Annotated in this window: 403 protein-coding genes, 36 tRNA genes, 6 rRNA genes, 10 pseudogenes, 8 riboswitches and 1 other annotated feature (2 of these 464 only partly in view); of the genes and pseudogenes, 129 read left to right on the forward strand and 326 right to left on the reverse strand. The window is 35.7% G+C overall.

Annotated elements, in window-relative coordinates; genetic code table 11:
- From MHH71_RS11845 to brnQ2, 3 genes are all read left to right on the forward strand, one after another.
- Positions 1-224: the 3' portion of a spore coat protein CotJB gene (locus tag MHH71_RS11845; protein ID WP_006093632.1), read on the forward strand. Its footprint begins 40 nt before the window's first position; 224 of the gene's 264 nt are visible here — the last part of the coding sequence; the start codon falls outside the window, past its left edge; the stop codon is at positions 222-224.
- A 12-nt stretch (positions 225-236) separates the two neighbouring features.
- Entirely contained in the window at positions 237-806 is a 570-nt protein-coding gene (gene cotJC, locus MHH71_RS11850; RefSeq protein ID WP_003195416.1) for a spore coat protein CotJC, read from the forward strand.
- A 238-nt stretch (positions 807-1,044) separates the two neighbouring features.
- Positions 1,045-2,364, forward strand: a complete 1,320-nt coding sequence (brnQ2, locus tag MHH71_RS11855; protein WP_006093631.1) for a branched-chain amino acid transport system II carrier protein BrnQ2 — start codon at positions 1,045-1,047, stop codon at positions 2,362-2,364.
- Positions 2,365-2,475: 111 nt separating this feature from the next.
- Here brnQ2 and MHH71_RS11860 read toward each other — a convergent pair whose 3' ends face one another.
- The 3 genes from MHH71_RS11860 to MHH71_RS11870 all read right to left on the reverse strand — a co-directional run bounded on the left by MHH71_RS11860 (position 2,476) and on the right by MHH71_RS11870 (position 5,184).
- On the reverse strand, positions 2,476-3,480 hold the full coding sequence (locus MHH71_RS11860) for an ABC transporter permease (protein WP_006093630.1): 1,005 nt from the start codon (positions 3,478-3,480) through the stop codon (positions 2,476-2,478).
- A gap of 3 nt (positions 3,481-3,483) precedes the next feature.
- Positions 3,484-4,344 carry an ABC transporter permease subunit gene (locus MHH71_RS11865; protein WP_018782348.1) on the reverse strand — a complete coding sequence of 287 codons (861 nt, stop codon included), beginning with the start codon at positions 4,342-4,344 and terminating at the stop codon, positions 3,484-3,486.
- A 105-nt stretch (positions 4,345-4,449) separates the two neighbouring features.
- Positions 4,450-5,184 (reverse strand): YwaF family protein, encoded by a 735-nt coding sequence (locus tag MHH71_RS11870; protein ID WP_006093628.1) that lies wholly within the window; start codon positions 5,182-5,184, stop codon positions 4,450-4,452.
- A 224-nt stretch (positions 5,185-5,408) separates the two neighbouring features.
- Here MHH71_RS11870 and MHH71_RS11875 point away from each other — a divergent pair, with 224 nt between their 5' ends.
- From MHH71_RS11875 to MHH71_RS11885, 3 genes are read left to right on the forward strand one after another with little or no spacing between them, the layout of a single operon-like run.
- A complete protein-coding gene (locus tag MHH71_RS11875) occupies positions 5,409-6,509 on the forward strand; it encodes an efflux RND transporter periplasmic adaptor subunit (RefSeq protein WP_006093627.1) in 1,101 nt (366 codons plus the stop codon).
- Entirely contained in the window at positions 6,506-7,180 is a 675-nt protein-coding gene (locus MHH71_RS11880; protein ID WP_018766880.1) for an ABC transporter ATP-binding protein, read from the forward strand. Before MHH71_RS11875 ends, MHH71_RS11880 begins: the two co-directional genes overlap by 4 nt.
- 26 nt (positions 7,181-7,206) lie before the next feature.
- Positions 7,207-8,364 (forward strand): ABC transporter permease, encoded by a 1,158-nt coding sequence (locus tag MHH71_RS11885; protein WP_006093626.1) that lies wholly within the window; start codon positions 7,207-7,209, stop codon positions 8,362-8,364.
- A 34-nt stretch (positions 8,365-8,398) separates the two neighbouring features.
- Here MHH71_RS11885 and MHH71_RS11890 read toward each other — a convergent pair whose 3' ends face one another.
- Positions 8,399-8,935, reverse strand: coding sequence for a YcxB family protein (locus MHH71_RS11890; RefSeq protein ID WP_006093625.1), 537 nt, complete (start codon positions 8,933-8,935; stop codon positions 8,399-8,401).
- 121 nt (positions 8,936-9,056) lie between these two features.
- Positions 9,057-10,145 (reverse strand): DUF871 domain-containing protein, encoded by a 1,089-nt coding sequence (locus tag MHH71_RS11895; RefSeq protein WP_006093624.1) that lies wholly within the window; start codon positions 10,143-10,145, stop codon positions 9,057-9,059.
- 320 nt (positions 10,146-10,465) lie between these two features.
- Between MHH71_RS11895 and MHH71_RS11900 the strand changes: the two genes are divergently transcribed.
- On the forward strand, positions 10,466-11,668 hold the full coding sequence (locus MHH71_RS11900) for an MFS transporter (protein ID WP_006093623.1): 1,203 nt from the start codon (positions 10,466-10,468) through the stop codon (positions 11,666-11,668).
- A gap of 22 nt (positions 11,669-11,690) precedes the next feature.
- Here MHH71_RS11900 and MHH71_RS11905 read toward each other — a convergent pair whose 3' ends face one another.
- The gene (locus MHH71_RS11905) at positions 11,691-11,942 is read right to left on the reverse strand and encodes a hypothetical protein (RefSeq protein WP_033798648.1); all 252 of its coding nucleotides are present in this window, start codon (positions 11,940-11,942) and stop codon (positions 11,691-11,693) included.
- Positions 11,943-12,285: 343 nt separating this feature from the next.
- Here MHH71_RS11905 and MHH71_RS11910 point away from each other — a divergent pair, with 343 nt between their 5' ends.
- The 3 genes from MHH71_RS11910 (at position 12,286) to MHH71_RS11920 (ending at position 16,583) form a co-directional block, all read left to right on the forward strand.
- On the forward strand, positions 12,286-13,941 hold the full coding sequence (locus MHH71_RS11910; protein ID WP_033798647.1) for a Na/Pi cotransporter family protein: 1,656 nt from the start codon (positions 12,286-12,288) through the stop codon (positions 13,939-13,941).
- A 629-nt stretch (positions 13,942-14,570) separates the two neighbouring features.
- The gene (locus tag MHH71_RS11915; protein ID WP_003195393.1) at positions 14,571-15,983 is read left to right on the forward strand and encodes an LCP family protein; all 1,413 of its coding nucleotides are present in this window, start codon (positions 14,571-14,573) and stop codon (positions 15,981-15,983) included.
- Between the two features lie 159 nt (positions 15,984-16,142).
- The gene (locus tag MHH71_RS11920) at positions 16,143-16,583 is read left to right on the forward strand and encodes a hypothetical protein (protein ID WP_033798646.1); all 441 of its coding nucleotides are present in this window, start codon (positions 16,143-16,145) and stop codon (positions 16,581-16,583) included.
- Between the two features lie 112 nt (positions 16,584-16,695).
- On the opposite strand, the gene MHH71_RS11925 is transcribed toward MHH71_RS11920, so the two are convergent.
- The 10 genes and pseudogenes from MHH71_RS11925 to spoVR form a co-directional block, all read right to left on the reverse strand.
- Positions 16,696-17,475, reverse strand: a complete 780-nt coding sequence (locus MHH71_RS11925) for a sulfite exporter TauE/SafE family protein (protein ID WP_033798645.1) — start codon at positions 17,473-17,475, stop codon at positions 16,696-16,698.
- Between the two features lie 45 nt (positions 17,476-17,520).
- On the reverse strand, positions 17,521-18,000 hold the full coding sequence (locus MHH71_RS11930; protein WP_006093618.1) for a DsrE/DsrF/DrsH-like family protein: 480 nt from the start codon (positions 17,998-18,000) through the stop codon (positions 17,521-17,523).
- Between the two features lie 90 nt (positions 18,001-18,090).
- Positions 18,091-18,387: a rhodanese-like domain-containing protein gene (locus MHH71_RS11935; RefSeq protein ID WP_006093617.1), complete on the reverse strand. Its 297-nt coding sequence runs from the start codon at positions 18,385-18,387 to the stop codon at positions 18,091-18,093.
- A gap of 14 nt (positions 18,388-18,401) precedes the next feature.
- Positions 18,402-18,769 (reverse strand): annotated as a pseudogene (locus MHH71_RS11940) (rhodanese-like domain-containing protein).
- A gap of 60 nt (positions 18,770-18,829) precedes the next feature.
- Positions 18,830-19,057 carry a sulfurtransferase TusA family protein gene (locus MHH71_RS11945; RefSeq protein WP_003195379.1) on the reverse strand — a complete coding sequence of 76 codons (228 nt, stop codon included), beginning with the start codon at positions 19,055-19,057 and terminating at the stop codon, positions 18,830-18,832.
- Positions 19,058-19,087: 30 nt separating this feature from the next.
- Entirely contained in the window at positions 19,088-20,218 is a 1,131-nt protein-coding gene (locus MHH71_RS11950; protein ID WP_006093616.1) for an MBL fold metallo-hydrolase, read from the reverse strand.
- A 176-nt stretch (positions 20,219-20,394) separates the two neighbouring features.
- Complete coding sequence (locus MHH71_RS11955; protein ID WP_003195373.1) at positions 20,395-20,658, reverse strand: metal-sensitive transcriptional regulator; 264 nt, start codon at positions 20,656-20,658, stop codon at positions 20,395-20,397.
- A 197-nt stretch (positions 20,659-20,855) separates the two neighbouring features.
- Positions 20,856-22,520, reverse strand: a complete 1,665-nt coding sequence (gene cdr / locus MHH71_RS11960) for a CoA-disulfide reductase (protein WP_006093615.1) — start codon at positions 22,518-22,520, stop codon at positions 20,856-20,858.
- A gap of 382 nt (positions 22,521-22,902) precedes the next feature.
- Positions 22,903-24,165, reverse strand: a complete 1,263-nt coding sequence (locus tag MHH71_RS11965; protein WP_018782364.1) for a neutral/alkaline non-lysosomal ceramidase N-terminal domain-containing protein — start codon at positions 24,163-24,165, stop codon at positions 22,903-22,905.
- 160 nt (positions 24,166-24,325) lie between these two features.
- Complete coding sequence (spoVR, locus tag MHH71_RS11970; protein WP_006093613.1) at positions 24,326-25,744, reverse strand: stage V sporulation protein SpoVR; 1,419 nt, start codon at positions 25,742-25,744, stop codon at positions 24,326-24,328.
- A gap of 200 nt (positions 25,745-25,944) precedes the next feature.
- Here spoVR and MHH71_RS11975 point away from each other — a divergent pair, with 200 nt between their 5' ends.
- Positions 25,945-26,403 (forward strand): PH domain-containing protein, encoded by a 459-nt coding sequence (locus MHH71_RS11975; protein WP_006093612.1) that lies wholly within the window; start codon positions 25,945-25,947, stop codon positions 26,401-26,403.
- Positions 26,404-26,445: 42 nt separating this feature from the next.
- Here MHH71_RS11975 and MHH71_RS11980 read toward each other — a convergent pair whose 3' ends face one another.
- Positions 26,446-27,006, reverse strand: a complete 561-nt coding sequence (locus tag MHH71_RS11980) for a nitroreductase family protein (RefSeq protein ID WP_033798644.1) — start codon at positions 27,004-27,006, stop codon at positions 26,446-26,448.
- A 229-nt stretch (positions 27,007-27,235) separates the two neighbouring features.
- Here MHH71_RS11980 and MHH71_RS11985 point away from each other — a divergent pair, with 229 nt between their 5' ends.
- From MHH71_RS11985 to MHH71_RS12035, 11 genes and pseudogenes are all read left to right on the forward strand, one after another.
- The gene (locus MHH71_RS11985; protein ID WP_033798643.1) at positions 27,236-27,832 is read left to right on the forward strand and encodes a hypothetical protein; all 597 of its coding nucleotides are present in this window, start codon (positions 27,236-27,238) and stop codon (positions 27,830-27,832) included.
- Between the two features lie 115 nt (positions 27,833-27,947).
- Entirely contained in the window at positions 27,948-29,465 is a 1,518-nt protein-coding gene (locus tag MHH71_RS11990) for a spore germination protein (protein WP_033798642.1), read from the forward strand.
- Complete coding sequence (locus MHH71_RS11995; RefSeq protein WP_033798641.1) at positions 29,462-30,544, forward strand: Ger(x)C family spore germination protein; 1,083 nt, start codon at positions 29,462-29,464, stop codon at positions 30,542-30,544. The genes MHH71_RS11990 and MHH71_RS11995 overlap by 4 nt, the downstream gene beginning before the upstream one ends.
- A gap of 12 nt (positions 30,545-30,556) precedes the next feature.
- Positions 30,557-31,657: a GerAB/ArcD/ProY family transporter gene (locus MHH71_RS12000; protein ID WP_006093607.1), complete on the forward strand. Its 1,101-nt coding sequence runs from the start codon at positions 30,557-30,559 to the stop codon at positions 31,655-31,657.
- Between the two features lie 58 nt (positions 31,658-31,715).
- Complete coding sequence (locus tag MHH71_RS12005) at positions 31,716-32,213, forward strand: PCYCGC motif-containing (lipo)protein (protein ID WP_033798640.1); 498 nt, start codon at positions 31,716-31,718, stop codon at positions 32,211-32,213.
- Between the two features lie 121 nt (positions 32,214-32,334).
- The gene (locus MHH71_RS12010; RefSeq protein WP_018766899.1) at positions 32,335-32,583 is read left to right on the forward strand and encodes a YhdB family protein; all 249 of its coding nucleotides are present in this window, start codon (positions 32,335-32,337) and stop codon (positions 32,581-32,583) included.
- 97 nt (positions 32,584-32,680) lie between these two features.
- Positions 32,681-33,562 (forward strand): LCP family protein, encoded by an 882-nt coding sequence (locus MHH71_RS12015; RefSeq protein WP_026008665.1) that lies wholly within the window; start codon positions 32,681-32,683, stop codon positions 33,560-33,562.
- A 142-nt stretch (positions 33,563-33,704) separates the two neighbouring features.
- Positions 33,705-34,124: a disulfide formation protein C gene (locus MHH71_RS12020; protein ID WP_003195354.1), complete on the forward strand. Its 420-nt coding sequence runs from the start codon at positions 33,705-33,707 to the stop codon at positions 34,122-34,124.
- Between the two features lie 12 nt (positions 34,125-34,136).
- A complete protein-coding gene (locus MHH71_RS12025) occupies positions 34,137-34,556 on the forward strand; it encodes a thioredoxin family protein (protein ID WP_006093605.1) in 420 nt (139 codons plus the stop codon).
- Between the two features lie 72 nt (positions 34,557-34,628).
- On the forward strand, positions 34,629-34,841 hold the full coding sequence (locus MHH71_RS12030; protein ID WP_033795903.1) for a DUF1540 domain-containing protein: 213 nt from the start codon (positions 34,629-34,631) through the stop codon (positions 34,839-34,841).
- Positions 34,842-34,944: 103 nt separating this feature from the next.
- Positions 34,945-35,040, forward strand: a pseudogene (locus MHH71_RS12035) (carbohydrate kinase); the annotation flags it as partial.
- 87 nt (positions 35,041-35,127) lie between these two features.
- Here MHH71_RS12035 and MHH71_RS12040 read toward each other — a convergent pair.
- From MHH71_RS12040 to MHH71_RS12050, 3 genes are all read right to left on the reverse strand, one after another.
- The gene (locus MHH71_RS12040; protein ID WP_003195348.1) at positions 35,128-35,400 is read right to left on the reverse strand and encodes a hypothetical protein; all 273 of its coding nucleotides are present in this window, start codon (positions 35,398-35,400) and stop codon (positions 35,128-35,130) included.
- Between the two features lie 271 nt (positions 35,401-35,671).
- Entirely contained in the window at positions 35,672-36,433 is a 762-nt protein-coding gene (locus MHH71_RS12045; RefSeq protein WP_006093604.1) for a L,D-transpeptidase, read from the reverse strand.
- Positions 36,434-36,549: 116 nt separating this feature from the next.
- Positions 36,550-37,416, reverse strand: coding sequence for an SDR family oxidoreductase (locus MHH71_RS12050; protein ID WP_006093603.1), 867 nt, complete (start codon positions 37,414-37,416; stop codon positions 36,550-36,552).
- A gap of 232 nt (positions 37,417-37,648) precedes the next feature.
- Between MHH71_RS12050 and MHH71_RS12055 the strand changes: the two genes are divergently transcribed.
- Positions 37,649-38,950, forward strand: a complete 1,302-nt coding sequence (locus MHH71_RS12055) for an NCS2 family permease (RefSeq protein WP_006093602.1) — start codon at positions 37,649-37,651, stop codon at positions 38,948-38,950.
- 268 nt (positions 38,951-39,218) lie between these two features.
- Here MHH71_RS12055 and MHH71_RS12060 read toward each other — a convergent pair whose 3' ends face one another.
- Together MHH71_RS12060 and MHH71_RS12065 are read right to left on the reverse strand one after the other, a co-directional pair.
- Entirely contained in the window at positions 39,219-40,073 is an 855-nt protein-coding gene (locus MHH71_RS12060) for a patatin-like phospholipase family protein (RefSeq protein WP_006093601.1), read from the reverse strand.
- 128 nt (positions 40,074-40,201) lie between these two features.
- Entirely contained in the window at positions 40,202-40,663 is a 462-nt protein-coding gene (locus MHH71_RS12065; RefSeq protein WP_018782374.1) for a MarR family transcriptional regulator, read from the reverse strand.
- 159 nt (positions 40,664-40,822) lie between these two features.
- On the opposite strand from MHH71_RS12065, the gene MHH71_RS12070 reads away from it, so the two are divergent.
- Positions 40,823-42,031: an MFS transporter gene (locus MHH71_RS12070; RefSeq protein WP_033798638.1), complete on the forward strand. Its 1,209-nt coding sequence runs from the start codon at positions 40,823-40,825 to the stop codon at positions 42,029-42,031.
- A gap of 75 nt (positions 42,032-42,106) precedes the next feature.
- Here MHH71_RS12070 and kdpDN read toward each other — a convergent pair whose 3' ends face one another.
- The 18 genes from kdpDN to tenA form a co-directional block, all read right to left on the reverse strand.
- Complete coding sequence (kdpDN, locus tag MHH71_RS12075) at positions 42,107-43,252, reverse strand: KdpD-like non-kinase potassium sensor (RefSeq protein ID WP_006093598.1); 1,146 nt, start codon at positions 43,250-43,252, stop codon at positions 42,107-42,109.
- A 63-nt stretch (positions 43,253-43,315) separates the two neighbouring features.
- Positions 43,316-43,897: a K(+)-transporting ATPase subunit C gene (gene kdpC / locus MHH71_RS12080; protein ID WP_003195330.1), complete on the reverse strand. Its 582-nt coding sequence runs from the start codon at positions 43,895-43,897 to the stop codon at positions 43,316-43,318.
- Between the two features lie 18 nt (positions 43,898-43,915).
- Complete coding sequence (gene kdpB, locus MHH71_RS12085; RefSeq protein ID WP_033798637.1) at positions 43,916-46,015, reverse strand: potassium-transporting ATPase subunit KdpB; 2,100 nt, start codon at positions 46,013-46,015, stop codon at positions 43,916-43,918.
- A gap of 13 nt (positions 46,016-46,028) precedes the next feature.
- A complete protein-coding gene (kdpA, locus tag MHH71_RS12090; RefSeq protein ID WP_006093595.1) occupies positions 46,029-47,696 on the reverse strand; it encodes a potassium-transporting ATPase subunit KdpA in 1,668 nt (555 codons plus the stop codon).
- A 19-nt stretch (positions 47,697-47,715) separates the two neighbouring features.
- Complete coding sequence (gene kdpF / locus MHH71_RS12095) at positions 47,716-47,796, reverse strand: K(+)-transporting ATPase subunit F (protein ID WP_000972378.1); 81 nt, start codon at positions 47,794-47,796, stop codon at positions 47,716-47,718.
- Positions 47,793-47,897: a hypothetical protein gene (locus tag MHH71_RS12100; protein ID WP_016113183.1), complete on the reverse strand. Its 105-nt coding sequence runs from the start codon at positions 47,895-47,897 to the stop codon at positions 47,793-47,795. Before MHH71_RS12100 ends, kdpF begins: the two co-directional genes overlap by 4 nt.
- A gap of 101 nt (positions 47,898-47,998) precedes the next feature.
- Positions 47,999-48,142, reverse strand: a riboswitch (cyclic di-AMP (ydaO/yuaA leader).
- 256 nt (positions 48,143-48,398) lie between these two features.
- Entirely contained in the window at positions 48,399-48,620 is a 222-nt protein-coding gene (locus MHH71_RS12105) for a hypothetical protein (protein ID WP_006093593.1), read from the reverse strand.
- A gap of 13 nt (positions 48,621-48,633) precedes the next feature.
- Complete coding sequence (locus tag MHH71_RS12110) at positions 48,634-49,032, reverse strand: hypothetical protein (protein ID WP_003195320.1); 399 nt, start codon at positions 49,030-49,032, stop codon at positions 48,634-48,636.
- 93 nt (positions 49,033-49,125) lie between these two features.
- A riboswitch (cyclic di-AMP (ydaO/yuaA leader) is annotated at positions 49,126-49,273 on the reverse strand.
- A gap of 251 nt (positions 49,274-49,524) precedes the next feature.
- Positions 49,525-50,337 (reverse strand): bifunctional hydroxymethylpyrimidine kinase/phosphomethylpyrimidine kinase, encoded by an 813-nt coding sequence (thiD, locus tag MHH71_RS12115; protein ID WP_006093592.1) that lies wholly within the window; start codon positions 50,335-50,337, stop codon positions 49,525-49,527.
- A gap of 6 nt (positions 50,338-50,343) precedes the next feature.
- Positions 50,344-51,363: a thiazole biosynthesis adenylyltransferase ThiF gene (locus MHH71_RS12120; RefSeq protein ID WP_018782379.1), complete on the reverse strand. Its 1,020-nt coding sequence runs from the start codon at positions 51,361-51,363 to the stop codon at positions 50,344-50,346.
- Entirely contained in the window at positions 51,356-52,126 is a 771-nt protein-coding gene (thiG, locus tag MHH71_RS12125) for a thiazole synthase (protein WP_003195314.1), read from the reverse strand. The genes MHH71_RS12120 and thiG overlap by 8 nt, the downstream gene beginning before the upstream one ends.
- A gap of 2 nt (positions 52,127-52,128) precedes the next feature.
- Positions 52,129-52,332, reverse strand: coding sequence for a sulfur carrier protein ThiS (gene thiS / locus MHH71_RS12130; RefSeq protein WP_006093590.1), 204 nt, complete (start codon positions 52,330-52,332; stop codon positions 52,129-52,131).
- A 251-nt stretch (positions 52,333-52,583) separates the two neighbouring features.
- Complete coding sequence (gene thiO / locus MHH71_RS12135; RefSeq protein WP_018782380.1) at positions 52,584-53,702, reverse strand: glycine oxidase ThiO; 1,119 nt, start codon at positions 53,700-53,702, stop codon at positions 52,584-52,586.
- Complete coding sequence (gene tenI, locus MHH71_RS12140) at positions 53,695-54,315, reverse strand: thiazole tautomerase TenI (RefSeq protein ID WP_018782381.1); 621 nt, start codon at positions 54,313-54,315, stop codon at positions 53,695-53,697. Before tenI ends, thiO begins: the two co-directional genes overlap by 8 nt.
- A 10-nt stretch (positions 54,316-54,325) precedes the next feature.
- On the reverse strand, positions 54,326-55,327 hold the full coding sequence (locus tag MHH71_RS12145) for an ABC transporter substrate-binding protein (RefSeq protein ID WP_033795897.1): 1,002 nt from the start codon (positions 55,325-55,327) through the stop codon (positions 54,326-54,328).
- Positions 55,324-56,076, reverse strand: a complete 753-nt coding sequence (locus MHH71_RS12150) for an ABC transporter permease (protein WP_033798633.1) — start codon at positions 56,074-56,076, stop codon at positions 55,324-55,326. Before MHH71_RS12150 ends, MHH71_RS12145 begins: the two co-directional genes overlap by 4 nt.
- Positions 56,073-56,822, reverse strand: coding sequence for an ABC transporter ATP-binding protein (locus tag MHH71_RS12155; RefSeq protein ID WP_018782384.1), 750 nt, complete (start codon positions 56,820-56,822; stop codon positions 56,073-56,075). Before MHH71_RS12155 ends, MHH71_RS12150 begins: the two co-directional genes overlap by 4 nt.
- A complete protein-coding gene (gene tenA / locus MHH71_RS12160; protein WP_006093584.1) occupies positions 56,791-57,486 on the reverse strand; it encodes a thiaminase II in 696 nt (231 codons plus the stop codon). Before tenA ends, MHH71_RS12155 begins: the two co-directional genes overlap by 32 nt.
- A gap of 85 nt (positions 57,487-57,571) precedes the next feature.
- Positions 57,572-57,674: riboswitch (TPP riboswitch) on the reverse strand.
- A gap of 61 nt (positions 57,675-57,735) precedes the next feature.
- Positions 57,736-57,846, reverse strand: a riboswitch (TPP riboswitch).
- Between the two features lie 541 nt (positions 57,847-58,387).
- Here tenA and MHH71_RS12165 point away from each other — a divergent pair.
- On the forward strand, positions 58,388-58,789 hold the full coding sequence (locus MHH71_RS12165; RefSeq protein ID WP_006093583.1) for a M23 family metallopeptidase: 402 nt from the start codon (positions 58,388-58,390) through the stop codon (positions 58,787-58,789).
- 6 nt (positions 58,790-58,795) lie between these two features.
- Positions 58,796-59,128: a hypothetical protein gene (locus tag MHH71_RS12170; protein WP_018766918.1), complete on the forward strand. Its 333-nt coding sequence runs from the start codon at positions 58,796-58,798 to the stop codon at positions 59,126-59,128.
- Between the two features lie 120 nt (positions 59,129-59,248).
- Here MHH71_RS12170 and MHH71_RS12175 read toward each other — a convergent pair whose 3' ends face one another.
- The 25 genes from MHH71_RS12175 to MHH71_RS12295 form a co-directional block, all read right to left on the reverse strand.
- Positions 59,249-60,400, reverse strand: coding sequence for a DUF3965 domain-containing protein (locus tag MHH71_RS12175; RefSeq protein WP_006093582.1), 1,152 nt, complete (start codon positions 60,398-60,400; stop codon positions 59,249-59,251).
- Positions 60,401-60,927: 527 nt separating this feature from the next.
- Positions 60,928-61,347: a CBS domain-containing protein gene (locus MHH71_RS12180; protein WP_006093581.1), complete on the reverse strand. Its 420-nt coding sequence runs from the start codon at positions 61,345-61,347 to the stop codon at positions 60,928-60,930.
- A 175-nt stretch (positions 61,348-61,522) separates the two neighbouring features.
- Positions 61,523-61,594 (reverse strand) — tRNA-Glu (locus MHH71_RS12185).
- 1 nt (position 61,595) lies between these two features.
- Positions 61,596-61,670, reverse strand: a tRNA-Asn gene (locus tag MHH71_RS12190).
- 3 nt (positions 61,671-61,673) lie between these two features.
- Positions 61,674-61,750 (reverse strand) — tRNA-Ile (locus MHH71_RS12195).
- 10 nt (positions 61,751-61,760) lie between these two features.
- Positions 61,761-61,831, reverse strand: a tRNA-Trp gene (locus MHH71_RS12200).
- A 3-nt stretch (positions 61,832-61,834) separates the two neighbouring features.
- Positions 61,835-61,910 (reverse strand) — tRNA-Thr (locus MHH71_RS12205).
- Positions 61,911-61,926: 16 nt separating this feature from the next.
- Positions 61,927-61,999, reverse strand: a tRNA-Phe gene (locus tag MHH71_RS12210).
- A 10-nt stretch (positions 62,000-62,009) separates the two neighbouring features.
- Positions 62,010-62,085, reverse strand: a tRNA-Asp gene (locus tag MHH71_RS12215).
- Positions 62,086-62,088: 3 nt separating this feature from the next.
- A tRNA-Met gene (locus MHH71_RS12220) sits at positions 62,089-62,165 on the reverse strand.
- A gap of 24 nt (positions 62,166-62,189) precedes the next feature.
- A tRNA-Ser gene (locus MHH71_RS12225) sits at positions 62,190-62,282 on the reverse strand.
- A 93-nt stretch (positions 62,283-62,375) separates the two neighbouring features.
- Positions 62,376-62,468: transfer RNA gene (locus MHH71_RS12230), tRNA-Ser, on the reverse strand.
- Positions 62,469-62,483: 15 nt separating this feature from the next.
- A tRNA-Ala gene (locus MHH71_RS12235) sits at positions 62,484-62,556 on the reverse strand.
- Positions 62,557-62,570: 14 nt separating this feature from the next.
- Positions 62,571-62,644, reverse strand: a tRNA-Pro gene (locus MHH71_RS12240).
- A 10-nt stretch (positions 62,645-62,654) separates the two neighbouring features.
- Positions 62,655-62,728 (reverse strand) — tRNA-Arg (locus MHH71_RS12245).
- Positions 62,729-62,731: 3 nt separating this feature from the next.
- Positions 62,732-62,820 (reverse strand) — tRNA-Leu (locus tag MHH71_RS12250).
- Between the two features lie 16 nt (positions 62,821-62,836).
- A tRNA-Gly gene (locus MHH71_RS12255) sits at positions 62,837-62,911 on the reverse strand.
- A 29-nt stretch (positions 62,912-62,940) separates the two neighbouring features.
- Positions 62,941-63,021: transfer RNA gene (locus MHH71_RS12260), tRNA-Leu, on the reverse strand.
- Between the two features lie 16 nt (positions 63,022-63,037).
- A tRNA-Lys gene (locus MHH71_RS12265) sits at positions 63,038-63,113 on the reverse strand.
- A gap of 4 nt (positions 63,114-63,117) precedes the next feature.
- Positions 63,118-63,192 (reverse strand) — tRNA-Gln (locus MHH71_RS12270).
- A gap of 11 nt (positions 63,193-63,203) precedes the next feature.
- Positions 63,204-63,287 (reverse strand) — tRNA-Tyr (locus MHH71_RS12275).
- 9 nt (positions 63,288-63,296) lie between these two features.
- A tRNA-Val gene (locus MHH71_RS12280) sits at positions 63,297-63,372 on the reverse strand.
- 4 nt (positions 63,373-63,376) lie between these two features.
- Positions 63,377-63,492 (reverse strand): 5S ribosomal RNA (gene rrf, locus MHH71_RS12285).
- A 102-nt stretch (positions 63,493-63,594) separates the two neighbouring features.
- Positions 63,595-66,516: ribosomal RNA gene (locus MHH71_RS12290) — 23S ribosomal RNA — on the reverse strand.
- Between the two features lie 145 nt (positions 66,517-66,661).
- Positions 66,662-68,213: ribosomal RNA gene (locus MHH71_RS12295) — 16S ribosomal RNA — on the reverse strand.
- Together the 16S, 23S and 5S rRNA genes with 20 tRNA genes alongside form the textbook arrangement of a ribosomal RNA operon.
- A gap of 491 nt (positions 68,214-68,704) precedes the next feature.
- Between MHH71_RS12295 and MHH71_RS12300 the strand changes: the two genes are divergently transcribed.
- Entirely contained in the window at positions 68,705-71,749 is a 3,045-nt protein-coding gene (locus tag MHH71_RS12300) for an efflux RND transporter permease subunit (RefSeq protein WP_033798632.1), read from the forward strand.
- Between the two features lie 72 nt (positions 71,750-71,821).
- Here MHH71_RS12300 and MHH71_RS12305 read toward each other — a convergent pair whose 3' ends face one another.
- The 4 genes from MHH71_RS12305 to MHH71_RS12320 form a co-directional block, all read right to left on the reverse strand.
- Positions 71,822-72,346, reverse strand: coding sequence for an AAA family ATPase (locus MHH71_RS12305; RefSeq protein ID WP_018781982.1), 525 nt, complete (start codon positions 72,344-72,346; stop codon positions 71,822-71,824).
- A 169-nt stretch (positions 72,347-72,515) separates the two neighbouring features.
- Entirely contained in the window at positions 72,516-73,433 is a 918-nt protein-coding gene (pstA, locus tag MHH71_RS12310) for a phosphate ABC transporter permease PstA (protein ID WP_006093578.1), read from the reverse strand.
- 2 nt (positions 73,434-73,435) lie between these two features.
- Complete coding sequence (pstC, locus tag MHH71_RS12315; RefSeq protein WP_026008547.1) at positions 73,436-74,326, reverse strand: phosphate ABC transporter permease subunit PstC; 891 nt, start codon at positions 74,324-74,326, stop codon at positions 73,436-73,438.
- A gap of 69 nt (positions 74,327-74,395) precedes the next feature.
- Positions 74,396-75,298 (reverse strand): phosphate ABC transporter substrate-binding protein PstS family protein, encoded by a 903-nt coding sequence (locus tag MHH71_RS12320; protein WP_018765526.1) that lies wholly within the window; start codon positions 75,296-75,298, stop codon positions 74,396-74,398.
- 513 nt (positions 75,299-75,811) lie between these two features.
- On the opposite strand from MHH71_RS12320, the gene MHH71_RS12325 reads away from it, so the two are divergent.
- From MHH71_RS12325 to MHH71_RS12335, 3 genes are read left to right on the forward strand one after another with little or no spacing between them, the layout of a single operon-like run.
- Complete coding sequence (locus MHH71_RS12325; protein ID WP_006093576.1) at positions 75,812-76,069, forward strand: FeoA family protein; 258 nt, start codon at positions 75,812-75,814, stop codon at positions 76,067-76,069.
- Positions 76,066-76,788 (forward strand): FeoB small GTPase domain-containing protein, encoded by a 723-nt coding sequence (locus MHH71_RS12330; RefSeq protein WP_033798631.1) that lies wholly within the window; start codon positions 76,066-76,068, stop codon positions 76,786-76,788. The genes MHH71_RS12325 and MHH71_RS12330 overlap by 4 nt, the downstream gene beginning before the upstream one ends.
- Entirely contained in the window at positions 76,766-78,166 is a 1,401-nt protein-coding gene (locus tag MHH71_RS12335; protein ID WP_033798630.1) for a nucleoside recognition domain-containing protein, read from the forward strand. Before MHH71_RS12330 ends, MHH71_RS12335 begins: the two co-directional genes overlap by 23 nt.
- 223 nt (positions 78,167-78,389) lie before the next feature.
- Here MHH71_RS12335 and MHH71_RS12340 read toward each other — a convergent pair whose 3' ends face one another.
- The 6 genes from MHH71_RS12340 to MHH71_RS12365 form a co-directional block, all read right to left on the reverse strand.
- The gene (locus tag MHH71_RS12340; protein ID WP_018781979.1) at positions 78,390-78,527 is read right to left on the reverse strand and encodes a hypothetical protein; all 138 of its coding nucleotides are present in this window, start codon (positions 78,525-78,527) and stop codon (positions 78,390-78,392) included.
- Between the two features lie 11 nt (positions 78,528-78,538).
- Complete coding sequence (locus tag MHH71_RS12345) at positions 78,539-79,705, reverse strand: Ger(x)C family spore germination protein (protein ID WP_033798629.1); 1,167 nt, start codon at positions 79,703-79,705, stop codon at positions 78,539-78,541.
- Positions 79,689-80,810 (reverse strand): endospore germination permease, encoded by a 1,122-nt coding sequence (locus tag MHH71_RS12350; RefSeq protein ID WP_006093572.1) that lies wholly within the window; start codon positions 80,808-80,810, stop codon positions 79,689-79,691. Before MHH71_RS12350 ends, MHH71_RS12345 begins: the two co-directional genes overlap by 17 nt.
- 1 nt (position 80,811) lies before the next feature.
- Positions 80,812-82,290, reverse strand: coding sequence for a spore germination protein (locus MHH71_RS12355; protein ID WP_006093571.1), 1,479 nt, complete (start codon positions 82,288-82,290; stop codon positions 80,812-80,814).
- 196 nt (positions 82,291-82,486) lie between these two features.
- Positions 82,487-83,668 carry a M20 family metallopeptidase gene (locus tag MHH71_RS12360; protein ID WP_006093570.1) on the reverse strand — a complete coding sequence of 394 codons (1,182 nt, stop codon included), beginning with the start codon at positions 83,666-83,668 and terminating at the stop codon, positions 82,487-82,489.
- A 122-nt stretch (positions 83,669-83,790) separates the two neighbouring features.
- Positions 83,791-84,504, reverse strand: coding sequence for a C39 family peptidase (locus tag MHH71_RS12365; RefSeq protein ID WP_006093569.1), 714 nt, complete (start codon positions 84,502-84,504; stop codon positions 83,791-83,793).
- Between the two features lie 436 nt (positions 84,505-84,940).
- On the opposite strand from MHH71_RS12365, the gene MHH71_RS12370 reads away from it, so the two are divergent.
- The 8 genes from MHH71_RS12370 to MHH71_RS12405 all read left to right on the forward strand — a co-directional run bounded on the left by MHH71_RS12370 (position 84,941) and on the right by MHH71_RS12405 (position 93,330).
- The gene (locus tag MHH71_RS12370; protein WP_033798627.1) at positions 84,941-86,359 is read left to right on the forward strand and encodes an amino acid permease; all 1,419 of its coding nucleotides are present in this window, start codon (positions 84,941-84,943) and stop codon (positions 86,357-86,359) included.
- 283 nt (positions 86,360-86,642) lie between these two features.
- Positions 86,643-87,518, forward strand: coding sequence for a cytochrome aa3 quinol oxidase subunit II (qoxA, locus tag MHH71_RS12375; RefSeq protein ID WP_003205897.1), 876 nt, complete (start codon positions 86,643-86,645; stop codon positions 87,516-87,518).
- Between the two features lie 33 nt (positions 87,519-87,551).
- On the forward strand, positions 87,552-89,486 hold the full coding sequence (qoxB, locus tag MHH71_RS12380; RefSeq protein ID WP_006093567.1) for a cytochrome aa3 quinol oxidase subunit I: 1,935 nt from the start codon (positions 87,552-87,554) through the stop codon (positions 89,484-89,486).
- Between the two features lie 13 nt (positions 89,487-89,499).
- Entirely contained in the window at positions 89,500-90,102 is a 603-nt protein-coding gene (gene qoxC / locus MHH71_RS12385) for a cytochrome aa3 quinol oxidase subunit III (RefSeq protein WP_003195274.1), read from the forward strand.
- Between the two features lie 2 nt (positions 90,103-90,104).
- On the forward strand, positions 90,105-90,410 hold the full coding sequence (gene qoxD / locus MHH71_RS12390) for a cytochrome aa3 quinol oxidase subunit IV (RefSeq protein ID WP_003195276.1): 306 nt from the start codon (positions 90,105-90,107) through the stop codon (positions 90,408-90,410).
- 239 nt (positions 90,411-90,649) lie between these two features.
- The gene (locus MHH71_RS12395) at positions 90,650-92,479 is read left to right on the forward strand and encodes a monovalent cation:proton antiporter family protein (RefSeq protein ID WP_018781974.1); all 1,830 of its coding nucleotides are present in this window, start codon (positions 90,650-90,652) and stop codon (positions 92,477-92,479) included.
- Positions 92,480-92,642: 163 nt separating this feature from the next.
- Positions 92,643-92,876: a DUF4022 family protein gene (locus MHH71_RS12400; RefSeq protein WP_080740155.1), complete on the forward strand. Its 234-nt coding sequence runs from the start codon at positions 92,643-92,645 to the stop codon at positions 92,874-92,876.
- 16 nt (positions 92,877-92,892) lie between these two features.
- The gene (locus tag MHH71_RS12405) at positions 92,893-93,330 is read left to right on the forward strand and encodes a GNAT family N-acetyltransferase (RefSeq protein ID WP_006093564.1); all 438 of its coding nucleotides are present in this window, start codon (positions 92,893-92,895) and stop codon (positions 93,328-93,330) included.
- 69 nt (positions 93,331-93,399) lie between these two features.
- On the opposite strand, the gene MHH71_RS12410 is transcribed toward MHH71_RS12405, so the two are convergent.
- The 3 genes from MHH71_RS12410 to MHH71_RS12420 form a co-directional block, all read right to left on the reverse strand.
- Positions 93,400-93,747 carry a hypothetical protein gene (locus tag MHH71_RS12410; protein WP_033795886.1) on the reverse strand — a complete coding sequence of 116 codons (348 nt, stop codon included), beginning with the start codon at positions 93,745-93,747 and terminating at the stop codon, positions 93,400-93,402.
- Between the two features lie 9 nt (positions 93,748-93,756).
- Positions 93,757-93,957 carry a helix-turn-helix transcriptional regulator gene (locus MHH71_RS12415; protein WP_016113146.1) on the reverse strand — a complete coding sequence of 67 codons (201 nt, stop codon included), beginning with the start codon at positions 93,955-93,957 and terminating at the stop codon, positions 93,757-93,759.
- Positions 93,958-94,132: 175 nt separating this feature from the next.
- Entirely contained in the window at positions 94,133-95,425 is a 1,293-nt protein-coding gene (locus tag MHH71_RS12420) for an NCS2 family permease (protein WP_006093562.1), read from the reverse strand.
- A 277-nt stretch (positions 95,426-95,702) separates the two neighbouring features.
- Between MHH71_RS12420 and MHH71_RS12425 the strand changes: the two genes are divergently transcribed.
- Together MHH71_RS12425 and MHH71_RS12430 are read left to right on the forward strand one after the other, a co-directional pair.
- The gene (locus MHH71_RS12425) at positions 95,703-97,094 is read left to right on the forward strand and encodes an amino acid permease (protein ID WP_033795885.1); all 1,392 of its coding nucleotides are present in this window, start codon (positions 95,703-95,705) and stop codon (positions 97,092-97,094) included.
- Between the two features lie 182 nt (positions 97,095-97,276).
- Positions 97,277-98,830 (forward strand): hypothetical protein, encoded by a 1,554-nt coding sequence (locus tag MHH71_RS12430; protein WP_006093561.1) that lies wholly within the window; start codon positions 97,277-97,279, stop codon positions 98,828-98,830.
- A 34-nt stretch (positions 98,831-98,864) separates the two neighbouring features.
- On the opposite strand, the gene MHH71_RS12435 is transcribed toward MHH71_RS12430, so the two are convergent.
- Entirely contained in the window at positions 98,865-100,586 is a 1,722-nt protein-coding gene (locus tag MHH71_RS12435) for a DUF2339 domain-containing protein (protein WP_006093560.1), read from the reverse strand.
- Positions 100,587-100,800: 214 nt separating this feature from the next.
- On the opposite strand from MHH71_RS12435, the gene MHH71_RS12440 reads away from it, so the two are divergent.
- A complete protein-coding gene (locus tag MHH71_RS12440; RefSeq protein WP_033798626.1) occupies positions 100,801-101,349 on the forward strand; it encodes a DUF3916 domain-containing protein in 549 nt (182 codons plus the stop codon).
- Positions 101,350-101,390: 41 nt separating this feature from the next.
- On the opposite strand, the gene brnQ1 is transcribed toward MHH71_RS12440, so the two are convergent.
- Complete coding sequence (brnQ1, locus tag MHH71_RS12445; protein ID WP_078211678.1) at positions 101,391-102,692, reverse strand: branched-chain amino acid transport system II carrier protein BrnQ1; 1,302 nt, start codon at positions 102,690-102,692, stop codon at positions 101,391-101,393.
- A gap of 577 nt (positions 102,693-103,269) precedes the next feature.
- Here brnQ1 and MHH71_RS12450 point away from each other — a divergent pair.
- Positions 103,270-104,655: a peptide MFS transporter gene (locus MHH71_RS12450; RefSeq protein WP_006093557.1), complete on the forward strand. Its 1,386-nt coding sequence runs from the start codon at positions 103,270-103,272 to the stop codon at positions 104,653-104,655.
- Positions 104,656-104,676: 21 nt separating this feature from the next.
- On the opposite strand, the gene MHH71_RS12455 is transcribed toward MHH71_RS12450, so the two are convergent.
- The 5 genes from MHH71_RS12455 to MHH71_RS12475 all read right to left on the reverse strand — a co-directional run bounded on the left by MHH71_RS12455 (position 104,677) and on the right by MHH71_RS12475 (position 109,017).
- Positions 104,677-105,309 (reverse strand): class A sortase, encoded by a 633-nt coding sequence (locus MHH71_RS12455; RefSeq protein WP_006093556.1) that lies wholly within the window; start codon positions 105,307-105,309, stop codon positions 104,677-104,679.
- Between the two features lie 95 nt (positions 105,310-105,404).
- Entirely contained in the window at positions 105,405-106,841 is a 1,437-nt protein-coding gene (locus MHH71_RS12460) for a choice-of-anchor I domain-containing protein (RefSeq protein ID WP_033798624.1), read from the reverse strand.
- Between the two features lie 134 nt (positions 106,842-106,975).
- Positions 106,976-107,449, reverse strand: a complete 474-nt coding sequence (locus MHH71_RS12465) for a hypothetical protein (protein WP_018765544.1) — start codon at positions 107,447-107,449, stop codon at positions 106,976-106,978.
- Positions 107,442-107,669, reverse strand: coding sequence for a helix-turn-helix transcriptional regulator (locus tag MHH71_RS12470; protein ID WP_078211672.1), 228 nt, complete (start codon positions 107,667-107,669; stop codon positions 107,442-107,444). Before MHH71_RS12470 ends, MHH71_RS12465 begins: the two co-directional genes overlap by 8 nt.
- A 103-nt stretch (positions 107,670-107,772) precedes the next feature.
- Positions 107,773-109,017 (reverse strand): 3D domain-containing protein, encoded by a 1,245-nt coding sequence (locus MHH71_RS12475; RefSeq protein WP_006093553.1) that lies wholly within the window; start codon positions 109,015-109,017, stop codon positions 107,773-107,775.
- Between the two features lie 842 nt (positions 109,018-109,859).
- Between MHH71_RS12475 and MHH71_RS12485 the strand changes: the two genes are divergently transcribed.
- Both MHH71_RS12485 and MHH71_RS12490 read left to right on the forward strand, forming a co-directional pair.
- Complete coding sequence (locus MHH71_RS12485; protein ID WP_006093552.1) at positions 109,860-110,162, forward strand: hypothetical protein; 303 nt, start codon at positions 109,860-109,862, stop codon at positions 110,160-110,162.
- A gap of 143 nt (positions 110,163-110,305) precedes the next feature.
- Entirely contained in the window at positions 110,306-111,457 is a 1,152-nt protein-coding gene (locus MHH71_RS12490) for a VanZ family protein (protein ID WP_006093551.1), read from the forward strand.
- 4 nt (positions 111,458-111,461) lie between these two features.
- Here MHH71_RS12490 and MHH71_RS12495 read toward each other — a convergent pair whose 3' ends face one another.
- The 5 genes from MHH71_RS12495 to bdhA all read right to left on the reverse strand — a co-directional run bounded on the left by MHH71_RS12495 (position 111,462) and on the right by bdhA (position 116,746).
- A complete protein-coding gene (locus tag MHH71_RS12495; RefSeq protein ID WP_033798623.1) occupies positions 111,462-112,775 on the reverse strand; it encodes a D-arabinono-1,4-lactone oxidase in 1,314 nt (437 codons plus the stop codon).
- The gene (locus MHH71_RS12500; RefSeq protein ID WP_003195167.1) at positions 112,763-113,935 is read right to left on the reverse strand and encodes an amino acid deaminase/aldolase; all 1,173 of its coding nucleotides are present in this window, start codon (positions 113,933-113,935) and stop codon (positions 112,763-112,765) included. Before MHH71_RS12500 ends, MHH71_RS12495 begins: the two co-directional genes overlap by 13 nt.
- 190 nt (positions 113,936-114,125) lie before the next feature.
- Positions 114,126-114,977, reverse strand: a complete 852-nt coding sequence (gene cerA / locus MHH71_RS12505; protein ID WP_006093549.1) for a phospholipase CerA — start codon at positions 114,975-114,977, stop codon at positions 114,126-114,128.
- A gap of 252 nt (positions 114,978-115,229) precedes the next feature.
- On the reverse strand, positions 115,230-115,574 hold the full coding sequence (locus MHH71_RS12510; protein ID WP_003195171.1) for a potassium channel family protein: 345 nt from the start codon (positions 115,572-115,574) through the stop codon (positions 115,230-115,232).
- A gap of 119 nt (positions 115,575-115,693) precedes the next feature.
- Positions 115,694-116,746 carry a (R,R)-butanediol dehydrogenase gene (bdhA, locus tag MHH71_RS12515; RefSeq protein ID WP_033798622.1) on the reverse strand — a complete coding sequence of 351 codons (1,053 nt, stop codon included), beginning with the start codon at positions 116,744-116,746 and terminating at the stop codon, positions 115,694-115,696.
- Between the two features lie 227 nt (positions 116,747-116,973).
- Between bdhA and MHH71_RS12520 the strand changes: the two genes are divergently transcribed.
- Positions 116,974-118,128 (forward strand): MFS transporter, encoded by a 1,155-nt coding sequence (locus MHH71_RS12520; RefSeq protein ID WP_006093547.1) that lies wholly within the window; start codon positions 116,974-116,976, stop codon positions 118,126-118,128.
- A gap of 29 nt (positions 118,129-118,157) precedes the next feature.
- On the opposite strand, the gene MHH71_RS12525 is transcribed toward MHH71_RS12520, so the two are convergent.
- The 11 genes from MHH71_RS12525 to MHH71_RS12575 form a co-directional block, all read right to left on the reverse strand.
- Positions 118,158-119,000, reverse strand: a complete 843-nt coding sequence (locus tag MHH71_RS12525) for an N-acetylmuramoyl-L-alanine amidase family protein (protein ID WP_006093546.1) — start codon at positions 118,998-119,000, stop codon at positions 118,158-118,160.
- Positions 119,001-119,585: 585 nt separating this feature from the next.
- Positions 119,586-121,985, reverse strand: a complete 2,400-nt coding sequence (locus MHH71_RS12530) for an immune inhibitor A (protein WP_006093545.1) — start codon at positions 121,983-121,985, stop codon at positions 119,586-119,588.
- Positions 121,986-122,414: 429 nt separating this feature from the next.
- The gene (gene fsa / locus MHH71_RS12535; protein ID WP_003195186.1) at positions 122,415-123,062 is read right to left on the reverse strand and encodes a fructose-6-phosphate aldolase; all 648 of its coding nucleotides are present in this window, start codon (positions 123,060-123,062) and stop codon (positions 122,415-122,417) included.
- A gap of 35 nt (positions 123,063-123,097) precedes the next feature.
- Positions 123,098-124,021 carry a ribose ABC transporter substrate-binding protein RbsB gene (gene rbsB / locus MHH71_RS12540; RefSeq protein ID WP_033798621.1) on the reverse strand — a complete coding sequence of 308 codons (924 nt, stop codon included), beginning with the start codon at positions 124,019-124,021 and terminating at the stop codon, positions 123,098-123,100.
- A gap of 14 nt (positions 124,022-124,035) precedes the next feature.
- On the reverse strand, positions 124,036-124,971 hold the full coding sequence (locus MHH71_RS12545) for an ABC transporter permease subunit (RefSeq protein WP_003195190.1): 936 nt from the start codon (positions 124,969-124,971) through the stop codon (positions 124,036-124,038).
- A 3-nt stretch (positions 124,972-124,974) separates the two neighbouring features.
- A complete protein-coding gene (locus tag MHH71_RS12550) occupies positions 124,975-126,459 on the reverse strand; it encodes a sugar ABC transporter ATP-binding protein (protein WP_006093543.1) in 1,485 nt (494 codons plus the stop codon).
- Positions 126,460-126,477: 18 nt separating this feature from the next.
- Entirely contained in the window at positions 126,478-126,873 is a 396-nt protein-coding gene (gene rbsD / locus MHH71_RS12555; protein WP_033798620.1) for a D-ribose pyranase, read from the reverse strand.
- Positions 126,870-127,766: a ribokinase gene (rbsK, locus tag MHH71_RS12560; protein WP_006093541.1), complete on the reverse strand. Its 897-nt coding sequence runs from the start codon at positions 127,764-127,766 to the stop codon at positions 126,870-126,872. The genes rbsD and rbsK overlap by 4 nt, the downstream gene beginning before the upstream one ends.
- A 13-nt stretch (positions 127,767-127,779) precedes the next feature.
- Positions 127,780-128,751 (reverse strand): LacI family DNA-binding transcriptional regulator, encoded by a 972-nt coding sequence (locus MHH71_RS12565; RefSeq protein ID WP_033798619.1) that lies wholly within the window; start codon positions 128,749-128,751, stop codon positions 127,780-127,782.
- A 117-nt stretch (positions 128,752-128,868) separates the two neighbouring features.
- Positions 128,869-130,488, reverse strand: coding sequence for an MDR family MFS transporter (locus MHH71_RS12570; protein ID WP_006093539.1), 1,620 nt, complete (start codon positions 130,486-130,488; stop codon positions 128,869-128,871).
- A 19-nt stretch (positions 130,489-130,507) separates the two neighbouring features.
- Positions 130,508-130,966, reverse strand: a complete 459-nt coding sequence (locus MHH71_RS12575) for a MarR family winged helix-turn-helix transcriptional regulator (RefSeq protein WP_006093538.1) — start codon at positions 130,964-130,966, stop codon at positions 130,508-130,510.
- A 217-nt stretch (positions 130,967-131,183) separates the two neighbouring features.
- Here MHH71_RS12575 and glpT point away from each other — a divergent pair, with 217 nt between their 5' ends.
- Positions 131,184-132,533 (forward strand): glycerol-3-phosphate transporter, encoded by a 1,350-nt coding sequence (gene glpT, locus MHH71_RS12580; RefSeq protein ID WP_006093537.1) that lies wholly within the window; start codon positions 131,184-131,186, stop codon positions 132,531-132,533.
- A 192-nt stretch (positions 132,534-132,725) separates the two neighbouring features.
- Here the strand turns inward: glpT and MHH71_RS12585 are convergent, their stop codons facing one another.
- The 4 genes and pseudogenes from MHH71_RS12585 to MHH71_RS12600 all read right to left on the reverse strand — a co-directional run bounded on the left by MHH71_RS12585 (position 132,726) and on the right by MHH71_RS12600 (position 135,259).
- On the reverse strand, positions 132,726-132,845 hold the full coding sequence (locus MHH71_RS12585) for a DUF4027 family protein (protein WP_003195205.1): 120 nt from the start codon (positions 132,843-132,845) through the stop codon (positions 132,726-132,728).
- 139 nt (positions 132,846-132,984) lie between these two features.
- Entirely contained in the window at positions 132,985-133,407 is a 423-nt protein-coding gene (locus tag MHH71_RS12590; protein WP_006093536.1) for a universal stress protein, read from the reverse strand.
- An 81-nt stretch (positions 133,408-133,488) separates the two neighbouring features.
- A pseudogene (locus tag MHH71_RS12595) lies at positions 133,489-133,857 on the reverse strand (STAS domain-containing protein); the annotation flags it as partial.
- Between the two features lie 151 nt (positions 133,858-134,008).
- On the reverse strand, positions 134,009-135,259 hold the full coding sequence (locus MHH71_RS12600; protein WP_033798618.1) for an ArsR family transcriptional regulator: 1,251 nt from the start codon (positions 135,257-135,259) through the stop codon (positions 134,009-134,011).
- 177 nt (positions 135,260-135,436) lie between these two features.
- On the opposite strand from MHH71_RS12600, the gene MHH71_RS12605 reads away from it, so the two are divergent.
- Positions 135,437-136,129, forward strand: a complete 693-nt coding sequence (locus MHH71_RS12605) for a response regulator transcription factor (RefSeq protein ID WP_006093532.1) — start codon at positions 135,437-135,439, stop codon at positions 136,127-136,129.
- The gene (locus MHH71_RS12610; protein ID WP_018781946.1) at positions 136,126-137,499 is read left to right on the forward strand and encodes a sensor histidine kinase; all 1,374 of its coding nucleotides are present in this window, start codon (positions 136,126-136,128) and stop codon (positions 137,497-137,499) included. Before MHH71_RS12605 ends, MHH71_RS12610 begins: the two co-directional genes overlap by 4 nt.
- 57 nt (positions 137,500-137,556) lie before the next feature.
- Here MHH71_RS12610 and MHH71_RS12615 read toward each other — a convergent pair whose 3' ends face one another.
- From MHH71_RS12615 to treR, 11 genes are all read right to left on the reverse strand, one after another.
- Positions 137,557-137,937: an OsmC family protein gene (locus MHH71_RS12615; protein WP_018781945.1), complete on the reverse strand. Its 381-nt coding sequence runs from the start codon at positions 137,935-137,937 to the stop codon at positions 137,557-137,559.
- Positions 137,915-139,339, reverse strand: coding sequence for an amino acid permease (locus tag MHH71_RS12620; protein ID WP_003195221.1), 1,425 nt, complete (start codon positions 139,337-139,339; stop codon positions 137,915-137,917). Before MHH71_RS12620 ends, MHH71_RS12615 begins: the two co-directional genes overlap by 23 nt.
- A 233-nt stretch (positions 139,340-139,572) precedes the next feature.
- Positions 139,573-140,217: an amino acid ABC transporter permease gene (locus MHH71_RS12625; protein WP_006093530.1), complete on the reverse strand. Its 645-nt coding sequence runs from the start codon at positions 140,215-140,217 to the stop codon at positions 139,573-139,575.
- Positions 140,218-140,874, reverse strand: coding sequence for an amino acid ABC transporter permease (locus MHH71_RS12630; protein ID WP_033799605.1), 657 nt, complete (start codon positions 140,872-140,874; stop codon positions 140,218-140,220).
- A gap of 65 nt (positions 140,875-140,939) precedes the next feature.
- Entirely contained in the window at positions 140,940-141,770 is an 831-nt protein-coding gene (locus tag MHH71_RS12635; protein ID WP_006093528.1) for a glutamate ABC transporter substrate-binding protein, read from the reverse strand.
- Positions 141,771-141,782: 12 nt separating this feature from the next.
- Positions 141,783-142,511, reverse strand: a complete 729-nt coding sequence (locus tag MHH71_RS12640) for an amino acid ABC transporter ATP-binding protein (protein WP_003195229.1) — start codon at positions 142,509-142,511, stop codon at positions 141,783-141,785.
- Positions 142,512-142,680: 169 nt separating this feature from the next.
- Positions 142,681-144,141 carry an alanine/glycine:cation symporter family protein gene (locus MHH71_RS12645; RefSeq protein WP_018765564.1) on the reverse strand — a complete coding sequence of 487 codons (1,461 nt, stop codon included), beginning with the start codon at positions 144,139-144,141 and terminating at the stop codon, positions 142,681-142,683.
- Positions 144,142-144,305: 164 nt separating this feature from the next.
- On the reverse strand, positions 144,306-145,277 hold the full coding sequence (locus MHH71_RS12650; protein ID WP_006093526.1) for a phosphotransferase enzyme family protein: 972 nt from the start codon (positions 145,275-145,277) through the stop codon (positions 144,306-144,308).
- A gap of 401 nt (positions 145,278-145,678) precedes the next feature.
- On the reverse strand, positions 145,679-147,340 hold the full coding sequence (gene treC / locus MHH71_RS12655) for an alpha,alpha-phosphotrehalase (protein WP_006093525.1): 1,662 nt from the start codon (positions 147,338-147,340) through the stop codon (positions 145,679-145,681).
- Between the two features lie 13 nt (positions 147,341-147,353).
- Positions 147,354-148,781 (reverse strand): PTS system trehalose-specific EIIBC component, encoded by a 1,428-nt coding sequence (treP, locus tag MHH71_RS12660; protein ID WP_006093524.1) that lies wholly within the window; start codon positions 148,779-148,781, stop codon positions 147,354-147,356.
- A 160-nt stretch (positions 148,782-148,941) separates the two neighbouring features.
- Positions 148,942-149,652: a trehalose operon repressor gene (gene treR, locus MHH71_RS12665; protein WP_006093523.1), complete on the reverse strand. Its 711-nt coding sequence runs from the start codon at positions 149,650-149,652 to the stop codon at positions 148,942-148,944.
- Between the two features lie 454 nt (positions 149,653-150,106).
- On the opposite strand from treR, the gene MHH71_RS12670 reads away from it, so the two are divergent.
- Positions 150,107-151,531, forward strand: coding sequence for an amino acid permease (locus tag MHH71_RS12670; RefSeq protein WP_006093522.1), 1,425 nt, complete (start codon positions 150,107-150,109; stop codon positions 151,529-151,531).
- Between the two features lie 82 nt (positions 151,532-151,613).
- Here MHH71_RS12670 and MHH71_RS12675 read toward each other — a convergent pair whose 3' ends face one another.
- The 3 genes and pseudogenes from MHH71_RS12675 to MHH71_RS12685 form a co-directional block, all read right to left on the reverse strand.
- A complete protein-coding gene (locus MHH71_RS12675) occupies positions 151,614-151,889 on the reverse strand; it encodes a hypothetical protein (protein WP_018781937.1) in 276 nt (91 codons plus the stop codon).
- 171 nt (positions 151,890-152,060) lie between these two features.
- Positions 152,061-152,312: a hypothetical protein gene (locus MHH71_RS12680; protein WP_006093520.1), complete on the reverse strand. Its 252-nt coding sequence runs from the start codon at positions 152,310-152,312 to the stop codon at positions 152,061-152,063.
- Between the two features lie 87 nt (positions 152,313-152,399).
- Positions 152,400-152,623: pseudogene (locus MHH71_RS12685) on the reverse strand (hypothetical protein).
- A gap of 184 nt (positions 152,624-152,807) precedes the next feature.
- Between MHH71_RS12685 and MHH71_RS12690 the strand changes: the two are divergent.
- The 4 genes from MHH71_RS12690 (at position 152,808) to MHH71_RS12705 (ending at position 157,702) form a co-directional block, all read left to right on the forward strand.
- Entirely contained in the window at positions 152,808-154,337 is a 1,530-nt protein-coding gene (locus MHH71_RS12690; RefSeq protein ID WP_003195082.1) for a cardiolipin synthase, read from the forward strand.
- 151 nt (positions 154,338-154,488) lie between these two features.
- Entirely contained in the window at positions 154,489-155,382 is an 894-nt protein-coding gene (locus MHH71_RS12695; RefSeq protein ID WP_018765567.1) for an ATP-binding protein, read from the forward strand.
- Between the two features lie 3 nt (positions 155,383-155,385).
- The gene (locus tag MHH71_RS12700) at positions 155,386-157,269 is read left to right on the forward strand and encodes a vWA domain-containing protein (RefSeq protein ID WP_006093517.1); all 1,884 of its coding nucleotides are present in this window, start codon (positions 155,386-155,388) and stop codon (positions 157,267-157,269) included.
- A gap of 154 nt (positions 157,270-157,423) precedes the next feature.
- Positions 157,424-157,702 (forward strand): hypothetical protein, encoded by a 279-nt coding sequence (locus tag MHH71_RS12705; RefSeq protein ID WP_003195088.1) that lies wholly within the window; start codon positions 157,424-157,426, stop codon positions 157,700-157,702.
- A gap of 86 nt (positions 157,703-157,788) precedes the next feature.
- On the opposite strand, the gene MHH71_RS12710 is transcribed toward MHH71_RS12705, so the two are convergent.
- The gene (locus tag MHH71_RS12710) at positions 157,789-158,763 is read right to left on the reverse strand and encodes an L-threonine 3-dehydrogenase (protein WP_006093516.1); all 975 of its coding nucleotides are present in this window, start codon (positions 158,761-158,763) and stop codon (positions 157,789-157,791) included.
- Between the two features lie 35 nt (positions 158,764-158,798).
- Positions 158,799-159,989 (reverse strand): glycine C-acetyltransferase, encoded by a 1,191-nt coding sequence (locus tag MHH71_RS12715; protein WP_006093515.1) that lies wholly within the window; start codon positions 159,987-159,989, stop codon positions 158,799-158,801.
- Between the two features lie 214 nt (positions 159,990-160,203).
- Here MHH71_RS12715 and MHH71_RS12720 point away from each other — a divergent pair, with 214 nt between their 5' ends.
- Positions 160,204-160,935: a class I SAM-dependent DNA methyltransferase gene (locus tag MHH71_RS12720; RefSeq protein WP_033795873.1), complete on the forward strand. Its 732-nt coding sequence runs from the start codon at positions 160,204-160,206 to the stop codon at positions 160,933-160,935.
- A 27-nt stretch (positions 160,936-160,962) separates the two neighbouring features.
- Here MHH71_RS12720 and MHH71_RS12725 read toward each other — a convergent pair whose 3' ends face one another.
- The 3 genes from MHH71_RS12725 to MHH71_RS12735 are packed head-to-tail and all read right to left on the reverse strand — an operon-like array spanning position 160,963 to position 163,903.
- Positions 160,963-161,790: an ABC transporter ATP-binding protein gene (locus MHH71_RS12725; RefSeq protein WP_006093513.1), complete on the reverse strand. Its 828-nt coding sequence runs from the start codon at positions 161,788-161,790 to the stop codon at positions 160,963-160,965.
- Positions 161,791-161,843: 53 nt separating this feature from the next.
- On the reverse strand, positions 161,844-162,902 hold the full coding sequence (locus MHH71_RS12730; protein WP_018781929.1) for a FecCD family ABC transporter permease: 1,059 nt from the start codon (positions 162,900-162,902) through the stop codon (positions 161,844-161,846).
- Positions 162,899-163,903 carry a FecCD family ABC transporter permease gene (locus MHH71_RS12735; RefSeq protein WP_006093511.1) on the reverse strand — a complete coding sequence of 335 codons (1,005 nt, stop codon included), beginning with the start codon at positions 163,901-163,903 and terminating at the stop codon, positions 162,899-162,901. Before MHH71_RS12735 ends, MHH71_RS12730 begins: the two co-directional genes overlap by 4 nt.
- Positions 163,904-164,098: 195 nt before the next feature.
- Here MHH71_RS12735 and MHH71_RS12740 point away from each other — a divergent pair, with 195 nt between their 5' ends.
- Positions 164,099-165,064: an ABC transporter substrate-binding protein gene (locus MHH71_RS12740; protein WP_006093510.1), complete on the forward strand. Its 966-nt coding sequence runs from the start codon at positions 164,099-164,101 to the stop codon at positions 165,062-165,064.
- 380 nt (positions 165,065-165,444) lie between these two features.
- Complete coding sequence (locus tag MHH71_RS12745; protein ID WP_006093509.1) at positions 165,445-166,836, forward strand: peptide MFS transporter; 1,392 nt, start codon at positions 165,445-165,447, stop codon at positions 166,834-166,836.
- Positions 166,837-166,866: 30 nt separating this feature from the next.
- On the opposite strand, the gene MHH71_RS12750 is transcribed toward MHH71_RS12745, so the two are convergent.
- Both MHH71_RS12750 and MHH71_RS12755 read right to left on the reverse strand, forming a co-directional pair.
- Complete coding sequence (locus MHH71_RS12750) at positions 166,867-167,046, reverse strand: acid-soluble spore protein H (protein WP_006093508.1); 180 nt, start codon at positions 167,044-167,046, stop codon at positions 166,867-166,869.
- A gap of 178 nt (positions 167,047-167,224) precedes the next feature.
- Positions 167,225-167,512: an ArsR/SmtB family transcription factor gene (locus MHH71_RS12755; RefSeq protein ID WP_003195107.1), complete on the reverse strand. Its 288-nt coding sequence runs from the start codon at positions 167,510-167,512 to the stop codon at positions 167,225-167,227.
- 869 nt (positions 167,513-168,381) lie between these two features.
- On the opposite strand from MHH71_RS12755, the gene MHH71_RS12760 reads away from it, so the two are divergent.
- Positions 168,382-170,001: a lactate permease LctP family transporter gene (locus MHH71_RS12760; protein WP_003205851.1), complete on the forward strand. Its 1,620-nt coding sequence runs from the start codon at positions 168,382-168,384 to the stop codon at positions 169,999-170,001.
- A 106-nt stretch (positions 170,002-170,107) separates the two neighbouring features.
- On the opposite strand, the gene aspA is transcribed toward MHH71_RS12760, so the two are convergent.
- The 3 genes from aspA to gloA2 form a co-directional block, all read right to left on the reverse strand.
- On the reverse strand, positions 170,108-171,541 hold the full coding sequence (aspA, locus tag MHH71_RS12765) for an aspartate ammonia-lyase (protein ID WP_006093507.1): 1,434 nt from the start codon (positions 171,539-171,541) through the stop codon (positions 170,108-170,110).
- A gap of 183 nt (positions 171,542-171,724) precedes the next feature.
- On the reverse strand, positions 171,725-173,041 hold the full coding sequence (locus tag MHH71_RS12770) for a hemolysin family protein (protein WP_006093506.1): 1,317 nt from the start codon (positions 173,039-173,041) through the stop codon (positions 171,725-171,727).
- A gap of 160 nt (positions 173,042-173,201) precedes the next feature.
- Complete coding sequence (gloA2, locus tag MHH71_RS12775) at positions 173,202-173,588, reverse strand: SMU1112c/YaeR family gloxylase I-like metalloprotein (RefSeq protein ID WP_018765578.1); 387 nt, start codon at positions 173,586-173,588, stop codon at positions 173,202-173,204.
- A 91-nt stretch (positions 173,589-173,679) separates the two neighbouring features.
- On the opposite strand from gloA2, the gene MHH71_RS12780 reads away from it, so the two are divergent.
- From MHH71_RS12780 to MHH71_RS12790, 3 genes are all read left to right on the forward strand, one after another.
- A complete protein-coding gene (locus MHH71_RS12780) occupies positions 173,680-174,858 on the forward strand; it encodes a NupC/NupG family nucleoside CNT transporter (protein WP_006093505.1) in 1,179 nt (392 codons plus the stop codon).
- Positions 174,859-175,049: 191 nt separating this feature from the next.
- Positions 175,050-176,066, forward strand: a complete 1,017-nt coding sequence (locus tag MHH71_RS12785) for an LCP family glycopolymer transferase (protein ID WP_033798616.1) — start codon at positions 175,050-175,052, stop codon at positions 176,064-176,066.
- Positions 176,067-176,312: 246 nt separating this feature from the next.
- Positions 176,313-177,566: a VanW family protein gene (locus tag MHH71_RS12790; protein ID WP_006093503.1), complete on the forward strand. Its 1,254-nt coding sequence runs from the start codon at positions 176,313-176,315 to the stop codon at positions 177,564-177,566.
- 4 nt (positions 177,567-177,570) lie between these two features.
- Here the strand turns inward: MHH71_RS12790 and MHH71_RS12795 are convergent, their stop codons facing one another.
- From MHH71_RS12795 to MHH71_RS12815, 5 genes are all read right to left on the reverse strand, one after another.
- On the reverse strand, positions 177,571-177,843 hold the full coding sequence (locus MHH71_RS12795; protein WP_018765579.1) for a hypothetical protein: 273 nt from the start codon (positions 177,841-177,843) through the stop codon (positions 177,571-177,573).
- A 15-nt stretch (positions 177,844-177,858) separates the two neighbouring features.
- A complete protein-coding gene (locus MHH71_RS12800; protein ID WP_033798615.1) occupies positions 177,859-178,377 on the reverse strand; it encodes an RNase A-like domain-containing lipoprotein in 519 nt (172 codons plus the stop codon).
- 144 nt (positions 178,378-178,521) lie between these two features.
- A complete protein-coding gene (gene copZ, locus MHH71_RS12805; protein WP_003195128.1) occupies positions 178,522-178,725 on the reverse strand; it encodes a copper chaperone CopZ in 204 nt (67 codons plus the stop codon).
- A 96-nt stretch (positions 178,726-178,821) separates the two neighbouring features.
- A complete protein-coding gene (locus MHH71_RS12810) occupies positions 178,822-181,212 on the reverse strand; it encodes a heavy metal translocating P-type ATPase (RefSeq protein WP_006093501.1) in 2,391 nt (796 codons plus the stop codon).
- Positions 181,213-181,228: 16 nt separating this feature from the next.
- The gene (locus tag MHH71_RS12815; RefSeq protein WP_006093500.1) at positions 181,229-181,531 is read right to left on the reverse strand and encodes a metal-sensing transcriptional repressor; all 303 of its coding nucleotides are present in this window, start codon (positions 181,529-181,531) and stop codon (positions 181,229-181,231) included.
- A 155-nt stretch (positions 181,532-181,686) separates the two neighbouring features.
- On the opposite strand from MHH71_RS12815, the gene MHH71_RS12820 reads away from it, so the two are divergent.
- On the forward strand, positions 181,687-182,235 hold the full coding sequence (locus MHH71_RS12820) for a TVP38/TMEM64 family protein (RefSeq protein ID WP_006093499.1): 549 nt from the start codon (positions 181,687-181,689) through the stop codon (positions 182,233-182,235).
- A 46-nt stretch (positions 182,236-182,281) separates the two neighbouring features.
- Here the strand turns inward: MHH71_RS12820 and MHH71_RS12825 are convergent, their stop codons facing one another.
- The 3 genes from MHH71_RS12825 to MHH71_RS12835 form a co-directional block, all read right to left on the reverse strand.
- On the reverse strand, positions 182,282-183,982 hold the full coding sequence (locus MHH71_RS12825) for a M4 family metallopeptidase (protein WP_006093498.1): 1,701 nt from the start codon (positions 183,980-183,982) through the stop codon (positions 182,282-182,284).
- A gap of 178 nt (positions 183,983-184,160) precedes the next feature.
- Positions 184,161-184,289, reverse strand: coding sequence for an NprX family peptide pheromone (locus tag MHH71_RS12830; RefSeq protein WP_018765584.1), 129 nt, complete (start codon positions 184,287-184,289; stop codon positions 184,161-184,163).
- Positions 184,286-185,563, reverse strand: a complete 1,278-nt coding sequence (locus tag MHH71_RS12835) for a helix-turn-helix domain-containing protein (RefSeq protein ID WP_006093497.1) — start codon at positions 185,561-185,563, stop codon at positions 184,286-184,288. Before MHH71_RS12835 ends, MHH71_RS12830 begins: the two co-directional genes overlap by 4 nt.
- Before the next feature lie 264 nt (positions 185,564-185,827).
- Between MHH71_RS12835 and MHH71_RS12840 the strand changes: the two genes are divergently transcribed.
- Positions 185,828-187,291, forward strand: a complete 1,464-nt coding sequence (locus MHH71_RS12840; RefSeq protein WP_006093496.1) for a nicotinate phosphoribosyltransferase — start codon at positions 185,828-185,830, stop codon at positions 187,289-187,291.
- Between the two features lie 171 nt (positions 187,292-187,462).
- On the opposite strand, the gene MHH71_RS12845 is transcribed toward MHH71_RS12840, so the two are convergent.
- The 15 genes from MHH71_RS12845 to fdhF form a co-directional block, all read right to left on the reverse strand.
- The gene (locus MHH71_RS12845; protein ID WP_006093495.1) at positions 187,463-189,829 is read right to left on the reverse strand and encodes a heavy metal translocating P-type ATPase; all 2,367 of its coding nucleotides are present in this window, start codon (positions 189,827-189,829) and stop codon (positions 187,463-187,465) included.
- A 27-nt stretch (positions 189,830-189,856) separates the two neighbouring features.
- Entirely contained in the window at positions 189,857-190,234 is a 378-nt protein-coding gene (locus MHH71_RS12850; RefSeq protein ID WP_003195140.1) for an ArsR/SmtB family transcription factor, read from the reverse strand.
- A gap of 223 nt (positions 190,235-190,457) precedes the next feature.
- The gene (locus tag MHH71_RS12855) at positions 190,458-191,021 is read right to left on the reverse strand and encodes a class I SAM-dependent methyltransferase (protein WP_003205860.1); all 564 of its coding nucleotides are present in this window, start codon (positions 191,019-191,021) and stop codon (positions 190,458-190,460) included.
- A gap of 122 nt (positions 191,022-191,143) precedes the next feature.
- Positions 191,144-192,559 carry an amino acid permease gene (locus MHH71_RS12860; protein WP_018765586.1) on the reverse strand — a complete coding sequence of 472 codons (1,416 nt, stop codon included), beginning with the start codon at positions 192,557-192,559 and terminating at the stop codon, positions 191,144-191,146.
- Positions 192,560-192,663: 104 nt separating this feature from the next.
- Complete coding sequence (gene ald / locus MHH71_RS12865; RefSeq protein ID WP_003194943.1) at positions 192,664-193,797, reverse strand: alanine dehydrogenase; 1,134 nt, start codon at positions 193,795-193,797, stop codon at positions 192,664-192,666.
- Between the two features lie 649 nt (positions 193,798-194,446).
- Entirely contained in the window at positions 194,447-195,547 is a 1,101-nt protein-coding gene (locus tag MHH71_RS12870; protein WP_006093491.1) for an ABC transporter ATP-binding protein, read from the reverse strand.
- A 67-nt stretch (positions 195,548-195,614) separates the two neighbouring features.
- On the reverse strand, positions 195,615-196,322 hold the full coding sequence (locus MHH71_RS12875; protein ID WP_033798613.1) for an HAD family hydrolase: 708 nt from the start codon (positions 196,320-196,322) through the stop codon (positions 195,615-195,617).
- Complete coding sequence (locus tag MHH71_RS12880) at positions 196,315-197,742, reverse strand: CehA/McbA family metallohydrolase (protein ID WP_033798612.1); 1,428 nt, start codon at positions 197,740-197,742, stop codon at positions 196,315-196,317. The genes MHH71_RS12875 and MHH71_RS12880 overlap by 8 nt, the downstream gene beginning before the upstream one ends.
- 90 nt (positions 197,743-197,832) lie before the next feature.
- Positions 197,833-199,194, reverse strand: a complete 1,362-nt coding sequence (locus MHH71_RS12885; protein ID WP_033798611.1) for an extracellular solute-binding protein — start codon at positions 199,192-199,194, stop codon at positions 197,833-197,835.
- A gap of 24 nt (positions 199,195-199,218) precedes the next feature.
- Complete coding sequence (locus MHH71_RS12890; RefSeq protein WP_033799604.1) at positions 199,219-200,037, reverse strand: carbohydrate ABC transporter permease; 819 nt, start codon at positions 200,035-200,037, stop codon at positions 199,219-199,221.
- A gap of 10 nt (positions 200,038-200,047) precedes the next feature.
- Positions 200,048-200,914, reverse strand: a complete 867-nt coding sequence (locus MHH71_RS12895; protein WP_006093486.1) for a carbohydrate ABC transporter permease — start codon at positions 200,912-200,914, stop codon at positions 200,048-200,050.
- 164 nt (positions 200,915-201,078) lie between these two features.
- Positions 201,079-201,867: a DeoR/GlpR family DNA-binding transcription regulator gene (locus MHH71_RS12900; RefSeq protein ID WP_033798610.1), complete on the reverse strand. Its 789-nt coding sequence runs from the start codon at positions 201,865-201,867 to the stop codon at positions 201,079-201,081.
- Positions 201,868-202,620: 753 nt separating this feature from the next.
- Positions 202,621-204,492: a glycerophosphoryl diester phosphodiesterase membrane domain-containing protein gene (locus tag MHH71_RS12905; protein WP_033798609.1), complete on the reverse strand. Its 1,872-nt coding sequence runs from the start codon at positions 204,490-204,492 to the stop codon at positions 202,621-202,623.
- A gap of 203 nt (positions 204,493-204,695) precedes the next feature.
- On the reverse strand, positions 204,696-205,178 hold the full coding sequence (locus MHH71_RS12910; RefSeq protein WP_003194949.1) for a DUF1641 domain-containing protein: 483 nt from the start codon (positions 205,176-205,178) through the stop codon (positions 204,696-204,698).
- A 12-nt stretch (positions 205,179-205,190) separates the two neighbouring features.
- Positions 205,191-208,133 carry a formate dehydrogenase subunit alpha gene (gene fdhF, locus MHH71_RS12915; protein WP_003194950.1) on the reverse strand — a complete coding sequence of 981 codons (2,943 nt, stop codon included), beginning with the start codon at positions 208,131-208,133 and terminating at the stop codon, positions 205,191-205,193.
- Positions 208,134-208,592: 459 nt separating this feature from the next.
- On the opposite strand from fdhF, the gene fdhD reads away from it, so the two are divergent.
- Entirely contained in the window at positions 208,593-209,402 is an 810-nt protein-coding gene (gene fdhD, locus MHH71_RS12920) for a formate dehydrogenase accessory sulfurtransferase FdhD (protein ID WP_033798608.1), read from the forward strand.
- Positions 209,403-209,721: 319 nt separating this feature from the next.
- Positions 209,722-210,228, forward strand: coding sequence for a GNAT family N-acetyltransferase (locus MHH71_RS12925; protein ID WP_006093482.1), 507 nt, complete (start codon positions 209,722-209,724; stop codon positions 210,226-210,228).
- Positions 210,229-210,648: 420 nt separating this feature from the next.
- On the opposite strand, the gene MHH71_RS12930 is transcribed toward MHH71_RS12925, so the two are convergent.
- On the reverse strand, positions 210,649-210,771 hold the full coding sequence (locus MHH71_RS12930) for a hypothetical protein (RefSeq protein WP_003194959.1): 123 nt from the start codon (positions 210,769-210,771) through the stop codon (positions 210,649-210,651).
- 337 nt (positions 210,772-211,108) lie between these two features.
- Here MHH71_RS12930 and MHH71_RS12935 point away from each other — a divergent pair, with 337 nt between their 5' ends.
- The 3 genes from MHH71_RS12935 to MHH71_RS12945 all read left to right on the forward strand — a co-directional run bounded on the left by MHH71_RS12935 (position 211,109) and on the right by MHH71_RS12945 (position 214,002).
- On the forward strand, positions 211,109-211,780 hold the full coding sequence (locus MHH71_RS12935; protein WP_003194961.1) for a response regulator transcription factor: 672 nt from the start codon (positions 211,109-211,111) through the stop codon (positions 211,778-211,780).
- A 141-nt stretch (positions 211,781-211,921) separates the two neighbouring features.
- The gene (locus MHH71_RS12940; protein ID WP_006093481.1) at positions 211,922-213,298 is read left to right on the forward strand and encodes a HAMP domain-containing sensor histidine kinase; all 1,377 of its coding nucleotides are present in this window, start codon (positions 211,922-211,924) and stop codon (positions 213,296-213,298) included.
- A 191-nt stretch (positions 213,299-213,489) separates the two neighbouring features.
- Complete coding sequence (locus MHH71_RS12945) at positions 213,490-214,002, forward strand: GNAT family N-acetyltransferase (protein ID WP_006093480.1); 513 nt, start codon at positions 213,490-213,492, stop codon at positions 214,000-214,002.
- Positions 214,003-214,042: 40 nt separating this feature from the next.
- On the opposite strand, the gene pdxR is transcribed toward MHH71_RS12945, so the two are convergent.
- On the reverse strand, positions 214,043-215,443 hold the full coding sequence (gene pdxR / locus MHH71_RS12950; RefSeq protein WP_006093479.1) for a MocR-like pyridoxine biosynthesis transcription factor PdxR: 1,401 nt from the start codon (positions 215,441-215,443) through the stop codon (positions 214,043-214,045).
- 119 nt (positions 215,444-215,562) lie between these two features.
- Here pdxR and MHH71_RS12955 point away from each other — a divergent pair, with 119 nt between their 5' ends.
- Together MHH71_RS12955 and MHH71_RS12960 are read left to right on the forward strand one after the other, a co-directional pair.
- Positions 215,563-216,489 carry a DMT family transporter gene (locus tag MHH71_RS12955; protein ID WP_033799603.1) on the forward strand — a complete coding sequence of 309 codons (927 nt, stop codon included), beginning with the start codon at positions 215,563-215,565 and terminating at the stop codon, positions 216,487-216,489.
- 119 nt (positions 216,490-216,608) lie between these two features.
- Complete coding sequence (locus tag MHH71_RS12960; protein WP_033798607.1) at positions 216,609-217,148, forward strand: DUF4871 domain-containing protein; 540 nt, start codon at positions 216,609-216,611, stop codon at positions 217,146-217,148.
- 324 nt (positions 217,149-217,472) lie between these two features.
- On the opposite strand, the gene MHH71_RS12965 is transcribed toward MHH71_RS12960, so the two are convergent.
- From MHH71_RS12965 to MHH71_RS13020, 12 genes are all read right to left on the reverse strand, one after another.
- Entirely contained in the window at positions 217,473-218,678 is a 1,206-nt protein-coding gene (locus MHH71_RS12965) for an NAD(P)-dependent malic enzyme (RefSeq protein WP_003194973.1), read from the reverse strand.
- A 68-nt stretch (positions 218,679-218,746) separates the two neighbouring features.
- On the reverse strand, positions 218,747-220,093 hold the full coding sequence (locus MHH71_RS12970; protein ID WP_003194975.1) for a 2-hydroxycarboxylate transporter family protein: 1,347 nt from the start codon (positions 220,091-220,093) through the stop codon (positions 218,747-218,749).
- A 122-nt stretch (positions 220,094-220,215) separates the two neighbouring features.
- Positions 220,216-220,923, reverse strand: a complete 708-nt coding sequence (locus tag MHH71_RS12975; RefSeq protein ID WP_018765595.1) for a response regulator — start codon at positions 220,921-220,923, stop codon at positions 220,216-220,218.
- Positions 220,920-222,527 carry a sensor histidine kinase gene (locus MHH71_RS12980; RefSeq protein ID WP_003194978.1) on the reverse strand — a complete coding sequence of 536 codons (1,608 nt, stop codon included), beginning with the start codon at positions 222,525-222,527 and terminating at the stop codon, positions 220,920-220,922. The genes MHH71_RS12975 and MHH71_RS12980 overlap by 4 nt, the downstream gene beginning before the upstream one ends.
- 384 nt (positions 222,528-222,911) lie before the next feature.
- Positions 222,912-223,733, reverse strand: a complete 822-nt coding sequence (locus MHH71_RS12985) for a C39 family peptidase (protein ID WP_139358571.1) — start codon at positions 223,731-223,733, stop codon at positions 222,912-222,914.
- A gap of 21 nt (positions 223,734-223,754) precedes the next feature.
- Complete coding sequence (locus MHH71_RS12990) at positions 223,755-224,540, reverse strand: hypothetical protein (RefSeq protein ID WP_050774429.1); 786 nt, start codon at positions 224,538-224,540, stop codon at positions 223,755-223,757.
- A gap of 315 nt (positions 224,541-224,855) precedes the next feature.
- Entirely contained in the window at positions 224,856-226,118 is a 1,263-nt protein-coding gene (locus tag MHH71_RS12995; protein WP_078211675.1) for a sensor histidine kinase, read from the reverse strand.
- Positions 226,115-226,786: a response regulator transcription factor gene (locus tag MHH71_RS13000; RefSeq protein WP_006093472.1), complete on the reverse strand. Its 672-nt coding sequence runs from the start codon at positions 226,784-226,786 to the stop codon at positions 226,115-226,117. The genes MHH71_RS12995 and MHH71_RS13000 overlap by 4 nt, the downstream gene beginning before the upstream one ends.
- 608 nt (positions 226,787-227,394) lie before the next feature.
- A complete protein-coding gene (locus tag MHH71_RS13005; protein ID WP_006093471.1) occupies positions 227,395-228,771 on the reverse strand; it encodes an ABC transporter substrate-binding protein in 1,377 nt (458 codons plus the stop codon).
- Positions 228,772-228,798: 27 nt separating this feature from the next.
- Positions 228,799-229,620: a carbohydrate ABC transporter permease gene (locus MHH71_RS13010; RefSeq protein WP_018781900.1), complete on the reverse strand. Its 822-nt coding sequence runs from the start codon at positions 229,618-229,620 to the stop codon at positions 228,799-228,801.
- Positions 229,617-230,549, reverse strand: a complete 933-nt coding sequence (locus MHH71_RS13015) for a carbohydrate ABC transporter permease (protein WP_006093469.1) — start codon at positions 230,547-230,549, stop codon at positions 229,617-229,619. Before MHH71_RS13015 ends, MHH71_RS13010 begins: the two co-directional genes overlap by 4 nt.
- Positions 230,549-231,646: an ABC transporter ATP-binding protein gene (locus MHH71_RS13020; RefSeq protein ID WP_006093468.1), complete on the reverse strand. Its 1,098-nt coding sequence runs from the start codon at positions 231,644-231,646 to the stop codon at positions 230,549-230,551. Before MHH71_RS13020 ends, MHH71_RS13015 begins: the two co-directional genes overlap by 1 nt.
- A gap of 639 nt (positions 231,647-232,285) precedes the next feature.
- Here MHH71_RS13020 and MHH71_RS13025 point away from each other — a divergent pair.
- The 6 genes from MHH71_RS13025 to MHH71_RS13050 are packed head-to-tail and all read left to right on the forward strand — an operon-like array spanning position 232,286 to position 238,731.
- On the forward strand, positions 232,286-233,275 hold the full coding sequence (locus MHH71_RS13025; RefSeq protein ID WP_006093467.1) for a beta-ketoacyl-ACP synthase III: 990 nt from the start codon (positions 232,286-232,288) through the stop codon (positions 233,273-233,275).
- Positions 233,265-234,428 carry an ATP-grasp domain-containing protein gene (locus MHH71_RS13030; protein WP_018781898.1) on the forward strand — a complete coding sequence of 388 codons (1,164 nt, stop codon included), beginning with the start codon at positions 233,265-233,267 and terminating at the stop codon, positions 234,426-234,428. The genes MHH71_RS13025 and MHH71_RS13030 overlap by 11 nt, the downstream gene beginning before the upstream one ends.
- Positions 234,425-235,411, forward strand: a complete 987-nt coding sequence (locus MHH71_RS13035; RefSeq protein ID WP_018765606.1) for an NAD-dependent epimerase/dehydratase family protein — start codon at positions 234,425-234,427, stop codon at positions 235,409-235,411. Before MHH71_RS13030 ends, MHH71_RS13035 begins: the two co-directional genes overlap by 4 nt.
- Entirely contained in the window at positions 235,408-236,259 is an 852-nt protein-coding gene (locus MHH71_RS13040; RefSeq protein ID WP_018781896.1) for an MBL fold metallo-hydrolase, read from the forward strand. Before MHH71_RS13035 ends, MHH71_RS13040 begins: the two co-directional genes overlap by 4 nt.
- Positions 236,252-237,589, forward strand: a complete 1,338-nt coding sequence (locus tag MHH71_RS13045) for a F390 synthetase-related protein (protein WP_033798606.1) — start codon at positions 236,252-236,254, stop codon at positions 237,587-237,589. The genes MHH71_RS13040 and MHH71_RS13045 overlap by 8 nt, the downstream gene beginning before the upstream one ends.
- Entirely contained in the window at positions 237,586-238,731 is a 1,146-nt protein-coding gene (locus MHH71_RS13050) for a hypothetical protein (protein WP_033798605.1), read from the forward strand. The genes MHH71_RS13045 and MHH71_RS13050 overlap by 4 nt, the downstream gene beginning before the upstream one ends.
- Before the next feature lie 48 nt (positions 238,732-238,779).
- Here the strand turns inward: MHH71_RS13050 and MHH71_RS13055 are convergent, their stop codons facing one another.
- The 7 genes from MHH71_RS13055 to MHH71_RS13085 all read right to left on the reverse strand — a co-directional run bounded on the left by MHH71_RS13055 (position 238,780) and on the right by MHH71_RS13085 (position 244,509).
- Positions 238,780-239,610: an ankyrin repeat domain-containing protein gene (locus MHH71_RS13055; protein ID WP_018781893.1), complete on the reverse strand. Its 831-nt coding sequence runs from the start codon at positions 239,608-239,610 to the stop codon at positions 238,780-238,782.
- Entirely contained in the window at positions 239,583-240,527 is a 945-nt protein-coding gene (locus tag MHH71_RS13060) for an alpha/beta hydrolase family protein (RefSeq protein ID WP_006093461.1), read from the reverse strand. The genes MHH71_RS13055 and MHH71_RS13060 overlap by 28 nt, the downstream gene beginning before the upstream one ends.
- A gap of 167 nt (positions 240,528-240,694) precedes the next feature.
- Positions 240,695-241,390 (reverse strand): ABC transporter ATP-binding protein, encoded by a 696-nt coding sequence (locus MHH71_RS13065; RefSeq protein ID WP_018781892.1) that lies wholly within the window; start codon positions 241,388-241,390, stop codon positions 240,695-240,697.
- On the reverse strand, positions 241,387-242,199 hold the full coding sequence (locus MHH71_RS13070; RefSeq protein WP_006093459.1) for an ABC transporter permease: 813 nt from the start codon (positions 242,197-242,199) through the stop codon (positions 241,387-241,389). The genes MHH71_RS13065 and MHH71_RS13070 overlap by 4 nt, the downstream gene beginning before the upstream one ends.
- Before the next feature lie 95 nt (positions 242,200-242,294).
- Positions 242,295-242,813: a nitrous oxide reductase accessory protein NosL gene (locus MHH71_RS13075; RefSeq protein ID WP_006093458.1), complete on the reverse strand. Its 519-nt coding sequence runs from the start codon at positions 242,811-242,813 to the stop codon at positions 242,295-242,297.
- Positions 242,813-244,087, reverse strand: a complete 1,275-nt coding sequence (locus MHH71_RS13080) for a right-handed parallel beta-helix repeat-containing protein (protein WP_006093457.1) — start codon at positions 244,085-244,087, stop codon at positions 242,813-242,815. The genes MHH71_RS13075 and MHH71_RS13080 overlap by 1 nt, the downstream gene beginning before the upstream one ends.
- Positions 244,088-244,254: 167 nt before the next feature.
- Entirely contained in the window at positions 244,255-244,509 is a 255-nt protein-coding gene (locus tag MHH71_RS13085) for a hypothetical protein (protein WP_006093456.1), read from the reverse strand.
- 254 nt (positions 244,510-244,763) lie between these two features.
- On the opposite strand from MHH71_RS13085, the gene MHH71_RS13090 reads away from it, so the two are divergent.
- Positions 244,764-246,071: a CitMHS family transporter gene (locus MHH71_RS13090; RefSeq protein ID WP_006093455.1), complete on the forward strand. Its 1,308-nt coding sequence runs from the start codon at positions 244,764-244,766 to the stop codon at positions 246,069-246,071.
- A gap of 126 nt (positions 246,072-246,197) precedes the next feature.
- Here MHH71_RS13090 and MHH71_RS13095 read toward each other — a convergent pair whose 3' ends face one another.
- The 3 genes from MHH71_RS13095 to MHH71_RS13105 form a co-directional block, all read right to left on the reverse strand.
- Positions 246,198-246,890 (reverse strand): response regulator, encoded by a 693-nt coding sequence (locus MHH71_RS13095; RefSeq protein ID WP_006093454.1) that lies wholly within the window; start codon positions 246,888-246,890, stop codon positions 246,198-246,200.
- A complete protein-coding gene (locus MHH71_RS13100; protein ID WP_078211680.1) occupies positions 246,890-248,500 on the reverse strand; it encodes an ATP-binding protein in 1,611 nt (536 codons plus the stop codon). The genes MHH71_RS13095 and MHH71_RS13100 overlap by 1 nt, the downstream gene beginning before the upstream one ends.
- A 71-nt stretch (positions 248,501-248,571) precedes the next feature.
- Positions 248,572-249,261, reverse strand: a complete 690-nt coding sequence (locus MHH71_RS13105) for a DUF4274 domain-containing protein (protein ID WP_033798603.1) — start codon at positions 249,259-249,261, stop codon at positions 248,572-248,574.
- A 361-nt stretch (positions 249,262-249,622) separates the two neighbouring features.
- Here MHH71_RS13105 and MHH71_RS13110 point away from each other — a divergent pair, with 361 nt between their 5' ends.
- Complete coding sequence (locus tag MHH71_RS13110) at positions 249,623-250,417, forward strand: EcsC family protein (RefSeq protein ID WP_006093451.1); 795 nt, start codon at positions 249,623-249,625, stop codon at positions 250,415-250,417.
- Between the two features lie 153 nt (positions 250,418-250,570).
- Here MHH71_RS13110 and MHH71_RS13115 read toward each other — a convergent pair whose 3' ends face one another.
- The 35 genes from MHH71_RS13115 to MHH71_RS13290 all read right to left on the reverse strand — a co-directional run bounded on the left by MHH71_RS13115 (position 250,571) and on the right by MHH71_RS13290 (position 278,817).
- A complete protein-coding gene (locus MHH71_RS13115) occupies positions 250,571-250,840 on the reverse strand; it encodes a hypothetical protein (protein WP_018781888.1) in 270 nt (89 codons plus the stop codon).
- Positions 250,841-251,062: 222 nt separating this feature from the next.
- A complete protein-coding gene (locus tag MHH71_RS13125) occupies positions 251,063-251,374 on the reverse strand; it encodes a heavy metal-binding domain-containing protein (RefSeq protein ID WP_000587631.1) in 312 nt (103 codons plus the stop codon).
- Between the two features lie 356 nt (positions 251,375-251,730).
- Positions 251,731-254,034: a binary toxin-like calcium binding domain-containing protein gene (locus tag MHH71_RS13130; protein WP_033798602.1), complete on the reverse strand. Its 2,304-nt coding sequence runs from the start codon at positions 254,032-254,034 to the stop codon at positions 251,731-251,733.
- A gap of 120 nt (positions 254,035-254,154) precedes the next feature.
- A complete protein-coding gene (locus MHH71_RS13135) occupies positions 254,155-255,213 on the reverse strand; it encodes a sensor histidine kinase (protein ID WP_018765619.1) in 1,059 nt (352 codons plus the stop codon).
- Positions 255,210-255,923, reverse strand: coding sequence for a response regulator transcription factor (locus MHH71_RS13140; protein ID WP_006093449.1), 714 nt, complete (start codon positions 255,921-255,923; stop codon positions 255,210-255,212). Before MHH71_RS13140 ends, MHH71_RS13135 begins: the two co-directional genes overlap by 4 nt.
- Positions 255,924-257,368: 1,445 nt before the next feature.
- The gene (locus tag MHH71_RS13145) at positions 257,369-258,928 is read right to left on the reverse strand and encodes a flotillin family protein (protein WP_006093447.1); all 1,560 of its coding nucleotides are present in this window, start codon (positions 258,926-258,928) and stop codon (positions 257,369-257,371) included.
- 12 nt (positions 258,929-258,940) lie between these two features.
- Positions 258,941-259,489 carry a hypothetical protein gene (locus tag MHH71_RS13150; RefSeq protein ID WP_006093446.1) on the reverse strand — a complete coding sequence of 183 codons (549 nt, stop codon included), beginning with the start codon at positions 259,487-259,489 and terminating at the stop codon, positions 258,941-258,943.
- Positions 259,490-259,800: 311 nt separating this feature from the next.
- A complete protein-coding gene (gene yhbH / locus MHH71_RS13155) occupies positions 259,801-260,976 on the reverse strand; it encodes a sporulation protein YhbH (RefSeq protein WP_006093445.1) in 1,176 nt (391 codons plus the stop codon).
- 679 nt (positions 260,977-261,655) lie between these two features.
- The gene (locus MHH71_RS13160; RefSeq protein WP_006093443.1) at positions 261,656-263,551 is read right to left on the reverse strand and encodes a PrkA family serine protein kinase; all 1,896 of its coding nucleotides are present in this window, start codon (positions 263,549-263,551) and stop codon (positions 261,656-261,658) included.
- A gap of 403 nt (positions 263,552-263,954) precedes the next feature.
- The gene (gene trmL / locus MHH71_RS13165) at positions 263,955-264,443 is read right to left on the reverse strand and encodes a tRNA (uridine(34)/cytosine(34)/5-carboxymethylaminomethyluridine(34)-2'-O)-methyltransferase TrmL (RefSeq protein WP_003195070.1); all 489 of its coding nucleotides are present in this window, start codon (positions 264,441-264,443) and stop codon (positions 263,955-263,957) included.
- 58 nt (positions 264,444-264,501) lie between these two features.
- Positions 264,502-265,389: an amidase domain-containing protein gene (locus MHH71_RS13170; RefSeq protein ID WP_006093442.1), complete on the reverse strand. Its 888-nt coding sequence runs from the start codon at positions 265,387-265,389 to the stop codon at positions 264,502-264,504.
- Positions 265,390-265,435: 46 nt separating this feature from the next.
- Positions 265,436-266,578 carry a tRNA epoxyqueuosine(34) reductase QueG gene (gene queG, locus MHH71_RS13175; RefSeq protein ID WP_006093441.1) on the reverse strand — a complete coding sequence of 381 codons (1,143 nt, stop codon included), beginning with the start codon at positions 266,576-266,578 and terminating at the stop codon, positions 265,436-265,438.
- Positions 266,579-266,787: 209 nt separating this feature from the next.
- Positions 266,788-266,861, reverse strand: a tRNA-Gly gene (locus MHH71_RS13180).
- Positions 266,862-266,972: 111 nt separating this feature from the next.
- Positions 266,973-267,626 (reverse strand): DsbA family protein, encoded by a 654-nt coding sequence (locus tag MHH71_RS13185; protein WP_033798601.1) that lies wholly within the window; start codon positions 267,624-267,626, stop codon positions 266,973-266,975.
- A 191-nt stretch (positions 267,627-267,817) separates the two neighbouring features.
- Positions 267,818-268,594, reverse strand: a complete 777-nt coding sequence (locus tag MHH71_RS13190; RefSeq protein ID WP_006093439.1) for a transglycosylase domain-containing protein — start codon at positions 268,592-268,594, stop codon at positions 267,818-267,820.
- Positions 268,595-269,594: 1,000 nt separating this feature from the next.
- Positions 269,595-270,314, reverse strand: a complete 720-nt coding sequence (locus MHH71_RS13195) for a YebC/PmpR family DNA-binding transcriptional regulator (RefSeq protein WP_003205196.1) — start codon at positions 270,312-270,314, stop codon at positions 269,595-269,597.
- 838 nt (positions 270,315-271,152) lie between these two features.
- Positions 271,153-271,959 (reverse strand): C1 family peptidase, encoded by an 807-nt coding sequence (locus MHH71_RS13200; protein WP_033798599.1) that lies wholly within the window; start codon positions 271,957-271,959, stop codon positions 271,153-271,155.
- Positions 271,960-272,611: 652 nt separating this feature from the next.
- Positions 272,612-272,693 (reverse strand) — tRNA-Leu (locus MHH71_RS13205).
- A gap of 10 nt (positions 272,694-272,703) precedes the next feature.
- A tRNA-Cys gene (locus MHH71_RS13210) sits at positions 272,704-272,774 on the reverse strand.
- 14 nt (positions 272,775-272,788) lie between these two features.
- Positions 272,789-272,863: transfer RNA gene (locus tag MHH71_RS13215), tRNA-Gly, on the reverse strand.
- 5 nt (positions 272,864-272,868) lie between these two features.
- Positions 272,869-272,943: transfer RNA gene (locus MHH71_RS13220), tRNA-Gln, on the reverse strand.
- 65 nt (positions 272,944-273,008) lie between these two features.
- Positions 273,009-273,084, reverse strand: a tRNA-His gene (locus tag MHH71_RS13225).
- Between the two features lie 12 nt (positions 273,085-273,096).
- A tRNA-Trp gene (locus MHH71_RS13230) sits at positions 273,097-273,170 on the reverse strand.
- 14 nt (positions 273,171-273,184) lie between these two features.
- Positions 273,185-273,268, reverse strand: a tRNA-Tyr gene (locus MHH71_RS13235).
- 10 nt (positions 273,269-273,278) lie between these two features.
- Positions 273,279-273,354: transfer RNA gene (locus MHH71_RS13240), tRNA-Thr, on the reverse strand.
- Between the two features lie 14 nt (positions 273,355-273,368).
- A tRNA-Phe gene (locus MHH71_RS13245) sits at positions 273,369-273,444 on the reverse strand.
- 9 nt (positions 273,445-273,453) lie between these two features.
- A tRNA-Asp gene (locus tag MHH71_RS13250) sits at positions 273,454-273,529 on the reverse strand.
- 3 nt (positions 273,530-273,532) lie between these two features.
- A tRNA-Met gene (locus MHH71_RS13255) sits at positions 273,533-273,609 on the reverse strand.
- A 24-nt stretch (positions 273,610-273,633) separates the two neighbouring features.
- Positions 273,634-273,709, reverse strand: a tRNA-Val gene (locus MHH71_RS13260).
- Positions 273,710-273,714: 5 nt separating this feature from the next.
- A tRNA-Glu gene (locus tag MHH71_RS13265) sits at positions 273,715-273,789 on the reverse strand.
- Between the two features lie 10 nt (positions 273,790-273,799).
- Positions 273,800-273,891: transfer RNA gene (locus MHH71_RS13270), tRNA-Ser, on the reverse strand.
- A 5-nt stretch (positions 273,892-273,896) separates the two neighbouring features.
- Positions 273,897-273,971: transfer RNA gene (locus MHH71_RS13275), tRNA-Asn, on the reverse strand.
- Between the two features lie 9 nt (positions 273,972-273,980).
- A 5S ribosomal RNA gene (gene rrf / locus MHH71_RS13280) occupies positions 273,981-274,096 on the reverse strand.
- A gap of 102 nt (positions 274,097-274,198) precedes the next feature.
- Positions 274,199-277,120 (reverse strand): 23S ribosomal RNA (locus MHH71_RS13285).
- A gap of 145 nt (positions 277,121-277,265) precedes the next feature.
- A 16S ribosomal RNA gene (locus MHH71_RS13290) occupies positions 277,266-278,817 on the reverse strand.
- 342 nt (positions 278,818-279,159) lie between these two features.
- On the opposite strand from MHH71_RS13290, the gene MHH71_RS13295 reads away from it, so the two are divergent.
- Positions 279,160-279,516, forward strand: a complete 357-nt coding sequence (locus MHH71_RS13295) for a YgzB family protein (protein ID WP_016113001.1) — start codon at positions 279,160-279,162, stop codon at positions 279,514-279,516.
- A gap of 63 nt (positions 279,517-279,579) precedes the next feature.
- Here MHH71_RS13295 and perR read toward each other — a convergent pair whose 3' ends face one another.
- From perR to MHH71_RS13325, 6 genes are all read right to left on the reverse strand, one after another.
- Complete coding sequence (gene perR / locus MHH71_RS13300; RefSeq protein ID WP_018768004.1) at positions 279,580-280,008, reverse strand: peroxide-responsive transcriptional repressor PerR; 429 nt, start codon at positions 280,006-280,008, stop codon at positions 279,580-279,582.
- A 318-nt stretch (positions 280,009-280,326) separates the two neighbouring features.
- Positions 280,327-280,782, reverse strand: a complete 456-nt coding sequence (gene bcp, locus MHH71_RS13305) for a thioredoxin-dependent thiol peroxidase (protein ID WP_003194937.1) — start codon at positions 280,780-280,782, stop codon at positions 280,327-280,329.
- 45 nt (positions 280,783-280,827) lie between these two features.
- Positions 280,828-281,232, reverse strand: coding sequence for a potassium channel family protein (locus tag MHH71_RS13310; protein ID WP_016112998.1), 405 nt, complete (start codon positions 281,230-281,232; stop codon positions 280,828-280,830).
- 76 nt (positions 281,233-281,308) lie between these two features.
- Positions 281,309-282,094, reverse strand: coding sequence for an ABC transporter permease (locus tag MHH71_RS13315; RefSeq protein WP_018782728.1), 786 nt, complete (start codon positions 282,092-282,094; stop codon positions 281,309-281,311).
- A gap of 4 nt (positions 282,095-282,098) precedes the next feature.
- The gene (locus MHH71_RS13320; RefSeq protein WP_018768003.1) at positions 282,099-282,890 is read right to left on the reverse strand and encodes an ABC transporter permease; all 792 of its coding nucleotides are present in this window, start codon (positions 282,888-282,890) and stop codon (positions 282,099-282,101) included.
- Positions 282,883-283,896: an ABC transporter ATP-binding protein gene (locus MHH71_RS13325; protein WP_003194928.1), complete on the reverse strand. Its 1,014-nt coding sequence runs from the start codon at positions 283,894-283,896 to the stop codon at positions 282,883-282,885. The genes MHH71_RS13320 and MHH71_RS13325 overlap by 8 nt, the downstream gene beginning before the upstream one ends.
- Before the next feature lie 127 nt (positions 283,897-284,023).
- Here MHH71_RS13325 and hemL point away from each other — a divergent pair, with 127 nt between their 5' ends.
- The 3 genes from hemL (at position 284,024) to MHH71_RS13340 (ending at position 291,379) form a co-directional block, all read left to right on the forward strand.
- Complete coding sequence (gene hemL / locus MHH71_RS13330) at positions 284,024-285,319, forward strand: glutamate-1-semialdehyde-2,1-aminomutase (RefSeq protein ID WP_006093437.1); 1,296 nt, start codon at positions 284,024-284,026, stop codon at positions 285,317-285,319.
- A gap of 207 nt (positions 285,320-285,526) precedes the next feature.
- Positions 285,527-289,963, forward strand: a complete 4,437-nt coding sequence (locus MHH71_RS13335) for a glutamate synthase-related protein (RefSeq protein WP_006093305.1) — start codon at positions 285,527-285,529, stop codon at positions 289,961-289,963.
- Between the two features lie 327 nt (positions 289,964-290,290).
- Entirely contained in the window at positions 290,291-291,379 is a 1,089-nt protein-coding gene (locus MHH71_RS13340) for an FUSC family protein (RefSeq protein ID WP_003194921.1), read from the forward strand.
- 13 nt (positions 291,380-291,392) lie between these two features.
- Here the strand turns inward: MHH71_RS13340 and MHH71_RS13345 are convergent, their stop codons facing one another.
- The 4 genes from MHH71_RS13345 to MHH71_RS13360 form a co-directional block, all read right to left on the reverse strand.
- Positions 291,393-293,153 carry an ABC transporter ATP-binding protein gene (locus MHH71_RS13345; protein WP_006093309.1) on the reverse strand — a complete coding sequence of 587 codons (1,761 nt, stop codon included), beginning with the start codon at positions 293,151-293,153 and terminating at the stop codon, positions 291,393-291,395.
- Positions 293,154-293,206: 53 nt separating this feature from the next.
- Positions 293,207-293,737, reverse strand: coding sequence for a nucleoside tri-diphosphate phosphatase (gene ntdP / locus MHH71_RS13350; protein WP_003194916.1), 531 nt, complete (start codon positions 293,735-293,737; stop codon positions 293,207-293,209).
- 257 nt (positions 293,738-293,994) lie between these two features.
- Complete coding sequence (locus MHH71_RS13355) at positions 293,995-294,249, reverse strand: YgaB family protein (protein ID WP_003194914.1); 255 nt, start codon at positions 294,247-294,249, stop codon at positions 293,995-293,997.
- 250 nt (positions 294,250-294,499) lie between these two features.
- Positions 294,500-294,787, reverse strand: coding sequence for a gamma-type small acid-soluble spore protein (locus tag MHH71_RS13360; protein ID WP_033798583.1), 288 nt, complete (start codon positions 294,785-294,787; stop codon positions 294,500-294,502).
- A 123-nt stretch (positions 294,788-294,910) separates the two neighbouring features.
- On the opposite strand from MHH71_RS13360, the gene MHH71_RS13365 reads away from it, so the two are divergent.
- Entirely contained in the window at positions 294,911-295,135 is a 225-nt protein-coding gene (locus tag MHH71_RS13365) for a hypothetical protein (RefSeq protein ID WP_018767252.1), read from the forward strand.
- A gap of 11 nt (positions 295,136-295,146) precedes the next feature.
- Here MHH71_RS13365 and MHH71_RS13370 read toward each other — a convergent pair whose 3' ends face one another.
- Positions 295,147-300,447 carry a lamin tail domain-containing protein gene (locus MHH71_RS13370; protein ID WP_006093313.1) on the reverse strand — a complete coding sequence of 1,767 codons (5,301 nt, stop codon included), beginning with the start codon at positions 300,445-300,447 and terminating at the stop codon, positions 295,147-295,149.
- 114 nt (positions 300,448-300,561) lie between these two features.
- Positions 300,562-301,656: an A/G-specific adenine glycosylase gene (gene mutY, locus MHH71_RS13375; RefSeq protein WP_006093315.1), complete on the reverse strand. Its 1,095-nt coding sequence runs from the start codon at positions 301,654-301,656 to the stop codon at positions 300,562-300,564.
- 148 nt (positions 301,657-301,804) lie between these two features.
- Here mutY and MHH71_RS13380 point away from each other — a divergent pair, with 148 nt between their 5' ends.
- Complete coding sequence (locus MHH71_RS13380; protein ID WP_033798584.1) at positions 301,805-302,785, forward strand: metal-dependent hydrolase; 981 nt, start codon at positions 301,805-301,807, stop codon at positions 302,783-302,785.
- A 28-nt stretch (positions 302,786-302,813) separates the two neighbouring features.
- Here the strand turns inward: MHH71_RS13380 and MHH71_RS13385 are convergent, their stop codons facing one another.
- Entirely contained in the window at positions 302,814-303,080 is a 267-nt protein-coding gene (locus tag MHH71_RS13385) for a YfhJ family protein (RefSeq protein WP_003194903.1), read from the reverse strand.
- Positions 303,081-303,294: 214 nt separating this feature from the next.
- On the opposite strand from MHH71_RS13385, the gene MHH71_RS13390 reads away from it, so the two are divergent.
- Both MHH71_RS13390 and MHH71_RS13395 read left to right on the forward strand, forming a co-directional pair.
- Complete coding sequence (locus MHH71_RS13390) at positions 303,295-303,453, forward strand: small, acid-soluble spore protein K (RefSeq protein WP_018767248.1); 159 nt, start codon at positions 303,295-303,297, stop codon at positions 303,451-303,453.
- 58 nt (positions 303,454-303,511) lie between these two features.
- Entirely contained in the window at positions 303,512-303,664 is a 153-nt protein-coding gene (locus tag MHH71_RS13395; RefSeq protein ID WP_003194901.1) for a YpzG family protein, read from the forward strand.
- Positions 303,665-303,727: 63 nt separating this feature from the next.
- Here MHH71_RS13395 and MHH71_RS13400 read toward each other — a convergent pair whose 3' ends face one another.
- Both MHH71_RS13400 and recX read right to left on the reverse strand, forming a co-directional pair.
- The gene (locus MHH71_RS13400) at positions 303,728-304,045 is read right to left on the reverse strand and encodes a YfhH family protein (protein WP_033796965.1); all 318 of its coding nucleotides are present in this window, start codon (positions 304,043-304,045) and stop codon (positions 303,728-303,730) included.
- A gap of 9 nt (positions 304,046-304,054) precedes the next feature.
- Positions 304,055-304,867, reverse strand: coding sequence for a recombination regulator RecX (gene recX / locus MHH71_RS13405; RefSeq protein ID WP_006093319.1), 813 nt, complete (start codon positions 304,865-304,867; stop codon positions 304,055-304,057).
- Positions 304,868-304,919: 52 nt separating this feature from the next.
- Between recX and MHH71_RS13410 the strand changes: the two genes are divergently transcribed.
- The 4 genes from MHH71_RS13410 (at position 304,920) to MHH71_RS13425 (ending at position 308,162) form a co-directional block, all read left to right on the forward strand.
- Positions 304,920-305,858 carry a TIGR01777 family oxidoreductase gene (locus MHH71_RS13410; RefSeq protein ID WP_006093321.1) on the forward strand — a complete coding sequence of 313 codons (939 nt, stop codon included), beginning with the start codon at positions 304,920-304,922 and terminating at the stop codon, positions 305,856-305,858.
- Between the two features lie 76 nt (positions 305,859-305,934).
- Positions 305,935-307,065, forward strand: coding sequence for an amidohydrolase (locus MHH71_RS13415; protein ID WP_003194894.1), 1,131 nt, complete (start codon positions 305,935-305,937; stop codon positions 307,063-307,065).
- A gap of 241 nt (positions 307,066-307,306) precedes the next feature.
- Positions 307,307-307,864, forward strand: a complete 558-nt coding sequence (locus MHH71_RS13420; protein ID WP_006093322.1) for a GNAT family N-acetyltransferase — start codon at positions 307,307-307,309, stop codon at positions 307,862-307,864.
- A gap of 178 nt (positions 307,865-308,042) precedes the next feature.
- Complete coding sequence (locus MHH71_RS13425; RefSeq protein ID WP_003194890.1) at positions 308,043-308,162, forward strand: YfhE family protein; 120 nt, start codon at positions 308,043-308,045, stop codon at positions 308,160-308,162.
- Positions 308,163-308,750: 588 nt separating this feature from the next.
- Here the strand turns inward: MHH71_RS13425 and MHH71_RS13430 are convergent.
- The 7 genes and pseudogenes from MHH71_RS13430 to nagE form a co-directional block, all read right to left on the reverse strand.
- Positions 308,751-309,917: a diglucosyl diacylglycerol synthase gene (locus tag MHH71_RS13430; RefSeq protein WP_018767243.1), complete on the reverse strand. Its 1,167-nt coding sequence runs from the start codon at positions 309,915-309,917 to the stop codon at positions 308,751-308,753.
- Between the two features lie 411 nt (positions 309,918-310,328).
- Positions 310,329-311,060, reverse strand: coding sequence for a pyruvate formate-lyase-activating protein (gene pflA, locus MHH71_RS13435; RefSeq protein ID WP_003194887.1), 732 nt, complete (start codon positions 311,058-311,060; stop codon positions 310,329-310,331).
- A gap of 66 nt (positions 311,061-311,126) precedes the next feature.
- A complete protein-coding gene (gene pflB, locus MHH71_RS13440; RefSeq protein ID WP_018782719.1) occupies positions 311,127-313,376 on the reverse strand; it encodes a formate C-acetyltransferase in 2,250 nt (749 codons plus the stop codon).
- 828 nt (positions 313,377-314,204) lie between these two features.
- Positions 314,205-314,855: a DsbA family oxidoreductase gene (locus MHH71_RS13445; protein ID WP_006093329.1), complete on the reverse strand. Its 651-nt coding sequence runs from the start codon at positions 314,853-314,855 to the stop codon at positions 314,205-314,207.
- A gap of 108 nt (positions 314,856-314,963) precedes the next feature.
- A pseudogene (locus MHH71_RS13450) lies at positions 314,964-315,116 on the reverse strand (sugar ABC transporter ATP-binding protein); the annotation flags it as partial.
- 43 nt (positions 315,117-315,159) lie between these two features.
- Positions 315,160-316,371: a serine hydrolase domain-containing protein gene (locus MHH71_RS13455; RefSeq protein ID WP_006093330.1), complete on the reverse strand. Its 1,212-nt coding sequence runs from the start codon at positions 316,369-316,371 to the stop codon at positions 315,160-315,162.
- Between the two features lie 262 nt (positions 316,372-316,633).
- Positions 316,634-318,133 carry an N-acetylglucosamine-specific PTS transporter subunit IIBC gene (gene nagE / locus MHH71_RS13460; RefSeq protein WP_006093332.1) on the reverse strand — a complete coding sequence of 500 codons (1,500 nt, stop codon included), beginning with the start codon at positions 318,131-318,133 and terminating at the stop codon, positions 316,634-316,636.
- 499 nt (positions 318,134-318,632) lie between these two features.
- On the opposite strand from nagE, the gene glsA reads away from it, so the two are divergent.
- The gene (gene glsA, locus MHH71_RS13465; RefSeq protein ID WP_006093333.1) at positions 318,633-319,562 is read left to right on the forward strand and encodes a glutaminase A; all 930 of its coding nucleotides are present in this window, start codon (positions 318,633-318,635) and stop codon (positions 319,560-319,562) included.
- Between the two features lie 177 nt (positions 319,563-319,739).
- Positions 319,740-320,081 carry a DUF3969 family protein gene (locus tag MHH71_RS13470; RefSeq protein WP_003194872.1) on the forward strand — a complete coding sequence of 114 codons (342 nt, stop codon included), beginning with the start codon at positions 319,740-319,742 and terminating at the stop codon, positions 320,079-320,081.
- Positions 320,082-320,102: 21 nt separating this feature from the next.
- On the opposite strand, the gene MHH71_RS13475 is transcribed toward MHH71_RS13470, so the two are convergent.
- Together MHH71_RS13475 and ytaF are read right to left on the reverse strand one after the other, a co-directional pair.
- Positions 320,103-320,261: a hypothetical protein gene (locus tag MHH71_RS13475; protein WP_000532411.1), complete on the reverse strand. Its 159-nt coding sequence runs from the start codon at positions 320,259-320,261 to the stop codon at positions 320,103-320,105.
- Between the two features lie 117 nt (positions 320,262-320,378).
- On the reverse strand, positions 320,379-320,987 hold the full coding sequence (ytaF, locus tag MHH71_RS13480; RefSeq protein ID WP_033798586.1) for a sporulation membrane protein YtaF: 609 nt from the start codon (positions 320,985-320,987) through the stop codon (positions 320,379-320,381).
- Positions 320,988-321,124: 137 nt separating this feature from the next.
- Here ytaF and MHH71_RS13485 point away from each other — a divergent pair, with 137 nt between their 5' ends.
- Positions 321,125-321,778 carry a DUF1232 domain-containing protein gene (locus tag MHH71_RS13485; RefSeq protein ID WP_003194865.1) on the forward strand — a complete coding sequence of 218 codons (654 nt, stop codon included), beginning with the start codon at positions 321,125-321,127 and terminating at the stop codon, positions 321,776-321,778.
- A 376-nt stretch (positions 321,779-322,154) separates the two neighbouring features.
- Entirely contained in the window at positions 322,155-322,358 is a 204-nt protein-coding gene (locus MHH71_RS13490) for a hypothetical protein (protein WP_018767239.1), read from the forward strand.
- A gap of 183 nt (positions 322,359-322,541) precedes the next feature.
- Here the strand turns inward: MHH71_RS13490 and MHH71_RS13495 are convergent, their stop codons facing one another.
- Positions 322,542-323,963, reverse strand: coding sequence for an amino acid permease (locus MHH71_RS13495; RefSeq protein WP_006093337.1), 1,422 nt, complete (start codon positions 323,961-323,963; stop codon positions 322,542-322,544).
- Positions 323,964-324,194: 231 nt separating this feature from the next.
- Positions 324,195-324,449, reverse strand: a complete 255-nt coding sequence (locus MHH71_RS13500; RefSeq protein ID WP_006093339.1) for a hypothetical protein — start codon at positions 324,447-324,449, stop codon at positions 324,195-324,197.
- A 281-nt stretch (positions 324,450-324,730) separates the two neighbouring features.
- Here MHH71_RS13500 and MHH71_RS13505 point away from each other — a divergent pair, with 281 nt between their 5' ends.
- Positions 324,731-326,146, forward strand: a complete 1,416-nt coding sequence (locus tag MHH71_RS13505) for a sigma-54 interaction domain-containing protein (protein WP_006093340.1) — start codon at positions 324,731-324,733, stop codon at positions 326,144-326,146.
- A 64-nt stretch (positions 326,147-326,210) separates the two neighbouring features.
- Here MHH71_RS13505 and truA read toward each other — a convergent pair whose 3' ends face one another.
- Both truA and MHH71_RS13515 read right to left on the reverse strand, forming a co-directional pair.
- Entirely contained in the window at positions 326,211-326,948 is a 738-nt protein-coding gene (truA, locus tag MHH71_RS13510) for a tRNA pseudouridine(38-40) synthase TruA (RefSeq protein ID WP_006093342.1), read from the reverse strand.
- Positions 326,949-327,181: 233 nt separating this feature from the next.
- The gene (locus tag MHH71_RS13515) at positions 327,182-328,033 is read right to left on the reverse strand and encodes a DnaD domain-containing protein (protein ID WP_033798587.1); all 852 of its coding nucleotides are present in this window, start codon (positions 328,031-328,033) and stop codon (positions 327,182-327,184) included.
- A 408-nt stretch (positions 328,034-328,441) separates the two neighbouring features.
- On the opposite strand from MHH71_RS13515, the gene MHH71_RS13520 reads away from it, so the two are divergent.
- On the forward strand, positions 328,442-329,890 hold the full coding sequence (locus MHH71_RS13520) for a L,D-transpeptidase family protein (protein ID WP_006093344.1): 1,449 nt from the start codon (positions 328,442-328,444) through the stop codon (positions 329,888-329,890).
- Between the two features lie 234 nt (positions 329,891-330,124).
- On the opposite strand, the gene MHH71_RS13525 is transcribed toward MHH71_RS13520, so the two are convergent.
- The 6 genes from MHH71_RS13525 to MHH71_RS13550 form a co-directional block, all read right to left on the reverse strand.
- Positions 330,125-331,603, reverse strand: a complete 1,479-nt coding sequence (locus MHH71_RS13525; protein ID WP_033794569.1) for a WD40/YVTN/BNR-like repeat-containing protein — start codon at positions 331,601-331,603, stop codon at positions 330,125-330,127.
- Between the two features lie 442 nt (positions 331,604-332,045).
- Entirely contained in the window at positions 332,046-333,431 is a 1,386-nt protein-coding gene (rlmD, locus tag MHH71_RS13530) for a 23S rRNA (uracil(1939)-C(5))-methyltransferase RlmD (protein ID WP_006093348.1), read from the reverse strand.
- Positions 333,432-333,441: 10 nt separating this feature from the next.
- Positions 333,442-334,305, reverse strand: coding sequence for a DNA-3-methyladenine glycosylase family protein (locus MHH71_RS13535; protein WP_033798588.1), 864 nt, complete (start codon positions 334,303-334,305; stop codon positions 333,442-333,444).
- A 59-nt stretch (positions 334,306-334,364) separates the two neighbouring features.
- On the reverse strand, positions 334,365-335,147 hold the full coding sequence (pdaA, locus tag MHH71_RS13540; RefSeq protein ID WP_018782711.1) for a delta-lactam-biosynthetic de-N-acetylase: 783 nt from the start codon (positions 335,145-335,147) through the stop codon (positions 334,365-334,367).
- 127 nt (positions 335,148-335,274) lie between these two features.
- A complete protein-coding gene (gene fumA, locus MHH71_RS13545) occupies positions 335,275-336,798 on the reverse strand; it encodes a class I fumarate hydratase (RefSeq protein WP_018767229.1) in 1,524 nt (507 codons plus the stop codon).
- 245 nt (positions 336,799-337,043) lie between these two features.
- Positions 337,044-337,226, reverse strand: a complete 183-nt coding sequence (locus tag MHH71_RS13550; protein WP_002174720.1) for an SE1561 family protein — start codon at positions 337,224-337,226, stop codon at positions 337,044-337,046.
- Between the two features lie 257 nt (positions 337,227-337,483).
- Between MHH71_RS13550 and yfkAB the strand changes: the two genes are divergently transcribed.
- Positions 337,484-338,611 (forward strand): radical SAM/CxCxxxxC motif protein YfkAB, encoded by a 1,128-nt coding sequence (gene yfkAB, locus MHH71_RS13555; RefSeq protein WP_016112955.1) that lies wholly within the window; start codon positions 337,484-337,486, stop codon positions 338,609-338,611.
- 38 nt (positions 338,612-338,649) lie between these two features.
- Here the strand turns inward: yfkAB and MHH71_RS13560 are convergent, their stop codons facing one another.
- Together MHH71_RS13560 and cax are read right to left on the reverse strand one after the other, a co-directional pair.
- Complete coding sequence (locus MHH71_RS13560; RefSeq protein ID WP_026008703.1) at positions 338,650-339,447, reverse strand: YfkD famly protein; 798 nt, start codon at positions 339,445-339,447, stop codon at positions 338,650-338,652.
- 293 nt (positions 339,448-339,740) lie between these two features.
- Positions 339,741-340,796 carry a calcium/proton exchanger gene (cax, locus tag MHH71_RS13565; protein ID WP_029427592.1) on the reverse strand — a complete coding sequence of 352 codons (1,056 nt, stop codon included), beginning with the start codon at positions 340,794-340,796 and terminating at the stop codon, positions 339,741-339,743.
- Between the two features lie 187 nt (positions 340,797-340,983).
- Between cax and MHH71_RS13570 the strand changes: the two genes are divergently transcribed.
- The 3 genes from MHH71_RS13570 (at position 340,984) to MHH71_RS13580 (ending at position 342,269) form a co-directional block, all read left to right on the forward strand.
- On the forward strand, positions 340,984-341,400 hold the full coding sequence (locus MHH71_RS13570; protein WP_003194829.1) for a pyridoxamine 5'-phosphate oxidase family protein: 417 nt from the start codon (positions 340,984-340,986) through the stop codon (positions 341,398-341,400).
- Between the two features lie 152 nt (positions 341,401-341,552).
- Positions 341,553-341,699 carry a BH0509 family protein gene (locus tag MHH71_RS13575; RefSeq protein ID WP_026008701.1) on the forward strand — a complete coding sequence of 49 codons (147 nt, stop codon included), beginning with the start codon at positions 341,553-341,555 and terminating at the stop codon, positions 341,697-341,699.
- A gap of 141 nt (positions 341,700-341,840) precedes the next feature.
- Positions 341,841-342,269: an EamA family transporter gene (locus MHH71_RS13580; RefSeq protein ID WP_003194827.1), complete on the forward strand. Its 429-nt coding sequence runs from the start codon at positions 341,841-341,843 to the stop codon at positions 342,267-342,269.
- A gap of 7 nt (positions 342,270-342,276) precedes the next feature.
- Here MHH71_RS13580 and MHH71_RS13585 read toward each other — a convergent pair whose 3' ends face one another.
- Positions 342,277-342,873, reverse strand: coding sequence for a DedA family protein (locus MHH71_RS13585; RefSeq protein WP_003194825.1), 597 nt, complete (start codon positions 342,871-342,873; stop codon positions 342,277-342,279).
- Between the two features lie 433 nt (positions 342,874-343,306).
- On the opposite strand from MHH71_RS13585, the gene MHH71_RS13590 reads away from it, so the two are divergent.
- Positions 343,307-346,099, forward strand: a complete 2,793-nt coding sequence (locus MHH71_RS13590; protein WP_006093359.1) for a dynamin family protein — start codon at positions 343,307-343,309, stop codon at positions 346,097-346,099.
- Between the two features lie 60 nt (positions 346,100-346,159).
- Here MHH71_RS13590 and MHH71_RS13595 read toward each other — a convergent pair whose 3' ends face one another.
- Together MHH71_RS13595 and lepB are read right to left on the reverse strand one after the other, a co-directional pair.
- Positions 346,160-346,582, reverse strand: coding sequence for a hypothetical protein (locus tag MHH71_RS13595; RefSeq protein WP_006093361.1), 423 nt, complete (start codon positions 346,580-346,582; stop codon positions 346,160-346,162).
- Between the two features lie 14 nt (positions 346,583-346,596).
- Positions 346,597-347,130, reverse strand: a complete 534-nt coding sequence (lepB, locus tag MHH71_RS13600) for a signal peptidase I (RefSeq protein ID WP_003194819.1) — start codon at positions 347,128-347,130, stop codon at positions 346,597-346,599.
- A 183-nt stretch (positions 347,131-347,313) separates the two neighbouring features.
- Between lepB and MHH71_RS13605 the strand changes: the two genes are divergently transcribed.
- Complete coding sequence (locus MHH71_RS13605) at positions 347,314-347,595, forward strand: hypothetical protein (RefSeq protein WP_033799599.1); 282 nt, start codon at positions 347,314-347,316, stop codon at positions 347,593-347,595.
- Positions 347,596-347,659: 64 nt separating this feature from the next.
- On the opposite strand, the gene MHH71_RS13610 is transcribed toward MHH71_RS13605, so the two are convergent.
- Together MHH71_RS13610 and MHH71_RS13615 are read right to left on the reverse strand one after the other, a co-directional pair.
- Complete coding sequence (locus MHH71_RS13610) at positions 347,660-348,340, reverse strand: lysoplasmalogenase (protein ID WP_006093363.1); 681 nt, start codon at positions 348,338-348,340, stop codon at positions 347,660-347,662.
- A gap of 143 nt (positions 348,341-348,483) precedes the next feature.
- Positions 348,484-349,434 carry a DMT family transporter gene (locus MHH71_RS13615; RefSeq protein ID WP_003194814.1) on the reverse strand — a complete coding sequence of 317 codons (951 nt, stop codon included), beginning with the start codon at positions 349,432-349,434 and terminating at the stop codon, positions 348,484-348,486.
- A gap of 533 nt (positions 349,435-349,967) precedes the next feature.
- Between MHH71_RS13615 and MHH71_RS13620 the strand changes: the two genes are divergently transcribed.
- Complete coding sequence (locus tag MHH71_RS13620) at positions 349,968-351,629, forward strand: heavy metal translocating P-type ATPase (RefSeq protein ID WP_371400304.1); 1,662 nt, start codon at positions 349,968-349,970, stop codon at positions 351,627-351,629.
- A 181-nt stretch (positions 351,630-351,810) separates the two neighbouring features.
- Here MHH71_RS13620 and MHH71_RS13625 read toward each other — a convergent pair whose 3' ends face one another.
- From MHH71_RS13625 to MHH71_RS13635, 3 genes are read right to left on the reverse strand one after another with little or no spacing between them, the layout of a single operon-like run.
- The gene (locus MHH71_RS13625; RefSeq protein WP_006093367.1) at positions 351,811-352,680 is read right to left on the reverse strand and encodes a YihY/virulence factor BrkB family protein; all 870 of its coding nucleotides are present in this window, start codon (positions 352,678-352,680) and stop codon (positions 351,811-351,813) included.
- Positions 352,681-352,686: 6 nt separating this feature from the next.
- Entirely contained in the window at positions 352,687-353,202 is a 516-nt protein-coding gene (locus MHH71_RS13630; RefSeq protein ID WP_006093368.1) for a DUF4075 domain-containing protein, read from the reverse strand.
- A gap of 53 nt (positions 353,203-353,255) precedes the next feature.
- Entirely contained in the window at positions 353,256-353,720 is a 465-nt protein-coding gene (locus tag MHH71_RS13635; protein WP_033798589.1) for a low molecular weight protein-tyrosine-phosphatase, read from the reverse strand.
- Positions 353,721-353,891: 171 nt separating this feature from the next.
- Between MHH71_RS13635 and MHH71_RS13640 the strand changes: the two genes are divergently transcribed.
- Both MHH71_RS13640 and MHH71_RS13645 read left to right on the forward strand, forming a co-directional pair.
- Entirely contained in the window at positions 353,892-354,116 is a 225-nt protein-coding gene (locus MHH71_RS13640; protein WP_003194805.1) for a DUF1128 domain-containing protein, read from the forward strand.
- Between the two features lie 194 nt (positions 354,117-354,310).
- Positions 354,311-356,977: a cation-translocating P-type ATPase gene (locus MHH71_RS13645; RefSeq protein ID WP_006093371.1), complete on the forward strand. Its 2,667-nt coding sequence runs from the start codon at positions 354,311-354,313 to the stop codon at positions 356,975-356,977.
- A 35-nt stretch (positions 356,978-357,012) separates the two neighbouring features.
- Here the strand turns inward: MHH71_RS13645 and MHH71_RS13650 are convergent, their stop codons facing one another.
- From MHH71_RS13650 to MHH71_RS13680, 7 genes and pseudogenes are all read right to left on the reverse strand, one after another.
- On the reverse strand, positions 357,013-358,095 hold the full coding sequence (locus MHH71_RS13650; protein ID WP_003194801.1) for a toxic anion resistance protein: 1,083 nt from the start codon (positions 358,093-358,095) through the stop codon (positions 357,013-357,015).
- 18 nt (positions 358,096-358,113) lie between these two features.
- The gene (locus tag MHH71_RS13655; protein ID WP_006093373.1) at positions 358,114-359,745 is read right to left on the reverse strand and encodes a YceG family protein; all 1,632 of its coding nucleotides are present in this window, start codon (positions 359,743-359,745) and stop codon (positions 358,114-358,116) included.
- Between the two features lie 117 nt (positions 359,746-359,862).
- The gene (locus MHH71_RS13660) at positions 359,863-360,651 is read right to left on the reverse strand and encodes a TerC family protein (RefSeq protein WP_006093374.1); all 789 of its coding nucleotides are present in this window, start codon (positions 360,649-360,651) and stop codon (positions 359,863-359,865) included.
- Positions 360,652-360,723: 72 nt separating this feature from the next.
- Positions 360,724-361,302 carry a TerD family protein gene (locus tag MHH71_RS13665; RefSeq protein ID WP_006093376.1) on the reverse strand — a complete coding sequence of 193 codons (579 nt, stop codon included), beginning with the start codon at positions 361,300-361,302 and terminating at the stop codon, positions 360,724-360,726.
- A 257-nt stretch (positions 361,303-361,559) separates the two neighbouring features.
- Positions 361,560-362,144, reverse strand: coding sequence for a TerD family protein (locus tag MHH71_RS13670; RefSeq protein ID WP_003194793.1), 585 nt, complete (start codon positions 362,142-362,144; stop codon positions 361,560-361,562).
- A 23-nt stretch (positions 362,145-362,167) separates the two neighbouring features.
- Positions 362,168-362,764: a TerD family protein gene (locus MHH71_RS13675; RefSeq protein ID WP_006093378.1), complete on the reverse strand. Its 597-nt coding sequence runs from the start codon at positions 362,762-362,764 to the stop codon at positions 362,168-362,170.
- Positions 362,765-362,892: 128 nt separating this feature from the next.
- Positions 362,893-363,084 (reverse strand): annotated as a pseudogene (locus tag MHH71_RS13680) (ROK family protein); the annotation flags it as partial.
- Between the two features lie 76 nt (positions 363,085-363,160).
- Here MHH71_RS13680 and MHH71_RS13685 point away from each other — a divergent pair.
- Positions 363,161-364,012: pseudogene (locus tag MHH71_RS13685) on the forward strand (beta-channel forming cytolysin).
- 1,390 nt (positions 364,013-365,402) lie between these two features.
- On the opposite strand, the gene MHH71_RS13690 reads toward MHH71_RS13685, so the two are convergent.
- From MHH71_RS13690 to MHH71_RS13705, 4 genes are all read right to left on the reverse strand, one after another.
- Complete coding sequence (locus MHH71_RS13690) at positions 365,403-365,699, reverse strand: WXG100 family type VII secretion target (RefSeq protein ID WP_003204763.1); 297 nt, start codon at positions 365,697-365,699, stop codon at positions 365,403-365,405.
- 134 nt (positions 365,700-365,833) lie between these two features.
- Positions 365,834-366,232: a DUF1433 domain-containing protein gene (locus MHH71_RS13695; protein WP_006093387.1), complete on the reverse strand. Its 399-nt coding sequence runs from the start codon at positions 366,230-366,232 to the stop codon at positions 365,834-365,836.
- 77 nt (positions 366,233-366,309) lie between these two features.
- On the reverse strand, positions 366,310-366,693 hold the full coding sequence (locus MHH71_RS13700) for a DUF1433 domain-containing protein (protein WP_006093389.1): 384 nt from the start codon (positions 366,691-366,693) through the stop codon (positions 366,310-366,312).
- 76 nt (positions 366,694-366,769) lie between these two features.
- A complete protein-coding gene (locus MHH71_RS13705; protein ID WP_006093391.1) occupies positions 366,770-367,153 on the reverse strand; it encodes a DUF1433 domain-containing protein in 384 nt (127 codons plus the stop codon).
- Between the two features lie 58 nt (positions 367,154-367,211).
- On the opposite strand from MHH71_RS13705, the gene MHH71_RS13710 reads away from it, so the two are divergent.
- The 3 genes from MHH71_RS13710 (at position 367,212) to MHH71_RS13720 (ending at position 369,904) form a co-directional block, all read left to right on the forward strand.
- Positions 367,212-368,393, forward strand: a complete 1,182-nt coding sequence (locus tag MHH71_RS13710) for a lipase family protein (RefSeq protein WP_033798590.1) — start codon at positions 367,212-367,214, stop codon at positions 368,391-368,393.
- A gap of 12 nt (positions 368,394-368,405) precedes the next feature.
- Positions 368,406-368,798: a hypothetical protein gene (locus MHH71_RS13715; protein ID WP_006093394.1), complete on the forward strand. Its 393-nt coding sequence runs from the start codon at positions 368,406-368,408 to the stop codon at positions 368,796-368,798.
- A gap of 407 nt (positions 368,799-369,205) precedes the next feature.
- Entirely contained in the window at positions 369,206-369,904 is a 699-nt protein-coding gene (locus MHH71_RS13720; RefSeq protein WP_018782576.1) for a CPBP family intramembrane glutamic endopeptidase, read from the forward strand.
- 292 nt (positions 369,905-370,196) lie between these two features.
- Here the strand turns inward: MHH71_RS13720 and proS are convergent, their stop codons facing one another.
- The 3 genes from proS to MHH71_RS13735 all read right to left on the reverse strand — a co-directional run bounded on the left by proS (position 370,197) and on the right by MHH71_RS13735 (position 372,714).
- A complete protein-coding gene (proS, locus tag MHH71_RS13725) occupies positions 370,197-371,627 on the reverse strand; it encodes a proline--tRNA ligase (RefSeq protein ID WP_006093398.1) in 1,431 nt (476 codons plus the stop codon).
- Between the two features lie 44 nt (positions 371,628-371,671).
- Positions 371,672-371,881 (reverse strand) — a binding site (T-box leader).
- A gap of 104 nt (positions 371,882-371,985) precedes the next feature.
- The gene (locus tag MHH71_RS13730; RefSeq protein ID WP_018766549.1) at positions 371,986-372,270 is read right to left on the reverse strand and encodes a YesK-like family protein; all 285 of its coding nucleotides are present in this window, start codon (positions 372,268-372,270) and stop codon (positions 371,986-371,988) included.
- A gap of 165 nt (positions 372,271-372,435) precedes the next feature.
- On the reverse strand, positions 372,436-372,714 hold the full coding sequence (locus MHH71_RS13735; RefSeq protein WP_018782577.1) for a YesK-like family protein: 279 nt from the start codon (positions 372,712-372,714) through the stop codon (positions 372,436-372,438).
- 148 nt (positions 372,715-372,862) lie between these two features.
- On the opposite strand from MHH71_RS13735, the gene MHH71_RS13740 reads away from it, so the two are divergent.
- A complete protein-coding gene (locus MHH71_RS13740; RefSeq protein WP_006093402.1) occupies positions 372,863-374,176 on the forward strand; it encodes an alkaline phosphatase family protein in 1,314 nt (437 codons plus the stop codon).
- Positions 374,177-374,284: 108 nt separating this feature from the next.
- A complete protein-coding gene (locus MHH71_RS13745) occupies positions 374,285-375,568 on the forward strand; it encodes an MFS transporter (protein WP_006093404.1) in 1,284 nt (427 codons plus the stop codon).
- Positions 375,569-375,836: 268 nt separating this feature from the next.
- Here MHH71_RS13745 and MHH71_RS13750 read toward each other — a convergent pair whose 3' ends face one another.
- The 9 genes and pseudogenes from MHH71_RS13750 to MHH71_RS13790 form a co-directional block, all read right to left on the reverse strand.
- The gene (locus MHH71_RS13750; protein ID WP_006093406.1) at positions 375,837-376,088 is read right to left on the reverse strand and encodes a helix-turn-helix transcriptional regulator; all 252 of its coding nucleotides are present in this window, start codon (positions 376,086-376,088) and stop codon (positions 375,837-375,839) included.
- Positions 376,089-376,200: 112 nt separating this feature from the next.
- Complete coding sequence (locus tag MHH71_RS13755; RefSeq protein WP_006093408.1) at positions 376,201-377,442, reverse strand: MFS transporter; 1,242 nt, start codon at positions 377,440-377,442, stop codon at positions 376,201-376,203.
- A 62-nt stretch (positions 377,443-377,504) separates the two neighbouring features.
- Positions 377,505-378,089, reverse strand: coding sequence for a TetR/AcrR family transcriptional regulator (locus tag MHH71_RS13760; protein WP_003194773.1), 585 nt, complete (start codon positions 378,087-378,089; stop codon positions 377,505-377,507).
- Between the two features lie 80 nt (positions 378,090-378,169).
- On the reverse strand, positions 378,170-378,313 hold the full coding sequence (locus tag MHH71_RS13765) for a hypothetical protein (protein WP_003194771.1): 144 nt from the start codon (positions 378,311-378,313) through the stop codon (positions 378,170-378,172).
- Between the two features lie 147 nt (positions 378,314-378,460).
- Positions 378,461-378,715 carry a hypothetical protein gene (locus MHH71_RS13770; RefSeq protein ID WP_033799600.1) on the reverse strand — a complete coding sequence of 85 codons (255 nt, stop codon included), beginning with the start codon at positions 378,713-378,715 and terminating at the stop codon, positions 378,461-378,463.
- Positions 378,716-378,753: 38 nt separating this feature from the next.
- Positions 378,754-379,022, reverse strand: a pseudogene (locus MHH71_RS13775) (thioredoxin family protein).
- Between the two features lie 147 nt (positions 379,023-379,169).
- The gene (locus MHH71_RS13780) at positions 379,170-379,838 is read right to left on the reverse strand and encodes a methionine ABC transporter permease (protein WP_018782580.1); all 669 of its coding nucleotides are present in this window, start codon (positions 379,836-379,838) and stop codon (positions 379,170-379,172) included.
- Positions 379,813-380,853, reverse strand: coding sequence for a methionine ABC transporter ATP-binding protein (locus MHH71_RS13785; protein ID WP_006093415.1), 1,041 nt, complete (start codon positions 380,851-380,853; stop codon positions 379,813-379,815). The genes MHH71_RS13780 and MHH71_RS13785 overlap by 26 nt, the downstream gene beginning before the upstream one ends.
- A gap of 12 nt (positions 380,854-380,865) precedes the next feature.
- Entirely contained in the window at positions 380,866-381,678 is an 813-nt protein-coding gene (locus MHH71_RS13790) for a MetQ/NlpA family ABC transporter substrate-binding protein (protein ID WP_033798591.1), read from the reverse strand.
- Positions 381,679-381,764: 86 nt separating this feature from the next.
- Positions 381,765-381,878, reverse strand: a riboswitch (SAM riboswitch).
- 235 nt (positions 381,879-382,113) lie between these two features.
- Between MHH71_RS13790 and MHH71_RS13795 the strand changes: the two genes are divergently transcribed.
- Positions 382,114-382,431 (forward strand): hypothetical protein, encoded by a 318-nt coding sequence (locus MHH71_RS13795; RefSeq protein WP_018782583.1) that lies wholly within the window; start codon positions 382,114-382,116, stop codon positions 382,429-382,431.
- Between the two features lie 99 nt (positions 382,432-382,530).
- Here the strand turns inward: MHH71_RS13795 and MHH71_RS13800 are convergent, their stop codons facing one another.
- The 5 genes from MHH71_RS13800 to MHH71_RS13820 form a co-directional block, all read right to left on the reverse strand.
- Entirely contained in the window at positions 382,531-384,072 is a 1,542-nt protein-coding gene (locus MHH71_RS13800) for an ABC-F family ATP-binding cassette domain-containing protein (RefSeq protein ID WP_006093421.1), read from the reverse strand.
- Positions 384,073-384,570: 498 nt separating this feature from the next.
- Complete coding sequence (locus tag MHH71_RS13805; protein WP_033798592.1) at positions 384,571-385,320, reverse strand: ABC transporter ATP-binding protein; 750 nt, start codon at positions 385,318-385,320, stop codon at positions 384,571-384,573.
- On the reverse strand, positions 385,317-386,315 hold the full coding sequence (locus MHH71_RS13810) for an ABC transporter substrate-binding protein (RefSeq protein WP_033798593.1): 999 nt from the start codon (positions 386,313-386,315) through the stop codon (positions 385,317-385,319). The genes MHH71_RS13805 and MHH71_RS13810 overlap by 4 nt, the downstream gene beginning before the upstream one ends.
- Positions 386,312-387,088, reverse strand: coding sequence for an ABC transporter permease (locus MHH71_RS13815; protein ID WP_033798594.1), 777 nt, complete (start codon positions 387,086-387,088; stop codon positions 386,312-386,314). The genes MHH71_RS13810 and MHH71_RS13815 overlap by 4 nt, the downstream gene beginning before the upstream one ends.
- The gene (locus MHH71_RS13820; RefSeq protein WP_006093425.1) at positions 387,060-387,380 is read right to left on the reverse strand and encodes an MTH1187 family thiamine-binding protein; all 321 of its coding nucleotides are present in this window, start codon (positions 387,378-387,380) and stop codon (positions 387,060-387,062) included. Before MHH71_RS13820 ends, MHH71_RS13815 begins: the two co-directional genes overlap by 29 nt.
- Positions 387,381-387,484: 104 nt before the next feature.
- Positions 387,485-387,586, reverse strand: a riboswitch (TPP riboswitch).
- A 175-nt stretch (positions 387,587-387,761) separates the two neighbouring features.
- On the opposite strand from MHH71_RS13820, the gene MHH71_RS13825 reads away from it, so the two are divergent.
- Together MHH71_RS13825 and MHH71_RS13830 are read left to right on the forward strand one after the other, a co-directional pair.
- Positions 387,762-387,899 carry a hypothetical protein gene (locus tag MHH71_RS13825; RefSeq protein ID WP_006093426.1) on the forward strand — a complete coding sequence of 46 codons (138 nt, stop codon included), beginning with the start codon at positions 387,762-387,764 and terminating at the stop codon, positions 387,897-387,899.
- 277 nt (positions 387,900-388,176) lie between these two features.
- Positions 388,177-389,490 (forward strand): anaerobic C4-dicarboxylate transporter family protein, encoded by a 1,314-nt coding sequence (locus MHH71_RS13830; protein ID WP_006093427.1) that lies wholly within the window; start codon positions 388,177-388,179, stop codon positions 389,488-389,490.
- A 74-nt stretch (positions 389,491-389,564) separates the two neighbouring features.
- Here the strand turns inward: MHH71_RS13830 and ilvA are convergent, their stop codons facing one another.
- From ilvA to MHH71_RS13865, 7 genes are all read right to left on the reverse strand, one after another.
- Positions 389,565-390,773 carry a threonine ammonia-lyase gene (gene ilvA / locus MHH71_RS13835; RefSeq protein WP_033798595.1) on the reverse strand — a complete coding sequence of 403 codons (1,209 nt, stop codon included), beginning with the start codon at positions 390,771-390,773 and terminating at the stop codon, positions 389,565-389,567.
- Between the two features lie 268 nt (positions 390,774-391,041).
- Positions 391,042-391,716, reverse strand: a complete 675-nt coding sequence (gene thiE, locus MHH71_RS13840; protein WP_006093429.1) for a thiamine phosphate synthase — start codon at positions 391,714-391,716, stop codon at positions 391,042-391,044.
- 6 nt (positions 391,717-391,722) lie between these two features.
- Positions 391,723-392,541 (reverse strand): hydroxyethylthiazole kinase, encoded by an 819-nt coding sequence (gene thiM / locus MHH71_RS13845; protein WP_006093430.1) that lies wholly within the window; start codon positions 392,539-392,541, stop codon positions 391,723-391,725.
- Positions 392,542-392,601: 60 nt separating this feature from the next.
- A riboswitch (TPP riboswitch) is annotated at positions 392,602-392,711 on the reverse strand.
- A 301-nt stretch (positions 392,712-393,012) separates the two neighbouring features.
- Positions 393,013-393,960, reverse strand: a complete 948-nt coding sequence (locus MHH71_RS13850) for a siderophore ABC transporter substrate-binding protein (protein ID WP_033798597.1) — start codon at positions 393,958-393,960, stop codon at positions 393,013-393,015.
- 73 nt (positions 393,961-394,033) lie between these two features.
- Positions 394,034-394,792 carry an iron ABC transporter ATP-binding protein gene (locus MHH71_RS13855; RefSeq protein WP_033798598.1) on the reverse strand — a complete coding sequence of 253 codons (759 nt, stop codon included), beginning with the start codon at positions 394,790-394,792 and terminating at the stop codon, positions 394,034-394,036.
- The gene (locus MHH71_RS13860) at positions 394,786-395,688 is read right to left on the reverse strand and encodes an iron chelate uptake ABC transporter family permease subunit (RefSeq protein WP_371393780.1); all 903 of its coding nucleotides are present in this window, start codon (positions 395,686-395,688) and stop codon (positions 394,786-394,788) included. Before MHH71_RS13860 ends, MHH71_RS13855 begins: the two co-directional genes overlap by 7 nt.
- Positions 395,689-395,746: 58 nt before the next feature.
- Positions 395,747-396,700 carry an ABC transporter permease gene (locus MHH71_RS13865; RefSeq protein ID WP_033799601.1) on the reverse strand — a complete coding sequence of 318 codons (954 nt, stop codon included), beginning with the start codon at positions 396,698-396,700 and terminating at the stop codon, positions 395,747-395,749.
- A gap of 662 nt (positions 396,701-397,362) precedes the next feature.
- On the opposite strand from MHH71_RS13865, the gene MHH71_RS13870 reads away from it, so the two are divergent.
- A complete protein-coding gene (locus tag MHH71_RS13870) occupies positions 397,363-399,555 on the forward strand; it encodes a DNA topoisomerase III (RefSeq protein WP_003205730.1) in 2,193 nt (730 codons plus the stop codon).
- Between the two features lie 34 nt (positions 399,556-399,589).
- Here the strand turns inward: MHH71_RS13870 and MHH71_RS13875 are convergent, their stop codons facing one another.
- From MHH71_RS13875 to argR, 11 genes are all read right to left on the reverse strand, one after another.
- Positions 399,590-402,451: a YhgE/Pip domain-containing protein gene (locus tag MHH71_RS13875; protein WP_033798582.1), complete on the reverse strand. Its 2,862-nt coding sequence runs from the start codon at positions 402,449-402,451 to the stop codon at positions 399,590-399,592.
- 311 nt (positions 402,452-402,762) lie between these two features.
- Positions 402,763-403,554 (reverse strand): endonuclease/exonuclease/phosphatase family protein, encoded by a 792-nt coding sequence (locus MHH71_RS13880; RefSeq protein ID WP_003194752.1) that lies wholly within the window; start codon positions 403,552-403,554, stop codon positions 402,763-402,765.
- A 3-nt stretch (positions 403,555-403,557) separates the two neighbouring features.
- Entirely contained in the window at positions 403,558-405,195 is a 1,638-nt protein-coding gene (locus MHH71_RS13885; RefSeq protein WP_006093301.1) for a PTS transporter subunit IIBC, read from the reverse strand.
- Positions 405,196-405,384: 189 nt separating this feature from the next.
- Positions 405,385-407,049 (reverse strand): glycoside hydrolase family 13 protein, encoded by a 1,665-nt coding sequence (locus MHH71_RS13890; RefSeq protein ID WP_033798581.1) that lies wholly within the window; start codon positions 407,047-407,049, stop codon positions 405,385-405,387.
- 445 nt (positions 407,050-407,494) lie between these two features.
- A complete protein-coding gene (locus MHH71_RS13895; RefSeq protein WP_003194745.1) occupies positions 407,495-408,178 on the reverse strand; it encodes a hypothetical protein in 684 nt (227 codons plus the stop codon).
- A gap of 138 nt (positions 408,179-408,316) precedes the next feature.
- The gene (locus MHH71_RS13900) at positions 408,317-409,006 is read right to left on the reverse strand and encodes a Crp/Fnr family transcriptional regulator (protein WP_018766527.1); all 690 of its coding nucleotides are present in this window, start codon (positions 409,004-409,006) and stop codon (positions 408,317-408,319) included.
- A 198-nt stretch (positions 409,007-409,204) separates the two neighbouring features.
- Entirely contained in the window at positions 409,205-410,167 is a 963-nt protein-coding gene (gene arcC / locus MHH71_RS13905; protein WP_006093298.1) for a carbamate kinase, read from the reverse strand.
- Positions 410,168-410,204: 37 nt separating this feature from the next.
- The gene (arcD, locus tag MHH71_RS13910) at positions 410,205-411,620 is read right to left on the reverse strand and encodes an arginine-ornithine antiporter (protein ID WP_006093297.1); all 1,416 of its coding nucleotides are present in this window, start codon (positions 411,618-411,620) and stop codon (positions 410,205-410,207) included.
- 95 nt (positions 411,621-411,715) lie between these two features.
- The gene (gene argF / locus MHH71_RS13915; RefSeq protein WP_029427564.1) at positions 411,716-412,714 is read right to left on the reverse strand and encodes an ornithine carbamoyltransferase; all 999 of its coding nucleotides are present in this window, start codon (positions 412,712-412,714) and stop codon (positions 411,716-411,718) included.
- 30 nt (positions 412,715-412,744) lie between these two features.
- The gene (gene arcA / locus MHH71_RS13920; protein WP_003194737.1) at positions 412,745-413,977 is read right to left on the reverse strand and encodes an arginine deiminase; all 1,233 of its coding nucleotides are present in this window, start codon (positions 413,975-413,977) and stop codon (positions 412,745-412,747) included.
- A 276-nt stretch (positions 413,978-414,253) separates the two neighbouring features.
- Positions 414,254-414,703 carry an arginine repressor gene (gene argR, locus MHH71_RS13925; protein ID WP_018766526.1) on the reverse strand — a complete coding sequence of 150 codons (450 nt, stop codon included), beginning with the start codon at positions 414,701-414,703 and terminating at the stop codon, positions 414,254-414,256.
- A 397-nt stretch (positions 414,704-415,100) separates the two neighbouring features.
- On the opposite strand from argR, the gene MHH71_RS13930 reads away from it, so the two are divergent.
- The 4 genes from MHH71_RS13930 to MHH71_RS13945 all read left to right on the forward strand — a co-directional run bounded on the left by MHH71_RS13930 (position 415,101) and on the right by MHH71_RS13945 (position 419,089).
- Complete coding sequence (locus MHH71_RS13930) at positions 415,101-416,435, forward strand: FAD-binding oxidoreductase (protein WP_006093292.1); 1,335 nt, start codon at positions 415,101-415,103, stop codon at positions 416,433-416,435.
- A 192-nt stretch (positions 416,436-416,627) separates the two neighbouring features.
- Entirely contained in the window at positions 416,628-417,350 is a 723-nt protein-coding gene (locus MHH71_RS13935; RefSeq protein WP_003194731.1) for an amino acid ABC transporter ATP-binding protein, read from the forward strand.
- Between the two features lie 145 nt (positions 417,351-417,495).
- Entirely contained in the window at positions 417,496-418,281 is a 786-nt protein-coding gene (locus tag MHH71_RS13940) for an ABC transporter substrate-binding protein (RefSeq protein ID WP_033798580.1), read from the forward strand.
- Positions 418,282-418,396: 115 nt separating this feature from the next.
- Positions 418,397-419,089, forward strand: a complete 693-nt coding sequence (locus MHH71_RS13945) for an amino acid ABC transporter permease (protein WP_003194725.1) — start codon at positions 418,397-418,399, stop codon at positions 419,087-419,089.
- Between the two features lie 163 nt (positions 419,090-419,252).
- On the opposite strand, the gene MHH71_RS13950 is transcribed toward MHH71_RS13945, so the two are convergent.
- Positions 419,253-420,338: a fatty acid desaturase family protein gene (locus tag MHH71_RS13950; protein WP_003194723.1), complete on the reverse strand. Its 1,086-nt coding sequence runs from the start codon at positions 420,336-420,338 to the stop codon at positions 419,253-419,255.
- Between the two features lie 621 nt (positions 420,339-420,959).
- Between MHH71_RS13950 and MHH71_RS13955 the strand changes: the two genes are divergently transcribed.
- Positions 420,960-422,486: an FAD-dependent oxidoreductase gene (locus MHH71_RS13955; protein ID WP_006093289.1), complete on the forward strand. Its 1,527-nt coding sequence runs from the start codon at positions 420,960-420,962 to the stop codon at positions 422,484-422,486.
- Positions 422,487-422,514: 28 nt separating this feature from the next.
- On the opposite strand, the gene MHH71_RS13960 is transcribed toward MHH71_RS13955, so the two are convergent.
- The 9 genes and pseudogenes from MHH71_RS13960 to MHH71_RS14000 all read right to left on the reverse strand — a co-directional run bounded on the left by MHH71_RS13960 (position 422,515) and on the right by MHH71_RS14000 (position 430,391).
- The gene (locus MHH71_RS13960; RefSeq protein ID WP_006093288.1) at positions 422,515-423,288 is read right to left on the reverse strand and encodes a nucleotidyltransferase domain-containing protein; all 774 of its coding nucleotides are present in this window, start codon (positions 423,286-423,288) and stop codon (positions 422,515-422,517) included.
- A 173-nt stretch (positions 423,289-423,461) separates the two neighbouring features.
- The gene (locus MHH71_RS13965) at positions 423,462-424,571 is read right to left on the reverse strand and encodes a PRK06851 family protein (RefSeq protein ID WP_006093286.1); all 1,110 of its coding nucleotides are present in this window, start codon (positions 424,569-424,571) and stop codon (positions 423,462-423,464) included.
- Positions 424,572-424,678: 107 nt separating this feature from the next.
- Positions 424,679-425,059, reverse strand: a complete 381-nt coding sequence (locus MHH71_RS13970) for a hypothetical protein (RefSeq protein ID WP_003194716.1) — start codon at positions 425,057-425,059, stop codon at positions 424,679-424,681.
- A gap of 266 nt (positions 425,060-425,325) precedes the next feature.
- A pseudogene (locus MHH71_RS13975) lies at positions 425,326-425,906 on the reverse strand (ATP-binding protein); the annotation flags it as partial.
- Positions 425,907-426,206: 300 nt separating this feature from the next.
- A pseudogene (locus tag MHH71_RS13980) lies at positions 426,207-427,472 on the reverse strand (S-adenosylmethionine decarboxylase related protein).
- 283 nt (positions 427,473-427,755) lie between these two features.
- The gene (locus MHH71_RS13985; RefSeq protein WP_003194710.1) at positions 427,756-428,424 is read right to left on the reverse strand and encodes a hypothetical protein; all 669 of its coding nucleotides are present in this window, start codon (positions 428,422-428,424) and stop codon (positions 427,756-427,758) included.
- Between the two features lie 227 nt (positions 428,425-428,651).
- On the reverse strand, positions 428,652-429,107 hold the full coding sequence (locus tag MHH71_RS13990; RefSeq protein ID WP_003194709.1) for a hypothetical protein: 456 nt from the start codon (positions 429,105-429,107) through the stop codon (positions 428,652-428,654).
- 22 nt (positions 429,108-429,129) lie between these two features.
- Positions 429,130-429,666: a hypothetical protein gene (locus tag MHH71_RS13995; RefSeq protein ID WP_003194708.1), complete on the reverse strand. Its 537-nt coding sequence runs from the start codon at positions 429,664-429,666 to the stop codon at positions 429,130-429,132.
- A gap of 485 nt (positions 429,667-430,151) precedes the next feature.
- Positions 430,152-430,391, reverse strand: coding sequence for a helix-turn-helix domain-containing protein (locus tag MHH71_RS14000; protein ID WP_006093276.1), 240 nt, complete (start codon positions 430,389-430,391; stop codon positions 430,152-430,154).
- A 180-nt stretch (positions 430,392-430,571) separates the two neighbouring features.
- On the opposite strand from MHH71_RS14000, the gene MHH71_RS14005 reads away from it, so the two are divergent.
- Positions 430,572-430,940 (forward strand): hypothetical protein, encoded by a 369-nt coding sequence (locus MHH71_RS14005; RefSeq protein ID WP_033798579.1) that lies wholly within the window; start codon positions 430,572-430,574, stop codon positions 430,938-430,940.
- 309 nt (positions 430,941-431,249) lie between these two features.
- On the opposite strand, the gene MHH71_RS14010 is transcribed toward MHH71_RS14005, so the two are convergent.
- Positions 431,250-432,299 carry an NAD(P)/FAD-dependent oxidoreductase gene (locus MHH71_RS14010; RefSeq protein ID WP_006093273.1) on the reverse strand — a complete coding sequence of 350 codons (1,050 nt, stop codon included), beginning with the start codon at positions 432,297-432,299 and terminating at the stop codon, positions 431,250-431,252.
- 337 nt (positions 432,300-432,636) lie between these two features.
- Here MHH71_RS14010 and MHH71_RS14015 point away from each other — a divergent pair, with 337 nt between their 5' ends.
- The 3 genes from MHH71_RS14015 to MHH71_RS14025 are packed head-to-tail and all read left to right on the forward strand — an operon-like array spanning position 432,637 to position 435,641.
- On the forward strand, positions 432,637-433,560 hold the full coding sequence (locus tag MHH71_RS14015) for an iron-hydroxamate ABC transporter substrate-binding protein (protein WP_006093271.1): 924 nt from the start codon (positions 432,637-432,639) through the stop codon (positions 433,558-433,560).
- A gap of 48 nt (positions 433,561-433,608) precedes the next feature.
- The gene (locus MHH71_RS14020) at positions 433,609-434,643 is read left to right on the forward strand and encodes a FecCD family ABC transporter permease (RefSeq protein ID WP_006093269.1); all 1,035 of its coding nucleotides are present in this window, start codon (positions 433,609-433,611) and stop codon (positions 434,641-434,643) included.
- Positions 434,640-435,641 carry a FecCD family ABC transporter permease gene (locus MHH71_RS14025; protein ID WP_033798578.1) on the forward strand — a complete coding sequence of 334 codons (1,002 nt, stop codon included), beginning with the start codon at positions 434,640-434,642 and terminating at the stop codon, positions 435,639-435,641. Before MHH71_RS14020 ends, MHH71_RS14025 begins: the two co-directional genes overlap by 4 nt.
- A 57-nt stretch (positions 435,642-435,698) precedes the next feature.
- Here the strand turns inward: MHH71_RS14025 and MHH71_RS14030 are convergent, their stop codons facing one another.
- The 6 genes from MHH71_RS14030 to MHH71_RS14055 all read right to left on the reverse strand — a co-directional run bounded on the left by MHH71_RS14030 (position 435,699) and on the right by MHH71_RS14055 (position 441,879).
- Complete coding sequence (locus MHH71_RS14030) at positions 435,699-436,340, reverse strand: L-fuculose-phosphate aldolase (protein ID WP_006093266.1); 642 nt, start codon at positions 436,338-436,340, stop codon at positions 435,699-435,701.
- A 36-nt stretch (positions 436,341-436,376) separates the two neighbouring features.
- Positions 436,377-437,162 carry a DeoR/GlpR family DNA-binding transcription regulator gene (locus MHH71_RS14035; protein WP_006093265.1) on the reverse strand — a complete coding sequence of 262 codons (786 nt, stop codon included), beginning with the start codon at positions 437,160-437,162 and terminating at the stop codon, positions 436,377-436,379.
- Between the two features lie 264 nt (positions 437,163-437,426).
- On the reverse strand, positions 437,427-438,467 hold the full coding sequence (mtnA, locus tag MHH71_RS14040) for an S-methyl-5-thioribose-1-phosphate isomerase (protein WP_033798576.1): 1,041 nt from the start codon (positions 438,465-438,467) through the stop codon (positions 437,427-437,429).
- 12 nt (positions 438,468-438,479) lie between these two features.
- Positions 438,480-439,709, reverse strand: coding sequence for an S-methyl-5-thioribose kinase (mtnK, locus tag MHH71_RS14045; protein WP_033798575.1), 1,230 nt, complete (start codon positions 439,707-439,709; stop codon positions 438,480-438,482).
- Positions 439,710-440,075: 366 nt separating this feature from the next.
- Positions 440,076-440,684 (reverse strand): class I SAM-dependent methyltransferase, encoded by a 609-nt coding sequence (locus MHH71_RS14050; protein WP_006093259.1) that lies wholly within the window; start codon positions 440,682-440,684, stop codon positions 440,076-440,078.
- A gap of 88 nt (positions 440,685-440,772) precedes the next feature.
- Positions 440,773-441,879, reverse strand: a complete 1,107-nt coding sequence (locus MHH71_RS14055) for a M20 peptidase aminoacylase family protein (protein ID WP_006093257.1) — start codon at positions 441,877-441,879, stop codon at positions 440,773-440,775.
- Positions 441,880-442,115: 236 nt separating this feature from the next.
- On the opposite strand from MHH71_RS14055, the gene MHH71_RS14060 reads away from it, so the two are divergent.
- Positions 442,116-443,225 carry a mandelate racemase/muconate lactonizing enzyme family protein gene (locus MHH71_RS14060; protein ID WP_006093256.1) on the forward strand — a complete coding sequence of 370 codons (1,110 nt, stop codon included), beginning with the start codon at positions 442,116-442,118 and terminating at the stop codon, positions 443,223-443,225.
- A gap of 14 nt (positions 443,226-443,239) precedes the next feature.
- Complete coding sequence (locus MHH71_RS14065) at positions 443,240-443,935, forward strand: hypothetical protein (RefSeq protein ID WP_006093255.1); 696 nt, start codon at positions 443,240-443,242, stop codon at positions 443,933-443,935.
- Positions 443,936-444,005: 70 nt separating this feature from the next.
- On the opposite strand, the gene MHH71_RS14070 is transcribed toward MHH71_RS14065, so the two are convergent.
- From MHH71_RS14070 to rlmD (MHH71_RS14085), 4 genes are all read right to left on the reverse strand, one after another.
- On the reverse strand, positions 444,006-444,713 hold the full coding sequence (locus MHH71_RS14070; protein ID WP_006093254.1) for a M48 family metallopeptidase: 708 nt from the start codon (positions 444,711-444,713) through the stop codon (positions 444,006-444,008).
- 121 nt (positions 444,714-444,834) lie between these two features.
- Complete coding sequence (locus MHH71_RS14075) at positions 444,835-445,368, reverse strand: YehS family protein (protein ID WP_003205667.1); 534 nt, start codon at positions 445,366-445,368, stop codon at positions 444,835-444,837.
- Positions 445,369-445,964: 596 nt separating this feature from the next.
- The gene (locus MHH71_RS14080; protein WP_033798574.1) at positions 445,965-446,954 is read right to left on the reverse strand and encodes a tRNA dihydrouridine synthase; all 990 of its coding nucleotides are present in this window, start codon (positions 446,952-446,954) and stop codon (positions 445,965-445,967) included.
- Between the two features lie 261 nt (positions 446,955-447,215).
- Positions 447,216-448,592, reverse strand: a complete 1,377-nt coding sequence (gene rlmD, locus MHH71_RS14085) for a 23S rRNA (uracil(1939)-C(5))-methyltransferase RlmD (protein ID WP_033798573.1) — start codon at positions 448,590-448,592, stop codon at positions 447,216-447,218.
- A gap of 121 nt (positions 448,593-448,713) precedes the next feature.
- Positions 448,714-448,815: riboswitch (purine riboswitch) on the forward strand.
- Positions 448,816-449,214: 399 nt separating this feature from the next.
- On the opposite strand from rlmD (MHH71_RS14085), the gene MHH71_RS14090 reads away from it, so the two are divergent.
- The 3 genes from MHH71_RS14090 (at position 449,215) to MHH71_RS14105 (ending at position 453,638) form a co-directional block, all read left to right on the forward strand.
- Positions 449,215-450,411: a NupC/NupG family nucleoside CNT transporter gene (locus MHH71_RS14090; RefSeq protein ID WP_006093247.1), complete on the forward strand. Its 1,197-nt coding sequence runs from the start codon at positions 449,215-449,217 to the stop codon at positions 450,409-450,411.
- A gap of 538 nt (positions 450,412-450,949) precedes the next feature.
- Positions 450,950-452,068 carry a polysaccharide deacetylase family protein gene (locus tag MHH71_RS14095; protein ID WP_006093245.1) on the forward strand — a complete coding sequence of 373 codons (1,119 nt, stop codon included), beginning with the start codon at positions 450,950-450,952 and terminating at the stop codon, positions 452,066-452,068.
- Between the two features lie 484 nt (positions 452,069-452,552).
- Entirely contained in the window at positions 452,553-453,638 is a 1,086-nt protein-coding gene (locus tag MHH71_RS14105; protein WP_033798571.1) for a polysaccharide deacetylase family protein, read from the forward strand.
- Between the two features lie 148 nt (positions 453,639-453,786).
- On the opposite strand, the gene MHH71_RS14110 is transcribed toward MHH71_RS14105, so the two are convergent.
- Entirely contained in the window at positions 453,787-455,358 is a 1,572-nt protein-coding gene (locus MHH71_RS14110) for a vanadium-dependent haloperoxidase (RefSeq protein WP_006093242.1), read from the reverse strand.
- Between the two features lie 229 nt (positions 455,359-455,587).
- On the opposite strand from MHH71_RS14110, the gene MHH71_RS14115 reads away from it, so the two are divergent.
- The gene (locus MHH71_RS14115; protein ID WP_006093240.1) at positions 455,588-456,817 is read left to right on the forward strand and encodes an aminopeptidase; all 1,230 of its coding nucleotides are present in this window, start codon (positions 455,588-455,590) and stop codon (positions 456,815-456,817) included.
- Positions 456,818-457,110: 293 nt separating this feature from the next.
- On the opposite strand, the gene MHH71_RS14120 is transcribed toward MHH71_RS14115, so the two are convergent.
- The 3 genes from MHH71_RS14120 to gabT all read right to left on the reverse strand — a co-directional run.
- A complete protein-coding gene (locus MHH71_RS14120) occupies positions 457,111-458,562 on the reverse strand; it encodes an NAD-dependent succinate-semialdehyde dehydrogenase (RefSeq protein ID WP_006093239.1) in 1,452 nt (483 codons plus the stop codon).
- A gap of 197 nt (positions 458,563-458,759) precedes the next feature.
- Positions 458,760-460,121 carry a sigma-54 interaction domain-containing protein gene (locus MHH71_RS14125; RefSeq protein WP_033798570.1) on the reverse strand — a complete coding sequence of 454 codons (1,362 nt, stop codon included), beginning with the start codon at positions 460,119-460,121 and terminating at the stop codon, positions 458,760-458,762.
- Between the two features lie 333 nt (positions 460,122-460,454).
- On the reverse strand, positions 460,455-461,373 hold the 3' portion of the coding sequence (gene gabT / locus MHH71_RS14130; protein WP_033798568.1) for a 4-aminobutyrate--2-oxoglutarate transaminase. 443 nt of this gene lie beyond the right edge of the window; 919 of the gene's 1,362 nt are visible here — the last part of the coding sequence; the start codon falls outside the window, past its right edge; the stop codon is at positions 460,455-460,457.

Below are 461,373 nucleotides of genomic sequence, written 5' to 3' on the forward strand. Positions count from 1 at the left end.
AAGAGTTGCAAGAACTCGATTTTGTATTAGTTGAACTTACGCTTTATCTAGATACTCATCCAGATGATGTTACAGCGATAAATCAATTTAATGATTTTTCCTATAAAAGAAGATTGCAAAAGCAAAAAATTGAAGAAAAGTATGGCCCACTCCAACAGTTTGGTAATAGCTACTCTAATGCTCCGTGGGAATGGAGTAAAGGTCCTTGGCCATGGCAAATATAAAGGAGAGAAAATATGTGGATATATGAAAAAAAATTGCAATACCCTGTAAAAGTAAGTACTTGTAATCCAGCACTTGCAAAATTATTAGTTGAGCAGTACGGTGGTGCAGATGGAGAATTGGCAGCTGCTCTCCGTTATTTAAACCAGCGCTACACGATTCCTGATCAAGTAATAGGTTTATTAACAGATATCGGTACGGAAGAATTTGCTCATCTTGAAATGATTGCAACAATGATTTATAAATTAACAAAAGACGCGACCCCTGAGCAGATGAAAGCAGCTGGACTAGATGCTCAGTACGCTAATCATGATAGTGCACTATTTTATCACAATGCAGGCGGCGTTCCGTTTACAGCCACATACATACAAGCAAAAGGTGATCCAATTGCAGACTTATATGAAGACATTGCTGCAGAAGAAAAAGCAAGAGCAACTTATCAGTGGCTCATTGATTTATCAGATGATCCTGATATAAATGATAGCCTCCGCTTTTTACGTGAGCGCGAAATCGTTCATTCCCAGCGTTTCCGCGAAGCTGTTGAAATTTTAAAAGAAGAACGCGATCGAAAAATTTATTTTTAATTTTTCCAGCTACACATATCCTATTGATATGTGTATTTTTTATTGTCCATCTATCTTTCCCTAACTTCCATACCAATGTTTTTCCAAAAAGGCATAATTATTCAACTTAACGCATTATTTTTAAAATTTTTTAAAGTTTCCTGTTGCTTTCTAGTCATCAGACGATTAAAATTATAACAGTTACTCGACAAATTATTTGAATTTTCGACAAAAAGATATTTAGGAGGATTTTCTATACATGCGTACAACTTTAAAGCCATCGCAAATTCTCTCCATTAGCTTATTGCTATTTGCAGTTTTTTTCGGCGCTGGTAATATGATTTTCCCACCACTTCTTGGGCTTTCTTCAGGAGAAAACATGTGGGTTTCTATTTCAGGATTTATTATTACAGATGTAGGTTTATCATTATTAGCAATCGTCGCCGTTGCTCTTGCAGGTGGTAGTTTTAAAAGTTTAGCGAGCCGTGTTCATCCAAAGTTTGCAGCAGTACTAGCTATCATTATCTATCTTTCCATCGGCCCACTATTTGTTATTCCACGAACTGGATCTGTTTCTTATGAAATTGGAATCGCACCACTTTTTAATGATCAATGGTACTCCATGTTACTATTTAGCTTTATTTTCTTTACGGTTGTTTACTTCTTATCATTAAACCCATCTAAATTAGTTGATCATATTGGAAAAATATTAACACCAATTTTACTTGGAGTTATTGCAGTTATGGCAACGAAGGCAATCTTTTCACCAACAGGTTCATTTGAAAATCCTGTCGGCGATTATAAAGAGATTCCATTTTTCAAAGGTTTTTTAGAAGGATTTTTAACATTAGATGCGATTGGCGCTCTCGTTTTGTCAACAATTGTCGTAAATGCGATTCGTCAAAACGGTGTAACGGAAAAAGCTTCTATCGCAAAATACACAATTATTTGCGGAAGTATCGCTGCTTTCTTTTTAACGATTGTTTATTTCTTGCTTGGCTATATCGGAGCATCGAACGGAAACCTTGGTCAATTTGAAAACGGCGGTCAGCTATTAGCAACTGTTATGTACCAATTATTTGGGACAAGCGGTAATGTTTTGCTAAGCATCGCAATTATATTTGCTTGCTTAACGACAGCTATTGGTGTAGTTAGTGCATTTGCCAACTATTTTACAAATATATTAACTAATGTCTCGTATAAAAAACTTGTATTATATGTTTGTATTTTCAGCTTTATCATTTCAAATCTAGGACTAAGCTTATTAATCAAAATTACATTACCTGTGTTAATTATTCTTTATCCAATTACAATTATTTTAATTTTTGTATCATTTATTGATAAATATACGAAGCGTAAACCATCTGTATACATCGGTGCAATGATCGCTGCATTCATCATTAGCTGCATTCACGCGCTTGATAATGTGGGAATGATGCCAGCTGCTATTACATCTATTGTAAGCACAATTCCTTTTTACAAATTAGGAATTGGTTGGATTGTCCCAGCAATTATTGGAGGTATTGTCGGATACTTTATCCCGCAGACACAAACTGAAGGTGAAGTTTCTACTAAATAAAGAAAGAAGCAAGCATTCATCAATGCTTGCTTCTTTTTCATTTTCTATCACTTAATACAGTATTTGTACAAGAACGAACGGTTAATATGTAATAACAGTTTCCTAGGCTCTTTACATCGTATGTTTAAATGTAAATAACTCTTCTTTAGGAAGTGAAATAGACTTTACTTCTTCTACTTCCTCGTCTTTGTTCATTTCTCCTAACCTTACTTTTGCTATCGCATCCTCTATACTTCGTGCAATCATATTCCCTGAAAAAATAGTAAGCCCAAAGAAAGTAATTGGTACGAGCGGGATCCATGGATGCACTGATAGAGAGCGAAAGTATACACCTATTAAACCAGACCATTCATGTGTGTAAGAATCTAACTCTTTGACCATTCCTCCAAACTGGACCGTCCCTCCAAAAAACACTTCAAGTAATCCTAAATGAAGAAAAAGAATCAACGTTTGAATAAACTGCTGCATCAATACAAGTACAAACGTCATATATAAGTGCGGAAACACATGTTTCACAACAATATGCCGCTTACTTCCTCCTAGTATACGAGCAGCGTCTATAAACTCTTCCTTTTGTAATTTCCGCACTTCATTCGCAATATAGAGAGAAATTGTAGGAAGTGCAAGCACAATAAACAATATGACTTGAAATGATGCCCTCTCAAAGAAACTAGTCGTCTCTGCTCCATTCACAAAACTAGTTGCAAACTGAAGAAAGAAATATGCAATCATAACAGTTGGAATAACTGTAAAGCTATCAAAAAACGCTTCAATTTTTGAAAACCCTCTTTTTACATAGGTTCCTAATATAACACCAAAAAAGATACCTAAAACCACCCGCATCATCGCAATAAAAGCGGATATACCAATAGTCCACTTCGCCCCTTCAATGACTAAATGTAAAAGATCATAACCTTTTCGATCTGTTCCTAATAAAAATTTTGATGAAGGCGAAAATGGTGGAGCTTCTACATTTCCTTGCGCGTCATATTGCAGCGAAACTTGGCGAATATGCCCTCCATTCCACAATGTATTCCCAATGCTAAGTCCAACTAACACGACAAGAAATAAAATACTAAACCAAAACTTTTTATCGCGCTTTATATATTTCCACATCTCTTACGCCCTCTCTTTCATCGCATCTGGAACGAAATAATGAAATGACTTAAATAGAACAAAGATCGGGATATAAATAAGTAAGATGCTCATTGTAAAAACTTCAATCGGTTGATAATTTTTAATGAATACAAAAATACCATGTGTGTTAAAAAGCCATTCTATAATATACAAATTTGATAACATAAACCAAATATTTGTTTTCGCAAAAAACAATGTACTAAGCAACACATTCCGCAATACATGACGATTTAAAATATAGAAACGATCAAATCCTTTCGCCCGTGCAAATAATACATAATCTTTTTCTAATTCTGTTTCAAAGCGAAGTAGTAACAACTTCACAAACATAATTGTAGTAGGAACACTCAAGCAAATAATTGGTAACCCCCGAATTGATTCTCCACTTAACGCAGCAATTTTGACAGGTAAAAACCCTGTCTTTTGAAAAAACCATACGACAAGAATTTGCGATCCGATAATAAGAAGAATGTCTGGGATGGACTCAAGAAAAAGCAGAAATGTTTTAATGCGCCGCTGTATATGCGAACGACTTCTCATCATCATATACACAATGCAGAAAGCTATACATAATGAAATAAAAAATGAAGCTAAAAAAAGAATCATCGTTTCTTTATAATGAATAAATAGTTGTGGAAATAACGGTCGATTCATCCCATACGTTAAGTTTGGAACATCTATCAGTTTCATAACTGACATCTTTAAAGCCTGTACATACTGTGAAAAATTAATATGTAAGCCTTCGAATAGTTTTGGAAGAGCACCTAAACAAATAATACCAATAACAGAAAGAATAAATTGCACTGTAATCTCTATTCCATTTGAAATCATCTTTCTTGTCATTTTCCCCCTTCTCTCTATACAAATTTCCATTCTATTGATACTCTGCTTTATTTTATAAATAATTTTCAGAATTGTAAATATTTTCTACAAAAAAGAATCACTAGATTATGATCCTAGTGATTCTTTTTGCACGCGTTTTTCATTTCTAACAAATGGAATATACAATAATAAGCACCCTATAAACGCAGCGATTTCTAATGAAATAATATAGTATGGATGCGGACCTAACATATCAAGTAATGAAGCTGTTTCTGGTTTATACGCCAAAAACATATAATTACCACCGGTTTTATAATTCACAAACGAAACAATTGGAATCAATATGTTTAAAAAAATCATCGTACGCTTGATTGATTGAAAAGTCGGCCTATACCCTTCTACCCATGTCATAAAGAGCGGTGCCAAAATGAGTAATACATGTGCGATGAAATATTCTATGAAGCGAAAATGCGGAAAAGCATATTGTAAGTTTGGAGTTAAAATGGCTTGTGATGCCCCAATAATCCCTGTAAAAAAGACAACTTCATATACTTTATAACTTTTTGTAATAACCATTATTGTTGCTAATACTAAACTAATGGTACATAACTCAAATGGTAATGATGTACTCAACTGAAAAATTCCAGCCTTCACTTGCCACACATCAAGTCCGATTTCACTTCCAATAAATAAAAAAGCAATTGTATATCGAACTCTTACGTTCCATTGTTGCTCACGAAGTATGTCTTGATAATGATAAAGAAAATAAACTCCTACACCGATAAGAAAAAGTATAATAACATGTTGTTTTGAATACGGAACAAATGACTCTGACGGAAATGCTCCAAAATACGCCTCCATATTCCTCACTCCTTTCCTTCATACAATATTATTGTAAGAAAGAAAAGACGCGTCAAACAATCTGCTTTTCCCCTAAACAAAAGCGCCACTCTTGTACAAATCCCCTCTCAATATATCAACCTTACAAAACTGTAATGTTATTGTAAGCTAAAACGATTTGTCATATTTTCTCTCTCTTCTATACTGAAAACAGATACAAAAACGAGCGAAAAGGTGATAAATAAATGAAAAAGAAAAATAAAGTAATCATTACTGGTTTAGTAACAATTGGAATTGCAGCAGGTTCATATTTTGCTCTTGCTGGCGGTGGCGATGTAGCGAAAGCTTACAGCAGCTATAAAGTATCAGAAAAGCAAATTGAAAATGCACAAAAATTTGGTGGCGAAGTCATTCCAAATGGTATTGAAACAATCGCATTTGATCCATCAAAAGGGACATATGAGCTAGCTGTTAAAAAAGGCGATGAAGTAAAAAAAGGACAGCTACTTTTTAAATATAATGATCCTTCCATGAAGTTAGGTGTAACAGAAGCCGAAATGCAAAAAAAACTTGCTAATAAAGAAGTAGAATTATTAAACAAACAACTAAATGCAGCAAAACAAAAATTACAAAAAGATAAAAATGCCGGTTCACCTGGGGAGATGCTAAAAGCAACAGAAACTGAAATCACACAACTTGAATCACAACTTGAAATGAAAAAATTTGAAGTTGAAAAAGCTGATCAAATGATTCAAACAAACAAAGAAAAACTCACTACACTTTCTGTAACAAGCCCAGCTGATGGCGTAATTGAAGAAATTGCAAAAAATGCGAATGAAAAAACAGGTATGAGCGGTATTACCCTTCGCACTGCCGGTCCTCTCAAAGTAAAAAGTCAGCTATCAGAATATGAATTAGCCCAAGTAAAAGTTGGGCAAGAAGTAACTGTTACATCCAAAACGGTACCAGGAAAAAAATGGACTGGTAAAGTCACAGAAATCGGTACAACACCAGTAAAGAGCATGGATGAAAACAAGACAGTATCTAACTATCAATTTATTGTTACATTAGATAATAATGAAGAATTACAAACGGGCTTCCACGTATACGTAACAAGCAAGTCTGGTGAAGCAACTGGTACAGTTGTTCCAAAAAGCAGCATTGTGAAAAAAGGCGATAAAAATGTTGTATTTATCGTGAAAGATGGTAAGGCAAAGGAACAAGCTGTTACTGTTGAATTTGAAACAGATAGCGAAGCAAAAGTGTCTGGCGTAAAAAAAGGTGACCAAATCATCTCTAAACCAGAAAAAGACTTAAAAGATGGTATGGAGGTTAACGCCCAATGATTGACTTAAGAGGCATCACGAAAGCCTTTCAAAACGGTGAAGAAACAGTTCAAATCTTACATGGTATTGATGTAACACTTAATCAAGGCGAATTCACTTCTATCATGGGGCCGTCTGGTTCTGGTAAATCAACATTAATGAATATTATCGGCTGCTTAGATAAGCCGACAAGTGGAACTTATTCGTTAGCTGGACAGAACATTTCAAACATGTCTGAAACGGAGTTAGCTCATATTCGTAATAAAGAAATCGGATTTGTATTCCAAAACTTCATGCTTCTCCCACGTCTCAATGCACTACAAAACGTAGAATTACCTCTTATCTACGCTGGAGTAGATAAAAAAGAACGACGTGAACGTGCATTAGCTGCACTAACAAAAGTAGGTCTAGCAGATCGTGCCACGCATTTGCCAAATGAATTATCTGGTGGACAAAAACAGCGTGTTGCCGTTGCTCGTGCAATTGTAAATAATCCAAAGTTCATTTTAGCTGATGAACCAACTGGTGCGCTTGATACAAAGACAAGTAAACAAATTATGGACCTCTTTTACGAATTAAACAAACAAGGCTCAACAATCATTATGATTACCCATGATCGTGAAATTGGGGAAGCGGCAGCACGCCAAATTGTAATTCGTGACGGAAATATCGTCCAAGATTGGAGAGGTTAATTTTGAACACAAACGAAAATATACGCATGGCCCTTTCCTCTATCTTCGCTCATAAAATGCGTTCTATTTTAACGATGTTGGGGATTATTATTGGGGTTAGCGCCATTATTACAATCATCTCTATTGGGGATGGAACAAATGCCAAGTTCCGTGAACAAATTGGTAAAGAAAAGAAAGATCAATTTTCAGTAAACTATACAACAGAAGATTATTCTGATATGGATGGAAAAATATCTGCAAGCATGTATGACAATGTCTCAAAAATTTCTGGTGTTCAAGATATATATCCTGATGTTAGAGGAAAAGAGAAAGTATATGCCGGAAAAAAAGAATTAGATATTGATATAACTGGTGTAAAAGGCGATTACTTTGAAGATACATCTCGCTTCAAACTTGAGCACGGCAGGTTGTTCACTGCCACTGATTTAGATAAACCTGAACATACAATCGTATTACACAAAGATGCATTTGATAAATTGTTCCCTTCTTGGGAGGAAGGTTTATATGTTGATATAAAAGGTACTCCTTATAAAGTAGTGGGTGTATATTCTATCAAAGCAATGATGGGTGGCATGGAGTTTAAAGAAGGTGCTATCTCTGCTGAAAACTGGCCTGTTCTATTTGGGAAAAATAATTATGACGGCTTAACAGTAAAAATTGCTCCAGGTCAAGATAAGCAAGCTGTGCAAGATGCAGTTGTAAAATCATTAAATGATGCGAAAAAACCAGAGCATACTGGGAAATTCAAAGTACCAAATCCACAAGACGCTTTAAAAGAGATTGATAGCTTCACAGGCATATTAAAAAGTGTATTCGGTGGTATTGCAGCAATTTCACTTTTAGTTGGTGGTATTGGTGTTATGAATATCATGCTTGTATCAGTAACAGAACGTACGCGTGAAATTGGTATCCGTAAAGCACTTGGTGCAACGCGCGGGAAAGTATTGATGCAGTTTCTCATTGAATCTTGTATCTTAACAGCATTGGGCGGATTCATTGGATTTGTGCTCGGTATTTTCTTCGCTTGGATCGTTGCAATATTCGCTGGATGGCCACTTGTTGTTTCCGTAAAATTAGGTTTAATTTCAGTAGCATTATCTATGTTAATCGGTATTCTATTCGGGTTACTGCCAGCTAATAAAGCTGCGAAACTTGATCCGATTGAATGTTTACGATATGAATAATAGAAAAAGGTTGCCCATCATAAGGCAACCTTTTTTATATTATTGAAGATTCCATACCAGCTCTCAATCTTCTCATAAACTTACTCTTACTATTCTCGTGAGCAAAGGCATGTTTAGGAACAATATTTGCACTCATCGAGCTAACATAAATAAAAATGTATGCCTCATTTTCTTCTACCTTCTCGATTCCTTTCCAATTTAGCTTTGTCTCTCCACCATTATTTGTTTCAATAATCCCCTCATCCGTTATTTGTACATTGTGCTTACCTATTAAATTGTCATAGCTTCCTTCCCGAAGCATTTTCTTAATATTTCTCTCAATAAGTTTATAGAAACACTTAGGATAAAACACGATCCATATAACCCCTGCTAGTAAAAAAATAAAAGGTAAATCCATCGATTTATAATCTGGTGGTCCAAATAAAAAAACACTAAGTGGAACAGCAAACAGAATAATAGCTACAATATAATGCTGAAGAACTAAAGAGCGCTTTACCATTTTAGAATGCCTTGCATAATGTAGATTAAATGCAATAAAATCTTGTTCTGTTAACGTATATTCTACCTGCATTTTTCGCCCTCCATCTCTAACTAAAACTCCCCTATATTGTATCATTTATCCATTTTAATTCCTCTATTTTTTTCACATCAAAGAAGCCACCATATTCATGATGGATTCTTACATAAACATATTATTTTGTTAACACAAATCTAAACTTATCCCAAGCTTGTAAATAATCTAATAAGAAGATTTCTTTGTCCACAACACGGCCAACTACGTTTGTTTTTCCTGTGTTCACCATATCTTTTAAGGCAATCTGCAATTCTCCTTTATATTGACCATATTGTTCGTTATCAATAAGAAGGTCTCCGCGTCTAATTGGTCTTGTATTATGAGGTTTAAACTCTTCTTTTTTATATTTCACACGGCTTTGTGTTGAACGAATCATATATTCAGATACATCCCCGCGGTAGAAATGTGGTTCTTCTAATACAATTTTTCTTTCTAAATCAGTTGTTGTTTCATAAATTTCTACATCAAACGTTTGCTTTTCTTTATTTACTTCTCCGAGCGCCTTTAATTCTTCTTCTGATGCATATGCATTCGCAATGATTACATCATCAATCAATTCTGTTGCAAATAAATGTTTCGCCTGCGTTGTCATTGGCAATTCACGATGTTGTTCGATTGTACATAATCCTTCAGTTACCGGCCATGGACCATATGTCGCATCAAATGATGTAATAAAGGCAGCAGTTCTCATGCCGTAATCTTTAAATTGTTTTGAGCATTTCATAAAATGATCATAAGAAATACCAGAATAACGATGTGGGTAAAAATTATGACAACCAATTAAATTTTCACAGTTCGGGCGATGACTCATAATATTATCAACATATTTCGTACCGTTACTCATATTAATCTCAATTTTTAATCCATATGGGTTATATGTCATAATGGATTCTTCTAATCCTGAAAAACCAACATCTAGACGAATACCATATGCACCTAATTCATGGAAGAATGAAAGGTCGTTATAAGAAATACCAAGTTGTTCAAAAACAGCTGGACTAATATCAACGAGTACTTGGAAACCTAATTCATTCGCATGCGAAATCGTTTCCTTAAATTCTTTAACAATGTTCTCTTTTTCTCCATCCACTGATAATAAACATGTGAATACACGTGTAAAACCATATTGATGTGCTAATGTTAAATATTCCTTATCTTTCTCTACTGTAGAATGTTCTGGATAAATAGAAATACCTAGTCGTCTCATGCATATACGCCTCTTTCTTCATCATCATTTTGTAAACCCTTTCAAACATATATAATAAAGTAGTAGAAATCCCCTTCTACTTTACTATCCGTTTGAATCTGCTTTCTTTTCAGAAAAAACATCTCTATCAATCTTAACAACTAGCAGACTATACATCTATACTTTACCTTTTTTAAGAGCATTTGTGTATCATTTACACGAATTTGTAAATTTTTTCTCCCAAAAAATTGTTACATCATTTTAGTTCACCTTTCTTGACTGTTACATTGACCTCTACATATACTCGAAAGAACAGAGAAAAATATTTAGGGGATGAATATATGGGAGAAGCAGCACTCGTAAAACGAGAACCATTATGGACAAAAGAATTTATTGCGCTCATTTTAGCAAACTTATGTATGTTTTTAGGCTTTCAAATGTTAATTCCAACATTACCTGTTTACGTGAAAGAAATTGGTGGCACGAGTTCAAACATCGGATTTGTTGTTGGAATGTTTACTGTGGCAGCTTTAATTATTCGGCCGCTCACTGGAAATGCACTACAAAAATTTAGTAAAAAGCTAATTTTAATGACTGGTACTGCAATTTGCCTACTAGCGATGGGCAGCTACCTATTTGCCTCTACTATCTTCCTCCTTCTTGCTGTTCGCATTTTACACGGAGCTGGTTTTGGTATTACAACCACAACATATGGAACTGTAGTCTCCTATTTAATTCCTGCAGCCCGCCGTGGTGAAGGTATGGGATATTTCGGTCTCTCTGGAACGATCGCTATGGCACTTGGTCCTCTTATCGGACTCTGGCTTATGCAAACTTATAACTTTACGATTCTTTTTTTATGTGCACTATCTTGCACAGTCGTTTCATTAATATTAACAAAGCTACTCAAAATTCAAACTACTGAGAAACCAATTCAACAAACACACGAAACGTTTTTAGATGGATTTATCGAAAGAAAAGCTTTACTTCCTTCATTATTAATATTGTGTATTACATTAATGTACGGAGGAATTGGAAGCTTTATCACGTTATTTGCTACGCAAGTCGGTATCGCTGATATTAGCCTTTTCTTCTTATTTAACGCCCTTGCCATCGCTGTAACACGTCCCTTCTCAGGAAGACTATACGATGTAAAAGGCCATGCATTTGTTATTATTCCCGGTGTTATCTTAACATTTACAGGAATTATTCTGTTATCGTATACAACAACAATACCAAGTTTAATCATTGCAGCAAGCTGTTACGGAAGTGGATTCGGCGCTATTCAGCCGGCCTTACAAGCATGGATGATTGACCGTGTAGCTCCGCATCGCCGCGGCGTTGCTACCGCAACATTCTTCTCGGCATTTGACCTCGGCATTGGGGCAGGAGCCATTATTTTCGGATTCATCGCACACTTTACAGACTATGCAACTGTATATCGTTATTCTTCTGTATTACTTATCGCGTTTCTCTTTATTTACATTACAAATGTACGAAAACAAAAACAGATGGATAAAAAGAATGAAAAAGCTGCTGGATAACCCAGCAGCTTTTTTCTAACCCTTATCTATCTCGATGATACTTTAAATTTGTTGTTACATTGTCTCCAAAATAAGTCTCAGATTCATACTCTCCAGAAGCAACTATTTTAGTTGTTAACAACACTTTATTTCCAGCTAATTGAATGTTTGCCTTTTGCAATACATTACTTCTTATATTTGTAAATGTAAAAGTCCCAACACCATTATTATCAAACGTAACAATAGCTCCGCATAAAATGAATATTATTATTAACACAGTAGATGCATATTTCATTATTTTCTCCACGCCTATACTTAATTCTGAATTTGATTATATCCTCTTTATTTGGATATATATTATCCTCTCATATTATATAGTTCTAAGACACTATTTACTTCGCATATTTTTTTACGTTAAACAAAAAGTATACAAAGGACTTCCAAATCAAATGTTATTTCTTTACAATACAACCCTATATAACGCATTAAAACCAATTAAATCCAGGGGTTTCTTTAAATAAATGTAAACTTTTTATCCCTTTGTAAATTTAATGTAAAGTTTACATTGATATCATTTACACCACCTCAAATTTTAGTTAATAATTACACCGTACATGAAATTTTAAGGAGTGAAATGCGTGGAATTTAATGTTCAAGACATGATCTTCCAGTTTATTGGTGGATTAGGTATTTTCTTATTTGGGATTAAGTACATGGGGGACGGTCTGCAACAAGCAGCTGGTGATCGCCTACGTGACATTCTCGATCGTTTTACAACTAACCCACTTATGGGCGTACTAGCAGGTATGTTAGTTACCGTACTGATTCAATCTAGCTCAGGAACAACCGCTTTAACAGTTGGACTTGTAAGTGCTGGATTTATGACACTAAGACAAGCAATTGGTGTTATTATGGGTGCTAACATTGGTACGACCGTTACAGCATTTATTATCGGAATTAAAATCGGAGAATATGCTCTTCCAATTATGGCAGTTGGAGCAATCTTACTATTCTTCTTTAAAAATAAAAAAGTACAATCTCTTGGACAAGTCGTATTCGGATTTGGTATGTTATTCTTCGGTTTAGAATTAATGAGCACAGGTATGAAGCCACTACGCTCTTTAGAATCATTCCAAGAATTAACTGTTAGTATGAGTAACAGCCCAGTCCTAGGAGTTATCGTAGGTACAATTTTTACATTAATTGTACAAAGCTCAAGTGCAACAATTGGAATCTTACAAGAATTATTCGGCCAAGGTGCAATCGATTTAAAAGCTGCTCTACCTGTACTGTTTGGTGATAATATCGGAACAACAATTACCGCTGTATTAGCAGCGATTGGTACTTCTATTGCAGCAAGGCGCGCAGCATTAGTACACGTTATCTTTAACATAGTTGGTACCATCATCTTTACAATTTTATTAGTACCATTTACAAACTTAATTCAATATTTCCAAACATCGTTACACTTAAATCCAGAAATGACAATTGCTGTTGCGCATGGAACATTCAACGTAACGAATGCGATTATTCAGTTTCCATTCATTGCAGTGTTAGCGTGGATTGTAACAAAAATTATTCGCGGAGAAGATGCCGCTATTGACTTTAAACCGCAGCATTTAAATCCAATCTTTATTGAACAATCTCCTGCTATCGCCTTAACAGAGGCACAAAAAGAGATTATTCGTATGGCAGAGTTCTCATTACATGGCCTAAAAGAAGCAACTCAATTTTTAAATACAAAAGAAAAGAAACATGCTGATATGGCAACTCAACTAGAGGGTGCTATTAACAACTTAGATAGAAAAATTACGGAGTATTTAGTGCTACTTTCTGAAAAACCACTTTCACCAATGGATTCCGAAAAACATTCTGTCTTAGCGTCTGTTGTCGGAGATATTGAACGCGTTGGCGACCATGTAGAAAACGTTGTAGAACTTGTGGACTCCCAAATTTCTAACCGTGTCACACTATCAGATGAAGCAATGGCGGAACTAAATGAAATGCTTGAACTAACAATTTCAACATTACAAGATGCAATTGGAGCTTTAACAAACTTCGACACTGAACTTGCACAAACGGTCATTACGAAAGAACGTAAAATTGACCAAATGGAACGTGTATTACGTAAGCGCCACGTGCTACGCCTGAATGAACGTAGTTGCTCAGGTGATGCAAGCATCATCTTTATTGATATGGTAAGTAATTTAGAGCGTATCGGTGATCACGCTGTAAATATTGCAGATGGAGTTTTAGGGGAACAAGGAAAAGTTGCATTAAAACAAACACTATAATACAAATTGAAAAAACTGATATAAAATCTTTCTTTTTTGGTGAGAAAGAGCGTCCGTCCTTGCATAGAAGCGGTCAGGGTCTTTTTTAGCCCCATGACGAGTGAAAACAAAGAGAGAAAACGAGTACAGGTCTCCTTTTGTTTTCATAGCAGCGACTTATATGCCAACAAATCAAAATGGATTTAATCGAGTAGAAGACATGGCAATCCCATGTCTTCTATCACTTTATAATTGATTTTTTTCCTTTTCATTTATAAGAATTGCTCGAAATGATGTATGATTTATTATGTCTATCTCCTTTACTCCTAACAAACAGTTTTTTCACTTCATTATATAAGGCCTATAGAAGAATGTAATATAATCTTCCTCTTGAACATATTTCAACAAATCTTACTTCTTTATTATTTTTTCATAATATGTATTTCTATTTCTAATACGACAAATTATAATTGTTCTATTGCTTATTCTCCTAAAATTCACTTTACGAAAGGCGGAAAAATCTGACTTTTCGTGAAATAAATCGGATTTTAGCGAAATGTAAATGATTTGTAATGTTCTTTTTCGCTAACATTCATTATAATTAGGTGATATGAGTATCGTATTTCAATCCAAATGAAGGAGTATATGAAATGGATCAAAACCCATCTTTGCAAGAAAATACACGAAATAATAAGAAAAAAGGAAAGAAAAAAACAAAAATCATTCTAAGTGCTCTCTTATTATTTTTAATAGTAGGAGGCGGTTATACTTGGTTTTTAGTAAATAAAGCATCCTCTGCTGTTTTTAATGCCGCCCACGATTTAGCACGCGGTGATAAATCAGATTTACGTGATAAAGCAGTTAAACCTATTTCTAACAATGTATCTGTATTAATCATGGGCGTTGATGAAAGCGATGTCCGTGGCAAAGAATACGGTGCTGCTATAAGAACAGATGCAATGTTACTTGCAACTTTTAATAAAGATAGTAAAACTGTAAAACTTTTAAGTATTCCACGAGACACATATACTTATATCCCAATAGAAAAGAAAATGGATAAAATTACGCATGCACATGCATTTGGTTCGGCTAAAAATGGAAAAGCTGGTGGCCCGCAAGCTAGTATTGATGCGGTAGAAGATTTACTCCACGTTCCTGTTGATTACTTTGTAAAATTCAACTTTAAATCATTTATAAAAATTGTGGATGATTTAGGTGGTATTGAAGTAGACGTTCCTGTTGAATTTACTGAACAAGATAGTAACGATAATGCAGGTGCAATCCACTTGAAAAAAGGCGTTCAAAAATTAAACGGTGAAGAAGCTCTTGCTCTTGCTAGAACACGCCATATTGATAGTGATGCAATGCGTGGTCAACGTCAACAACTTGTTATCGAAGCCATTCTGAAAAAACTAACAAACATTGATTCTGTAACAAAAGTTGGAAATATTATTGATCACATTAATGGACAATTCGTTACAAACTTAACATTCGATGATATGTTATCATTCTATAAATACGGTTCAGATTCTTCACTTGAAAAATTACAAATTAATGGTAAAGATTGTTATATGTCAGCTGGTGATAAAGAATGCGGTCGTGCAAGTGATGGTGGTACGTATTATTATGTACCAGTAGAAAAAGATTTAGACGATTTAACAAAACAACTTCGTACTCATCTTGGACTATCTGAGTATAAGAAAGTTGATTCTGATGATAAAGAGAACAAGAAAAAAACAAGCTCTGAGAAAACAAAAGATACGAAACAAGATAACGATAATCGTCAAAATTCTACTAACCAAAAAAGTAACAATGACGATGAAAACGTAAAGACCAAAACATCATCGAATGAGAAAACAAAAGATACAAATCACGATAGCGATAATCGTCAAAATTCTACTAACCAAAAAAGTAACAATAACGATGAAAACGTAGAGACCAAAACATCATCGAATGAGAAAACAAAAGATACAAATCACGATAACGATAATCGTCAAAATTCTACTAACCAAAAAAATAACAATAACGATGAAGACACAGAGACAACATCGAATAAAAATTAATAAAAAACCCAGCTCTATAGAGATAGAGCTGGGTTTTTATACACCCTAATATAATTTTGAAAACAACAAAAATTCTAATTTTTTTAACTATCAATTTCAATATCTTTAAATTATAATAAAAGGTAGAGTTATATTCTAATTAACAGGAGGCACAAACATATGAAAGCCGCAGTAAAGCATAACGTTTCAGACTTTAAAGATTATCTACAATCCAATGAAATACATATGGAAGAAAACATAGATGAGAATGATGGCTCTGTATTTTTTTCAGTAAACTTAGAAACAGAGAGTGGTGCAAAAGTTCGTCTTATCGCTGCCTTTCATAACGAACATCCTACTGTCGATATATATTGCTTCAATCTCGCTCAAGTTCCTGATTCAGCTAAGAAAAGCGAAATATTGCATTTAATCAACGAACTAAATACAGCATATAGATTCGCAAAATTCACAATTAGTAACAGCGACTCCATTGATATTTCAACTTCCCTTGTATTTACAGAACCATACTTTAACCCTGCCCTTGTATTTGAGCATACTAGACTATTATATAAAGCTGCAAATGATGAATATGAAAGATTAATGAAACTTATTTGGGCTTAATAACTTGAACGCCACTGGTTCTCCAGTGGCGTTCTTACATTCTTTCTATACTAGCCTTCTTCTTAAAATATCTATCCAGTAATATCTGGTAATACACTTCCCAAAAATCATATTACAATGCGATATCCATCCAAATTTTAATAGATGTTGAAACAATCAATATCGCTAATATCCACTGCAATATTTTTTGATTTAACCTCTTCCCTACACTTGCTCCAAGCGGTGAAGCAATTAAACTTGCAATCGCGATCATTATAGACGGCAGTACTACCACTTGTCCTGTAGTTACTTTTCCAATTGTAATCCCGATAGATGAAATAAAAGTAATTGCTAATGAAGTTGCAATTGTCATATGTGTAGGGATTTTAAGAATGACAAGCATAATTGGCACAAGTAGAAATGCACCACCTGCTCCAACAATACCAGAAGAAGTACCTACGATAAATGCTAAAACACTAGCTAATCCTTTATTATACGTCAATGCTTCTAAAGGAAGCTCGCTGCGATTTTTTTTCGGAATAAACATCATAATAGCTGCTATCGTAGCTAAAATAGCATATACAATATTAACTTGCCCTGCATCTAATACTCTTGAACCTAGACTCCCGACAAAACTTCCCACTAAAATACTCGTTCCCATATATAATACCAATGTTTTATTTATATAACCGCTTTTCCGATAAACCCATACACCTGCAAATGCTGCGAAAAACACTTGAATAGCTGTAATACCACTTACTTCATGTACCGTATAACCAGTAAACCCTAATAGCACAGGAATATATAAAATCATCGGATAATTAATAATAGCACCGCCAATACCAACCATTCCTGATATAAATGAACCAGCAAAACCAATAAGAAAGATTACAATCATAAAACTGAAGCTCATCTTTATTTTTCCCCCTTCTAAAAAGAAGGCATTCTTTAATTACCTTTAAATAAATAGATTCACATTCCCATCAGAAGCATCTGCTAGATAAGCTGCCACACCAGCGAATTCAACATCTTCCATAATCTCTTCTTCTTTTAGTCCTAATAAATCAACTGTCATTTGACAAGCTACAAGCTTAACACCTTGCTCTTTTGCCATACCAATTAAATCTGGAAGCGGCATAGCATTGTGCTTTTTCATAACATGCTTAATCATTTGAGGGCCCATACCGGCAAAATTCATTTTAGATAATCCCATCTTATTTGCACCGCGAGGCATCATCTTTCCAAACATTTTCTCTAAGAAGTTTTTCTTTACTTTTACATATTCATCTTTTCGAAGTGCATTTAACCCCCAAAACGTATGGAAAATAGTCACCTCTTGCTCATACGCCGCTGCACCATTGGCAATAATATAAGCTGCCATCACCTTATCGTAATCTCCACTAAACAAAACAATCGTTGTTTTTTTCTTTTTCTCCATGTTAACTCCCCACCTCAATATACCTATGCGGGTATTTTGTGAAATATACAAAAGCCTTTATTTATAAAAGAACCCTGCGTGTACTCCGTATTATTCTATTTTACCTTCCCAATCTAACATACCACCAGTCATATTTATAACTCCAAAACCATAGCTTTCTAAAAACTGAACAGCTCGTGAACTTCTCCCACCAGAGCGACACACCATAATATACTCTTTGTTTTTATCTAATTCATGCATGCGAAATTCCAACAGGCCAAGTGGAATATGAATAGCTCCCGGAATTTTCCCTTCCATCACCTCTTCCACTTCACGAACATCAATAACGTGTAATACTTCATGATTCATCAATTTATTTTCTAATTCTTTTGCTGTCATTTCTTTCATTTTTCATTTCCTCCTTAATTCCAAGCATTCATACCACCTGAGACATTCGTAATATGTTGAAAGCCTAATTTTTTTAACATTTTTGTTGCTTGTTTACTTCTCATTCCACTTTGACAAATTACAATTACTTCTTTGTTTTTATCTAAATGACTCGCTTTTTGTGCTAACTCATTTAATGGGATATTCTGAAACCCTTGAATATGATTCCCTCTAAATTCACCAAGTGTACGAACATCAATAAATTGTTTATTTTTTTATTCATCTCCGTCTTTAGTTCTTTCCCGTTTATATTTTTAACTCCTTTAACCGGTAAAAAGCGAGAAATGATAAACCAAGCAACAAGTATAGTTAAAACAATATTGAATACTACATTTGCACTCATACACCATCTCCTCCAATCTTTCTCTATACAATTCGTATCCGTAGAGCAGGTCTTTTTGTTTTACGCCTTTTTAATCCAGAACTTCAGTACACCATTTTCTTCCGTATGCTGTAGTACTTCGTGTCCACCTGTTTTTGACCAAGCTGGAATATCCTTTATTGCACCTTTATCTGTTAAATGAACCTCTAGCACTTCTCCAGATTGTAAAGCTTCCATAGCTTTTTTTGTTCTTACGATTGGCATTGGGCATGCTAAGCCTTTCACATCTAATACTTGTTTTGCATTCATATTCTATACCTCCAACATATTTTTTTATTATTAATCGTGCACCGCACAGCGGTTTGGACCAATTTCCATTTCACGCTCTTCTTCTACACTTGGATTGATTTTCCCCATATTCGTCTGACGAATATCTTGATATGCATTCGGCTGTGGCGGTAAATTTTCTGTAACTGTTTTTCGAAACTCCAACTCATCTTCAATATTTAATCCTGCATTTCGTTTAAATAGATCTTTCAATTTTGCACGAACCCGCCCTTGCTCATCCAATTCGCTTACTTTCGAATAATGCGCTGGTAAAACAATCAAATCTTGAGATAATGTTTTATAACGTTTATATAAAGTGTTACGCAAATCACTTACCCAGTCTTCCGCTTTGCCCGCAAGATCCGGACGACCAATAGAATCTACAAATAAAATGTCACCTGATAGAAGATAAACATCATCTACAATGAATGATGTACTTCCAATTGTATGACCTGGTGAATAGATCGTCTCAATAGCAATTTTTGTTTCTCCCACCTGAATGACAATCCCTTCAACAAGTGGCTCATAAGAAAAAACAACTTCTTCAGCATCTTTTGGCGGTAACCAATACGTACCTTTCACCTTCTGTGCTAACTTACGACCACCAGAAATATGATCGGCATGTAAATGTGTATCCATAACGTTTGTAATCATAGCACCTTGTTCTTTTGCAAACTCCTCATATGCTTCAATTGTTCGTATAGAATCAATGACTACAGCTTCCCCATTTGAAATAACCATATAGGACAAACATCCTTTTCCAAGACGGTTAAATTGATACACGCTGCCACCATCTTTTAAATCCCCTACTTTAATCGGCTTCACATATTCACTCCAAGCTTTCATACCACCAGCTAAATAATAAACATTTTTCAAACCAGCCTCTATAAGTTGCTCAGCAACAAACTTGGAAGAGCCTTCTTTCGCACATACAACAAGAATATCTTTTTCCTTTGGCAACTCTTCCAAGATGCTTTCTACGCCTTCTAACAAATCAAAGTATGGTTTATTAATAGAAGAAACTTGTTTCCCTTCAATTTTCCAATCCATATAATCCACTTCATTACGAACATCTAAAATAAATAATTCTCCAAATAAAACTTTCTCAGCAATATCTTTCGCTTGTAATCCTATAGCACCCACTACCTTACCCCCTATGGTATAAATTTTGTTAAAAAAATTAAAAGTTAACTGCCCTACTCAAATTTTTTCTTATTCTTTTTCTGTAGTAGCTTACCACTACATCACTCAATATACATATACCTGTACGGGTATGTTGAAATGCTTTTTAAAATCTGTCAACACATTCGTTTGACAGATTATCTGCTTTTCACAAGCAGTTGTACAGCCTCTTTAATTAAATCTTCATTTGATGTATCGCCTTTTTCAAATTGTTCTCGCAAACAGTTTTCCAAGTTCGTTCCTACAATTAATCCAATTGTGCGATCCATAGCAGAGCGAGATGCTGTTAATTGTGTAATAACCTCTTTACAATCTTTTTCTTCTTCAATCATTCGAAGTACACCGCGAATTTGTCCTTCAATTCGCTTCAACCTATTTTTAATATCTTGATTATATTCCAACGTGCTATCACCTCAATACTTTAATAGACATGCTTTATCTAAAAAAAATGTCTACTGCACCAGATTGTAGTAAAATTCTTACTTGAATTTACAACCTCATCATATACCCTTCAGGGTATTTTGTAAAGCCATATTTTTATATTTAAAATTAATTCCTACTATATTACCTTATATTATTAGCCACAGCCCCTAATATATTAATATACAATGCAGTTTGGTAAAGCAGTTGCATACAATTTAAAACCACCATCTACATTCTTCACCTTATATCCTTTTTCCATTAACATACGTGCAGCAACATAGCCTCTCATACCTAGCTGGCATGTAATATATATTTCTTCATTTACTGGAATTTCATCCAATCTTTCACGTAATTCATCTAATGGAATATTAACTGATCCCTTAATCATCCCTTGTTTCAATTCATTTGGTTCACGAACATCAATTAAATATCCACCTTTTTGGGCAATATGATTAATTTCATGCCACTGCACTGTATCTACAAGCCCTTCAATCATATTACTTGCAACATACCCCACCATGTTTACTGGGTCTTTTGCAGAAGAATACGGCGGTGCGTATGCTAATTCTAAATCTGGTAAATCCATTACCTTTAGCTTAGCTTTCATTGCCGTCGCAATTACATCAATTCGTTTATCTACACCGTCACGCCCAACAGCTTGTGCACCATAGATTTCTCCTGATTCTTTATTAAAAAGCAATTTTAATAAAATTGGATATGCATTTGGATAATAACCCGCATGAGAATTCGCCTGTACATGCACTACCTCATAGGGTATATTTAAACGCTGCAATACCTTTTCATTTACTCCTGTTGAAGCAACCGTTAATTCAAATACTTTTGCAATTGATGTTCCCATCGTCCCTTTGTATACAGACTCTGTATGCCCATGAATGATATCCGCTAATAGACGACCTTGCCGATTTGCTGGCCATGCTAATGGAATCATTGTCTCTGTTTCTGTTACAAAATCTTTTACTTCAATCGCATCACCAATGGCATAAATAGATGAATCAGACGTTTGTAGTTTTTCATTTACTTTAATTGTCCCGCGTACTCCAAGTTCTAGTCCTGCTTCTTTTGCCAAGCTACTCTCTGGCTGGACACCGATAGACAGAATTACCATATCAGTATTGATTTTCGAACCACTTTTTAAGCGTACGACTGCTCCGCCTTCTTCAAAAGTATCTACTCCATCTTCTAAAATGAGCTGAACACCATGCTTTTTCATATGTTCGTGTACATATGCTGCCATTTCATAATCAATTGGCGGCATTACTTGATTTGCCATCTCAACAAGCGTCACATCAATTCCTTTTTCTCTCAAGTTTTCTGCCATTTCAACACCAATAAATCCTCCCCCAATAACAGTAGCATGACGTGGTTTCTTCTCATCAATATACCCTTTAATGCGATCTGTATCTGGTACATTTCGTAATGTAAACAACGTTTTTGCTGTTTCAATTCCTGGAATAGGCGGTACAATTGGTTTAGATCCTGGTGAAAGAATTAAAATATCATAAGACTCTTCGTATGTTTCATTTGTCATTACATTTTTCACAACAATTGTTTTTTCTTCCTTATTAATTTTTATCACTTCACTTAAAACACGAATATCTAAATGAAATCGCTTTGACATCTTTTCAACAGTTTGCACTAACAACCTCTGTCTCTCTTGAATCACACCACCAATGTAATATGGTAACCCACAGTTTGCAAACGAAATATATTCGCCTCGCTCGAACATAATAATTTCATCCTCTTCACTTAAACGACGAAGACGTGCTGCTACTGATGCTCCTCCTGCAACTCCACCGACTACAACAATTTTTTTGCTCATCTTTTCATAACCTCCACGATTATTTTCATTTAACTTTTCTTCTTTTTACTTACTACATATAAATATACAGGACATTAAATTACATATACCCGTATAGGTATATAATAAACACAAAAAAATATAATGACAATATATAAAGCTCAAACTTTATACTTGTTCGCAAAATTGAAACAAGCTTGGTATGAAAAAAGCCACTGGTTTCCCAGCGACTTCACACATATTTCTATCATAAAATCATACTACGCTTGCTTTTAGCTTCGCAAATTCGTTTGAAATAACATCATTTATTTTAAGTAAAATATAGAACAAGAGCTCAGATTATTTCTAAGCTCCTACTATTGCTACTAGACTCTTTTTTATTCCACTACAGCCCCAAGTTATTTTATTTATTGTATAGCTCCATAATTCTGTTCACAATCAACTCAGCAGTATTTTCTTCTGGTGGCATTAATAAGTTTGTAGTTGGTCCATACACTACAGGATTCAATTCCACTTCATATCCTCCATATGTATATTCCTCTTTTGTTGGTAAATAACCAAGATAGCCATTCGTATATCCACCAAAAAAAGCTAGTTCATTGTTTAGATTTTCTTTAATAGCTAGAGCTGTTTCTGAGAAAGGTTCCATCGGTATTCCAGAAAATGATCCATCATTGATCCGAAACAATTGAATTTCCAAATCAATTGTTAACTGTTTAATATTTTCTTTATGCTTAGCTACAACGACTTTAAGCCAGTCATCAGTATTAACCCCCCACTGCTTTTCAGCTAGTAGTGCCATTCTTTTTATCTCTTCAGGTTCAGGAATTTCCTTTAATTTCATTTGTAGTGTAGTTGAAATAATTTTCAACTTCGAAATGGGGTTATAAGTAATTGTTGGCAACATGGTTAGGACGTTTCCACTCAATATGTAAGCCATTTGCTTTAATGCATCCTCTGAACCACGATATTTTGCATTAATGTTTCCAGCTGCCCCTTGGACAATTGCTACAGGGCAGTTAAGCGTCCGTTCAAGAATCTCCCTTGTCACGCCTGGGTAATCTGCTGATAACCTATCACTATCTGACTTTAATACGTTAGGATGTGCAGTGCAAAAGACAATGATTCCCGTTAAGTTCTTTGTTTTATCGTTTCTAATTGCTAAAACGCCAATTCGTTTATCTACAACACCATTTATGTTTATACCCATCTTTACTTTTCCGTCAGATGTTCTTTCTCTTCGATTTACTCCTATTTCACCCGTAGTTACATTCCACCCCACCTCTGATAATTGCATATTATCATTCGCAATAACGGATCCTTTAATTACATTAGTGATTAAAATCGTTTTATAAGACTTTACTAAACTATCATTGCCGACTGTTTCGGGACCAGAATGGGTATGAGTATAAACAACCGTTATGTTTTCAAATGAAACATTCAGCTCATTTGCTACTTGTTCTCGAATGATTATTGTATCTTCTATTAGCATTCCTATATTATCAATGCTAATAAATACCGCCTTTGTTTGATTATTTTCAAACACATATATTGTTGCATAAATGCGTTCTTCAATATTACTAATTCCCGTTTCCCTATGATATCCAATAAAATCAATACCTAAAGGAGGTGTAATATCCACCTTACATACCCCTACTTTACTCATTTGAACCTCTCCAGTCATCTATGTAATTTTTATATCTCACTCCGCTAAACTCCCCTTTAAATAAAAAAGCCCCATCTAAACAGACAACAATATTATTACATATAAATTTGATTTTTTCATTAAATTACCAATTCAAAAAAAGCCGCTGATCCCAGCGGCTTTACACGTATTTCCGATGCACCATCTTCCCATCATATGAGAAGACAACACCTTTATTCTCAACATTAGATTCCATATGCACCGTTCTTCCCCATAACTGATGAATGTACGGCAGTACTTTCTCTAAGTATTTTAAATCAAGCTCAATTCCTTCATAACAATGCTTAATATATAATTCCCCATTTTTCAAATAATCCCCATCTTCCACCACTAAATATGGAAATCCGCCATTTGTTCTCATATTAACAAGCTGATCACGAACATGTTCCCACTCTTTATCAATTACCTTATACTCTTTTCCTTGGCGCTGGAATAAGTACATATCTTCTCTCATAACCAATTCTTTATTTAAGTAATTCCTTAAGAAGGATACATCCCATTCAATTTCTCGCACTTCAAAGATTTTTTCACGGCCTGATCCAGGTTTTACACCACGACGTTTCATTTCTTCAGTTGGATTATTATAACGTTCTTCAATATCTTCGAACATTTTAATGCCAAGGTAGTATGGGTTAATGCTTGTTTTTGATGGTTGAACTACCCCAGCGTTAAGCTTCGCAAATTCAATTGCCTCATCAGATGTTAAGTCCATTTCGCGAAGGATACGTTGATGCCAGTACGAAGCCCAGCCTTCGTTCATGATTTTCGTTTCTAGTTGCGGCCAGAAATACAACATTTCTTCTCGCATCATTGTTAAGATATCGCGTTGCCACTCATCTAGCTCCCTACTATATTCTTCAATAAAGAGCAGCAAATCTTTCTCTGGCTGCGGCGGGATTTTCTTTTTCTTCCGCATATTTGGTCGTTCTCGTTTTTTATTTCTATCATCTAAATTCCACAAATCATCATACTGTGAAACTCGTTTCTTTTCTACTTCTTCCTCTTCTAAGTCATCTATGCTCCAAGCTAGCTTCGGCCGCATAAGCGATGGATCAATATGTTCTTGAATGGCCAAAACAGCATCTAAAAACGTTTCTACCTCTTCTTTTCCATATTTATGTTCATATGCTTTAATTCGTTCTGCTGTCGCTGCCATACTTTCAACCATATCGCGCTTTGTATTTGAGAAGCGGATATTATTTTTAAAGAAATCGCAGTGTGCTAATACGTGTGCTACAATCAATTTATTTTGAATCAATGCATTTGTATCGAGTAAAAATGCATAACATGGGTCAGAGTTGATGACAAGCTCATATATTTTACTAAGTCCCAAATCGTAATGTAGCTTCATTTTGAAGAATTGTTTCCCAAAACTCCAATGTGAAAACCGCGTCGGCATGCCATAAGCACCAAATGTATAAATAATTTCCGCTGGGCATACTTCATAGCGCATCGGATAAAAATCCAGCCCAAATCCAGTTGCAATTTCAGTAATTTCAGCGATTGCATATTGTAGTGCTTTATCATCACTAGTTCTCATTATTTTCCCTCCTTACACTTTCCCTTAAGAAAGTGTATGAAGGAAAACAAGCTTTCATGAAGACTAAACACATCAAAACAAAAATACTATACAAATAAGAAGAACCTTTCTTCTCTACATTTTATGCAGGATTTTATATTTGCAGAAAGAATAATTGAGATATATGGAATTTTAGCATTACGCTCTAAGGAGTCGATTATATGAAGTGGACTGTTCACCGTGATCGAGGATTTCTATACATAGTTTTTGGCTTAGGCCTATTACCAAATCTACTTTTAGCACTCCCACTATGGCTAGATCCTACGTTAACTTCCGTTGATTTTATTATTTTTCTTTCCTTTATTGCAGTTTTTAATGTCTTTTGGTTTTGGATCATGTTTGATATTCGATATGAAATTAGAGAGAAGACCCTCTATGCACGTTGCGGTCCTTTTCGATGTAATATTCCTTACGAAGATATTATAAGAGTCAATAAGACGAATGATATGCTTATGGGATTTCGCCTATCCGCATCTCTAGAAGGTATCGAAATTCACTATCCTAAAAAGAAGTTTTTTAGCAGTGTAAAACTTTCACCTCAAAATGAAGATGCATTTATAGCACTATTACAAGAAAAATGTCCTCAGTTACAAAACAATTCAATTACAAAAGAGAACTAAAATAAAAAGGCATTCTTGTACCAAACAAGAATGCCTTTCCTATTAACCCTCAATAACTTCAAGCTTCTCCATAATCGGCGTGCGCTCTTTTCCTTCTGGCTTCTTATCGAAATAACCAATATGAAGGATTCCAACAATGCGTTGTCCTTTTGTTAATCCAATTCCTTCTATAAATAAAGGATTATAATTCAATCCGCCTGATTTCCAAACACAGCCTAGTCCACGTTCCCAAGCGAGTAACTGAAAGTTTTGCATAAATGCACATACTGCTGCGTAGTCTTCATCTCGCTGGATTTGACGTGGATCTTCATCCATATACACAATGATTTGAGCTGGTGTACTTAGAAAACGATCGGATAAAATTTTACCTCGTTTTGTTCTTTCTTCTTCTGTAAAAGAATTTAATACAGCATCTACTAATGTTTTACGTCCTTCACCAATATATAATTTACATTTCCATGGCTCACGATGCTGATGGTTTGGTGCCCACGTTGCATCCTTTAATAATTCAATTAATAATTCTTTTTCTACTTCTCTATCTGTAAATGTACGAATCGAACGTCTTTCTTTAATGATATTTGCAATGGAAGTATATGTAGTCATATGTTTCTCTCCCTTATTCTCATCTATATGTATAAGTTTGTTATTGATATTGATTTTCAATTTCGATTATAACGCAGTTTTCTACCATTAATCAATGTTTTATGTTGTGAAACTAATAAATTTTTTTTGTTACATTGCGAAAAAAACTTGAAATGTTCACAAGTTTTTCACAACTTACGGACATGCTATGTGTAAAGTTTTCCATTTCATTCAATTAGGAGGAATTGGTATGTACAAAAAAATTGTATTAAGTATGACTATGGTAGCACTGCTATGTGGAGTATCTGTCTTCCCAGCTGCAGCTGCCTCGCAAAAAGAAGTTGCGGTGCATCATCATAAGTTAATCTCAGAAGAACAAATCCAGTCGTTAGAAAAACAAGGATACAACAAGCATGAAATTTTGAAAGCAGCACACATTGCAAAGATTAGCAAAAAAGATATTAAAGATGTTTTATCGTACTATAAACAAAATAAATCTTGGAAAGAAACAGCAAAGCATTTTGGCGTGGATCCAAAGAAACTGCATAAACATCATATGAGTAAAGAAATGAAGCAAGCACTACTGCAAAAAGTAGCCGAAATGCAAAACTCCACACCAGAACAAATGCAGAAAATAATGAAAGATAATAATATTCGTTTGCATCACCTTACAGTTTTAACCATCATTGCACAAAAAAGCAATACACCATTCAATGACGTATTAAAAATGAAAAAAGATGGCATGCATATTAAACAAATCGCAGAAAAATTAAACGTGAAGAAAGAAGATATAAGAGCTGAAATGATGAAATTAATACAGTCTGTGAAAGAAAAAAAGACAAATTAAACATAAAAAGGAAGAAGCATTTGTTGCCCTTCCTTTTTTATGTTTCCTGTATAAAATTTGTTCTTCCAAAAAAAACTAACGAGAGCATTCCATATAAGGGAAGGAGTGAAAATTATTGTTTAGCTTACCACGAAAAAATTCTAAAGCAAAAAACAAAAAAATGAGCTGTACCATTCCAGAATTTATTCATACGATGAAAGAATCTACGGATTTTGTATCCTACAACATAACAGAAGATGGAAAACTCTGTCTTTTTTATTATAAATCTGTCGTGGAAGAGCTCATAATTAAACGATTTATTTTGACACCTATTAAAAAGCAATTAGAACAAATCCAAAACATTGCAGACTTGACAAACATCGTCTTTATTGAAGACATTATTATCTCTCCTTCCATTGATGATATTCGTGAAAAGTTATTGGGTGGATATGTACTCATAGAGTTACAAAATACATCACATGCTGCACAGTATGCTTTAATTCAAGCAGAAAGTACCGTTCTTGGTAAGCGTTTATATAATGATACTGAAAATGAATATAGTGTAATTGGACCGAAAGTTGGTTTTGTGGAGAGCATTGATATAAATATTCACTTATTACGTCGCGGCATCATAACAGAGCAACTCATTTTTAAAGAGATTATTGTCGGTTCTATGTCCAAGACACATGTTACCATTGCCTATATAAAAGGACTAACAAATGAACAACACATTAATACAGCGACGCAGCGTCTTCAAGATATTGATTTTGATGTTCCTTTTGATGCGACAATGATTGAACAATTTTTGAGTGATAATAGTAACTCACCCTTTCCCGTTTTACTGCCAACTGAGCGAGTTGATCGGGCTGTATTCGCTCTTATCACTGGTCAAGTATTAATTTTAACAGACGGATCACCGTATGCATTAGCCGGACCAACAACATTATTAGATTTTTTTGTTTCTCCAGAAGATTATTATTTACCATGGATCATCGGCTCCTTCTTCCGGATTATTCGCTTTTTTGGTGCTTTATTTTCTCTATTTTCTTCTGCCATTTATACAGCTGTCTTAACATTTCATTATCAAATGATTCCATCAGATTTGTTAGGACCTATTATTTTTTCTAGAGCCAATGTACCTTTTCCCCCAGTTTTAGAAGCACTCTTTTTAGAAATTACAATTGAATTACTTCGTGAAGCTGGAGCACGCTTACCTACAAAGGTCGGTCAAACCATTGGTATTGTCGGTGGAATTGTTATTGGACAAGCTTCTGTTCAAGCTGCTTTAACGAGTACAATTTTATTAATTGCAGTCGCATTATCTGCATTAGCTTCTTTCACCACACCGACAGTGAAGATGTCTTCGACAATTCGTTTGCTCCGGTTTCCACTCATTGTTTTAGCCGGTGCCTTTGGCGGACTTGGTCTTATTGTTGGATTTGTGATGATACTTACGCACTTAATTCAGTTAAAATCACTTGGATCACCTTACTTAGTACCTTTATATCCATTTCGTGGTTTAGCTGCATCTGAAGGTTTTATTCGCTTCCCATTTAGCCACACAGCGCAGCGTCCTTCTTTTCTACGCCCAAAATCGAATTGGCGCTATAACCCGAGTAAAGCAAAGACAAAACGTGATGGTGAAAAGACATGAAAAAATTTTTAACTGTATGGATCATTGGGGGATTATTTTTCCAATCTGCTTGCACTCAAACTCAAATTATTGATACACAAAGAATTATTCATGTTGCGGGATTCGATATAAACAAAAATAAAGAAGTTCAAGGAACGATTTTGTATCCCGACTATACCCGTGGTGTACAGACGAAACCAAAAATTCAGTCAACATCGGCAAATTCGATTGAAACAATCGCATCTCGTATGAATGGAAAGTCCCCTCACAATGTTGTTGTAGGACAAATGCGTACTGTGTTATTTGGGAAGTCTTTTGGTACATATGGGATTGGTGATATTGTGAGTAATTTACAAAGAGATCCCAACATTGGAAGAGATGTACAATTTGCATTTGTCGACGGCTCAGCAGAAAAGCTGTTAAAACATGTTGCGTCAAATGGTTCATTATATCTCTCTGACTTGCTGGATCAAAATATGATGAATGAAAATATTCCTCGTGCTACTTTAAATGTTTTTTTATATGATTACTATTCATATGGATCCGATCCATTCATTCCTTACATTCAAATGAGTAATAATAAAGCGGCTACAGTAAAAGGACTTGCATTTCTCAAAAAAGACAAAGTAGTTATGTTTACCGATGAAAAAGATTCATTTTTAGTAAAATTACTGACTCATCCTACTAAAAATGGTCGTTATGAAACGTCCATCCAAAAAGATGGCCATAAAGGGCTTGTAGTCACACAAAACTTATCTGGAAAAAGCACCTATTATCTTGATGGAGATGGTGAGATTCCGAAAGTAAACATTCGTTTAAAACTAAATGGTTTGATAAAAAACTCTCCGAATTGGCTTAATTTAACGAAGCCTCAAAATATAGCTTATATCAAAAAACAAATCGAGCAAACGATGGAAAAACAGTCTAAAGCTTTGATTCAGCAATTTCAACAAAAACAAATAGATCCGTTAGGAATACAGGATCAAATTAGAAGCCGCACGAGAAAATGGAACATACAACAAATACATAAAATGTATCCATCTGTAGATGTAAATATTGATGTAAAGGTTAATGTTGTGCAATCTGGTATCGGAGAATGATGAGGTGACGATATGAATACCCGCAGCAAAGAACTAACAGTATCTCCTTACTTCGCTTTCTTTTTAGTTCATTCTCTTCAAATCGGAGTAGGAATTTTAGGATTTCAACGTATCCTGATTAAAAGCGCTGGATATGACGCTTGGATTTCCCTTATCCTTATGGGATTTGCAACTCACATTGTTTTATTTTGTATATTAGCGATGCTAGAGAAAGATAACGACTTAATCAATATACATACAACATGCTTTGGAAAGTGGATCGGATCTTTCTTTTCTCTATGCTTTACTGCTTATTTTCTTTTATTTTGCCTTACCATTCTGCAAACATATATTGAAGTCATTCAAGTTTGGGTATTTCCCACAATTAAATCGTGGAAGTTGAATGTACTCTTTTTATTCATTGTTTTTTATGTTATAAAAGGTGGATTTCGCTCTGTAACCGGTATCTGCTTTTGGGGGATCGTCATTCCTTTTTTTGTAATCTTTTTTTTAATTTTCCCAATGAAATATGCTCATTTCCGTAATATTTTACCTATTTTGACGCATTCACCTTTACAAATTTTTCAATCAGCAAAAGATTCTATATTAGAATTTCTCGGATTTGAAGCATTACTATTTGTATACCCACTCATTGAAAAAGGAAAATCTCTAAAAAGATGGGCACACGGTGGAATTGCTTTAACAACCATTATTTACGTTATCTTAGCACTCATTTCTTTCATGTACTTTAGTGAAGGACTTTTGCAGCGTACAACTTGGGCAACCTTAACAATGCTTAAAATTATTAAAGTTCCTTTCATTCAACGATTTGAGTACATCATTATTTTTGTTTGGTTTCTCATCATTTTACCTAATCTTTGCGTAACAATTTGGTCTTCTTGCCAATCCATGAAACGATCGTTCCATATTCCGTTTAAGTTTACATTGCCTTTTTTCATTTTCGTTGTGTATATCGCGTCTTTATTTATTATAAATAGAGAACATGTTAACACATTGAACACGCTCTTATCCCGGGCTGGTCTGTATATCGTATACGTTTATATCCCTCTCCTTTTTCTATGGCATTCCATTCGCTGGCGATTGAAAAATAAACAAAATAAAACTTCACCATAGGAAAGCACTAGCGATTTTGGTACAATTTTACTAATACAAAGGCAAAGGGGATATGCAGATGAAAAAATATCTATTCTCTCTACTTGTAATAAGCAGTCTCGCGCTTTCTGGATGTGGTGCAGCGGAAAAGAAACAATCGTCTGAACCTAAAGAAGAACACGCTTCTCATTCTCAGCAAGGTGATATACAAGAAACAACAAAAGGAATCGACACACTACCAACGTTTCTGGACAAACTAGACCCACAAATGAAAGAAATCTATACAGTTGCAGGAAAAAATGCCGAATTATTAAATTGGATACCTTGTTACTGTGGATGCGGAGAAAGTGTGGGACATAAAAATAATAAAAACTGTTTTATTCGTGAAATTAAGAAAAATGGAGAAGTTGTTTGGGATTCTCACGCAACGACCTGTGTAAACTGTTTAGAAATTGCAGTCGAATCTGCATCTATGCATCAAAAAGGAAAATCGACTCTTGAAATTCGAAAATACATTGATAATAAATATAAAGAAGGCTACGCAAAACCAACGCCTACCCCAATGCCAAAAGCGTAAAAACGAGGAATTCCCTCGTTTTTTATTTTTTACATAACATTTCCCTTAGCAAATTCTTTCAAGTGTTTTTCTTCTCGATTGACGTACACTATATATAACTCCTCAGTAAGGAGGGTACACAATGCAGACATATAACGACTACGATAAAGCTCTCTATTACACGTATTGTTGTAATTGGGACAAGTTGCTTGTTTTAATGGTGCAAACTGATGATCAATTATTTTCTAAACGAATCGAGCATTTTTTACATGCTTACAAATATGGAAAAGAACTACCAGAAGTAGATAAACAACTTCAACTTCTATTCCAATATATCGACCATGCTTCACAAAAGTCGCATATAGAAGAAATAGACCAAGTACAAATGTAAATGAAGCGCTATTCTCCCTTTGAGAATAGCGCTTTTTGAATATTTTTCCACATACCCGTTCATAATACACATATCAATAGTGGACGGACGTGATTATTTGTATAAATCCTTGTACGTATTTCTCAGCATGATGATACTGCTAATTGGTTGTGAAAAAGCGAATAATCCTCATTTATTTCAAGGGGTAAAACAAGAGAAAAACATATGGAATATCTTAATTATCGGTAGCGATTCACGAGGTGAACAACAAGCCCGTGCTGATACAATTATGATTGCCCAGTACAATAAAAAAGAAAATACAGCAAAGCTCGCTTCAATTATGCGGGATAGTTATGTAGAAATTCCTTCTTATGATAAAAAATATAATAAAATCAACGCTGCCTATTACTATGGCGGCCCTGAATTATTACGAAAGACGATTCAACATAATTTTGGAATCGATGTTTCTCATTACGTTACGATTGATTTTGAAGCATTTGTTAAAATTGTGGATACCATTGCACCTGAAGGAATTGAAGTGAATGTTACACAAACAATAATCGATGATATGGGACTACATGTAAAGCCAGAAATACAACCTCTTCACGGGAAAGATTTACTAAAATACGCGCGTTTTCGCCATGATACTGAAAGTGACTTTGGCCGTGTGAAACGACAACAAGAAGTACTCCGGGCATTGAAACAAACCCTTACTGATAAAGTTCACTCTATAGATGGGGTACTAAATTTACCAATAATGGCACATGAACTCTCTCCATATATAAAAACAAATCTAGATATACCAACGCTCTTTTCACTTGGGAATAATATTTTGTTTCAACCCATTGATAATATAGAAACGATGCGAATTCCAATTGATAACGAATATGAATCTGCTCTTACCAAACACGCTGGTTCCGTATTAAAAATAAATCCAGAAACAAATAAAGAAGCAATTCAAAAATTTTTCAATGCTACAAAAGCCGTAAACACCCCCTAAAAACAAGGTTCATGGACCTTGTTTTTTTATTTCCAAGTTTTCCCCTTATAAAACTTTCCTTGATAAAAATATTTTCTCTTTATTTTCTTGTCCTTTTCATACTATAATTTAGTATGTAACTATTATAAGAGAGGTAAAAAACATGAAACGTGAGAAAAAACAAGAATATGCATTGTTTACTGCTTGGGGAGCTTCTTTTATTGCTACACTTGGAAGCTTATATTTTTCTGAGATCATGAAATTTGAGCCTTGTGTACTTTGTTGGTATCAACGCATTTTTATGTACCCATTTGTTTTATGGCTTGGTATTGCAGTTGTAAAAAAAGACTACCGCATTGCTACATATTCTTTACCAATTGCAAGTATTGGTGCCTGTATTTCGTTATATCATTATGCCATTCAAAAAGTTTCTGCATTCTCAGCAGCAGGAGCAGCTTGTGGACGTGTGCCTTGTACGGGGGAATATATAAACTGGTTCGGATTTGTCACAATCCCATTTTTGGCACTTATCGGATTTGTCACGATTGCCATTTGTAGTTTGATTGTAATTAAAAATAAATAAGGAGATGACATAATGAAAAAAATGCTTATCTTTGGCGGTATTATTATCGTCTTATTTGCAGCTATTTTTGCTGTAACACAGATGGAAAACAAAAATACAGCGAAACAAGAAAAAAATTACTATACAAATAAAATCTCTTCTTCTGATATTCGTAAAAATAACGAGGAAAAGAAAGAACAAACCATTTACTTCTATCAAACAGATTGTCACTACTGTGAAAAAGTCTCACCTATTGTTGTACCAATGGCTAAAGACATGAACATTGATATGAAAGTCATTGATATTTTAAACGATAACCCAACTTGGGATGATTATAAAATTGAAGGAACACCAACAATTATTCATTTCAAAGACGGAAAAGAAGTAAGCCGCATTAGTGGCGAACAGCCAAAAGATACTTTTGAAAAATGGTTTAAAGAAAACAAGAAGTAATAAGAAAAGGAAACTCCTTCTATACATGAAAGCTGTGTAAAATCCCACACTAATGTATAAGGAGGGGGTTTTATGCCAGAGGTACGCTGTTCTGTGTCCAATTGTTCATTTTGGGGACAAGGGAATTTTTGTCAGGCGAATTCAATCTTTGTCCAGCCTGATGATCAAAACACGAATCAATCAAATGAATCTTATACAAATTCGGCCTTAACAGGTGAAACACTTGAAAGCTCTGCGTCAGCAAGTGTTGAGACTTGTTGTCAAACGTTTAGACCGAAATATTAAGACGTAAATCCCCATCTCCTTTTGAGATGGGGATTTTTCTTTCTTTTTTTCCCTCATGTCTTAAATAATATGTATAAACATACTATTTAAGAGACGAACAAAAATAAGACACGTTTTTTATATCGGGGAATTACTAATCGACTTTGTATGCCATGATATTCATTCATCATTAACAGATGGTAAACATTTTGAAAAGAAAGTTGTTGCCTTAACTTGTACAAATCGCGGGCAATCGTTTCTTTCCTAACGCTTTAAGATGTAGAAGCATACAGCTAAAGGTATGCTTCTACATTATAACAACCCCATACTTCCATGCATCATGCATTATCGTTATATACACAATTAATATAAAAACTGTTCCAAACAATGTTATCCTGCGATAGATTCCATCTTCCCCTTCTCTCGCTTCAACAAAGGACCAAATAAAACCAACGAAAAGTAATAAATCAATATAGGGAATATACAGATTAAACATAAATGAAACATACAAATAAATAATAAATAAGCAATTCGTTAACAAAAAGATTTTAAATGCAAATTGGCTATTCCCTTTTCTCATAACACGCCCGCCCCCAATCTGTACTGTATTATATTCACAAGAACAGAATAGTTGCGATTGGACCAACTAATTATACTTTGCTATATAAATCGCGGCTATGAAAACAAACAGAGACCTCCACTCATTTCCTCTCTTTGTTTTAACATGGCATGGGGCCAAAAAAGGCTCTGACCGCTTCTATCCACGGACGGATCCTCTCTCTCATCCAAAAAGAAAGGTCTTTCGCTTTTTATTTATATAACAAATAAGCTATCGCCTATTTACGATAGCTTTACTGTACATTATATTTCCTCTTATATATATTACTTAAAATGGAATAAGGCACTTGCTCATAACGAATTTTCCCGCCTGTTTCATCCATAATATACAAATTATTACCTATATAATAACTTCCATTTTTCCCTCGAGAATAAACAGCATATCGTTCATTCGGCAATACTGTTTTTACTTTCGTAAATTGGCCATTTGGTTCTTGCCAATATATATTCATACGATCCACAAGTGTTAACATTCCAATTTGTTCTTCTTCTATTATACGTCCATTCCAACTTGTAACACGATATCCAAGCTTATGCGCTGCATATTCTGGAGATGTATAAAACTGAGAAATAATTACTTTTGTCCGTAACGATACTCGGTCATACAGCCATTGTATATCTCGATCATGCATACGAATGCAACCGTTTGATTCTCTTCTTCCAATTGTCCCTTCTCGATTTGTACCATGAATTGCATATTCTTTTTCATTTAAACCAAGCCATCTTGTTCCAAGTGGATTATTCGGTGCACCACCCGGAATATTTTTACGGTGATATTCTTTATTTTTATATTTATTAATGATACAAAATATGCCTTCAGGAGTTGGCGTTTGACGCTTTCCAGTTGTAACAGGAAACGTTCTTACATAGTTGCCATTTTCAAAAAAAGATAATTGATTCGTTGTAAGGTTAATTAATATCAGATGATCTGTATCCGCAAAAGTGCTAATTGGTAGACAGAAAAAGAGTATTACAACTAAACATACTTTTTTCATTCATATCCCCCCAAGCATCCCCCTTTAAAACTGACCATAATATATGAGGGTACAATTAGCTTTTACTATGAATTCTATTCTTATGAATGAAAGTACAAAGCTTCTTCAAATTTAACTTATCCATTCACAATTACACCACCATTTACGTGAATGATTTGTCCGGAAACATATGTGGAATCGCCTGAAGCTAAATATACATAAGCAGGTGCTAATTCATACGGCTGCCCTGGTCTTTTCATCGGTACATTACTTCCAAATTCCGATACCTTCTTCTTATCAAAACTCGCTGGAATAAGCGGTGTCCAAATCGGGCCTGGCGCAACACCATTTACACGAATTCCTTTTTGAACTAATGATTTTGCAAGTGAACGTGTAAAAGCAACAATCGCTCCTTTTGTTGCAGAATAATCAATGAGTTGCTCGTTTCCTTCATACGCAACGATCGAAGCTGTATTTATGATTGTATCTCCCTGCTTTAAATGTGAAAGCGCAGCTTTTGTAACATGAAAATAAGAAAAAATGTTAATGCGAAATGTTTTTTCAAGTTGCTGCGCTGTAATGTATTCTAAACTTTGCTGTGGATATTGCTGTGCGACATTATTCACAACAATATTCAGCCCCCCTAGCTTCGACGCCGCTTCCTTTACAATATGCTGGCAATGTTGTTCACTACTTAAGTCACCAGGAAGTAATATACACTTCACTCCTTGTTTTTCAACAAGTCTTTTTGTCTCATTTGCATCTTCAAGTTCATCTAAATAAGCAATAGCAATATGCGCTCCCTCTTTTGCAAACGCAATAGATACCGCCCTTCCAATTCCACTATCCCCTCCTGTAATAAGCACGTTTTTCCCTTTTAGTTTTTCACTGCCGCGATAATTAGGATCTTCGTACTCTGGGAGAGGATTCATCATCGCTTCAATCCCCGGTTGTTTATTTTGATGTTGTGGTGGTAATGTTAAAAACCTTTTTTGCTCAGGCATACACATTTCAGCTCCTTCTCATTTCTCTTTCTTATGATGTACACATTTATAAAAAGTACTTATACATGAAAAGCCGAAACATAGGAGCTGTTCTGTGATTAATATTCGAAATTAAGACATAAAATAGAAATTGTTATAAAATTTTTTGTACGAAACTCTTGCAATAGAACTAAAAAACGAATATTATATATAACTGTTGTGACAATTATTCGTAAACAGAAAGGATGTTTATATGTTTAACCTTTCAAAACATAAAACTTCTATTAAAACTGAAATTATGGCAGGTATAATTACCTTCTTAACAATGGCATATATCATTGTCGTAAACCCTGTCATCCTTGGGGATGCAGGTGTTCCATTTGAACAAGCATTTACAGCGACAATTATTGCCGCTGTTGTTGGAACATTATTTATGGCAATCTTTACAAATTTACCAATTGCAATCGCGCCGGGTATGGGACTTAACGCTTATTTCTCTTACTCTGTTGTAAAAGCGCATGAAGGAATGACATTCGCAATTGCATTCTCTGCTGTATTTGTGGCAGGTATGATTTTAATGTTGTTATCATTAACTTCTTTCCGTACAAAATTAATGGAAGCAATTCCTGAAAACTTAAAACACGCAATTACTGCTGGTATTGGCTTATTTATCGCCTTTATCGGTTTACGTATGACGGGCATCGTAACAAAACATCCATCTAACTTAGTTGGACTTGGAGATCTTCATTCGCCTCCAGTACTACTAGCGTTAGCTGGACTTGGGATCACACTTATTCTTATGTCCTTAAATGTAAACGGCGCATTATTCTTCGGAATGTTATTAACAGGAATTATCGCTTATTTCACAGGTCAGTTAACATTCCCAAACGGCATTACATCTATGCCTGGATTACCAGAAGGAATTATTGTTTCAAATCCAATTACTGCTGTTTCTGATGTAATTAACTACGGTTTATACGGCGTTGTATTCTCCCTCTTCCTTGTTACATTATTCGATACAACCGGTACATTACTTGGTGTTGCTCAGCAAGGTGGACTTATGAAAGATGGTAAACTCCCAAAATCGGGACGAGCTCTTCTATCTGATTCTTTCTCAGCAACAATCGGGGCTATGTTCGGAACAACACCATCAACAGCATATATTGAATCATCTGCGGGTGTTGCAGCTGGTGGACGTACTGGTTTAACAACAATTACAGTAGCTGCATTGTTTGCCGTTGCTGCATTCTTTGGTCCTCTAGTAGGTGCTGTTTCTGGTGTTTCAGCAATTACATCTCCATCATTAATTATTGTTGGTAGCTTAATGATGGGCGCTGTACGTCATATTGATTGGGATACATTCGACGAAGCATTCCCAGCATTCTTAGTAATCTTAAGCATGCCACTTACATCAAGCATCGCAACAGGTATTGCACTCGGATTCATTTCATATCCACTTATGAAAATGGCAAAAGGACAATTCCGTGCTGTTCATCCACTTGTATATGTATTTGGTATTTTGTTTGCTTATCAATTAGTTTTCTTACCGCACTAATAAAAAAGCCTTGGCTCACAAATTCTGTGAACAAAGGCTTTTTCTAATATTCCTTATTCATTTGCAATTCTTTACTATACTTTTGAATCAAAAATGAAGAAATAAACATTGCCGTATATCCCATACGTCTAAGTCCCTTATATACATTTTCCATATGTATCATTCCTCTATACACTTTTACCCAAATTACACCACAATTAGCTCTAAATAGATTTTATATTCAGTCTATTCCGAGAGCAAAACCCCCTTAAAGAGGTTTTTCCATCCATTACCTTTGTAAAAACGCCTGTAAATCCGCAAATTGTCTTGCTGCATCTTTATAGCCTTGTTCATATAAATTTTGCAGCTTTTGTGGATCTTTTTCCATTCGATCCACTTGAAGTGGTACTTCTGGACGAATGACAAATAGATTTCCAGCTAACTCTTCTTTTTCAATATAATGAAGTGTCTCATTGTATACTTCATAACGAGAAAGCATCGTATTGACAAGATTAGGATATTTTTTATAAGCTTTTGCTGCAATCCATCCAAATTTTGATTTTTTCTTCGCATATCCATGGTTTCTCGTTAAAATAACAACCGATTTCTCATAACCATCTTGCTGTGCTTTACGAACTGGGATTGGATCCGAAATTCCACCATCCAATAATTGTTTACCACGGTAATTTACAACTGGTGCGATAAATGGCAATGAGCTAGAAGCTTGTAATAAAGTCAATGCATCTTCATTTGTTCCTTCTTTTTCAAAATACATTGGTTCACCAGTTTCACAATCTGTCGTTCCTACTAGAAAACGCTCTGCACTATTAAAATATGTGTCAAAATCAAATGGCACGTGCTGTTCTGGAATCTCACGAAAAATAAAGTCCATATCAAATAACTGACGTTTTTTCCATAAATTTTTGTAAGATAAATACCTCGGATGTGTTGCATAATCAATATTTACTGTTTTATTTCGATTTCTTTGTCTTGAAATATATGACGCCGCATGGCACGCTCCCGCTGAAACACCAATAACATATGGAAAATATAAATCCTGTTCCATAAAGTATTCTAGTATTCCCCCCGTATATACACCGCGCATACCGCCGCCTTCTAATACTAAACCCGTATTTTCAAGCATTGTTTTCTCTCCTCTTTATATACATAGACTCTTTAATTATTCATCTTGTTAAATATCTCTTTCTATTATATAAGAGTCTTCACGAAAACCATATTCAGAAGGCTTGGTGCGAACGAAAAATTATTCTTCTACTTCTCTAAATGAGCTCCTACATCCTTTACAAACCTTTGAATCAATGATAATTCCTCTTCTGTATACTGATTTAAAAGTAACAACCACTTCTCTTCAGCTTGTTGATGCAATTTCTCATGCGCCATATAAATTTCATTTCCGTTGTCTGTTAAACGAAAAAATATTTCCTTTTGATTATCTAACATTTTCATCTTTTCAACAAATTGTTTATTAAACAATTTTGTACAAATTTTAGAAATTGCTCCCTTTGTCATTCCCATCTCTTCAGTAATAGCTGTTACATTCATTAATCCTTTTTTTCCTATGCATTGGATCACATGTAATTCTGATAAAGACATACCACTTACCCCTGTCTCACGAAGAAAACGCTCATCATTTCCTTTCATATGCTCTTCTTGTTTATGAAAAAGTGTACGAATATCCGAAAGTATTTCTATTTGCCTTACAGTACGGTCCAAGTCGAATCCCCTCCATGATACTTCATAAGTTTCCACAGAAACAATTTAATTATATACCATTTCAAAATAAAAATTAAATTCATTTTTATCTTTACAAGTAAGAAAATAATGTTAAAATTATTTTAGTTTCCAAGGAAACTAAAATAAGGAGGTTTTCTGATGAATCACTCATTATCTTCATCAAAATTAAAATCTATTTTGTATATCGTTTGTATTAGCGCTCTATTAGGTTCCTTTGCTCAAAACATTTACACGCCCCTCTTACCAATGATTCAAGATTCTTTTCACACCTCTCTTTATCTTGTGAATTTAACTGTCTCTATTTTTACTTTTGTTCTTGCAATTATGCAGCTTGTTTATGGACCATTAATTGATACAAAAGGACGCAAATATATTCTTCTTCCCAGTCTATTCATAGGTACAATCGGTGCAATTGGTTGTGCTTTTACAACAAACATTTATTTATTTCTTATTTTCAGAGCAATTCAAGCATCAGGGATAGCTGCGATACCTGTTGTAGCGGCTACTATTATTGGGGACTTATTCGAAGGAAAAGAACGAGGGAAAGCCATGAGTCTTTATCAAATGCTACTTTCCATTGCTCCTGCTATAGGCCCTCTCATAGGCGGCTATCTTGGAAATATAAATGGTCACGTATCTATTTTTCTATTCTTATCTACGATTGGCATAGCCCTATTAATTGTAAATATTGCATGGCTACCAGAAACAAAACCAGTTATTCCTAAAAAAGCTACAACAACTAATAATTATTGGAGTATCTTAAAACACAGAACTGGTTCTGCTATTGCGATCATTGGATTTATGCAGTTCTGCATTTATTTTTGTTTTCTTGTTTTTTTACCAGCAATATTAGCCAATTTAGTTCATTTCAACACAAGTAAAATTGGGCTTATGTTTGTACCAATGTCTCTATGTATTATGCTTGGAAGTTATTGCTACAAGTTTTTACAAACATTACTTACAACAAAACAAGCTTTACTTCTCACCAGTTTTCTCAATATCACATGCGTTATTCTATTTTCTTTCACATATCATATAAATATCCCAATCCTTATCATTGCAACATCCCTATACGGTTTTAGCATGGGACTATCAATTCCAACCCATACAACTCTACTAACTGAAGAATTTGTAAGCGAACGAGCAACTGCCATTGGTATCTACAACTTTATCCGTTATATCGGAATGGGTACAGGACCAATCGTAGGCAGTTTTCTACTCTTTAATCAAAATTACTTTTGGATTTTCTTTGTAGAGGCAATTGTTTTTCTGATTGTGGTCTTATATTCTATGAAAAAGCTAACTTCTCATCCTGTAAGAAAAGCTAGAATTCAAAAAGCTAAATAAACATTTATGTATATTACAAACAAAAAAGAGAATGTCCGAAAACAGCTATTTTACTGCATTTGGACATTCTCTTTTTTATACTCTCTGATCCGCCACAATATGAATATCAATATGCTTCGTCTGCCTCATAATTTCATTTACAATTGATCCTTTTCGAATTTCTTCCCATCTTGTTCTTGCTGATTGACCAAGTAAAATTTGGGTGACCTGTAATCGTTTTGCCACTTCAATAATGACATCAGCTGGCTTTCTTCCTTTCGCTTCTTCCAATACGAAAGTAGCATGAAATTGATTCGTTAACGCTTGCCACTCCTCAATTGTTTGCCTTTTGCTTGCCGATAATGATTCTATATTTTCTCTTTCAACATTTAATACATACAATTCAGCGTTTAATCGATCTGCCATACGCCAACCACGCCGTATTAATTTCTCTGCTGTTGAACTATATTGCACACAAACGAGAATTTTTTCTTTTACACCTATTGGTTCTGTCACTGACTGACTAATCTTCTCGTCCATATCGTCAGCAACTTCACGAAGTGATAACTCTCGTAAAGCTCCTAAATTATTAACCGTAAAAAAATTTTGTAAGCTTTGCTGAATTTTTTCTTCTTTATATATCTTTCCATCTGTCAATCGTTTCCTCAAAACTTCAGGGGTTACATCAACAAGTTGAATTTCATTTGCTTTTTGTAAAATAAAATCAGGAATACGCTCTCGTACTTTTACATTCGTGATTTGTTCCACAATATCATGAACGCTTTCTAAGTGTTGAATATTAAATGCTGATAATACTGATATCCCAGCGTCCAATAATTCTTCTACATCCATATAACGTTTTTTATGTTTTAATCCAGGTATATTACTATGTGCCAATTCATCCACAACAACTACTTGTGGTGCTCGCTTTATAATCCCCTCTACATCGAGCTCATAAAATACTTTTCCTTTATAGTTTATTTCTTTTAACGGTATTCTTTCTAAATCAGCAATTGCTTCTTCTGTTTCTTTTCTTCCATGCGTTTCAATTAAACCTATTACAATATCAATATTCTCTTTTTTCATTTCTTGCGCATCAAACAACATTTTATAACTTTTCCCTACTCCTGGAGCAGCACCTACATACAGCTTTAATTTCCCGCGATTTTGCTGGCGTATATATTCTAAATATTCTTCCGGCGTTCGTCTTTGAAACGTCGATTTATAGTCATCTGCATACATTACACGCACTCCTTCCCAGTAAACAACGCTACCTCAATCGATTGGATTGAGGTAGCAACAGTACTATTTCATTATTTTTTGTAATTCTAAATTTAATTTCAAAACGTTCACACGATCCTCTCCAAATAATCCTAATGTAGCACCTTCTGTTTGAGACTTAATCATTTGATTTAGTTTTTCTTTCGGAATATTCGTTAATTTTGAAATACGATCAACTTGTACGTAAGCTGCCTTTGGACTAATATCAGGGTCTAATCCAGAACCTGAATTCGTCACTAAATCCATCGGTACTTCCGTAACTGAAACAGTCGGATTTTTATCCTTCCAATCCGCTACACTTTCTTCTACACGTTTTACTAAATCAGGATTAGATGGTGCATAGTTATTTGATCCTGACGCTTCTGCTTTATATTCTATACTAGAGACGCGTCCATGAAAATAACGTGGGTCTTTAAAGTTTTGGCCGATTAACTTTGAGCCAATTACTTCATTTTTTTCATTATATATAAGACTTCCATCCGCATTATCCTTCATCACTGCTTGCGCAATTCCAGTTACAAGCAGCGGGTATAAAAGCCCACAAAGAACAAGAAATGTAAAGGTAACACGAATGACCGGTGAAAGTATATTTTGTTTTTTAGCCATTTTCTTTTCCCCTCTTCCTTATATGAACAATCCTACAATTAGATCAATTACCTTAATCCCAATGAAAGGAACAATGACTCCTCCAAGTCCGTAAATTAATAGGTTTCGACCAAGCAATGCATTGGAACTCATCGGTTTATACGCAATCCCCTTCATTGCTAATGGAATGAGTAATGGAATGATAATCGCATTAAATATTAATGCTGATAAAATAGCTGAAAGTGGCGAAGTTAATTTCATTATGTTCAGTGCTTCCATTTGCGGAATTGCTAATGTAAACATCGCTGGAATAATCGCAAAGTATTTTGCTATATCATTCGCGATACTGAACGTTGTTAACGCACCACGCGTCATTAACAGCTGTTTACCAATACCTACAACCTCAATAATTTTTGTTGGATTGGAATCTAGATCAATCATATTAGCTGCTTCTTTCGCAGCTGTTGTTCCACTATTCATCGCTAACCCAACATCCGCTTGTGCTAATGCTGGTGCGTCATTCGTACCATCACCAGTCATTGCCACAAGTTTTCCTTTATCTTGTTCTGCTTTAATAACTGCAATTTTATCTTCTGGCTTACATTCTGCAACAAATTCATCTACACCTGCTTCTTTCGCAATTGTTGCTGCTGTTAATGGGTTATCCCCTGTACACATAACCGTTTTGATTCCCATTTGGCGAAGTTGTTCAAAACGTTCACGCATACCAGGTTTTACAGTATCCTTTAAATAGATTAAGCCATAAATACGATCATCCACTGCAACTACAAGTGGTGTCCCACCTTCTTTTGAAATTAAATCTGCCTTTTGACTCACATCTTTTGGAATCGTACCACCTTGCGCTTGTACCCACTCAATAACAGCACCAACTGCACCTTTTCTTACTTTTGTACCATCAAGTAAGTCTACACCACTCATTCTTGTTTCTGCTTTAAACGGAACAAACTCTCCTTGCTCAGCAAGCTCACTGTTATATGATAAAGCTTTTGATTTTACATATTCAATTACAGAACGACCTTCTGGTGTTTCATCTAAAACTGATCCTAATGCAGCCCATTTTGCTAATTGTTCAATTGTTTCGTTTCCTACAGGAAGTAATGTATGTGCCATCCGGTTTCCAAAAGTAATAGTACCCGTTTTATCTAAAATAATTGTATTAATATCACCCGCAGCCTCTACAGCTTTACCTGACATTGCTAATACATTAAATTTCGTAACACGGTCCATTCCTGCAATCCCAATCGCGGATAATAATCCTCCAATTGTTGTTGGAATTAAACAAACAAGAAGTGCAACAAGTACGGCTGTATCAATCTTAAACCCTAAATAATTTGTAAAAATCGGTAGTGTTACAACTACAATTAAGAAAATAAGAGTTAAACTTGTCAGTACTGTATTCAGAGCAATCTCATTTGGTGTTTTTTGACGGGCAGCCCCTTCTACTAAAGAGATCATTTTATCTATAAATGACTCACCTGGATTGCTTGTAATCGAAATTGTAATCTCATCACTAACAACCATTGTACCGCCTGTTACCGAACAAAAATCACCACCTGCTTCTTTAATAACAGGAGCAGATTCACCTGTAATTGCTGATTCATCCACCGATGCCAAACCTTTAATGACTTCACCATCACTTGGAATCATTTCCCCTTGCTTTACAATTACAATGTCACCTTTTCTCAGCTCAGTCGCTGAAACTTGAACGATTTTCCCATTCTCTTTTATGACATTTGCAAATACATCTTTCTTCGATTGTTTCAAAGAATCTGCTTGCGCTTTCCCACGCCCTTCAGCTAATGCTTCTGCAAAATTCGCAAATAACACTGTAAATAATAGAATGAGAGAAACTGTTATATTAAACCAACCTGGTATACTACTAGATATATTAGGAAGAAACGATAAAATAAAAGTGATAATAAATCCAATTTCTACTACGAACATAATTGGATTTTTCACCATTACTTTTGGATTCAGTTTTGCAACTGATTGTTTCATCGCATGTGTAACAATATCACGATCCATTGTTTTCGCTTGTCTAACTTCACTTTCTACAGCATGTATTGACGATGGAATCGATTGATTTGCTTGTTTTTCTTTTACCACTACTGGTTTCATCATTTACCCTCCATTACTTCAATGTAAGAAATTCTGCAATTGGTCCTAGCACTAACATTGGGAAGAACGTTAATGCACCAACAATTACAATTGTTCCAATGAAAATGCCCCCAAATAAACTATTATCTGTGCGGAACGTTCCTACTGTTTCTGGCACTACCGTCTTCTCTTTCAATGAAGCTGCGACAGCTAACATCGTAATTAAACTGAAATAACGTCCTAAAAACATTACTAAACCAGTTGTAATATTCCAAAATGGTGTATTATCTCCTAGTCCCTCAAATCCAGATCCATTGTTGGCAGCAGAAGATGTATACTCATATACAACTTGCGTTAAACCATGAAAACCTGAATGAGAAATCGCATCCGTCCCTAAATGAGTTGAAAGGGCCAATGCTGAAAATCCTAAAATAAGCAATGGATGAAATAATATTGTTACCGCAATTAATTTCATTTCTTTTCCTTCAATTTTCTTACCTAAAAATTCTGGTGTCCGTCCAACCATTAATCCAGATATAAAGACTGCAATAATTGCGTACATAATGATATTGACAAAACCTGCTCCAACACCACCAAACACTGTATTTAACATCATGTTTACAAGTGGTACCAATCCACCAATTGGTGTTAACGTATCATGCATTGTATCAACTGCACCTGTTTCGGCTGCTGTTGTTACTGTCGCATACAGTGAAGAAAAGACTGTTCCAAATCGTACTTCTTTTCCTTCTGTACTGCCTTGCACATGTTCCATACCCATTTGATTTAATACTGGATTCCCATGTAATTCAGATGAAACAATCGTTACAAACCCAATTAAAAATACCATAAATAGGGAAACGAAAAGGATACGCCCTTGTTTCTTATTGCCAACCATTCGTCCATACGTAAACGGTAAAGCTGTTGGCAGTAACATCATGAGCATCATTTGTAAGATGTTACTGATTTGTCCTGGATTCTCAAATGGATGTGTGGAGTTTGCTCCGAAGAATCCGCCACCATTGTTACCAAGTTCCTTAATTGAAACAAATGAAGCTACAGGACCACGCAAAATACTCTGTTTCACACCTTCAATTGTTTGTGCTGTAACTGCTCCGTCTAAAGTTTGCGGTACACCAAGCGCAACAAAAATCAGTGCTGCAACAAATGCAATGGGAAGAAAGACCCTTGTTAAAGCTCGAGTAAAATCAACGAAAAAGTTCCCCAGTTCCTTGCCTGCTAATCCTCTTATAAAAGCCATAACAAGTGCTAATGTCGTTGCCGGTGCAGCAAACATTAAAAATGTGATCCCAATTAATTGTGATAAATAAGATAATCCGTTTTCGCCGCTATAATGCTGTAAGTTTGTATCCGCCATAAAGCTGATTGCTGTATTAAAAGCAAGCGTTGGCTCCATCCCTTCAATATGAGCCGGATTTAATGGAAGCACGCCTTGTAAGCGAAAGATGAAGTATACAACAACGATCATGAAACCATTGAGTGCAACTAGCGATAAAGCGTATTGTTTCCAACTCTGGTTATACGCTTTAACACCTGCAATTTTGAAAATAATCTTTTCAAAAGGCCCAAATACTTTTTCTAATCTGCTATTTCCTTGAAAGGCTTTCTCTAAATAAGTACCCGTTGGCTTTGCGACAAGAATGAATAACAACATTGTGATTACAACTGCGACCCAAATCATAATAAATGCTTCCCCCTAGTTAAAACTTTTCTGGATTTAATAACGCATAAACTAAATACACCGTAATTGCTGCAACAATAACCGATAAGGCAATCATCATGATTGCTTCCCTTCTTTCACAACTTTATCTGACCAGCTCGCTAGCCCTATCATAGATGCTACCAATACAACACAGATTCCGATCATCACAACATCAAGCATTATAATCCCTCACTTTTAAATGTTAAATTTTACCATATACCCATCGAAAAAAGAACACTGAGGCTCTACTCAGTGTTCAAAAATGAACAACACAAAAGTAAACCTCCTCTCCAAACGCTTACGAGGTTAGCTGTCGGATTCGGGCCTAAAGAGTAGCCCTACTTTCGTAATGAAAGATTCACCCCAAGTGACAATGCACAAAATTGGTTCCCCCGCTCCATTTCTGGACTCAGCGATATCAGGTTGTTTTTGGAAATATTTATGAACAATTTATGAATGTAAATATACTCCTCTATATTTAACTTGTAAAGAGTAAAATTACCTAAAATAAGAAAATATTTCATCATTTAAACGCTTACATTGATTAAGATTAATATTTTATCATCTGTTTCCTTGTCTTTTCTTTCTTTTTCATCAAAATCGATTTTTAATATGAAATAAAAAAAGAGAATGAATTTGAGTACCGTTTTAATAGTACCTTGAATTCATTCCCTTTTTGCATTATAAAAATGAACGCAAGTTTCTCCCACGAATATAGACTCGTGTTAGTTCCACATGCAACATTTCATACGCAATAATATCCGTTTCTAAATACAAACTCTCTTCTGATGGCAATATCATATATGGTTTTGGAAACATAGAATCCATTGCTAATTCTTGAACTCGCTCTACTGATACTGCCCAACGATACGCTATATCCTCGCGTAATAACACCTTCATCATCACTTCCCCCGCCCTATTCAAAAAATAAAAAAGAAATGTTATCACAATTTGTAAACACTACAAATGTAGCTCCAATTGTTTGATAGAGCCTTACTGGATATCTTTTATTTCTTGTGACAACTGTAATAGGTGCTTGAAAAGAAAATCGAATACGCTCGGTAAAAAAGCTAACTGTTGGAAGCTCATCTCCTAGCAGGATTACTTTTTTAATCCTCTTGCAAATATTAGTTAAATTCTGCTCACCATTGCAACAATAAGTTGATTCAAATCCACATGCTCGCACTTCAGCCGCTACATGTTCAGTTGCGGTAAAAATAATCATATCTTGTTGAAAAGGCACTAATTCTCGTAAACTGTTTACTTTTTCCTCTTCCCCTACACAAATGAGCGTTACCTCTTTTTCCCCATCCATGTACATCATCCTCCTTAGCATAAAAGAATTCAAATATAGATTGATATTCTCCTATACTAGTCAGACCGATGAAGTGATGTATCCATCCATGCACCATCCTCTCTCAAGACGCTTACGAAGTTAGCTGTCGGATTCGGACTTTGAGAGTAGCCCTACTTTCATCATGAAAGATTCACCCCTAGTGACCATGCACAATTTGGTTCCTCCGCTCCAAATGAATCGGACTCAGCGTTACAAAAAACAGATTCTGGCTGATATAATACTCCTAAATATGGAAAAAGTAAACAATAAAAAAAGCCAGTTATAAAACTGACTTCCCCATCAAAACTTGAATATTTATGCACGGGTTTCTTGACGTTTGCCCCGCATTAACAGGCAGTAAGATCCCCAAAAATGCAGCGAAAGCAAAAGCTACTAGATGGGGAATCAACTGCCTGTAAAAGCCCGATTGGTGAAGGCTAATAATCAGTGGGGGATGAAGCTCTCCACTGATTAAAGTTTCACTTTATATGCAAAATGGTTCGTTGGCCCATGACCACTTCCAATATTCAATTGCTGTTCAATTGCTATGCTAATAAACTTTTTCGCTTCTCGAACCGCTTCTTCGATTGGATACCCATTTGCAAGTCCTGCCGTTACAGCAGATGCAAATGTACAACCGCTACCATGCGTTTGTTTTGAATCAATTCTTTCACTTCTATACTCAATAAATTGTTCACCATCAAATAAGAAATCAATAACTTCATTTCCTTGATAATCCGCATGTCCACCTTTCATAAGAACGTACTTGGCTCCTAATCTATGCAACTCTTTTGCAGCTTCTTTACTATCTTGGATGTTATGAATCTCCATCTCTGTTAATACTTCTGCTTCCGGTACATTCGGAGTCACAACTGTTGCAATTGGTAATAAATATTCCTTTAATGCTTGCACAGCTTCTTGTTGTAACAATGATGCTCCACCTTTTGCAATCATAACAGGATCTAGTACAATATTATTCCAGCCAAACTTTTTAATATTTTCTGCAACGACCTTAATAATTTCACTACTAAATAGCATGCCAAGCTTAACAGCATCTGGTGTTAAATCAGCACCAATTGAATTTAATTGCTCCTGAACCCCTTCAAGTGTAACAGGATATACTCCTTGCACACCAAGTGTGTTTTGAGCTGTAATAGCTGTAATAGCTGTCATTCCATATACACCAAGCTCTTGAAATGTTTTTAAATCTGCTTGAATACCTGCACCACCGCCGCTATCTGATCCAGCAATTGTTAAAGCTTTATTCACTTTCATCTCACTCATCCTTTTCTATCCAAAATAGCGATGATAAATCGTTTTTGCTTCTACTATATCTTTTGTTCCATGCACAAGTACGCGTCCATCTTGAAAGGCAACTAGTCGCTTTCCTTCAACTGAAAATGATAATAAATAGGGATTTACCATTAAATCTGCTACGCGATCGCGCAGCAGCTCTTTATATCGTTTAAAATCTAATTGTTCTTTATAAGGAGGTCTAATTTGAACTGTATTTCTTCCACATAAAACTGCAGTTTTCGATGTATTCTCTTTACTTAAATATGGGTAGAGTGCTTCCCCACCACATGATGGACAATTCGGCTTTCGAAGCTTTTGCACATTCATACATGAATATTCGTTTTTCCATACATCAAACGACACAAGTCCATCACGAAGTGCTTCATAATCCTCTACTAAAATTTTAATCGTTTCCGTTACTTGATGAGAAACAACGAGAGATACAGCAGGTGAAATAATACCTGCTGTATCACATGTTGCTCCGCCAAGCGGAATAGATTGTAATAAACAAGATAAACATGGCGTTTTTCCTGGTAAAATCGTATAAGAAAGGCCGTAACTTCCTACACACGCCCCATAAACCCACGGAATTGAATGTTTTTGTGATATATCATTAACGATAAAACGTGTTTCAAAATTATCAGTCGCATCAATCATTACATCGACATTTGTAACAAGCTCTTCTAATTCCTCTGCTGTCACATCTTGAACATATGCTTCTACAATTACATTGCTATTAATCGCTTGCAAACGTCTTTGTGCTGCTACAGCCTTCGGAAGATTACTTTCTACATCCTCCTCACAATATAGCTGCTGACGTTGTAAATTGCTCCAATCAATATAATCGCGATCCACAATCGTCACATGGCCGACGCCAGCTCTTACAAGCATCTCCGCATTCGCGCTACCAAGTGCCCCAGCACCAATGATTAACACATGCTTTTCGCCTATTTTTTGCTGCCCTTTTTCACCAATTGGAGAAAATAACTCTTGGCGAGAATATCGATTATTCAACTACGCTCATTCCTTCTAACGGGCTACTTGCTGTCGCGCAACGCTTACGTGCAATACGTCCTGCTTCAAATCCTAAACGTCCTGCATGAATACCTAATTTCATTGCTTCTGCCATTTTAATAGGATCCTTCGCTCCAGATACAGCTGTATTTAATAGCACACCATCCGCTCCTAATTCCATCGCAAATGCTGCATCAGCTGGGCTACCAACACCTGCATCCACAATTACCGGTACTTTTGCTTGTTCAATAATAAAGCTTAAGTTTAATGGATTTACAATTCCAAGTCCTGAGCCAATTGGTGATGCACCAGGCATAATCGCATGAACACCAAGTTCCTGTAATTTACGTGCTAATACAACATCATCAGATGTATAAGGAAGAACAATAAATCCTTCTTCTAACAACATTTCAGAGGCTTTTAAAGTCTCCACTGGATCAGGTAATAACGTTCTGTCATCACCAATAACCTCTACTTTTACCATGTCACAAAGCCCTGAAGCTTTTGCTAATTTCGCAATACGAACTGCTTCTTCAGCATTTTTTGCCCCTGCTGTATTTGGGAGTAATGTATATTTTTTTACATCAATTTTTTCTAATAAATTGGGTTGGTCTGCATCAAATATATCCATACGACGTACTGCAAATGTTAAAATTTCTGCCTCTGATACTTCAATTGCTTTTCTTTGTACATCAAAATCAGAAAATTTCCCTGTTCCTAATAAAAGTCTAGAATGAAATGTAAATGGTCCAATGTTCAACATAATCAACCGCCTCCTACGAAAGTTACAATCTCAATTTGGTCTCCATCAAAAACAGATATATCTCGATGGTCTTCTTTTTGCAAAATATCTTGGTTACGTTCCACCACAACAATTTTTGTATCCAATCCTAAATGTGTAAGCAATTCTGCTACTGTCTTAACACTCCCAGGTACCTCTACTTGCTTACCATTAATTTTCAAATTCAAACTTCCATCCCCTTTCTATATAAACCTTTCTTGTTAGGTGGGAGAGAGCATCCGACCATGCATAGAAGCGGTCAGATCCTTTTCCTGCCCCATGCCAAGTAAAAACAAAGAAAAAAAACGAGTGTAGTTCAGCTTTTATTCTTTGTCACATTGACTTACATGTTAAAAAATCAAAATACATTTATATAAAGTGAAACTTTAATCAACATGTGTTCTCTTTATCCCCCATCAATCAGGCGTTTACTGCCAGTTCATGCAGGATAAATTGATTTAGAAACCAATGAATCTAGCAAATAATTCCCTTGCTTTCCTTCTATTAAATCTGCCATATATTGACCAGAAACGGGACTTAATAAAATACCGTTTCTGTAATGACCGGTACAAGCATATAATCCTTTTATTTCCTCGTGTGCCCCCATATAAGGAACCTCGTGATTAGATTGCGGGCGTAATCCCGCCCACGTACTTTCCCATTCAGCTTCTTTCAAAGCCGGCAAGATTGTATAAGCACGTTCTAATATCGAAGTAATACTTTCTGGTTGTACAGACTTAGTAAACGTGTGAGGCTTCATCGTTGCTCCAATTACATAGCGTCCACCACGTTTTGGCGCGATATAAAACCGCTCTTGGAAAATAGGAGATTGCAGCAATGGTTTACAGCTCTTTACGGCAACAACTTCTCCTTTTACAGGATATGTACCCCAATCACTATGAAAATGATGAAGTAGTTTTGTACTCCACGAACCACCAGCAATTACTACCTTTTCACATGTAATCATACCTTCATTCGTAACAATTCCTACTACTCGGTTGTCTTCTATTTTGATATCAAATACTTCTGTTTGTTCATATATATCAGCACCAGAAATGGCCGCAGAGTGTGCAAATGCCTTTGTAAGTTCCGGTGCAATAACATGACCATCTTTTGGATAATATACAGCCCCAATGATCGATGAAGAGAGGAATGGCTCTTTTTCATAAAGCTCATCTCCTGTCAGAAAATATGATTCTTCACCTGTTTTCTGTTGCCAGTCCATAATATCTAGTATTCTTGTCTTCTCATCTTCATTTTGGGCTATACGATATATACCTTTTTCTTCATATCCAATATCAATACCCGTTTTTTCACGTAAAGCTGCTGCAAGTTGTGGAAATATTGCACGGCTTTTTCTAGCAAGCTCAAATAGTGGATCGTACGCATCCCACTCCGCCTGTACACCAAGTAAACCTGCCGCTGCTTTAGAAGCTTCAGACGCAATCCTTTGTTTCTCAACAATTGCAACTTGGTATCCTCTTTCCGCTAGAAAATGTGCAACTGAACTCCCAATCACACCGCCGCCAATAATGGCTACATCATACTTCTTACTCATGATTTTTCGCCCACTTTCTTATTGTCTCCTTGTACAACCTTGCCTGCTTATACGGATTACTATCACTTACAATCCCAGACATAACAGCAATACCACTCACGCCAGCTCTAAGAACCTCTCCTATATTTTTAGGTGTTATCCCTCCAATAGCTGTAATCGGTATCGTTAATCGCCTTGCTATATCTGAAATCTCTTCCAACCCTCTTGCCGGAACATCTTTCTTACAACTCGTTGGAAATACATGACCATAAACAAGTGAATCTGCTCCATTTTTGAACGCTACTATCGCTTCTTCTAAAGAATGCACAGAATAACCAACATGCAAATAAGAAAACTTTTCCTTTACAGACCTGACATCAGCACTTCGATACCCCAATTGTACGCGAGAAATATTTAATAGAATTGCAATATCGATTCGATCATTAATCACAAGCTTAGATGCCGGAAAGCCTCCTTTTAGGAGACCTTCCACACCTTCATATAACTCTTTCGTACTTTTCTCTCGCTCACGAATATGCAAATAATCAATCTCACTCTCAATTTGCATCGCTACATTCGCTAACTCTTCGAATGCCATCTGGCCATTTGAGATAACGTGGAGCTCATCTTTCATATTCACTCGCCTACTTTAAAATATTTTCGAATAATTCATTGGCAGGAACACTCTCTTTTGTCATGCCTTTTTCTTTCAACCATTTATTTTGTTTTTCCCATGACTCTTTCGTATCTGATAAAAATGGCTCATCTTTCGTTTCCATTTTCTCTAACAAAATTTTCATACTTTCTTTTTCAACTTCTGGAACAAGTGGGAAATTTTCCTTTTCTTGATGATTTAATAAAATACCCAGTGCTTCGTCTGGATTCTTTTTCATAAATTCATATCCTTTTTTCGCACCTCGTAAAAAGGCTTGCAACGCTTCTTTATCTTTTTTCAACGTTTTATCACCTGTTACAAAAACAAGTTCATGATAATTTGGTACACCATAGTCAGCTGGGTTGAAGTACGCTGGTTCATGGCCTTCATGACGCATAACAGGAACTTCATGGTTAATATAAGCACCTGTGACAGCATCTACTTTTTTCGTAATTAATGCTGGTACTAAATCAAATCCAACATCTACTACTTTTACAGTATCAGGATTACCACCAGCTTCTTTTACCATCGTTTTTAAATACGCTTCACTTAAAGGTGTTCCGGAATAACCAACTGTCTTTCCTTCTAAATCTTTTGGTGAATTGATTCCCGCTGATTTTAATGATACGACGTGATTTAATGGTGAACGGACCACAGCTCCGATTGATTTCACTGGAATTTGTTCATTTGCTTTTGCAATGACAACGTCTGGTTGATAATATAAACCAACTGTTACTTTCCCCGCTGCCGCTAATGTTAATGGATCGGTTGGATTAGAAGGGAATTTAATATTCACCTTTACTCCTTCTTCTTTAAAGTATCCTTTTTCAATCGCTGCATAGATAAAACTATGCACCGCATTTGGATACCAGTCGAGCATAACTGTTACTTCTTTTTCAGCCTTTTTCTTTTCTGATGATGAATTGCTAGAACATCCTGCAATCATTGCAACTAATAATGTAAACACAAAGATGCGTTTGAATAATTTCATGAATGTTTCCTCCAACTAATGAATTTCTTTTCTAATATAGAAACAAATAATACAAATAAAATAGCTAGTAATGATAGAAGCACAATCGGTGCAAACACACCAGCTCCGTCTAACTGTGTCATCATTCGTTTACTAAAGTATCCTAAACCAGCTTGTGCACCAAGCCACTCACCAATTGCTGCTCCAATGACACTAAGTGGAACAGCAATTTTTAAAGCAGAGAAAAAGTACGGAAGTGCAGATGGCAACTTTAACTTTAGAAAAATATCTTTTTTCGTTGCACCATATGTCACTAAAAGCTCCTCCCATTCCTTTTTCGTGCTGCGCAATCCATCATACGTATTTACCGCAATGGGGAAAAAGGTAATCAAAACTGTCACAACGACTTTGCTCCAAATTGAATAGCCAAACCATAAAACAAATAATGGTGCTAAAGCAGTAATTGGAATCGTTTGTGAAGCAACTAGTAACGGATAAAAAGCTCTTTCTATCCATTTACTCGCATTCATAGACATCGCCAGTCCAACACCAAGTACAATAGAAATAACTACACCGATTAAGACTACATATAAGGTTGCTGGCAAATGAACTGTAAGTAATATGTCACGCAGTGCCCACATTTTAGCTAGAATTGCAGTAGGAGATGGCAAAATATACATCTCATCTACAATTCTAGCCTCCACTTCCCAAGCTATGAGCAGTATGCTACTTAAAATCAGTGCAGGTAGTAGCTCTGTCACACGTTTCATACGAGCACCTGCCTTTGCAGCATACCGAGTAACTCATCTTTTAGCCCTAGTATCTCAGGCTTATGCAAATCTTTTCTTGAGCGCTCCGTTCCAAGTGGTACAACACGCTCCGTTAAAGTTGTTATAGGCTGCTCTGTCACTATTAAAATCCGATTAGAAAGAAAAAGTGCTTCTTCTACATCGTGTGTAATAAATAAAATGGTTTTTTGCCACTGTTTCCATTGCTCAAACAACCATTCTTGCAACGTTGCTTTCGTTAATGCATCTAATGCGCTAAACGGCTCATCTAACAATAAAATGTCCCCGCCTGTTAATAAAGTTCGAATAAAGGACACTCGCTGCCGCATACCACCTGATAAATCTTTCGGATATTTGTTCTCGTATCCTTGTAAACCAAATTGTTCTAACAGGTCTTTTGCCTTTACATGTGCTTCTTTTTTCTTTATCCCCTGGCACTCTAACGGCAGTGCTGCATTTTCAATAATTGTTCTCCATGGCAGAAGCATATCTTTTTGTGGCATATATCCTACAGGATGACTCGAGGTTTCTGTAAGTTGAATCGTTCCAGCCGTCGGTTCTTCTAATCCTGTAATTAAACGAAACAATGTACTTTTGCCACAGCCACTCGGTCCAATGATGCTAACAAACTCTTTTTCTTGCACGAAAGCATCCAGACCCTTTATAATTGGCTTTTCATCATAATGAAAGGAAACATTATGAAACTGTAGTATGCTCTTGCTCCTCAAAACCCCACATCTCCTTACGATACGCCATATCCCAGAATAAATACTCAAAGCGGCTAGAATATAAGAAAACCTCTTCTAATTTGTCTAACTCTTGTTCAGACTTTCCTTCAGCTAGTTCATTTAATAAATCCATTAGCCAAATGCAAAGTTTTCCATACTCTTCTGAGCTATATCCTTGAATCCACTCCCCAAAGAACTCATGATCCCTTGCTCCTGGAATATCATTTAAACGCTTTCCAATTTCCCAGTAGCTCCACATACATGGAAGCAGAGCCGCAATTAACTCTGCAAGCGTACCATTTTGAGATACTGACATCATATAGTTTGTATACGCTAAATTTTTAGCAGATGGTTTTGCCTCTTCCATCTCTTGTACAGAAATACCAAGGCGTTTTGCATACTGTTTATGGATCGTCATTTCTCCATTTAAAATGCCGTCTATTTGTTCTGCAAATTTTGCCATAACTTGCGGATTAGTCGCTTTCACAACTCCAATTGCATATAATTTTGCATAATCTAGTAAATATAAATAATCTTGTATGATGTAATATTGGAATTTATCCTTTTCTAATGTACCGTCCCCCATCCCAGTTACAAATGGGTGATTATGACTTTTTTCCCAAACAGGCTGTACTGTCTCAAATAATCTCTCACAAAACTTCATTTATATTTCCCCTTCCTTTATATCAATTTATTCAAATAAAAAACCACTCCTCTATAAGAAGTGGTTACATCAAATAAAAATACATTTATTCGTTGCTCCACTTCCCTACGCTAGCATAATCTAGATCAGGTCTGTAAGGGTTAAGGATTATTCCTCTCTCAGCACATAAAGCACCCCTAGTGGTTTCTACTATAAAATTGTCAAATAAAAAAGCCCTGTTTCTTTACGCAAAGAAACAGGGACTTACTGTTAATGTCCGAATTGCTTCCCTACGCTAGCATAATCTAGATCAGGTAATAAAGGATCAAAGACTCTCGGCCTTACTCTCAGCTGGCAACACCAACTCTCCTAGCACAATATGAAATTACCATAGTCAGTATAACACTGTCATCCATCATCAGCAACTGTTTTAACTTATCCCAATCCTATTTACGAGCCATGAATCCAATACAAAGTAAGAATTCTTTACATCAAAGTTCTACTTATATAAAATATGAAAAATAAATATATATATCCATTTTGATTTTCCAACATATAAGTCGCGGCTATGAAGAATAAAAGGTGACCTGTACTCATTTTCTCTTTTTGTTTAACTTAGTACGGGGTAGGAAAAGGATCTAACCGCTTCTATGCAAGGTCGGATGCTCTCTCCCTCCTAAAAAGAAAGCTTTTCTGTCAGTTTTTCAATTTAGATTTATATATCTATTCAGAAAATATCAATTATCTTTAATCCATATTATAATGATTATTAATCTGTTATTCTTTTAATATATTTCGATTCCATTAAAAAATTGTTATTTTTCTCATTTCATATTACAGTTATATGAATAATGCACAAAATATTATATCTTTATACTATAATAGGGAATGTATTAACACATCTATGGGGGGCTAATATTAGATGAAACAGAAAGCTACAGCTTTAACGGCAACTACTGTCGCAGTCGCATCTCTACTTCCATCCATAACTCAAGTAGATACACGTACTATAGCAGCTCAAGAATTGCCTACACAAGACACTAAATATATAAAACCGAATCTAAAAATATTATATTCGAATAATAAAATAAAAGCAAGGAATAATGCTAACTCCGTAAAAAATACAAATATTTCTACATCTACTAAACGGAAAAACAGTTATATTGTAAATGTTGGTGATCAAGTTCAGATTGGGGAATTGTTAGGACATATGGGAAATACAGGCCATTCATTTGGGCAGCACCTCCATTTTAAATTACATAATGGTGAATGGAATTTTGAAAAAACAAACGCAGTAAATCCACTGCAGTATTTAGTTCGGTAATATTATATGCCACGTAATATTGCCTTAATAATTGAGTATTTGGCTTTTCTCGGTTTAATTTGTTGTTTAGTAATTTACAATACTAACATTGTTTTTTTGAGTATCGTTATCTTATTTGTTACTATCGAATCTTTGATGGAAGCATTCAAAATCCGACTAAAGAAACACATTTCTCATATATATACTGCATTTGTTATTATCGGCGGTTTAATAACAAATATTATTTATAGTGGTTTTCACCTGGCTGCTATATTCCCTGTATTTTTTATAGGGGTACTACTCATTATTTCCCAATATATTTACATTCCTGATCACCGTAAGAAACAACAAGAAGCTTAAAATGGACGTATGTCTACTTCTCATTTACGACTAAATAAAAAAAGGTCTCACTTGAAGTGTGAGACCTTTTTTTATTTATACATTATAGAGAGTGAACAAGGGAAAGCACAAAACTTTTCTTTACCCACACGCATATCGTTCATAAATAAAACTTAAATTATATTTCTTCTCTAATCCCACTCGTTGTTCATCATCACACCAGTAAAATAAAATATCATGAATCGTTGCATAACGTTTATTCTTTAGAAATTGTTTGATAAATGACGGTAAACAATCATGTAATTGTATAAATATATAATTCCGCAAAAGTTCTTCCTTATGTTCAATTCCTTTACAAACATACATCAACTCTTCACAATAATATGCATGTTGCGGAACTTGAATCATTTCAAAAAATGGTACATATGATAATAGTTTTCCAATGAAATGCTCATATCGATTCATAAATTCAAACGACATGTGCTCCATCATTTCTTTCATTACATAAAGATAATCATCCACATGCGTGGTTTTTAATGGATTAAGGCGATCAGAAATTTGAGAAATTACAGCCCTTTGACATGCAACAACAGAACGACTTGGTCCATAATATGTTAAAAAATCCGTACACTTACGATATTTTTTTAATAAGTCATATATGTATAAGTCATAAACGTATGTATTGCAGTATATTGCTAAGTTCATCATCTCTTGATCTAATTGTTCTTTGGACAATAATTTTGCCTGTTTGCAAATATAAAAGAATGTAAGTTCCATTACTTCCTTATGAGATAATAGCTTCTCACATTTTTCAATACACTCTGTATTAAATTTAATTCTTTCCCATATCATTACATCATCATTTTCCAATTTACCAATTCGATATTTTACAATTAAGTAGTTCCAAGCCACAACTTGAGTTAAAATATCCCACGTTTCATATTCCATAGATGTATGTACAAATTCATCTAATCTTTGATTCACCATAAATGTATACGCTTCCTTATACCAACCGATTTTCTGGCATAAACGAACAATACGAATTAAAGTTGGTATTTCATCCTTATGGAACTGCGGCAAGTCCTGCACCTTATTCATTCCATATAAAATAAACGGAGCCAAGTTTTCTTGTTTATAAAATTCTTTTTCTTTCCAAGCTAAAATTGTCCGTTCTTTTCCTTCGCCTTTTGGATGATTTGGTACAAGTAAAGAAAATAAATCCGCAAAATTATTTGGTTCTACATAAACATCTGTAACCAAATTCCAATTTGGATTACTTTGTACATCCCTCATGTCATTTCCCCTCCATTTCTATTTATATATAAAATCTTTGATAGCTTAGTAGATAAACATAATATTATAAATATTAATATATTCAAAATAAATTATAAAACTTATATTTATTATTATATCATTTTTAACATAACAAAAATTAGCAATAGGAATTTTTAACCAAAATTTCAAATGAAATTAGCATATATTATTCTTCATATATACTTAGTTAAGCATCTTTACACCTTATATACATCTATGCCTAACATTTTGGATACGTTTTAATAACAATATAATTTTGCTTGCAGTATTAATAAAGTGAAACTTCCATCAGTAGGGATTTTCTTCATCCACCACTGATGGAAAGTCCTCACCAATCGGGCTTTTACAGGCAGTTATCCCTCACCTATCTTCCTTGCTTCACTCTGAACCTTGAGGTGGGGGGCTTACTGCCCGTTAATGCGGAATAAAACGTATCCACTCTTACCTATTCTCTAGCACCTAAATACACTGTATGTTGTAGCCTGAAAATAATCTGCATCTATTCGTTATTCTGTATGCTCGGAAATCTCACTTAAAGCAAATCCAGCTTGATCATCAGCTTTCTCTGCTATTGCTAAATCACCTAGCGCTAACATCCCAACAAGCTCTCCATTCTCAACTACAGGTAGTCTCCTGATTTGATGCTGTGCCATTAACTCTGTAGCATTTTCAATAGGGTCATCAGGAGATACGGAAACAATTTCTGTTGTCATGACATTTGTAATTTTATTAGACCCAGGATGTTTCTCAGCAATTCCACGAACAACTAAATCACGATCTGTGACAAGACCAACCACTTGATTATTCTCTACAATTGGAATCATCCCAATGGCCTCTTCTTTCATTTTCACAGCAGCTTCATATACATTATCTAGCGGTGTACATTGCACAATATCGGTACTCATAAATTCTCTAACTGTTGTCATGTAGCTCTATTCCCTCCTTTTTATACATACTATAGTTTTTCCAAAATCCCTCTATTTATTTCATAATAAATAGAGGGATTTTGGATTGACGATATCGTATATTAGAAAAGAACGTAACTTCACATTATATTTTTCATAAGAAAAAAAGAGCCAGCTAATTGCTGACTCTTTTTTATGACCCGTACGGGATTCGAACCCGTGTTACCGCCGTGAAAGGGCGGTGTCTTAACCGCTTGACCAACGGGCCATGGCTCCGCAGGTAGGACTCGAACCTACGACCGATCGGTTAACAGCCGATAGCTCTACCACTGAGCTACTGCGGAATATGGTGGGCCTAAATGGACTCGAACCATCGACCTCACGCTTATCAGGCGTGCGCTCTAACCAGCTGAGCTATAGGCCCATATTTCTTACAGGGGCAGTAGGAATCGAACCCACACTGGAGGTTTTGGAGACCTCTGTTCTACCTTTAAACTATGCCCCTAAGTGGTGCCGGCTAGAGGACTTGAACCCCCAACCTACTGATTACAAGTCAGTTGCTCTACCAATTGAGCTAAGCCGGCTTGTCAAAAAAAAATATGGCTCGGGACGGAATCGAACCGCCGACACGAGGATTTTCAGTCCTCTGCTCTACCGACTGAGCTACCGAGCCTTTATATAAATGGCGGTCCCGACCGGGGTCGAACCGGCGATCTCCTGCGTGACAGGCAGGCATGTTAACCACTACACCACGGGACCATTTGGTTGCGGGGACAGGATTTGAACCTGCGACCTTCGGGTTATGAGCCCGACGAGCTACCGAACTGCTCCACCCCGCGACGGTATTATATTATTTTAAAAAATGGAGGAGGTAGAGGGATTCGAACCCCCGCGCGACTCTCGCCGCCTGTCGGTTTTCAAGACCGATCCCTTCAGCCGAACTTGGGTATACCTCCATGAAATAAATATTAATTATATCTTTTAGTTATCTTTGTACATCTAATAGTTTTTATTAACTATCCAATCATTCCATTTTAATTATTATAAAATGGAGGAGGTAGAGGGATTCGAACCCCCGCGCGACTCTCGCCGCCTGTCGGTTTTCAAGACCGATCCCTTCAGCCAGACTTGGGTATACCTCCAATAAATAACCAAAGTGGAGCCTAGCGGGATCGAACCGCTGACCTCCTGCGTGCAAGGCAGGCGCTCTCCCAGCTGAGCTAAGGCCCCATGTTTTAAAAATATCGGGAAGACAGGATTTGAACCTGCGACCCCCTGGTCCCAAACCAGGTGCTCTACCAAGCTGAGCCACTTCCCGTTAATAAAAGCGCGCCCGAGAGGACTCGAACCCCTAACCTTTTGATCCGTAGTCAAACGCTCTATCCAATTGAGCTACGGGCGCATATGGTGCCGAGGGCGGGGGTCGAACCCGCACGGTGGTCACCCACCGCAGGATTTTAAGTCCTGTGCGTCTGCCTGTTCCGCCACCCCGGCATGTCATATTGAAAATTGGAGCGGAAGACGGGATTCGAACCCGCGACCCCAACCTTGGCAAGGTTGTATTCTACCACTGAACTACTTCCGCAAGACATGTATGAGATATTTTATTAAAAGTGCGGGTGAAGGGAGTCGAACCCCCACGCCAAAGGCGCCAGATCCTAAGTCTGGTGCGTCTGCCAATTCCGCCACACCCGCATATTTTTTTAAAGAATGGTGAGCCATGAAGGACTCGAACCTTCGACCCTCTGATTAAAAGTCAGATGCTCTACCAACTGAGCTAATGGCTCTTAATGGCTGGGCTAGCTGGATTCGAACCAGCGCATGACGGAGTCAAAGTCCGTTGCCTTACCGCTTGGCTATAGCCCATTAATTAAGAATGGTGGAGGGGGGCAGATTCGAACTGCCGAACCCGAAGGAGCGGATTTACAGTCCGCCGCGTTTAGCCACTTCGCTACCCCTCCGACATTATATGGTGGAGGATGACGGGATCGAACCGCCGACCCCCTGCTTGTAAGGCAGGTGCTCTCCCAGCTGAGCTAATCCTCCATTTGCCTGGCAACGTCCTACTCTCACAGGGGCAAGGCCCCAACTACCATCGGCGCTAGAGAGCTTAACTTCCGTGTTCGGTATGGGAACGGGTGTGACCTCTCTGCCATCATTACCAGACTATATTCACTTGAGACAAACACTATTATACTTAATTGATTAAAAAAGTCAATAAGTTTTTTTATGTTCTCTCAAAACTAGATAACATTTGCTTCATATTATATGGTTAAGTCCTCGATCTATTAGTATTCGTCAGCTCCACATGTCACCATGCTTCCACCTCGAACCTATCAACCTGATCATCTTTCAGGGATCTTACTAGCTTACGCTATGGGAAATCTCATCTTGAGGGGGGCTTCATGCTTAGATGCTTTCAGCACTTATCCCTTCCGCACATAGCTACCCAGCTATGCCCTTGGCAGAACAACTGGTACACCAGCGGTGCGTCCATCCCGGTCCTCTCGTACTAAGGACAGCTCCTCTCAAATTTCCTACGCCCACGACGGATAGGGACCGAACTGTCTCACGACGTTCTGAACCCAGCTCGCGTACCGCTTTAATGGGCGAACAGCCCAACCCTTGGGACCGACTACAGCCCCAGGATGCGATGAGCCGACATCGAGGTGCCAAACCTCCCCGTCGATGTGGACTCTTGGGGGAGATAAGCCTGTTATCCCCGGGGTAGCTTTTATCCGTTGAGCGATGGCCCTTCCATGCGGAACCACCGGATCACTAAGCCCGACTTTCGTCCCTGCTCGACTTGTAGGTCTCGCAGTCAAGCTCCCTTATGCCTTTGCACTCTACGAATGATTTCCAACCATTCTGAGGGAACCTTTGGGCGCCTCCGTTACACTTTAGGAGGCGACCGCCCCAGTCAAACTGCCCACCTGACACTGTCTCCCGGGTCGATAAGACCCGTAGGTTAGAATTTCAATACAGTCAGGGCGGTATCCCACCAGCGCCTCCACCGAAGCTAGCGCTCCGGCTTCAAAGGCTCCCGCCTATCCTGTACAAACTGTACCAAAATTCAATATCAGGCTACAGTAAAGCTCCACGGGGTCTTTCCGTCCTGTCGCGGGTAACCTGCATCTTCACAGGTACTATAATTTCACCGAGTCTCTGGTTGAGACAGTGCCCAAATCGTTACACCTTTCGTGCGGGTCGGAACTTACCCGACAAGGAATTTCGCTACCTTAGGACCGTTATAGTTACGGCCGCCGTTTACTGGGGCTTCAGTTCAGAGCTTCGCTTACGCTAACCCCTCTCCTTAACCTTCCAGCACCGGGCAGGTGTCAGCCCCTATACTTCGCCTTACGGCTTCGCAGAGACCTGTGTTTTTGCTAAACAGTCGCTTGGGCCTATTCACTGCGGCTTTCCGTTAAGAAAGCACCCCTTCTCCCGAAGTTACGGGGTCATTTTGCCGAGTTCCTTAACCAGAGTTCTCTCGCACACCTTAGGATTCTCTCCTCGCCTACCTGTGTCGGTTTGCGGTACAGGCACCTTTTATCTCGCTAGAAGCTTTTCTTGGCAGCGGGGAATCAAAGACTTCGCTCCATAAGGAGCTTCCCCATCACAGCTCAGCCTTCACGATAAGCGGATTTGCCTACTTATCAGCCTAACTGCTTGGACGTGCACAACCAATCGCACGCTTCTTCTATCCTTCTGCGTCCCTCCATTGCTCAAACGATAAAGAGGTGGTACAGGAATATCAACCTGTTGTCCATCGCCTACGCCTGTCGGCCTCGGCTTAGGTCCTGACTAACCCTGAGCGGACGAGCCTTCCTCAGGAAACCTTAGGCATTCGGTGGACGGGATTCTCACCCGTCTTTCGCTACTCATACCGGCATTCTCACTTCTAAGCGCTCCACCAGTCCTTACGGTCTGACTTCACTGCCCTTAGAACGCTCCCCTACCACTGATACCATAGGTATCAATTCGCAGCTTCGGTGGTGTATTTAGCCCCGGTACATTTTCGGCGCAGAGTCACTCGACTAGTGAGCTATTACGCACTCTTTAAATGGTGGCTGCTTCTAAGCCAACATCCTAGTTGTCTAAGCAACTCCACATCCTTTTCCACTTAATACACACTTTGGGACCTTAGCTGGCGATCTGGGCTGTTTCCCTCTTGACTACGGATCTTATCACTCGCAGTCTGACTCCTAAGGATAAGTCATTGGCATTCGGAGTTTGACTGAATTCGGTAATCCGATGAGGACCCCTAGTTCAATCAGTGCTCTACCTCCAAGACTCTTACACTTAAGGCTAGCCCTAAAGCTATTTCGGGGAGAACCAGCTATCTCCAGGTTCGATTGGAATTTCTCCGCTACCCACACCTCATCCCCGCACTTTTCAACGTGCGTGGGTTCGGGCCTCCATTCAGTGTTACCTGAACTTCACCCTGGACATGGGTAGATCACCTGGTTTCGGGTCTACGACCACGTACTAAACGCCCTATTCAGACTCGCTTTCGCTACGGCTCCGCCTCTTCAGCTTAACCTCGCACGGGATCGTAACTCGCCGGTTCATTCTACAAAAGGCACGCCATCACCCATTAACGGGCTCTGACTATTTGTAGGCACACGGTTTCAGGATCTCTTTCACTCCCCTTCCGGGGTGCTTTTCACCTTTCCCTCACGGTACTGGTTCACTATCGATCACTAGGTAGTATTTAGCCTTGGGAGATGGTCCTCCCAGATTCCGACGGAATTTCACGTGTTCCGCCGTACTCAGGATACATTCAAGAGAGAACGAAGTTTCGACTACGGGGTTGTTACCCTCTGTGACGAGCCTTTCCAGGCTGCTTCGTCTACCTCGTTCCTTTGTAACTCCGTATAGAATGTCCTACAACCCCAAGAGGCAAGCCTCTTGGTTTGGGCTAGATTCCGTTTCGCTCGCCGCTACTCAGGAAATCGCATTTGCTTTCTCTTCCTCCAGGTACTTAGATGTTTCAGTTCCCTGGGTCTGTCTTCCTTACCCTATGTATTCAGGTAAGGATACCATACCATTACGTATGGTGGGTTTCCCCATTCGGAAATCTTCGGATCAAAGCTTACTTACAGCTCCCCGAAGCATATCGGCGTTAGTCCCGTCCTTCATCGACTCCTAGTGTCAAGGCATCCACCGTGCGCCCTTTCTAACTTAACCAAACTAAAATTAAAAAATATGAGCTACACTGTTATCTAGTTTTCAAAGAACATACATTTATTTCTGAGAGATAGTTCTCTCAAAACTGAACAAAACGAAACACGGAAACTTATATTGATGAACAGCGTTCATCAATTCTCCATAGAAAGGAGGTGATCCAGCCGCACCTTCCGATACGGCTACCTTGTTACGACTTCACCCCAATCATCTGTCCCACCTTAGGCGGCTGGCTCCAAAAAGGTTACCCCACCGACTTCGGGTGTTACAAACTCTCGTGGTGTGACGGGCGGTGTGTACAAGGCCCGGGAACGTATTCACCGCGGCATGCTGATCCGCGATTACTAGCGATTCCAGCTTCATGTAGGCGAGTTGCAGCCTACAATCCGAACTGAGAACGGTTTTATGAGATTAGCTCCACCTCGCGGTCTTGCAGCTCTTTGTACCGTCCATTGTAGCACGTGTGTAGCCCAGGTCATAAGGGGCATGATGATTTGACGTCATCCCCACCTTCCTCCGGTTTGTCACCGGCAGTCACCTTAGAGTGCCCAACTTAATGATGGCAACTAAGATCAAGGGTTGCGCTCGTTGCGGGACTTAACCCAACATCTCACGACACGAGCTGACGACAACCATGCACCACCTGTCACTCTGCCCCCGAAGGGGAAGCCCTATCTCTAGGGTTGTCAGAGGATGTCAAGACCTGGTAAGGTTCTTCGCGTTGCTTCGAATTAAACCACATGCTCCACCGCTTGTGCGGGCCCCCGTCAATTCCTTTGAGTTTCAGCCTTGCGGCCGTACTCCCCAGGCGGAGTGCTTAATGCGTTAACTTCAGCACTAAAGGGCGGAAACCCTCTAACACTTAGCACTCATCGTTTACGGCGTGGACTACCAGGGTATCTAATCCTGTTTGCTCCCCACGCTTTCGCGCCTCAGTGTCAGTTACAGACCAGAAAGTCGCCTTCGCCACTGGTGTTCCTCCATATCTCTACGCATTTCACCGCTACACATGGAATTCCACTTTCCTCTTCTGCACTCAAGTCTCCCAGTTTCCAATGACCCTCCACGGTTGAGCCGTGGGCTTTCACATCAGACTTAAGAAACCACCTGCGCGCGCTTTACGCCCAATAATTCCGGATAACGCTTGCCACCTACGTATTACCGCGGCTGCTGGCACGTAGTTAGCCGTGGCTTTCTGGTTAGGTACCGTCAAGGTGCCAGCTTATTCAACTAGCACTTGTTCTTCCCTAACAACAGAGTTTTACGACCCGAAAGCCTTCATCACTCACGCGGCGTTGCTCCGTCAGACTTTCGTCCATTGCGGAAGATTCCCTACTGCTGCCTCCCGTAGGAGTCTGGGCCGTGTCTCAGTCCCAGTGTGGCCGATCACCCTCTCAGGTCGGCTACGCATCGTTGCCTTGGTGAGCCGTTACCTCACCAACTAGCTAATGCGACGCGGGTCCATCCATAAGTGACAGCCGAAGCCGCCTTTGAATTTCGCACCATGCGGTGCAAAATGTTATCCGGTATTAGCCCCGGTTTCCCGGAGTTATCCCAGTCTTATGGGCAGGTTACCCACGTGTTACTCACCCGTCCGCCGCTAACTTCATAAGAGCAAGCTCTTAATCCATTCGCTCGACTTGCATGTATTAGGCACGCCGCCAGCGTTCATCCTGAGCCAGGATCAAACTCTCCAATAAAGTTAGTTTGTCTAGCATCTAAAATAAAAATTGACGTTTCACGTTGTTTGTTTCGTTCAGTTTTCAAAGAACTTGTCCATCGCCGATTGGCGACTTCCTTATGTTAGCATCTTCATTTTTCGATGTCAACTAAGTTTTTTAATTTCTTTTTTTCACTTTCTGCGTGTTCCGCATCAGCGACGTTTATTAATATACCATCCTTATTTTTAAATCACAAGTGTTTTTTTAAAAAAACTAAAAAAGTTTTCCACTTAATAATTTCGCCTCTTTATTTCATATTTAAATGGATTTTCTTCCTCCTGACTTCAACAGAATTTTAAAAGGCTAAAATACCCAGCCAACTCTCTAGCTCTTCCTTACAAAACCCTATTCACTCGCTACTTAAGAATAAATTTAGAATTTTTTTACATTTAATTAATGAAAGATATCCAGATTTTGTTATATAGTAACGAAGTAGGCTAAAAAACAACTTAAACGGAGGAATCATTTTTATGGATAGGTTAACAAAATTCTCATTAAAAAATCGAGCCGCTATCATCATCATGGTTTTTCTCATTTCTGTGCTCGGCATTTATTCCGGCTCCAAATTACCGATGGAGTTTCTACCCAGCGTCGATAATCCCGCAATAACTGTCACTACAATGTCTCAAGGGCTAGATGCTGAAACATTGACAAAAGAAGTAACCGAACCGCTCGAAAAAAAGTTTCGAAATTTGGAACACGTCGATACAATAACTTCTTCTACTTATGAAGGTTTATCTCGTATCGATATCGCTTATACATCTAAAGCTAATATGAAGGATGTTACACGCGAGGTCGAAAAAATTACCAGCAACGTAAATTTCCCAAAAGAAATTACAAAACCCGTCGTTAGTCAACTTAATACCTCTATGATTCCACTTGCACAAATTACCGTTCAAAAACAGAATGGTTTTACAAAAGCAGACGAAAAACAGATTGAAGAAGAAATCATCCCGCAACTTGAAAATATCGACGGCGTTGCTAACGTCATGTATTACGGTAAATCAACATCCGAGTTATCTATCCTCTTAGACCCAAATGAAATGAAAAATAAAAACGTAACACCACAGCAAGTATTAGCCGCTTTACAAGGAAAAGAAACTTCCACTCCAGTTGGTCAAGTTACTGTCAATAACGAAGACCACAGCCTACGCGTCATTGGAAATGTCAAAAATGTAGATGAAATAAAAAACATGTCACTTACCCCTCAAATCAAATTACAAGATATAGCTCAAGTAAAAATAAAACAACATTTTGATACCGTTTCACATGTGAATGGCGAAGAGGGAACTGGATTAGTTATTATGAAAGAACCTAGCAAAAATGCAGTTGCAATCGGAAAAGAAATTGATAAAAAAATAAAAACTATAAGCAAAGAATATAAAGATACTTATACAATTAAATTAATATCCTCTACTCACGAACAAGTTGAAAATGCAGTTATGAGCATGGGGAAAGAAGTCATTTTAGGAGCAATTGCTGCGACATTTATTATTTTAATCTTTTTACGCAGCGTTCGAACAACCCTTATCGCTGTCGTTAGTATTCCGTTATCCATTTTACTAACACTATTTTTACTTGATCAATCTAATGTTACATTAAACATTTTAACTCTCGGGGGCTTAGCAGTAGCGGTTGGTCGACTTGTTGACGATAGTATTGTTGTCATTGAAAATATCTTCCGGCGCTTACAAAAAGAACATTTTTCAAAAGACATCATTCTAGACGCCACAAAAGAGGTAGCTGTTGCGATTACCTCTTCTACTTTAACAACAGTCGCTGTCTTTTTACCTATCGGTCTTGTATCAGGTACAATCGGTAAGCTAATGTTACCTATGGTATTGGCCGTTGTATACTCTATACTTTCTTCACTAGTGGTGGCCTTAACCGTTGTTCCACTTATGGCATTTTTATTACTGAGAAAAACAAGGCAGCGTACACCGAAACCTTCAAGAAAGTATACAGCTACTTTAAAGTGGGCCCTTTCACATAAGTTTATTATTTTATTTTCTTCTTTCTTATTATTTGCCGGATCGATTGCTGCTTATATATTACTTCCAAAAGCAAATATCAAATCAGAAGACGATACGATGCTTTCAATTCAGATGACATTCCCAGCAAATTACGATTTTGAATCTAGAAAGCAAACAGCCTTTGATTTTGAAAAAAAATTACTTTCTAACAGCGATGTAAAAGATGTTATTTTACGAATGGGTTCCAGTGCTGAAGATGCACAGTTTGGATTTACAACTAAAAATAACCTTGCATCTATTGCTGTAGTCTTCAAAAAAGGAACAGATATCGATCAATATATCAAAAAACTTAAAAAAGAGCATGCAGACTTTAAACCAGCCGAATTCGATTATACAAAAGCAAGCTATTCTAATTCCGGCGGAGGAAACAACTTACAATTTAATGTGACAGCAAACAATGAGACAAATTTTAAAAAAGCTGCTGATGTCGTTGAAACAAAACTAAAAAGTATAGACAGTCTTTCTAAAGTAAAAACAAATCGAGAAGAGTCAAAAAAAGAATGGCAAATCGATATTGATCAAAAGAAAGCGGAACAAGTTGGATTAACACCAGAAACAGCCGGACAACAAGTTACATTCCTTATGAAAAAATCACCAATCGGGCAACTGACAATTAATGATGAGAAAACAACCATTATGTTGGAACATAAACAAGAAAAGATAAGTAACAAGGAAGATATTCTTAACACAAACATCTTATCACCTATAGCAGGGTCAATTCCTTTAAAAGATATTGCAACCATTTCAGAAAAACGATTACAAACAGAGATTTTCCATAAAGATGGAAAAGAAACCATTCAAATAACTGCCGAAGCAACAAATGAAGATTTAAGTAAAGTAAACACTGAAGTGAACAAAGCTATTTCAGAATTAGACCTACCAAACGGTGCGAAAGTTAAAATTGCTGGTGCAACTGAATCAATGCAAGAAGACTTTACAAATTTATTCAAAATCATGGGTATCGCCATCGGGATTGTTTATTTAATTATGGTTATTACTTTCGGGCAAGCACGCGCTCCATTTGCGATTTTATTCTCTTTACCACTAGCTGCTGTTGGCGGTATTTTAGGATTAATCATTTCAAGAACACCAGTCGATTTAAATGCACTCATCGGTGCATTAATGTTAATTGGTATCGTAGTCACCAATGCCATTGTATTAATAGAACGTGTTCAACAAAATAGAGAACACGGCATGACGACACGGGAAGCTTTACTAGAAGCAGGCTCTACAAGGCTACGACCAATTATTATGACAGCCATTACAACAATAGTAGCGATGTTACCATTATTATTCAGCCAATCACAAGCCGGCAGTATGGTATCTAAAAGTTTAGCGGTTGTTGTAATCGGTGGTTTAGCAGTTTCAACTGTGCTCACACTAGTTGTCGTCCCTGTTATGTATGAACTGTTAGATAAATTCGGTAAAAAACGACGCTCACGCAGAAAAGTAGTCTCTTCTATAGATACACCAAAAGCTTAACACCAAAAAACGTTATCTTCTGTTTTGAAGATAACGTTTTTTCTACTATAATATACAATTATAATTTCACGACTACTCATTCATATACGTCATCACTTCATCAATATAATCCGCTAAAGGCTTCCCAGAATCTACAATAAGATATGTAAAATCAGATGGTCGTTTACTACCATCTAACCCTTCTTTAAACACTTCTTCAGATTCCACTTTCTCAATTTGACTTATCATTCGTTCTCGTGTCTTTAGCCTATTATTAATTTCTTCTATATTATTAAGATAGCATTCAATATATTTGTATTTCACACGATGTTCCCTAGACAAGATCGTCCCCTTTTCCACCATTTCTATATAGAGACACGGGCTATCCAATATTACACTATGCCCCATGGATAAATGAAAATCTATTAGCGCCCATTCGATTTCATACGAAATTCCACCAGCGGCCGTTGTTTCAATTTGACGAGTTTCCAACGACTCTAGTAAGGCCGTTTTCACAATATCATGATCAATAACAATTGCACCTGTATTTTTCGCTATACGTCTAGAAAGTGTTGATTTTCCCGAACCCGGAAAGCCTGACATTTGTAGAAAAAACATGAAAAACTTCCTCTCCATCTCCATTCCAGCATTTACATACACAGGTATATATACAATATTTTATCTTCATACTCCTGCTATAACCGAGATTACCGGATTCACTTCACACAAAAAAGCTCCCTGTTTTTTTATAAACAGAGAGCTTCTTATCCATTTAGGGTACAAGCGTTTAAGCCGCTTTGGCTTTCGTTGTTTTACGAGATTTCTTAGCTCCCGTAAAACGTTTATGAAGTACAGATGCAGTAAAACGGGCAATAATATTAAAGAGTAATACCATAATAATTAAGACTGCTGCTGATTTTGTCGCAATTAACTTCGCATCTGGAATAATCCCTTCAGAGTTCAATTTCCAAATATGAACTGCTAATGTTTCAGCTGGTCGAAATGGATTCAACGGGTGTGCAGGACTTGAAAAATCGGCAGCAGAATTTAAAATCGGTGATGTTAATCCCGCTGTATAAATTAACGCCGCTGCCTCACCAAATATACGACCCGCAGCTAAAATAACCCCCGTAATAATTTGCGGCAATGCTGTGGGGATAATAATTCGCACAATCGTTTGCCATTTTGTTGCACCAAGCCCAAGACTCGCTTCTTTTACATTAGACGGAACTTCCGTAATCGCACTTTCACAAACACGCGTTAGACCCGGTAAATTTAAAATCGTTAAAGCAAGTGCTCCTCCCATTACCGTATAGCCCCAACCAGTCATTGTAACAAACACTAATAAACCAAATAACCCAACAACAATAGAAGGTAGTGATGCCATCGTTTCAATACATAAACGAACAAATCCTAAAAAGCGTCCTTGTTTCGCATATTCCGCAAGATAAATCCCTGCTCCTAATCCAAGCGGAATTGAAATGACTAAGGTAATAACAAGCATATAGAAAGAGTTGAATAACTGCGGACCAATTCCACCTCCAGCTCTTGTATTGCTTGGTTCTCCGAACAAGAAACTTGGATCCCAAAAACCCCAACCCTTTTGCAAAATTTCGTATACTAAGAAAACAAGTAAAGCTACTACAAACGCTGCAACTGCATATAAAATACCCGTCCAAATATTATTTACTTTTCTTGCGTTCATCGCTATCGTTCACCTCTTTGGCCAATTGCTCGTATTACTAAAATAAACAGGAATGAAATAACAAGTAATATCATTGCCAATGTCCATAAAGCGTTATTCCAGGCAGTTCCATTTAACGTATTCGTCATATCCATTGTTAGAATACCTGTCAACGTTGCCGTTGGACTATATATCCCTTCAGGCAATTTAACAGTATTCCCAATTACCATTTGAACCGCTAACGCTTCGCCGAAAGCACGAGCTAATCCTAGAACGACCCCTGTTAAAATACCTTTTTTTGCAGCTGGAACAATAACACGGCTAATCGCTTGCCATTTCGTCGAACCTAAACCATAAGAGGCTTCCAAATAATCAAAGGGAACCGAACGTATTGCATCGGAAGCAATACTAGCAATAGTAGGTAAAATCATAATACTGAGCACAATAATACCGGCAATTAAACTAAAACCAACACCACCGAATGAATCACGTAAAAGCGGAACTAAAATGGTAACCCCTAATAAACCATATACTACTGAAGGAATTCCAACTAATAATTCTAAAACAGGCTTTAATACCTTATTCCCAAACTTTGGTGAAATTAAGTTCATAAATATCGCAAGGGCAAGCGCGATTGGCGCACTAATAACGACCGCACCTAATGAAACAAGCATTGAACCAACAATAAAGATAACAGCACCAAACGATCCCTGATCAGCATTCGGGTTCCATTTTGTTGACGTCAATACCTCAGAAAATGAAATACCACTTTGCGTAAAAGATTGAATTCCTTTCCCGCAAATAAATGCAATAATTGCTAATGTAACAAGAACAATAAATATACCGCAAAACGTAACAAGCGTTCTTCCGATATATTCACTTTTTACATAATTAATTTGTTTTTTCCCCTTCATCACAGGACACAACCCCACTTCATAGATTGAAATGAACAAGGCTGGCCTCGCAGCCAGCCCGTTAAATGTTTACTTATTCAGTTTAGACATTGGAATATAACCCATATCTTCAACTTGTTTTTCGAAGTCTTTACCTTTTACATAATCGATATAAGCTTTTGTAGCTTCTTTCGCTTCCCCTTTTGTTACCATGTACTCATAAGACCAGAATGGATATTTGCCCGCAGAAATATTTTCAACTTTTGGCTCTGCACCATCAATTTTCACAGTTTGTAATGCACCTTTTTTATCGCCTACCATATAAGACATTGCAAGATAACTAATAGAACCAGGAGTAGAGTTAATTGCTTGTTCTACCGCACCGTTAGAATCTTGTGTTGTACCTGTTCCATCGTTAATCTTCGCATCTTTCATAACTGTTTTTTCAAATGTAGCACGTGTACCAGAAGATGCTGGACGGTTTACCACGTTAATTTTCTCATCTTTACCGCCTAGCTCTTTCCAGTTTGTAACTTTTCCAGAGAAGATATCTTGTACTTGTTTCACAGTTAAGTTATCAACCTTCACATCTTTATTTACAACAAGTGCAAATGCAATACCTGCCACTTTGTTATCTACTAATTCCTTCGCTTTTTCTGGATCTTTTATTTTATCTGCAGCTGGAACATCAGAGTTACCGATTTGAACCGCCCCAGAAGCTACTTGGTTAATCCCTGTTCCACTACCGCCACCTTGAACTTGAATAGAAACTTTCGAATTCTTTTCCATGAATTTTTTACCCGCTTCTTCAGCAAGCGGTTGAAGAGCTGTAGAACCAGCTGCCGCAATTGTACCCGACAATTCTTGTTTTGCATCGTTACTACCTTTAGCAGTTTCTTTGCTATCTGTGCTTTCTGATTTGCCGCATCCAACTAAAGCACCAGCAACCACTAATGCCGCTAACGAAAATTTAATACCTTTTTTCATAACCATGTCTTGTACCCCCATTTGGATTATCGCTTTTTCACATTCATCTACTTCTTTCGAACACAAATTCATTGTAGGACAATAATATTGTGTTAGTGTTAAGCGATTTTTAATTTTAAGTAAATAGAGGTCATAAGTCTAAAAAACCATATATCCCAACTCTTTTTATAAGAAAAACCAAAAGAATCCACACAAAATTGCCCGTATTGTAAATTTACTTTTAATAATGTAAATGTATTGTAAATAAAATTCTTGGTTTCACTACTTATATTAAAAATACATTTACAAATCTCTTTATTTTTTGAACTTTATAGCGTTCATTCCACATGTATCCCACATAATTTCAGTAATATTTTTCTGTACAACACAATAAATTGGAACAATTCTAAAAATAATTGAATATTTTTAAAGTACCAATTGACAACATCATTTCATGTAGTCTACTATATTAGTAACAAGAAGTTTCCCTCGGCAAACTTTTTAAACCAACACTAAAAATATAGAGAAGAGGTAACTTTTATGGTATCGGCTAATATCAAACCCCTTTCAAATTTCCAAACAGGGCAGTTTGTACAAATCGAGAAGATACAATTAGAAGGAACTATGAAACGTCGTTTATTAGATTTAGGCTTTATTCCCGGAGCTACTATTAAAGTATTGCAAAGAAGCCCGCTCGGAGATCCAACCGCTTATCAAGTGAGCAATACGACCATTGCACTGCGTAGTGAAGAAAGTTCCCTTATTTTCGGGAGATTAATAGGAGATGATTTAGTATGAAAAACCATCGCATTGCGCTAGCAGGAAACCCAAATACCGGAAAGAGCACATTGTTTAATACGTTAACAGGATTAAAACAACATACCGGAAACTGGACTGGCAAAACTGTATTAAAAGCAGAAGGTGAATATGAACATAACGGAAGTGTATATACCGTAATTGATTTACCTGGAACATACTCCCTATATTCAAACTCTGCAGATGAGGAAGTTGCACGGGATTATATTATTTTTGAAAAACCTGAGGTAACAGTAGTAGTTGTAGATGCAACTGCAATGGAAAGAAATTTAAATTTAGCATTACAAGTGATGGAAATGACTAACGACGTTATAGTGTGTATTAACTTAATCGATGAAGCAGAAAAAAAAGGAATCGTCATTGATGAAAAGAAATTAGCAAAATCACTGGGTGTACCTGTAGTCAAAATTTCGGCTCGAAACCGCGTTGGAATCGGGCATTTGCTAAATGTAATCGCTAAAGTGGCTAGCAAAAAATTAATTCCTACACCTGTTCAAATTACTTATAATGAACAAATTGAAAATATGATTCAGCAATTAGAACCTCAAATTTATAAAGTATTCGGTGATACATACCCTGCACGCTGGGTTGCACTACGAATACTAGATGGAGATAAAAACTTTCTAGCTACACTTCAAAAACATCATAAAGAGCCGCTGATAAGGGAGGTCGTAATAAATGAAATCTCACTCAGCCAGTAAGGCTCTTCCATTAGATTATATTGTTCAACATGCACAAACACTTACAAAAGATGATATACGAGATGATATTGTAGGGGATATTTATCGAACTTCCGCAAGTATATGTAAAGAAGCTGTTCAATACACGAATACTGATAAGTTATACCGTTCAGAGAGGCTAGATAAAATTTTCACTTCTCCTATATTCGGATTCCCAATTATGCTCGGAATTTTATCTATTATTTTTTATCTTACAATTGCAGGAGCTAACATGCCATCTGATATGATTGCTGAATTTTTCGGGTGGGCAGAAGGTCATTTAACCGCTTGGTTTCAAGCGATGAATGCACCGACTTGGGTACATGGCATCTTAATTCTCGGCTTATTCCGTGGTACTGGAGCTGTAATTAGTGTTATGTTACCACCTATGGCTATTTTCTTCCCTATGTTTGCTTTATTGGAAAATTACGGATATTTACCACGTGTTGCTTTTAACATGGATCGTTTATTCAAACGTTCTGGCGCTCACGGAAAACAATCATTAACAATGGCAATGGGGTTTGGTTGTAACGCTGCTGCCATTATGTCAACACGTATTATCGAATCACCACGCGAGCGTATGTTAGCGATTTTAACAAATAACTTCGTTCCATGTAATGGACGTTGGCCTACATTAATATTAATGGCATCATTATTCATGGCCGCTGGATATACCGGCAGTATGCAAACACTTGTTACGGCAGGTGTTGTAGTAGGAATGGTTATAATTGGGGTTATTGTAACATTAACTGTATCTTGGGTATTATCAAAAACCGCTTTAAAAGGCGTCCCAACTCACTATACGTTAGAGTTACCACCATACCGTAAGCCGAAAATTTGGAATACAATTGTACGTTCCACACTTGATAAGTCATTATATGTTTTAAAACGCGCGGTTATCGTAGCTGCACCGGCCGCTATGCTAACTTGGGTATTAGCAAATATTTATGTTGGTGACACAAGCCTACTTATGTATTTTGTGAATTTCTTAGATCCATTCGCTAAATCACTCGGGCTTGACGGATTTATTCTAGCTGCATTCATCCTTGGTTTGCCAGCTAATGAAATTGTCATTCCAATTTTATTAATGTCTTATTTATCAACTGGTGCTTTAACCGAACTAGATGATTTAAACCAAATTAAAAACTTGTTCTTAGAACATGGCTGGACTTGGTTAACTGCGTTAAATACAATGTTGTTCTCACTACTTCATTTCCCATGCGGAACAACATTGGTTAACATATATAAAGAAACAAAAAGTCCCAAATGGACATTTCTATCGTTTGCAATCCCTACCGTAATCGCCATTGTTGTTACATTCCTCACGTCGCAATTGGTACATTGGTTAGGGCTTGTATAAAGTGAAACTTCTATCAGTCGGGAGTTTTTTTCATCCCCACTTGTCTGTAAAGGCCCGCATCAATCGGGCTTTTACGGACAGTTATTCACCACCTATCTTCCTCGCTTTCATTTGAATTTTGCGGTGGGTGGATTACTTTTCGTTAATGCGGGATAAAGTGAGACAGGCATCAATAGAGGGAATCTCATTAACGCTTCGTTGATTATTAAAGGAATTCTGAGATTTATTCAGATTTCCTTTTTTGCTTATTCTTTTGCCACGGCTGTGCACCATACTCCATAATTTTCTTATGAAGAAAGTATACTGTATATGGGAGAATTGCCATTAATACCGTGCAGGTTATACTTAATTTAGTAAACAAGACAACCCCTCCTACTTTACCCGAGTCGGCAATGAAGAACCCGAATGTTCAATTGTTGGATGTACTTGAACCACAATGTCACAATTACTAAAATAGTTCTTACCTTGATCCCAATTCTTTTTTATTTTGCTCCACTTTTTATAATCATGACGTTTATATTCTTCTCCCACGCCTAATACATCCACCTTATAATCTTTTTGCACAATTTTTATTGTTTTTTGAATACGTTTTTCCATCTCTTTTGCAATATACTGCTTTAGTTTCTTCTCTCCCATAACTTGGTCATGATCACTAAAATGCAGTTCTGCCAAAGTTCCTTTTAACGATAAATCAATAACAAACTTTGGCTTAGTAGCATTTGTAACGGACGTAGTAATTTTACGACGCATTTTATGAATTTCATATGTAACAAATTCATTCCCTTTACGAATCGTAAAAAAACCCGCCATCTTCTTTCCAATAATATAATTTAATCCTAGTGTATTTTCTCCACTCAACCTACCGACAAGCTTATTATCCTTCCCTCTAAATAAAGCCGCTCCATTCATTTGCACCCCTTGTTTTGTCAATCCTAAAACAGGCAATACAAAACTTCTTTTAGCTGTAATTTTCTCCTGAATATCACCAATCCGAGCCGCTTCTATCATCTGTGCATTTTTCGGAGCGTGGTCAACTAACATATCAATATACTTTGCAGGTAAATTCTCAGGTTTTGCACTTTGGTTTAATACATCCTCTGCTTTTTTTTCAGAAACAAAAATACGAATGTTCCGTCTCATTTCATGGTCACGAACATATACATCCAATGTATTTTCTAACACATACGGTTTTGCTAACAAATCGTTAGAAAAAATTAGCACTTGTATATGAGGGAAAAATAGTGCACGACTAATCTTTTTAGCAACGATACGAATTTGTTCAAAAACCCCATCTGCTACCGCACTAATATTAATATAGTTTTTACTCCCCGTATTTCCTTGTGCTCCTTGTGGTGTTAGCGTTCTAGGCAAAACCATTTGGTATGTTCCCTTCATAACCGGATTGGACTTTTTTTCTTTTACAAGATCGTACGCTGCCCCTACAACAAACCCTCTCTCCTCAATTTCTTGTTGCTCGGAACAAGCGCTGAGATAACATAACAAACTAATCAGGTATATGAATTTAAGAAGGCGTTTCATTTCTACCAGCCCTTCTTTTTATTTTATATACAATTAGCACTAGTAAGGGCACCAATAGGATACACCCCATATCTATCCAAGCTAAATATGTACCATAATCCGATAACTTTCTCACATCTCCTGGAACCATATTGATCATAAAAATAATAGGTGCACTTATAAAAATAAAAATATGTTTATTTAATTTAGAAAACATTGCACAAAACAATAGAGAAGCAATGTCATAATACATAGCTGTTGTGTTATAAACCGTAATAATCCAAGTCGTAAAGAAGATTGCGTCGAATCGTTCTAAAAATCCTCCTCCAATTTCAATTTCCTTTCCCAACTCAATTGTAGGATACGTCAATCCCCTCGTTGTCATATACGAAAAAACACTAATACAGGTTACATAAATTAAAATATACGACATAACAGTTACCATTACTCCTTTGGCTACAGCCAAAGGAGCTTTTTTTATATTCCCCTTCAACATCATGGAATAAAAAAGAGCAACTTCGAATCCAATAAAAGTAAAAATAGAATCTTTAATTCCTGCTGCATATTTACTTACTTTTGTTTGAAATACTGGCAATAAGCTATCTACCTCCATTAAATTTATATTTAATAAAGACAAGAGCAACATAGCTATTAGGACAATCGGTAAAAATATTACATTCAGTCTTAGTAATGCAGCTCTTGATCCACTTACTCCGTAAATCACAACCAGTAAAAAGAAAAAAGAAAGCCATTGTATAGGCGTATCACTAAATAAATACATTTGTGAAATAATAGAAATTGTTCTGACCTCATACCCTGTCAATGCAACAAATGTCAAAATCAAAATAACACTAAATACGTAAGTAACTGGTTTTGTTAAATAAACACTTGTATATTCAACAAAATTTTGTTTTGGAAATAAAATCGCAACTTTTGTTACAAACCAAGCAAAAAATGCACATATAGTTCCACCCGCTAATAAAATGATCCAACCATCAGAAAACAAAGTTTGTGTAGCAATGACCCTTGGCATTGCCAATGCACCAGTACCAATAATAGCTGAAGATACTGCAACAGCAAGTTCACGAGATCCAATTTCTTCATCCCCGTACTCAAATGGTCTCAATTTACTCCCGCTCCTTTGGACGTAATGTATCATCCTTCGTTTGTAAATATTCTGGTCGTTCCTTAAGCATTGCTTTTGGTAAGCGAATAATTTCTTCTTTCCAATCTTTATAGAATGCTGGCGCAATAGGCGTGGTATAAGGTACTCCCACACTCTTTAAATTTGTAAGATGAATTGCTAGCGCAATTAAAGCCAAAATAATACCGTATAGTCCGAATACTGTAGCAGCTAAAACGAATACAAATAATAAAATTCGAAATGTAATTGTGATGCTATATACCGGAAGAGAAAAAGTAGCAATGGCAGTTACAGCAATGATAATTACTAAAAAAGGATTTACAATCCCTGCACTTACTGCCGCTTCTCCAATTACAAGCCCACCAACAATTCCGATTGTTTGCCCCATCGGTCTTGGTAGCCTGATACCGGCCTCTCTTATCAGTTCCATCGTGAGCGCCATCATAAACGTTTCAATATAAGCTGGAAATGGCACCCCTTCTCTCGCTCCAGCAATAGAATAAGCCAATTTCGATGGAATCAGCCCTTGATGATAAGAGACAAGAGCTACATACATAGCTGGCAATAAAACTGCAATAATACCAGCCCCCATTCGTAAAAACCTTAGTAACGTTCCAATTATCCAACGTTCATAATGATCTTCTACGGATTGAAATATATCAATCAAAACTAGTGGGGCAATGAGAGCAAAAGGAGATCCGTCTACTAAAATTGCCGCTTTTCCTTTCGCCAACGAAGCGACTACATTATCAGGTCTTTCTGTACTCAAAAATTGCGGGAAAGGCGACAAATTATTATCTTGAATTAACTGTTCAATTGTTCCTGTTTCAAGAACAATATCTGTTACTATCGATTGGAGCCTTCGATTTAACTCTTCTACAAAATAAGGATTAATAATATCTTCTATATATACTAAAGTTACTTCTTTTTGCGAACGCTTCCCCATGATATAAGATTGAAACCTGAGCTGCGGATCACGCAGACTACGACGAATTAACATTTTATTTACATTAATATCCTCATTAAATCCAATTCTTGGTCCACGGATTAAAGCTTCTGTAACCGGAGATTCTAAACTTCTTTTTTCCCACGCTCGACTGTTTACAACTACCGCAGATGGAATGTCATCAATTAGTACGATTGTATCTCCAGCTAAAAGAGCATTTATAATCCCCGGAAACGTTTTTGCAATACTCACCTCTGTAATAGAAAGGAAACGATCCAGCAGAGTTTGAATGATTGCAGCTTGTTTTGGTAATTCTTCATATTGAAGTGGCCTGATAATAAACTTATAAATATTATCTTTATCTGTTAATCCGCATAAAAAAACAACCGCACAACGTGTAGAGCAACCGGCAAGTGTAAATTCTCTAACCGTTAGATCATTAGGTGAATCTAACTTTTCTCGAATTTCCTTTGTAATTTTAGATAAGTTAGCATCTAACTTTAACAAATTCCCCACCTAACTTTCTTTTCAACAAGTTGTAGTTAGATTTCGCCAATAGAAACAAATATATACAAAAAGAGCTATCTCTTTTATAAGATAGCTCTTACATATGAATTATTTATCCCGCATTAACGGACAGTAACACTCCCGATTGGTGAGTGCTAATAATCAGTGGGGGATGGAGAAAACCCCCACTGATTAAAGTTTCACTTTATCTACTATCTCCTTTTCTCATAAAATTCAACACAGATGAAACAAAAACTTCTACCCCAATCGGCAAAGCATCTTCATCAATTGTAAAACGAGGATGATGATGCGGATACACAATCCCCTTCTCTTTATTCCCAGCACCAATAAAGAAAAATGTGCCTGGCGCTTCTTGTAAAAAGGCCGAAAAATCTTCTCCGGCCATCGTCGGCTCTAAACGAACTACTTGTTCCCTTCCGTAAAGCTCTAGTGCTGTATTTTCAACAAATTGCGTAACCTGTTCATCATTTACAACTGGACGATAGCCGTACTCATATGAAAATGTATAATTTGCGCCATAAGATTCCGTAATATGTTTAACAAACTTTTCAATTCGCTGCGCAGTTTGTTCTCGTAATTCATGCTTCAGACTTCTTACCGTCCCTTCAATTGTTGCCTGTTCTGGAATTACATTATGCGTTGTTCCCGCATGAAACTGCGTTACAGATAAAACGAGAGAATCTAGCGGATTCGTAAGACGCGATACGATTTGTTGGAGCTGCGTAATTATTTGTGTACCGATTGCAATACTATCAACTGTTTCATGCGGAATACCCGCATGTCCACCTTTTCCTTCTATTGATATTTTAAATACATCAGGCGCTGCCATCGCTGGACCATAAATCACACCAACTTTGCCAACTTCTAAAGAAGCCCAAAGATGCGCCCCGATAATATAATCCACATTTTCCATCACGCCTGCTGCAACCATTTCTTGTGCACCACCTGGAAAATTTTCTTCAGCATGTTGAAATAGAAAACGAATTTCCCCTTTAATTTTTTCCCTTTGCTCTACGAGCGCATATACAGTGCCAAGGAGCATTGCAATGTGACCATCATGCCCACATGCATGCATCACTCCTGGATATGTAGAAACAAATTCAAATTGATTTTCTTCTTGAATTGGAAGGGCATCCATATCAGCACGAATTGCAATCACTTTTCCAGGTTGTTCACCAATTAATCTTGCCATCATGCTGTACTTTGTCGGCCTTGAAATTTCTAGATGAGGAATTGTTTGAAGTATGTCGTATATATACTGAGATGTTTTTTCTTCTTGAAAAGATAACTCTGGATATCTGTGAAAATGCCTTCTCCATTTTATTAATCGTTCTTTAGAAAGAACAATATCTTTGATTTCACCCATCTATCCTCTTCCTTTCTTCACTAAGCTAAACGTTATTATAGCTCGAAGCAAAAACAAAATAAACAATATTCCGAATATTTAACTTACAATAAAAGCCACCTAACATTAGATAGCTTTTATTTTTATAAAATAGTAATTGCTTGTTTTCCCATTTGTTCCCACGCTTTTTCAAATTCAGAACGTGATACTTTTTTATTCGGATTGTTAGCTAACGGATCATTCATATATACAAAGTTTTGATCGTACCCAACAACTACTGCACTATGCTCATAATATGTAATTTTCACATCACCGTTATTTGTATTCCAGGTTTCAAAACTCTCCTCAGCTAGCGGCTGAAACGTTGTATTTGCAATTACCCATACTGGTGAGCCTGAACTAATGACTTTATATACATCTTCAATCTCTCTTCCAGTTAAATTAATCGTTTTTTCAGGTACATACTTTTCTGCAAGTTTAAAAATCGGCCCATGATAAACACCGTAACCTGGTTCGGATTTCGTATAAATATTTCCAACAAATCCTTCATGAGGATTTCCTCGAAGATTATTTTCTTTAAATGGAACATGATTGATTTCACTTGCAAGTTGCATCTTATCCACTTGTACACCTTTATACTGCAATAACATTGCTAAACTCGTAACCTCACAACCTCGCTGTAATTCCGGAAGTTGTTTTATAAATGGAACATTTTCAATCATAGCTGTTTCTTTCATATCAAACAAAAAATTCACTCGTAACTCTTGTACTTTTTGAAGAATTTTATTTTTCCCTACAAAAATAGCAACAACAAGTATAATTCCTACAATACATATATATTTGAATTTTTTAAACATATGCAAAACTCCATTACATCATTATTTTCATCAAACACTATCCTTTTTATTGTACCTTTCTTCTACCTAGTTTGCTAGAAAGATTATATGAATTATTATTCAATTCAACTGTTTTAAAATTCTAATTTTTTGTAATAAAAAGAAAAATGAATATACATTTTCAGAATATTTTGCTAGAATTAAAAATGTTTAATGTGGTTAAAGAAATTGAATTTCTTTTATTCACAAAACAAAAATCAAGGAACACTAATCGTTTCGTTGTTGTTTTTTATGACTACTCAAGCACCCAGAAAATATACGTAATCCATTCGTATAGGAACATAAAGAAAACTACAATCAGTATGTTTTTTATCCCCCACTGATGATTAGCGAAACGAAGCAAGCTCAATATTCATTGAGTAAAACAAACAAGAGAAAAGTACGGGGTGAAGGGAATATGAATCAAACAACTACAGAACAAACTAGTTTAAAACGTACAATGAAAAGCAGACACCTTTTTATGATTGCGCTCGGAGGTGTCATCGGTACGGGATTATTCATGGGATCAGGACAAATCGTCCATAATGCCGGACCTGGTGGGGCAATCCTTGCATTTTTAGTTGGTGGTTTCGTCATGTATTTAACAATGCTCTGTCTTGGCGAATTATCCGTTGCCATGCCAGAAGCAGGTTCATTCCAAAGTTATGCAAGCAAATTTATTTCACCTGGTTTTGGATTTGTCGTTGGCTGGATGTATTGGTTAAACTGGGCTGTTACAGTTGGGGTAGAGCTAACGACTGTTAGCATTTTAATGAAGCGTTGGTTTCCAGACGTATCTTCATGGATTTGGTGTGTTACATTTGCAGTAATCCTTTTTCTTGTAAACGCTTTATCAACAAAAGCATTTGCAGAGACGGAGTTTTGGTTTTCCAGTGTAAAAGTCTCAACAATTGTTGTCTTCATTATACTTGGAGGCGCTGTTATGTTTGGGTTCTTAGATTTCAATGGGCAACCCGCACCAATGCTTCATAACTTCACCGAAAATGGTGGATTATTTCCAAATGGTGCCTTAGCTGTTCTTCTCACAATGATTACTGTAAATTATTCCTTCCAAGGAACCGAACTAATTGGAATTGCTTCAGGTGAAAGTGAAAACCCTGAAAAAACAATTCCAAAAGCAATTAAAAATACAATTTGGCGTACTTTATTCTTTTTCGTACTAGCAATTGCTGTTGTTGTTGGTTTACTTCCATGGCAGGAGGCTAATCTTGTAGAAAGTCCATTTGTACTTGTTTTTGATACAGTTGGTATTCCATATGCGGCTGACATTATGAATTTTGTCATTATTACTGCTGTACTATCAGTAGCAAATTCAGGATTATACGCGAATTCACGTATGCTTTGGGCTATGTCAAAACAAGGTATGGCAAGTCCTGCATTTGCAAAATTAACAAAAAAGGGACTACCACTGAATGCTTTAATTTTCAGCTTAGTCTTTGCAAGTCTCTCGCTTTTAACAAGCGTATTTGCAGCAGATACAGTCTTTTTAGTACTAACATCAATTGCAGCGATGGCAGCAGTTGTCGTCTGGATGTCAATTGCTGCTTCACAATTTTTCTTTCGAAGAGATTTTATAAAGAATGGCGGAAATATAAACGATTTAAAATATCGTACACCCCTTTATCCAATCGTTCCAATTGTTGCTTTTTCTTTAAATTTCATTACATTCGTTAGTTTAGCTTTTATACCGGATCAACGTATCGCACTTTATTGCGGAATTCCATTTATGATTATTTGCTACATCTTGTATCAAATTAAATATAAAAAAGTTGTCACATTTGAAAAGCAACGAAATATTACACAAGGAATAAACTAAATATATAAAATATTCAACTATCTTATCCTATGATAAGATAGTTTTTTTCTATTTTTTGGATATGCTGGTATAACTTTATTTATCTTAAAATTTTTACAATCATGTTTTCATCAAAAAAATAGTTTACAATGTTATCAAGTTACAAATGATATTCACCGTAAAAAGTGTGCATTTGTGTCTATTTTTTAACAATATGACAAAAACTATTGCCTTCTATAAATTAATAGGTTTATATTGTTTTATTGGCATAGTTTCAATCCAAGGAGAAAGGAGATTTTCAATCGTGCAACTGAAAAAAAAATTTTGGAAGTTGGCTTCGCTTCTTCCACTATCACTACTCTTGTTCCTCGGTGGCTGTGATAAAAAACTTGCAGTATTAAATCCGCAGGGGCCTGTTGCAAAAACACAGTATGATTTAATCGTTTGGTCATTCATACTCATGTCGTTGATTATTGCAATTGTATTTATCTTGTTTACAGTCATCTTGATTCGTTACCGTGAAAAACCAGAAAATATGGACTATGAGCCACCTGATATACACGGTAATACTCTTTTAGAAATTATCTGGACTATTTTCCCTGTTATCATCGTGATTGCATTGTCAATCCCAACAGTAAAAGCAACATTTGCATCGGAAAAGCAGCCAGAGCAAACAAAAGATATGAAACCAGTTGAAATTTACGTTACATCTGCCAACTGGAAATGGTTATTCAGTTATCCAGAGGAAAATATTGAAACCGTTAACTATTTAAATGTACCAGCAGGTGTACCAATTCAATTTAAGCTAACTTCTGTTGGTCCAATGAATGCCTTCTGGATTCCAGAGCTTGGTGGTATGAAATACACAATGGATGGCATGATTATGGACTTATATCTACAGGCTGATAAGCCAGGTTCTTACATTGGCCGTAGCGCAAACTTCTCTGGTGAAGGATTCACTGACATGGAATTTGAGCTTGAAGCAAAAACAAAAGAAAAGTATGACAAGTGGGTAAAAGAAGTAAAAGAAACTGCTAAACCACTTACAGAAGAAAAATACAATGAAATCATTAAACCTGGTGTAGTAGGGCGTATGACATTCACTAATACACATTTAAAATACGTAGATCCAAAATCACTTGAATATTGTGATTACAACTACTACAAAAACAAAAAGTAATAACGAATATTCCGACAGATTGGAGTGAATATAGTGAAGCTTGATGAATTTTTTGTCACAGGCGATCCGATTATCTATGGAGCGGACGTATCTATTGTTCTTGTGACGTTAGCGATCCTTTTTGTGCTAACAAAGTACAAAAAATGGAGATGGCTTTGGGATGAGTGGTTAACTTCTGTTGACCATAAGAAAATTGGGGTTATGTATATCATTTCAGCAATTGTAATGATGTTCCGCGGCGGTATGGACGGCTTAATGATTCGTGCCCAGTTAACGTTCCCTGACACAACATATTTAAACGCTGAACACTATAATGGTATATTTACAACACACGGTACGGTTATGATTCTCTTCATGGCAATGCCGTTTGTTATGGGACTTATGAACGTTGTTGTTCCTCTTCAAATTGGAGCACGTGACGTTGCATATCCTTTCTTAAATGCATTAAGTTTTTGGTTATTCTTCGTAGGTGCTATGTTATTTAACATCGCCTTCGTTATCGGTGGTTCTCCAGACGCTGGGTGGACATCATACTTCCCAATGGCTGGTACAGAATTCTCACCTGGAGTAGGAAATAATTTCTATGCAATTGCATTGCAGATTTCAGGTCTCGGGACGCTGATGACAGGGATTAACTTCATGGTAACAATCTTAAAAATGCGTGCACCAGGCATGAAGTTAATGCAAATGCCAATGTTTACATGGTCTATTCTAATTACATGTGTAATCATTATCTTTGCTTTCCCAGTATTAACAGTTGCTCTTGCATTAATGACATTCGACCGTCTATTTGATGCTCACTTCTTTACAATGGCAAGCGGCGGTATGCCAATGCTTTGGGCGAACTTGTTCTGGGTATGGGGTCACCCTGAAGTATATATCGTTATTTTACCGGCATTCGGTATTTTCTCTGAAATCGTAAGTACATTCTCACGCAAGCGCTTATTTGGATATACAGCAATGGTGTATTCAATGGTTGCAATCGCAGCTCTAAGTGGTCTTGTATGGCTGCATCACTTCTTTACAATGGGTGCAGGACCAGCAGTTAACTCATTCTTCTCGATTTCAACAATGGCAATTTCTATCCCAACCGGTGTTAAAATCTTTAACTGGTTGTTTACGCTTTATAAAGGTCGTATCCGTTTTACAGTTCCAATGCTTTGGTCATTGGCATTTATTCCAAACTTCGTAATTGGTGGAGTTACGGGTGTTATGCTTGCGATGGCAGCAGCTGACTATCAATACCATAACAGCTACTTCCTAATCGCTCACTTCCACTACGTATTAATCGCTGGTACAGTATTCGCGATGCTTGCTGGATTTACATTCTGGTATCCGAAGATGACTGGTCATATGCTAAATGAACGCCTTGGTAAATGGACATTCTGGATCTTTATGAGTGGATTTAACATTTGTTTCTTCCCAATGTACTTCTTAGGTTTAGATGGTATGACTCGTCGTATGTACACTTACTCTGCAGACCTTGGATGGGGTTGGTTAAACCAAATCGCATCTGTCGGTGCAGTAATGATGGCAATTGGCTTCGCCTTATTATGCTACAACGTAGTTTATAGCATTCGTCACGGTGAGCGCGATGTAACCGGAGATCCTTGGGATGCTCGTACACTTGAGTGGGCAACACAATCTCCAGTACAACATTACAATTTCGCAAAATTACCAGAAATTAAGTCTAGTGATGTATTCTGGGAAATGAAGAAGAACGGCGAAACTATTACACCAAAACCTGAAGAGTTGAAACCAATTCATATGCCAAGTACTACAGGCGTTCCAATCATTATGTCTTGTTTTATCGGTCTTGCAGGTTTTGCACTAGTATTTAGCTGGTTCTGGTTAGCAATTGTCGGTGGTATTGGTATGTTAGGTTGTATGATCTGGCGCTCGTTTGATTACGACGACGGATATTACGTTAGCGTAGATGAAATTAAAAAGACAGAACATGTTGCATGAGAGGTGAAACGAAATGGCGGCTTTAGATAAAAGCTTACCTCTAGAATATCAATCCGAACAAAGCAGATTGAATATTTTAGGGTTTTGGATTTTTCTTGGGGCTGAAATCGTGCTGTTCGCAACACTTTTCGCCTCTTATCTAGTACTTGCTGGTCGTACGGCTGATGGCCCTACACCAGCTCAGCTGTTTGAACTTAAAACCCTTTTAATTCAAACGCTCCTACTTTTAACAAGTAGTTTTACATGCGGTATCGCAATTCATGAAATGCGTAAGCACAACCAAAAAGCAATGTTAGGATGGTTCATCTTCACATTAATTTTAGGTGCAGGCTTCCTTTTCTTTGAAGTTGAAGAGTTTATGGCTTATGTTGCAGAAGGCGCAACAATCCAAACAAGCGGATTCTTATCTGGATTCTTCGTTCTTCTTGGAACGCATGGTGCCCACGTAACAGCTGGTATCATTTGGGCAACTTGTGTTGTTATCCAAATTTTAAAACGAGGTTTAACACCAGTTACAGCTCGTAAAGTATTTATTATCAGCTTATACTGGCATTTCCTTGATGTTGTTTGGATCTTCATTTACACACTAGTTTACTTGAATGGGATGGTGGCGTAATAATGGGACAAAACAATACTCAAGCAAACGCACATAGCGGTTTTCCATGGTCACACGTTTTCGGATTTATTTTATCGCTTGCATTAACGTTCCTCGCTGTATATGTAACGTTATATACAAGCTTGCCACTTTCAACAATCTTAACAGCCATTCTTGTAATGGCAGTGGCACAAGCAGCATTGCAATTTGTTATGTTTATGCACATGACAGAAGGCGAAGGAGTAATACAAACAATCACAATCGTATTCCACTTTTTCATCGCTGCAGTAACGGTTGTTGGTACAGTTTGGATTTTCTTCTCTATGTAATGAACATGAAAAAGACTGCTGAGGTAATCTCAGCAGTCTTTTTTTATTTATTGTACTATTTTCTCTTCCCCTCTCTTATCATCCACATTACGGCAATTAAAACATAAACATGAAACCTATACTTATTATGACAAATGTTAAGAAAACTCTTTCTTTATGGAATCGAGTTCACATGCATTGCTTTTCTTCCTATAATATGGCTAAAATGAGTACTATATTATTTGAAGGGAGAGAACGCAGTGGAACACCATTCCTCAGTCCTATCACTTATGATTGTTGTCGCAATCGCGTTTTTCATTCCCCTTTTGTTACAACGCTTTAAACTAAAAGCACTTCCTGTCGTTGTTGCCGAAATTATTGCAGGAATTTTTGTGGGAAAAAGTGGATTTAATATTATCGAGCCAGATATGTGGCTACAAGTTTTATCAACGCTAGGATTTATCTTCTTAATGTTCTTAAGCGGTTTAGAAATTGATTTTTCTATCTTTAAACAAAAAGGGAAAAAGAATAAGACGAATGAACCCAATACGTTCCAAGCAGCAAGCATTATCTTCTTATTTATTTTCATCTTATCCTATGCCCTATCACTTATATTTGTATGGCTTGGATTTGTAGATAACGCGATGTTCATGACATTGATTATCTCAACGATTTCTTTAGGTGTTGTTGTCCCAACACTAAAAGAAAACAACTTAGGAAAAACAGCAATCGGTCAAATTATTTTGTTAGTCGCCGTTATTGCGGACTTAGTGACAATGATTTTACTCGCTGTTTTCGTTGGATTAAACTCTGAAAGCGGTCAGAGCATGTGGCTTCTTCTCGTTCTATTTGGGGCAGGTATTGTAATTTACTTTGTTGCAAGACGCTTTAAAAATATTCCATACCTGGAAAGCCTAAAAGCTGGTAGTGTACAAATTGACACACGTGCTGTTTTTGCGCTTATTTTAATACTAGTCGGATTATCTGAATCTGTTGGTGCAGAAAACATTTTAGGAGCCTTTTTAGCAGGTGTACTCGTATCCTTATTATCACCAAATGAAGATATGGTTGAAAAACTCGATTCCATCGGATATGGTTTCTTCATTCCAATCTTCTTCGTAATGGTCGGTGTAAATTTAGAAGTATGGTCTATTTTTAAAGAGCCTTCTAGTATGTTAATGATTCCAATTTTAATTGTCGGACTCTTTATTTCAAAACTATTGCCATCACTCGTGCTAAGAAAATGGTATCCTCGTAACATCGTATTAGGAAGTGCCATTTTACTAACATCGACACTTTCATTAGTTATTGCCGCAGCACAAATTGGTGAAAAGTTAAATATTATTAGTCCGAGTCTGTCTGCTTCACTTATCTTGAGTGCAGTTATTACATGTATTTTTGCACCTGTATTATTTAAAAAGATGTTTCCAAAAGTGGAAACACCAAAACCAAGAGTTTCTATTATTGGTGCAAGTCGAATCACGCTTCCATTATCACTTGATTTAAAACGCGAAGACTATGATGTAACACTATACATGATGCGTCAAAATAAAGTAAATGCCGAGGAAGCAAAATCTCATGACTTCCCAATCGTAAAACTAGATACAATTACAATAGAACTATTAGAAGAACAAAAAGCCTTCGACGCAGATCGAGTTGTCGTCGCAACAAGTGATGATGAGCAAAACTTATTATTAGCAGAACACGCAAAAGAATTAGGCGTTGAGCATGTCATTGCAAGTGTAGAAGATCCTCTTTTACAGGAAAAAGCAACGCAAGAGCATATTGCTGTATTCTCGACGATTAACTCCACACGCATTTTATTACGTGCACTCATTGATAAGCCGAGTCTCGTTCGTTTAATTACGACTGCGAATGAAACGGTTCGTGAAGTGGAATTACGTAGTAATACATATAACGGTTTACCGCTTCGTCGCTTGCCATTCCTAGGTGACGTACTCATCATTCAAATTTATCGCGGTAATAAAGCATTAATACCACACGGTGATACAAAATTACAAAATGGTGATACACTTCTTGTAACAGGATCAAAAGAGCACATTGATACAATGAAAAGCATATTAGAATAGCAAAAAGTCCCCTTTCAAAATTTGAGAGGGGACTTTTTAAATCGACATGTAAAAAATAACACAAAACAATTACTCCTTGTTTCCCTAAACCATAATACTTTTAATTTTTTTCTTAAGATTCTTACTTCCTTATGGTAAAATATTACTATCATAAATTATGAGGATGAATCACACTATGTCTATTTCAACTTTAGCTCTTTTATTATTAGCAGAGGTACTTGTAGCCATTATTCTCATCGGTATTAGCATTGAAATTTGCAGCTATGGATGGAAGAAGCCAAATGGAACGAAATACTTTTGTCTCTTTCTTTCCCTTATTATTGGTACTTGTAGCATATTAGGCCTTTGTGTTGCGCCGGCCTATTTCTTTTTACAACTCATAGAAAAATCTTCATAAGAAAGGTGGATTATGTATGGTTACAATTAAATGTATTGACGCCTCCGAAACATACGAACTACGTCAAAAAATTTTACGTCCAACTCAACAGTTGGAAGATTGTAAATACCCATCTGATTACGAAACAAATTCCTTTCATCTCGGTGCCTTCTTAAATGATAAACTCATTAGCATTGCTTCGTTCTCTCATGAAATCCCCCCTTCCTTACAGGGTAACCATCACTATCGTTTACGAGGCATGGCTACAGTACCCACCTTTCGGAAACAACATGCCGGTAGCTCATTAATCCAACAAGCTGAAGTAATCTTAAAAGAGCGTCAAGCAGAGATATTATGGTGTAATGCTCGTATTACCGTTACAGATTACTACAAACGATTAGGATTCCTTGAGCATGGTGAAACATTCGATATACATCCGATTGGACTTCATAAATTAATGTATAAAACATTATGAATTGAACTACCCCTCCCTACCTCTACACGAGCTTGAGGTAGGTGGGGGATTTTTCATATTTTCTATGTCTCATTCATCCTCTTCAGATCGTATTGTTCTTCTATAATTGTAAGCATATAACGATGGTACCAAGAAACAAATAAATATAACAAGACCAATTAGTCCTGTGCCCTTTAAAGAAGCATTTGGTGTTACAATCATATTAATTCCCATAATTACAATTGCAAGTGTAATAGGGAGCAATAACAATTTAAAAAAATAGCTTCGTTTCACCGGTTCTCCGCCTTCATATCCCACTCCTTTTATGACATAACGGTAAAAAACCATACCTAATATCACAAGGTTTTGTAAAACAAATGCCATTCTAGTATGTTTTAGTCCTTGAATCATTAAGCGTTCATCTTTCACGATCCTCATCGATATCCTTCACTCCTTATCCTCCCAAAATAAATCATTTAACGTTTGATTTACGGCATAACAAATTTTTAAACACAAATCTAAAGAAGGATTATATTTTCCTTTTTCAATTAAACTAATCGTTTGCCGTGTAACTCCTACTTTTTCTGCTAATTGTTGTTGTGTTAAATCTAACTGAACACGAGCGACCTTTATTTTACTTACAGCCAATCCATGCCCCTCCTTCACTATTAATTGTAACTTATATATTCCATTATTAAATTACATTATTATTGAAATGCAATTTCTCTCTTCATAACGAATTATCCATTTCTACGAATAAAAGTTTTACCTTATTATACACGAAAAAAGGTACTACCTATGAGGAGTACCTTTTTCTATCTCATTATAAAAATAAATGACATCCAAACAAAATCGCAAAGAAATAAAGAAGCGGATGAACTTCCATCCCTTTCCCTTTCACAATCTTTAAGATAGGATAGATTAAAAATCCAAGTGCAATTCCATTCGCAATACTAGATGTTAATGGAATCCCTACGAAAATTAAAAACGCCGGTAATGCATCTTCAAATTCATTCCAGTTAATATCGCGAATACTTTGTGCCATTAGACTTCCTACAATGATTAATGATGGAGCAGTAATTGCTGCTACACTTGATAAAGAGGCAATAACAGGACTGAAAAATGCAGTAACTATCGTTAAGCAGATTACTACAATACTTGTTAATCCTGTTTTACCACCTGCTGCAATTCCCGCTGATGATTCAATCGTTGCTGCTGTCGGACTTGTCCCGAATACTGCTCCCGTTGTACCACCGATTGCATCAGCAATAAATGCTTTACCGAAACGTTTTTCAGTGTTATCTGTACTTAAACCAGCTTGTTTAATTAAACCAAGCAAGGCACCGGTTGTATCAAATAACAGTACAAGTAAAAATGAAAACACAACTCCGTATAATCCATATTCAATCACATCAGATAACGCAGTCATCGGATTTGAAACAATGATTCCCTTTGGTAAGTGAGGGATAGCTGCAATTTTATCCTCAAACTTAAGTTGACCTGTAAAAAAGGCAATGATGCCCGTCACAATCATACTAATAAATAGTGCACCACTCACACGTAATGCCATTAACACTGCTGCTAACACTAAACCAATTAGTGTTAAAATAACAGCTGGTGAATGAAAATCTCCAATTGTAACTAAATTAGATGGATGATCAACGATAATCCCGGATAAACGAAGACCAATGAAAGCAATAAATAACCCAATTCCACCCGCAATAGCCTGTTTTAAACTATCTGGAATTGCTACAATAAGCTTTTGACGAAATGATGTGAAGGATAGTAAAAGAAAAATAATACCTGTTACAAATACTGCTGAAAACGCAATGCCATATGTAATGCCTTCTGCCTTTTGTACAACAGAATAAGCAAAGTACGCATTCATCCCCATTGCTGGAGCAATGACAATCGGATAATTTGCTAAAAACGCCATACATAGTGTTCCGACAACTGTCGCAATAATGGTTGCCGTAAATGCTTGATCAAAAGGTACACCTGCATCAGACAATATTTTCGGATTGATGACAAGAATGTACGCAAATGTAAAAAACGTTGTGATGCCAGCTAAAATCTCTTGCTTCACAGAAGTGTTATACTTTTGTAATTGAAACATGCTTAAGTACCCTTCCTACACAATGAATTATTATCACACATTCTTTTCTTACTATTATATGAGAAAATGTAATACTTAATCTTACCAACCAATAAAAAGAAGAGTCAATATATTCAATAATAGTTCGAATTTTAAGTTTAGGTCTGACAAATATAGATATAGTACAGCATACATCGACTATTTTTGTAGCATAACAGAAAGAAATGTTTTATAATTTAAAATAGTTAAACATCAAGTAAGCGTATTCAAACTTTTTCATCCTACAAGGAGGCTTCTTATGCAAAACACAAACAAATCAGGAAATTTAAACCGCGGTCTAAAACAACGGCACATCACATTGATGTCTCTTGGATCCGCTATTGGCGTAGGACTATTTTTAGGATCTGCTTCCGCTATTAAATTAGCTGGACCTTCTATTCTATTAGCCTATATGATTGCTGGACTCGTTATCTTCTTCATTATGCGCGCTCTTGGGGAAATGGCAATTGAACAGCCTGTTGCTGGTTCTTTTAGCAAATATGCACATGATTATTTAGGACCGTTAGCAGGTTATATCACTGGTTGGAACTACTGGTTTTTATGGGTTGTTACTTGTATGGCAGAAATCACTGCCGCTGGTATTTATATGGAGTTTTGGTTCCCGGATATCCCGCGCTGGATTTGGGCATTAATGGCTCTCGTATTAATGAGTGCATTTAACTTTTTATCTGTAAAAGTATTCGGGGAACTTGAATTTTGGTTTGCTTTAATTAAAATTGTCACAATTATCAGTATGATTGTAATTGGTACAGGAATTATTTTATTTGGATTTGGAAATGATGGTATCGCCACTGGTATTTCAAATCTTTGGTCACACGGCGGATGGTTTCCAAATGGTTTTTCTGGGTTACTTCTTTCCTTACAAATGGTTTTATTCGCTTATCTAGGAGTCGAGCTCATCGGTGTCACAGCTGGTGAAGCACAAAATCCAAAGAAAACACTCGCAAAAGCAATTGATAACGTATTTTGGCGTATTTTACTGTTCTACGTTGGAGCCTTATTTGTTATGATGGCAATTTATCCATGGAATGAACTTGGCGATAAAGGAAGTCCATTTGTATTAACATTCCAACAAATTGGTATAGCAAAAGCAGCAGGGATTATTAACTTTGTCGTCTTAACAGCGGCTCTTTCTTCTTGTAACGGTGGTCTATTTAGTACGGGACGTATGTTATTTACATTGGCGCAACAAAAAAAGGCACCTGAAAAGTTCGGCCGTTTGAATAAAAATGGGATTCCAAGTAAAGGAATTTTAGCAACTTCTTTCGTCCTACTAGCTGGTGTTATTTTAAACTATCTTGTTCCTGCAAAAGTATTTACATGGCTTACTAGTATTTCAACGTTCGGCGCAATTTGGACATGGGGGATCATATTAGTTACCCAAATCCGATTCCGAAAAGGATTACCAGCACAAACTAAGCAAAATTTAACGTATAAAATGCCTTTGTATCCATTAAGTTCTTATTTTTCACTCGGTTTCCTTACATTAGTATTAGGAATTATGGCTTATTCAGAGGATACACGAATTGCATTAATTGTTGGTCCAATTTGGTTAATTGCATTGGTAGTTGTATATTACTTAAAAGGATTTCATAAGATAGATGCTGTAGAAAATTCAAAAATCAGTTAAATATGTTACCCCTTCCTGATAGCGAGGAAGGGGTTTTCTTATTTTTCACACAAATATTTATCAACAAAATTCATGTTATTTTTACAAATTTTTTGTATATTTCACATTTTCCATCTTTATTTTCATAAAAAAATCCATTACATTATTAAGGGACATATATTTATTATTAGGGGGATTCTTCTATGAAGAACAAAAAATGGCTTAAACTTTCTTTAGCAACAGCAATTACACTCAGTATCGGAAGCACTTATATTCCACCTGCTTTCGCTGAAAGTTCTACAGATCCAGCACCTGAAATTGCTGCAAAAGTTGTAAATCAAAACAATGGGAAGAAAGTATTATTTGATAATACACATGGGCAAACAGCAGGTACAGCTGATTGGGTCATTGATGGTGGTTTTTCCGATTTTGGAAATGGTATTTCTAAAAATGGATATTTTGTAAAAGAGCTTCGCCAATCTACACCTATTACATATGAAAATTTAAAAGATTATAATGTGTTTATTGTTCCTGAAGCAAATATTCCTTATAAAAAATCTGAACAAGATGCTATGTTACAGTATGTTAAAAATGGTGGTAGTATTTTCTTTATCGCAGATCATTATAATGCAGACCGAAATAAGAATCGCTGGGATTCTTCAGAGGTATTTAATGGATACAGACGTGGTGCATGGGACAACCCTGCAAAAGGTATGTCTAGTGAAGAAGCAAACTCGCCAGCAATGCAAGGAGTGGAAAGCTCCGATTGGTTATCTCAAAACTTTGGTATTCGCTTTCGCTATAATGCGCTTGGAGATGTTTCTGCCAAAAATATTGTATCACCTGAACAATCCTTTGGTATTACGAAAGGTGTTTCATCAGTAGCTATGCATGCTGGTTCTACACTTGCCATTACAAACACTAAATTAGCAAAAGGAATCGTGTACCTTCCAGAAAACCCATCAAAATGGAATAACGCTGTTGATAGTGGTGTTTATAATGGTGGCGGTATTGCAGAAGGTCCTTTTGCTGCTATTGCTAAAGTTGGTCTTGGAAAAGCAGCATTTATCGGCGATTCTTCTCCTGTTGAGGATGCCTCACCAAAATATGTTCGTGAAGATACAGGACAAGCAAAAAAAACATATGATGGGTATAAAGAAGAAAATGACGCTATCTTATTGGAAAATATCGTTAATTGGTTATCTAAACAAGAAACCTATACAAGTTTAGATCAAGTAAATGGCTTACAACTTGATAACCCAACACCTTTACAAACATTTGAGCAACCTAATTTATCAACTGAGCCACAACCAGAACCTTGGAGCGCCCCAAATCAAGGATATAAATGGTTCAATACAAATACATTTAAGCCAGGTTCATATGGATATAGCAGTACAGTAACTACACCTGTAAATAATTACGTAGTTACGCATCCTAGTATCCTGCCAAACAATGAAGTATTCCAAGTGAAAATTCAATTAAATAACTTATTACCAAATACAACATATAGTAATTATTCTCTAGGAATTTTCACAACTGGAGGATCACAAGTTGCGAAAATCCAAAATGAAAATGGTACTTGGCCTTCTAGCTTTGGATATAGTAATGCATTCTCTTTCATAACAAATAGTCTAGGTTTTGCTGAAAAAGTAGTAAATGTACAACTCGCACCAAATACAACTGGACAAGCCACTTTGCGTCTTCGTCAAAATACAACGACAAAATATAATGAAGCTGTCACTATTAATAATAAATAATAAAAAAAGCAATCCTAAATGGATTGCTTTTTTACTACTCATCTTTTTCTTTTGAGAAAAACATTCTAGAAATAACAATTCCTAGTCCACCAATAAGTAAGAATAATACTGCACGAATCATCATTGATACTTCTGGTAAATCTAAGAAGAATAACTTACTCACTGTCACAACTAACACCACTAGCCCCGCATACAGTATTTCATTCATTCTTCTATTACGCCCAAACCAAACTGAAACTAAAGCATATATCATCCATAAAAGAGAGACAGGTACACTAATGATACTTCCGCTTGTTGAAAGAACCTCTCCTATTCTAGTAATTGTAATAAATACAAGTACCATAAAGCCGTACAGTGTAATCGAATACACATGTTTTCCAAAATGTTGTAACATTGGTTTCACTCTCATCATGCCATAATAAAATGTTCCAAGCAAAATGAAGTGAGCTACAAAAGCAGCTGACATAAATGCTTCAAATGGACTAACGAGCGTTTGAAGCATACCAATCGCATAAATAACAGCGCTTATATAAAACTTAATTTCTTGTTTCAATTTAACAGAAGTAACAACACCTAAGAATCCTTGTAACATTAAGATGATCGATCCATTTACTAAGCTGAACTCATATAAAATCGCTAAACTAAACGATCCCATTGCAAATCCAAATAAAAGATCCGTAAATAATGATTTTTTATTTTTCGTATATTCAGCTACAAACATTACAGCGTGCACAATTGTACTAATCAATAATCCCCATGTTGTAAAGTCTGGAATTTTTACAATTGCCATAATAAAGAAGATTGCATTCGCACTAAACAACGCCATTCTAGGTTGATAAATAAAACTTCGGTTCATAAACATATGCCAAAAAAGTGTAATATGAATGAATCCATACACAACTGTTAATTGTACATTTAAATTTCCTAGTAACACTGTCATAATGACAAAGAAGACAAATGTTACAAGTACAGAAACACAATAAGACACCATATATAAATATTGATAACGGTTCTTATACGCATACCATAATAAACTAATCGTTAATATTGCTTCATATCCAAAGAAAATGTAAGAATTAGGTGTTGTACTATTTAATAAGAACGGTACAAAAAAGGCACCTACAGATACAAATATAGCGAGATACTCTGATTGATATCGCTTAGCTAGATAGATGCCAAGTATAATCCAAATAATATTTAATATAAATGCAATGGTTGCCGGAAAGAAATGATACAAATAATGTGCAGCGAATGTCGTTAAAACAATACCTGTAATACTCCCCCCAGCTAATACTAACCCTAAAGCTTGACGTTCCTGTTTTATTTGCAGATCACCTACATAGTACAAACCAACTGATAATACTACGCCAAATACAATACGAATTGCTGGAGTAAGTAATCCCGCATCTACTCCCGCTTTAAAGAGCCAAATTACCCCCAGTAGCATAATAGCAACGAAAATACGTGGCAGCCATGTTTGACAAAATTTTATAATATCAAACGGTTCAGGCTTAAATGCAGAAATATCTACTTGTTTTACTTCTGGTTCTTTCACTCTTTCTTCATTAACGACAATTTCTTCTTTTCTCACATTTGGTGCAGGGATACTAGTTTCTTGTTTCTTCTGCTCTCTCTCCTGTTGAACTTTTTCTACTTCTATTTCCCTTTGCTGTGCCTTTAATTCATAGAGCGCCTCTTGGATTGTATCAATCGCTGTTTCTAGAGCTTCTATTTTTTTGTTTAAATCCTGTTTCATTCTCTCCCCCCTCTAATCATGCTGCTAAAATGGTACTATACATATAATTGGTGAAATTACCCATTACTTACATCATACTATTAGCTTATTCATTTTTTAAGAGAAATTTCTCTAACATTTCCTAGTTTCTGCTATTATAGTAATAAATAGCATTTCTCCTTCTTCTTTTCAGCGTAACTAGAAAAATAAAAAATATTGCTTATGAGGTGTTGCTTTGGAACAATCAATTTGGAACAATAACTCAAAAAAGAAAACCCGTGGTCTAAGGCGCGCATTCCGAAATTTCTTGCAATATACGACTATACATACAAACTCTTTACCAAATGCTAATGAACAGTCTGCTTTAGGTTGCTGGTCTATTCATCTTCCCTTCAATCCTTCTTATATGCATTCAAAACGTAAATCGAACTCGATTAAACGATTTTATTTACAGACAGCAATCAATCGAGTAGAGCATTTAATCCGTATAAAAACTACAACTGAAAAAGAGTATCGTATTTATTTTGTTGTCTCTTTTCCTAATTTACAAGCTTCTAATATCTTAATTGTATGTAGTAAACAAGGAATAGAACGATTTTTTGAAGGCTTTCTAGGTAGATACATGGACGGACCACAGTGGATTCCATTACCACAAGAACGCGAGATTGAACAAGAATGCGGCTTACATATACCTAACGAATTACAAGTAAAAGGATATACAGAAATTTTTACTGATTCTGATTACAATGACAAAGAAATTTGGTTTATAGGTGAATTAGATTAAACAAAAAAGGCGTTTTCCAGTATAGAAAACACCTTTTTCTTCTAATCCTTTTTATTCATACAAGCACTTACAATCATTCCTAAGCAGCCACCTACAATCGCTGGAATAATCCATCCTACTCCTTCTGTATATAAAGGAATGTGTTCTAATATAGATGTCCATTTTGAAAGTAGCACGTTACGATTTAAAATATCTATTCCACTAAACACCGCTACTAGTCCAATAGTCACTGGATATATATACGTATACTTACCGATATACTTATGACATAGTCCTAAAATAATAAGTGTTAAAGCAATCGGATAAATAAACCCAAGAATAGGGACTGATACTTTTAAAATTTGTGTTAATCCTAAATTAGCAAGAATCATACTAACGACACTTAAAACAAAAGCCCACACTTTATAAGAGACTCTTGGAAATACTTCTGTAAAAAACTGACTACAAGATGTAACAAGTCCGATCGATACACACAAACAAGCAACTGTAAAAATAATTCCTAATAATATCATACCGCTCTGTCCAAATAATGCAGTCATCACATGAGCTAATACTTGTGCACCATTATCAAATTTTCCAAGTGAGCCACTTATTGATCCGACATATCCGAGAATAACGTAAATAAGAGATAATAATAGACCAGCACCTATACCTGCCATGCTCATATACTTTGCTATGTTCTTTTCATCTTGTACTCCTTTTACACGTAAAGCATTTGCTACAACAATTCCAAAGATTAACGCTGCTAAAGCATCCATCGTTAAATACCCATCTAAAAACCCTTGAAATACCGGAGTATTTCCATAGTTCCCCACTGGTACTTGAACATCTCCTACTGGTGTAATCATACTCTTTATAAAAATAAGGGCAATCATACATAACAATAAAGGTGTTAATAGTTTCCCAAACAGCCCCATCAATTTTGATGGTGATAAACTTAGCCAATATACAATGCTAAAAAAGATGACTGTATAGATAAGTAGCAACACACTACCGGAATCAGGAAATAATTGACCTGGTCCCATTTCAAAAGCTAAACTTCCTGCACGTGGTATACCAAGCCCAGGACCGATAAACAAATAAATTAAGCAAGGAAAAATAATTGCAAAAGAGGAATGTACACGATTTGCTAGTCCTTGGAAACTTCCGGCCTTAGCGATTGCTATTACACCTAATATCGGAAGTCCAGTTGCTGATATGATAAAGCCCAACAATGCAATCCATACATGATTCCCCGCTTCATATCCAAGGAAAGGTGGAAAAATAAGATTTCCAGCTCCAAAAAACATGGAAAATAACATCAGGCTCATAAGCAAAATTTCTTTTTTCTGTAATGATTTCATTTCTTTCTCCTTCGTTACTTTCATATAAAGTGGAATCCTTTTCACCCTATATACATTTTGTTTGTTCAACATATAAATTGCGGCTACGCCTAACAAAAGATGATTCGCACTCATCTTCTCTCTTTGTCTTCACTTAGTATGAGACAGGAAAAGGATCTGACTGCTTCTATCCATGAACAAATGCTCTCTCCCATTAAAAAAAAGAGGTATATAACTCGATTTTGATTTTCCAACATATCAGTTGCGGCTTTGAAAACAAAAGCAGACCTCCACTCGTTTTCTCCTTTTGTTTTCCATGGCATAGGGCTAAAAAAGGCCCTAACCGCTTCTATACATAGTCGGATGCTCTCTTCCATCTAAAAAGAAAGGTTTTACATTGTTTTTCAATTTTCACTTATACGCTAAAACAAACATAGTCCATAGTCTACCACAAAAGAAATCCCTATTCTACATCCGCTCTGTTTTCCAATTTCTTCTGAAAAATCAACCTTTATTGACATGTAATAGTTAATAAAGTAAACTATTACATATACAAAACTATTAACTTTGTTTTTGTTTGTGTCAGGAGGAAACTGAAATGGAATCAACGATACAACTTGAGAAAAAACAACAACGAAACAAGAAACATCCTCCAGGTTTATACTTACTCTTCTTCACAGAAATGTGGGAACGATTTAGTTACTATGGATTACGAGGATTATTAACACTATACTTAACAACAGCTTTAGTAAGCGGTGGTCTTGGATTTAGTCCCGGGTGGGCACTTTCTATCTATGGCTTTTACACTGGAGCGTGTTACTTTACTCCAATGATTGGTGGATACTTAACTGACCGATTTCTTGGAAGACGTTTAGCTATCACGATAGGTGGCGTGACAATGGCAATCGGTAACCTTACGCTATTTGCCCTGCAAAACCAAATCGGCCTATACCTTGGACTCGCGCTTATTATTATTGGTAATGGTTTCTTCAAACCAAATATTTCTACACTTGTTGGACAACTGTATGAAGAAAATGACCCAAAACGTGATAGTGCATTTACCATTTTCTATATGGGTATTAACGTCGGTTCATTTTTAGCTCCACTCGTTTGCGGATTTTTATCAGAAAATTTATTCAAAACAACAGTAGATGGCGTTGTTCATTACGGCTTCCGTTACGGATTCTTAGCTGCCTCAATCGGTATGATTATTGGACAAATTTTATTTACAACATTGTCTAATCGCTACCTTGGTGATATCGGTAAAAAACCAACAATAGATTTACAAGCGGCATCAGGGAAACAAACAGCTGGTAATACACCACTCACAAAAAAAGAAAAACAACATACAGCAGTTATCGTTATTCTAACTTGCTTCGTCGTCTTCTTTTGGGCTGGTTTTGAACAAGCTGGTAGCTCACTAACGTTATATACAAGCAAGTTTGTTGATCGTTCTGTGTTCGGATGGGAAATCCCAACATCTTGGTTCCAATCAGTCAATCCACTATTTATCATTTTGCTTGCTCCCGCTATTTCAGCACTATGGGCTAAGCTGGCTACAACAAAACGTGGAGATTTAAAAATCCCAACAAAAATGGGACTCGGTATGATTTTACTTGGAATCGGTTATATCGTTCTTGTTATCGCTACATTAAAAACAGGTAGTGATGAGCACAACATTACAGAGCAAGCAAACCTACTATTTATTGTCTTTACTTACCTTTTCCACACATTAGGTGAATTGTTCTTATCACCTGTTGGATTATCAATGGTCAGTTCTCTTGCACCAGTAAAACTCGCTTCATTACTGATGGGCGTTTGGCTCGCTAGTTCAGGGGTCGCCAACATTTTAGGTGGTCAACTCGCTAGTTTTACAACTTCACTTGGATATTCAGAAGTATTCACAGTTATAGGAGCAGTCGCTATTGTTTTAGGATGTGTTTTATTACTACTTTCTAAAAAACTGGTAAAATGGATGGACTAAAAAAGCTGAGGGATTACTCCCTCAGCTTTTTTTCTTCGCTTTTACAAACTCCCCAGTAACAACAAAACGCTTCGAGTTATCAGATACAGACACACATGTAATAAGTGTAACTTCTGTTTTCCCGTGATCTTCTACTACTTCCCATTTATCAGGTGTTACTTCTGACACATTCGCAACAACGTACTCATACTCATTTTTATTATCATATAAATAGATTTTATCGTTCTTTTTTAACGAAGATACATCGCTAAACAAAACACCTTTTTTTGACATGTTATGTCCTGCCAATGCATAATTTTCTTTTCCCATCTCTTGCTTCTCTTTTACAGTTGCTGCTCCTGATAATAAATTTTTCTCGGTAGAAGCATTTAAAATAGGTAATTTCAATGAAATACTTGGAATCTCAATACGACCAATTACTTGTGTTTCATCTAATGATGCATTCGCTACCTCTGATAAATCAGGTTGGTCAATTTTAGATGCATCTACAAATTTCGTATCCTGTTTTTGATATTCCATCTTCTGAACAGCTTGTACATTTTCTGTTTGCTTCTTCTCTGCCATATATCCGTCATAAAATGGCTTACCAATTAAAATGCCACCTACAACAAATAAAAGAACTGCTAGTATACTATATATTCTCTTCTTATTCATACATAATTCCTTCCCTTTACAAAATCTTACTTCTATATAAGATGATAAAGTAAGATGACTATATGTACAAGTATGAGACGAAAAGGAAAAGAAATTTATTTACTTATACGATAAAAACTTAATACTCCATCTACTTCATCCGCACTTACAAACAAATCTCGACCGTTTACTTTATAAATTCCTTCTGGTGCTGCCCCAGCTGATGGAGCAAGTCCAATATAAACCGGGAACATTGGAATTGTCATATCGAAAAATAATACAGCATTTGCCCTTTCAGCAGCTACTGCTAAGATGGAATTTCCTTTTATCATACCCGTCGCCACATTTTCTACTTCACTTCCGCGATTTTCACTTCTATTATCAGGATATAACCCAGCAGCTGCTACTTTTTCATCAATAAGATTCATACTATCGTACACAAGAGATCCGTCCTGACTCCATACAGAAATATTTCTCCCCCCTGATTTCACGCCATCTTTAAACTCATTTTTACCAAGATCCCCTTCATTAGCAGTAATGAGAAATCGCCCAGACGGATCCCATGTCACACCATCTGGTTCTAGGCGTGCAGTCACCTCATCTTGAAAAGATACGGTACCATCCTTTTTTAAATCTGCTTTATGTGTTGTGATGCCAAGACCAAATATATTTTCAATTCGTTTTTCTACAATATTTACAATTGCTACCGCATTATTTTCTTGTAATGTAACAGCTGCTTTATCTCCTTTTGCGCTAATCGCTACATACTCCGGCTGCGGATCATGCTTATAGATTGCTCCATTACTAATGTTACTCATATGGATTGGAAGCTCAGTATGTTCCCCGCGCATGACATCACCGTCAGGAAATGTAATCATAGAAATACTTCCTGGTCGTTTTGTTTTTTTCATATTCACTTCATTTTCATCATTTGGATCGTTTTCTTCATCTTCATTACAAATAATAAGTGTTCTTCCATCTGCTGTTAACGCTACTGAATCTGGTCCTACACCTACTTCATACGTTTTTACAACTCTCTGCGCTGCTAAATCCACTACCGCCACTTGTCCCTTATTTGCATAATATAAGTTATCTCCAGTTCGAAAAGCAGCCAATGCGTACTTTCCGTCTGGTGTAACCGTTACACTCGTTACTTCTGCTTCTGAATGAATTTCTTTAAAACTCACATTTCCTAATACTTTTATATTCTCTAAATCTGCAATTGATAGAATCTGAATTTGTCCTAAATCTGCTTCCGTAACAACAAGTGTATTCCCATCAGGTGTTGATGCTGTAATTTCAGCCTTCCCATTTGGCATTTGAAATGAGGCGATTCGATTAACTTTTGTATCCTTATGTTTTTTACCAATAAAGTCCGCCACCATCTGTTCCACTTTCCCGCGATACGCTGGGTTAGATATACTCCCCTTTGGTAACGTATCTATTTTATTCACAACCTTTTGTGCGTCCTTGTCTATTGTTTCTGCACTCACATCATTTCCTGCCCATAATACACTTGCAATCATCCCACCGTATAAGAACGCCTTTTTCATTTCCCCACTCCCTTTATTCGATACGTCCAATTTCTATCATAAAAAACATTTGTAAATCTTCACTTCGACACACATTAATTTTTTGTAAAAAATAGGATGTTTATTACAAAAAAAGACGTGCACGTGGCACGTCTTCAAGCAAATTTATTTCGATAAAGTGAAATATGGAATACAGTCATTTGTATAAAGAAGATTAAAAACACAACATATAATGGGTACGCAGGAATATACGGGGTTACAATCGGATATATAACAAGCAATGCAGCTGCAGTCGGCATAACATACCAAAGCGCCATAAAAGTCGTACGACATGCTTTTGCTGTAATGATTTCTTCCCGCTCATCATCTTGTGGAAATAACAAGGGAAACATCCAAAAAGATAATTTCTTATATTTCTTCTTTTGAACTTTATAAAAAATAGTGGATACAACAGCTACAATTAATAACAATAAAAACGGTGTGATGCTCATCGATATTTCAAATGGCACTTTCTCTGTTTGAATAATATTTGCAAATTCCACCTCAAAATAATAGAGTTCAATAAATGCCCAGCTAGCTAATCCGATAAATAACACATTCACCACATAAGACAAAATGATTCTATTCACTTTTTTCTCCCTCCTTATTTAAAACAAACACATCCTCCATCTTTAAATCAAATACATCACAAATCGTCAGTGCTAATAACAATGATGGAACGTAATCACCCTTTTCAATCGCTGCAATCGTTTGCCTTGTTACGCCAACTTTTTCAGCTAATACGCTCTGCGTAAAGTTAAAACGGGCTCTTAGCTCCTTCACTCTATTGTAAATGGTCAAATTTACCACCTCTCACCATCATTGTATGCTAAGCTTTACAAAATGTAAACTCAACTTAACATTTATTTCGTAAAAAAATCCAACTTTACCAGATGTAAAGTTGGATTTGATTTTAATTTAAAATTGTAACTTTAACCGTTCTGCGTCCCCAAGCACTAGAAGAAGCTTTATCTGGCATTAATACATCAATTCTATGACCTTTAATATCTCCGCCAGTATCCCCGGCAATTGCTTCACCGTATCCTTCAACAAATACACGAGATCCCAATGGAATAACCGCATCATCTACAGCAATTAATTTCATTCCTGGGTTTGCAGTTAAGTTATGACCCAATTTAGATTTTACAGTTTCACCTGGCTTATTTCCATTTTCAGAAGGATCAGCTGTATAAGCAGTTGCCAATACATAAATTTCACGCCCACCTTTAGCCGGTTTTGGCTCTGGCTGAGGAGTAGATGGTGTTTTTCCACTTTCAGCTTGCTTAGGCGCTGGTGCTGTTTGCTTAGCCGCGTCTGCTATTGCTTTTGCTTCTGCTTCTTTCGCAGCTTTTGCTTCTGCTTCTGCTTTTGCTTGAGCTTCCGCTGCTAATCTTGCAGCTTCTTGCTCACGAGCAATTGTTTCTTGTACTTCTTTCATACTTGATTCAATTTTTGCTTTTTCTTGTTCAGCTAAATTAATTTGACTTGCAATTTGATTATATTTTGCTTGCACAGCTTGTAAGTTTTCTTGACGCTTTTTCAAGTTTTCTTGTAAATCCGCTTGTGCTTTTGCTAATTTTTGTTTGTCTACTACTAAAGACGCTTCTTTTTCGTCAATTACTTTTTTGTCTTCTTCAATTTGACGAAGATCTTGTTCTTGCAGACGTAAAATCTCTTTATCTGCATCTAGGATTGTAGATACTGCATTCATACGTTGTAAGAAATCAGCAAAATTCTTTGATTCTACTACAACTTCTACTACTAAACTCGTATTTGAGCTATTTTGAACAGAAACCATACGTTTTTTCATAATATCTTTACGAGCAAGTACTTTATCCTCTAAAACGATAATCTCTTGCTTTTTCTGTTCAATTTGCTTATGCGTTTCATCGATTTTACTTTGAATAGCAGCTTGGTCCTCTTTGTTTTTTGCAATTGTATTATTTAAATTATGTAGTTCACTCTCAATACCTTGTATTTCTTTATTAACAGCTTGCTTCTCTTGTTCTTTTTGCTGAATATCATTGTTATTCTGCTGCAATTGCTGTTGCATGTTGTCCAGTTTCTCGTCGTTTGACTCAGCTTTTACAGCGACTGTACTAGAAAGACCAATAATTCCTGCTAATACTAGACTACTGATTCGCTTAAAATAGTTCATAATCCGACTCCCTTCTCATACAGTTATACATGATTTGTTTTACAGTTTGTTTACAAACTCATTAAATACACTTTATTTTTCATGACAAAAAAATGAAAACAACCCATAAAATGTAATGAACTCTTAACTTTTAACAACTGATTTTCATACAAATCTTACAAAATGTAAATTCGTATATTAGAAACAAAAGATTACACGACATTAAAAATATTGTCAAATCCTGTAGAAACCTTACTGATACAAAATTAGTCTGTTGACAACATATGACAACCTTCTACAAATTATATAAATCCAAATTGAAAAACCATCATAAAACCTTTCTTTTTGGGCGGAAGAGAGCATCAAGCCATGCATAGAAGCAGTCAAATTCTTCCCTTTCCCCATACCAATCTAAAAAAGAAAAAAAATAAGTACAGGGCACTTTTTATTCTTCGTAACAGCAACTTATATATTGAAAAGTCGAAATAGATTTATATGGTTTAACTCTCATTTTTCCTTACATTTGATGGCGAAAGGGAATTTAAAATATTTCTCTTTTTATTGTGTCATCGTGGGTGTACTCACTATTATTTTCCTATAAAGCTGAAAGAGTTGTCCTACTAAATAGGGCGCTCTTTTTTATAAAAAATTTGTCGTCTTCCTTTTATTTACTTTAAATTTTCAGAATAGTATAATATTAAATGTATCCTACATTATAAAAATGAATTACGAGCATGATAAATCTACGTTAAAGATACCTCCATAACCTCGTAAGCATAATAGGAGGATTGCACATGTTGTGACTGAAACAGGATATTCAATTCAATTTAATTTACTACTACAAATACAAAAGGGGTGCAATCATGTTTATTGTTACAAAACTTATTCATATTAAATTCGGCTATGAAGAACAAATTATTCGTTCTCTACAAGAATACTATCCAAACTCCGGTACATATGGGTTTATTAATCTAGAATTTTCTCGCATGAAACGTACTGAGCATGGGAATGAATATATGATTCGTATATTATGGAAAACACAACAAGATTATCATGAGTGGATTTCTCAAAAACAGGAAATTACAACGATGCCATGGAAACAACAATTCAAAAGCTATATTCTCTCATCAAAATCCCATGCTACGCACGTTAAATATTTACACTAAAAGAGCCTTCTGCAAATTTGCAGTAAGGCTCTTCTTCATCCCTCTTTCCTATCGAAACAACTCGGTCTCTAAAAAATAAAATTTGATTTTACATTTTATTAAAGCTATAATAGATTCCGAATTTTTTCGAAAGGAGCCACATTTTGACAGCTTATTTATTTCCAATTAAAACAGCATTTATTCTATTCCCCTTTTTAGCAATGATTCTATTGATTCCATTTTTAATATTTAATTACAGAAAATATGGCTATTTAAATAAATGGCGTTCATTTATTTTATATTCTTTACTGCTTTACTTGTTAAACGCTTATTTTCTTGTCATCTTACCGCTGCCACAAACCTATGATACATGTAGCTTGCAGCCAGCTAGTACACAGCACGTTCAGCTTGTACCGTTTTATTTCATTCAAGAAATCAGCAACCATACAGCAGCAGTATTAGCCAAACCAGCTACCTATTTCTATTTATTAAAAGAATCTGCTTTTTTACAAGTCGCATTCAATGCACTATTAACGATTCCAATCGGCATATATTTACGTTACTATTTCCGCCTTGGTTTTTTACAAACAATCTTCTTTTCACTTTGTCTCTCACTATTTTTTGAGATAACACAAGTGACTGGATTATACGGTATATACAATTGCGCATATCGTTTATTTGATGTCGATGATTTATTTTTAAATACTCTTGGGGGAGCAATTGGTTATTTCATCGCACCGATATTCACGTACTTCCTTCCTAAATCAAATGAATTAGATGCACATGTCGATTTAGCTACGAAACCAGTTGGATTTATTCGTCGTCTTATCGCACTGCAAATTGATTGGATTTTCTTATCTATTGTTGTGCCAGTTATAAAAAATAAAGGAAATTCTATTTTCATTTCTAGTATCCAGTCTTATACCAATCTATATGAACTTATTTTCACCCTATGTGCGGTCTTCATTTATTTCATCGTCATTCCGTATTTGACGAACGGAAAAACAATTGGTAAAGCGTTGCTTCGTATTCATATAAAAGGTAAAAATGAGCGAATTACCATTAAAGAATTATTTATTCGTTACGGCCTTTTCTATTTTGTTTTAGGTGGAATGAACTATATTCTCTCTAGTAGTTCCATATTGAATCAGACTAATCCATTAACTATGCTCATTATATTACTGTTTATGTTCTCAATTAATGGTCTCTTCATTATACATGTCCTATTACATGTATTTAGTCGAAATAAATTATTATTTTATGAGCATATAAGCCATACACGAAATGCAATTACACTCCAAAAAGCTGACAAATAATTTGTCAGCTTTTTTCATAAATAGAAAACATTTTTGCTACATATGGATTTAAAAACATCCCCATTGGATCTAGCTTTCCTCTAACTTCCAAGAAAGAGTTTAACTTTGGATAAACACATTGTAATGGTTCATATCGCATTGTATGCATTTTCCCCCAATGTGGACGCCCTTCGTACTTTTGAAAAATATGTTCTATTGCTGTAAAGTACGCAGCATATTTCATTCCTTTATACATATGCACAGCGATATACGCTGAATCTCTTCTATAAGCAGGACTTATCCATATATCATCTCCCTTTACATAACGACATTCAATTGGAAAATGAACTTGGAATTTCTTCTTTTCAATGAGGTTGTAAATTTCCCCTACTACATCTTTCATATACTGCGCTGGGACACTATACTCCATTTCATAAAAACGAACATTACGAGATGTAGCAAATATTTGATAACTTGGACCAATTGTTTTCGTACTCGGCACTGCCTTTGCTGACAGTCTACTAACTCCTTTACTTATAGAAGGAATCCACTTGCATCCTTTAGACAATAATGAAAAAGCTATATTTTCAAGTAGTTCTGTCTTGATCTTATGCCACTTTAAATCTATCCCTTTCTCTGCTGTTTCATTTGTAATTTTCACTTGGACATCATCTGAATACGGAAACACAAAAAATTCAAAATGACGATGTTGCTTATATTTCTCTAGTTTGTTTATTACAGTAGAAAACGATTCCTTTCTGCTTTCATAGATAAGTGAATAAGCTGGAATGACTTTTAATTTAACTTTTACAATGATTCCCAGCATACCCAGAGATAACTGAAATGCCTTCCAAAATTCAGGGTTCTCTTTCTCAGAACAAACAATAATTTCTCCAGATGCCAGCACAGCTGTAACTTCTACTACTTGTGTTGCCAAACTACCAAATTGAATACCTGTTCCATGCGTTCCTGTACTAATTGCTCCTGCAATAGATTGCGAATCAATATCTCCTAAATTTTCCTGCGCGTATCCTTTGTCTTCCAGCAGTTTTCCTAAGTTATATAACTTTGTTCCGCCCCATACTTCTACTATGAATGATTGTGAATCCACGTCTACTATCCCTTGTAGCTCATCTAAAGAAATTAGAATTTCCTCTGTTTGAACAAGAGGTGTAAAGGAGTGTCCTGATCCAACAACACGAATTCTCTTTCCCTGTTCCTTTGCAAACTTTACTACTTCTATCACATCTTGTATATTTTTTGGATACATCGTATATTGTGGATTCCCTTCTACATTCCCTGCCCAATTTCTCCATTTCTGCCCTTTTACAGAAAGCATTGGCCATCCCCCCGGTATGTTGAATACTCCCCTATCACTTTGTTACCTACAATACGATGTAACGATGAGAAACGCTCACATAGTTCTCCGGCTTTACTATGCCGAAATAACATACCATCCCCAACCGTTAGATGTTCTGAACCATCATAATAAACGGGCGTTTGTACTTCTCCAGCTCCCTCTAAAGCTAACAACTTTGCCCCACTTGGCTCCCAAATCTCAGGCTGTTTGTCTTTCCCAACTGCTCCTGAAGCCATATATCCGCCACCGAGGCAAGTATATATATGTTGGCTTGGTTGTCTAACAATCGGCAACGCAAAGCCAACAGCTGGTTCAAATCTAATATCTTTATAGTAATCAAAGAGCTTGGGAGAGTAAAAAGCAGAACCTATTGTAATCTCTGTAACGGATTCATCTTGCATTGTCGTTTTTATACTTCCTGTGCCTCCTCCATTTACAAAACGAAGTGTAATTCCTTGTTCTTGCAATGCTCGTACAACGCTCTGTCTACGTTCCATCACTTCAAATACAGATTTTCTCTTTAAATAAGAAACTATTTTATTTTTAAAACCTTGCTTTGGTACATCGTCCCCAACTCCTGCAATCTGTGCCTCATAGCCCATTACACCGTCTATTTGTAAAACGGAAGATTGAATTGCTTTTTCAATAACGTTTAAAGCCTCAGAGGTAGTACGTATAGGAGAACGTCTAACACCAAAATGAAACTGAAAAAAATGACTACTCATATCGATATCAATACAAATTCGAAAGCGTCCACCCGTTTCTATTGCAATTTTCTCTAAATAAGCAATATGTTCTATGCAATCTACCATACAAGTGATTATAAATCCTTGTTTTGTAAGCAAACTAATTTCTTGAAGTGCTTGTTCATCATGTACAGGATATCCAAGCAACAAATCATTAAATCCTTGTTTTATTAAGAATATTACTTCTCGTGGTGAAAAACACATAATGCCTTGAAAACAACTATTAGAGGCTAAAATTTTCTTCATCACTGGAACAGATCGTAACGATTTACTAGCAATACGAACTTTCTTTCCTCCGCACAATTGAACAATTGACTCAATATTTCTTTCTAACGCTTCTTCATCAAGAAATGCGCATGGTAAGGGAACCTTTTGAAATATGTTACGCTCCACATTTTTCTCTCCCCTTCTATATATATGTCTTATACATATTGGAAAGAAACTATCATTTTCCTGTGTCTAAACAAAAAAAGTTTCTTCTTTACGAAGAAACTTTTTAACTATTTCAATAGAAGTGATTGCCTGTACTGGATCATGAATCATTATACGTATATGTTTTTTAACTAAGAAGTAACCAAGCGTTCTAGCGATTTACATACGTATCAAACCAAAGCTGAATATATCCCGCTGTGACACGCTGTGCTTCTACTAAACGTTTTCCTGTTGTTAGTGTAACTTCTGCACGCCATTTATCTGCATATTCTTGTGAAACTGCCGCTCTTACGAACCAATCTTTTGTAGTGCCATTTACAATACCAGCATAATCTTGCTTAGCAGCTACAGCCGCTCCATGAATCCAGTCTTCAGGATTTACTCCTTTCCAATTCCAATATCCATTTCCATCAGCCACTTTATAATTATTTTTTATTGTATCTACAAAATTTTCATATTTGGAGTGGAAACCTTGTGGATAAGAAAGATTTGTAAAGTTTGCTGCATGCATCGGTTGATTGACATCGCCTAAGTAATGAAGGGATAAACCCAAATAGAAGAATGCTTGTTTCATATCTTGCTTTTGATAAGCTTCACCAGCAAGTTTAAAATATTTAGCCCCAGTTTCTTTTGCCTGCTTAGCAAAAGGTATATATGTCTTCCCTGTATCAGGCTCGTAGAAATGAGAAGCAAATGTACTGTTATCATAGTAAGGGTTTTCATAATCAGCAGCATATATACCATTCTCTAACTCTGTACGCCATTCATTTAATACTGCAACTTGATCTTGTTTTACAACCGTTGTATTACGAGACATAATATCAATTGCACGATTGACAATCCATAAATGGGAGTTTACACCTTCTGCATGTTTATCTTCAGCAGACCAATATTGAATTACTCTTACCTTATTTCCGCCCTCATTTTCATGGGCAAACGCTACACTTTGCAATGGTGCTACTAATGTAATAGCTGCTGCTAAGGCTAATACTTTCTTTTTCATATGAAAACCTCCGTTTATATTTAATTTACTTGGAATATGTAATTCAAATCATATGGTTAACCTACGATTAGAATATCCCACCTTTCTACTCATTTCTATTGAGAAAATAAATAATGTGAATATTCACATTATTATAATTCTATGGATAATATGTTTCATTTGCATTATAGTAAACGAATATTAAATTCCTGCAAAGAAACAGCTAAAATATTGTAAAAAATAGAAGCAATCAGGTGCATATCCTGATTGCTTCTATTTTTTCTTTCGCCCTGATAATATACTTGATAATTGAACATTTACTGCTAGCTTATGAATAAATCCAAACACTAAACCAATTCCAATGAAAATATAGAAAATCGTAAAGATTTTTCCAAAGTCTGTTTGCGGGCTAAAATCTCCATAGCCAACTGTCGTTAATGTAACAACGCTAAAATATAATGCATCAATCGTGCGTAATCCTTCTACCGTACTGTAAAAAATAGTCCCTGATAGTAACGTTATAATCGTTAATACAAATAACACTTGAAATTCTTTATCTTTCCACGCTCTTGAACAAGCTTTTAGCATTCGTTTCAAAGTTAGTAAAAATGAAACCATGTAACTCTCCCTTCCTACTTAAACAATTTAGTCAAAGGAAAGTCTATCACCTTTCTATCCACAAAAAAAGTAGCCTTCTTCTATTTCTAGAAAAAGACTACTTTCTTCTATATTATATATTATTTAGGTGAAACAAGAATTTTCACTTGTTTTTTATCTTTTACAAGCGCTTCAAATCCTTCTTCTACAACTTGATCCACTGTAATTTTTTTCGTAATTAATTTCTCTGCTTGAATTTGACCAGAGCTAATTAATTTAATAACAGATGGGAAGATGTGACGGTATCCAAGAATACCTACAACTTCTTTTTCTTTTAATACTAAGTTGTTTGGAGTAATTGTCGCATCTTTTTCCCAGACACTGACGATTACAGTTTGTCCTTCAAAGCTTGTGCTTTCAATTGCTTGACGAAGTACAACTTCAACTCCTGTTACTTCGAAGCTAACATTTACGCCTAAACCGTTTGTTAAGTTACGGATTTCTGCTACCACATCTTGCTCTGCTGGATTTAATACGTAATCAGCACCTGCTAATTTTGCTAACTCTTGACGTTCTTTAGAAAGTTCAACTGCGATAACAGGTGTTGCACCTGCAGCTTTAGCAGCTTGGATAACAAGAAGTCCGATTGGTCCACAGCCAAATACAGCTACAGCTTCGCCTTCTTTTAACTTACTTTGCCGCACTGCATGAACTGCAACCGCTGCTGGTTCTACAAGTGCACCTTGTTCATAAGTCATTTCATCTGGGATATGGTGAACCATATCTGCTGGTACTACAGTATATTCAGAGAAGCCACCGCCATCTCCACCAAGACCGTGGAAAACAAGTTGTTCACAAACGTTATAATGACCATGTTTACAAGCTTCACATTTACCACAAGAATAAATAGGTTCTACAACAACGCGGTCCCCTACTTTATGATTCGTAACACCTTCACCGATTTCAACAACTTCACCACTAAACTCGTGACCTAAAATAACAGGTGCTTTCACGTGTGTTAGTGGATGTTCTTCTGTTGGAATAAAAATAGGTCCTGCTAAATATTCATGTAAATCTGTTCCACAAATACCACACCATTTAACTTTGATCTTCACTGCTCCTGATCGTACAGTTGGTTCTGGAACTTCTTCTACTCTTACATCACGTTGATTATGCCAAAGTAATGCTTTCATTTTATGCATCCCTCTCTATGTATATATACTTAACCTGGTGAAGTTTATCAATCTATTATAGTACTCTTATCCATATATTTCAAAAAACCAATCTGGATTTCACTAAATTTTAACAAAAAAAGTTCACTTTTTTGTCACTTTGTACTTTTTTCCACATCTGTTAATTCAATTTCATTGCAGGCGAAATTCGCATTATGCCATAATAGCAGAGGAGAGGTGAACATCGCTTGAAATATTTCATTTATTTTATTGTTATCGTAGCGTTTTTAGATACATTTTCACAATTACCAATTATGAGTACTTACGCGCAAAGCCTCGGGGGAACTCCTCTTATTATCGGTCTCGTTGTAGGTATGTACTCGTTTGCCAATATGATTGGCAATATTATCGCAGGTGCATCTGTTGATAAATTTGGCGCAAAGAAAGTACTCTATATGAGTATGGGAATTACGAGTCTCATAGTGTTATTGTATACTGTTGTTCAAAGCGGCGAGCAATTACTCATCGTTCGCTTTTTACACGGATTTAGTGATGGCTTCTTAATCCCTGCAGCCTTTACTTTCCTATCTAAACAAACGAAATCTACAAAACAAGGAAAAGCAATGGCACTATCTGGTGCCGCTGTCGGAACAGCAGCTATCGTTGGCCCTGCTTTCAGTGGAATTATGAAAGCAACCGCAGGTGTAGAGTGGGTCTTTGTTACGATTTCTATCTTAATGGTATTCGGAACAATCGTATCCCTGTTCTTATTACCAACCAATGTGACTAGAAAAGACACATCACGGACGCAAATGATGAACAAAGAAGATATGATAGGATTACTAAAATCCGAACCATTATTACAAGCATATATTGGTGCTTTTACATTAATGTTTTCACAAGGAATCGTCACATATATGTTACCGGTAAAAGTAGAAGCACTAGCACTCAAAGCATCTACAACAGGCATGATGCTAAGTGTATTTGGGATTACTGCCATCCTCTTCTTCTTACTGCCAACAAATCGTATTTATGATCGCTTTGACCGTTCAAAAATGATGCTAATTGGTATTGCAGTCATGGCACTTGCCTTATCATTACTTGGCATATTTACAACAAAAGGTATGCTCTTTGTTGTTATGATGATTTACGGAATTGGATTCGCCATCCTCTTCCCATCTATTAATGCTTTACTCGTTGAAAATACAACTGAAGATAAACGCGGGAAGGCATTCGGATTATTTTACGCATTCTTCTCATTAGGTGTTGTCGCTGGATCCTTTACAGTTGGAGCAATCGGGGCATCACCGAGCGTAAGCTTTGTAATTGGAACAGCATTCTTACTCACATTTGCTGGAATGATTTATTTCAGAGGAAAAATAAAAGAGACAATGATGAATTAGCTCATCATTGTCTTTTTTCAATCAAATCTTTATTGTAAAACCTCAATATATGAAGGATTAGCAGTTATATAGCTTCCTGATTTTAGCTTATACATTTTTGAACCATTTACAGTTACCGTTGCCACAACAGTGAATACATCACCTTTTTTCACAGTACCAGCCTTTGCATTCCAATCAGGTTGATTATAATAATATAATTCTTCTGTTTTCACACGAATTAAGAATGTTTTCTTCTGTAATCCAAATGCCTTTACTAAACCATTTACATGCCCTCTTGCAAGTTGTTCTCTAAATGTTGCATTACCTAATTTTTGAGCATCTTCTGCTCGATCAATAAACCCATTTTCAGTTAATACTGCTGGCATATTCGTTTCTCTTAACACATGGAAATTATTTGTTTTGATCCCTCTATCATCAAGGTCCGTTGTTTTCATAATTTCCTGATGAATTATATTCTGGTAAGTCGTAGTTGGTGCTCCTGCATTTGGATAACTATAATCTTCATAACCAGAGCCACCACCACTGTTAATATGTACAGATAAGAAGAAATTTGCTCCCCAATTATTTGCATCAGTTGTTCGCTGTGTTAGCGTAGGATATACATCACTTGTACGACTCATTTTAATTTTATGACCTGTATACTCTGCATTTAAAATGTTACGAATACGTAATGCGATATCTAATGTTAAATCCTTTTCTCGCAAACCATTTCCAACCGCTCCTGTATCTGTTCCCCCATGACCTGGATCAAGATAAATCTTAACTGTCTCCGCACTTGCATGTGCAGTTGGTATAGCAAAATACATACATGCTACACATAATAAAACAATACTACTTTTCACAAAAGCTGATAATTTTTTCAATGCTGTCAATTACTTCACTCTCCCTATATATATAACTTTACAAATATTCTCTACATTTCCTTCCTAAAAAAGAATTTCAATTAAACTATTAAACTATTAAACTATCACTATCTTAATTAATTCCTTTGAATTTTACTCAAAATAAAAAACAAAATCAATATATAATTTTGTTTTTTATAAATAATTATTTTTTAGATTCAAAATCAGTAAAAACTTGAAATATATGTATTTATAAACGACAAAAAAAGGAGCAAACTCTATTTATCTCTATATCAAAAAAATGTATTTTCATTTCATATATTTAAAAATTCCGCTTGTTCTTTTTTACTTTTCAGTAATAATCGTATCCGAATACTACTCATTGTAAATTGCTGAAACTCGTCTTTCTTCTATACCAATCAGCTTGATACACTCTTCACTCATTTTTCAAAAAAATGTATAAATACCAACTATGTCTCGACAATTTCCTCGGAAATATTCCTTTTCCCTACACCATTTGATAGACTGTATATAGGTAAACAATGTGTATTACACAAAATAAAAAAGTACGTTCTTTTTAAGAAGAACGTACTTTTCTATTTTATTACTAATCTATTAACGACGAATCCAAATAGCTCCTGCCGACTTATCATCAGCTTGCCCAACAACTTGGAATTTCAGCCCTAATTGCGGCACTTTTCGTCCCGCATCAGGAATTTGAGTGTTACTGTATACTTTAGAATCATCAAATGTTGCAACACCTGGTAAGCCTGGGTAATTAAATTGTCCACGTGTAAATGAATTTACATTCCACGCCGGTGTTTGATCAAGTGAAAATGCAGCATCTGCAATTTGCAACCCTGTATTACCGTATACTGGTTTTCCATTTAAATTTCCAACAAATGTCTCCGGGTGAGAATCAACAACACCAAGGAAGCCTTCACCAGGATGTTGACCAGTCCAGTTATCTTTAAAACTATCATCTGCATACCAAACAACAAGACCAGTATTATATGCTGGACCTCTCGCTACTTTTAACCCTTCATCTGATCCAGCATAGTTTCTCCACTCTAAATAATAATAATGTGGTTTCTTTTCTGTTCCATCAGAAACGACAAAACCATCTAACTTCATTTTCGCTTGTCCTTCTGCATCATCTGAAAATACTACTTTTCCATCGACTGTTACGTTCACATTATCCATTGCAAATCCTTTATATGCTACAGCAGGATCTGTAATATAATCAAATTGCAATTTCACTTTCTTCCCTTTAAATTGACTTAAATCATATGATTTATCAATCCATTTTCCTTCTGTCGTATCTTTATCACCTTTTACTACTTTATTGCCTAGTTTATCGATTAATGTTTTTGTTCCATCTTCTGTCACCGCATGTATTTCAATAAAATCACATTCTGCTTCAAGTTCATAGTTTACTTTATAATCAAATTTCGCGTTAGCTGCTTTCGTTAAATCAAACAAAGGTGTTTCTAATGTTGTATGCATATCATCGCCTCTTGTACTGTAGTATGCATGCTTGCCAAATCCAGTTTTAATTGTTTCAACACTTTTCTCAGGTAAATTTACACGTACAAGACCTGGACGATTGGATTTTGTAACACTTTGATCAATATATGTAGGGAAACCTACTCCACGTTTTATTTTATCGTAATCTACTTCTACAATTTTCGCCCAGTTTCCGCCCATATTTTTTTGTAAGAAATCTTTATTTTGCGGTGAAAAACTTGTTGGCTCTGTTCCTGCGATTTTTCCTGTCCAGCTACCACCACTCATTAATGACCATGATTCTACAGGTGATCCAGTTCCAGTATAATTCGTATCATATTCATCTGGTAAACCAAGATCATGACCAAATTCATGAGCGAATACGCCAACTGCACCATCCTCAGGCTCAATTGTGTAATCATGTGCAGCAACTTTTCCATCCCAATACGAAACTTTTGACTTTGTTCCTTCAATTGCAACTGGATCTTGTGCTAATTTAGAACGATGTGACCAAATCGCATCATCACCTAATTTACCTCCACCAGCTTCTTGACCAACCCCAGCATGAATGACCATTAAATGATCAATTACACCGTCTGGTTCATTTTGATTTCCATCACCATTTGTATCATAACGATCAAACTGGTCAAATTGAGATAAATCTAATCCTTTCTCTGCTGCTGCTTTTAATGCTTCTTTCACAAGGTCACGTGCCCCTTTAGGCCCTTTATTATCATGACCAGTTTTACCATCTGCTCCGTAATCTGCTGCTTTCCCAGGAACAGTCAACCATTCTGTCACATAACCATCTGTCGTATAACTACCACCAGATTGCTCTTCATAATATTGTTTAAATGTTTTTACTTTTGAACCATTGAATAACGTGAATGGTTCATTACCGAATAACATTTTTTGATAATGCTCTCTACTAAAGTCGTTCGCATACATATAACCAGGGCTTTGCTCAATATTATTATGTTTATAATCACTAAACTCTACAAGTAGTACAAGTACTTTATCTGTACGTACAGTTCCGTTATATGGAGCCTGCTTTGCTGGAGAAGTTGGTACTTTTCCATTTAACTGTTTTTTATTTTGTGAAGGCGTTTGCTCTGGGCTAGCATTTTCTACAGACTCCTTCACTTTTTCTTTTTCTTCCATCTTTTTTTCTTTTACTTTTTTCACAAAATCAGATGCCTCTTTAGCAGGGTCACCCGGAAGAATTTCTTTATTTGGCTGATCACCCTTCTTTTTTTCAATATAGTGCTCTACAGCCTTTTGTGTCTCTTCTTTTGATGCTGATCGATCAATCGTTCCACGTTCTTTTAAAGCTTCAGCCAAGCGCTCTTCTTGAATTAAATTGTTATCAATTGGAGTTGTTGAAATACTTCCTTTTGACTGAGATGTTGTTTCCGCATAAGCTACTGATGTACCAAGTGCAAATGTGCAACCAAGCATTGTCGTGATTGCCAAAGATGAAAAAACTTTAAACGGTGTTTTTCTTTTCATTACTATTTCCTCCCTTATTAATTGTAACAAGACTTAAAATTTAGATAATTGATAATATGGAATGCACAATATATATAAGTTCTATAATATAGACCTATCCCCCCTTCTATATACAATAAAAAAGACATAGTTCTATAATCATGGAATAGTAATTATTCCCTTATAGAATCATGCCCTCCAGTCCTCTGGTCAGACCCTGTACTGATTATTTACCTCGTATCAAAAAAACTCACAAAAAAGAGTTATTTATTATATATTAAATAACTTAGATAGAAAATTTAAAAGACAATATGCACAATTGCATGAAAATTCTTTTATTCATTATTTTACAAACAAAAAAACTACCAAGGTTAACGTAATGCTAACCTTGGTAGTTTTTGTTTCCCCCTCATAAACGGGGAGCAATCCTTCACAGATGGAAGTTTCACTTTATTTCCCTTGTGTTTTCTCCCAATCAGCTAAGAATTTCTCAATTCCTTGATCTGTTAACGGATGTTTCACTAATGCGCCAATTACGTTTGCCGGAATTGTTGCAATGTGTGCACCGTTTAATGCTGCGTCTGTTACGTGAACGCTATGGCGTACAGATGCTGCGATAATTTCTGTTTTAATGTCATGAATTACAAAGATATCAGCGATTTGGCGAATTAAGTCCATACCATTATGACCGATATCATCTAAACGACCTAAGAATGGAGATACGTACGTTGCACCTGCACGTGCTGCAAGCAATGCTTGTACTGCAGAGAATACTAACGTAACGTTTGTACGAATTCCTAAATCAGAGAATGCTTTTACTGCTTTTAAGCCTTCTTTTGTCATTGGTACTTTTACAACAACGTTTGGAGCAATTTTTGCTAATTCTTTTCCTTCTTCAATCATTTTATCTGATTCTAGGCTAATAACTTCTGCACTTACAGGTCCTGTTACAACGCTGCAAATTTCACGAATACGTTCATGGAAATCTACGCCTTCTTTTGCTACAAGTGATGGATTTGTTGTTACACCTGCTAATACGCCTAAATCATTTGCCTCTTTAATTTCATCAATGTTTGCTGTATCAATAAAAAATTTCATTTGTTTTTCTTCCTTCCTAAATGTAAGTTTATATTTTATTTTTTCTTAATAAGCTCTAATTCAATCGGAATGAATTTTTCCACTTTTTTACCTTGGTTCACTTGTCTTGCTGTTTCCATCGCTTTCTCTCCGATTAATTCTGGTTTTTGCGCAACAGTTGCTGTCATACGTCCGTCATTAACCGCTTTCACAGCATCATCTGTGGCATCAAATCCAACAACAACCACATCTGTTTTTCCAGCAGATTTTAATGCTTCCAGCGCACCTAATGCCATTTCATCATTATGAGCAAACACTGCTTTTATATCATTATTTGCCTGCAATATGTTTTCCATAACTGATAATCCTTTGGCACGGTCAAAGTCTGCGGCTTGCTTTGCAACAACTTTTAGCCCCTTATCGGCAACTTTATGGAATCCTTTCCCACGCTCACGAGCAGCGGATGATCCAGGAATCCCTTCTAACTCAGCAACATTTGCACCTTCACCAACAAGCTCACGAATGTAGTCACCAGCCATGGTTCCACCTTCTACATTATTTGATGCGATGTGTGAAACAACTTTTCCTGAGTTTGCAACACGATCTACTGTAATAACAGGGATGTTTGCTGCATTCGCTGCACTTACTGCTGAAGCAACTGCATCTGAATCTGTTGGATTAATGACAACTAGATCAACGCCTTTTTGAATTAAATCCTCAACATCATTCGTTTGCTTCGCTGCATCATTTTGTGCATCAACAGCAATTAACTCAATGCCACTATCTTTCGCCTTCTTTTCTGCCCCTTTTTTCAACGTAACGAAAAATGGATTGTTTAAAGTTGAAACAGAAAATCCAACTTTAATAGTTTTATTTCGACCTTTATCACTAGAATCCTTTGCCCATTCTGGTGGTTCCATTGAACAACCAGCAGTGATTACCATTATGAGTGCAACGAGTACAAGTAACCATTTTTTCATGAATTGTCCCTCCATTATGCTTCTTTTCGACGATCAATTAATACAGCAAGTAAGATCACAAGCCCTTTTACAACTTGTTGGAAGAAAGAAGATACACCTAATAAATTTAGACCGTTATTTAGTACACCGATAATCAGTACACCAATGAACGTGCCGACAATCCAACCTCTTCCACCAGAAAGACTTGTTCCTCCTAATACAACTGCAGCAATTGCATCTAATTCGTAAGAAGAACCAGCAGTTGGCTGTGCAGAATCTAAGCGTGATGTTAACACGATACCCGCAAGCGCTGCCAGAATTCCAGAAAGACCATAAATCATTACTTTTATTCGCGTTACATTAATACCTGATAATGCCGCTGCTTCTTCATTTCCACCAATTGCAAAAGTACGGCGACCAAACGTTGTCTTCTTTAAAATAAAGTACAATGCAGCAAAAGCAATCATCATCGTTACAGCTGGTACGGGAATACCAAGGAAGTAACCACGGCCAAACATTTGAAACATTAAGTGATCACCAAGGCCAGTGATCGGACGTCCGTCCATATAAACAAGCGTGAGCCCTCGGAAAATGGTCATTGTTGCTAATGTCGCAATAAATGGTGCCACTTTTCCTTTCGCAATGATGATACCGTTTACAATTCCCATTACAAGCCCAGCCAATAATCCAACTGCCATTGCAAGGAACGGATCCATGCCACTTGCCATCATTCCAGCAACAAGTGCACTTGATAATGCTAAAATAGAACCTACCGATAAGTCAATACCCCCAGTTAAAATAACGAAGGTCATTCCAAATGCAATGAGTGCATTAATCGATACTTGGCGTAAAATATTAAATAAATTTGGTATTTCAATAAATGCTGGATTTAATGCTGTAATAACTACAATAATCAGTGCCAATCCAATTAAAGAACCTAGCTGCTGCAATATATTCCCCTTTTTAGCCATAACTTACTCTCCCCCTGTAGCTAATGCCATAATGGACTCTTGTGTTGCTTTATCTTTCTCTAAAATACCGCCTACTTTTCCTTCATGAATAACAAGGACACGATCGCTCATTCCTAAAACTTCTGGAAGTTCGGATGAAACCATAATAACCGCATCCCCCTGCTTTGTAAGCTTGTTCATAATAGAGTAAATTTCTTTTTTTGCTCCAACATCAACGCCCCGTGTTGGTTCATCTAAAATTAACAGCTGCGGATGGATTCCTAGCCATTTTGCAATAACAATCTTTTGTTGATTTCCACCAGAAAGTGATTTGACGGCTTGTTCACCATTTGCCGCTTTTACATTGAGAAGCTTCATCATATCCTCTGTGAACTGTGCTTCTATTCCTTTATCCATCACACTACCTTTTGAGAGACTTTCTAGATTTGGCAATGCTAAATTTTCACGAATAGAAAAATCTAAGACAAGCCCTTCTGATTTTCGATCTTCTGTAATAAAGGCAATTCGCTGCCGGATTGCATCAATTGGACTATCAATTTTCACTTCTTGCCCATTCATAAATATTTGGCCCGAATCTAACGGTTCATGTCCAAATATCGCCTTCATAATATCAGTGCGGCCAGCTCCCATTAATCCAGCGACACCGAGAATTTCACCTTTTCTCACTTGAAACGAAATATTTTCAAACTTCCCTTTTTTCGTTGCGTTACGCATTTCAAAAATAACTTCACCGATCTTCGCATCGCGCTCCGGATAGCGCCCACCGATGCTGCGACCAACCATCATACTCACTACTTCATCAAATGATGTTTCTAGAATTAACCTCGTTCCAACATATTCCCCATCACGTAAAATCGTAATAGCATCACAAATAGAAAAGATTTCTTCCATGCGATGTGAAATGTAGACGAACGATACGCCTTCTTTACGTAATTTATTAATAACCGTAAAGAGTGTTTCAATTTCGCGATCCGTTAAGGCTGCTGTCGGCTCGTCCATAATAATAACGCTCGCATTTGTCATTAAGGCCTTACCAATTTCAATAATTTGCTGCTGTCCAACTGATAATTCCCCAGCAAGCATAGCCCCTTTTACGTGAAGCCCAAGACTTGCTAATTGTTGCTGCGCTAACCCATTCATTTGCCGTGTACGTAAAATGCCTGTTTTGCCGTACATCAACTCTTTCCCAAGAAACATATTTTCAGCAACTGTTAAGTTCGGTAATATGTTCAGCTCTTGATGAATAAAAGCAATTCCGTATTCCTCAGCTTCTTTTGCGTTTTTAAATGTCCGTTCTTGCCCATCAATCGTGACTTGACCACTATCTTTCGTATATACACCTGTTAAAATTTTCATGAGCGTTGATTTTCCCGCTCCATTTTCCCCCATCAGTGCATGGACTTCTCCTGTTTCAATACTAAACTGTGCGTTTTTTAAAACAGGATTACCATTGAACGCTTTTGAAATATTTTTCATTTCAATACGCATTCTCATCACATCCCTTTATTAAAAAATCACGCCGGCATGTAAAATAACATTCGCATATAGCGTTGCTTCTCCCGTACGAATAACTGCCTTTGCCTGTTTTGTACGTTCTTTAAACTGCTCATGCGATACGTATTCAAAAGCAGCTTCTTTTAAACGTGCTTCAACTTCTCTGTTTACTTCTGCATTATTGATCGTAATCTCTTCTGCTAATGTTAGTTTTTCAACTGCCATGTCGTCTATCACGACTTGTAACACCTCTAGAAACGATGGTTTTCCAAGTTCTACCGCTAAATCAATTCGCTTTACACCATCTGGAATAGGTAAACCACAATCAGCAATCACAATTGTATCCGTATGTCCAAGGGAAGCAAGTACCGCAGCAATTTCACTATTTAATACACCATGCTTCTTCATCCAACAATCACCTGCACTTCTCTTACCTTTTCTCTTGTTGGCATACCACCTTGTGCCCCTAACTTTGTTACAGAAAGACCACCGGCAATGTTTGCAAAGCGGATTGCTTTTTGTAATGTCTCACCTTCGGAAAGTGCAACCGCTAATGCACCGTTAAAAGTATCACCTGCTCCTGTTGTATCCACTACTTCAACATCAATACTTGGTACATGAACAATCTCTGTACCATTATGGAAACGAACACCTTTCCCACCTTCTGTCATCAGTAACTTATTTGGATATTTCGCAAGTAACTCTTCAATTGGTGACGTAAAATCATCTAATACAATGCGGCATTCATGCTCATTCGGTGTAATATACGTCGCCTTTTCTAAAATATCTACTGGCAATACTTGTGCCGGAGCTGGATTTAACATAACCGGAATTTTGTGTTCTTCACAAATATCAAGAACGTATTCCACTGTTTCTAGCGGAATTTCCAGCTGAAGGACAACCATATCAGCTTTTGCAAGAAGATCTTTTGCGCGATCGGCAATTTGCTGATTCACGAGACGGTTTGCTCCTTGCACAACAACAATACTGTTATCTTCCTCGGCCAAAACAATATGCGCAATTCCTGTCGTTTCATCTGTAACCGGTACCACATAGTCGATAAAAATACGTTCATTCTCTAAATTTTTTCTAACTAGCTTACCATAATCATCATTTCCTACAGCACCTACCATTGCCACATTTGCACCTAATCTAGCTGCGGCAACAGCTTGGTTTGCTCCTTTTCCTCCAGGCACTGTATGAAACGCTTCTCCAATCACTGTTTCTCCTGCTTTTGGTCGCTTTTTTGAAACAGCGACTAAATCCATTGAAATACTGCCGACTACTGCAATGTTTGGCATATATCTCATCTCCTTACTTCGTTGTATTTCGTTCTATAATTTCAATCGGTAAACGATAATGTTCGGTTTCTAATTGATTTCCTTCCATTTGCTCTAGCAATAATTCTGTTGCAATTCGTCCCATTTCATAAATAGGTTGTGCAACTGTTGTAAGAGATGGATACATCATTTCTGTTAAAGAAATACCATCAAATCCAATAATTTGTAAATCATCTGGAATGGAAATTCCTTTTTGTAATGCCGCTTTCACTACCCCAATGGCAATCAAATCATTTCCAGCTACAATGCCATCGATATGCGAATACTCTTCTAACAATTCCATTGCCACACGTTCGCTATCTGCCGGATCAAACGTACTTTCTGCAATCATATAAGAAAGCCCATATTGTGTAATAACATCTACAAAACCTTCAAAACGCTCATTTGCTGTACTCACATCGCGCGGTCCACGAATATGCGCAATATGTTGACACCCTTTTTCTAACAGTAACTTTGTTGCTTCTTGACTTCCCGCATAGTTATCTGCATATACCGTCGGAATACGCTCATTAAACATGCGGTCAATTGCCACAACTGGCACAGACAAGTTCATGTAATTCATACTATTTTGTGGGTTTGTTGCCACAATAAACCCATCAACATTATTTTGTCTGAGCACATCAATATATTGTTTCTCTTTCTCTAAACTTTCATCAGAATTACAAAGTACAACTGTGTATCCTTGCTTATGTGCTACATCCTCTACGGCACGTGCAACTTCTGGAAAGAATGGATTCACGATATTTGGAACAACCAAACCAATTAAGCGAGATTTTTTATTATATAAAGAACGTGCTACTGTACTAGGCTTATAATCCAACAGTTCAATTGCTCGTTCCACTTTTTTTAATGTATCTTCGTGAACATATCCGTTCTTATTTAACACCCTGGAAACGGTCGCAACAGATACTCCCGCTAATTTCGCAACATCTTTAATCGTACTCATTCTCTTCCCTCTCCATTTCATGTAACCGTTTACAGAAAATAATATAACTCATTTACAAAAATACGTCAATCATTTATAACTAAAAAAGCACCACCATAAGGCGATGCTTTTTTCTTATTATGAGTAAGATACGTTTGTATCTTTCTCTTCTACTTCAGTAGCAGGTTCTTCTGCACCTTTTTTACGATTAGAAAGCTTAATTTTTTGTAAGAAGATTGTAAATACGGCACCAACTACGATAAAGACTAACCCTGTTAGGAATACACTATGAAGTGAATCCACTAAAGATGTTTTCAAAATTGGTACAATGCTATTTGAGAATGCTTCTGGCATTTGTTTTAATGCTTCTGGGCTAAATAGCATAGAATATAAACTTTGTGGATCTGTATGAATCATATCTTTAAACTTCGTTACCATTTGTCCCGCTTCTGCTGGGAATGTATCTAGTACAGGAACTAATTTATTTGTCAATGTTGTACCTGACGTATTATTCATAATAGAACCTAAAATCGTAATTCCGAACGTCCCACCGATTTGACGGAAGAACTGACTTGAAGATGTTACAACTCCAAGATCCTTTTTCGGGAAACTTTCTTGTAATGCTAATGTTAATGTCGGCATTACAAGACCCATTCCTAAACCGATAATCATCATATATGATGTTGCAATAAGTTTAGTTGTATGCATATCCATTGTTGTTAATAACCAAAAACCGCCAGCCATAATGAGCATACCTGTAATAATTTGTGGTTTTACGCCTACCTTTAATACAAGCTGACCACCAATAATACTCATCACAATCATCGTAATCATCATTGGTGTCATTATCGTTCCAGATTCAGCCGCACTTACGCCAACAATTCCTTGCATAAAGAATGGAACGAACATAATTGCACCAAACATTCCAATACTCATAAAGAAACCAATTGCATTTAATAGTGTAAATGTACGGTTTTTAAAGAAATGCATTGGTAAAATTGGTTCTTCCGCCTTCGTTTCAACAATGATGAAGCTTACTATACCAATGATAGCAAGTGCAAATAATCCAATGATTTGCCAAGAATCCCAAGCATAGTCTTTCCCGCCAAACGTTAGTGCAAGTAATAAAGTCACAACACCAAGAATCATCGTGAAAATACCAGCGATATCAATTTTAATTGGACCTGTTTGTTTATGTCCTTTTAATCCCATTGCAATAAAGATTGTCGCCAAAATACCGACTGGCAAGTTGATATAGAATACCCATCTCCAGTTGACAGCATCAACAATCCAACCGCCCACTTGCGGTCCAATTACGGAAGCAAGACCATATAACGCTCCAAAGATTCCTTGCCATTTCGCACGTTCTTTCCCTGTAAACATATCCCCGATAATAATCATCGCCATTGGCATCATAATACCGCCACCAAGCCCTTGAATACCACGGAAAATAATTAACTCAGTCATACCATTCGCCATACCGCAAAGTGCTGAGCCAACCATAAAAATGATTAATCCTGTAATATACACGTTACGACGTCCTAATAAATCCGCTAACTTACCTGCAATTGGTACAACTGTTGTTGATGTTAACATATATGCCGTTGTTAACCATGTCATTAAACTTAATCCGCCTAGATCGCCAACAATTCGCGGCATTGCTGTACCAACGATTGTTCCATCTAATGCAGCAAATAACATGGCAATAACTAGACCGATTAACAACAGCTTTCTATTCTGATTTTCTTGTTGCTCCATGTAATCTCCTCAATTCCTTTTAGTTTGTCTCTTTCTTCTCAGATTCCCCGCAAATAATTACCTCTAACTTTTCAAATAAGCGTAGTAAATCTTCTCTCTCTTGTAATTCTAAATGTGAGAAGTATTTTGCAATATGCTCATTACGAGCAGTCATTGCCTCTTCTACTACATCTTTCCCCTTCTTCGTCAGCTCAATTACAACAACACGGCGATCTTCTTTGTCATGGTAGCGCAGTACCAATTCTTGATCGATTAACCGATCGATCATCACTGTAATTGCGCTTGGTTTCACATACATTTTCTTCGCCAATTTCGTTGCTCTTGATGCACCGTAATGGTCTAAAATTTTTAAAATATAAAATTGCGGTGGTGTAAGTCCTGATGCTTGCATTTGTTCTAGTAACTCCGTTTGCATTTTCTTTCCTATAGAGAATGCTAAAGCCTGAATTCTATCAATATGAGTCATATCATTTGGCATGTTATCCACCTCTCATTTAAACAATAAAATATTTAACGTATTTAAATATTAAATCCTATAATTAATTTCGTCAATAATTTCATTTTGTAAAAACGTTTACATTTTTGTCGCAAAGTTGTATGATTTTTGACCAAGTTAATATTGACAGTCCTGGGGAATGAGAGTATAAAGACTATGTCATAAAACGTTTTCAATAATAGAGGAGGATTTTTAGGTTATGTTTTTAACTCAGTTGTTTAAACCTGCGCCGCATACAGAGCGCTTACCTGCTGATCGCATTGATAGCGAATACCGCAAACTGCGCTTACAAGTATTTTTAGGCATTTTCATTGGCTATGCAGGCTACTACCTTGTTCGCAAAAACTTTTCACTGGCTATGCCTTATCTTGTTGAACAAGGATTTAGCAAAGGTGAACTTGGAGTTATCCTTTCTGCTGTATCCATTGCATATGGCTTAAGTAAATTTATTATGGGGATTGTCTCCGACCGTTGTAACCCCCGCTACTTCTTAGCGGCAGGACTATTTTTATCCGGTATCATTAATATTATCTTTGGTTCATTCTCTTTTATTACAACAAGTATTTTGCTTATGTTTGTTCTTCAATTTTTAAATGGTTGGGTACAAGGTATGGGCTGGCCTCCATGTGGCCGCACAATGGTTCATTGGTTCTCTATTAGTGAACGCGGTACAAAAATGTCCATTTGGAACGTTGCCCACAATGTTGGTGGCGGACTTATGGGACCGCTCGTAACATTAGGACTATTCTTATTTGCTGGTAGCTGGCAAAGCATTTTCTACTTCCCAGGTATTTTTGCAATTTTAGTTGGGATCTATGTATTAATTGTAATGCGAGATACACCGCAATCTTGTGGATTACCACCTATTGAAGAATATACGGGTGAATATCCTTCAGATGAAAGAGTAAAAGATCGTGAACGCGAACTTTCGGTAAAGGAAATTTTATTTACTTATGTACTAAACAACAAATTTTTATGGTACATCGCTATAGCTAACGTATTCGTATACTTCGTACGCTACGGTGTTGTAGACTGGGCACCTACTTATTTAGTAGAAGAAAAAAACTTTACTCATAATAGTTCTCGTACAGCATACGCATTATACGAATTTGCTGGTATTCCGGGCACACTCCTTTGCGGATGGATGAGCGATAAATTATTTAAAGGGCGCCGTGCCCCTGCTGGTATTTTATTCATGGTTGGTGTATTCATTGCTGTTCTTGTTTATTGGTTAAATCCGGCTGGTCATCCAATCATCGATAGCATCGCACTAGTGGCAATTGGCTTCTTAATTTATGGACCAGTTATGCTCATTGGATTACATGCCCTTGACTTAGCACCAAAGAAAGCTGCTGGAACAGCTGCTGGTTTAACAGGTTTCTTCGGTTACCTGGGCGGTGCTGCATTTGCTAGTGCTGCAATGGGCTTTATTGTAGATGCTTTCGGATGGAACGGCGGTTTCATTCTATTACTTACATCTTGTGTACTTGCGATTGTATTCCTTGCTCTAACTTTAAACACAGGATCTTCAAAATCACAACAAGCTTAAACGGAGGTTTTTCTTAAAAACTTCTATAAGATAAAGTGAAAAGCTTTAATCAGTGGGGAACAAAAGCTGAAGTAAAGAAATAAAATAGCTCTTAGCATTCAGATATATGCTAAGAGCTATTTTTTATTTATGTCTAGTGATATTGTCTTGCAGCCTATAACAATCATTTCCCTTCTATTTACAACATTACTTTTATAAAAACATCTGCTGAAACATTTTCATTGCAATAGCCAATGTCACCGAAGTAGTAAATCCCCCTAAACAAATAAGACTCACTCCTTGACTATATGTTAAACTTTGAAATGCTTTCATTTCTTACATCCCCCATTCTCTCCCTTTGATGATTACATCATATCAATGGAGAAAATTTCAAAACATCGATTTCCCTAACAACAGTCTTACAATTTTGTAAGATTTATCTCAAAAAAACAGACAACATTTCTGCTGCCTGTTACTTCACGATCATCACCGGACATTTCACTCGTTTTGCTATTTTATGACTTACACTACCAAGTACCATTTCTTGCAATGTATTCAATCCCCTGCTCCCCACTATTACAAGATCAATGTCTCCTGTATTTACATATTGCACAAGTGTATTTCCTGGATCACCATGTAAAATCGTAATTTTATAAGAAACTCCTTCTTGCTGTAATAAAATCTCAATTTCTTTTAATCTATCTTTTCGACTAGCTGAAATTGTTTCTATATTTGTTTGTCCCTGTATAATATCTGATTTTGCTGCTCTACTATCTACTACGTATACAACTTCAACGGTTACTTCCTTACTCAATGTAGAAATATGTACGGCATGTTTTGCTGCGCGTATTGCGTGTTCTGAACCATCACATGCTAATATAATTTGCTTGTACATCTTCTGAAACCCCTTTCATCATCATACTCGTATTATAATACAAAAAGAACCTTTTCGGTCCTCCTAAAAGGTTCTTCCTATTTAACGAACAGCTTGTTTCGCCAATTCTGTAACAAGCTCTGAACTACGCTCATTTAATCCCGTTATGTTTACTTTCACACCATTTTTCTCATACTTCACTACAACTTTATCAACCGCAGCCACAGCTGAATCATCCCATACATGGGCGTGTGTAAAATCAATTTCTACTTCTGTCACATCTTCTTTAAACTAAAATACATTTATAAATTCTGTAGTCGATGCAAAGAAGAGTTGTCCGTGAACAGCGTATACCTTTTTCTCACCAACATAAGAATGTTTCACGTGAATCTTTTCCATATTTGCTGCGAATAAAACTGCACTTATTACTGTACCAATCATAACACCAAGAGCTAGATTATGTGTAACAAGATAACACTCCTCTACTTTTCTTACTTTTTGATTTTCTCCGTAAGAAAATCGAGCCGATTGCACGAGTGCTATTATATAACGAATGTCAGATTTTTTGCTATAAAAAACTTTCCCAAATGAAAAGACGCTGCATCATGCAACGTCTTTTCTCTTAATGTCCACCGTGTCCCCCACCATTTTCTTGAACAATCTCTAACTTCTCGTCAAGTATTCCTTGCGTTTCAAACGAAATATTCTCTGTATTTCCTAATAGAAAACCGTGGTTATATGGCCCGAGCGTTGGATCATCTTTAAATTTTGGTTGAATCGTAGCTAATAAATCATATACTGGCTGTGAAACCTTCCCTTTATCTAATAATAGAACAGGTGCATGTTTCCCCATATGTGAAAACGGCGCTCCAGCAATTGCTAAATCGGGAGTTTCTGTTGAAACAAATGATACGCCGTGCCCTGGTTTTGTGAATCCCCACCCAAATTGTGTTTTCTTATCTTTAAACTTTGCAAAAGCGATTGAGTTTTCTGTTGGATTTTCTCCGCTAATGCGCGTTACTTTTCCATGCTTACTTAACTGTTTTTCTACCTCTTTTGAAATAATTTTTTCAGGTCCTAAAAGATATATATTTGCTTTCCCTTTTCTTGCTTTCAACGCTTCTATTGTAGCCTCAGGTACTTTATCTTTTGCTACATATAAAAGAGGTTCAGGCATATGAGCAATCCAATTCACAGCAGGTGTTGTATATAAGCGTCCTTCTTCTTCAGACGAACCGATAATGACACTTTCTGGGTACTTCCCTGTTATGTCTGCATATTCTTTATCAACATCTTTCGCAAAATTTGCTGAATCCGTTTCTTTTATTTGCTTTATTTTATATTCTTTCAGTTGATTTAATATGGAAGATTCTACATCTCCCATCACCATAATTTGCGTTCCATCTTTTGTTCCAAGTGGGTTTAACCGCCTGATTTCTTTTAACGTCGCCTCTGGAATACTTTCTTTATTCATAAATAAAATAGGTCCATTGTTTGGATGATGAATGAGATCCGCACTAGCAATTCCAAGTTGCCACTGATTAGCTGGTACTAAAATCACCGCTCCTGGTTGGTTCTCTTTGTGAGTCGCTGGCCATATTGTTTGTGATGTTAATACTGCCATTTGAACAGGATCATTTGTGTTTAATCGTGTTACATTTTTTAAACTTGTTGTTAATAAATCTCTAGATGCTCCAGCATTCATTTCTTTCGGTGGCATCGCTGCATGATGCACCTTCATATCTTTTTGCTGCTCATTTTTCTTCTCTTTTGTAGATTCATGATTTTCATGCTCTGTATTTGCTTGTCCACACGCTGCAAGTCCAAGTACAGCAACTATTGTCATACTCAAAACTCGAGTTGCTTTTTTCACTATATCGCCTCCATCCCCATCATGTTTGATCCTATAATCTTTACCTAAAATGTAAATTTCAACTATACAATAACAAGCAATTCTGAAGAAATTATGCAGATGCATGATAATCTGCACCATTTCTTCAGGATTTTGCATTACACTTTTAGTAGTGAATACAAATACGGAGGATATTATATGATGGATATACTACTTGTAGATGATGAACCACGTATGCTCGAATTATTAACGCTTTATCTTACTCCTAGAGGATATAACTGCGTTTGTGCGACTTCTGGACAAGAAGCTATTTCTTATATAGAAAACCAAAGTTTTAAGTTTGTTCTTCTCGATATTATGATGCCGAAAATGGATGGTTGGGAAACATGTAACAGAATTCGTTCGTTTAGTAACGTTCCTATTATTATGGTAACCGCACGCGATCAGACGATTGATGTTATTCAAGGATTAAAAATCGGGTCTGATGATTATATAACAAAACCTTTTCATGAAGGTGAACTATTAGCACGTATTGAAGCAGTATTACGGCGCAGTAATCAACATGAGCAACTACGATATAAAGGAATTTTGTGGGATGAAGCGAAACACTTTATCTCCGTTTATGAACAAGAACTCCTTCTTACACCAATTGAATTTTCTTTACTTGGTTTGTTTCTACGTCACGTGAACTACGTATTAAGTCGCGATCAGCTTATTGAGCGGATTTGGGGACTAGATACAAATACAGAGGATCGCACAGTGGATTCTCATATTCGTAACTTACGTGATAAATTGCGAAAGAACAATTTTCCAATTGACGAACATTTAAAAACTGTGTATGGAGTTGGCTACCGGTGGATTGACGCTGAAAATCAAGGAGTTACGCGATGAAACGAATTTCCGTTCAACTCGGATTTTACTTTTTAATTGTTACGCTTTTAATCGAAACCGTCCTATTTGTTTTACTCTATTATAGCCTTGTCAATACGAGGGTAAATGAGGAAATGACAGCATTATTAAAACGTGGAAATAGCCACCGAGATGTACTTGAGAAATATTTTGATTTCCAAACAATCTCTCATGTCGCTTTAATGGAGTCAGAAGCTGAAACAAAAGTTATTATTACAAACGCTCAGAAAAAAATATTAGCAAAATCTAATGATATAGATTCCACTATAAAGAGGCACATTATTGGAATGATAGCAAATACGAACCATAACGGAACGATCGTGGAGAACCACTGGAAAACTTCTAATTATATATGCACAGTTAGTCCAATAATAATAGAAGGAAAAACGCAAGGTTATGTTTATATGTTTCTTGGCACAAGTTCTATTAAAGAAATGATTACAGGTCTTACAAAACAATTTCTTGTTGCTGGTGTTGTTACATTTATTTTAACAGTCATTACGATATTTCTTCTATCGCGTCTGTTAACAAAACCACTTCTCCGTATGAAGCATGCTACTGAAAAAATGAGTCATGGTGATTTATCCGTATCTCTAACTAGTACTCGAAATGATGAAATTGGTGAACTTGCAGGGTCTATCCAAACGCTCGCGAATGATTTACATTATATGAAAAAAGAACGCAGTGAATTTCTAGCAAGTGTCGCTCATGAACTAAGAACACCGCTAACTTATGTGAGGGGATATGCAGATATCGCCATGAAAAACAGTACACCTCCTGAGCAGCGCCAAAAATATTTATCAATTATAAAAGATGAAGCTGATTATATTACAAATTTAGTACAGGACTTATTCTTGCTTGCTCAAATGGAAAAACATAATTTTTCTATTCAAGCAAAGGAAGTACACTTGCAAACCTTTCTTTCTCGCATTGTTACAAAAGTGAATATAATGTATGAAGCAAAACATATCATTGTTTCTTCAACATGTCCTTCTTCACTTTCTATAGCTCTTGATGAACAAAGGTTTGAACAAGTTATCATCAATATATTAAATAATGCGTATGTACACTCACCTGAACATTCTCGAATTACCATTTCCGTTACAGAGCATAAAACACAACTTGAAATTGCCATCCAAGATACAGGAGAAGGAATTCCAGAAGAAGATATCCCACACATTTTCGAACGATTTTATCGCGTCGATAAAGCAAGATCTCGTTCAACTGGTGGAACTGGATTAGGACTTGCCATTGTAAAAGAAATAGTCGAACTACATGGCGGAGAAATTACTGTTACAAGTGAAGTAAATCAAGGTTCTTGCTTTACTATGTCATTGCCAATCAGTATGTGAAAAAGCTTAAGAGAATTTCTCTTAAGCTTTTTCGCACATTATTTGCTCTACAAAAGTTTATTCACCAATTAACTCAATTGTTTCCGTAATTTTTATACTATCCTTCACAGATTGAGCAATCGTACAATTCTTCACCGCAAGCTCTAACGCTTTTTCTAACTGTACCTGTGTAATTCCTTCTGCTTTTATTTTATAGTGCAAATGAAGACTTTCTACCGGCCTTGGTAAAACTTCGCTTCTTCCAATTTCAGTTTCAATTGTAAACGTATCGTATGTAATACGCTTCTTTTCTAAAATTGTCCGAAATACAATTGCACTGCACCCTGCAATAGAGGAAACGAATAACTCTAACGGTGTATATCCACTTTCTTTTCCAATAGACAATTGACCATGTGAAAGTTCTGTCTCAATATCATCATGCTTGATTGTTAGTTTCATACGTTGTTCCCATCTCCACTTTCGTAATTTGCTTCCGTTTCTTATTTATATAATAATACACGTAACAGAAAATGATAAATGGAATGCCGCAATATAGCGCCATACGCTGTTCTGGAATGAATGCTAAACTAATAACAACAATGCTATTTGTAATTAACGCTAAAATAGGAACAATTGGATATAACGGTGTTCTATATTTTAAATCTTCTACTTTTCCGCCTTGCTTTACATACTGACTTCTAAATCGAAGTTGTGATAAAGCAATGATAATCCAACTTGCAACTGCAGATAAACCAGCAACAGATAATAAATAAATATATACTGTATCCTCTGCCAAAAAGCTTGTTAGTAAAGATAATGCCGCTACTGCGATTGTAACTACTAATGCCGTAATCGGAATACCGCGTTTATTTACCTTTTTGAAGGAAGTTGGTGCCATTCCTTCATTTGCAAGTGACCATAGTATACGCGTCGCCGCATATAATCCTGAATTTGCTACAGATAATAAAGCAGTGATAATAACGAAGTTCATAATATCTGCTGCATATGGAATACCGATCTTATCAAATACAACAACGAATGGGCTTTCAATAACCCCTGCATCTTTCCATGAAATTAAACCTACTAAAATCGTCATTGTTAAAATAAAGAACAACATAATGCGCCATACTGTATTACGAATTGCACGTGGGATTGTTTTTTCCGGTTCTTGACTCTCTCCTGCTGCAATCCCAATTAACTCTGTTCCTTGGAAGGAAAAATTAACTGTAATCATTGTAAGAAGCACAGCAGCCAGTCCATTCGGGAACAATCCACCATCGCTCACAAAGTTAGAAAAAAGAGGCGCTGCTTCTTTTCCGTCATACGGTAAAAAACCAAATAACGCACTACCACCAAGAACAACAAATGCAATAATTGTAATTACTTTAATACTTGAGAACCAAAATTCTAATTCAGCATAACTCTTTGCTGAGATAGCATTTGACATATATAAAATAACTCCAAATACAAGACACCATACCCAAACATCTACAGTTGGAAACCATCTTTTCATCATTAAGCCGATAGACGTTAACTCTAAACCAACTGTAACTGCCCATCCAAGCCAATAAAGCCATCCAATCATAAATCCTGTTCCTGGACCGATAAACTTCGTCGCATATTTTTGGAAAGAACCAGAAACCGGCATCGCTACCGTTAGCTCACCAAGGCAAAGCATTGTTAAATACATAATAAATCCACCGACTAAATAAGAAAGGATCGCTCCTCCTGGTCCTGCTTGGTTAATGGTATATCCTGATCCAAGAAAAAAACCTGTTCCAATTACACCTCCAAGTGCAATCATAAATAAATGTCTACTCTTCATCGTACGATGTAATTTCTCATTCGTTGTTTGCTGCATCGTAATCCTCCCCTACAAGTACCCTCTATCTCTTTTTAAAATTTTCTGATAATAAAAATATACACGAAAGCGGTTACAATTTCTATATAAAATTAAAACTTTTCTGATAAAATATAATGTTTTTTCATCTATCTTACAATTACACTATTAAAAAACCAAATATCTTCCAAACCCCAACTTTTAAACTATGTAAAAAACATAAAAAAACTCTCACATCTCATTTCATGTAAGAGTTAACGGCTTTCTAATTTCCTAGACACAAGTGATAAACTGTAGTTGACAACAAAATACATACAAGCAACAAGTAGTAATGTAGGAATCATATAGTTTACGTTTTGTCCATTAATAATTTGGGCATTATGCATGAGTTCTGGCAAGGAGATAACAACCGCTAGTGACGTATCTTTTAATAACGAGATAAATTGACTGACGAGCGGTGGTACCATTCGTCTCAATGCTTGCGGTAAAATAATATGCCAAAGTGTTTGGGTATATGATAATCCAGACGCGCGCGCTGCTTCAATTTGTCCTTTTTCAATCGATAATAAACCACTGCGAACAATTTCTGATATCATCGCTGCTTCAAATATCGTTAAAGCAACAATTGCTGCCGTTGTAATCTCTAATTTCAGCCCAGCTTCTGGGAGTGCAAAATATGTAAAGAAGATGATTAAAAGCAGTGGTAAATTTCGAATAATTTCAACGATAAAAGCTAGTAACTGTGATACGACTGGTATTTTTGCATATCGTAAGGTTCCCACTATACTACCAATAATAAAACTAAGTAAAATCGCTACAACAGCTATTTCTAATGTAACAAGTAGCCCTTTTAATAAAAATAAAACATGATCGCCTGTATAAGCACCTCGAAAATCCATTTACACCGCTCCTTTCGCTAAGCGTTTCTCAAAATAACGCACAAGCATACTAAGCGGTACAGTCAATAATAAATAAAACATACCAACAAATATATACACATCAAATGTAACAAATGTTCTTGTTGAAATTAAATCTCCTTGATACATCAAATCTGCTCCAGCAATAATGCCAAGGATAGATGAGTTCTTTACTAAATTGAGAAATTGATTACCTAATGGCGGAATTACTATTTTAATAGCTTGTGGTAAAACGATATAATACATCGCTTGCACGTACGTTAAGCCAGAAGAACGTGCTGCTTCCATCTGTCCTTTCGGAACTGACAAGATTCCAGCTCGAATTGCTTCTGCAATAAATGCGGCTGTATAGATTGTAAGTGCAGCCGTACCAGCAATAAAACCATTTAATGTAACACCCATTACCGGAAAAGCAAAATAAAATACAAACGCAATTAAAACAAGTGGAATATTTCGAATGAATTCTACATAAGCTGCGCCAAACCAATTCAAAACTCGAATGGGTGCAATTCGCATCACTGCCATAATCGTACCAAGAATGAAACTCCCAATCAGTGCAACAATGCTGGACATCACTGTATATTTAAATCCTTCTAAATACAAATCAAAATTGTTTGTAAGAATAGAAAAATCAGGCAAATGCTCCCCCTCTTTCTTTACAAGAAGAGGATGAGTATCTCTCATCCTCTTACTCTTTCTATACTTTACTTCTCTGGCTTTTCACCAATCCATTTTTCATATAATTTATCGTATTCTCCATTTGCTTTCATCTCTTTTAACAAATCATTAATTACCTTTGTTAAATCTGTTGCTCCTTTTTGAACAGCAATTCCATACGGTTCATCCGTGAAAATTTTTCCAACAACTTGATAATTTGCATCTTGTTTTGCCATACCGTATAAAATCGCATTATCTGTTGTAAGGACATCACCTTTCCCTGCTTTTAATGCTGTAAATGCTTCACTATAATTTTCAAATTCTAGCACCTTTGCTTCTGGTGATTTTTCACGAATATTTTGGGTAGAAGTTGATCCTTTTACCGCCAATACTGTCACACCGCTTTTCACATCATCAATACTCTTGATTTTGCTCCCTTTTTTCACAAGTAACGACTGTCCTGCTTTAAAATATACATCTGAAAAATCAACTTCTTTTTTACGCTCTTCTGTAATTGTCATCGTTGCGATAATCGTATCAATATCGCCGTTTTTCAACATTGGAATACGTGTTTTAGACGTCACTTCTTTGAATTCTACTTTACTCTCGTCTCCTAGAATTTTTTTCGCAAGCGCTTTGGCTATATCAACATCAAACCCTTCTACCTTCCCTGTTGCAGGGTCTTTCAATCCAAATAAGTTTGTATCATTCTTAACTCCGACTACTAATTTCCCACGCTTTTTAATTTGATCTACCACTTTTCCGCCCGAAGTTTCTTTAGAAACTTCTTTGGACGTTTCCTTCCCGCAACCTGCTACGATCAGAGTAAATAAACATGAAAATACAATTAAAACGAACAGTTTCTTCATCTTAAACATAAAACCCCTCCTCTAATGGTTTAACACTCGACTTAAAAATAATCGTGCTCTTTCTTGCTCTGGGTTTGCAAAGAAGTTCACTGGCTTTGTATCTTCAATGATTTGTCCTTCATCCATGAATATAATACGATCTGCTACTTCACGTGCAAATCCCATTTCATGGGTCACGACAACCATCGTCATCCCTTCCTTTGCTAAGGTTTTCATAACATCGAGCACTTCACCAATCATTTCTGGATCCAGTGCAGAAGTTGGCTCATCGAATAACATAATTTCTGGCTTCATTGCTAATCCCCTTGCGATTGCTACCCGTTGCTGTTGTCCCCCTGATAGTTGCTGCGGATACACATTCGCTTTCTCTGGAATCCCTACTTTTTGCAAATAATACATTGCTGTTTTTTCCGCTTCTTCTTTTGAGATATTATTTACTTTTATCGGTGCAAGTGTAATATTTTGGAGCACTGTTTTGTGTGGATATAAATAAAAATGCTGAAATACCATTCCAATATTTCGGCGTAATTGATTCATATCTGTTTTCGGATTATGTACTTCCACATCTTGTACGACTAATTCTCCTTCTGTAATTGTTTCCAATTGGTTAATGCAGCGAAGCAATGTACTTTTTCCAGACCCTGATGGTCCAACAATTACAACTACTTCACCTTTTTGAACTTGTAAATTAATATTTTTTAAGACTTGAAAGCTACCATAAAACTTATTTACATTACGAAAGGCAATCAATTCGCTTCCCCCTTTCTTCTCTATTTCTATCGTATTTTAAATTGGGGCGATTATTTATAAAGTGAAATTTCTCTGCTTCAAATTTTATTCGGCCATGCAGACATAAATTCCCATTATTTGAACAATAACGAGCAGATATACTGCCCGTTATTGTTCTACAGGTACCTTATTATGACACTTCTTCTTTCTTATCTTTTCCGTATTCATGCTCCCAAAAATCAGCATTTTTGATTCCTAGCTCCTTTGGATCAAATACAGGATCTTTTCCTTCTTTTTTCTGCTTTTCATAGTCTTTCAGTGCTAGCAGTGCCGGTTTTTGTAAAAGTAAGATTGCAATGATATTGACCCATGCCATAATCCCTACACCGATATCACCAAGAGCCCAAGCAGTTGCTGCTGTTTTGACACAGCCGTAAAATACAACGCCTAGGAAAACAATTTTTAAAACAAGTGACATCCATGGACGATCTTTATCACGATTTAAATAAGTAATATTCGTTTCTGCAATGTAGTAATACGCCATAATTGTTGTAAAAGCAAAGAATAATAGGGAAATTGCAACGAAACCGTTTCCAAATCCAGGGAATACAGATTCAACTGCTGCCTGTGTGTACCCTGGTCCTGGTTCTGCACCATTCAATTTATTTACAATGAAATTTTTTCCGCTTGCATCAAATACGTTATACATGCCTGTAATAATCATCATAAATGCTGTTGCTGAACAAACAAATAATGTATCAATGTAAACGGAAAATGCTTGCACAAGGCCTTGCTTTGCTGGATGAGATACTTCAGCAGCAGCAGCAGCATGTGGCCCAGTTCCTTGACCTGCTTCATTCGAATAAATACCACGTTTTACTCCCCAAGAAATTGCTAAACCGATAATCCCTCCAAAAGCAGCTTCTAATGCAAATGCACTTTTTATAATTAACATAAATGCTTCAGGCAACTTTTCAATATTCATAAACACAATTACGCAAGCAACAAGTATATATCCAACCGCCATAAATGGCACAACAACCTGTGCTACGTTAACAATACGCTTAACCCCACCAAAAATAATAAGTGCTAATACAACAACTAATACTGCTCCTGATACAGATGTATTAATACCAAAAGCTGTTTCCAAACTCAAGGCAATACTATTCGCTTGCACACCTGGGAGTAACATTCCTGTTGCAAGAATGGTTGCAGCGACAAACACGAGTGCATACCACTTAACCCCTAATCCCTTTTCAATATAGTAAGCCGGGCCACCGCGGAATTGACCTTGATGCTTCGTCTTGTATATTTGAGCAAGTGTCGATTCCACATAAGCAGATCCTGCCCCTAAAAATGCTACAGCCCACATCCAAAAGACAGCTCCCGGACCACCAAATGCAACCGCTGTTGCTACACCAGCAATATTCCCTGTTCCAACGCGCCCAGATAAAGAAAGTGCTAACGCTTGGAAAGAAGAAACACCTGCTTCTGATTTTTCTCCTTGAAATGTAAGTCTCACCATTTCACCTGCATGCCTAACTTGTAAAAATCTCGTTCGAATTGAAAAATATAAACCTACTCCTAAACATAAATAAACAAGTGCGGGACTCCATACAATATTATTTAGCCAGGTAACGAAAGCTTCCAATCTATTCCCCCTCCTTTTCATTTTATAAAGAATATTCAGAATATATAAAAATTATAAAGGTATCTAAAGTCTATGACAATATTATTTTGATAAAACAAACATATTTTTGTATAAAAAAACAAAGTATATATTCGATCTATATACTTTGTTACGTTGCATGTGTATTATATATTCACAATTGCTTCCTGCTTTATAATTCTTACATAAATAGCATCTGCTAGTTTTTGAAAATGTACTGGCATTTCTTTTCCTTTGAATTTTTTCTGAATCGTACCATACAAACCAATATCACGAAGTCGTAAAAATAGTGGTAGCGATTCATACCAACTTTCCTCTAATTGATGTTCTAACTCGTATCCTTTTCGTAATACTTGCAGTTGTTTACGTACAAACAATGTTTTCTCTTGTTCAGTCCATGCGGTTGAAAGAACGGAATAATAGATAACCATCGCCAAATCATGAATAAAGTAATTATAAGTCGCGTCATCAAAATCAAAAATCGTTAGCTCTTTCCCATCATAATGAAAATTCCCTTGATGAATATCACCATGCATAAGACCAAACGTTCTTTTTTCCATTGGAAGGGCCTTTATCTCTTCCATTAATATATAAGCTATATTTTTCACCTTTTCGTCATCTAACTCATCAATAATTGCTTTTTCTTCTACTTCCCACGTATCTCGATATTTCGTTTTTGGATAATCAATTGTAAGACGATGAAGTTGACCAATTGCTTTTCCCCATGCTTCAAAAAGGGGATCGCCCCAATAAATAGATGTTTCGCCCTTTACTCTTTCACCCGTTGCATAGGTAAAAAGAGAAACATAAAAAAATGTTCCATCTACTGCTTGTATTACTTCTACAAGTTTTTTAGATTTTGAATAATATGGCGCTGCAACCTTAGCTCCGTTCTCTGCAAGATACCGTAAAAAATCTAATTCTGCTTCTACTTGCTTTTCAGATCGATGTGAAGAGTGCGTTAATCTTAATACGTAAGATACTCCGCTTTCATCCTTTGCATGAAAAATATAATTTTCAAAATCACCTAGCGGATTTTCTTCAACTGTAACATTAAATCTTCTTGCAGCTTCTTCTAAAATTTTATTGGTAAAAACTCGTTCTACAGCTATTTCCATATGTAGCCCTCCTTTATGTATCTCTATATTTAATTTACCATAAATATGGAAAATACTTCTATGAATATAATTAAAAAACTCTGCCTCTACCTAGAAATAGAATCTACATCTTTCAAAACAGTCCCTTCTTTCTTGTAGAAAATATATTTCCTCTATTATCCAAAAAAAAAAACGGAACTGGTAAAATGGAAGAACTTCCACTAGCCAATCACCGGCTGTGTACTAGGCCTAAAAAGGCAAGACACAATACTAGTATAAAACAACTTCCATAAATTGACTATTCATCAAATGATGTAATTGTACATACCATTGGACGTAACCTTTATAGTACAAAAGATATATAGTGGTGTTTTAAATTAAAAAGAGGTTGTATGTTATAAACATACAACCTCTTTTTTCAATCATTTAGTAAGTCTATACACAATGGATTCATACGGTCTAAGGATAAGCTTTCTAATATCTTCACCAGAATCCTCATAATTTGATAATAATACTTCTTGCTTCATTCCAGTTAACTGAACCTCATCTGGTACGGAATATGTGATTGTTTCCCCATAAAAATTATTTACAACCAACAATACTTCATTATCTAATGTGCGTGTATACGCCCAAATATTTGGATGCTCTATATCTAAAACTGCATATTTACCTTCTGTAAGAACGTCATATGTTTTTCTAAGTTCAATTAGCTTTTTATAATGATAGAACACAGACTCTTTATCCTGTAGCGCTTTTTCCACATTTATTTCTTTTGCATTCTCCGCAACTGAAATCCAAGGTGTACTTGTTGTAAAACCACCATTCACTTCTCCATTCCACTGCATAGGCGTGCGCGAATTATCACGAGATTTTTGTTTCAGGATACCTATAATTTCTTCACCTGACATCCCTTGCGCCTTCTTCATCTTATAAATATTTAAAGATTCTACGTCACGATACTTACTAATATCATCAAAGTCCGGATTCGTCATCCCAATTTCTTCACCTTGATAAATATAAGGTGTCCCCTGTAACATATGCATCGCTGTTGCTAACATTTTTGCAGATTCATTTCGGTGCCGTTTATCATCACCAAAGCGAGAAACAATACGTGGTTGATCATGATTACACCAAAATAATGCATTCCAGCCGCCACCCTCTTGCATCTCGGTTTGCCACTTCGACATGATTTCTTTTAATTTCAAAAAATCAAAATCCGCTTTCGTCCACTTGTCACCATTTGGATAATCTACTTTTAAATGGTGAAAGCTAAATGTCATACTTAATTCCTTCCGCTCTGGATTCGAATACTTGACACAATTCTCAATTGTCGTAGATGACATCTCTCCGACTGTAATCACATCTTTTCCTTCAAACACTTCACGATTCATCTCTTGTAAATATTCATGAACACGCGGTCCATCTGTATAATATTTACGTCCGTCGCTTGTAGCCGATGTTCCTTCATCATCTAAAAAATGCTGTTCTTTTGAAATTAAGTTAATGACATCCAGCCTGAATCCTCTAACACCTTTTTCAAGCCAAAAACGCATCATGTCGTATACTTCTTCTCGAAGTTTTTCATTTTCCCAATTTAAATCAGCTTGTGTTTTATCAAATAGATGTAAATAATATTGCCCTGTCTCTTCATCATATTCCCAAGCCGAACCGCCAAATTTAGATTGCCAATTATTCTTTTCATCACGCCATATATAAAAATCACGGTACGGGCTATTTTTATCTTCACTCGCTTCTTTGAACCATTTATGCTCCGTTGAGCTATGATTTACAACGATATCAAGCATAATATCAATCTCACGTTTTTTCGCTTCTGCTAGTAGCTCTTCAAATTCCTCCATCGTTCCATAAGACGGATCAATAGAATAATAATCACTTACATCATAGCCATTATCATTTTGCGGTGATTGGTATACCGGTGTTAACCAAATGTAATCCACTCCGAGTTCTTTTAAATAATCTAGTTTCTCTGTGACCCCTTTTATGTCACCGGTCTCTGTGTTGTAGTAACTATTAAAGCTTTTCGGATAAATTTGATAGACAACGCTTTTATGCCAATCTTTCATACTAAACTGCCTCCTACTTCTGTTTTACTCGTTTTGCAAATAACCATGTTAAAACAAATGGTACCACTACTGCGATTATCATCCCAACAACAAACATTGGAATCGATTTCGGAATGATAGAAATAAATGCTGGTAACCCACCAATTCCAATCGCTGGTGCTAATACACCATTTAACGTGATAAATACTGCTGCAATTGCCGATCCCGTAATAGCTGCATAAAACGGAAATTTATTTCGTAAGTTTACGCCAAACATCGCTGGCTCCGTAATACCGAAGTACGCCGAAATCGCTGATGTAGACGCCATACTTTTATCATTTTGATTTTTGGAAATCCAAAACATTGCAAGCGCTGCACTACCTTGCGCAATGTTAGAAAGTGCAATCATTGGCCAAATAAATGTACCACCATTTTGCGAAATTAACTGTAAATCAATCGCAATAAACATATGATGCATACCTGTAATGACTAACGGTGCATACAATGCGCCAAATAATACTGCCCCCAAAGTAGGAACTGTTTCATATACACCAACTAAACCAGCTGTTAATAAATCGCCGATATGACGTGTAACTGGGCCAATGACTCCTAACGCTAATACACCAGTTACAACAATTGTTGTAATCGGAACAACTAATAATTGAATCGCATTTGGCACACGTTTTTTTAGGAAAATCTCAACTTTACTTAAGACAAATGCCGCTACTAAAATCGGTAAAATTTGTCCTTGATAACCTACTTTTTCAATTTGGAACAATCCTAAAATATTGAAGTACTCAATTTTTTGTCCCTCTAGCCCTGCAGCTGCTTTTCCATAATTCCATGCATTTAATAAATCAGGATGTACTAACATAAGTCCCATTACGATACCAAGTATCGGACTGCCGCCAAAACGTTTCGTTGCTGACCAGCCAACAAGTGCTGGTAAGAATACGAATGCCGTATTGGCCATCATATTAATTAAATCCCACAGTCCCCCTAAGCTTGGGTATACTTCTAATAAATTTTTGCCATCAAAAAATAAATCCTTTGCACCTAATAAGTTATTAATTCCCATTAATAAACCAGCTGTTATAATCGCCGGTAAAATTGGCATAAATACGTCAGAAAATACTTTTACAAACTTTTGAAGCGGATTTAATTTTTGATTCCCTGAATCTTTTACATCTGCTACCGTGGATTCTTTCATATCTGCAAGCATTATCAATTCAGCATATACACGATCTACATCTCCTGGACCAATAACGATTTGAAATACCCCAGCGTTATGAAACGCACCTTTTACTAAAGAAATCGATTGCAGTTTTTCGCTATCTATTTTACTTTCATCCTTCAAAGCGATGCGTAGTCTTGTTACACAGTGCGCTGCTTGTTCAATATTTTCTTTCCCACCAATATATTGCAGCACTTCTTCTGCTATCTTACGATAATCCTTCCCCATATTCCGTCCCTCTTTTCTTTTTTTGATACCGTTTACAAATACATATTAACTCGTATATATAAGTTAGTCAACACTCGTATATACGAGTTGGTGAGGTTTTTTTCATTTGTTCTCAAAATATACAAAATAAAGAGATGAAACACTGCACTGTTTCATCTCTTTATTTTCTCCGCGCCACATCAGAAAAATGAAAAATATCTAAACGGTGACGTGATTCTGTATATTCAAATTGACTACCATCATAAAGATGCGTAAAGTTTTTTACAACAACAACATAATCTGTTCCATTCAAATCCAAATAATTCCGATCATCATCTGTACAAGGTTGCACTTCAATAACACGCTGTGCATAACTAATATGTAATCCTAATTCCTTTTCAATGTATTTATAAATCGATTTCTCAGCAATTTCTTTCGTTAATCCCGGAATATGTTCAGATACGAAATAGTTTACATCTAGAATCACGTTTTCCCCATCAATATTTCGAACACGTTTAATATGATCTACCTTCGTTTTCGTCTTTACATTTAATAATTTAGCCATTTCTTTCGGTACTAACAATTGTTCCATCTCTACAACACTTGTTATACATTGGCGCCCTAAACGTTCATTTTCCTCTTGAAAACTCACAATACCACCAAAGTTAAATTCAATATTTTTTCGCTTTAAAACAAAAACGCCTTTGCCATGTATTTTCTGTACATATCCACGTTCCTGTAATAAATCGACTGCTTTCCTTACCGTCCCTCTACTTGCTTCATACTGCTTCATCAATTCTGTTTCAGATGGGATTTTACATCCCTCTTTTAATTTACGATTATCAATTGAATCACTTATCTCCGTATAGATCTGTTCATACTTACTCATCATTTTGAATAACCCCTTGTCACCTTCTATTTCTACTTGTATTATAGCATGACAGAAAATCATTCCAATCTCTCACTTATTTTCCAATACAAGAAAGTATATATAAATATTTAGTCACCAATCCGCATTTTTATAAATTTTTTTCATATTTTTCTTTTCATTCTAAAAAACATGTAGTATACTAACTTCAAAATCAGAGGAGAAAGGGAGCAAAGAACTATGCTTACAAATAATACAACTGTAGTTACATTTGCACAAAAACATCATCATCATACGTAAACCCTTGAAACCTAGCGGAAAAATTCACGCGTAGGTACAAGGGTTATTCCCATTGTACCTACGCTTTGGCAAAGAGCCATGTAGGTATTTTTTATCTACATGGCTCTTTTTTATTTTCAAAAAACGTTAGTAAAAAGATGATGAATAAGCAAAACTACTACAAAGGAGATAGACAAACATGGAAACGAAAAAATGGGGTTTATGGATTTTAACAGCATTTGTTGTGGGAAATATGGTTGGCGGTGGCGTATTTATGCTCCCAGCAAATTTAGCGCAAGTATCAGGTCCACTGGGATCGACGCTTGCATGGACAATTACAGGACTTGGTGTATTTATGATTGCACTTGTATTCGGAAACCTTGCAGTGCGTAAACCGGAGTTAAAAGCTGGCCCACAAAGTTATGCACAAGCAATGTTTACCTCTCAAAAGGCAGGTAAAGTTGCTGGATATAGCATGGCATGGGGATACTGGGCTGCTAACTGGGCTGCAACTGCTTCTGTTATTATTTCCTTTGCAGGATATTTGTCTACATTCTTCCCAGTTTTACAAAGTAAGCAAGTTCTTTTTTCACTAAACGGGTTTTCATTAGAACTTGGAAAAGGTTTAACATTTGCTGTATGTAGCATCATGCTATGGGGAATTCAATGTATCCTTTCTCAAAACATCGATAGAGCGGGCAACATGAATCTCCTTGCAACGATTGCAAAGATTATCGGATTTACAATGTTCATCGTCATTACATTATTTATTTTTAACGCCTCTAATTTTGGTGATGGCCAAACATTTATGAATGAGGCTGGACAATCGATTCCATTAGGCGGACAAATAAATGCTGCTGCTATTGCAACTCTTTGGGCATTTATAGGAATTGAGTCAGCAGTTATGCTGTCTAATCGCGCAAAATCACAGCGTGATGTGAAAAAAGCAACGATCTTTGGATTAATTATTGCACTTCTTATTTACATGGCAATTACCCTACTCACAATGGGTGCTCTTCCGCAAGATGCTTTAAAAGAATCACAAAAACCATTGGTGGATGCATTAAACCTAGCAATTGGTAATAAAGGTGCTTACATTATGGCACTACTTGCACTTGTATCATTATTCGGATCTACTGTAGGGTGGATTGTTGTTAGTTCAGAAGTACCTTATCAAGCAGCGAAGAATGGACTTTTCCCTAAGTTTTTTGGAAGAACAAATAAAAAAGGAAGCCCTTCAAAATCATTGCTTGTTACAAATATTATGACTCAAATTTTCTTATTTTCAACAATCTCTGGCACTGTTTCAGAAGCATATAATTTTGCCATTGTTGTTGCAACTTTAGCCTATTTAATTCCATACCTTGTTTCTACCTTGTATCAATTAAAACTAGTTGTTACAGGAGAAACATATGATATAACACCAGGATCTCGAGTAAAAGATGGAATCATTACCTTACTTGCATTTCTATATTCCATTTGGGTTATTAAAACTGGAACAGCTGATTTGAAAACATTTTTCTTAGGAATTGGATTATTTGTATTAGGGCTTATTCTTTATCCAATTTTGATGAAAAATTCGTCTACTCCCGCTTCAGAACAACCAAATAACAAAGCAAGCTAATACGAATACAAAAGAAGCTGTGAGAACCCTCCAAATACATTGGATTGTTCGCTCACAGCTTCTTTTATTTCTTGAATACTTATTAATTACTTTTATGTTGCTCCATATGATACTCTTTTCGAGTTAATAGAACCAAAGAAAGTCCTCCCATTAACGTAAACCCAAGTAAAATGGTCGCTACTAATTGTTTATTTTTGAAATGTATTGTATATGCATTCCACATAGAGCGGACATGAAGCACTTTTTTCTTAGAGTTCATTGGAGTACTACAGATGACCGTAAGAATCCCAAGTAGTCCTAATGCGACTCTCCATGAAGATAAATCCGTTGCAATACCGATAAAAATATGACCAGTCATACCTCCAATCTCATTACCACAAATATAGAACCACAAAAACATTTAAAGAATCTATTATCGAATATTTTCAAAAACATACGATTTAATGATAAACGTCATAAAAATAAAAAAAGCAGACTGCAATCGTCTGTTTTTTACCATAGTTTTTTGTATGCTTACCTACGTCCTTTATTAAAATCCGCCATATGGAGAATATGGATACTGCGTTGGGTAGGTTACTGGGTAAGACACTGGATATGGCGCTGGGTAATATCCGCCACCGCTCGTTAAAGCTCCTGCTGTAAGTCCCCCTACCAAACCACCCGCAAAACTTCCTGGAAAAAATGTGCTTCCTCCCCATGAGCTACCACCCCATCCGCCACCATGATGATGACCGCTATGATGATTGTGATGATATCCTCCATGATTTCTTATGTCATGCATTTTATCTTCATCCCCTTTTATACTGATTATTTACTACTATACGCAGAACAAATGAGGAAAACATGAGTACCTGTTCTTCCGCGTTCATCAATATGTGCTGTATGAATAATAAGGATAGTCCTGATAATCCGTATAGTATGGATAATCTGAGTAATATGGATAACCATATCCACCATAACCAAAAGCAGGGCTAAGTAACGCACCAGCTACAAATCCTGGAAAAAACCACCACCAAAAAACGGTGGACGTCCAATGCCTCCGGAAAATCCAGCATGACCAAACCCACCAAACGGACGACTTACTCCGTTCATATCATTCACACTCCTTTTCATACAAAAAATGGAACAATATACCTTATGTAGGACAAATGCGGAAGGCATGGGCAAAATGTCTAGATTGGTACAAAAAAATAAAACGTTTTATAATAGAAATGTTAGATTACAGCTTCCATATAAGAATCCTATATTTAAGAAAGAATAGGTGAGATTTATACAGATGAAAAATCCTATCGTTCAATTATTATTTGTATTTACACTTGTATCTATCGTACTTTTCCTTTTAGATACGTCCATTATTTCACTATACACCTTCGTTGGTGCTTTATGGTCTATCACAATTGTAGGAATTTCTTTCGTTATTTTTATTGAAAACCGTTCCCCACAAAGCACATTAGCATGGTTTTTAGTATTGGCTCTTCTTCCTGTTGTCGGTGTACTTTTATACTCTATTTTTGGCCGAAGTCGCTGGAGAAGAAAAAAACATCTTCATCGTTCAGAAGAGCAGCGAAAATTATTCCGTGAAATTTTAGAAGGAAGGCAGCTAGATGTATCATCTATTTCTTCATTAAGTGAACACTCTATGCATTTAACAAAAGTGGTACAAAAGTTTGGAGGTGGCCCTGTCGCCGATGCAACAACCACAAAACTTTTAACTAACGGTGAACAAACATTTCCAGAAATTTTACAAGCGATTGAACATGCAAAACACCATATACATATTCAATACTACATTTATCGAGCAGATGAAATTGGTACACAAATTCGAGACGCTTTAATAAAAAAAGCAAATTCCGGTGTAATTGTACGGTTCCTTTATGATGGACTCGGAAGCAATACGTTGCGAAAACGCTTCTTACAGCCTATGAAAGATGCAGGAATTGAAATTGTGGAATTCGATCCTATATTTTCAGCGTGGCTACTTGAAACAGTCAATTATCGTAACCATCGTAAAATCATCATTATCGACGGAGAAATTGGTTTTACTGGAGGGCTCAACGTTGGTGATGAGTATCTTGGTCGTTCTAAAAAATTCCCAATTTGGCGTGACAGTCACTTACGAATAGAAGGGAAAGCATTATACAAATTACAAGCAATATTTCTTGAGGATTGGCTCTATGCCTCTAGTGGTTTAAATACTTATTCTTGGGATCAATTTATGAATACAAAATACTTTCCGGGTAAAGAAAATTCTCATGCAGAAGGTGCTGTTCAAATTGTAGCAAGTGGACCAAGCTCAGATGATACAAGCATTCGCAATACTTTACTTGCTGTTATAGCTTCTGCTAAGAAATCAATTTGGATTGCGACACCCTACTTCATTCCGGATCAAGAAACTTTAACATTACTTCGTTTAAGTGCACTGGCTGGAATAGATGTCCGCATTCTATATCCAGGTAAGAGCGATAGCATCATTAGTGATCAAGCATCTCAATCATACTTTACACCACTCCTAAAAGCAGGAGCTTCAATTTACAGCTATAAAGATGGTTTTATGCACGCTAAAATTGTACTTGTTGATAATACAATTGCAACAATTGGCACGGCAAATATGGATGTCCGCAGCTTTGAACTAAATTATGAAATCATTAGCGTACTTTATGAATCCAAGACAGTTCTTGATATTAAACATGATTTTGAAGAAGATTTTAACCATTCAACTGAAATTAGATGGAAATCATTCCAAAAAAGAAGTATTAAAAAACGAATACTAGAATCTCTAATGCGTCTAATTTCCCCTTTATTATAATTACAAAAAAGTAATCAAAGTCATTTTGGTTACTTTTTTCTTTTATTATGGTACATTCTTCTCCCTCTCCTTTTCTTTGCATACCATATTAAAACAAGTTATCATAAGATGTATTGTTTACTTTATGAAAATAATGTTAGGTGGGAAATACATGTTAGAACAATTTCATATACATGCTGATTTAAAGCAGCAACTGGCAACAATTCACGAAAAAAACAAACAAGCAGCTGGTGAAAATGGACATTTAATCGGTACAAAAATGTACAAAGCATCGGATAATAGCATTATTGAGGATGCAATTACAGCACTTCTGCTTGGTAAAAATATTCTACTGAAGGGACCAACCGGAAGCGGAAAAACAGTCCTTGCAGAAACTCTATCTTCCTTATTCCAAAAGCCAATGCACAGTATTAACTGTTCGGTTGATTTAGATGTGGAAGGTATTTTAGGATACAATACATTAAAAACAAAAGACGGGGCATCTGAAGTTTCCTTCGTTGACGGTCCTCTTATGAAAGCAATGAAAAATGGGCATTTCCTATATATCGATGAAATTAATATGGCAAAACCTGAAACACTTCCACTTCTTCACGGTGCATTGGATTACCGTAAAATGATTACAAATCCATTTACACAGCAAGTTGTATATGGTGATGAAGAATATCGTGTAATTGCTGCAATCAACGAAGGTTATGTTGGAACAAGTGAATTAAATGAAGCATTAAAAAACCGTTTTGTTATCATTGAAGTTCCTTATATTCAAGGCGATACATTAAAACAACTATTATTATCCGAATCAAAATTGAAAGACATTGCAACAATTGAAAAGTTTGTGGCATTCGCAAGTGACCTCATGCCACTTGCTCGTGATGGACGTGTAAGTGAAGAAGCAGCAAGCATTCGTGGTATTATCGATGCATGTGATTTAGGCGTATATATCCCTGTTATGCGTGCGATTGAGCGAAGTATCATCGCGAAATTAAATGATGAAACAGAACAAATGACTGTCCGTGAATTAGCCGAAAGCTATTTCTTTGAGGGATAATTCATGAGACAAATTTTTAGTGACAAAAAAATTGATGCGTCGCTGTTTCTTCAAATGGAAAATTTAATGTATGCTCTTCTAAAAGAAGATGATGCTTACTTAGAGTATGGCTATAAAGCTTATTACGACGAAGTTGAAAAAAAGGTTGTCATCAGTCACTTTTGGGATGATCGCAAAGAAGAAGATACAGTAATCGGATTAAAAAGCGAAGTGTTTTTAAAAGCACTTGGCAATAAACATTACTCAGACATGAAGTTAATTCGCTCTTATGCGATCGAATTACAAGAGTCCCCTCTTAAAAAGTTTTTAACACAATTATTTGTTCTGTTAGAAGATTTACGAGTTGAAGAAATTGTAAAAAGCCTACGTCCTGGAACGAAACATATCTTTAGACGACGCAAGGAAATGTACCGAAATTATTTTGGCTCACAAAATGAAATAAATCGTGTTCGTAACTATCATGGAGATCGTCTATTTTGTCTATGCTATCTTTCACTAACAAGCGATAAATATGAAATGTTTAACAACGAATATTTTGAGCAAATTGAAGCTATTTTACATGAAGCATTCCAGGCTCGTAATACGGAAGATACAATGTATATTGTTGAAAAAATCCGTTATCGCTTAGAAGGTTTTCTTGAAAATGATATGATTAATAACTACTTTGGGCATGCGCCGCTCTATTTATCTGTTATTGCAGAAGAAAAAGATGGGCGCGTAGAAGATTTAGCAAATGATGATGTCCAAATCGTAGATGATGACGATAATAAGAGCAAAATTAATGAAAGCTTCTCTACATGGCATCGTGAAAATAAAAATAATGAAAATGAAAACTTCTTACGTTTTGAATTAGAAAGTGGTACGAAAACAAATATGATGGGCGATACGGCTCGTGAGTCTGAAGATGGTGATCAAGCACTCGGTTCAGTACAAGGTACTTCGCAAAAAAGTACGCAGTCGAATTTTGATGGAGCTGATACTGAAGATGCGAGAGCTTCCCATGCTTCTAGTCAAAATGAGGGCATATACGGTAAATATAACGTTGGTGCGTCACATACATTTAAAGAAGCTCGTAAGCCAACCCCTGACGATAAGAAAGACTATCAAGCCATCAAGTCAGTCATTAATAAAGACGTAAAAGAATTAAAGAAAATTATTGAAAAAACGATTGAAAACAAAACAAACGCGAATAGCGATAAATACTACGGAAGACTTCGTAAAAAATTTCTACGTATTTATACAGAAAAGCAACCACGTATGTTTTATAAAAAAGGACAAGAATCACAAGAGCTTGATGTTGCCTTTCAGTTATTAGTGGACTGCTCTGGCTCTATGTATAATAAAATGGAAGAAACAAAGAAGAGTGTTGTTCTGTTCCATGAAGCATTAAAATCGTTAAAAATCCCTCATGCGATTAGTGGTTTTTGGGAAGATGCTTCTAGTGCAACACCAGAAGATAAGCCAAACGTAATTCATGAAGTTGTAACATACAAAAATTCAACGTTACCAAACGTTGGTCCAGAAATTATGCAGCTTCGTGAAGAGGAAGACAATCGGGATGGTTACATTATCCGCATCGTTTCTGAAAAGCTTGCAAAAAGGCAAGAGAAACACAAATTCCTGCTCGTCTTTACAGACGGTGAACCATCTGCATTAGACTATCAGCAAGACGGTATTTTAGATACACACGAAGCGGTTAAACTTGCTCGTAAAAGCGGTATGGAAGTCATCGGGATTTTCATCGAAGAAGGCGAAGCAAAAGAAGCAACATATCAATTAATGAAAAATATTTATAACCATCACTTCTTAGTGGCGAATCATGCTGAAGATTTACGCTTAAAGATTAAACCGTTATTGAAAAAATTATTACTGAAGACGATTGAATAGGAAACAGGAGCTGATTTTAGCTCCTGTTTTTCAGTTGAAATTTATCTAACGGTCGATATATTTAAAAAAGCGCTGATAAAAGGAAATGAAAAATTCATAGAAATCTTTTTGGGTATATTAAAGAAGAAGTCTACTATCAAATATATTTGAAAGGATGTTTCATTTGTCCCCAAAAAAGGATGAACAATATACGGATTTTACAGCTGCTGAAGCAAGACATCAATATGTCATTCCCGAAGAGTTTCCTGAGGGCCCTTACGGTTCTTCCACTAACAGAAAGTTAGGAAAATCGACTCCTTGGGAGAAAGATCAAAAAGCGCATAAAGCATTTAGCTACGAATATGAGAAACAATATGAAGAAACGGAACAACAATACCCTGAATCTAGCACCGAACCAGGAAGTCTAGATACGAATAAGGTAAAGTCTATATAACGAAAAAACTTATTTCTTCCCTAGACTACGTTTAGGTATGCTGACAAAAAGAGCCGATTCAAAAAATTGAATCGGCTCTTTTTTCATTAGCTAAATACTAACTCAGTTGCTAATTTTTTTTTTAATTTAGCAAGCATATCAGCTGTCATTTTATCTAAATCATACTCCGCTTTAAAGCCCCACTCTTCTTTCGCTGCTGTTGCATCAATTGAGTTTGGCCAGCTGTTAGCAATGGTTTGACGAGCTGGATCCACAGCATAATCCATTGTAAACGTCGGAATATGCTTGCGAATTGCTGCTGCAATTTGTTCTGGCTCGAAGCTCATTGCGGTAATATTAAAAGCGTTACGATGTATCAACTTACTTGGATCTGCTTCCATTAATGAAACAATTGCTTGCAGTGCATCTGGCATATACATCATATCCATGTATGTGCCTTCCGCAATGTAAGAGGTGTAAGCACCTTTTTTAATTGCTTCATAATAAATTTCAACTGCATAGTCCGTCGTACCGCCTCCTGGAGGAGCCACATAAGAAATTAAACCTGGGAAACGTACGCCGCGCGTATCAACACCAAATTTTTGATAATAGTAATCACATAACAATTCTCCTGCTACTTTGTTTACCCCATACATTGTAGTAGGACGCTGGATTGTATCTTGCGGTGTATTATCTTTTGGCGTTGTTGGACCAAACGCACCGATTGAACTTGGCGTGAAAAATTTACAGTTTAACTCACGTGCTGCTTCTAATGCATTTACGAGCCCACCCATATTTAAATTCCACGCAAATAACGGGTTTTTTTCTGCAGTTGCTGAAAGTAAAGCTGCTAAATGAATAATTGTATCCACTTCATTCCGTTTCGCAATATCATGTAGTTTCTGACCATCAGTTACATCTAATGTTTCAAATGGACCAGATTTTACAACATCACTATCTGTTTCACGAATATCTGTCGCAATAACGTTTGATGCACCGTATACATCGCGAAGTTTCATTACAAGTTCAGAACCAATTTGCCCTAAAGAACCGGTTACTAGAATTTTTTTCATTTTCCCCACTCCTCATTTGCAAGCTTTCAAAAGATGTAATTGTGTTAAATGATTCCCATTTCCTTTCCCACTTTTTCATACTTATGAATTGCTTCATCAAGCATCTCTTTCGTATGAGCCGCTGTTGGCATGTTACGAACACGACCTGTTCCTTTTGCTACAGTTGGGAACACAATTGATTTTGCGTATACGCCTTCTTCATTTAAACGTTTACTAAACTCTTGTGTTAATACTTCATCGCCAATAATACAAGGTGTAATTGGTGTTTCACTTTCTCCAATGTTAAAGCCTAACTCTTTTAAACCTTGTTTTAAATAACGGCCATTTTCCCATAAACGGTCATGTAGTTCTGTACTTTCCATTAAAATTTCAATAGACCTCATACAAGCCGCCGCATCCGCTGGTGTTAAAGCTGTTGAGAACAAGAATGGACGTGAACGAACTTTTAACCAATCAATTAAGTTTTGCTTCCCTGCTACATATCCTCCAATTACCCCAATTGCTTTTGATAATGTACCAATTTGGAAATCTACTTTATCAGAAAGGCCAAAATGTTTTACAGTCCCTGCACCTTGTCCAAGTACGCCTGAACCATGTGCATCATCTACATATGTCATTAAATCTAACTCTTCTGCAATCTCAACGATTTCTGGTAGTTTCGCAATATCACCATCCATTGAGAAAACGCCATCTGTAATAACCATTAATTTATTATAAAGACCGGATTCTTTCGCTTCGATTGCTTTTTTGCGTAAATCTTCCATATCAGAATGTTTATAAACGATAATTTTTGCTTTCGATAAGCGGCTACCGTCAATAATAGACGCGTGGTTTAATTCATCAGAAAGAATCGCATCATTTTTATCCATAACAGCTGAAATCGCTGCCATATTACAGTTAAATCCTGATTGATATGCAATCGCTGCTTCTGTATGTTTAAACTTTGCAATTGTTTCTTCTAATTTGATATGCAAATCAAGAGTACCATTAATTGTACGTACCGCCCCTGCACCAACACCATATTTATGAATTGCACCAATTGCTGCTTCTTGCAGACGATTGTCTGTTGCTAAACCAAGATAGTTATTTGAAGATAAGTTAATATATTCTTTCCCGCCAATTGTAATGATTGGTCCATTTGGACTTTCTAGCGGATCAATTACGTTATAAAGCCCCTTTGCTTTTAAATCCTCTAAATTTTCTTCTAAAAAGTTTGCGAGTGTTTTACTAGACATCGTGAAGCCTCCCTATCGTTCATGTAAGCGGATTATTATCTTAATAATGCTAATAATCCCTCTACTAGCTTAACACGTTTTCGAAATTTATTATAGAAAAATAGCTTAAAGAAAACGCTTACAACTTTTAATTATATAGGATTAAATACAAGAAATCTATGATTTACTTCAATTGTTTGATAGAATGAAAAAAATGTTTTCAGGAGCTGAGAAAATGGCATTTACAGAATCTGAAGTATATAATAACGATTCTTTTTTTGAACAGTACATGAAGCGTAGATATCGAAATGATAATCCAAATGATACAATCGAAAAACCGGCCTTATTGCAGCTCATTGGTGATGTGAAAGAAAAGACAATTCTTGATCTAGGATGTGGTGATGCCCAGTTCGGTGTAGAGTTATTACAAAAAGGTTGTTTATCCTATACCGGTATTGAAGGCTCTCACCTTATGTATACAGAAGCTATAAAACAACTAGAAAATAAAAATGGAATCGTCCATTTTATAAACCTCAAAGACTATACATATCCCTCTTCTACTTTTGACCTTGTTACATCTAGACTCGCTCTGCACTATATTGAACATCTCGATATTATTTTTCAAAATGTTTATCAAACTTTAAAAAACGACGGCATCTTCACTTTTAGCGTTCAACATCCTGTTATTACTTCTTCATTCGAGAGTTTACAAACTAGCGGTAAGAGAACAAGTTGGCTTATCGACAATTATTTCAAAACTGGAGAGCGTATTGAACCATGGATTGAACAGGATGTCATTAAATATCACCGCACCATCGAACAATATTTTACACTCTTACAACAAGCTGGATTTACAATTACAGATTTACGAGAAGCAATACCAAAACGAAACCATTTTCAAAGCGAAGAAGAATATACACGCCGATTGCGTATTCCTCTTTTTCTCTTGTTTTCTTGTAAAAAATAAAAAAGCGATGAAATTTCATCGCTTTTTTCATTTCACTACCTGCGCTGCTTGTGGAAGTAAACATCTTCCTCTTCCCTGCGGAATACAAAGCGGCGTTCCAAATAACGGATCGGTTATGATTTGACAATCCATCCGAAATACATCACGAACTAATTTACAATCAATAATTTCTTCTGGTTTACCTTGCGCATAAATTTGTTTATCTTGAATGGCTACAATGTTGTCTGCATAGCGGCACGCTAAGTTTAAATCATGTAGTACCATAACGATTGTTCTTTGCTCTGTTTCATTTAATTCAAATAATAAATCTAGCACTTCAATTTGATGTGTCATGTCTAAGTATGTTGTCGGCTCATCTAACAGAATAATATCTGTATCTTGTGCAAGCGTCATAGCAATCCAAGCGCGCTGACGTTGTCCACCTGAAAGAGCATGAACATCACGTTCAACAAATTCCGTCATACCTGTTGCAGCAAGCGCTCTTTGTACCATTTCCTCATCTTTTTCTGACCATTGCTTCAGCCATGTTTGATATGGGTAACGTCCTTGTTTCACAAGTTGCAGTACAGTAAGTCCTTCTGGAGCTTGAGGTCCTTGTGGTAAAATTGCCATTTGACGCGCAATTTGCTTCGTTTGCATATTTTGAATTGCATTATCTTCTAATAAAATATCACCCGATGTCGGTTTTAATAAACGAGCAAGCGAACGTAATAAAGTTGATTTTCCACAGCCGTTAGAACCGATAAAAATCGTAATTTTTCCTTTTGGAATCTCTAGATTTAACTCATTAATTATAGTTGTTTCACCGTAAGACAATGTTAACGATTTAGTCTCTAGTGCTTTTTGCATGTTCATCTTCCTTTACTCCGTTTTTTATAGACAGAAAATCATCTATGTATTTTTTTCCTTTATGAATTTCGACTTTTATAAAGTAAATAAATAAAATACGGAGCACCGATTGCTGATGTAAATACACCTGCTGGAACTTCAAGCGGAGCAAAGACTGTGCGCCCAATTAAATCGGCAGCAAGTACTAAAATCGCACCGACAATAGCTGCTACTGGAAGTAATGCACCATATAAAGAACCAACTAATCTTCTTGAAATATGCGGCGCCATTAAACCAACAAATCCGATTCCACCTGCAAAAGCAACCGCTCCCCCAATTAACGCCGTACTTAGGAGTAGCAGGAAAAAACGTGATTTTGTTAAACGAATCCCAAGTCCGGCAGCAATATCATCACCAAGTTCTTGTGCATTTAAATGTCTCGCCGATATAAATGCAACCACTGTTAAGATAAGAACCCAAGGTGCCAATACCCCTACGTTTTGCCAAGAAGATCCGTAAACAGTACCGGTAATCCATACATTTGCTTGGCTCGCTTGATAGATTGGCGCTAACAGCATAAATAATGTTGTCGCTGCCTTTGTCAGTGCCCAAAATCCGACACCTATTAAAATAAGACTAACTGCTGATAATCCATCATTTCTCCATGCGAATAAATATACAAAAAATGCGACGACAGTTGCACCAATAAATGCTGCTAGCGGCATATAATGAATGCTTACTGTTAATGCATTGTTCTTATCACTAAATAAAGCAAGAAATAATACAACCGCTACACTTGCACCACCTGTAATTCCAATAATATCAGGCGAAGCAAGCGGATTTCGAACGAGTCCTTGTAAAATACAACCTGCTACAGCAAGAGCTATCCCTACAAGAATTGCAATTAAAATGCGCGGCATACGGAACTTATTTACAACCATATTAGACATCGCATCACCGTTTCCAGTAATTGCTTGCCATACATCATATGGGGCGATCTTCATCTCCCCCATACCTGCGCTTGCAAAGAATAATCCTATTAAAACAACGAATAAACCCAACAAGACGAGACAAGCTCGTTTATACATTAAAAACGAGAGGCCGTCTTTTCCTATACGAAACGGAATATACTTCTTCATTTGCTAAGCCCTCTCTTACGTGCAATATAAATAAAGAATGGTGCACCAATAAATGCTGTCATAACTCCTACTGGAACTTCTTGTGGCATAATCACATATCTCGCAGCAATATCTGCAAATAATAGTAGAATGGCACCTAGCAAACCACTATACGGAACTCTCCAGCGATGATCTACACCAACAAGAGCTCTTGCGAAATGAGGGGTAATAGTTCCAACAAATCCAATTGGTCCTGCAACAGCAACAGATCCACCTGATAATAAAACAATAATAAGTAGTACAAATGCCTTCATCATCACTGTTCGTTGTCCTAGCCCTTTTGCTACATCTTCTCCCATCATTAGCGTATTCACTTTCCCTGCCATCAGGAGAGAGGCAATCCAACCAACTAATAAATATGGAAATACGGATTGTAATACTTCTAACTTTCTACCTTGTACGGAACCAGCAAGCCAAAACAACACTTCTTCTAACGCTTTTTCATTTAATACAAGCAGTCCCTGTGTCAAAGAAGAGAATAGGGCACTTATCGCTACCCCTGCCAACGTTAACTTAAGAGGAGTTGTCCCTTCTTTTCCTAAAGAACTAGAAGCAAATACAAGTGCTGCAGCAACTGCTGCACCTAAAAAGGCGATCCACGTAAACGCTGACAAAGATGTTATCGAAAAAACAACAATGGCTACAACAATAAAAAAGGCAGCACCTGAGTTTAATCCAATAAAATCTGGGGCAGCAAGTGGATTCTTAGTTAAAGTTTGCATAAAACAACCAGCGATGGCTAAACTAGCACCAACACTAGCAGCGATAAGCGCACGTGGAAGACGTACGTTTTGAATAATAATATGTTCATTCGAACCATTAAAATGAAAAAAAGCATCCAATGCTAATTTCCCACTTGTATTTGTATATCCCAAAATAATACTCCCCCAAATACAAGCAATAACTGCAATGATTCCAACAAATAATCCAACCCATTTTGCTTGATTTGTTTTTAATAACATGCAGCGTTTCTCCTTCAATGTATAATGATACGTTGTTAGTGTATTGTAACTTAATTCGCATTGTCAATGATAGTAATAATTATTTTCAGTTGCAGTGATAATGATTGTAAATTATTACTATTGACAATATATTTATAAAATCGTAATATCGATTTTGATAATGAAAACTATTCTCAATATGTAGGGGGATACATAATGAATTTCGTCAAACAAAACTCGTTTGCGTTATTTGCATTCGTACTATCATTTTCACTTCTTTTAGGGGCATGTGGGAAATCTGATAACAAGGCTGAGCCTAAAAAGGAAGAAAAGAAAGAAATGATTACTGTAGAACATGCAATGGGTAAAACAGAAGTTCCTGCTAATCCAAAGCGTGTCGTTGTTTTAACAAATGAAGGAACAGAAGCTTTACTTACCCTTGGTGTAACACCAGTCGGTGCGGCTGAATCACCTACCGGTAACCCATGGTATCCACATACGAAGGATAAACTAAAAAATGTAAAAACTGTCGGTACCGAGCTTCAGCCCAATGTAGAAGCAATTGCTTCTTTAAAACCCGACTTAATCATTGGTAACAAACTGCGTCACGAAAAGATATACGAGCAATTAAAAGGCATTGCTCCTACTGTTTTCTCAGAAACACTACGCGGTGAATGGAAAGATAACTTTAAACTTTATGCAAAAGCAGTAAATAAAGATAAAGAAGGTCAAAAGGTATTAGCTGATTACGACAAACGTATAAAAGACTTAAAAGGCAAACTTGGGGATAAAGTAAATCAAGAAATTTCTATGGTACGCTTTATGCCTGGTGATGTTCGTATTTATCATGGCGATACATTCTCTGGTGTTATTTTAAAAGAGCTTGGCTTCAAACGTCCTGGTGATCAAAACAAAAATGACTTTGCAGAACGCAATGTATCTAAAGAGCGCATTCCTGCAATGGATGGCGATATCATCTTCTACTTCACATATGATAAAGGTAATGAGAAAAAAGGTTCTGAATTAGAAAAAGAATATATCAACGATCCTCTATTCAAAAACTTAAATGCTTCCAAAAACGGTAAAGTATACAAAGTTGACGATGTGATTTGGAATACAGCTGGCGGTGTAATGGCTGCGAACTTAATGCTAGATGACATTGAAAAACGATTTGTAAAATAAACTCTTTATTCAAAACAGTTCCCCAAAAAGGGGAACTGTTTTTTATTTCATAAAAGTGTCACATTATTTCATTTTGTATTTTTATTCTCAATATGTTATATTATAATAACAAATAAAATATATTTTCTCTATATCAGAAGAATTGTTTTAATCTAAATTTTCTGATTAATCTTTATTTTATTTTCTTTTAGAATTCAAATACTACATTTGAAAACGCTTATTATCTCGTTTTCAGGGAAAAATACGATAACGGATAGAGATTCAATAGATTGTTTAAGAAATTTTCTTTCTATTTCCATATAATTCTATTGACTTCTAAATATTTTGTAAATTAAAATGATTACATAAATATCCGTTATACAGGATTAGGGGGAAGCAAAATGGATGCAGCTTTAAAATTAAAAAAAGCTGAAGAACAACAATCACCAAAAAAACATCCACCTGGATTATATTTGTTGTTCTTAACAGAAATGTGGGAAAGATTTAGTTACTACGGAATGCGTGGCCTTTTAGTTCTTTATTTAACAACAACTGTTGTAAGCGGCGGTCTTGGATTCGACAAGGCTTTTGCAGTACAATTATACGGAATTTTTACAGCATTAGTATATTTCACACCAATTGCAGGTGGGTGGTTAACTGACCACTTTATTACAAGACGTCATGCAATTACCCTTGGTGGTATTATTATGGCAATTGGTAACTTTGTACTATTTTCAATGAATACAAAAACCGGTCTCTTTTTAGGACTAGGATTATTAGTCATCGGTAATGGATTCTTCAAACCAAATATTTCTACACTTTTAGGTGAACTATACGGTGAAAATGATTCACGCCGTGACAGTGCTTTTACAATCTTTTACATGGGTATCAACGTAGGGGCTTTCTTTGCACCACTAATTTGCGGATTCCTTGCAGAAGATTTCTTTAAAACAAGCGCTAATGGCGTTATGGTTATGGGTTATAAATACGGGTTCCTTGCAGCTTGTATCGGTATGATTGTTGGACAGATTTTCTTTAACCTATTAGCTCCTCGTTACCTTGGTAATGCAGGAACAACAGTTGTAGGTAAAAAGTCACAAGACAAAAACGCAAAAGTAATTGAGAAAAAACCTTTAACAAAACAAGAAAAGAACCGTACTTGGGCAATCATCATTTTAACTTGCTTCGTAGTTTTCTTCTGGGCAGGTTTTGAACAAGCTGGTAGCTCTTTAACACTATATACAAACACATTTGTTGATCGTACAATTTTCGGATGGGAAGTTCCAACATCTTGGTTCCAATCTGTTAACCCAGCATTTATCGTACTATTAGCACCATTCGTATCTATGTTATGGATGAAACTATCTAAAACAAAAAATGGTGACTTAAAAGTTCCAACAAAAATGGCACTTGGTATGATTTTACTAGGCATTGGCTACCTTGTTTTAACATTAGCTGTTCTGAAAACTGGAAGCGATGAAGCACATATTGCTACTAAAGCAAACTTATTATTCATCGTATTCACATACCTGTTCCATACAATTGGTGAACTATTCTTATCACCAATCGGTCTATCAATGGTAAGTGCAATTGCTCCTGTAAAATTAGCATCCCTATTAATGGGAGTATGGTTAGCTGGTTCTGGTATGGCGAACTATCTAGCTGGCGCACTAGCTGCCTTCACGCAATCTTTAGGATATCTAGAAGTATTCGCAAGCATCGGTATTATCGTAATCGTACTTGGCTTAGTACTTCTTATGTTCTCTAAAAAAATTGCACGTATGATGGAATAAAAAAGAAGCGGAGAAAATTCTCCGCTTTTTTTATTGCTCTTCTAACGCTGTAACATCTACTTGTACTGTTTCATTTGGTGATTTCACATCATGTACATTCGCAACTCCACTTCCCTCATCACAACTTTCAATCCAAACCGGTACACCATGATAAGTTACATCGATTCTACTCGAAGATGATAAAATTTGTTTTACGCGCTTTACATCCATCCTTCATTCCTCCTTTTACTTATTACACTCTTATTTATCTTCTCATTTCTCTTTGAAATATATTCCGTGAAAACTCCTGTCACTTATCTCCTTCAGATCTTAAAGTGGGGTTTTCACGCCTATTTTTATAGAAAAAAGACGTGCATTTCCGCACGTCTTTTTTCTATAATATTCAATTTTATGAAAATAATGTCTTTACAACTTCACTTACTTTCTCATTATGCACTTGATAATATACTTCTAAGCCGCGTCTTTCAAAACGAACAACTTTATTCTGCTTTAATTTCGTTAAATGCTGTGAAACAGTAGATTGCGGAATTTCTAATACTTCCTGCAATTGTGTTACGTTACAAGTTCCACGCCCCATAAGCTCCATTACAAGGCGAAGACGGAGCGGGTGAGCTAACGCTCGTAGCATTTGTACATCCTCTTCTGAAATACGACAATCAAATTGATTTTGATTCATAAAGTTCCCCTCATTTTTTCATTTTTATTTTCTCTTTATTTATTTTTATATATTTGTTTTTATATTTCCTGTTACGACACAACTTTATCAACCTAAAATAAAAAAATTATTTCCTCCTTTTATCAACATACAATTAAGGGCAGAAACCCCTGCTGATTTTGAATATTATACTACACGGCTTAGTGAAAAAGCAAAAAATACAGATCGGAATACTTTGCTTCTAAATGCTGTTTTCTCAACCTTTTTGTTATATTTTTTCACTCACAATATTCACCGTAATAATATTGTAAAATATTGTTCTTAAATGATATGTGAATGTAATCTTTTTAGTTATTCGACCTATAAAAATTGCTTTGTTACGATAAAAAGAGTTAAATTTTGGTAAAGAGGAGGATCCACAATTAAAAAGCGGTTAATAATAGTCTTAATTAATATTGCACTTGACTATACAATTATCCAAAACTTCCTCCTTTATTCTTGATGACAAAAGAATTATTCATTTTAAACATGTAGGACCAATGACATCTGAAAATATGGTTGAGTATATGGAGAGTCCATCAGTGGGGTTTTCTTCATCCCCACCTATCTTCCTCATTTCCCTCTAAATCTTGAAGTGTGGATCTTACTGCCCGTTAATGCGGGATAAATTAGGAATCGTGTACTTTAATATACACGATTCCTCTTTTTGTCTAGTTTATGAACAAAATGTAACGGAATTTTTACAGTTAACACTATCATGGAATAATTATACTTTTTTACGTTGACAATAGTGTTGAAGAGGAATATACTAGGCAATGTAAGTTGATTGTGAATTATTTCACAAATAATGTGAATGTCTTCACATATTATAGATAGGAGTTGTCATTATTATGAATACTTGGACACAAATTTATGACCCGTTGAACAACATTTGGTTATCAGCACTTGTCGCTGCTCTTCCAATCTTATTCTTTGTTCTTTGTTTAACAGTATTTAAGATCAAAGGATATTTATCAGGACTTTATAGCGTAATTTTAGCAATCATTCTTTCCATATTCGTTTACAAAATGCCTGCAACTATGGCTGTATCATCAGCTGCATTTGGTGTAGCAGCTGGATTTTATCCAATTTGTACAATTGTTATTGCAGCTATTTTCCTTTACAAATTAACAGTAAAAACTGAACAATTTAATGTCATTCGCGACAGTATTTCAAGTATTACAAATGACCGTCGCCTTCAAGTGTTATTAATCGCTTATTCTTTCGGTGCTTTCTTAGAAGGTGCAGCTGGATTTGGTGTACCAGTTGCAATTACAGCAGCATTACTTGTAGGTATGGGATTTAACCCATTAAAAGCAGCAGGTATTTGTTTAGTTGCAAATATTGCTGGTGGAGCAATGGGAGCAATGGGTATTCCAGTTACAGTACCTGCTCAATTAACACAAATAGATGCCTTAACTGTCGGTCGTCAAACTGTAACATTATTACCTTTCATTAGCTTTGTATTACCATTCTTACTTGTTGCAATGGTAGATGGCTTTAAAGGAATTAAAGAAACTTGGCAAGGTATCCTTGTAAGTGGTGGTTCCTTCGCTATTACTCAATTCGTTGTAACATACTACCTTGGCGCAGAATTAACTGATATTTTCGCTGCAGTTGTCAGCATGGTTGCACTTGCATTATTCCTACGTGTATGGCAACCAAAATCTTCAGCTCAAACTGAAGAACAAGTAGAAAAACATAGCTACACAATGAAACAAATTTTATACGCTTGGTCACCATTTGCATTCTTAACTGCATTCGTAACAATTTTCAATTTAAAAGCAATCAAAAGTTTATTCGCTCCAAACGGTGCGTTAGCAAACTTAGTATTTAATATCCAGATTCCTGGTTTACACAATCACGTTATTAAAACAACACCAATTGTAAATGCGGATACACCATTTGCAGCAATCTTCAAGCTAGATGTATTTTCATCTACAACTACTGCAATTGTACTAGCAATTATCGTATCTTTACTCGTATATCGCGCAAAAGGCCAATTGGTTAAAGAACTAACTATTGAAACATTAAAAGAGTTGAAAGCTCCAATTTATACAATTTGTAGTGTAATTGCATTAGCATATGTAACAAACTACTCTGGTATGTCTTCTACTCTTGGACTAGCTTTATCATCTACTGGTAAGGCCTTCCCAATCTTATCTCCAATCTTAGGTTGGATTGGCGTATTCTTAACTGGCTCTGTAGTATCAAGTGGTTCACTATTTGCACCACTTCAAGCAGTAACTGCAGCACAATTAGATATCGTACCTTCTACACTTGTTGCTTTAAACGTAGTCGGCGGGACAATGGCAAAAATGGTATCACCACAATCTGTAGCAGTTGCTTGTGCGGCAGTTGGACTAGTCGGTAAAGAATCTGTCCTATTTAAAACAGCAATGAAATATAGTTTGATTTTCTTAGTCATAATTAGTTTACTTCAACTTAACTCTATATTTAATATCTTTTAAAAGATGAAAACGATCCCTCACGTGGGATCGTTTTTTTATCTTTTTCTTTCTAACCATTCACTCATTCTTATACTTTGGTATAAAAAAAATCCTAATACATACAGTATCAGGATTTTTTATTCTTCAATAGCGACGCACCAGCAATTTCGGGATGTGTCATTTCATATGGATCCAAAATAATATCAAGTTCCTCTTCTGTTAACACACCATGCTCTAAGCAAAGCTCACGAACAGATTTACCTGTTTCAATCGCTTCGCGAGCAATGCGAGATGCCGTCTCATATCCAATATGAGGATTCACCGCTGTAATAATCCCAACGCTTTTCTCGACATATTGTTTTAACAATTCTTCATTTGCAGTAATACCTTTAATACAATACTCACGAAATACGCGGAATGCATTATTCATAATACTAATGGATTGAATTAAATTAAATACTAACACCGGCTCCATTACATTTAGTTCTAATTGTCCTGCTTCTGATGCTAAACATATTGTATGGTCATTTCCAATAACTTGGAAGGCCACTTGATTAATTACTTCTGCCATAACTGGATTTACTTTTCCTGGCATAATAGATGATCCTGGTTGACGAGCTGGTAATTGAATTTCAGCCAATCCGACACGTGGGCCAGATGCCATAATGCGCAAGTCATTTGCAATTTTAGACATATTCATCATACATACTTTTAGTGCTGCTGATACTTCTGTATACGCATCTGTGTTTTGCGTTGCATCCACTAAATGTTCTGCACCAACTAGTGGAAATCCGCTAATACTGCGTAAATGCTTTACAACTTGCTCAATATAAATTGGATTTGCATTTAATCCGGTCCCAACAGCCGTTGCGCCCATATTCACTTCATACAAATGTTGACGAGACTGCTTAATGCGTTTTATATCACGCCCAAGCACTCGGCTATATGCTTCAAATTCTTGCCCAAGACGAATTGGAACTGCATCTTGCAGATGTGTACGCCCCATTTTTATCACATGATCAAATTCTTTTGCTTTATCGGTAAATGCACGATGAAGTGCATCCATTGTAATAAGAAGTTCTTCTAGCATCATAAGCGCCGCAATATGAATTCCTGTTGGGAACGCATCATTTGTTGATTGCGCCATGTTCACATGTGTATTCGGGCTAATGATTGCATAGTTTCCTTTTTCATGCCCCATTCTCTCAAGTGCACGGTTTGCAATAACCTCATTTGTATTCATATTAATAGAAGTCCCTGCCCCGCCCTGAATTGGGTCTACAATGAACTGCTCATGAAACTTCCCATCAATAATTTCCTGAGCCGATTTTGCAATTTCTTCCCCAATATTTGCGTACAAATAACCTGTTTCCATATTTGCACGTGCTGCAGCTTTTTTAACCATTGCCATTGCTTTAATTAATGACGTATGAATACGATATCCTGTAATCGGAAAATTTTCTACTGCTCGTAATGTTTGAACACCATAGTAAGCTGCATTTGGTACTTCCTTTTCTCCTAAAAAATCTTTTTCAATACGTATCCCTTTCGTTGCTACCATTTTTCATCACCTATACTTTTCATTCTAAATCGATGACCTAAAAAAGATTTCTATAAAAATATGATTTTTGTAAGAGATATATTTCTATATCTTCTTTCAATATATAGTACCTTTTTTGAAAGCGCAAACAATATTATTTTTCTGCAAAATCGATGACGCACTCATACTTCTAATTTATAAAGATTACGCAATTGCTGTATCTTCCACTTCAACTTTTTTTATTTCTACTCGTTTAATTTGATGCACATCTTTTTCAAGAACTTTGAAAATCCAGCCATCCGTTTCAATGACATCGCCTTCAATAATTGTCTGTTTTTGCATCATAATCCAACCACCAATCGTATCTACATCGTCAGCAAACAAATGTAAACCGAGCAAATCATTCACTTCACTAATGAGTACTTTTCCATCGATAATTTTATACGTTTCGCTTATATGTTCAATGGGTGGATGTTCATCTTCATCATATTCATCCCGAATTTCACCAACTATTTCCTCTAAAATATCTTCAAGTGTTACAATTCCCGCCGTCCCCCCATATTCATCATATAAAACGGCAAGGGGAATTCTTCTTTTCTGCATTTGCAGTAACAAGTCATGGATTGGGATATTTTCCAAAACTTCAATAACAGGTCTCGTATACGGAATAATAGAACATTCTTCGTTTTGTCCACCATCCATATAGCGAATAAATAAGTCTTTTACATTAACCATCCCAATAATCTCATCTTTATCCTCTCCAAATACAGGATACCTTGTATACTTTTCTTGTCCAATCACTTTAATATGTGTTTCGAACGGTTCATCTTCATATAAACCAACTATTTCAGTGCGTGGAACCATAATTTCTTTTGCTAACCGATTATCAAATTCAAAAATATTATTTACATATTTAAATTCCGCCTGATTAATTTCTCCGCTTTTATAGCTCTCCGATAAAATAAGTCTTAATTCCTCCTCTGAATGTGCAACTTCATGCTCAGAAGCAGGGGATAATCCAAATATGCCAGTCACGAGGCGAGCTGAGCCATTTAGAGCCCAAATAAACGGATACATAATCCGGTAAAAATAAATGAGCGGCTGAGATAGCAACAAACTTACTTGCTCCGCTTTTTGAATGGCAAAGGTTTTTGGTGCTAGCTCTCCAATCACAACATGTAAAAATGTAATAACGACAAATGCAATAATAAAAGAAACAGTACTCGCAATTGCAGGTGAAAATTCAATTTTTAAAAATAACGGCTCTAATACATGCTTTATCGTTGGTTCACCTAACCAACCTAGTCCTAGAGCTGTAATTGTAATTCCGAGCTGACATGCGGATAAATATTCGTCTAAATTTGAAATCACTTTCTTAGCTGCTAGTGCGCCACGTTTTTTTTCTCCTACAAGCTGATCAATGCGACTACTACGCACTTTTATAATCGCAAATTCAACCGCCACAAAAAAACCAGTTAATGCAATAAGAATAACAACCATGATTAATTTAGCAATTTCCAAAGAACACCTTTAGCTTTTCTTAGCTAAAGTTACACCTCCTTTTTAAAAGAAGTTTTCTCCCAATCAAAGAAGTTGATTGAATGAAAAACGAATGGAAGTTTCACTTTGTTCTTATTCTCTTCATTTGTCAAAAAGCAAACCTATATAAATTTCCCCAATTTTAGTCCTCATATAACTCCAATGGTAAACAATCAGGATCTTGAAAAAACACAAACTGTTTCCCTGTTATTTCATCAACACGTATTGGCTCTGTCTCTATTCCACATCGCTTTAGATGCCCCACTGCTTCATGTATATCTGTAACTGCAAATGCTAAATGTCTAAGACCAGCTGCTTCAGGAAAACTTTGCCGCTTTGGAGGATTTGGAAATGAAAATAACTCAATTTGATACTGTCCTCCTACACATAAATCTAATTTATACGAATCCCTTTCTTCTCTGTAAACTTCATTTAACACATTAAATCCCAATATATTAACATAAAAATTTTTAGATATTTCGTAATCAGAACAAATAATTGCAATATGATGCACTCTAGATATATTCATACTCTACTTCATTCCTCTCTTTACCAAACATGCATATTCTCCCTTGAAATGAAAAACCTATATAACAGAACATATCATAAGGAGGCTTATTATGAAATTTGTTACTTTTTTTCTCGGTCTTGCCGTTGTTTTCTTTCTTGCCTTCATTGCAAGTAACAATAAAAAGCATATCAAATTCAAACCGATTTTCATTATGCTTATAATACAGTTAATTTTAACCTTTTTACTATTAAATACAGAAATCGGCCTCATACTTGTAACCATGATTTCTAATGTATTTACGAAATTATTGGCCTATGCTGCATCTGGGGTAAACTTTGTATTTGGTGGTATTACGAATAAAGGTGAAATGCCCTTCTTCTTAAATGTACTCTTACCAATTGTCTTCATCTCCGTCTTAATTGGTATTTTACAACATTTTAAAATATTACCATTCTGTATTCGTTGGATCGGTTTGTTCCTTAGTAAAATAAATGGGCTCGGAAAGCTTGAATCTTATAATGCTGTCGCTTCTGCCATTGTAGGCCAATCAGAAGTATTCATTACCGTAAAAAAACAGCTTGCGCAAATTCCAAAACATCGTCTCTATACACTATGCGCCTCCGCCATGTCGACCGTATCGATGTCAATCGTCGGTGCTTATATGACAATGATTGAACCAAAATATGTAGTAACTGCTCTTGTCTTAAATTTATTTAGCGGCTTTATTATCGTACTTATTATTAATCCATATGATGTTAAAGAAGAAGAAGATATTTTAGAAATTAAGGGTGAAAAGCAAACCTTTTTTGAGATGCTTGGAGAATACATTCTAGATGGATTTCGTGTTGCTATTGTTGTCGGTGCTATGCTGATTGGATTTGTTGCCTTAATTAGCTGTATCAATGATTTATTCCATATTATTTTTGGAATTACATTTCAGCAATTACTTGGTTATGTTTTCTCTCCTATCGCTTTTCTTATTGGTGTGCCAAGTAACGAAATTGTCGCAGCAGGAAGTATTATGGCTACAAAGCTTGTAACGAATGAATTTGTAGCCATGATGGATCTCAGTAAGCTTGCAAACAGCCTCACTCCTCGTACAGTAGGCATTATTTCAGTTTTTCTTGTATCCTTTGCAAACTTCTCTTCTATAGGAATTATTTCTGGTGCCGTTAAAGGATTAAATGAAGAACAAGGAAATGTCGTTGCTCGCTTCGGTTTAAAACTGTTGTACGGTGCGACACTCGTCAGCATTTTATCTGCAATTATTGTAAGCATTATGCTATAAGAAGGTAAAATTTAATCCTTTTCTTATTCATACTTTTTGTATACAATACGAATAGATGTCTCATAAATACTCGAGACATCTATTTTTTTATACATGTACAACAACATCTATTTAGCGTACAATGTCTTTTATGTGTCTCGTCTATGCATTATAAGATAATATGCAAATTGAATGATTTAAAGGAGAACTAAATAATGAAATCTGATGTAGAAAACACGAATAGAACCTCAAAGAGGCGATTTAAAAAAAGACGCCTACTATGGTTTATTCTCATTCCATTACTTATTGTAACAATTGGTGGCGGAAGCTATTCCTTCCATATATACAGTAAAGCAAAATCAATTGTAAATAATGCATATTCTAAATTAGATAGAGGAGATAAATCGGATAAACGAGAAAAAGCTGTTAAGCCGATGACGGACAATGTTTCTGTCCTTATTATGGGTGTTGATGAAAGTGACCTCCGTGAAAAATCTTACGGCAAAGCAACGCGTACCGATGCATTATTACTTGCAACAATTAATAAAAATGATAAATCAGTAAAACTTGTTAGTATACCACGTGACTCTCGTGTATATATTAAATCACGTGATAAACAAGATAAGATTACGCATGCTCACGTATTTGGAGGCGTAGATAGTACAATTGATACCGTCGAGAACTTTTTAAATGTTCCTGTTGACTATTATGTTAAATTTAACTTTAAATCCTTTATAAAAATTGTAGATTCCCTTGGTGGCATCGATGTTGATGTTCCTGTTGAATTTACAGAACAAAATAGTAAGGACGAACCAGGTGCAATCCATCTAAAAAAAGGGCGTCAGCATTTAAATGGTGAAGAAGCACTTGCTTTAGCTAGAACTCGTCATATCGACAGCGATTATATGCGTGGTCAGCGTCAGCAACTTGTTTTGGAAGCCATTGCTCAAAAAGCGCTATCCATAAATTCCATTAATAAAATTAGCAGCTTATTAGATGCTGTTGATCATGATTTAAAAACAAACTTAACATTTGATGACATGATGACAATTACAAAGAGCACAATGGGCTCAAATCTAAAGATGGATAAACTCCAAGTAAAAGGTGACGATAAATATATAGGTGGCATCTACTACTACATTCCTGACGAAAAGAGTGTACAGGACATATCTAAAACATTGAAACAACATCTCGATGTTACGAATAAAACTGAACATAAAAAATTATAATAAAAAGGCTGCTAGGACTTTCCCAGCAGCCTTTTTATTATAATTTTCAACAAAATACTTTCATTTTCTTTCGCAAATAATGACAAAAAGAGACAAATGTTACAAAATTGTAACGTTTTTTATAAAAATATTACACCCACAATTAAAATAATAGTATACTAGTACATACATAATACTATTTTTATCATTTATACATTAAAAATGAATACATATGACCTTATATATTAATTTTTTGGGGGGAAGTAAATGAAGCTACGTAACTTACTGATTGGTTCTGCTGTCACTGGTGGAATATTACTATGTGCAGGTGGGATTGGTGGTTATCAATACGTGTCTAAATTGAATAAACAGCTTGATATAAATGTATTACCACATACTACATTTGAAGGCACTTCTCTTGATGGTAAAAGTAAAAAAGATGTTCAAGAAATTATTCAACAAAAAATTGATGAATCAAACAAAAAATCTCTTAACTATACATTCCAAGGCAATACACAAGCTTATACGTGGAAAGACTTAGGTGTTGAATATAAAGAAACGGAAATTGTCGAAAAGATCTTTAAAGAGCAAAAAGGAAATGTGATAAATCGCTATAAAATGCGAAAACAAGCTGAAAATGGCGAGTTAAAACGTGAATATAAACTAACGCCACAGTTAAATACAACTACTTATGAAGCCTTTATAAAAGAAAAATATAATGAAACCTTAGAGAAACCTGTAAATGCTGAATTAAGTGTTTCCGGAACAACAGTAAATATTAGTCAAAGTCAAAATGGCGAAAAAGTTGATAAAGATAAATTAAAAGAATTAACAGCAAAAGCAATTACTGCTGGTACACAAGATATTCAGCTCCCAATTGCCTCTATAAAGCCCGAACGCTCTACAGAAGATATGCAAAATATGGGGATTACACAAGTGATTGCTGAATATTCTACTCCTATGGCTGGTCGAAACGGGAGCCAATCCTTTAATGTAAACAAATCTGCTAATACTTTAAGCGGAGCAATTGTAGCACCTGATGAAACATTTAGTTTCAATGAACGCGTTGGTATTACAGATGCTGCGCATGGCTATAGATCTGCTGCTGTATTCCTACAAGGAAAAGTTGTCCAGAGCGCCGGTGGTGGGGTTTGCCAAGTGAGTAGTACCCTATATGGGGCAGCATTACGTGCTGATTTAGGAGTTGTTGCTCGTAGTAACCACTCTATGCCTGTTCATTACTTGCCACTTGGTCAAGATGCTGCTGTAGCAGATTATGGCCCAGATTTAAAATTCAAAAATAATACTGGAAAATATATTTACATTCAAGCGTTTTCCAATGGTAGCAGCATAACTACACGTATTTTCGGTACACCTACTGGCAAGAACGTAGAAGTTTCATCAAAAGTAATTGGCGAGACTGAAAATAAAATTACGGCTGTCACATATAAAAAAGTAACACAAAACGGTCAAGTCATCTCAAATGGCCAAATTTCAAAAAGCGTATACAAAAAGGCGTGATGATTCACGCCTTTTTATTTTGCAATAAACGTACAAATGTCCCCATATGTTCCCTCGTCTCTTCTAAAGACCATATACGGCTTCCTTGTTTAGCTACTATTAAACAACCTTCTTCCCATGCCTCTGTCTGCTTTATATGTAATAACTCGCTTTTTAATTTTTCAATTGTTTCCTGATCCTCTTGTTCTAGAAACTCAGTCATTACATTTATTATTTCATCCTCATACACACTTAACGTGCAATATGCTCTTAAGAAATATTGAAGTGTCGGATACATGCTCCCCCCCCTTTCTTACTTATCTGATGGATAGGAAGTAATGATTTTAAATCCTAATGCCCCTGATTTATCTCTCGCCAAAACGGTAACTGTATTCATAAGCTTATCTTTTACACTCATATCTCGCTTTAATACCGTTTTTCCAACAGGAAATGAATGCTTCGTATTTAATACAAGACGATTTTCTTTGGAGTTCTTTAACCATTTCTCAATTTCCTGCTCATGTTGCTTTAAGCTATCTTTTACAGCTTTTGTTGCTATCTCTTTATCATAATATGTACTTGCAGCTGATACTTTATCTGTCTGCAACCGCTTCTTTAGCTCATCTTCTGTTTTCCCAACATGTCGTTCTATCGTATGGCCATTTTTCGGCGGTCCTTCCATTTCATCTAAAATCGTATCTTTAATTTTTTCTACTGATGTTGAATTATTTTCTTTCGGGTTCGCTTTGTTTTGCTCTTGTCCCGTACAACCGCTTAAGATAAGAACCATTGCAAACAAGCTACTCAAGAAAGTACCCCATAATCGTTTCATCATATCACCTCTTTCATGATTATTATCGTAACTTCACAAAAAGTCAATTTCACATATAAAAAAAGCGTGTAGAATTCTAAAACCCTACACGCTTTGTCTTATTTTTTCTACATGAACATTTGCCTGATTGATAACAATTTCACTTTATACAATATCGTATCCTTGCTCTTCAATGGCATCTTTTAACTGCTCTATATTCACTTTTGCTTCATCATATTCAACAGCTACTGTGCCCGCTTGCAATTCAACTGCTACGCCATTTACTCCGTTTAGTTCTTGCAATGCATTTGTCACAGCCATTTTACAATGATTACATGTCATTCCTTGTACATTCAATGTTACAGTCATTTCCAATTCCTCCTTAATTATAAATCTTTTATTTATTATTTATGAGCAGCATAACCTATAATAAGGTGTATTGCTCGTAAAAACATTGGCTTCACTTTATATTTTAACACGCTTCAAACGCAAAGCGTTCGTTACAACCGAAACAGAACTAAATGCCATCGCTGCTCCAGCTACCCAAGGTTCTAACAAGCCACTTGCCGCAATGGGGATACCAATCGCATTATAAAATAATGCCCAAAATAAATTTTGACGAATATTTTTCATCGTTTTTTGGCTTAAATCAATTGCTTGTGGGATATGCCCTAAATCTCCTCCAACCAATGTAACATCAGCTGCTTCAATTGCTACATCTGCACCTGTTCCAATCGCCATCCCTATATCCGCTTTCGCTAGTGCTGGAGCATCATTAATACCATCACCAACCATTGCTACTTGCTTTCCTTTTTGCTGTAATTGTTCTACAATATTTGCCTTTTGCTCTGGCAATATTTCTGCATATACATGATTGATACCAACCTGTTTTGCAATTGCTTCAGCAGTTCGTTTATTGTCTCCTGTTACCATATAAACATCAATTCCCGCAGATTGCATCGTATGAATAGCTTCTTTTGAACTTTCTTTTATCGTGTCGGCAACAGAAATCATTCCTGCAAACTGACCCGCAATTGCTACAAGCATAACCGTTTTTCCGTTTGCTTCATGCTCACTCATTACATTCTCATATTCCGCTATATTGACGCTGTGTTCACTCATTAATTTTCGAGTCCCAATGATAACTGATTTCTCTTCTATAATCGATTCAATTCCATGCCCAGGTACTGCACGAAACGTTTCTACAGGTAGTAAAGAAACTTGATTTTGTTTTCCATATTCTACAATTGCAGAGGCTAGCGGATGTTCAGAAACGTTTTCTGCGGAAGCCGCAAATAAAAGCATGTCATCTTGCAGGATCATTACGTCTGTTACTTCTGGTTTCCCTTTTGTAACCGTACCCGTTTTATCTAATAAAACAGCATTAATTTTATGCGTTGCTTCTAAATACTCTCCACCTTTAAAAAGAATTCCTTTCTCTGCACCTTTCCCTGTTCCAACCATAATAGAAGTTGGTGTTGCCAGTCCCAGTGCACAAGGGCAGGCAATTACTAATACTGCTATAGCTACTTCAAGAGATTGCGGTAAATTTTGCGGAGTAATGGCAAAGTACCAAATTAAAAAGGCAACTGCTGCAACAACAACAACGATTGGAACAAATATACCAGAAATTGTATCTGCCATGCGCTGAATTGGTGCTTTAGACCCTTGCGCTTCTTCCACAATTTTAATAATATTTGCAAGGGCTGTATCTTTTCCAATTTTTTCAGCACGCATTGTTAACGTACCGTTTTTATTAATTGTTGCACCTATTAAAGCATCACCGACCTGTTTATCCATGGGGATTGATTCACCGGTAATCATTGCCTCATCAACTGACGAAATACCTGATAAAACAATACCATCTACAGGTATCTTTTCACCTGGTTTTACAACAATGGTATCACCAATAACAACACTTTCGATTGGAATTAACATGTCACGTCCATCACGAATGACCAATGCCTCTTTTGCTTGGAGACTTACTAATTTTGAAATCGCTTCCGTTGTTCTTCCTTTCGCAACAGATTCGAAATATTTTCCAACAAGAATTAATGTGATGAGCACTGCACTCGTTTCAAAATACAGCTGCGGTGAATACGATGGATTTTGTAATGTTTTCAAACCTTCATATAAGCTATAAAAATACGCGGCTGATGTACCAAGTACAACAAGCACATCCATATTCGCACTTTTATTTCGTAAAGAACGGTATGCGCCAATATAAAATTGTGAACCGATATAAAATTGTACTGGTGTTGCAAACAATAATTGCACCCACGGATTCATTAAAAAATGCGGCATCCATAGCCCCGTTTCAAATGGCATATGCGCTACCATTGTATAGAGAAGCGGTAATGATAACAGAATAGAAAGAAATAGCTGTTTTCGTTTCCCTTTTAATTTGTCTGCTTTTTTATTTGGTTCAGTTTCTTCTTGGAGCTTTCCTTTGTAACCGAGTTTCTTTATTTTTTCTAAAATAGATTCTATAGTAATAGGGCCATCTTTATATACGATTGTTGCAGTGTTCATCGCCAGATTAACAGTAATACTCTCGATTCCCTCCATTTTTCCAATTACTTTTTCAATCCGATTTGAACATGCGGCACACGTCATTCCATCAATATCTAGACTTACCTTTTTCGTCCGAACTTCATAACCAAGTTTCTCAATACGATTTGTGATTGACTCTGCAGATTGCGCGTCCACATCGTATTGAACCGTTGCTTGTTCCATAGCTAAATTTACATTTGCTTCTACACCTTCTAACTTATTTAACACCTTCTCAATTCTGGCTGAACAAGCTGAACATGTCATCCCATCAATACCAACCGTGATCTGTTTTGTCTGACCCATACAGTTCGTCTCCTTTCTAATTTGAGAACTGTTTGATGACTTTCATTAACTCTTGAATAGACTCATCTCCATTACCTTCTTGAATCGCTTTAGCGACACAATGATTTGTATGTCGCTCTAACAATGAAAAACCGACTTTATTTAACGCTGCTTGCACCGCAGAAATTTGAATCAATACATCTACACAATAACGATTTTCTTCAATCATTTTTTGTATACCGCGCACTTGACCTTCAATCCTTTTTAAGCGTTTTACAACCTTCTCGATCTCTTCGTCCGTTCGCGGAACCATCTTTTCTTGATTTGAACAACGGTCCATCTATATACCCCCTTCTCTATATACATTATACCCGTAAGGGGTATAATGTTGCAAGTTTTTAGCTGTGAAAATTTATATTTTTTAATTAAAATCCACACTTGCCTATATTGACCAAATATGGTGTAATGCTAAAAAAGACAAAGGACTATAACTATATGCAAGAAATGATTCACAATTTACTCACAGAGCATCACACGATTGCAATTCCACTCAGTATTCTATTCAATATCATCATCAGCTTGGCAGGATTTATTCCAAGCATATTTTTAACAGCCATCAACATACAACTTTTCGGTTTAACAGATGGAACAATTATTTCAATCGCAGGCGAAGCATTGGGAGCAATTGTCTCATTTTATTTCTATCGACTAGGTTTTCAAAAATTGACTCATAACAAATTAAACAATTATCCAAAAGTAGAACGCCTTCTTTATGTACAAGGTAAAGAGGCATTTTTACTCGTTCTATCATTTCGGCTTGTTCCATTTATTCCGTCAAGCATTATCACCTTATTTGCAGCATTAGGAACAATATCGTTATTCTCTTTCAGTATTGCAAGTACACTGGGAAAAATACCGGCATTACTCATTGAAGTGTATTCTGCATACCATGTCATGAACGGAACAAGTGAAGCAAAGTGGATTATCACGATTGCCGGTTGCATCGGGGTATTATATATATGGAAGAAGTGGAAGAAAAAATAAAAAGGAGCATCTGCTCCTTTTTATTTTTTCTAAAGAAGAATGAACCCTATTTTACACCAACTGCATCATATGACTGCTTCACCGCTGTAACTTCAGCAGAGTTCGCACCATATAAATCCGCAGCTGCTTGTACTAAGCCAGCACGCGCTTGACTAAACGTAGTAGATTCAGTGAAATATTGTGTATTTGCACGATAATAGATTGCGCCTACTTTATCTTTACCAATGCCATTTACTGTTACACCGTAATGCGTACCACCATTTGCTAGTAAGTAAGCCGCTTTATTAATAATACCACTGTTCGTATGAACACCACCGTTATCACTTGAACCAGTATAACGTTTAGAATAATGATCTGGATCGCCATATTTCGCTGGATCACTCATAGAGCGAAGCGCATCTCCCGATTTGCCAGGCGTATAAATATCCTCACCAATTTCCCAATCTGGATTACGATTATCATAGTATTCTACTAATGTACCAAAAACATCAGAAATCGCTTCATTTAACGCACCTGACTCATTTTGATAAATTAAATTCGAACTATTTTCTGTAACAGCATGCGTTAATTCATGCCCAATTACATCTAATCCACCTGATAATGAAGTAAATGTATAACCATCCCCGTCCCCATATACCATTTGTGAACCGTCCCAGAAAGCATTATTGTAATTACTTCCGTAGTGGACCGTTGATTTTAACGGCGCCCCTGCATCATTAACGGAGTTTCGATTAAACGTATTTTTATAATAGTCATATGTTACACCCGCATAATAATGAGCATCTACTGCAGCTGCATCACGGCTTGCATTGAAAACATTATCTGTATCTATCCATAATGTCCCTGGCAATGTAGAGCGATTTTTCGCATCATATGTGAAAATCGTTGCTCCACGTGTATTATCTTGTAAATAATAAGTAGATCCAGATAGTGTTGTATTAATAGATTTTGTATCTCCTAGTACACCTTTACCTGTTCCAACTTTATTTGTCCCTGTAACAGGTTTTACAACTGCTTTACCTTCCTGTTTAGCATTTTCTTGCTTAAGTGGCGCTTGATTTTCACCATTCACATGATCAATTGTATTGTATTTATTTAATACTTTACCACTTTCTGCCTCAATGAAATAATAATAGTTTCCTGGTTTTGGCTCTAAGAAGTTTAATTTCACAACATATGCATAAGTTGTGTCCTCACCATTTTGATATACATATAAATCTGCTGATGGCTCTACCTCATATTTTGGAGTTAATCCTAAGTCTTGCTGTGCAATTGCAATTGCTTTTTTGCCTTCAATCTTATTTTTATTTTTTAATTTTTCCTTTTTATCTAAATCAGGTACAACTGTTCCAGATAAAACTTTCAATGAACCATCTTTACTAACATGAGCTAGTTGAGTAGACCCCCATACTGGTGTACCTTCATATACTTGTTGCATACGTACCACTGTTGCATCAGTTACAGAATCTTTTTTCACTTGTTTCACTTTGAAAGAATCCTCTGCACTCTTTTCCCCTAACTTATACTCTCCTTTTGCTGCATTTAGATAATCAAATACAACAGATTCTGCTTTCTTTCCAGTTGCTCCAGTCAAATCTCCAGAGATAAACTCAGGTGACTGTACTGCTTCATTGTACTTTTTCGTAGAGAGCACATTCTTTGAATCTGCAAATGCAGAACTTGTCCCTCCAAATGTTGTAACTGCCATTCCTGCCGCTAATACAAATGCTAAACTCTTCTTTTTCATATAACCTTCCCCCTAATAAAAAATTTTTTGAAAAAGAGTAATTTTATATTAGCATTAGGTTTCCAATATTGATATACTGAAAATTCAAAAAAATCTTTTCTCAAGTTTTGTAGAATTTTGGCGAACAATTATTGAGAAAGGCCCTTTCCGTTTGGAAAGGGCCTTTTTTGGTAATTTACTATACATTTACTGTTTCTGCTGCATTCGTTTCTTGACCATAGTTATCTGGTTTCCAAGCACACTGCACATCGAATGCTACCGCTAAAACCGTTATAATTACAAAAGTTCCTAAGATTATCTTTTTCATACTATAACCCCTCCTTCTTCTTCTAACAACATAATTGCTAATTTATAATATCGATTACTTTCTTGAAATTCCGATGATTCTTCAAAGTATTCCGCTAATTCTAAGTATACCTTCTTTAAATCTTTCATATTTTTTTCACCCTTAAAGAAAGGCACTGCTTCTATTTCTAAAAACTTCTTATATACCTCTTTTTTTCCATAATACTTATATTGAAGAATTAATAATAAGTGCAACATACTTTTATACCTATCATCTTTTCTTGCAGCAGAAATTCCTTTTTCAATCCAACCTCTCGCTTCTTCAAATTCTTTTAACTGAATACATTGCAAAGAAATCTCATACATAGCATCAATATAATTTAAATCTTCTTCTTTTTTATACTGTAGACCCTCCAAATAATATTCTTTTGCTTTTTCATAATTATTTTGACGATAATATAAGTACCCCATATTATTCAAGGCAATTGACATGATATTATCTTTATCCGCAAAAGAATCAGCCTCTCTTAAAATATGATTATAAATTCCCATAGCTTCACTATACTGTTTTTTTCGTATATAACTGAAAGCGATTAAAAGTTGACAGTTGATTACATGCCGAAACTTATATTCATTTCGAAAACCTTCTAACGCAACATTCGCAAAGTACAATGTCATATGATCGATTTCCATCTGACTATACGTAAGTGCTAAATTATAATATATCCCCGTTTCATAATAACCTTGTTCTTTCGCCATAGACTCTGTTTTTAACAAATGCTCTAATGCCTGTTTATATTTATATTGCATGCAATATAATAAAGCCCTACTATACGTATACAGCAACTTCTGAAACGGAGAATACTTCTTATACATCTTCTTTAATTTCTCTAGTTCTTCTTCAAGCGCAGAAAGATCTCTTTTCATAATCAAATAACGTGTATACAGCAGATTATAATAATTTATAATTTCAAAATCTAAGACATTTTTCATTTCAGACTGTAATTCTTTATATATGCGTTCAACCTGTTGCTTGTCCAAATGAACTAATGCGTTTAACCAATCATCTAATTTCTCTTTCACTTCTTCTTCTACATCTCTCAAATCCGACACGGCAATCTCTAACCTCGCGCAGAGCAACTGCAAGATTTCCTCCGATGCTTCTATTTTTCCATTTTCAATCTTACTTAAATATGAGACGGAACAAATGCCCTGACATAATTCTTCTTGTGTCATTTTTTGCTGCAGCCGCTTATAAAAAACTTGTTTGCCGATTTTTTCTAAAGTTTGTTGCATTGTCCTCCTCCATTCTCATTTACCCCCACTACTTTAATAATACATAAAAATACCAAAAATATAAATTGATAAATGTAAATTTTCCAAAAGTTTTTCGATAAATTTGTTTTATTCCAATTGAAGTAGCTAAATTTCATGCTAAAAACATGTTATATCACCAATATTACCAAACATTAAAATCACTCTTTCTTATTAGAAATGGATTCTTTGGCATAAACTAGAAAAAACGATATAATATAACCAAATTACGGAGGTGTTTTCACAATGAATCATTATAAAGATGATAGTTACGCCTTACATACAGATTTATATCAAATCAACATGACTTATACATATTGGAAAGACGGCATTCATAATCGCCGCTCTGTTTTTGATTTATATTTCCGAAAGCTTCCATTTAAAAATGGTTACGCCATTTTTGCTGGTCTTGAAAAAATTATAGAATACATAGAGAATTTTCGTTTTACCGAAAGTGATATCACTTATTTAAAAGAGCTACAATTTGAAGAAGAGTTTCTACAGTATTTACAAAACATGAGGTTTACCGGGACAATTCGTAGTATGCAAGAAGGAGAAGTGGTTTTTAATAACGAGCCATTATTGCGCGTTGACGCACCGCTTGGTGAAGCTCAAATTATTGAAACCGCCTTGTTAAACATTGTGAATTACCAAACATTAATCGCTACAAAAGCAGCTCGCATGAAACATGCAGCGAACAATGATGAACTATTAGAATTTGGTACACGCCGTGCTCATGAATTTGATGCGGCCCTTTGGGGTACACGCGCAGCCTTTATCGGTGGATTTTCTTCTACAAGCAATGTCCGTGCTGGAAAACGATTTGGTATTCCAGTTGCTGGTACGCATGCTCATTCCTTTGTCCAAGCATACCGTGATGAATATATTGCATTTAAAAAGTATGCTGAAACACATAAAAAATGTGTTTTTCTTGTCGATACATACGACACATTAAAATCTGGTGTACCAAATGCCATTCGCATCGCGAAAGAATTTGGTGACCGCATTGATTTTTATGGTATTCGTCTTGATAGCGGCGATATGGCTTATTTATCAAAAGAGGCACGAAAACTACTTGATGCAGCTGGATTTACAAATACAAAAATCATCGCTTCTAGTGATTTAGATGAATATACAATTATGCATTTAAAATCACAAGGGGCAAAAATTGATGTATGGGGCGTCGGAACAAAATTAATTACATCATTTGAGCAACCTGCCTTAGGAGCTGTTTATAAGTTAGTTGCGATTGAGGATGCGAATGGCACATTAAATGATACGATTAAAATCTCTTCTAATCCTGAAAAGATTACAACGCCAGGATTAAAACGAATTTATCGAATCATTAATCGCGTTAACAATCATGCAGAAGGTGATTATATCGCTTTAGAATCAGAAGAACCTGAGCAGGAAGAACGTTTAAAAATGTTCCATCCTGTCCATACGTACATCAGTAAATTCGTGACAAACTTTGAAGCACGCGAGCTTCATCATAACATTTTCACAAATGGTAAAAGAACATATGAATTACCTAACATATTAGACATTCAAAAATACACAGAAAACAGCTTAGCACTATTTTGGGAAGAATATATGAGAACACTAAATCCCGAAGAATATCCTGTAGATTTAAGCCAAGAATGCTGGGATCATAAAATGAATTACATTCAAACCGTACGGGATCAGGTTTCAAAAAATATACAAAAATAAAAAGAGAAGCCTTCGCTTCTCTTTTTATCCCGCTATTTACGGGCAGTAATATCCCACCTCAAAGTTCAGCAAAAGAAGTTAGCTGGGAGATAAATTGCCCGTAGAAGCCCGATTCGTGAGGGCTAATAATCAGTGGGAGATATCCCCCACTGATTAAAGTTTTACTTTATTTTACAAATCTTTCACTCTAAGCACACGCATCGCATTCAATACAGCAAGTAGCGTAACGCCCACATCTGAGAAAACAGCTTCCCACATTGTTGCAATTCCAAATGCACCAAGTAATAAGACCAGTCCTTTCACACCAAGTGCAAAGATAATATTTTGCCATACAATGTTCCGTGTACGTTTGGCAATTTTGACAGCCGTTGCGATTTTAGAAGGTTCATCTGTCATGATTACAATATCCGCCGCCTCGATTGCTGCATCAGATCCTAATCCACCCATCGCAATCCCGACGTCTGCTCTCGCTAATACTGGTGTATCATTAATACCATCACCAACGAACGCAACTTTTTCTTTTGCTTGTTTTGCACTATCAATTTTTTCAATTTCTTCTACTTTTTGTTGTGGCAATAATTCAGCGTGAACCTCATCTAAGCCAAGCTCCTTACCAACAGCTTCTCCAACTAATTTCGCATCACCTGTTAACATTACCGTTTTCTTAATACCAAGTTCTTTCAACTTTTGAATTGCTTGTTTTGAGTCCTCTTTTACTTCATCTGAGATGACAATATAACCAGCGTATGCACCGTCTACAGCAACGTGAACAAGCGTGCCCACTGTTTGCGGCTGTTCAAATGTAATATTTTCTTTTTTCATTAATTTTGCATTGCCCGCAAAAATTTCTTTACCTTGTACTTTTACAACTGTACCATGACCGGAAATTTCACTATAATCCTCAATCATATTTTCATCAATTGATTTTCCATATGCACTTCGAATAGATTGTGCAATTGGATGATTTGAATAAACTTCCGCAAATGCAGCATATTCAAGGAGTTCTTCTTTTGTAGTTGCTCCATTTGGCTCCATCTTTGTTACCTTGAATACACCTTTTGTTAATGTTCCTGTTTTGTCAAAGACGATATGTTTCACATCATTCAGTGCTTCTAAATAGTTACTTCCTTTGATTAAAATACCGTTTTTAGAGGCTCCACCAATACCGCCAAAGAATCCAAGTGGAATAGATACCACTAATGCACATGGACAAGAAATAACAAGAAACACTAATGCACGATAAATCCAATCAGAGAATGTAGCCCCTTCTAAAATAAGAGGTGGAATAAACGCTAATGCCGCTGCCGTAATAACTACGACCGGAGTATAGTAACGCGCAAATTTCGTAATAAAGTTTTCTGTTGGTGCTTTTCGGCTACTTGCGTTTTGTACTAAATCTAAAATTTTCGATACAGTTGATTCACCAAATTCTTTTGTTACTTCAATTGTTAACACACCATTTTGGTTCACAAAACCACTTAATACATCTTTCCCAACTTCTACTTCACGCGGTACAGATTCACCTGTTAATGCTGAAGTATCTACCATTGATGTTCCTTCAACTACTTTCCCATCTAATGGTACTTTCTCACCTGGTTTAACAATGATATAATCCCCAATTTGTACATCTTCCGGTGAGACTTGTTTTGTTTCATTGCCAACTTTAACGTTTGCATAATCAGGACGAATATCCATTAATGAAGTAATCGATTTTCGAGAACGATTCACCGCAATACTCTGGAATAACTCACCTACTTGATAAAACAGCATAACTGCGACAGCCTCTGGATATTGCCCGATTGCAAATGCTCCAAGTGTAGCGATTGCCATTAGAAAGTTTTCATCAAATACTTGCCCGCGTGTTATGTTTCTCACAGCTCGCCAAACAATATCTCCACCAATGAGTAAATATGCGATAACGAAAAGTGGAATTATTATCATTTGTGGTAATCCTGCAAGTGCAGCGACTCCTGTTAAAACACCACCAATCGCTAAGCGCCATAGCATTTTCTTCACATTTCCTTCACCGTGATCGTGACTATGTCCATGATCATGACCTGTTTTTTCTTCACGGACAACTTTTACATCTGGCTCTAATTTATGAACAATATTTTTAATATCTTGTACTGTCGTTTCAAGCTCTTTTTTATTTGCCACTTCTATTTTTAATTTCTTCGATACAAAGTCAACAGCGGCCGCTGAAACCGTAGGCATCTCTTTTACCTTTGTTTCAATCTTCATTGCACAATTTGCACAATCTAGCCCTTCTAATACAAATACTTCTTTTACAACTTTTGTTTTCTGTTCATCCTTTACTTGAATGTGCGGTTCTAATTTCGTAACAAGCTGTTTCGCTTCAGCAACAACATTATTTTCTTTATTTTGTTCTGTTTCTAAAGTCATTGTCTTAGTTGCGAAGTTCACGGAACAAGAGGAGACACCTTCTAATCCTCCGACCCCTTTTTCAATTTTCATCGCACAGTTCGCACAATCTAATCCTTCTAACACAAGTTTTCGTTTCACTAGTGCTTCTGCCATCTTTCTCCCTCCTTGTGCTTTTATTTTCTATTCTTCCTCATTTACGTGTTCAAACGCTTGCTCAAAGATATGAATTACGTGATGGTCAGCTAATGAATAATACACAACCTTTCCTTCTTTACGGTTTTTCACAAGTTTTGCTTGCTTTAAAACACGCAACTGATGAGAAATAGATGATTGTGTCATGCCGAGTAAATACGCTAAGTCACATACGCACATTTCTGCTTCAAATAATGCGTGTAAAATGCGGGTACGCGTACGGTCACCTAATACTTTAAATAATTCTGCCACTTTACTTAAACTTTCGTCAGCTGGAATCGTTTGTTTCACTTGATCAACAACTTCTCCATGGATAATTGTTTGAGAACATGCTTCTTGACATGTTTCTACTTTATTTTCAGCCATTATAGCTCACCTCTTCATTTGAACATATGAACAACCATTCATATATCTTATGCTTTTATTATATGAGCGTCCATTCATATGTGTCAATAAAATCCGTAACAAATTTTCCGAACATTTTGTTCAAATTTAAAAACATATCACTTATTTTCCACATCCGTTATATTCTTCATACAAAAAGGATGTACGAAAGTTTCTATCCTTTCGTACATCCTTTTTTCTTCATTTATTCACCTTTCACTGCATCAACAATTAAAGAAACAAACCCTAACTTTCCATCCTGATTTCTATGATCAAAGCGTTTAGACCGATAAATAAATCCTTCTTTTTCATCCCAATCATTATAATGAAACTCTCCGCTCTCATCACAATACTCCAAAAGCTTCACCTGAAATCCTGCGCTCTCAAACATGGATATTATCGTTTTATAATTGTGAACAATTTTATGGCTCGCCGCTGGATGATCTAGTGGTCCAGGTCCCCCAACTTGTACCCCTTCTTGATATTCTTCATCCGGGAAAAAGCTATCCGGAACCGCACAGCGAATATAACCACCGTTCTTTAAAAATTCATAACACACTTTCGCTGCTTCTACACCTTCCTCATATGATAAATGCTCCCATACATGCTCCGCTAAAATTACCTCTAAAGAGTTACTATCAAACCTTTTTATCCAATCTTCTCTTTTTAATAAATTCAATTCATCTTCATTTGTATGTAACCATCCTGGGTTATTGTTAATTTCTCCTGCACCAACAACAATTTTTAATTCGTCTTTTACAACCATCATTTCACCCCTTTGAATATTTCAACATATAAATTCTACAAGATACTACTTTTTCCTCCTTTGACCAAAAGAAAAAACCTTGCGCGCTCCCTAGGCACACAAGGCTTACAATTTATTATATCCCCTTAATTAGCTTTTTCTAAGCTATCTTGCGAACTTGTATCTTCTTTTAAATGACTATGTTTTTTCGAATAAACAAAGTATACAACTACTCCAATTGCTAACCAAGCACCGAAGTACATCCATGTTGTTAATGGTAGATTGAACATTAAGAATAGACAACATGCGATTGAAATGATTGGTAAAGTTGGTACAAGTGGTACCATAAATCCGCGCTTTAAATTCGGATGTGTTTTACGAAGAATGATAACAGATACACCAACCATCGCAAATGTTAATAACGCTCCAATATTCGCTAAATTCGACAATTCTTTTAAATCGATAAATCCAGCAATTAAAGCACTACCAATCCCTGTTAACCAAGTTGAAAATGTTGGTGCTTCTGTCTTCTTGTTAATTTTCGCAAAAGATTCTGGCAATAAACCGTCACGACTCATTGCAAAGAATACACGTGTTGTTGCGTAAATATAAGCAAAAATTACAGCCATAATACCAATTACAGCTCCAATAGCAATTACACCAGCTACTTTATCTTGTCCGACAACTTCTAGTACATAAGCCATTGCTTCTGGTACATCTAATTCTTTATAAGAAACCATACCAGTCATAACAAGACAAACTGCAACATAAATGATCGTACAAATAACTAACGAAGCAATGATACCAATTGGAAGGTCACGCTGTGGATTTTTTACTTCTTCTGCTGAAGTTGCTAATGCATCAAAACCTAGGAAAGCAAAGAATACTGCTGCTCCTCCGGCAAAGACTCCACTTAAACCGTACGGTGTAAATGGTACCCAGTTTTCTGGTTTTACGTAGAATACACCAACTGCAATAAATAAGACAACAATAGCAATTTTAATTAATACCATTGCGTTATTTACACGCTTACTCTCTTTCGTACCACGTGATAACAACCATGTTAATACGAGCGTGATGATTACTGCTGGCAAGTTCACAATACCACCTTGAGATGGAATCGTTAACAGCGCTTTTGGAATTTCCAATCCAAATCCACTTATCAGGTTATGGAAGTAACCTGTCCATCCGCCAGCTACGGCCGCTGTTGTTACAACATATACAGATAGTAACGTCCATCCCATTAAATGGGCTACAAACTCACCAATTGTTGCATAAGAATATGTGTATACACTACCTGAAACAGGAAGTGTCGAAGCAACTTCCGCATAACATAATGCTGCAAATCCACAAACAATTGCTGCAATCATAAATGAAAAAATAACTGCTGGACCAGCATCTCTTGCTGCCACTAATCCAGTTAATACAAGAACTCCTGTACCGATTATCGCACCAATCCCTAGCATTGTTAGGTCAAATGCCCCTAGTGTTTTCGTCAAAGTTTTACTTTGACTTTCCCCTAACAGTTGCGTAACGGATTTCTTTTTAAATAGGTTGGCCACGATGTATGCCCCCTTTGACTAAGAAGAGCTAAGAGGTCTTCTCTCTTAGCTCTTATCATGTTGTATTAAATATTGTTCGATTTTTAGTTTGTATTATGCTTCAATTAGCAAGATACAGTTTCTGCTTCTAATAATTCTTTTGCACCTTTGTATTCTACACCGTGAGCTTCTGCAACTGCTTCGAATGTTACATAACCAGCTAATGTATTAATACCTTTTAATAATGCAGAGTTGCCTAGGCAAGCTTCTTTGTAGCCTTTGTTTGCAATTTGTACTGCGTATGGTACTGTTACGTTTGTTAATGCAAGAGTTGATGTACGTGGAACCGCACCTGGCATGTTTGCAACTGCATAATGAACAACGCCGTGTTTTTCATAAGTTGGGTTATCATGAGTTGTAATACGATCAGTTGTCTCGAAAATACCACCTTGGTCAATTGCGATATCTACTACAACAGAACCTGGTTCCATTGATTTAATCATTTCTTCTGTTACAAGTTTTGGCGCTTTTGCACCTGGAATTAATACCGCACCGATTACAAGATCAGACTCTTTTACAGCTTCTGCGATGTTGTAAGGGTTAGACATTAGAGTTTTCACTTGGTTACCGAAAATGTCATCTAATTGACGAAGACGTTCTGCACTTAAGTCGATGATTGTTACATCCGCACCTAGTCCAACTGCAATTTTAGCAGCATTTGTACCAGCTTGTCCACCACCGATAATTGTTACTTTACCACGTTTTACTCCTGGAACGCCTGCAAGCAAGATACCTTTGCCGCCTTTGTTTTTCTCAAGGAATTGTGCACCAATTTGTGCAGACATACGACCAGCTACTTCACTCATAGGTGCAAGTAATGGTAAAGAACGGTTTTCTAATTGTACTGTTTCATAAGCAATTGAAACAACTTTCTTTTCAATTAATGCTTTTGTTAATTCTGGTTCTGGAGCTAAGTGTAAGTATGTGAATAAGATTAAACCTTCGCTAAAGTGCTTGTATTCGCTTTCAATTGGTTCCTTAACTTTCATTACCATATCCATGTTCCAAGCTTCTTCAGCTGTATCAACGATTTTTGCACCTGCTTCAACGTACTCAGCATCTGTAAAACCAGATCCTATACCTGCACCCTTTTGAATGAATACTTCGTGATTGTTACGAACTAAATGTACAACACCAGCTGGTGTCATTGCCACACGGTTTTCGTTGTTTTTAATTTCTGTTGGTACCCCAATACGCATAATGAAATGCCCCCTTATAATTAACAGAAAAAAGGAATTCTTTTTTCTTTTTTTAATAATTAATAACTTATGTCCTTATTCTAGCATAACTTAAAAGTTATGAAAACGCTAACATACTAGATTTTAAAAGTTTTTATATTTTGAATAGTGTAAATATAAAGAACTTTATTTTTCAGGGGGATTTCTCATATTCCGTTTATCTATCACTCTCTTTTTATTATAGACTTTGCAATCCAACGTTAATCTTTTATTATTTGACAATAATATAACAATGTGAAAAAACAATACAAACCGCATACATATGCAATTAAAATCCCCTGTAACATTTTAGAAGTATATTCTTTTTTATATAAATCCATTTTAATTTTTCAACATATAAATGACTGCTATGAAGAGAAGAAGGTGACTTTACACTCGGTTGTTCTTGGCATGGGATAGGATAGGAAAAGAATTTGACCGCTTCTATGCATGGCCGAATGCTCTCGTCCACCTAAAAAGAAAGGAGGTTTTCATGTCATTTTTTCAACTTGTATTTATATAAAACAAACCTGTTAAAGGAGTTCATCAACAACAAAGGCCTATCCCTGTTTCGGATAAGCCCAATGAAATTTATTCCATCAAAGTGTTGATGACTTAATAATGAAATAATCTATAAAACAATTCGTTTTTCAGTTTCTGTGTCAAAATAATGGACTTTGTCCATATTCAAGGCTAGATCCATCTCAGATTGACTATGCACATCAACCGAGGAGTTAACACGCGCAACAAAGGATTGACCATTGATGTTGGAATAAAGATATGTTTCTGATCCCATTAATTCTGATACATCAATCGTTACCGTTATCTTTGTATTATACGTTAAATCTAAAAGCGCTTTCCCATAATAAAAGTCTTCTGGACGTATTCCTATAATGATTTCTTTATTAACATACCCTTTGTCTCGTAAGCTTTTCATCTTCTCTTCTGGAACTTCAATTTTCCATTTATCAATCATAACAGCATTTTCTATTAATATTCCTTTGAAAAAATTCATTCCAGGAGAACCAATAAAGCCTCCGACAAATACATTCTCTGGTCTTTCATAGACCTCTTTAGGGGTACCGACTTGTTGGATGATACCATCCTTTAGCACAACTAAGCGTGTCGCCATTGTCATCGCTTCTATTTGATCATGCGTAACATATACAGTTGTTGTTTGCAGCTGTTGGTGTAACTTTGTAATCTCAGCACGCATTTGAACGCGTAGTTTCGCATCTAAATTTGATAACGGCTCGTCCATTAAGAAAACTTTTGCATTCCGAACAATCGCTCGACCTAATGCAACACGCTGACGTTGTCCACCTGAAAGTGCTTTTGGCTTTCGATCTAAATATTTTTCAAGCCCAAGGATCTGTGCTGCATGTTTCACACGTTGATCAATTTCCGTTTTCCTATATTTTCGCAACTTTAAGCCGAACGCCATATTATCATAAACTGTCATATGCGGATAAAGAGCATAGTTTTGAAAAACCATTGCGATATCTCGATCTTTCGGTGTCACATCATTTACACGCTCTCTATCAATATAAAAGTCTCCCTCTGAAATTTCCTCAAGTCCTGCAATCATACGTAATGTCGTCGATTTCCCACACCCTGAAGGCCCAACCAAAACAATAAATTCTCCATCATTTACTTCTAGATTAAAATCTTTTACGATTGTCACATCATGATCATATTTCTTATAAATATTTTTGAATAATAGCTGAGCCATAATTGCCTCCTATAATTTGAGCTATTTTAAAGATACTGCTATCGACAATATTGATCACACCGTTGTTTTATAAAATTTCGGAAATATCCTTCATACTGTCTAAAATATAATCTGCTTCTCCTTCTAAATCTTCCTTCTTACTCGCACCTGACAGGACGCCCACTACTTTAATGTTGCTATTTCTTGCAAATCTAACGTCTGTTAATGTATCACCTACCATAAACACATCTTCTTCAGCCAGTGAAAATTTTTCTTTGAACATATGATAAAAATCACTTTCAGGTTTTGTTTTATTAACGCCATCATCTGCACCTAAAAAATCTACATAATCATATAATCCTGTCATTTTAAGTGAATGAATGGCTGCATCAACGTCGTCTGCTGTAACAACCCCAATTACATATTCATGGTCTTTTAAATATTTCAATGTTTCCTTTGCACCTTCCACTTCTGTAAATACGAGATCATCTGCTGTAGAGTGTTTTTTAAATAATACACATACATCATGAATAAAGCTCTCTTTATCCAAGTTTTGATTTTCTAATAACGAAAACCATGCAGCCGCAATAAAGTAATTTGTTCGACAAGCTAGTAAACTTGTACTCTCAAAATCGTTATCACTCATACCAATAATCTTTAGGTAGTCATTTCGTTTACTCTTTTCATTTGGATACATTTGAAATATATCATCTAGCACACAATGAACAATTTTGTACCAGACAGAGTCTAGCTGTATTAGTGTTCCATCTTTATCAAAAATAATTCCTTTATTCACCTTCTAATCCCCCTAAAACTTCATGCCATGTTTTAATATTCTTATGCCTAACGTTATTATGAATAGGATTTATAAACGCTACTAATTCATTATCTTCCCAACCCTCAACTCTGGCATATGCTCTTTCATTTAAATAAAAGTCAAAGGTTACATGGCTGCCAAATTCTTTTTCGATAATTTGGCCATCCACAATCAACCTCCACTCACAAGGCTTATCTGTATGAATGTTGTAATGAATATTTCCTTTAGCCCCATCACCGACATAAATGGTTTCACCTTCGTTTTGAATATCTATCTCTAACTTCCTAAATCGAGAAAAATAAATTCTGCCTCTTTGAATAGCATCCTTTAAATTTTTAATAGATAAACCATTACATAATACATACGTTCCTGGGTCGCCATAAATCGATGGATCTTTAGATCCTGGGAACGTTTTAGATGGATGTAAATGAGAATCACTTCCTCCTATCCCCCAGATTTTAAGACCATTTAACCACATTTGATCGAAGAACTTTAAAGCTTCTAAAGTAGAAGGTTTGCTTTTTTTATAAGTCGGATCACACATGATTTCCATTGTATGAACATTTTCTAAGTTAATATCAATTTGGTTCGCCCAAGGCTTCATAAACGGATGATTCACGCTAATTAAATAACCTTTTTCTTTCATGAGAGCAAATAGTTCATTCATACTTTTCGCGTAAAACGATCCATCGAGACACTCTGTAAAATTAATATATTCTTTCATACCGAACATATTGTAATGACCGTACGGAGTTGTAAGTTCCATAGATGGTATGATTAATGTGCTTCCTTTTTGATACGATGGCATGACAATGTTGTGTTCCGTCGCATATAGAAAATCCAACTCTTGTTTTTCACATACGCTCATTGCCAGTTCGTCATCTATCTCGCCATCCGTTACATTTGTATGGACATGAAAATCTCCTTTGTACCAACGATGCTCTTCATTCACTACTTTTTCAAAATCGCTTTCATGAATAAAGACATTTTCTTTGCAAAAATATTCTCGGTTATATTCTCGTTCTAACTCACCATTCACTGCTATATTTACTGTATAGTCAACTTTTCTTCCAGCAAACTTTACTGCTTTATTTGCACAATGAGGGATATATACTACTTCTAATTCCCAATTTCCAGGCGGTATTTCGCCGCCAACGCAACCAGCTGAACAAAACTTTGGATTTGTTGCAACAACTAGTTTTTCGTCAACAATTGGTGTTTGATACTGTATACGCACATAACCTTTAGAGTCTCTCAAAATTAATAAAAGCGGAATTTTCCGACTGACTCCTTGATTGATCGTTAATGTGAAATTGACAATATCGGTTACATCCATTAGAAAAGAATGTTTATTTTTTACGAATGGAGAAAGAGTCATCGTACCTTTCATTTCAATCATGATTCCCACACCTTTTTTTATATTTTAATGATAGAATCATAGAGGCACTTCTTCGTTCAAAAGCACCTCACATTTCTCTTCAAAGTAATATTATTTCTTCTTTTTCAACGCTTTATCTAATTCTTCCTGGGCAACCTTAGCTGCTTCATCTAATGCTTTTTTTGCAGGGACTCCTTCAATTTCTACTTTATCCTTCGCTACATTTAATGCGTCATTGATTTTACCACCTGTTGGATCGACAAATGGTGCAACTCCGTATTGATTTGCTTGCTCTAATGGAACTAATGCTTGTGGTTGTCTTTTTACAAATTCAGCATAAGGCTCATACTCTGTTACATTGTTACGAACAGGGATATAGCCTGTTGCCATTGACCATTCAGCCGTTTTCTCAGTACTTGTCGCAAATTTCATAAAGTCATATGCACCTTTTGCTACTTCTGGATCAACATTTCTCGTTAATGTGAATAAATACGTTTCTAATTTTGGTGCTGGTTTATGATCACCCCAAGCTGGTTGTGGTAATGCCCCAAATGTATTCAGGCGTTCTTCCTCATTCATTCCTTTACCTAACGATTTAAAAACAAATCCTTGGTCACCAGATGAACCTGTAAATCCTAACGTTCTACCTTCAACAAGATCAATTATTGTTTTATCCCAATATTCCCATCCAGTTCCGCCTGAATGAATATTCATAATTTTATCTTCGTGAAGCCATGTACGGAATTTTCCCCATACTGTAACCCAAGTTTCATCGTTAATTAATACTTTTGTTCCATCTTCACTTAATACATTTCCGCCAGCACTGCGAACCGCGTCAATTAAGTTGGACGTACCCCACATTGGCATCCAACCTGTGTATGTGACATTACCATTTGCGTCATGTTTTGCTACTTTTTTCGCTACTTTTTCTACGCCTTCCCACGTCTTTAAATCTTCAGCAGTAAAACCATTCTCCGCTAACACTTTTTTGTTGTAATAAAAAACTTGAGTTGTACCGTAAAAAGGAATTCCATATAATTTCCCATCAATTGTTGCTTGATCCATAAAACCTTTTCCATACTCTTCTTTTTTTAATTCATTATCTTTTTTAACATATTCATCTATAGGTACAATTAACTTTTTCTTAGCATATTCTTGAATGACGTCTGAACCTAACAATGCAATTGCTTCTTGGTTATTCGCTGCAAATCCACTTTGAAGTTTTTGATAAGACTCATCATAGTTACCAGCTTTCGTCGTCTTCACTACATATTTGTCCTGACTTTTATTGTATTCCTCCACAATCTTATCTACACGATCTGCAAGAGAACCACCTACTCCATTAATAAATGGGACAACAATCTTATCCCCTTCTTTACTTGCTTTAACAGTACTTCCTTTTCCGCCTGAACAGCCTGCAAGTGCACTAACAAACAATGACAAAATTGTTAGAAGCATGAATAATTTTCTCATCCCAAATGTCTCCTTTATATTTAGTTAACCTTTTATTCCTGAATCAGTAACGCCTGAGAGGAACCATTTTTGTAAAACTAAAAATACGAGTAAGAGTGGCACCGTCGCGATTGTGCTTGCAACCATAATGTGTGACCAATCTCGGCCTAAGGAACTATTAATGAAATAATCAGCAATTCCGTTAGTAATTAACTTTTGTGTATTATCTTTCAATATAAGAGCTGGCCAGATGTAATTATTATAATTACCAATAAATGTGACCAATCCTAGTGTTACAAATGATGATCGTGTCATTGGAAAAACAATCTTCCAAAGAATACTCCAATCACTTGCTCCATCAATTTTGGCTGCTTCTACTGTTTCATAACCAATCTTGTGGAATGATTGTTTTAAATAGAAAATACCGAATACACTAACAGCCATAGAAATGATGTATCCAAAATGCGAATTAAGCAACCCAAAATTTCCTAACATCACATATACAGGAACATACGATACAGCTCCAGGAATCATATAGGTTGCCATGACGATACTAAACGTTAAGTTCTTCCCTTTGAACTTATAAAATGCCAACATATAAGCAAAGAGTGCAGACGAAACAAGTACATATATCGTAATAATGAAAGAGGTATAAAAACTATTAAATAAATACGTGTTAAATGGAAGAATTTCTAATACTTGACGATAATTTTCCCAGTGAAATTCCTTAGGCCAGAAGCTTCCTTGTAATACTTCACTGGATGTTTTAAACGAACCAAGTACCATCCATATGAATGGAAAGACAAACAGGATACTTGATAAAGCTAAAAAGAGATGCTTTATGATTAATGGAGCTTTTTTCATATTATTCATCTTAATAGTTCACCCACTTGTCACCTATTATCTTGTTTATAACAGATAGTAGAATTGTAATGATTAATATAATAAATGCGATTGCCGTTGCAGAGCCCATATCGAACTGTTCAAACGCTTGTTGGAAGAATAAATAAAGTAACGTCCGCGTCGATCCACTAGGTCCACCTTGTGTTAAGATTTTAATTTGATCGTAAGCCTGCACCGAAGAAATTGTATTGACAACAACTAGAAAGAAAGTTGTCGGTGAAACCATCGGTAGTGTTACATATCGGAATTTCTGCCATGAATTCGCTCCATCAATACTAGCCGCTTCATACAAGCTCTCTGGTACTTTCTCTAGTGCACCAATATAGAAAAGCATCGTCCATCCAACTAATTTCCATACTGTTACAATAATGACTGCTAACATCGCTGTCTCACTACTCTTCAGCCAATCCAAACCTGGTATCCCGAAAAAAACTAGTACCTCATTAATAACTCCAAATTTAGGTTCATATAAAAGCGACCATACAATCGATACAGCTACTGTTGGTGTTACCCAAGGTGAAAAAATCAATAATTGATAAATTGCAGAACCTTTGAATTTTTTTCGGAAGAACAATGCGAAACCCAAACCTAATGCAATCGTTGGAATAACTGTCCCAATTCCGAAATAAAGAGTGTTTAACAATGCCTGTATAAAAGAATCCTGTGTAAACAAATTAAAATAGTTATCTAAACCAACAAAATTAAAGTCATTTGTCATGAAATCCCAGTCTGTAAAACTAATACCTAAACTAATTAAATTCGGAACAATCCAAAATAATATTAGAGGTATTCCAACCGGTAATAAAAAGAACACAGCTTTTGATAATTTTATTTGCATTCTTGTCACCTCCTAATTCATATTGTACGAGCACATTATTAACGCAATATTGTTATTATGTTAACGAATTGTAAAAACAACATATCAACAACATAAAACAACACATTAACAAAAAAGACTATTTCTCATGTCACTAAGAAATAGTCTACTTTAAGATTTTCTTTCTATACTGTTATTACTTCAACCCCTTTACTTATTAGGACGTTTTGCCATACTTCATCAAGTTTAGCATTTGTATATAGTGCATCTATATCATCAAAATTTCCACTTTTATAAAACTTTGTTAAATTAAACTTTGACTCATCTATCATCATCACAACTTGTTTTGCATTTTTCTTTAACTGCTGAAAAACTTGTGCGTCTTCAATATATGAACATGTCAGTTCTTTTTCTAAAGAAACTCCATCACACGAAGCAAATAATTTATTAACAGTGAAGTGGTCAAGATAGTTTAGCATCATGTCTCCAGACAATGCTAATGAATTGGAATTTAGCATTCCACCAAAGACTATTAATTTACAATCAAATGAATCATACTGTTCTTTAAGCTCAATAACTTTATTAACAGCTGGTATCGAGTTTGTTAGGATCGTCAAATTCTTTTTATCATGTATAAAATCCAAGACTTGCATCGTAGTCGTTCCAATTTCAATTGCAATAATATCATTATTTTCTACCAATTTACTTGCTTCCATAGCAATCTTTCGTTTTTCTTCAATATTCTCAGATCGACGTTTGTCAAAGTAAAATTCAATAGTATGATCTTTTTTCTTAACTGCACCACCGTGTATTTTCGTAAGCTTCCCTTCCTTATGCATCATATCTAAATCTCTTCGTATTGTTTCTGTCGTAACATTTAACGCCTTGGCTAAGTCATTTACCATCACTCGATTGTATTTTTCTAGCTCATCCAGTATGTGTTTTCTTCGTTCAAATTGTGTATAGGATTTCATTTCATTAACACCTCTTCGTATTACACAAAATATATATAGTTTTAAAGACCCTTATAAAGGCTAGAGTGATACCTTTAAAATCACACCATTTCCAGCAGTATTAAACAATTATCTTTCTTCGATCCATCTTTACTCATTTACTTAAAGTATAGTGTAACTAGTCAGCAATTTCATCTAAAAGGCAAATTGTATAGTTTGAGGATTTTTCGTGTATACTTCAGATTAGCAATTTCCCCCACAAAATTCGCAAACTATTTCATTTTATTAATCTTCATTTTTCGCATTTCTATTTTTATTATATCCCTTCAAAAGGAATGCTGACTTTATATTTTTATATAATAATATAAAAATGTAAAAACCAACACAAAGTGCATATATATATGCACTTTAAATTCCCTATAACATTTTAGAAGTATATTCTTTTTATATAAAGCGAAACTTCCATCACCAATCGGGCTTTTACGAGCAGTTTCCCCCCAGCCCTCTTCCTCGCTTTTCTCTGAATCTTGAGCTGGGTATTACTGCCCGTTAATGCGGGATAAATCCATTTTGATTTTCCGACATATAAGTTACGGCTATGAAACTAAAAAGAGATCTCCATTTGTTTTATCCTTTTGGTTTCACACGACATGAGGCTAAAAAAGTCTCTGACCGCTTCTATGCATAGCCGAATGCCCTCCTCTCCCACCTAAAAATTAGATTTTATGTCGGTTTTTCAATTTGTACTTATATAATAAAAATAGCTACCGATATTTAACCGGCAGCTGGATAACCTATGAATAACTTTGAAAATAAATCTTCCGTTGTTTCTGTAATCTTATCAAACACATCTGTTTCACTTTCTTCTTGCTCTTTCATTATTTTAACGGCTTCTTGTGCATCCACAGGGTAGTCTGTAACAATCCCATCGACATTAAGCTTATAATATTTTTTAAAGCTTTCCATATCATTTACAGTCCATACATAAATTGGCTTATTTAACTTTCGTGCTGCTTTTACTAAGCTTTTATTTAACATATATTCTTCTGCAACATAAAAATCTGCTTGAACGTATTTTAAATTTGCTCTACTTGCATATAAAATATATCCTACCTTTATGTTTGGATTTGCACGTTTAAATTCTTTAATGAGCGGATAATGCAATGTTTGAATGACACATTGTTTTTCAAAGTCATTTTCCTTTATTGTTTTCAATACTTTCTTTACAAAATCTTTTTCATTTCCGTGCAATTTCACTTCTATATTGAGTTTTATCTTGTTTTTCGCAAGCTTAATCATCTCATCAAGTGTACTAATTCTTCCCGTGAATCCATCTTGATGAAGAGTAAGCTTTCGAAGCTCATCCATCGTCAAATCCGATACTTGTACATTGGCATTTGCAAGACGCTTTAAGTTCAAATCATGTATCACTGCCAATTCACCATCTTTTGTTTGCAACACATCAATTTCAGCATACTCTGCTTTTGCATCAATCGCACCTTGCAAGGCCTCTTTCGTATTCTCTACTCCTTTGGAAACATATCCACGATGCGCCATAATAACGGGTTCTTTATATGAATTCGTAATAAACGTCACAATAAAAGCAACAACCACGCCCACGGTGAAAATACCAACAATATATACACCAATAAACTTCAAACGATGCTTTTTAAAAAAACATTTATCTGCTTTTGTTTTGGAATAATCTAAGCCTTCTTCTAATAAAACATCTTCAACTGGAACCTTTTGTAAATAAAGTCTTGTCAATGCCATAATATAAAACGGCGTTACAATAAAACTAAATAAATATAATGTACTCGTCAAAAATACAGATAGGGTAGATTCCGCTAATAAAGCAAATGTTCCTTTTGGATTCGTAAATTCATACACGCACCATAAAAGTAATAAGTACAGACCCATAAATAAAACGAACATAATCCCTATCGAGATAAAAAGTCCGACTAAAAAGAATAAGACTTTAAACAAACTTTCTTTTACCAACTTTGCACTCTTACGTGCAGCTGTGCGAAATGGTTTTTCTTCTAAAACAATAATAGGAAAAACAAAAATCCATCTCAAATTTAAATACGCAACTACAGCAAAAAAGGTATAATACCCTACTTGCCCCATTGTCGTTTTAAACAATTCTCCTGTAATAAAATTAGGAATTTGAATTTCAGGGATTAGTGCAGATTTATAACCGACGCTTAAAAGAGGTAACAAGATTACCGCATACAAAATAAATCCTGGTAAACAATATGTGAAAAGAGAAGGTAAATACGTTACCGTTTTATACAGAATCGGACGCAATTTTACCCTTTGTCGTTTATGTGCAAAATACGAAATAATGATAAGTACCGCAAATTCCGTAAAAATGAGAAAAAGTGCCAATATCGATAAAATGAAAATAGCTGCGATACCATATGGAGTTTTCAAAAAAGCTAGCAATTCATCGTTTGTTGCATTTGCATAGCCGCCCCAATACAACAACTTATTAAAAATCATACCGAATAACGGTATAAATACAATGGCTGCTAATAGTTTATAAACAAGCTGAAACGCCAACACATTCCAAAAAGCAAATTGTACTGTTTGAAAGGAATGTTTCATGACTCCTGGTATAGATAGTCTTTTACGGTGTAGCATAAATCCCTCCAAATTCTAACACTATATTTGAGATGGATTCCATATTTCTATTTCAAATCCATCTTTTTTATAATAATATATTCCGCTTAATATGAACACTCTTATACATCCAAAAAAGAGTGACAGGCACACCCCCATCACTCTTTCTCATTTTCACCACACTATTGACGGTCAGTAAGACCCCCACTGACTAAAATTTCACCTTATTTTTTCTCTAATCCTTGTCCAAATGCTTTTAAAAAGCTAAATCCAAAAGTAATGGCTCTGTTAATATCCGGGTCTTTTAATACTTTAAAGAAGTCCATAACCTTTGTTTTCTTACCCTTTTTTAATTCGTCTGTTGCAAATTGTAATCCTGTAACTAAACTCGATGTCACCTGTTTTGTTACTTCTGGATCAACAGAAGATAGCGCTTCTCCTGCCCCCATCATATTATTTAATGCATTTTTTACCGGTTCACGATTTAATTGCTCAACAGCAATTTTAGAAACATCTTCTTTTGCAGCAAGCAAACTAATTGCTGCATCTAATATGCCAGCTTGTTGCAACTGTGCTAACAATTGCATCGTCTCTTCTACCGCTTCACGATTCTCAGCTAATTGGGTTAGCAGTTCATCTGATAACTGTTGTTTCTTTTCTGCTTCTGTAATGACCTTTTTCTGAATCAATGTAATTTCTTTTGCCACGTTCTTCGCCCCCTAGTTCTGATCCACAAGTGATACGTACTGCTTTCTCTGCCATTTCTGCTGAATTTCAACACCATTTTGCGGATGACGCTTTTTATCTCTTGGGTTTGAAGCAGGAAGTGGACGATTTCCTTTTTCACGTAGTACACGCATTTTCACCATCGTTTGTTTATAAGCCGGTGTACACGTATATAGGTCTGTCGCTGTTCCTGTTAAAATATTAATCGCTTCTTCATTTACTGTCGCATGCATCGGTAAATATAACTCGTTTCCAGTCACACGATCTGTAATAAGTGCCTGTACTTTGATTTTCCCAAACGGTGATGTCAGTTCTACAAGGCCACCATCTTTCACATTCCGCTCAGTAGCAAGCTCAGGCGAAATCTCAACAAACACCTCAGAAATTTTGGATAGAATCCCCACTGATTTATTTGTCATATTTCCTTCATGGAAATGTTCTAACATACGACCATTATTTAATAATAAATCGTAGTCTTCTGGCGCTACAACTGGCGGCACCCATTCATCTAGTGAAAGACGGGCTTTTTTATCAGGGAAATTAAAACCATCGACATATAATAACGGTGTATCACTACCGTCATGACTTCCCCAGCATAAACTGTTCCATCCTTCTAAACGATCATATGTTGCTTGTGAATAGAGCGGCGCAAGTGATGCAATTTCATCCATAATTTCACTTGGGTTCTCATAATTCCAATCCCCACCAAGTACACGTGCTACTTTTTGTAAAATCCACCAGTCTGGTTTAGAATCACCAAGCGGTTTCATAACTTCATATAAACGTTGAATACGGCGCTCTGTATTTGTAAATGTTCCCTCTTTTTCTAAACTTGGTGCTGCTGGTAAAATAACATCCGCAAAGCGCGCTGTTTTTGATAAGAACATATCTTGAACAACAAGGAAATCAAGATTTGCTAAAATATGCTGTACATGATTTGCATTTGAATCTACTAAAGCCATTTCTTCTCCCATAACATACATACCACGCAATTTTCCTTCTTCTGCTGCAAGTAGCATCGCAATGTTATTTAGCCCTGGCTCTTTCGGAATCGTAGTTCCATATGCTTTTTCAAATTTCGCACGCATTGCATCATCCGATACCGCTTGATAACCTGGAAGCCAGTTTGGTAATGTTGCCATATCACAAGCACCTTGTACATTATTATGTCCGCGGAGTGGATATGCACCTGCACCCGGGCGACGATAGTTACCTGTTACAAGAAGTAAGTTTGAAATCGCTGCAGATGTTGTACTTCCTCCTGTATTTTGTGTAACACCCATACCCCAAAGTATACAAGTACCATCTGCTTCATATACCATACGAGCCATTTCTTTTAATGTATCTTTAGAAATACCTGTAATACTTTCCGTATAATCAAGTGTATATTTTTCTAACATCTTGCTATATTCATCAAAATTCTTCACATTTTCATCTAAGAATTTTTTATCATGCCAATCTTGATCAATAATATATTTTGTTACACCAGCAAGCCATACATAGTCAGTTCCTTGGCGCGGATGAACAAACAGATCAGCACGCTCTGCCATTTCATGTTTGCGAAGGTCCGCTACAATTAGTTTTTGTTCATGCAATTTGTGAGCACGTTTTACACGTGTTGCAAGTACTGGATGTCCCTCTGTCGGGTTTGCACCGACAACAATGACTAGTCCTGCCTCAGCAATATCTTTCACTGTCCCAGCGTCACCGCCCATACCAACAGTTTTAAATAAACCATCTGTTGCTGGCGATTGACAGTAACGAGAACAGTTATCCACATTATTTGTTCCATATATTTGACGAGCTAACTTTTGCATTAAATAGTTTTCTTCATTTGTTACTTTTGAAGAAGAGATAAAGCCAAATGCATCACTACCATGTTCCGATTTAATATGTTGCATATTGGACGCAACAACTTCTAATGCTTCTTCCCATGATGCTTCAACGAACATATCCCCTTGACGAATCAAAGGCTTCGTAATACGGTCTTCACTGTTTACAAAGTCCCATCCGAACTTTCCTTTCACACATGTAGAAATTCCGTTTACTGGTGCGTCTGATACAGGTTGTACTTTTAAAATTTGACGATCCTTCGTCCACACTTCAAACGAACAGCCTACACCGCAAAATGTACAAACTGTTTTCGTCTTATTAATCTTCGTTGCACGCATTGCAGATTCAACTTCTGAAACTGCTAAAATACTACTATATCCAGGTTCTACATCCTTTACAAAATCAATCATTGGGTCTAAAACATTTGGTTTCAATCCAGTCATGAATCCAGCTTCCCCAAGCATAGATTTTTCCATTAATGCGTTACAAGGGCAAACTGTTACACATTGTCCGCAACTAACACAAGAGGAATCGTTAATACTCACCCCATTATCCCAAATAACACGCGGACGATCTAAACTCCAATCAATCGATAATGTTTCGTTTACTTGTAAATTCTGACATACTTCTACACATTGTCCACAAGCAATACATTGATTGGGATCGTAACGATAAAATGGATGAGTCATATCCACTTCTTTTGCACTAACTTTCGGTTCATATGGATATTTCTGCTCTTCAATTCCCATCATATGTACCGTATTATGGACTTTACAGTTCCCGTTATTATTATCACATACTGTACAATACAATAAATGATTCTCTAATATTCGATCCATCGCTTCCGTTTGTGCTTCTTTTGCACGCGCTGATTGTCTTTCGATATGCATACCATTTTCTAATTTCGTTGAACAAGCACGCATTAATTTTCCATCCACTTCTACAATACATGTATCACAAGTTTGAATTGGATCAACCTCTGGTACGTGACAAATTTGTGGGTGCTCTAAATTACTTTCGTTAAATAATTGCAGTATCGTCTTTTCACCAGATGAAAGAAATTCCTTTCCATCTACGGTTACACGAACCGTTTGTTCTGCCATAGTTTCCCCTCTCCTTACAACTAACTGTACAATATAGTTTTGAATCCGTTTTCAAAACTATATTGCTATACATTTTTTGAAACGCTCTGTTGAAATCCTATCTTAGAAGTCGATTCTTGATGCTATAAGGTATAAAAAATGACACTATTCTACTACTCTATTATATCTTACATATACAATAATAACCAAATAATATATAGAAACTGAAAAATAAACATAAAACCTGTCTTTTTAGATGGGAGAAAGCATCCGGCCATGCATAGAAGCAGTCAGTTTCTTTTCCTGCCCCATGCCAAGTGAAAACAAAGAGAGAAAACAAGTAGCCGTCATCTTTTCTCTTCCTAGCAGCGACTTATATGTCGAAAAATCAAAATGGATTTATATAGATAACAGATGCTTTTATTTTTTCAATGTTTTATGATGAATAGGAAGAAAAATACATACGAAGGGGAAAATAGTATGGAGCCTGTCCAAGAAACATATAAAATGATACGTTATCAAGGAGGAGCCTTTTCCGAACGAGAAGATGAAGTTGTTACAGAATCCCCTGTAACAATTAAATTAAACGGGGAAGAATATGTAACAGTTGTATGCACTCCAAATTATATTGAAGATATGGTAATAGGTTTTTTAATTTCTGAAGGAATTATTGCTTCTTATGAGAACATTGATGAATTATGGATACAAAAAGACAAAGGGGTTGTCCATGTAAAAACATCACAAATCAATCCACTCTATCAAACGCTATATAACAAACGATATGTCACTTCTTGTTGCGGCAAAAGTAGACAAGGGTTTGTTTTTGTAAACGATGCAGCAAAAGCAAAAACTTTACATGATATACATGTAACAATTACTCCAGAAGAATGCTTTCATTTAATGAATACCTTACAGCGATCTTCCACTACGTTTCGTCAAACAGGCGGGGTCCATAATACCGCCCTGTGCGATCGAAATACCGTTCTCATATCAAGAATGGATATTGGACGACACAACGCATTAGATAAAATCTATGGCCATTGTTTACGCAATCATATCCCCATTAAAGGGAAAATTATTGTATTTAGTGGCCGAATTTCATCTGAAATTTTGCTAAAAGTTTCTAAAATCGGTTGCGAAATTGTTCTTTCTAAATCAGCTCCCACAAAATTAGCATTACAGCTCGCTCATGATTTAGGCATTACGGTAGTTGGGTTTATTCGTAATGACTCCTGTAATATTTATACTCATCCAGAACGAGTTGAAGGATATATACCAGAAACAAAATGATTCCTGCTAAAGGGATCGTTTTTTTAGTTATAAAAATGTAATATATTTATTTGTTGAATAGTTAATAAAGTTAATATATAATTTCATTACATAAAGTGAATTACTAAAAAACAAATGAAGACACCTGTCTTCCTCGCATATATCTTCTTATTCTTTTACAAATTAAGAAAGAATACGTACAGAATATGTTTATGAATACACAGTAGATGTTCTATCAATATAATCATCAGACCCTTACGGATTACAAATTTCTTCTTTAAATATTAAAGCAGATTATTTATTTTCCTATAAAGCAGGATAAACTGAGGAGGTTACAGCTATGGAAATTCGTTTATTAACAAAAGAGGATGCAAAAATTTATTTAAAAGTGTGTATGGAAGGATTAACACAAAATCCGGAAGCCTTTAGTTCCTCTTATGAAGATGTATTAAAACATGAGGATCCTATTGCTGCAATGGCAAAACGGTTAGATAACCCTAATAAATATACAATTGGTGTCTTTAAAGATAATGATTTAATTGGAATTGCTACATTAGAAACAAAGTCATTTATTAAACAAGAACATAAAGCAAAAATCGGCTCTGTTTATGTCTCTCCAAAAGCTCGTGGTCTTGGAGCTGGACGTGCATTAATAAAAGCTATTATTGAAAATGCATATAAACTACATGTTGAACAGCTCATGCTTGATGTTGTTATGGGAAATGAAGCTGCGAAAAAATTATACGAATCGCTTGGCTTCCAAACGTATGGCGTACAAGAACGTGCCTTAAAGCACAATGGACAGTATTGGGATGAAGAACATATGGTTTTATTTTTAAATGACTAATTGTATAGCATCAATTTATATAAAAAACACCTTTCGATAAAGGTGTTTTTTCTTACAACAATGTAATGTTCCCGTCATCTTATTGAATGGTTCTATTCCCTCCTCTTCGCTATACTAAAAGTACGAAATCACAACAAAAAGACATGAGAGATGAAAAAATAATAGAAGTAATAGAATGAAATCAGTAATTGGAGGAATAACAGATATGAAACAGCACAAACATCTTATTTTGTTCATTTTTGGTACAATAATCGTCACTTCAGGATTAGCAATTCTTCCTTGGTTTATTGTATAAAGCTTCTATCATTTTTTGATTCCTTCCTATACAAAAATCCCCTGTACATAGCATACAGGGGATTTTTACGTACAAATAAAAAAGCTCATTGTTTCTCAAAATGAAACAATGAGCCTTTACATCTATTATAGAATTCCGAAAAATTTATTAGCACACGTCACAATAATTAGCATAGATACGGCAATACACATCACAATAGCATTGCGCTCTTGTTTATCTTTTTGTAAACGTTCTTCTTTTTTACTCACGTGTATAGTCCCCTTTATAACAATAAAAAAAGTGTGAGATAGGAGATTTTCCTTATCCGATGCGAGGTGAATACGAAATTCCTCACTATCTCACATACACAATAGAATGGAATTGTCATTTTATAAATAAAATGACATGACGTTATGTCGCAACATAGGGTATTTTGTGTCGCTACGCTTTCTATTATAAAAAAGAGTTGTGCAAAAGTAGTGCATTTTTTATGTCAATTGCCTTAGTAGAAAAAATACACTACAATTCAATCACGTAAACAGAGTTTTTTATTATTTTCATGTAAACTATACAAAGTAGAATGAATGTTTTGAGGTGCACAAGACTATGATTAAAATCTTATTAGTAGACGATGAAGAACGCATGTTGCGATTGTTAGATTTATTTTTGAGCCCACGTGGTTATTTTTGTATGAAAGCCAATTCAGGTATAGAAGCTCTTGAACTAATTCAACAAAAGAACTTCGATATCATTTTGTTAGATGTGATGATGCCCAATATGGATGGATGGGATACATGTTATCAAATCCGTCAAATCAGCAATGTTCCAATCATAATGTTAACAGCTCGTAATCAAAACTACGATATGGTAAAAGGACTTACAATGGGAGCCGATGATTATATTACAAAACCTTTTGACGAACAAGTACTAGTTGCACGAATTGAAGCTGTACTGCGCCGAACAAAAAAGGATGGTTTTATAAGCTTCAATGGCATTGAATGGGATAAAACAAAACATACTGTTACTGTTTACAGCGAGAAAATTCCCCTTACACCTATCGAGTTTTCATTACTAGGACTGTTTTTACAAAATACAAACCGAGCTTATAGCCGTGATGATTTAATTGAAAAAATATGGGGTTATCAAACAGATATTGAATATCGTACTGTTGACTCACATATTCGCAATATCCGTGATAAATTACGAAAAAAAGACTTTCCTGTTGAAAAATACTTAGAGACTATCTATAAAGTGGGATATAAGTGGAAAAGCGAATGAAAATAATAATGCGAAACTTTTCTAAGTGGGACATGACTCACCTCACACTTAGAATTAGTTAAACAACACGTGATAAAACTTTGGTCAGTGGTGAGATTTCTTCCGCTGGCCATTAATGTGAAATAAAGGTATGGTGAAAAAATGAACAAACTTTCGCTCAAAATTGGTACATATTTCTTAATATTAGCTTTATGTATTGAAACAATTGCCTTTGTATCTTGTCATACAAGTCTGGCGAACATGCGTATCGAGGAAGAAAAATCCGCCCTTTTAGAAAAAGGAAAGCGCTATAGTAACTTTATTTCAAGACGTTATGGGCCACGAACTTTTGAACATGCTGCAGCAATGGAATCACATTCTAATTCAGATACAAAGTTAGTCATAACAGACACTAATGGGCAAATCCTTTCCTCTTCTGATCCGGTAACACAGGAAATGAAAAAGCAACTTGCCTCCAAAATAAACTGTACTTCAATAGATGGAACTTTGGTTGAGAAAAATTGGAAAACATCGAAATTTATTTCAACAGCAACGCCAATTATCATTCATAGACAAATAGCTGGGTATGTACATATGTTTTTAGATACAGCCTTCTTAGAAAAAATGATTCTTCGTTTAACACGTCAATTTATTATTATTGGTATACTAACTCTTATTTTAACAACCATTTCTGTATTTATCTTTTCTCGTGTCATTACCGATCCTCTTATTAAAATGAAACGTGCAACAGAAAAAATGTTAAAGCTGAATAAACCAATTAAATTAGGAATTAAACGCAATGATGAACTCGGTAGTTTAGCAACAACAATTGAAGAATTATCCAGTGAATTAGCCTACATGAAAAAAGAAAGAAATGAATTTCTTGCAAGTGTAGCACACGAACTGCTCACACCACTCACATATATGAAAGGTTATGCGAAAGTTGCTAAAAGAGATTCTTTATCTAAAGAAGAACGTGAAGAATACCTACAAATTATCGAAGATGAAACCGATAGTGTAACAGGACTCGTTCAAGATTTATTCGATCTTGTTCAGCTAGAACAACATCAATTTATTATAAAAAAACAAAAAGTTCCACTCTTGCCTTTTCTAGAGCGCATGATTGAGAAAACAAAAACTACACTTGCTAAAAAACAAATGAAAATTAAGTTCTACTGTGTAGATAACCTCGATGTATGTATGGATGAACGCCGAATGGAACAAGTTATGCTAAATTTATTACACAACGCCTATCAGCATTCTTATGAACAATCAATTATTACTGTACACGCATCACAAAATGAGAATACTTTTTCTATAAGTGTGCAAGATGAAGGAGAAGGTATTCCACAGGAAGATATTCCACATATTTTTGATCGTTTTTATCGAGTTGATAAATCAAGAACTCGAGCTACAGGGGGGAAAGGAATCGGTCTAGCTGTTGCAAAAGAAATTGTTGAATTACACAGCGGCTCCATTCAAGTAAAAAGTAAGTTAAGAATTGGAACTGAATTTATTATTGAATTACCAATTGAATAATATGTACGTTAAATCACCAGTAGTGTCTTTACTTCAAAACTGCTGGTGATATTATATTAATAGCCAATATTTATTCGCAAATTATTAGTAAACACATTAAAATACTACTAGTACGAGCTGACCTTTTGAAATTATTCTTATTTCAATATAAAATGTAAATACAACTGTGAAAGGTTCGGAGGGTGATACGATTGGAAATCCATGTATTAACAAAACAAGAGGCAGAAATTTACTTAGAACTTCGTGTAGAAGGATTAAAACAAAATCCAGAGGCTTTTAGTTCTTCTTATGAAGATATTATTAATAAAGAATGCCCGATTGAGTATAAAGCACAGAAATTAGCACAAGATGAAAACTATACACTAGGTGCATTTAAAGACGGTAAATTAATCGGGGTTGCAACCTTGGAAACGAAACCATACGTAAAACAAGAACATAAAGCAAAGATCGGTTCAGTATATGTATCTCCAAAAGCGCGTGGGCTTGGAGCAGGAAAATCCCTCATTAAAGAGTGTATTGAACTTGCAAAAACATTAGAAGTAGAACAAGTTATGCTTGATGTTGTTGTCGGAAACGATGGTGCAAAAAAACTTTACGAATCATTAGGATTTAAAACATTTGGTGTACAAGAGCGCTCTTTAAAATATAACGGCCAGTACTGGGATGAAGAGCATATGGTTTTATTCTTAGATGAAGAAAACTAATAAAAAAGTCCTCAAGTATGAGGATTTTTTTATTACCATTTTACATTGCAAACCACGCATTATATAACAACTGAATTGCCTCTTCAATCTCTGCCTCTGATAAAATAGCAAATCCAAGTAAAACTGTATTTTTTGAAGTAGTCCCTTCTTTATAGTACATAGAAACTGGATATACTTTTATACTATTTTCAGCTGCTCTTTTTATTAATTCTTCTTCTTCTAACATTTCATTGTGAACCTTTAATAAGATATGTAAGCCAGAATCTTCTCCGATTACTTCCACCTTATTAGAAAAGTACCTTTCTATCGCTGAGACAAGAGCATCTCTCTTTTTCCGATAAACGACTCGCATCTTATGAATATGTTTTTCCCAATATCCTTCATTTAAAAACCTTCTAATGATTTCTTGATCGATTCTTGAAACACTTTGTGTATAAAATAAATATTGTGTTTGATACAACTCAATTAGCTGTTTAGGCAGCACCATGTAGCTCATACGTAATGATGGAAGCAATGCTTTTGAAAATGTTCCCATATAAATTACATTTCCCTCTGTATCAAGCCCTTGCAATGCTGGAATCGGCTTTCCAGAGTAACGAAACTCACTATCATAATCATCTTCGATAATATAACGTCCACGCTCCCCTTGTGCCCATTGTAATAGTTGCATCCTTCTTTTAATTGGCATAATCATTCCACACGGAAATTGATGAGATGGAGAAACGAACACAACATTTGCATTACTACCTTCTAAATCTGAAATACAAATCCCATCCTCATCAAGCGAGAGCATCTGAACATTTTCTTCTCCTTTCTCAAAGGTAACCAATTTCCGGTGATATCCTGGATTTTCAACTGCAAAATGACTTCCCTTTAGCAGCTGAAACAACATTCTTATTAAAAATTGTGTTCCGGCCCCTATTACAATTTGACTTGCTGAACATCTCACACCTCTTGATTCATATAAATATTTCGCCATCTCTTCACGCAAACTCGCTTCACCTTGGGGATGGCCAAGAAAGAGTAGATCCTTATTTTCTAGTTGCCATACCTCGTTTGAAATCTTCCGATAAACCGAGAATGGAAATGCATTTACATCTACACCTGTTTGTGTAAAATCATATTTATATTTCTGTTCCCTATGCAGTACTTCCTTAACAACTTCTCTTTTTTTCACTGTATGTATCATTTGTTCAATTTCACATACAAAATACCCCTTACGTGAAACTGATTCAATATATCCTTCTGCAAGAAGCTGTTCATATGCCGATTCCACTGTATTTTTACTTACCTCTAAATGCGCCGCTAACTTTCTTTTTGCTGGGAGCTTCGTCAAAGGAGGGATTTTTCCACTTCTTATTTCTGCTTTTATATACTCGTATAACTGTACATACAGTGGGATTTTTTCCTCCATATTCAAATTTGGTGTTAATTCTAACATGAAATCTGACCCCTTTATAAAATAAATTATTGATACTTTTTATAGTACCAGAAGTTATATATAATTCCTTCTATCATGTAAATTTTAAAAAATCAATCTTAGAAAGGAGCATCATGATGATGAACAATAACAGACGACTCGGCCTCATTATGATTATTACAGGAGCTACTTTATGGGGAGTATCAGGTCCGATGATTCAGTGGCTTTTTCAACATACTAAGGTATCATCTATCGATTTTTTAGTAATTCGCCTATTGCTTGCTGGGGTCTTTATTTTATGTTTCTTACTTACCAAAAAACAAAATATATTTCGTATTTGGCAACACCCACGCCATCTTTTACAACTTATCATTTTCTCTATTCTCGGGATGCTTGGCGCACAGTATGCTTTTATCGAAACAGTGCATATTAGCAACGCTGTTACCGCTACTCTATTTCAATTTTTAGGGCCAGTTCTCATTACTATTTATGTTGCAGTGCAACATAAAAAGCTTCCTTCCATTATGCAAGTATTGGCAATTGTCTCTGCCCTGACAGGAACATACTTTATCATTACAAATGGATCCGCCCAAAATATTGTCTTATCGAAAGAAGCGATTTTATTTGGGGTGTTAACAGCAATTGGTTTTGCCTTTTACACGCTGCACCCAGCTTCCCTTATTAAACAATGGGGGACGACTCTTATTATTGGCTGGGGTATGTTAATCGGGGGTCTTGCACTATTTATTTGTAATCGCTCCTTCGAATGGAAACAACTTTCACAAACCTTTACGTTGCAAACATTCTCTATGCTAATTCTAATCATTGTAAGTGGAACACTTTCTTTCCTTCTTTACATTGGTAGTCTAAAATATTTATCAGCAACAGAGACAAGTATTTTATCTAGTATTGAACCGCTTGTAGCAGCTATTGTTTCCATCACTTGGCTAAAAGAATCTTTCGGAGCATACCAATTACTAGGCGGTGTGTGTATCGTCATTGCTGTTATTTTCTTAACAATGCCAGCAAAAGATGCAGAGCCTACATTTACAACTGAACAAATATAGTACAAAATGTCAAAAGAGGTCATACTAAACTTATGACCTCTTTTTATGAATTAAAAGGAATTGTCCTGTCTTCTAGCAAATACAATTACACTAACTATGAAAAATAGGAGTGTGGCAAGATGAAAAAAATTGGAACCGTGCTACTTTTCTCCTGTATCATCACTGCCTGTACCTCACTAGGGCAAAATTCCAAGGAACCGATAAAAGAAATAACCGAAATCTCTAAACCTCAAACTAACGCACCCACCTTTTTTCACCTTAGTGTCTTAAAGGATGTTTACTGGCAAGAAAGCCCTTCCTTTGTAGAAGGAAAGATGCCGTTAAAAGGTATTGAAGGAAAGATTGCAATTGCAGATAGTACTTTCATTGCCAATGAGAAAAATAAACAGATGTGGTTCTTCCTCGATCCACAAATGCCATCTGGTAAACTATCTATTATTGCTCTAAAACAAGGATCTACAACACCCACTCCCGTACTCTTTCCAGATGAAGCTTCTGAACAGACTTGGACTACTCCTACTCCCATTCATTCAAATACAAAAGAACTACCCCTTCTTATGTCACTGTCTTCCCCCGGATTATGGGTATTAAATGTATATATTGATGAGAAATATTATGAGCAAATTGTTATTCATGTAGAAAAGAGTGACAAAGCTTAATTTCTTCCTTACAACAATGTAATTCTTATGTCATCTACTTCGATAGTTGTATCTCCCCCTCTCTCTTATACTAAAATAAGAAATGCAACAACAAACAAGGAGAGATGAGAGATGAAAAAAGTGATGGATGTTGTAGTGGCAGTGGTAGAGGTTTTCGTAAATGGAAAGCAAGTTGCAATGGAGTTGAATAAATAATGCAGAGCGAAATATTTATTACTAATCATATAAAACAATAAGCGGGAGTAGGATTTCTTTATTGTTTTGATCTCTTATCTCACTAAAAAAGCAGCGCCCTTCTAAGAAGATGGCACTGCTTTTTTATTATTATTTTAAATAACTTGGCATTTTTGTAATTTGCGCTACTCCTGATTCAATTGCTGCTTTTGCTACTGCAGCTGCAACACTTGGGACAACTCTTTTATCTAGCGGATTCGGAATTACATAGTTTTCATTACGTTCTTCATCAGTAATGATGTTAGCGATCCCATATGCTGCAGCTAATTTCATTTCCTCTGTAACATCTGTTGCACGTACATCTAATGCCCCACGGAATATACCAGGAAATGCCAACACGTTATTTACTTGGTTTGGATAATCAGAACGCCCTGTTCCAACTACAACAGCACCAGCCTTTAGTGCATCCTCTGGGTATATTTCTGGGATTGGATTCGCCATTGCAAACACAATTGGTTTTTCACTCATTGTCTGTACAAGTTCTGTTGTTAACACATTAGGAGCAGATACACCGATAAAAATGTCAGCTTCATGAATCGCTTCTTTTAATGTTCCACGTATATATTCGCGATTTGTTTTCTTTGCAATCTCTATTTGTGCCGGATTCATCCATGATTCACCCTCACAAACAATTCCTTCTAAACTTACTAATGTAATATGCTGCGCTCCAGCTTGTAACAGTAATTTAGCAATTGCTATCCCTGCCGAACCAGCACCATTAATGACAATTTTCACTGCATCCATCTGTTTGTTTACAACTTTTAACGCATTAATAACCGCAGCTAAAACAACAATTGCTGTTCCATGTTGGTCATCATGAAACACCGGAATATTTGTTTCTTCTTTTAAGCGCTTTTCAATTTCAAAACAGCGCGGCGCTGCAATATCTTCTAAATTAATACCTGCAAATGTAGGTTCTAAGTTTTTAACAATGGTTACGATTTCATCTACATCAGTCGTTCCAAGACAAAGCGGAAATGCATCTACATTCGCAAACTTTTTAAATAAAATACTTTTTCCTTCCATAACAGGCATAGCTGCTTTCGGGCCAATATCACCTAATCCAAGTACTGCTGTTCCATCCGAAACAACTGCAACCATATTACCGCGCGCTGTATAGTCATAAGCTGTTTCTTCATCTGCAGCGATCGCTTTACAAGACTCAGCCACTCCTGGTGTATATGTCAAACTTAAATCATCTGCTGAATTTACTTCTACTTTACTTGTAATTTCAATTTTCCCTACCAATTCTTTATGAAGTAATAATGAACGTTCATTAATTTGACTTTCTAACATATAAATAAGCTCCTCCTAATTTGACAAGCTAGCTACGTTTTTACATAGCTAGCTTGTATGATAATAATTTACGAAAACATTTTTAATAAAATTGTTGCTGTTACGACCATTGCAGCACCGCCCAAACGCGTGGAAATTTGCGCAAATGGCATTAATTCCATACGATTTGAAGCTGATAAAATCGCAACGTCTCCAGTTCCGCCTAATCCGCTATGGCATCCTGTTACAATCGCAGATTCAACTGGGTACATTTTCATGACTTTCCCAACAAGGAAACCAGTCGTTATCATTGTTAATACTACTGATGCACACACCACAACATATCCAACTGAAAGAACAGCTGCTACATCTTTTAATGGGATATATAACAATCCTAAACCAACCATTAATGGCCACGTTAAGCTTGTCGAAATAAATTTATATAAGTGATATGCACCTTGCTCCATTTTTGCTGGCATTAATTTAAAGTATTTTACAAGTGCTGCTGAAAAGATCATAATGATTGCCCCTGGAATACCAATAAATTTAGAAGCAAATCCACCGAAAATAAAGAACGTACATGCAATTAATAAACCTGCTCCCATTAATGAGAAGTCAATTGGTTTTTCTGTATTTTGTTCTTTTAATAATTCATCTTGATCACCTGTTTTTACCAATGCACCATTACCGCTAAGCTCTGGTTTTTTCTCACCTAAGCGCTTCATATATCCAGCGCTTACAATCGCAAACATATTTCCGATAACCGCTGCTGGCACAAGCTGAGATACAAATGTTGCTGATGATTGATTTAAAATGTCACTGTAAGCTAAGGAAAGTGGTAAAATACCTTCTCCGATACCACCGCTCACAATTGGTACAATGATAAAGAAGAACGTTCGCTTCATTTCAAATCCAAATAATGATCCAACTAATAATCCAACTGCAATAGAAGCAATTGTTCCTACAACTAACGGAATAAACATGCGAACAAACCCTTGTACTAACACTTTACGGTTCATTCCTAAAACACTTCCGACTACTAAACAAGAAATATATAAATATAAAAAGTTCGACTTTTTCATTAGCATCGTCGCTGCTTCCATTGAAGCTGGATTCATCCAATTAAAAAACACTAGTAAAGATGGAATAAATAATGAAAGAATTGCTGGTCCACCAATATTTTTTAAAATCGGAATCCTCATCCCAATATCACCTAAGAAAATCCCCATGATCATAATGACTGCAAATCCACCAATCATATCAGCAGGTAATTTGTTATATACAGATGCTCCATAAATAATAGCTGCTAATACGATATATAACGGTAAAGGTATAACACCAATTTTAATATTCATAATTTTCGAAACAAAAGACTTTTGTTCCACCTCTGTTGTTTCCACGGGTGATACCGCTTCCACTTTTTTTTGAATCCCCATGTAGGCACCTCCTTATATTCTTATCTACAATATTAAAACGCTTTCAATAGTAAAAATAGTTTTTGTAAGTTTTGTAATTAGTTTTGTAATTAAAAAAAGTATAAGCGGCTTATATAAGCCGCTTATACATACAAACGTATTTTGTTTTCATCGATGCATCGTAATTTACTTACTGGTCTCCCCACATGTTGATAAACCATTTCATTTTCTAAAACTCCAATTTCAGTTAAGAACATTACATACTTTCGAATAGACACTCTTGAAATTCCAACTAATTGAGCCATTTCATCTGTTGTAAATGCTTGTCCATGAAGTGATTCTATTTGCTTCCAAATTAACTGTAATGTTTGTCTTGTTAGCCCTTTTGGCAGCTCTTTATTCACATAAGTTTCTACTTTTTCTTTTTGTAAAATCAACGTATCTAATTCAGACTGGCTAATTTTTTGCTGTTCTTTCATAAAGATAAATTTTTCTCGATATGCGGTTAATGCTTCCTTAAACCTTTCAAATGTAAATGGTTTAATTAAATAATCAACAACCCCATATTGAAGTGCTTTTTTAATACTTCCCATATCATGCACAGCTGAAATCATGATAACATCAATTTCTTTTTCTTGATTCCGAATATGCAGTAGCAATTCAAATCCTGTATCAACAGGCATAAAAATATCAAGCAATATGAAATCTATAGACGATTCCTTTAATATCTCTACTGCTTCTTTCACAGAATTAGCTATATGAACAAGTTCAAACCCTCCTACTTGCTCTAAATAATGCTTATTTAACATCGCTACCATTGGATCATCTTCTACAATCAAAACTTTGATCATATCCCTATCTCATCCCTACTTTTGTATGGTATTTCAATGGTTATAGTCGTTCCCTTCCCTAACAAAGACTCTACCTGTATATCCCCATTTATTCGCTTTAAACTATCCTTTACAAGATACAAACCATATCCTCGATTTTCTCCTTTTGAGGAATACCCTTTGACAAATAATTTGTCAATTTCTTCTTGCCGGATTCCAACTCCTGTATCTTTAACTGTGATAATCATCTTATCATGATATTGAATAGAAATATCTACTCGCTTATATTGACAATTTATCACCGCATCTAATGCATTATCAATTAAATTTCCTACAATTGTAATGAGTTCATGAATAATACTTTCATCATATGGCTCTGGTAAGTAAGAATTTTCGCTTACAATGAGTTGTATACTCTTTTCCCTTGCGTAACTAAGTTTACCAAGCATAAATCCTGCAAATACAGGATTTTTTATTTTTCGCATCACACCACCAATTTCATATTGATGCTCCGAGACCATGTTACTAATATAGGTCTCTAATTGTTCATAATGCTTCATATGTGTAAGCCCTAATACAACATGCATCTTATTCATAAACTCATGAGATTGTGCCCTGAGCGCTTCTGCATAAAGTTGAATATCCGTTAATTGTTCTGCTAATTGCCTAATCTCTGTTTTATCACGAAATGTTGCAATAGCACCAACAATTTCTCCTTTAACATATAAAGGAACTCTATTTGTAACAATGGTAATTCCATAAAGATTTTGTTCCTCATACAATTGTGCTTTCCCAGTTTGTAACACTTCTTTTATACATGAGTTGGGCATATACTTCTCAACATCTTTACCAATAAAATCTTCTTCGAGACCACTTTTCTTAAATAACCGTTTCGCTTCGTTATTAATTAAAGTAACTCTCGCATCTTTATCGACAGCAATAATTCCTTCTTTAACAGATTGTAACATCGTATTCCGTTCTTCTAAAATTTTTGCGATTTCGCTAGGTTCAAGATCAAATAAAATTTTCTTAATATGTCTAGCTAATAAAATAGCACCTATAATTCCAACTAAGATTCCAACACCGACACCGATATAAATAATGTATCTACTCTCTTTTATCCTCTCATGCACATTATCAGCTGAAATTCCGACAGCAACAACCCCCATTTGTTCTCTCGTTTCAGAAAAAACAGGTACAAACACTCGCATAGAGATTCCCAATGTTCCTTCTGCCATTGATACATGTTCTTTTCCTTTTAAGGCTATCCCTTCATCTCCCCCTACAAAGTGATGGCCGATTTTTTGAGGATCTGGGTGAGATTTGCGAATGCCATTCATATCCATGACCACGATAAATTGAACATCTGTATTTTTTAACAACCGATTTGTATACGTTTGAATTTCAGATATATCTTTTCTTCCTGCCAAAGCATCAATTACAAGTGGTGAATTTGCTACAATACGCGCGATTGTTTTTGCTTTTTCAGCTTGACTTTCTTCCGTCGTACGTTCGACATTATGACTAATTAATATATCTGTTACAAGTAAAGAAAGTAAAATAACAGTACATACCAGCAACGTAATCGTTTTCCATAAACTTAATAATTTTTTTCTTTTTCTCATCCCTTTATTGTCTCCCTTATTTCTTCTTTACTACACGCGAAATCTATCTTACTTATTCTTTTTTATGAATACAACGTTTTTTAATACAACTGAACTTTAATCATGCCTCAGCAAACGGGATTTTACGAGGATTTTATCTCCCACCTATTTTCTTTGTTTTTACTGAATCTTGAGATGAGAATATTACCGTTCGCAAATGGTAAAATAATAAATGGTAGCGATTTTTGCAAACGAGAAATATTCATCATTGTTTTTCTCTCCTATCTCCCGATGTATAACTAAACAAAAACAAGAGAAATTCAGTATAAAAAATTATGCTGAATTCCTCTTGTTTTTGTTAAATATAATCATCACTTTCTCTTCTTAACTCCATTTCTGTCCCATTCACTTTGAATTTTGCACATAACTAATAGCTTGACTCCCCATCTGTACCCATGCCTGTTCAAAGCTTTCGCGTGGAACACTTACACTTGCAGTATCACTAAGCGGATCATGAATATAAACTAACTCCTTATCATAACCAATAAGAAGAATACAATGTTCATTGTACGTAATAGAGACATTACCTGCATCTGTTTCCCATGTATCAAATTCATTTTCATCCAAAGGAGCATATGTTGCATTTGTAATCATAACAACTGGCTTGCCCTCTTTTACAGTTTTATAAATTTCATTTATATTTTCACCTGTTAAATCAACAACTTGATTTGGTAAGTATTTATTTGCTAACTGAAAAAGCGGTTCATGATACACACCATATCCTGATTCAGAAAAAGTATAAATATTCCCTACAAACCCTTCATGTGGATTACCGCGTACACCATCATTTGAAAAGGCAACTTTCTGTATTTCATCTGCCAGCGTCATCTTACCTACTGAAACACCTGCGTACTGTAACATCATGGCTAAGCTAGTTACTTCGCAGCCTCTATCTAACTCTGGTAACTGCTGGATAAAAGGTACATTTTGCAATAATACTTTTTCTTCATCTGCATTCCCCAGCGTCTTTTTCTTTTTTGCTTGCGCAACTGGAGTGACAAGCTGATTCTTACCGCTTTCCTTTTGAACAAATTTGTTTGAGACGATTCTCTTTACATTTTCTACACGTTTAGTAACAGGCATTATGCCGCTCCGTTTCATATATACACTACAGATAAATATCCCTAATACAATCAAACATATATACACCTTCCACTTTCGCTTCATTCTTCTATCTTCACGTCCTTTTTAATTCGTTAAATACGAATAAAATGCATCCGCATCTGTTTGAACCATAGGTAAAAAGACAAGTTCTTTTCCCTTTTCAGGTTGTTCCTTTTTTATTTTCTCTGTTAACTGTTGAATATTTGTATTTGTACTATCTATGCCAAGCTCGTCTGCAATTTGTATTGCTTTCTGCTCATTTATTTCTCTTAGCACTTGGTAAATATCTTTACCATATAAATCAATATGAAGTTCTTTTGCTTCGGCCTGAATTTTCCCCTCGTATACTTCTTGTGCCAAATCTTCTATACCTTTTCCTTTTTGAGAAATCCCTAGCTGTTTCGCTTCTTCCTTTACTTTCGTTCCATAAATCTCGGTTGCAATCTCTTCTATTTCTTTTCCTTTGGTTGAAACCCCAAGTTTATCTGCTTCATCATTGATCTTGATTGTATTAATTTGATTTATTAAATCCACAATAGATGTATTATCTATTATTATTCCTAAATTCGCTGCTTCTTTTTTTACTTTGGTTTCATAGATTTCTTCTGAAAGAGCCCCCACATCTTTTCCCTCAGTAGGAATCCCTAGCTGTTTTGCTTCCTGATCAACTTCAGTTTCATGAATTTCTTTTTCTACTGTGATTTGTTCTTTACCATCCGTTTCAATTCCTAGTTTTTTTGCTTTTTCCTCTGTATGTGCCACATGTATTTTCCCATCATTTAGTTGTTCTTTACTGCGCTGAACAAAGTCCGTTTTTCCTTTTGACATCATAGAAGAGGATGCGCCTCCCATTACGCTTAAACTCAACATTCCAATAACAAATAATGACACTATCTTTTTCTTTTCCAAATTTCATCTCCCCTTTACATTTCTTACACTGTGATTTTCTTCTGATGCTTCCTCTTCCATTTTCCCCACATTATCGTAAAAGATATGCTCAATTCGGTTCCTATTAAAATTACCCATGAACATAACTATCTAGCTATCCTCAAAAAGAATACAAAGTGATTACTTTTTCTCTCTTTTGTCCTTCTCATTCTGTGTAAACTCTATTATTAAAAATATTTCTTAACTTTCCCTTAACAAAAAGACGACCTTGTAAAAACAAGATCGTCTCCAATTTCTTTATATTCTTTGATTTTTAGGTAAAATCACTTCAAAACAAGTACCTTCATTCATTTTACTCTCTACTTTTATTTTCCCATGATGCTTTTCTACAATCCAGCTGGCAATTGAAAGACCTAAACCAGCACCTTCTGCCTTCGTTCTTGCCTTATCTCCTTGATAAAAACGGTCAAATAACTTTGGAATCTCTTCTTCTTTTATTCCAATTCCATTGTCTTTTACCTGAATCGTAATTGAACTATTGGTTTGCATGCATGCTACTTGAATCGTTCCGCCCACATCAGTATATTTCATCGCATTGTCTAATAAAATTACCACCATTTGATGAATTCGTTCTCTATCACCAATAAAAGATACTTTAGATTCGATTTCCAATGTCATCTTTTTCTCTTGATACGCAGCAATTTCTGTATAAGGATCTACTACTTCCGTTAATAATTCATCTAATGCAAATTCCTTTTTATACATTTCAATTTGATTCGAATCCGAACGAGCTAATAATAATAAATTAGCAACAAGCTTCGATAACCTTCTACACTCCTTTGAAATTGTAGAAATATCAATTGCCTTTTCCTCTATCGTGGCGGAAGGAGACTGAAATAGTACATCCGTTTTAGATTGAATGACCGCTAGTGGTGTTCTTAATTCATGAGATGCATCAGAAACAAACTGTTGTTGCTTTTCCCAAGAATTACGAATTGGTACAAGAGCTTTTCCAGCTAAGAAAAATCCCATCCCAATTGCACATAAACTTCCTATACTGCATCCAACTATAAGAATTAGCAGTAACGTATGCAACATATCCCTTTCTGCTGTTGTATCGCGTACAAATTGAACTGTCATTTGTCCAAATTCAGTATTATGCTGAAAAGCCAACGCTCGAAAACTCTTCCCTTTGATTTCAATATCCTGAAAACCCTCTAATTGTTCTGGGAAAAACGCTAAAGCATTTTCTTCAAAAACAGGATCAACAAATTTAGGATTCTTATCTATTAGGGCTACTTTTTTTCCATGCCATAACAGTACAGTAATCCTCGGATCTCCAATACGAATATCCTTAACGGATCCTTTTGGATTAGACTTAGAATGTTTCTTCTCTTTTGCTTTAAACATTTCTAGCGAATTATCTACTCCACTATAAATACGATTATATGTATAGCCATAGATAATACTCCCTAGAACTCCAATTAATATAATAAACACTAATGAATTTAACACGGTAAGTTGAATGCGGGTTCTTTGAAACATACTCTTATTTTTCATTGTTCTTTTAACATATATCCAATCCCACGAACGGTTTGAATATCTTTTTGATAACCAAATGGCTCCAACTTTTTTCGTAAATGATGAACATACACTTCAACAATGGCTACCGTTGTATCTGAATCGAATCCCCAAACGCGATCAAAGATTTGTTCACGCATTAAAATCTTTCCACTATTTTGAATGAGGTACTCTAAAAGTTCATATTGCTTTAATGTTAATTTAATTGCTTCTCCACCCACTTGAATATCCTTGTCCTTTCCGAACAACTCGATTCCACGGTAGTTAATGGTTTGCTTTGTTGTTAAATTACCACTTCTTCGTAATAAAGCTCGAATTCTCGCTTTCAGCTCGGGAGCTTGAAATGGCTTTATTAAATAATCATCCCCTCCAAAATCTAATCCTTTCACACGGTCTTCCAAAGAATCTTTAGCAGTCAAAAACAAGACAGGTGTTTCAATTTTGTCATTCCGTATTCTTTGAATTACTTCAAAACCATCTATCACCGGTAACATCACATCAAGAAGTATTACATCATAAATATTTTGTAACGCCAAAAATAAACCATCTTCTCCATTCATTGCTGTATCAACTTCAAACTCATCACATAAAATTTGTGTAATTGATTCCAATAAAGGTGCATTATCTTCTACAACTAATAAGCGCATACCACTTTCTCACCTTTCATCAAATATAAAGTGAAACTTTAATCGGTGGTGATTTTCTTCATCCATCACTGATTATTAGTAGCCCGCGAATAGCGGGATAAATAATTACTGTTACCATTTTTCATAATAACAAAAGAGAGCAGCACAACATACTTATCCTTACTTCCAAACGATTTCCAGGCTTGTATCCGAACACTTCACCTTGCCTTGCTTCCTCTAAACCCTACGTACTTATAATAATTATATATCATTGTCTATGTAGACCTGTCATAACATGAATCATTTTCTCGCTCATTTACCATCCGTTTATATATGTACTTTATTATGAAAGCTATTCCTTAACTTTCCCTTAACAAAAGAAGTTTCAAAAAGGAGAATTTGTACCATTACAACACTGTAATCCTCATGTCACCTAATTCGATAGTTACAAGACATGCTACCCGCTATACTTAAAGTAAGAAATGAGACAACAAGCAAAGGAAAGATAAGATAAGATAAGATAAGATAAGATAAGATAAGATAAGATAAGATAAGATAAGATAAGATAAGATAAGATAAGATAAGATAAGATAAGAAAGCCGTATCTTTTTTACAGATACGGCTTTCTTTTATTTTTGATTTGTACGATTCGAAATACTAATTGCCCGATCTGTTGTTTTTGCTGCTTCATCTAATGCTTCTTTACTATTTTTCCCATCATACATTGCTTCTAGCGCTTTTACAACTGCATCGCGGGATTCAGGAAATACACTAATAAGTGCACCTTGTGTTGCAACAGATGGTTTTGTTGCTTGTAACTGTTCTACCGTTACTTTTAACTGTGGATATTTTTCATATTGTTGTTTTACTAAAGGCTCATTATATGCATCTGGGTTAATAGAGAAATAACCTGTTTCCGTATGCCATTTTGCTTGTACATCTGCTTTTGTTAAGTATTTCATAAAGTCCCAAGCACCTTTTTGTGTTTCTTCTGCGACCATATTCGTCATCCATAGTGATGCACCGCCAATAACAACTCCGTTTTGTTTCACATCTTCTGGATATGGGATATATGCTACTCCTACATTAAATTTAGACGAATCAATCACATTACGAACACCTGCTGAAGAATCTAAATACATCGCAACTTGTCCAGATTGGAATGCGGCACGAACATCATCCCAACTCGCCCCATACTTTCCTAATGTACCAGCTTTATTCAGTTCATCTAATAAGCCAAATACTTTTTGTCCTTCTTTTCCGTTAAATACAGCTTTTTCCGCTGCACCTTTACGCCCATTTTCTTTATCAACATATAACCCACCTTGTGTTGCCAAAAGCTCTTCAAAGAACCATCCGTAATTTAACATTGAAAAACCGTACTGTTTTACGCTTTCGCCTTCTTTAACAGTTAATTTTTTTGCTGCTTCTTTTAATTCAGCGTATGTTTTCGGTGCTTTTTCCGGATCGAGCCCCGCTTTTGTAAAGGCATCTTTATTATAAATTAATACTGGTGTAGATGAATTAAATGGCATGGAATACATTTTCCCATCAACTGAATAGTAATTCGTAATCGCTTTTTCTAATTTCGATGTATCATATTTATCCTTTTTAATCCAGCTATCAATCGGTGTAATCTTTTTACTATCAATCATATATTTCGTTGTAATTTCGCTAGATTGAACGAGAGCTGGTGATTCTTTTGAAGCTGTTATATTTTTAAACTTCGTTAAAGATTCTTCATAGGAACCTTGAAATTCAGCTTTCACCTCATATTTATTTTGTGACTTATTATAATCTGCAACAATTCCATCTAACACACCTTGCGTTTTTCCACCCATTGCATGCCAAAAGCGAATAACTGTTTTATCTCCATTCTTTTCTGCGGGAGCTACTTTTTCCTTTGCTTCAGATTTCCCCTCTGTTTTACTACTTGAACAAGCTGCAGCTGATAAAGCCATCGTTGCTGCCATTATAATAACAGCACCTTTTTTCCAAAATCTCATCTCAATCCCACCTTTTCATATGTATGTTTATTTAATTGCCCCTTTTGTTAAACCTTGTTGCAACTGCTTCTGACCTAAAAATAATAAAATTAAAGTCGGAATCACAATAACTGTAACTCCTGCCATCACACTGCCCCAATCTGTTGCAACTTCCTGAGATTGAAGTTGTTTCACCCCAATTTGTACGGTTCTAATTTTCTCATCATTCGTAACTAGAAGAGGCCATAAATACATATTCCATGTTGTTAAAAAGCTATATACACCTAGTGTTATAAAACTTGTTTTACAATAAGGAATGACAACACGGAATAAAAACTTCACATGGCCAATCCCCTCGATAAAGGCAGCTTCTTTTAACTCATTTGGAAGCGTCATAAAATGCTGACGTAATAAAAAGATTCCAAAAGCAGTTGCAAAGAACGGAACCGTCATTCCAGTAAATGTGTTAATCCATCCAAATTGTTGTACCGTTAAAAAGTTCGGTACCATCGTTGCTTCCCATGGGATAAGCATCGTTGAAATAAACAGAAAGAAAATAAAATTTCGTCCTTTAAAATTTAAAAATACAAATGCATAAGCAGCTAAACTTGATACAACAAGCTGCCCAATCATCACTGCTGTTGAAACTATAAAACTATTGTATAAATAAGAAAACAGCGGTACTTTCTGAAAAATATGCACAAAATTATCGAATGTAAATTGTGTCGGGAACACCCTTCTCATTTGAATGTCTTCTGGCGTCATGAACCCTAGCAAAAATGCGTATAGAACTGGAAAAAAGACCATCACTGCGCTTATGGTAAGCAGTATGTATAAAAGAATATGTTGTTTCCACTTATTCGTAATCATTTATAATGCACCTTTCTCTCTGCAAACTTAAATTGAAGTAATGTGGCAAGAAAAATGAAAATAAATAATACCATTGCCTGTGCACTCGCTGTACCAAATTGATGATTCGCAAAAGCTTCTTTATAAATAGAGTACACAATTAAGTTTGTTGCATCGTTCGGTCCACCGTGCGTTAAAATATCAATCTGTCCAAAGCTTTGAAATGCACTAATTAAAGTAACTGTTATAATAAAAAATAATGTAGGAGATAGCATCGGTAATGTAACGCGCCGAAGTTTATGTAAATAGCTAGCACCATCAATAGATGCACTCTCGTATAGAGTCGTATCAATATTTTGCAAACCACCTAATATAACTAAAAATGCAAACCCCGTATTTCCCCAAACTGTTGTAACTGATACAGAAAATAATGCCCAATCTGGACTTGTTAGCCATGCAATTGCAGGAAGATTCATCGAACCAAGTATATTATTGAATAAACCGACACTCGGATGGAATAAAAATAACCAGATTACTGCGCTAGCTGCTACTGAAATTCCCATTGTTGAAGAGAATAAAACTCGAAACAAGCCTATTCCTTTTATTTTTTCGTTTGCAATTAAGGCAAGAAACAGTGCAAACAAAATACTAGTTGGAACTGTATATAATACAAAGAGTAAAGTAGATTTTATGCTTTTATAAAAAGTTGGATCAGACAATAAATATTGATAGTTTTCCAGTCCTACGAAAAGATTTGCCTCACCATGAACATCTGTTAAATAAAAACTATAATAGATAGTACGAAATAATGGATAAAACAAAAAAATTGTAAATAATATGATGGAAGGTGCTAAAAATAACAAGCCTGTGCGCAAATCTTTCGTACGGCCCCAGAATGCCTTTTTTCTTGAAACTTCTGTTTGAACAGGTGAATTTTCTACCTCAATCATTATTTCGCCACCGCCTTCAACTCTTCTTCGGCAACGAATCGAATCCTTTCATTTGTATCGTTATGAAAGAAACATAGTTTCTGTACTGGAAATTGCAATGTAACTTTATCACCTTTTTTCAAAATAAGTTGTCCGATTACTTTTGCACTCCATGTTTTTTCATTTACTATAAAATTTAAAATTGTTTCATTTCCTAATACTTCTACAGATTGCAGTGTAACTTCTTGGCCATCTTCAGCTAATACGATGTGTTCTGGACGAATTCCTAAGCGCACCTTTTGTTCTGAAAACTGTTGTAAATGCCCCGAAGACAACGGGATTTGTAATCCATCAACATGTAATCCCCCCATACCTTTACCTACGATTCCATTACCAATATTCATGGATGGTGAACCGATAAAGCCTGCAACAAATTCATTTGCAGGATAGTTATATATATCGAGCGGTGTGCCTACCTGTTGTATACTCCCTTTGTTTAACACCATAATGCGATCCCCCATTGTCATTGCCTCAATTTGATCATGGGTCACATAAATCATCGTAATACCTAGTCGCTGCTGGATCTCTCTAATTTCAATGCGCATTTGTGCACGCAACTTTGCATCCAAGTTAGAAAGGGGTTCATCCATTAAACAAATTGGCGCTTGACTTACAATTGCTCGCGCCAGTGCAACACGTTGTCTTTGTCCACCTGATAATTGACCTGGTTTCGACTTTGTATATTCCGTAAGCCCTACCATTTCTACTGCTTCTATCAATCGTTTTTGTCGTTCCTCTTTTGGAATTTTCCGTATTTTCAATCCAAATAAAATATTTTCTTCTACCGTCAAATGTGGATATAAAGCATAATTTTGAAATACCATTGATAGATTTCGATTTTTCGGTTCTAAATCATTTGCAACATTTTCATTAATAAGTAACGCCCCAGAAGTAATTTCTTCTAAACCTGCAATCATTCGCAATAATGTACTTTTCCCACACCCAGAAGGACCAACTAGAACAAAAAATTCACCTTTTTGAATCTGCACCGACACATTTTCAACTGCTATTTCCTTTGAATTCTTATAAACTTTTGACACATCTCTTAATTCAATCATCAGTTTGCACTCCTTTTTTGTTCTTGTAACCATACTTCACAACGGCTTATTGAAATCTGCTTTACCTGTAATCTCCGCCTCTTCTTACGTTTGAATGAAGCTTCCTGCAATAATAGGAAAAAACACCTTCTCTACTAGTTACTTTATAAAGGAAAGGTTCCTGAAATATTGATTTCCCTCAGCTTTTTACGTATTTCTAATATGCATGTAGGCAAATTTAAAACACCAATCTACATAGAACAACCTTCTTCTCGCTTAACCCCTATAAACTAGAGTAAATGTAAGAAATATAAATAGATTGTTATATGTAAGCGGGTGTTCTCAAATGTTCTCTACCCTAGTTACGTTGTTACCTTTACTATATTACTTATTTATTAAGTTAGTTTTGATGATTTGTTAACAAGATGTTAATCACATGTTAATATTTTTTTGTTTTTTTTTACAATTTTCACCACATTAATTATTTATTTCTCACTATAAAGTTAGTTATTTCTTTTCTTACAGCGACACAAATTAAATAGAAATAATTTATAAAAATACTAAATTTCCTAAAAATACTTTTTTCCATATTTTTTCTATAATAGTATATAATATGATAGAATTTTATAAATTTATGAAAAGATTAAGAGGCGATATGGGATGAAAAGGTATATTAAAATAAAAGGTATTGGTGTATATGTTCCAAAACGAAAAGTAGATTCTTTTGAAATAGATCGTATGTTAGGAGTCTCTGAAGGCTGGACTTTAAAAAAGGCTGGAGTGAAAACGAGATACTTTGTCGATGAGGAAACTTCTTCTTATATGGGAGCTGAAGCTGCAAAAAAAGCTGTAGCAGATGCGAATTTAACATGGAAAGATATCGATTGTATCATCTGCGGAAGCGGAACAATCCAGCAGGCAATTCCTTCTACTGCATCACTTATTCAAGAACAACTTGGGCTACAGCATTCTGGTATTCCATGTTTTGATATTAACTCAACATGCTTAAGTTTCGTAACAGCACTTGATACAATTTCTTACGCAATTGAATGCGGGAGATACAAAAATGTGGTTATCATTTCTTCTGAAATTTCTTCTGTAGGATTAAATTGGGGACAAAATGAAAGCAGCATTTTATTCGGCGATGGCGCAGCGGCCGTTGTTGTAACCCAAAGTGATCACACTTCTTCCATTATAGCTTCTCATATGGAAACGTATAGCTCTGGCGCACATCTATCGGAAATTCGCGGCGGGGGAACGATGATTCATCCTAGAGAATATAGCGAAGAACGAAAAGAGGATTTCTTATTCGATATGAATGGCAGAGCTATTTTCAAGTTGTCCTCTAAATATATGTTAGATTTTATCGAAAAACTACTTATGCATACAGGTTATTCGTTAAATGATATCAATTTAATTGTTCCACACCAAGCAAGTGGACCAGCTATGAAACTAATTCGTAAAAAGCTAGGCGTCGATGAGGATCGCTTTATGACTATTTTTGAAGACTATGGGAATATGATTTCTGCATCCATTCCGTTCGCTCTTTTCGAAGCAATTAAACAAAAGAAAGTGCAACGTGGAGATAAAATATTATTACTAGGTACTTCTGCTGGGCTTTCTATCGGAGGCATTCTCCTTGAGTACTAAGAAAACAGTATTAATTACTGGCGCACGCGCACCAGCAGCATTGCATTTATGCAGGCTGCTTAAGAAAAACGGACATACCGTCATTATTGCAGATAGTATTCCTTATCCATTAAGCAAAGTTTCAACGAGCACTGATTATTTTTATGAAATTCCTTCTCCAAAATGGAAAACAGATGAATGTATCTCTGCACTACAATTAATTATTCAAAGTCATGATGTAGATTTACTTATTCCTACTTGTGAAGAAATATTTTATATATCCAGACATAAAGAGAAATTAAGCCGATTTTGTCATATATTTGTAGACGAATTTCAGAAACTTGCATTACTTCATAATAAGTGGGAATTTATTCAGTTAGTAACGAAATTAGGTTGGCAAGTTCCTGCAACATATAGAACAAATAACGAACAGATCATACAGGAAATGATTCAGCAAACATCACCCGCCACTCCTTTTGTGTTAAAACCTATTTTCTCTCGTTTTTCTGACAAAGTAACGTTTATTACAAAAGAAGATATTGAAAAAGGCATCACGATGGACAAGCAAAATTATATCATTCAAGAGTTTATAAAAGGAACGCAGCATTGCTCCTACAGTATTGTACAATCTGGGAAGGTATTAGCTCACTCTGTTTACAAAACGGAATTCACGGCGGGTTTAGGTGCTACTATTGCTTTCGAGCATATTAACCATCCAAAAATTGACCAATTTGTTGAACATATCGTAAAGGAGCTAAATTTCTCTGGGCAAATCGCCTTTGATTTTATCATTACAGAAGATGGAGACGCTATTCCGATTGAATGTAATCCACGTACCACAAGTGGATTACATTTATTCGACGAAGAAGTAGTATCCGCTTTTTTTGCTAAAAAGGTGAACAATATGCGCATTCCTAAGCACAACTCCCAATGTGCAATTCGATTAGCAATACTTTTATACGGAACTCCTTACTTAAAAAGCAAACAAACACGTAAACGATGGTGGAAAGTCCTATGTTCCTATCCAGATATTATTTATAGTCGCTCTGATAAAAAAACATTTTTTTATCAGTTTTATAGCATGTATAAATTATGGAATGAAAGCTATAAACATGGACGGACTATTTTGGAGCAAACAACATATGACATATCATGGGACGGTGAAAATTTATGAAAACGCTAGTAACTGGAGGAACTGGTTTTCTGGGACAAAAACTTGCTTTTCGATTAGCGAGTATGGGTTATGAAGTAACAGCAACCGGGAGAAATAAGACAATCGGAAAATTATTAGAGCGAAATGGAATTGAGTTTGTCTATTGCCCTCTTGAAGACAGGCATAGTGTTCTACAAGTCTGTAAAGATAAAGACTATATCTTTCATAGCGGTGCCCTTTCTTCTCCTTGGGGCAAATATAAAGATTTTTACAATGCGAATGTATTAGGAACAAAGCATATTATCGAAGGAAGTCAAAAATCTGGTATAAAACGCCTCATCCATGTATCAACACCGAGTATTTATTTCTATTATGATGAACGACAAGATGTAGTAGAAAATGCGAAACTTCCTGATACATTTGTAAACCATTATGCGAAAACAAAGTACTTAGCTGAGCAATCTATTGATCAAGCATTCAATCATGGTTTACCTGTTATCACGATACGCCCACGTGCTTTATTTGGTCCAGGAGATAACGCCATTCTCCCGCGCCTTATTAAAGTATGTGAAAAAGGCGCTCTACCAAGAATCGGTACAGAAGATGTACTCGTCGATATTACCTATATCGATAATGTTGTAGATGCCTTACTTCTTTGTATGCATTCACCTAAACATACATTAGGTCAAAAATATAATATAACAAATGGTGAACGTGTAAATTTATATGAAGTAATTGAGAATGTGATGAAACGCCTTGGTAAAGAGGTTCAATATAAAAAGATTTCCTACAAAGCCGCTTTTACAATTGCCGCTATACTAGAAGGTATTTCAAAAACCATTTTACTTGGAAAAGAACCTATTCTCACAAAATATACAGTTAGTGTACTTTCAAAAAGTCAGACTTTAAGCATTGATAAAGCTCAAAAAGAACTAGGCTATGCTCCGAATATCAGCATAGAAGAAGGAATCACAAAATTTGTAGAATGGTGGAAAACACAATGAAAATCAAATCCTTAAAGCTATACGATACAGGATATTGTACACACCCTGAAAAAGTTGCATATTCCAAGGGGAGTTGGAGGCAAATTCGATTTCCAGCTACAGTGGGGTTACTTCAACATCCAAGCTTAGGTTATATCTTGTTTGATACCGGATATGCTCAGCACTTTAAAGAAGCAACAAGAAAATTTCCTTACTCTGTATACGCTAAACTTACCCCTGTTCATTTTACAGAGGAGCAATCTATTAAACAGCAACTACTTCTTGATGGCATCCAGCCAGAAGAAATTAAATATATTATTCTTTCTCACTTTCACGGTGACCATACAGCAGGGCTACCTGACTTTCCGAAAGCAAAAATACTAACCTTCGCGAAAGCTTATGAAGATATAAAAAAGAGAAGTAAATTTGGTGCTCTATTAAAAGGCTGCTTAAAAGACACATTACCAATTGATTTAGAACAACGGCTGACATTCATTGATCAAATCCCATCATCAAGCTTACCTCCTACATATGGAAAATTTGAAGAGGCTTATGACGTGTTTGGTGATGGTTCATTGCTCGCTGTTGATTTAACGGGACATGCAATTGGACAATTTGGTGTATTCGTCCATTTACATAGTAATAAAATTGTTTTTCTTTGTGCAGATGCAGTGTGGCTAAGTAAAACGTATGAAAACCTTGTATTTCCAAGTAAGATCGCTAATCTTTTAACTGGGGATGCAAAATCTTATCGTCTCAACATTGAAAAATTACATCATTTATCGCAAATATCACCTGAAATTGAAATTCTTCCAACTCATTGCGAACGCACATGGAATCAAATTAAAGCAGGGGTGTACTATGAATAAATTACGAATTCTCCAGCAATATTTGAAAACAAAATATCGCTTACGATTTTCAACTCGCGAACAATTGGAACAATTTCATAAACAACAAATAAAAAAACAACTTTTGTTCACTGTAGAGATGTCCCCTTTCTATCGCCAGTTATATACACCTTTTTCAAAAGAAATCGAAAAAGGGAACTTGGCTGCACTCCCTATCATTAATAAAGAGGTAATGATGGGAAATTTTGATACATTAAATACAGTTTCTATTTCAAAGAAAGAAGCCTTTCATGTAGCATTTGAGGCTGAAAAGACCCGGAATTTTTCTCCGACTATTCGTAATATAACTGTTGGGCTATCATCAGGCACTAGTGGAAATCGCGGAGTTTTTCTCGTTTCTGAGGAAGAACAAACGATGTGGGCTGGTTCTATTATCGGTAAAGTACTCCCTTCTAGCATTCTACATAAACACACTATCGCTTTTTTCCTACGAGCGAACAGCAATTTATATGAAGCGACAAAAAATAAGCGAATCTCATTTCATTTTTTTGATTTACTAGATTCGTTTCAGCAACATATCGCTCGACTAAATGAAGTAAATCCATCTATTTTAATTGCACCTCCTTCTATGTTGCGAAAAATCGCTCATTGGCAACAAGAAGGACTTATTATGATTTGTCCAAAAAAAATTATCTCTGTAGCAGAAGTACTTGAAGATATTGATAGAGAGTTTATCAGTACAATTTTTCAACAAACAGTACACCAAATTTACCAATGTACAGAAGGCTTTCTTGCTACAACATGTAAACATGGTACATTACATATCAATGAAGACCTCGTTCATATTGAAAAAGAATACCTAGATCAGGAAAGAGGGATATTCGTTCCTATTATTACTGATTTCATGAGGAAAACACAGCCTATAATCCGCTACCGTCTCAATGACATATTAATTGAGAAAAAAACAACATGCGCCTGCGGCTCTCCCTTCTTAGCATTAGAACGAATTGATGGTCGATGTGATGATATATTTATTGGGATAAGTGAATTGGATAAGAGTGAGATATCTATTTTTCCTGATTTCATTCGAAGAGCAATTATGCTTGCATCTAATGAAATTCAAGAATTTAAAGTGATTCAGCATAGCACAGACAAAATTGAGATTAAACTTAAAGTACCACCTGAACATTTCAAATCATGTAAATCTATCGTAATACAGGAGCTACATACACTATGGGCCACTAAAAAATGTGTTGCACCACACTTTTTCTTTTCACATTATGATATTCAGTTATATGATAAAAAACTAAAAAGAATAGAAAACCTTATAAAGCATGGTGAGAATATATGATTAAGCTACATGATATTCATTCTCTATACAGCATCGACTGGACCACAAAACGAGATGGAGCATATGTAAGAGACAGCTTCCTACCACTCTTACAAAATGGCATTACAGCATTTATTGAAAATGTTAATACTCAACTTTTTCTATTAGAAATTGACGATCTTGTATTACCAGTTACTGTTAATCATGAGGAGTTTGAAAATTCATATGTATGTTCTCCTTATACACATTACATATCCTATGCGCTAGAAGAGTTATGGGAATTAAAAAAACCGTGGTTAGAGAAGTTACTAACCTATCCGATTCATCTTATCGGAAGCTGGCTACGACGAACGAATATTAATAAAGTAATTATAGTAAATAATTGGATGCTATCAACAAACCTTTACCATTCTATCAATAAACAACAAATCGAACAGATTACGAATTTACTTGTTGAGAAATTTACAGAGCATACAATTTTATTCCGTTCTTTAAATAGCGAATTATACCCTACAATTACACAAGCATTGTCTACTGTAGGTTACAATAAAATTATGTCTCGTTCTGTATATTTATTTAATCCAAAAGACTATAAAAAAATGAACCGAAAAGCACGAAAAGACTTATTAAATGATAAAAGTTTATTAAAGAAAAGTAATTATGAAATAATTACGAATGAGGAGTTAACAAAAGAGGATATTTTACAGATTTCCGAGTTATACAATCAACTATATATCGAGAAATATTCCGATCATAATCCAATGTTTACACCAGCCTATTTATGTAATGCACTTCAGCATCATTTATTTGAGATAAAAGTTATAAAAAAAGAGGGGATAATTGATGGTGTCATTGCTTACTTTATTAGAGATGGAGTTATGACAACTCCTATACTTGGATATGATACAAACTCTGATCAGCAACAAGGCTTATATCGCATTCTTTCCCTCCTTATTACAATGGATTCTATCGAAAAAAATTTAATTTGTCATTGTAGCGCTGGGGCTGGAGAGTTCAAACGAAATCGTGGTGCAAAACAGCAGATTGAATACAGCTATATATATAATGACCATTTGCCACATAAACAACAAAAAGTCTGGAGAATCTTAAGTTGGATATTAAATACATGTATAGAACCGATGGCAAAAAAACATCGCTTTTAAATAAAAAAGAGATAAGATTCCCTCTTATCTCTTTTTCTATACCTTACATTATTCTGTAGATTGTTTGATAATTTCATTTGCTCCTGCTACTCTTAGCATATTTGCGATTTCTTTAAAACCTCGATTTTCCGCATGCTCTAGTGGAGTAACGCCGTCTCGATCTGCCATATTTACATCTGCCCCATGATCAATGAGTAACTGAACAATTTGTTTATGATTTTCACTACCATTACCAAGAACAATTGCTTCTAGTAATGCCGTCCAACCACGGTCATTTCTATAATTCACATCGATATCTGTGCGACCTACTAGCTCTTTTACAACTTCCACATGTCCTCTTTCAGCCGCTGGAATGAGTGCTGTTCCACCATGACGATTTGTTTCTCTAATATTTGTTCCTGCATCAATTGTTAGTTTCACAATATTAACATAGCCCTCTTTGCTCGCATAAAGGAATGGATTTTCTTTATTTTCATCTGGCAATTCAATGTCTGCACCTGCATCGATCAATGCTTTCACTGTCTCAACATGATTATGATACGTCGCTGCCATTACAGGTGTTTCTCCTTTATCCCCTGATACATTTATGTTAGCTCCATCTTTTATTAATTTCATAACTGTTTCTGTATCGCCTAATGTTGCAGAAAGTAATAATTGCTTATCCATTAAATTCATATTCTTTTTCTCTTTGTTCTCTTCTTCCTCTTTATGCGTCTTCTCTTGTTTTTTTTCATTTTTCACTTGAACCGGTTTAGATTCAACCTCTTCTTGCTTCTCACAAGCTACTATCATAATGAAAAGCCCTAACAACATAAATAATAAAAAATTTTGTTTCCTCACAACTACAGCTCCTATGAAAGATAATGTTTTTTTAACCATCCCTTCATCACATGTAACAACTCTTCTTCAATAGATTTATCCATAAGCCCCTCATATTCCTTCATTAATCGAATCATTGTATGCTTATGTTCATAATTTCTTAAAATATGGTTCATGTTCGGAATGATATGCCACTCTGCTTCACCATTAACATATGAAGCAATCAGTTTAGCATGCTCAGGTGGCACTTGTATATCACTGTCTCCCGTAATTGCTAAAACAGGACATGATACTTGCTCTAAATATGTAACTACATTATATTGTAACTGTTCTCTTAGCCATTTTGCATTCACTTTTGTACCTTTGATCCATATAACAGCTTTTGTTGAATGTTGCACCTTTTTCATCAGTACTTCATTTTGCTTTCTTATATGCTGCGGAATTTTCAACATTTTAGATAAACACCCTCTGAATCCTGACGCTATTTCTAACTCGTTAGCAACTTTATCTACTTGTCTCTCGAGCAACAATTTAGATGGTTCTGCTGCACCAGCAAGTAATATTAATCCCGCAACTGATTCTCTTACGTAGACAGCTGGTGCAAGCAAAGCTCCCTCACTATGCCCCGCAATAATAACACGTTTCGGATCTATTTGCGGATGATCCTTTAAAAATCTAATCCATAAAGCAGCATCATCAATAAAATCTGTTATCCCTGCTTTATAGTAATTCCCCTTACTTTTATGAGTACCACGTTTATCATAACGAAGCACTGCAAATCCTAAAGAGGTAAAATAATCAGCTAATTCTTTATATAAGTTTAACTGTAAACGACTTGTATTTCCATCACGATTTCCCTTCCCAGTACCACCAATCAACATAATAACTGGATATGTTTCTGAATAATATGTAGGAATTGTTAATGTTCCTTGAAGTGTAAAAGTACTTTCAATTGTCACAGACAGTTCTTTCCCCATTTCTATTCGCCTCTCATTCTTTTTCAGGAATGATAATCGTTGCAATCGCTCTTCTTTCCTACTATATTCTATGCCTATATTATCAAAAGTAAGAACAGGTATATAATCCAAACAGCTGTTGAAAATGATTCAACAGCTGTTTGGATTATATGAAAAAATCTATTCTGTTACTTACGATGAAGCTGCAATAATTGTAATATCAAGTTTTCCGTATTTCCATCGTCTCTTATTTCTTGTGTAATCTTTCCATCTTCCATAAAGAGAATCACATCTCCAATATCTGCTGCTACATCCATCATATGTGTAGAAAAAACAATGATTGTACCACTTCTCTTTATATCTTTTAATAATGTAACAAATTCATTTACCCAATATGGATCTAAACCATTTGTTGGTTCATCTAATAGTAGTAATTTAGGCTTGGCGAGCCACGCTTGTCCAAATAAAAGCCTTTGTCTCATTCCTTTTGATAGTCTGTGTAAACACTCGCTTTGCTTCTCTTCTAATCCAAGTAATGCAATTACTTCCTGGACTCTCTCTTTTCCTACCTTCCGAAAAGCTGCATAGAATGATAGAAACTCTTGTACAGTCATAGATTGTTGCGCATGAAAATCATCTGGCATATAACCAATTTCAGCTACATATCGCCTTCTATTTTTACGCAATTCTATGTCCTGTAACCTTACTGTTCCAGATGTAGGTGAAGAGATTCCTGCTAATATATTAAGGATCGTACTTTTCCCCGCTCCGTTTCCACCGCATAGTACAATACATTCTCCATCTCTACCGTGTAGCGAAGTAGGAAATAATGCCGTTTTCTTTTTATACTGCTTACAAATTCCATCAATTTGCAATACCGTCATTGGTTTCTTCTCCTTTCTAGTCGCCAAACAGCTAATAATAAGAAGATTACTGTATAGATCGCACTATACATAAAAAGAACTATAACTACTGCCCCACTCTGAAAAAACATCACAAGCTGATCATAGGATTGTCCAAATACTGCCCCTCCCCCTAATTGAATAACAAATATGATTCTTAGCAGTTCAGCCGGATTACAAAACACAAAAACTTTTATAAGCGACGCTATCATCGTATATGGAACAAGATTAAGAATACTAATTACTGCCGTAGGCCACATCATAATGAGTAAAAACCAAACTGCAATTGAAATTGCTAACGCTTGCCACCTTGTCAGAGAAAATGCACCAATTGTTATACCTAAAACTATAAAAAAGAATATAAGAATAATAGAAAATAAGTAAATTGCTAGTATCCAGCTACTTTTAAACATACTTCCACTTAATAATCCAATCATTACACTACTTCCAAAGCTAAGTGTAAAAAGAATAATTTGCGCTATAAATTGACCAGCAATCTTTCCTATTACATATGAGGATGTAGTTAAAGGATATGTACACAGAAGCCGCCACTGTCCATTTTCCATCTCATTTGCAATTGAAAATGATCCTGCGATTAACATAAATAAAGGGATAATGTATAAAATTAAGTTTAAAATCGTTCCCATTGTGTTCGTATATCCCGCTAAGGATGGTACATTCCGTTCCATCAAAAATAATAAAGAAAGTATTACAATCCAAAGTAATAAAAATGTATACGAAGACTTTTCTCTTACTGTTCTACGCCACTCTGAATAGCATATATTCCACATATCATCACCCTTTTTATAGAAAAAGACAACCGCCTAAGGTTGTCTTTTATCCAGCTATTTGTAGGCTATAAAGCCTCTTTCCATTTTATTTCATATTAATGGGAGTGCCCTGAGTTATTCTCTTTCCCATGCTCCTTCTTCATTTTCCCCATCATTTCTTTATTCATTTCCCATTTATGATCCGTTAACTCTTTATATGAAAGGACTTTTCCAGCATGTTTAGATACAAAGTTTTCAGCATCTTTTTTCTCTTTAAAAGAAATTACATTGTATGCCATTGGCGTTTTAATTGTTTTATCATACACATAAGTAGCTTTATCTAATGAAATCCAATCCTTGGTATGATAATCTCGAACAAATTTTTCTTGTGTTTTTTCATTTTTATGTTCGTCCATCCATTTATACATACAACCAATGTCATCAAATTTTAGCGCTTTACCATTTTCTAAAATAACTTCCGTTGCGAATTGATTATCCATTACTGCCATATTACAAACATCACACTTATCATTTTTTTCATCGACCGCGACTGGCTCTGCGCCCTTCTTTCCACACCCTACCACTGCAAATACTAGGCACATACACATAACAAATACAACATGTTTTATTTTCATCAATACTTCCTCCCTAAAAAGAACAATATACTTCCCATAAGCAACATACTTACACTAATAATCCAAGCTTCAAATTGACTTTCTGTACCTCTTTCTATCTTCGAAAACTGCATACTCATACTTGGTTTATAATCAATTAACATCGATTCATCTGGAATTTTGATTAAATTTTGTAAAACAAGCAGCCCAGGCGAATGAAAAAACAACTGGTATTCAGGAATATCCTGCGTTAAAACTAAAAAAAAAGAATCAGCCTTATAAGGTAATGCACTAATACCTGTATGATTTAAATCTACTTTTAAAGCACCATCCCAATAATTACGATGAATTACATTATTCGTGCTTTTCGCAGCTTGTGAGCCATTGATATTACTTAAAAAGGTATTCTCAGCTATTTCATTTTCATTTGCATTTTTTAATTGCACTCCAATAAAGTTATTTGTAACGATGTTTTTTATAATCCGACTATCTTTCGCCTTTTCAACATACATTCCCACTCTATTGTTAGTAACTTGATTCTGCATAACTTCTGTTTCTATCGCATCGTACAAAAGTAATCCTTGCGCATGAACATTTCTTCTATTATTGATAAATTGATTTCCCTTTACAGTCGTTCTTTTCGTACCCATAATCATCGCACCAGTTATATTATATTGTGATATATTATTGCTCACATTCGTACCATCAGAATACATAAGGTGAATACCATAACGAGATTGCCTAATGGAATTTCTTAATATTTGATTATTATCACTTTGCTCTAAATAAATCCCATCCCTTACATTTTTCATTCGAACATTTTCAATTTGATTCCAATGGGACTTCCATAAATCAATTCCATTACCGTTAGCTTCTCCTAGAATACTGCTATTCTGGATTTTCGTATTTTGAGTACCTTCCAACTTCATCCCAATTTGCTGTGTACGAATTTCTAAATCAGTGAAATTATGCCCGGCTCCTGCAACATATACAGCGGCTGTTCCCTCTCTTTTCTTACACTGCTCTATTTTTAGTCGTTTAACAGTAACATTTTCCCCATTCACCTTAATAACAGGTTTATTACCACAAAAACGAATCTTCGTATTTTTCTCTCCTTCCAACGTAATAGGTTTTGATATTTCAATCGTTTCATTATACATACCATTTTTTAGCTTTACAGTTCCGTACGCAGGAGTATCATCAATTTGTGATTGAATTGTTGTTTCAGCATGAATACGAAATGGGATACAAAGTAATACAAAAAATAAGAGAAAAGAAAATCGAATCATTTTCATATGTAATTCCCTTCTCTATCAAATTCTATTTACTTACTCATTTAGGAGAATACCAAAGAGTTGTGTGAAATTTGTGTGAGATTTGTGAAAAAACAATGCACTTTTTGTAATAAATGGAATTTTTCCTAATAAAAAAAAGATGTGTAGCAATTTCTACACATCTTCTATCATTCGCAGCCCGTAATCAATAAATCATCTTCTAACTTAAGTAACAATGTATCCATATCAATTTCCTGACCAACCTCTATATTTACAGATCGTATATGACCACTAATTCCCACTGCTACTTTCTCCAGTGTTCCGTCATTTTTTCGAATCGTCATTAATTTTGCCCATTCATATACGTAAGATGATTCATCAACGAAAATCTCTTCTACTCTTCCTTTATATGAACTATAAATCTCTTCAATCATTGCTTTCATTCAAAATCTACTCCCTACTTCACGCTTCTCTATTTTCTCATCTATTCTATCACTCCTACAATAAACACATTATATTTTTAAAAATTCAAAATAAAATTCATGAACAAAATGAACAAAATAACGATTATGCGTTTAATAACGTTATTTTTCTAATTATTTACCATACATATTCCATCCTTTATGATAAATAGAAAGGTTTTTCTGAATTTTCAGCATTCGTTGAAAGCGCAATCATTTTCAGAGGGGGAGATTACATGTTAGCGGTACTCGGGTTTGCGATGGTCTTTGTCTTTATGTTTTTAATTATGACCAAACGTATGTCAGCATTAGTTGCATTAATATTAATTCCTATTATATTTGCATTAATTGGGGGATTTTATGCAAATGTAGGACCAATGATGCTAGACGGGATTAAGAAATTAGCACCGACTGGTATTATGCTTATGTTTGCCATTTTATATTTCGGAATTATGATTGATAGTGGATTATTTGATCCAATCATTAGTAAAATCTTGAAGATTGTAAACGGTGATCCATTAAAAATTGTTGTTGGTACAGCAATTCTTACTATTATTGTTTCATTGGATGGTGATGGCACAACAACATATATGATTACAGTTTCTGCAATGTATCCACTATATAAACGCCTTGGAATGAATCCGCTTATATTAGCTGGAGTTGTTATGCTAGGAGCTGGGGTTACAAATCTTACACCTTGGGGTGGTCCAACAGCTAGGGTTATGAGTGCACTTACTCTCGATGCTTCACAGTTATTTACACCACTTATTCCAGCAATGATTGGTGGAGCAATATGGGTTGTTTTTGTTGCTTACTTCCTTGGAAAAAAAGAGAGAAAGCGCTTAGGAATTGTCGATATACAATATACACAAAAAGAAAAGGCACTGATGGATGAACAAGCAGCAACTACAGAAGCTACTAGCTATAAACGTCCCAAATTATTATGGATTAACTTTTTATTAACAATCGCTCTTCTCGTCTGCCTTATCATAGAGGTTATGCCACTTCCTGTATTATTTACAGTTGCTTTTGCTATTGCAGTTATGATTAATTATCCAAGTCTGGAAGAACAAAAAGAACGTATTGCTTCTCATGCAGGAAACGTATTAGCGGTTGTTTCTTTAGTATTTGCCGCTGGAATTTTCACAGGAATTTTATCGGGGACAAAAATGGTAGATGCGATGGCACAAAGCCTAGTTGCCCTTATTCCTGATGCGCTCGGACCACAGCTTCCTATTATTACAGCTATTATAAGTATGCCTTTCACATTCTTTATGTCCAATGATGCTTTTTATTTTGGTGTATTGCCAATTCTCACAAAAGCCGCTGCGGCTTATGGAATTAGTGCCGCTGAAATGGGGCGTGCCTCTCTCCTTGGACAACCAGTTCACTTATTAAGTCCACTCGTTCCATCCACTTATTTATTAGTTGGAATGGCAAAGGTTGATTTTGGTGAACATCAACGCTTCACTTTACTTTGGGCAGTTGGAACAACAATGGTCATGTTAATAGTCGGTATTATTACTGGCATCATTCCAATATAAAATGAAATAAATATCCTCATCCTTCCTATTCAAAAAGTAGAGACCATAGAAGTCTCTACTTTTTCTATTCTATGTTTTTCTCCGCTATTCGTAGATAGTAATACTTCCACTGGTTAAAATTCCACTTTATGAAGAGACCTGAAAATATCTTCTTTCTGGTCTTCCAACATTTCCATATATAAGTTCTGCATAAACCGTCTTTTCAGAAATTAAATACTCTAAATAGCGTCTTGCTGTCGATCGGCTTACGCCTACTTCTACACTCAACATTTCCGCCGTAATTCCTTCTTGTCCAACGTTAGATACATATTTTCTAATTTTTATTAGTGTTAAAGGATCAATTCCTTTTGGGGCATAAACAATTTGATTATATTCCACCTGTCCTTTAAACCACAAATGCTCAATTTGTTCTGCAGATAGTTGCTCAGTTTGTTTTAATTGTTGTATTTTTTTTTGATAGTTTTCTAAACTTTTTTTGAAACGATCAAACATAAGTGGCTTTACAATATAATCCGACACCCCACCTCGCAATGCATGACGGACAATTTCGACTTCTGATGCCGCTGTAATCATAATTATATCCGTATCATGTAGGTTACGCCGGATATATGTAACAAGTTCCGTCCCTTGCATATCAGGTAAATAAACATCCAATAAAACAAGTTGCGGCGAGACAAGATCTAACCACTCTTTCGCTTGTTCTCCTGTTGTTGCAGTCCCAATTACCTTGAATCCCCCTACTTTTTCAGTAAACCGACGATGAATCTCTGCGATGCGAATATCATCTTCTACAATCAGTACTTCAATCCCCTCGTTCATTACAATTCGCCTCTTTCCTTTGGCAATGCAACTATAAACAGTGCACCACCTAGCTCCCCTTTTTCTAGCGCCATACTCCCATTTAAATCTTCAACTAACTCTTTTACCTTTGCTAACCCATAACCTCGTTTTTCTCCTTCTTTTGTCGAAAAGCCTTTATCAAATATACATGTAATTACCTCATCATCAATCCCAAGACCTGAGTCTTCAACTTCAATGACAATCTCTTCTCCAATATCTGTCACAAACATTCTAACTTGCTTTTCATATCCCTGATTATATTCAACTGCTTCAAATGCATTTGTAATTAAATTACCTACAATAGAAACAACATGATTACTATCAATATGCGAACCTAACTTTTGCAAACTACTCTCGCGATCTAAAATAAAATCAATTTTCAATTCTCTAGCTCGATTATAAAATCCTATTAAAATTCCACCTAGCCACGGATTTTGTATACGTTCCATAATAAACTGAACAAAGTCTTGGTATACAGCAGTCTCTTTATGAATAAGCTCCAATGCTTCATCATATGACTCTAATTGGATAAGACCCGAAAGCGTATACAAAAGATTGTTATACTCATGTGTCTGCGCTCGAAGTGCTTCTGTATAACGCCTCGCTTGAGATAGTTCTTCAGTTAACTGATCCATTTCTGACTTCAAGCGAAAACTAGAAACGACTCCCATTACCACATTGTTTACTTTAATAGGTAATCGATTTACAATAACAGCTTGTCCCCTTATATCTAAATATCGATCAAATTGCTCTTCTCCAGTTCGGAGCACTTCTAATATTGAGGAGTTCGGAATAATTTTCAAAATAGAATCCCCAATGATAGTCTGATGTTTTTCAAGAGAAAGAATTTCATACGCCGCCTGATTGACTAAACGAATGCAACCTTCTTTGTCTATTACCATAATTCCTTCCCGTACAGATTGGATGATAGCACTATGTTCCTCATATAGAGAGGAAATTTCTTCTGGTTCAAAACCAAACATTAATTTTTTTATACTACGTGCTAAATATATAGAACCAAATATTCCAATTACTAACCCAGCAATAGCAATCCAAAATACTCTCTTACCGTATGCTTCTGCCACTTCATGAATATCCTCCATAGAAAAACCAACAGATACAACACCGATAATATGATTAGTCTGATCACGAATTGGTACTTTCCCACGTAAAGAAAGACCTAACGTCCCAGTCGCTTTTGAAATATATGATTTCCCATCCGTTAAAACCCCCTCGTTATCCCCACCAACCATCTCTTTTCCGATTCTCTCTCGCAAAGGATGCGCATAACGAATCCCATCTTTATTCCCTACCACGATAAAATCGGCATCTGTTTCTACTCTTATTTTCTCAACAATTGGTTGAATAATAGCAGATGGGTTTTCTTTCTGAAATGCTTCTTGAATTTCAGGTATGGCAGCAACTGTTTTTGCAACGTGTAATGCCCTTTTACCAATTTGCTCTTCCACCGTTTCAGATACAATATAGTAAAAAAGAAAGCTCGTTAAAACAATAACAAAGAAAATGAGTGTACCAATCGTCAATGTAATTCTTGGCTGTAATTTTAATTTTTTAACCTTCAAAATCATTCCCCTAACTTTCATTGCCCATTACTCTGTATAATCTCCTTAATACAAAGATCACAATATGAAAAAATAGCTTATAATATATTAGGAAACCTCCTTAAAAGATGTTGTACAAAATCTACATACTCCCTTTCTTCATCACTACTATCTCCCTGATTCAGCCAATAATCCCCATCTACTAAATCAAACATTTCAATAGCAGTTATTTCCTGACAATTAGCATGTTGCAATACCATTTTCATCAGCTGTAAATCATCATCCCAATTAAAATGTAATACAAAAGCATGTAACAATTCCAGAGTATTTAATTGAGTCAAATAAACATTTACTTCAGCAGATTCTCCATACAAACAACCATCGATGATTGCTTGTTCGCTTTCTGTTAATTTCAGTCGAATAGCTCCTTTTGTTTCCAATAATAAATCTGCTATTTCAGGATTATGTCTTGCTAAAAACCAAGGAGTTTTCTTTATCCCGGCTGAATGATTCAGTTCCACTCCATTTTCGATTAAACACTTCACAGCTTGTTTATTATTAAACTTAATTGCTTTAGTAAGTACTGACTCATGTAAACGATCTGTTATGCCTGTTTTCGCCCCGAAGGCTAGTAATTCTTTGAATATTTCAATAGGAGCCTTTTTTACAATTACGTAATGCAAAGAAGTTCTTCCAAACTGATCTTGTTCATTTATATCCACCTTTGGCATAGCTCCTATCACTTTTTCAAGATTTTTACTCTTAATTGCTTCAAACAGTATATTCATTTCATCCACCACTTTCGAACTAAAGTCTCTTTTTTACAGAAAATACTGATATCTAAAAATGGATTAAGCCCTTTATCAGTAAAAAAGGATACCTCACAAAAATCAATTAAGCTTATTCAAATGTTAAAAGTTAAGTAAAACTAACATATTTATTGTACTCGTATATCTACTTCCTACACAAGAAATCCCAACTGAAATGCTGTATTACGTTATCTAATTCTATACTTCCTTCAAGCCGGTTCTCTTATCTTTTTTTCTTATTTACAGCATCCAATATAAATACAAACGCTAAATTTTATTTATTATTCAAAAAATACCCAGTAAAATAGAAAGACACGGTTATAAGAAAGTAGGGCGAAAAATGGAGTCAAAAGAACTTTTATTACAGGAAATCGCAATCATTGACAAATGGGAGAAAGAACAGGAAGATCTTTGGTTCTTTGAAAAGTGGGGGAAAATTCCATTTACTATTCTTGATAAGTTAACTCCAAAGTTTATCCATAAGAAAATTAATATTTTACTAGATGAGCTCATTCAATATCTCAATTCTGGAAGTAAATATTTAATTCATCCACAAACAACAATAAAGAAATTTGAAAACGCAGCTTCTTTAACAGATGTTCAAAAATCCCTTTTAAGTGAGATGGATACAATCGTTGATAAAATTATCGAAAATAGAAAATCTGTCGCAACTGCACAAGGGGCCACAACTGGTTTTGGTGGCATTTTCACCCTAGCAATTGATATTCCAGCTGTTTTAAGCATGTCACTAAACATTCTGCAAGAAATTGCAATTTGCTACGGTTATAATCCTGAAGATATTCAAGAGAGATTATTTATCGTAAAATGCTTACAATTTTCCTCGTCTGATATTGTAGGAAAACAAACCATTCTTCATGAATTAAAACATTTTGATGCTCGTGTCAATCACGACGACAGTATGTCCCAAATTAAATCATGGCGCGAAGTGTTTACTGTATATCGTGACAATTACGGTTGGAAGAAGCTATTTCAGATGATTCCCATTGCTGGTATGATTTTTGGTGCTTATTTAAATCGAAAAACGATTGAAGAAATTGCTGAAGTAGGTAAGATGCTTTATAAGAAAAGAAGGGTACTAGATAGACTAGAAGGAATGAAATACACTTCTAAATAGTGTCTAAAAAGGCGGGCTGGTGCAAAGATATAATAAAAGAGAATATACCACATATATTTCTTGCACCAGAATCCCTCAAAAATTATCAAAGATCTTTCTACGTTTTTCCCCTTTAGAGAAGGTAACTCTATTTAAATATAACCAAAATAGAAATCACATCGTTCCCCGTATCAGCAAAATAAAAGGAATTAAGAATACTAACACATTTAATACGATCCCAATCTTTGCTCCATTATTTTTATCTACTTTATAAGAAAAAATAGCTAAAATAAATCCAATAGGACAAAGAAATAAAGGTAAAACAAGAGAAATCCCCTGAAATACAGTTAAAATAATTTCATTTATAAAGTTAACTATGAGTAAGATCAATAAAACTGGTATTAAAATCGATATACTTGTAGTTACCCCACTTTTTTTTAACAAAATATTCTCCTTTTTATTAAAAATATATTTATTATGAATTGAACATCTTCTTCCGCTAAAAAATATACCATAATTGGAAATATTAACGGTGCAAAAAAACACTAAAGTAACTTAAAGAAAATAAGATATTATTTCCTTTCAGGTGTTTCACCTTTCTAATTTTACAAAAAAGAAAAAGTACCTCACTCTTAACAAGGTACTTTAGCAATTATACTTTTTATTTTATACACGTACAGCTGTACCACTAACAGCAACCATTAACATTCCATCACGAACGACTTCGTAGTCTACATCAATACCAACAATTGCATTTGCACCTTTTTGCTTCGCAAGAGTTTTCATCTCTTCCATTGCAATATCACGTGCTTCTTTTAATTTACTTTCATATGCACCAGAACGGCCACCGACAACGTCACGAACAGAAGCAAATAGATCACGTACAATATTTGCACCCATAATCGCTTCACCGTTTACAATATCGATATACTCAATAATTTCTTTTCCTTGAATCGTTGAAGTTGTTGTTATAATCATCACTGACACTCTCCTATAATATCTAAAAATTTACTGGTATTTCTTATACCTTTATTATCACATTAAAATAATAAATGAACTATCTAATAACCTTACATAAAGATGACAGGTTTGTAAGATTTCATAGGTGAGGACTGATAATCAGTGGCAAACTCTTCATTCCCACTGATTATCAGTCCTCACCAACTAGCATTTTACGGGCAGTAATACTCTTTGTTTTTAGGCAGGAGTATTACTGCCCGCGCAAATAACGAGATAAACTTAACTTTTATTAATTGTTACCGCACGTAGCTTTCAAATATGCATAGCTCACTAAGTTTTCTAAAACCATACTTGCGGCCTTATAATCTCTTACTTTACTTAATGCTTTCTAATTCCCATTTATGGTTATTACCTGGTGAATTTGTATGCTCAGGTTTTAAAATAAACTCACTAGAAGCTACAACTGGGGCGCTACCATTATCTGCGACACTAGCAGTCCAATTATTTTGTCTAAATGTGATATAAGTAGAATCAGATTTTAGATAGAAACTCTTCTCATTAGGAAGCTTGTCTAATTTAATAGAAGATCTATTGTTTTCAGTATCTAACCAGTTATAATCATAACCATTTCCAATATTTAAATACTGGTAACCACTATAACTACTGTTAGTAAACTTAAGGAACACTTCTTCATCTTTTTTGAATGGTTGTCCTGGTTTAGGCTGTCCTTTTCTTTCTATCATTACTGGTGTTGCTTGAATGTCTGCTCCATGTATTGCTTTTTGTATAGGACCGAGTCTCAATCTATCCCAATTGGACTGAGGTGAAAAGTGTACATATCGCCCATTAATTGTTTGGCTTAAACCAATGTGCCAATCCTCCTGTACACCTTCACGTATGTTAACATTCGTCTTCAAATAGTACTGTTTTCCTTCTAGAATAGGTTCTCCGGAATTATCTACTACTAATTTATCGATAGCCTCTAGATAGCTTTTATTTGAAACAAGAGGCACAGAAACTTCAGTTTTATTATTTTGGACATCATTGAGTTCAAACTTAACTGGGGTTTCTCCAAGAGCTCTTTTGTTTACTGCTAAGTCTACAGGTTCATTCTCTTTAGATTCATACACATTTGAATTCTTATTTCGAACTAATTTTACCTTTTGTTGCTTACCTTCTTTATTATTAACCGTAACAAAGATTTCTTCACTTATATTAAATAAACCTGGTATAACCGATGCGTAAATCTTTTTCTTGCTATAATCATAACTGCTATATGATAGAGTTGGTCGTAGTACGCGGTTATCAAAGAAACCAAGGTTCACACCTCGTTCTAAAAGAGAACGATTTGGACCATAACGAACTAGATTTTTGTTTAGCTGACCATTTACTACAGCGTTTGCTGTCCAAGCATAACTATCTATCCCGCTATTTTTAAAAAATTCGTCCAATGAAAGATTATGATCAACGCTAGCAGGTTTTGTTTTATCCTTTTTTGGTGTATACACTCTAAATTTTGGTATAGAACCCAAATTTGTTTCTACTAATGTAGTAGAAGCATTTACATTAGACGCAAAATGCGCCCAATCTCCTAAATTTTCAAATTTCCCATCTTTCATTGTATACACATTCATCGTACTAGTAGGCAATACTTCAATAGAAAGAGGTGCCCCTTGTTCTACTGCTTTTAATTCATCCAGTGTTAGGGAAATTTTCACATCCGCTTGACCTTCTACACTGTCCATTAGAATTTCAGTTTTATTGTTTCCACCTTTTTCTGTAGTTAACAAGTTTGCCTTATAACGGTCTTGTGTTGCCTTTACAGTATTGATAATTTTATTTCCTAATCGAATGTTAAAGTGAGGTGAAACATCCCCAGCAGATGCTGTACCCGTATTTTTATATTCTAGATGGAAGCGCACATTTGCTGCTTTAGCTGAATCAACAGTTGTTGCTGTTGACCAATCAAAACTATTAGAAATACTTTCTGTTTCTGTTTTTGTATTAGAATAACCATACCCCACATTTAACGATCCTTTTCCTGAAGGTACAGGACCCGCTGCTGATCCCTCAGCACCGGCTTCACCAGCTAAACCTACATTAAAAGAATGTTGTACCGATAAACTTTTTTCCCAACTCTTAGTACGTGATTCACCATTTGAATCTGTAATACTAGCAACTGGAGTAATATCGATGCGTTTTACAGCAATTTGTAGATTTGGCACATTCGCAATCATGGGATTGAAATCTACATCAGAATCACTGCCATAATGCTCCACTTCATAGCTATCTGTAAAAGGATCTCCATCTGAGTTTGCACTCCTAGGATTTGTTATAAATCTCTTTTCACCAAAGTCTTGCTGTTGATCCCATGGTTGGGCTTCATTTTTCCCTGTCTTTTTATTAAATACAATTTTAAACCCTTTTTCTTCTACATCATTAGGAATGCCATCATTATCCCAGTCATTATTTTCCTGAGGCTCTTCCATAATTATGATTCCCTTTTTTTCAGAACCATCATAGATAATATTTTGCCCTTCCTTCATATTTTTATTTTCTTTAAAAGTTTCCACTTTTCCGTCTTGTTCAGGTGTTGTTTCAGCTAACGCAGGGGATGCCAAAGTCAGTGCCATTGTTACACTACCTAATACACTAAGTGTTGGTTTTAATTTCTTCATCGTCATTTTTCTCCTTGTTTTCTAGATGAGTTAGAACATCTACTAGTAAGATTAACTTCATCATAGCTAACAAATCTTTCATTTCTCTCTCATAAATGTTACAAAAGTCTTTCAACCGTATTATTTCTTTTCTGATGCAATGGGAAGAGTAAACCAAAATTCACATCCCTGTTTCCCATCCGAACGATCTTGAACACCAATTTCTCCTTTGTGTATTTCAACTAGTGATTTTGCAATGGCGAGTCCAAGTCCAGACCCTCCAGATTGTGAACTTCTTGATGGATCTGTTCTGAAAAAACGTTCAAATATACGTAATTGATCATCGTAAGAAATCCCTTCCCCTTCATCACGCAAAATGAATGTAACTTGCTGTTTTTGTTTATTTTCCTCCACAATTAACTCGATTGTTCCAAATGTGGGGGAATGCCGAATCGCATTATGTAACAAATTACTGATAACCCGCACTATTTTACATGGCATAATCCAAAGTCGTGGCAATGTATCCGAAACGTGCAATTGCAAATGGATATTTTTGTCCTTCAATAAGATCGCATGGGAATCTAGTACTTCTAATAGAATGCTGTCCACATGTGTTAAACTGGGATGAAAGGCTCCTTGTCCAAGTTCTAGCTTAGAAAGCTCAAACAAATTATTAATTAATCCACTTAATCTTTGAATTTCGTTTAGGATTGTTGTTAGATACTGCATTTTCATATTAGGATCTTCAATTAAACCATCTTGTAACGCTTCTATCATCAATTGTATGCTAGCCATAGGGGTTCGTAAATCATGGGAAATATTCGCAATTAGTTCTGTACGTGCTTTTTCTCCTTGTTCTAACTTAGTAAAGCTTTCTTCTAATTTTTTAGCCATTTGTTGAAAAGCTGTCGCTAATTCTTTAAACTCTTCTGGTTCTTTCCCGATTATATACATCGTTTCAAAGTGTCTATCACTAAATTGTTTCGTTAATGCAATTAAATTTTGAATAGATCTCATAATAGGACGTGTCATTAACCAGTAAATAATCGTTGAAAGAATCATCGCTACCATCACAATTCCTATTAATAGCCGTGTTTGTTCCGGTCTAAGTAACATTCTTCTGTCACTATACCAGATCGAAATTACTATGATTCCCGTGCTTAATAAATTCATCAATAACAATTGATTCCGTAACTTCATGTTTCATTTCCTCCATCTGGCTCAAAGCGATATCCTATGCCCCAAACTGTATGAATCCAACGATTCTTTGTTGTATGCTTCTCCAATTTTTCACGTAGACGACTCATTAACACAGTTACTGCATTTGTGCACCCTTCATACTCAAAATTCCATATCTGTTCAAGAAGTTGAGATCGTGAGAATACTTGTTTTGGATGTTTTGCCATTATATAAAGTACCTCAAATTCTTTCACTGTTAACTCAATTTCATGTCCACAAACAAATACACGTCTTTTCGTTGGATCAATCTTCAAATCTAGGAACTCTATCATTTCTGATACAGGTTCTTTCTCTTGTATCGTTGCTTGATTTCCTCTTCTTAATATAATTTGCACCCTTAATACTAATTCACGAGGTGAAAACGGCTTTGTCACATAATCATCCGCGCCCATTGTTAATCCTAAAATTCGATCTCTTTCTTCTCCTCTAGCGGTTAACATAATAATAGGGACATTAGAGTATTGGCGAATTTCCTCACATAATTCCCAGCCATCTTTTTTCGGCATCATCAAGTCTAGAATAATTAAATCTGGTTGATATTGCTGAAATACATTCCAACCTTCTGTTCCGTTTACAGCGGTGTATACTTCATATCCTTCTCTTTCCAAGTACCGTTTACATATTTCTCGGATATTATCTTCATCTTCTATGATTACAATTCTTTTTTTCATACATTAAGTCTCCTCTGTTCCTTATAAAAACTGCGATAACAGCACACTAAATAAAGTGAAATTTTAATCAGTGGGGGTCTTGATCCCCCACCTAACTTCTTTGTTTTCGGTGGGGGTCTTACTGCCCGTTAATGCGGGATAAAAATACATGATTTTTATTATGCTTTTACGAAATAATGCTGATATAAATAGCCTTCCTAAGATATTTCTCGCTTCTTACCATCTTTAAAGAATGTTAAAAATAAAGTGAAACTTTAATCAGTGGGGGTTTTCTTCATCCCCCACTGATTATTAGTTGAACGAATCGGGCTTTTACGGACAGTTCATCTCCCACCTAACTTCTTTGCTTTCGCTAAATTTTGAGGTGGGAGTGTTACTGTCCGTTAATGCGGGATAAAAATGGAGTTACACAATAATTTTTATGTCACATTAACAATTCTGTTTATATAACTATAAAAACATTTGAGTTACGCTATACACAACAGTCCATCCTATTTGTAATCTCCCTTGAATAAAAGTAGCTTTTTCAAACGCTATATGAAGTTCAAATTCCCCATATTAAATTAATTCTGTTTCTCTAACGCTATTTTCAATCCTTTTTGAAATTCTTCGATATCAGGATTGATTCCAAATACTTCCTCCATTGAAATGAGCCTGTTTAGTAAAGGATATTAGCCTTTCCATACTTGTATATATTTGCTTTCAATTTCCTCATCTTTCTAATCCTCCTAATGTTCTTGTAGCAAGTTGTGTAACGAATTATAATTAAACATATTTTAATGTAGTTTAACATACAATCATTTCTCCATTAATCTAAATTTACTTTATTTCAATTAAATTTAACACATTGAAAGAAATAACATAATTGTATGCAGCAGAAAAGATATCTTTAGCCTTGATATTATTCAATTTCTTTATTTTTAGGAATCAATCTCGTTGTTCCTATAATGTCTTTTTATATGAATACGTTACAATTAGTTACTGATATAATGAAATATTGCTACATTTACTCAATTACTAACACCTCCTATCACCGGAATATAGATAGATTTAATCAAAAATTGATTATACTGGGGTTACTTCTTTGTTCTTCATCTTCATCTGAATCTTTATTTGAATTTGCCAATCATATATGGGCATTATTTCTTTCCAAAGCATTAGGTGGTATGAGTGCGGCATGTATGATGCTAGCGAGATTCTGGTGCAAGAAATTTATAAAACCTTGACATACTGATACTATCAATCTAAAAAAGGACATGATCAGTATGAAAAAGAAAAATTGATTTACAGAATCAACCTGCCCAAACTAGAAAGAATTCATCCATCAATTGTTTGCACTTATATCATCAAATATAATTCCGCTAGAAATATATGCGCTATATTCTCTTTTATTTTCGCTTTGCATTAGAGCCTAAAAAGGCCCCTAATGCTAGAGGCCTTCTTCGTTATTTTTCACTTTTCTCGTTTTCTTCCACTACTTGCACAACAGGCTTCTCACTCACCACCTGCTGCACAGCACCTTTTCCAGCAAAACTTTCTAATAGTTCTTTTAAATCAATACCAGAAGAAGCTTTTAATGTTTCTTGCATCGTTGCCATTAGATCAGTCGCATATCCTGCCACTTTTCCAGCTCCGCTGTTTTTTCCACCGCCGCCTGTATCCACAACAGTAATCTTATCAATGTTACTAAGTGGGCTTGCAATTTCTTTTGCGTAGCTTGGAAGCATTTTAAGAACCATATCCATAATTGCCGCTTGCCCATATAATTCGAACGCTTCCGCAATTTTTTGCTTCGCTTCCGCTTCTGCTAAACCTTTTAATCGGATAACATCCGCTTCCGCTGTACCTTGCGCTTTTTGAACTTCTGCTTTTGCTTGCCCTTGTGCCTTTTCAATTTCGGCTTTTGCTAAACCTTCTACACGCACCTCTTCCGCACGTGCTCTTGCTTCTGCTTCAATCTTATATTGATCTGCATCTGCTTTTTTCATTTGTTTTACTTTTTCCGCTTCCGCTGATTGTTCAACTGCATAACGATCTGCATCTGCTTTCTTCTTTACTTCCGCGTCGTATTGTTTTTCACGACGTGCAATTTCTTTTTCTTCTAATTCAATTTGCTTTTCACGCTCAATGATTTTAACGCGCATTTGCTCTTCTGTAACACCTTGTTGTGCTTTTGCTTGTTGTAATTCATAAGAAAGGTCCGCATCGGCACGTGCTTGCTCTTGCTCTCTCTTATATGATTGTACTTTTAATTCTTTATGCTTTTCAGCCTCTGCAATTTGTGCATCGCGTTGATATTCAGCTTCTTTTGCTTCTTTCTCCGCACGAGCTTTTTCAATACGTGCTTCTTTTTCACGCTCTGCATTCGCAATTGTTGCATCACGTTTCACTGTTGCGATTTGCGGTTGACCTAAAGCATCTAAATAACCATTTTTATCCATGATTTCTTTAATCGTAAAGGAGACAATACGAAGCCCCATCTTCTTCAAATCTGTCGAAGCAACTTCATGTACTTTTTGTGCAAATTGCTCTCTATTACTATAAGCATCCTCCACTGTCATTGAAGATAAGATAGCACGTAAATGGCCTTCTAATACTTCTTTCGCTTCAACTTTTAACTCTTCCGTTTCTTTCCCTAAATATTGTTCAGCTGCTGTAGATACTTCTTCAATTGTTGAACCTACTTTAATAATAGAAACACCATTTACCGTAACTGGCACCCCTTGCTTTGTATACGTATCACGTGTTCCAACTTCTAATTTATAGTTTAATAAACTAAGAAGTTCCGCTCGTTGCATAATTGGTACAACAAATGTACCACCACCACGAATAATTTTAATTTTTTTACCATCATCTGTTGTGACAACGTTTTTCCCGCCACCAAGCCAGTTTCCTGTTACAATCAGCGCCTCATCAGGACCAACTGTACGGTATTTTGTGATAAACACCAAAATAAGTAAAAGTAAGATTGCGAGTAATATACCACCGATAATTAATGGAATCATTCAAATTCCCCCTTATAACTTTGGTTTTTTTAAAGAATAAGCGATGTTCTGTACAAGCAAAACACCATCTTGAACTTCCTCAATAATGACCTCGGTTCCTTGTAAAATATCTTTCTTTCCAATTGTCTTAGCTGGTATCGCATTACTTCCAAATTGCGAAGAAACTAATACTTCTCCAAATCCTTCTTTCGGGATGGTAATAATCACTTCTCCTTTGCATCCAACAAATTCAGCCATACGTTGCACTGTATTTTGTTCAGCTTCTGCAATTGGTTTTAAAATCAATATTTTCATTAGGAAAACTCCAATAAAAGATATGCCGAAAGAAAGACTAAAAATAACAATACTATTCCAAGTAAATAAATACTCTCCTATATAACTAAAACCACAAAGCATGGCAAAGAAACTGAGCAGCAACGTTACAATAGATGTAGATCCACCTCCGAAGCTACATATGGATTCAAATATATCTCCAAAAAAGATATAAATAACAGTAAGTACGGTAGCAATAATAAATCCATATAAATAAATTGTCTCAAGCGGATAACCCAACAATGTCATGCCTTATCCCCCTTTCATCATTACCTCTCTCTTTGTTATATGTATGCCTCACCTCTTTCAAAAATTATTTTTCCTAATTTTCAGTTATTTATTCTTTTAAAAAAAACCTGTACGACAGGCTGCTTAAAAAAGAACAGGAGGAGCCTATGGTGACAGGCTCCTCCTAGAAAATAACCGTTATATTGTATATTTATATAATATACTATTTTACATAAAAAGTAAAGTTATATAAATATTTCTACTTCGATTTTTTCCCTTTTATTACACATGAATGAATATTCTATTATATAAAAAACCCCTTAAAAAAGGGGCTACGCCATTTTCTCACCTGATTCTTCTCTAAAAAAGCTCTTCATTGCATGAAACACATCAGCTTTCTGCTTTAAAATATAGTATCTGAAATTCTCATCTTTAATATTTTTATAGGCTGACATAAGCGTACTGTGACGATTGTACTGGTTTACTTCCCCATACCCAAACATATTACATACCTTCATCAATTCTTGCACAAACTTCACACACCGAGCATTATCTGATGTTAAGTTATCTCCATCTGAAAAATGAAATGGATAAATATTATAGCGTTCCGGTGAATACTTGCCATCTATAAGCTCAAGTGCTTTTCTATAAACAGAGGAACAGATTGTTCCACCACTTTCTCCTTTTGAGAAAAACTCTTCTTCTGTCACGACCTTCGCTTCTGTGTGATGTGCAATAAACTCTATATCTACCGTTTCGTACTTTGTACGTAAGAATCTTGTCATCCAAAAGAAGAAACTACGCGCCATATACTTCTCCCAAATCCCCATAGATCCGCTCGTATCCATCATTGCTAATACAACAGCTTTGGAATCTGGCTTCAACACTTCATTCCATGTTCGGAACTTCAAATCTTCTTGACGAATTGGATGAAAAGCTGGCTTTCCATTCATCGCATTTCGTTTGTAAGCTGAGATCATCGTCCGTTTTTTATCAATATTTCCCCACAATCCTGTTTTTCTAATGTCATTAAATTCAATATGTTCAATACGATTTTCATCCATTTCTTTCCGCTTTAAATTAGGCAGCTCCAACTCTTTAAAAAATGCTTGCTCTAATTCTAAAATTGATACTTCTGCTTCATAATAATCTTCTCCAGCTGCATCCCCTGCACCTTGCCCTTTTCCTGGTCCTTTTTGCTTTTGACCACCTGCCCCATCTCTTGCAACCACATCGCCAACTTTACTATCACCAGTTCCTTGCCCAACATGTTTATTCTTATCGTAGTTATATCTAATTTTATATTCATCTAAAGACCGAATTGGTATTTTTACAACGTCCCTACCATTAGACATCACGATATTTTCTTCTGTCACAAGGTCTGGTAAGTTATTCTTAATTGCCTCTTGTACCTTTTCTTGATGGCGTTGTTGATCGTCATGTCCTTTGCGATGGAGGGACCAGTTTTCCTGTGAAATTGTATAATTTGGTTGATTTTCTTCGCCCATCTTTTTCCCTCCTTACTGTAATTTCCCTTATTTTCTCTAATAAACAGTAATATACAAATTTAAGGTTATGATGTAGCAACAAGAATAGTTAAAAAGTATCTGTTCATTAGAACTTACTTTTTCCATAATCATAAGGCACCCATAGCTTTTTTACGTATTGCTCCGAACTTCCTTAACAAAAACTTTGGCATTCATTTTAAATTGAAACTTCTTTAGCTGATAAGAAAGAAACACAATTCATTGTTGCACACTTTTCCACTCTGCAACATATTGTATTGTGTTGGCTTTTTCTGTATGAATGATTGGTTACTCTATCATATGCGTATTGTAAAAATAATTGACAATAAATTCATGAAATTGCACCTTAATTTATTATATTTGGACAAGTCTCCAGGAAACATTCACTATATAAATACAGATTGAAAAACCAATACAGCACCTACTTTTTAGGTAGAAGAGAGCATCCGACCATGCACAGTAGCGGTCAATGCCTTTTTTAGCCCCATTCCACGTGAAAACAAAGGGAGAAAATAAGTGGAGATTTCCTTTTGTTTTCATAGCCGCGACTTATATGTCGAAAAATCGAAATGAATTTATATAGTAAAGTTCCATTACTTCAATCAGATAGATACAAAAACGCTGCCTCTGCTTTCATTAGAGACAGCGTTTTATTATCAAGCTATCGATTCAACAAGCTACCTACATAGCGAAGCAATTCATTTGCTGATGAAGAGTTATATCCATGTTCATCGATTAAGCGTGCTACAACATCATTAATTTTCTTCAGCTGATTTTCATCTGGTGTTTTCGTAGATGTTGTAATTTTCACAACATCTTTCAAATCAGCAAATAATTTTTTCTGGATTGCTTCGCGAAGGCGTTCATGTGAGTTATAATCAAAACGTTTTCCTTTACGAGCATAAGCAGAAATGCGTATTAAAATTTCTTCTCGGAACGCTTTCTTTGCATTTTCTGAAATACCAATTTGCTCTTCAATAGAACGCATCAGCTTTTCATCTGGACTCATTTCTTCACCTGTTAATGGATCACGTAATTTTGATTTATTGCAATATGCCTCAACGTTATCTAAGTAATTATCCATAAGCGTCTTAGCTGATTCTTCATACGAATACACGAATGCTTTTTGTACTTCTTTCTTAGCAATTTCATCGTACTCTTTCCGTGCTAATGAAATGAAATTCATATAGCGCTCCCGATCTTCATTACTAATAGATGGATGTTGATCTAACCCATCTTTTAATGAACGTAACACATCAAGCGCATTAATCGATGGTACTTCTTTTCTAATAATAGTAGAAGAAATACGGTTAATGACATAACGCGGATCAATACCACTCATACCTTCATCCTGATATTCACGCTGCAATTCCTCTACATCAATTGCATTGTAACCTTCTACCATTTCTCCGTCATATAAACGCATCTTTTTAATTAAATCAATATCTGGGCGCTTCGGATCCTTCAAGCGTGTTAAAATCGTGAACATTGCTGCGACGCGAAGTGTGTGCGGCGCAATGTGTACATTGGCAACATCGCTTTCATGAATCATCTTTTCATAAATATGTTCTTCTTCACTCACTCGTAAATTATATGGAACCGGCATTACAATAATCCTTGAATGTAACGCCTCATTCTTCTTGTTAGAAATAAAGGAGCGATACTCTGTTTCATTCGTGTGGGCTACAATTAATTCATCTGCTGAAATAAGTGCAAATCTCCCCGCTTTGAAATTCCCCTCTTGTGTAAGAGATAATAGATGCCATAAAAATTTCTCATCACATTTTAACATCTCCTGAAATTCCATCATACCACGGTTTGCTTTATTTAACTCTCCATCAAAACGGTATGCACGTGGATCTGACTCTGAACCATATTCTGCAATTGTAGAAAAATCAATACTCCCTGTTAAATCTGCAATATCCTGTGATTTTGGATCTGAAGGACTAAATGTACCAATTCCTGTCCGGCGATCTTCCGAGAAGAAAATACGTTCTACAATTACATCTTCAATTCTTCCACCATATTCTTTTTCTAAACGCATCACATTTAATGGTGACAAATTCCCTTCAATTCTTACCCTATATTCATCGTAAAAGTCATCACGTAAATGATGTGGTATTAAATGAAGAGGATCTTCATGCATCGGGCAACCTTTTATCGCAAAAATAGCTCCTCGATCTGTACGCGAGTATGTCTCTAATCCCCGTTTTAACATAGTGACTAACGTTGATTTCCCACCACTAACTGGTCCCATTAATAATAAAATCCGTTTTCTAACATCTAAACGTTTCGCAGACGGATGAAAATATTCTTCCACAAGACGCTCTAATGCTTCTTCTAATCCAAATAGCTGATTGCTAAAAAAATTATATTTTTTTCTACCCTCTACTTCTTCAATGCCAGCATCTTTAATCATATTGTAAATGCGAGAGTGTGCAGTTTGAGCCACCCATGGTCGTTCTTTAACAAGCTCCAAATATTCCGCAAACGTACCTTCCCATTGTAAACGTTCTTCTGCTTCTCGATGCTGTTCAATTTTCTTTAGAATATCCATTATAGCTCCTCCCCCATCTCCTTGTTCAATCGGATTATTATAAAAGGTATGCGAGGATGTCCTTAAACATTCTTTAAATCAAAATGAAATCTTCTACAAACATTATAAATTTCACCCCAAAGTTAAAAGAAAATTCGGTATAATAAAAATACTAGGGAACTTGTTCTCCATTCTTACAGGATATATCTTCTTTACTTCCATAGAATCTACATAAACTTCAGATCAAAATTATTTTAAATAAAATATGAAGAAGGAGGTCTCACATGAAATTATTATTAATTTTAGGTGTCTCACTTACATTTCTTACTGCAATTTTCACTTCAGGATATAATGATAAACCAGGTACAAACAAAAAGTGATGGGCCTAAGCCCATCACTTTTTGTCTGCTATTACATTTAAATTTTAATATACAATCTCTAAATCTAAACCTGGATAATTTTGTTGGCGGAATGCCTCATAAATTAAAATCGCTGCTGTATTAGATAAATTTAAAGAACGTACTTTGTCAGTCATTGGAATACGTAAACAATGATCGAAGTTTTCTTCAATTACGTTTGCTGGCAATCCGTTTGTTTCTCTTCCAAATACAAAATAATAATCTTTCTCTACCTTACTATAATCAAACGCTGTATGTGCTTTTTCACCATACTTTGTTAAATAGAAGAATTCACCGTCTTTATTTTTTTCATAAAACTCTTCAATCGAATCATAATACGTAATTTTTACGTGCTGCCAGTAGTCAAGACCGGCACGTTTTAACATTTTATCATCCGTTGAAAATCCAAGTGGTCGAATTAAATGTAATTCTGTTCCAGTGGCTGCACAAGTACGTGCAATGTTCCCTGTATTTGCTGGAATTTCTGGTTGATATAAAACAACATGTACTCCCACGTTATATTCACCTCAATCTTTTGTCTACTACGTATTATACCACTTGAGTGAAAAATCTCTACCCATTAATAATATGAAAAAATTTATATTTCATTTGTGGTGTATATTTACTGGAATCTTCATAATTCCAATAACGCCTGCGGCTATTAGCAGAATGGGCATTTACAAGCGGCATGCCGTCCGCATCTTTGGCTACAACTATTGTTGTATGATTCCATCTACCATCATCTTCAAAATCATAAACAATTACATCACCAAGTAGAAGGTCTTCCGGATTTTCTACCGCTTTAGCACGAAGTCCTGTTGTAGCTCCTGATAAATACCAATAAAATGAATGAGCAACTGCCCAGCTCCAGCTCCACTGATTCTCCCTTTGCCACCATCCTTTACGAATGTTAGGATACCCAGTCATTGGTGTTTCACCAATATGCAGACACTGTGAAATAAAATTCGTACAATTATCAGGAAAATTACGATACGCCGGGTTTCGATCATCCCACCAACGCTCCGCATATTTGACAGCTTCTAAGCGATTATATTGATACGAATCATACTTTCCTTTCGTTATCTCACGCTCTAACGTTTCCCCTTGGACCTTTTCTTCTTTCACTGCAATATCTTTATCTTCTACAATACGCCCATCTTTCAGATAAACACGCCGTTCTAATTGTTCTTCTTCCATGTAGAATAATTCATGATGATGAACTAAATACTTCAAATGAACTTGATAATCTACTTCTTGATATTGCTTACTATTCAATTGTCTTATAAAAGATACGTCTGCTGTTGCTTTTACAATTTCAGCATCACGTTTTTGAAACAAATTTCTTTTTCGTTGTAACACTTGTAGTAAATCAGCAGGAATCTTATCGACACCTACACGTTTATTTGTAATATAAGCTAAAAATTGTTGCATCTGTTGTTCAAGCTGTTTCTTTACCAACATAGGCCTCTCCCTCCATATTACACAATATGAAAAAAAGAGGCATTATCTACTGTTTTTTCTCAGCTAACATTTCAAGACCGCGATTCATTTCATGAAGAACTTCTTCATCCTTTTCACGCTCCATTGCCTTTTCAATCGATTCTCCTACACCTTCACCACCGATTTTTCCTAGAGCCCATGCTGCTGTACCACGAATTACAGGTCTTGGATCCTCTTTCATAACACCAATTAAATCAGGAATTGCTGTGGTTTCCTTGAAATGAGCAAGGGCTAAAATTGCATTTCGTTGCAATGGTTTTTTCCCGCGCCATGATCCAGACATAATGCCATATTTTTCTTTGAAATCCCGATTACTTATCGTTAATAATGGAGTTAATAAAGGTTTAACAAGCTCTGGATCTGGCTCCATTTCTAGATGGTTATGAAAGTCCTTCCCTCTGTTCTTTGGACAAACTGTTTGACACGTATCACAGCCGTAAATACGATTTCCAATTTTATCTCGATATTCTTCTGGGAGAAACCCTTTTGTTTGCGTTAAAAAAGCAATACATTTTTTTGAATCTAATTGTCCTCCCTGTACAAGTGCACCAGTTGGACAAATATCAATACACTTTGTACAACTTCCGCACTGATCTTCTATTGGTTGATCCGGCGGAAATGGTACGTTCGTAATCATTTCACCTAAATACACATAGGAGCCAAATTCTGGCGTAATAATAGAACAGTTTTTACCGCTCCATCCAATACCAGCACGCTCCGAAACAGCGCGATCGCTCAACTCTCCCGTATCCACCATTGATCTCACTTCTATATCAGGAAGCTTCTCAATTAAATACGCCTCTAATTTTTGCAGGCGATCCCGCAAAACAAGATGATAATCTTGTCCCCAAGAAGCACGGCAAAAAATACCACGTCTTTCTCCTCGTTTACTTAACGGTGCATTTTTCAACTTTGATGGATACGCTAATGCAATTGCAATAATGGATTTTGCTCCTGGCAATAGTAACTGTGGATTCGTTCTTTTTTCAATATCAGGTTCTTCAAATCCAGACTGATAATTTAATTGTTGCTGCTGAATTAAACGCTGTTTTAATTCTTCAAATGGTGAGGCACTCGCAAAGCCTATTTTATCTATTCCAATTGTTTTACTATATGCTATAACATCTTGCTTTAATTGCTCAAAATTCATGCTTTGCCTCCTTCTACGATGAATACATATCCTCATCAAACAAGTAATCACCTACTGATGGTTAGCAATCCACTTCGTAATCATAGTCCTTAATTCTATTTTCGCATAAAATCTTCATTTCCAAACATTAAAAAACGCAATGCCTCGTTTATCTTAGAAACGAAACACTGCGTTGATCACAATTTATTATGAGAATATGAAATAATATCTGGAGCGGGTGAAGAGAATCGAACTCTCGACCAGAGCTTGGAAGGCTCTTGTTTTACCACTAAACTACACCCGCAAATATGAAAAAACATAAGATATTGAAATAACTTATGTAAAATAGTATAGCATGTAATAAAAGCCCAAGCAAGAATTTTATCGAAAAAAGTCGAAAAGTGATGAATAATCATCACTTTTTCAATTCTTTATCGATTGCCTTTTTCATACTATCATAATCAGGATTTGAAAGATTCCCATTTACATATATTGAAGGAGCACCTTGTACTTTTAATTTTTGTGCACGATCGGAATCCTTACGTACTTTGTCTTGGGTTTCTTTGCTATGTAAATCTTTTTTAAACTGTTCTATATTAACTTTCGGAAGTTTTTCCTTCACTGTATTAAGAAGCAGTTCTTCTGTAATCCATTCTTCAGTATCTTTCTTCTGAATTTGATAAATTTCATCATAGAATGTCCAGAAAGATTCTGGGTCTTGTTTATAAATCGCCTCACCAGCCGCTGCACCTAAATTAGAATCTTTTCCAATAAACGGAAAATTAATGAAATAAAACTGAACTTTCCCTTTATTAATATACTCCTCTTTTAAACGAGGTAATACTGTCGTATCCCAAGTTCGACAAGCTGGACATTTAAAATCCCCAAATTCAACAACCTTAACGGGTGCATCTTCCTTACCTAAAGATTGCTGCGTGGAATAAGCAAACATTTCATTCCCTTTATCTTTTTTGTCATTTATGATACTGTACGCAACTGTTCCAATTACAATTAACACTGCAATAGAAAAAACAATACCAAGAGCCATGATTTTATTTGATGATTTCATATACATTCCTCTTTAAATTCATATTCTGTATACATTGTTGTACACATTACACATGATATCAATACTTTTATACATCATGCAATGAACACGCTCACATAATTTTCAAAAATACAACAAATGTGTCAATATTGTGTCTCTTCTTTGGCAGTCTTATTCAAAAAAAAGTGAAGTTCCCCTATGGAACTTCACTTTTAACTTACCGCTTTTTCACGAGCTACTTTTTGCAATGAATGCTGAGTTGGAATGTCATGACGAATTACTAATTTTTCACTAATTGCTTGCACATATTCATCATGACTAATATATCCTTCTCGTTCCATTAATTTCAAAACGACATTTCGTCTTTCTACTGCTTTGTCATAATTTTGAGCAGGGGAATAATAAGCAGGAGCTTTCACAACAGCAGCCATCATTGCACTCTCACTTAATGTTAATTGATTTACCGTTTTGCCAAAGTATAGCTTGGATGCTTTTTCAATCCCCCATGCACCTTCTCCGTAATAAATATTGCTTACATATAATTTTAAAATCTCATCTTTAGTAAATGTTCGCTCAATTTTTTTTGTATAAAAAACTTCCTTCCATTTACGAGAAAATGTACGTTCATTAGATAAAAAAGCATTTTTGGAAAGCTGCTGTGTAATTGTACTTCCACCTTGTACAACACCACCAGCTTTTATATTTTCAATAGAAGCTCGGACAATTGCTATATAGTCTAAGCCGTTATGGTGATAAAACCTTTTATCTTCTGTCGCAATAAATGCGTGAGCCAGAGATTCTGGTACCTCTAATTTAGCAGGTACATGTAGCTTACTAATATCACTTCTTTCAATCATTACATTTCCGATAAATAATAATGTACAACTCAGTAGTAATAATAAAATAATAGCTTTATAAAGAAACTTTGTAATTGGATTGAATGAAACTTTTTGATGATAGTTGACTCTAGACAGTACTCGTTCTTTCATTATGCACACCTCTTTTCCTTACACCATATATAATCCTTACATTAAGAATACCGTTTTTTAAAACAATCTCCAATCGATTTCTCTTACACCTACCTTACAATGTTGTAAGTTATAGAATACATATTCTAGCAGAAAAAATGGTAAGCTTCTATATACATCGAAATTAAAAAACAACATCCCCCCCCTTCTTTTTAGATGGAAGAGAGAATCTGGCCATGTATAGAATCGGTCAGTGCCTTTTTTGGCCCCATACCACGTGAAAACAAAGGGAGCAAATGAGTGGAGATCCTCTTTTGTTTTCATAGCCACGACTTATATGTCGGAAAATCAAAATGGATATATATATTCAGATGAATTGCTTTAAAATCACATATCCATCCTTCTTCTATTATATCACCTGGCATATTTTTAGTTTTAGTTAGTTCCCTCCTAACATTTTTTCTACAGTATTTCTAAAAAATTAATATAACAGTCCAATTGGAACAATATAGATATAATACCAAACGAACGTTCTTATAATCAATATGTATTTACTATGTATACTTTTTATCTTATTACTTTACCTAATTTCACCGATTAAACATCATACTAGACATTTTTACTTACACAATATAAGCAAAAAAGGACGATTGATTTGATGATATCTCAAATCACTTGCCCTTTTGAAATTAATAATAGATGAAATAATCTATTATCTCCCTATCAAATCATAAGGATCTATTTTCCATGTTTCATATGGAATGAAATTCTTTGCTTTTATGGCATCAAGTGTTCTCGACTTCATATGTGGGCGTGTTATATATTTTATGTAAGCAGAAACAGCAACAATATGCTTAGGGGTTGTATATTCCATCATCCAGCTTCCAAAGAATATTAGTTTTATTTTAAAATCAATATAATTTAATTTCCAACAAGCATTTCGAGAATCCTTTTTAATCTACAAACAATCCAAAAAAAGAGGCCTTTTGTTCTAAATAACAAAAGGTCTCTTTTTTAGATATTATTCACCCAAATCAACATTGTGATAAACTTGTTGAACATCTTCTAAATCTTCTAATGCATCAATCATTTTTTCAAATTGCACTTGTGCATCTTCTGGAAGTGTTAAATCATTTTGTGCAAGCATTGTTAGCTCAGCAACTGTAAATTCAGTAATACCAGCATCCTTAAGCGCTGCTTGTACCGAATGGAACTGATCAGGTTCAGCATAAACGATAACCGCTTCCTCTTCTTCTAGAATATCACGCGCGTCTACATCTGCTTCCATTAAAATTTCAAGCACTTCATCTGCTGTTTTTCCTTCAAGCCCAATAACAGCAGTTGCATCAAACATATATGCTACGGATCCATTTACGCCCATATTACCACTATTTTTACTAAACGCAGCTCGTACATCCGCTGCAGTACGATTCACGTTATTTGTAAGTGTATCTACAATTACCATAGATCCATTTGGTCCGAATCCTTCATAACGAAGCTCGTCGTAATTTTCTTCAGAACCACCTTTTGCTTTTTCAATCGCACGATCAATGATTGTTCTTGGTACATTGTATGTTTTTGCACGTTCTAATACGACTCTCAACGTTTGATTTGATTCTGGATCTGGCTCACCTTGTTTTGCAGCCACATAAATCTCACGTCCAAATTTCGCATATATACGGCTTGTATTTGCATCTTTTGATGCTTTTTTGTCTTTAATATTATTCCATTTACGGCCCATACTGTTCCACTCTCTTTCACGTTTAAATCTACATAAAAATATTAATATGAAATACAATGTTTATTCAACACTTTTTCAAAATAAATACAAAAAGTTCATTATTGATTCGCATTACTGACATAATATAAATCAATATAATTTCGTTCATTCACCAAATTATATTATACCTTAAATTCATAATTCATTACGAATTTAACACTCAAATAACATGATTTTACAGTGTAAATACAAAAAGCCTCCTAAAATGGAAGCCTACTTTTACAACCCATTATTTTGGTTCTGAAAGGTCTCCAGATTTCGTTAATGATCTAGCAATTCCATCTCCAAATTTATTTAATACAAAGTGTGTTTCCTCATAATGCGCATGATTTGGTTCATCGAACTCTCGGACTCACTGCCGATTAAAATGCACGGTTTTAATGCGTGGTGCGAACGGTGAGAATTGCTCGTAGTGTTAACTTTTGTTCAGCTAGTACCGATAACGGAATGACTGATACTATAAGAGTTTTTCTTTGTGTTTATAGCAATACGTAAATAAGACCGCCTCTTTTACAAGAACGGTCGTACAAAAAACATTTGCTGGAGGTTGCTACAAATAGCTTAAGATATCTTCTTTAGTTATTGTGGACAAGAATTTTTACGTTTATTCGCAAAAACAGCAGGCAACTGATTAAGTCCCCCGCTACGTTCTTGCACGACACGGAAGAGAGAGCGCCCCGTTTTGAAAGAGTGAAGCCGAAGGAAAATCGGCTTGCAGATAGTATACGCAATACAAAAAAAGATTATTCAAAGAGGAGGAATTAGAATAATCTTTTTATCCTCCTTCCTTATTCTGAAATTAGCGTCCGGTCCACATATCCTGTACAATTCCGTTTTGGAATAATTCATATGGAAAATAACAATACCCTTCATCTCCCCATTCTGTCCCCCAGCTGTTTCGAATAATCACAACTTTTTTATCATCATCATACCCAACAGCACATACAGCATGTCCTGCTGGTTGTCCATCTTCTATAATTACATCATCAGTCCCTGAGATAGGTACGATTCCAGTTTTTCTTACCTCATCAGAATGATAAAAGGCATTTGTAACTAGAAAACCAAGAACTACTGGAAGTCCATGCGCCAGTGCAGATTTTAATCGTGGTAAATCTTGCACACGACTATATTGCCCAATCCGATAAAGTAATGCATCATTATCCGATTTCGAGGATGGTGTATCACGAAAATGCTCTATTTGGTAAGGGTAATCTTTCTCAGGACAGACTCCCAGCTTTTCAAGTACACTCATCCCATCTCGCAAAATAGCTCCATTATCATTTTGAATGTCTCCCTCTATTTTTCGTTCATGATAATACAGATATAAGCGCGATAATAGAACAAATGGGCGTCCCGATTGTTTTAAGAGATACTCACGTAATCCGGATACAATAGCGTTTGCTGTACAAGAACCAAGTTGACCTTGATCTACAACATCTGACATTCGCTCTCGAAGATCCACTTGAGTTGGAAGATCCTCCTCATTACTAAAAAGATAACTTTGAAACATTCTATCTCGTAAATCGATAGGGTCTTTCCTCACATTTAGGTATTTAACAATATCATTATTACTAGTAAGGCTAAGAATTGATTCTTTTGAATTCATATTTAAACATTCGTCCTTTCCTTATAGACAAAGTCATTCAATATATATCCTTAACATATACATTGGAAAATATGTATTCTATAACAGAGAGTCTTGGTTATACTTTGACTTCCTCGTATAAAAAAAACGAGTAAAGCCAACGAGAATGGTGGTCACTTACTATAATTAAACGCGGGGCTCCGTAGGATTTTCTACTTTATTACGCATATATAAAATGACGTTTTCTTTACTATGTTCCTCTGTGACGTTATACAACTTTAAATTTATACTGTCGATACCTTGCTCACGTAAATGGTTTAGGCAGATACTTCCTTACGATAAAGCCCAATCGTATGAGGCCTTAAATTACGTAACTCACAATTCTTCGTAAAAATACTTAGCGCATCCTCAAACGTTTCTACGTACGACTTTTTACTTTTGTGAACAACAAGATAATTCGCGATCATTTAACACGTTCCTTCGTCTTACCACAACTACACCTCCACACTCAGCGTAAACGATTTGCTCGCACGCTTCGAGTTAATATAGTCATCTAAGAATTCAACGTCTATAAACGCAAAAAAAGCACTCCTTACCGCAGTAAGAAGCGCTTAATATGTACGATATAATCAATCCGAAGACAAATAAAAAAGACGATTACTCGTCTTTTTGATACCGATGGTCGGGGTCGAACCGACACTCCCGAAGGAACACGATTTTGAGTCGTGCGCGTCTGCCAATTCCGCCACATCGGCATAATGAGAAAGGCGGCAACCGGATTCGAACCGGTGGTAAAGGTTTTGCAGACCTCTGCCTTACCACTTGGCTATGCCGCCATATTAAATTACTTTGGAGCGGAAGACGGGATTCGAACCCGCGACCCCAACCTTGGCAAGGTTGTATTCTACCACTGAACTACTTCCGCAAAAATGGCTGGGCTAGCTGGATTCGAACCAGCGCATGACGGAGTCAAAGTCCGTTGCCTTACCGCTTGGCTATAGCCCACCGAAGTTTTAATTCATTATATGCAAGTATTAACTACTTTATTTACAAATATTAAAAAATAAAAATGGGGCGACTGATGGGAATCGAACCCACGAATGCCGGAGCCACAATCCGGTGCGTTAACCACTTCGCCACAACCGCCATGTTGTGTTTTGGCAGGGGTAGTAGGAATTGAACCCACACTGGAGGTTTTGGAGACCTCTGTTCTACCTTTAAACTATACCCCTATATAAAATGTAAATGGTGGAGGGGGGCAGATTCGAACTGCCGAACCCGAAGGAGCGGATTTACAGTCCGCCGCGTTTAGCCACTTCGCTACCCCTCCGAAACTTACATGGTGCCGGCTAGAGGACTTGAACCCCCAACCTACTGATTACAAGTCAGTTGCTCTACCAATTGAGCTAAGCCGGCATATTTAGTTAAAATGGTGGCTCGGGACGGAATCGAACCGCCGACACGAGGATTTTCAGTCCTCTGCTCTACCGACTGAGCTACCGAGCCAGAAATAAATGGCGGTCCCGACCGGGGTCGAACCGGCGATCTCCTGCGTGACAGGCAGGCATGTTAACCACTACACCACGGGACCATTTGGTTGCGGGGACAGGATTTGAACCTGCGACCTTCGGGTTATGAGCCCGACGAGCTACCGAACTGCTCCACCCCGCGACAATACTATTCATATGTTATATATGGTGGAGGATGACGGGATCGAACCGCCGACCCCCTGCTTGTAAGGCAGGTGCTCTCCCAGCTGAGCTAATCCTCCAAAAGTGGTGACCCGTACGGGATTCGAACCCGTGTTACCGCCGTGAAAGGGCGGTGTCTTAACCACTTGACCAACGGGCCAAAAATATTATGGCGGAGAGCAAGGGATTCGAACCCTTGATACGCTTGTGACGTATACACGATTTCCAATCGTGCTCCTTCGGCCAACTCGGACAGCTCTCCAATCATGGCTCCGCAGGTAGGAATCGAACCTACGACCGATCGGTTAACAGCCGATAGCTCTACCGCTGAGCTACTGCGGAATGATATTAGCCTGGCAACGTCCTACTCTCACAGGGGCAAGGCCCCAACTACCATCGGCGCTAGAGAGCTTAACTTCCGTGTTCGGTATGGGAACGGGTGTGACCTCTCTGCCATCATTACCAGACTATATTCACTTGAGACAAACACTATTATACTTAATTGATTAAAAAAGTCAATAAGTTTTTTTATGTTCTCTCAAAACTAGATAACATTTGCTTCATATTATATGGTTAAGTCCTCGATCTATTAGTATTCGTCAGCTCCACATGTCACCATGCTTCCACCTCGAACCTATCAACCTGATCATCTTTCAGGGATCTTACTAGCTTACGCTATGGGAAATCTCATCTTGAGGGGGGCTTCATGCTTAGATGCTTTCAGCACTTATCCCTTCCGCACATAGCTACCCAGCTATGCCCTTGGCAGAACAACTGGTACACCAGCGGTGCGTCCATCCCGGTCCTCTCGTACTAAGGACAGCTCCTCTCAAATTTCCTACGCCCACGACGGATAGGGACCGAACTGTCTCACGACGTTCTGAACCCAGCTCGCGTACCGCTTTAATGGGCGAACAGCCCAACCCTTGGGACCGACTACAGCCCCAGGATGCGATGAGCCGACATCGAGGTGCCAAACCTCCCCGTCGATGTGGACTCTTGGGGGAGATAAGCCTGTTATCCCCGGGGTAGCTTTTATCCGTTGAGCGATGGCCCTTCCATGCGGAACCACCGGATCACTAAGCCCGACTTTCGTCCCTGCTCGACTTGTAGGTCTCGCAGTCAAGCTCCCTTATGCCTTTGCACTCTACGAATGATTTCCAACCATTCTGAGGGAACCTTTGGGCGCCTCCGTTACACTTTAGGAGGCGACCGCCCCAGTCAAACTGCCCACCTGACACTGTCTCCCGGGTCGATAAGACCCGTAGGTTAGAATTTCAATACAGTCAGGGCGGTATCCCACCAGCGCCTCCACCGAAGCTAGCGCTCCGGCTTCAAAGGCTCCCGCCTATCCTGTACAAACTGTACCAAAATTCAATATCAGGCTACAGTAAAGCTCCACGGGGTCTTTCCGTCCTGTCGCGGGTAACCTGCATCTTCACAGGTACTATAATTTCACCGAGTCTCTGGTTGAGACAGTGCCCAAATCGTTACACCTTTCGTGCGGGTCGGAACTTACCCGACAAGGAATTTCGCTACCTTAGGACCGTTATAGTTACGGCCGCCGTTTACTGGGGCTTCAGTTCAGAGCTTCGCTTACGCTAACCCCTCTCCTTAACCTTCCAGCACCGGGCAGGTGTCAGCCCCTATACTTCGCCTTACGGCTTCGCAGAGACCTGTGTTTTTGCTAAACAGTCGCTTGGGCCTATTCACTGCGGCTTTCCGTTAAGAAAGCACCCCTTCTCCCGAAGTTACGGGGTCATTTTGCCGAGTTCCTTAACCAGAGTTCTCTCGCACACCTTAGGATTCTCTCCTCGCCTACCTGTGTCGGTTTGCGGTACAGGCACCTTTTATCTCGCTAGAAGCTTTTCTTGGCAGCGGGGAATCAAAGACTTCGCTCCATAAGGAGCTTCCCCATCACAGCTCAGCCTTCACGATAAGCGGATTTGCCTACTTATCAGCCTAACTGCTTGGACGTGCACAACCAATCGCACGCTTCTTCTATCCTTCTGCGTCCCTCCATTGCTCAAACGATAAAGAGGTGGTACAGGAATATCAACCTGTTGTCCATCGCCTACGCCTGTCGGCCTCGGCTTAGGTCCTGACTAACCCTGAGCGGACGAGCCTTCCTCAGGAAACCTTAGGCATTCGGTGGACGGGATTCTCACCCGTCTTTCGCTACTCATACCGGCATTCTCACTTCTAAGCGCTCCACCAGTCCTTACGGTCTGACTTCACTGCCCTTAGAACGCTCCCCTACCACTGATACCATAGGTATCAATTCGCAGCTTCGGTGGTGTATTTAGCCCCGGTACATTTTCGGCGCAGAGTCACTCGACTAGTGAGCTATTACGCACTCTTTAAATGGTGGCTGCTTCTAAGCCAACATCCTAGTTGTCTAAGCAACTCCACATCCTTTTCCACTTAATACACACTTTGGGACCTTAGCTGGCGATCTGGGCTGTTTCCCTCTTGACTACGGATCTTATCACTCGCAGTCTGACTCCTAAGGATAAGTCATTGGCATTCGGAGTTTGACTGAATTCGGTAATCCGATGAGGACCCCTAGTTCAATCAGTGCTCTACCTCCAAGACTCTTACACTTAAGGCTAGCCCTAAAGCTATTTCGGGGAGAACCAGCTATCTCCAGGTTCGATTGGAATTTCTCCGCTACCCACACCTCATCCCCGCACTTTTCAACGTGCGTGGGTTCGGGCCTCCATTCAGTGTTACCTGAACTTCACCCTGGACATGGGTAGATCACCTGGTTTCGGGTCTACGACCACGTACTAAACGCCCTATTCAGACTCGCTTTCGCTACGGCTCCGCCTCTTCAGCTTAACCTCGCACGGGATCGTAACTCGCCGGTTCATTCTACAAAAGGCACGCCATCACCCATTAACGGGCTCTGACTATTTGTAGGCACACGGTTTCAGGATCTCTTTCACTCCCCTTCCGGGGTGCTTTTCACCTTTCCCTCACGGTACTGGTTCACTATCGATCACTAGGTAGTATTTAGCCTTGGGAGATGGTCCTCCCAGATTCCGACGGAATTTCACGTGTTCCGCCGTACTCAGGATACATTCAAGAGAGAACGAAGTTTCGACTACGGGGTTGTTACCCTCTATGACGAGCCTTTCCAGGCTGCTTCGTCTACCTCGTTCCTTTGTAACTCCGTATAGAATGTCCTACAACCCCAAGAGGCAAGCCTCTTGGTTTGGGCTAGATTCCGTTTCGCTCGCCGCTACTCAGGAAATCGCATTTGCTTTCTCTTCCTCCAGGTACTTAGATGTTTCAGTTCCCTGGGTCTGTCTTCCTTACCCTATGTATTCAGGTAAGGATACCATACCATTACGTATGGTGGGTTTCCCCATTCGGAAATCTTCGGATCAAAGCTTACTTACAGCTCCCCGAAGCATATCGGCGTTAGTCCCGTCCTTCATCGACTCCTAGTGTCAAGGCATCCACCGTGCGCCCTTTCTAACTTAACCAAACTAAAATTAAAAAATATGAGCTACACTGTTATCTAGTTTTCAAAGAACATACATTTATTTCTGAGAGATAGTTCTCTCAAAACTGAACAAAACGAAACACGGAAACTTATATTGATGAACAGCGTTCATCAATTCTCCATAGAAAGGAGGTGATCCAGCCGCACCTTCCGATACGGCTACCTTGTTACGACTTCACCCCAATCATCTGTCCCACCTTAGGCGGCTGGCTCCAAAAAGGTTACCCCACCGACTTCGGGTGTTACAAACTCTCGTGGTGTGACGGGCGGTGTGTACAAGGCCCGGGAACGTATTCACCGCGGCATGCTGATCCGCGATTACTAGCGATTCCAGCTTCATGTAGGCGAGTTGCAGCCTACAATCCGAACTGAGAACGGTTTTATGAGATTAGCTCCACCTCGCGGTCTTGCAGCTCTTTGTACCGTCCATTGTAGCACGTGTGTAGCCCAGGTCATAAGGGGCATGATGATTTGACGTCATCCCCACCTTCCTCCGGTTTGTCACCGGCAGTCACCTTAGAGTGCCCAACTTAATGATGGCAACTAAGATCAAGGGTTGCGCTCGTTGCGGGACTTAACCCAACATCTCACGACACGAGCTGACGACAACCATGCACCACCTGTCACTCTGCCCCCGAAGGGGAAGCCCTATCTCTAGGGTTGTCAGAGGATGTCAAGACCTGGTAAGGTTCTTCGCGTTGCTTCGAATTAAACCACATGCTCCACCGCTTGTGCGGGCCCCCGTCAATTCCTTTGAGTTTCAGCCTTGCGGCCGTACTCCCCAGGCGGAGTGCTTAATGCGTTAACTTCAGCACTAAAGGGCGGAAACCCTCTAACACTTAGCACTCATCGTTTACGGCGTGGACTACCAGGGTATCTAATCCTGTTTGCTCCCCACGCTTTCGCGCCTCAGTGTCAGTTACAGACCAGAAAGTCGCCTTCGCCACTGGTGTTCCTCCATATCTCTACGCATTTCACCGCTACACATGGAATTCCACTTTCCTCTTCTGCACTCAAGTCTCCCAGTTTCCAATGACCCTCCACGGTTGAGCCGTGGGCTTTCACATCAGACTTAAGAAACCACCTGCGCGCGCTTTACGCCCAATAATTCCGGATAACGCTTGCCACCTACGTATTACCGCGGCTGCTGGCACGTAGTTAGCCGTGGCTTTCTGGTTAGGTACCGTCAAGGTGCCAGCTTATTCAACTAGCACTTGTTCTTCCCTAACAACAGAGTTTTACGACCCGAAAGCCTTCATCACTCACGCGGCGTTGCTCCGTCAGACTTTCGTCCATTGCGGAAGATTCCCTACTGCTGCCTCCCGTAGGAGTCTGGGCCGTGTCTCAGTCCCAGTGTGGCCGATCACCCTCTCAGGTCGGCTACGCATCGTTGCCTTGGTGAGCCGTTACCTCACCAACTAGCTAATGCGACGCGGGTCCATCCATAAGTGACAGCCGAAGCCGCCTTTGAATTTCGCACCATGCGGTGCAAAATGTTATCCGGTATTAGCCCCGGTTTCCCGGAGTTATCCCAGTCTTATGGGCAGGTTACCCACGTGTTACTCACCCGTCCGCCGCTAACTTCATAAGAGCAAGCTCTTAATCCATTCGCTCGACTTGCATGTATTAGGCACGCCGCCAGCGTTCATCCTGAGCCAGGATCAAACTCTCCAATAAAGTTAGTTTGTCTAGCATCTAAAATAAAAATTGACGTTTCACGTTGTTTGTTTCGTTCAGTTTTCAAAGAACTCGTTTGTCGCTCAATGGCGACTCCCTTATGTTAACACCTTCATTTTTCCATGTCAACTAAGTTTTTTAATTTCTTTTTTTCGCTTTCTGCCGTTTCGCATCAGCGACGGTTATTAATATATCATGCAGTTTATACATGGTCAATACTTTTCATAAAAAAATTTCACATCCCGTTTATTTCTTTTTTTCATCATTTTAACAAACCCCACTTCTTTTAAATCAAAAATTCAAAATTTTATGTTATATTATTCCTATAGGAGCGTGATGGGAATGGGGATTAAATATTCGAACAAAATCAATAAAATTCGAACCTTTGCATTAAGTTTAGTATTTATCGGACTCTTCATTGCATACTTAGGCGTATTTTTTCGCGAAAATATTATTATTATGACCATTTTTATGATGGTTGGCTTTTTAGCAGTTATCGCTAGCACCGTCGTTTACTTTTGGATTGGTATGTTATCTACAAAAACCGTACAAATCATTTGCCCAAGTTGTAACAAACCTACCAAAATGCTCGGCCGAGTAGACGCATGTATGCATTGCAATCAACCCTTAACGCTTGATCGTAATTTAGAAGGAAAAGAGTTTGATGAGAGGTATAATAAAAAGAGCTATAAAGCATAAAATGGAGTTTATATAATAAAGAAAGAGGTCAACGTAACCGTTGACCTCTTTCTTTATTATATATTACGCCTTATGACATTCTGGACATACGCCATAAATCTCTAAACGATGACTATTAATAACAAAGCCGGTTGCTTTCACAGCTTCATCTTCAAGTTTTTCCAAACCTCCATAAGGAAAATCAACAATCTTACCACACTTTTCACAAATTACATGGTAATGCTGACTTGTAACATAATCAAATCTACTTGAAGCGTCTCCATAAGTTAATTCCTTAACAAGCCCAACTTCTTTAAATACACGTAAGTTATTATAAACAGTTGCAACGCTCATATTTGGAAACTTACCTTCTAACGCTTTATAAATTTCATCCGCTGTTGGGTGCGTCATAGATTCCACAAGGTACTCTAAAATAGCATGACGCTGTGGAGTAATGCGTACACCCGTATTTTTCAGCATTTCTAGCGCTTCTTTTAATTCTTCTTTGACCACCGTCATGCACCCCGATTCTATACGGATTATTATTTTATAATTCTTATAAAGAGTGTACTCCTTTTCTTGTCAATCGTCAATATTTCTACTATAACTGTGTAGTTTATTTTTCATCTAACCTTATTCTTATGTATATTTGTCCTTCCTTTATACATTTACATAGAAAAAAGTGCGAAATAATCGCACTTGGAATACTATCATCTGAGGAGGTATGCCCTACCCTCTTAATGTATGAAACATCAGCACAAGTGTATAGACATATGCCTCATAGTAATTACATCATAATAAATTCCCTTCAGTTCTTGCTTATGCAGAACCTTAATCTAAATAAGAAAGGATGTCTTCGATATGCCCTTTCACTTTTACTTTACGCCATTCTTTTACTAGTTCACCATCTTTATTAATAAGAAACGTAGATCTTTCAATTCCCATGTACTCTTTTCCGAAATTCTTTTTCAGCTTCCATACATCATATAGTTCCGCCACTTTATGATCTTCATCTACTAAAAGTAAGAATGGCAAATCATGCTTTTCAATAAATTTTAAATGTCTATTCACTGGATCTGGACTTATACCAAGTATAACCGTATCTTTTTCTTGAAATAATCCGTATGCATCTCGGAAATCACACGCTTCTGTTGTACAGCCTGGTGTCATATCTTTCGGATAAAAATATAGTGCTACATTTTTCCCGTGAAAGTCCGATAGCTTAACCTGCTCTCCGTTACTTCCTTCTAGTGTAAAATCCGGTGCCATTTCTCCTACTGCGACCATCTTTATCACTCCTTGTCTTTTCCTTCTACTATAACAAATGTTATCTCATTTTTCATTGTCTATCACTGTTCGAACTACGAATGCAAACGGCAATGTATATCCAATCAACGCTTCAATAATTGCAATCCAGCGTCCGATTCCAACAGGAGTTACATCACCATATCCAACAGATAATAAAGTAACCGCACTAAAATATAAGCATACTTCTACCAGTTGGAAAGAATGGACAGTTAAACTTTCTCCGTCTTCTCTTAAGACGGCAAATCCACTTTCCTCTAATACAACATAACTTAATCCAAATGCGATAAGCACCGTTGTGTAAATTAGAAATAATGAAGTTAGGTTATACAAGGAAAAGAAACGCTTCGAATCTGAGTATGAGCTCCATAATATTTGAATACTCCTTAACACAGCAATGGCTGAAATTAATAAAATAAGTCCCCATAACATGTCCTCCACCTCATCCTATATGTATGAGGACAAAGAACAATTTATCCCACAGTAGATGAAACTTGTATATCTGTCGTTAGTTTCCCGCACCGCGGTATTTCTTCACTCCAAAATTCCAAAGCGTGATTGCAATTGTAAAACAAATTACACCAACAAACGGTGTCGCAAACGCATAACTGTTCCATTCTGTCTTTCTAAGAAAATACGCCGCTGGATATACACCAACAAATGCAAATGGTAAGACAAACGTTAAAACAAACCGGATCACACGGTTATAAATATTTACAGGATATCGCCCATAATTCCCAATGTTATACATCAATGGCATAATAGAGCTTTTTGCATCTGACCAAAAGCCAATACTTGCAAGTGTCACAAATATCCCGCCATATACAAGGGCACCTCCAGCTACCATGAACAAGAAAAGAAAGAAATCGTACCAATAAAAGGATAATTGAAGCTGCACTGACGCATATCCCATTACAATAATCCCAGTAACTGCACCAATCAAAGACTCCAGTTCCATTCGCTCTAATATAATTTGGAATAAACTATGAATCGGTCTTGTTAAAACACGATCCATTTCTCCCTTAATAATGTATCGATCATTAAAATCCCATATATTAAAGAAAGCAGAAAAGATAGCAAATGGTACTAAGAAAAAGCCATAAATAAAAATAACTTCTTCTCGGCTCCATCCCTTTAATGCTTGTGTATGTCCGAAAACAACAAGAATAAAAATTAAGTTAACAGCTTGGAGTAGTAAATCAGATAATAATCCAACGATAAAATCGCCGCGATACTCTAGTTTAGTTTTTATATATTGGCTTGCATATTGCAAAAACAGTTTTATATACAGCATCTCATCATCCCCCTTGTACAATTAGGCGTTTTCTCGCCGTTTTCCACATCAGCACAATTGGAACAATAAGTACGACTGCCCAAATCATTTGAAATAATAAAGCCTGATACAACTTACTTCCTTGTATTCCTTCAGAGAAAATCATACTCGGAATATAACTGATTGCTTGAAATGGCAAAAACACCATCGCTTTTTGTGCCCATAGAGGATAAAAGCTAATGGGTAGTAATAAACCTGAAAATAAATCAATAACCACACGTTTTGCATACATAATTCCACTATTATTAAATAAGAAAAAAGTAAGCATGCCTGTCATTAAATTAATTTGCGTATTAATAATAAAACTGAAAACTAACGACAGAAAAAAATATAACCACGTTTGAAAATTGGTTGTAATTTGTAACGAGAATAAAAGTGTAACAATGATCATACCGGGAATAGAAAAGAATGCAAAACGGAAGATCCCCTCTCCAAGACCTTGCATAACTTTCATTCCTAAGTAGTTATATGGACGAATTAATTCAACAGCTACACGTCCCTCTTGAATTTCCATCGCAATTTCTCTGTCAATATTATTAAAATAAAAAGCGCGAGCCATCCACGCGATGGCAATGTAGGTTGTCATTTGAGAAATCGATAAACTTTCGATATTCTCTTTCCCACTGTAAATAGCTTGCCATAAAAAATAATACGCTCCGATGTTAATCGTATAAATTAAAATTCCACTATAGTAATTTGTCCGATAAGCAAGCATCATTAAAAAACGAATACGAATCATTTCAATATACTTACCCATGAATCATACCCTCTTCATAAATATTACGGATAATTTCTTCTGTCGACACTTCATTAATTTTTAAATCTTTAATTTGAAAGGCTTGGACTACTTTGGAAATAAGCATAGAAATTATAACTTCTTCATTGGGTATTTTCGCAATCCATGTATATTCTTCTTTCCCTTGTGACCAAACTACATGATTATCCGGCATTAGCATTAACAGTTGTTGATATGAAACTGGTGCTGTAAATTGAAAATGTATTTCTTTTTCTGCTCCCCACTGCGAACGAAGCTTTTCTAATGATCCATCATACATAATGTTTCCTTCATCCAGCATAATAACGCGTTCACATAACGCTTCAATATCAGTAATATCATGTGTTGTTAATAAAATTGTTGTTTTATAACGTTCATTCATTTCCTTTAAAAACTCACGGATTTTTAATTTTACGAGAACGTCTAGTCCAATCGTTGGTTCATCTAAAAATAAAAGCGGTGGATTATGAATTAACGCTGCTGCTAATTCACAACGCATTCGTTGACCAAGCGACAATTTACGCACCGGTTTATCTAGCAATGGTCCAATATCTAGTGTTTCAATGACATGCTCCATATGTTCCTTATACTGCCTATCAGATACACCATACACTTTTTTTAATAAACGAAATGATTCTTGTACCGCAATATCCCACCAAAGCTGTGAACGCTGACCAAATACAACACCAATTGTTTTCACAAACTCTTCTCGCTGTTTATGTGGATTCATGCCATTTACTGTAATTTGACCAGACGTCGGTGTTAAAATTCCGGTTAACATTTTAATTGTCGTTGATTTACCCGCACCATTCTCACCAATATAACCAACCATTTCACCTTGATTTACAGTAAACGAAACATCATTCACTGCTGGCACTATTTTATAATTACGATTTAATAAATCGCGAAACGCACCTTTTAAACCAGAGCGGCTTGAATATGCTGTAAATTCTTTACGTAATCCTTGTACTTCAATTACCGATTTCATAATCGGACCCCCTTCCTCGATACCACAACGAATAGTTTACCCAACTGCCCTTCCTATCACAAACAATACGTCTTTTTGAAAAACATGTTAGAATAATACATAGATTTTTGTAAGGAGATGAATTGTAGTGAATTTCACAAAATCAGAAGCATTACATAAGGAAGCGTTAGAACATATCGTTGGTGGTGTTAACAGTCCTTCTCGTTCTTTCAAAGCAGTTGGTGGCGGTTCACCTGTTGCAATGGAACGCGGAAAAGGTGCTTATTTTTGGGATGTAGATGGTAACAAATATATCGATTATTTAGCAGCATACGGTCCAATCATTACAGGACACGCTCATCCTCACATAACAGAAGCAATTAAAACAGCAGCTGAAAATGGTGTTTTATACGGAACACCAACAGCACTAGAAGTAAAATTTGCAAAAATGTTAAAAGAAGCAATGCCTGCTTTAGATAAAGTTCGTTTCGTAAACTCTGGTACGGAATCTGTTATGACAACAATTCGTGTGGCTCGCGCTTATACAGGTCGTACAAAAATTATGAAGTTTGCTGGTTGCTACCACGGTCATTCAGACTTAGTTCTTGTAGCAGCTGGTTCAGGTCCTTCTACTCTTGGTACTCCTGATTCAGCCGGTGTGCCCCAAAGTATCGCTCAAGAAGTTATTACCGTTCCATTTAATAACGTAGAGACATTAAAAGAAGCACTCGATAAATGGGGACATGAGGTAGCAGCTATTCTTGTAGAACCAATCGTTGGGAACTTCGGAATTGTCGAACCTAAACCTGGCTTCCTAGAAAAAGTAAATGAGCTTGTTCACGAAGCTGGCGCACTAGTTATTTATGATGAAGTAATCACAGCTTTCCGCTTTATGTACGGCGGTGCTCAAGACTTACTTGGTGTAACACCAGATTTAACAGCACTTGGTAAAATAATTGGCGGAGGTCTTCCAATCGGTGCATATGGTGGTAAAAAAGAAATTATGGAACAAGTTGCACCGCTCGGCCCTGCTTACCAAGCTGGTACAATGGCTGGAAACCCAGCATCTATGGCAGCTGGTATTGCTTGCTTAGAAGTACTGCAACAAAAAGGTGTATACGAAAAATTAGATGCACTTGGAGCAATGCTTGAAAAAGGAATTTTAGAACAAGCTGCAAAACATAGCATCGATATTACAGTAAACCGTCTAAAAGGTGCGTTAACTGTATACTTCACTACAGATACAATTGAAGATTATGACGCTGCTCAAAATACAGATGGAGAAATGTTCGGTAAGTTCTTCAAGCTTATGCTCAACGAAGGAATTAACTTAGCTCCATCTAAGTATGAAGCATGGTTCTTAACAACAGAACATACAAAAGAAGATATGGAATATACAATCGAAGCTGTCGGTAGAGCATTTGCTGCTTTAGCGAACGCATAAGAAAATACATGCTCAAAAGAAAAAAATAGAGGCCACCCTCTATTTTTTTCTTTTTTCTATTTCATAAATCACACATCAATAGTATAATTATTCATAATTATCTGTTTTATATTAAAATTCATATTAATTATTCTGTTGTTTATAAGGCAGTATACACCTTGAATAATTAGATTATTCTTAATTTTATAATAGAGGGGGGATTGACGGATGCCTAACAATACAAACAAATGGACACCGTCTTTATTTCGAAATTACGCAAATGCAGAACACGATGCGTGTGGAATCGTTTCCGTTATGGAAAAACAAAATGTTCCAACAAAAGAAAACATCGATCTTTGTATACAATCACTGATAAAAATGAATCACCGTGCTGGCTTTATTAATGGAGAAGGCGATGGTATTGGTGTTCATATCGACTTACCGAAAGCCCTTTGGAAAGAAAAATTTAAAAATAGTGGATATAATCCAGCGATTGTGGACCATCCCCACTTTATCGTTGGACATTTTTTTCTAAACAAAAAAGAAAATCCTACTCTTTTAAAGAACAGTATTCGTAATAAATTAAACAATAAAAATTTCACCGTTCTCTTCGAAAGTGATAATGTTATAAATTCTGATGCACTTGGTCCTCTTGGCAAACAAGAAGAACCGTTATTTTGGCAAATTGCTATTCTTTCAGAAACAAAAAATGAAGCCATCGACCAAGTACTATTCTCTTTAACAATTGAAATTGAAGAAAATACAGCAATTCATGTTGCTTCATTAAGCCACGACCATGTTGTATACAAAGTTCTTGGCGCTGGCGATACACTTGTTGCCTACTATGATGATTTACAACATTCACTTATTGCATCAACAATGACACTTGGACATAATCGCTATTCTACAAATACATTATCTAATTTCTTTCGCGTGCAACCATTTAGCATCCTTGGACATAATGGTGAAATTAATACAATTTCCAAGTTACGTGATCAAGCCGAAATGATCGATGTACCACTTACTGCTGGAGGCAGTGATTCTCAAGATTTAAACCGCACCTTAGAAACACTTCTCGTTCACTACAACTACAGTCTATTTGAAGCAATGGATGTATTATTTCCACCAATTATTAATGAGATTAAATTATACGAGCCACATATGCAAGATTTATATACGTATATTCGTGAAGCATGGGGACATTTCGCCCAAGGGCCGGCCGGCATTATTTCACGTTATAAAGATGAAGCTGTTTTTAGTGTAGATTCACTTGGTTTGCGACCAGTTTGGAAAGTAGAAACAGAAAGTTCCTATATCTTTTCTTCTGAACCAGGTGTCGTATCACCATCTGAATATGTAGCAGAACCAAAGTCACTTGCTCCCGGAGAAAAAGTAGGTTTGAAGTGGAATAAACAAGGTGCCCTCGTTCTCTACGAATATGAAACATACCAAGAAGAAGTATATAAACGCATGAAACAACGTATTAATTTTTCAGATTATCATTTCAACTTATCTATTCCAGCTATGGAAAAGGTCGAAGGGCTATCTAACCTCTCTCAAGTTGAAACAGAACAATATGTAGCTTTCGGCTGGGATCGCGAGCATATCCAACTTCTTGAACAGATGGCAACAAAAGGTGTTGAACCAATTCGTTCACTCGGCCATGACGCCCCTCTCGCTGCACTTGATACAGACAGACGAAACATTGCCGATTTTATAAAAGAAAGTGTTGCTGTTGTTACAAACCCAGCAATCGATCGCGACCGAGAAATTGAACACTTCTCTACACGCACAGTACTAGGAGAACGTCCTAGCTTGTTTAGTGGTGAGCAGCAAACTTTTGTTACCGAACTTTTGTCACCGATTATACTAGAAGGTCATTTAGCACAATCGATTTCAGAAGATTTAGAAATCGTTTCATATGAACAACTTGTAAATCTATTTGCAATTCATAGTACAGTTTACAAGTTATCTGTTTCCTTTCCAGCATCAGAAACTTTACAAGATGCATTAAATCGAATTAGTGCCGAAGCTACAGCAGCTATTAAAAAAGGTGCTTCTCTCTTATTGCTTGATGATGCAAAAGCTCATCAAAATGAACACTTATGGATCGATCCACATTTGATTACAGCTAAAATACATCAAGAACTAACTGAGCACAAATTACGCCGAAAATGCTCCATTGTTATAAGATCCGGCGCTCTCCGTTCTTTACACGATATTGTTACACTGTACGGACTAGGTGCAGATGTTATTAATCCATATTTAATGTTCGCAACCGTAAATGATGGGACAACGATACCAATTTCTAATTTATATAAAGCGCTAAACAAAGGTCTTGAAAAAGTCATTTCAACTATCGGTATCCATGAACTGCGTGGTTACGGCCGTCTCTTCTCTTCAATTGGTTTACACGAAGAAATTGCAAACATACTACAAATTACAAACTTTTTAGGATCACGTACTGTAGCATTTTCACTTGAATCTTTAGCAGAAGACGCTAAAGTCCGGGCACTTGATTATAACAACCCAAAAGTTAGAATGCGAAAAACGTTTCATATATTCCCTCGTATTTGGAAAGCAATTGGTGATGTGGCAAAAGGGAATGCTTACGATAATTATCGGGAGAAATTAACTGAGGTAGAAGATAAGAATCCGATTGCAATTCGTCACCTTGTCCAAATGAAAGAAGCAGAGCAACCAGTGCCGACTGAGCATGTTTCAATTGGCGTAAAAAATCATGACTTGCCGTTTATTATTAGTTCGATGTCATTTGGATCCCAAAATGAAATTGCATTCCGCGCTTATGCAGAGGCGGCAGACCGTCTCAATATGATTAGTTTAAACGGTGAAGGCGGAGAAATTAAAGATATGATTGGTAAATACCCACATACACGCGGCCAACAAATTGCATCAGGACGTTTTGGGGTGAATGCCGAACTGTTAAATTCATCAAATTTAATTGAAATCAAAATTGGTCAAGGAGCAAAACCTGGTGAAGGGGGACATTTGCCTGGATCAAAGGTAACTTCTAAAATTGCAGAAGCTCGTAATGCAACAATTGGTTCGGACTTGATTTCTCCTTCCAATAACCATGATATTTACTCGATTGAAGACTTAGCACAAATTATTACTGAAATTAAAACAGCCAATCAACTTGCAAGAGTCGCGGTCAAAGTTCCAGTTGTCCCTAATATCGGAACGATCGCTGTAGGAATTGCAAAAGCTGGTGCTGATTTTATTAATATTAGCGGCTTTGATGGTGGAACAGGTGCCGCTCGTATTCATGCACTGCAACATGTAGGCCTTCCAGTTGAAATCGGAGTAAAAGCTGCACACAACGCTCTATTAGAAGCAAATATGAGACACAACGTAGAGATTTGGGCAGATGGTGGTATCCGCAGTGTAAATGATGCACTTAAAATTATGCTTCTTGGTGCAAACCGTATTGGATTCGGTACTTTATCCATGATTGCAATCGGTTGTACAACGTGCCGGGGCTGTCACTTAGATACGTGTCATGTTGGTATTGCAACACAAATCGAATCCGAAGCGCAGGCAAAAGAACATGGACTACGTCGCTTCGTTCCGCGGCAATTTGAAAATGCTGTAGAAGGTTTATTGCACCTATTTACTACTTTCGGAACAGAACTTAAACGTTTAACCGGTGGACTCGGTTATACGAACTTACAAGAAATTGTTGGTCGCTCTGATTTGCTAGAACAAACGCGAGGCACAGAACTATTAGATTTACAAAATTTATTACAAACATTAGACAGTACATCCTACATGATAACAGGAGCAGCCCAGCAACAACATTATGCAACAACTGATTCTTTCCAATCAAAAGAGCTAGTTGGTGTTGGTGTGGATCAACGCGTAATGGGTGGTCTTGAATCATGCTACCGAGTCCGCAGTAAATTATATGACAACAATACACTGGAACCAATTACACTAAAATACACAAATGGCTCCGTTCCCGGAAACGGATTAGGTGCCTACAATAGTGAAAACTTATTTATTCACGTCAATGGTGGTGCACAAGATGGTATCGGAAAAACCTCATTTGGCGGTGGCATTTATATCACAAAAGCAAGAGGAAAAGATGGAACATACTATAACGGTTCTGTCGGAAAAGGATTCGGGTATGGTGCACAAAAAGGAACTTTATATGTGCAAGGTAACGCTGATGCACGTGCTGGCATCCGCTTATCTGGAGCAGATATGATCATCGGGGGAAGAATCACAAAACCACTTCGAGAAAAAGAACACGGGAATCTCGGTGTTCATGCAAATATTAAAGGCTTTGCTTTTGAATATATGACAAACGGTCGCGCACTCGTTCTTGGTGATCCTGGCCCATGGATTTGTGCAGGTATGACTGGTGGTGTCGTTTATTTACGCCATCAACCTAAACTTGGTTTAACAGAAGCTGCTTTGCGAAGAAGAATTGCAAAAGGAGCGAATGTAACATTACGTGAACTTAGCAAAAACGGGGAATCAGACATCACAGAATTATTATTAGACTACGTTCGTGTATTAAAGGAGCATGAACAATATGAAGAAGCTGCTCTCTTAACCCCATTATTAGAGGACATTCAGTCTCACTTTTATGAAGTCATTCCGAAAAAAGAGCAAGCAGATCCATCTATTTCGACTGAATAATTTCCATTTGCTTAAAATTGACTAAGTGAGCATCACATAGTAATCTATAATAACAATTTGAAAACCTGCTGAAATTCAGCAGGTTTTTTCACTAAAAAAGAAGGATAAAGAGAGCCGAGCAGTTCGAGGCACGGAAGCCAGGAGGATACGGAGTGTAGCTTATACTACATGAGTACCGGACTGGCGACGTAACGAAGAATCGCGACAGCTATCTTTACCGGACTTTTTGAACATCACTAAAATATCACTTGCTAACATATTGTAATGAATGTATAGTATCATGTTGTACATTCATTATGACAAGAGAGAAAGGATATTAAAAAGGGTATGAAACTTGGTGCTCGCATTTTAAAAACGGGTATTGCCATTACATTAGCTTTATTTGCTTGTACTCTGCTCCAATTACCGAGTCCAGTATTTGCGGGGATTTCAGCAATTTTTGCTGTACAGCCATCTGTATATCGCTCGTATTTGACAGCACTCGAACAAATCCAAGCAAACGTAATTGGTGCAGTATTCGCTATCGGATTTGCATTTGCTTTTGGACACAATCCTTTTATTATTGGATTAACTTGTATATTAGTTATTGCTCTTACACTACAATTACGTTTAGAAAATACAATATCAATTGCTTTAGTGACGGTTATTGCGATTATGGAATATCAAGGAGCAAACTTCTTTGACTTCGCTCTGCTTCGCTTTGCAACCATTATGGTCGGTATTGTCGCGGCTTCACTTGTAAATTTAATGTTTATGCCGCCAAAATACGAAACAAAACTATATCATCGTATCGTTGATAACACCGAAGAAATTGTGAAATGGATTCGTATGAACAGCAGACAAGCTTCTGATTTTACAACACTAAAAACAGATATTGATCGTATGAAAGAAAAAATGATTAAATTAAATCATTACTACTTACTTTACAAAGAAGAAAGAAGCTATACGAAAAAAGTACAATTTGCAAAAATTCGTAAGCTCGTCTTATTTAGACAAATGTTAGCAACAACGAGTCGTGCATTAAGTACATTAAAAGCATTACATCGCACTGAAAACGAATTACGATATATGCCTGAACCATTTCAAGAATCCATTCAAAATGAATTAGATTCATTAACACACTATCATGAACAAGTTTTGTTAAAATTTATTGGCAAAGCGAAAAAACAACAGTCTGTTGAGATGCTTGATGAAGTAGAAACTGGTAAGCAGGAATTAATCGATATATTTATGGACTATCAAAATAAAGATAATGAAGAATCATATAAAATATGGTTACATCTCTTCCCTCTTATTTCTTCAATTATTAATTACAGTGAAGAAGTTGAACATTTAGATTTACTTGTAGATAGTTTTTATACGTATCACAAACCCGAAGACGAACTACAAATTGATGAAAAAAAAGAAGATGAATGAAAAAACAGCCCCTTTACGCCAAAGGGGCTTTTTCTTCTATATGTTGAATTTGATATAAATCATAATAAAATCCTCGTTTTTGCATTAATTGTTCATGAGAACCCTTTTCTTTTATTTCACCATCTTCGATATATATGATCGTATCCACATGTGTAATAGTTGCCAATCTATGAGCAATGATTATTGTTGTACGGTCCGCAGCTAATGTTTGAAGAGCCTCTTGAATATGTCTTTCGTTCTCTAAGTCTAAAGCCGATGTTGCTTCGTCTAATATAAGTAAAGAAGGATTTTTCAAGAAGACACGTGCAATCGCTACACGCTGTCTTTGTCCACCAGACAACTTTACGCCTCTTTCTCCCACAACTGTATCGTATCCATCTGGTAGATTCATAATAAAATTATGAATCTGCGCTGCTTTTGCAGCCGCAATAACTTCCTCTTTCGTTGCTTTCGGGTTTCCATATAAAATATTAGATTGAATCGTATCACTAAATAACAGATTATCTTGCAAGACAATACCGATATGACTACGTAAATTTCTTACATTATACTCTCTCACATTCACACCATCTACATAAATCGCACCGCTAGAAACATCATAAAATCTTGGAATTAAACTAGCTAAGGATGACTTTCCACCTCCACTCGCTCCAACGAGGGCAATTTTTTCTCCAGAACGAATTGAGAAAGAAAGGTCATGTAGTACATCTTTTTCATCAGTATTATACCGAAAGGAAACTTGATCAAATACAATTTCACCAGAAAGCTTTTTTGCTTCAATTGCATTTGGAGTATTTACAATATCATACTTTTCATCTAACAGTTCAAACACTCGATCCATTGATGCAAATGATTGTGTGAGTGTTGTAGAAGAGTTAACAAGGCGGCGTAATGGACTATATAAACTATCCATATAGCCAACAAAAGCAACCATCGTTCCAAGTGTTAAAGAGCCTTGAATCACTTCATATGCCGCAAACGCAATAACGAGTAACGGTCCTAAATCCGTTAACGTATTCACTGTAGAAAATGTCCGTGCTGTCCAGCTTGTATGTGTTAATGCCTTTGTTAAAAAATCATTATTTTTCTTTTCAAACTGCCCTTTTTCATACTCTTCTAATGCAAAACTACGCGTCACTTGCATCCCTTGGATACGCTCATGTAAATAACCTTGCATCGTTGCCAATGCTTGTGAACGCTCTCTCGTTAATTTACGAAGACGCCCGAAAAAATATTTCACTGCAACTGCATAAATCGGCAAAATTAACAATGCAACAAGCGTTAATTTTATATTCATAGAAAACATAACTACAATTGCAATAAAAATTGTAGCTGTATCAAGCCAGACATTCATAAGTCCTGTAATAACAAAATCCTTCGTCTGCTCTACATCATGGATTACACGCGAAATAATTTCACCTGTTTTTGTATTTGAATAGTAGCGTAAACTTAACTTTTGTAGATGACCAAAAATATGTTTTCGTAAGTCGTAAAGTACTGTATTACCAATACGCTGTGCAAAATATTGACGATAATATTCAACAGGTGGTCTCAGTACACCAAAAATAAAAAAGGCAATCCCGATTGCTGTTATCAATTGTGATGTTTTTTCCTGAAGTGATCCACCACCTTGAATGACATCATCAATAATATACTTTAATAACCACGGCATAATAAGCGGAATACCAAACTTAATGAGTCCAATAATAATTGTAATTGTAATAAGCCATCGATATGGTTTTACAAATTGTAAGTATCGATTTATTCCTCTCATATGATCCCCCCTTAATAGGACAAACCTGCCGGGAAAACCCCTGCAGGTTTGTTCTAATCTCTATACATTAAATATCGTTCATACCACATATCTACAAAATCTGGCGCGAATGGTCCTTTTCTTTGATGAATCCACTGCGTTAAATACTCTACATTTCTTTTTAGAATCGTATCAATTACTGGAGGATAATTCATCATCTGACTATGCTTTTCATACTCATCTTCATCTAAAAGTGTATATGTCATATCTGGATATACCTTAATATCCAAATCATAATCAATATACTTTAATGCTTCAAAGTCATATGCAAATGGAGAGCTTAAATTACAATAATAATACACTCCCTCTTCTCTTAACATACCGATTACATTAAACCAATAATTTGAATGAAAATAACAAATTGCAGGCTCACGCGTAATCCATGTTCGACCATCTGATTCGGTTACTACAGTCCGATCATTTGCACCAATTACAAGACTTTGTGTCCCTTTTAAAATTGTAGTTTCTTCCCACATTCTATGAATGAAACCATTATGTTTATAACTATGTATTTGTATTTTTTCTCCTTCTTTGGGAAATCCCATACGTTCTCCCTTCTTTCACTGTGAATGCTCTTCTAAAGTTGTCCCAACTAGTATCGTTCCTTTTAAAAACGTATTGAGCCGAATTCACTTTTTTTCTATTATAACTTTTTTGTCAAAATTTTAAAACTAAACCGACACAATCCAGCTTTCGTAAAACCTTATTACTCTCCATTGACAAATCCTGATGCGACAAAAAGCCCTTTTTCATAAATTAAGAAAGGGCTTTTCCAACTAAAGCATCCGGATACATCACTTCTTTAGTTAGAAATTATTTTTTCAGTTTCAAAAGAGTGAATCACTTCATTTGTTTGTTGCTCAAATTTTTCATGCAAAAGCTTCAATGCTTGTTCCGTTTTGTGTATTTCTTGACGAATAAAATGCAACTCTTTTTTATCATCTTTTTCTTGTTCACTTGTTTCGATCTGTTGGTACTTCTCTAAATGCGCTTGTAATTTCAACAACTCATCCATTGTTTGCAATTGTTCTCCTACCAACTTATCAAATGAATTCATTATTTACCCCCTGTTTTTAATAAATTCCAACATCTATTCATACAGGATACATCGCTACTAAATATTTTCTAATGTCCTATCTCCTTCTCCTTTGACTACATTTGTTGACTTATTAGAAGTTATGTCGGCTCCCTCAACAAAATTCTTAAAGCAATCGACCTTAAACTATCACTAGTAATTTTCCCCCTGTCATAATCACATTACCAAACAAAGAAAACACTTCTCTTGAATCGAGAAGTGTTTTTCTTTGTTATTGATTCGTGCTAGAAGATTGTGATTTTTTTGCTGCTGATTGTGCATTTTGTTGTTTCACTGCTTGCACATCTGTGTCAGTTGCAAACTCTGTGCCGTAGCTAGCATTTGCACTTTGAACACCAGCGCTAGAAGCCTGTGCTTTTTTCGCTTCTGATTGTGCATTTTGTTGTTTTACTGCTTGTACATTTGTCTCAGTTGCAAACTCTGTACCATAGCTAGCATTTGTACTTTGAATGCTAGCACCAGAAGTTGCTTTGTTATAAGCTTGTTGTTTTTTACTCATCTTTCTCACCTCCACAATCAATAATGTAACCAACCCTTTCAAAAGATATCCGCAATTTTATTTTTTAATTTACGCATACATCTCCCTAGGCTCATTCAAACTACATATGATGGAGGTGTACACATGTACATTGGACGCGATATGACAGAACTATCTATGATTTCGAAAGAAGAATGGAAACAAGATGAATTAGCTTATTTTCACCATTCCTTGCAACAAATCATGCCTTATTTAAACGTAGAAGGCCAAACGATTTACAAAGAAATTATAAAAGAGATCGAATCTCGAGGTGGTCTTCAAAGAAGCGACGCGGATTGGACGCACAGTACAAAAGTTTCTTATGACTAAAAACGTGTTCCCTAATTTGGGAACACGCTCCATCTCCAACCTTTTTTACCTGTTGTAAAGGACCAAACTGGTGAAGTCACTTGACCACCATATCGGTCTTCGACTTTTATATACCATTGATACGTCGTATTTTCCTTTAAATTCTCCCATTTTACCTTTGCGTTGCGCCAATTCGCCACAAAATTATCTTTACCGATTACTTCATTCGTGTACACGTTTACTTCTACATAGTCTGTTGCGACTTGTTTTATCGCAGGTTTTAAATCAATGTCTAATTCAAATTCATCTTTTCCTGGATACTCTTCTGGTTTATAAAAATTATACTCATTTAAATATGGGGAGTACGTTTTGACATACATTTTGTTCGCAGTTGTATCAAATTGTAAAAGTCGCATATATCCTTGTCCACCCTCTGGACCACCTTGATAATCCGCCAGCATTTGATATACTTTACGATCTACGATGCCGTCCCCATTATCATCAATTTCATCAACTAATGTCTCACTATCATGATAATGTCCACTCAACACAGCTAACACATTCTTATTCGGTTTAACTACTTCATTAAAAATTTTGTCACCAATCGGACTACGATTGCCTGATACAAGTAAATATTCATGGAATGATAAAATCGCTTTTCGATTCGGATATTTCTGCAATACTTCCTTCATCCATTGAATATCTTCATCTGTAACGCCCCATCCCATATACAGCATAATAAAATCGTTGCCTTTTACTGAAATCAAATCATAATGTCCGCGGTTATCCTTATAACTTTCGCCATAAAATGGCTTATCTTTAAAACGCCAATCCCCAAAATATTTCGAGTATGCTGTATAGTCTTCATCTTTATGATTTACATCATGATTCCCGGCCAACACACCATACGGTACTTTCGCATTCTCAAGTACTTTCATATATTCATCTGCGCGCTGCCATTGAAATTCTTGATATGACTTATCAACAAGATCCCCTGTATGGAATACATATTTAATATTTAATGGATCTTTTTGTGCAGCAATCCAGTCAACCTGGCTTTTGTAAATATAGGGATAACTTTCAGAGTAATACTGTGTATCCGACATCCATACAAATGTGTAATCAAACTTATTTGGTGAACTTGGAATTTGGTCTTGCACAATTACACTTACTTTTTGATCTTTTACATATTCTTTCGCTAATACAGCACCTTTTAATTCAAAGTCCTTATCCCCAGCAATTTTTGATGTAAGTTCTGTCCACTTATTTGTCATGTAGTTCCAAGCATACATCGTAACTTTTCTTCCTTCTAGAGAATGTCCATACCATTTTACTTCTACCGTATCATCGTTTTTCACATCATCAGCAACCGTTACATCAAAACGATGATATGGAAATTTCTCTGTTGATTCCGTTATATAATATTTCCCATCTTTTTTACTAACTTTACTTAGCTGATCTTGGTCAAAACTTTTCTCACCATTCACAGCAAAAGCTTGTGGTGGTTCTTGTTCTATCGAATTTTCGGTAATTTTCATACGATCCGTTTCATTCGGCTTATACGTATACCCTTTATAAAATATTGCCTTCATTGCGTCATTTGTTGGATCAGTTACTTTTGCTTCAAGTGTCGGATTCGTGCTCACATTTTTTTCTCCATCTTTAGGTGCAATTGGAGTAGGATCTGTTGGATTTTCTGCCCAAGTTTCAAACATAATTGTCTTTTCTTCACGATTTCCTACCTGATCCTCAGCCTCTACATGTAACTCATGCTTTCCTGCTGCTAATTGTGCAGATGATGTTTCATATGGAGTTACAATTTCCTTACCATCCAATATAACTTTTTTACTTTTCACTCCTGCTATATCATCTGTAACTGTTACATCAATTGGAATTTTCCCTTTATATTTTTTCTCGTTCTGTACCGTAGTTGAAATCTTTGGTGGTGTATTATCAACTTTTACATTTGCAACGACTTCTTTATTCACACCATCTTGCACTGCAATTCGATGCTTTCCATCCTTCACTTGTTTTGTATCCCATAAATATGCATTCGAAATAAACTTTTCTTCTGGAACTTGGAATCCAAACGTAAATACTGGTGTTGATGTATCTCCATCACCAATTGATAACTCCTGATTTGGATTTGCAAAATTCGGATCATATAAAGTCGTTCCATCCGCTAATACAAGGCGAACATTTTTTAAATAAAAATCATCTTTATTCTCTTCAACTCGATTGTCAAATGGTGACGTCTTTGTGCCAGATCGAATATCAATTTTGAACGGCTCATTATATTTAATTTTTGATTGATCAATTTTTACAGTTAATGTGACATAATCACTATACGTATCATCAAATATACGTAATACCTCATTTTCAATTGTGACTGCGTTTTTAAAATACAAGTCAGTTTGCTTCACATCGAAAGCAAAATAAGCCGGCTTCTCTAACGAACGATATGTGTTCGTCTCAACTTTCTTTCCGTCCACTAAAAGAGCAAGTCGTTCAGCCCCAACCGACGAAGAGGTTCCTTTTAATAAAACTTGATTTGCAACCACTTCATCATCTTTTACATTAAGACGAAGAGGTCCTTTATCTTTCTCTCCAGCTATTTGCACTGAATACATATCACTTTTTACTACATTGAAGCCATCAGAAGCTTCCAAGTAATATGTCACTTTCTCTTTTCCAATTAATTCAGGTGAATAAATCGTATAATGATATTTTTTATCTACACGATCCTCTACTAAATTTTCAGCTTTATATTCTGCATTCGGATTCGTTTTGTAATATAATTTTACACTCTTAACTCGTTCGTTATCAAGAACGGAAAAACTCAGTTTATGATCTTGAAATTCAGAAACTAGTCCTTCTGCTGCTTTATGTGAAATCGTCGGCGCAATCGTATCCTCTTTCAAAGCAACTCGTTCAGCTGGTACTTGTCCTTCGAATATAGTTCCAGGAGATGCATTATGTTCTGCACTACTAATCTTTTGCATAATTTGCGAGCCATCTTGAGGATAGCGATATAAAATTCCCTTATTAGCTTTCACATCAGCTTGGTTTGCTTGATCATTGTAGTAAGCAGATGCAATTTCTGTCCCCGTCTTTGTTGCAACGACAATACCACGTGCACTTCCATTCGCCATTCCATTTGAATATATTCTAACAATATTTTTATTTTCTACTAAGTTCACACCAAATTGTTTATTAAAGTCAGCAACGGTTTTCTCATTGTTTTCACCATTTATAATCCAAAATACGAGAGACTGCCCTGATGGAATTACAACATCATCTGGAGTAGATCCCCAAATGAGATCACCTTCTGGTCCTTCAGATGGATAACGATATCGAATTGTATAATCCTTAAAATTAAGATCTTGTGTGCTATTGTTATACACTTCAATAAATTCATATCCATCTGCTTTCCCAACATTCGTCGTGTCCGGCGTCACTTCGGTAATCAACAACGGCGGTACGCTTTGTGGTTCTATTTTTTTATGCTCTATTTTTGTTTCATAAGATTTTTCAATTGTTTCTTGATTCCCTTGCACGACAATTTTATAGAATAATGAATTTCCCCATAGCTCTTTTTGAGGAATTGTCACCTTATAAATATCGCTATTTCCTTCTTTATTCATCTGCAATTTTTTGTGTGCTAACTTGCCATCTTGGGTATATAAAACTGCTACATTCTCTCCTCCCTTAATCGTTGCAGTGATAGTTAAATCTTCTGTTACTATATGAGCAGGTAATGCCGTATGCTCAATCGCAACGCCTACTTGATCTGATTGCTTTACTGGCTCTAGCGGTACTTGAAATGGTATTTGCACACCAGGTGTTCCTTTTTCAAACCAACCTACTTTTTGCATTTCAGTACTTTCGGTTTTGTATGCATACGCCATACTCTGACCAACTTTTACATCCTCTTTCCCATATGTTGCAGATGATAAAACTGTTCCGTACTGATCAGCAAATTGAATGGTTCTCCCAGCGCTATTAGACATTCCATCCACTTTAAGTGGAAGAACTTGTTCTTCGGTTATATTCCCGCCGTATGCTTGAATAAAGTCTTGTTTTGATAATGCTGCGTTTCCTTCATTTTTAATCCAAAACACTTTCGTTCCTTTTGATGGAATTGTTGCATTTTCTGTAAAATTCCAATCTTCACTTCCAGTTTCTGAATACTTATAAATAAGTTTATAATCTTTCAACTGTATTGCTTCACTATAATTATTGTATATTTCTATAAACTCATATCCATCTTTCCCGTTCCCATTTATCGTATCTGGCATTAGTTCAGTAATCATAACTGCCCTATTCTTTGTATAATCCTCTACATGACGTTCAACAGTACTTACATATTGTTCTTTTTCTGGAAAGGTAATAATCTTTCCATCCTGTTCAATTTCAAACCAATATGTAAGCGTATCAGACCAAACATCTAGCTTTGGAACAACAGTAGAATACAAATTATTCTCACCTTTGTTCATTTCCAGTTTTTTCACTACCAAACCGGACGCACTACGATATACAAGGTTTATTTTTGCCTTATCGTATACACTTGCTAACTGAAGTTCAATCGGTAAATCTTCATGTGCATTAATTTTCATTTTAGGTACATGCGCTGTTTCTTGTAATGACTTTTCTTTTTGATTATTATCTTTTTGTGCAGGCTGCTTTTCTATCGTTTCTTTGGAGTTTGGTTGTGCAGGCTCTAGTTGTTTGGAGTCTGGCTGGACTGCCTCTTTTTGTGTGGGTTCTGTAGGTGGATTTTCTTTTTTATGCGATTGGAATACAGTGTAAGTCCCAGGTGATGGTATTTCATTTTTCATTTCTTTCTTTGTTTCATTCCAAAAAGAATGAATGGATACATCTTTATTCTCTTTTCTTGTTTCAATGACATCTACCGTTTCATTTTTTTCAGTCGTTACTTCAATCCTAATTTGTTTATCTCTTAAATCCTCAGTAGCAAATAAAACTTGTTCTTCTTTTATTTCCGTCTTATAGCGCTCATTAATCTCATTAACTGTTTTATTTCCAAATACGATTAACTTCGTTTCTTTTGATTGTACAGATTGCTTTTCATTTTCATCTTTAAGTTTTAGCACTTTTCCATTGACCTTCAGTTGAACATTCTTCATATCCATAACTTTCGCTGATGGGTTATACAATTCGATATAGCTCAGATCATCCGTATAATGCACTTCTGAAATGAGAGTGTGCTGATTTTGTTCCTTCTCCTCAGCAAAAGTAACATGGCCTAGCCCAGTTAACGTTTGAAGTAAGAAAGTCGCTACAACTGCTGAACTGATTACTTTTTTAAGCATTTCCTATCCCCCTTTAAATTTTTCATTACAACTTTCATTGTATTTGTCATTTGTTAAGGGAATATGAAATATTTGTAAGTAATTATTATGTTTATGTCGAAAAAACTTCAACCATTAAGGCTGAAGTTTTTTAACACATTCTTCATAAATCATACGATGCGATTTAGAAAAAGGTAATTTTTCAAATTCTTCTTTAGATACAACTTTTAATGTATCTGTTTCTTTAATAGCACTTGTTACCTTCCCATAAAATACAAATACATCCCATGTCCGATGAGTAAAAGTATGTTGCACATTCATTGCATACTCATCGATAGAAATAGAAATGGAAAAGTTCTCTTTCATATAATCAGTAAGCTGTTGTTTCTGATTTCGAATCCCTTCGCTAATTTCAACATTTGGGAATTCCCACATATTTGCAAGTAATCCTGTACTCGGTCTTTTGTTAATTACATAATTTCCATCTTCTGTTTGCAGCACACCCGCAACAAGTGGCACCATTTTAGGAGCTTTCGCCTTACTTTTGACTGGTAACTCTTTCTGTACACCTTCTGCATAACCACGACAGTGTTCCCGAACTGGACAAAGTAAACAAGCTGGATTTTTCGGAATACAAATGAGCGCACCTAGCTCCATTAAGCCTTGATTAAAATAAGATGGATTTTCCTTTGAAATGATTTCACGTACAATCTCTTCAAATACTTTTCGCGTCTTAGGTTTCGCAATATCATCCCAAACCGATAATATACGGGATAAAACACGCATTACATTTCCATCTACAGCTGGCTCTGGTATACCGTATGCAATACTTAAAATTGCACCTTTTGTGTATGGACCAACACCTTTTAATTTTTCAATTTTTTTCACATCACTTGGTACTTTCCCACCATATACTTCTTTTACTTCCTTCACCGCTGCATGTAAATTCCGCGCTCTAGAATAATAACCGAGGCCTTCCCATGCTTTTAATACCTCTTCATCATCTGCCGATGCCAACGCTTCTAACGTTGGGAACTTTCCCATGAAATTTGCGTAATATGGTTTTACAGCTTCCACTCTTGTTTGCTGCAACATAATTTCAGAAACCCAAACGCGATACGGATCTTTATTTTTACGCCAAGGTAAATCACGCTGTTCTTTTTCAAACCAACTAATTAAATCATGTTGAAACTTCTCTATGTTAAAATCATCTAATATTTCAAGTGCCAAACTTGATCCCCCTCATTTTTTGCATATACGTACTATTATAAAGATTTTAGGAAAAAATTTAAGTAAGATGATATAGGAAATAGAAGGCAAATGCCTTGAGATATCGAATAAAAAGAGTTACATTAATAAAAAACGGAGGTGTATTTTCATGGACACGGCCACTCACCTTGTTATGGGCGTCACATTAGGTGGTTTAGCAACGTTAGATCCAGCCATTAGCCAGAGTGATTTCGGACCACAAGCTGTTATGCTTGCAACGATCGCTGGCTCCAATATTCCTGATATTGATACCGTCTTAAAATTACGTAATAATGCAAAATATATACGAAACCATCGCGGGGTTACTCATTCCATTCCTGCTGTTATTCTCTGGTCTTTCCTTATAAGCGGAATTTCCTTTGCCTTCTTTACAGAAGCTCCCTATTTTCATCTACTACTTTGGTCATTTATCGCCGTCTTTCTTCACGTGTTTGTTGATATTTTTAACGCCTATGGTACACAAGCGTTGAGGCCTTTTACAAAAAGGTGGGTTGCATTAGGTGTAATTAATACATTTGATGCTGTTATTTTCTTTATCCATATACTCGCTATCGCTTGTATGGTTGTTGGCTCCCATAAAGGATATACTGCTTTAGCTGCATATATATTAATGTTTGTCTACTATGTCGGTCGAATTGTAATGAGACAAAATGTAAAAAGTGTAGTTTACAAACGATTTGAAGATGTAGAGGAAGTCATTATTTCTCCTTCTTATCGCTTTTATCACTATCATTTAGCTATTGTAACAAAAAAACACTATTATGTTGCGCGTTGGCACCGCGGCCATATTATGGTGCATGATCAATTTGATCGTATTCCACTTCCAGATAATAAAATTATGCGAGCTGCACAAAAAGATGAAAACATTTCTGCTTTTTTATCTTTTTCACCCGTATACCGCTGGGATATTTTTGATTACGACAACTATTATGAAGTGCGTTTTATCGATTTACGGTACCGTAGTAAAGACTATTACCCATTCGTTGCAATTGTCCAACTGGATCAAAATTTAAATATTATTAGTTCCTATACTGGATGGATTTTTAGTGAAGAAAAGCTTCGTAAAAAATTGGAATTGATTCCGCATTAAAAAAAGCGACCAACTTCGGTCGCTTTTTTTAATGCTTTAAATGATCATCTTGATTAATTAAATGACTATATTTCGGATTATTCGTGCGGATTTCATGAAGGCGTTCACCATGGTTATTAATCCATGTTCTTACAATTTGTTCCGTCATTTCTTCACCTTGATAACGACCAGACTTTGCATACGTTACTTGGAAGTCCTCCCATAATAACTCAATCCATGCACGAGCCTGAGAATAAGACAGAAAGCTATTTTTTTCAAGTAATTCTTTTGTTAATACTTCATACTTATCATTCATTATTTATTTCTCCTTTTATTAATTTCGTACTTTATTTCCAAACCTCATTACCACATCAAAATTATAAATGAACAAAAGGATACACGCATTCATGAACTTCTTCCATCGCCAGCAGAAGTTTCATTTTATGTTCAAGCATAATTTTCTCTATTTTGCACATTCTATTAATGATACTTCTTAGTAAGTATCATTTAATAATGAGGGGGCGTTCTTCTTGGGTAGACAAGCCGAATTTTGGTCTGAATCAAAAAACAACAGCAAAATCGATGGTCCAACGAAAGCAAAAGCTCGTTTTGCTTCGAAAAGACCTAACGGCACAATTAACACGCACCCACAGGAACGTATGCGTGCCGCAAATCATCAGGAAGAGTAAAAACAATAGTCCGTTCTAAAGAGTTATTGCAATTAACTTCCTACATGAGGTGATAAAGATGAGCTACCGTAATCATTTAGATCGTCGTTCTGAATTATTCAACCCTACCTGGGCACGTCCGAAACATGCAAAAGCGCAAGTAAATGGACAGACGCAGCAAAACCAGTCTCTCATTATTTTGGCGAATGAGATGAGAAAACGCCAAATTTAATTGCCTATCTCCTTTAACAACTACGAAAAATGAAAACCAGAGCAGCCAAGGCTCTCTGGTTTTTTATTTCTCTTGTAATAGCGAAATAGGAATACCAATTTCCTCTGTCTCATTTTGTTTATGTCCCCAAGCAAATACTCCATTGAAATACGTAATCGTAAAGAAGACACCCGGTTCTTCTATAAGTTCATACGTTTCACCAATCTGAAATGCGTTTATATCTGTCATATAAGCACGAGCCATTGCCATTTTTCTCATTAATACGTCAAACTCATTTACTATACCAAGCTGCTCTGCTTTCACAGCCTGTTCTTTTAAAATGCCAATTTCCTCTCTTAACTCATGTGGTGTCATATCACTATAACGTTTTGGCATATTCATCATATTCTCTCATCCCTCTTCACGTTTCATTTGTAAAAATATCTCTATCTCATCAATAGAAAATCCTTTTCGATATAACGCTTGTTTCATCTTATTTTCATATGTCCATCCATCATGCTTTTTATGCTTCTCATGATACTTACTTCCATGATATAACAATGCAGCTTGTTGCTGCGTATCATCCTTTTCCTCTTTTAATTCTTCTAGACAAATTTGAATTACATCTCGATTATATCCTTTACGGACTAACATTTCTTCTAGCTTTTGTTTCATTTGTAAAAAAGAATGCTTTTGATAGGACTTTTTCTTTTTTTCTACAAGCTCAAAGGCATTTTCAATTTGCTTCTCTTTCGGATACTCTTGTAAACTATGAGTAATAATTATATCTTGGACACCTTTACTAAAAAGTTCCCGTCTAATAATTGTCGGTCCTTTTTGGTTCACGTTACTATGCGTTCGCACATACGAAATGGCATACTCTTTATCATTAATATAGTGATCATGTAATAATTTCGAAATAACTTCAGAGATGACGGCTTGTCCAATTTCTTTTTTTCGTAAGTATTCTTCTACTTCCTGTTTCGTCCGCATTTGATAGGATAAATAAGAAATTGCTTGCAAATATGCTTTTTGTACTTCTTCATTGTATAAAATATTTGCTAACTCTACTTCATCGATTTCTAAACCCTTTTGCAAACCGTGCTTGATTAAGGTTACTTGATTCACACTAAATCCGTATTCTTCACCTTGTCCTTTATCAATATAAATATTAAATCGTTCTTTCGTTCGTTTTTGTACTTCTATTTTTGTAATGACAGCCATATTCTTCACCCCGCTACTATTTTAACATAGTTGCAGAACAATTTTGCTTTTCATGAATATATATAATGAGGAGGAAGTTCAGTTGAAAATTGCAATTTCTGGGGGCACTGGTTTTATCGGTAAAGCATTAGCTACTTTTTTAAGCCTAAAAGGGTACACCATTTACATTCTTACCCGAGAAAAAAAAGAGACACCTTTCAACTCTAACATTCACTACGTCCAATGGGATAAATGCTCACCTAAATTCCCTCTCACCTCTATCGATGTTGTTGTTAATCTAGCTGGAGAATCTATTAATAACGGTCGATGGACAAAGAAGCAGAAAGAAAACATTATAACGAGTCGTCTTCATACAACAAATAGTCTCATCAAACAATTACAAACATCACCAAATAAGCCCCATACTTTTATTAACGCTAGCGCAATTGGCTATTACGGTACATCTGAAACAAAAATTTTTACAGAACAGAACAAAGAACATGGCAGTGACTTTTTAGCAACTACAGTAAAACTATGGGAAGAAGCCGCCTCTCATGCAACTTCTCTCGGAATTCGAACCGTCTATACACGCTTTGGAATTGTTTTAGGAAAAGAGGGTGGTGCCCTTCCTAAAATGTTGCTTCCCTACAAATTATTTATTGGTGGCACAATCGGTTCAGGTAATCAGTGGCTGTCTTGGATTCATCTAGATGATGTCATCCGCATGATTGATTTTGCAATAGACACAAAAGAAATAGAAGGCCCTCTTAACATTACAGCACCAAATCCTACAACAATGAAAGAGTTTGGAAAGACACTTTCATTTATCATGCATCGCCCACATTGGCTTCCCGTTCCAGCATTTGCACTACATGCTTTACTTGGAGAAATGAGTATGCTTGTGCTACAAGGACAACATGTATTGCCTAACAAAGCAATACAGCACGGATACCAATATTCTTTTCCTACATTAAACCCTGCATTACAAAATATTATATTGCATACACTGTAGTACTTCTGAAATAAACCCATTAAAATTGTTCTATTTACTAATTTAAAGGTTATTAGCCAATGGAAATGAGGTATCTATGAAAACGCTATTTAAGCAGGCCATTGTATATCCCATTACTTCTTCCAAATTTCAAGGAGATGTATTGGTTAAACACAATCAAATCGCTGCGATAAAACCACATATTGAGCCCACTCAAGATATGACTGTTATTGATGCAAGAGCCCTTCACCTTTTACCAGGATTTATCGATGTGCATACTCATCTCGGCTTATACGATGAAGGGACTGGATGGGCTGGAAATGATGCCAATGAAACATCTGAAGTATTAACACCACATATTCGTTCTTTAGATGGTATCCATCCTTTTGATATTGCTTTTCAAGATGCGGTTCAAAATGGGGTTACAACTGCCCACGTTATGCCTGGAAGTCAAAATATTATTGGCGGGACAACATGTGTGATTAAAACTGCCGGAACTTGTATCGATCATATGATTATTCAAGAACCTGCTGGATTAAAAATTGCATTTGGAGAAAATCCAAAACGAGTTCATAGTAATGGCACAAAAGAATCGATTACTCGTATGGGGATTATGGGATTGCTTCGTGAATCTTTTTACGAAGCACAACATTATGGAAACGAAGCAGATTTTCGAATGCTCCCTATTCTAAAAGCTTTGCACCGAGAAATTCCAGTACGTATTCATGCTCATCGGGCAGATGACATTCTTTCCTCTCTTCGCTTTGCAAAAGAATTCAATCTTGATTTACGTATTGAACACTGCACAGAAGGACATTTTATTGTAAAAGAACTTGCCAATCAAAATTTAAAAATATCTGTTGGTCCGACATTAACACGCCGATCAAAAATTGAACTAAAAAATAAATCATGGGATACTTACCATACTTTATCAAAGCATGGGATAGAAGTTTCGATTACAACAGATCATCCCTATACTCCCATTCAATATTTAAATGTTTGTGCAGCCATCGCTGTCAGGGAAGGATTAGATGAAAAAATTGCATTAGAAGGAGTTACAATCATTCCCGCTCGAAACTTACGTTTAGAGAAAAGAATTGGAAGTATTGAAGTTGGAAAAGATGCCGATCTTGTATTATGGACACATCACCCATTTCATTACTTAGCCAAGCCCGTACTAACTATGATTGATGGAAAAATAATTTACAAAAAAAATAAAAAAAACTAGTTTATTTTTTTGACTAGATAAAGTATTATACGATTATAAACTGAATGAAACCATAATCAATTTGTGTCGTGATTTTTCATTTCAAATTGATGAATGGGGAAGGCAAATGGTGCGCCACCAGCGTTATAGACTGGTTCTAGTGGGTTCGATTCCCACCCCGAAATTTTTTAAAGGTTGATATAAAAATTTCGAGGGTGGGGTGTTTTTTCGTCATGCTACCCTCATATGAGGAGGAGTTAGTATGTTAAAAAAACGCGACTTACACGACAGCCACGTTCTATATGATTTAATGGTGGATCCTGCTGTCTTCCCTTTTGTGCGTCAAAAAGCTTATTCATACGAAGAGTTTTTATTTTTAACAAAGCAAACAATAGAAGCAGAAGAGCGTGGTGAATTAATTTCACGCACAATTTTAGATGAATGGGGAACCCCTATCGGCACGATTACTTTATTTGATGTGCAAGAAAAAGCTGGTTTTCTTGGTACATGGCTTGGAAAACCGTATCATGGCCAGGGGTATAATAAATTAGCAAAAGATGCTTTTTTCAGCGAGCTTTTCTATGAGTTAGATATTGAAATAATCTTTATGCGTATTCGCAAAGTAAATATTCGTTCGATGAAAGCAGCTGAAAAACTACCATATGTAAACCTAGCAAACGAAACTAGAAAAGCTGTTTATGATCAAATTAACGCAATCGAAGAAGTATATAACTTATATGAAATTCCAAAAGATCAATATACTCTTTCTACAATGCGTGATACTACATTCCAAGATACTCATCATTTAAAAGAAGCGTAGTATGTCACTAATTATAAAGTGAAACTTTAATCAGTGGGGAACTTATCCCCCACCTATTTTGTGAGGGCCTTACTGCCCGCGAATAGCGGGATAAAATGAATATACTTGTTTATTGTGTATACCTCTTTATGTCATTGGAAATGATAGATAATAACTTTATGACACGAGGTGATCTGTAATGGATAGAAAGAAACGTGAAAAAGCAAGAAATACATTAAATAGTACACAAGAGGTTCTTTATCAACGAGAGTTTCGAAGAGCAGATCGTGCAGCGGGATATCGCCCTAAAGGTGTATAATTATAAAGTGAAATTTTAATCAATGGGTGCTTTATCCTTCACTGATTATCAGCCCTCACCAATCGGGCTTTTACGGGCACTTGATCACTTAACTTCTTTGCTTTCGTCAAAATTTGAGATGAAATTTTACTGCCCACAAATAGTGGGATAAAGTGAAACTTGAGGTAATTTTTTTACCCTCTCCTACCCTTTACTTTTTGGATGACAAAGTAAAGATTTACCCCTTATATTATAAGGGGTATTTTTTGTGGAAAACTTTATCCACAAAATTAATAGAATTGTGTATAAATTTATCAATTCTTTTGGATTATTATAAACTTAATCACAAATATCATGTTTATTTTGTGGATATTTTTTCTGAAAATTGTGGACAATGTGGATATCGTTGTTAATATTCCGACTTTACCGTCTATTGAAACCGCATTCTCTTGTGGATAACATATAACGAATATATAAAAACATACAACTTTATCGAGGGGAACTGTTTTGGCTAGGGCAGTTATACCTTGTGACTAACTTTAACTTTTATACTGAATTCCTACAAAACAACAAAGAAACCCTCTTTCCAAATACAAAGAGGGTTTCATATTACGTAAAAGATTGAGCAAGAGCTGGCGACTTAATCGGCATATGATTAGATTGCACATGGTTCTCTTCTAAAATTGCATCTACAATGTGGCAAGCTGGCTCTGGACGATAGATACTTCCCATCGCTTCTTTCATTTGTAAGAGCTTCCTATCATCTTCTAATAGTGCCTTTGTTTTCGCAAAAATGTCCTCATCTTCACGAATTACAAGTGCAGCTCCTTTTTTTTCAAAATATATTGCATTTTCATTTTCTTGTCCCGGTACTGGTTTATATAAAATGACAGGTACTTGTAAAGCTGCCGCTTCGCTTAATGTAATGCCCCCTGGCTTTGTAATCATACAAGAGGTAATACGGAATAACTCATCGATATTCTCTACATAACCAAATACTGTTAATGCCTCAGGCTTTTGTTCCTTAAGCCCTAATAACTCTTGTTTTAAGGCTTCATTTTTCCCACAGACAACAGCTATTTGAAGATTAGGAACTGTCATAAATGATTGACATAATTCTTTTACATTTCCTAATACACCATGGGCACCTGCTACAATAAGTAAAATCTTTTTCTCACGAGATAAGTGATATTTACTATATAGGATTTCCGGGTTAATAGTTAATTCAAAGTTTTTACGAATTGGAATCCCAGTTTCTACAATTTGCTCTGAAGGTACACCAATTTCAACCATTACTTTTTTCACATGATCTGTCGCTACAAAATAACGATCTACTTCACGATGAATCCATATTTTGTGTAAACAAAAATCTGTTAACACATTATAAACAGGAATTGAGAAACCTGTTTGTTTTTTCAATTCCGGTACTGCAATAATTGGAAATGTATTAATAACAATGTCTGGTTTTTCTGCATGTAATAATGCTTTTAAGCGTTTTCTCCCAAAATTCGCATACCACGATGCAATTTTCTTATCGTAAATCTTTTCTACACCATAATAAAATAAGCGATATAGCTCTTTACCTATTGTATAACTTTTCAAGTATAAATATTTTGTAATATCCGTTATGACTGGATGTGACTCTCCAAATAGGTCACACACAATCACATCCTCAATTCCTTTTTGACGAAATGTTTGTGCTAATGTTTTTGCTACTTGCACATGACCGTTACCGTAATGTGCAGTTAATATTAAAACCTTGGGGTTTTTTATCAAACAAATCCACTCCTAGCTTTTTCGCTTTCCCATATTGCATATACGACAATAGGAAAAACATTTTCCTAAAAAAAATTACATGTTTGGATTCCAACACTTTCATGTTAGCTATGTACCTGTCGTGGATATGCAAAGCATATAAGATTGACCCCTTAATCCTATCTGTGCTCATATCTTTACATTATACTTTCCTATCAGAGCTTTCGCAATAACTTACAAATGATCATATTCCATGATACTCACCCTGCTACTTCTTAATTCTTGTTACTATTTGGTTTTCCCTTTACAATTATGTAAATTTATCCTCTTATTTCTTTACAAAAATATGGATATTCCACTTTCAGTATACTCTTTTCTATAGATATACTCTAGATTTTATTAAAAGAAAGCAAAAAGTCTAATCCAAATGGATTAGACTGCTTGTAAAATATTTTTTGCCTTTTGAACATTTTTTTCTGTTGGAGGTTCTACCCCTTCAAGAGGATACTTATGTCCAAGTGCTTCCCATTTATATACACCAAGCTTGTGATATGGTAAGACTTCAACTTTCTTTACATTAGAAAGACTTTGAATGAAGCTAGATAATCTCTGCAAATCTTCTTCACTATCAGTAACACCTGGAACTAATACGTGTCTTACCCAAATTGGTTTTTGTTTATCAGATAAATAACGAGCAAATTGTAGAATGTGTTCATTCGTTTTACCAGTTAATTTACGGTGCTTTTTAGGATCGATATGTTTTAAATCTAATAATACTAAATCTGTATAGTCCATTAAAATATTTAATTTTCTTTGGAACTCTGGCTCTTCAGAATAGCAGCCTCCAGAAGAATCGATTGTTGTATGAATTCCAATTTCTTTGCATTTCTTAAATAGCTCAATTAAAAAGTCTAACTGCAGTAATGGTTCCCCACCGCTCACAGTAATGCCACCACCGGAAGCTTCAATAAAAGGAAGGTAACATGTAACATCCTGCATCACTTCTTCAACTGTTATTTCTTTTCCTTTACCGATTTCCCACGTATCAGCATTATGACAATATTGGCAGCGTAATAGACACCCCTGTGTAAATATGACATAACGAATTCCTGGGCCATCAACAGTACCACAAGACTCTACAGAATGAATTCTTCCTTTTACCATGTTAACTTCCTCCTTTATTGAAACAGCCTCCCTCTGCTTTTATTACAACAGAGGGAAACTTTTTACTTACATACTTTCATGCATTGTACGGTTAATTACATCGATTTGTTGTTCACGAGTTAATTTAATGAAGTTAACTGCGTAACCAGATACACGAATTGTTAATTGTGGATATTTTTCAGGATGTTCCATTGCATCCATTAATGTTTCACGGTTAAATACGTTAATGTTTAAGTGATGTCCTTCTTTCACTGCATATCCATCAAGCATAGATACTAAGTTTTTAACTTGTACATCATCTTCTTTACCAAGTGCTTTTGGAATAATTGAGAATGTATTAGAAATACCATCTTGCGCATCTTCATAAGGTAATTTTGCAACAGATAATAGTGACGCTAGTGCACCTTTTGTATCACGTCCATGCATAGGGTTTGCACCTGGTGCAAATGGCTCACCAGTACGACGACCGTCTGGAGTGTTACCAGTTTTCTTACCATATACAACGTTAGATGTAATAGTTAAGATTGACATTGTATGAACAGAGTTACGGTATGTTTTATGTTTACGAAGCTTGTTCATAAATGTTTTCACAAGGTTTACTGCAATTTCATCTACACGGTCATCGTTGTTACCGTATTTAGGGAAATCACCTTCAATTTCAAAGTCAACTGCAATGCCATTTTCATCACGAATTGGTTTTACTTTCGCATATTTAATTGCACTTAAAGAATCAGCTACTACAGATAAGCCAGCGATACCCGTTGCCATTGTACGAAGAACATTTGTATCATGAAGTGCCATTTCAATACGTTCATAGCTATATTTATCGTGCATATAATGGATAACATTTAATGTGTTTAAATATAAACCAGCTAACCATTCCATTGTCATATCGAATTTGCGCATAACTTCTTCGTAATTTAATACTTCAGAAGTGATAGGTGCAAATTCAGGTCCAATTTGTTCTTTTGATTTTTCATCTTTACCGCCATTAATTGCATATAATAGTGTCTTAGCTAAGTTTGCACGAGCTCCGAAGAACTGCATTTGCTTACCTATTCTCATTGCAGACACACAACAAGCAATACCGTAATCATCGCCATACTCTGGGCGCATAATGTCATCATTTTCATATTGAATTGCAGATGTTTTAATAGACATTTTCGCACAGTAGTTTTTAAAGTTCTGTGGTAATTGTTTAGACCAAAGAACTGTTAAGTTTGGCTCTGGAGCTGGTCCTAAGTTATCTAATGTGTGCAAGAAACGGAATGAGTTTTTCGTTACTAATGGACGACCATCAAGTGCAATACCACCGATAGATTCTGTTACCCAAGTTGGGTCACCAGAGAATAATTCATTATAATCAGGTGTTCTCGCAAATTTCACAAGACGTAATTTCATAATGAAATGATCGACAATTTCTTGTGCCGCTTCTTCAGTTAATGTACCATTTTCAATATCTCTTTCGATGAAGATATCTAAGAATGTAGAAGTACGTCCAAGGCTCATTGCTGCCCCGTTTTGTTCTTTAATCGCTGCAAGGTAAGCGAAGTATAACCATTGGAATGCTTCTTGTGCATTTGTTGCTGGTTTAGAAATATCAAAACCATGAGAAGCAGCCATTTGTTTTAACTCTTGAAGTGCACGCATTTGCTCGGATAACTCTTCACGTAAACGCATTGTATCTTCGCTCATTACACCGCCGGTTAAATTTAAGTCTTCTTTTTTCGCTTCGATTAAACGATCAACACCGTATAATGCCACGCGGCGATAGTCACCAATAATACGTCCTCGACCATATGCATCTGGAAGACCTGTAATAACACCTGATTTACGAGCTAATCTCATTTCTGGAGTATAAGCATCAAATACACCTTGGTTATGCGTTTTGCGCCAATCTCTGAAAATACGACTAAGTTCTTTATCCATTTCGTATCCATAAGCTTCACAAGCTTGTTCTGCCATACGAATACCACCATAAGGTTGTAATGAACGCTTAAATGGCTTGTCAGTTTGGAAACCAACTACTTTTTCAATATCTTTATTTAAATATCCAGGACCGTGAGATGTAATAGAAGAAACAATGCTTGTATCCATATCAAGAACGCCACCATTTTCACGTTCTTGTGTTGTTAACTCCATTACTTGATCCCAAAGTTGTTTCGTTGCTTCTGTTGCTCCCGCTAAGAAGGCTTCGTCACCTTCATAAATGTTTACATTATTTAAAATGAAGTCGCGGACATCAATCTCTGCTTTCCACTTTTCACCTTTAAAGTTTGTCCATGCATTTTTTACATTTTCTAATACTTGAGTCATCCTAATCTCCTCCATTTTTTGATTAGTACAGGACTAAGATTTTTTATATAACAGCTTACACATTTAGAATACTACTTTTTTTGAAAAAGTGAATGAGATAGTTGTGACACGTTTGTGAAATATTGAACAAACCACTATACACATAGTGTTAACTTCATTTAAAACTCTTTTAAATTAACTCTTTCCTTAATTGTATTTTTTTGGTATTCTTATGAACGAATCCTATTCTGTAGTATAAAGGGTCATACCCATTTTAAACTGTAATACCCTTACCTCCTATTCTGTTATAGTTTCTTTAGAACAGAATAGAAAGAAGTGTACCTGTTTGGTACACTTCTTTTCATGATTAATTGGAAATATATTTTACATATTTCGAATTTGCACTAATCCATTCGTTCGTCCCCACACAATATAAAGTGAAACTTTAATCAGTGAGGGTTTTCTCCATCCTCCACTGATTATTAGCCCTCACCAATCGGGCTTTTACGGACAGTTCATCTCCCACCTAACTTCTTTGCTTTCGCTGAATTTTGAGGTGGGAGTGTTACTGTCCGTTAATGCGGGATAAATCATTTTCTTCTCCATATATTTTGAGCAGCTGTTGCATTTGGATTTCCGGTATCATGAGCAACAACAAATGTAACTTGATCCATTTGTAATCCAGAACGTCTTTTACTTGGGACGGGCAAATACTGCGGGGGAATTGCATACTTAATTTCTAATACCTCCTCTTTTGGTTTTTGCTACATATAAGCTTGAACATAGAGAAATGGCAGAACTTATTTAAAATAAAAATAGCTGTTGGGACACTCCCAACAGCTATTTTTATCACTCACAGCCATCTATGTTACATGTCATTCCTTCTGACAAAGTTGTAGTTTCTTTTTTCAATTCTTGTTCAATCACTGCTTCTAACGTTTTTTTATCTCGGACACCTTGGACAACGCTATTACCAATAATAAATGTTGGTACAGCTTGTACGCCCTGTTCATAATATGCATGATGTACTGCTTTTTCATGAGCTGCTTTATATGTGTGATTTTCTAAAGCAGCTCGAAATGCTTCTTGATTCAATCCGACTTCTCCAGCAATTTCTACTAGCACTTCAATTTCGCCGATATTTCGTTCTTCTTGGAAAAATGCTGTGAATACACGGTGCTGATACTCATTTCCTTTTCCATGTTCTTTCGCAAATTGATATCCTTCAAAAGCTGTATGTGTATATGGATGCGGTGAAAGTCGGGGCAGTTTCATATCAACACCCATTTGCTCTGCCCATGGCATAATTGTGCTTTGAAACATCCCTAATTTATCTGGCTCATTCCATGGATCAATTCGCTCCGCTGGATATGGTCGTAATTCAAACGGCATCCATTCTACTTCTACATCTTTTCCTTGAATTGCTTCTTGCAGTGGCTTTTCACCTAAAAAACAAAATGGACAAACGTAATCCGAATAGACTTTTATTTTTAACGTCATGATTAATTTCCCCTTTACGATCGAGTTGAAACAATTATAGTTACAACGAAGTTTAATTGTCAACTCTTATACTTTTCCAATAAAAGAGGCATCCTACTACGATGTCTTCTAATTTTTAAAGGTTATAATTGTTGTTACCGCATAGTATACCGCTTTTTCAAAATCCGCATGTTCAGATACCGATATCGAAACAAGTGACCCACCACTTGCTGAAAAATATTGAACTGCTTCTAGTGGAATGCCGTCTTCTTTTACATCAATTCTCAACTTACATGAAAAAAAGACTACCTCAAAAGATAGTCTCTTACACTTCAATATGCTGCAACATCGTATAAATATCATTATTAACCGTACCAAATGATTTAATGTTATTTTGAATATTAGATAATAAAATAACATACGCATTACCACTTCTACTAAATCCATTTAAACAATTCCATCCCGGCATTACACCGTGATTAGAGTAACTTCCCGGATTTACATACCATCCAAATCCATAATCTTTTTTAAATGCTGTAAACATTTGATTGTAGCTTTCTTTGGATATTAGCTTCCCAGAAAATAGCGCTTCGTTAAATAAGTATAAATCATTTGCACTCGTATATATGTCGCCATTTCCATATAATTGTGACATGCTCGGGATAGCAGGTACTGTCATATTATTATTTACAATCTTGTAACCAGTAGAAGGATACTTTGTTTTCTCTAATTCAGTACCAAAACCCGAATTTTTCATGCCTACAACATCAAAAATATGTTGTTTAATATATTCTTCTAATGGTTGTCCACTAACTTTCTCAACAATGTAACCAAGTATTGAATAATTGGAATCCGAATACTTCCATTTTTCACCTGGATTAAATAAACGTTTTTGTTGTCCAATTCGCTTCAACAATTCCTCATGAGAAATATCATCTGCTCCTGCCTCATATTCAGGAATTCCAGATGTATGTGTCAATAGATGAACTAATTTAACTTCGCTACCTCTTGGAAAACTAGGAATATATTTCGCTATTGTATCCTCTGTTTGAAGTTTATTTTGATCTTTTAACTGCATAATCGCTGTCGCTACGAATGCCTTTGAAATTGAGCCAATATAAAATGTTGTTTCTGAATTATTTAGTATTTTTTTCGCCTGATTTGCCAGCCCGTACCCTTTATTCAAAAGTACTTTTCCATTTTTCACAACAACTGCTGTTCCACTAAAATTTTTGCTCTTTAAATACTCATCTAATTGGGCATTCTCGTTAATTTCTTGTGGTGGTCCTTGGACAGGTTGTTCCACTTCCTTATTAGCTTGCTGTGGCACTTCCGGAGGTTGTTCTGCTTGTTTTTGTACCGTTTCTTTCTTTACTTCCTTAGTTGCTTTTAACGCATTCTCTTTCTTATTATGTGGAGTAATTTTTGTAAACGCAAAATATACAAGCGAAAACAATACAATGAGAATGACCGTTCTTTTTATGTATGTAACCGGTCGACGAGCTTTCACACTGACACTATCCTTTTCTTCATTCATGGTTCTTTTTTTCCCCTTATTTACCAATAATTTAATCCATTCATAAAAAAGATACCCTCTAATTTCTCCTAACTAATGGAAGTTTTGTTTTATACCATCCCTACTTTATCATGTGACGAACGTATTACCAACAAATATGCACAAAAAAAGAAAAAGAAAATTCCAAAAAGTAAGATTCCCGATAATATTTCTATAAAAAAAGAGGATGCCCTCAAAAAGATCAACTTTATCGACCTTTTTGAACATCCTCTTTTACAATTATTTATACATGTTTTTTCATATCATCAGCTACAGATTCAACGTTTGTACCTACGATAACCTGCACGCTTGTATTACTTAATTTCATAACACCTTTTGCACCTGCACGTTTTAATGCTGGCTCATTTACTAAGTTTGCATCTTTGACTTGTAGGCGTAAACGAGTCGCACAGTTATCAATAACGGTTAAGTTGTCTTTTCCGCCTAATGCTGCTACGTAAGTTTCACCGATAGATCCTGCAACTGGTACTTCATCTTCATCTTCTTCTACTAACTCCTCATCATCTTCACGACCTGGAGTTTTTAAGTTAAATTTCTTAATTAAGAAATAGAATACCGCAAAGTAAATTGCTGCATAAATCAAACCAATTCCCGCTAATAATAACGGTTTTGTTGCAATACCTAAGTTTAAGAAATAATCAATCGCACCGGCACTAAATGAGAAACCATCGTGAATACCAAGTTTTGTTGTTACAAATAACGAAATACCTGTTAATACAGCATGAATACCATATAATACTGGAGATAAGAACATGAATGAGAATTCAATTGGTTCTGTAATACCAGTTAAGAATGATGTTAAAGCAAGACCAGCTAACATTCCTGTAACCATTTTACGTTTTTCTGGTTTAGCAGCTGCAATCATTGCGAAACATGCTGCTGGTAAACCGAACATCATAATTGGGAAGAACCCAGTCATAAACATACCTGCTGATGGATCTTGCGCAAAGAAGCGTGCGATATCACCATGAACAATATCGCCTGCTGCATTTGTAAAATCACCAAGTACAAACCAGAAATATGTGTTCATTACATGGTGTAAACCAATTGGAATTAATAGACGATTTAATAAACCGAATAGACCAGCTCCGATTGCATCTAAGTTTACAATACCGTGTGCTACTGCATCAATACCGCTTTGAATTGTTGGCCAAATTTGACCGAATACTAATCCTAAAAGAAGCATGACAACAGAAGTAATAATTGGCACGAATCGTTTTCCTGCAAAGAATCCTAACCATTCTGGTAATTTAATCTTATGGAATTTGTTATATAATAAGCCAGCGACAACCCCTGCAATAATACCACCAAGTATAGCCATATTTATCTTCGGTGTTAAAGCCGATGCTTTTGAAACTTTTGTCATTGTATCTGCTAACTTACTTGGATCAACTGAACCGAGTAAGTCTTGAACACTTTTTAATTTATCATTTAATTCTGCTGTTGAATAACTAACACTTAAAGTATTAGTTGTATTCTTCATAACTAGATAACCAATCGCACCTGCAAGACCTGCGGCACCACTACCATCAACAGATAAACCGATTGCAACACCAATTGCAAAAATAAGTGCTAAGTTATCAAAAATTGCTGCACCGGCCTGTGCCATAACAGGAATATCAAATACGTCTGGTTGACCTAAACGAAGCAATAATCCTGCTGCTGGTAACACTGCGATTGGAAGCATTAACGCTTTACCAATACGTTGTAGAAACTGCAACATTGTAATTCCCCCTATTCAATTTATGAAATCGTTATCATTATAATTGCACCTTAGAAAACGCTTTCTATTACATAATCATAATAACATATAGTTGTATAGATGTGTAGCTTTTATTTATGAACTTTTTATGGATATATTCCCCATTTTCAAACTGTTATATAAAAGGGGGATTTTCCTTTTATTACCGACTAAAATGAAAGATAAGGCAACTATACAGCCATTTTGATTTTCCAACATATAAGCCACGGCTATGAAGAACAAAAGGTGACCTGCCCTCGTTTTCTCTCTTTGTTTTACTTGGCATGGGGCAGGAAGAAGATCTGACCACTTCTATGCATGGCCAGATCCTCTCTCCCAACTAAAAAAGGGTTTATATTGTTTTCAATTTTTATTCAAATAGAAGTTTCATTTTATCATTCCACTTTTTCATGTTATTATTTATTTCCAAGTTTATAGGGAACAGTAAACTTAGTGAAACAGGAACAGGAGCGTTGGTATTATGCAGTGCATCGAGATAAATAACTTGCAACAGCTGTTAGAACAAGTAAAGCCATATACAAAAAAAGGTAAACTTGCTACTTATATCCCCGAACTAGGAAATGCAAATCCAGACGATTTAGGGATCGCTATCTACCATAAAGAGACAGAATATATCCATGCTGGTAACTCACAAACACTCTTCACCCTTCAAAGCATTTCAAAAGTAATTACACTTGCTCTTGCTCTTCTAGATCGCGGTGAAGAATATGTATTCTCTAAAGTTGGAATGGAGCCCACTGGTGACCCATTCAATTCTATTATTAAGCTAGAAACAACTAGCCCTTCTAAACCTCTTAATCCAATGATTAACGCTGGTGCGCTAGCTATTACAAGTATGCTTACAGGAGATAGTAACGAAGAGAAGATGGAACGAATTCTCCGCTTCGTACGTGATATTACAGACAATCCTACAATTAACTACTCTTCAAAAGTAGCCATCTCTGAACTAGAAACTGCTTACTTAAATCGTTCTCTTTGCTACTATATGAAGCAAAATGGCATCATTGATGGCAATATCGAGGAATTAATGGATTTATACACACGTCAATGTGCTATTGAAGTAAACTGTATTGATTTAGCACGTATTGGTTTAATCTTCGCAATGGATGGCTACGATCCATATAAGAAAAAACAAATTATTCCAAGACATATCACAAAAATTTGCAAAACATTTATGGTAACATGTGGCATGTACAACGAATCTGGTGAATTTGCAATCCGCGTTGGTATTCCCGCAAAAAGTGGGGTAGCCGGTGGTATTTTTGGCTGCGTAAAAGGCGAAATGGGAATCGGTATTTTTGGACCAGCTCTAGATGCAAATGGAAATAGTATCGCTGGATTTAAAATATTAGAGTTACTCTCCGCTCAGGAAGGTTGGAGTATTTTTTAAAAAGGTTTCTTAATGACAGTTTTCCTCATTACCTATAATTCAATTTCAAATTCCAACAAATAAAAAAGTTATCCTGCCCCCACTTAAATAGGATAACTTTTTTTATTATGCATATTTGTTCCCCCCTCCCGAATAATATAGTACAACCTAACGCTATACGGTGGAGGTGTAAAAGAAATGAAACTTATTTTTCAAATGGAGGAACAGCCTGTCCTAGAAAAAACCATCCTTCTTTTTATACTCAGTATTGTAGAAAGCCTAAAATTAAAAGTTGTTTCCCCCGATGAGGCTTATCGATACATATTCAATTTAGAAGTATTGGAATTATTAATGGATCGAAATATTGATGATCAAGTACTAGAGCTTATTCATTTTGGAATGGGGCTTGAAGACATTCATCATGTCCTTCCCGAAGAACTTGAACCAAGTATTGAGGAATTAAAATGGCGTTGCATTCAAGTTCTAGGTGAATATGGCATGTATGAAGAATCACAGCAATTAATTGAGGACATCCGCTAAAAAAGCACCTATATAGGTGCTTTAATGTTTTTTTAAACTATTTTTGTACGTTTCAATATTAACTGGTAATTCTTCCTCTTCTAACGTATGCTCATTTACATCCTTATGAATGAATGCTCCTTTAGGCGGCTGATGATCATGACCTTTTTTCTTATGATCAAATGCTTTACCACGTCCCATACTCATCCCCCTTTCTTTAAAAGAAATCAATGTTAGTATGAAGAAAAACACGTCGATATATGCAGTACTTTGTTGTATTTCCAAGGAAATATTCGAATATTGTTTTCCAATCTGCTCTCACATCAATTGATCGATTCCGATAAGAATTAGTAAAATGCCCGCAATAATTGTTGCCCATTTTCCTAAGTATTCCGCTAAAAATCTCTTCCCTATATAGGAAAAACCGCTAATACAAATGAAACTAAATGTACCTGAGATAATTGCAGTCCACCAAAGATTCAAGTTGGTTACTCCCGCATCAAATCCCCCTGCAAGATTATTAATTGATAATGCAACACCTAATACCAATGCTTCAGAAAAACTGATTGTTTTAGATCTATCAAAATCAGCATTCTCAGGATTACGTAATATTCCCATCACGCTTCCATCTTTCTCTGATACCTCCCCTTGCTTACTAAGTAAGGGTTGACATAAAACAAATACCCCAATTATCCCGAGTACAAGTGCACCAATTAAATTTGCGATAAAATCTGAAATAAACAATGAAATCCAACTTCCAAAAAAGCCAGCCAATAGAGCAAACAAGAAACCAAAAAAGGCGATGATAAAATTATTAAATCCAGAAATTCGAATCTTGCGAATCCCATACGCAATACCTACACCTGCATTATCTAAATTAGAAGCAATTCCAATCAAAAAAATTGAAAATAAACTGGCTGTACTCATCAACATTCACTCCTTCTGTTCACTTTTCATTGCATATTATGCAAATGTTGAGCAACTGTGCCTGTCAGCTTCATATACTTGTAATAAAAAGCTCCACATTTTTTCAACACCTTAGAAAAAAAAGGAGTGCCAAAACTATGTCTACTCAAAATCCAAATGATAAACTTGGTACCTTATTAAAAAAATTATTAAAAGAACGTGCCTTATCTATGCGCCAATTAGGAACACTTACAAACATTGATCCTTCCACAATTTCAAGAATTATAAATGGTAAACAACAAGCAAAACAAAAACACCTGCAAAAATTTGCAGAATGTCTGCAAATTCCACCGCAAGTGTTATATGATGCAATCTATACAGATTCCCCTCATACAAAAAAAGAAAAAACAGATATGTACACATCACTTGATGCAATTCAACAAACATTACAATCCTCCAACTTATTTGATTATGAGTACACAACAACTCGTGTGAAACAGGAACTTGAAAATTATGAAAGATATGCACAAACAACAGAAGGTCAGAGACGCATTCATGAGAGTTTCTCAACAAAACTAGAGCAAATTGATAGTACAGGTCCTTTCATTGAGCAATTAACAGATATGTATCATCAATTTTGCAAAGAGTCCACTCCTCTCAATGAGCGTGCTATCATTGGAAGTGCCCTACTGTACTTTGTTTTATCAACAGACATTATTCCAGATTATATATTTCCAATTGGCTATTTGGATGATGCAATTGCAGTTGAGTTAGCAAAAGAGAAATTGGCTGATATAAAGAAGAAAACTTAGAGGCTGCTCAAGAAAAATGGAACTATTTCGGAATTCTAATTTGACTAGCTTCTGAAATAGTTCCATCCTAAAAAATCGTACAAACATCAAAGTTTGTACGATTACACGACAGGTACTTTTCATATTACATGATGTATCTTATCCTTTTATTAGGAAAACCTTAATTTTTTCTTATTTTTGTGTATGACACCATTCATAGATAAAAGCGGTAATCACTTTCGTAAACTCAATCAACTGCTGAACTTCAACTTCTTCATTTTATCCATAACTTAAGATGAAACTTTTCTTACTCTTTCACAAATCAGAATTTCACCACACGAATTGGGAAATTTTATGTTATAATTTAATTATAAATTTATAAAAAGGGGCTAAGTTGATGATAAAAGATAAACGACTGAAACGCTTATATTATCTGTACCTTTTCCCTGCAATCCTATGCATGATGTTTTTTCTCAACAGCGACATGAATAGCCTTCCTTATGCACAGCTACTCGGGACAGTTAGCGGTTGTATCGCAGCGATTATGCTTGCTGCTTTTTGGACTGTTAAACTACAAATCAAAAAAGATCAATCCTCTTAGTCTACATGTATTTTATAAAAAACGAGCTATCTGGTAGATTAGCTCGTTTTTTTGATTTTCATTTCAATACTAATGATATCCTGTCATTCTCTACATATAACATAAAGCTGTGATTATGTACCTACGGTTGATTTTTTTATAACACTATTACTCATCTACATAAAAATCAAACCTAAAATTCCATCATAAACTTTTTACTTCTACTGTGTCCTTCTTTTCAATGTGTTCCATTGATTTTTTCTTATTTTTTGTAACACGGTAAAACAGTAAACAAACAATCATAAATGGAACACCACAATACAATGCCATACGTTGATCTGGAATAAAAGCCATGCCCACAATTACAGTCATATTTAATCCGAAACAAAGAAGCGGCACAAACGGATACAACGGCGTTTTAAATTTCAAATCCTTAATATCCCCGCCTTGCTTTACGTACATTCTTCTACTAAGAAAATTTGATAAACCAATCGATGCCCAGACTAGTATTCCACCGAATCCTGCAATAGAAAGAAGCCATAAATAAACTGTATCCTCTGCATATATACCAGATAATAAAGAAAGACAACCAAAAATTGTACTTGTAAGTAATGCATAAATAGGAACACCGTTTTTAGATAACTTCCCAAAAATTGGACTAATCATCCCTTGCTTCGACATAGACCAAAGCATACGAGAAGTTGCATATAAGCCCGAATTTGCTACCGATAACACCGCTGTAATAATAACAAAGTTCATAATATCTGCGGCATACGGAATCCCAATTTTATCAAATACAACTACGAATGGACTTTCTACTAATCCCGCTTTTTCCCATGGGAATAACCCAGCGAGTATGAACATAGAAAGTATAAAGAAAATGAATATACGCCAAGCTGTATTTCTAATTGCTTTCGGAATGGTTTTCTCCGGGTTTTCACTCTCACCGGCCGTAATCCCAACAATCTCGGTCCCCTGAAAGGAGAAATTAACGGCAATCATGGTAATTAGAATCGCTTTCAGTCCATTCGGGAACAGTCCCCCGTGATCAGTAAAGTTTGAAAGCATCGGTGCTGCGTCATTTCCTTTCATATGTAAAAATCCAAACATCGCTGCCCCGCCTAAAATAATAAATGCAATAATTGTAATTACTTTAATGCCGGCAATCCAAAACTCAACCTCTGCAAAACTCCGTGAGGATAATGCATTAATCGAAAAAAGAAGGACTGCAAACACGACGCACCATATCCAAGATGGTACATGCGGAAACCAGCGCTTCATTAAAATACTTACTGCAATCAACTCAATCCCTATCGTAGCAGCCCAGTTTAACCATGACATCCAACCAACTACATAACCTACCGCAGGCGAAATATACTTTGTAGCATACATTTGATAAGATCCTGCATTCGGCATAGCAACAGCTAACTCTCCAAGACAAAGCATCGTTAAATACATAACAAAGCTCCCAACAAGATACGCTACAATCGCACCGCCTGGCCCTGCTTCATGAATTGTATAACCTGATCCTAAGAAAAGACCTGTGCCAATAACCCCTCCAAGTGCAATCATAAATATGTGTCGACTTTTTAGCTCTCGCTTTAACTCCTGATTTTGCTTTTCCATATGAGCCCCCCTAGCAGAAATGTAAACGCTTTAAAAAATAATATAAAAAAATAAAGTGCATACTCATGATTACGATAGAATTGTAACAAGAGGGAGATTTTTCAAAAGAAAATCTCCCAATCCAAGGAAATACCTATCATACGATAAATAGTTGCTACTAAAATTTTTTATAATTTTCCACAATTGTTTAAAAGATCCTTAGAAAACGGTACATCATCCAGAAGGACTATATTAATCACTTCCTGTAATCAATAAATCATCCCTGACTGTTATTAATAATGTTTTCTCCGTGATAACTTGTCCTTCTTCTACTTCTAGCAATTCCACATAACCGCTGATTCCCACTTTAACTTCTACTTTCCGTTCATCCATCGTTTCAATTAAAGCTAATTTCTCCCACTCATATACGTAGGAACTTTCATTAATAAATAATTTTGCAACTCTGCCATAGCAAGGGCTGTACACGTTTTCTATTACTGTTTTCATCTTTTAAACCCCTCTTTCTTATTAAGTGCGCATGTAACTCTTTTCCCCCACCTCCAAATTTATAAGATTCAACTACTATTCATGCAAGATATATACCAACCTAATTTCTTACTTAGGATTAAGAGATAGTACTGAAAAAATCTGAATTCCACGCAATATCTTTCTTCTCTTTTAAAGATTTTTCACCTTAAACATGCAAATTTTTTTTGCATACTCGCAAAAATTTTATTAAAATTAAGAAAAATCAGTCTTCATAGGGTATAACAAGGAGAAGATGAAACATGTATACAGAAGAAATCAATTTCAAAAAATTAGTTAAAATGAATATGCTATATGAAACTTTACTGAATGAAATTGATATTGGCATTCATATGATTAACGAAGAAGGTAAGACGATCATTTATAACCGCAAAATGATGGCGATTGAATCGATGGATCATAAAGATGTACTATATAAAAATCTTTTAGAAGTATTTGCTTTTGAAGAAAACCAGAATAGTACTCTTATAGAGGCATTAACACTTGGAAAAGCAAAGAAAAATATAAAACAGACTTATTTTAATAATAGGGGGCAAGAGATTACAACGATTAATGACACCTTCCCTATAGTGAAGAATGGAAAAATCAAGGGCGCTGTTGAAATCGTAAAAGAATTTCCTCCATTAAGGCAAACGAGTAAAGGGCGCGCGATTCGAGGGCATCATACGAAATTTACCTTCAATCATATAATAGGTAATTCAGGCGCGATTCAATCGGTTATTACAGAAGCAAAAAAAGTAACGCGTACCTCTTCCTCTATACTGATTGTGGGAGAAACAGGAACTGGAAAAGAACTATTTGCACAAAGTATTCATAATAAAAGTCAACGTGCTGGAAAACCTTTTATCTCACAAAATTGTGCTGCCATTCCTGAAACTTTAATGGAAAGCTTATTATTCGGTACGAATAAAGGAGCGTTTACAGGCGCAATCGATAAACCAGGCTTATTTGAAGAAGCACATGGTGGAACTTTATTGTTAGATGAAATTAACTCGCTAAGCCCTGCACTTCAGGCTAAATTATTGCGGGCAATACAAGATAAAACAATACGAAGAATCGGCGGATCACAAGAAAAAGAAGTCGACGTTCGAATCATAGCTACCATTAATGAAGATCCGATTGAAGCTATCACGCATAATCGCCTGCGAAAAGATTTATATTACAGACTAAGCGTCGTTACTTTATTTCTCCCACCTTTAAGACAGCGGAAAGAAGACATCTTACCGCTTCTTCATAGCTTTATTGAAAAATATAATATGCAGTTTGGTTTACGAGTACAAGGTGTGGATGACAGCGTAATAAATTTCTTCTATAAACACGATTGGCCCGGCAATATACGCGAATTAGAGCACATAATTGAAGGGGCTATGAACTTAATTGAAGATGAGGACGTTATTACAACATCCCATATCCCAGCTCGTTTTTATGAGCTAACAAAAAACGAATCCCCTATTCAACCTCCTCTAGCTAGATGGGAAACAGATAAATTAGATCATACATCGAAAACTTTAAAGAACACAATAAAAGAAATGGAAAGAGAATATATTATTCAAATGCTTAAAGAACATAATGGAAATATCTCGCAAGCCGCAAAATACTTAGGATTAAGTAGACAAAACTTGCAATATCGATTAAAAAAGTATGGGCTAAATACGTAATCATAGAATGTTCTATAAGCATAAAAAATAAAGGCCGTTCCGAAAGGACGGTCTTTATTTTTCCCTAAAAATCAACCTTCTCCAAATACAATCCACTCGCATCCGCAAGACAATTAATTTGATTTCGTTGTTTCGCTTCTAAAATTTGTGGGATCACTTCAGCATCTAACTGACCTAATCCAACTTCTACTAATGCTCCAACGATTTTTCTCACCATATTGTGAAGAAATCCATTTCCGTTCACTCTAATTTGGATGAAACCTTCACTTTCCACGACATCGAGCATATATATTTCACGAACCATAGATTTCTTTTTAGATTTAGCATTAGAAAAAGCAGTAAAATCATGTGAACCAATTAAATATTGCGCTGCTTTTTGCATGTTTTCAATATTTAACTTTTTCCCAACATGCATGCTGTATTTACGCATAAATGGATTTGTATGTTCCTCATTCCAAATTTTATATAAATACGTTTTCGCTTTTGAGTTGTAGCGAGCGTGGAAGCGTTCTGAGATTAACTCTACATCAGTAATACTAATATCGTTTGGTAAGTATTGATTTAAATACTTTTTAACTTTAAGTTCTGGTAAATTCTCATCAATCTTAAAATTAGCTACTTGGTGAAGAGCATGTACACCAGCATCTGTTCTGCTGCAGCCAATAATTTCGATTTCTCTTCCGGTCATTTCTGATAATACACTTTCGATTTTCCCTTGAATCGTATTATCATTATTTCCAAGACGTTGCCAACCTTTATAGCGGCCTCCGTCATATTGAATTGTTAATTTGTAGTTGTTCATTGTTTTCTGCTATTAAAAACATAGACATTTTCCTATTCATGTTTTTATTAACAGACTCACCGCCTTTCTTTTTCCGTTACATAAAACAAAAATTTTAAGCATTCTATGATGTTTTTCGTAATCTTCTTTTCATAGTAACACAAGACAGCTGATTAGGCGTCTACTTCTGCCAATGTATTATGCGCATAGACCACACATATTAAATCAATAATGTATAATCTCCCTTTTCTAGTTCACGGGCGCCACCCATGTTCCTGCAAGAACTTCTGTAGCTCTTCTTCAGACGGTACGTTTTTCTCCCATTCTTCACAATCATTTAGAAATTTCTCAGTATCATGGGCAACAGACGGTTCCTTCTTCCGAAACCTCACTGCTGCTTCCTCTACTTCACTAAGCCTCGTATATCCTTTTTCATGCCAGTCCCGTAAAATGCCCTTCACATAAGCAAGCGTCCGCTTGTTATTTTCATAGGCAATCTGGAGTGCTTTCAATACAAGTTCATCTGACAGATCATCCATCCACGCATTCAGTTCCTCCATCGTATGCGGTGACAAGCTGTCAAAGTTTTGTTCATAAAACGTGAATACATTACCTCCCGAATCAATTTCCCCATCTGTTTCACAGCTTTCGGCATCATCTTGAGGAACAGCTTGAGACTCTTCAACCGGCATGCCAAAATGCTCCAATAACAGCGGAATGCTCAGCCCTTCCTCCAAACATTTTTGAAGAAACATATGTAAAAACTTTTTGCTTTTCACAGTCTTTAGCTCACGCAAAACACATTTCTCGATGTTCGTGTTCGTAACTAGGTTATAGCGCACCCAGTTCTGGATGTATAGCTCCTTCGTTTCTGCATCATATAATATTTTTCCATAGTCAATGAACCGCTGCAGTAGCTTCTCAGCAGTCTCCCGGTTATAACCTGTTTCCATCTCCGCCAAACGCTTCGGTAACGGATAAATGCCGCATTGCGTCGTTTTAGAGCATGTCAGCAAGTATATGTAAAAGTATCGTTCCTCCGGCGTTAAGTCCAATACAAAATCATCCTGCCAAAAATTCACCTGTACATTCCGGTATACTGCCATATTGATTCCTCCCATCTTTTGCGGCACATAGGAAATTGCCGTTTCCTTAATAGATATAAGGACGAATGAGGAAATTTGGCAATTTGATTTTTAAAAAATGACTAATACGGTTTTATTTCTTTTAGGATGATTCTTGTAGTAGTAGTTTTTTTTTGTTTTTGTAATGATTTATTACTTGTAAGGGGCTTGGGATGGGCTTGCAAGGGCATTGTAAGGGACTATTCATTGTGAATCAAAAGAATTTAGCTATCCTTTTGATATCTCACTCTATTAAAAAAATACAAATTCAACCAATTCAATGCGATAAAATCTAGTCAAAAATAATGAAATTTTAAGAATAATAAGGTACACTAGTCAATGGTTTTAGTTTAAAATCGGTTGACGTTGATGTATACGGAGGAATAGTTTATGAACAACAACACAATAAATGAATCAGTTGAAGAAGTTGATAGAAAACGAGTAAACTCAAGCAAGCGTTTTAAAAATTGGAAGTTTATCACAGCAGGTGGCGTCGTTACAATTGCACTTCTAATTGGGGGAATGAGTTATTATCAGGCAACTCGTTTCAATTCACAGGTTACGATTAATGACACAAAAGTCGGCGGTCTGACTGCTGATCAGGCACTAAAGAAATTAAAAACATCTGGATTAGAAAACAAAGTCTATGTCGGCCAACAACAAATTTTAGATGAAAAAGATACGCAAACGGAACTTACGGAAGAAGATTTGCCTAAAGTTAAGAAACTATTAAAAGGCCAGTGGACATTTTTCCCTTCCTCAAAGGAAAAGGATTATTCGTTGCTACCAGAAAAGGCGGATCAGTATCGAAGCGAAACGATGAAAAAACTTGTAGAAGAAAAACTCATATCTATGAATAAAAGTTTAAAAGCGCCTCAAGATGCTATGGCGAAGCTCGAACAGGGCAAAGTTGTTATCTCAAAAAGCATTGACGGAAAACAGTATGATGTTGCTAGTCTATTAAAGGATTACGACAAGCAGAAATATAAAAGTGAAATCCATCTGAATCCTGTATACATACAGCCTATTAAGGAAAACGATTCGATTGTCAAAAAAGAAGAACAAGCGCTACAGGATCTTCTTCAACAAACCATTGATTATAAGGTACAAAATGAAGTTTACTCTTTAAAAGCTAAAGATTTAATTCAAAATGCCTCTATGTCAAAGGATATGAAAGTTACAATCGACGCGAGCGACATTAAGAACAAGATTGCTGAAATTAATAATTCTAAATCAACATTAAATAAAGACTTCGCATTTAAAACCCATTCTGGTTCGGTCATATCAGTAAAAGGACAAGGCTATGGCTGGGCAATACATATTGAAAAAGAAGCAAAACGAATCCAAGAAGCCTTCGAAAAAGGGGAAAAATCGCTTTCCGCTTCTAATATTTACGGAAATGGCTGGAATAATGAAGGCATCGGTTATGAAACAACAGCGAATAATGGCATTGGAGACACGTATGCGGAAGTGTCTATTGCAGAACAGCAAATTTGGATTTACAAAAATGGAAAATTGGAAGTCACAACGAATGTAGTAACTGGTAAACATAGCACGAGTGAAGATACATCACCAGGTGTGTGGTATGTACTCTATAAACGATCACCGTACACACTCAAAGGTAGCGCAGTAGGTAAACCCGATTATTCCGTTAATGTAGATTACTGGGCTCCGTTCACAAATGGCGGACAAGGATTCCACGATGCCGGCTGGCGGACAAACTGGGCCAATAATGCCTATTTAACGGGAGGATCGGGCGGATGTGTTAACCTTCCTCCTAGTGTTGCGAAAACTGTGTATGATAATCTCAGCACTTATGAACCGGTTGTCGTGTACTAGCGAATAGCAGTATCTCAAGTATTTTCTTTATAAAAACAAAGAAGCAGGAAATCCTAAGTGATTTTCTGCTTCTTTGTTTTTATTATTTATGCTCCGCATTTCTCCTGTGCAGGGTGGAAAACAGTTGTATACTTATATTCAACTGCCATAAAGACCCATTTGCTTATGGTATTGTTCACTGTTGCACCTGCAACGGAGGCCATTTTATTTATTCACCTTTAGTACTAACTCTAACTATTTTTCAACTTCCTTTATATATTCCCATGTTTCTCCTTTATCTTTTGATTGATAAAGTGCGCTACTATCACCATTATAATCTCCATCTGCTCCTTGTCCAACTAACATATTAAAAACTCCATCTTTCTCATAAGGCATACCAGGAGAATCAAAAGGACTTATTATAGACTGTGTATGATCTAATTTCACTTCATGAGGTGTATAATTTATCTTTTTAAAAGATACGCCCCCATCATCTGTACGATATAGCTCTCCGTTAGTACCAGAAGGACGGATTGCTCCTAAAAATCCAAGTTTATCATTTATGAAAGTTATTCCTGATACACTACCAATTCCTCCGATGAATGGGTCTGTATTTATAACCTCCCATGTTTTACCTCCATCAATAGTCTTGCTTAGTGAATAAAAAGCACTACCTAATGCTTTTTCTGTCATATTTAGTTTATAACCAACTTCTTTTGATAGGAAAAACTGTTCCTTGCTATTAGTTAAATCTTGTTGCTTCTCTTTAGAACTCTTTTGATTTGGTTTAGTATTTAGTTTACTCCAATTCGGGTCACCTATTAAGTTATATCTAGCAGGTACTAACTCTTTCTCTTTTCCAGGGACAAATATAGATACAGTATATCCAATGATTTCAGAAGTTGCTTCTTCAAGTTTATGCTCCTTACCATCCTCATTAATATTAATAATTCCCTCCGTATTGTACCCCCAATTCCTTTTCCCGTAATAAATCAATCCATACTTACCTTCATTCCACTTACTAACTGTTCGCTTAACTGGAATAGCCTTAACCGTTTTAATTAAAGGTTCTACTAGCTTATCATCATCATAATCAGGATTTGCATATCCATTTCGTATTATAGTAATGTCTTGTGACTTTTTTTTATTATAAGTTATTAAGTAAGTTTCCTCTTTTCCATCAGCATTTTTCCCATAAACAAATGTATCAAACGCTGTGATTGTTCCATCTGAATGAAATGTAAGATCAAAATCAGTTGCCATATATAATTTCTTTGGCAAAGTATATTTTTTATTTATGTCTTCAAAAATACCTTCTACCCCATATTCATATATATTATTATGTTTAAATTTAACTGACCTTTCATGTTTTAACCTTTCTATAAACCATGCAAGCTTGCCTCCATAATTTGTTGCACTTTTATAAATCTGTACTCCATAAAATGATGTGATTACCACAATAATGATAATAGAAATATATTTCCATGCAGTTAAATTAGTTAATTTTTTAGATTCATATTCTCTATCTTTTATCATTTTCATTGTAGTAAATGTAATTATAGATATAAAAAATACTATACATAATAATAAAATATAAATATTATAATTCATTCTTCCATACGTACAGAATGAAGCTAACTCATAACAAAAAATCCAGTATCCAATTATTAATATTGGATTTGTTAATAATGATATAAGTATCCTTTTTGCATTTTGCTTAAGTATAAAAATCACTCCTAATTAAATTGATTATATTTATCTATATTGAGTATACTTTGTTTTACCAAATATTTGTATAATCCTTTAATCATCATATTATTTACTTACATACGAATTAAAGTTAAAGTAATCGGAATTTATATAGGAATTACAAACAAATAAAAAAGCACTCCATCATGCAAAGATCAGTGCTAATTTCTATTAACATTATTCCAATAGACGTAAACCAAAAATTCACTGTACTCATATCGCAGATGCATTCGCTCAAATAAGTGTTCTAAGGCTGTTTAGTGATGACAAACAAAGCATTACATCAGGTTTTCATCTAAAATAAACAATTCATTTTTTAATTCAAATCACTATCCGTTACTTATGATACGATTCAGCGTAATTCATCCTGAATAAAAATTAGGCCTTATCGATTTTTCGATAAGACCTATCTCTCACTGCTACACCTTTAATTTTCTTTTCTAACAAGCCTTACCACATTTTCCACATGCGCCGTATGTGGGAACATATCAACCGGTTGTACATATTCCACTTCATAACTCTTCATTAATGCTTTCACATCACGCGCTAATGATGAAGGGTTGCAAGAAACATAAACAACTTGCTTTGGTTGTACTTTTAAAATTGTTTCAAGTAACTTATCGTCACAACCTGTACGCGGTGGATCAACCACGATTACATCTGGACGCCAGCCTTCTTTCACCCATTTTGGTAGCCATTGTTCTGCCTTTCCAGCTTCGTACTTTGTATTTGTAAATCCGTGACGTTTCGCATTTTTCTTTGCATCTTCAATCGCTTCTGGAATGACATCCATACCGCGCACTTCTGCTGCATCATTTGCTAGCCAAAGCCCAATTGTACCAACGCCACAATATGCATCAACGATTTTTTCTTTTCCTGTTAACCCAGCAGCTTTTTTCGCTTCGTTGTAAAGGACAACAGTTTGTTCTGGATTCAACTGGAAGAATGCACGTGCTGATAATTCAAATGATAAATCACCGAGTGTTTCTTGAATGACTTCTTTTCCAGCTAAGTTGAATGTTTTGTCACCGAAAATAACAGATGTTTTACGCCAGTTCACATTTTGCATAATCGATTTGACTGTTGGCATTTGTTTTTGTACTTCTGCGATAAATTGCTCTTTATTTGGTAATTCTTCTTTTGTTGTAATTAATGTGACTTGTACTTCCCCTGTTTGAACTGCAGCACGTGTCACAATTGTACGCACTAGACCTTTTTGTTTTTTCTCGTTGTAAATAGAAATGTTCAATTTTTCTAATATACGTCGTACAACTTTTGTCGCTTCGTTTGTTGCTTTATGCTGAATCATGCAGTGAGAAATATCAATTAATTGATGTGAGTTCTGTTTATATAATCCTGTAATTACTTTTTCATCTTTACGCCCTACTTGTAATTGACTTTTATTACGATAATGCCATGGGTTTCCCATACCAAGTGTTGGACGAATGTCAGCTTCCATGCTTCCGTTCATATACTTTTCAAAGGCTTGTACCACAATATCTCGCTTTTGATTCAACTGTTCTTTATAATCTAAATGCTGCAATTGACAACCACCGCATTCATCATATACTGGGCATGGTGGTTTTACGCGATGCGGTGATGCTTTACGAATTTTTTTCACTTTCGCTTCAGCAAAGCCACGCTGAATTTTCGTTGTTTCCGCAACAACTTCTTCTCCTGGTAATGCCCCTGGAATGAAAACAACTTGTCTCTTAAAATAACCAACGCCTTCTCCGTTAATCCCTAGACGCTTAATTGTCACAGGAAACGTTTGACCAACTTCCAACTTACTCTCATGTTGCTTTTGTACCATTATTACACCTCTACTCTATACTTTTCCATAAATACAACGCTGCATAACTGCAGTATGGTTCACACTCTTGTTTCATTTTTTCTAAAAATGCATCATCTGGTTTATCCTCTAATTGAAATATACCTTGAAGTGCACGCTGAATCCCAATATCTGCTTTTGGGAACATATTTTTCCGTCCGAGCCCAAACAGTAAAAAGTTTTGCACCGTCCATGCACCAATACCTCGCACTGGTAACAATTGTGCTGCTACTACTTCTTCTGTTTGTTTTTCTAGCTCCACTAAATTTAACTTACCTTCCACAATATGTTTTGCTAGTCCTACCATATATTCAGCTTTTCGTTGACTAAATTTCTGATTTCTGAGCTCTTCTATTGAAATATTCGCTACCCTTTCTGGTGTTGGGAAAAAGAAAACGCCATTCTTCTCTGTTCCATATCGCTTTACAAATTGTTCTGTAAGAGAAGTAGCAAATTTCAAATGAACTTGTTGATGAATAATACAACGAAGAAGACAAGCAAAATAATCAAACTCTAAAACAAGTGGTGTATAGGCATATGTTTCAAAAAGTGGACGTAATGATGTGTTTCTAAAATGGGTTTGTATATCTTGAAAAGATTCATTCCATTGAAAAATGGAATAGATGCGTTTCATAACCTTCTCTTGTTCACCTGTCTGACTTGAAACCCAAAATTGTGGGTTTTGAAGCGTACCAATTCCTTGTACGCGGACAACAATTTGTTCTTCATCCATAAGAAGTGGGACATAAACTATTTTCTCTTCTAATTGAACAACATTGAGTGGATCAAAAGACAAACGCCTGAGTACCTCTTCAAAATGGTACGAATCCTTTAACGTAACATGTTCGCTCCACATACGTTTCCCCATCCTTTTTACACATCATTATAGCATGAGAAAACCGTAAGCATACATGCTTACGGCTGATTGCTTTTTACTAAATCATCCAGGCTTTTAAAATGATACCCTTTCTCGCGCAAATCATCAATGATTTTCGCAAGCGCTTCTGCATTATCTTTTGATATAGCATGAAGTAATATAATGGATCCTGGATGAATCATATTCATTACATTATTATGAGCATATTGCCATCCTCTTTGCTGATCTACTTTCCAATCTAAAAATGCAAGCGACCAAAATACGTTATAATATCCCATTTCTTTCGCAAGAGCTAGCGTACGCTCACTAAAAATCCCACGCGGAGGACGTACATATTTCACTTCTTTTTGTCCGGTTACTTTTTTAATTTCATCCGTTACACTTTGTAATTCTTCACGAAGTTTCTCATCATTTACAGTTGTAAAATCAGGATGGCTTCGAGAGTGGTTTCCAATAATGTGACCTTCATTTTTCATTCTTAATAATAACTCTTTTTGCGTCTTTATATAATGACCCGTTACAAAAAATGTTGCTGGCACTTTCTTTTCTTTTAGTACATCCAAAATTTTTCCAGTATATCCATTTTCATATCCATTATCAAATGTTAAATATATATCTTTTTTCTTCGGGTCTCCTAAATAAAAACCACCATTACCCCGGAGTAGGTCAGTAAATTTTTCCCCTGCATCTGGCGGGATCTCATTTTTTGCTCGCGGAATCCCCCAGTGATTTGGTGCGTTCGTATACGCGAAAGCAGAAACTGGAACAAGTGTCATTATAATTGAAAAAATGAGACCTATATATAACCATCTATGCTTCATAAATAGTCTCCTTTCCATATATCATCGTACCTGTAGTTTCTGTTTTCAATATTCCTTTCATTCTAAACAAGTTTTTCTATATGTACCAAAAAATGCACCTCGAATGATTCGAGATGCATTTTTCCACTTACTTAAATACCGGTTCTTTAAAGCTTGCTAATTTTTCAAATGATGTTTTATCTACATCTGCGTGTAGGCTATTACCATGAGAGTCCATTGTTACAACAGCTTTAAAGCCATCAATACGTAGGTGCCACATTGCTTCTGGAATACCAAATTGTAAGAAGTCGACATCTTTCACTTCTTTAATACATTCTGCATAATACTGCGCAGCACCACCGATTGCATTTAAATATACACCACCATGTTCTGCTAGTGCCGCTAATGTTTTTTCTCCCATGCCGCCTTTACCGATGACAGCACGAATACCAAACTTCTTCATAATGTCGCCTTGATATGGCTCTTCACGAATACTTGTCGTTGGACCTGCCGCTTTAATTTTCCAATTGTCATTTTCATCTTTCACTACAACTGGACCACAGTGATAAATGATTTGTCCATTTAAATCTACCGGGCAATCGTTATCCATTAAATGCTTATGAATTGCATCACGACCTGTGTACATCATCCCGTTAATGGTAACGACATCTCCAACGCGAAGTTCACGAATTTGCTCCTCTGTAATTGGTGCCTGCAGTACAATTTCACGCTGCTCACTTTTTGCGTGCTCCACTTCTTGTTGAAGTGTATTTTCACCTTCTTGATATAACCAATCGATAATCTCACCTGTTTCAGGATGAATTGTTACACCAAGGCGACGATACGCCCAACAATTATATGCAACAGACACATAGAAACTAGCTGGCAGACGATTGTATACTCCAATTTTACAACCAAGTAAGGTTGTTTCTCCACCAAATCCCATCGTACCAATGCCAAGCTTGTTCGCATTCTCTAATACGTATTCTTCAAGCTTCTGTAATTCAGGAATTGGATTCACATCATCTAATGTGCGAAATAGTTGGTTTTTTGCCAACTCATAACCTGACGTACGGTCTCCCCCGATACCAACACCGATTACTCCTGCACTACACCCTTGTCCTTGTGCTTGATATACCGCATGAAGAAGGCATTTGCGAATCCCTTCTAAATCACGACCTGCTCGTCCAAGTCCTTCTAATTCACAAGGTAAGCTATACTGAATATTTTTATTTTCACAGCCGCCTCCTTTTAAAATTAAACGAGCATCAATATAATCTTTCTCCCACTGCTCAAACTTAATCACAGGTGTACCTGGTCCTAAGTTATTACCGCTATTATCTCCGAAAAGAGAATCAACAGAATTCGGACGAAGTTTCCCGTCCTGTGTCGCCCGCTCAAGCGCACTGTAAATTGCTTCTTTCATTTGTAATTGATTTACGCCAACTGGTGTATAAATTTTGAAGGTTGGCATCCCTGTATCTTGGCAAATTGGAGAGATGTTTTCATCTGCCATTTTAATATTATTTGTAATGGTGCCAAGCGCCATTGCAGAACGAGTCCCTGCATTTTCTCGTTCTTTTGCTCGTTGAATTGCACGACGAACATCTTTCGGTAAATTCGTTGATGTTTCAACAATCAGTTGATACATACTTTCTTGAAGCTTTTCCATTGTTACTTCCCCCTCAATTGTGAACGCTACCAAAACGCTACGAGATGAAATTTTCACCCTTAAGTCTCTAGAGTCTTTGTTTTTATTTTATGACTCTTAAGATCAAACGAAATTTTTCACAACTTGATTATACCCTTTTTTCCATATTCCTTCTATTTAATCGGGCAGGAAATCTATATATTTTCTAATAAAACAGCGCATTTACAGAAAACGGCTACCAATATATAATTGGTAGCCGTTTTATATTATTCGTCTTTTTTAAATTGCTCACATTTCAGTTCTAATTCATCTAACATCGCAAGAAGACGATCTACATCTTCTAATTCTACCTCTTCTGGTTCAATTGTATCAATTACTTCGATGAACATATTTAAACGTTCTTTTAAATATACTAATTGTGAATCTTTATCTTGAATTGCTTTTCCCACAAAGGCACTCTCCTTTTTATTCGAGTTACTCTTATTATACCGCAAAAATGATTATCACGAACATGAATTTTCATCATTTTTGCCACAATACTTGATTACATACAAGCAGACATTTAAATTACTTCCTCCATCACTTGAAGTGAAATCAACAGATGAAGAATTTTTGTTACAAAAAGTTTCACTTTATAAAACGTCCATATTCTTCTATTATAGAGGATGGACAAATTGTTATTTCAACAGTCAAAGGAGTATTTCAGATGAGTATATCACAAACAATGAAGCCGATTACTCCTTCTTACGATCCATGGGAAGCGTATATGGACCTTGAAGAGTACGGCAAACTACTATTAACAAACGTTGAATTTACAACGACAACGTTATGCAATATGCGCTGTGAGCATTGTGCTGTTGGTTATACATTACAGCCAAAAGATCCAAATCCGCTTCCAATGGAACTTTTATTAAAACGATTAGATGAGATTCCTCATTTACGTTCTTTAAGTATTACGGGCGGAGAACCAATGCTCTCAAAAAAATCCGTCGACAACTATGTAACACCACTCTTAAAATATGCCCATGAACGAGGCGTTCGCACTCAAATCAACTCAAACTTAACTATAGATTTAGCCCGTTATGAACAAATTATTCCTTATTTAGATGTGTTGCATATTTCACATAACTGGGGAACAATTGATGATTTCGTTGAAGGTGGATTTGCAATGATGGAGCGCAAACCTACTTATGAACAACGTGCTAAACTATTTGAACGAATGATTACAAATAGTAAAGCTTTATCAGATGCAGGTGTTCTCGTGTCAGCAGAAACAATGTTAAATAAACGTACCCTACCACATATTGAACACATTCATCGTCAAATCGTCGAAGAAATGGGCTGTAAGCGCCATGAAGTACACCCTATGTACCCAAGTGATTTTGCTAGCAACCTTGAAATTTTAACAAAAGATGAAATTCGAAGTGCAATCGAGCATTTATTAGATATTCGTGATGAAAATATATGGATGTTATTTGGCACACTACCTTTCTACGCATGTAGTAATGATGAACGTGACTTAGCTACATTAAGAAAATTACATTTAAGCAAAAACGTGACGGTTCGTAACGATCCAGATGGGCGTTCTCGCTTAAATGTAAATATTTTTGATGGCAACATTATCGTAACAGACTTTGGTGATATTCCACTGCTTGGTAACATTCAAACAAACACATTACAAGAAGCCTACGACAGATGGTGTAGTTCGAAAACAGCGAAATCATTAAGTTGTCACTGCCCTGCTGTAAAATGCCTTGGGCCAAATATTCTTGTGAAAAACAGCTATTATCCAACCGAGGATTTCTTAACAAAAGAAACAAATATTACACTGTAGCAAAAAAAACGTCAGCATATTTAGCTGACGTTTTTTTGCTATTGTGGATAAGGCGAAGAAATAAATTTAAAGGATACATAATCTTGTATAGGAATAGATGCCCCAATTCCTTGTGAAGTAATATTTTTAATGACAAGCCTCTTCTGATTTCCTTTTAAAACAAGATATACTTCTCCAAATGTAACTTTTCCTTTTTCATTTACCGCTGGTGTATATGCATATAAATACCCAAGTTGTTTTGGACTGATATTATATACACGCTCATTTCCAGTACCATAACCAATTGTTGTTTTAAAAGAAAGAGGAAGCTGCACCTTCTCCATCGCCTTTAAAAGAATCATCTTTTTCACATCATCTGTATCTTTAATATAGGCTGTTAAACCACCTTCTACCGTTTTTTGCGATTCTTGTTTGTACCGAAGCGGATATAACCGCTCCACACCACGGTTATCATATACATTACGATTTACTTGCTTATATTCCCAATTTATCGCTGTATCTGTTGATTCATAATTTAACGGCCATTGACCTAAATAAATTTTCGCCCTATATCCAACTGCAAGAGGTGCATTTGAAATCGAAGTTTCATTAAACAACCGAATTAAATCTGGGTTTTCGATTCGAATGGTCGATGTTTTCAGTAATTCTTTCGCTAGTTCACTTGGCTGCAAACGCGGTAAATCTTGCGCTTCATTTGGATACGTATTGTCCTTTGAAATATTCAAAACAGATGAAGGCATCTTTACGTTTATTGTTGTCTTTGCAGAGCTACTATAAGGAAATAATAAAATAAACGAGACCATAGTTGAAAGACATATGCTGTACACTCGTTTCACCTACTTTACCCCTTCCTAATTTAAGAGTGTATAAATCATTTAAATAGCTATTAAATACAAATTGAAAAACCGACATAAAACCTTTCTTTTTAGGTGGGATAGAGCATCTGGTCATGCATAAAAGCGGTCAGATCCTCTTCCTGCCCCCATGCCAAGTGAAAACAAAGAGAGAAAACAAGTGCATGTCACCTTTTGTTCTTCGTAGCAGCGACTTATATGCCTGCAAATCAAAATGGATTTATATATTAACTATCTCTATTATTTTCTCTCCGTAATATTGTTATCCCAATTTTTTATAACAAGTAAAAGCCAATTCCCATAATGAAATAAGCGGCTAATAATGTTCCTCCTTCAAACCAGTTCGTATCTCCATCATTTGAAATTGCAATTGTTAAAAAGACCGCTGTAATCATGGACACAAGTTCCGGCATTGTAAATACAAGGGGCATTTTTACCGTAAAAAACATCGAAAGTATGATGAGAACAGGGGCAACGAACATGGCAACCTGCAAGGTTGAACCGACTGCAATTTCAACTGCAATATTCACTTTATTTTTATAAGCCATAATAATTGCAGAGGCATGCTCCGCGGCGTTACCAACAATCGCAACAATGATAACCCCGATAAATAATTCCGACCATCCAAATGATTTTGCTACCGTTTCAAATGTATGAACAAGCGCCTCGGATACATAAGCAACAGCCGCTGTTGCAATCGCTAAAATAAGTAATGCTTTCCCTTTTGACCATTCAGGCTCTTCCTCATGTTCTACTTCATCGCTTTTATGCTGATACACACCACGATGCGTAACCAGTTTAAAGAATAGTGCGGCTAAATACATGACAATCATGATGATTGAAACCCCAATACTTAATTGATATGTTTTGTCTATACTCATCTTCATTGAAAAAACTTCTGGAATAACAAATGCTACAACAACTGCAAATATTAGTAAGGCCGAATTATGCCTTGCATCATAAACATTAAAACTTTGTCTTTTATACTTGAGCCCTCCTACAAAAAAAGAAAGACCTCCAACTAACAATAAATTGCCAAGAACGGAACCAGTTAGTGAAGCAAGTACGACTTCAGTTAGCCCTGCTTGTAATGCAAAAACTGAAATGATAAGTTCAACCGCATTCCCGAAGGTTGCATTTAATAGCCCACCAATTCTTGGTCCAGAGACAATAGCTAAACTTTCTGTCGCTCTTCCCATAAAAGCAGCGAGAGCAATAATTGTAATGCAATACACAGCAAACATAATTGTTTGTGGCCAATGCAACGTATTTCCAAGAATAGAAAGCGGTACACCAGCAAGTGCAAGTATTAAGAAAATTTTATTAAACATATTTTCCATCCTTTCATCGTATGTATTTCCCCCACTATTATCATTATTCTTCTCCTAACTTGTCCCATTTCATCACAAATACGTTTAAAAAATACGATTGAAGAAAAAAGTATGAAAGAGTGTAAAAAATTTTAAGCAACAAGTTTCCGCAGAATGAAATTACGGATAACAGAAAGGGGCTCAAAAAATGAATTTAAAAGAAAAAATTGCAACTATTATTGAAGGACAAAGAACAGGTGTATTAGCTACCGTGCGTGAAAATAAGCCACATAGCTGTTTTATGATGTTTTTTCATGAAGACTTTGTATTATATGTCGCAACAGATCGTAATTCCAAAAAGGTAGTAGATATCGAACAAAATTCAAATGTACACGTGCTACTCGGAAGAGAAGGGAAGAAATGGGATGAAGATTATATCGAAGTAGAAGGCACCGCTTCAATTGAAGAAGAGCAAACATTAAAAAATAAATTTTGGAACAACAACTTAAAACGCTGGTTACTCGGCCCTGAAGATCCTAACTATGTACTTATAAAGATCAATCCAAATACAATTTACTACATCGATAGTGCTGGTACGACTCAACCAGAGTTTTTACGACTGTAATTCAAAAACAAGCCCTTTAAAAGGGCTTGTTTTGTCGAAAAGTTCTTATCAAAAAAAAGATAAAAAAGATGGAACTTTCTAAAGATTCTGTTATATAATAGTATCAACTTAAATAAACTGTATTAAAACAGATTGGGAGGAGAAACAAAATGATGAAAAGAGAAGAACGGAAAAATATGATTGAGTTTATTGAAAAGAAAAAGGGAATTGAGCGTGAAGAGCTTTTATTTATGACAGATGATGAAGTAGAACACATTTATAATGTAACGTACTTTTTATATGAAGAAATTGCAGAATAATAGATCAAAGGCCCATCTAACATCTTTATGTTAGATGGGCCTTTACTATTTTCATAGTTATATTCAAAACATCCTCTTGCTATCCGTTATACTTGAGAATGATTTTCATGTATAATAATACAAGACTGGAGGAATTTTACTATGAGTTCATGGCTATTATTCGCATTATTATCAGCAATTGCTGCAGCACTTGTATCCATTTTTGGAAAATTTGGTTTAGAAGGAATCGATGCCAATGTGGCAACAACTATCCGTTCAATCATCATGGCACTATTTATGATAGGTGTAATTATGATACAAGGTAAATTTCAAAATATTGGTGACGTTCTAATGAATAAAAAAGCACTGCTATTTATCACGTTAAGTGGTATAGCTGGTGCCTCATCATGGCTGTTTTATTTTCTCGCCTTAAAAACAGGAAAAGTTTCACAAGTTGCTCCTGTAGATAAATTAAGTGTTGTATTTTCAATTATTCTTGCAATAATTATATTAGGCGAAAAATTAAACTTCATGACTGGAATGGGTGTTGTATGTATTACAGCAGGTGTTCTCTTCATTGCTTTCAGCTAAAAACCGCTTAACTAGCGGTTTTTTTTCTTCTTATGTAGAGCCATACAATAAGTACAACTACTACTGAGATAATTAAAATCCACATTCCATAATGATGCAAACTATATTCAACAAAGCGCCACTTCTCTCCAAGTTTCCATCCAAGTCCAATAAAAACGCTAATCCAGATGAAAGCACCACCGTATGCGTATAGACAAAATCTCCAAAACGTTAAATTTGACATACCAGCAAAATATGCAGTTAAATGACGAACTCCTGGTATAAAATATCCAATCATTATTAAAAAAGGACCATATTTTTCAAACAAAACATGCGTTTTTTCAATTTGCTTTTCTTTAATTCCTATCTTTGGACCATATTTTTTTAATACAGGCAGTCCAAGTTTTAAGCCAAGTATGTAACTTAAAGTAATTCCAAGTACCGCACCAGCCATTCCACTTAAAAAAGCAGCTGTCCCTGACATAGTTCCTTTCGAAATATTATAACCAACAAACGTCAGCAAAAACTCATCTGGTATTGGCAGACCCACTATTCCACCCGCAAGAGCTATAATAATTCCCAAATACCCATAATGTGAGATTAACTCACCAATATGTTGTTCCATTTGGATGACACATCCTATGCACAATCGTTATTCCATATTGTACCCTCTCTATCTTTTAAGCAAACATGGTATACATATTCACTATACATCGTTTTTATAATGAACTCTACTCCTATTCATCTTACCTGTAATGAAACTTTTTACTACTTTTAATCTTCATTTTTCAGGACCTTAAGGTGTGAATGCATATTGTCCACGAATAGCGTGATAAATCCATACTTCACTTCATAATTATAAGAAAATCCGACTTCCCAAGCGTGATTTTTGTTACAATAAAGAAAAGTTACATTTAGCATCGGTTTGACTCTCAAGAAAAATGATATAGGCAGTAAACATATATTTAAAAAGATTACATGCATCTTCCATCCGTGTAGAGTACTATGCATCCTTTTACATAAAAATCATTTTTCTAAATTATACAGGGGGAAAAAACATGACCATAGAAAAACAATTGATTCAAAAGGTATACTATGAAACATTCTTAACTGAACAGGATTCTGTTCAGGCTCCTCAAGTACTTGGGGAAGCATATGTAAATGAAGCTGAAAATGAATTTTCCAATATCGCTAACATTCGTTTCGCACAAGGAGAAGTTAATTATCATCATAAAGATTTCGAAACAGCCATCTTCAAGTGGGAGAAAGTAAACAATGATCTCTCTCTATGGGCAAAAAAAAATATAGCAGACGCTTATTTTGAATTAGGATTGCTTTCAATGGCAGAAGAAATCTATACATCGATTCAAACAGAAGACACAACACTGACAATGGAAGTTTCATTGCAACTTCTTTCTCTGTACATCGAACAAAATCGCTTAGGACTTGCTTTTAAGGTCATTAGTGAAGCAGTTTCATTCCAACCAGACTATCCAAATATCACTGCCATTGCTCGTTCCTTTTATGAGAAACAGCAGGATTGGAACAATGCTATTGACCTTGCTGTTCAAGAAGGAATTCGAACGAAATCATTACATTGGTTTGAGATTTTAACAAGTTATGTGAATCAAGGATTCACAAAACAAATGAAACCAAAATATTTTTATGAAGCATTAAAAGTTTTATATACCGTCGATTCCATTCAATTTAAGCAACTTGTCTCATCACTTTGGAAAATCTATCAAGATGAGTCAACCTACTTATTATGGATTCAAACAATCAATCACCTTTTTTTACACGTCGAGGTAGATTCTTACGACTCATGGGATGAAATTGTTACTCTTTATCAAGACACCTACTGTGAATTAATTACAGGACAATACTTGATGCATGAACTACAGGAACTTATTCCAGACTTGTTAACAAATTGGTTTAGCTTAACAAAAGCAGAACATTCTCTATTTGTTTCCGCTGCAACGTTAGCATGGAATGAGATTTCACCTAAAAGCCTTGATACATTACTTGTAAAAAGCGCTGAAACACTCCTTTCTAGTTCAAAAACAGTTAACACAGTTGATCTAGACAAAGTTTCAAGCTTATTTGAAACTATTGTCGTATGGGCAGAAAAGAATGATGTAGACTTAGGTCATTCTTTCACATGGCTTGTTCGAGAACTTTCCGACCTAAACGTACAACAAGTTCTCGTTACAGGTACGAATGATGCTAGTAAATCATCCTTTATCAATTCTATATTAGGGGAAAGTATACTAAAAAATTCTCCTGGAGCCGCTATCATATTTAAAGATAATGCGCAAACAGAAATTACAGAACTCACGGATTTAACAATAAGAACTACTTCCAATTTGGATGAATTTTACGAAATGATGGCTGTTCCTCCAAAATCAGAATCTGAGCAGAAATGTATTGAGTTTAAATTACCATGTAGGTTTTTACGAAAAAATAAATTCTCATTTATCGTTACACCAGGTTTTGATGGAAATGGCAATAAAGAGAATACAAATCTTGAATACTTACATGCAACCGATAATCTATTATATGTTCTTAATACCTCTTCGCCTTTACTTGATGAAGAAATCGATACACTACTATACATACGAGAACAAATACCGACTTTACAAGTTCATTTTGTTTTAAATACAATCGATACAATCTTTAGTGATGAAACAGCAAATAAAATGCTAAATGAAACCGAGTCTAAAATACGTGTACATTTTCCAAATGCACGAGTATTCCCTTACTCATCTTTAGAAGAGAACAGCGGGCAACTAAGTGATTTAACAGAATCCATTACTTCAAACTTTAATAATAGAAATATAGAAACCGAACGCACGGAAAAACTATTATGGTTTATTCAAAAGACCATCACGTATCTCTTAAATGAACGCGTACAATTAGAAAATACGTTAGTAAAGTCAATCCGTTGGAATAAACACCTTTTAGTGAAATTAAATGGCTTCATTAATAACCTGACTGCTATTGAAAAAGATAAGACTCGCTCTATTACAGACTCATATCGTTTAACGAAAGATGAAATTATACATGATCTTCATGATCAAATTCCTGAATTATTGCAGAGCTGTTCCGATTTAGTTCATGAAGATAGTGACTTTAAACAAGTTCCTGAAGAATTAAATGCAGCAATGAATGAAAGAATTCAAAAACATTTACAACAAATGATATTACCTAAGTTTACTCAATCTATTCAAGAATGGATTGAAAAAGTCCATAATGAATTTATTCAAAGTCAATCTTATTTAGATGAAATGAGTGAAACATTTAATAAATTATACGAAGAAGAACGTATGAAACTACCATGCGATTTCCAACTACTTGATGATTGGCGCCGCGATGTTGCAAGGATGACAAACCGGATCAAAGTTGATGATGTGAATATTTTACTACGCTTTACACCAACACAATTTCTATTAAAAAGTGCTGGAAAGCTATTCGGTAACATGCAGAAAAATCAATCCATGCTTTACAACAAATATAAAAATTATATCGAGACCGAAGACTATACAGATGTAACAACAACTATTTCTGAACAGTTCTTCCTTCAATTTGAATTATTCGAGAGTGCATTAGAACGTGATATTATGATGTTCTTTAAAGAACCTCTTAGCATATTAAAGCAAACTGTGGAAGCTGCACATCTCGAAATAAATGAAGATGAAAATGCATTAACGAAACTAAGAACAAATCCAGAAACATATCATGATCCTTTAACACTGTTTAAATTACAGTTATTGCAGTACAAATTCATGCTAAATGAAAAAAACGATGAAGCCCCTTCTTTGAAAATAGCAACGAACGAGGCACCTACAATTTAGGTAAATACAAAAAACCAAGCAAATTGTAACAATTGCTTGGTTTTTTACTTATATTCTATTTCACATATCCCAATTAACATCATTAACCTTTGCATCAATTTTCACACGCTTAATGAATTTCTTTCTTTCATCTTCTTTATGAATTAACTTATGTACATAACGACGTTTGCTTAATACATCCCTGCATGCTTTATTATAATTAAAAATTTCCTGGCAGCGCTTATCCTCATATAAAACCTTGAACCATGTATACCGCTTCAGTTTTTCTATGTGTCGCTGCACTCTTTTCTTTTTCCGTTCTTCTCGTTCCGCTAATCTTTCTAATGCATCCTCTACCACTTCATCTAACATAAAGTCTCCAGCGACTCTTATAATACTAACAGTCCCTCTTACAATCCCTTTACCTGCATCAACACATATTTCACTTAATGCAATTGCTGCGCGACCAACTCCTACTAGAATGTGTCCAATCATATCCTCCATATTATCCCTTCTTTCTAGTTCACAATTTTCATATGATCAAACGGATAATAGATTGCAGTTAATGTGCCAAGCACTTCTGTTTTATGAATCAGTCCTAAGCCGTTACGGCTATCTCTACTCACTAAACGATTATCTCCCATGACAAAAATTTTATTTTTCGGAATCGTAATAGGACCAAAGTCTTCAGTTAAATTAATAAGAAGTTGTTTCGCTTGTTTTTTATTTTTATCTAAATAAGGTTCACTTTGCACTTGATGATTTACGTATAATTGGTCATTTTTCATCTCAATTACATCTCCTGGCAACCCAATAATTCTCTTCACATAAAAATTATCAGTCTTTACTACAATAATATCTTCACGCTCATAGGTTTCAAATCTCTTTGCTAACTTATTAATAATTACTTTATCCCCATCTTGCAATGTTGGCCTCATAGATGCTCCCTGCACAGTTGTTGGAAAAAACACAAAAATTTTCACTAAAAAAAACAACAAACACGCAATAGCTAGTATTTCAAAAAGCTCACGAAAGCGACTTTTCTTTTTCATTTTCCATCTCTCATTCCTCTCCCTTTGTTACATTTATTATAGATAGTTTCTATTATTAATTTCCACAAAATTCCGAAAGAATAAGATAAAACCTATAAAATTTTATAAATCTGAATAATATTCTTAAATGTAAGATATACTAGATTGGTCTTTTTATAAATTAATACATATACTCCAAGGAGGATTCATTTTTTAAGGAACGAAAATACTGGACAAATTAAACAGGCAAAACTAGGTTTTAGTTGGACTGTCTTTTTCTTCGGATTTTTCCCTGCTATATTCCGTGGGGATTGGAAATGGTTTTTAATTATCTTAATTGCAAGTGCTTTTACATTCGGATTTTCTAATTTAGTTTTCTGCTTTATTTATAACAAAATATACATTAATGAGCTATTATCTCAAGGTTATAAAGCGGCTGACGAATATAGTCTTTCCGCTTTACAGCAAAAGAACATCGTAGCATAATATATAATCAAAAAAGAGGATATCCCAAAAGTAGCTCAATAGCTACTTTTAGAGATATCCTCTTTTATATTCCAACATATACAATACACATCTGTGCAGCAACATATGTTACCCAGATCCAAAGTGGATCATACTTTACTTTGCGACCACCAATATCCGTTACACCAATAATAAAATCAGAAATCACAAATAACAATCCACCAAGCGCTGGAATCCACCACATTCCGTTGTCTGCATAGTATAATGCAAATGCAAAACACGCCATTCCTCCAACCCATAAACCATATACGAGCGCACCAATTGTAAACAGCCTATCTTGTTTTTGATTGCGAATAAAAAAGAACCAACCAATTATTAAAAATAAACCGTATGCTACTACTCCAATCCAGAACCCATTCCATGAGATACCCGTTTGCAAAAATGCTGTTACATAAAAACAATGTGCAATTGCAAAGGTAACCATACCGCCGATTAACCGATGTCCAAATGGAATGATCCCTGCCATAAATAAATCACCAAGCGTAGATAAAGTCATACCAATTGCAGCCCACTGACGATACTCTACAGATGGATCTTGTAACCAAATCCAGATCGCACCACCAGTTAAAGAAAAACTAAGAATAAGACGAATCAATAATGGTAAAGGCTCATTTTCTCCCGTTTGCTTTGTCTGTGCTATTGCATAAACCGCACCTACAACAAATACAATGACCTGTCCAATTAATAATATATAAATTTCATTCATAACATGTTCTCCTCAATAAATGGATATTAATATTTCTTCGTGATATAACCTATCTTCTCCTGTTTTTATCATATAAAATTTCAAAAAAAGAGGAACACTCCTATCCTTTTTTCTAAAACTAAAAAAAATTAATCCTACTCTTTTTATGCCGCTTGTTTCTCTTGCTCCGTTTTTTGCATATTTGGTGTCCGATTTACTACGATAATACCCGCTGCTACACATGCTAATCCAAATAAAACAAATGAATGAATTGCTTCCCCTAAAATCATGCTGGATAATAAGACTCCAAATACTGGTATAAAGAACATATACATCGATACTTTTCCGACCTTGTTATACTTCATAACTGTATTCCATATACAGAACCCCGCCGCTGATAAGAAGGATAAATAAAGTAACATAGATAGTGCTTTCATATTGAATACAAAAGGCATAAATCCAACTTGAAAAATACCAATACATAATAATCCGATAGATCCAAAAATCATCTGATAGGCTGTCATGTACCCAACATCTAATGTTTTACTTCCTTCTTTTGCCAATATATTTCCATATGAATACATCATCGCGGCCCCAAGAAGCAATAATTCACCAATTCCAAAATGAAACGCCATACTTCCATCACTTGGAACATTCACAAGAATCACACCACAAAAACCGATAGACACGCCAATTACTTTTCGAATATTTAATGCATCATCTTTATACAAAAAATGCGCAATTAAAATTTGAAAAAAAGATGATGTGCCAGAAATAATAGCACCTTCAATTCCAGAACTGTAACTCATACCAATATAAAAGCATACATATTGTAGAAATGTTTGAAATAAACCAATTTGCACTAATTGCTTCCCTGTTTCTTTTTTGAAATGCATATCTTTTCCTATTGCTTTAAAAAAGAATAAGAGCATCACACCAGATAAGAAAAAGCGATAACCAGCAAATAATATTTGCTCGCCAACTTCATGTGGCTGAATTCCGAGTTCAGCATAACTTAATTTAATAAAAGGAAATGCGCTTCCCCATAGAAATGTCGCTGCTAGCGCTGCAGCAAACACACCAATTGGATGGGTAAAAAATTTCTCTGTCTTCACTTATCGTCTTCCTTTCCGACCTTTTTACGAACAATATTCATATATACCAAAGGAAACGCAAAAAAACAAGTTTTTCAATTTGATATATAAACAAAAACATATTCTCAAGTAAAAACATATGATATAATATAGAATAATTACAAAATAATAACTGATAAAATTTTTCAATAGAAATGCTGCTATCCGTATGGATGGCAGCTTTCGTCGTTTTATGGGGATTTCGATTTTGATTCTTTTTCTCAATAAGAATTTGGAAGGAGCGAGTAATAATGAACTCAGAAGTAAAAGCATTACCATCAAAAAAGAATATGTCTAACCCATCCTGGATTCAATCATTCCAAAAGCATTATGAACTTATCTTTGCAATCCTATCTGGTGTTTTCATTTTATCCGGTTGGTTATTCACAAAAAACGAAGCAACAACTGCTGGGATAGTTTTTTATATCCTCGCTTATATAATTGGAGGATATGCGAAAGCGAAAGAAGGCATCGAAGATACAATAGAAGAAAAAGAATTGAATGTAGAAATGTTAATGCTCTTCGCTGCCATTGGTGCCGCTATTATCGGATACTGGGCAGAAGGTGCCATCTTAATATTTATCTTTGCACTAAGCGGTGCAATGGAAGCTTATACATTAAGTAAAAGCCAAAAAGAAATTTCAGCACTGCTAGAATTACAACCTGAAGAAGCCTTGCTCATTTCACATGGAACAGAAGAACGTATTCCAGTAGCTCAGTTAGAAATTGATGACATCATTTTAATTAAGCCAGGTGAACGCGTACCTGCAGATGGTACAATTCATAGCGGTGAAACAAATATCGATGAAGCGGCTATCACTGGGGAGCCTATCCCAAATGAGAAAAAATTTGGTGATGAAGTATTCGCTGGAACCGTGAACCTACGCGGGGCTATTGAAGTTAAAATTACAAAAAGAAGCGACCAAACATTGTTTCAAAAAATTATCCGTCTCGTTCAAAACGCGCAAAGTGAAAAATCACCATCGCAACTTTTTATCGAAAAATTTGAAGGAACATATGTAAAAGGTGTACTTATCATCGTTGCTCTAATGATGTTTGTTCCTCATTTCCTACTAGATTGGAGCTGGAACGAAACATTTTATCGTGCCATGATTTTACTCGTTGTTGCTTCTCCATGTGCGCTTGTCGCATCGATTACACCAGCGACATTATCTGCTATTTCTAACGGCGCACGAAGCGGTATTTTATTTAAAGGTGGTATTCATTTAGAACGCCTTGCCTCAGTGAAGGCAATTGCCTTTGATAAAACAGGAACATTAACTCAAGGAAAACCGACTGTAACAGATGTTTACGTACGTGATGAAATAACAGAAAAAGATGTGTTGTATATTACAGCTTCTATCGAAAGTCATTCCACACACCCACTCGCAGAAGCTATCGTCAAGTACGCAAAACATGCATATGACATTACATTAACGAAACCCGAAAGTGTAGAAGATGTCACTGGATTTGGCTTAAAAGGAATGTTAGAAAATACAGCTTATAAGATTGGAAAGGCCGATTTTATTGGCGAAGAAACAAAAACTTTTCACAATGGTATCGCTACGACACTCGAACAAGAAGGAAAAACTGTTGTCTATATTAGTAATGAAAAAGGAATTCTTGGGCTTATTGCTTTAAAAGATACACTTCGCCAGGAAACAATTGCTGCTATTCGTGATTTACAAAGCATTGGTGTTGAAGCTATCATGATCACTGGTGATAACGAACAGACGGCTAAAGCAATTGCGACTGAAAGCAACATAAAAGAATACTACGCATCATGCTTACCAGAAACAAAAGTAGAAACGGTGAAGCAACTAAAAGAAAAATACGGTACAGTGGCAATGGTTGGCGACGGTATTAACGATGCTCCTGCACTCGCTACAGCAAGTATTGGCGTTGCTATGGGCGAAGGGACAGATGTTGCCTTAGAAACAGCAGATGTCGTTCTAATGAAAAATGAACTCTCTCGCCTTGCACAGGCCATTCGTTTATCAAAACGAATGAACCGCATTGTAAAACAAAATGTTATTTTTTCATTAGCAGTAATCGCAATGCTCATTTGCTCTAATTTCCTACAATTTTTAGCTCTTCCATTTGGCGTTATTGGTCACGAAGGAAGTACAATCCTTGTAATTTTAAACGGCTTACGTTTATTAAAAGGAAATAACTAAACGGGTCCCCAGAGGGAACCCGTTTTTTTAATGATAGCTATTATGTCCATTAGCACTGCTACTCGTTTTATGTTTTGGATGTGAGCTACTATTTTTTTTACCTTGGTTTTTGTTATTATGATTTTTTTTATTATTACTCATTTTGAATCCCCCCTGTTCCTCTTTATTATGGAACAGAAAATTATTTTTCATCACGGGAATTATTGTCACTTGTTCGATAAAAATGTAGTAATCCATTAATTTCTCCGCCAAGTAAAATGACCCAAGCCGTTAAATAGAACCATAACATTAAAATGATAATACCACCAAGACCACCGTATGTATTCGCATAATTTGCAAATTTATCCACGTAATAGGCAAATGAGTACGATACCACAATCCACCCAACCGTTGCAAATAATGCCCCTGATATAACTTCTCTTCTCTTTAACTTTCGATCAGGTGCAAATGTGTATAAAAAGCTAAATAAGGCAAATAACACTAAGAAACTGGCCACTAGCCGTATAATACTCCATACGAAAGAAAAGCTTTCTGATAAACCAAGCGCTTTAAAAACAGCTGCACCAATTACTTGTCCAAATACAGGAACAATTAACGCGAAGACAATCATAAAAATCATTGCTAGTGTAAGCACAATAGACAAAGCTCTCGTCGCGATAAAAGAGCGCGTTTCCTTTACATCATAGGCTCGGTTAAATGCATTCATAACTGCATTTACACCATTTGATGCAAACCATAACGTTGATAATAAACCAAACGATAATAAACCACCATTTTGTTCATTTACAACTTTATCTACGTTCACTTCAATTAAGTTCATTGCATCTTCTGGCACATAAGCCTCTAATAAACTGAGCACATCCTCTGTTTGAATTGGAATAAATCCAAGAAGCGTAATTAAAAAAACAAGTCCAGGAAAAATAGCAAGCAAGAAGAAATAAGCGAGCTGTGCTGCTAGGCCCGCTACGTCATCTCGCATCGTTCGGTCATATAGATCTTTCCCAAACGAATAGACACGATTTCCCCTTGCTTTCTCTAGAATTTTTTTCATATTTCTCTAAACGCTTTTCTTCTCTTCTTTATCTTGCTTTAACTCAATGTATGCTTCTGTTTTTTTTTCTTCTGCATTAGAGTCCTTCATAAATAATTCACGCGCTTCTTTCATTCCACCATCTTCAGCTACTACCGGTTCTTCTTCTACTTTTAATTCTTCTACTTTTGGAGACACAGCTTGAATTTCAATTGTTTCTGGCTTTTCCTCTCGTTCAATCTTTTTCTTACTAAAGATTTCTTTTGTTTCCTTTAACGTGCCAACAACAGCTGGCGTTAGCTTCTTTATTTCCGCTACCTTCGCCTTTACTACATTAAAATCTGCAAGTTCGCGTCCTTTATCTGTAACAGTTTGCACTTTTTCTTTTATCTTTGCATTCTCGCCAATTTCAATCATTTTTGATTTTGCTTTTTCTGCTGTATTTTTCACTTTTTCACGATTTTCTTTCTTAAGCATAGAAACAGCTACACCTGCTGCTACCCCAATTGCAATGTTTCGAGCTATATTATTCTTCTTTGCCATATTCCTTCACCCTTTCATTTCTTATGTTAGAAAGTATTTCTTTCTAAGCTTTCTCATATTCCTTGCTCATTTCGAATGAATGCTAACAATTTTGCACACCCTTCTGTTACAAGGTCATATACTTCTTGAAAGTTCCCTGTAAAATAAGGGTCAGGAACATCCGTCCAGCCACCGTCTGGAACAAAATCAGACAGTCTACCAATATAGCCTCCAGCTTTACCTAAACTTTCTAAATCCGCTATATTCTTGTTGTCCATGGCAATAATATAATCAAACTTTGTTAAGTCTTCTTTTTCTACTTGACGTGCTTTAATTCCTTCAAAAGAGACTTCATTTTCTTTTAAAACTTTTTGTGTTCCTTCATGAGGTGGATGACCAATATGCCAATCGCCTGTTCCAGCAGAATCAAGTTGAATTTTATCTTCTAATCCTTCTTGCACGACAAGATCACGAAAAATCGCTTCTGCCATCGGTGAACGACAAATGTTCCCAAGACAAACAAACAATACTTGAATCATATTTGTTTCTTCCCTTCTTGGTGCATTTCTTATATATACATATAGTATAAACAACCAATTATTAATTATAAAGGAAATCCCTACTAATTTAATAGGGTTGAAAAGTTTCATTAACGAAAATGATAAAAAATGTTAAGATATCTTTATGTTATTTCAAAGGGGGACACTTCGGTGGATTTATCCGTAAAATCGCAAGAAAATGTTGAATATATGGTAGAAGCTATTAAAGAAAAGTTACGCATGGTAAACGCAGGAGCAATGAGAGCTGAAAGCTTTAACCAAGAAATGTACGAAGATTTACGAGATATTTACGACCATGTAATGAAACGTGAAACATTCAGCATTAGTGAAATGCAGGCTATTACTGAAGAATTAGGTACGCTAATTAAAAAATAATGAAAAGTCCCTTATACAAAGGGACTTTTTTATTTCCGACAAATTAATGACACCCTTCCACTTTTCTACATCTATTTTCCAAATACTGTACAATAAAAGGAGAACTTCACCATAGACCTTCCCTTTCACCAAACTCTTTTTTTAATATTTATCTTATTACCATTGCTAACTGCTTTTACCGGAGGTGTTTATCTATGAGCAATTGGTACAGTAAAACGAAAGATCAAGCAATACTTGCACTTGAAACAAATGAACAACATGGTCTAACAGACGAAATGGTGCAAATTCGATTAAAAAAATATGGACGAAACGAACTCACTACAAAACAAAAACGGACTTTATGGCAACGTATTTTTTCTCAAATTAATGATGTTCTCGTCTATGTTCTTTTAATTGCCGCTCTTATTTCTGCCTTTGTTGGTGAGTGGGCCGATGCGAGCATTATTGCTCTCGTTGTTGTCTTAAATGCTGTAATTGGTGTCATTCAAGAATCGAAAGCAGAACAAGCTTTAGAAGCATTAAAAAAGATGGCAACGCCAAAAGCAATTGTAAAACGGGATGGTGAACTAAAAGAAATTCCGTCCGAAGATGTTGTTCCAGGAGATATCGTTATGCTTGATGCTGGACGTTATATTCCGTGTGACTTACGGCTTATTGAAACCGCCAATTTAAAAATTGAGGAATCTGCTTTAACAGGCGAATCTGTTCCTGTGGATAAAGATTCACTTTACCATCCTTCTCTTCAAAATGAAGAACAAATACCACTCGGTGATCAAAAAAATATGGCTTTTATGTCGACCCTTGTTACATACGGCCGAGGTGTTGGTGTTGCTGTTGAAACAGGAATGAAGTCTCAAATTGGAAAAATCGCTACTCTCTTGCATGAAGCGGATGATGATGCAACACCACTTCAAAAAAGCTTAGCTCAAGTCGGGAAATATTTAGGTTTTGTAGCAGTTGCAATCTGTATCACCATGTTCTTCATCGGATATTTCCAAGGCCGAGACACGTTAGAAATGTTCATGACTGCCATTAGCTTAGCGGTTGCAGCAATTCCCGAAGGATTACCAGCTATTGTTTCCATTGTTCTTGCAATTGGTGTGCAACGTATGATTAAACAAAACGTTATTATTCGCAAGCTTCCAGCCGTAGAAGCACTCGGTTCTGTTACAATTATTTGTTCAGATAAAACAGGAACATTAACACAAAATAAAATGACAGTTACTCATTTCTATAGTGACCGTACATACGATAAACTAAAAAATTTAAATATAAACAATGATGCTCAGCGCTTATTATTAGAAAATATGATTTTATGCAACGATGCATCTTATAAGGCTGAATCACAAACTGGCGATCCAACAGAAATTGCTCTTCTTGTTGCTGGCAGCATCTTTCATCTTCAAAAAGACACTTTAGAAGATCAACATAGACGCGTGAACGAATTACCATTTGACTCCGAACGTAAAATGATGACAACATTGCATGAGTACAATGAAAACTATTACAGCATGACAAAAGGAGCAATTGATAAACTCTTACCTCGTTGTAAACATATCTTTATAAATGGTAAGACGGAGGTCTTAACCGAAGCAATTGAAGAACAAATATTAGAAGCTGCTCAAATGATGTCTCAAAAAGCTTTACGAGTACTATCATTTGCTTTCAAACAGTATGACACAAAAAACGTTAACACCAATCACATGGAAGAAAATCTTATATTCATCGGACTTGTCGGCATGATTGATCCACCGCGAACAGAAGTAAAAGCATCTATTGCAGAATGTAAAAACGCGGGAATTCGTACTGTTATGATTACAGGAGATCATAAAGATACCGCTTTTGCTATTGCAAAAGAACTTGGTATTGCTGAAAAAGAATCCGAAGTCATGATTGGAACGGAATTAGATCGTATTTCAGACGAAAAACTAACAAATGAAATTAATCATTTAAACGTCTTTGCACGCGTTTCTCCTGAACATAAAGTTAAAATTGTGAAGGCACTACGCGCAAAAGGAAATATTGTTTCTATGACTGGAGATGGTGTCAATGATGCACCATCTTTAAAACAAGCTGATATCGGAGTCGCAATGGGGATTACAGGAACAGATGTTGCTAAAGGTGCGGCTGACATGGTTTTAACAGATGATAACTTCTCATCTATTGTAAAAGCTGTTGAGGAAGGAAGAAATATTTATCGCAACATTAAAAAATCGATTCTTTTCTTACTCTCTTGCAACTTTGGAGAGATTATTGCACTCTTCTTAGCTATTTTACTCGGCTGGGCTACCCCACTTCGTCCGATTCACATTTTGTGGGTGAATTTAATTACAGATACACTCCCAGCTCTATCACTAGGTGTTGACCCAGAAGATCCGGATGTGATGAAAGAAAAGCCGCGTGATGCAAAAGAAAGCTTGTTTCATGGTAGCGTTCCTTTTCTTATTTTAAACGGGATTATAATTGGGTTCATCACGTTAATCGCCTTTATTGTTGGGGCAAAATTATATACAGGAGATACAAATATCTTCCCTCTTTTCCCATCTCAAATTGATGATGATGCTTTATTACATGCCCAAACGATGGCGTTTGTCGTACTCAGTTTTTCACAGCTTGTTCATTCATTCAATTTACGATCAAGTACAAAATCAATCTTTTCGATCGGAGTATTCACAAATAAATACTTAGTTTTCTCCCTACTTATTGGTGTACTTATGCAAGTATGCATTATCTCCATTCCACCGATTGCTAATATATTTGGCGTACATGCTTTAACTTTAAAAGATTGGGGATTTGTTATATTACTAAGTATTATTCCACTTGTTATAAACGAAATGATAAAAGTGTTTAAGAAAAATTAAAAGGCAATGAGGGAGCTCCTCATTGCCTTTTTACATTACCCTTGTAATTCTTTTTTTATATTCTCTGTAAGTTCCGCCATACGCTTGCGGCTTTCTTCACGTTCACGTTTGTTTTGTTCTTCAATTTGCTGTGTTTCTTGCATACCTCTTGAAATAATATTCCATGTTTCTTCAAGTGTTTCCATTTTAATACTAGAAGAACCAGAAATTCTTGCTACCTCTACACTTTGCGTTGCAATGTTTTGTGCATTTTTCTTAAGTAGTTCATTGGTACGACGGTCAAGCTCAGCCATAGAATCCGCAACAAGCTTTTGACGTTTTGCATTCACAGCCTGAATAATTCCATTTTTAAAAATAGGAATTGTTGTAATAAACGCTGTATTAATTTTACCGATTAATTTGTTATTACCACGCTGAATCATACGAATTTGTGGTGCTGTTAATAACGCAACCATACGAGCCTTCTCTAAATCATCAATGCGTTGCTCTAAAATTTCGACAGAGTTTCTTAAAGATTCTAATTCAATACCTGCCAATTGATCATTGTTACGAACGCGTTCTTCATACATTGGAACTAGTTCTGTATTTAGACGCTCTAATAACATTTCTCCTGCTACTACATATTTCTCTAAGTCTAAATAATATTTTAAGTTTTGTTCATATAAGCCATCTAACGTACCAATTGATTTTTTCATTTCATCTTGGTATTTCGTAATTTCCACGTACACTTTGTCCATTTCACGGCCCATCGTTTGATACTTACTAAAGATTTGTTCAATCATTTTATCCGCTTTTTTAAACATACGAGAGAAAAAGCCACTTTTCTCTTCCGCGAAATCTTTACTATCAAATCTGTCCATAATTTTACCAAGCTGTTTTAAAAGTTCACCGGAATCCTCTATCTTGGATAAAGACATCGTATGTAAAATTTGATCTGCAAAACGTGAAATCTCCATAGAAGGTTCTTTACCAAGTTCAATTAATTCCAGTTGATCTTTAATATCAACAGCATTATAAATACGTTGAACTTCAGCATCTTGTCTAAGCTGTAAACGAACATCTTGTGCAATTTGCTCATTCAATTCTGTTTTTGAATCTAGTACGACTGGATTATTCATGTATGATTCTCCCTTTCCTTATAAAAATGGACGAAATAGTCCTTTAATTGTTTGAGATAAGTTCTTGTAGGCTGATGAACCATGAAATTCAAGATCGAAATTCACTTCTTCGAGCCAATGCGAATCAAACGCTCCCGCTTCAATATACTGCTCAATATCATTTCGACCGCTTGGATTAAAATGTAGTACATCAATTCCAATTTGATTTAAAAACAACAACAAGACAGCATCAGAACGAGTTAATTCCCCACTCTTTTCATTATTAAATATAACAATTTTCGGTACTTCTTGCGAATAATCAAATTTCTCAAGTAACTCTAAAATATGAGGTGGAATTTGGGAAAGCTGTGCAAAAACATACAGTGCTACCTCTTGTTTTGTCTCTTTTCCAACTGGTTTACAAAGTTCACTTTCACACGTATGAATAATAGCTTCTGCAATCCCATGTTGCAGCCCTTCAGGTAAACGCTTATGTGGCCACCAATGACTATTCATAATTTGATCGGGATGCAGATTTCCAGCACGGTCTAACGCATCACGATAATGAAATTGAAAATTCGCTTTTTGTTCTTTTGTAAATGGGAATGTATTAATTAATAAGCTGTTATCAAACGATGTGACAGCTTTCAATCGCTGAAAATATTCTTTATCATTTTTTGAAACACCTGACACTTTCGCAAATAAAGACGGAATATAAATATGTTTATTTTCCACAAAGAATGTCGGGCGTATAAATGCTTTTTCTTTCGTAATTATAAAGAGTTCATCGTATGTTGTCTTCAGCGTACGTGCTACAGGCGTGTACGTACGAAATTGCCACGGTTTGTATAATAATGAATTATCATGATGAAGCACTTTTTCAATTTCTTTCGATGCTTGATAAGCTACCGTTGCAACACGCTCACGACGCCGATCAGGGAATGGCTCTAATGAAACGCGACCTGGATGAGAAACGACAAAAGTCCTATCTTCATCATCAATGCTTTCAAAACCATCTTTTCCTTCTGGATGATAATAGAGAACATCACATCCGAGCATAATAAGAAAATATAAGAAATAGATCTGACTCTCTTTCGCATCACCGTACCAGACGATACGCGGCATTTGTTTCTTATAATTAATTGCAGAAAACCATTTCGCTACGTAATTTTCGCTTAATTTAATTATATCAATTAAGAAACGGCGAAATCCTTCTGTTTTTAAAGATTGATTATGCTGTTTCTCATACAATTTCAATACAGTGATAAATGCTGTATGTATATAGTGTTGTAAATCTGGATTATCCACTTTTGGTAACAATTGCTTTCCTGATAAATGTGCAACAAGACGGTTTACAGTAAGTCCATTTGGCGCTTCTTGATGTAATGTAAATACTTCTTGAATTTGGCGGAGCTTCTCAGAATCGATTACTTTATTTAAATTCTGTTCGTGTAGTACAGTAATTCCTTTTGCTTCGCTATAATCAAATAGTTCATTAAAATATTCATCTACATCGTTTGGGACACCAAGAATACGACAAGCTATATAGCTAAATTTCATCTCATTCTCTGTTAATTCATATTGTGGGCGTTTTTCTAAAATCATTTCGAATTGTTTTAAGTCAGCTTCTTCTTTTAATGCATATGGATGAAGTGTAAAACGCGAAAACACGACAGTTCACCTCCAGAAACATTTACTTTTTTAAAGAAATAATATCTTATCTTTTTATTATAAACTATTTTAAGTTATAAAAAATGGGCGCTCGCATAACGAGCAAACCCATTTCAATTATTTATCTTCTTTCTTAGTAGCTGCAATCTCTTCTCGGGCTTGTCCAGAATTTCGCATATAATGCAAAATAAATGTTGCACCAAATGCGATAACTAAAATCATAAAGAATAGCCAGTGTGGCACTTCAATATGAATAACAGATAGTAACATCTTCGCTGCAATAATTAAAATTAAAATATACGCCGTTGATTCAAGCTCTGGAATACGTTCTAGTAATCTTAAGAATACACCTGCAATACCACGCATCATTAAAATACCAAGCATTCCGCCCAGAAGCAGAATCCATACTTCATTGGATACACCAAACGCTGCAAGAACGCTATCTACTGAAAATGCAATATCCATTAATTCAACCATGACAACTGTTCCCCAGAATACACCAAACATTCTAAAAAGAATACTATTTTGGTTCAGGCCATGTTCTTCTTCTTCACTATTTTCTTTTCGTTTATCAATGAAATATTTAATAGAAAGCCATGCAAGGTACAATGCTCCTAATACTTTTACCCACCATAATTTAATTAAGAACATACCGATTCCAATTGCAATAAAACGGAATGCATATGCACCAATTAACCCATAAAATAATGCCTTTTTGCGTTTTTCTTCTGGTAAATGTTTTACCATTACCGCTAACACAAGGGCGTTATCGGCAGATAGTAAGCCTTCAAGTACAACAAGTGTACCAATTAATCCCCAAGATACAGGATCTTGTAATACTTTAATCCACATGTCCAAGTCAAAAAATTGGGCATACGTATCAAGGATTCCTTGTAAAATGCTCATCTTACTGTTTTCCCCTATTCTTTGCTAGATTTATAGAAAGGTCAAAAAAAGGAAACGAAGTTCGTTTCCTTCTTATGCATCCAAGCCATACGCTCTTACAAGCGCACCTAATCCGCCTTGGAATCCACTTCCTACTGCATTAAACTTCCACTGTCCATTATGACGGTATAATTCACAAAAGACAACTGCTGTTTCAATGGAGAAATCTTCTCCTAAATCAAAACGAAGAACTTCTTCATTTGTCTCTTCATTTGCTAAACGAACAAATGCATTTGCAACTTGTCCAAAGTTTTGATTGCGACCTTCCGCATCATAAATCGTAACTGTAATTGCAATTTTATGAACACCTGCTGGAACTTTAGTTAAATCCACAACAAGTTGCTCATCATCGCCTTCGCCTTCACCTGTACGGTTGTCACCTGTATGTAAAACTGATTCACAAGGAGATTGTAAGTTGTTATAGAAAATAAAATCTGTTTCTTTCGTACATTTTCCATTCGCATCTAATAAAAAAGCTGATGCGTCTAAATCATAATCAGATCCGCCATCATATGATTTAATATCCCAACCAAGGCCGATAACTGCTTTTGTAAGACCTGGACTTGTCTTACCTAAATCAATCTTCTGTCCTTTTTGTAATTGAATAACCATTTATATTCACCTCTTATACTATGATTCTAAAAAGTATATACACGAGTAAAGTATATGTTCACTCATATATATCCATTTTGATGTTTCAACATTTAAGTTGCTGCTGTGAAAAAACAAAAGTGACCTGCACTTTCTTTTCATTTGGCATGAGGCAGGAAGAGAATCTGACCGCTTCTATTCATGGCCGGATGCTCTCTCCCACCTAAAAAGAAAGCTTTTATGCCGGTTTTTCAATTTGTATTTATATATTTTTCTTATTACTCTACATCTAAACCAAAGTTGCTACACAAAGCACCTAATCCGCCTTGGAATCCACTTCCAATTGCATTAAACTTCCAATCCCCAGCATGACGATATAACTCACCGACTACTACTGCTGTTTCAATAGAGAAGTCCTCACCAAGATCATAACGAATTAGCTCTGCACCTTTTTCTTCATCTACAATACGTACGAAAGAATTAGATACTTGTCCGAAGTTTTGGCTACGGCTTTCTCCGTCATAAATTGTAATTGTAAAACAAATACGCTCAATATGAGCAGGAACATTCTTTAAATCTACTTTAATTGTTTCATCATCGCCTTCGCCTTCGCCAGTACGATTATCTCCTAGATGCTCTACAGAACCGTTTGCTCCCTTTGGATTATTATAAAAAACAAAGTCTTCTGAGCCTGATACTTTTCCGTTTGCACCTACTAAGAAAATACTAACGTCTAAATCAAAATCATTTTGTCCATCATAGCGGTTTGTATCCCAGCCAAGACCTACAAGAACGTTAGAAAGACCTGGATTTGTTTTTGTTAAATCTACTTTCTGTCCTTTTTTTAACGAAATCGATGCCATATATTATTCCTCCTTAAATTGTATTACTGATAACGTGATACAATCTCACTTAAATTCTTATCTTGTGTACCTTCTCCAACTGCAGAAAACTTCCATTCATTCCCATCGCGATACATTTCGCCTGCAACTAACGTTGTTTTCCCGCCGTAATTTTCCGATAAATTATAACGCGCTAATTCTTCACGTGTTTGCGGATTTTGAATACGAATATATGCGTTCTGAATCATGCCAAAATCTTGGCGACGATTCACGCAATCATAAATATTTACAACAAATACTAAACGATTAATACGACTCGGAACTTTATGTAATTCCACGAAAATTGTTTCATCATCGCCAGAACCTTCACCTGTTAAATTATCACCTGAATGAATAATACTTCCACAAGCAGAGAGTTTATTTCCAAAATAAACAAGATCATTTTTATTTAAAAAACGATCATTTTCTAGCATAATCACAGATGCATCACAATCGATGTTTGGTTTACTTCCAAATAACGAAGATAGAAATCCACCTGATTGTCCAATTGGATCCCATCCTAAGCCAACCTGTAATTTTGCTACTCCTGGTTGTCCCTTCGTTAAATCAATCTTCTGTCCTTTTTCTAAAATAATAGGCATGAAGTTTCTTCCTTTCTACAAGGTATTTTCCAAATGGGAAAATATTGTATTCTCCTCTTATATTGTAGCATCATTTGTCAATTGAAAAAAAGAATAAATTTTCAATTATATGAAAATATCTGTATCATTTATTCATAGGGATGTAATAAGTGGTAAATTGAACCAATCATTCCCGCATGATTGCGATTTTGCGCTAAACTAATCTCACATGTATTATAAATTTCTTGATGCAAATATTTCTGTACTTCTTCTTTCACTTCATCTAATAACTTAGTACCTCTTGCCGTAATACCACCACCAATAATAATCGTTTGTGGATCTTTAGCATTTAACGCTTCATTTGTACACGCAGATTCTTTACCAAAAGTTCAAGAAATAGGACAAGGTGCGAAAATTATGCATAGTCTAGATTCAACTTATAATGCTGAAGCAAATATAAAAAATTCAATAAAAGTTTCATTCATTGATGATCCAAATACTGATAAAAAATATGCTATCGTTTTTACAGAAGGAAGTAATATTGCTTCGAATTTTTCGCGTGGTACTGGCACATATTCAGCTCAGATTTTCTGGCCATCCGCTTTTAAAACAGGGTTAGAAATTACAAGTAATGACAATGCAAAATTTTATAAAGTTTCACCTAAAAATGAAATTGAATCAAAAACAGTATCTTCTACAGTTTCATACAATGTAGGTGGGAGCTTAGAGGTTAAACCAGAAGGTCCCTCATCTTCCGTATCAGCTGGTGCATCTTGGTCCAATACTATATCATATGAATAACCAAATTATAAAACGTTTTTAACAAATAACACAGATAAAAAAGTAGATTGGAATGTAGAATTTAATCAATTTTATAATAAAGGATATGGACCTTATAATAGAGATTCAAATGGTTATTATGGTAATGAATTATTTATGAGCTCACGTACCGATCCACTCATTAATGCAGAAGATAATTTTTCATCAGACAGTGAACTTCCATCTCTAGTAAGATTTGGTTTCCAACCAAGTACAATGGCAATCATAATTGCAGATAAAAATGCAACTTCAACAGATTTATCCGTAAAACATGCTAGAGAACGAGATGTGTATACATTATCCTATGAATATTTAAAAGGTTGGATAGGATCAAATAGCAAAACCTATAAGCATCCTCACGACAAGTTTGGAACTATAGATAATTATAAAATTGATTGGCAAAATAATAAAATTATTCACCAAAGTTCTAGTCTACAAACATGGAATTAACAACAAATTCTTATCTATAATAGTTAAACCTATTCCAATACTGGAATAGGTTTTTTACTTAATATTTGAATGTGAACTTTTAAATATTAGTTTACTTTCAGTGATAGGAGTAGCACCATATGCCCATCAACCTAATATTTTGGAGTACCCCAAAACAAAAATTTCACCTCATTACAATTGTCTATGAGAATTCAGTTCATTTTTTTGTTTTAGGGAACAATTAATTTCTAATACATGTCTTAATGCGAAAATGTGATATTTCGTTACCTCCCTATATGCAATATTGCATATAAGAATGTATTGATAAAAATGTAAGCGCTTACTATAATAAAAGCATAAAGATAAATCACATCTTAGCATCAACAACAGAGGAGGAAATCATATGACAATCGCAATGGCAGTTTTAAAATTTGTAGGTGGAATCATTCCATTTGTACAAGAACTTTTAAAAGCAGTAATGTAAGTTCATTATTCAACAATTATTTATAAAAATTATCATACCTTAATACGAAAAAAGAGGAGGAAATCATATGGCAATCGCAATGGCAGTTTTATCATTCTTAGGTGGAGTACTTCCATTAGTAACAGAACTTTTAAAAGCAGTAATGTAAATTCATTATTCCGCAATTATTTATAAAAATTATCATACCTTAATACGAAAAAAGAGGAGGAAATCATATGGCAATCGCAATGGCAGTTTTAAAATTTGTAGGTGGAATCATTCCATTTGTACAAGAACTTTTAAAAGCAGTAATGTAAGTTCATTATTCCGCAATTATTTATAAAAATTATCATACCTTAATACGAAAAAAGAGGAGGAAATCATATGGCAATCGCAATGGCGGTTTTAAAATTTGTAGGTGGAGCACTTCCATTAGTTCAAGAACTTTTAAAAGCATTTATGTAAGTTCATTATTTAACAATTATTTATAAAAATCATCATATCTTAATACGAAAAAAGAGGAGGAAATCATATGACAATCGCAATGGCAGTTTTATCATTCTTAGGTGGAATCATCCCATTAGTAGGAGAGCTTTTAAAAGCAGTAATGTAAGTTCATTATTTAGCAATTATTTATAAAAATTATCATACAAATGATCTGTATATCAAAGATGAATTGATGTGCAGATCATTTGTGTGAGCAAAGTCCCTTTAGCATTATGAAGGGACTTTTTTAAATTTCTACATACTTGAGGTACCGTCACATCAACATCAAGTTAAAGCATTTTTAAAACATTAAAAAGTGCTTTTTATTTATTATAAATATGAAAGTAAACTTTTGAATATTAGTTTACTTTCATAGGTTCTCTCTGTTTATTAAAAAACACAATTGGTTATACAACATAAATTGCATGGCCAATTGTGTTTTTATGGAAATTACAACATTTCTTATTTCAAACCGAAATTACGTGATAATTCTTCATCATGAGAAGCAACAGCATCTGCAGTTTTAGTAAGTTGAACATCAATCTCATGTAATAATTGTGAGAAGCTTTCTACTTTTGGTCTTAGATCGTTGAATTGTCGATCAAAACCATCAAAAGCACGACCTTCCCATTCTCCACGTAATTCATTTTGTAATCCTTGTAATTTTCCAAGAATATCTTTAATTTCATCAGAGCTTCGTCCGTATAGTTTAGCTTTTGATTTTAGCTCCGTAGGACTCATACGAATTTGTCCAGCCATTTTAATCTCTCCTTTAGTATATAATGAGTAAAATGTATATTTTGGTTAATTTTACTAAATACATTATAAAGCATTGTTAGAAACTTTCAAATATTTTATTTTTCTATAATAAAAAACAAGAGTAATCGCAAAGACTACTCTTGTTTCTTTTCCTTCTCTTCTTTTTCAATTTCGGATACAGACTTTGCTGGTTTTTTCATGTAGTTATCATATAATTCTCCAGAACATCCAAAATCATTTTCAAAGTCCTTCGTATTACTGATACCAGCATCAAATCGTAATTCTTTATTACCATTTATATATCCCTTTACATGAGGAACTCCCATTGGACTCACCTTATGTTCTGTGAACTTAATAGATTTGACATCGTTAATATTATAACGAATATACTTTTCCACCCGTGCTTCTTGCAATTTCCAAAAATTTACTTCTTTTTCTTTTTCTAGTTCTTTTTGTTTTAAGTATTCCATAGTAAAATATCCTCCTGCTATGAGCACCACAGCAGATACAAACCAGATGATTATTTTCTTCATAGAAAACCACCTTATAAAAAACTTACCCAAGCATTCTTCTTAAAATGGGATACAAAAGACAAGAGTAATCGTAAAGACTACTCTTGTTTTTTTCCCTTCTCTTCTTTTTCAATTTCGGATACTGATTTTTCAGGTTTTTTTATTAGTTTTCCACGTTCTCCAGAACGATCAAATTGATCTTCGAAATTTTCTGTAGTACTAATACGAGCTACAAAATCTAATTGTTGGTCATTATTTATATACCCTTTTAGTCTAGGAATTCCCATAGGGCTAGTTTCGTGTTCTGTAAATGTAATAGATTTTACATCTTTAACATTATAACGAATATATTTTTCAACTCTCGCCTCTTGTGCTTTCCAAAACTTTTCCTCTTTTTCTTTTTGTTTTAAGTATTCCATTGTAAAATACCCTCCTGCTATGAGCACCACAGCAGATACAAACCAGATGATTATTTTCTTCATAGAAAACCACCTTATAAAAAACTCACCAATGCATTCTTCTTAAAATGGAATACAGAAAACAAGAGTAGTGCAAAGACTACTCTTGTTTCTTTTCCTTCTCTTCTTTTTCAATTTCAGATACCGATTTTGCTGGTTTTTTTATTAGTTTTCCAAGTTCTCCAGAACGTGTGAAATCATCTTCGAAATTTTCTGTAGTACTAATATAAGCTATAAAATCTAATTTTTCATTATTGTTTATATAACCTTTTAATCTGGGAACACCCATTGGACTTACACTGTGTTCTTTAAATGTAATCGATTTTACATCTTGAATATTGTAATGAATATACTTTTCTACTCGTGCCTTTTGTGCCTTCCAAAACTTTTCTTCTTTTTCTTTTTGTTTTAAGTATTCCATAGTAAAATATCCTCCTGCTATAATACAAATAATGGATAAAATAATTACCAATTTCTTTTTCATTTAAAATCCCCTTGTATTTGAATATAGTTAAAATATACCATGAAATGAGTTGGAACATATGAGTGAATTTAAAAAGAACACAATTGCGACAGATGAAGATTATTTCAAATTATCAGATCATGTTTATGATGACGAAGTTTTAGAAAAAGGTAAAGAAATAGAAGGTATTGATGGGAAAACATGGAAAGTCATAGAATCAATTGATGCAGATTGTCTACAAGTAAAAAATGGATTACAAGCTATCGCAGTAGTACCAGCAGACAAATATGATGAAAATGCAACACATTATGATGATATAATCCTAGCATTTCGTGGAACAGAGCCTAAGCAATTAGCAGATTTCGTGACAGATATTGATCAGATTTCGTTCGGAATTAAAACACATTCTAAAGTAATTACTCCAAGTAACAGTCAAACAATAAAACCTGATTCTGCAACATCATTTGATACTGGATTGAAATGGGCAAAAAATGACATCGTAGAAAAATATCACCCTTCTTCTCTTCATACTACTGGACATAGTAAAGGTGGTGCAGAAGCGGACCTTATCGCTGCAGAATTAGATTGTTATGCAACTACATGGGCTGCACCGAATCCCTATCGTTTACTAAGTCCTGAAGCAAAAAAACGAGTAGATGAAGGGAAAATGGAAAATAAAGCAACTGATTATACACATGAGAATGACCCGATTGGTAACCACACTCAATTCGGTGCACCTCTAATTGGTAAGCAATACACAACGAGACAGAACGATACAAAAGAAGGATTTCTTACACGTTTAACTATGGACGGGCACGGCAGAGATACATATAGGGGATCCTTTCATTCAAATGGAAGTCCCATATTAAAATTAGAACCTGAAGATATTATAAGACAAGCAAAAAAAATTCAAACGCTCAGCAATCGATTATCAGATATCGCAAAAAATATAGAAGAGTTTCAAAGAAAAGAAGCTGAAGCAGTTCAAAAGTTAAAAAGTCAATTAAAACATGAAACAGGGTCAGGTGGAAGATATCATTTATTAGAAGAACACGAAGTAGATGAAGCCATCTCACAAATTGCTAAAATTAGAAAAGGTGGAAATGACTATTTTCATGACGCAAACATAGCCGAAGAATTAATCCATATTTTAAGAAAAGAACAAAAAAGTTTAAGCCAATTCGGAGATGAAATTAGTGATGCAGCAAATTCACTAAGAGATAAAGACAACCAATTAGCAGGAAATTTTCAGATTAAATAAGGGGATAATTATATGATGGATTTTATGGGAGAAATTAAAAAGATAGAAAAACAAATCGAAAATGCTGCAGGAGCCGCAGGAGATTTAGCAAATCAGGTTGTTGATGAATTACAAGCTGCTAAAAAACAAATTGAAAGAGAAATGCAGCGTATGATGTTAAAAACAGAGGTAGGGTTTAAATCAATAGATATTATAAAAGAAGATACATATGCTCTTCAAAAAAACATAGGGGTATTTCACGATTTACAAACAAGTATAAGAGATATAGCAGCAGAACTAGAGAAAAGTTTCGAAAGTAAAACTGGTAGTGAAATAAATGAAACATTAAAAAAATATGAAAAACAAATTAACAACAAAATTTTTAATGAACATGTTCACTTGGCAAACAGTTGCGGAAAAAAATAAGAGAAGTAGAAAAAACTAAAAAATCGCTATTATTATATTAATTTATACACATAAAAAAGTCCTCTTATATAGGACTTTTTTTCTTATTTCGAAAGTAAACTTTTAAATATTTATTTACATTCATTTCCCTTGATTTTATTGACTTTATCGCAACTTACCCATTTTCCTCAAAAATGACTAGAAAAGTATATATTCAAAACACTGTAAATAAAGAGGTGTAAAATCCATAAACAAAAAAACACATCTCATTGATGTTCAATCCATACCAAGATCACAAATTACCTTAAAATACATTGTCATTAATAAAGAAAAGAAAGATAATATACTTTATACTTTTTCCATCTAATACTATTAACTTTATAAAACAAAATATTATAAATGAAAAAATTAATAACAGGAGAACATGCATGGAGACAAAATTACAGCAAATTAAAATATCCTGGAAAGAATTTATTTTAGGAACATTGTTAGTCAACTTTATAGCAATAATAATTATAGGTATTCCATTAAAAATGACCAGTTCATTAAATTTCATTCAACAAAAATTTAACAATGATAGTCTTATAATTGTACAAGATTTTATATTTGATATTTTTTATTTATTTATATTGATTCTGTTTATATTAAAATATACACCTTTTCAAAAAATAATTATATCTGTATGCAATATCAAACCTTTATATTCATCTCAAACATATCTATATATTTTATTAGTATATATAATCGATACTTTTATCGATAAAATAACAAATTTATATTCTTATTCTGCTGAAATCCAAGCTGAACATTTAGGAATAGAAAATTTATATGAGCAATCATTCACTATTAATATAATTGCTATCCTATCAATTGCATTAATAGGACCAATTCAAGAAGAAATTATATATCGTGGGATTATACTTAAATTTTTTGAAACAAAATATTCTTTTCTAGCTGGATTAATCCTATCTAGTTTACTATTTGGAATTGCTCATAACTACGATATCGCATTTATTATTTCTGCAACAGTAACGGGAATCATGTATTCATTACTCTACAAAAAAACAAATTCCATTTTCCCTTGCATAATAGCTCATATTACTTACAATCTTTCTACATTTTTATAGATTATACTAAATATTATGTAAGTGGCTGTACGAAATGCTTTGAATCCTAACATCGTGGAACAAGATCATCGCTTGCATACATGACGTTCATGCCTTGTGCCTTATCACCTAAGTTTCCGCCATCGTTCCTTTTCGATATTGTTCTATTGGTTCATAGGAAACAATAGAAATAATTAAAACAAAATAACTCCATCCCCAAAATACATACTGTAAATTTAAACAAACATATAAATAGACCTTTATCTCAAATTTTATAAGTTCGAGATAAAGGTCTATTTTAAAACTTACATAATTAATACGCCTTGCCCCAATACACCATATGCTCTGCTTTCTTCCCACAGCATACACATTCTTGTACTAATTCTTCTTGCTCAAATGGTATACAACGCGATGATACTCCTGCTTCTTCTTTTAATTTTTCTTCACAAGCCAGCTCACCACACCACATTGCCTTAATAAACCCTTGCTTTTCATCAGCCGCTTGCTTCATTTCCTCAAAGGCTGTAACACTATATGTGTTTTCATCGCGAAATGCCTTTGCTTTATTAAATAGAGAATCGTGAATCTCATCAAGTAATGATGTGATACGCTCTTCTAATTGATCCATTGATACGAACTCTTTTTCCTTCGTATCGCGTCTGACAAGTACCACTTGATTCTTCTCTATATCTTTTGGACCAACTTCTAATCGAATTGGAACACCCTTCATTTCATACTCGTTAAATTTCCAACCTGGCGTTTTATTACTAGCATCTATTTTTACGCGCGCAACTTTTTGAATACGTCCTTGTAGCTGGGTTGCCTTTTCTAACACACCTTCTTTATGCTGAGCAATTGGTACAATAACAACTTGTACTGGTGCTACTTTTGGCGGCATCACTAGCCCGTTATTATCACTATGAACCATAATAAGTCCACCAATCATTCTTGTTGATACGCCCCAAGATGTTTGATGTACATATTGCCATTTTCCATTACGATCTAAAAATTTAATATCAAACGCTTCAGAGAAATTAGTCCCAAAGTTATGAGATGTTCCTGTTTGAAGCGCTTTTCCATCATGCATTAAACTTTCAATCGTATATGTTGCTTTCGCCCCTGCAAATTTTTCTTTTTCCGTTTTCTGTCCTTTAATTACTGGAATTGCTAAGTAATCTTCACAGAAAGAGGCATACAGGTTTAAAATGTTTAACGTTTCTTCTTGAGATTCTTCTGCCGTTTCATGAATTGTATGACCTTCTTGCCATAAAAACTCAGTTGTACGAAGAAATGGTCTCGTCGTTTTTTCCCAACGGACAACCGAACACCACTGATTATATAATTTAGGTAAATCATTATAAGACTGGACAATTTTTGAAAAATGCTCACAAAATAAAGTTTCAGATGTTGGACGAACGCAGAGTCGTTCCGCTAACTTCTCGTCTCCTCCATGTGTAACCCATGCTACTTCAGGTGCAAATCCTTCCACATGATCCTTCTCTTTTTGTAGTAAGCTCTCTGGAATAAACATTGGCATATACACATTTTCATGACCGGATTCTTTTAGTTTCCCATCCATCACTTTCTGCATATTTTCCCATAACGCGTATCCATACGGACGTAAAATCATACATCCTTTTACACTTGAATAATCAACTAACTCAGCTTTTTTCACAATATCGGTATACCACTGCGCAAAGTCTTCTTCCATTTTTGTAATAGCTTGAACTTGTTCTTTTGCCATATTCTTTTCCTCCTTTAGAAAATAAAAAAAGCCCGTGTCCCCTAAATAGGGACCGAGCTTTTGCCGGCGTTACCACCCTGATTCATGCACAAATAAATTGTACATGCTCTCTTTTTGATAACGGGAACTTCCCGCTGCATATGCAGAACGCAAAGGTAGGTTCCATATCGCCTTTTTAAGAATCTTCCAGCCAAATGGATTCTCTCTCTAGAAAAAAGGTGGGACATGTACTAATCCTTTTTCATCGTTATAACGAAATAAATTTGTTGAATATCATAATATAAATTCTATTTTAAAACAATAGCTAATTTTCTTATTTTTATATATTCTTTTCGTTTTTTTCTGTTTTATACTGAATTTACACATAATTTTTCCGAAAGAGTTTTACAAATTGATGAGTAATCATACCGATGATTGTTCCCACTAAAACAAAGAAACATGCAATACCATAACCCATTCCATCCCATCCTCCAATAGCGAAGATAGTAAAAGGAAAGAAAGCTAAACAAAGGAGAATTAAAATAAGTGCAAATATAATATCAAACGGTCTCTTTGGAAATTGCTTCTTTAATAAAAATGAAACAGCAAATACAATGAGAATTGTTACAGCTCCAATTATAAAAAACACTTCAAATCCATTCATTCCATATCCTCCTTCCATCAATTTCCCTATAATTATTATATGTTTTAAAATTCAAAAAATAAACAATAAACCTTCCTCATGGATGATTTTTTATAATCAGATATTAATAGTGATATACAATAATAAGTATCATAAAATTTGCAGGGATCTACTAAATGTCCCTTATCAATTTTTTATTTTCGCCCTAAGCAATTTTACAATTTGATGAAGTAACATTCCAACAACTGTTCCAATTAGTATAAAGAAACATAAGAAACCATATGCCATACCTTCAAATCCACCAATAAAAAATAACGTGATTAGAAAACAAATTAGACAAATTATAATGATAATAAGACCAAACGTAATATCAAATGAGCGATTCGGAAAGCTTTTTCGTAACATGAACGACACAAAGAAAACAACAATTACTGTTAGGATACTAATTATTAAAAAGGTTTCCATCTTTCTTCCCCCTTGATTTCTTCTTACGCACATTATACTCTTATCAGTCTGAATATATAAAAAATACTTTCTTCTCCGAAAGATATTTTTATTACTAGGTATTAATAGTAATATATAATAATAGGTTATATAACAGGAGGTATACACAATGGGCAAGCCATTAACAAATCATGTAATTGTTTTATCTTTTGACTGTTTATCAGCTTTAGATTTTCCTATATTACAAGAACTTCCTCATTTTCGGTCTTTAATAGAACAAGGTGCAATTGCAAAAAAAGTAGAAGCTATTTATCCTTCTGTAACATATCCAAGTCACGCCACTATTGTAACTGGTAACTATCCTAACAAACATGGTGTTGTAAGCAATACATTACTTCAGCCTGGCAGGGAATCACCAGATTGGCATTGGTACCGCCGTTCTATTAAAGGAACGACATTATATGACGAGGCACGAAAAGCGAATTTAACAACAGCTGCACTTCTATGGCCTGTTACAGGAAGAGCAAAAATTGACTACAACTTACCTGAAATTTTTCCAAACAGACCGTGGCAAAATCAAGTTCTTGTTTCATTATTTAGTGGAAGCCCGTTGTATCAGCTAGATTTAAATCGTCGTTTTGGCCATATTAGAAAAGGGTTGTCACAGCCCGAACTTGATGATTTTGTCCTCGCCTCAGCCGTACATACCATACAAACAAAAAAACCGAACGTCATGTTTGTTCACTTTACAGATTTAGATACACAAAGGCATTATCATGGATTTTCTTCTACAGAGACAACAGCTGCTATTCAGCGGCACGATGAGAGACTGGGGAAGATTATCAAAGCATTAAAAGTAACTGGTATATACGAAGCAAGTACAATTATTGCCCTCGGTGATCATAGCGCTCTAAGTGAGAATAAGGCTATTCAATTAAATGTTCTTTTCCATCAAAAAGGACTCATTTCAGTAAATCAAGATGGCAAATTAACAAACTGGAAAGCTTATTGCCAAAGCTGTGATGGCTCTGCTTATGTACATGTAAAGGATAAAAATGATATCCAAACTATACAAGTTGTCCAACACCTTCTTGAAGAACTCCTTCAAGATAAACAAAATGGAATCGAATTTATCCTTCATGATGAAGGCGCAAAAGAGCGCGGTGCTGATGGAAACTGCCTTTTTATGCTTGAAGCAAGAGAAGGCTATTACTTCACCGAAAACTACACAGGAGAGTTTATAAAAGAAATCTCGGAAAAAGATGTAACTCCCAGTAAAAAATACACGTTCGGTACGCATGGCTATTCTCCAACAAAACCAAACTATGAGACCATCTTCATCGCCGCTGGAAAAGGCATTCGCCAAGGTGCAATTATTCCTTATATGCGTCTCATTGACGAAGGACCGACCATTGCACGGTTGCTCGGATTATACCTTGGTGAAACTGACGGAACTATAATAGAGGATTTACTTCAATTGTAAAGAAATGTGTATCTATGTAAAAAATACGTAAAACTTACCTCTGTTTCTCTTTTTCCTATTTCTATTTTTGTACACTAATGTTAGAACGACTATAAGGAGGAACATTCTATGAAAAAAATGTCCAGACAAGAAAAAAGCTGGATATTGTATGACTGGGCCAACTCGGTATACTCGCTCGTCATTACAACTGCACTATTTCCTATTTATTTCAAAGCTGCTGCAAAAGAAGCAGGTCTATCTGGAGCAACTTCAACAGCTTATTGGGGATATGCAAATTCTCTCTCAACACTTTTAATTTCTATTCTCGCTCCTATTCTCGGTACAATTGCCGATTATAAAGGCTTTAAAAAACGCTTTTTCACATTCTTTTTTGGACTCGGTATTATATTTACAAGTATGCTAGCTGTTGTTCCAACATCACAGTGGTATTTACTACTAGGCTGCTATATGCTCGCTTTAGTTGGATTTGCTGGAGCAAACATTTTCTATGATGCATTTTTAGTAGATATCACAACAGAAGATCGAATGACCCGAATTTCAACTCGTGGTTTTGCATTAGGCTATATCGGAAGTACAATTCCATTTATTGGATGCCTCACTCTAATTATCCTTGCCCAAAAAGGAACAATCCCATTATCAGTTGGTATCGCCAGTCAAATTTCCTTTGCAATTACAGCTCTTTGGTGGGGATTATTTACGATTCCGATGCTCAAAAATGTGGAACAAACGCATTATATTGAAAGGCATCCAAAACCGATCACAATGAGTTTTAAGCGCCTAGCTAATACATTTAAAAATATCCGTCAATATCGCACTGTATTTTTGTTCTTGCTTGCTTATTTCTTCTACATTGATGGCGTCGATACAATTATTACAATGTCCACAGCTTATGGCACAGACCTTGGTATTAGTGCGACAAACTTACTTATTATTTTATTTGTAACACAAATTGTCGCTTGTCCATTCGCCTTGGTGTATGGGAAACTATCTGAAACGTTCAAAGACAAGAAAATGCTTTATGTCGGTGTTATTATTTATATCATTATTTGTGCATACGCTTATTTCTTAAAAACAACACTCGACTTTTGGATTTTAGCAATGCTTGTCGCAACTTCTCAAGGCGGAATTCAAGCGCTCAGCCGCTCATATTTTGCAAAGTTGGTACCGAAAGAATCTGCAAATGAATTCTTCGGATTCTATAATATTTTCGGTAAGTTCGCAGCTATTATGGGACCCGTATTAGTCGGTGTAACAACTCAGCTAACAGGAAGAACAAATGCTGGTGTACTAAGCATTATCGTTTTATTTATAATCGGCGGATTCATACTAACACGAGTACCAGAAAATGCGACTTCTGTTACACCACCTGCTCCAAAATCGGAAACACTATAATAGAAAATGTCCCTTTCTGCATGCAGAAAGGGACATTTTCTATTATTCTATCGACACCTTCCACTACCATATATATCTATTTTAATTTCCCGATATCTAAGTCGTGGTTATGAAAAAAAAAGAAGTTCTCCACTCGTTTTCTCCTTCTGTTTTCACATGGCATGGGGTAAAAAAGACACCGACCGCTCCTACCCATGGGCGGATGCTCTCTCCCACCTAAAAGGAATAGTTTTATGTCGGTCTTTCAATCCGTATTTATATAAAAACTCTACTGCTTATACAAAAATAATTTATCAACCGTTGTCCCTAATACTTCAGCTAAACGAAATGCCAGAGCTAAACTTGGATCATATTTATTATTTTCAATTGCATTTATCGTCTGTCTCGATACTTTACATTTATCAGCTAATGCACCTTGTGAAATATGATTTTCAGTGCGCAATGCGTAAATTTGGTTTTTCACATCTTTTCTCCTAGCCTGTAAAATTATTTTTACAATATCAGTATATATTTGGTACATATAGTTGTCAAAAAATCCCCATATAAAGTGAAACTTTAATCAGTGGGGGTCTTACTGTCCGTTAATGCGGGATAAAAAAGGAGCATGAATCGCTCCTGTTCTAGTAGAATTCCTACACCAAAGAATCCGTAACCCCCTTTTGATTTGCATCCTCTTTTTTATTTCTAACTTCTTCATTTATTCTCATACGTAAAATTGGTAAAATCGCGAGTAAAATAAGTGACATCGCTATACAAAATACAATAATAAGTGAAGTCGCTTCTTTTAATCCCCCAGCTAGTGAATTTCCAATTAACATAGTTCCCATAAAAAGCGGTAAAATTGTACCATTTACACGTCCTACCATATTCTCCGGTACAAGCTGAATCATAAGTGTTCCAACCACAATGTTCACACAAGCTAAGCAAATTCCCGTTCCAAACCGCATCAAACTAGTAATCCAAAATGATGTAGACAGTCCTTCTACAAGAAAAGACATAGCCAAAACACCCATACCAAACACAAACATTTTTTTCGGATTCACTTTTGAAGCAAAGACTGCTGCAACGACGCCTCCAATGAGCATACCTATTCCATCAGCAGCTGCTAAATATTGAACAGCCTCCTTCTCCATTCCCAATCGTTCAATAACAAGAAATATTTCTAATGGATTTGTTAATCCTACTGCTAATCCAATAATTGCGAAAGTAATTGTAATCATACATAAATTTTTTGTTTGAAGGACATACCTCCATCCCTCTTTTATATCATTCCATAATGAAATACCCTCAGTTTTCTCTTTTTCTATCCATCTTGGTAAAAACGGAAGAGTAATAGCCGATAACACAAACAATCCAATTAAGCTATATAGTGAAATAAACAACCCAAGCTGTGTATAAACAATCGATCCTACAACTGGCCCAAAAATCATAAATAGTGACTGTAGCGTTTGGTTTATTGCAATTGCATTTGCAACATGTTTTTCTTCTACGTAGCGTTTAAATATTCGTGACGATGAAGGCTGAGAAAATTGTCCAACAACCGCTGAAACAAGCGCTGCAAAAAATATAGCCTGCCAATAATCCATTTTTAACAAGAACACAATTCCAATAATAGATACCATACTCAGCATATCCCCTACTACCATCGTTCGTTTCGGATTCCAACGATCTGCTAACGCACCACCAATGAATGAAAAAACAAAAATGGGTGCGTATTCCATAACCGATAATAATGAAACTGAAACGGGATCATTATTTGTTCGCTCCATAACGAAATACAAAAGTGCCATATTTCGAATCCAAATTGCAAACTGCTGTAAAATATCAGACGCCATAACAAGCATAAATGCTCGATTTTTAAATAAAGATTTCATACTATCTCCCCTTTATAAACCGACCGTCCAGTCTAATTTAGTATGAAAGAAAAGCTGCTGATTTAAGATTCAGCTGCCATTCCTTGTAGCAGTACATCTATTGCCTTCTTGTAAATGCGTTTCATTTCTGTAGAGTCTAGCTCATAGTAAAGTACCCCAAGCCCTGATAATAAGCCATTTACAATGTACATAAGATCCCTGGTATCTCCTTGACGGAATTCTCCAGATTTTATACCTTCTTCAATTAATTTTTCAAAAACACCATATGATGCCCTTGCTAAAACCAGCATTTCATCCAGAGTTTCTTTGCTCACAATTTGACTTGTAGAAAACTCTTCCACGGCACTAAAAATAGGCTGTTGTATATCTTCCACGTGGTACTCTGCAAGCCCATATAATTTTTCGGTACTCGTATGATAATGCTTTTCTTTTTCATTCCACTTTTCAAGCCAATCATACGTATGTTGTTTTACTACAAATAAAAATAATTCTTCCTTGCTTTTAAAATGATAATAAATGCTACCTTTACTACGTTCAGTAATTTCACAAATATCTTCCATAGATGTTGCAGCGTATCCTTTTTGTGAAAATAACTCTTCCGCTTGGTACGCTATTTCTTTTTTTATCTCTTCTGCACTCTTCCTCATGTTCACACCTCACCAAACCGACCGTTCAGTCTAATATTAACAAATATAAACCCTCTTTTACAAGAGGGCATATTCCTTATTTAGGAAAAAGTATTCTCAAACCATGTTCGAAGTGTATGAATAGCTCCAACCTTCAAACCAAGTTTAACAATAAATACTCCCCCTGCAACTAATAAAAATAAAGCTACCTTCCCTTTATTTTTAACTTTCGGCTTCTTCTCCATGTTCATTCCCCTTATAACATCATATATTCCTTATTTATTAATACATTGCATTTAAACAAACGTTTGTTTAGCTGATTCTATACGGATTCAAGTCAACTAATCAAACGTTTGTTTAAAAAGAAGTACGCCCATAAAGAGCGTATTTTTTTAATCTCCACCGCCGCCACAGCTACCGCCATCACCACCTGAAAAACCGCTATCTCCTCCAAACGAACTTCCACAATCATGTGAATTATCGCTATCAGATCCTGCAAAGAAAAATGGTGTAGAAGTAGCCGTAGTGGATGTACTATCACCAGTACCTGATTTATAAAGATTTACTTTCCGTTTATTCGATCTAATTGATTTTACAATCATTCCAATTAAAACTAAAAACAATAATACCGCTATTACAAATCCCATATGAAATCCCCCTTTCATTTTCCGAACATTTGTAATCTTCATTCTATATCCCCTAAGGAAATAAATCGTGACTCACAAAGTATTTCTTTTCCTTGATGAAATAATAAAACTGTTGGTGCTGTAAATACTAAATACTTCGCTGAAATTTCTTTCATATCCTCCAACGAAACGACAATATTTTCCACATTTTTATAATGCTTTAACAAACGATTTACCTTCTCTAACATCACATCACGCCACAATTTCCGGTTTTTATGAATAAAAGTAATCATCCTTGTTCTTCAATATATGCTATTAATTCTTCTATTACATATTTTTACTATTATTTTACACGAAAAATTCAAATGATACCACGATATGGTATCTAAAAAAATTAGGTCTCAATTTTATTTATACCTATATTCCAAAAAATAAAAAAGTGCGGTACCTCTTATATTAGAGCTACCGCACTTTTTCAATCTTTCTTTAATTTTCTCGCAATCCCGTTCCCTAGAGATTGTAATCCTTGAACAAGAATAATTAGGATAAAGACTGTTGCATACATCACTTCTGGCTCATAACGCAAATGACCGAATCGATATGCTAAATCTCCAAGACCACCTGCTCCTACAAGTCCAGCCATCGCAGTTGCACCGATTAATCCAATCGTTGCGATGGTCAAGCCGAGCACAAGCGATGGACGCGCTTCTCTAACCATAACGTGCCAAATAATTTTTATAGTAGAAACTCCCATTGCTTGATACGCCTCAATTACACCACGATCCACTTCTAGTAAAGCTGTTTCCATTAAACGTGCAATATAAGGAGCTGTAAATACAACAAGCGGTACAATCACACCTTTCACACCAATTGAAGTTCCCATAAGCAGTTTTGTAAACGGTAGAATGAAGAATAATAGAATAATAAATGGAATAGAACGAATGACATTAATAATTGTATTAAAAATAGGGTATACGATTTTATTCTCTAGTTGACCACCAGGCCTTGTTAAAACAAGTGTTACTCCTAGTGGCAATGCAATAATAATTGATATAAGTAGTGAAATTGATGTCATTTGAAACGTTTGAATCGTTGCTTCCCATATCACGTTACTCCATTCATCCAAAAAGGACTTGTTTCCCATACTCTTTCCTACCTCCTTCTACGATGATTCCTTGTTCCTGTAAAAATACTAAAGCTCTATGTACCTCGTTTTCTTCACCTTGCATATGAACAACGAGTTTACCGTACGCTTCATGCTTTAATTGTGTAATATTACCAGATAAAATATTGGGATACACTTGGAATCGTTTTGTAGCAACAGCCAATGCTGGTTCTCCTGAAGAGTTCCCTATAAACGAAAGTGTTACAATCTCCCCAGTGTTTTTTAGCTCTTTCTGTACTTCTTCCGGAATTTTAGCTGCAAAAGCGCTGTTTACAAATTTTTTCGTGGTTACATGTTGCGGATTTGTAAAAATATCCTTTACTGTGCCACTCTCAACCACAGCCCCATTCTCCATTACAGCAACTCGATCACATATACGCTGAATTACATTCATTTCGTGTGTAATTAGCAAAATCGTAATACCTATTTTCTCATTGATCTCTAGTAGCAAATCTAAAATAGAATCTGTTGTTTCTGGGTCTAATGCACTTGTCGCTTCATCACTTAGCAAAATTTCTGGTTCATAGGATAGTGCACGCGCAATCGCAACACGCTGTTTTTGACCACCAGAAAGCTCACTTGGATATGCATCTTTTCTATCAAAAAGGTCAACAATACTTAAATATTTTTCTACTCTTTTTTCAATTTCAGTTTTTGGAATCCCAGCTAGACGTAAAGGTAATGCAATATTTTCATAAACATTGACTGTTTTTAATAAGTTAAATCCTTGAAAAATCATCCCGATTTTTTGTCTCGCTTGCGCTAACTCTTTTGTAGATAAAGTTGTTAAATCTTTTTCATTTACAATTATATTTCCTGTTGTTGGTTTTTCTAATAAATTTACACAACGGATTAATGTACTTTTACCAGCGCCACTATATCCGATGATTCCAAATACTTCTCCTTTCTCTACTTTAAGAGAAATTGGTTTAAGAGCTTCAACCTTACCTTTTTTTGTTGTAAATACTTTGGATACATTTTTCAGTTCAATCATTATAGTCAGCTCCTACCAAGATGGCAAAACAGAACCATCGAATTTTTTCTCAATAAACTCTTTAACTTCTTTAGATTGATACGCTTTCTTTAATTTTTTTACAGCTGCATCATCCTTATTTCCCGTACGAACAACCACCCAGTTTACATATGGTGAATCTTTTCCTTCACGGAAAATAGAATCTTTAGCTGGATTTAGTTTTGCACCTAATGCAAAATTCGTATTAATCGCCGCTGCTTTCACTTCATCTAGCTGCGTTGGTAATTGTGACGCCTCTAATTCAACAATTTTCAAATTCTTCGGATTCTCAATCACATCTTTTACAGTTGCTTTCTCGGTTGCTTTTGGATCAACCTTTAAAACACCTGCTTTTTCAAATAATTTTAATGCCCGAAGTTCATTCGTTGGATCATTGGGTAAAGCAATTGCATCTCCATCTTTTAACTCTTTTACATCTTTCAGTTTTTTAGAATATACTCCCATTGGGAACGTTACCGTTGAAAATACTTCTGTCAATTTCATATTGCGTTCTGCTTTAAATACATCTAAATAGGATTTCGTTTGATAGCTATTCACATCAATGTCTTTTTCGTCTAACGATACATTTGGTGCTACATAATCATTAAATACCTTTAAATCAACTTGTAGACCATCTTTTGCCGCCACTTCTTTTACTTTTTCAAAAATCTGCTCATGTGGTCCACCTGTTACACCAACTGTAATCTTTTTCTCATCTAGCGCTTTTGCTTCCTTCCCCGAATCAGCACTACATGCGCCTAATAACAATACTGTTCCACTTACAATACTTAACAACAACTTTTTCATATACAATTCCCCCTTATATATATCTGTTCTTAAACAAAAAACACCTCTCAAATAAGAGAGGTGTCGAATAGACAAAATAGGCTCCTCTCTTATCTTCCAAAACGAAAATCGTTTTGCAGGAATTAGCACCTTAGCTTATAATTCATAAGCTCGGTTGCCGGGCATCATAGGGCCAGTCCCTCCGCCTCTCTGGATAAGAGTATTTGTATTAAATTTTTCAAAAACTATGGTACTAATAGTAAATCTCACAAAAAATTTTGTCAATAGGATTTTTCTGAATATAATTTATTTACGAATAATTGATTTCTTTCTTCTAATTATCTATTTGGTAGTCTCTAGACGTAATGGGCAATAGCTATGTACAAAGTATCCCTATCGTTAATATACTAGAACAGCAAATACTTTATATAAACAAACGAAAAGAGGTTATACTGTATGCAAGATAAACATGCTATACAAACCCTACTATTATCTCAGATAGAAAAACTCTCTCAATCCTTTCATTACGATTTTTTATATGAAGAGGCACAACAAGGAACACTATGCCAAATACTTTTACGAGATGATAACGGCTCCATCGTAGCAACGCCACTTAGTTTTCATATGTTGATAAACGAAGTTGCTGGTAAAGGAGAACTTATTTTTTATAACGAACATGGTGAATTTCATCGACAAAAATTTGATATTTATACGGAAGAAAGTATTGTTAAATTACTATTATTCATTCAAGAACGACTACAAGTAAATCAATAAATAATATGAAAGCAGCTACGTAACATGTAGCTGCTTTCATATTATTTATACTAAAATATTTTATGCCTTGCCCATTACACTCCTAAATAAACGGCTCTCTTATTTTTTAGTAACGTTCATTTCCTCCAGATTCCAAACTCTCGTCACCCAAGATTCATAAAAAGAAGGTTCATGAGAAACGAGTAAAATTGTCCCTTGATAGTGTTCTAAAGCTTCTCTCAATGCCTCTTTCGCCTGTACATCTAAATGATTCGTCGGCTCATCTAGAATTAAAACATTACTCCGCATTAACATAAGTTCACATAAACGTACCTTCGTTTGTTCTCCACCACTTAAAGAGCATAGAGATTGCCGAATGTGATCGGCCTTCAAACCACATCTTGCTAGGGATTGCCGAATTTCTTTTTGCGTCATATCCGGACGCCCTGACCATACTTGCTCAAGTGGTGTAACTTCTACCCTAAATTCTTCTTGAGCAAAATATGCAGGTTGTACCCGCTCTCCAATATGAACTCTCCCGCTTAATGGTTCTAATTGTCCTAACAACGTTTTTAGCATTGTTGTTTTTCCAATTCCATTATGACCAACAATTGCAATCTTTTCGCCCCTTTTCACTTGTAAATTAAGGGATGGAAACAATGGTTCCACGTAACCAATTTGAATTTGCTGTGCTTGTAATATGCGGCTCACAGGCTCAGTGTGAATCTGAAAATGAAAACGCGACCGTGGTACATCGTTATGTTTTCCAATTTTTTTCATTTTCTCCAATACCTTTTCACGGCTTTTTGCCTGCTTTGCTTTTCGAATTTTATTTTTTTGAATAAAACTCTCTAAATTTGCAATTTCCTTTTGTTGTCTCGTATAAGCCACTTGCAATTGCTGCTTCTGCAAGCGATAACTTTCTAAAAATCTTTCATAATTCCCCGTATAGCGCTTTATTGTTTGCCCTTCTAAATGATAAATAACATTCGTAATATTGTTTAAAAATGATTCATCATGTGACACAACAATATAGGCATGCTCATACGCTTGTAAATACGCCCTTAGCCAATCTATATGAACTGTATCTAAATAGTTTGTTGGTTCATCTAATAGTAAAACATGTGGCTTCTCTAAAAGAAGCTTCCCAAGTAATAACTTTGTACGCTGGCCACCACTTAATTTTGAAACATCTTTTTTCATCCCTAAGTCTAACAATCCTAAACCAGCTGCTACTTCTTCTATTTTCGTATGAACTTGATAAAAATCTGAACCCTCTAGTATATTTTGTAATTCCCCATAGTGTACTAATAACTTATCTAAGTCTGTTTCCTTTGCCATCTTTTCAGCAATGACTATCATTTCACGTTCAATCGCATACAAATGAGAAAATGCACTTTGTAAATATTCCTCAATTGTTGTTCCTTCTTGTAAATCAATATGCTGCTCTAAAAACCCCGCCTTTACATGCGGAAACCATTCAATCATTCCCCCATCAGGCAAAACTTCTCCTATTAAAAGCCGAAGCAATGTTGACTTTCCTGCACCATTACTTCCGACAAGCCCCGCATGTTCACCTTGTAATAATCGAAAACAAGCATTATATAAAATGGTTTTATCTCCATACGTATGTGTAAGATTTTCTACTGTTAATACGCTCATTTTTGTTCTCTCCTTTTCTTTATAACTAACAAGCCAAATAGGGAGAACTGCAAAATAAAGATCTTATTTAATTGTATATATGAAAAATGGGTAAGGTGAACACACCTTACCCATTACACATTACTATCGTAAAAAAGGATTAAGGTTCTTTACCTGCTGTCTTCAATTTGGCTTAAACTTTAAAAATGGGCAGACTTCTCCCATATCAAGCTAAAACCATTTGAAGAACAGTTGATAAAGTCATCTTATCCTTTCACTCCTTTATAAATCATTATTGTCTTATAATAAGCATGCACCATGCTCTTATATTTTATTCGTTATGAATCTTTTGGTTCCTCTTTTTCTTTAAAAATTTCTTTGGACATTTTCTCCATTGCATACAGACTTGTAAAATCTAAAATGAGTAAATCCACTCTTTGTTCAATCATTTAACCCATTGTTCCTCCCTCTAAAACAAAAAGCTTCTTAACAGTCACAAAAACTGTTAAGAAACTTTCATTACTTCCGCATATAAGGAGACAATATCCCTAAAATCTCGGCCTTATCTTCTTTTAACTCAAGAGATGTTAACATTTCCATCGTTCGAGGACGTGGTAAGTTAACCTTTACTTCACCTACAATCGTAGCTGGCCTTTGTGACATAATGAATACACGATCAGATAATAGAATCGCTTCATCTAAGTCATGGGTTACCATCACGATTGTTTGCTTCTCTTGATGCCATGAATCTAAAAGCCAACGATGCACTTCCATTTTTGTAAATGCATCTAACTTACCAAAGGGTTCATCAAGCAGCATAATCGGCTTTTCGCATAAATAGGTACGAAGGAAACTAATACGCTGACGCATACCACCGGATAATGCATCTGGATAATGATTTGCGTATTCAGCTAGACCAAATTGTTGCAAGGCTTCCATTCCTTCTGTAAGTCTCTCTTTCTTTGGCTTCCCATCAATTTCTAATGGAAGAACAATATTTTGTAGTGCTGAACGCCACGGGAGCAACAAATCTTGTTGCGGCATATAACTTACACTATCCTGTTTTTGAACAAGGGTATCGTTATAGATTACCTCACCACTAGTTGCCTCTTCAACACTCGCAATCAGATTTAATAACGTACTTTTTCCGCAACCACTTGGGCCTACAAACGAGACAAACTCACCTTCTTGTATAGAAGCACTAATCTTTTCTAGTACATTTTTCCCATCAAATGCTTTCACAACATCTTTTATTTGTAATCCGTTCATTTTTCACTTGGAAGGAACTCGTTTGTAAAGGCATCTTTTACATCAATTTTCTTTTTAATAACTTTGTTATCGTGTAAGAAATTCATATAATTCGTCCAAACTTCTTCCTTCTGTACTCCCCACGCTTTCGCATCGTCTTGATACTTCGTACTTAACCATTTTTGGCTCTCTTGTACTAACTCTTTATTAATGTCCGGTACATTTTTAATTAAAATATCAGCCGCTTCTTTTGGCTCTTTAATTGCAAAGTTATATCCTTCTGCCGTTGCGTTCATGAATTTTTTCACAAAATCTTTATCTTGCTTTGTATGCTTTTCACTTGTAATAATGACAGGACTATAGAAATCTAACGCTGGATCTAAATCTTTTACCATGATCGTATTTAATTCTTTTCCTTGTCGTTTTGCTTCAATGCCATCCCAGCCATAATAAATCCATTCAAAGTCTGCATCGCGGCCAATTGATTTAAAGAAATCTGTTTGTCCAAGAACAACCTTTTCTACTTTACTAAAATCAGCTTGATGCTTATCCATAATTGTTTTTAACGTCGCTTCTTCTGCTGGTGCACCCCAACCGCCGTAGCGCTTACCTTCAAACCCTTTCGGAGAGGTAATATTATCTTTTTTCAGTGATGCAAATGCAGATGTATTATGTTGAATAATTGCTCCAATTGAAACAACCGGTATTCCTTCAACACGAGCTGATGTTACGTTTTCTTGATAACTTACACCGAAATCAGCTTTTCCTGATGCAATCATTTGCTCTGCCGATACGTTATCACCCGGCTGAATGATTTCTACGTCTAAACCTTGTTTTTTATAGTAGTCTTTCGTCTTTGCTACATATAAACCAGTATGGTTTGTATTCGGGAACCAGTCTAAAACAACTTTTACTTTCTTTTCTTTATCTGCGCTCTCTTCTTTCTTCGCCGCATTACAGCCAACAACACCAGCTGCAAGTATTGCAGCTAGCATCACTTTTAAGCCTTTTTTCATTTTCTGTCGTCCTTTCTGTATATCCATGGTGCTGTTAGTCTTGCCATAAATTCTACGATAAAATACAAGAGCAATGTCACCATGACAATAATTGCTGCAATACCAAATACACGAGCTGTTAAAAAGGATTTTGTTGCACGAGTAAGCATAACACCTAATCCCTCGCTCGCACCAAGCCACTCCCCGATAATTGCTCCCATCACGCTATATGTAACCGCAATTTTTAATCCAGAGAAAAAATATGGAAGCACGGCAGGGAATTTTACCTTCTGATAGATTTGCCATTTTGTCGCACGCATTGTTTGCAGCAACTTGAGCATGTTTTTATCTACTGTTTGAAAACCTTCTAAAATACTAAGAGCAATTGGAAAGAAACAAACAAGAATAACGACCATCACCTTTGGGAGCATTCCATATCCAAACCAAATAATAAATAGAGGGGCTAGTACGACAATCGGAATGGTTTGTGAAATAACGAGTAACGGATTAATTAACACACGAAATAACGGAATCACATCCATAATAATTGCAATACTCGTTCCAAGTAAAATCGCAAAGAATAATCCGATGATAACTTCTTGTAGTGTTTGCATTGTATTTGGCAACAATAAATCTTTCATTCCAATGAGTTCCTGTACAATAGTAGAAGGCTTGGGTAAAATCCACGGTTCAATTCGAAATAATGAAACAGATCCTTCCCATATAGAAATGAGAAGGATTAGCCAAATCATTGTAATTGTTATGTTAGATCGTTTCTGGTTTTTCATATTCATCACGGTACTTCCAAACTTTCTCATCAATCGTTACACCTGTACTTGGACGATAATGAATTTTAATAGAAGTAATAACCTCTTCTGCTCCAGCATCAACACAAGCTTGTTGTGCACGCTTAATGACATCAAGAAGCACGTCTAATTCTCCTTCTAGTGTTGTTTCCATCGCACCTACTTCATAACGAACACCCGATTGTTGTACGACTTCAATTGCTTTATCAACAACGGCATACACATCTTTCGTTTTTGCTTGTGGTACGACTGAAAATGAAATTGTAACTTGTTGTGACATCCGAAAATCCCCCTTGCAAAATATGTTCTGTAAAAAGAAAAGGCTTTCCTACAAAATACGTAGGAAAGCCTTGTATGCAAGTTATTATACAATAACATCTGCTTACATCACTTTAAGTAACTCCCTACGCTGGCATTATCCAGATCAGGTTGAGGGTCGATGCTTACTTACATCCTCTCAGCCAATTGGCTCCCCGGTCTTAATTCGTTTTCATTGTAGCATGATTTATTTTTTCAAACAAACAAATCTACATTTTTTCATAATATGATACCGCTCATAATCTATTGTTCATATATTTTATACTATATTTTCAAAGAAGCTGGTGCCTCAAAACTTGGTAAATGGCATTTTTGGCTCTTACATATCGGACTACCGATTATAATGATTGCACTTGCTCTTGAGATTTATGGCTACCATGCAGCTATACCTTTTGTTGCTGGTGGAAGTATTCTTGTTGTTCTTGCTATTATCATTTTTGCTATTAATATTTTCACACAAATTAAAGAATCTCTAAAATAAGTCTATTTCATAAGAAAAAAGCAGAAACAGATGAATTCGTTTCTGCTTTTTTCTTTGCAACACATTCACTATACGTCCATTATTTCTTATTTATATATTAAATTAAAGTAATTGTTTTTCCAAAATAATGTCACAAAATATAGTGAATGTTACATTTTATGTGTTATATAATAAAAAGGTTGATTTAACAGGTCTTTATTTGAATAATTTAATAATTATCATTCAAATTAAATTATTCAAAAATATCTTACCATATAAATTTTGGAGGTAGTTTATCATGTTTTGGCTACAATTTCTTACCTTATTACTCTGCATTTTTATCGGTGCACGCCTTGGTGGAGTTGGACTAGGGGTAATGGGTGGCGTTGGTATGGCAATACTTGTATTCGTATTCCATTTACAACCTACAGCTCCTCCTATTGACGTTATGCTGATGATTTTAGCAGTCATTACAGCTGCAGGTGCCTTACAAGCTGCAGGTGGAATGGATTACCTTGTTCATCTTGCAGAAAAAGCACTTCGTAAAAACCCGAAGCGCATTACATTTTTCGCACCTATTGTGACATATTTATTTACATTGTGCGCTGGAACTGGACATGTTGCCTATTCCGTACTTCCCGTTATTGCAGAGGTATCACGTGAATCAGGAATTAGACCTGAACGCCCGATGTCAATTGCCGTAATCGCTTCGCAACAAGCAATTACAGCAAGTCCAATCTCTGCTGCAACTGTGGCCCTGTTAGCAATGCTAGCTGATTATAAAATTACATTGTTAGATATTTTAAAAGTAAGTATTCCTTCTACTTTCATCGCTTGTATGCTAGCTGCTTTCGTTGCCAGCAAAATGGGTAAAGAGTTAAATGAAGACCCTGAATACTTGAAACGATTAAAAGAAGGAATGATTCCTAAACTTGAAGAAAAGAAAGAATTTATCGGTGCAAAGGGCGCCAAATTATCTGTTGTTCTCTTCTTATTTGCAACTATTTTTGTTGTTCTTCTTGGTTCATTCGAAGCACTTCGTCCAGGATGGATGATAGACGGAAAATTAGTTCGGCTTTCAATGCCAAACACAATTGAAATGGTAATGTTAACAATTGCTGCTCTTATTATTATCTTCTGTAAGCCAAATGTAGAAAGCATTGTATCTGGAAATGTCTTCAAAGCTGGTGCTACAGCCGTTGTTGCAATCTTCGGTATCGCTTGGATGGGAGACACATTCTTTAACGGAAACTTAAGTACGATTCAAGGATCGATTCAACACTTAGTAACAAGCGCACCATGGTTATTCGCTATTGCATTATTTATTCTATCTATTTTACTGTATAGCCAGGCAGCAACAGTACGTGCGTTAGTGCCACTCGGATTATCACTTGGTATTTCACCAGCACTTCTTATTGCGATGTTCCCTGCAGTAAACGGATATTTCTTCATTCCGAACTACGGAACAATTGTTGCTGCGATCAACTTTGACCGTACAGGAACAACACGTATTGGTAAATATGTATTAAATCATAGCTTTATGATTCCTGGTCTGGTCGCAACATTTGCTTCCATTGGAATTGGGATGCTACTAATTTCAATTATGTTTTAATATATAAAAAGCACAAACTTTTTCTGAATAAAGTTTGTGCTTTTTTCATTTAATCAAACGTTTGTTTAAATTCTTTATTCAATAACCTCTACATTATATCCTTTCTTCTCTATCGCGCTTAGCACTTCTTCAATATGATTTTTATTTTTCGTTTCTAATGATAAATGGAGCTGCGCATACCCAGGAAACACCTTTGTTCCAATTCTCTCTAAATGAATATGTAATACGTTCGCTTCAAAATTTGTCACAATTTCAAGTAAGTGTTGCAAATGTCCTGGTTTATCCTTAATTGTTGTCGCAATGTGAACAAATCGACCAGCTTCAACCATTCCATGTTCAATAATACGAGTGATAAAGTTTACGTCGACATTCCCTCCACTTAAAACTGACACAACCTTTTTTTCCTTCACAGGTACTTTTTGATATAGTAGCGCCGCTAATGAACTAGCACCGGACCCCTCTACTAATAATTTATTGCGTTCAAGTAGCATTAGCATCGTTCGTGCAATTTCCATTTCATCCACACAAAAAATATCATCTACGTAGCGCTCTACAAGCTGAAAAGTAAGCTCACCTGGTCTTTTTACCGCGATTCCATCTGCCATAGTCGGCGAAGATTCTACTGTAATTACCTTCTTTTCTTCAAAGGATTGCTTCATACCTGGACAAGCAAGCGCTTGTACACCATATATTTTTACCGATGGCTTCTGTTCTTTAATCGCCATCGCTATACCTGCAATTAAACCTCCGCCTCCAACAGGACAGATTACTGCATCTATATCATCAAACTGCTGCATAATTTCTAATCCAACTGTACCTTGACCAGCAATGACAGCCTCATCATCAAACGGGTGAACAAACTTCGCTCCCGTTTGTTCTTTTAAATCAAGTGCGTAAGCTAAAGCATCGTCAAATACATCACCTTGCAACTCTACATGTGCACCATATCGCTTAGTCGCAAGCACTTTACTAAGCGGGGCACCTTTTGGCATCACAATCGTACAAGGAATACCGAGCATATTACTAGAATAGGCAACTCCTTGTGCATGATTTCCAGCAGACGCTGCAACAACCCCATTTTCTAATTCACCTTTATCAAGAGAAACCATCTTATTATAAGAACCACGTACTTTAAAAGAACCCGTCTTTTGTAAATTTTCGAGTTTCAAATATACTTCATTATGCGATAGTTCACTAAATGTACTTGAATAATCTAGTGGTGTCATATGGACAATGCCTTTCATTTTCTCATGAGCAGCTATAATATCTTGTAAAGAAATCATATGTTCCCCTCCGAAACGATATATGTTCATACATATTAGTTTGAGCCGCACACTTTGTTTTATACGACAAAAAACCATTTTTTCAGATTAGAAATGGTTCTTCCCATATATCAACAATTTTCACTATTTATCCCGCTATTCGCGGGCAGTAAGACCCCCACCTCAAGATTCAGAGAGAAACGAGGAAGATAGGTGGGAGATTAACTGACCGTAAAATCCCAATTGGTGAGGGATGATAATCAGTATGGGATGAAGAACCCCCCACTAATTAAAGTTTCACTTTATCATTAAAAATACCTGTCAGTAAAGACGTACTTTCATAAGGCGAATCTGCTAAACTAATTGCAGAAATAACAGAAACGCCATCAGCCCCTGCCTCTATAACAGAAGCAGCATTTTTAACTGTAATTCCTCCAATACCAACAATCGGAACTGTAATCCCTGCCTCTCTAAAATGACGCAACCCTTTCGTTCCTTGCACCGCTTTTGTATCTTTCTTCGTACTCGTCGGAAAAATAGGTCCTACTCCTAAATAATCCGCCCCATTTGCAATGGCAAAGCGTGCTTCTTCTATCGTATGGGCAGATACCCCAACAATTTTATCTCCCATTTTTTCACGAACGAATGTAATTCCTTCATCATCTTGTCCAACATGAATACCATCTGCATCTAATTCAATTGCTAAGTCTACATCATCATTCACAATAAATGGAACATTATATTCTTTACAAAGTGCTTGTAACTGCTTTGCAAAATGGACTCGTTCTTTTCCAGTTAAAGCTCCTTCACCCTTTTCACGAAATTGAAAAAGGGTCACTCCACCATCTAGCGCTTCTTTCATTACTCGTAATGGATCCTTTTGGCAATTGTTACTACCCATAATAAAATACACTTGCAATAATTTGGACATTTGCTGTTGATTAATGCGCGCCATTTCCCTCATCCTTTCTTACTGCACTTCTTGGATATTTCCATATTGTTCAATATCATCCACAGTAATGTTTGCTAGCTGATTCAAAAATTCGATTTGGAAACTGCCCGGTCCTAGCTCCACGGTTTTTGCAGCAGCGATTTCTGCTGCTACCCCATAAAACGTTAATGCAGCAACTGCTGCTTTCACATAATCTTTTTCAACCGCTGCAAATGCTCCCATTACAGAAGTTAACAAACATCCCGTCCCTGTAACTTTCGTTAAGATTGGATGGCCGTTACGAATGATAAAAGTTCGCTCACCATTTGTTACAACATCTTCTTTTCCGGTAATAACCGCGACTGTATCTAGTTCATCTGCTGCTTGTTTCGCAATTCCTACAACATCTCCATTTCCAGCACCAACATCAACACCTTTAATTTCCCATTTTTCATTGATAACATTAGCAATTTCCGCTGCATTCCCGCGAATCATTGCTAATTTCACTTCACTTGGAATATGTCTTGCTACTTCAGTTCGGTAAGAAGTAGCTCCAGCACCAACTGGATCAAATAATATTGGTACATGATGTGTATTCGCAGACTTTCCAGCAATTAGCATTGCTTCTACTTCTTCAGGGCGAAGCGTACCCATATTTAAAACAAGTGCTCCTGCAATGCTAGCCATTTCAGCCACTTCTTCTTTTGCATACGCCATAACTGGTGATGCTCCTACTGCAAGTAAACCATTGGCCGTAAAATTTGTCACAACAACATTTGTAATATTATGCACAAGTGGATTAGACTCTCTTACTACTTCCACTACTTTTGCAATTTCTTTTATATTCATTCTTTTCATCTCCTAATTTAGTAATGGGAGATACACAAAAAGACACTTCGCGTATGCAAAGTGCCTGAATATGTGCTTTTACACTCTCCCTACGCTGGCATTATCCAACAGGTTCAAATGGTCAACGACAGATTAGCCGTACTCTCAGTTTGCTTCCGCAAACTCCCATGTGTTTTCTTATTCATCTAATTCAGAGTCTACTCTTATTCTCTTAAAATAACAAGTTACAAGTTTTTGTCATCTTAATATGTAAGTACAAATTGAAAAAACGATAAAAACCCTTTTTTTAGGTGGGAGAGACCATCCGGCCATGCATAGAAGCGGTCAGGTCCTCTTTTAGCCCCATGCCAAGTTCAAACAAAATGAGAGCGGGTCACTTTTTGTTCTTCGGAGCAGCGACTTATATATTGAAAAATCAAAATGGATTTATATATATAAAATAGTGATAGGACATTAAAATCCCTACCACTATCTTTCATATTATTTTAAGCCTTTAGATACTTCTTTCACCATTTCTGATACAGACTCAAGTCCGCCACCAGATAGGTACCAGTAGTTTGCATCTAAATAGATTACATTGTTATTTTTCGCAGCATTTGTTTTGTTAACAAGTTCATTTTCAACTACTTGTTTCGCAGAAGATTTACCACCAGTAACAACACCGCTATCGATTACGAATAAGTAATCAGGGTTCTTTTCGAGAATATATTCAAATGACACGTTATTACCATGAGTAGATGCTTGAATCTCTTTATCCGCAGGAATTACTCCAAACACATCGTGGATAATACCAAAACGAGATTCCGGACCATACGCACTTACTTTACCGTCATTTGCTTTAATAACTAAACCTTTTTTGTCACTTTTCGTAGCTTTTTCATTTAATGCTTTTACATCCTTTTCAACTGCTGCAATTTCTTTTTTCGCTTTATCTTCTTTTCCAAAGATTTTTGCTAACATTTCTGTGTTGTCTTTAAATGATTTCATATAATCTTTAGTATCTTGTTCTACATAAATTGTTGGAGCAATTTTTGAGAATTCTTTATATGAATCAGCTTGTCTTGCAGAAATAATAATTAAATCTGGTGCAATTTCGTTAATTTTTTCAAAATCTGGCTCTTTTAAACCACCAACGTTTGTATACTTTTTATCTTTATATTTAGAAAGGTACTCTGGTGTATTCTTTTGTGGTACACCAGTTACTTCAACACCTAATTTATCTAATGTATCTAAGGAACCAAAGTCAAATACGACAACTTTTTTCGGGTTAGTTTTAACTTTCGTTTCTCCTAATTTGTGCTTAATCGTCATCTCTTTTGATTTACTTTCACTCGCTTCTGTCTTCTTCTCAGAAGAAGCGTTATTGCTACATGCTACCGCGACGATAGCAAGTATGAAAGTTAATAGTAGCATCGCTAATTTCTTCACTTCAATCACCTCTATAAATTTTTTAAAATTATTTAAATCGATAGCAAGCTAGTACTATCAAAATAACTTCCTCTTATGAAAAATAAATACAAATATTATTTCCCGCTATTTCTTCAATATGAATATCCATGTCATAAATATCCTTCAAAACAATCGGGTCAATGATTTCATTTGTTGCTCCCTCTTTCATTACTTTTCCATCTTTTAAAGCAACGATATAATCAGAGTAACAAGAAGCAAAGTTAATATCATGGATTACAATTACAACTGTTTTACCCAGTTCTTCAACTAAGCGTCTTAGCACTTTCATAATTTGTACGGAATGCTTCATATCTAAGTTGTTCAATGGCTCATCTAGCAAAATATATTCTGTATTTTGAGCAATAACCATAGCGATATATGCCCTTTGCCGCTGCCCACCACTAAGCTGATCTAAGTACTTATATTGAATATCTTCAAGCTCCATATAGTTAATGGCTTCCTCGATATGATTCCAATCTTCTTCGGACAGATTTCCTTGTGAATACGGAAATCTCCCAAAACTAACTAATTCCCGAATCGTAAGTCTTAAATTGATATGATTCGTTTGCTTTAAAATAGAGACTTTTTTGGCAAGCTCATTACTCTTCCATTCGCCAATTTCTTTATCCTCTATATAGATTTCACCAGCATCTTTTTGTAACAGCCTACTCATCATAGAAAGAACCGTACTTTTTCCAGCTCCATTCGGTCCGATAAAAGATGTGATTTTACCTTTTTCTATTTTAATAGAAACATCTTCAACAACATTGTTATTTCCATATTGCTTTGATATATTTCTTACTTCTACCATGCCTTGCTCTCCTTTAATAGAAGATAGATGAAGTATACTCCACCAACAAAATTCACAATAACGCTTAAAGTTGTATTAAATTCAAACAACCTTTCAACAATTAATTGTCCCCCTACTAGGGCAATAATACTAATAAAGATAGAACCTGCTATTAAATATTTGTGCCTGTATGTACGTAAACATTCACGCGCAACGTTTACTACAAGTAATCCTAAAAATGTAATTGGTCCAACTAACGCTGTAGAAATAGAAACTAGAATTGCAATTACAATTAAAAGCTTTTTCACAACTTTATCGTAATCTACACCTAAATTAATAGCCTCTTCTCTTCCTAGCGATAGTACATCTAATAACTTCAGTTCTTTATATACGTAAGCGAGAACTAATAGAATCCCAATGATAGACGTTACAAGTAACTCTGTTCTCACGTTATTTACACTTGCAAACATTTTCCCTTGTACAATTTGAAACTCATTTGGATCAATGAGTACTTGCATAAAAGAGGATAAACTTTGAAAGAACGTTCCAAATATTAATCCAATTAACAATAAGAAATAAATATTGCTTCCTTCTCTCTTAAAGAGAAATTTATAAAGAAACAGTGAAAAAATAACCATTAAGCTTACTGATACAAGAAAATTAACATTTGTATTCATCATTGTGATATGTTTTGAACCGAATACAAACACTACAAATGTTTGCATAAACATATAAAGTGAATCTAGACCGATAATGCTTGGTGTTAAAATACGGTTGTTACTAATTGTTTGAAAAATCATAGACGAAAACGCAATTGCTCCGCCCGTTATAACCATTGCCAACAATTTCTTACCTCTTCTTGGCAATGCATAATCTAATGTATTCATATTTAAGTTAATAAATAAAAATATCCCCATGGCTACAACTGATGCAATGGCAAGCACTGCCAACATTTTTTTATGACTTGTTTGTTTTCTATGCTGCATATGCGTTTCTCCTCATCAATAAATAAAGGAAGATTCCGCTTCCAATTACTGCCACTGTAAGGCCAATAGAAATCTCGTACGGATAAATAACGACGCGGCCAAGTATATCGCAAGCAAGTACAAAGACCGCTCCTAGTAAAGCAGTATGAGGTAAACTATTCTTTAAATTATCTCCACGATAAATAGAAACAATATTCGGAATAATAAGCCCTAGAAATGGAATCATACCAACAGTCAAAACAACTAATGCGGAGATTAAAGAAACGATAATTAGCCCGATATTTAGCACTCGGTTGTAATTCATCCCTAAGTTGGCCGCAAAATCTTCACCCATTCCAGCAACTGTAAATCGATTTGCATATAAGAAGGCGATAATGACAAGTGGGATACTTAAATATAAAATTTCATATCTTCCTTTCATCACCATTGAAAAATCCCCTTGTAGCCATGCAGAAATGTTCTGAATTAGGTCGTATTTATAAGCAAAGAATGTCGTTATAGAGCTGATAATGTTCCCAAACATAATTCCCACAAGCGGGATAAAAATCGCATCCTTAAACTTAATTCTCTTCAAAATTTGCATAAATAAAAATGTACCAGCTAATGCAAAGACAAATGCAACAAACATTTTTTCAAGCGGGCTCGCTGTCGTGAATAGCATCAATGAAACTAAAACCCCTAGCTTTGCACTATCCATTGTCCCCGCAGTTGTCGGGGATACAAATTTATTTCTGCTAAGTTGCTGCATAATTAAACCACTTATACTTAAGCTAACACCAGCAACAATAATACTGATTAGACGTGGTAATCTACTAATAAATACAATTTGCATTTTTTCTTGATTCCAGTGCAAAATATCTGCTAGATTAACCTCTTTTACACCGATAAAAATAGACACAATTGATAAAACAATAAGCATGATAAACAAATATCTCTTTTTCATAATTTCTTCATGGTGCAGATTATGTTCTGTCGCCATCATTTGATTTCATACAGATTATAATCCTATCATTTTATCCCCCTTTGTCTATTTATAAGATAATAGAAAAGAAAATGATTCTCTTTATCAATTAAAGGTATACTTTATACTTTCAATCTGACGTTTTGGCAATAATCAGATTACCAACTTAATGATAATGAAATTCATTAACAATGTCAATGAATTCCATTATTGTTTATATCGCTTTTTTATTCATATTAGGAAACTTATTATATCTATAGAATTAATAAAAAGCCCAACTTCCCTTTGAGATAAGAAAAATTGCACTTTCTTCTTTTTCTTTTGAACCAAATTTCAATTTTGCCAAAACTTCCGCTAACGCAGGATTACGCGGCTCATCATCTTGATTTTATTGTTTCATATACTTCGCAACATCGCGTTTTGATCTTTTCCGCCTTGTGAAATAATGGTTTGTCCTTTTAAAAAAGGACAAAGATATCCTACTATTTTGTTATATCCGAAATACTAAAATTTTCACCCTCTTAACTAGTCAAAGATATAGAGTATTTAATTCATAACAAAAGGTTAGAATCTTCGGCATAACTGAATCCACAAAGGATGTATGCTATATTTAACTTACGGAAACTTGAAAGGATGTTTTAAATATGGCAAAAAGTGTTGTAATTGCTGAAAAACCTTCTGTTGCACGTGATATTGCGCGTGTATTGAAGTGTGATAAAAAAGGAAATGGTTATCTTGAAGGTAATAAATATATCGTTACTTGGGCTTTAGGGCATCTTGTTACATTAGCAGACCCAGAAAGCTATGATGTGAAATACAAAAAGTGGAATTTAGAAGATCTGCCAATGCTACCTGAACGTTTGAAATTGACAGTGATTAAGCAAACTGGCAAACAGTTTAATGCCGTTAAAAGTCAACTGATTAGAAAAGATGTTACTGAAATAATAGTGGCTACAGACGCAGGAAGAGAGGGAGAATTAGTCGCGCGTTGGATTATTGATAAAGTTAAAATTAATAAACCTATCAAGCGTCTATGGATTTCATCTGTTACCGATAAAGCAATCAAAGATGGCTTCGCAAACTTAAAGCCAGGTAAAGCATATGAAAATTTATACGCTTCAGCTGTCGCACGTTCGGAGGCTGACTGGTATATCGGGCTTAATGCAACACGTGCATTAACTACTCGATTTAATGCTCAACTAAACTGTGGTCGTGTACAAACACCTACTGTGGCTATCATTGCAGGTCGTGAAGACGAAATTAAAAACTTTAAAGCTCAAACATACTACGGAATTGAAGCTCAAACAACAGATAAGTTAAAGCTAACTTGGCAAGATGGGAAAGGCAATGGTCGTAGTTTTGATAAAGCGAAAATCGATACGATTGTGAAAAAACTCGATAAACAAAATGCCACTGTCACGGAAATTGAGAAAAAGCAGAAAAAATCATTCGCTCCTGGTCTTTATGATTTAACTGAGCTACAACGTGATGCGAATAAAATCTTTGGTTACTCTGCAAAAGAAACATTAAACATTATGCAAAAATTATATGAGCAACATAAAGTACTCACTTACCCTCGTACAGATTCGCGCTATATTTCATCTGATATCGTCGGAACACTTCCAGAGCGTCTAAAAGCGTGTGGAGTAGGAGAATACCGTCCTTTAGCTCATAAAATTTTAAATAAGCCTATAAAATCCACTAAAGCATTTGTTGATGATAGTAAAGTAAGCGATCATCACGCAATCATCCCAACGGAAAGCTATGTGAATTTCTCAGCTTTCACAGATAAAGAACGCAAAATTTATGATTTAGTGGTAAAACGTTTCTTAGCAGTTTTATTCCCAGCCTTTGAATATGAACAACTAACATTACGCACGAAAATTGGTGATGAAACGTTTGTTGCACGTGGCAAAACGATTTTACATTCTGGTTGGAAAGAAGTATATGAAAACCGCTTTGAAGATGACGATGCAGTTGAAGATTTAAAAGAGCAAATTTTACCTCGCATTGAAAAAGGCGATACATTAAGCGTAAAACTAATTGCTCAAACATCAGGTCAAACAAAACCACCTGCACGCTTTAATGAAGCAACGTTACTTTCAGCAATGGAAAACCCTACAAAATACATGGATACGCAAAATAAACAACTTGCTGATACGCTAAAATCAACTGGTGGATTAGGTACTGTGGCTACACGAGCTGACATTATTGACAAACTATTTAATTCATTCTTGATTGAAAAACGTGGTAAAGATATTCACATTACATCAAAAGGTCGTCAGTTACTTGATTTAGTACCGGAAGAACTAAAATCTCCTACACTAACTGCTGAATGGGAACAAAAACTTGAAGCTATCGCAAAAGGTAAATTAAAAAAAGAAATTTTCATTTCCGAGATGAAAAACTATACAAAAGAAATCGTTGCTGAAATTAAATCAAGCGATAAAAAGTATAAGCATGAAAACATTTCAACAAAAACTTGTCCAGACTGTGGAAAACCGATGCTTGAAGTAAACGGCAAAAAAGGTAAAATGCTTGTATGCCAAGACCGCGAATGTGGTCATCGTAAAAATGTATCCCGTACGACAAATGCAAGATGCCCTCAATGTAAGAAAAAACTAGAACTTCGCGGTGAAGGAGATGGGCAAATCTTCGCATGTAAATGTGGATATCGCGAGAAGCTTTCTACATTCCAAGAGCGCCGCAAGAAAGAATCAGGAAATAAAGCAGATAAACGCTACGTGCAAAAATATATGAAGCAGCAACAAAAAGAAGAAGAAGAGCCATTAAATAACGCACTAGCAGAAGCATTAAAAAAGTTAAAATTTGAATAAAAAAAGTTCCTACCGCTCTCGGTAGGAACTTTTTTTAATGAATAATTTTACTTCCTTTTGCATTCTCAACAAATTTCTCACTCGACTTGTTAATCGGTGTTTTCAGTACCAATGCAAGTACAAGCATGATTACCACAAAGACACTTAACACGAGAAGATCTCTTATCACAATATCCCAAAGCATTCCGCCCACTGTTTCACGAATCACGCTAATTGCATATGTGAACGGTAAGAACGGATATATCGATTGGAAGAATTTTGGAAGCATTTGAATTGGGAATGTTCCGCCTGATCCAGCTACTTGTAGTACGAGTAAAATGATTGCCATCGATTTCCCAATGTTTCCGAAAACAGAAACGAGTGAATACACGATACAAACAAAGACTCCACCAATGAATAAACTGAATAGAACAAACCAAAACTTATCAACTACATACGTACCAAGTAAGAAAATATCTCCCATCGATACGATAAACGCCTGTGCAAGACCTATCGTTAAGAATGTTAAAAAGCGTCCGAAGTAAATCTCATGACTCTTATAATTTGCCCCTGGCTCATGTACTTCTACTGTTAATAATGAAACCATTAAAAGTGCCCCTACCCATAATGCAAGCACTGTATAGAATGGTGACATCCCCGAACCGTAGTTTGGCATCGCAAATAATTTATTTTCTTTTAATTTTACTGGATTTGCAAAGTAATCACTTTGCTGTTCAACATCATTTTTCAATAACTTGATGATATCTTTTATATCTTCTTCCGATTCAAATTTACGAATTTTATCTGCTAATTCTTTAATCTTTTTCTCAGTAGCCGGCATTTCTGCTTTAATATCTTCAACTTTCTTCGTACCTTCTACTAAGCCTTTTGATGAATCTTCAAGCAGTTTTTTAACATCTGGAAGCTTTTTATCTGCGTCGTTTAAAAGCTTAGATGTATTTTTTGACATCTCTTTTGTACGTGCGATTGCTGCGTTAAAGCTTGGAACGATTTCTGAATCGTATCTTGCTAAGAAATCATCCAATTGTGCTGAACCGTTTTTCGATGCTTCATTAATGCTTTCAATTACATCTTTTGTAGGCTGTTGCCCATTATTAATGAGTGTGATTGCTTTATTCGTTGCATCACTACCCTTTTGCATGATATCTTTCGCTTTATTTAATTTTGCAATTCCGTTATCAAGATTTTTATCACTGTTTACATCAGCTAAAACCTTATTTGCACTCTCTAAAACAGGAATCATATCATCAATCATGCTAATACCTGCTTGGAATTGGCCATTTACACTATTTAAAGCGACTTTTGTTGAATCTAAACCGTTAATACCTTTATTTTGCAGGTCTTCCATTGCTTTTTGAGCATCAGATTTAGCATTCTCAATACCATCTCTTACTTTATTATATTCAGTCTTTGCTTTCTCATAATCCTCATTTATCTTGTTTTCTGTTTGTTCTTTAAACTGAACTGCTTTTTTGTAATCTGCTACAAACGTTTCATTATAATCTTTTTCAGCTTGATTAATTAAATCATTTGTTGCATTTAATTTTTGATTAACAGCATCTCTCACATCTTGTTTTACTTCTTGACCTGTACTAATTAACTCTCCAACATGTTTAATTCTATTATCTACATCCTGCAGAGATTGTTTAAGAATAGTTAAATGCTCACCCCTATCTCCAAAGACTTTTTGACCAGAATCCGTTGATGCATTCTTTTGAAGTTCAGTAAAGAAATCAATTAAATACGATACATCACTTATTCGTCCTTCGATATGTTTAGAAGCATCAGCTACATTTTTCTGGGCTACAGATGGATCAACATCTTTATTCTGCAATCCATTCATAACACCTTGTGCATATGCAGTTCCTGTACGAGCTGAGTTCAACACAGTGTTCACAGTTTGATTAATGTTTCTCGCAATATTTTTATATCCTTCATCATTAAACTGTGGAAGTCCAGAAAGTGATGGAAATTCAGGCAGTGGAGGTATCTTAGATATATCAGGAAGGTTCAAATCGACTCCTGGATTCATTAAGAAATTAGTAAAGGCTGTTGCCTTATCCATGCCATCTTTCACCACAGTTAAGTCGTTCCGTATCGCTCCAGGAGCATCTTTTAATCTTTGGTCATTGTTTGCAAAGAACTTATCTAAGTTCCCCAGCGTTTCCTGTCCATCATTAATCACACTTTCCACAACCGGTAAATCCTCTTGTGCAACTTTCACAAGATCTTGTGCTCTAGTCGCATCATCTAATGCTGTATTCACAAGTGTATACATTTCCGGGAACTGTGCTTCTAGCTTAAACACAAGATCTTTTACTTTTTCAATACTTGGTAAGTTTGTTTCTAAATCGATTCCAAGGTCATTGAAGATTTCAAAGATCTCACCGTTTGCTGTTTTAACGAAGTTTTTACTGATTTCTTCTGTTATACCTGATGCACCTTTCGCTGTAATTTTCGGTGCAATGGCATTGACCTTTTCATTCACAAAATAATCAAGTTCTGGCTTTTGCGGATTATCGCTAATTACCGTCGCAATTTTTTCAGAGAAATCTTTCGGGATCGTAATACTTGCATAATAATCCCCGTGTTCTACTCCATAAATTGCTTGCTTTTCATCAACGAATTTCCATCCCATATTTTTATTCTTTTTGAGCGAATCTACAATTTCATTCCCGATGTTAATATCTTTTCCCCGTAAATTTGATCCAGCATCTTGGTTGGAAACTGCAATTGGAACATCTTTCGTGTTCCCATATGGATCCCAGGAAGCTTTAATGTTAAACCATGCATATAACGATGGCAAAATCATAAGTCCTAATACAATTACAATCGCAGCCCAATGTTTGGCTACATTCCGTAAGTCTGTCGTATAAATACGCCATATCTGTTTCATATAAGCTATCACCTAATTATATATTTTTCCTTCTTTAGAAAATGATGCATGCATTTTGCAATTATATCATTTTCCTCATCGTGGATTAAACGAAAATGTACTATTTTTTCCAAACGAAACACTTCACTTACTTCATTATATAACGAAGTCGATAAAGTATTCATACAAAATGACCAAATCGGTTTTACATTCAGTAATAACAAATATATAGGAAATGTCATAAAAAATACAAGTATTTTATCTTGGAAATACTTGTATTCACAAAAAAAATCCTCATAGCGCTTACATTGCTATGAGGATTTCTTCTATTATTATATATCCAATTGAACTTCTACTCCGAAATGATCTGAAATAATATTTCGATTTATACCATTGAAAATGACCTTTGAAGAAATAACTGTTTTTGGTTTGTTACTTAAAATAAGATCAATTCGTAAATTTTGCTTATTTTCATCCCAACCAGCAATTTTTCCTTGTACAGTTGTTCCTTCATCTTTTTTAAAAGCTAGTTCATATGTGTCATAAAGCCCTTTTTGCATGAGATAATCGTATCCTTCTCCTTGTAAACGAGCATTATTATTAAAATCGCCCATTAAAATTGAAAGTTCGTTTTCATTCACATGCTGCGTTAAACAATCCACTTGGCCTTGAAACGTTTCTTCCTCATCATTCCACCACCCAAGGTGACATGAATAAAACGTCATATTCTTTCCTTTATAAGAAACTGTTGCACTTACAATTTTACGTGCTTTCCAATAAGAAGTATCCTTACTTTCTGATACAAAGAAAGAATCTTGTTTCACAATAGGATGTTTCGTTATGATAGCTGAACCTTCTTCATATATGTCATAACCAATATGCGAGTAATCCCAAACAATATTGTAATTTCCTGAACCCAACTTCTCAAGCTCTGCAAGTAATACAAGGCCAAAGTTATCCTTTTTCTTATTACCGCATACATTTTGAGCTTTTATAGACTGACTAACCTCTTGCAAGGCAATAACATCGTAACCTTCCTCTTGAATCGTTTTAGCAAGATGTCTTATTTTTTCTATTTGATTCTCTTCTTGCCAAGAGTGGCAGTTTAAAGTGAGTAATTTCATTTATTATGCACCTAACATATCTTGGATGTCTGATTTCAACACATCAGCTTTCGGACCATATACTGCTTGAACACCTTTGTCTTTTACAATGAGACCTAAAGCACCGTTTTGCTTCCATTGTGCCTCTGGTGCAACAGCTTCTAAATTTTTCACTGTTACACGTAAACGTGTCATACAAGCATCTACATCCGCAATATTATCTTTTCCACCTAAAAGTTCAATAACCTTTGTTGCTAATGAACCCTCTTTTACATTCGTTGTGCCTTCTTCTGATTCATCTTCATTATCAATATAGTTCCCTGCACGACCTGGCGTTGGTAAATTGAATTTTTTAATTAAGAAATTGAATAATGTAAAGTTTAAACCGAAGAATACCGCTGACACAACAACAAAGTTAATTAAATCTCTTGTTAACCCCGCATTTATCATCATTGGTGTACGTGTAATTAACTCAATAAATCCAAATGCATGAACACGTAAGTTAATTAAATCCGCTAATGCAAATGCAAGTCCTGTTGTAATCGCGTATACAATATATAATACTGGTGCAATAAACATGAACATGAATTCAATTGGTTCCGTTACACCTGTTAAAAATACTGCTAATGCTGCAGATAAGAACATTGGTTTATATTTTGCACGTTTATCTTTATCGACATTACGGAACATCGCAAATGCAATACCAATTAATGATGCAGTTGAACCAATAACTTGCCCAACTTTGAAACGAGCTGGAACAACATTATTTAATAAATCGTTATATGCTTTTGTATCCCCATTCGCTAACAAGTTATTTAAATCAGTAATCCATGCAAGCCATAATGGGTCTTGTCCCGCAACAACCTGACCAACTTTTGCTCCAGTTAACATCGTGTATGTTCCACCAAGCTCCGTATAGTTCATAGGAATCGTTAACATATGATGTAATCCGAACGGTAATAGTAAACGCTCTAATGTCCCGTATACAAATGGTGCAACAATTGGTGCACTATCTTTAGATGCTGCGATCCAGCGACCAAACTCATTTAATCCGCTTTGGATAAATGGCCATAAAAGTGATAAAGCAATCGCAGTAACTGTAGACCATACAATTACAACAAATGGTACAAATCGTTTTCCGTTAAAGAACGCTAATGCTTGTGGTAATTTATTATAGTTATAGTATTTATTATATAAGGTAGCTCCTAAGAACCCTGTAATAATCCCTACGAATACTCCCATGTTCAATGCTGGTGCACCAAGTACAGAAGTGAAATAATCCTTTACAAGTAAATCTCCTGCTAATAATGAAGAAACTTTCGCTTTTGAATCCGTTAACATTTCAGCGTTAACACCAAATATAGCTCCCGTAATTCGGTTCGTTAAGACGAATGCTAACAGTGCTGCGAATGCACCACCTGCCCGGTCTTTCGCCCAAGACCCCCCAATTGCTACTGCAAATAAAATATGCAAGTTTGTAATAATTGCCCAACCGATGTCTTCCATTACTCTAGCAATTGTATGTACTGCATTTACATCCCCAGCAGACATACCAATTAGCTTACCGATGGAAATCATTAAGCCAGCAGCTGGCATAACAGCTACAACAACTAGCAATGCTTTCCCGAACTTCTGCCAAAAATCAAAAGACGTAATTTTCATCTGTTTTTTCCTCCTCTTTATTTATAAAATCCCTAATAATATAGATAATAATTTCTTTTTGCTTACGAAAACGATACCTTTTTTAACGCAAACGTTTTCATAAATCTATTTTAATAAAAGCGTTTTCATATTGCAATATAAATTTATTATTTTTCATAAAAAAAGATGCTACGAGAGCATCTTTTTTTATTAAGAAATACGATAAACCCTTGTTTCATAAGGTTTTAAAGTAATTGTAGTACATTTATTATGTTCCGCTACTTCATAGTTATTTAAAAGCAAACGTTTGCGTTCTAAAGAGAATGTATCCTCATTATACACAGCATTTTCTTTAGATATATTACTAATCACAACAACTTTTGCATCATTTAACGTACGCGTATACGCATAAACCTGCGGATCATTCTCTAAAATCAAATCATATGTGCCATAATTAAATACATCATGCTCTTTTTTTAGTGCAATCATCTTTTTATAGAAATTAAAAATAGAACTAGCCTCTACTTGCTGCTTTTGAACATTAATTTCTTTATAATTTGGATTCATTCCAAACCACGGTTTCCCTGTTGTAAAACCAGCGTTTTCTTCATCATTCCATTGCATTGGTGTACGTGAATTATCACGACAAGATGCCCAAATAATTTCCATCATTTCTTGATGTGATACGCCTTCTGCAATTTTCTCGCGATATAAATTCTTAATTGCTACGTCATCATAATCTTCAATATTTCGGAATTGAACATTTGTCATACCAATTTCTTGTCCTTGATAAATAAACGGTGTTCCGTGCATAAAGAAGTACATTGCTCCTAAAGCTGTTGCACTTTCACGCCAATACTGTTTATCATCTCCCCACGTAGAAACAATCCGTGGTTTATCATGATTTTCAATATACAACGCATTCCATCCCTTATTTTCTAAACCTTTTTGCCACTTCGTTAACACCTTTTTCAGTTCCACAACATCAAGTTCCTTTTTCTTTTCTGCATCCCATAAACTTAAATGCTCAAACTGAAATACCATATTAAATTTACCGTTTTCTTCTCCAACCCACAGATCAGCATCTTCAACTTTGACACCATTGGCTTCTCCAACAGTCATAATATCGTATTTTGAAAATGTATTCTCCTTCAACTCTTCTAAAAGTGGTTGAATTCCATTTACATTCATATGTTTATCAAAAGAAGGCACATACTTTAATCCTTTTGGATTTGGCATGTCTTTTAGGCCTTCTTCTTTTTTGATATGACTGATTGCATCTACACGGAAACCATCAATTCCTTTATTTAGCCACCAGTTTACAGTATCATATAAAACTTCACGGACCTGTGCATTCTCCCAGTTTAAATCTGGTTGTTTACGTGAGAATATGTGTAAGAAATATTGATCTGTTACTTCATCATATTCCCAAGCAGAACCGCTAAAGATACTTTCCCAATTATTTGGCTCTTCTCCATCCTTACCATCGCGCCAAATATACCAATCACGTTTTGGATTATCTTTAGACGAACGCGATTCAATAAACCAAGGATGTTCATCACTCGTGTGATTAATAACTAAATCAATAATGAGCTTCATACCACGTTTATGCACTTCATCTAGTAATTCATCAAAATCAGCCATTGTACCAAATTCATCCATAATGTCTTGATAGTCACTAATATCATAACCATTATCATCATTCGGTGATTTATACATTGGACAAATCCAAATTACATCGATACCTAAATCCTTTAAATAATCAAGTTTTGTAATAATACCTTGTAAATCTCCAATACCATCACCATTGGAATCCATAAAGCTACGTGGATAAATTTGATAAGCGACAGCTTCTTTCCACCATGTTTTATTCATAATAATTCTCTCCTTTTGCATCCATCTTAAAAATTTATGCAAACGTTTTCGTAACACTATCATAACAAAATATAGAGAGTTTGCAATGAGAAATTTCATCTTATTACTAAATATCTACTTTTCTTTAAGAAACAATACTCCATTTCATTAACCTTACATATTTTTATGGTGTACATACTTGGTGGGAATTTCTCACTCCCCTTTATCATTAATAAAGTGAAACTTTAATCAGTGGGGGATTCTTCATCCCCCACTGATTATTAGCCCTCACCAATCGGGCTTTTACGGACAGTTGGTTCCCTGAATTTTGATGTATGGGTCTTAATTACAAATAAAAAATCATCCAATTTATGCCCGATTATTCGCAACATTTTGGATGACTAAAGTTTACTTTTCTTTTTCATTTCTAATTCTTTCTCCTAATAACAAACCTCATTTTCATAAACTAATTATCTGTCTTATGATTTTTATTTAATGACCGCAATTTAATATTTGGTGCTTTATTTTTCACTACGACGTCATCATAAACAACTGGAACTTGAAACTCAAATTGCTTTGTTTCATGTCGCTGTAGGTAAATAGGTGTTGGTACCTGATAACTCTTTAATTTTTGATTTGCATCTTGATATAAAACAAGTTGTAATGCTTGTGAATGATTGCGATAATTTTTTAAAGTGACGACGCAATTTTGTTCAAAATTATCCCCCTTTTTCTCCATCGTACATTGGCTATCCTCTTTTTTGTATTCAATTGCCTCTAGTCCTTTTTTCCCTGTGTAATGCCATGTTTTATCAAGAGTTTGAAGTATTTCATTTAAAGTAAATGGCATTATGATAATCAAGACACTCATACACACTACTTTTATGTTATTTAGCTTTTTTAACCAATTAGAATCCTTCTTTTCTAACCACTTTATAAGAAATAGAAAAGAAATTGCTTGTAATGCAAAAGAACAAATCCAGATATTCGAAATCTTATACCCCATATAAATATATGTATCTACTGGAATCCCGTATGCGTGAAATAATTTTTCTCCAATTAATTCATTATCATTTGGCATTTTTATTAATAGTAATACTCCGACACTGTAAAAAATGGCTACTAATCGATCATATTCAATCCGAATCATTCTTTCTCCCTTCTCCTTTGTTTTTTATTATCGATTTTAGCTAACATTATCGGAATATACAATCTTTTTATAGGGAATAACATAAAAAAGTTCCTTATAAATATATAAAGAACTCTATTAATATACAATATGAAGTTTTCACATCGAAATTTCCTCAAAGTACGTTGGATTATGTATAGTAATTTTTTTACCTAGAACCGTAACAATACTATCATTTTTCAATTGTTTTAATACACCGCTAACAGTCTCTCGAGATGTTCCAGATATCTTTGAAATTTCAATTGTTGTAAGTGGACATGCGATTACAATTTCCTCACCATCTTGTTCTCCTAAATCATTCATTAAATAATTTAATGTCTGGATAACACGATCTTGTGCATTTGGGATTGTAATATTTTGCACCCGATTTTCGTTAATTTTTAATATAGAGGATAACTGCTGAACAACGTACATTAGCTGTGTCCGACTTGCTTTTACCATATCTTCAAAAATCACTGTAGGAATATAGTAAACATCCACATCTGTCATTGCCTCCGCTGTATAATTATATGCATTGTCTGTAAACATACCACCATAAGGAAAAATAGAAAGTCGCTTTACATAGTCTTCATATAATAAATTCCCGTTTTGATTTACTCGCTCTAACTTTACAAAACCATCTAGCATAAAATAAATTCTTTCTCTTGAATCACCTTCTAAAAATAAAAACTGACCTTTCTTATAAGTTCGCCAATAAACAAACTCTGATAGGCTTTTTAATTTTGTATCTGTTACATGAGAAAATAATTCAAACTGCTTCAAGTCTTTAACTACGTTCCGTCTGTTCATAAAATTCCTTCTCTCTTGCTATATATCGGAGTGAAACATCGAGAAAGCGTATTCAATTTTATTTTATCACACTTAACCTACACAGCTTTTTCTTATCATGAATACTTTATGAACATTTTTCCTAAAAATTAACAAACAAAAAGAATGAAGTTACTAACCCCATTCTTTTTGAAATTACTAGTAATAGAAGAGCTATGTTTATACACAAGCATATACGTCCTGCTTAGAAATAATCGTACCAGCTTTTTCTTCTAATGCTTCATATACTTTTTCTAATGAAGTAATAATTGTTTTTCGCTTTGGATCTGCATTTGCAAAACTAATAGCAGCTTCAATTTTTGGAAGCATACTACCTGCTGCAAATTGTTTCTCCTGTATATACCCTTCTAATTCATCGACTGTAACAGCCTCTAATCTCTTTTGATTAGGCTGATTAAAATGCACATAAACATAATCAACTGCCGTTAAAATCACAAGTGTATCAGCATCTACTAGTTCTGCTAACTTTTGAGCTGCAAAGTCCTTATCAATGACAGCTTCAGTACCTTTTAACCCTTCCTCAGACTCAATAACGGGGATTCCTCCACCTCCAACAGCAATGACTATATTTCCACCTTCAACTAATGAATTGATTACTTTATGCTCGTGAATACTCACAGGCTTTGGTGACGGCACAACGCGTCTCCATCCTCTTCCTGCATCCTCTTTAAATACAGCTTTTGTTTCTTCCATTAACTTTCTTGCTTCTTCTTCTGTATAGAAAGGCCCAATTGGTTTTGTTGGATTTCGGAATGCCTCATCCTTTTCATCCACGACAACACGTGTTATAACCGTGGCTACTTCTTTTTTTATTTTACGCTTTTTCAAAGCCTTCTCAATTGCATTTTCCATCCAATATCCGATCATCCCTTGGCTCATTGCACCACAAGTATCTAACGGCATTGCCGGTGTTTTTTCCGTATCTGCTGCTTTTTGTTGCAATAAAATATTACCTACTTGCGGGCCATTTCCATGTGCAATAACAATATCAACGTTATTTTCCATAATTTTAACAAGTTGTTCTGCTGTTCTTTCTAATGCTTCTTGCTGCGCCTCGGCAGTGGCATTTCCAGATTGTATAGCATTTCCCCCTAGTGCAACTACGATTTTTCTTCGTTTCATATTTCAACCCTCCAATTGATTTCATTTTCACAAAATTTTATAAAGTGATACTCCCTGTAATTAATCCGTAAATCGCAAAAAATGCTAAGGCACCAATAGCTACAGAGGATGCCAGTTCCACACGAGTAAATATTTGTTTTGGATTCGTTTGCTTTTGAACATTGTAAAAGATGAAAATACCAGGTGCATATAATGTCATTGTTAGTAATAAGTAATCTAAGCCAGCTGCATACACTAACCAAATTCCATAAATACTTGCTACCAAACCAATGATTATATTTTTTGTTCGATCTTTTTCTTTAGATTGTAAACTGTGCTTAAATTGATAGAATGCTGAAAAAGCATACGGAATTAAAATAGCAGAGGACGCGAGAGAAAATGCAAAATTATATGCTTGATCTGAAACAACAAATGTTAATAAGAAAACTTGAATTAAACCATTTGTTATCCATAATGAATTTATAGGAGCTTTGTTTTTGTTTTCTTTCGCAAACCACTTTGGAAACACTCCGTCTTTAGCAGCTAAATACGGAATTTCAGATGCGAGTAGCGTCCATCCTAACCAAGCACCTAATACAGAAATGACTAAACCTAAGTTAATAAAAATAGCGCCCCATTTCCCGACAACGCTTTCAAATAAATACGCCATAGATGGATTTTTCAAATTAGCAACATCAGCTTGTTGCATAAGACCAAGAGATAGTAATGTAAGTAGGATATAAATGATGAGTGTACCAATTAATCCGATGACTGTTGCTTTCCCCACATCGCTTCGGCTTTTCGCACGACTTGATAAGACAACAGCTCCTTCTACACCAATAAATACCCAAAGAGTTACAAGCATTGTGCTCTTAACTTGACTACCTACTGCTCCCCAAGAAAAGGAACCAGCTTGTCCCCAAAAACCATCTAAGAAAATATCAATATGGAAGGCGAAAATTCCTACAACAATAAAGACAAATACAGGCACTAATTTTGCAATTGTTGTTACTAAATTTACAAGTGCTGCTGATTGTACCCCACGTAAAATTAGCATGTGAACACACCATAGCAATATACTCGCTCCAATAATCGAAGCTACATTTTGTCCACCTTCAAAAACTGGGAAGAAATAACCTAATGAAGAGAATAATAATGTACCGTAAGCTACATTACCAAGCCAAGCAGATAGCCAATATCCCCAGGCACTATTAAATCCCATAAAATTACCAAATCCTGCTTTTGCATAACTAAAAATACCACCATCTAAATCTGGTCTTTTTACAGTTAAATTTTGAAATGATAATCCAAGAGCAATCATCCCAATCCCTGTTATAACCCATCCGATAATAATGGCTCCCGCACCAGCGCCTTTTGCCATATCACTTGCTAAGTTAAATGCTCCACCGCCTATCATGGAACCAACGACAAGAGCTGTTAAAGTAAATAGTCCTAGTTTCTTTTCTTCACCCATTACACTCACCTCTCTTTAATTGCAATAAGAAGAAAACAACAATAGTGAATGATAGTGTCTAAAGGAGGAGAAAGAAGGAAGATTACCTTCCTTCTTTACTCCATATTTCCTAAAGTAGCTGCCATAACCGCTTTAATTGTATGCATTCTATTTTCTGCTTGATCAAATACTTTTGAATGCTTACTACGGAAGACTTCGTCACTTACTTCCATTTCTTTTATTCCATATTTTTCATAAATCTCTTCTCCGTACATTGTTTCCACATCATGAAATGCAGGTAAACAATGTAAGAACATCACATTTTCATTTCCAGTTGCTTTAATCATTTGCATATTTACTTGATAAGGCGTCAATAATTCAATTCGTTCAGCAAACTTATCTTCTTCCCCCATAGATACCCATACATCTGTATAAATTACATCCGCATCTGCAACAGCCTCTTGAACATTACTTGTTACCATTACTCGATCATTATATTTTTTTGCTAAATCAATAACTTCTTGTGCTGGCCATAATGATTCTGGTGTACAAATACGGACTTCCATTCCAACAATTGCACCGCCGACTAATAAGCTATTTGCTACATTGTTCCGCCCGTCCCCAACATAAACGAGCTTAACGTCTTTTAAACGTCCCACATGTTCTTTTATTGTTAATAAATCTGCAAGTGTTTGTGTTGGATGCCACATATCTGTTAAGCCATTCCATACTGGCACACCAGAATTGTTTGCTAAAGATTCTACTGTCGCATGATCGAAACCACGGAATTCAATCCCATCAAACATACGCCCTAAAACTTTTGCTGTATCTTCAACAGATTCTTTTTTTCCGAGCTGAATATCACCTTTACCTAAGTATTCAGGGTTGGCACCTAAATCTGTACAAGCTACGGTAAATGCACACCGTGTACGAGTTGAAGTTTTTTCGAATAAGAGTGCAACATTTTTACCTTCTAAATAACGATGCGGAATACCATTTTTCTTTTTCTCTTTTAATTCTGCTGCTAAATCTAGAAAGTATAATAATTCTTCTTCCGTAAAATCTTTTTCAGCAAGAAAACTTCTTCCTTTTAAGTTTGGTTTAGTCATCAACATGATTCATCCCTACTTTCTCCGTTTTTTATACTAAATATCTTTTCGAACAATCGGCATACTCATGCAACGTGGACCCCCACGACCGCGAGATAATTCCGAGCTGAGTACTTCAATAACTTCTATACCATGCTCACGTAATAAAGCATTAGATACATAGTTGCGATCATATGTAACAACTACTCCTGGCGCAATCGCCAATGTATTAGATCCATCGTTCCATTGTTCACGAGCAGAAGCGATCACATCTCCTCCTCCGCAAGGGATAAGTACTAATTCACTTAAACCTAATACTTCTTTTAAAGCTTCAGTTAAAGATGTACGATGGGTAATTTTAAGAGTTTCTTCATCCTTTCCTTTTTCTAATATATATATATTCATATTTCCTTTTGGTCCTTGAATAGCTGGGTGAATTGTAAATTTGTCATAATCGACCATTGTAAACACTGTATCTAAGTGCATAAAAGCACGACATTTTGGAATTTCTATTGCTAGCACTTTTTTAATTTTATTTTGGCGACTAAATAAGTTTTTAGCTAAACGCTCAATTGCTTTAGCTGAAGTACGAGCAGATACCCCAATTGCAATTGTTTCCTCATTTAAAATCAGTTCGTCGCCACCTTCAATCGGAAATTTATAATCACGATCTAACCAAACTGGCACATCATGACTTGCAAATCGTGGATGATGTTTAATGATATATTCCATAAACAATGATTCACGTCTCCGTGCCGGTTCTCTCATTTTGTTAATTGTTAAACCGTCACCTATACTAGCTGCTGGATCACGAGTAAAATATAAATTTGGCATTGGATCTAAATAAAATGGATAATGATCTTCCATTAATTCATACAGATGCGTTTTTTTACTAGTTTCAATTTCGTTTTTCCGCACGCCACCCATAATTTTTTGAATCAATTCTTCATTTGAAAAGGAAAGTAAATATTCTTTTAAAGTTTGATGTGCAACATTTACGTCAGTCTGTCCTTCTTTTAAAATACGATCAACAAATTCTTCACGAAGTTTTTTATCAACTAACGCCTCAGCTGCTAGTTTTTCTAAATAAAGAACTTCAACACCCCGATTGCGTAATGTTTGTGCAAAATAATCATGTTCTTTTTGAATAATTGGTAAATATGGGATATCGTCAAATAATAATTGTTGCAAATAATCTGGCGTTAAATTTTCCACTTCTTTACCAGGACGTTTTAATAAAACCGTTTGTAATTCCCCAATTTCTGAAGTAACATGTATCGGATGTTTCATTTGTTGTACCTCCTTTTAAATTTGTTTGATGTCTACAAATACATAATAAACGGTACGTACTTCCTTCTTTGTGAAAGCGCTAACATTTCCAAGTGGAATATTTCACAGTTTATTTTTTAAAATAATATATATTTGTATTTTTATAAGGTTTTTTGCTCCATATTTTGCAAAACAGCTATATATTACGTATATATAATGAATAACCCTTTACTAATTCATATTAAAATTTCAAAAAAAGATCCTATTTCTAATAAAAATTAGAAATAGGATCTTCACTTACATAATCAATTTCAATCTTTCTTCTAGAACCTTCCTATCCGATTGTGATCGAGAAATCACAAGGCACGTATCATTTCCACATATACATCCTACTTTTTCTTTCCAATCTAAAGAATCCAATAATACACCAATAACATGGGCATTTCCCGGTAATGTTTTAATAATTGTTAATTGCTCTACACAATCAATTTTCACAACAACTTCTTTTATTTTTTTCTTTAATTTCATATCCGTTTGTAAACTGTCTTCTGAAAAAATCTTATATATTGTTAATCCACTTGCAGAGGTTACCTTTATTAAATTTAATTCACGAATATCTCGTGAAATCGTTGCTTGTGTAACTACTACACCATGTTCTTCTAACAATTCTACTAATTTCTCTTGTGTATCTATTTCACACTCTCTTATCAATTGTTTGATTAGCCGTTGTCTTTTCTCCTTTTTCATAAAAGACATCCTTTCGAATATTATAACTTTATTATATCTTGCTATAATTTCCATTCGAAAGAGATAAAGGTAAATGTTGCGGAAACGTTCATAGTTTATAATTATCCCTCTTATATGATTTCATCCTGGACTATGTCCTGCACGTACTTGAGAAAGGGGACTTCTGTTGGAGTACTGCTAAAAATTTCTATAGTATCTAGTATGGCAACACTAAATACATACTGCTGAATGCACATCCATATATTTCTAATTTTAATTAAATTTCCCAGAAAAATATACTAACATTTTAATCAGCCTATTCATTCTTCATATACATACTATTTATAATTCAAACACTCTTAAACAAGCTTTCTCATACAATAATAAGAACCAATCTCATATAGAAAGGAACAATATAATGAAAAAAACAAAATTAACAGGGCGCATTGTAACTCCAGAAGATCCTGAATATGATGTAGCTCGCATAAACTTAAATTTAAGTCTTCCAAAGCTCCCCTGCATAATTGTCTTCTGTCAAAATACTCAAGATGTATGCAATGCCTTGAAGTGGGCACGTGAACGTCATATACCATTTCGTGTACGAAGTGGTCGCCATAACTATGAAAACTTTTCCCTTGTGAATCGTGGACTTATTATTGATGTAAGTGAAATGAATCGAATTATAGTCCAGCAGGACAGCTTAACAGCAACCATTGAGGCTGGAGCAGACCTTGGTGCTGTTTATAAAGAGCTGTGGAAATATGGCGTCACATTACCAGCTGGCACCAGCGCCAGCGTTGGAATTGTTGGATTAACACTTGGTGGTGGCATTGGTATGTTATCACGCTTATTTGGATTAACTTGTGATCAACTATTAGAAATAGACATGGTGCAAGCAGTTGGTAAAAAAGGGGCAAGATTTATTCGTGCCAGCGAAAGAGAAAACGCTGATTTATTTTGGGCATGCTGCGGCGGTGGCGGTGGGAACTTCGGAATTGTTACATCTTTAACATTTCGTGTTCACCCCATTCAAAACGTCTCGATTTTTTCACTCACTTGGGAATGGAAAAACTTTATTACCGCATTTCAAGCTTGGCAAAACTGGGCACCTTATATAGATGAGCGTCTTACTTCATCTATTGAATTATTTTCTAAACAGAGAAATAAAATTGAAGTAAAAGGAGAATTTGTTGGTCATCCTTCGGAACTCCTCGATTTACTGGCACCTGTATTACAAGCTGGAACTCCTTCTCTGTTCATAGAAGAAGTTCCTTATATACAAGCAGTTGAATTCTTTAATAGTGGTAACATCCCAGAAAAATTCAAACGTTCTGGTTCTTATGTATATAAGGCAATTCCGCTTAAAGGGATTCAAGTTCTAAAGCATTTTCTTAGTCATGCTCCAAATTCTTCAGCGAGCGTTTGGCATCAATCACTCGTAGGAGCTGTAGAAGACATTGCTCCAAGTGAAACAGCTTATTTCCATCGAAAAGCAATTATTGCTCAAGAATACCTTACATCTTGGAAATGCGACAATGAGGAACAACAAAATATACGTTGGATTAAAGATTTACGAAATGCTATGGCACCTTATACATTAGGTGATTATGTCAATTGGCCTGATATTGATATTACAGATTGGCAAAACACTTACTATGGCACAAACTTTACAAGGTTACGTAAAGTAAAAACAGTATATGACCCTTGTAATGTTTTTCGATTCCCACAAAGCATCCCTCCCTTCCATAAATAAAATATAAATTTCTCTCACTTTTTTATTTTCTTCAAAGCCTCTTTTTATCACCTTACTAACCGAATCATCTTCCTAATTTCACGTCCTCTAGACAATGTTTTTCGCAAAAAATAAAGGGTTTTGGCACTTTATGACTAATAACAAAAATAAGGGGAAACATTTGTAAAATACAAATTTGACTGGGGGATTGGTATGATTCAAGTTCAAAATCTAGTAAAGTCATTTGGTTCATTAGACGTTTTAAAAGGGATCAATTTAGAAGTAAAAGAAAAAGAAGTTGTTGTTTTAATTGGCGCGAGCGGCTCAGGAAAAAGCACTTTACTTCGTTGTCTCAACTTTTTAGAAATGTACGATGAAGGGGAAATTCACTTACAAGGGAAACGAATTAATCCTAAAAGTACAAACTTAAACAAAGTCCGCGAAAATGTTGGAATGGTATTTCAACATTTTAACCTCTTTCCACATATGACCTCATTAGAAAACATCATAGAAGCACCTATTCATGTAAAAAAAATGGACAAAACAAAAGCGAAAGAAATTGGAACCGACCTATTACAAAAGGTTGGATTACAAGACAAAGCAAACGTGACACCTCACCTTTTATCTGGTGGACAAAAACAACGTGTTGCGATCGCACGCGCACTTGCAATGAATCCTAAAATCATGCTATTTGATGAACCTACATCTGCTCTTGATCCTGAACTTGTTGGAGAAGTACTCCAAGTTATGAAAGAGCTTGCTGGTGAAGGAATGACAATGGTAATCGTCACCCATGAAATGAACTTTGCACGGGATGTAGCAGATCGCGTCATTTTTATGGATAATGGACAAATTGTAGAGGATGCACCACCAGAACAATTTTTTTCAGCACCGTCAAATGAGAGAGCAAAACAGTTTTTACGAAACATTTTATAGAGAGGGACTTCTCTCCCCACGAATACTTAAACCATTAAAACTCATACGGGTGGCCTAATTGCCCCACCCATGGAAACTTTCCATAGCAATTAAGATACGGCTGTTTACCCCGTATGTGCAGGATGAATATATAGGAGGGGTTTTGATGAGAAAGAAAATACTTACTGCTTTTGCAGCAATTACACTATGTGTATCCTTCGTCCTTGGAGCCTGTAGTAAGGAAACTTCAACAAATGAAGGGAAAGAGTTTCGCTACGCAATGAGCGGCTTATATAAACCTTTTAATTTCAAAGAAAATGACGGAAAACTAGTTGGTTTTGATGTCGAAATTGGTGAGGCACTCGCAAAAAAAATGGGAATGAAGCCTGTTCCAGTTACAAATCCTTGGGAAACATTGATTCAAGGTCTAAAAGCAAAAAAATATGACGTCATATTAGGAAGTATGGCAATTACAGAAGACCGCCTAAAAGCCGTTAATTTTACGAATCCATACTATCGCTCTGGTGCACAAATTTTCGTAGCTAAAAAGAACAATTCCATTTCTTCAGTAGAAGACTTAAAAGGAAAAAAAATCGGTGTTGTAAAAGCTAGTACATTTAAAAAACTTGTGGAAAAACATACAGATCAAATCACAGAATACGACAGTGACATTACAGCTCTTATGGATTTGGAACCAGGCCGAGTAGATGCTGTTATTACGGATCAAATGGTTGGTCTTCGTATGATAAAAGAAGGAAAATCAAATATAAAAGAAGCTGGAAAACCATTAAATCTTGAGGAAATGGGAATTGCAATTCGCAAGGATGATAAAGAGATGGTGAAGAAAGTAAACAAAGCATTAGAGGAAATTATTAAAGATGGCACATATGAAAAAATCAGTAAAAAATGGTTTGGAAAAAATATTCTTGGAGAAGAGGAAAAGACAAAATAAAATGATTTACCCTTCTAAAAAACAAATCATTTTTAATCCATAAGCGATGCCCCACCTCAGCCGTGGGGTATTTGCATCTATTTCCTAAAATAAATTCTATATTGAGGTGACGTTGATGATTGAAATTTTCATATCTACATATCCAACATTTCTAAAAGCAATTGTCATGACTTTACAATTAACATTAACTTCATTATTACTTGGTTCATTAATCGGACTTCTATTCGCCTTTTTTCGTATTTCCAATAATAAAATTTTAAATAGTATTGCACACATATATATTGCTGTTATCCGAGGCACACCATTAATCGTTCAAATCATGATTCTTTATTTCGGCATTACGTCTATTATCGTTCTGTCTCCATTTTGGGCTGGTGCCATTGCTTTAGCAATTCATAACGGTGCATATATTACAGAAATTTTCCGTGGCTCCATTCAATCGGTCGATCGCGGCCAATTAGAAGCGGCTCGTTCTTTAGGAATGTCCTATCCACTCGCTATGCGCCGTATCATTTTACCACAAGCATTTCGATTATCAATCCCTCCGCTCGGAAACCAATTTGTCATTGGATTAAAAGATTCTTCCCTTGTCGCATACGTAGGAATGTCTGAGCTTTGGGGATCCGGTTTATCTATAGCTGCTGGAAACTTTAAGCAACTTGAAACATACATTGTTGTTAGTGCCTATTATCTTGTACTCGTCCTTTTGTTTACTTACCTCGTAAATCTCTTAGAGAAAAAACTTCAGCGTAAACAAAGTAATTCTATACAAGTAAATAAAGAGAAAGAAAAAGCAGTCTCTTTATAGGAAGAATTGTAGCAACCCTTTCATCTATTAGATTGAAAAAGGAATCAATGAAAAGTTACTATTACATGCAAAAAAACAACCAAAATACAAACTAAAAAAAGCAAGCTACTTTTTAGGTAGCTTGCTTTTATAGTTAAAGGGTTCTAAATAATCTATTCCAGAATCATGGATTCACTTTTTTGATAGTTTCCTGTTCTTCTATATGCTCCTCACGATATGCAATATTATCAGGGTCTAACCCATTCCCTAAAGAACCATAGAAATGTTCCCTATGAGGATCAACTAATTCACTGCCTTGATAATATACGCGAGGTGTGTTCCAAAGTGCTGCCATTGCTTTCGTCATCGGCATTTCATGATAACGCTCCGGCCACATTTCTTTAATTTTTTCTTTTACTAATGGGTAATACTTAGAACTCATAGCAGGGAACAAATGATGTTCCGTATGATATGAGAAGTTAAAATGCAAAACATCAACCCAGCGCGGCACTGTTACAGATAAACAGTTAGCTAATGGATCATTTACAGGAACAATTGGATTTAAACGGTGATTTGTTGCAATATAGCCCATTACAATAAAGTTTGCAATGAGTAATGGAATCACATAAGCAAACAACCACTTCGTAGGCCCCATAATAAATAGCAAACTAATCCAAACCGTCCATGGCAAAAGAAGTTGAAGCCATACAGACTTCTGATTCGATGACTTAAATTCTTTTATAAAATGAAAGAACATACGAGTTGAATGTATTGTAAATTGAATTGTTAGTGACAGAAAACTGAAGAAAGAACGCACATGCAAGGGCATACGATACACCCATCTTAAAAATTTACTCTTCTTCATCTTTTCAAGTGTTGGCCACGCATCAGGGTCATGTTCTTCATGCTGTGTATGAACATGGTGCGTCGCATTGTGCCATTTTCTCCACAATTTCGGTCCTGTAGATAATGGCATAAATGCAATTGCCCCTAAAAAATCACGAAGCCATGCTTTTCTTACAACTGTTCCGTGCAAGATTTCATGTCCTAAAAATCCAAGTGAAGCAAAACATAACCCTAGAACAATTGCAATTCCAAGATTTGCCCACACATTCAAATCGAATAAACCAATCGCTATTAACCCAGCTACCGCCACAAGTAAATAAGCCAGTCCACCAAACAAACGAGTTGGAACTGGTTTAAATGCTTTTTTTGGCAAATGCGGCGATACACGTGCTGCATACCATCCAAACGTATGAAGCTCCTTCATCCTTTTGCCCCTTTCTTATGCCGCGCTTACGCAACTTGCATAAATCAATTCTTGTTTCCAGATTGATAATACTAGTTAATTACAAAAAGCATTTATAATAAGTAAATCATACTCACTCTATCGTCACTCATTTTCGCTTTTATTATCAATGAAAAACATTTCTCTTTTTACTCTTTATCAACCTTTCCACATGATGAATCATATCAATAGACTTTCCATATTGTCAATAACTTTTATGACCTAGTAATAAAATGTGGTTATATTTTTATAATAATATTTTATTTCACCAAAGGAAAAGCATAGGTTTTATAAGCTTTTATCCATTATATATATAAATACTTTCACATATAAGAAAGTCTGCTTCACTCAAGAAAAGCTTATATATGAACATCAATAATTCTTTATAGAATCGACTGTCATTTAAAATAACCTTATAAAGGAATACTCATTTTTATTATATTAGAATAATATTTATGTTTTGTAAATATTTAAAACTTATTCTCAATTTCTTCTGTTCACTGTACAGTATCTCCTTCTCCTAGATTGAAAATAAGCTACATGAATTTTATATAAATTGGAAAAAATAAGTAGTAAATTATTTTAAAACAGGAGGGACATACGATGACAAACAATTCATTTCCCAAATTTCCAGAACCGTACTGGCGCGATTCTACTTCATTCCCTATTTTCCCCAAGCTATCAGAAAATATAAAAGCAGAAGTTGCAATTATTGGTGCTGGAATTACAGGCATCACAACTGCTTATTTACTTGCAAAAGAGGGCATGAAAGTTGTTTTAATCGATTCCGGAAATATTTTAAATGGAACGACAGGCCATACGACTGCAAAAATCACAGCACAACACGATCTCATTTATGATGAGCTCATTGATCATTTTGGAGCTGATCAAGCGCGCCTATACTATGAGGCAAACGAAAAAGCATTGCAATTTATAAAAGAAACAGTCCGAACAAATAACATTGATTGTGACTTTACTGAAGAGGACGCCTACTTATATACAACTTGCAATGACGGATTACGGAAATTAACAAAAGAATATGAAGCTTATAAAAAACTAAATATTCCTTGTGACTATGTAGAGTCCATTCCACTTCCTATCTCAGTTCAGGGAGCACTTGTTATGAAAAAACAAGCACAGTTCCATCCTCTTCATTATTTAAAGAACCTTGTTGAACAGTTTATTGAAGCAGGCGGAACAATCTATGAGCAAACCACTGCAATCGATATCGAGAAAGGATTCTATCCGCAAATCATTACAAAAGATGGCCATCGTATTACATGTGGATATGTCGTCTCCTGTTCTCATTTTCCTTTCTATGATGCAAATAGCTTTTTCTTCGCAAGAATGTATGCAGAACGTTCCTACGTTCTAGCTATAAAAGCAAAAAAAGATTATCCCGGAGGCATGTATTTAAGCATAGACACTCCTACACGCTCCTTACGTTACACAACAGTAAATGGAGAAAAAATTATTCTTGTTGGGGGTGAAAGTCATAAAACAGGACAAGGAATCAATACAATGCTTCATTATGAAGCATTGCACTCTTTCGCAGAAGAAACATTTGGAATAGATGCAATCCCTTACAGATGGTCAGCACAAGACTTAATTACCCTAGATAAACTACCTTACATCGGCCATATTAATGAAAATAATCCAAATATATTCGTTGCAACAGGTTATCGAAAATGGGGGATGACAACAGGAACTGCTGCAGCTCAACTACTAAAGGACTCTATTACAAAAATAGATAACCCGTATAAAGAACTCTTTGCCCCATCACGATTCCATGCAGATCCAGATATAAAAACATTTGTTTCTCAAAACCTTGATGTAGCAAAACATTTGATCGAAGGCAAGTTAGAATTTGCTCTGCGTAAACCAGAAGATCTTGAAAATGGTGAAGGTGCCGTTGTAAGAGTACATGGAAAACGTGCAGGCGCTTATAAAGACAACGAAGGAAAATTGCATATTGTTGATACGACCTGTACACACCTTGGCTGTGAAGTAGAATGGAATAGCGGGGATTGTACGTGGGATTGTCCTTGTCATGGATCACGCTTTTCAATTGAAGGAGATGTAATTGAGGGGCCGGCAGATAAGCCGTTAAAACGGGTTGATGGAGAATAAAGTTAACTAAAACAAACAGAGCACCAATCTACTGGTGCTCTTTCTCAAATAACATATCCCGAAACAAGCCATTCAACCTCTCAACCTCAATGCCCTTTCCCTTTTCAATACCTTTCACATACTCTTGATAATACTTTATCTGCCCCTCTAAAAATTCATTTAATACGATAATCTTCGGACCAGCGTCTAACTCAACACCATCCTTTTTCTTTAGAAGTAAATCTTCAATTTCATCAAAAAGCTCTTGTTCTAGCGACAATTCAGTAATGAATCGTTCAAATTCTACAGGCGGCAATGTCCCTTTCTCTTCTAACCATTTGCAAGCTAAAATAGGACGCAATACATAGAAGTACTTTTTCAACTTCACGCTCTCTCCTTGTAGAAATTCACGATAGTTTTTTGAAGCCATATGTAAGTAGTGATACATCGTTGCTTTAGGATCAAAATCATTTTCGCTCATTTTCTGTAGACGCTCTGGAAGATCAGAGTTCTTAGAATAAAAGATTGGAGAACGGATCCATTCTAATAGTGCTGGATTTGATTTTGCAAATAACTGCAGAGCTTTTCTAATATCCCAACCGCTTATGTCTAAAGCATCACTAATTGGATACTCAATCACATCACGTTTTTCATTAATAGATAAATACCAGTCTACTGAATGAATGTATACAAATCTAACATCATAATCACTATCTTTCGACTGAAATCCCCATGCACGACTTCCAGATTCGACAGCAAATAAAATTTTCACATTGTTCTCTTTTTCAATTTTCTGTAATTCTAATTGAATTTTATCCCTCATATATATCATCCTCATTTTCTGATCATTTCCCTGGAAATTCGACAAATATAATCTACTTATTATTGGCGTGCCATTCTACTTTTAACATCAATATCTCAGTAACTCTATAGTATGTATCATAACTAAATTTAAAAGGAAGCTGCTAGGCCTTCCCTGGCAGCTCTATAAACATTTCATTTTTGTTGCTCGCTAACAAGCTTTGCAATTCGCTCAAACTCACCCTGAATTTCATTTTTATACATATCTACTTTTGTAAAATCCATCGCAGCAATATAAATCCGTTCTAATTTATCTCGAACTGCTTTTGCCTTCGCTAAGAACGACATTGCTTCACTCATTTTTGTTTTGTATTGAATGGAAACATCCCGAATTTCTGTTGCATATTTTTCATCCGTTCCTGGCGTAACGATGAGATCATACATATCAATAATCTCATCACCTTCTCGCTCTGGAAAATATTCATGTGGCGCGGTGCTGTCAAAGATCGCAAAACCTAATTCTCTTACAATAATCATATCTAGGCTATTTGGATCAAAGCCGCAATGATATACTTCAACTTCAAACCCTTTCTCTTCCGCTGCCTCAGCTAATTTTTTTAGCATCGTTGATTTTCCTGAACCCGGGCGTCCTTTTATAAAATAACGATGCGGGATATCTTCTGTTAAATTTGGAACGAAATCAACCGCCCCTTTTGGTGTTGCTGCCCCTAAGAAACGGTGCTTTACCACCGCTTGTTTTCCTTTGTTATCTGCAAATAACTTTTGTATAAGCTGCTTTGTTAATTCATTCGCTTTTTGAAAATCAATATTATCAATATAAATTCTCTCCCAATCATCATGTATAGCTAACGCCTCTTTAAAACAAGCATACGCTGATTGAAATGCATCGCTCGCTTCAGAAATATAATGTGTAATTTCACCTTTATGTTTTCGTAATTTCTCTGAATCCCATGCAACTCCTAAGTTCACGTATTCCTCTACAACTCCAGGTATTTTTGGCTCAATGACATGTGGTGCTGTTCCATCTACAATTCCTACTTTTAATTTTGGAATAATAACACCATCGATGGATTTATTATCAGAAGAACAATGTAACAGTTCAATATCATATCCTCTTCCAACCCACTCACGCCCAATTGCTTTCATCAATGAGGATTTCCCTGTCCCTGGACCACCTTTCAAAATGAAAAGTCTTTCCAATCCCCTTACATTTTCCTCATATAAACTATAAAAACCTCTCGCGGTATTTCCTCCAGCATAATAATTTAAAATTTTCCCTGTCACTGCCCTCACTCCTTTATAGCAGTCTACTTACATAAATTACAATATGCACGACGCTTCAATTGGGTGAATACCTATTTTTTATTCTTGCAACAAAAAAGCAGAGATCATCATTGACCTCTGCTTCGATATTTTCGATTTAAATTAAGAAAAAACTGTTCAATCCGAGGACGAACCCATGCAAAATAATCTTTATCTTTCTTTTTCTTACAAATAATTTCTTTTCCATCAACCATTCCTACAAGCTCTAGTTCTAACAATTGCCTCGTAAATTCTAGAATATTCACTTCTTCTTTTGGATACTCTTCCTTTAGCTTTTCTTCAATTTCTCCCAATAAAAATCCGTCACGCATCATTGCAAGTGCATCAATCCAAAGTGGCGGCATTTCATATTTTTCTCCTGTAATTGTATCCTTTACAATATAATTCTTTTGATCTTTTCGAAATTGAATAGTGTGTAAACATACGGTCGAATTTAATGTTAGTTCCATCGTACCACCTCTGTCATAATATCAGCATAGAAAAAAGGATGCATGTGCACCCCTCTTTTTTAATTCACATAAAACCCAATTCAATATAAACATTCATACAAGTAAAAACTACAAACCGGTACATGAATAATAAAACTACATGTCGATATTTTCCTCCATTATAAACTAAGTTTTTTATAAAAAAAAGCATTCTTGAAGCTTTTTATAAAATGTTTATATTTACACAACAAGAGCACTTTTCTGAAAAGTACTCTTGTCTTTAAATTCTATATAGTTGGCAATGTCACTTCTACTTTTGTCCCTGTGCCAATGTTACTTTTGAATTGAATCATCCCTTGATGCTCTTCAATAATTTTATTTGTAATGATTAAACCAAGACCAGTTCCATTTTCCTTTGTCGTATAAACAGACTTTCCAAGTCTCTCTATTCTTTCGCTATCCATACCGCATCTCTCATCTTGAATGCAAATAAACAATTTTTCTTCTATCGTTTTATAGGCAGAAATTCTCAAATCTCCCCATACATCATCGATTCAATCCCATTTTTCACAAGATTTAATAAGACTTGCTTTAATTGCTTTTCATCACCCTTTATATCAGGTAAAGCCTCATCTACTTGTATATGTATTTTTACAGCGTACTGCATTGCATAACTTTCCATCAGATGAACAACATATAACAGAACTTTTTGCATATCACACAATTGATACATTGTTGGTTTCAGCTTTCCAAATAACATTCACTCACTAACAAATCCATCAATTCTCTCAATTTCCTGTAGCATAATATCATAACTAGCATTATCAGCTAGATTGCGCTCTTTTTGAATTTGAGTAAAGCCCTTTAAAGTCATTTCTATCTAACTTTTACGTCATGTGAAATTTCTAGTAGTATTATCCTATATAAAATGGCTATACTATTTTTATTCTAACTTCCTTTCATACCATAACACTAAAAGAGGGAGTGAACAAACTCCCCCTGTTAACAATTACACAAAATGAAACCTTAATCAGTGGAAGCCTCATTCCACACTGATTATTAGTCCTCACCAATCTTGTTTTTACAGTCAGTTGATCCACCACCTAACCTCTTCGCTTTCGCTGAACTTTGAGGTGGAGGTCTTACTGCCCACAAATGGCGGGATAAATTATATCCACTTCACCCGCTCATGAAGCAATCCATCCGTAAATGAATTATCACTCATCACAAAATCTTTCATATAAACATGTAAATATTCACCATACTTACTTTTTGTATTAAGTAATAATTCCTCAACATAATACACACCTGGTGAAAATATATCTAGCAGTAAACTGGACAAACCAGCATAGATTCCGCAACCAACTTGAAAATAAGTCGCGTTTGTCTTATATTTCTGGAAAACTTCACTACTATTCATTACATTGTACATATATTTTTCATTGTCTTCATAGACAAGTAACACACCAACTAAATCTTCTCCTGCTATTTCTTCCTCTGCTGGATTAAAAACTTTTCGATTCCAATTTCATAATTTATCCACATCATCTAGATTTTTTCGAATTAAATCTGTTGTATATTCATTAATACGATAAAGAAAACCCACTTCCATATCAAATGTTTTACCAAGAATCAGAACTTCTTCATGTGGCATTAGGCAACCATGAAACTCTTTCTCTCCTAATCTCACTTTATATTCCGAAGCATATACATCCTCATAAAAATAGATGGGCCGATGATGACTCACATACATTGGATAACTTAATATTGCTTCATCAAGAAAACGTTCTACCGCCCATGAAGCATAAAGTGTATTAGGTTTTATAAGACTTTGGTCTGCAAAGAAAGAATAATCATGCTCTATAATATAACACGCACGTGGTTTTTTTCCCGGTTGTTCTTTCATAAGCTGTACAACCATCCATTGAACAACACCAGGATTCATTCCCGATCCTATGATAGCTCTTGTATTTGTAAAATTATTTTTTTCCTTTTCAAATCTCGTATAACGTTCTGTAAGCTGAAACCCCTTTAAGCTATCATCCTGATCCACCTGCTCATTCTCCAAAGCTGAATTTACATACGAAATACCTAATTCATTACAACAACTAAGTATACGAATCGTATCTGCTCCGGAAACGTCGATAACTACACCAGCATCCGTTTTCCGTAAATGCTGTTTAAACAGTATTGTATTTTGAAGATCCATTTCATGAAGAAAGAATTTCCCCTTTAAATTCGGAAATAATTCGTCATAATAGCTTTTTTCCTTTTGCTTTATATCAACGAGATGAAACTTTAAATCTTTTATCATAGAATAGATGGGATCATTTATATTCGCCACAGTTTGATTTAAAACTGCCAATACTGCTTTAGCGCCTCCTCCCCCACTACCAAGTAATGTAATTGAAAAAGAATGTCTAAGCTGACTCACCCTGAAAACCACTTTAATATTTAGTTAGATAATACATAATCTATTCAATTTTGAAAGGATAGCTTGGACATAATAAACATGCTCGTACACATTTTTTATTATAAAAATATACCTTTCTCTCTTACTAATCCATGATTAAATAAATTAAATATTTAATCAGTGAGGAGATGTCTTCATCCCTCACTGATAGTTAGCCCTCACCAATCGGGCTTTTACGGGATAAAAATAGACTCGACCTTTTCTTTTACACACATAAAAGAAAAAGCAAGCCTTCTTAACAAGCTTACGGAAAATGAACCGATTTTACATGTTGAATATTTAAATATACTTTTTCATCACGCGCCTTGATCAATTCAATATGACCATCTTCAATTTTCGTCATCTTCCCAATTTTATTTGAATGTTCGCCTAAATCAAACACCATAATTTTCCTTGCCATTTTGATTAGTTGTTCTTCAAATGTTCTAGCTAGTGTAATATTTAATGGATTAACTGAAAGCTCATTTTTATTGAGGGAATACGGAATTTGATTTTCTTGATAGGGGATTAACCATTTTAGATGTTTTAAAGAAATATATACTGTTTTGTACACAGGGCTATAGAATACTAAATAATCATTCATAACACTTGCAACATAACCATGAATAGGATAACCACCAGCTACATAAATCTCCGTAAAAATCCCTTTAGATGTGCTCAGTACTTTTCGAAGGGAAATTGACGGTGATTCTCTTTTAATAACAGAATCTGTTTCTGGCTTGTGTATTTCGGTCACAAGACTCGCCAAAAATTTATAATATTGAATATGATATAAGGAAATATAGATGTAGTCTTTCCCATCATAAATAACAACAATATCATTGCCTACATCAATTAATAATCCTTTAAACCTTTTCTCGCCAATTAATTTAACATAGATATATTCTCCAATATTTTTGCTTAGTTCGTTCACCTGTATCCTCCTTTCTCCAAAGCTTAACTTCCTCTTTATCTCTCATTCACATGTAGCTAAAAAAGAATAATAGGGGGCTAAAACATGTATGCAAAGTGACACAATGCTCTCTTTCTATCTGTATGAATAGTAGAGGAGGGCATTTAGACTATAGTAAAATAATAGCAATTGAACAAAAAACATTCGCCACTACCTATTCCATACTGCCCCCTCTTATTTATCAAACATTACTCTTCTTCATCTTTATTAGTTTTAACGATTTGATTTACGTTTTTAATGTGAAAGTTAATAACGTAAATTACCTCATCACGGTTCACTAATGTAACGTATTCTTCATTTACATCACTTAATAAACCTTCTACGCTTTCTGGTCCACCGCGATTAATTTTGACCCATTTATACTTAAGACTACCTAGTATCTCTTGAAACGTTGCACCATCCGCATAGGATTGCTCAATAAAATAAGGATTTAACCCTATCTCTTTTGCCTTTTTTACAACACCCTTTACATGCTTCTGTTGATAATAAATGACCTCTCCTGTATTTCCTTGAAGAACGAGATAATCATCACCTACTGCCAGCAACACACCTGTACGGCTTTCTGGTCCACCAAGGTTTACTTTTACACCTTGATAAACCAAGCTTTTTATTTGATTTTCAGGAAATATATTTTCCAATTTCATCCCTCCTTCCCCTCTTTTGTTATTATTTGGATCGATTATATCGACTTGATTGTCTTGTTGCTCTTGCTCTTGAATATTGAACATATGCTGTCTGATCGGATTTTTGGTTATTTGACTGATAATCATCTTCTTCTAGTGCTTGCAGACCATAATTCATACTTTTAATATGGAAATGTGGAATCTGTACAACTTCCTCTTTTACAATTAATGTCACATATTCAGAAGAAACATCTTGTAGAATTCCTTCAATCTTTTCTGGACCGCCGCGGTTAATTTTCACCCAACGATACTTTAAATTTTGAAGTAAGCCTTGAAAATCTTCACCTTGTGCAAATGTTGGTAAAACTCCAATGTCTGCAGCAACATCTTTCGCATTTTTTGTAATACTTTTTAGATGTTGAAACTGATAATAGTAAAACGTTCTGTTTTCACTCAATAAAATAAAATGATCCGAATACACTGCGACCACTGTACCTTTTTGAGACTCTGGTCCACCTCGATTCACTCTAACACTCTCTCCAATCAATCCATACAGCAAATCACTACTAATCGTGCTCATGAGAAAACCCCTTTCATTGTTTTATAAGTCGTTTGCACTGATAGTATATGTATCTGTACAGGTTACGTTCTCTATGATTGTCCCATTATATAAAAATATGTTTTTAACACGGGGGTACATCTATCCAATATGTATATCTCTGATGTACAAAAGACCAGCACGGCTTCTATCAATACCCAGCATGTCATTAGCCGCCATTTATGCACACAATTTTACTATTTCATCATAAAAAAATACCGTTTCAAGATACTTATCCTACAGATCTTGAAACAGTATTTATAAAGTGAAACTTTACTTAGTGGAGGATTTTTCATCCTCCACTAGTATTAGCCCTCACCAATCGGGCTTTTACGGGCAGTTTATTCTCCACCTAGCTTCTTTACTTTTGTTGAAATTAAAGTGGGAATATTACTGCCCACAAATAGCAGGATAAAAATGATTCTGTATCATTTTTCATAGAGTACTACGCTATAGGCCCATGAGTTTTAATCTTCGTCTTTTACATCCATATCCTCTGGAATTGGCTCATTTAATATTTCTTCTACTAACTGTTTATATTTTTCCATTTGCTCTAAATGCGTATTGAACTGTTCTTTATTCAGCAAATATTGCTCACCGTCATACACGGCTCGAATTCGTTTTTGCTGAACCAATTCTTCAATGTAAGATTCCGGAATATTTAAATATTCTGCTGCTTCTTTTACCGTTATATACAATCGTTTCATTCCCTTATTATTTTTTTATGTCTACATTATTATAAAAGATTTTTATAAATAAAATAAAAAGATTTTGTAAATACAAATCAAAAAGCAGGTAGATGCATTCCATATATTGTATAATAATATAGTAAGTATTAAAAAAATATAGATGGCATTTATCCATTTACACAAAGGAGAGTTAAACATATGGCTACTCGTCACATCATTACAATGTTAGAGCAATCATTACAAACTGAAACAATAAATACTGCTTCTCAGCTTTCTAAAGCTTTACCAAAAAGAATCATTGAGCAAACAAAGGCTGCAAATGAAAGCGTAAACTATAATACAATTGGAGAATGGTATAAACATCATTTTATATTTCAACAAGATGATTTCCTTTGGGCTAAATATGCTTACTATGATGCATACTGTGAAGCGTTACAAAACCAGGGACATCTTACAAAACGTGTACGTCACATACTAGAATCTATGGCTAGAAAACACGGGAAACAATATATTGCCTCTGTGCAAAATAAGCAGTTTCCTGATCAGTACGCACAAGGAACAGCATAATTTTCCTTGTCTATAAAAAATATGAACCACAAAAAAAAGATTTACAAATCCAACGTTCACGTCTTTTACATGTATTCTCTTCTCAAAATACATGTAAAAGACGTGAACTGAAGAAACCAATGTAATACAAATGATAAAAAACATAGTAATTATATAAACACCCAGCCTACTTCCTTACTTAATAAAGATTAGGAAAGTAACTGGGTGTTTATCTATTAAAAAGATATTTATTTCAAATCTCTCATAATTCATTTACATATTCTTCTCTATTTATTTCTTTCCACTCTTTAAACTTCTCAACACGACCCATTATTTCATCATTTGCTTAATAATTTCTCGGTTACGCTGCTTGAAAACATCATTATGGGAAGAAACCATTCCATATTCACTCGCATCTGGTTGAATAAATTGTTTTGCTTTATTTACAGCATTTCCAGCATCTTGGAAAGCACCCGCAATTAAATGCAATTTCCCTTCATGCTTTAAAATATCTCCAGCAGCATATAGCCCTTCTATTGAAGATTCACTGTTCGCACTCCCGGCAATAAAATAATTATCAACGATTTCAACATTTAGTTCACTATTTTCCAATAATGTTATATCACGTTCATACCCATGATTAATAATGACTTCGTCAATAGGTAAATGAGAAACTTCACCTGTTTCATGATTCGTTAACTCAATATATTCAATTGCTTCGTGATTATCATCAGCCATCAACTTTGTAATCGACGTATTAAAGAGACAATCTACCGAACTATTCATAAGCTGAGTAACTTGTGCTTCATGACCAGCTAAGGCATCTTTTCTATATGTTAAATAAACCTTTTTCGCAATGGGCTCTAATTCATTTGCCCAATCGATCGCTGAGTTTCCTCCACCTGAAATAATTACAGTCTTATCTTTAAAACCCTTTAAAGATTTGACCGTATAATTTAAATTTGATACTTCAAACCTCTCTGCACCTTCAATTGCTAACTTTTGTGGTTTTAATATTCCACTTCCAGTAGCTACAATAACTGTTTTTGAAAAGTGCTTTTGACCAGAGAAAGTTGTTAGCACAAAAACTCCCTCTTCATTCCGATTGATTGACTCTACCTTTTCATTCAACACTACTTCCGGATGAAATGTTAACCCTTGCTCCACAAGCTGCTCAATTAACTGCGCTCCAGTAACTGGTGGCAATCCCCCGATATCCCAAATCATTTTCTCAGGATAAACATGTACTTTCCCACCTAACTGTGGTTGAAATTCAATTATTTTTGTTTTCATTTCCCTAAGCCCACTATAAAACGCTGAGTAAAGCCCTGCTGGACCTCCTCCAATCACGGTCACATCAAATAATTCTTCTGGATTCATTTATGTTCACTCCCAGGTATCAAATATAATTGATTATCATTCTCAATAAAATATAACCTTTTCCCTTCAGGTTTTCAATCAAAATAACTATTGACAATAGAAAAATATAAAATTATATTATTAAAGAATCGATATTGATAATCATTATCATTTTGTAAACTATTAACAAATTTGTAGGGAAAATAGCGGCTCGTTTATTTATAGATCCCTCAAGTATTTTATTATAGTAAATCTCAATATCAAGATTTATAAGATTCCTTAACTACTAAGTGCAAGACATCTATCCCGTTAGAAAGCTATATACTACATACAATTTTATAAAAAGGAGAAAGAAAAAATGAAAAAGTTATTCATTTCACTTACAGTTCTATTCGTACTCGTTATGAGTGCTTGTAGCAACGGTTCGACAGATAAGAAAAACGATTCAAATGCAAAGGGAAGCAAATCAGAAACAATTACATATCAATCTGAGAATGGTAAAGTTGAAGTTCCTGCAAATCCCAAACGCGTTGTTGTACTATCATCATTCGCAGGTAACGTAATATCTTTAGGTGTAAACCTTGTTGGTGTAGATTCATGGTCTAAAATGAATCCGCGTTTTGAAAAAAAATTGAAAGATGTTACAGAAGTATCTGATGAAAATGTTGAAAAAATTATCGAATTAAATCCAGATTTAATCATTGGTTTATCAAACATTAAAAATATCGATAAGTTAAAAAAAATCGCTCCTACTGTAACATTCACATATGGGAAAGTTGACTACTTAACACAACATTTAGAAATCGGTAAACTACTAAATAAAGAAAAAGAAGCAAAAGCTTGGGTTGATGATTTCAAAAAACGTGCGCAAGCCGCTGGAAAAGATATTAAAACAAAAATTGGTGAAGATACAACCGTTTCTGTTATTGAAAACTTCGACAAACAAATCTATGTATTCGGCGATAACTGGGGCCGTGGAACAGAAATCCTGTATCAAGAAATGAAATTAAAAATGCCGGAAAAAGTAAAAGAAAAAGCGCTAAAAGATGGCTACTATGCATTATCTGCTGAAGTTCTACCTGAGTATGCTGGGGATTACTTAATTATAAGTAAAAACAACGATACGAATAATTCATTCCAAGAAACAGAATCGTACAAAAACATTCCAGCTGTTAAAAACAATAAAGCATTTGAAGTAAACGCGAAAGAATTCTATTTTAATGATCCAATCACATTAGATTTCCAACTAGATTTCTTCAAGAAAAGCTTTCTTGGTAAATAACACAACAATGAGGAATTCTTATTTAAAGAATTCCTCTTCCTTTATTCTATGAAAAGAAAAGATGTGAAACTAATGACAAAAGACAATCTACGTTCCACTTCCTTTGTATACAAGCTCATTTTAGGAATCATTGTGTTCTTTATTATATTTATGGTTGCCATGGTATTTGGCGCAGCAGATACCTCTATAAAGGATGTATGGATAGCGCTGACTTCTAACGTTAATGGAGAAAAGTTCTCCATTATCCGTGAACTTCGCTTCCCACGTGAAATTGCAGCCATTTTTGTTGGAGCTGGGCTCGCTGTTTCTGGTGCGATTATGCAAGGTATAACGCGAAATCCACTCGCTGATCCAGGATTACTCGGGCTAACTGGTGGTGCCAACGCTGCCTTGGCAATTACACTTGCCCTTATTCCTTCTGTAAACTATTTTTATATAATGATTGCTTGTTTTATCGGTGCTGCTATCGGCGCCATTATGGTCTTCGGAATTGGTATGATGAAAAAAGGCGGGCTTTCTCCTCTTCGTATTGTACTTGCTGGCGCCGCGGTTTCAGCATTTTTAGTCGCGATTTCAGAAGGAATCGGGATTTATTTTAAAATCTCACAAGATGTATCCATGTGGACTGCCGGAGGCGTAATCGGAACATCATGGAGCCAATTACAGGTCATTGTTCCAGTTATTTCAATCAGTATATTCATTGCAATCTTATTTTCAAAGAAATTGACGATTCTTAGCTTAAGCGAAGAAGTAGCAATAGGACTCGGTCAAAAAATCATCGTCATTAAAATCATTCTTTTTATCGTTATCATTTTACTTGCCGGTGCTTCTGTTGCACTTGTTGGAAATATGGCATTTATCGGTTTAATGGTACCTCATATGGTCCGCCCTATTGTCGGACCAGACTATCGATTTGTGCTACCGATGTCTGCCATTGCTGGTGCTTCTTTTATGCTATTAGCTGACACACTTGGACGCACAATCAACGCTCCATATGAAACACCAATAGCGGCCATTATCGCAATTGTAGGTTTACCATTCTTCCTATTCATCGTACGTAAAGGAGGAAGGTCGTTCTCATGATTCAACAATCTAAAAAACAACGAGTAATCGTACTTGCCTTACTCCTGCTTATTGCAGCAACCATTACAATTGGAATGGGCCTAGGAGCAGCTTCATTGTCCTATGATAGACTGCTACCTACACTTTTGGGCCAAGGTACATTTAAAGAAGAATTTATTTTATTTTCTCTTCGATTACCACGAATTGTGATTACACTATTAGCTGGTATGGCACTTGCCTTATCAGGAGCTATACTACAAGGTATAACGCGTAATGATCTAGCCGAGCCTGGTATTATCGGTATTAACTCAGGGGCAGGCGTTGCAATTGCCCTTTTCTTTTTATATTTTCCAATAGACGCAGGCTCATTTGTTTACTTGCTACCAATCGTTGGATTTATCGGTGCCTTTATTACAGCCTGTCTCATCTATGGATTTTCATACAGTAAAACTGCTGGGCTTCAACCGATAAGACTGACATTAACAGGAATTGGATTTACGTTCGCTCTTTCCGGAACGATGATTGTACTTATTTCATCTGCTGAACGTGCAAAAGTAGACTTTATCGCAAAATGGATTGCCGGAAACATTTGGGGAGATGACTGGGTTTTTGTTTTCGCACTCCTTCCATGGCTAGCTGTACTCATTCCATTTACTTTCTATAAAGCAAACCGATTAAATCTCCTTGCATTAAATGAGCATGTAGCAATTGGTGTTGGTGTCGCACTCGAAAAAGAACGCCGCTCACTCCTTATAGCAGCCGTTGCATTAGCAGCTTCTGCCGTTTCAGTCACAGGGGGAATTGCCTTTATCGGACTTATGGCTCCTCACATCGCAAAATCTTTAGTCGGGCCGAGGCATCAATTATTTCTTCCTGTTGCCATTTTAATCGGGGGATGGCTATTGTTACTTGCAGATACAATTGGTCGTCATATTGTAGAGCCAAGTGGAATTCCAGCGGGGATTATGGTCGCTTTGATTGGTGCTCCTTATTTTATGTATTTGTTACTTAAGAAATAAAAATAAAATCCCTTGAGAATCGATTTGTTCTCGAGGGATTTTTTCTATTTACTAATTCTAGTGTTGCCCATACCCATCAAACTTCTTCGCCAATCTTGCCATCTCTTCCTCTGGCAACAATTTTGGCTCTCCAATGCACTTCGTTTGATAATAAATTTGCGCGCAAAATTCAATTTCCTCCGCAACAGTAAACGCCATTTTTATATTGTTCCCACCGGCCATTAAGCCGTGATTAGCAAGTAAAACCGCACGGCGATCAATCATTCCTTCAAAAGCCGCTTCTGCTAGTTCCTTTGTTCCGAATGTTTCATACGGCGCACAACGTACATTCGGCCCTGCGAAAGCAATCAGATAAGATACCGCAGGAAGTTCCCATCCTAATGATGCTATTGTTTTTGCGTAAGGGGAGTGCGTGTGAACAAGTGCGTTGATGTCCTCACGCTTTCTATAATAAATAAGATGCATATCTAGTTCACTAGAAGGCTTTCTATCCCCTTCCACAATTTCACCATCTAAATTCAATATAGCTACATCTTCAGGCACTGTTTCAAAATAATCTAAACCACTTGGACTTATTGCAATAAGACCTTGTTCACGATTAAAAATACTAATATTACCGCCAGTCCCCTTTGTTAATCCGCTAGCGATCATTTTCTTTCCATACGCTACAATCTCTTCTCTTTCTTTTTGTAGTAACATATATATACATCCCCCTTGGTGTGAACTCTGTGACGACTAGTTTGCTAGAATAATGGGTGTACCATATTCTTTATAGCTGTTAATACATTCTTGCTGCAGTGGTGTCAACGGTATGAGCTCATCTGTGATAATTTTTGTAATACCCTGTTTATCACAAACCTTATAGAAAGCAACATTTCCGAGCTTCGTATGATCTGCTAAAACAATGACTTCACTCGATTTGCTAAGCATTGCTTGCTTCGCTTCTCCTTCATCAATAGCTGTATCTGTTAAGCCTTCATGAAAACTAAGTGCTTTACTTGAAATAAAAGCTTTATCAATATAAATTGTCTCTAGATACTGTTTCAAAGAAGCTCCCATAACAGATAATGATTTCCCACGTAAAAAGCCACCGAGTACAATGACAACAATCTCTGGCACATCTGCTAGTTCAATCGCAATGCTCAGGTTATTTGTCACAACCGTTACATCTTTGCGATCCTTAATAAGTTTACTTACCTCAAGGGCTGTTGTACTCGCATCAAACGCAACGACATCACCATCTTCAATTAACCTAGCAGCTTCACGTGCGATTGCTAACTTCTCTCTCTTATTACTATTTAGACGCTCTTCCATCGAATATTCATATACCCGCTTTGTTTTTAGTTTTACACCACCGTACATCCGAATGACTTTGCCGTCTTTTTCAAGCTTCTCTAAATCTCTTCTTATTGTCATTAATGATACTTGAAATGCATCGCTTAAATATGAAACTTCCACGTGCTCCCTTTGTTCAAGTATCTCAATGATTTTATTTCTTCTCTCTACCGGTGAATTAGACATGATAATCGGTCCTCTTTTTCGTTATTTTCTTATATGTCTAATATACATAAGCAATTTTCTATATAAACCCATCTTGATTTTTCAACATATAAGTCGCTACTACGAAGAACAAAAGATGATCGCTACTTGTTTTCTCTCTGTTTTCACTTGGCATGAGGCAGGAGAGGACCTGACCGCTTCTATGCATGGACAGGCGCTCTCTCCCATCTAAAAAGAAAGGTTTTATATCAGTTTTTCAATTTGTACTTATATATTTCATAATTACTAAAATAACTTTCTTAAATTCTCGGTAAATGGAGCCCTAACAATTCCCTTTTCCGTAATAATTGCTGTTACATTCTCATGCGGCGTTACATCAAACGCTGGATTATATACTTTACTTTCTTTTGGAGCTGAATATTTCCCAAAGCGGTTAATCACTTCAGAAGCATCACGCTCCTCGATCGGAATCTCCTTACCTGTTGGTGTTTTTACATCAATTGTCGGAGTCGGTGCTGCAACATAAAATGGAATGTTATAATATTTCGCTAAAATGGATACACCAAGCGTTCCAATTTTATTTGCCACATCACCGTTTGCCGCTACACGATCGCAGCCAACAATAACTGCATCAATTTTCCCTTGTGACATAACCATTGCCGCCATATTATCCGTAATGACTGTTACATCAATCCCAGCTCGCTGCAGTTCTAGTGCCGTTAACGTAGATCCTTGTAATCTAGGACGTGTCTCATCAGAATAAATCTTTAAATCCCATCCCTTTTCTTTCGCTAGGTACATCGGCGCTGTTGCAGTACCATATTTCGTTGTTGCTAAAGCACCTGCATTACAATGCGTTAGTACACCCATGCCATCTTGGAACAATGTTAATGCATATTCCCCAATTTGGCGGTTAATCTCTTCATCTTCTTTATGAATTCCTTTTGCTTCCTCTAATAACCTATTTTTCAAATCAGCGATAGATAAATGGGAATGTTCTTTTGCCGCATTTTCCATTCTCTCAAGTGCCCAAAATAAGTTCACCGCTGTCGGTCGAGATGTCGCTAAGTACGTGCAGACTCTATTTACTTCTTCTATAAATGACTCCACTGAATCTTCGGATGCCTCTTTTACGCCTAAATACACACCGTAAGCTGCTGAAACACCAATCGCCGGTGCCCCGCGTACTTTCATTACTTGAATGGCATCCCATACACCCTCAGCTGTTGTAAAAGATTCATAGACTACCTCATTCGGTAATAGAGTTTGATCTAATAAAACTAAAGCATCATCTTTCCACTGAATTGGTATTAATTGCTCTGTCATCATCTTCTCTCCTTACTTTGCACTATGGACAGACTGCTCTTTTAACGTTTGTAAAAAACTAGCGCCTGTTTTATATTCATTTGCTCGTAAAATAAACTTCTTCGCTGCCTGTAAACAAATCCGTTCTGCTCCCGCCCGAGCTTCATCACTTGAAATCGATGTAATATCTTTCACCTTTGCTAATCCAACAATGCGGCGAATCAACTCTAAACCCGTCACAGCCGCTGTATCCACTAACACAGATTGTAAATACCAACGATCAAAGCCAGTTTCCTTTGCCATAATCTCTGTTACATGCGTGCTCCACGCTTCTAAAAACTTCTTCTTAAACAAGTCGATTACATCTATAATCGTAGACTCCAGCCAACTCATATAGGTATCTTTTTCCACTCCATCAACCATCGCTACATCTGCATTCACCCAAGCAAATATTAAATTTGCCATCACATTCCCAACGTCATATCCCATCGGGCCATAGAAAGCAAATTCTGGATCAATGACCTTTGTAGAATCCTTTCGTACAAACACAGAGCCAGTATGTAAATCACCATGAAGTAGTGCCTGCGCATTCGTCATAAACGAAAACTTAAGCTTCGCTACTTCCATACGAAGTGCTTCATCTCCATATATATGCTCCCGAATCCAACCTTCATTTATCGAAAACAACTCATTGCGCTTGTTATGATCTGTAAATGGCTCCGAGTACACAAGATCCTCTGTAATCTCACATAACTCTGGATTGATATAATTCTTCACAAGTTCCTTTTTCTCTTTATGATTCATCACTACATCAGATGTTAATAAAAGTGTGTTTACCATGAAAGTAGTTAAATCATCCGCAAGCTTTGGAAACATTTGATGGTTAATCAGTGCCGTCCGTAAAATCGTATGGTCTGATAAATCTTCCATCACACAGCAATTCATCATACTATCAAATAAATACACATCTGGTACAAGCCCAGATGCCAGCTTCCCCTCTAACTGTAAAACGTTTGACTCAATGCGAATTCGATTCGTAGACAACTTAAACTCATCTGAAATACGCGCCGTATCTCCGGCTTGCTTCACAATGACAGAAGTTCCTTTCTCCTTATCCCAAACACGAAACACATAATTTAAATTGCCATCCCCAATTTCCTTGCACTGCAAATCTTTTGCGTTTTCAAACATTGGTAACTTCTCTTTCACATACTCAATAACATTACTAGCTTCCATTAAAAAATACTCTGCGAACTTAGACATGGTTTCTCCCTCCACACTAAATGTAAGCGTTTTCTAAAAGCCATAAAAATAATAGATTGAAAGTATTTTTTCAATCTATGTTATATGTTCTTTTTGTATCATATTTTGTTTGAAACGAACATCTAGTTTTTATTATAGCTTGTTGGGGATGGGAGTCAATGTTTTCCTATATGAAAACGAGAAGCTACTGTTGTATTTTAAGAGCTTCTTGCTTCCTTTTTATTTAATACGCTTTAACCCCTATCCATCTTACATAATGAGCAAAGTTCAAACATCCTGTACTCCATTGTGTTTTATTTATGGTACAGTTCACCGTATTTAATTCTAAATACTCACTGACATTTACTATTTATCTTTTTACTCCTTCTAGCTTCTCAATCCATAAACCAAAAACCTCTCGTTCCCATTCCGCTCATACACCCCAGGCAATCTAACTTCCTCTTTCAATTCAAATGCCGTTTGATTCTCTAAGAAAAAGATATAATCTTCCGATGGATAATATAAAATAATCTCTATTTCTCTCTCTACTTCCTCCACCGAAAGCAATATATTATTGATTACATTCATAAACACTTGCACTGAAAATGGATTAAAGAAATAAAATCGATTGTCACGCGGATCAATCTCATATTCTTGCGCTAAGCAACATTGAAATTGAATTTTATCTTTACTATTTCTCGATTTCTTCGCATAACGTTCTAAATTTTCCATTGCTTCTTTGTAGAACATCTCGTTCATTTCTATTCCAACAGCTGACGCACCACATGCATGATGAATATAGAAATTCAGCCGGCCTTTTCCGCATCCAAAATCAACAATCCGATCACTGCTTTTCATTTCATATTGATCTAATAATATTTCTAGCCCGCTATATGGCGTTGGTTCATAGCGATGATAATGCAGGGACTTATTGAATCCCTTTTGCTCTCCTACTGTTTTTATATTTAATATCGCATCATAATATTGTTCGTTCATTGATTTTCTCCTATTAAGAAATAATACTTTTTATTATACAACATAGAAAAAAAGCCTGATAAAATCAGGCTTTTACTTTAAACCAATATTATTTTAAAGCTTCCAACACAGTTTGCTTCATTATCTCTACTCCATCGATTATACAAGCGTGATCAAACTTCATATAAGGGTGGTGTAACCCGGGCTTTAAATTTGCCCCTAATCCTAACATAACAGCTTTTAAATGCGGCCTTTTGACCGTATAGTAATGAAAATCATCACTTCCTGTAGTAAAAAGTGGCGGTGTGCATCCGTCTTCTCCGTATATTTCAAGAATTCCTTTCCGCATGAGTTGTTCTGCCTCTTCCGATACCTCTGCCCCAGGTGCAATATCAACCCATTCGTAAGAAATCTTCGTTCCCATTGATTCAGCTGATTGAATGACATGTTCTATCTTGTTCGTTAACTCTTCTAGCAATACATTGCTCTCCGCCCTTACATCTAAACCGAATTGCCCATTTCCTGGAATGATATTTAAATTATCTCCACCAGCTTGGCATTTCGTCATTTTGACAGAGTATGATTTTTGCGGTGAGAGCCAGATGTTTTTTAATCCGATATTAATCATAGAAATAACATCAATTGCGTTCACACCTTGATGTGGTCGTGCCCCATGCGCATCATCCCCGTGTATATTCGCTTCTAAAAATCCCGCTGCCCCATGCCAAATAGATGGTGCTGCTTTTTTTAAAGGTAATTCTTCAATTGGTCGTAAATGAACACCAAATAAGAAATCAGCGTCATCCACCGCTCCCTTCTCCACCATCTTTAAAGCACCATTTCCTTTTTCTTCTGCAGGCTGGAAAATAAATCGGACAGTTCCTTTTTGCCAATGCTCATTTTTCAACTGCAAAATAAGTCCCATCGCAATCGTCATATGAGCATCGTGACCACAAGAATGATTTGCTTTAAATTTCCCATCTACTTCTTGCCATAATGCATCCATATCAGCACGAATGGCGATAACTGGTTTCCCGTTCCCCATTTCAGCTATAACTCCAGGGCAATCATCAAATACTTTATATAAAACTCCTTCTTCTTCTAGAAATTTCGTAATATAGGCCGTTGTATTATATTCTTTCCAACTTATTTCAGGATTCTCGTGTAAATGCTGAAAAATTTCGTTTAAACGATCTTGAAGCTCTACTGTTTTCACTTTCCCTTTCTCCTTCCTAAATTCGAAGCAGTTTTCTCATTTATAAAAATCCTATTTTGAAAAACATATTGAATATTCACGCAAATGTCAAGAGATTGTCCCTTCATTTCTTTTGAAATATAATAAGGTAATTAAGATCAGAATTCTGAAAATTCTTTTAAAAATTTACTCATCATTAGTCTAATTAAGAATATATGCAACTTTAAATTTATGATACAAAGGACGTGGATTATACAATGAAAATTACAGCAATTCACCTTTATGCAATCCGTTTACCACTTCGTGATCCATTTATTATCAGCTACGGCACTTACAATGATATGCCTTCTATTATTATAAAAATTGAAACAGATGAAGGTATTGTCGGTTACGGTGAAGGAGTAGCCGATGATCACGTTACAGGCGAAACATGGGAAAGTACCTTTCAAGTTTTAAAACATACATTAGCTCCTGCCTTGCTAGGTGTGAATCCAATGAATATCGAGAAGATACATGACATCATGAATCAAACTATTTATAGTGTTCCTACCGCAAAAGCTGCGATTGATATTGCTTGCTTTGATTTAATTGGGAAAAAGTTAGATCAGCCTGTTTATCAATTGATTGGTGGCCGTTACCATGAAGTGTTTCCAATTACTCATGTTTTAAGTATCGCCTCCCCAGAAGCTATGGCAAAAGAAGCTGCTTCCATGATCAATAAAGGCTATCGCTCTTTTAAAATGAAAGTCGGAACAGATGTCCAAAAAGATGTTGAGAGAATTGAAGCTGTACGTGAACGAGTAGGGAATGATATCGCAATTCGCGTGGATGTAAACCAAGGCTGGAAAAATAGCGCTACTACGTTAACTGCATTACGCTCACTCGGACACTTGAACATTGATTGGATTGAACAACCAGTTATAGCTGACGATATTAATGCAATGGCCTATATTCGCTCAAAAACAGACCTTCCACTTATGATTGACGAAGGACTAAAAAGTTCCCGTGAAATGCGCCAAATTATTCAAATGCAGGCCGCTGATAAAGTGAATATTAAATTAATGAAATGTGGCGGTATATACCCCGCTGTGAAACTCGCTCATCAAGCTGAAATGGCCGGAATTGAATGCCAAGTTGGCTCCATGGTTGAATCATCTGTTGCATCTTCTGCTGGATTCCATGTTGCTTTTTCGAAAAAAATCATCACAAGCGTTGAACTAACAGGACCGTTAAAGTTCACGAAAGATATTGGAGATTTATATTACGACATACCATTTATTCGTCTAAACGAAAAGCCAGGATTAGGCGTCGATGTCAATGAAGATATACTAAATGAATTAACCGTTTTTCAAGACGTTGTTCGCTAAAGGAGGACCACCACATGAACATTCTTTATGAAGGAACATTAAAACAAAACGAACAAAGATTCAAGGTCGCACCATTATCTTTCGATCACATCCAGCAAATTTTATCCTTACAAAATGTTGTAATTGAAACATTAGAAAATACAGATAGCTTGCAACCTCTTACGTTAGAAGAATATCAATATATATTAAACGGAAACGGCTTAATAATTGGTGCATTTGTAGATCAAGAGCTGATTGCGTTTCGTGCACTCTTAGTCCCACCTATTGATGACGAACATTTAGGGTTTGATATTGGTTTAACTGAGGATGATTTAGACCGTGTTATTTACCAAGAAATCTCAAATGTTCATCCAAAGTGCCGTGGAAACGGCATGCAGAAAATATTAGCAACAGTGATTATGGAACAATTAACACAAACAGACAGCAAATACGATTACGTTTGTTGTACAGTTGCGCCATTTAATATTCCGAGTTTGAAAGATAAGTTTGCGCAAGGGATGGAGATTGCTGCGCTGAAGGAGAAGTATGGCGGGAGTATGCGGTATGTATTTGTGAAGGAATTGCGCAAGGATAAAGAAAGAGATTGGACGGATGTTAAGAACATTTCGATGAGTGATGCTAGCGAACAGCAGGCATTACTTTCAGAGGGTTATCGTGGATATGAGATGGAGAAAGTGGATGAGGCTTTCATTGTGAAATTTGGACGATAATATATATACAAAAAGAACCCTAATTCATTAGGGTTCTACTTTATTTCAAGCCACATATCCAAAGTAATAACTAAACCGTCATTTTCCAACTTGATAACGCTAACCAGTTTTCCATCTCCTTATAATCAGGCATTATCTTCCCAACAAGACGCCAAAAAGATCGATCATGATTTAAATGGACCATATGGCACATTTCATGAACAACTACATAGTCAATCACCCTCTGAGGTGCCATTGCTAGCTTCCAATTAAACGTTAACTGTAGATTTGAATCACAAGTTCCCCATGTACGGTTACTATCTGAAATACGGATTAAACGCGGCTTTGTTTTAAAGTTACTTTGATACGATTTAATACTCTTCTCTACTAACGCTTTACACTGTTTATAATAAAATCGTTTTAAAGCTTGTTGTATTTTCTCATTCTTAAGCTCTTTCACATAAATATGCAGCTTATCTCCTTCAAACACTGCATTATCTTGCTCAATACTTGTATCTTGAGAAATCTGTATCGGGTACGTGTTTCCTAAATACAGAAAGCCCTCTCCTTGATCATAAGCCTTTTCCTGTGACCCAAGCACTCTCTCCTGCATTTCCTTACGTGTTTTCTGAATCCAATCCCATTTCTCCTCTAACAACTGGATTATATATTCAACAGGCGTCCCTTTCGGAGCTTGCACCTCAACATTTCCGTAAGAATCTACATAAAGACGTACTGATTTTTTCTTCTTGCAATTTATATGAAAATTGATTGTCTCACCTAAATATGTATGTATCATTTCATCACCTAGCGTATTTGTTCTTGTTATTTTTACAAATAAAAAAGAGTAGGCTACAAACTCCCTACTCTATCTATTATATCATTTACTGCTTTATCATAAATGCTACAATACTGATCCCTTATCCTCTATATTTAACAGCTAGTCCCTTTAAGAAATTCCTTGCGTATCTATCGCCGCACTCTTTGTAATTTTTATGACCTTCTTTTCTTAATAGAGCGCTTAATTCTCCTTTTGTTACGATGACTCCTACGTCTTCTAATATATCAAGCATATCTTCACTTGTTAATGATAGTGCTATCTTCAATTTTTTTAGAACGAGATTATTAACACTTCCATTACTCTTTAAAGACATCGCTTGTCTATCCGATTGCCCTGGTTTTGGATCTTGTTTTCCTCTTTTAAAAGTAATCAAACCATTCAAAAACGACTCTAACATAACATTATTGCATTTTATTTCGTAATCATTTTCAACTACATCACTATCATCGTCAACTTCATCATAGTAACTGTTTTTTAATTTTGTCAGCATCTTTCGCACTTCTTCTTTTGTTACTTCAACGCCACCAAGTTTAAACATCTCCACCATATCTATATCTTTTATATCCAGAGCATATCTTACTCTAATTAAAATATCATTATTGCTTATAGCCATTGTTTGTCCTCCTAAAATGTTGGTTATTTATCCAGCAGTCAAAGCGTATCCTCTAACATGCTTTAAACTATCATGTTTAATATAACTTTTTAGTTAATGTCCGCTAAATTAATACTTTAACACTTTACAGACATGTTTTATAGTCTTACCCAAATTAATACTTGTGAAGGTCATACTAAAAAACTCAAGAGGACCTTGAGTCTGAGGAAAGATTCAAATGATTTTTTGATTTATTCTCTTCTCCTTCCTTGCGCCTATAGATCTGGTCTATATTTATTAAACCCTGAGGTACGCTTATAAGACTCTTTCCACCGTTGCGTTAACGAAAAGAAAAAGCAGTGCTTTGATCTCTCAAAAACACTGCTCATTTTCTGCTTTAAATTTATTTTAAACTCAACCAAGCCACACACTCCACATATGCAGAGTGTATGTGGCAACACAAGGGTGCTGGTGGGTTTATTACATTCTTAAGACCTTTTTCTTTCAGAAAACAGACTTTATCAAACAAAAGTTGTCGGCTGCAAGGGAACTTGAAACTGAATAAAATAAGCACACGTGAGTTGATGTGAATCATTTTCCCTCTAACTTTTTGAGAGTTACACTATTTCACTGTCCTCTGTCCCATCAACACTCTTTTCAAATTTATCAAGCAATGCACGCACTTCATCTGTTGATTTCGTGCTCATCAATTGATTTCTTAATTCAGCAGCTCCATGGAATCCTTTGACATAAATTTTGAAAAAGCGATGAAGCCCTGTGATTGAACGTGGCAGTACTTCTGCATATTGATCTTGAAGATCAAGCTGCAGTCTTAAAAGATCAAGGTATTCTTTACTGCTATGCTCTTTCGGCTCTTTTTCAAAAGCAAAAGGATTTTTAAAGATACCTCGTCCGATCATAACGCCATCAATACCATATTTTTCAGCAAGCTGTAGCCCAGTTTGACGGTCAGGAATGTCTCCATTGATTGTTAGTAGCGTATTTGGTGCGATACGGTCACGTAATTTTTTGATTTCGGGAATTAGCTCCCAATGCGCATCTACTTGGCTCATTTCTTCTCTTGTACGTAAATGAATAGAAAGGTTCGCAATATCCTGTTTTAAAATATGCGTTAACCACTCCTCCCACTCATTTAGCTCCTTAAAGCCAAGTCGTGTTTTCACGCTGACAGGCAGTCCGCCCGCTTTTGCTGCTTGAATAAGTTCTGCGGCAACGTCTGGACGCAGAATAAGGCCACTACCTTTTCCTCTTGATGCCACATTCGGTACAGGGCAGCCCATATTAATATCGATGCCTTTAAATCCTAGCTCTGCCATGCCAATACTCATTTGACGGAAATATTCGGGATTATCCCCCCAAATATGTGCCACCATTGGCTGTTCATCTTCTGTAAAAATCAAACGGCCACGCACACTTTTCATACCCTCTGGATGACAATAGCTATCCGAGTTTGTAAACTCTGTGAAAAATACATCCGGTCGACCAGCTTCACTTACTACGTGACGAAAAACAACATCTGTCACATCTTCCATTGGTGCAAGTACAAAAAATGGTCGTGGTAAATCACGCCAAAAATTATCTATCATTTCAAACTCAAATCCTCTCACTATGGATACAACTTCAAACTCTCGGTCAAAAAATATAAAGCCAAATGTTCCACTTCTTTTACACTTATATCATGCTTAATAACTTATTATCAAACACAAGTACATTTGGACATTTATAATTTGTGAAAAACTATCGTGAAAATCGGCAATGTTTATTTTAACTAAAGTCGGTCCTGAATGGTATTTTTATAAACAAAAAAGCAGATGGTATAGATTTTTTCTATATCAACTGCTTTTCTATTATACCAACTCCAACCAAGCCACACACTCCACATGCGTAGTATGCGGGAACATATCCACAGGCTGTACTTCCTGCGTCTTATATCCGCCTTCTTCTAATACTTTTAAGTCACGTGCTAGTGTTGCTGGATTACATGATACATATACAACGCGTTTTGGCTTCATATCGATGATCGTGTTTAATAGTGCCTCATCGCAACCTTTACGCGGCGGATCGACGACGATTGTATCAGCAATTACGCCTTCTTTATACCAGTTTGGAATGACTACCTCTGCTTCTCCTACTGCAAATTCAGCGTTTGTCATGTTGTTTAATGCAGCATTTCGATTTGCGTCTTCAATTGCTTCTGGGACGATTTCAACGCCGTATACTTTTTTCGCTTTTTGCGCTAGGAATAGCGAGATTGATCCGATTCCGCAGTATGCGTCGATTACTGTTTCATTTCCATCTAATTTTGCATATTCTAATGCTTTGTCATATAGCACTTTCGTTTGTTCTGGGTTTACTTGATAGAAAGAACGTGCTGAGATAGCAAATTTAATATCACCGATAAAATCATAAATATATTCTGATCCATATAGGACTGTTGTTGTGTCTCCGAAAATTACGTTTGTACGTTTCGTGTTTACGTTTTGAACAATTGATTTTACATTTGGGAACTTCGCTGTAATTTCTTCGATGATCGCCTTTTTGTTTGGAAGCTCTGCCGTACGTGTAATGAAGACAAGCATAATTTCCCCTGTTACTTGTCCGTACCTAGCCATTACGTGGCGAAGTGTTCCTTTATGACGTTCTTCGTTGTACGCTGTGATGCCATGCTTTTCACAAATACGTTTTACTTCTTGAATTAATGCATCATTTTCTTCTGCTTGAATTAAGCATGTTTCCATATTAATGATGTCATGTGTTCCTTGGCGATAAAAACCAGCTACAAGCCCGCCTTCACGTTCTCCAATCGGTACTTGTGCTTTGTTTCGATAAACCCACGGATTCTCCATACCAAGAACAGGATGAACTGGTACGTCGTGCAGTCCACCGATGCGCTGCATTACGTCACGCACTTGTTTTTCTTTCGCCTTTAGTTGTCCTTCATATGTTAAGTGCTGAAGCTGACAACCGCCGCATTGGTTGTAAACTGGGCATTCTGCATCTTTACGATATGGACTTTCTGTATGAAGCTTCATTAAACGGCCAAATGCGAAGTTCTTCTTTACTTTAATAATTTTAATTTGTGCTTCTTCACCTGGTAACCCGTTTTTTACGAAAATAGGATATCCTTTCACTTTCGCAACACCGGCACCATCATGTGTTAAATCTTCAAATACTACATCTATAAACTCGTTCTTTTCAACTGGTGGCGTCATTTTATTACTCATTTTCCGACCTCTCTTTTTCATAACACTGCGTTACATTTTACCATACTCATATGCTCTTTATCCATTGGAAGAAAAAAAGCTATTGACGAATTTTGTTGACTAATGTTACGCTACTAATAATTTAATACGGACGATGTTCCCTCATATATACTTGATAATATGGATCGAGAGTTTCTACCCGGCAACCGAAAATTGCTGGACTATGGGGAAAACTAATGAATATTAGCTTGTTTGTGTATACAAAGACTCATATTGATTAGCTTTCTCTCATAGATGAAAGTGAATCCATATGGGTCTTTTTTTATTTTTTACTTTTCTAAAAGGTCAGACATCTTACGTATGACATGAAACCTCTCCTATTTTAATTATATATATTCATTTTGACTTTTCAGTATATCGGTTAGCTATGAAGAATAAAAAGTGGCCCGCTCTTGTTTTCTCTTTTTGGTTTCACTTGGCACGGGGCTAAAAAAGGCTCTGACCGCTTCTATGCTTGATCAGATCCTCTCTTACATCTAAAAAGAAAGGGTTTTTATGTCGGTTTTTCAAATTGTATTTATATAGTTATATAATGAGCGTTTTATGTAAAAACTTTATACGAACTTCTGAAAGGGGCAACTACATGCAATATGTAATGAGCGTTATCGGCATTCTTGTCGTGTTAGGTTTATGTTTTGCTTTGTCAAACAACAAAAGTAAAATCAACTTCCGTGCAATTGCTATTATGATTGGTTTCCAAATTTTAATTGGTTGGTTTATGTTTGGCACAAAAATTGGTCAACAGATCATCATTTTAATTAGTAAGGTTTTCAACAAACTAATTAAACTTGGTACGACAGGTGTCGATTTTCTCTTTAATGGAATTCAAAGAGACTTTGTCTTTTTCTTAAATGTATTATTAATTATTGTCTTTTTCTCAGCACTACTTTCTATTTTCAGTTATTTAGGTGTTTTACCATTCATCGTTCGAATTGTCGGCGGTGCAATTTCCAAAATTACTGGTTTACCACGCGTTGAATCATTCCATGCGGTAAACTCTGTATTCTTTGGTTCAAGCGAAGCATTAATCGTTATTAAAAATGACCTACAGCATTTTAATAAAAACCGTATGTTCATCATTTGCTGTTCAGCAATGAGCTCCGTTTCAGCTTCTGTTACAGCATCATACGTAATGATGCTAGATGCGAAATACGTACTAGCAGCGTTGCCACTGAATTTATTCTCTAGCTTAATTGTTTGTTCTTTATTAACACCAGTTGATACAAAGAAAGAAGAAGAAACAGTTCAGAAATTCGATAGAAGTCTATTTGGAGACAGCTTTATCGGTGCAATGATTAACGGTGCATTAGATGGTTTAAAAGTAGCCGGTATCGTTGCTGCTTTAATGATCGCCTTTATCGGTGTGATGGAAGTTGTAAACTATGTAATTAGCGCAGCTTCAGGCGCAATGGGCCATGCGATTACACTGCAACAAATCTTCGGTTACATTCTTGCACCATTTGCATTCCTAATGGGTATTCCAGCTCACGATATTATCCCAGCTGGCGGAATCATGGGAACAAAAATTGTTTTAAATGAATTTGTGGCTATTCTTGATTTAAAAGAAGTTGCAAAAACATTATCTCCACGTACAGTTGGAATCGTTACTGTATTCTTAATTAGCTTCGCAAGTATTAGCCAAATCGGTGCGATCGTTGGTACAATTCGTGCCCTTTCCGAAAAACAAGGAAGTATCGTATCTAAGTTTGGTTGGAAAATGCTATTTGCATCAACACTTGCTTCTATTTTATCCGCTACGATTGCTGGATTATTTATTTAACAATGAATTACCCTATCCTTCCTTTCATTTTGGAATGTTGGGGTGATTTTTTTATGAGCGAAGGTCACCAATCTGCAAATGAAATGTAATCATATGCAATATTGCATACATTTTTCAATACGATTTTTCTTTTTTATATTAAGAAATATATATATACTAGTATTGGCCAGAAGATGTATTCTGTCTGTTTACAGTGAAAGAAATATCCAACAACAAAAACCCAAAAGTAAAAAAAGCGTTTTTAAAGATACCTCCGAAATTAGCTATTTTTCGGAGGTATCTTTTTTCATAAGGCAATCTATAACTACAATTGTTTTTATTTACAAAATTTTACATAAGACAAATCCCATGCAATTGAACTGCATTTTTGTCGAATTCTCCCAAAAGAGATATTCCCCTCTATATTTCATAGTGATATGATAGACAAGGGTATGATTCAAATAGAAATATTTGAATCAATAATCTCTTATAACAAGACAAATAGAGAAATTATTACATATAAGAGACAAAACTAAAAACACAATAGAAGGATGATATTATGAAGAAATATGCATGTATCGCTTTGCTTTCTTCTGCTATTCTCGTAGGTTGTAACACTAGCACTACTAGTGAAAAACAGACAAAAGAAGCAACTTACAAGAGCCAAAAGGAAACGAAAGAAGTACAAGCCAAAGCAGTAGAAATACCTGTAACTCAAGGACTCATTTCATGGGATCCATTTGAATACAATGCAAAGAATACGACACTTTATACAAAGAACTTAAGAGATTCATTTAAGGAAGTGCGTTACAATATTTGGCGTACAGCTGATGGACCTACAAGTAAACAAACCTTTGTATCACAAGAAAAAGCGCGTGATTTTGCTCTCCCATTTCATTTACAATCATTTCATTTAAAACGTGGAGAATTTCAAATTGAAACAGTGGGATTAAAAAATGACAACACTGAAGTTCCTCTAGTGAAATCTACGATTACATTCCAGCAATATGCACCTTTCCTTATGTACCATGCTATTGAAAAATATCCTGGACCAGGTGATGGCGATTTAGGTTTATATGTACCACCAGAACAATTTGAAAAACATATGCAATATTTAAAAGATAACGGTTATACAATGTTAACGTTTGAACGTTGGGGCGAGGTAAATCGTGTCAATAAACCTGTCTTTGTGACAATGGATGATGGCCGAAAAAATAATATGAACGCTCTTCATATTTTGCAAAAATTAAAAGATGATAAATTCCAACCAGCAGCAACCGAATTCCTCGTTTCAAGTACTATTGATACACCAAATCGTCTTACGACAGATGATATAAAACAAATGCTTGATTCGGGTATTTTTTCCATTCAATCTCATACTGCTAATCATGCAATGATGGCTTATACAAGTAATTATGATGAAGAATTACGTGTATCTAAAGAAAAAATTGAAAATCTTACAGGCAAAAAAGTGATCGCCCTTGCCTATCCAGTAGGTTCTTATAATGACCCAGCTGTGGAAGAAACAAAGAAACATTATGAATTTGCGGTAACTACCGATCATGGAACTCATATTACAAAAGGCACACCAAATGAACAATACTTAATTAAGCGACATTTTGTTGGCCCTAATACAACAATGGCGCAGTTTACATCACTTGTGAAAGAAAAATATTAATCGTTTTTTAGGCTGCTTTCATGAAAAAGTAGCCTTTTCTTTTATTTATTTTTCCAACTTTAAAATTAGCTTAAATTTTAGCCTTGAACATTTAGCTCCACTTTTATAAATGTTATAATTTGTAAAAAGATTAATGGAGGTACAAATGAAATTACATGCTCTTTTTGATTTCCTACATTTATTATTTTTCAGCATAAAAAGTCATTATGTTCTCGGCATCCCTAGTTATGTATTTTTAATTCCTTTCATTTTTGTTGTTGGCTACATGATCATAACGCTGAACAAGCCTGCAAAAAGAAAAAGACTTCGAAGTAGAGAAACATCTTAACTATTTGTTTCTTTGAACTACCATCACTTTACTATAACGATATAAAGTGAAACTTTAATCAGCCCGACCTCTTCATTTCTCTCTGAATCTTAAGGTGAGGGTCTTACTGCCCGTTCATGCGGGGAAAAAGTGAATACACAATAGAAGGTGATCGTTATGAAAAAATATGCAGCTATTGCTTTATGTACATCTGCCATTCTAGCAGGGTGTAATTCTAACAATACAAATAATGAACCTAAAAAAGAGAAAACGGTTCAAGAACAGCCAAAAAAGCAAGTAGAAAAAGTGCAACCACAGGGTACAATATCTTGGAGTTCTATTACACATGAATCCACAAATACAGCTATCCATATAACGGATTTAAAAGATTCTTTAACCGAGGTACAATATAAAATTTGGCGAACTGCTGATGGAAAAGAAAGCGCAAAATTATTTTCATCCAAAGATAAAAACAAACAGTTTGCAATTCCTTTTGATATTAAAGAATTTGACGGCAAACGTGGTGAATATCAAATTGAAGCATCTGGTTTAAAAGAAGGTGGAAAAAGTATTCTGCTCACAACATCCACCATCACGTTTCAGCAGCATGTTCCTGTCTTAATGTATCACGCGATTGAGGATTATTATGGTCAAGGAATAAAAGGCTTATTTGTCTCACCTGCGAACTTCGAAGCGCAAATGAAATATTTAAAAGAAAACAGCTATACATTATTAACGTTCGAACGTTGGAATGATATTAATAAAGTAAATAAACCAATTCTTGTTACGTTTGATGATGGTATGAAAAATAATATGAATGCATTTCATATTCTACAAAAGTTAAAAGACGATACATTTAAGCCGACAGCAACCGAATATATGATTGTTGATAACATCGATGCAGAAGGCTCCTTATCCACCGCGGATATAAAAGAGATGGTTGATTCGGGTATTTTCTCTGTCCAATCTCATACAGCAACACATGCTGATTTACCGAAAATCACAAACTATGAGGGAGAGTTAAAGGGTTCAAAAGAAAAGCTTGAAAAGATCACTGGTAAACCTGTCATTGCAATTGCATACCCGTTTGGTCATGTAAATGATAAAGTTGTAGAAGAAACAAAGAAATATTATCAATTTGCGACAACGACAAAACCAGGACAGTTCATTACAAAAGGTGAGCCAGATGAACTGTTAAAAATGAAACGCGTTCGTATGCACAACACTACTACAGTTGAACAGTTTGCTACTTCTATTAAATAAACTTGGGTTTACTACCCATAAATAATCGAGTAAGAATAAAAATTATTATAACTAGAAAAATGAGTACGATACTTTTCATATCGCACTCATTTTTTTAATAACTCTTAACAATATGGGATAATTTCAATAAGGAAATCGTTTACTACTATTAAATTTTTATAAACTTACCATTGAATTTAGTAAAAGAAAAGCCATTAAATTTTTCGTTATAGATTGCTTTATGATCTTTCAGAATTCCAATCGCTACTGCTTCCCCGAGCTTTAAGCCTTCTATCGTGTCAGAACGCCAATGAACACCAGCTGTACCACGGCCAAGCCCAATATTGGTAGCAAGCTTATTCAATTCCCCTCCGACTTTCAAAGGTTGTCCTGAATAAGAGAGCAAAGAAAGACCATCAGAACTCGCTACAACTGGTTTTGGAATGACAAACGATTCATTAAAAAAGGCTTTCAATACAGTGACACCAGCTCCCATAAGAGTTGCATGTCCCGCAGGGTATGCAGGATGAGTCGGACAGCCTTCAGGATACGCTAACGGGAGTAAATACGTTCCAAACTTGCTAAATACTTCGGAAATAACTTGCGAATTTAATAATTCTGGATGAATCGGATAATGAGTATCACCTGTTAGCTGATTATGAACACGCCCTCCAAACTCTTCAGGGCGGATTCTGCGATGAACTAAAAACTTTTGACACCATGCCGCTTCAAGTGCTGCCTTTGCCGTCTTACCCACTAAATCCAAAATATGAGGGGCACCGAAGGTAACAAAACCATTCTGAGTTTTTGAATGTAAGTAGGGGTTATTGGATGATAATGCTCCTTTTCCAAAGCTAAGTAATATCAAACACGCAGAAAGACAAGCTTGGTAGGAAAAATCTTGATGAACAAATTCAGCTAGGTCACGACCATTACGAATATAACGAGTGACTGTATCAAATATAATTTCCTTCGGAGATAAACCATTTTGGATATCCAGCCATTCTTGGTAAGCAGTCATATAATCTTTATCAGATACAGTAGTACGATATTTTTGAATCATTGTTGTAGCTCCATAGGGAACATCTTGCCATAAAAATTGAGAAATATAAGGTCCTATCAGACCACCAGGTATTCCACCACGAAACAAAGTCTCTGTAGTAACGCTACCATTAACTTTAGGTCCACGGAAATCCGACAAACTTGATAATTCAGAAGCCGCTGCTAAAGTAAGAGAATTACTATTATATTCAGCAAAAGGCACATCACGTGTCAATGCCTGCCAGTATAGTTCAGTCATTTCACTTGCTTCCCAGGCACTACTAAAAGCTGGAGGTACCGCGATACTTAAATGGTGAGAATCCGGTCCTTCTAGCCCATAAGCATAAGCTGCTTGTGGATTGGCAAGCTTCACTACACCACCAAGCGTTAAACATTCAAAAGCATCTGGCTTTCCCTTCTTAAGTGCCTCAATCCATTTTTTATAAGCATAAATATCAACTTCCCCTAAAGAATTATGTGGTAAAGCCTTGGAGAAGCTAGCAATTTTATTATCAAACAATTTTTCATCTCCGTTACAGAATTGAACTGGAAGAGGAATACCTTTTTGATAATCTGCAGCTTGAAAACGAACTCGGAATGCCTTATCACAACGCTCATATGGGGACATAGGTCCTATCTCACAATTCTTTTCTATATATGGATAACAATCTTTTCTATTTCGATTCGGATTTCGTCCCATTTTATCAACCTTTCACACTACATATTCATAACCATTTTCTTTCAAATCTTATTTAATATATGTTTATGCTTGTTTACCTGATTATTCTACTCAATCAATTGCCCATTTTCTCACAACACATCGTCAAAATACGAAATTAAGATTAATATAATTGAGGCACCGTTTATATTTTTTAAATTTTCTTGTATTATGTATATAAGAAATCTTTTGAATAAAGGGGATTATACCTATGTCATTTGAACAATCATTAGAAAAGTATGCTGCTCTTGCAGTAAATGTCGGTGTTAATATTCAGCCTGGACAAACATTATCTATTAATGCGCCACTTGAGGCAGCTCCATTTGTCCGTCTTATTACAGAAAAAGCATATAAATCAGGCGCAAAGCATGTATATGTAGATTGGAACGATGAGGTATTAACACGTTTAAAATTTGATTTAGCTCCTGAAGAAGCATTCTCAGAATTCCCTGCTTGGAAGGCACATGCACGTGAAGAATTGGCAAAAGAAGGCGCTGCATTTATGTCTATCTATGCAGAAAATCCAGATTTATTAAAAGGTGTAGATGCAAAACGAATTGCAAGTGCTCATAAGGTTGCTGGAGAAGCAATGAAGGTATACCGTGATTATGTACAAGCAGATAAAGTAAGCTGGTGCGTAATCTCTGTTCCTACGAGAGAATGGGCTGCAAAAGTATTCCCTGATGTAGCACCAGAAGAGCAACAAGAAAAGCTATGGGATGCAATTTTCCAAGCAACTCGTGCAGATTTAGAAAATCCTATTGAAGCATGGAAAGAACATGATGAAACATTACATACAAAAGTAGACTACTTAAACGAAAAACATTATAAAGCTCTTCACTATACAGGTCCTGGAACAGATTTAACAATTGAACTTCCAGAAAAACATGTATGGGCTGGCGCTGGTAGCTTAAATGAAAAGAATATACCATTTATGGCTAACATTCCGACAGAAGAAGTCTTTACTATGCCATTAAAAACAGGTGTAAACGGTCAAGTATCGAGCACAAAACCATTAGTATTTGCAGGTAACATCATCGATAACTTTACACTAACATTCGAAAATGGTCGCATTGTTGACTACAAAGCTGATGTTGGCGAAGAAGCACTAAAACATTTAGTAGAAACAGATGAAGGCTCTCACTTCTTAGGAGAAGTCGCATTAGTACCTCATGATTCACCGATTTCTAATACAAACATTTTATTCTATAATACGCTATTTGATGAAAATGCATCTTGCCATTTAGCAATTGGGAATGCTTATGCATTTAACTTAGATGGTGGTAAAACGATGACAAAAGAAGAGCTTGCAGAAAATGGAGCAAACTCTAGTATTACACACGAAGACTTTATGATTGGTTCAGCAGAGCTTGATATTGATGGTATTACAGCTGACGGAACACATGAACCAATTTTCCGTAAAGGTAACTGGGCATTCTAAGAATACAAATTATTTAATGAAAAGAGCCATTTTCCTAGAAAAAGGCTCTTTTCACTTTTTAGTATACTGCCTTAATATAATCAATGTATAAAGTTTTGTTATTATAATATTCAAAATAAAAGGAGGAGTTTTCATGCCAACAGCAATTGCGATTTTAACATTCGTTGGTAAAGTGATTCCATTAGTAACAGATCTATTGAAAGCACTCATGTAAACTTATTCTTTTATATTAATTTATCCTCACATAATAAAAAGGTTGTTTTCATTTTAGAAAACAACCTTTTTTTACTTTATTATAGTCCTAAAGAAATGTATTTAATTTCTAAATATTCGTCAATTCCAAAATGACCCCCTTCACGACCAATACCACTTTCTTTATATCCGCCAAACGGAGCTTGTGCAACTGATGGAAGGCCATCATTTAAACCGATAATGCCATATTCTAATGCTTCACTAATTTGAAATGCTTGACTAATATCTTTTGTAAATACATATGCAGCTAAACCATACGGAGTATTATTAGCTCGTTCAATTACTTCTTCAACCGTTTCAAATTTTGCAACAGGCGCAACTGGTCCAAATGTTTCCTCATTCATACATAACATTGTATCGTTTGCTCCTCCAATTACAGTTGGTTCAATAAAGTAACCATTTAATTCTGCAATTGTTTGTCCTCCATAAAGGATTTCGCCGCCTTTTTGGATAGCATCTTCTATATGTTCCTTTACTTTTTCTACTGCATTCGCATCAATAAGCGGCCCTACAGTCGTACCTTCTCCAAATCCATCTCCTACCTTAAGCTGACCTACTGCTTTTTGAAACTTCTCTGCAAATTCTCCATATACCGCTTCTTGTACAAATACGCGATTTGTACATATGCATGTTTGACCAGCATTACGGAATTTCGAACCAATTACCGCTTCTACGGCTTTATCTAAATCCGCATCATTCATCACAATAAACGGAGCATGCCCCCCTAATTCAAGTGACACTTTTTTCATTGTTTTCGCTGCACCACACATTAATTCTTTTCCGATTTCAGTTGATCCCGTAAACGAAACCTTTCTCACACGTCCATCATTCATCCACGTATCAGCGATAGCCTTTGCACTACCTGTTACAATGTTTAAAACGCCCTTTGGAATATCAGCCTCATGTGCAAGTTCAGCTAATTTTAATGCTGTTAACGGCGTTTGACTTGCAGGCTTTACAACTGCTGTGCAACCTGCTGCAAGCGCTGGAGCTACTTTTCTTGTAATCATAGCAGCTGGAAAATTCCACGGTGTAATTGCTGCAATAACACCAACAGGCTGTTTTATTACTAAGATGCGTTTATCTGGATGAGAAGCTGGAATCATCTCACCATATACTCGCTTTCCTTCTTCTGCATACCATTCTACAAAACTATTCGCATAATTCACTTCACCAAGTGCTTCTGCAAATGGCTTCCCTTGCTCTTTCGTCATAATTGCTGCGATTTCTTCTTTATTTTCATCAATTAGTGCAAACCACTTTTTTAATTTTTGCGCACGGTCAGCTGCAGTTAATTTTGACCAAGATTTAAAAGCTTCATGTGCAGCATCTACCGCTTGCTTCGCCTCAATGACTCCGCCTTTTGGAACAGTTGCAAATACTTCCTGCGTCGCAGGATTATTAATTTCAATTTGTTCCTGTAGCCCGATCCATTCCCCATTTATATACATTGCTTTCTGTTCTAAATTTATATAAGTCGCTTTCTTATCCAACGTTTTCTTCCTCCTTTATATTCACTTCATTTTCTTCTATATTTCTATCATACTTTCAAAAAAGCATTCGAACAAAGAAATAGCCTTCACTCGTTTTCTCTCTTTATTTTCACTTGGAATGGGACAGTTTCTATGCATGGACGGATGCTCTCTCCCCCCTAAAAAGAAAGGTTCTATATCATTTTTTCAATTTGTATTTATATAAATTCCTCTCCTATAAACCTCTTAATTTTCCTCGTCGCTGCAGACTGGCTTATTTTCAAAAACTCTGCTACTTTATAGCTTGATCCATATGTTTTATACGCTTTAAGGATAATATTCCGTTCTACTTCTTCCAACATTTTATAGAGGCTTTGACCGGACTGTTCAACTGTTGATCCATGCATAGATAATGGTAAGTCTTCAATCGTTACAATGTTATCTGCAGTAATGACAATTCTTTCAATCACATTTTCTATTTCTCTATTATTCCCTTCCCAAGGGTACCCTACAAACATTTGTAAAGTACTAGGGGCCAATTTTACATCACGTCCATACTTCTCGTTAAAGTGATGTAAGTAATGATAGACTAAAGGTAAAATATCTTCCGTTCTTTCACGAAGTGGAGGGATATGAATCGGTATTACATTTAAACGATAGTATAAATCTTTTCGGAAAGTACCTTGTTTCACCATTTCAGCCAAATCTCTATTCGTAGCTGCTACAATACGAACATCTACTTTTTTTAGTTCCCTACCTCCTACTGAGCGGAATGTTTTTTCTTGTAATACTTGTAACAGTTTCGCCTGAATTTCAAGTGGCATTTCACCAATCTCGTCTAAGAAAAGAGTTCCTTTATGAACTAGCTCTAAAATCCCTTTTTTTCCTTCGCGGTTTGCACCTGTAAATGAACCACCTGAATAGCCAAACAGTTCCGATTCGATTAAATTTGTCGGCAATGCCGCACAATTAATTTCATAAAACATTTCATTTTTACGATGACTCACTTCATGCAAATGACGCACTAATCTACTTTTCCCTACACCAGTCTCGCCTAAAATAAGAACCGTACTATCTACCACAGAAACTTTTTTGATTGTTGTAACTATTTTTTGCATAGCTACACTTTTAAAAATAAGCCCCTCATATTCATACGTTTCTCTTAACTCTTTTTTATATGTCTTTAACTGATTATCCATCTCTTCGACCTTTTTTCGTAATTGGTAGAGTTCAGTGAGATCACGAGAATAACTAATTACCCTTCGCAAATTCCCTTGTTCATCAAACACAGGCCTTGTACGAACGTGTAAATACTCTCCTGATTTTGTTGTCTGAACAAGTTCAATTGGCTTTTTCTTCTCAATTACTTCTAATGTTGCAGATGGATAAAAGATCCCTTCTTTTTGTAGTTCTTTTACATGCTTACCTACTAACTCCTCAGCAGATAATTGATAGTGTCTTTCGCATGTACTATTTACACGGACAACAGTTCCTTCCTCATCCGTAACAAAAATCTCATCAAATGCATATTCAAATACATCTTTTAAATCCATAAATGCTCGTTCCTTTTCTGCAACCATTCCAGCCACTCCTCAAATTCAAGTACATTGCTTCACTTTATTATCTCTTACATTTCATTATAAAATGAAACCTACATTTAAGGGAATTTTCTGTATATTCAACAAAGCAAACTAGAATGGTCACAAATATGTTATATATATATCCATTTTGATTTTCCGACATATAAGGCGCTACTATAAAGAACAAACGGTAATCTATGGTCGTTTCCTCTCTTTGCTCTAACTTTGCATGAGGCTGGAAGAGAGTCTGACCACTTCTATGCATGGACGGATGCTCTCTCCACCTAAAAAAAGAAAGGTTTTATGCCGTTTTTTCAATTTGCATTCTATTATTTACACACGAGCTATATCCGCTTGCTCATAACAAGCTTGCAGGGAATCTTCAATAATTGTAAGCCCCTCTTCTAGCTGCTCATCTGTAATGACAAGTGGCATTAATACACGAACTACATTCCCATACGTTCCAGCAGATAATAAGAGCAATCCACGTCTATTTGCTTCAGCGCATAAATTTGCTGTTAATGCTTTATCCGCTTCTTTCGTTGTACGATCTTTAACAAGTTCGAACGCACACATTGCTCCTAAGCCACGCACATCACCAATACAATTATATTTTTTCTTCATTGCTTCAAATCGATCCATCACAACTTTTCCTACATGTACAGCTCGATCATTTAATTTTTCTTTCTCTATAATATCCAAAACAGCTAATGCCGCAGCGCAGCCTAATGGACTTCCAGCGTATGTTCCACCAAGTTCCCCTGGTGCTGATTCATTCATAACTTCTTTTCGGCCAATAACGCCACTAATCGGTACTCCTGCCCCTAATGATTTTGAAACAGTAATTAAATCTGGAACTACATCATAATGATCAATTGCAAAGTATTTTCCTGTACGGCTAAATCCTGTTTGAATTTCATCAGCTACAAATAAAATACCATGTTCAGAGCAAAGACGACGTACTTCTTGTACAAACTTTTTACTTGGAATGATAAAACCACCTTCACCTTGGACTGGTTCCATCACAACAGCTGCTATACTTTCTGGTGCAACTTCTGATATTAAAAAATTCTTAAATTCTTCAATAATGAAGTTATCGTATTGTTCGTCTGTTAAACCTTCTGGACGACGGTATTCATATGGAAATGGTGCTTTATATACTTCCGGTGCAAATGGACCAAATCCGAATTTATATGGCTTTACTTTACTTGTCATCGTCATTGTCATCAATGTACGACCATGAAACCCTTTT

This window comes from Bacillus sp. FSL H8-0534, from assembly GCF_038005885.1.
GTDB classification, from domain to species: Bacteria; Bacillota; Bacilli; order Bacillales; family Bacillaceae_G; genus Bacillus_A; species Bacillus_A pseudomycoides.

Coding starts and splice junctions, on each gene's coding strand:
- cotJC (WP_003195416.1), top strand. CDS start 237: ATGTGGATATATGAAAAAAAATTGCAATACCCTGTAAAAGTAAGTACT.
- brnQ2 (WP_006093631.1), top strand. CDS start 1,045: ATGCGTACAACTTTAAAGCCATCGCAAATTCTCTCCATTAGCTTATTG.
- MHH71_RS11860 (WP_006093630.1), bottom strand. CDS start 3,480: ATGTGGAAATATATAAAGCGCGATAAAAAGTTTTGGTTTAGTATTTTA.
- MHH71_RS11865 (WP_018782348.1), bottom strand. CDS start 4,344: ATGACAAGAAAGATGATTTCAAATGGAATAGAGATTACAGTGCAATTT.
- MHH71_RS11870 (WP_006093628.1), bottom strand. CDS start 5,184: ATGGAGGCGTATTTTGGAGCATTTCCGTCAGAGTCATTTGTTCCGTAT.
- MHH71_RS11875 (WP_006093627.1), top strand. CDS start 5,409: ATGAAAAAGAAAAATAAAGTAATCATTACTGGTTTAGTAACAATTGGA.
- MHH71_RS11880 (WP_018766880.1), top strand. CDS start 6,506: ATGATTGACTTAAGAGGCATCACGAAAGCCTTTCAAAACGGTGAAGAA.
- MHH71_RS11885 (WP_006093626.1), top strand. CDS start 7,207: ATGGCCCTTTCCTCTATCTTCGCTCATAAAATGCGTTCTATTTTAACG.
- MHH71_RS11890 (WP_006093625.1), bottom strand. CDS start 8,935: ATGCAGGTAGAATATACGTTAACAGAACAAGATTTTATTGCATTTAAT.
- MHH71_RS11895 (WP_006093624.1), bottom strand. CDS start 10,145: ATGAGACGACTAGGTATTTCTATTTATCCAGAACATTCTACAGTAGAG.
- MHH71_RS11900 (WP_006093623.1), top strand. CDS start 10,466: ATGGGAGAAGCAGCACTCGTAAAACGAGAACCATTATGGACAAAAGAA.
- MHH71_RS11905 (WP_033798648.1), bottom strand. CDS start 11,942: ATGAAATATGCATCTACTGTGTTAATAATAATATTCATTTTATGCGGA.
- MHH71_RS11915 (WP_003195393.1), top strand. CDS start 14,571: ATGGATCAAAACCCATCTTTGCAAGAAAATACACGAAATAATAAGAAA.
- MHH71_RS11920 (WP_033798646.1), top strand. CDS start 16,143: ATGAAAGCCGCAGTAAAGCATAACGTTTCAGACTTTAAAGATTATCTA.
- MHH71_RS11925 (WP_033798645.1), bottom strand. CDS start 17,475: ATGAGCTTCAGTTTTATGATTGTAATCTTTCTTATTGGTTTTGCTGGT.
- MHH71_RS11930 (WP_006093618.1), bottom strand. CDS start 18,000: ATGGAGAAAAAGAAAAAAACAACGATTGTTTTGTTTAGTGGAGATTAC.
- MHH71_RS11935 (WP_006093617.1), bottom strand. CDS start 18,387: ATGAAAGAAATGACAGCAAAAGAATTAGAAAATAAATTGATGAATCAT.
- MHH71_RS11945 (WP_003195379.1), bottom strand. CDS start 19,057: ATGAATGCAAAACAAGTATTAGATGTGAAAGGCTTAGCATGCCCAATG.
- cdr (WP_006093615.1), bottom strand. CDS start 22,520: ATGAGCAAAAAAATTGTTGTAGTCGGTGGAGTTGCAGGAGGAGCATCA.
- MHH71_RS11965 (WP_018782364.1), bottom strand. CDS start 24,165: ATGAGTAAAGTAGGGGTATGTAAGGTGGATATTACACCTCCTTTAGGT.
- spoVR (WP_006093613.1), bottom strand. CDS start 25,744: ATGAGAACTAGTGATGATAAAGCACTACAATATGCAATCGCTGAAATT.
- MHH71_RS11975 (WP_006093612.1), top strand. CDS start 25,945: ATGAAGTGGACTGTTCACCGTGATCGAGGATTTCTATACATAGTTTTT.
- MHH71_RS11980 (WP_033798644.1), bottom strand. CDS start 27,006: ATGACTACATATACTTCCATTGCAAATATCATTAAAGAAAGACGTTCG.
- MHH71_RS11985 (WP_033798643.1), top strand. CDS start 27,236: ATGTACAAAAAAATTGTATTAAGTATGACTATGGTAGCACTGCTATGT.
- MHH71_RS11995 (WP_033798641.1), top strand. CDS start 29,462: ATGAAAAAATTTTTAACTGTATGGATCATTGGGGGATTATTTTTCCAA.
- MHH71_RS12000 (WP_006093607.1), top strand. CDS start 30,557: ATGAATACCCGCAGCAAAGAACTAACAGTATCTCCTTACTTCGCTTTC.
- MHH71_RS12005 (WP_033798640.1), top strand. CDS start 31,716: ATGAAAAAATATCTATTCTCTCTACTTGTAATAAGCAGTCTCGCGCTT.
- MHH71_RS12010 (WP_018766899.1), top strand. CDS start 32,335: ATGCAGACATATAACGACTACGATAAAGCTCTCTATTACACGTATTGT.
- MHH71_RS12020 (WP_003195354.1), top strand. CDS start 33,705: ATGAAACGTGAGAAAAAACAAGAATATGCATTGTTTACTGCTTGGGGA.
- MHH71_RS12025 (WP_006093605.1), top strand. CDS start 34,137: ATGAAAAAAATGCTTATCTTTGGCGGTATTATTATCGTCTTATTTGCA.
- MHH71_RS12030 (WP_033795903.1), top strand. CDS start 34,629: ATGCCAGAGGTACGCTGTTCTGTGTCCAATTGTTCATTTTGGGGACAA.
- MHH71_RS12040 (WP_003195348.1), bottom strand. CDS start 35,400: ATGAGAAAAGGGAATAGCCAATTTGCATTTAAAATCTTTTTGTTAACG.
- MHH71_RS12045 (WP_006093604.1), bottom strand. CDS start 36,433: ATGAAAAAAGTATGTTTAGTTGTAATACTCTTTTTCTGTCTACCAATT.
- MHH71_RS12050 (WP_006093603.1), bottom strand. CDS start 37,416: ATGCCTGAGCAAAAAAGGTTTTTAACATTACCACCACAACATCAAAAT.
- MHH71_RS12055 (WP_006093602.1), top strand. CDS start 37,649: ATGTTTAACCTTTCAAAACATAAAACTTCTATTAAAACTGAAATTATG.
- MHH71_RS12060 (WP_006093601.1), bottom strand. CDS start 40,073: ATGCTTGAAAATACGGGTTTAGTATTAGAAGGCGGCGGTATGCGCGGT.
- MHH71_RS12070 (WP_033798638.1), top strand. CDS start 40,823: ATGAATCACTCATTATCTTCATCAAAATTAAAATCTATTTTGTATATC.
- kdpDN (WP_006093598.1), bottom strand. CDS start 43,252: ATGTATGCAGATGACTATAAATCGACGTTTCAAAGACGAACGCCGGAA.
- kdpC (WP_003195330.1), bottom strand. CDS start 43,897: ATGGCTAAAAAACAAAATATACTTTCACCGGTCATTCGTGTTACCTTT.
- kdpB (WP_033798637.1), bottom strand. CDS start 46,015: ATGAAACCAGTAGTGGTAAAAGAAAAACAAGCAAATCAATCGATTCCA.
- kdpA (WP_006093595.1), bottom strand. CDS start 47,696: ATGATTTGGGTCGCAGTTGTAATCACAATGTTGTTATTCATTCTTGTC.
- kdpF (WP_000972378.1), bottom strand. CDS start 47,796: ATGATGATTGCCTTATCGGTTATTGTTGCAGCAATTACGGTGTATTTA.
- MHH71_RS12100 (WP_016113183.1), bottom strand. CDS start 47,897: ATGCTTGATGTTGTGATGATCGGAATCTGTGTTGTATTGGTAGCATCT.
- MHH71_RS12105 (WP_006093593.1), bottom strand. CDS start 48,620: ATGATGAAGGTGTTATTACGCGAGGATATAGCGTATCGTTGGGCAGTA.
- MHH71_RS12110 (WP_003195320.1), bottom strand. CDS start 49,032: ATGGATGGGGAAAAAGAGGTAACGCTCATTTGTGTAGGGGAAGAGGAA.
- thiD (WP_006093592.1), bottom strand. CDS start 50,337: ATGAGTGAGATGAAAGTGAATAAAGCTTTAACAATTGCTGGATCAGAT.
- thiG (WP_003195314.1), bottom strand. CDS start 52,126: ATGTTGAACATTGGACCATTTACATTTCATTCTAGACTTTTATTAGGA.
- thiO (WP_018782380.1), bottom strand. CDS start 53,702: ATGAGTAAGAAGTATGATGTAGCCATTATTGGCGGCGGTGTGATTGGG.
- tenI (WP_018782381.1), bottom strand. CDS start 54,315: ATGAAAGATGAGCTCCACGTTATCTCAAATGGCCAGATGGCATTCGAA.
- MHH71_RS12145 (WP_033795897.1), bottom strand. CDS start 55,327: ATGAAATTATTCAAACGCATCTTTGTGTTTACATTATTAGTTGCAATG.
- MHH71_RS12150 (WP_033798633.1), bottom strand. CDS start 56,076: ATGAAACGTGTGACAGAGCTACTACCTGCACTGATTTTAAGTAGCATA.
- tenA (WP_006093584.1), bottom strand. CDS start 57,486: ATGAAGTTTTGTGAGAGATTATTTGAGACAGTACAGCCTGTTTGGGAA.
- MHH71_RS12165 (WP_006093583.1), top strand. CDS start 58,388: ATGAAACAGAAAGCTACAGCTTTAACGGCAACTACTGTCGCAGTCGCA.
- MHH71_RS12170 (WP_018766918.1), top strand. CDS start 58,796: ATGCCACGTAATATTGCCTTAATAATTGAGTATTTGGCTTTTCTCGGT.
- MHH71_RS12175 (WP_006093582.1), bottom strand. CDS start 60,400: ATGAGGGATGTACAAAGTAATCCAAATTGGAATTTGGTTACAGATGTT.
- MHH71_RS12180 (WP_006093581.1), bottom strand. CDS start 61,347: ATGACAACAGTTAGAGAATTTATGAGTACCGATATTGTGCAATGTACA.
- MHH71_RS12300 (WP_033798632.1), top strand. CDS start 68,705: ATGGATAGGTTAACAAAATTCTCATTAAAAAATCGAGCCGCTATCATC.
- MHH71_RS12305 (WP_018781982.1), bottom strand. CDS start 72,346: ATGTTTTTTCTACAAATGTCAGGCTTTCCGGGTTCGGGAAAATCAACA.
- pstA (WP_006093578.1), bottom strand. CDS start 73,433: ATGAACGCAAGAAAAGTAAATAATATTTGGACGGGTATTTTATATGCA.
- pstC (WP_026008547.1), bottom strand. CDS start 74,326: ATGAAGGGGAAAAAACAAATTAATTATGTAAAAAGTGAATATATCGGA.
- MHH71_RS12320 (WP_018765526.1), bottom strand. CDS start 75,298: ATGGTTATGAAAAAAGGTATTAAATTTTCGTTAGCGGCATTAGTGGTT.
- MHH71_RS12325 (WP_006093576.1), top strand. CDS start 75,812: ATGGTATCGGCTAATATCAAACCCCTTTCAAATTTCCAAACAGGGCAG.
- MHH71_RS12330 (WP_033798631.1), top strand. CDS start 76,066: ATGAAAAACCATCGCATTGCGCTAGCAGGAAACCCAAATACCGGAAAG.
- MHH71_RS12335 (WP_033798630.1), top strand. CDS start 76,766: ATGAAATCTCACTCAGCCAGTAAGGCTCTTCCATTAGATTATATTGTT.
- MHH71_RS12345 (WP_033798629.1), bottom strand. CDS start 79,705: ATGAAACGCCTTCTTAAATTCATATACCTGATTAGTTTGTTATGTTAT.
- MHH71_RS12360 (WP_006093570.1), bottom strand. CDS start 83,668: ATGGGTGAAATCAAAGATATTGTTCTTTCTAAAGAACGATTAATAAAA.
- MHH71_RS12365 (WP_006093569.1), bottom strand. CDS start 84,504: ATGTTTAAAAAATTCAAATATATATGTATTGTAGGAATTATACTTGTT.
- MHH71_RS12370 (WP_033798627.1), top strand. CDS start 84,941: ATGAATCAAACAACTACAGAACAAACTAGTTTAAAACGTACAATGAAA.
- qoxC (WP_003195274.1), top strand. CDS start 89,500: ATGGCGGCTTTAGATAAAAGCTTACCTCTAGAATATCAATCCGAACAA.
- qoxD (WP_003195276.1), top strand. CDS start 90,105: ATGGGACAAAACAATACTCAAGCAAACGCACATAGCGGTTTTCCATGG.
- MHH71_RS12400 (WP_080740155.1), top strand. CDS start 92,643: ATGAATCACACTATGTCTATTTCAACTTTAGCTCTTTTATTATTAGCA.
- MHH71_RS12405 (WP_006093564.1), top strand. CDS start 92,893: ATGGTTACAATTAAATGTATTGACGCCTCCGAAACATACGAACTACGT.
- MHH71_RS12410 (WP_033795886.1), bottom strand. CDS start 93,747: ATGAGGATCGTGAAAGATGAACGCTTAATGATTCAAGGACTAAAACAT.
- MHH71_RS12420 (WP_006093562.1), bottom strand. CDS start 95,425: ATGTTTCAATTACAAAAGTATAACACTTCTGTGAAGCAAGAGATTTTA.
- MHH71_RS12425 (WP_033795885.1), top strand. CDS start 95,703: ATGCAAAACACAAACAAATCAGGAAATTTAAACCGCGGTCTAAAACAA.
- MHH71_RS12430 (WP_006093561.1), top strand. CDS start 97,277: ATGAAGAACAAAAAATGGCTTAAACTTTCTTTAGCAACAGCAATTACA.
- MHH71_RS12435 (WP_006093560.1), bottom strand. CDS start 100,586: ATGAAACAGGATTTAAACAAAAAAATAGAAGCTCTAGAAACAGCGATT.
- brnQ1 (WP_078211678.1), bottom strand. CDS start 102,692: ATGAAATCATTACAGAAAAAAGAAATTTTGCTTATGAGCCTGATGTTA.
- MHH71_RS12450 (WP_006093557.1), top strand. CDS start 103,270: ATGGAATCAACGATACAACTTGAGAAAAAACAACAACGAAACAAGAAA.
- MHH71_RS12455 (WP_006093556.1), bottom strand. CDS start 105,309: ATGAATAAGAAGAGAATATATAGTATACTAGCAGTTCTTTTATTTGTT.
- MHH71_RS12460 (WP_033798624.1), bottom strand. CDS start 106,841: ATGAAAAAGGCGTTCTTATACGGTGGGATGATTGCAAGTGTATTATGG.
- MHH71_RS12475 (WP_006093553.1), bottom strand. CDS start 109,017: ATGAACTATTTTAAGCGAATCAGTAGTCTAGTATTAGCAGGAATTATT.
- MHH71_RS12485 (WP_006093552.1), top strand. CDS start 109,860: ATGTTTATTGTTACAAAACTTATTCATATTAAATTCGGCTATGAAGAA.
- MHH71_RS12495 (WP_033798623.1), bottom strand. CDS start 112,775: ATGCTTTCTGTAAAAGGGCAGAAATGGAGAAATTGGGCAGGGAATGTA.
- cerA (WP_006093549.1), bottom strand. CDS start 114,977: ATGAAAAAGAAAGTATTAGCCTTAGCAGCAGCTATTACATTAGTAGCA.
- MHH71_RS12510 (WP_003195171.1), bottom strand. CDS start 115,574: ATGGTTTCATTTTTACTAACTTTGAAACGAATGCTAAAAGCTTGTTCA.
- bdhA (WP_033798622.1), bottom strand. CDS start 116,746: ATGAAAGCATTACTTTGGCATAATCAACGTGATGTAAGAGTAGAAGAA.
- MHH71_RS12530 (WP_006093545.1), bottom strand. CDS start 121,985: ATGAAAAGAAAAACACCGTTTAAAGTTTTTTCATCTTTGGCAATCACG.
- fsa (WP_003195186.1), bottom strand. CDS start 123,062: ATGAAATTTTTTATTGATACAGCAAACATTGATGAAATTAAAGAGGCA.
- rbsB (WP_033798621.1), bottom strand. CDS start 124,021: ATGAAAAAATGGTTACTTGTACTCGTTGCACTCATAATGGTAATCACT.
- MHH71_RS12545 (WP_003195190.1), bottom strand. CDS start 124,971: ATGGCTAAAAAGGGGAATATATTGCAGCAGCTAGGTTCTTTAATTGGA.
- MHH71_RS12550 (WP_006093543.1), bottom strand. CDS start 126,459: ATGCGTATTGAAATGAAAAATATTTCAAAAGCGTTCAATGGTAATCCT.
- rbsD (WP_033798620.1), bottom strand. CDS start 126,873: ATGAAGAAGCATGGTGTATTAAATAGTGAAATTGCTGCGGTACTTGCT.
- rbsK (WP_006093541.1), bottom strand. CDS start 127,766: ATGCCAAACATTGCAGTAGTCGGCAGTATTTCAATGGATTTAGTCGCT.
- MHH71_RS12565 (WP_033798619.1), bottom strand. CDS start 128,751: ATGAGTACGATTAAAGATGTTGCGAAATTAGCGGGAGTATCTGTTGCG.
- MHH71_RS12570 (WP_006093539.1), bottom strand. CDS start 130,488: ATGGAGCAACAAGAAAATCAGAATAGAAAGCTGTTGTTAATCGGTCTA.
- MHH71_RS12575 (WP_006093538.1), bottom strand. CDS start 130,966: ATGCCAAATGATATGACTCATATTGATAGAATTCAGGCTTTAGCATTC.
- glpT (WP_006093537.1), top strand. CDS start 131,184: ATGTTTTTAACTCAGTTGTTTAAACCTGCGCCGCATACAGAGCGCTTA.
- MHH71_RS12585 (WP_003195205.1), bottom strand. CDS start 132,845: ATGAAAGCATTTCAAAGTTTAACATATAGTCAAGGAGTGAGTCTTATT.
- MHH71_RS12590 (WP_006093536.1), bottom strand. CDS start 133,407: ATGTACAAGCAAATTATATTAGCATGTGATGGTTCAGAACACGCAATA.
- MHH71_RS12605 (WP_006093532.1), top strand. CDS start 135,437: ATGATGGATATACTACTTGTAGATGATGAACCACGTATGCTCGAATTA.
- MHH71_RS12610 (WP_018781946.1), top strand. CDS start 136,126: ATGAAACGAATTTCCGTTCAACTCGGATTTTACTTTTTAATTGTTACG.
- MHH71_RS12615 (WP_018781945.1), bottom strand. CDS start 137,937: ATGAAACTAACAATCAAGCATGATGATATTGAGACAGAACTTTCACAT.
- MHH71_RS12620 (WP_003195221.1), bottom strand. CDS start 139,339: ATGCAGCAAACAACGAATGAGAAATTACATCGTACGATGAAGAGTAGA.
- MHH71_RS12625 (WP_006093530.1), bottom strand. CDS start 140,217: ATGGATTTTCGAGGTGCTTATACAGGCGATCATGTTTTATTTTTATTA.
- MHH71_RS12635 (WP_006093528.1), bottom strand. CDS start 141,770: ATGTTTAAGATGAAGAAACTGTTCGTTTTAATTGTATTTTCATGTTTA.
- MHH71_RS12650 (WP_006093526.1), bottom strand. CDS start 145,277: ATGGAAATAGCTGTAGAACGAGTTTTTACCAATAAAATTTTAGAAGAA.
- treC (WP_006093525.1), bottom strand. CDS start 147,340: ATGAAAGATTGGCATAAAAGCGTTGTCTATCAAATTTATCCGAAAAGC.
- treP (WP_006093524.1), bottom strand. CDS start 148,781: ATGGGGAAGGATTATCGTAAGATAGCAGAAGAAGTGCTGCAATATATT.
- treR (WP_006093523.1), bottom strand. CDS start 149,652: ATGATGAGTAAGTATGAACAGATCTATACGGAGATAAGTGATTCAATT.
- MHH71_RS12670 (WP_006093522.1), top strand. CDS start 150,107: ATGGAAACGAAAAAATGGGGTTTATGGATTTTAACAGCATTTGTTGTG.
- MHH71_RS12675 (WP_018781937.1), bottom strand. CDS start 151,889: ATGACTGGTCATATTTTTATCGGTATTGCAACGGATTTATCTTCATGG.
- MHH71_RS12680 (WP_006093520.1), bottom strand. CDS start 152,312: ATGCATGACATAAGAAATCATGGAGGATATCATCACAATCATCATAGC.
- MHH71_RS12690 (WP_003195082.1), top strand. CDS start 152,808: ATGAAAAATCCTATCGTTCAATTATTATTTGTATTTACACTTGTATCT.
- MHH71_RS12695 (WP_018765567.1), top strand. CDS start 154,489: ATGTTAGAACAATTTCATATACATGCTGATTTAAAGCAGCAACTGGCA.
- MHH71_RS12700 (WP_006093517.1), top strand. CDS start 155,386: ATGAGACAAATTTTTAGTGACAAAAAAATTGATGCGTCGCTGTTTCTT.
- MHH71_RS12705 (WP_003195088.1), top strand. CDS start 157,424: ATGTTTCATTTGTCCCCAAAAAAGGATGAACAATATACGGATTTTACA.
- MHH71_RS12715 (WP_006093515.1), bottom strand. CDS start 159,989: ATGTCTAGTAAAACACTCGCAAACTTTTTAGAAGAAAATTTAGAGGAT.
- MHH71_RS12720 (WP_033795873.1), top strand. CDS start 160,204: ATGGCATTTACAGAATCTGAAGTATATAATAACGATTCTTTTTTTGAA.
- MHH71_RS12725 (WP_006093513.1), bottom strand. CDS start 161,790: ATGAACATGCAAAAAGCACTAGAGACTAAATCGTTAACATTGTCTTAC.
- MHH71_RS12730 (WP_018781929.1), bottom strand. CDS start 162,902: ATGAAGAAGTATATTCCGTTTCGTATAGGAAAAGACGGCCTCTCGTTT.
- MHH71_RS12735 (WP_006093511.1), bottom strand. CDS start 163,903: ATGTTATTAAAAACAAATCAAGCAAAATGGGTTGGATTATTTGTTGGA.
- MHH71_RS12740 (WP_006093510.1), top strand. CDS start 164,099: ATGAATTTCGTCAAACAAAACTCGTTTGCGTTATTTGCATTCGTACTA.
- MHH71_RS12745 (WP_006093509.1), top strand. CDS start 165,445: ATGGATGCAGCTTTAAAATTAAAAAAAGCTGAAGAACAACAATCACCA.
- MHH71_RS12750 (WP_006093508.1), bottom strand. CDS start 167,046: ATGGATGTAAAGCGCGTAAAACAAATTTTATCATCTTCGAGTAGAATC.
- MHH71_RS12755 (WP_003195107.1), bottom strand. CDS start 167,512: ATGAATCAAAATCAATTTGATTGTCGTATTTCAGAAGAGGATGTACAA.
- MHH71_RS12760 (WP_003205851.1), top strand. CDS start 168,382: ATGAATACTTGGACACAAATTTATGACCCGTTGAACAACATTTGGTTA.
- aspA (WP_006093507.1), bottom strand. CDS start 171,541: ATGGTAGCAACGAAAGGGATACGTATTGAAAAAGATTTTTTAGGAGAA.
- gloA2 (WP_018765578.1), bottom strand. CDS start 173,588: ATGAATATATCTAGAGTGCATCATATTGCAATTATTTGTTCTGATTAC.
- MHH71_RS12780 (WP_006093505.1), top strand. CDS start 173,680: ATGAAATTTGTTACTTTTTTTCTCGGTCTTGCCGTTGTTTTCTTTCTT.
- MHH71_RS12790 (WP_006093503.1), top strand. CDS start 176,313: ATGAAGCTACGTAACTTACTGATTGGTTCTGCTGTCACTGGTGGAATA.
- MHH71_RS12795 (WP_018765579.1), bottom strand. CDS start 177,843: ATGTATCCGACACTTCAATATTTCTTAAGAGCATATTGCACGTTAAGT.
- MHH71_RS12800 (WP_033798615.1), bottom strand. CDS start 178,377: ATGAAACGATTATGGGGTACTTTCTTGAGTAGCTTGTTTGCAATGGTT.
- copZ (WP_003195128.1), bottom strand. CDS start 178,725: ATGACTGTAACATTGAATGTACAAGGAATGACATGTAATCATTGTAAA.
- MHH71_RS12810 (WP_006093501.1), bottom strand. CDS start 181,212: ATGGGTCAGACAAAACAGATCACGGTTGGTATTGATGGGATGACATGT.
- MHH71_RS12815 (WP_006093500.1), bottom strand. CDS start 181,531: ATGGACCGTTGTTCAAATCAAGAAAAGATGGTTCCGCGAACGGACGAA.
- MHH71_RS12820 (WP_006093499.1), top strand. CDS start 181,687: ATGCAAGAAATGATTCACAATTTACTCACAGAGCATCACACGATTGCA.
- MHH71_RS12825 (WP_006093498.1), bottom strand. CDS start 183,982: ATGAAAAAGAAGAGTTTAGCATTTGTATTAGCGGCAGGAATGGCAGTT.
- MHH71_RS12830 (WP_018765584.1), bottom strand. CDS start 184,289: ATGAAAAAGATAATCTTAGGAACTTTTGTAATTATAACGGTTTTAGCG.
- MHH71_RS12835 (WP_006093497.1), bottom strand. CDS start 185,563: ATGCAACAAACTTTAGAAAAAATCGGCAAACAAGTTTTTTATAAGCGG.
- MHH71_RS12840 (WP_006093496.1), top strand. CDS start 185,828: ATGAATCATTATAAAGATGATAGTTACGCCTTACATACAGATTTATAT.
- MHH71_RS12845 (WP_006093495.1), bottom strand. CDS start 189,829: ATGGCAGAAGCACTAGTGAAACGAAAACTTGTGTTAGAAGGATTAGAT.
- MHH71_RS12850 (WP_003195140.1), bottom strand. CDS start 190,234: ATGGCTGAAAATAAAGTAGAAACATGTCAAGAAGCATGTTCTCAAACA.
- MHH71_RS12855 (WP_003205860.1), bottom strand. CDS start 191,021: ATGATGGTTGTAAAAGACGAATTAAAAATTGTTGTTGGTGCAGGAGAA.
- ald (WP_003194943.1), bottom strand. CDS start 193,797: ATGCGTATTGGGGTACCAACAGAAATTAAAAACAACGAAAACCGTGTG.
- MHH71_RS12870 (WP_006093491.1), bottom strand. CDS start 195,547: ATGGCTCAGCTATTATTCAAAAATATTTATAAGAAATATGATCATGAT.
- MHH71_RS12880 (WP_033798612.1), bottom strand. CDS start 197,742: ATGATTGAAATGAAAGGTACGATGACTCTTTCTCCATTCGTAAAAAAT.
- MHH71_RS12885 (WP_033798611.1), bottom strand. CDS start 199,194: ATGAGAAAATTATTCATGCTTCTAACAATTTTGTCATTGTTTGTTAGT.
- MHH71_RS12890 (WP_033799604.1), bottom strand. CDS start 200,037: ATGAAAAAAGCTCCATTAATCATAAAGCATCTCTTTTTAGCTTTATCA.
- MHH71_RS12895 (WP_006093486.1), bottom strand. CDS start 200,914: ATGCAAATAAAATTATCAAAAGCTGTGTTCTTTTTATTACCGGTTGGA.
- MHH71_RS12900 (WP_033798610.1), bottom strand. CDS start 201,867: ATGAAATCCTATACACAATTTGAACGAAGAAAACACATACTGGATGAG.
- MHH71_RS12905 (WP_033798609.1), bottom strand. CDS start 204,492: ATGCTACACCGTAAAAGACTATCTATACCAGGAGTCATGAAACATTCC.
- fdhF (WP_003194950.1), bottom strand. CDS start 208,133: ATGGCAGAACAAACGGTTCGTGTAACCGTAGATGGAAAGGAATTTCTT.
- fdhD (WP_033798608.1), top strand. CDS start 208,593: ATGGAGCCTGTCCAAGAAACATATAAAATGATACGTTATCAAGGAGGA.
- MHH71_RS12925 (WP_006093482.1), top strand. CDS start 209,722: ATGGAAATTCGTTTATTAACAAAAGAGGATGCAAAAATTTATTTAAAA.
- MHH71_RS12935 (WP_003194961.1), top strand. CDS start 211,109: ATGATTAAAATCTTATTAGTAGACGATGAAGAACGCATGTTGCGATTG.
- MHH71_RS12940 (WP_006093481.1), top strand. CDS start 211,922: ATGAACAAACTTTCGCTCAAAATTGGTACATATTTCTTAATATTAGCT.
- pdxR (WP_006093479.1), bottom strand. CDS start 215,443: ATGTTAGAATTAACACCAAATTTGAATATGGAGGAAAAAATCCCACTG.
- MHH71_RS12955 (WP_033799603.1), top strand. CDS start 215,563: ATGAACAATAACAGACGACTCGGCCTCATTATGATTATTACAGGAGCT.
- MHH71_RS12960 (WP_033798607.1), top strand. CDS start 216,609: ATGAAAAAAATTGGAACCGTGCTACTTTTCTCCTGTATCATCACTGCC.
- MHH71_RS12965 (WP_003194973.1), bottom strand. CDS start 218,678: ATGTTAGAAAGTCAAATTAATGAACGTTCATTATTACTTCATAAAGAA.
- MHH71_RS12970 (WP_003194975.1), bottom strand. CDS start 220,093: ATGGGGATTCAAAAAAAAGTGGAAGCGGTATCACCCGTGGAAACAACA.
- MHH71_RS12975 (WP_018765595.1), bottom strand. CDS start 220,923: ATGATCAAAGTTTTGATTGTAGAAGATGATCCAATGGTAGCGATGTTA.
- MHH71_RS12980 (WP_003194978.1), bottom strand. CDS start 222,527: ATGAGAAAAAGAAAAAAATTATTAAGTTTATGGAAAACGATTACGTTG.
- MHH71_RS12985 (WP_139358571.1), bottom strand. CDS start 223,733: ATGAAGCGAAAGTGGAAGGTGTATATATGTTTGATTGTATTAGGGATA.
- MHH71_RS12990 (WP_050774429.1), bottom strand. CDS start 224,540: ATGTTGAGTTTAAGCGTAATGGGAGGCGCATCCTCTTCTATGATGTCA.
- MHH71_RS12995 (WP_078211675.1), bottom strand. CDS start 226,118: ATGAAAAATAAGAGTATGTTTCAAAGAACCCGCATTCAACTTACCGTG.
- MHH71_RS13000 (WP_006093472.1), bottom strand. CDS start 226,786: ATGCGCTTATTAGTTGTAGAAGATAATGCACCTTTATTGGAATCAATT.
- MHH71_RS13005 (WP_006093471.1), bottom strand. CDS start 228,771: ATGAGATTTTGGAAAAAAGGTGCTGTTATTATAATGGCAGCAACGATG.
- MHH71_RS13010 (WP_018781900.1), bottom strand. CDS start 229,620: ATGATTACGAATAAGTGGAAACAACATATTCTTTTATACATACTGCTT.
- MHH71_RS13015 (WP_006093469.1), bottom strand. CDS start 230,549: ATGATTGAGGTAGAAAATTCACCTGTTCAAACAGAAGTTTCAAGAAAA.
- MHH71_RS13020 (WP_006093468.1), bottom strand. CDS start 231,646: ATGATTGAATTAAGAGATGTGTCAAAAGTTTATAAGAATTCAAAGGAA.
- MHH71_RS13025 (WP_006093467.1), top strand. CDS start 232,286: ATGAAAAGGTATATTAAAATAAAAGGTATTGGTGTATATGTTCCAAAA.
- MHH71_RS13035 (WP_018765606.1), top strand. CDS start 234,425: ATGAAAACGCTAGTAACTGGAGGAACTGGTTTTCTGGGACAAAAACTT.
- MHH71_RS13040 (WP_018781896.1), top strand. CDS start 235,408: ATGAAAATCAAATCCTTAAAGCTATACGATACAGGATATTGTACACAC.
- MHH71_RS13045 (WP_033798606.1), top strand. CDS start 236,252: ATGAATAAATTACGAATTCTCCAGCAATATTTGAAAACAAAATATCGC.
- MHH71_RS13050 (WP_033798605.1), top strand. CDS start 237,586: ATGATTAAGCTACATGATATTCATTCTCTATACAGCATCGACTGGACC.
- MHH71_RS13055 (WP_018781893.1), bottom strand. CDS start 239,610: ATGGTTAAAAAAACATTATCTTTCATAGGAGCTGTAGTTGTGAGGAAA.
- MHH71_RS13060 (WP_006093461.1), bottom strand. CDS start 240,527: ATGGGGAAAGAACTGTCTGTGACAATTGAAAGTACTTTTACACTTCAA.
- MHH71_RS13065 (WP_018781892.1), bottom strand. CDS start 241,390: ATGACGGTATTGCAAATTGATGGAATTTGTAAGCAGTATAAAAAGAAA.
- MHH71_RS13070 (WP_006093459.1), bottom strand. CDS start 242,199: ATGTGGAATATATGCTATTCAGAGTGGCGTAGAACAGTAAGAGAAAAG.
- MHH71_RS13075 (WP_006093458.1), bottom strand. CDS start 242,813: ATGAAAATAAAACATGTTGTATTTGTTATGTGTATGTGCCTAGTATTT.
- MHH71_RS13080 (WP_006093457.1), bottom strand. CDS start 244,087: ATGAAAATGATTCGATTTTCTTTTCTCTTATTTTTTGTATTACTTTGT.
- MHH71_RS13085 (WP_006093456.1), bottom strand. CDS start 244,509: ATGAAAGCAATGATTGAAGAGATTTATAGTTCATATAAAGGAAGAGTA.
- MHH71_RS13090 (WP_006093455.1), top strand. CDS start 244,764: ATGTTAGCGGTACTCGGGTTTGCGATGGTCTTTGTCTTTATGTTTTTA.
- MHH71_RS13095 (WP_006093454.1), bottom strand. CDS start 246,890: ATGAACGAGGGGATTGAAGTACTGATTGTAGAAGATGATATTCGCATC.
- MHH71_RS13100 (WP_078211680.1), bottom strand. CDS start 248,500: ATGATTTTGAAGGTTAAAAAATTAAAATTACAGCCAAGAATTACATTG.
- MHH71_RS13105 (WP_033798603.1), bottom strand. CDS start 249,261: ATGAATATACTGTTTGAAGCAATTAAGAGTAAAAATCTTGAAAAAGTG.
- MHH71_RS13110 (WP_006093451.1), top strand. CDS start 249,623: ATGGAGTCAAAAGAACTTTTATTACAGGAAATCGCAATCATTGACAAA.
- MHH71_RS13125 (WP_000587631.1), bottom strand. CDS start 251,374: ATGATTATAACAACAACTTCAACGATTCAAGGAAAAGAAATTATTGAG.
- MHH71_RS13130 (WP_033798602.1), bottom strand. CDS start 254,034: ATGAAGAAATTAAAACCAACACTTAGTGTATTAGGTAGTGTAACAATG.
- MHH71_RS13135 (WP_018765619.1), bottom strand. CDS start 255,213: ATGAAGTTACGGAATCAATTGTTATTGATGAATTTATTAAGCACGGGA.
- MHH71_RS13140 (WP_006093449.1), bottom strand. CDS start 255,923: ATGAAAAAAAGAATTGTAATCATAGAAGATGAAGATAATATCCGAGAA.
- MHH71_RS13145 (WP_006093447.1), bottom strand. CDS start 258,928: ATGATTCCATTAATTATCGGTGGTATATTACTCGCAATCTTACTTTTA.
- MHH71_RS13150 (WP_006093446.1), bottom strand. CDS start 259,489: ATGACATTGTTGGGTTATCCGCTTGAGACAATTTATTTATATGGATTT.
- yhbH (WP_006093445.1), bottom strand. CDS start 260,976: ATGGGCGAAGAAAATCAACCAAATTATACAATTTCACAGGAAAACTGG.
- MHH71_RS13160 (WP_006093443.1), bottom strand. CDS start 263,551: ATGGATATTCTAAAGAAAATTGAACAGCATCGAGAAGCAGAAGAACGT.
- MHH71_RS13170 (WP_006093442.1), bottom strand. CDS start 265,389: ATGTTGGTAAAGAAACAGCTTGAACAACAGATGCAACAATTTTTAGCT.
- queG (WP_006093441.1), bottom strand. CDS start 266,578: ATGAATTTTGAGCAATTAAAGCAAGATGTTATAGCATATAGTAAAACA.
- MHH71_RS13185 (WP_033798601.1), bottom strand. CDS start 267,626: ATGAAATCATCAAATAAAATCATGGCTCTTGGTATTGTTTTTTCTATT.
- MHH71_RS13190 (WP_006093439.1), bottom strand. CDS start 268,594: ATGAAAGAACGAGTACTGTCTAGAGTCAACTATCATCAAAAAGTTTCA.
- MHH71_RS13195 (WP_003205196.1), bottom strand. CDS start 270,314: ATGGGCCGTAAATGGAATAATATTAAAGACAAAAAAGCATCAAAAGAT.
- MHH71_RS13200 (WP_033798599.1), bottom strand. CDS start 271,959: ATGAATTCAAAAGAATCAATTCTTAGCCTTACTAGTAATAATGATATT.
- MHH71_RS13295 (WP_016113001.1), top strand. CDS start 279,160: ATGGGGATTAAATATTCGAACAAAATCAATAAAATTCGAACCTTTGCA.
- bcp (WP_003194937.1), bottom strand. CDS start 280,782: ATGGTCGCAGTAGGAGAAATGGCACCGGATTTTACACTAGAAGGAAGT.
- MHH71_RS13310 (WP_016112998.1), bottom strand. CDS start 281,232: ATGTTATGGGGACTTATTTTATTAATTTCAGCCATTGCTGTGTTAAGG.
- MHH71_RS13315 (WP_018782728.1), bottom strand. CDS start 282,094: ATGCTGTATATAAAACTGTTTTTGCAATATGCAAGCCAATATATAAAA.
- MHH71_RS13320 (WP_018768003.1), bottom strand. CDS start 282,890: ATGGGTAAGTATATTGAAATGATTCGTATTCGTTTTTTAATGATGCTT.
- MHH71_RS13325 (WP_003194928.1), bottom strand. CDS start 283,896: ATGAAATCGGTAATTGAAGTACAAGGATTACGTAAAGAATTTACAGCA.
- MHH71_RS13335 (WP_006093305.1), top strand. CDS start 285,527: ATGCCTAACAATACAAACAAATGGACACCGTCTTTATTTCGAAATTAC.
- MHH71_RS13340 (WP_003194921.1), top strand. CDS start 290,291: ATGAAACTTGGTGCTCGCATTTTAAAAACGGGTATTGCCATTACATTA.
- MHH71_RS13345 (WP_006093309.1), bottom strand. CDS start 293,153: ATGAGAGGAATAAATCGATACTTACAATTTGTAAAACCATATCGATGG.
- ntdP (WP_003194916.1), bottom strand. CDS start 293,737: ATGGGATTTCCCAAAGAAGGAGAAAAAATACAAATACATAGTTATAAA.
- MHH71_RS13355 (WP_003194914.1), bottom strand. CDS start 294,249: ATGAATTCATTTGATAAGTTGGTAGGAGAACAATTGCAAACAATGGAT.
- MHH71_RS13360 (WP_033798583.1), bottom strand. CDS start 294,787: ATGAGTAAAAAACAACAAGCTTATAACAAAGCAACTTCTGGTGCTAGC.
- MHH71_RS13365 (WP_018767252.1), top strand. CDS start 294,911: ATGTACATTGGACGCGATATGACAGAACTATCTATGATTTCGAAAGAA.
- MHH71_RS13370 (WP_006093313.1), bottom strand. CDS start 300,447: ATGCTTAAAAAAGTAATCAGTTCAGCAGTTGTAGCGACTTTCTTACTT.
- MHH71_RS13380 (WP_033798584.1), top strand. CDS start 301,805: ATGGACACGGCCACTCACCTTGTTATGGGCGTCACATTAGGTGGTTTA.
- MHH71_RS13385 (WP_003194903.1), bottom strand. CDS start 303,080: ATGAATGATAAGTATGAAGTATTAACAAAAGAATTACTTGAAAAAAAT.
- MHH71_RS13395 (WP_003194901.1), top strand. CDS start 303,512: ATGAGCTACCGTAATCATTTAGATCGTCGTTCTGAATTATTCAACCCT.
- MHH71_RS13400 (WP_033796965.1), bottom strand. CDS start 304,045: ATGAATATGCCAAAACGTTATAGTGATATGACACCACATGAGTTAAGA.
- recX (WP_006093319.1), bottom strand. CDS start 304,867: ATGGCTGTCATTACAAAAATAGAAGTACAAAAACGAACGAAAGAACGA.
- MHH71_RS13410 (WP_006093321.1), top strand. CDS start 304,920: ATGAATATATATAATGAGGAGGAAGTTCAGTTGAAAATTGCAATTTCT.
- MHH71_RS13415 (WP_003194894.1), top strand. CDS start 305,935: ATGAAAACGCTATTTAAGCAGGCCATTGTATATCCCATTACTTCTTCC.
- MHH71_RS13420 (WP_006093322.1), top strand. CDS start 307,307: ATGTTAAAAAAACGCGACTTACACGACAGCCACGTTCTATATGATTTA.
- MHH71_RS13425 (WP_003194890.1), top strand. CDS start 308,043: ATGGATAGAAAGAAACGTGAAAAAGCAAGAAATACATTAAATAGTACA.
- pflA (WP_003194887.1), bottom strand. CDS start 311,060: ATGGTAAAAGGAAGAATTCATTCTGTAGAGTCTTGTGGTACTGTTGAT.
- pflB (WP_018782719.1), bottom strand. CDS start 313,376: ATGACTCAAGTATTAGAAAATGTAAAAAATGCATGGACAAACTTTAAA.
- MHH71_RS13445 (WP_006093329.1), bottom strand. CDS start 314,855: ATGACGTTAAAAATAAAAGTCTATTCGGATTACGTTTGTCCATTTTGT.
- MHH71_RS13455 (WP_006093330.1), bottom strand. CDS start 316,371: ATGAATGAAGAAAAGGATAGTGTCAGTGTGAAAGCTCGTCGACCGGTT.
- nagE (WP_006093332.1), bottom strand. CDS start 318,133: ATGTTGCAGTTTCTACAACGTATTGGTAAAGCGTTAATGCTTCCAATC.
- glsA (WP_006093333.1), top strand. CDS start 318,633: ATGCAGTGCATCGAGATAAATAACTTGCAACAGCTGTTAGAACAAGTA.
- MHH71_RS13470 (WP_003194872.1), top strand. CDS start 319,740: ATGAAACTTATTTTTCAAATGGAGGAACAGCCTGTCCTAGAAAAAACC.
- MHH71_RS13475 (WP_000532411.1), bottom strand. CDS start 320,261: ATGGGACGTGGTAAAGCATTTGATCATAAGAAAAAAGGTCATGATCAT.
- ytaF (WP_033798586.1), bottom strand. CDS start 320,987: ATGAGTACAGCCAGTTTATTTTCAATTTTTTTGATTGGAATTGCTTCT.
- MHH71_RS13485 (WP_003194865.1), top strand. CDS start 321,125: ATGTCTACTCAAAATCCAAATGATAAACTTGGTACCTTATTAAAAAAA.
- MHH71_RS13490 (WP_018767239.1), top strand. CDS start 322,155: ATGATAAAAGATAAACGACTGAAACGCTTATATTATCTGTACCTTTTC.
- MHH71_RS13495 (WP_006093337.1), bottom strand. CDS start 323,963: ATGGAAAAGCAAAATCAGGAGTTAAAGCGAGAGCTAAAAAGTCGACAC.
- MHH71_RS13500 (WP_006093339.1), bottom strand. CDS start 324,449: ATGAAAACAGTAATAGAAAACGTGTACAGCCCTTGCTATGGCAGAGTT.
- MHH71_RS13505 (WP_006093340.1), top strand. CDS start 324,731: ATGTATACAGAAGAAATCAATTTCAAAAAATTAGTTAAAATGAATATG.
- truA (WP_006093342.1), bottom strand. CDS start 326,948: ATGAACAACTACAAATTAACAATTCAATATGACGGAGGCCGCTATAAA.
- MHH71_RS13515 (WP_033798587.1), bottom strand. CDS start 328,033: ATGGCAGTATACCGGAATGTACAGGTGAATTTTTGGCAGGATGATTTT.
- MHH71_RS13520 (WP_006093344.1), top strand. CDS start 328,442: ATGAACAACAACACAATAAATGAATCAGTTGAAGAAGTTGATAGAAAA.
- rlmD (WP_006093348.1), bottom strand. CDS start 333,431: ATGGTACAAAAGCAACATGAGAGTAAGTTGGAAGTTGGTCAAACGTTT.
- MHH71_RS13535 (WP_033798588.1), bottom strand. CDS start 334,305: ATGTGGAGCGAACATGTTACGTTAAAGGATTCGTACCATTTTGAAGAG.
- pdaA (WP_018782711.1), bottom strand. CDS start 335,147: ATGAAGCATAGATGGTTATATATAGGTCTCATTTTTTCAATTATAATG.
- fumA (WP_018767229.1), bottom strand. CDS start 336,798: ATGGAAAAGCTTCAAGAAAGTATGTATCAACTGATTGTTGAAACATCA.
- yfkAB (WP_016112955.1), top strand. CDS start 337,484: ATGAGTATATCACAAACAATGAAGCCGATTACTCCTTCTTACGATCCA.
- cax (WP_029427592.1), bottom strand. CDS start 340,796: ATGTTTAATAAAATTTTCTTAATACTTGCACTTGCTGGTGTACCGCTT.
- MHH71_RS13570 (WP_003194829.1), top strand. CDS start 340,984: ATGAATTTAAAAGAAAAAATTGCAACTATTATTGAAGGACAAAGAACA.
- MHH71_RS13575 (WP_026008701.1), top strand. CDS start 341,553: ATGAAAAGAGAAGAACGGAAAAATATGATTGAGTTTATTGAAAAGAAA.
- MHH71_RS13580 (WP_003194827.1), top strand. CDS start 341,841: ATGAGTTCATGGCTATTATTCGCATTATTATCAGCAATTGCTGCAGCA.
- MHH71_RS13585 (WP_003194825.1), bottom strand. CDS start 342,873: ATGGAACAACATATTGGTGAGTTAATCTCACATTATGGGTATTTGGGA.
- MHH71_RS13590 (WP_006093359.1), top strand. CDS start 343,307: ATGACCATAGAAAAACAATTGATTCAAAAGGTATACTATGAAACATTC.
- MHH71_RS13595 (WP_006093361.1), bottom strand. CDS start 346,582: ATGGAGGATATGATTGGACACATTCTAGTAGGAGTTGGTCGCGCAGCA.
- lepB (WP_003194819.1), bottom strand. CDS start 347,130: ATGAAAAAGAAAAGTCGCTTTCGTGAGCTTTTTGAAATACTAGCTATT.
- MHH71_RS13610 (WP_006093363.1), bottom strand. CDS start 348,340: ATGAATGAAATTTATATATTATTAATTGGACAGGTCATTGTATTTGTT.
- MHH71_RS13620 (WP_371400304.1), top strand. CDS start 349,968: ATGCTCTTCGCTGCCATTGGTGCCGCTATTATCGGATACTGGGCAGAA.
- MHH71_RS13625 (WP_006093367.1), bottom strand. CDS start 352,680: ATGAAAAAAATTCTAGAGAAAGCAAGGGGAAATCGTGTCTATTCGTTT.
- MHH71_RS13630 (WP_006093368.1), bottom strand. CDS start 353,202: ATGGCAAAGAAGAATAATATAGCTCGAAACATTGCAATTGGGGTAGCA.
- MHH71_RS13635 (WP_033798589.1), bottom strand. CDS start 353,720: ATGATTCAAGTATTGTTTGTTTGTCTTGGGAACATTTGTCGTTCACCG.
- MHH71_RS13645 (WP_006093371.1), top strand. CDS start 354,311: ATGAGCAATTGGTACAGTAAAACGAAAGATCAAGCAATACTTGCACTT.
- MHH71_RS13650 (WP_003194801.1), bottom strand. CDS start 358,095: ATGAATAATCCAGTCGTACTAGATTCAAAAACAGAATTGAATGAGCAA.
- MHH71_RS13660 (WP_006093374.1), bottom strand. CDS start 360,651: ATGAGCATTTTACAAGGAATCCTTGATACGTATGCCCAATTTTTTGAC.
- MHH71_RS13665 (WP_006093376.1), bottom strand. CDS start 361,302: ATGGTTATTCAATTACAAAAAGGACAGAAGATTGATTTAGGTAAGACA.
- MHH71_RS13670 (WP_003194793.1), bottom strand. CDS start 362,144: ATGGCATCGATTTCGTTAAAAAAAGGACAGAAAGTAGATTTAACAAAA.
- MHH71_RS13675 (WP_006093378.1), bottom strand. CDS start 362,764: ATGCCTATTATTTTAGAAAAAGGACAGAAGATTGATTTAACGAAGGGA.
- MHH71_RS13690 (WP_003204763.1), bottom strand. CDS start 365,699: ATGGCTGGACAAATTCGTATGAGTCCTACGGAGCTAAAATCAAAAGCT.
- MHH71_RS13695 (WP_006093387.1), bottom strand. CDS start 366,232: ATGAAGAAAATAATCATCTGGTTTGTATCTGCTGTGGTGCTCATAGCA.
- MHH71_RS13700 (WP_006093389.1), bottom strand. CDS start 366,693: ATGAAGAAAATAATCATCTGGTTTGTATCTGCTGTGGTGCTCATAGCA.
- MHH71_RS13705 (WP_006093391.1), bottom strand. CDS start 367,153: ATGAAAAAGAAATTGGTAATTATTTTATCCATTATTTGTATTATAGCA.
- MHH71_RS13710 (WP_033798590.1), top strand. CDS start 367,212: ATGAGTGAATTTAAAAAGAACACAATTGCGACAGATGAAGATTATTTC.
- MHH71_RS13715 (WP_006093394.1), top strand. CDS start 368,406: ATGATGGATTTTATGGGAGAAATTAAAAAGATAGAAAAACAAATCGAA.
- MHH71_RS13720 (WP_018782576.1), top strand. CDS start 369,206: ATGGAGACAAAATTACAGCAAATTAAAATATCCTGGAAAGAATTTATT.
- proS (WP_006093398.1), bottom strand. CDS start 371,627: ATGGCAAAAGAACAAGTTCAAGCTATTACAAAAATGGAAGAAGACTTT.
- MHH71_RS13730 (WP_018766549.1), bottom strand. CDS start 372,270: ATGAATGGATTTGAAGTGTTTTTTATAATTGGAGCTGTAACAATTCTC.
- MHH71_RS13735 (WP_018782577.1), bottom strand. CDS start 372,714: ATGGAAACCTTTTTAATAATTAGTATCCTAACAGTAATTGTTGTTTTC.
- MHH71_RS13740 (WP_006093402.1), top strand. CDS start 372,863: ATGGGCAAGCCATTAACAAATCATGTAATTGTTTTATCTTTTGACTGT.
- MHH71_RS13745 (WP_006093404.1), top strand. CDS start 374,285: ATGAAAAAAATGTCCAGACAAGAAAAAAGCTGGATATTGTATGACTGG.
- MHH71_RS13750 (WP_006093406.1), bottom strand. CDS start 376,088: ATGTACCAAATATATACTGATATTGTAAAAATAATTTTACAGGCTAGG.
- MHH71_RS13755 (WP_006093408.1), bottom strand. CDS start 377,442: ATGAAATCTTTATTTAAAAATCGAGCATTTATGCTTGTTATGGCGTCT.
- MHH71_RS13760 (WP_003194773.1), bottom strand. CDS start 378,089: ATGAGGAAGAGTGCAGAAGAGATAAAAAAAGAAATAGCGTACCAAGCG.
- MHH71_RS13765 (WP_003194771.1), bottom strand. CDS start 378,313: ATGGAGAAGAAGCCGAAAGTTAAAAATAAAGGGAAGGTAGCTTTATTT.
- MHH71_RS13770 (WP_033799600.1), bottom strand. CDS start 378,715: ATGGGATTTGTAATAGCGGTATTATTGTTTTTAGTTTTAATTGGAATG.
- MHH71_RS13780 (WP_018782580.1), bottom strand. CDS start 379,838: ATGGGAAACAAGTCCTTTTTGGATGAATGGAGTAACGTGATATGGGAA.
- MHH71_RS13785 (WP_006093415.1), bottom strand. CDS start 380,853: ATGATTGAACTGAAAAATGTATCCAAAGTATTTACAACAAAAAAAGGT.
- MHH71_RS13790 (WP_033798591.1), bottom strand. CDS start 381,678: ATGAAAAAGTTGTTGTTAAGTATTGTAAGTGGAACAGTATTGTTATTA.
- MHH71_RS13795 (WP_018782583.1), top strand. CDS start 382,114: ATGCAAGATAAACATGCTATACAAACCCTACTATTATCTCAGATAGAA.
- MHH71_RS13800 (WP_006093421.1), bottom strand. CDS start 384,072: ATGAGCGTATTAACAGTAGAAAATCTTACACATACGTATGGAGATAAA.
- MHH71_RS13805 (WP_033798592.1), bottom strand. CDS start 385,320: ATGAACGGATTACAAATAAAAGATGTTGTGAAAGCATTTGATGGGAAA.
- MHH71_RS13810 (WP_033798593.1), bottom strand. CDS start 386,315: ATGAAAAAAGGCTTAAAAGTGATGCTAGCTGCAATACTTGCAGCTGGT.
- MHH71_RS13815 (WP_033798594.1), bottom strand. CDS start 387,088: ATGAATATGAAAAACCAGAAACGATCTAACATAACAATTACAATGATT.
- MHH71_RS13820 (WP_006093425.1), bottom strand. CDS start 387,380: ATGTCACAACAAGTTACAATTTCATTTTCAGTCGTACCACAAGCAAAA.
- MHH71_RS13825 (WP_006093426.1), top strand. CDS start 387,762: ATGATTGCACTTGCTCTTGAGATTTATGGCTACCATGCAGCTATACCT.
- MHH71_RS13830 (WP_006093427.1), top strand. CDS start 388,177: ATGTTTTGGCTACAATTTCTTACCTTATTACTCTGCATTTTTATCGGT.
- ilvA (WP_033798595.1), bottom strand. CDS start 390,773: ATGATTTCTTTACAAGATATTATAGCTGCTCATGAGAAAATGAAAGGC.
- thiE (WP_006093429.1), bottom strand. CDS start 391,716: ATGAGGGAAATGGCGCGCATTAATCAACAGCAAATGTCCAAATTATTG.
- thiM (WP_006093430.1), bottom strand. CDS start 392,541: ATGAAAAGAATGAATATAAAAGAAATTGCAAAAGTAGTGGAAGTAGTA.
- MHH71_RS13855 (WP_033798598.1), bottom strand. CDS start 394,792: ATGGTAGAAGTAAGAAATATATCAAAGCAATATGGAAATAACAATGTT.
- MHH71_RS13860 (WP_371393780.1), bottom strand. CDS start 395,688: ATGGGGATATTTTTATTTATTAACTTAAATATGAATACATTAGATTAT.
- MHH71_RS13865 (WP_033799601.1), bottom strand. CDS start 396,700: ATGAAAAAGAGATATTTGTTTATCATGCTTATTGTTTTATCAATTGTG.
- MHH71_RS13870 (WP_003205730.1), top strand. CDS start 397,363: ATGGCAAAAAGTGTTGTAATTGCTGAAAAACCTTCTGTTGCACGTGAT.
- MHH71_RS13875 (WP_033798582.1), bottom strand. CDS start 402,451: ATGAAACAGATATGGCGTATTTATACGACAGACTTACGGAATGTAGCC.
- MHH71_RS13880 (WP_003194752.1), bottom strand. CDS start 403,554: ATGAAATTACTCACTTTAAACTGCCACTCTTGGCAAGAAGAGAATCAA.
- MHH71_RS13885 (WP_006093301.1), bottom strand. CDS start 405,195: ATGAAAATTACGTCTTTTGATTTTTGGCAGAAGTTCGGGAAAGCATTG.
- MHH71_RS13890 (WP_033798581.1), bottom strand. CDS start 407,049: ATGAATAAAACATGGTGGAAAGAAGCTGTCGCTTATCAAATTTATCCA.
- MHH71_RS13895 (WP_003194745.1), bottom strand. CDS start 408,178: ATGATTCGGATTGAATATGATCGATTAGTAGCCATTTTTTACAGTGTC.
- MHH71_RS13900 (WP_018766527.1), bottom strand. CDS start 409,006: ATGAACAGACGGAACGTAGTTAAAGACTTGAAGCAGTTTGAATTATTT.
- arcC (WP_006093298.1), bottom strand. CDS start 410,167: ATGAAACGAAGAAAAATCGTAGTTGCACTAGGGGGAAATGCTATACAA.
- arcD (WP_006093297.1), bottom strand. CDS start 411,620: ATGGGTGAAGAAAAGAAACTAGGACTATTTACTTTAACAGCTCTTGTC.
- argF (WP_029427564.1), bottom strand. CDS start 412,714: ATGTTGATGACTAAACCAAACTTAAAAGGAAGAAGTTTTCTTGCTGAA.
- arcA (WP_003194737.1), bottom strand. CDS start 413,977: ATGAAACATCCGATACATGTTACTTCAGAAATTGGGGAATTACAAACG.
- argR (WP_018766526.1), bottom strand. CDS start 414,703: ATGAAAAAGGAGAAAAGACAACGGCTAATCAAACAATTGATAAGAGAG.
- MHH71_RS13930 (WP_006093292.1), top strand. CDS start 415,101: ATGAAAAAAACAAAATTAACAGGGCGCATTGTAACTCCAGAAGATCCT.
- MHH71_RS13935 (WP_003194731.1), top strand. CDS start 416,628: ATGATTCAAGTTCAAAATCTAGTAAAGTCATTTGGTTCATTAGACGTT.
- MHH71_RS13940 (WP_033798580.1), top strand. CDS start 417,496: ATGAGAAAGAAAATACTTACTGCTTTTGCAGCAATTACACTATGTGTA.
- MHH71_RS13945 (WP_003194725.1), top strand. CDS start 418,397: ATGATTGAAATTTTCATATCTACATATCCAACATTTCTAAAAGCAATT.
- MHH71_RS13950 (WP_003194723.1), bottom strand. CDS start 420,338: ATGAAGGAGCTTCATACGTTTGGATGGTATGCAGCACGTGTATCGCCG.
- MHH71_RS13955 (WP_006093289.1), top strand. CDS start 420,960: ATGACAAACAATTCATTTCCCAAATTTCCAGAACCGTACTGGCGCGAT.
- MHH71_RS13960 (WP_006093288.1), bottom strand. CDS start 423,288: ATGAGGGATAAAATTCAATTAGAATTACAGAAAATTGAAAAAGAGAAC.
- MHH71_RS13970 (WP_003194716.1), bottom strand. CDS start 425,059: ATGGAACTAACATTAAATTCGACCGTATGTTTACACACTATTCAATTT.
- MHH71_RS13990 (WP_003194709.1), bottom strand. CDS start 429,107: ATGAAATTGGAAAATATATTTCCTGAAAATCAAATAAAAAGCTTGGTT.
- MHH71_RS13995 (WP_003194708.1), bottom strand. CDS start 429,666: ATGAGCACGATTAGTAGTGATTTGCTGTATGGATTGATTGGAGAGAGT.
- MHH71_RS14000 (WP_006093276.1), bottom strand. CDS start 430,391: ATGAAACGATTGTATATAACGGTAAAAGAAGCAGCAGAATATTTAAAT.
- MHH71_RS14005 (WP_033798579.1), top strand. CDS start 430,572: ATGGCTACTCGTCACATCATTACAATGTTAGAGCAATCATTACAAACT.
- MHH71_RS14010 (WP_006093273.1), bottom strand. CDS start 432,299: ATGAATCCAGAAGAATTATTTGATGTGACCGTGATTGGAGGAGGTCCA.
- MHH71_RS14015 (WP_006093271.1), top strand. CDS start 432,637: ATGAAAAAGTTATTCATTTCACTTACAGTTCTATTCGTACTCGTTATG.
- MHH71_RS14020 (WP_006093269.1), top strand. CDS start 433,609: ATGAAAAGAAAAGATGTGAAACTAATGACAAAAGACAATCTACGTTCC.
- MHH71_RS14025 (WP_033798578.1), top strand. CDS start 434,640: ATGATTCAACAATCTAAAAAACAACGAGTAATCGTACTTGCCTTACTC.
- MHH71_RS14030 (WP_006093266.1), bottom strand. CDS start 436,340: ATGTTACTACAAAAAGAAAGAGAAGAGATTGTAGCGTATGGAAAGAAA.
- MHH71_RS14035 (WP_006093265.1), bottom strand. CDS start 437,162: ATGTCTAATTCACCGGTAGAGAGAAGAAATAAAATCATTGAGATACTT.
- mtnA (WP_033798576.1), bottom strand. CDS start 438,467: ATGACAGAGCAATTAATACCAATTCAGTGGAAAGATGATGCTTTAGTT.
- mtnK (WP_033798575.1), bottom strand. CDS start 439,709: ATGTCTAAGTTCGCAGAGTATTTTTTAATGGAAGCTAGTAATGTTATT.
- MHH71_RS14050 (WP_006093259.1), bottom strand. CDS start 440,684: ATGAACGAACAATATTATGATGCGATATTAAATATAAAAACAGTAGGA.
- MHH71_RS14060 (WP_006093256.1), top strand. CDS start 442,116: ATGAAAATTACAGCAATTCACCTTTATGCAATCCGTTTACCACTTCGT.
- MHH71_RS14065 (WP_006093255.1), top strand. CDS start 443,240: ATGAACATTCTTTATGAAGGAACATTAAAACAAAACGAACAAAGATTC.
- MHH71_RS14070 (WP_006093254.1), bottom strand. CDS start 444,713: ATGATACATACATATTTAGGTGAGACAATCAATTTTCATATAAATTGC.
- MHH71_RS14075 (WP_003205667.1), bottom strand. CDS start 445,368: ATGGCTATAAGCAATAATGATATTTTAATTAGAGTAAGATATGCTCTG.
- MHH71_RS14080 (WP_033798574.1), bottom strand. CDS start 446,954: ATGATAGATAATTTTTGGCGTGATTTACCACGACCATTTTTTGTACTT.
- rlmD (WP_033798573.1), bottom strand. CDS start 448,592: ATGAGTAATAAAATGACGCCACCAGTTGAAAAGAACGAGTTTATAGAT.
- MHH71_RS14090 (WP_006093247.1), top strand. CDS start 449,215: ATGCAATATGTAATGAGCGTTATCGGCATTCTTGTCGTGTTAGGTTTA.
- MHH71_RS14095 (WP_006093245.1), top strand. CDS start 450,950: ATGAAGAAATATGCATGTATCGCTTTGCTTTCTTCTGCTATTCTCGTA.
- MHH71_RS14105 (WP_033798571.1), top strand. CDS start 452,553: ATGAAAAAATATGCAGCTATTGCTTTATGTACATCTGCCATTCTAGCA.
- MHH71_RS14110 (WP_006093242.1), bottom strand. CDS start 455,358: ATGGGACGAAATCCGAATCGAAATAGAAAAGATTGTTATCCATATATA.
- MHH71_RS14115 (WP_006093240.1), top strand. CDS start 455,588: ATGTCATTTGAACAATCATTAGAAAAGTATGCTGCTCTTGCAGTAAAT.
- MHH71_RS14125 (WP_033798570.1), bottom strand. CDS start 460,121: ATGGTTGCAGAAAAGGAACGAGCATTTATGGATTTAAAAGATGTATTT.